We start from the raw sequence: 461373 nt of genomic DNA, 5'->3' as shown, positions 1-461373 counted from the left end.
GCTACAAGAAGTTGGCGATTTCGGAGACGAAAACTGTGTATGCCAGCACTGAACTTGTTACGAAGCACAAATTTTCATTTAAATACTGAACCCGCTTTTTTGCCAAACGCCTGTTAGCACCAGCTTTTCTCATTTTCTCTTAGTTGTCCAATATGTTCTTAGTGTTAAGTCAAACGGTTTCCATTTACCAAAATAACCTTCTTTGTCTCTATAATAAAGGTCAAAATTGTCGGAAAGGGATTTGTTACAAGTGATTTCAAGTTCAATTGTTGTCCACGAACCACCTACATTTTCCAATATGAACTTTTCATCTGGATATTTTTTCTTTATCTCCGCTTCAATTGATTTGAAAATTTTTTCGTCTTCGTCCAAGCAATCTTTTGTTCCTTCTTTGCACTTGTATGTAAATCTAAAACTGCCTTCGTATTCTGTCCAAAGTGGCTCAGGGGTCATTATGAGAGTTGTGTCATTTAGTATGCTGGTCCTGAATTGTCTTGCTTCTTGAATTGTCGTGAAAGAATGTCTTTGGTTATGAGGCTTTTTTAGTTTTCCGTAAAATTGTCTTAATAAATTAGGGTCAAAATAGAAGTAACCTTTGTCTGTTACAATTTCTTCACAGTTCAAGTTAATTGAAAATGATTCGAGAATTTGTCCTTGTCGACAAACAAAAACATTGTAGTGGTAACCGCAAGCATACATTTTCCCCGGCTTTTTAAATGTCCAGTCCTTTTTGAACTTGTTTAATATGGCAATGTCATCTGTGTAAAACTCACCTATACTGTCTCTTAGTGAATTTTTGTCGCTTTCAGAAAAAGTCCCAAGAATATAATAGCCTCCGTTATTGAAGTCATAGTCCTTCAAAAGTTGAGTCTGTCCGAAAGTCGAAACTGTCAGGAGAAGAAATGCAATATGTAGTAATGTCGTCTTCATAAAGTTGGTGCTAACGTTTTCGGGCTTGGCGAAGGTGGGGGGCACCCGAAAACCCAAGTCCGGAGCAGAGATTATAAATTTAACGGAAATCCTTCAACCGAAGCGTTTTCGCCCCACTCTTGCAAAACCTCTGTTATAAACAGTTTAATTCGACTCAGGTTCTAAAGGTAGATTCCTTTCTTTTAATTCCAATATCTCCTCTTCTGTCATAGTAGCCCCTTGTTTCTTGAGTTTGGAGAAAAAATGGGGGGAATTGTAATAAGCCATTCCCAAAATGGATCTTTTCTTGATGCCAATAAAATCTTTAGAACTAACTATGAGATTAATATTAGCCTGAGCGTCAATTAAAGATTCCACAATCTTTGGTGAAACATTTAATTTATTAATTACATATGCAAGACTACTCCAGCCATAACCATCTAAAACATTAGGATCAGCACCATTTTTCAGAAAGGAATCAAATAATTTTGAATATTCTTCAGTAGAATTATGACACTGCATTGCAAGGGCGGTTAAAGGTGTCTTCTTGTTTTCTATAACGTTCAGGTCAAATATTCCTGAGGAACAACAAATTTCACAAATGTCGGCATATCCTTTTAAAGGAAACCATGGATCCCTAAAATTTAAACAAGTATGTATGGATATACTAAAATCTTCAGCTGTCGAATTTGATACTAAATTTCGAACTGCTTCCACATCATGGTTGTCAATATGCTTTTTTAATTCCTTATCTAATTGCATTGTTTCATAACTTTAAATTGTTTATAACGTTCCCGCGCTACAAGCAGTTTGGGATTAAATAAGCGTCATCTTTCGGATTTGCCAAATCTTCCAAATACAAACCAATTTTTCCATTAAGCCAAATCCCCAAATTGCTTGTAGCGTGTGTTGGTGGCTGTTATTTTTTCTGTAGTCTAACGTAAGCTGTGTCTACATTTTTAGCATTAGGTGATATTTGCTCATATTTAATTTCAAAGATATTTCTCGATTCAATGAATCTTTTAAGTGATTGAAATCCGTAATTTCTATAATTAATCGTTGTATTTCGAACTAAAAAAACACCAAGTTGTGCTAATTCTGCCCAACCTTCAGAATCTGCAAGATATAGAATTCCTCTATTAATATTTAAGTCAATTTCATCATCTGTTATTTCAATATCGTTGAATAAATCATCAAAGTGTTGGAATAAAATTTTGTTCTCTTCTCTTAAAGTTTTTATTTCATCAATAGTGTCTGCTGTAATTGTAGTTTTTGATAATTTCCCAATTTCCTCAATAAACCTTTGGGCATTATAAATAAAAACTTTTTGATTGGTTAGTTTATTAAATTCTATTTGTAATGAAGGAAGCATTCCAATTGTCCTTCCTTTATGTATATATAACCAATCTTCTTTTTCATCATCAGTAATGAAAACAATATCTTTTTTCTCTTTTTTTGCTAACTCTATAATTTGGTTCCATAATATTAAATCTCCAAATTGTCTTGTTCCTCCCTTGTTTTTATCTTTAAATCCTGGTGGAATATCAAGATTATATCTTTTGTCTCCTTCTTTATATATTTCTGATGTTTTATCTTCATCAAAAGCACAGCCGACTTTCTCATCAAAATTTTCTATGATCTTTTCTAAAATATCGTCTTTACTTAACCTTTTAGAATATTCCTGACTTCTACTATCTAATTCTGTTTTGAGTTTACTTGCAATTAATTTGAATTCTTCTAATAATTCGTTTCCAACATAAGGATGTTTTCGTTGATTATTTAAAGGATCTTCAACGTGTTTTGTTATACCTTCTTTTAAATCAGAATATGCTTTCTCTTGTTCAGAAATTACGATTAATCGATTATTAAAATATTCTTGAACAGCTTGATTTGTAAGCCAAGTTCTATCCTTAACTTTTTCAAGTAAATTAAAAAAAGTACTAGTTGTTTCAGCTCTATACCTGTAAAAATTTAATAATATGTTTGCGTCAAAAGTAAATATAGAATTCTTCCAAATTTTTTTGAGCTCAGCTTCTTCAGTTCTTATATATGCAAAAAAGTCTTTTTTCATTTTATTGTGTCATTTGATTTGTCAGGCGGTATAATAGCCACCAACTTGTATATAGGCGTAACTCTACAACTACTTGCAACCACTTATTATCAGTTTTGTCATTGGAAATCAATCAGTAAATTTAGAGGGTGTTGAGTGTATATTGTTTTGCGCGTTTCGCTTTTCAATACTACACAAAAAAGTGGAATTGCCACATCAATTTGTGTTTCCTTGTTAAAACATTATTTGTTTGCATTTTTTCAGTTTGTTTGCGTTTTTAGCCATTTTAGGATTTCTGCCAAAGCGATTGGTGAAAAAGTTTGTTCGATTGCGGCATATTCGTCTGGCGAACCGGTATTGCATTCTTGAAATAAATGATTTAGGTTCGGGAGTTCTTTTGTCGTGACATTTTTATTGCCACCTTTTTCTAAGGCCTTTTTGATGGCTTCTAAATTTTCTTTTGGTGGAACTTGCAAATCTTTCTCCCCGTTAATTGCTAATACAGGACATTTTACCTTCTCTAATACTGGTGCAGGGTTGTGCTTCATAAAATAAAGCATCCAAGGATTTATAATTTGTTTGACTTGCAATTTCACAAAATCGTCATCACTCATTCCTTCGGGCTTTTCGGTATCCGGATTATCTGCTAGACTTTGCTTTATAAAATGAGTTAAGTCACTATCAAGTTGTTCAAGATTGGTTGATTTGTTTACAATGTCAAATACTTTTCGATTGATGCTTTCGGTTTTTTGTAAATCTTCGTCGCTAACTCCTGACGCTTTTCCAATTAATTTTTGTTGCAGCAAAAGTATCTGGTCGCCTTGAATGCCCGGACCCGCTAACAAAACAATAAAAGCGATGTCTTTTGATTTGCTGGCAACCATTGGTGCAATTAATCCACCTTCACTGTGTCCAATTAAACCGATGTACTTTTTATTGATTTCTTTTCTAGTTTTCAAATAGGTAATTGCACTTTCTACATCTGTTGCAAAGTCGGCAGAAGTAGCAGTATTAAAATCCCCTTTCGACAAGGCTGTTCCTCTATCGTCATAACGCAATACTGCAATTCCGTTTTTTGTTAAATAGTCGGCCAGAACAAGAAATGGCTTGTGTCCCATAAGTTCTTCGTCTCTATTTTGAGGACCACTTCCACTGATTAAAATTACCACTGGAAATACGCCTTCTTTCGTTGGTAATGTGAATGTTCCTGCGAAGCTTATTCCCGCTTTTTTATTCTCAAAAGTGACATCTTCTGAATAATAAGAATATGGTTTTGTTGGTTCCTGTGGCCGTACAAGCTTTTCTTTTTCAATGGTTTCCTGTGATAAATTCAATGGAAGGGACTGACCACCTTGTTTAAACGTTCCAACAATAATGTTGTCTTTTCCGAATGTGCCTTCGTATTCAATTTTTGCGTTTGCAATTGTGATTTTTAAGATGGAGTTCTCAAAACTTGTCGTTGTTGTTGGAATTCCATTTGCACCTTGATCAGGACTGTCCATTGTTGAACTAATGCCTTTGTCGGTTTTCGTAATATGAAACACAAGTCTTAATTGTGTTCCTTGAACTTTTAAGACACCATTCCATTGTCCTGTAATATCTTGTCCAAATACGGTCAAAGCGAAAAGACTTGTCACTAAAATAAATGCTATTTTTTTCATTGTTGGTAGATTTTAGTCTTTAAAAGTAATTATTTGAAGCGGATGACTGTTAATAGTAGTTTTTATATCAGCCAGGTGTCCCCGTGTCAAGAACCTTCCAAAGTATTTCATTTTCTAGTTCTATTTTTTCTCCCGTCTTAGGGTCAATAAATACCATTTTTTTTATTAAAACAGTTGTTTGATGTGTCTGGTTGCCATAGAGCTCCGTTGGGTCACTAAATCCGATAATTAATTGTCCACTTTGAGCATGCAACCGTCTTGTCGGATTAGGAATATTGGTGATTATGATGTCAGTACAAATGTTTGAAAGGGTTGCATCCTTGTTGTCAAATACCAATAGTTCTGTTAGTCGTTCTGCGTTTGAACTGTCAATTGTTACGGTATAGCAACTATCAAATTGAATTGGGAAGTTGGGAAATATGCGAATTACATAGCTGTCATTTATGAGTTTGTAAGTTCCTCCTGTGCAACCTATGCTTTGGCCCGTTTTTGTGGTGTCAACCTCAGCAAAGCAAGTAGCAAATGTCTTTTTTGATTTATCGGGCTCACTTGCGGAATTATCCGTGGTGTGGCTTTGATTATTACAACTTGCGAAGGTTAAAATAGTCAGTATGAAAAGAAGTCTATACATTGATCATTAAAATTGCATGGAAGGTTTTGGCAGGAGACGATGTGACGCTTCATCTCGAGCAAGTTTGTGCGCCATATTGCTTACTGCGTGTTATAGCACGTACTATTTAGGTTTAATATTACTGCCTACATCTATCGTCAATTCTATCGTAGAACCTACAATTAATTTTCCGTTTGTTTTTTTCTGATTGTGTTCAAAAGTGATTTTATACTCACCATGCTCCAGTTTTCCTAAGTCAATGTAGCACGTTGCTGGCGCAAAAACTGTTAATCCTTCTTCAGGGGCATTAATATTTCCGAACTTAATGTAAACTTCATTTTTACTCACTTCTGCGCAATAGGTAATTTCATATCCAGTAGTAGGGTACATTCCTTCTGATTTTGCGCCTAATACAATTTTATCATTTACTACACCAGCAGAAACAATTAAATTAATAGAATAAGGATCCATATTTTGGGCCTCAGCCTTATTAAATGAGACAATAAGAAAAAAAACAACGGCTAAATACAAAATGCTTTTCATAGGAATACTTTTTAGTTAAACGTCTTTCAGGGAGTTATGATGCCCTGGGCTATTTGCTGTAACGGTTTGGCGCTTGGCGCAGTGGCAGATTTCGGAGCACAAAACTGTCAATACACCACAAAAGTTGATGCGAGGTAGAATGTTCAATTAACCACTTCACCCGCCATTGAGCCAAACGCCTGTTAGCGGTAGTTTTTTATTTTCTCACCAATATAGTTTAACGCTTTGTCGTATGTTTCAATTCCGTGTCCTACGTTATTGTAAATTTTTGTCTCCTTCAAAGTCTTAATTTGCCTTTGTGCATTATCAACTGATTTTTGATAAGGAAATAATAGGTCTTTGTCTCCAACAAGCAAATATGTTTCAGCTTTTACATCTTCAAGTTGTTTGTCCATATAATAAGGTTTTTGTGTCTTGTCCTTATATCGGCTAATCGCAAAAACTTCATAGTCAACAAGCATTTTTTCTGAAAAGTCAGATAACTTATGATTTGGTTTAGAAAAAACTGCCTTATCAAGAAATTTCCTGACGTTTTTTTCATTTGGTTTTATTAAAGGAAGAATGTTATAATATAGATTTTTAAGTGTCAATGAAAAAGGTTGTAAACAACCGGGATTTAATAAAAAGGTGGCTTTTATTTTTTCCGGTTTTACAATTCCAAGTTTCATACAAATAAGTCCGCCAAAAGAGGCGCCGGCAATAAATGCGGTTTCAATTTTGAGCTTTTCGAAAACTTCAGCTGCCCATAATCCATAGTCTAAGGATTTAATGTCTGGTGTCGAACCGTCACTTAAATTTGGAAGACCGTTTGTCTCTACCATAAAAATTCTCATTTTATGATTTAAGTTATCAAGACCTTTATCAAAATCCCAAATCAAAGAAGTTGTTCTTGCTCCTGGAAAAACAACAAGTGTATCTAATTTTTCGTCATTTGTATTTAGGCCCCAAATATGTGTCTTACCAAGTGAAGTTCTAATCTCATAACGTTCATATTGTCTGTTATTAAATTTTTCTAGTTGTTTTACCCAATTTTCAAAATAGATTAGATCTTTTGTTTCTTCTTTAAAATTTGATTTACTATATATTTTCATTTCTAAATTTTAATTGTTCAAGATTGTTAATAAAGTCCGTGTCTGAAAAAACTCAAAACATAAACCTCAAGTTTACAATACTTAAAATATTTGTTGCAAAAGTCTTAAATGTTCGGAAATCAAATGTTTGTTTAGACCAACATTATATTTTTACCGTGTTAAACAATTTACTAAAATTTGTTGGGTTAATTCCCAAATAAGACGCAATGTACTTGTGTGGCACAAGTTGAAGTAGATGAGGGCTGTGCTTACAAAATGCTTTGTAACGCTCTTCAATCGTCAAACTGAGAAGTTCAATGTGTCTATTAATAACACTTGCCAAAACAACTTCCGTCATTCGTCTAAAAAGTCGTTCAATTTGCTGGGATTGGTCAAATAGTTTTTGAAGTTCTTCAAAAGTGATATAGTCAAATTCACTATCTGTAAGACAAGTTAGAAAGTATTTTGACGGGACTTGAAACAAAAATGACTCGGCAATTGCACAAAATTTTGGTGAATATGCAAAAGCTAATACGTGTGTCTTATTATCTGTGTCAAAGTATGCCATTTGAACACCGCTTTTTACAAAGTAAAGTTCTCGTTGTGTTTGTCCTGCAACTGTTATAAAGTCACCCTTTTTAAAGGTTTTTGTTTTTAGGTTTTTTGTCAATAAAACATAGTCAGCCGTGCCAAGGACGTGAAAAAGTTTAAAGTATTCATATCGTTCCATTCTTTGATGTATAGTTGTCTTTTTAAAATTACCGCTAACGATCAGCGCTTGGCGCCGTTTTTCTGTGTTGCGCCTGCGGCAGAAAAATGGCGCTAAGCGCAAGTTATGCGTGTTTTTTAATATGCTAATATACAAAACAGAACAGTCGCCACCAGTACGTCACATGCTTGAAATGCAAATAATTTCAATAACTCGAATGGTTCTTATACTTCGTATAGGCGCTGGTCGAGCTATTGATGACGAGCAATCATTTAAATCTCCTCAACACACTCAGTTAGCTACTAAAACTTGACTTTGTCATTTTTATGTGCTAACTTCAGTAAAGTCTGTCTGACGTATCACGTCTCAAACATGCTCCTCTCGAGCAATGCTTGGAACGGTTTATCCGTAACAGACTTTATCCAAAATGCTACTCCCGTAGCTTTTGTTGTGTTGATCCATTTTAAATGTAATCGTCAATTATTGCTTTTCAAGCCATGGGGCGGGTGTGCGATTGCGCATAACTTGTATATAGGCGCAACTCCATAACTACTTACAACCACTTATTATCAGTTTTGTTATTGAAAATCAATCGAAAAGATTTAGAGAGGTCTTCAGTAGATCGTGTTTTGCGCGTTTCGCTATTCCAATACTACTTAAAAAAACGAAACGAACCAGTTGATTTCACAAATTTGTCCACAAAAAAAGTGGAACTGCCGCAACAATTCCACTTGAATATGTTTCATTCTCCTGTCTTTCTCGATACTTCCGTCTTGTCAGTTCGAGTGTACCGACATTTCAGTCGGGATGTATCGAGAACACATGACGGAATCCCGATTACTATCGGGACGAAATGACAGGGGACGTTTTACTTTTGATAAAACGGCATCTTAACCACTTTCGCTAAAACTCCTTTATCTCTAATTTCAATAAAAATTTCACTATCAGCTGCAGCGAATTCGGTATTCACGTAACCCATTCCAATTGCTTTTTTTACACTCGGACCTTGAGTTCCAGAAGTTACTCTTCCAATCACAGTTCCGTTTGCATCCAAAATGCGATAGTCATGACGCGGAATTCCACGATCAATCATTTCGAAGCCAACTAGTTTTTTGGAAACACCTGCTTCTTTTTCTGCTTTCAATTTTTCAGCATCCACAAAGTCTTTGGTGAATTTGGTAATCCATCCCAATCCTGCTTCAAGCGGAGAAGTCGTGTCGTCAATGTCATTTCCGTATAAGCAGAATCCCATTTCCAAACGCAAGGTATCGCGAGCAGCCAAACCAATTGGTTTAATTCCGAATGCAGCACCAGCTTCAAACACTTTGTCCCAAACTTGTTTCACTTCTGAATTCTTGCAATAGATTTCAAAACCTCCCGAACCTGTGTAACCTGTAGCCGAAATGATTACATGTTCGATTCCAGCAAATGGACCTACTTCGAAGTGGTAGTATTTGATAGCGGATAAATCTACAGAAGTCAATGATTGCATCGCTTCAACTGCTTTCGGACCTTGAATTGCCAATAACGAATAATCGTCAGAAAGATTTCTCATTGATACATTCTTCGTATTGTGCGAAGAAATCCAATCCCAATCTTTATCAATGTTCGAAGCATTGACAACCAACAAATATTCTTCTTCTTTGATTCGGTAAACGATTAAATCATCTACTAGGCCACCTTTTCCGTTTGGAAGACACGAATATTGCGCGCGACCAATCGTTAGAGTAGAAGCATCATTTGTAGTAACTCGTTGAATTAAATCCAATGCATCTGGACCAGAAATTAAAAACTCCCCCATGTGAGAAACATCAAAAACTCCAACTGCATTTCGAACAGTTTCGTGTTCTGCAATTACACCTTCGTATTGAACTGGCATATTGTATCCAGCAAATGGAACCATTTTCGCTCCCAAAGCTTCATGAACTTGGGAAAGGGCAGTATTTTTCATGTTGTTTACTATTTGGATTGTAAAAGTAATTATTCCTATTTAATAGAACTTGAAATAGGTAATAATCTGAGAATTCTATTTCAGATTATTGACTAATTAATTTAGAACCATGATATGGACAAAACTCATAATTTGCGGGAAAGGTTTCGCCGTCGTTAGAACATTTAGAATCCTTATAAAAGCAAGACAAAGGCAAGTGATAGATTCCTTTGTTTGCACCAATTCCAAGGGTGAAATCTAGGTCTGAAAAAGGCGTCAGAATATTTTCTCCCGCATTGTCGGTAATGTCAAAGTAAAAAACACAAATTCCAGCACCCAAAGCACCTAGCATTTGCTCAAACATAGGTTTGATGTGTCCGGATAACATGTTTAATTCATCACTTAATTTCTCGGCGCTGATTGGTTTGTATGTTTTTCCATTTTGTGTGATGGATATATTACTGCGAATATATTTTTCATCTTTTGCTTCAAATTGATTTGAGGTTGGATTCATTTTGCCAGTCACTCCGAGAACCATTGTTTTATTTCCTAGAATTTCTTGGAAGATGGAAACCATTTCAGGAGTTATTTGCTTGGGGTCTTTTGCAGATGCAACTTCAAAATAATTAATAGGAAACCAGTATAATATGGTAATATCACCATTTTCCATTTTAGAAAAAGTGATTTCTTTGATTAATCGAGTTTGATCAATTTCTTTTGAAGGAAGCTTGTTTTGCCCAATTGATACAATGGAAAATAAGAAGGTAATAGAAAGTAAAAATGATTTCATGGGTGTAATTTGAACCCGAAAATACGAATTATTTAAATGTTCATTCAGGGAAAAATAACAGCTTAAATCTAAAATAGATTCACTGAGACCAAATTAAAAGAAATGATTCTGATTAGTTTTTAGCAAGTTTTGAAAAGCGTAGAACAAAATCTTTTTCTTGCGCATTTTCTTGCTCGAAAGTACCTGTGCGTAAGGTTGCAATGGATTTATCCATGAAGTAATAATTCTCCAAGATAGGTTTCACACATTCATAAATTTGTTCTGAATCTTCTCCAATAAAGAATAAATAACCATCTCCAAAGTCCAATGAAATCTCATGACCGTTATAGCTCCCAATTTCAGATTCGATCAATCGCAACCTCAATTCATTTTCCAAATGATTTAATTCTGAAAGATCTTCAATACCATAGAAAAATTGAATGATCACTAAATGATTCGAGCTCTCTTTTTGATTACTCAATACAGGTGCTTCGGGTGTTTTTTTTACTTTGAATAAGTCTAATAATTTCATGGCTATCAATTATTTATATAGAAATATACCGCTTTTTAAATAGAAAAATTAGTTGAAATTAAAATTTAACACAAAATAAAATTGGATGGCAGAAGAATCTATGAAACGAATAAATACATAAAAAGACTCCTTTTTTGAATTAAAATTCTTTTTTTATAAGAATATTGAAATTAAATAGGGGGTGTTTATAAAATTTTATACTTTTTATTCGATTACCCCCTTCAAAAAGTGTAAGTTTGTCAAAAATTTTGAATTTATGGCAACAAAACGGTTACAAGCGTATCAGGATGTACTCAATCGTACACCAAAACACATCGATTACGATGGAAAAGTTTCTGATTTATTTGGAAAGAATGTATTTCATGCAGAAGTAATGCGGGAATACCTTCCATCTGATGCATACAAATCGATGATGGAGTCTATTCAAAATGGAACGCGTTTGGATCGTAAAATGGCTGATCAAGTTGCTTCAGCAATGAAAGATTGGGCATTAACAAAAGGGGCCACACATTATACACACTGGTTTCAACCATTAACTGGAACAACTGCAGAAAAACACGATGCATTCTTCAAGCCTGTTGGACCAGGTCGCGCAATTGAGCGTTTTGATGGTGAATTGTTGGTTCAACAAGAGCCAGATGCTTCTTCTTTCCCAAATGGAGGAATTCGCAATACATTCGAGGCTCGTGGTTATACAGCTTGGGATCCTTCATCACCTGCTTTCGTAATCGGGAAAACGCTGTGTATTCCTACAATTATGATCTCCTACACTGGTGAATCCTTGGATTATAAAATGCCATTATTAAAAGCTTTACATGCAGTAGATAAAGCTGCTGTGGAGGTTTGCCAATATTTTGATAAAAACGTTACAAAAGTAAATGCAACGCTTGGTTGGGAACAAGAATACTTTTTGGTCGATCAAGCTTTGTTTAATTGTCGTCCAGATTTAATGATGACGGGTCGCGCATTATTTGGTCATGCTCCTGCAAAAGGACAACAATTAGAAGATCATTATTTCGGTTCTATTCCTGAGCGAGTGACTGCTTTCATGCGTGAGTTTGAAACCGAAGCAATTTTGTTAGGGATTCCAGTTACAACTCGTCACAATGAGGTTGCTCCAAATCAGTTTGAGTGTGCGCCTATTTTTGAAGAATGTAACTTAGCAAATGACCACAACATGTTATTGATGGATTTGTTGGAGAAAATTGCGCGTAAGCATGATTTCCGTGTGTTGTTGCATGAAAAACCATTTGCTGGTGTCAACGGATCTGGAAAGCACAACAACTGGTCTTTGTCAACGGATACAGGAGTGAACTTGTTGCAACCAGGTAAAAATCCAAAAACAAACTTACAGTTCTTAACTTTCTTCGTGAATACGATTAAAGCAATTCACGATAACGATGATTTGTTGCGTGCGTGTATTGCTTCAGCAAATAACGATCACCGTTTAGGTGCAAACGAAGCTCCTCCAGCAATTATTTCTACGTTTATCGGTTCTCAATTGTCGGGAATGTTGGATGAGTTGGAGCAAAATGTGAAAGCTGGAAAAATGACTCCAGAAGAAAAAACAGAGTTGAAATTGAATATCGGTAAGATTCCTCAAATTATGTTGGATAATACAGATAGAAATAGAACTTCTCCGTTTGCCTTTACAGGAAATAAATTCGAATTCCGTGCAGTAGGTTCTTCTGCAAACTGCGCTTCTGCAATGATTGTTTTGAATACCATTATGGCGAAACAATTACAATTGTTCAAAGTGAGTGTAGATGCTCGTATTGAAAAAGGCGAAGCGAAGGACGAAGCGATTTTGAAAGAACTTCAAATCTTAATCAAAGAATCCAAGCGGATTCGTTTCGAAGGAAATGGATACGGAGATGAGTGGGTAAAGGAAGCTAAAAAAAGAGGTTTGAACAACTTCAAAGATACTCCACGAGCATTGAAAGCTTGGGGAGATAAGAAATTTATTCAATTATTTGATGAAATGGGGGTTTTGACTCCACGTGAATTAGAAGCTCGTCAGGAAATTGAATACGACAGTTACACCATGAAAATTCAGATTGAAGCACGTTTGATGGGTGACTTGGTTCAAACACATATTTTACCAGCGGTAATTGAGTACCAAAATCGTTTGCTTACAAATATTCAAGGAATCATGAATGCCTTGGGTGAAAAGGCTGGAAAAGATGCCGCTAAAGCTCAAATTGAATTGGTTACGAAGATTTCTACGCACTTGAATACCATGAAAGCAACGTGTGATACCATGCTTCAAGCTCGGAAAGATGCCAATAAAATTGAGCATGCAGAAGAGAAATCAATTGCATATTGTGATAAGGTAAAAGTTTATTTTGACGAAATCCGTTACCACGCAGATAAATTAGAGTTATTGGTAGACGATGAGTTATGGCCATTGCCAAAATTCAGAGAAATGTTATTTACGCGTTAGTAAAATTCAATTTAGATTTAACCCTGGTTCTGTATTCAGGATCGGGGTTTTCTTTTAACCACATAGAACACATAAGCTGTGATGACTTTTTGTGTATACTGCTTGCACAGGCAATAAGGGTAAAACTATGTGGTCTATGAATCTATGTGGTTCAAATCCTGTACCTTTGTTGTTGAGATGAAACAATTCGATATTCCCTCCATATTTCGTTCGCCGATTATATCGAAAGTAAAGGCATTTCGTAAAAATCAAGATCCGAGAAAAAAGGATTTTTCACCCACAGTTTTGGATTTTGGTAATACTCAGTTATACATTGCACGACATTTTGGATTTTGTTATGGAGTTGAGAATGCCATTGAAATTGCTTATCGCGCTGTGGATGAAAACCAAGGGAAACGCATTTTCTTATTGAGTCAGATGATTCACAATCCAACCGTTAATGAAGATTTGACCAAACACGGGATTGAATTCATCCAAGATACTGCTGGAAAACAATTGATTCCTTGGGATGAGTTGAATTCGAATGATGTGGTGATTATTCCAGCATTTGGAACAACACTTGAAATAGAGCAAGTATTGAAGGATAGAGGAGTTTCTACTGAAAAGTATAACACAACTTGTCCGTTTGTGGAGAAGGTTTGGAATCGGGCTGAAAAATTAGGCACAGAAAATCATACGCTGGTTATTCACGGTAAATATGACCACGAAGAAACTCGGGCAACTTTTTCACATACCGCTTTAAATTCGGAAGCGGTTATTGTTAAGAACATGGAAGAAGCTGGTTTTTTGGCTAAATGTATTACTGGAGAAGCTTCAAAGGAGGAGTTTTACAACTTTTTTAAAGGAAAACATACTCCCAGTTTCAATCCAGAGATTCACTTAAGCAAGATTGGAGTGATTAATCAAACAACCATGTTGGCAAGCGAGACTCAGGAAATAGCTGAATTCTTAAAGAGGGTTACCGAAGATTTTGCTCAAAAAACAAAGGTGGACAAAACTTTTGCGGATACACGTGACACGCTTTGTTATGCAACAAATGACAATCAAAGTGCTACGGAAGCATTAATGAATGAATCATTGGATTTTGCGATTGTCGTTGGTGGATATAATAGTTCTAATACGACTCATTTAGTGGAATTATTGGAGCAAAAATGCCCAACTTATTTTATCAAGGATGAATCGGAAATTTTGACTGAAAAATCAATTCAGAGTTTTAATATTCATACCCATCAATTGGAAGCGATTGAAAATTGGATAAAAGGAAGTAAGATTGGAATTACCTCAGGAGCTTCTTGTCCCGATTCGATTATTGACAGTGTGATTTCGAAAATAATGGAACTTACCAACAGTGAGAAATCGATTGATGAAGTGATTGATTCATTGAGTTAGAAAATACTGAAACAAAAAAATCCCCTGACTCATCATCAGGGGATTTTTTATATGGAAGAATTCCGATATTAGTTTTTAACGAAGTTTCCAGTGTTTACTTTACCAGAAACGCTAGTTACTTGGTAAATGTACATTCCAGCATTTAAAAGCTCAACATTGATGTTTTTTGCAGAACTTGAAGTAGCTACAATTTTACCATCAGTAGTCATAACGCTAATAGTTGCAACCTCTTCTTTAGAATCGATATTCAATACAGTTGTTGCAGGGTTTGGATATACAAATACATTTGAAACTTCAGATTCCTCTAAGCTAGCTGTACTAACGAAAGCAACGAAAGAAAGATCATCTACTTCTAAAATAGAGTTATCTTGTGGAGCCAATGAATTTGTTAATACATCACCTTTAGAAGAACTAATTGTAATTTGAATAGTATCTGGAGTACCAATCCATTGAATTGGAGAATTTGTTACAGTAGTCCAGTTTGCAGCATTTGCATTAATAACTTTTACTCCTTGTCCAACAACAGTTCTAGATGAACCATTCCATTTTGTACCTTGAATAAATACGACTGCACTGTCCATATTTTGACGTGCATACGTGTATTTGAAAGATACAGAAGTTGGTTTTGCAGTAGTAGCAATTGTTTGAACAATTGTCCCACCATAAACAGCATCAAATTGAGGATTCGTAGAACCAGCTCTGGTAACAGAAGTCAATTTCACATAAGAAGTTCCTTGTGGAGCACCAGTTGTTCCTTGAATACAAGGTGTTGCTGCAACTCCATTAGCTTGACAAGTTCCTCCAAGAGCGGGATTTGCAAGTATATTTACTGGAGCGCCGTTGTACCAAGTCCAAGAAGCTGGAGAACCTGTTGCCCAAGTTTCAAATCCTAAGTTAGCTTGTGCATTAGCACTCATTGAAGCAACTAATAATGTTGCAGAAAGTAAAAGTTTTTTCATAGTATTTTTTATAAAATTCAATGCTAATATAATTCAAAAAAATTGAATGATGCAATTTCAATAAGAATGAAAATGAATTTATTATTAGCATTCCATTGTTAATACATAAAAATGTGTTTTTATTTGAATCGGTGAAATTTGAAAAAGTTTGCTTATTTTCAACTTTAAATCGTAAAAAAAGGTGGAGCGCCTAATTAATATTCTCATCATTGATGAAAAAGAGTCTGATCAACTGGCACTGAAGGAAATCCTTGGTGGCGGTGGAAATATCTTATTGTTTTGTGATTCGATCGCAGATGCACATGTTATTTTGAATAGACGTGAAGTGGGAATTATTTTAATCAACGTAGATAGCCCTAATTTTTCTTCGATGGAAGATTTTAAGGAGTTACTTCAAAAATATGCGACTCATACCCATTATTCAATTATTATCACCGAAAATACGCGAACGGGATCTAAATTATTGAAAGGATTTAATTCAGGAGCGGTTGATTTTATTACTAAACCATTCAATCCTTTATTGATTCAGGCGAAATTGGATGTTTACAAGACTCTTTATTATAAAGACCAACGAATTGCTCAGCTATTGGGGAATATTCTTCCAGGAAATGTGCTGGATGATTTAAATCAATTTGGTAAGTTTTCTCCTAAAAGAGTAGATAAAGGAGTTGTTTTGTTTACGGATTTTGTGGATTTCTCGATGAAATCAAAAACGATTAAACCAATCAAACTAGTTAAGCGTTTGGAGTATTATTTTACGGCTTTTGACGAAATAGTAGAAAGATACCAACTGGAAAAAATCAAAACAATCGGAGATGCCTACATGGCAATCGCGGGGGTGAATGAAGACAATGCCCAACCAATATTGAGGGCTTGCATGGCTGCACTGGAAATGCGCAATTTTATTCGAAATGAGAAAGAATTGGCTAAAGCCATGAAAAAAGATTATTGGGAAATTCGAATTGGTTTGCATGCAGGACCTTTAGTTGCTGGGATAATTGGATCCAAACGTTATTCTTTTGATGTTTGGGGGGATACGGTGAATATTGCGGCGAGAGCTCAACAATTTAGCGGAATCGATCAAATTACGATTACTCAAGCGATTCAAGATGAATGCGTAAATTATTTTGAAACCAAGAATTTGGGTAATGTTCCTATTAAGAAACGAGGAGGAACGATGGAAACTTTCGAATTGGAATCCTTGAAATCTGAATATAGTTTATACGCAAATGGAAAAGTTCCCTCCGTTGATTTGAGAATTTTATGTCAAATTGCTACTGTGGATTTTGAACACATGCGAAGTGATGTTTTGAATAAACTCAAATCCATGTTGCCTGATGAAGTCATTTACCATGATTTAGGGCATACACTAAACGTGGAGAAAGCAGCAATCCGATTAGGAAAGTTGGAGGGACTACATGAAGATGAAATGCTTTTATTAAGAACTGCTGCTCTGTTTCATGATACGGGTTTTATTTTTACATATCACCAAAATGAATTACACGGAGTTCGATTAATGGAGCAAATGCTTCCAAAATATGGTTTTACTGCAGATCAGATTCAGCAAATTCGAGAAATGATTTTAGCAACGGCCTTGGATATTAAACCCGTTGGATTATTGCAAGAAATTTTGTGTGATGCAGACCACGATTATTTAGGAAGAGCTGACTATTACGTTGTTTTCTCAAAGCTTCGCGATGAGATGATTGCCTATGGCGAAGATTTATCGGAAGAAGGTTGGATCCAAATGCAGATTCAATTTTTAGAGAATACACATCAGTTTTATACAATTACTGCGTTGAATATTCGACAAAAAGGAAAAATGAATCGATTGGCTGAACTAAAAGTAGCGTTGGGTGAATTGCAAAATCAGCAAGTTTGAAACAAGTTAAAATAGTTGAATGGAATCTTTTATTTGAACTCTTGAACCATTTTAAACCTTTTGAACTTCTTTAGAAACTCGGCTCAATCAAACTCAGTAAATCATTTGTCGATATAGCAGGCTTATAATCTTTTGTTGCTTTCGCTGTATTTCCGTATGGATTTAAATCTGCATCGATACCAGCTCTCGATAAGCTTTCCAATTGATCTTCGTTAGAAGCAGTTTTTTCTTTTTTATCAGAAAGATTACTCAAAAAGTATTTTCCATCATTCCTCTTATTTGAGCTTTTGTAACTTGAAGCTACGGGGCTAGGGGAAGCAAAATCGTAAGACTCTGCTGATTTTGAGTCACTAGGAGCTTCGTCATCAGAAACGATTGATTTATCTTTCAAATTTTCGCCTGTTGAAATAGTTGAAGCGGCCGTAATTTTCGTTGCAGATCCTTCATTTATTGGGAACTTCTTTTTCGGTTCAGCCTCTTCTTTGTGTACTTGTAATGATGAGTCATTGCTAGCAGTTACTTTTGAATTTTCAGTCGCAGCCAGTTCATTTTCAGAATTTGAAATCCAAATGGTAAGAACTCCTGCAGATACAACGAGTAATGCCGCTACACGAAACCATGCTCTGTTGTATAAAGGAACAATTTTTGGTTCAGTTACTTCATTCGTAGCACTCCAGTTTTGACTAATTCCAGGGTGCTTTGCTTGAAAAACCGAATTCAAGCTTGATTTTATGGAACTGGAAACTTCCTCGCGAGATGAAATTGCAAGTGAATCTATTCCTGCATAAAATGATTTCATTTCATTGTAATCTTCTTCAGAAGACACTAATTCTTGAACAACTTCTAATTCCTGAGAAGTTAAATCGTTGTATGCTTTTGTCTGTATAATTTCGTCGAACGTATTCATAATCATTTTATATGTTCTGGTTGGTATTCTTTTAATCCTTGAGCTAAATATTTGGTTGCATAAAATAGTCTGGATTTGATAGTTCCTTCGCTAATTTCCAGTGCATCGGCAATTTCTTTGATCGATAAACCATCGAAGTGCCTCATTTCAAATACTTCTCGGTGTTTGTCCTCTAATTGAGTGACTTGATAATTATATGCTTCTTTGAAAAGTGCATGATGCACTTGATTTTCTGTATTTTTATTGACATCTGTAACGGCATAGCTGCTATCCAATCCATTACTAGTATTTTTACGAATTTCTTGCTTTTTGTATTCGTTTTTACACATATTGTTGGCCACCGAATACATCCAAGTTTTGAACGATCTATTGGTATCGAAAAGTTCCGGACGATGAATGACTTTCGTGAAGAAATCATGGACAAAATCTTCTGATTTTTCACGATCTCGCCAAAGCATCCGCATGAAATACGAAAGTAGGGCAGATGAATAACGCCCATAAAGCTTGTCAAAAGCTCGTTGATCGCCTCCTGCCATTGCAATAACCAACTGCTCATCGGTCATTTGGTCGTATTCCTTTTTAATCATTCGCATCAGCGCTTAATTTTTGAAAGTTGACCAGTTTTGCGTGCTCTCGTAGCAACACTCAGGATTAGTTGATTTGTATTTTTTACCTCTTCCGTTTTATTGTACTCTTCGTAAAGTCGAGCAATACTTATGAGAGTGGGTAAATAATTCGCTGACAGAGCATCTGATTGTTGGTCTTTTGAAACCCCCATTTCGTGTTTCTTCCAGACTTTTTCAAAGAGAGAAATATTCCAAGCATTGTAGTCTAGTGAGGTTTGATTATAAGCAAAAGTTAAACCAACTGTTGTCAATGAGGAGCTCATTCCTTGAAAATACTCTTTTGGAAATGACATCGAAAGGTAAATGTTTTTTGTTGTATTGAGTGCACAGAAGTTTTGAACGAAAGCAGTATCAACGAAAGTTGTGTTAGGCATCACGAAACCTTTTGCTTCTAAACGGTCTTGATATGCTGAACTTTGCATCAAATCCACTGAAATCAATTCAATATCGTCGCGACCAAGTGTGTTCCGTTGATAATTAGCGGGAATTAATTCGGTGTAACCGTGTAGAAGTAATGTTCCATTTGCTGGAATTGAATTCACCAAATCTGACGTGTAATTAAGTAAACCTCCCGTTATTTTATTCTGAGTAATCATTTGCATTGTCACACTATCAGCTAATTCTTGATTATCAACAGCAATACCAAAAACTGCTAATTCTTGTTGCACCTCTGTTTTGGTAGGATTTAACTTTGCTGCCTGTTCTAATTCATTGAATTGATTGGGATTGTACTTACTGATAAGATAGGTGTAAAAATGCTTTTCAAAACTGCTAGGAAGTATTTCTTTATACAGATTTGCGCTTTTCACCATGGATGAGAATTCCAAGTTATTTGGACTTCTTCGGTATAATTGATGTTTAGAATTGGAGTAATTGGTTTCGAATTGAAATTGAGCAGTTTTTAATAATTGAGAGGAGTTATTCGAATCTTTTAATTCGCTTTTTTCAGCTTCTTCCAGCTGATCTGCTTTTAAGGATTTGGCTTTCTTTTCAGACCTTACACTTTTAGATTGAATTTGAATTTCTTCGTACTGAATTTTTGTAGTAGTATCTTGAACTGCTGGAGAAATCTGTTGGTTGTTGGTATTTGAATTTTTGGTGTTTGAATTATTATACACATTTTCTTGTGACTGGGCTTTCGTAGCTACAGAAACAAAAAAGAGAATAATAAGAAGTGTAAATTGGCGCATAAAGCAATTTTTATCTGTAGTACAATCAGATTAAAATTAGGTTCAAAAAATGAAAGAAAAAAATTTACTAAGAATTAGAATCTGCTGCGAACAAGAATTTGTTGGGAGAAACTAAGTTTGTTTTAACAGCGTAAATCACAATTCCGGCAGTATTTTTTACACCCAATTTTGCCATGATATTCTTACGATGTGTATTAATTGTGTGATTACTTAAGCAAAGTGAATCGGCAATCATAATATTGGTCAAGCCTTCCGAAATCATGGTGATTATTTCTGTTTCGCGCTCACTCAAAGTAATTGGTTCACAGCTAAATGATTCGAAATCAATATCATTTACATCAATAGACGCATCGCGAATAGTTTCTAAAATTTGCCCGCAGAAGAATTTATTTCCTCTCCAAGTTTCACGAATAGAATCAATGATTTCAGAACTGTCGCAATCTTTTTTGATGTAGCTTTTCACGCCAGAACGCAGTGCATTTACCAAGGTTTGAGCAGATTGCTCGGGTGTAATTGCAACAACGCTTAAATCGGGTTTTTTCTGAAGAATTTGAGGAATTACATCGATAGAAAATCCTTTCGAGGTATAATCAACCAAAATAATATTTGCATCAAAAGCTTTGTTGAGTGCAATGAGTTCTTCATTGTTTCTAGCTTCTCCGACTATTTGAATATTTCGCTCCGTAGATAACAGCGTACGCAAACCAATGCGTATAATTTCATTACTGTCGGCTAAAATGAGCTTCATTATTTAGATTAATTTTAAACAAGACAAAAGTAAGGAAAAAATTAGAGCATTAACTACTTCTTAAAGTAAAACTTTTTCTTGTTTAATTCTCAATGAAATTCATCTGAAAATGTATGAAAACTCTCTTGCAGGAGCGGGAGAGTTTTAAAGGGTACTTTCTTTAATGCAAAAGTGTCGTTTTGAATAATCAATTGATTGTTGTTCCATTTACAGGAAAGCTGTCCATCCAATGTGATGTATTGGTTTGAATGATGTGTATCCAATTTGTAGTCTTTCAATTCATCATTCCAAGATTGAAGAATGAGGTAGTTGTTTCGGTGAATGAATAGATGCTTTATTTCTCTGTTGCCTATAACCTTGTATGCTCCGTGATGGGCTAGACGTGGAAACTGGTCATCATTGATATTCTTGCTAATGAGTGTTGGGATGATACTTTCAAGAATAACCAAACCAGTAAATAAATACTTGATTGCTTGGTGTGAACGAGAATTTTTCTCCAAAACAGGAGTTGCTGAAAATCCAAAAATTGCTCTCCAATTCTGATAAAAACAACTGCTGTAAACGATACTGAAAACAAGTAATGAACCAGCCAATAGTTTCACTGAAATATCGAAGGAAAAATTAATAAGTACAATTTGTCCGAAAATAGCAATAGCGAGCAAGGATGCCAAGAATTGGGTTCGCTTGAAGAAGAACAAAATGGCAGCAAGTATTTCAATGAATCCCAAGGCAAATGTGTAAGAATAAGAGCTTCCAACTAAAGACCAATAAGCAATGTCTTTGGATAATTTCCCAAATGGGGTGTAAAGTGTATTCGGTTCGGGCATGTAAAACTGAGTCTTGGTGATTTTATCCCAACCGTATTTGAAAAGGAAGAAAAACAGAATACTAGCGAGAAGGGTTTTTAGTAATTCGTTGGAATTCAGTTTCCATTTCGAACACAGCCAATGGATAATCGGAGATGAAAGAACTCCTAAAAGAAGACTCAAAGCAATGAGTACATAAGTTCCGTAAGTATCTGTTTCAAAAATCAATTCTTCATCCATGCTCTTTAGTAAGCTTAAGAAAGGTTTTTGAATGAGTTTGAAGAACCAATCGAAAAGCGTGTAATCGAATGGAAGTAGAAGAATCCACCAAGTAGCGATTCCAATGAAGCTTAATTTGAGATGTTCACTCATCGAGCAACTCTTGGTGTAAGTATTCTGTTGAAAGTGCGCATCAAGAGTAATCCTCCGCCAGTTACTAAAAAGATAAACAGAATAGCACTCTTTTTTTTCTTCTTTTTTGGCGCAATTTCTTCTGTTGGTTCGGCTTGGATTTCACTGGGAGTTAGCTCATCGATTCTTTTGGTATCGTATCCTGGAGACTTTTGTTTGACCGATTTTGGAGATTTTTTAAAATTGATATAATCTACATCTGAATGATAATAATTGTCTTTTTTAATCGAATCAATATCTAGGTTGTAGTTTGCATAAACTGGATTTTTACAGACGGTATCGTAGGAATAATAGCCATTGTAATGGTCGTTTACTTCGATGCTGGTGCTATCGTTTAAACGAATTACCTGAACCAAACGAGGAGAAGGAATTCCAAAATTAGTAGAAGGCTCCGTAAAGAAATCAACAGCCTTTCCTGAATGACTTTTGTGTGCAATGATTGCTGTTTGAGAAGTTGCAGAAAGAATAAAACCCGCAAAAAGAAATGTAAGCATTCGGCCCAACGTAGGTAAGCGATGCATCGCGTACCTCTTGAAAGTTGTAAGTATCATAAATATTATTTAAGCGATTGATTTTATGATTTTTGAATGGCTGAATAAACGCATCAAAAGCATTCCGCCACCAGTAATTCCGAATAAGAAGAGTAAATAGGATTTTTTCTTCTTTTTAACAGGAGTTGATTCCTGCTTGATTTGTTTTTGGGATTCTAGTTGTTGTTTTTCGAGAAGTTCTTGTTGCTGTAATTCAAGTTTGTAACTTTCCTCCTGTTCTTTCTTTCGAATGGAATCCTTGTACTTATACTCAAAAATGACAGTAGAATATCGGTTTTGGTTCGATAAAGTATCGACTCTAATCACTTTTTGATTATCCAGAACTTGAAATACTATAACTGAATCATTCAAGGCTTTGAAGTTTTCTGATTTGTAGAGTTGTGGTGGTTGTGATTGTGGATCGAATTTCATTTCAATTGCTCCGAAATTACTGCTAGTTGCAAGTGTATAGGAGCTTAAAGTTCCCGAATGACTTTTATGTGCTATCAATGGAGTTTGAGAGTTGCCGATGAAAATAGATGATGCAAAAGCAAGTGTAAGAATGAGTTTCATTTGTTGTTGTTTGAGAAGGAATACACTTACATCTCAATTTGGTTCAAATGAATATTCCCTTTTTGTGGGTACGCGATTAATCGCGTGCCATAATTTGTCTACTATCTATTACAAAAAAACTCCCGGTTGCCGCCGAGAGTTCCGTTGCATTCTTACAACCTTGTTTTGTGTATATTTCCCTTTACACAAAGAGTAAATTCACAGAATTAGAAAAGTAACAGTTGAAAGTCATCAAATGATGTTGTGAAGGTTAGTTTTTGTTCAAAATGATCACCGCTCTTCGATTCATAAAATCCAAATCGGGTTCAGTGATTCGTTCCTTTGATTTGGAGCCTTTACCTTCTGTCTGGATATCCCGGGCATCTACCTTTTTTTCGTTGATCAGATAATTTCGAATAAATTTAGCACGGTCTTTTGACAGTTTAAGGTTGCTTTCCTCCGAACCATGGGAATCTGAATAAGCGTTGATTTTAAAACTGGAACCTTTATGGTTGAAGTATTGATTGACCAAATCATCGATCTCCTGATAGAAACTTAAATTGATACTCCATTTTTTGTAGGGGAAAAACACCAAAACAGCACCTTCCTGATGTAAAAACTTTTTCAGAAAGTAATTGTCCCTGAAGTCTTGATATTGCTCATCCGTATATGTTGTTTTTGAAGTTGTTTCACCATATTTCTCAACAATGAAATTCCGGTCGGAAAGATAGAGCCATTGTTTGAATTTTTGCAAAGTATCTGAAAGAACCTTGTTTCGATCAGTTAACTCTTTGTTTAATAGGGATAACTCTTCCATTTTTGCCAATAGTGATTTTAATGAATCACCGCAATGGATATCCGGACCTGTAATTTGATTGAATCGATCAACAATGTTAACCACTTTTACCTGGTTGGCTAAACGAAGGGTGTCCTGCCCGAAAAGGGAAGGACACCCGATTAAGAATAAGATGAAGAGCTTATTTTTCATTCAATTTTGCTTGTAATTCAATGAGTTTTGTTTCAATTTTTCGGAGGTATTCGGTGGCTTCTTCTGCGGCCTGCGGAGTAGAGGTATTGACGCTCGTATTCTCCATCAATTGTTTAATTCTCCTCACTTCTTCTATGATTTCCGGACGATTTTCAGGGGTGATCTTCCGGGTTTGTAATTTGGTTAAGCGGTGATCGATTTCAACAAGCGTAGGATTGTACAGCCCTTTTTCTTTTTTATTTCCGATTTTGAAGGAAATGGATAGTTCATGCAGACCAAAAGCAAGATTATTGAATGTTGAGTTGTTGAATCGAAATCCATATCCGATTCCAAAATTATCCAGGTTGAATCCGACCATGGTGTGTAATGAGTTGTTACTTTGATACCCAACTTTCAACCAGGCAACATCTTTGAATGAACCTTTGACGTAGCCGGTAAATAGATTCCCTAAAACAGGCAGATGTTGATAAACCAATGATGGCGCCACTTTAAATTGTTGACCTGTTTTGAAACGGTATTCTGCAACTGTATTGATATAGGCATTTGCCGGATTATTGGTAGTGATCAAATGAGGAAGAGAAAAACTCACATCCAGTTCTTTCCAGCGGAAAAGCAAGCCGATGCCGGCAACAAACTGAGTTCGGTTGTAGTAATTCCGGTTCAAAGTCGGATCCGTTTGATCAATGTATTCGTATCCTTCGATTCGGGAGCTGTTCATTCCATAATTCATGATTCCGGAGGATAATCCAAATGTTAGATTGGAACTTTCATTAAATGGAGCGGTATAGGCATATGAAATGGTTGCCTTAGTTGTCTGAAAGGCTCCTCGCATATCCGTAATAACACTTCCACCGAGTCCCTGATTTTTGGAAATTTTGGAAGAAATACCTAAATAAGCGTTTTTGTTGTTAAAATCCACCCCTTGTGTTTGAGCAATACCGCCCAAATTAATCAATACACCTTTCGAATAATTGGCGTAAGCCGGATTTACCTGGAACATATTGTCCATTCGAAAAGAGTAGAAATCCTGTGTTTGTATTTGAGCACTTGAATAACCCGAGTAAATGAGTGCAAGTAAAACTAATTTTTTCATGATCGCTTCAATTAATTGACGATTGTAATATATCCTTTGAATATTTTTTCTCCACTGCTGAAATGATAGTAATAGGTGCCTTCCGGCAGAACCTGATCATTCTTTTTGCCATCAAACTCATTGGAGTAATTCGAGTCCTTGTGAAATACATTTTGTCCGAACTGGTCATAGATGTTCATCTCGAAGCTGGTATAGATTTCCACATTTTGAATGGTGAAATAATCATTTTTTCCATCTGCATTGTTTGAGATATAACTAGCAGCGGGGAGAGGAAGATCCAATTCTTCAATTTGGAGTACCTGGATATCAAATGCTTTTTCAAAACTGAGTCCCTGGGAGTCTGTAGAGCGTAACCGAATGTGATAGACCGGTTTAATATCATAAATAGCTTTGGAATTGAGGTACAATTCATTTCCAATAATGGTGAATTGGCCATTATCCGAATTGTTGGTTCCGTTAACCAAATCGTAGGTAAAAGAATCGTTCGGATTGTCGTAATCAAGTGTAGAGAAATGACCAACCAAATAATTGAAATCATTGTTCTCATAAAGACTCATGGAATCCAGATAGATATCGCTTGGGGCATTCGGTGTGTTTTGAATTTGAATCAACAAGGAATCCAAATACGAACAACCTGCTGCGTCTGTTACTTCAATAACAACCGTAAATGAATCTTGCAGGGTGACATTGAAAACGGAGTCAACAATCAATTGATTCGAATTAATGCTGAAAAAATGATTATCGGCTCCACTTCCCGAAAGTACATAACTGACAGTTTGCCCTTCTGGTTCGGTAACAGTTAATGTACCAACCGAAGAACCAATTGGGGCATCTTCAAAGACTATGTGGTTGCTGATTCCCAAATTTTGAGGAGCATGATTGTTGGTGATCAAAAATGGTTGAGCGATTGTTCCTTTCACGCTTGCAGAAACAAAAGGGATGCTGTCAATAGCTGCTATTTCTGAATTGCTGGTTTGAATGAAAAACTGAAAGTCTACTTGTTCGCCAATGGAGTTATTACTATAAACTGTCAAAAAACCAAGCATTTTTCCTGCTCCGGCGTTGACATTTGTTCGGACAATACCTCTGCATTCTCCATTTACAAAAGCAGCAATGGCATTATTGGTATTGTTCTCCAACTGACAATTATTGGAAATGATTCCGGTTACTGTCATGCGGTATTGGTAAGCCGTTGTATCAACACTCCAGCCTGCCGGAAGCTGGCTATGCCCCAGAAGGGCACAGCATAGGCTTACGAACAATAAGATTAAGATCTTCAATTGCATGTTCATTATTTATTGGATGAATATTTAATTCCTTTTTTCTGGTAGATTACTCCGTCTGTGGAAGTAAATCTTACATAGTAGGTTCCGTTTACGATTGCTGTATTGGGTTTGCTTTGCCACTCGTAGTGAGAAACTGCGGTCAACTGTTCGCTGTAAACAGTTCTTCCTACTAAATCGATGAGTTCCACTTTCCCGGAAAATTCTTCGGGTAATTCAACTGCAAAGGAATGACTAAACGGATTCGGACTGATCGTGAATTGATTTTCAAGAGTAGGTGTTAAGCCCAGAGAAGAATCAAATCCACTACAAACCTTATCGTCAGCCAATACAACTTGGTATGGTTCATTTAAACTTCCGCTTAGTGCATTCTCCATCAGTTGGATACTGGTTTCAGATGCTAGTTTAGAACCGTCAGTGTTGTTGAAAAATTTCAAAGACAAAGACTCGTTTTCTTCGTTTCCGTACAAAGTCATAAAGAAGATGTAATCTTCACCGTTTAGTGCGAGTTGCGGGAATGCATATCCTCTCATTTCACCGGTTTGATCAAACGCACCGAGTACCATATCCGGAGCAGTTAACTGCTCGATACACATGTTGGTAGTTGCAATCATGTTCATTGTTTTTTGGTATTTCCCAACATTTAATTCATAGAATGGAGTTGGTCCATCTACTTCTCCCGATCTTAAGTAAGCCGTTATTGGATAATGGAATGAACTTGCTGCAGTTGTTTTTAGGGCGTAGCCTAAACCTGGTCGCATGGTATTCAAAGTACCGTTCCAGGTTCCACTCAACCCATCGTAGATCGCGAATTCATATTGTGATTTGATCAGATCTCCATCTTGTGGCGTATAATTCCCCAGAGCTTCTTGTAACGAAAGATTTTTGGTTGACATGAATCCGATCCAGTTCCATCCCGGTACTACATTTATTGCGGCATAAGACGAATCAGGATGAACTCGTGACCCTAACAAAATTAGCGTGTCAGCCAGTTGTTTTTTTACACGATAAGAAGCCACATTTCGGTATCCTCCGTTTTGTGTTAAGTTACCAATCCACTGTGTAGTAGGGTCAAATTGATCGTAAGACGATTGGCTCATAGAAATATCTCCTTCGGTGAACATCAAATCTTCAAACAATTCATTACTACTTCCTTGCTTGTTTGAGTTAAGAGGTAAGGAAATCCAAGTCCAACCTGCAAGTAATGGAATTTCTTTTTCCAATACCAATGAAGCTTCAAAGGTTACCGGTGTTGAGATTGTTCCTAATACATCACCTTCATTGAAAAAGATTGAAGGAGTAACGATCGGATACAGGTTTCCGGTATTGGCATCGTAAATTTTGAACGAAACGGAATCTCCGATTTGTTGGTTGCTATACAGATTCAGGAATACTTCGTAGCGATCATAACTTGCTACATATTCCAGGTTTCCTAATGCTACAATGGAATCATGCATGAATCCCGCAATCAGGGTTTCTGTGTTGCCATTCAGGACACCATCTAATTTAATTTCACCGATCACAGACATCGAGTATTGGAAATCTGAAGGATCCACTGTCCAATCCGGAGCATTTCCTTTCACATTTAAACCAACTCGTAATATTTCGTTGTAATTGAAATCAGTAGTCAATGCAATATCAGCGTAATATTGTCCCACATTCAGTCCGTCCTGAAGCGTGAAGTGCACGATCATGGAACTGTTTGGAGCAATGGTTCCGGAAGTAATATCAGCGGTCAACCAACCTGGCAGATCAGACAATTCGAATTCTTTCATCGCCCCACCGGTATTTAAAATAGTACTTGTGAATTGAAGATTGGAATCCACTTCGATTTCAAAATCCAACACATCGTCTGCCCAGTAAACCTGATTTTTGTTAAGGTATGCAATCCATGTTTTCGGTGATTGCATTTGGTTGGCCTGCAAATCGTATACATTTTTCACCGTGATATCGATCGTCTGATGTTCCAATAACTCTTGCGATGTAGTTGGAGTAATGATGATCTTATCATTGTTCAATGACCAGGTGAAGTTCACGTTCTCTACCGGTCTTGGTAGTTTTATTACTGGAGTTTGGTTGGAAGTGGTTGCTCCACCGAAAGCAGAAGCCGTAGCCGTCGGGTAGGTAGTTACCGTATTGGAAACAGAAGCTGTTAAAGTTGGAACACCCATTACTGAAGTATAGGCTTCAAACGGAATATGTGCTAACAAGGCATATTCGTCTCCCTGCATTCGGTGACTTAAATCTCGTTTCACTTGTTCTGTTTTACGGGATGCATTCCACAAACGGAATTCATCGATTCGGCCCTGGAAGTGATTATCCTGAACATACGTTCCGCCACTTTGCATATAACCTCTTGCTCCTAACGTATAATAAGAACCTGCCAGTGCTCCGAAACCAATCGATTGAACGGAATTTTGTTGCATTCCATCAACAAATGCGGTCAGGTTTGCATTTTTGTTCAAAACCAAAGCAAAGTGATGCCAGCTTCCATCGAAATAATTGGAATCAGTTGCTAAGAAGTCCAAACCATGGTGTAGTACGTGGATTTTTCCTGCCAGGTCTTTGTTAACTTCCCAACCGGTCAATGAGTCTCCACTCAAGCCATCTCCTTTTCCGGAAGAGAATAGGGTAGAAGCGCTTGCTTGAGAAGAGTTAAACCAGAATTCAAGGGTTGCATCCATTTGTCTTGTAACCGGAATCGTTGTTGCATTCACCGCAACATAACTTGTTGTACCGTTAAACTCACCGGAGAATCCGTTTGGATCTACTTGCCAGTTTGCGCCATATAGCACTGCATTACGTTCTCTGATTTTATCTTTCGCAATAATTCCCTGAGCTTCATCCATTTGCCAGTTGTGAACCAATCCTGCTGAACTTCCGTTTAATACCAAGTTCATATTTTGAGTCAATTCACCGGATGTACGCGCTTTATTCCAAATTCTTGCTTCATGCAAATGTCCCTGGAAGTGATTGCTGTTTTGAGGCATCTGTTTTCCAAAATACAGTTTGTCAGTTCCATGAAAGTTCACTGAGAAACTAGCATTTCCGTTATTGAGTAAGATGGCGTTTTGATACAAATAAACTTCATTTAGTTCATAGTTGTAAACAGCCGCATAATGATTCCATTGGTTCAATCCCGAAAGGGTATTATTGGAAAGTTTCGAAACGCCATTCATTAAGAATTTCATTTTTCCAGAAGCATCAAAACCGATGCTGACAGATTCATTCGGATCGATTCCCTGAGAAACAACTACTTGTTCAGTTCCTGTTCCCGTTTGACGAGCCCAGAATTCAACGGTGAAACTTTTGGTTTGTAAACCAACTCCACCGGGAACTTCCACGTAATCATCTGTTCCGTCAAAATTGATGAATTCGGAATGGCGTAATGTACTTCCATTTAATACACCACGAACCTGGAAATTATCCCAGTTGATGGAGCCCAACTCTAGTGGTTCGTTGAACTGAATAGCAATGTCGTCATTCGGATCCAAAATCCCATCTCCAGGACTTGGTGTACCGAACGGATGTGGGTAAACACGATCCATGATTCCGGCAAAAACCGGAGAACTGACCGTAGAGTAAGAACCATCAAAATTTAAGCAATAGGATTGAGCACGTAATTCGTAGTTTCCATCCGGAATTTGAGAAACATCCCAAGGGTAAATCGTAGAAACCGAATTACCTGGAATAATGGAGTCGTTTGGTCCCGGATACTTTAAGAACTGCTCAATCGGCAGCCAAATACTGGAATTGGAAGGTTTCATTTCAAAACCGATCTTATTCAATCCTAAGTTTAAGGTATCATCCGGATTTGGAACTGTATCAATAATTGTTGCTGCCCCGTAATTGTAGTTATATCCCGAAATACCTACGTTTAAAAAGTTTTGATTGTTGTTATTGATGATCCAGTTGTTGTTCGGATTAATCAACGCTAACTCAGTACAAGTAGGAATAAAGTGAACGGATATATAAGATGTATCAGCAATATCCTCCGAACAAGCAGAAGAGAAGATGATCATTAAACTATCGTAATCTGTATATACCGGACCTCTTTCTACAGTCAATGTTTTCACAACAGCTGCCCCGGCAGGAATGGTGTAATACGTATTCGGATCCAATCCGTCGATTTTCACAATAGCACCATGAGGGTTGCTCTGACTTGCTACACGCACACGCATGTCGATATCGTTGTTAACTGTTAACGTACTTTGATTCGTTAAAATCAATTGGTAAACTGCCGATTGACTGGAAGGAATGTTGTATTGTGTAGAAGGTGTGATGGAAATATCCGGTATTTCCCGCTGAGTCGTCGCTAACTGAATGGTTGCCGTTGGATTATCGACATAGCTATGAGAAGTAATCGGGGCATTTGGATTAGCCGGATCAAAATAATGCGGTTGTACAGCACCTTCATACGGACACATGGATCTTCCACCACGGGTTACGAAAATATTACCGGTAGAAGATTTATAGACATCAATACTGAAATTATCTCCGTCATCTCCATCTGTTAAGGTGTATTCAAATGCGGTTGAGTTGCTTTGTGTGACGCTGTTAGAACCTCCTCTCACTTCAGTTAATGCCAGTGATCGTTCCACAGAAGCACCAACTCCTCCTGCTTCCGCTCCAATCAAAGTGCTGATTGCATTTGAAATAGCCAATTCCCATTCTTCCGTATATTCAGATTCTGTTGCTACTTCGTAACTGTTCGTTACAATAGCAGAACCTAATGTAAAGTTGTCAATGAGTGAATTGGCAACCGTATTGTTGATAGCTTCCCATTTTTCGCGTTCATTTCGTGCCAAAGCTTGTTTCCACAGAGCAATCTGTTGATTAATGATCCGTACGGAATCGTTATCGGATACAGCTCCGGTGAATGTATAGGAAGGTCCGGATACATCTGCGCTCTCGAATATAAATGGAGTGTTTGTAGTTGCAGATGCACCGAAAATAGGATCGTCATTATTTGCCCCGAATCCTGGATCCGATGCAGGCAGGTTACTCGTATAGTTTGGTCCGTTCAGTTTGACTGTTCGCATGTCTTCCAATGTTGGAATCACGATGTTTTCAATTTCAGACTGCGTGTAAGAAAAACGGGTTTTTACGGTTGAAGGCTGAATCGCATACCCCAATTTTTTGGATAAGCTGTAGCCTGCCACAGGAGTTCCAAAACAAATGACCCCGGTTGCACAAGCTGCTGTTTCAACTAACTCAATATTATTAGTCGGTCCCACCAGCCAGTTTCTGGATCGCCCAATGAAGATATCTGCATCAGCTCCAACATGGTCTGCATCGTCTCGGGTAGAAACCGAGTTCGAAGAGGTAATGGTTTCGGCAAAGAATCCACCTTGACTACTGGAAGCATCTACAGAGATACCTAATCCGGCTTCAACTGTAATATTTATAGGAACCTGAACACCGATTCCTACCGACTGTTCAAATCCAACGTTGACACTTAAACTGGTTGCTTCACTGGAAGCTTCAGATAAGGAAAATGAACTGGTATTGGTAGTTGCATGGCCACTTGTCCAGGTTGCAGAAGATTCAGAACCTGCGGGGTCACGAAGAATATAATCTACTTTTTCAGGTCCGAGAGTTGCAATTCCTGTTCCTGTAATTTTTGTTCCCAAAATATATCCCCGATAATCCGGATTTAAAGGATAGGAGGTACTATTGGGCTCCCAACGCACAGCCGCTGCTCCTGTCGGAACAACCTGAACCTGCATCACTTTCGTGTAATCAAAACTAGGAATAGCACCTGTACTATTGTTGGGATCCCCGGCAACGAACGAGTAACGTGCTTTTCCATTTGAAAAAGGAATATTGCCGTTCGGATCACTTCCATTTACCAATTCGTTATTGATCAATATGGTTCCTGATAGTTTAACCGTATCCTTGATAGTGTTATCAAAGTTGGTATACTCCTCAATAGCAGTAATATCACAAGAGTACTTCGCACCTTGTTTGAACACCGGCCAGTTGAACTCAGACCATAAGTTCGCACCTGTCGGTGGAGTAATTTGAATGGCGATCCCATTCACATCTAATGACTCTTCTCCGTCAAAGCGCATTCCAAGGGTATCGGTTAATGCAACAATCGGAGCTGTGCGGTAGATGAAATTCAATTCCCGGGTGTATTCAATGGAATCAATGCTTAAAAGACCTCCGGTAGCGGCATCGTAAAGGGTATCGATTTCTTTAATCGGCTGACTGAAATTGGTTAAATTAATGGTGGTAGTCCCATTCGTCAGATTACCTGGATTGATGGTAGGAATGACTCCGGAATTAAGGACAAAAACGGTATCTACTTTAAACTGCATCGGAGGCAGTTTAATCCGATATTCACCCGTGTTTATATCGGTTAGTATTTCAGGGTTGTAGCACGGAGCTCCCACAATCGGAGTCGCGAATCTCAGCTTAGCTTGTCCGATGTTGTTGTTCGATCTTCCCATTCCCGGAGCTTTATCAGCTTCTATTTTTCCTCCTACAACACGGCCCACAACTAAGCGAGTGGTGGTGTCGATGAATAACAAACCAGTCATTGGTTGTTGGAAATCAAGAGTAGGAGTGACTGAATCCGTAAAGACGTGTTGGAATTTTTCTACTCCAACGGTATGTTCACCGATTGGAACGCGTATATCAAAAGATCCACTTGCATCAGTTTTTACAGGAACACCGTTTTTGATGACAGGTGAACCATCAATTAATAAATTCACAGCAGGTACAAAACAAGAAAGGGTGTCTCCAAATGGAATTCCGTATTTGACAGTTCCGGTAACCTGAAAAGAAGAGATATCTTCAAAATCCTGGTTATTGAATACCTGGGATAAATCTCCGATGTAAACAGAACGGCTGTTCGGAGCAAAACTGTGAACTCCTTTACTTGGTACAATGGTGTAATTATCTCCAAAGCCATTGTAACGGATTCCTGAGATTACATAGTTTCCGAGCGGATTGGTGTATGCTACATAACCTAATTGAGCGCTCGAAGGACGATTGGTTGTCCAGGCATAACTTCCGGCAAGTTGAGCATGATTGGCATTGTAAACATTACCAACTTTAGAAACGTCATAAGTAGCAGTACCAACGCCTTCATCGCAATGTAAGTAGAGCTTGAAACCAACCTCGTTACCGTTCATATAACGGCTATAATCTTTTACCGTTGTAGCTGAATCAACAGCAATATTCATCATGCGGAATTCATCAAATTTGAAATGATGTGCGCCGCCAGCGATGATTAATGAATTCGTATTATCAATGATTGTACCGGTTGCCGATGTGCTGGTGACAATTGCCCCGTTGATATATGCAGCCAATGTGCTTCCATCATATTGAAGGGAGATTCCGTTCCAATTTCCTGAATTTACAGAAGCATTTGGAATCGTTACAGAGTAAGATCCGTTACTGGTAGTAATTCCGACTTGGTATCCCGATCCGTTTTGAGTGATCGAATATGCTCCCGACTTCGATAAAACGTTTCCGGCTGTCGTATTGGATGGATTGATCCAAAAATCGATGCGTAAACCGGTTCCTGCCTCTAATGGTGGTTGATCCACGCAAGTTGCAGAACCTCCTGTAAAATCTAATGCATTTCCGGCATCCCCCGAAGAAGCTTCAGCAACAATTTGTGCATCAGCAACGGCAATTCCTCCGGTGTATTCCACATGACCTGAAAGCGTACCCATCGGGTTTCTGAATCCGATATCGGTTGAAAGATTGGATGTTAGTACAGAATCATTGCAATTTTTCTCTGCCACAATCGTGTATTCGTAATAAACCCGTGCATCTGACGTTTGATCGATGAATAAGCCCGTAGAAGGATTTGTTGCAGTAATCAATACTGAATCGGTTGTTCCCAGGATTTTCCGATAGATTTTTACCAAATCCAGGTTTTGAACGTTGTTTACAGACCAGGATAATTCTACCCGGTTGGTGAAGTAACCTTTAGAACCCGTTAGTTTGTGTGTTGCATCAAAAGTTGTTGAAATGTTAGGTGGAGGAATGAGTATGGTGCTTTGAGAGGTCGAAATCAACCCACTAGGTACACAATCTGATTTCACTTTTAGTTTATACGTATATTGACGACAGGTAGAAATACCGTCATCTACAAAAGAAGTGGAATCCGGATTGACATCAAAATAAATGGTACTTCCAAGGTCATCTTGTCGAATGATTTGATAAGCAGTTTCATTGTTCGCGTTATCATCCCAGGTTACGGTTACTGATTGTGTTGCGGAGTTATAACTGGTGGTCACATCGGTTGCTAACGCAGGATCAGCAGGAGATAGACCGGCATCGACAGCGTCAGATGAAACCCGGTTACAATTATTTCTTGCCTGAATAGTATACGAATGTGTTACGCCTCTTGTGACCGTATTTTCGGTTGTTCGGATAGCTCCATTTACCGTGGCTATTGGAGTCCCATCTCGGAAAATGAGAAAGTCCTGTGGATTTTGTTCATACCATCCCCAATCAAGTCGGATTTTTCCTGTACAAAGGTTATCCGTTGCAGTAAAATTAGGTACTTGATTCGGATTATCTTTTAGCTTACCCGTTGCTGAGGAAGAAACCGAACTTAGAATACCAACTCCGGCAGAATTGTTTTGATAGGGTTTCCAAAAAGTTCGGGCTGTGTAGGTATAATCTGTTCCGGGAACTAAAGATGGATGAGAATCAGTATATGCTGTAACGTTCAGATCCGACGCTATTAGTGTTCCATTGCGATAGATATGGGTATAGTATGCTCCGTAATTCGGGCAGGTAGTATTCAACTGCCAATTCTGAAAAGGCATGCTCCAGGTCAGATTGATCGCACTACAATTATTTTGGGAGGCAACCAACCCTTGCGGAGCACTAATTGTTTGGATAGCCAAAGTACTTGCGTAAGATAAGGTATCCAGGTTGTCAGGAATAAGATCATAACGATTGTTCCACTCAATGCGTTGTCGTAACTGAATTGATCCATTGGTTATCAGGATATCTGAAGGAAGTTTAAAACACTGAAAAGTGGCATCACCGGTTGGAGAGTAATTAGCTTGGATATCGTGTGTGTTTGGCCAGGCACTGGTCCCGGAAGCAGAAAATCCGGGGGCAATAGCGGTTACACCAAAGCTTGTTCCACCAGCAGTAACCATTGTTGGCGTTCCGCCTGCAGCATGAATAGCTATCAGTGTCTTCCAGGTATTGTCCTGAGCTTTATATCTCAATGTTGCCGATTCCAATTTATCGTCATCAATGGTAGTACCAGTGAAGTCTCTGAATATACTCCAATCCCATGTAATGGCATATCTACATTGATCCCAACTGATCGTATTGCCTATAGGATAAGGACTCGCATAGGATTTATTGGAATTGAAAACAAAGCCCGAGATTAGAAAAAGATACAAAACAAGTCTTTTTACAGATTGATTTTTTTTCTTTTCCAGAGAACTTGTTGAAAGCAGCGAGTACAAAAGAGGCTTTCGTCGGTGAACAATACTTTTCATAAGTGAATAAATTTCAGAGAACGAAAGTACTTTTCAATTACCCAAGCCAAAAAAATATGGGATGACTGACACGGGTTTGTGACGAATGACATAAAAGGACTTTCAATCGATTTAATTAAATGGATTGAAACAAAAAAGCATCGAACAAGTTGTTTAACCAGTTGATAATAAATGTGTCAAAATGATTTTTTGACAGTGCTATTTTTTATCGGATGCCACTAACTCTTTTAATGCGCTTAAATATAGCCGTGAAACAGGAATCTGTTCATTCTGGATAAAAACGATGTTGTTTGTTATTTTTTGGATACGATTAATGGCAACAGCATAGGAACGGTGTGTTCGAACGACTTTTGACGAAGGAATTTCTGACAAACAATTGTCCATCGTATTTCGGATGATTTTTCGTTCGGAATCCAAATGAACTTCAATGTAATTCCCGTTACTGCGTAAATATTTTAGCTCGTTTTCGTAAAATTGAATTTCTTCCGTACCGTTGCTTAGTGTAAAAACCTGTGCATTCTTTTTTGAATTCTTGTTGATTAACAGGGAGAGATTGACCGCAAATTCATTGAAACGGATGGGCTTCGAAATATAGGCTACGGGTTTTGTTTCCAATACTTTTAAAATGGTAGAAGTATCCGTATTGGCTGTAATGTACATATACGGAATTTCTTTTTTTTGCAAGAGTTTTCCCAGATAAATACCATCGTCCTCATTTTCCAGGTGAATATCCAAAAGTACAATTTCAGGATTCCATTCATCAATGACTCGTATAGCAGAAATACGGTCGTGGGTCATGCGAATGTTTTCAAGTCCCATTTTTAGTAAATGAATCTTAATGGACTCGGCAATGATCACTTCGTCTTCAATAATTAATGTTTTTATTTCTTTCACGGACCTGTTTAACGGGAGTTTGACCCTAAAATGGAGTTCAGATGTTGAATTTCAGATTGTAATAATACCCATTTTTTTTCGTGAGTACATAGTCACCTTTTAACTGCCTGGAGAAAATATCGATTAATTGCATCCCCAAACCTTCTGATTGTTTTTCTTGGTTTTTGATGCTGCCATTGTCATTCACGCTAAACACACAGGAATTTTGCTCAATCTTTAATTGAATGGTAAATTCCGGATTTTCAACTTCATGAAACGCATGTTTAATGGAGTTGGTTAGTAACTCAGAACAAATAATTCCGATCGAAACCATTTTTTCGATCGGCAATTGAATATCTGCAACTTCTAAATTGATTTTTACCTTTTTCTTACTCGAAAATAATTCATCGGAATGTTGAATGAGTTTTTCCAAATAATTTTTCACGAAAATTTGATTGGATTCATTGTTCGTATAAAGCATTTCATGAACTAATGACATGGCATCAATTCTTCTGGAAATATCATTCAGTATTTGTTCGTCTTTTTGTCCTTGTTTCGTTGATTGAAGAAGGAGGATTGATTTCACAAATTGCAAGTTGTTTTTTACTCGGTGATGGACTTCCTGAATCAAAAAATCTTTTTCTTTGTTTTGTACCGTTAAATGATTGGTCAACTTTCGGTTTCGGGACAAAAGCACAATGACAGTCGTTAATAGAATAACTAACACGATCACTACGATGATGTATCTGCTGCTTCTTTTTTGTTCTTCTTTTAAGGCAGATTGCTTGAGTTTATTGTCCTGTTTTATTTTGTCATTTTCAGATTGCAATATAAGAGCAACAAATTCTCCCTTCACTTTTTTTAGTTCACTTTCCTTTTTTTCATAGATGGATCGTTCATTTTCTTGAGAATACAACTCTTTATATTTAAATGCATTCTCGTAATCTTCAATAGCTAAATAAATCGAAGATATTTTTAGATAAATATCTTTGAGGGGATAGTTTAATCGGTTGCTTTTTATTTCATTTTCGATTTCCTTATACCCATTGATTACTGACTTATGATCTGAGTTATTGATATCGGTAGTTATCCAAACTTCTTTGGCCTGTATTGCCTCTTTGATCAAGCCAATATCTCTAAAACGCTTTTCCGAGAGTTGATAGTTGAGTCTACTCGAGTCCAACATGGCATGGTTGTTATACGACATGCTTCTGTAGCAAGCTCCCAGTTCTTTATAAGAAATTGCCTCGTAATAGATGTCGTTTGTTTTTTTTGCCAATTGAATACACAACCTGGAACTTTCAATGGATTCGTTGAGAAGTGTTTTTTCATTCAGGATAGCTGCGCGTCTGTTGGCAACTTTCATCATCAGGTAGTCTGATGGATTTTTTTTTAATGCTTGTTCAACTTGTTCCAATATTGCCAATCCAAGTTCATACTGGCCATTTCCTCTTCGAAATTCAGCATAGGCTATATTTGCATTTAAGATTCCTTTCCGGTTGCGCTCATTCTCAAACTGATGGATAGAACGTTGGTAAAAATAGGCTGCTTTTTTCTGCTCGCCTTGAAACAAGGTGGCTTTGATTAGAAAGTAATCCCCCTCCAATTTATTTGAACGTATTTTTGAACGTGGAATGCTCTTGATAATATTATTTGCCTGGTCGAATTCCCAATCTCTGGTATACCATTTACTCAGGAATAAACTCAACGAAACTTTCTTCTTTGTCCATTTTTTTTCAGTATTTATTTGCTCTTGGACATACGAAAGAACATCTTCGTATTTTGCATTTTTCATCGTTGCAGGAAGTTCGTATACTTGCGCATGATAGGCAAATGATACGAATAGAATAGGAAGCAACAGAATGATTTTCATCTCCTAAAGATAGAATACAAAACAACAAATAAACTTTTGTGATTTGAAAAACAAATGGATGCGCTCTTGAATGAAACGAGAAAACGTACAATTTTATCTTAAAAGGAGTTTAATCCTCGGCCTCAATCTCTTTAATGATCAGCTTATCAATCCGCGCTCCATCCATGTCTACTACCTCAATCTCAAAGTTTAACCAATGAAATTTCTGACCAGTAGAAGGAACACTTCTCGATTCATTCAAGACCAATCCACCAATTGTTGTGAAATTCAGTTCAGAAGAATTGTCTTCCAAACCAAACTGACGAAAGAATTCGGCAATTGGATATTGACCATCAATTAACCAAGAACCATCTTCACGTTGAATAAATTCAAATTCTTCTGCGTAGAAGTCATTAAAATCACCTACAAGTGCTTGTAATAAGTCGTTTAATGTTACAATTCCTTGTGTTTGACCAAATTCATCTGTTATGATCCCATAATGTGTCTTAGACTCTTTAAAATGGACTAAAGCTTCATAAGCAGAAATGTTTTCCATCAAAAATTGAGGTTTCAACATGAGTTTTTTCAACTCAAAATCATCGTGGTTGATTGTTCTAAATAAATCTTTTAGCAATACAACACCTAAAACTTGTTCGCGCTCTTCGTCAAAAATCGGATACACAGAGTGCATTTCTTTTTCTACTTGTTCGCGAACTTCCTCTTTGGTATCGTGAATATCGATGAAAATTACATCATTTCGATGCGTCATTAAAGAACTAATGTTGCGATCACCTAAATGAAAAACGCGTTCCACAATATCTTGTTCAATTTCTTGAACTTCACCTCCGTCTGTACCTTCTTGAATGATGGCCTTAATTTCTTCCTCGGTTACTTTTCCATCCGAAGATTGCTTGATTCGCAATACTTTGAGTAGTAAATCCGAAGTAATTGTCAATAACCAAACAAATGGAGCTGTGATTTTTGAAATAATGAGCATTGGTCGAGCCATTGTTTTTGCAATCCCTTCGGGATTCGTTAAACCAATGCGTTTCGGAACCAATTCACCCAAGACCAATGAAAAGAAAGTAATGATTACAACAACTGAAGTGACTGCTAAAAAATGAGCGTACTGCTTTGTCAAAACAAAGCCTTGATAAAAGCCTTCAATGTCGGTTGTCATTTTTTCTCCTGAGAAAATACCCGTTAAAATTCCAATTAACGTAATTCCAATTTGGACTGTTGAAAGGAATTTATTTGGTGCATTCAAGGTTTCAATAACCAGTTTTGCACTTTTGTCACCTCTTTTTGCGGCGGCGTCCAACTTAGATTTTCGAGCGGATACCGTAGCAATTTCTGCCATGGAAAAAACACCATTCAGGATAATTAAAAAGAGGATTATGAGTAGTTCCATTTAGCGTATTGTTCCAGGATAAACTTCCAATGCCTTCTCTAGACAAATCACTGCTTTTTTCAATGAATCTTGATTTAATACGTAAGCAATACGTGCTTCTTGCATTCCTGCACCAGGTGTGGAGTAAAAGCCATTTGCTGGAGCCATCATTACCGTCTGACCTTCAAATTCGAAATCTTCTAATAACCACTGACAGAATTTTTCTGCATTATCCACCGGGAATTTTGCAACGCAATAAAAAGCACCGCTTGGTTTTGGACAAAATACCCCTGGAATGTTATTCAATCCATCAACCATAATGTTTCGACGTTGAACATATTCAGCAACTACGTCATCAAAATAAGATTGCGGAGTGTTTAAAGCAGCTTCAGAAGCAATCTGATCTACTGTTGGAGGAGAAAGTCTCGCTTGTCCAAATTTCAAGGCTGCAGCCATTACTTCTTGGTTTTTAGAAACCAATGCTCCGATTCGTGCTCCACACATCGAATAACGCTTGGAAACAGAATCAATCATAATAACGTTATTCTCAATGCCCTCTAAGTTCAAAACAGAGAAAGGTTGAGCTCCATCGTAGCAAAACTCGCGGTAAACTTCATCAGCAAACAAGAATAAATCATGTTTCTTAACGATATCACGTAATTGCTCTAATTCTTCTTTACTGTATAAATATCCGGTTGGATTTCCAGGATTACAAATAACGATTGCTTTTGTTTTTGAAGTGATTTTTGCTTCAATTTCAGATACTGGGGGCAAAGCAAATCCTGATTCAATAGTTGATGTAACAGGAATAACGGTTAGTCCAGCGGTTACTGCAAATCCATTGTAGTTTGCGTAAAAGGGCTCAGGAATAATCACTTCGTCACCTGGATTACAAGTGGTCATGAATCCAAAAATCAATGCTTCAGATCCACCAGTTGTGATAATGATATCTTCTGTATTTACTGGAAGACCTCCTAAACGATATGTTTCAGCTAATTTTGTTCTGTAAGATTCAAAACCCGCTGAGTGACTGTATTCAATAACCTTATGATCAAAGTTGCGAATAGCATCTAAAGCTACTTTCGGAGTCTCAATATCCGGCTGACCAATGTTTAAGTGGTAAACAGTTTTTCCTGCTTTTTTAGCTTTTTCAGCATAAGGAACCAATTTACGAATTGGTGAAGCAGGCATGTCAATGGCTTTCTGAGCAATTTTTGGCATTTCTTAATATTATTTTGGGGACAACAAATGTACAGTAAATGTTGACATGTGCGTAAAAATCCTAATTTTTACAGGATGAAAAGAATGGAATTTTTACTTCTAAGTGGTTTATTGATTAGCGCTTGCTCGGAATCAGTGAAGTCAGAACAATCTCTAAAGGTTGATTTTGGATCAAATAAATCTGATTCAGATGCTTTGTCCGATGAAAAAAATGCACGGAAACTGGATGTTTCTAAAGAGGAATACATTCTTCACAAAGAAGATACACTTGTATGCGTTGATCATTTCAATAAAAATATTTGGTGGGAATTAAAGTATGCGACCGAAGATAATTTCATGCACCGCGTTTTGTATGATACGATGCAAAAGGTTTATGTTCAGATAGATGTTGCAAGAAGATTGGCAAAATCACAAGAATACTTGACAGGAAGAAACTCGGATTACCATTTATTGGTTTATGATGGATTGAGACCTTTGAGTGTTCAATGGGAAATGTGGAATGCATTGGATACCATTCCAGCTTTCGAAAGAGGAAAGTTTGTAAGTAATCCGAAAAATGGAAGTGTTCACAATTACGGAGCGGCAGTAGATCTAACAATTTGTATGTCGAATAAGAAGCCATTAGACATGGGGGCGGAGTATGATGATATTCGCAAAATTGCTTATCCATCTTTGGAATCTGAATTTTTAGCAACAGGAGAAATTAGTCAAGCTCAAATAGATAACCGCAAATTGCTCAGAAGAGCGTTGAAAAGTCAAGGATTTTCGAATATTCCTACCGAATGGTGGCATTTCAATGCTTTTCCTAGACCAATTGTAAAAGGGAAATATCAACTTGTTACAAGAGAGCTTGTGGAATAATTTATTAAATCTTTTTATTCCATAGGATAAGTAGATTAATAAAATCTCTTATTAAATTTGTCCCATGAAAATGATACTCATGGGGAATTTATTCCTTTATTGTGCTGTTTGTTTTGGTCAGGATAAATACACAACAAACACTTGGTTGCTATCACAGTTCCGTTTGGATTTTAAAAGGTATCTCCATGTGGTGGAATTAGGTCACAGAAGACAAGACTCATTCTTCAACAATCATAGACAAAGTCTCTTTCGATATACATTGAGTTATCAAGCCAATTCAAAAAGAACTGGTTTTGGAGGAGGAATAGCAAGCTTCATTCATGAAAGGAAAGAGGCTAGAGGATTAGAAACGGAAATAAGACCCTTTCTACAAGTTACTCAGCTTTTCCCATTAAAAAACAAACAGTTTCAACTAAGACTCAGGAATGAATTTCGCTTTTTTGATGGATCAACTAAAGATCAGAATCGAATGCGATTTCAGGTGCTTTTTTCACACTCGCTGATTTCCGAATTCAATACAAAATTGGTTTATTTCAGTGAATGGTTTTATATCTGCGGAAATGTTAAGCCATGGGAATGGAGAGGTGGGATTTCAATCCAACAAAAAGTTTGTAAGAAATGGAAATTAGGAGCAGGATATATCTATCAAAATAATGAGAGTGGTGCGATTAGGAATATTCATATTATTCAGGTTTCCGGAATTTACGAACTCCTATTAAATTAGTAGTATATTTGTTTTATGATACCAAAGAGATCCAAATATGCCATTCAGGCCCTGAAGTGTTTAGCGAAAGTATATCGCGATAAAAAACATTTGTCCATTGCAACGATTGCGGAAGAAGAAAATATCCCACGGAAATTTCTAGAGGCGATACTTTTACAACTGCGAAATGGTGGTATGGTTGGGAGTAAGATGGGAGCGAATGGCGGGTATTTTCTGGTAAAACATCCAGATGAAATTGTCTTGAGTAGCATCATTCGCGTAACTGGTGGACCAATCGCGTTGTTGCCATGTGTGAGCTTAAATTTTTACGAAGAATGCATCGAATGCCCGCATGAAGAACTCTGTGGCTTGCATGATGTGATGCTTGAAGTACGGGAAGCGAGCATTCATATTTTGTCTAAGACAAGTTTGGCAGATTTAATTTTGCGTGAAAAAAAACTAATGAGAAAATCTGAAAGCAAACGTAAATAGGGTGTTTTTTGATTTTAATTCCTACTTGTCCGATAGGAGTAATGGAAAATAAATTCACTTTTGCTTGTCCATTTTAAATCTAGCCCTTTACTTTGCACTATCAAATTAAAAAAGAGATGATTCAAAAGAACTTCATGCTTCAAATGCAGATGTGCTGTATGTCCCAAAAGGAAATGCGGAAGGAATAGTTATAAATTAACAGTGAGTTATGACCCTTCTTTCGCTTGTCGAAAGAAGGGTTTTTTATTGTCATTAAGTAAAGAAAAAAATGAAAAAAGTATATATCAACGAATATGGTCCAAGAGTTTCAGCTGCGGTTTACGGTTTCTGGAGATGGACAGAAGAGGATTTGGCGGATTCAAAGAAATTCAAAGAAATTGTTTTGTTTACGCGGGAATTGGGAATCGACACTTATGATTTAAGTTCGAGTGGAGGACAATTGGAAACTCAATTCGGTAAATTAATTGAATCAGGAGCGATTAACCAATCAGAATTGATTCTTTCCACAAAAGTTGGACAACGAGAATACTCTGGAGCTTATGGTAGTGGAATTTACTATGATTTAAGCCCGCAACACATTACAAAAAGTGTAGAACAATCCTTGAGTCGCTTGAAACGAGATAAAATTGATATTCTCATCTTGGAGAATTTTGATTTTCTTTCCAATTTTGAACAAACTGCTTCGGCATTATTGAAATTGCAGCGTAGTGGAAAAATCTCATACATAGGTGTTTCGAACTTCAATGTGTTTCAACAACGTCTGCTTTCTGCATCTCTTTCACAACCCATTATAACCAATCATTTGGAGTTAAATCTCCTTCAATCTGAAGCCCTGCACGATGGAAGATTTGATTTTATTCGAGAGCAACACAGTCGTGCCTTAGCCTTTTCTCCTTTGGCTGATGGTAGGATCTTATTGGGAGAAGATGCTCAGGCAGTCAAATTGCGTTTGGCATTGATTGAAATAGGAAAGAAATACGAAGCGAATGTGGAACAGGTAGCCGTTGCTTGGTTGAATAAATTAGGCGCCTTGCCAATTATTGGTAGTAAGGAAAAGCGTCGTATTCAAAATGCGGCAACGGCGCATACATTTGAATTGACTCAGGAAGACTGGTACTTTCTTTACAATGCCACAAAGTAATCATGGAAAGTTTTAGAACCGAGTATGAGCTTCAGGTGGAAGCGAAAAAACTACGGGTGGAAAAGGATATTCTTGAATTGGGAGATAAAATTGCCGCATTCAAGGATGGAAAAATCCCAGATGATAAATTTCGCTCACTGAGATTGGCTCGTGGTGTTTACGGACAACGACAGTTAGGAGTGCAAATGATTCGGATCAAACTTCCTTATGGGAAATTGAGTTCCAATCAATTGCGCAGAATCGCACAGGTTAGCGATGAATACAGTACGGGAAGATTGCATATTACAACCCGACAAGACATCCAGATTCATCATGTCTCATTGGATAGAACTCCTCAATTGTGGTCCGATTTGGAAAAAGACGATGTGACTTTGCGTGAAGCTTGCGGAAATACAGTTCGAAATGTCACTGCAAGCGACAATGCGGGAATCAATCCGAATGAATTATTTGACGTGACTCCTTATGCCGAACAGGTATTTCAATACTTTTTGCGGAAACCTTTCGGACAGGAATTGGGGCGCAAGATCAAAATCGCCTTTAGTTCCGATGATCAGGATGATGCATTTACTTTCATTCATGATTTTGGTTTTATTCCTCGAATCAAACTTCAAGGTAAATTGCAAGTAAAAGGTTTCAAAGTTCTGATAGGTGGTGGATTAGGGGCTCAACCTTTCCTAGCTCATGTTGCGTATGAATTTCTTTCCGAATCAGAAATCATTCCGTTTATTGAAGCTTCCATTCGCATTTTCGACCGCTATGGCGAACGGAACAGTCGTAACAAGGCCCGAATGAAATACCTGATTTCTAAAATCGGTTTGGAAACTTTTTTAGAATTAGTAGGTAAAGAAAAAGAAGCCGTTCAATTCGATTTGAATAGAGATCAGGTTAAACCGTTAACTGAATTTGAATACGAAGAACAGACAGCTGTTGAACGAGACGATTTGTATACATCTGATTTGGTTTACAACCAATGGATTCGAACGAATGTATTTCTACAAAAACAACCAGGTTATCTGGCTGTTTTTGTGAAAGTTCCCTTGGGCGATTTTTATACCGATCAGGCGCGTTCTTTAGCCTATTTGTTGGATAGTTTGAATCTTCCTGAATTGCGTTTTACGATTAATCAGAATATCCAGATAAGAGGAGTGAAACCCGAACAGTTATCACCCATTTATTTGCAATTGGAACAGTTGAATCTGATCGGATCAGGATATGGTGGTTTGACAGATATCACAGCTTGTCCTGGAACAGATACCTGTAATCTGGGAATTTCAAACAGTACGAATGTCGCTTTGGAACTGGAATCATTTATTCGTACCAATTATCCAAAACTCATTGAAGAAACGGGCATCAGAATCAAGATAAGCGGATGTATGAATTCATGTGGTCAGCATGGTTTGGCTCACATCGGTTTCCACGGCAGTTCCATTAAAACAAAGGAAGGAACACTTCCAGCTTTACAAGTATTATTGGGAGGAGGACAAACGGGAGCTGGAACCGGAAGAATTGCTGAGAAAGTGATCAAAGTACCCAGCAAGCGCATCTTGAAAGTTGTTCAGTCAATTTTAGATGATTACCTCCAATTTCATGAGAATGACGAAGCCTTCAATGCCTATTACGACAAACAGGGAAATACCTATTTCTATAACCTGCTGAAACCCTTAACGGATTTGAATCAGGTGGAATTGGAAGAATACTTGGATTGGGGACAAAATGAACGCTTCGCAACGGCAATCGGAGTAGGAGAATGTGCCGGAGTAATCATTGACCTGGTTGGCACCTTGTTTTTTGATGCAGAAGAAAAATTGTTTTCTGCTCAGGAAGCATGGATAGAGAATCGTTACGCTGATTCAATCTATTACGGGTATGCAGCAGCGGTCCATTCGGCAAAAGCAAAGTTGATTGAAAAAGGAATCAGATGTAATTCGCAACATGGAATCCTGACAGATTTCGATACGCATTTGGGAGCAGATTTCGGTTATTCCGACTCGAATTTGTTTAGCGATTTTGTATTGAGAATTAACAAGGAAAAAGCTTCGAAAGTCTTTGCGAAGGCCTATTTGAATGAAATAGAAGAATTGATAACGAAATTGAAAGTGAAAAATGAGTACTAGGGAAAATCCAACTATTTCATTGGTCGGGGCAGGACCCGGTGATGTTGAACTGATTTCGGTAAAAGGACTGAATCGCTTGAAAAAAGCAAAGGTGGTGCTTTATGATGCTTTGGTGAATGAAGAATTACTGACTTATGCTCCAACTGCGAAAAAGATTTTTGTTGGCAAGCGTTTAGGTTTTAAAGCCTATGAACAGGAGCAAATCAATCAATTGATGGTGGATTCTGCAATTGAATTCGGACATGTGGTTCGCTTAAAGGGCGGGGATTCCTTTGTTTTCGGTAGAGGAATGGAGGAAATACTATTTGCAAGAGAACATCAGATTCCGACGGAAGTAATACCGGGAATCTCCAGCTCTATTTCAGTTCCGGCTTTGGCTGAAATCCCGGTAACACACAGAGGAATCAGTAATTCGTTTTTGGTTCTCTCAGCTACATTAGCGGATGGATCGTTGAATCCAGAGTTAGAAAAAGCAAGAGAACTCAATGCAACAATCGTCATTCTGATGGGAATTGCTCAGCTTCCGAAAATTGTGGAGTTGTATCAATTAGCAAACAAAGGAGAAATACCGGTTTCGATTATTTACAACGGATCATTGGAAACGCAGAAGGAAGTCTTTGGAACAATTGATACGATTGTCGCTCAAAATGAGCAAGCTTCCGCTTCAGGTCCTGGTGTGATTGTTATTGGTGAAGTTGTTTCCTTGGCGAGTAATTATCAAGCGAAAGTTTATTCGGAATCTAGTAGTAGTTGTTGTATCTGATGAGAGAAGTAGCAGAGCAAAACGAATTGTTTCCAGTATTCTTGAAAACCAATGAACTGCAAGTTTTACTGGTTGGCGGTGGGGCGGTGGCTTTGGAAAAACTCAAGGCGTTGTTGACCAACTCACCGCATACCACGGTATCTGTTATAGCACTGGATTTTAGCGAATCGTTTATTGATTTTGCGGAAAGACACGAGCAGGTCTATCTAGAAAACAGGGCCTTTGAGGAAGACGATGTGAAAGGGAAGCAATTGGTAATAACTGCCCTGAATGATTTAGAATTATCTGCTTCCTTGAAAACAATCAGTAATGAGGCCGGCATTTTGTACAACGCAGCAGACAAACCGGAATTGTGTGACTTTTATTTGGGATCAGTCGTTAAAAAGGGAAATGTGAAAATCGGCATTTCCACTAATGGAAAATCACCCACTTTGGCAAAAAGACTCAAGGAATTGTTTGACGAAAATTTGCCTGAAGAACTGGATGATTCTGCGTTGTATCTGAATCAGTTTCGGGAGTATCTCAAAGGGGATTTTACAGATAAGATAAAGAAACTCAACAAGGCAACGGCAAGTTTGTTGGTGAATCCGAAAAGACCGTGGTATTTCTTTTCTCCATGGAAATTGTTGGCCTATTTCTGTGGAATAGTGGGAGTTTTACTCACCGGACATTTGCTCTTTACCTTAATTCCACTGGAAAGCATTTGGAATTCAGCTTCTGGAATGGTTGATTCATTGACCATTGATTTTGCTTACTTCATTTTGGCCGGATTTGTAGCTCAAATGATCGACGGAGCATTAGGAATGGCGTACGGAGTTAGTGCAACTACTTTTTTATTGTCGTACGGGATTACGCCGGCAGTTTCAAGTATGGCTGTACATGCTTCCGAAATATTTACAAGCGGAGTTTCCGGAATCATGCATTTGCGCTTCGGAAATGTGAATAACCGTTTGTTCAAATCGATCCTGATTCCTGGGGTTTTAGGTGCGATTGTAGGAGCGTATGTATTGTCTGAATTTGAATCATACAATGAGATCATCAAACCGATCGTAAGTGCTTACACCTTGTTTTTGGGAGGATTGATCATATACAAGGTACTTCGCAAGAAACAAGCACGAAAGAAAGTGACCAAAGTAGGTTGGCTGGGACTTTTAGGAGGTTTTTTAGATTCCATAGGCGGTGGAGGCTGGGGCCCCGTCGTTTCTTCAACCCTGATCGCTCGTGGAAAGCACCCGAGAATGATTGTCGGATCGGTGAATCTGGCTGAGTTTTTCGTGTCTCTGGCTAGTTCCTTTACTTTTTTCACAGTCATCGGTACATCCAATGTGTGGCAACCGATTGCCGGATTGGTTTTAGGAGGAGTTTGTGCAGCGCCTATTGCTGCTTATCTGGCGTCCAAGTTGAATATTAAAGCAATGATGTTGTTTGTTGGAATTGTAGTAGTAATAGTCAGTTTACGCAATTTTCTGACGCTAATATTTTAAAAAATGATTGAAAAAATAAAGGCAATAGCTTATACGAATCTGGAAGATTATTTGTCCCGGATTGCTTCGATTGAAAGAGTGAAAGTAGCTTTTTCCTCTAGTTTGAGCTGGGAAGATCAAGTACTGACTCATGCCATTTATTCACAAGAGTTACCCATCCGTGTATTTACATTGGATACTGGACGCTTGTTTCCGGAAACATACAGTGTGATCGAATCTACTCGTCAGCGATACCAAAAGAAACTGGAGGTTTATTTTCCTCAGTCACAAGCTGTAGAAAATCTACTCACAGAGAAAGGCCCGCTTAGTTTTTATGAATCACTGGAAAACCGCAAAGAATGTTGTTTCATTCGGAAAGTTGAACCATTGAATCGGGCTTTGAAAGATGTGGACGTATGGATCACCGGACTGCGTGCGGATCATTCTGAAAACAGGGCTGGTTTGGAATTGGTCGAGTGGGATGAGCAACGGAGAATAGTGAAGGTAAACCCATTGGCAAATTGGAGTTTGGAAGAAGTGAAAGAGTACATCAAACAATACAACATTCCATATAATGTTTTGCAGGATAAAGGATTTATAAGTTTGGGATGTCAACCCTGTACGCGCGCTATCCGTGAAGGAGAATCATTTCGCGCCGGAAGATGGTGGTGGGAAGATAATTCAAAGAAAGAATGCGGACTGCATAGTTAATTACGAATTACGTCCCGATAGCTATCGGGATACGAATTACGAATGATTGACTTATGATCACTTTAAAACATTGAATATTTTTTAATTAGGAATTAGGAATTAGGAATTAGGAATTAGGAATTAGGAATTAGGAATTAGGAATTAGGAATTATATGAAAGATTATTTAGATGAATTAGAGGCGGAAGCCATTTACATTCTGAGAGAAGTGGCAGGTCAATTTGACCGACCGGCTTTATTGTTCTCAGGAGGAAAGGATAGTATTTGTCTGGTGCATTTGGCATTGAAGGCATTCAGACCTGGAAAGTTTCCTTTTCCATTGGTTCATGTAGACACGGGACATAATTTTCAGGAAGCGCTTGATTTCAGAGATACATTAGCTAAAGAATTGGGAGAACAATTAATTGTTCGAAATGTGGGGGATACCATTACCAAAAACAAATTGCAGGATGGCAAAGGAAAATTTCCAAGCAGAAATGCATTACAGACTCATACTCTACTTGAAGTCATTGAGGAATTCGAGTTTGATGCCTGTATTGGCGGAGCAAGAAGAGATGAGGAAAAAGCAAGGGCAAAAGAGCGTGTGTTTTCTGTAAGAGATGAATTTGGTCAATGGGATCCCAAATTGCAACGACCTGAGTTGTGGAGTATTTACAATGGTAAAATTGATAAAGGTGAAAACGTACGTGTGTTCCCAATTAGTAATTGGACGGAATTGGATGTATGGAATTACATCAAACGCGAAAACATTCAATTGCCCAAAATTTATTTTACACACGAGCGCGAATGCGTGGTAACCGAACATGGTCAGCTGATGGCAAATAATGAATTTCTGAATTTGGATGGAACAGATCAAATTGTGACTAAAAAAGTTCGGTATCGCACGGTTGGGGATATGACATGCACAGCTGCAGTTGAAAGTGAAGCTTACACCGTGGATGATATCATTGCTGAAATTTCAGATGCGAAGATCTCAGAACGAGGAGCAACTCGCATGGACGATCGGGTTTCAGAAGCAGCAATGGAAGACAGAAAAAAAGGAGGGTATTTTTAAGTGTTAATTAGCAATTATCAATTTTGAAATAGGATCTAGCTTCCCCCTTTGGAAGGGGATTGAGGGGGGAGGATTCAACATTGATAATACATAATTTTAAAAAAAATGGATTTATTACGATTTTTTACGGCAGGAAATGTAGACGATGGAAAGAGTACCTTAATCGGGCGCTTACTTTACGATAGTGAATCAATTTCTACTGATATTATAGAAACACTGACTCGTCAGAGTAAAACAACTGGTGATAACACTACAATCGATTTGGCTTTATTGACAGATGGTTTACGTGCAGAACGAGAACAAGGGATTACAATCGACGTGGCTTACAAGTATTTTTCTACGGACAAACGCAAGTTTATCATTGCAGATACTCCTGGACATGCACAATACACGCGGAACATGTTCACAGGAGCTTCAACAGCGCAGTTGGCAATTGTTCTGGTGGATGCACGAAATGGCATTACGGATCAAACGAAACGGCACAGCATTATCTCTGCAACACTTGGAATTCCAAAGGTATTGTTGTGTATCAATAAAATGGATTTGGTGGCTTACAGTGAAGATCGTTTCAATGAAATTGTTTCCGAGTATCAAGCATTTGCAGAACTAATCGGTTTGAAACAGGTCGATTTTATCCCAACTTCCGCTTTAGCTGGTGATAATGTGGTTTATCGTTCAGAAAAACTGAGCTGGTATAAGGGATTGCCTTTATTGGAGTATTTGGAAACAGTAGAAATGGATGATGGAAATTTGAAAGAGAAATCACGCTTTCAGGTACAGATTGTCATTCGTCCCCAAACGGAAGCATTGCATGATTACAGAGGTTATGCGGGAAGTGTCTTGAGCGGACACTTTCAGGTAGGAGATGAGGTGACCATTTTACCTTCTGGAGCACAAACACGAATAAGTAAAATAGAGTCTAATTTGAAGGAAGTAGAGACTGCGGTGAAAAACCAACCGGTTGTTTTGCATTTGGAGGATAATTTGGACATCAGTCGAGGGAATACCATTGTCCCTAGAAATGAACTTCCTCAAACCGAGAAGTCATTGCATGCTACGATTTGTTGGATGGATAGCTTTGCATTTAATTCAGGACAAAAATTTTTATTGCAGCAAAATAGTTTTCGCACAAAAGCAATGATCAAAGAAATTCATTCGAAGATTGACATTCACAGTTTTCAAGATCTTGGAAGTGATGGGAGTCTTCACTTAAATGAATTGGCAAAGGTTTCCATTAAAACTGCAGACGGAGTTAGTTTCGACTTATTCAAACAATTGCCGAAAACGGGAGCTTTTATTCTAATCAATGAAAACACGAATCAAACAGTGGCAGCAGGAGTCATTTAGAAAGTTCAACCAATGTTCAAAGAGGCTCAAAAAGTTTAAAATGAAATAGTATTTGAACTATTGAACTATTGAACTATTGAACTATTGAACTATTGAACTATTGAACTATTGAAACAATTTAGAAATAACAAAATTATGATTGAAACAGATATCATTATCATTGGAGCGGGTCCTGTAGGGCTTTTTACTGTATTTGAAGCTGGATTATTAAAGCTGCGTTGTCATTTAATTGATTCTTTGCCACAGCCAGGTGGACAATGTTCTGAAATCTATCCAAAAAAACCGATTTATGATATTCCGGGCTTTGCTTCTGTTTTGGCTGGTGATTTGGTGAATAACCTGATGGAGCAGGGAGCGCCTTTCAAACCTGGTTTCACATTGGGAGAAGCAGCAAGTACTATTGAAAAGCAAGCTGACGAATCGTTTATTGTTTCTACTGTCAAAGGAACGCAACACAAAGCGCCAATCGTTATGATTGCTGGTGGATTGGGTGTTTTTGAACCTAGAAAACCGCCGATTGAAAGCATCGGGTCTTTTGAAGAAAAAGGAGTTGATTACATCATTAAAGATCCGGAAGTTTTCAGGGGAAAGAAATGTGTGATTGCTGGTGGTGGTGATTCCGCTTTGGATTGGTCTATTTATTTAGCTGAAAACAACATTGCTTCGGAAGTCACTTTGGTACATCGAAGCGCCTCGTTCCGCGGACATTTGGATTCAGTGCAGAAAGTGATTGATATGGCTGATTCTGGGAAAATTTCCTTAATCACAGAAGCTGAAGTGACAGATTTAAAAGGTGGTACAAGTTTGGAAGAAGTTGTAATTAGTCATTCAAAAAATGGAGAGATTGTTACAAAGGCAGATCATTTCATTCCTTTGTTTGGATTGAAACCATCTTTGGGGCCAATCGCTGATTGGGGATTGGAGATAGAGAAAAGTGCTGTCAAGGTGAATACACTGGATTATTCAACAAATATTCCCGGAATTTATGCCATTGGTGATGTCAATACGTATGAGAACAAATTGAAGTTGATTCTGTGTGGTTTTCATGAGGGAACTTTGGCTGTTCAATCTGCCTTTGCACGCATCCATCCAGATAAAAAGAATATTCTGAAATACACTACCGTAAATGGAGTTAATGGCTTCTAGAGGTTCGGAACTGACATGAAACAAAAATCCCCTCCTGTAAGAACAAGGAAGGGATTTTTTAGTTGTTTGAATATTCTTAGTGATTATGTCCGTCACCTTCTTTGTGCTCATGACCATGATCTTCTGTTGCAGAACAAAGTCCTACGATTTCATGAAATACATCGTGTAATGCTGAGATTGCTTTGGTGATTTTTTTATCACTAGCACCATCTTTGATTTCAGTTTGTAATTTTTGGCTATCTGTTACCAATTGAGCAACTGCTTTCTTCACTTTTTCGTTGTCGAAATCTGCAGGGAATTTAGATGCTTGAAGTGCTTTCGCTTTTTCAACCATTTCTCCAATTCTTGTTTTAATGGGTTCCAAATTTCCTTCCTCACTTGGGTGGAATGTTTGAGCCATCACTTTGTGGAACTCTTTCAATTCAGCCCAGTCTTGCATTTTGCTTTGAGCAAGTGTTTGGTTAGCTAATGCAACCATTCCAAAACTAACTAATAGTAATAAAGCTATCTTTTTCATGTAATGTTTTTTAGTTCCGTAAAATTAGGGATGATTTTGGAAAGGTGAATCATAAATTGTGATTAATTAATGTTATCAGAATCTGCTAAATCAAAAAACCACTTATCCATCAACGAATAAGTGGTTTATCAAAATGAGTTTTGAATGAATTATCTCTTAATCAATTTGGAAAACACTTCTCCAGATTTAATATCTGTTACTTGTAAAATGTATGTTCCTTGAGCGTATTCTTTCAAATCAAGTGTGGTCCAACTAGTGAAATCCTTGGAAAGAATTAAACCTCCCTTGTGATCCATAAGCGCCAAGTGAAAATCGCCCCAATGATTTGCCATTTCAATAGTAATTGGTCCATTCGTTGGATTTGGATAAATCGAAATGCTTGGTCTGTTTGGATTTTCTTTTATGCCAGCAGTAAAATTTGCGTCTTTTACAATTCCATTTGACTTATTGCAGATCCAGTTATTCGGATCAATTTTCGTAATGTTGACAAAATCAGCTGCATTTGGAATAATAAACTGATTTTGAGTTCCAGTAATTTGAAAGCGAATAGTTGTGTCAGCAGCAGTTGTTCGATCAAATAACAATTCCAAATCATTTGTAAACAAAGGGGTAATTGCTGGTCTGGAAGTTGTTTGATTGATTTCTAGTAGTAAATCGTTTCCAACGGTATTCCAACGAACAGAGTAGGTTGGGTATCCTTGGCCAAAATACCATTCTTCGGTATAATTGGTGAAATCTAAGCCGCTTTCATTTTCGACTACATCAATTAATTGGATTGCTGAAGCAACTGAATCAGCATAGATGACTTGAAAGTTTTTTAAAGCATCGAAAAATACTTGGTCATTACCGACTAAAAAACGCAAAGTATGCACAATTGCAGCGCCTTTGTTGTAAACCAATCTTTCAGAGAAAATACTTCCATCGTTTAATGAATCTTGTACCCAAACGGAACCTCCTGTTTGCGACATAATATTGGAATGCTTATCGAGCATGTCTTGAAGTTCGTCACCAGGATATAAATTTTCTAACATGATGTATTCGGAATAAGAAGCAAACCCTTCGTTTACCCAAATATCTGCCCATGAAGAGCATGTTACATGATCTCCAAACCATTGGTGAGCCAATTCATGTGCAGTAAGTGTTGGATTGAAAAAACCTTGTGTGGTCATTGTTTGATGTTCCATCCCACCTGAAATTGGAGCCATACAATGCCCGTATTTTTCGTCAGCGAATGGATAAGGACCATATAAATCGGCATACAATTCTATGAAATCCACTGTTTCGTCAATATCGTTTTGGAAATTCGGTAAAGTTCCTGGATTATCGTAGATGAAGTTTTGAATCAATACAGGACCTGAACCTGCTGGATTCGCTGTAACGTTGTATTCCACATACTTGGCAACTGCCACTGAAATTAAATAATAATCAATTGGATGTTTGTGTTTCCACTCAAAGCGATGTGTTCCATTTCCTAAATCCACCACTTGTTGAAGAAGACCGTTGGAACCTGCTTTACAATTGGAAGGAACCGTGACCCAGACAGAACAACTATCAGCCTTGTCCTTTAAGGATTGTTTTACAGGGAACCATTCATACGCTGAAAATGGTTCAGACAAAGACCAAGTTACTTGATTTCCCCAAGAGGGTGAACTTGCATTGGTCATTCCACCTCCACCTAGTGGATTTGTCGCTGAAGTTGGAGGTGTTCCACTGTAATTCACACGGATTACAAAGTTTTGACCAAGTAATTTATTGATTGGAATTTTCAATGCACTATTTTGTCTGTTATAAGAAACAGGAGTACCATCAACTTCGATAGATGAAATAGTGAATGAATTGTAAAGTTCTACCAAAGCTGTGTCCAAATTTACGCGCGCTTTTGCATGTATTTCAGCCGATCCAGAAAGAGTGGTCGACAGATTTGTCATATTTAGGTTCAAAAAGTAATAGTGAACATCATAAAGCTCCGTTTGAGCAATTTGTGTAACAGTGAATGTATTGCTTTTTAAGTGAGAATGATTATGCTTTTTAATGGAAGAGCATGATCCTTGAGAATCTTGTGCAAATTGAAAAAATGGAAGGAAAAGGAGAGAGAGGAGAATTTTGTTTTTCATAGTTTTATTTTATCGAATTTCGAATTTAAGGAATAGTTATCATTAATGAAGTGAAATTGGAAAAATAGGTAGCCAAATACCTGATTCATTTACTGTAACGCTTGAATTACTCATTTTAGATGTCTTTTTAATACTTCTCTAATTCCAGATGAATAATAATTGTTATTTTCACATTAATTCTCTGTCTTTCAAAGAGATGAATATTTTTTACTATGACTGAGGCGCGTAAGAAATTTTATCCGTTTTTGCTGTTTTTGCTGTTCTTTGTACCGCAGGCTTTTGCAGATTCACTGGATTATTCGAAAATTTCAGTAACTAAATTAATTGACATTTCCAGAAAGTTAGAAAGCACGAATATTCATGAGAGTATTCGTATTTTGAAAGTAGCGATTTTACTTCCAGAAGCTACTTCCAATAAGGGACTAAAACATCGAATATTGATAGACCTTAGTTCTGCTCAAATGCAAAGTGGTGATTATAAATCTGCAATAAACACCGCTTATCAAGCACTTTCTTTTGCTCAAGCAACAGAAAACAACTCTCGAATTGGTGAAGCACAATTCATTATCGGCTGGATTTTTAAGGAACTTGATGTTTTGTTAAAAGCACGAAATCACTTTGAAGCAGCTATGAAATCATATCAAAAGGCAAAAGATTTAACGGGTTTTTTAGAAAGTAAAAATTATGTTGGACATTGTTTGACGGATTATGGCTCTGAAAAAAGCAGTACCTGGTATTTAGATGAAGCGAAGAAAGTTTATAAATCAATCTTACTAGAAGCAAAAACAAAAAAACGAAGTCGCACCATTTTGCAGTGTAATAACAATCTCTCAAATCTATATTTGATTTATTATAAAATTCTAAAAAGAGAAACAGATTTAGAAATTAGTAGAAATTATGCTTTAAAATGCATCTACGGTTCATTAAACTTAAATGATACTTTGAGCCATGCAGTTGGATATTCAAATTTTGGAGAGGCTTATGGGTTAGAGGGGAAAGTTGATAGTTTGAAGAAATATTTGGATTATTCTCGAGTAATTTATGTGAGACAAGCTTTGCCAGATTATATTTTTAGTAATTGTCGATTATTGCTGAAATCTTACCTTTTTTCCAAGAGAGTAAATGATGCTGAAGAACTATTAAAAGAATATGAGACTTATATTAAACGGTTTCAGTTTTTGTCAGAATACAAGTATTTCTATGAATATTATTCAGAATTGGAAAGCTTGAAAGGGAATTATAAGGCTGCTTATGAATACAGACTTCGATACAATTTAAAGTTCGAGGAAAATAGTAATGATGAAAATGCCAAGGAATTGATTCGACTTCAGTTCTTGTATGACTTAAACAAGAAAAACGAAGAAATCGCGATTTTGAATCGGAATAAGTTATTGCAAAGCGATAATAATGAAAACCAGGTGGTTATTCGAAATTTATTAATCGGAAGTATAGCCTTATTGATTGCCTTGTTGATTTTTATTTATGTTCGATACAAAGACAGGGTTTCATCTAATCAACTTATTTTATCCAAAAACAAAGAGTTAGAGCGATTATCGATTGTTGCTAGTAATACCAATAATGGAATCACTATTACGAATGCACATGGAATTATTTCATGGATAAATGAAGGATTTGTACGTTTGTATGGATGGAATTCTTCGGAGGAATTTTTAGAAAGTAAAGGAACTAGTATTTACAATGCAAGCGGTTTAACCCGTGCTGAATTATCTTCCTTTATTGAGAAAGCGGTAGATGAGAAAGAGTCAATCATCTTTCAATCATTTAAGGAATTGAAGAATCAGGAACAAAAGTACATTCAGACTTCTCTAACTCCGGTTTTTGACGAGCAAGATGAATTGAAATTTTTGGTTTATGTCGATACAGATATTACCGATTTGTTGGAAGCTCGAGAATTAGCTATTCGTGAAAAAAGAAAGGCTGAAAACGCACTGAAAACTCAAGAACTCTTTTTGGCAAATGTGAGTCATGAAATTCGAACACCGATGAACGGAATCATTGGGTTAACGAGACAATTAAATGATGAAAAGTTGTCTCATTCACAACAAGAAATTTTGGACACTTTAGATTCATCAGCAAATGGCCTTCTTCATGTGGTGAATGACTTATTGGACGTTTCAAAGATTCGAGCAGGTAAGATGACATTTGAATATGTTCGTTTTTCACTGCGTGATTTACTGAATACGTTTGCTACTTCAATTTCATACCGATCGGAAGAGAAAAAACTCCGTTTTAACTTAGAGTTTACGGAAAAACTCCCTAATTACATCATTGGTGATCCCATTCGATTAAACCAAATCTTGTTGAATATTGTAGGAAATGCTATCAAGTTTACCATCGAAGGAAGTATTACACTGAAAGTTTATTCCATTGAACAGAAAAATGGAATGGAACGCATTCATTTTGAAATAAAAGATACAGGTATTGGAATTCCAACGCACAAACAAGATTTCGTGTTTGAGAATTTCATGCAGATAGAAGATCATCGAACGCGAACAACTTCTGGAACAGGTTTAGGTCTTGGGATTGCTAAATCATTGGTGGAGGCATTGGGAGGAGAAATTCATCTTTTTAGTCAGGAAGGAAATGGAACAACAGTTGTGTTTGAGCTCGATTTTGAATTGCACAAACAGCATGTTGAAACGAAAAACATGAAGCAGGAAGATATCGTGTTGATGAAAGACCTGCATGGCTTGCGTATTCTTCTTGTGGAGGATAATAAAATCAATCAGCGCGTTATTTTATATGATTTAGGCAAATGGAATGTTGATGTACATACCGTTGACAATGCCATTGATGCTATTTCAATCTTGAAAGATAGAAGCTTTGATTTAATTTTGATGGATTACTATATGCCACGGATGGATGGAATGGAAGCAACAACTTTTATTCGAACTAAATTTGCTGAACCAACTTGTTCTATTCCAATTATCGCAATTACTGCTGCTGCAATGGTTGGAGATCAAAATAAGTTCCTTGAAGCTGGCATGAATGATTATATATCTAAACCATTTAACCCTGAAAAATTGTATCAGCTGCTTGTAAAATGGAGTTCCCAAGATCATGGAATCAGTACAACAATTGAAAATGAAAAGCGGGAAGATGAAATAGAATTTATAGATCTATCTATTTTGGAGGAACGTGCAGAAGGAAGTGAGGAATATTTACTGGATATGTACGGAGCTTATCTCGAAATGATGCCGCAATATTCATTGGATTTGATTCAGTTTTATGAAGAAAGGGATTTGGTTGAATTGCGTAAACAAGCACATCAAATTTTAAGTCCAGCCCGATTGTTTGGGATGCACATAACAGCAGATTTATTGTTGAAATTGGAAAAAGATGAGACGCTGAATGAAGAAGAAATGAAAGAATTGGTTTCAGAAATAGTAAATCAAATTCAGCTTTGTGAAAAAACTATTCGAGATGAGGTAACTAAAATTGAATTGGGTAGATTGAATTAGGATGTTAAGTCAACCCTTTTTCATTCAATATTTTGATGAAATGGAATCCTTTTGGAGCATAGCCTTGATTGTAATAAAAGCGATGTGCTTTGAAGTTATTCGTATAAGCATCCAAGGCCATTAAGGTGCAATTTAACTGGACTGCTTTTTCTTCCAAATACTGTTGAATCAATTTCCCAGCTCCAGTTCCTCTTGCTGCTTCACATACAATGACATTGTCCAATTCTAAATAAGATCCACACCATAATTTTGTCCCCAACCAATATCCGCTAATTGCAATGCATTTACCTTCTGAAAACAAAGCGATTTGGCCGTAATTATTGGGAATCATAGCTTGTAACATGCGCTCATAGCTTTCTAAATCCAGCTTTGGATACAATTCCTGAAGAACGCTAAGATGAGGTAACATTTCTTCAATCGTTTTTAATTCTTGAATTTCCATTATTTAAGAGATTTCTATTTAGTTGTAAAAGGGATGTTTTCGGTATTTTTTATCAAAATTTCGAGCCATCGACTGCATCGATTTTTTTGGATGATTGGAAATCACCTCAAATAATGTTTTTAATTCTCTCATCAATTCGGGATACGCTGGCAAAAAGTGTTTTTCTATCATGCGAAGCGCGTGGTATTTGAGTGCAGGAAGTGCTTCTGATTGATGGAGAAAATCAATGAGTAAATCAAGGACTTCTCCATTTTCTGAGCAATCGAAAGGTGCGTTTACCAATGCATTGGTTAGATTTCGTTGTACAGAATGATTGGATGTTTTCAGAAGTACAGAAATCATGGAGTCGAACTGATTTTGAGTCATCAAATTAGGATGTTTATCGAAAAAATGAACAGCAATCCAAGAAGCATATTCTGGAAATGGATATTCTTCCGATTCAATTTCTGCAAAAATAGAAGTTCTTAGTTCTTCGTCTTTGACTAAAACGGGAACTATTTCTGCGAAGTTTCGAATGGATTTGAATTCTGTTAGAAAATCTCTTGCTGCATTCATGACTTAAAAGGACTGCTTTGATTTTAGATTTAAAAAAACAGGCAAATGATCTGAGTATCCCCCGTGATAAGTATCTCCACCATAAGTTGCACTTGGTTTTGATCCTCCATCTTTAAAGGTGAAAACCAATTCTTTTCTATGTGCAATATGTGCATTGTTTCCTTGTACCTCTAATCCTGATTGACCTTGTAAAAGTCCTTGGGAAACAATCAATTGGTCAAAAATATCCCATTCCCTTTGGTGAACGGTCGTTCCAAATCCATCTTTATGTTCTTCAATTAAGAGATTAATTAGATCTCCTTTTGTTTGTTCGTGTTGTCCTTTGGCACGAAGAATCGTTTTAATACTGTAATTGTCAGGAGTATCGTTAAAATCACCCATTACCAAGATGTTTGCGTTTTTCTCCGCGTTTAATAGTTCATCAATTTCTCTTCTGAGAGTCATTGCTGCTGCTTTTCTTCTGTTTTCAGATTCCGAAATACCCTCTCTTCTGGATGGCCAATGATTCACAAAGAAATGGATAGAATTGTTTCCGATTTTCGCTTTCATGTGAATGATATCTCGGGTTCTAAAATGTGGTTCATCTTCTACAGTAATAATTAATCGGGTTTCGAGTTCTGATTGGATAAATTTGGAGTCATATACAAAAGCACAATCCATTCCTCGTCGGTCTTCGGAGTTGTAATGGACTATTTTATAATCTCGTTGAGCAAGAGCCCCTGTTTTGATTAGATCTTCTACTACTTTTCGGTTCTCGATTTCGGCCATCCCAAATGCAAGTGGAGTGGAGCCATTAATGAACATCAAAGCTTCTGCCAAACGATTCAATTTTGTCTGATACCGTTCTTCATCCCACAATTTATTCCCTTCAGGAGTGAACTCTTCATTTCCTAACAATGATTTGTCGTCAATGGTGTCAAAAAGGTTTTCTACGTTGTAAAAAACTATGGGGTGTTTTTGAAAAGAGTCGGACATGTTGAAGATTTAATTTTGAATCCAAAAATAAGGAATGAATTAGTTTTTTTTCGCTCGAACTTTTTTCATGAGATACAAAACACCCAAATGAATGAGAAAACAAATAACAAATAGAATTCCTTGAATAGTTATTCCTTGTAGATTGAAAGGATAACCACCGTTGAAAAGAGCTCCCCAAATGAGAATAAGAGTCCATAATAGACTAATGCTGTTGCATACAATGATTGGAGTGGTTCGAGGCTTGGCAAGGATCAAAAAAGAGAGTGAATATGCCATAAATCCTCCCGTACCAATTACTCTCACAATGCTATTTCCAGGCCAGTGCATGAATTTAAAGAAATAGCCCGTCATAAAAACACTCACCCAAATAAGAATGACCCACCAACGAAATTGAATCGTGTTATTTGATTTTGAAGGGATTTGATCTAAAAGGTCTTCCATAAAATAAGTTGTCGGTTTGTTGCTCGAATTTAAGGATTATTCAACACGTAGGAAGTAACAAATCTTATTGGAAATTCATGTATTTTTGATTTTAAGAGCTAATCTCTGTAAGGAATGAGAATTTTTCTAATAAATCAAACCGATAAACTATCCAAACATCTTCATTCATTGAAGTTGGGGAAAGTGATGTCTTATGACAAAGCACTTTTAAAAGAGAAAACCTCTACTGTCGTAGTTGCTACGACTAAAAATTTGGAGGAATTGAACCTCGATTTTCTATTTGACTATAAGATTTTCCCAAGTAATATCCTCATTTTCAAAGCTCAGTGGCAAGAAGAGAATCGAAAGATGAAAATTGGAGACACGATTGTTCAGCAAGTTTTTATCCCGCCCATTAAATTCTTTTCACAGAAGATTGTATTTGGTGTTCGGATAAAGGAAATTTTCAATGAACCTACGAAGAAAGGCTTCAGTTACGAAACATTGGAAGGCCATGTGGAAAAAGGAATTTCTGCATTTACAGCCGAAGAAATGGAGGGTGAAATCATTTTTAAAATTGCTACTTATTCTGTTCCAGGAAGTTTTCTGTCGAGACTGGTTGGGCCTGTTTTTTCAATTCCTTATCAAACCTTTTGCACTCGAAAAGCATTGAAAAATGTAAAGCTACAACTTGAGAATCAAAGCAATTAATTTGATAGTATGAAATTTCACAGTCTAATTATTTTTTTAGTTTTATTTACTCTCTCGTGTAATTCATCAAAAAAAGTAAAAACATCAATAGAAATAAAGAAGGAACTGCAAGGATTTTGGTTGATGAACGATACCATTAAAGGTGAGATGAAACAGTTCAATCTATACTTTAATGATAGTATTTGCCATGTTTTTTATAATCAAAGTAATTTGAATCGTTATAAAATTCATGATTCTATTCTGGAACTTCGAATTACATCCAGTAGTCCAATAATTGGTAACAGAATGAGATTTAAGATTTGCAGCGTAAATAATCAAATGTTATGCTTACTTCCCTTAAGTAAGAACTTAAAAGAATCGTGCGCGAAAGATGGTTTAGACACTTTATCTCTCCACAAAGCCAAAGCGCGAAACAGATTAAATTGGAATCAGGTTACTTTTTACAGTACGGGGTGTTTTGGTACTTGTCAGAGCTTTATATTTCAGATAAAAAAATCAGGAGATATGCTCTATCAAGGGATTTCATTTACAGAGAAAGAAGGTAATTACACTTCTAAAAAGGATGAAGAATTTTATGCGATTTTGGCAGATAAGTTAAAGTATATCAATTTTCGACAACTTAAGTCTGAATATAGTGCACCCTGGTCTGATGATCAGACTGTAAACCTTGCAGTCGAAACTAAATCCAATGCATACTTGACCAGTGTATACGGCAATTTTGAAGAACCTGCCCCATTGAGAGTTTTTTTTAGTTACATTTTTTCAAACTATGAAAGGATTAAATGGAATAAAACTAATGAGATATTCTCTTTTGAGGACAATGAAAATCTAAGGGATCTTTTCTCCGTATATCAAGAGAAGTCTATTGTTTTTTTACCTCCGATATCTCAATGAAAATTTAATTCTTATTTGAAATATCATTTCTCAATCGTTCGAAAAGTTAAATTAACACGTGGTTTTTTGGATAACTTGGTTGGTGGAAGTCGGTGGAGCCAATGCGTTTGCGTTTCTCCTTTCATTACGAGCAAACTTCCATGTTCAAGCAAAACTGAAACAGTTTGGGTACTCTGTTTGTGTTTGAAAGCAAATTTTCGTTCGCTTCCAAAGCTTAATGAACCAATTGCTCCATTTTTCTTCAAGTCTTTTTCTGCGTCGCTATGCCAAGCCATTCCTTCGCTGCCGTCGTGATACAAATTAAGCAAGCAGGAATTAAACGTTTCACCCGTTTTAGCTTCTACGATTGTTTTGAGTTCCAATAGTTCTTTGGTCCATTGCAAAGCTTGTTTGGTGGTATTGGAGTAAGTATATTCAAATGCCCGATCTCCATACCAAGCTACCTTTCGTTTCGTGATAATCTTTTTCCCAAATATGATTGCTTCGTCGTTTTTCCATTCAATGTGTTCCAGCAGATAATCGAGGAAAAGATCGGCTTGTGCTTTCGTAAAAACAACGCCATAGTAATTCACCGTTCCGTCATGCGGAAGTAAGTTCGTTGTTTGATCTGAAGAGCTGAATAAATCCATGTTGCTAATTATGAATGTTGAATGCAGAATTTTGAGTGAATTTCTCTGAATTCTGCATTCTAAATTCTACGTTGAACTATTTGTTTTGATAGAACTTCAATATTGTTTTCCCGAATATTAAAAATAAGAAACACGTGCAAACTGCTCCTAGAAAAATTCCGTTCTGTAAAATTGTTTCGATTCCGTGGTTGACGTGAAATAATACCAATGCAAGAGCAAATTGGGTAATGGCATACCAAATATTAGCAATAGGTTTATACCCAAATATGCCCAAAAAGCGTGTTTTCGTCATTCCAAACGCGAAGTGGGGAAGTGCGTTTACTAGTAAGAATCCGATTAGAAAATCTAGAATTAGCATCATCAGAATAATTTGATTTCACCCTGAAATTACAAAATAAAAAAAGCGATTCGCTAATAACGAACCGCTTTTTGAAATCAACACGAATTGATTATTGGAAAATCTTTCCGATGAATTGATTCAAAGAGCTTGGTTTTCTTCCCAAAAGTTGCTCCAAATGAGTATTCGGAATATCGAAATCACCATCTTTTGTTGCTGTTGCAAAGCCAACTGAAAAACCAATCATCGCTTCAGGAAGACCAACTTCGCTCAACGTTTTTGAAAAATCGGCAACAGAAACATCTGTATAATTCACTGTTTTTCCAGAATGAGCAGACAGCGCATCAGCAACATCTTGGTAAGAATAGCTTTCTACATTCGAAATTTCATACGTTTTGTTTTCATGTCCTGCTGTACTCAATACATTCGCAAAAGCTTCTGCCATTTCAGTTCTTAAAGTGTAAGGAACGCGTCCGTTTCCTGCTGGAAAGTTAATCCCCGTTTCAAGTACATGCTCTCCAACAAACATTGGAAGGACATCTGCATATAAATTATCACGCAAGAATGTATACGTTAATCCAGATTCTAAAATGTGTTTTTCTGTATCGAAATGATCTCCCATGAATGGTTTTAAAGCCGATTGTTCGATGTTTTGCATGGAAACTCCTGTGTAAAGAATGTGTTTCACTCCAGCTTCTTTCGCTGCATTAACAGCTCTTTTTTGTTGACCTAAGCGATCATTAAAATCATTGGAAGAGATTAAAAGCACTTTTTCAACTCCTTGAAATGCTTTTACCAATGAATCCTTATCATGGTAATCACCAACTCTTACATCCACGCCCAATGCTTTCAAATCGCTTGCTTTGTTTGCATCACGAACCAATACTGCTATTTCCTTTGCAGGAATCTTTTTTGCTAGAAATTCAACTGTTGCCTTTCCCAAATTACCTGTTGCACCTGTTACTAAAATCATTTGTCTATTTTTTAATTTGTCCTATCCCGACATTCATCGTCGGGGTTATCAGGACAAAGCTATGGAAACTGACTATACAAAAAGAAGTACTATACTTTTGTATATCGATATACTTTAGTATACTTGTACCGATTAACTTTGCGGTATGGAACAGAAAATGACATTTGAGCAGGCAAAATCTTGCCCCATTCAGTTTGTATTGGCGATGACTGATACCTTGAACGTGATTTCAGGTAAATGGAAACTGCAGATTATCGGGGCATTGCTTTTTGGAAAAAGTCGTCGTTTCACGGAAATCCAGCGCACCATGCCAAAGATCACTCCCCGAATGCTTTCCAAAGAACTGAAAGAATTGGAATTGAATGGCATTGTGAAACGAACGGTTCATGATTCAACACCTGTTTTGGTTGAATATGAATTGACTGAATCTGCAAGACAGCTACAAGAAGTAATGGACAGCATGATTCAATGGGGTATTAGCCACCGGGAAGAAGCGAAACGCGAGATTGCCTTGGAGAAACTGGCAGTTTGATCTGATTTATCTTACTACTCTGTAAAAAGTTAATCGCTGAGAATACAATGTTCTACATTGGCTCTTTGCGTCCTTTGATTCTTTGCGGTGAATATTTCGGATTAGAGTTCTTATTTTTAGAGCATGAAGCTAACATTTTTCGCAATTCTATTTCCGCTCCTTGGTTTCGCACAATGGGATGGAAACCGAACTCCTACCTATCCAGAACTGATTGAGATTTACAAAAAGTGGGATTCACAACACGCTGAAATTGAGTTGTACCAAATGGGAGAATCGGATACTGAATTCCCGATATATTTGGTGCTCCTTAATGGAGCAGGAGATTCTTTGAAAACCTTTCAGAAAGCGAAATCAACTACAACTGTTTTAATCAATAATGCCATTCATGCAGGAGAACCAGACGGTGTAAATGCTTGTTTGTTGTGGATTGAAGAATGGATTAAAAAAGGAAAGTCGACTAAAGATTTACCTGTCATCGCAATTATTCCGGCTTACAATATTGGAGGAATGATGAATAGATCTTCGTTGAGTAGAGCAAATCAAGATGGGCCAGAAGAATACGGATTTCGAGGAAATGCTCAGAACTTGGATCTGAATCGGGACTGTATCAAAATGGATTCGAAGAATATGAAAACATTTGCGAAGATCTACCATGGATTGGAACCTGATGTATTTGTGGATAATCATGTATCGAACGGAGCTGATTATCAATATACACTTACGTTGATTCATTCTATGAAAGAGCGAATGAGTGCTTCGATGAAGAATTTGATGAAAAATCAGTACTTTCCAGCGCTTACTCCAGATTTGAAAAAGAAAGGCTGGGATTGGGTACCGTATGTAGAAACAATGGAAGAGACTCCAGAATCTGGTTTACAAGTATTTAATGATTTACCGCGCTACGCGCAAGGATATGCGGCTATTTTTAATTCAATAAGTATTACAGTTGAAACGCACATGCTAAAACCATTTCCGCAACGTGTACAAGCAACGAAAGCTTATATGGATTGGATTTTTCATTGGTCGAAGAAGCATGGGGAAACTATTGAAAAAGCAAGAGAGTCATCTGTAATTAGAGAAGATATTGGTAGGAAAGCTCAACTACCTTTCAATTATCAATTGACGAATCAAAAAGATTCCATTTTGTTCAAAGGATATGAATTTGGATACAAGCCGAGTGAAGTATCTGGAAAAAACCGTTTGTTTTATAATCGTTCGAAACCATTTACGAAGTATATTCCTTACTATCAAACTTATTGGTATCGAGACTCTGTAATAATTCCTAAAGGATACATTATTTCAAAAGAAGCAACAGAAATTATTGAGCGCTTACAGATGAATGGAGTTGAAATGATTGAAATGGATAGTTCAATGAAACAAGTTCATACAATTCGTATTGTGGATTTTGAAACTGGAAGCAAACCATATGAAGGTCATTTTATTCACCGAAAAGTAAAAAGTACAGAACAAGAGGAAATTGTGCGTGTTCCGAAAGGAAGTGTTTGGATTCCGTGTGACCAGAAAAGAACGCGATTTATAGTCTCTGTTTTAGAACCTCGTTGTGAAGATTCATACTTTGCTTGGAATTTCATGGATAGTTATCTTCAAGAAAAAGAATATTTCTCGGCTTATGTTTTTGAAGATGAAGCGGCAAATTTACTCAAAGAGAATCCAAGCCTTCGTCAGATGCTGGAAAACAAGAAATCGATTGATCCTGAATTTGCCAAAAGTGGGGAAGCTCAGCTTTTCTTTGTCTATCAGAATAGTGACCGTTTTGAAAAAAAGACGTTTAATCGGCTTCCAATTTTTAAAGTTTATTAGTCAGCATTTCAATATTTATAGGTGATTTGACTGAAAATTGAAGCATTTAACATTTAAATCTCACAAAATCGATATAGCAAAAGATGAGTTTCACGTATCTTTACAATCCTATACTGATTATAAAACATGAAAAAACTCATTCTCTCCAGTTTCTTAGCATTTATTGCAGTTACTGCTTTTGCTCAGGACACCACTTGGGTTCAAACGTATACGTTTGACACTATCAGCACACGAAGGGCTGAATTCCAATTTCCGACAAGTTTAGATACCAAACGTTTCGAAAAAGTATTGATGTATTACAAACTCAAATGTTCTCCATTGACCACTTGGGATCAATACAATTGCGGAGAATGGGATTATTTGGCATATACACGCATTTTTGATCATACTGGAATTATGGATTCTGTTCAAGTGGATGGAAAAAAATACAGAGTGAATACATTATCTCCTGCTAATTATCCATTTGCAAATGCTCCTTATTACGATCAAAAGTGGATGCAGGTGCAAAAACGATCACAGGCAACGACAACTATTCATCCCATCTCTGGAACAGGAACTGCGCCAATTACATTTGTAAGTGCGAATGGAAATGGGAAAACTTTGCAGTGGGTTATTCCAGCAAGTGAATTAGCAACAAGTGGAGTTGTGGCAGGAGATATTCAAGGAATGAATTTGAGTTTATTGAATGTATTGGGCTCGCTTCAAGGGGTTCAAATTCGCATTAAATCAACGTTATTAAACACCTTGACTTCTTTAGAAACATCTGGATTCACAACCGTTTATAACAATGAGCTAACTGGAATCGTGAGTGGATCGAACACCATAAATTTCTCAAATCCATTTATTTATGATGGTTCATCCAATTTAGTAATTGAAGTAAAATTTTTAGATGCTCGTCAAGGATTAACACAGGTTGATATGGCAATGACTAACGTTTCGGCTGGAAATACTTTGAGCTTTGATAATTCAAATGGAGTTTTCACCAGCAATGGAACGAATTATGCGGAGATCAATCTGAATAATGTTGATCTTGGAGGCGATATTACGATTGCTTTTTGGGCAAAAGGAAATGGAAACTCAGCACAATCAACTTCGATTATTGAGGCTGCGGATTCTGTAAATAATCGTATTTTGAATATTCATATGCCTTGGTCAGATAACACCATTTATTGGGACGCTGGAATGGGAGGTTCTTATAATCGAATTTCAAAGGCAGCTACAGCAACAGATATTGATAATGTTTGGCATCATTGGGCTTTTGTTAAGAAAACTTCAACTGGTCAGATGTTTATTTACAAAGATGGAGTTCAATGGCATACGGGCTCTGCATTAAATTTACCAGTTGGGAAGATTACTAAATTTATATTAGGAACTACCAAGGAATTGAACGCCAATTGGAAAGGATCAATCGATGAGTTTTCGGTATGGTCAACCGCATTAGATGTTGCAACAATAGCTGCTTGGAAAGATAAAAAGATTGCAGCGACTCATCCGAATTATTCAGATTTGGAAGTTTATTATGATTTCGATGGTCAACTTGCAATGATGGATCGTTCAGGTCATAATCGTTTAGGAATGTGCTCAGATTTAAACTTGGTTCAAAATAATCAAACTATTGTTGCTGGTTTGGAATCATCGACAAGTATTCCAAAAATTGACTTAATTCAAGGAACAATGAATCCTGCAACTGCAGATTCTGTTTTAGTTACACAATTCCCTAAACCGAGTGTAGTATTTGAATATCAACCAGGAGAACATAGTTTTCACATTGTTTCTAATACAATCAAATACGATCAGGGAACAATCGATACACTTGGAAGTAATGGAGCGCTTCTTCATACTGGACCTAGTGTGGTTGATGGAACATTGATCAATCAAACAATTACTTATTATGAAGCCGCTTTTGAGGAAATAAATGATGTTGAAATTGGTCGATACATTACTCCTTATGGAATTGGATTTGATTTGGGACCTCAAGGATTTACATGGATTTATGATGTGACAGACTATCAAAAATACTTGCATGGAATGGTTGATTTAGCGGCGCACAATACGCAAGAATTAATTGACTTGAAATTTGCATTTGTGGAAGGTATTCCAGCAAGAGATGTTCACAATATTGAGCCAATTTGGCAAAATTGGACATCATATAATTATGCAGAAATGGCAAATGATGTAGTCTTGCAAGCTAAACAAGTTACTTTATCAGATACATCTCAAAATTTTAAAATCAGAACACGGTTAACAGGTCACGGACAAGTTGGAAATGGTGCATGTTGCGAATGGCAAGACAAACAACACAAAATTATTGTGAATGGAGTAGAGCGTTTTAGTTGGAGTATATGGAGAGATGATTGTGGTCAAAATCCAAATATTGCACAAGGAGGTACATGGCCTTATGCTCGTGAAGGTTGGTGTCCAGGTGATATGGTTAGAGAGTTTGATCATGAATTAACTTCGTACGTTACACCAGGAAATACCGTTTCAATTGATTATGATATTTCTGATGTTCCAACCAATGATGCTGGACAAGCTGGGGGTAATTTTGTGACGGCGATAGATTTGGTTTCCTATTCTGCTCCGAATTTTCAACACGATGCAGCTATTTTGGATATTTTGAATCCAAATAGCTATGAATATTACAGTAAGTGGAATCCGACTTGTTCTAATCCACGAGTGATTTTACAAAATAACGGGGCTCTTCCTTTAACTTCTTGTAAGATTCGAATTTGGGTAAGCTATGGTAATTTCATTGATTATTCTTGGACAGGAAATTTAGGATTCCTTCAAAAAGAGATTGTCGAGATTCCAATTGCAAATCAAAATTTCTGGTTCGGGGCAAATCCGGCAAACGGTTTCTATGCAGATGTATTTCAAATAAATGGTTCTGCTTCTTTGGATGAATACCCAAATAACAATGTGTTTAAAGCTAAATATACTGCTCCTGAACTGATTAATGGCCCATTCTTCATTTGGTTTAATACCAATAATAAAGCGAGTGAAAACAAATGGAAATTAATTGATCAAAATGGAACTGTCATTTTCCAAAGAACTACTTTGACAAATACGACAGATTATAAAGATACCTTCAATTTGGCATCTGGGTGTTATTCAATTATCTTGGAAGATAGTGATGATGATGGAATTGGATTTTGGTATTCTTCGCAAGTTGAAGGTGAAACGACAGGTAGTTTTAGGATTCGAAAAGTTGGAGGTTCCTTCATAGAGAGTTTCCCCGCAGATTTTGGGACTTATCACCGATATGATTTTTCGGTAGGATTTACTTTAGGTTTGGATGAAGCAATTTTAGAAAATGAGTTACTTGTTTTCCCAAATCCATCTTCAGATAAAATCAGAGTGGAATTGGTAGGAAATGTTGGAAACAATGCGAAAGTAGAGGTGATTGATATGAATGGAAGAATTGTGAAAACGAAAGCTGTTCAAAATACCAATCAAACTTACGCTGCAGATTTCCAGGTCAGTGATTTACAAAACGGATACTATTTGGTACGTGTAAGCGGAGATAATGGCTCTGAAACTACACCGTTTATCAAGCAATAATAAAATCAAACGAATTTTGAAAACGCGGTTCATTCAATTGAATCGCGTTTTTTTTGGTAGGTTACACTCAACCACCTTTAAATGAATTTCTGTATCTCTTTATACAATCGATTAGTTGGAAGTCCCATTACATTTGTATACGTCCCTTCCATACGTTTCACGGCCACGTAACCGATCCATTCCTGAACTCCGTAAGATCCCGCTTTATCGAAAGGCATATATTTTTCAATATAATACGTTATTTCGTTGTCACTCAATGTTTCAAATTCAACGTCTGTTCGCTCTGAAAAGGAAGTGGATCTATCTTTGGACCCGATAAAAACGCCGGTTATCACGGTGTGTTTTTTACCGGATAATTTTGAAAGCATTTGTCGTGCATCCTCATAGTCGAATGGTTTTCCCAATATTTTCCCATCCAATATGACGACTGTATCTGCGCAGATTATGACTTCGTTGTCTGTAAGGTCGGGGAGAAGCGCCGCTGCTTTTAATGTTGCGAGAAATTCAGGAACTTCGTTTGCAGGGAGTGAATCCGGATAAACTTCTTCGGTATCTTTGATTCTGACTTCGAATTCAATTCCAATTCCAACCAACAATTCTTTTCTTCTGGGCGATTGTGAACCTAAAATCCAACTAATATTTTTCATAGAAAGTACCAGTAAAAAGGCATGCAACAACCAATGAGCATGGTTAGTTTCAAAATAATATCAATACGTTTTAAAGATGAGCGATTTGTACTTGTTAAAAGTATGAAGCAAGAGATAAGTAAAAAGAAATAAATAATGAAACAAGGTCCAATGACAAGTAAAAATGTTTCGTTGAAAACAGCATATCCTTCAATCAAAAACGGGAGTGAAATTGCTATAATTGCCAACAAACAAAAGAATGAAATCCATCTTGTCTTATTGACTCCTAAAACGATAGGAATTGTTTTCGCCTTAAGCTGTAGATCACCCTCCACATCTTCCATGTCTTTGATGATTTCTCGTACCAAATTCAAACTTGTAGCGAAAAAAGCAAGTGCTACGACAAAGAATATTTTTAGATTTAATCTGGAAATCCAATTCGCATCTTCGGCAAAATCACTTAAGAAGTTAGCGCTGTGAAATGGAGTTGTCAATCCTAAAAAGTGGATTCCACAAAGAATAGGAACCAATCCTGTTAGAGCGGCGATCAAGATGTTTCCAATCAAAAATTTTCGTTTGAAATACATGGAGTAAAACCACAGAATATTAATGCTTAATAAATGAATGAATACATACCAAAAAGTTTCATAAGCCCACGTTAGATAACAAGCAATAGAAAATGCAATGAAGTTCAAAATCCAATGAGAAACAATTGCCCATCTTGGTTTGATGTATTTGCCAATGATTACTTTGTTTGGTTTATTGATTCGATCTGCTTTTACATCAAAGTAATCGTTTATAATATTTCCTCCAGCTGCAATCAAGACTGTTGAAAATACCAATAAGAAATAATCCAGAGCTTCATGCGGGTGAGCTTTCTTCAGTAATAGATCTTCCGACATATACGGAATGAAGAACACGCGAATTCCATACATCGTCAGGATTATAACGAGTAAATTAATCGGACGAATGAGTCGGATGAACTGCATTATTTGACGATCTTGTATTCCGTTCTACGATTTTCTTGATGCGCTTTCTCTTTTTCTTTTTCTGTTGCCATTTTATTAATCACATCATCAGTAATAATTGGTTTTGTTGCACCAAATCCTTTTGAAGAAAGGCGTGAAGCTTCAATTCCTTGAGCAATTAGATATTCTTTCACTGATTTGGCACGAGCATCTGATAGTTGCATATTTTTAGCAGCATCCCCACGTGTATCGGTATGTCCACCTATTTCAATCTTCATAGTTGGATTCGCTTTCAATAAATCTCTTAGTTTATTTAATTCTAAAAATGATTCTGGACGTAAGATTGCCTTGTCTAAATCAAAGAATACATTTTTCAAAGGGTTTATGTTTGATATATCGGTAATCGGAACCATTGGAACATCCATGTGGAAAGATTCCTGATTATCCGCAACTGTCATGTTGAAATTTTGTGAGAAGAAAGTATAGCCAGGGTAACTCACTGACAAGGCATATTCTTCATTGATTGGTAGAGAAACCGTAAAAGATCCATTAACTTGGTCCGCTTCGGATTTGATGACTTCTTTCCCCGTTTTGATATTTACTAAAGAGAATTTCCCAGGTATTGTTTTTTTCGTTAAAGCATCAAATACTAATCCATCGAAGTAGACTGTTTTGATTGGTCTGAATTTTTCAGGCATGATGAAGTAATAAAGGTCTAGTTTTCCAAATCCACCTTCACGATCGGAAGCAAAAAATGCAATTTCTCCGTCAGCGCTAACCAACAGCGAATTTTCATCTGCACTGGTGTTTATTGGATAACCCAAGTTTTCAGGAATTCCCCATTCACCTTTTTCGTTCATTCGAGACACGAAAATGTCTAATCCTCCCATTCCTCTGTGTCCTTGAGAAGAGAAATAAAGGGTTTTTCCATCAGGGTGAATTAAAACTGATTCTTCCATGTAAGGCGTATTAATCGTATTTGGCAAGCGAACTGGCACATCCCATGATCCATCTTCTTTTTGTGTTGCAGTATAGATGTCTGAATCAGGTCTTCCACCTCGAGCCATCACTTTACGAATAAAATAAAGGGTTTTTCCATCAGCAGATAAGGATGGTTGTGTTTCCCAACTTGGGGTATTGATTGCTCCAGGAAGATTTACTGGATCTAGCCATTGAGCTCCAAGACGTTTGGTATAGAATAAATCACAACTTCCTTTTCCTTTTCGATTGTCGCCATAACTTCCAGATTCATCGGTACAAGCAACAAAAATTAGACTTCGACCATCAGGACCAATTGTTGGAGCTCCTTCATTATTCAACGTATTGATGTTTTTAGGCATCGAAATAGCAGTTTCCCATGTATTAAATGTACTTAAATTGGAAACATAAAAATCCTCCTGTTCACCATAAATAGGAACTCTTTTATCTTCAATTCTACGCGTAAATAATAAGGTTTTTCCATCAACAGTAATCGTAGGGAAATATTCTGAATCTTTTGTATTTACCCCTGGACCAAGGTTGATAGGTTTAAATTGATTCGGATTTTTCATCGCTTCAATAGCATAATCGCAGTCTATGATAATTTGCTTTGCATTTGCTAAATTATCTGGATGTGCACCTTTTGATTGTGTATAAGTTGTTAGATTTTTCTTGGCATTTTCATACTCACCAACCGCGTATTCGAGTGTTCCAAGGTAATAATATGTTCCACCTGACGGAGAATGATTTGGATTGATTGCTAATGCTTTTCGGTATTGTTCGATTGCTTTATAAGGTTGATTTGTTAGTTCATACATTTCTGCTTCTACCATGTGAGCTTCCCAAAATGTCGGATCTATTTTAAGAGCCTTCTCCAAAAGAGCAATTCCACCAGCATAATTGGGACCGCGTGTAATGGGGTCAACTGATTTTCCAGGTTCATCTCTACCTTGTTCGTATAATGCAATTGCTTTTTTGTTTTTGGAAGAATAAGTCATTTGTGCTGTTGAACAAGAAGCTGTAGCTAAAATGAACAAGGCCAATACAAGGTTTTTCATGCTTATGGTATTTCTAAGTATTTGTGCGTTTGCAGTGAAATCTTCCATTTTGGATGATTTTTTACGTATTCAATAATTGTTGGCAATAATTGTTCCCTTTTTGACCATTCAGGTTGCAAGTAGAGAACACATGCATCATTTACTTTTAATGAATGCTCTTCTGCCCATTTCAAATCTGATTGATGAAAGATAACAATTTTTAGCTCAGAAGCTTTGTTGTATGCTTCATCAACGGGAGATTTAAATTTTTTTGGTGAAAAAGTGTACCAATCAACAGCACCAACTAATGGGCTTGTTCCAGAAGTTTCAATTGCTACATATTTTCCAATGGAGTGGAGCGCATCTACCAAAACAGACAAATCATACATTGCTGGTTCTCCGCCAGTAATAACAACTAATTCTCCAGGATATTGAGCAACAACAGTTATTAATTCATCGACGGTCATTTTGGGATGGATATCCGCATCCCAAGATTCTTTTACATCACACCAAACACACCCTACATCGCAACCACCAAGACGAATGAAATAGGCCGATGTTCCTGTATATTTTCCTTCACCCTGTATGGTGTAAAAGTGTTCCATTACTGGGTAAGAAGCAGAACTATATTGTGTCATACATCAAAAGTACTAATTTGAATTATGAATTAGCTATTATAAAGCGTGATAAGTAAGTATGAGCTTGATAATTGTAACATTGCTAATTGATAATTAGGAAAGGACTTCCAAATCGCTTATTTCGTTGATATTTAGAATGATTGTTCCATTATCATCTGCGCTGAAATTCTTTTTAAATTTCACACCAGTTGCCCATTGATGTTCTGCGTAAGAATGTTTGCGAATAACAGTTTGTGAATAGGTTTCATCAAAAGCTTCGATAATAATGAGTAATTCTGAAAGTTTTTCTCTTATTTCGGATAAATTGATGTTGTATAAAGGAGAATCATCATTGATGACATGAACGAGCGTCCAAGTAAGCGGAAAGTAACGTACAAAATCAACTTCTAGAGGAATATTGTAATATTTTCTAGTAATCATATTACTCGATGAATCCTCATCTATCATCGATAGTAAAACGTGTACTTTTGTATTTAATAAAACACTATTTCGCTGATTGACGATTTTAAACATCAGAGCCATTTTGTCTTTATGTGGCGTAATAATTACATTGTGTGAAAAGGCAATTTTGGTTGAAGGTCTTGAAAAGCGGCCATAAATTAAACCTGTTGCAATGGCAAAAGCAATCAAACCTACAAAAGCTTCCATTGCCGCAACGAATGATGTAAGATTTCCAATAGGAGCAATTGCTCCATAACCAACGGTTGTAAATGTTTGGGCACTGAAATAATAGGCGGCTATAAATGGATTTTGATTCGGATTTATCCCATGTAAGTGCTCAGTTCCAATCCAACAATAGATTCCAGCAAATAATAGATTTGCAACTAAGAAGCTACCTACTAGAAAAGTTCCAAATTTCCAGGCATTTAAATCGACTAGATACTTGTAGAAATCTTTCAACATTCGGATTGTTCCAATACGTTTAATATTGTAAGATCCATCTTCGTTTAATATTCGTTTTACAGATTTTTGATAGGAAGTTCCTAAGCCTGGGTCTTGGGATTCATATTGTTCAAATTTGTCTGGATTCCCCATGATCGTTTGTGCTAATTGTAATTTGAAATTAATCAATCTGTTGGATAGAAAATTAAAATTTGAAACAAAAAAATCCCGTTCATCAGTTGACGAACGGGATTTTTAGTATTCACTAGTAGCGATTACGCTGTAACTCCTAAAATTTCTGCCATTTTTGCACCGATTTGAGCTGGAGAATCAACTACGTGAATTCCACACTCGCGCATGATGCGTTTTTTAGCTTCAGCAGTATCATCATCACCACCAACGATTGCACCTGCGTGACCCATTGTGCGGCCTTTTGGTGCAGTTTCACCTGCGATAAATCCAACTACTGGTTTTGTACCGTGTTCTTTGATCCAACGAGCAGCGATTGCTTCTAAGCTACCACCAATTTCACCGATCATTACGATACCTTCTGTTTCTGGGTCATTCATTAACAATTCTACAGCTTCTTTCGTAGTAGTTCCAATGATTGGGTCACCACCAATTCCGATTGCTGTTGTAATTCCTAATCCAGCTTTAGCAACTTGATCTGCTGCCTCATATGTTAACGTTCCTGATTTAGAAACGATTCCAATTTTTCCTTTTTTGAATACAAAACCTGGCATAATACCAACTTTTGCTTCACCTGCAGTAATAACACCTGGACAGTTTGGACCGATCAAACGAGCTCCAGAACCTTTTAAGTATTCTTTCGCTTTCACCATGTCATTTACAGGAATACCTTCAGTAATACAAACGATTACTTTAATTCCAGCATTTGCAGCTTCCATAATAGCATCTGCTGCGAAAGCTGGCGGAACGAAAATAATAGAAACATCTGCACCAGTTTTAGCTACTGCATCAGCAACTGTATTGAAAACAGGACGATCTAAGTGAGAAGAACCTCCTTTTCCTGGAGTCACCCCACCAACAACGTTTGTTCCATATTCAATCATTTGACCTGCATGGAAAGTACCTTCACTTCCTGTGAATCCTTGTACAATTACTTTAGAGTTTTTATTAACTAGAACACTCATGTTTGAGAATTTAGAATTTCGTTTTTAAAATGCGATTCAAAAATAGGAGTTTCTTTTCGTTTTAGCAATGTTTTAGCCGATTTTAAATTGCTAATTTGTTATATTTCTTAACATTCTTAAAAGTATTTGATAATGAGTATTTTGAGAATTAAATAATTGGTTTTTTACTGAAGGTTTATGAATATGTATTCTTTGTTATAGTTCTTGTTGAAGCCTTATTTTTGAGTTTAGAACACAATAAATAACAGATATCGTTGTTAATCAATCAGTATAACCGAATAATTATGAAAAGCCCTATTACTTTATTTTTTGTTTTGATCATTGGAAGTACTTTTTCACAGCAAAAAGATTCTGTAAAAACAAAGACACTTTCATACATCGTGAAGATGACACATGGAATGACAAACTTGAATCGATTTGATTTTACAAATTCAGAATGGGACAGATTGACGCCAGGGTTTGAAATTCCTGATTCCTTGAAAGCTGATATAGGCAATGGTTACTATTCAAATGATTTTCGATCTTTTAGTAGCACTTCTTATTACATGTTCTCTTTTTCCTTTATTAATGGAAAGAATAAACAAGCAGGTAGAAAATTTCAAACTACAACAGCGATTCATTTGGGATATGGGCCTGGAAATAACGCTACAAAGTATTGGGGACATGAAAGTGAACAAATTATAGATACACTTACTTCGAATCAAACAGCCGCGTCTTATTATGTAACGGGAAATAGAACTCAAACCATTGTCAAAACATATCAATCGAGTACTTTGGCTTTTGGAATTGGACAACATTTTGCGACAAATCCGAGTCGGTTGTTTCAGTTTGAAACGGGAGTGGATCTTTTATGCTTGTTAAGCATTAATAGTGATGTTAAAGCATCTTATATAGATGATTACAGAATCGATGGAATACCAGATAGCAATGATAGTATAGCGAATGCCTATTACCCAACTCCTGTTTTGAATGATTCAAGAAGTGAAAAATTTAAAGGTACTTTTGTTCCTGGATTTATTCTAAGAATTCCACTAGAGATGAGCTTTAAGCTTTCAAAGAAAAATGAAATTCTTAGCAGAATGCGAATCGGTGGAGAGTTAAATCCAGGACTAGGAATGCAGTTTACAAAAGGAAAAACGAGTAATAGTTTCAGTATCAGCGGAGGAATGAATTTCCGTTTTGCGTTTTAAATTTCATTCACAAGAGATAAAGATTTAATTTCTAATTTTGGTGAAAAACCAACTAATGAAAACCCATATCGTCTGTTTGTTCCTTTTAATTACAGGAATCAATTTTGCCCAACAAAAAGATTCTTTACAATCAAATATACCAGCTTACATTATCAAAACGAGTATTGGTGGGATTGGTCTTAATAAGATTGCTTTTACGGATGCTGAGTGGGAGCGAATGACTCCTGGATTTCAAGTCCCTGATTCATTTCAAGTAAACACAGACGGAGTAGATCAGTTTGATTCAGCTGCCGACGATTTTTACAGTATAGTTTCCTTTTCGTTTATCAATAACAAGGAGAAACGTGCTGGAAAGAAATTCCAAACCAAGACCACTATTCATTTGGGTGGTGGTCCAGAAGCAAAAGTATCCAAGTATTGGTTTCATGAAAACAGAACTGTTATTGATACCTTGTTTTCAAATCAAACGGGAAACCCATATTATGTATATGGAAACAAACGACAGGACATTCAAAAGTATTACAAGATAAAATCATTTATGATTGGAGTTGGAGAGCGCTTCACTCTAAGGCCAGATCGCATTTTTCAATTTGAAACGGGCTTAGACATCTTTTTCCTGATAGGATCTTCTTCTGAAGTGAAATCAGCGGTTACAGAAACTTATGTTATTCAGGGAGTAAATGAGAGTAATTACACTTCACCGATTTCTGCTCCCAGTTTGAATAGTCCTCAAATCAGCGAATATTCTGCAAAAATGGCAAAAGGATTGTTAATCTGTGTGCCTTTGGATATCAGTTTTGCTTTATCAAAGAAAAACGCAGTGTTAAAAAGAATGCGCTTGGGATTTGAAATGAATTACGGAATAGCACTTCAGTTTACAAAAGGTAAGACAAGTTATAACGAAAGTAGAAGTTGGGGCTTAAATTTTCGATATGAATTCAGTGATATTAGAAAACCTTTTCGATAGTTATTTCAAAAATCAGAATTGAATTTGCTGGAATTTTATCCAAAGGATCATCTCCATAACCCAGATGTGGTGGAATGACTAAACGCAATTTAGTGCCAGAAACTTGGTTTAGAAGTCCGATTTGAAAACCTCCAATGAGTCCTTTCAAATTTGCTTCAAAGGGTTTTCCAGGTTCCGTTACATCGAATTTTTTGCCATTGGTTAAAGTTCCCTTGTAGGAAATTGAAACCATACTTCCTGCTTGGATTTTTTCTGTTCCAGTTCCTTTTTTTAGAACTTCTAGAATTAATCCTCCATCAAGAACTTCGTATTTCCACTGGTTCTTTTTAGCATAATTTTCAGCATCAGCATTTAAACTAGACTTTTGTTCTTCTGAATACGTATTGCAACCGAAAAGAGTGATTCCGGCTAAAAAGATGAATAAGAGATTTCGCATATTAGTATTTCACTGGTGTTACTTCGTATCCTTTGTCGCGGAGTAATTGAATGACACCATTTGGTCCGCCTAAATGTCCAGCACCCACAGCGAAAAAACAGGCTTTGATTTTCATCAATTCTTCCATTTTCGGAATCCAATTTTTGTTTCGTTTGTCCAGTAATTCTTCGGAGGAATTTCCTAGTTCATCGCTTTCAAGGATTAATTTTGCTAAGCTTTCTAAGTCTTGTTTGTGGTAATACTGAACCATTTTCTGAAATGTTTTTTCTCCTTCATCCGGGTTACGAACTATTTCCAGAATGAATTTAGCCATTTCTTTCGTAGGCATCTTATCAAAGATAGATAACTGGTATTCAATTGTTTCAAGCCCACTTACTGGGATTTTATCATTTTGAGCCTTGGTTTCAATTTCCATATCAACCATTCGAATCTTCCCAGTCATCATTTTTTGGAAACTCAATTGAAGTAAGGTGAAAGGTTTTCTCGTTTCGAAGCCTTTTTCAAATTGCTCTGGTTTTATTCCTAGTAGATTCGCTCCCCAATTGATTACGGAATCTTTTTGTTCTGGCGTGAAGATATCAAAACAAGACCCCGATTCTAGTGTCATTAGTTTCATCAAAGAACCTTGGTTTGACAAATTTGCTACTTCTAGAACTACTTCGTCCGATTTTGAAATGATTTTTGTCAATTTACTAGGAAAATAGAACAAAGAATCAGGAATCATGTGAATTGTTCCAAAGAGGTAAGACACTTTTTTGTCTTTTCCTTTAATTTGGTAAAGAAGCGAGTTGTCTTGTCCAAAAATGAAACTCGTAATGAATAAAAAGAGACCAACTAGGAACTTCATACTATTTTTCTAATGTTAATTCAGCTAAATAATGATCGTCTTCTTCCATTACACGAACTGCTTTTAGTCCAACAGTTTTTGAAGCTTGGAATAAATTGTCAAAATCTACATACAACCAATCAAACCACGGGCCTTTTTCCTTTTTGTATTTCATTTGGAACCTGAAATTTCCATAGTATTCGGTGTTCAAGTCAATCCAAAGCGCTCCATCTTCATCTTCATACAAGGAATGAATATCCGAAGAATCACAGAGTATTTTCCCTCCGGGATTCAACAATGTTTTTGCATGTTCCAAGGTTTTTTCCAAGTTGGATAATTTTCCAGCTATCCCAATTCCATTCATCAACATCAAAATGGTATCGTATTTTTTACCCGATAAATCAAAGAAGTTCTTTTGTTCAGCATTCAATCCATTGCTTTGTAAAAAATCGACTGCTCCTTCAGAAATGTCGATACAATCTATTTTCAATCCTTGATCTTGCAAATATGTAGCGTGAATTCCAGCTCCAGCTCCAACATCCAAAACATGTCCCTTTGCCAATGAAAGCGCTTTTTGCTCAATCGCGGGCATTTCATCAAATTTTCTAAAAAGGACTTCTAAAGGAATAATGTCATCTTCACAGATATCTGAAATTACAATAATATCTTCTGGTCTTCTTTTATCGGCGTATTCTTGAATGGCATATCCAATTGGATCTCCGTATTTTTTTTCGTTGCTCATTTTTTTCTTTGTTAGACTGAAAAGACTCAAGACTCAAGACAATAGACAGTTAATCTGTCTTTAGTCTTTGGTCTGATGTCTAATAATCTTTATTTAATATTCGTATTCTTCATAACCAGACAAATCATCTTCGTCATATCCGTCTCCAAAATCTTCGTCAAATTCATTCATATCTTCATCTTCTTCGTCGCCAAAGAAAGCATCGTCTTGAACTATTTTTGAATCTTCAGGTGGGGCTATTCCTACTGCTAGGGCAATTTTTGGTTTGTCTAACGTTTCTTCAATGCGTTCTTGTAATTCAATCAAGAAAATCCACATTCTTAGGAAATCATAAACCAAAATGATTTTTTGATCGGGTGCCTCCATGAAATCGGTTAATTTCGATTCAGACATTACACTGGTAAGCTCTTGGTCTTCATCAGAGTAACTCATGTCCATTAAGCTAATTTCATGACCTTTATCCCAATCATCATTAGACATAAAGAACGAACCGATTTCTTGTCCCTCGAAGTTAAATGAATTTAAAATCGTTCGGTAAAATGATTCAAAGTTCTCATCTTCATTTATGATAATGTCTCTAAAGATTTCTTGGTCTTTCTCAGAATCTAATAACACGCGAAATTTAAGCGCACCCATGCAGTTGTTTTTTTTACAAAGATACAGTTTAATGTAGAATTGATAATGCAGAATTAAGAGGAGAATTTATCCGTTATCTTAATTAGTTATTCTACATTGATTTTTAACCCTATATCCTCGCCAATTTTGAACATCAATTCCTTGGCAATTTCAAAATCATTGGGAATTTCTCCTTCTAAGATTGCTTCTTTAATTTTTGCTTTAATGATTCCAATTTCACCGCAAGGTTTCAGATTAAACGTTTTCATGATTAAATCACCTGAAATTGGAGGCTGAAAGTTTCGCACATGGTCTTTTTCTTCAACCGCTTTTAGTTTTTCAATCACCAATTCGAAGTTTTTCTTGTACTTCTTTACTTTGAATTCATTTTTGGAAGTAATATCGGCATTACACAAGGTCATTAAATCGTCAATGTCATCGCCAGCTTCAAATAAAAGTCGCCTAATTGCAGAATCGGTGACATTGCTTTTCACCAATGAAATGGGTCTTAAATGAAGTCGGACGAGTTTTTGAACATACTTCATTTTGGCATCCAATGGAAGTCTCAGTCGAGTAAAAATTTTTGGAACCATTCGAGCACCTAATTCTTCGTGTCCGTGAAATGTCCATCCAACTTGTGAATCGAAACGTTTTGTTGGAGGTTTAGCAATATCGTGAAGGATTGCTCCCCATCTCAACCAAAGGTTGTCTGAATGTTGTGCCACATTATCCAATACTTCTAAAGTGTGGTAGAAATTGTCTTTGTGGCTTTTTCCATCGCGAGTTTCTGTTCCATGAAGCGCAATCATTTCTGGAAAAAACTGATGAAGAAGTTTCGTGGAATTCAATAATTCGAATCCGCGAGAAGGTTTTTCTGCTAAAATTATTTTGTTTAGTTCATCTACAATACGTTCTTGTGAGATGATTTCTAGTCGACTTGAGTTTTCCAAAATCGATTTCAAACTACTGATTTCAATTTGAAAATCGAGTTGAGTAGCAAAACGAATTGCCCGCATCATGCGCAAAGGATCGTCCGAATAAGTGGTGTTTGGATCAAGTGGAGTTCGAAGTATTCCCTTTTCCAAATCTGCTAATCCGTTAAATGGGTCGATTAAATTTCCAAAACTTTCCGCTCTTAGATCTAAAGCGAGCGCATTAATGGTAAAATCTCTTCTTTTCTGATCGTCGCTCAAAGTTCCGTCTTCTACAATAGGCTTTCGAGAGTCTCGTTGGTAAGATTCCTTTCGAGCACCCACAAATTCTACATCCAAATCTTTGTAGTTGAATTGTGCTGTACCGAAATTTTTGAACAAATTTACGCGTTTTACCCGTAGTTTATCTCCAGCAGCTTGAGCCAATTCCATTCCATTTCCAACGACTACAATATCGATGTCTTTGGAGGGTCTTTCCAATAATAAATCACGCACAAATCCGCCGATTACATAAGCTTCCAAGCCTTTTTCGGAAATTATTTGAGAAACAACCTTAAAAACAGGATGTTTGAGTTTGTGAGCGAAATTTTCTATTTGCATGCGGGTGCAAAGTTACTGAATTTAGAAGAATCAGCTTCGAATAACTTGGATTGAACTGTCTAATCCTATTTTTATGATTTGCGAAGGAGTTGAAAGTTGTTCATTTGTTTTTAGTTCTAGAATAGCTTCAACTTGTTGTTTTATAGCGGAATTAATGTCGCTAAAGTTAGTAGGGAAGGGCTTTCCTGAAATATTTGCTGAAGTTGAAACAAGTGGCAAACGAATGCTTCGAATCAAAGCTAAGCAAATAGGGTCTTTGGTTATTCGAATTCCGACCGAACCATCTTCAGCCAAAACGCTTGGAGCCAATCCTTGTGCATTTGGGTAGATAATAGTTAATGGTTTATCTGCTAAGTCGGCCAAATCATAACAAACAGCAGGAAACTCTGGAATGTATTTTTCAATCATCTGAAAACTGTCGACTAGCAAAATGAAGCTTTTGTCCTTTGGACGTTGTTTGATCTCTAATATCCGTTGACAAGCCTGTTCATTTGTAGCGTCGCAACCAATTCCCCAAATTGTGTCTGTGGGATAAAGAATTGTTTTACCGTTTTTGAGAGCTTCGATGATAGTTTGATCTAAAACCATTTCAAGAATTTTCTGTAAAGTTACTGCAGAAGACTTAAATGATAAGTTTTTCTTTGTTCAAAATTGAAAATTGCTTCTAATTTCCTATAATTCAGAATTTGCTCTTGGGTGATTTCTACACAAAGTGAATGCGGAGAGTAACTCACATTGATTAATCCCGCATCCCAAAGTTTGATGAGATGGGTATGAATAGCAGATTTTGATAAATGAAGTATTTCTGCTAAATCTTTGTTTGTTAGTTTGGGATATTTAATAAGTAGTTCAATCATTTTGACTCTGCAAGGATGGGCAATTGCTCTTCCAAGAAGCGAAATAGAGATTTGTTTTGGCGTGTAATCAAGAGGTTTTATCGTTGGCATAAAGCATTGTGAATTAAATGAATAATGGATTCTATAAATTTAAGATAGTGAAAATTATCTCCTGAAAAAAGGAAATTTCAAAAAAAATAAATTTTAGAATTTTGAAATTCGAGAATTCTCTTGTTCACATCTTTATGAACAGATTTAATATTAAAATATTGATTTTCAAATAGTTGATATTTTTTGATTGCTTAGTATTCTGTGAACTCTTTTTCTTAATTTTATCACTCAATCAAATTTCAGTGAAAAAAATATTGATAATCGAAGATGATCCACAAATTAGCTCCATTGTTCAGAAAGGATTAACTGAAGAGAACTTTGAAACTAAAACGGCAAACAATGGATTAAAGGGGTTAGATGAATTTCATTTTTGGAAGCCTGATTTGATTATTTTGGATATTATGCTTCCAGGACTGAATGGTATTCAAGTTTGCTCAAAAATTAGAGAGACAAGTCAAGTTCCGATTTTGATGTTAACCGCATTAGGTACTCCAGAAAATGTGGCTTTAGGATTAGATTCTGGAGCGGATGACTATTTGCCTAAACCATTCAAATTTATCGAATTAAATGCCCGCGTGCGCTCTTTGTTGCGTCGAATTGAAAATCAAGTAACTGCTTCAAGCACCCTATTTTCATTTTCAGATTTGGTGATTGATGATGATCGAAAAACAGTTATTCGCAATGGACATTTGATCACACTTACTTCCACAGAATATCGTTTGTTATTATTATTTATGATGAGTCCTAAAAAGGTTTTTTCGCGGATAGATATTTTAGAAGAGGTTTGGGGAATTGATTTTGAATCTGGAACAAATGTGGTAGACGTTTATGTTAACTATTTACGTAAGAAGTTGATGCAATTTGGAGATTCTAAACTAATCCATACGGTAATAGGAATGGGATATGTAATGCGTGAAGAAGAATGAAAATAAGGGTAAGAATCATATTATTGTTAAGTAGCACTTTTGCTTCATTAATTTTAGTGTTTAGCATCTTTGTATATGTACTTTCTTCAAATTATGTGTTTAATGATTTTTACGATCGATTAAAAACCCGAACCAATACAACCATTCGAATTGAGTTAGATCACAGTGAGGATAAAAAATATGTGAAGCAATTCAAGGAGGAGTATTTAGAAAAATTACCTGAGGAGAAAAGTGTTATTGTAAAGTTGGATAAAGAATTAAAACCACTAATTAGGAGTGGAAATAACCAAGAGAATGAATTTATCCAAAAGGTTATTCAATCTAGATTTAGTCAAGATAGAAATGATAACATATTGAAATATGGAGTTTTATATCAAGCCAAAGACAATAAAAGCTATGTGGTCTACACTTCTGCAAAGAACATGTATTACACCAAGTATAAAACGTATTTGAGGGGATTGTTAATCTCGATGTTTTTAGCTTCTATTGTATTGATTATTATCGTTTCTCTGTGGCTTTCAAAACGATTAATAAAACCTATAAGTGATTTAAGTAAAAGCATTCATAGGATTGGTACAGAAAATCTAAATTTTAGAATTGAAAATAATCAAGAAGGAGATGAATTAGGTGAATTGATTCGAACGATGAACAACATGCTTGATAGGTTGGAGACAAGTTTTGAAACGCAAAACAATTTTATTAGCAATGCATCTCACGAATTGAATACCCCCCTGACAAGTATTATTGGTCAGGCAGACTTAATGTTGAGTAAAGATCGTAGTTCGGAAGATTATAAAAGTGCTTTGGGGAATATTTTGGAGCAAGCTGAAAAATTAAACAAGAAAACAAAGGCCCTGCTGTTCCTAGCTCAAACTGGATTTGACGGGAAAAAGATGACCATTGAAAGTTTAAGAATTGATGAACTGATTTTTGAAACCATGGAAACCGTGAATCGAATAATTCCTGGAAACAAAATAAAGTTCGATTTCGAAAGTCTTCCAGAAAATTTAAATGCTTTAGAAGTCAAAGGAAATTCTCAACTGTTACAATTGGCCTTGTCGAATGTACTATTGAATGCGAGTAAATATTCCGATAATGAAGATGTTCGAATTTATCTATCTCATACAAAAGAGTCCATTTCTATCCATGTTCAAGATAATGGAATTGGAATTCCTCCGCATGAGTTAAGCCATATTTATGATCCGTTTTTCAGAGCCTCAAATACGACATCATTTGAAGGTTATGGGATTGGTTTGCCCTTGACAAGGAATATTATGCGCCAACATCATGGTAAAATTCTGGTTCACTCAGTAGAGGATATTGGAACTTTGTTGACTTTAGTGATCCCCTATAAATCCTAAAGAAACGTTAAAATTCAAATTCTAATCTCGTTCTAATCCCACTCTTATACCATCCTTATTGTCTCGCTCTAAATTTGCTTAAAACAATAAGAGATGGAGACAACAATTCTAATACCAACAGATTTTAAAATGAGTTCTATAGAACCTTTGAAATCGTTGCTTCAATTTCAAAAGGAAGATACTATTCGAGTTATTTTAGTTCATGGAATTTATCAATCAAATTCAATTTCTGATTTACTTTTCTTTGATCAAAGTGATTTGAAATTAGAAATGGCTGGAAAATCTTTCTTGCAAAGAGTATACAATCTAGAAAGTGAATTAGCTCCAAAAATTGAATCAATTCAGATATTGTTCTTTAGTGGATTTACAAGCCATTCATTTGATCAATTTGCAGAGGCAAATGGGGTCGATCGTATAATCATTCCATATGAATTGGAATTTGATTGGTCGCACAAGAAAAGTATGGATATTCTTCCTTTTCTAAAGAAATCTAAGATTATAAAACAATTAATTGCTTGGGATAATAACGAATATTCAAGTAAGTCGAATCAAGCGTACGTTACCGCATTAGTATGAATAAAAAAATCATCATAGTAGCCCTTTTAATGCTGATTACATTGAGTTCCTTCGGGTATTATGTGTTCAGCCATGCGAACTACCCCGAAAAAGCAATTGTCGGAGAGTGGAAGGAGGTTTCATGGGTATATGATCGAAATAATATTCATGAAAAAGTGAAGCAAGAAATTGAAACAGATGAACGGGTAGATATCGCGAATCATTTGGTCATTCACGAGTTTGAAAATTGGACTTTCCGCAAGAATTATTCGATTAAACTTCATGAACGAAATGGGAAAGAGCATATAGCAAAATGGCGTTTGAAAGATAGAGGTAGAATCTTGACATTAATTAATGAAGATGGAACTCAGGAGATTTATTCTGTGGAATCATTGAAAAAAAACGAGTTGGTTTTGCATTTTGATACAGATGTTCATGCACGAGGAATAGTAAAAATTACACTTAAAAAATTGAAGTAAGATGTTACGTAGATATAGCAATAGTAGGACTTTTCAAGATAACTTGAAATTGGGAGTGTTTACAGCAATCGTTGCAGGAATGGTCAATGTTGCTTCTTTAATTTTGTTTTACTCCTTTACCTCAAATTTAACAGGGCATTTTGCCATTTTAGCGCAAGAAATTGCAGATGGAAAATGGTTCCAAATGCTGGTGGTTTTATTCTGGATTCTTTTGTTTTTTGCTGGAAGTTTCTTGTCAAACAACTTGATTATCAATAGCTCAAGAAAGAATGCGTTCATTTCTCACAGCGTTCCAATGGTACTTGAAATTTTGTGTTTTGTGTTTGTAGGGATTTATGGACAGCTTTTCTATACTGAAACGCTCACACAAACTGAAATCTTGGTTTCAGTATTGCTTTTTTCAATGGGACTTCAAAATGGTTTGACTGCAAGTATTTCGAATTTTCAGGTTAAAACGACACATTTGACAGGTTTAACAACCGATTTAGCGATTCATTTATCGATGTTAACGAAGAAAAAGTACCGTCAGAATATCCAAGTAGTTGAAAAAACAAAATTGATGGCAGCGATTATGGGATCATACTTGTTGGGAGGAATTGTTTCAGGATTGATTATCCATTATGTTCAATTTCAAGTGTTCTACTTTATTTCAGCGGCAATGTTGGGTGTATTGACATATGATTTCGTGAAAACGTATGTTCCTTTTTTTGTGAACAAAAAAAAACATGACACAGCGTTACAGGTAAATATTGAAAAGATTCAAAACACCCTAAAAAGTGGTTCTAAAAAGAATAGAGTTTTATCAGAGACGAAGTAATTATTCCTCCCCAATAAACTTTTTATACAAATCGGGTCTGCGAGTTTGAGTTCGTTCAATGGCCTGTTGCTCTCTCCAAAGTTCTATTTTTCCAAAGTCCCCCGATAATAAAACGTCGGGGACTTTCCATCCATTAAATTCTGGGGGGCGTGTATAAACAGGTGGGGATAACAAATCATCTTGAAAACTGTCTGTTAAGGCAGATGTTTCATCATTCATAACTCCTGGAATCAATCTTCCAATGCTGTCAACAACAACAGCAGCGGCTAATTCACCTCCTGTCAGAACGTAAGACCCAATCGAAATTTCTTTAGTGATGTAATGTTCGCGGATACGCTCATCCACTCCCTTGTAATGACCACAGAGAATCAGGATATTTTCTTTTAAACTCCAAGCGTTGCTGTGTCTTTGTTCTAATAATTCTCCATCTGGAGTCATATAGATAATTTCGTCGTAGTTGCGTTCTGCTTTCAATTTCTCAATCAAGGTCACGATGGGTTGTATGGCCATTACCATTCCAGCTCCTCCACCATATTGATAATCATCCACATTTTTGTGTTTATCCGTCGAGTAGTCTCGAATATTGTGAATATGAATTTCCAAAAGCCCACGGTCTTGTGCACGTTTCATCATCGAAACATTGAACGGTCCTTCTAATAACTCTGGGAGGATGGTGAGAATATCAAATCGCATGGCGCAAAGTTAGTGAAAATCAAGTGGGGGGGGCTCCTGAAGACTTATTTTATTTGAATTGAGTATATTCGTCTTAAAATTGCTGAAACCATTTTAACAAAACCAAAACTATTCACATGAAATTCATTTTAGCTTTAGCCCTTGCGTGTTACTTCTCTTCTGGAGATGGTGTTGTTTATATCTGTGATTCCTCTCTTTCTGTTGCCTATCATTTTAAAAGAGATTGCCGTGGACTCAATAACTGCAAACATGAAGTTATTAAAACCAATCAGGCAGATGCAGAAAAACTCGGATTGAAAATTTGCGGTTGGGAGGATTGATTCTAAATCTGTAGAAAGAATACGTATATTTATCTGCGTAACTCAGTAGGAAATAAATTATGATTTCTTCTTCCGACTATTCATAAACACAACCGTCAATACAATCAGCAATACTCCCGACCATTGAATCAATGAGATGTGTTCGCCTAATACAAAATGTGCTGATAAAATAGACACTGGAATTTCCAAGGCAATCAATATTCCTGCGAGTCCCAGACCAATTAACGGAATTCCTTTTGTGAATAGAATAGGAGGAATCACGGTTCCAAATAATCCCAAGACAAGTCCGAATTTCAACAGAATCATCCAATCCAGGTTTGGTGGAATCTGAACATTCCAGAATAAAACCACAGCTATAAATCCTCCGCTGATCAAATAAAAACTTCTTGTAATGCTAGGAAGTTGTTTTTCAACATGATTAGATGCATGTAAACTAATGGTGTAGGAAAGTGCAGCTGCCAGTCCATAAGCAACACCTGTTACCGAAAGTTCGATTTCTTGTTGAATGAGATTGGTCGCAAGAACGGTTCCAATGATTACCATTAAACTTCCAACCAATTTACTCCAATGAGCCAGTTTTTGTAATTGAATCATTTCCCAAACAACACTCATCCAAATAGATTGCATCAATAAAATAATTCCGATTGATACGGAAACATACTGAATTGAAATGTAGTACAAACAGCTGGTTAATCCCATAGAAGTACCAAAAAGCAAGAGTTTTAATTTGGATTTCACAGCAGGTTTCGAATGTGGTTTTTCTTTCTGATTCTGCAAAGTCATCAAGATGAATAATGATATAACTCCAACCAATGCTTGATAAAAAGTAAGTGCGCTAGTATGGGCTCCGGAGTTATTGGCAAATTTCACAATGGTAGCAAGAATTCCATAACTGGCAGCTCCAAATCCAACTAAAAACACCCCTTTCAACTTACTCATACACTTATTTGAAATCTAAAATTACTCCTTTTTTCGAGCTAGTTTACAGAGTAAAATTGCTAAAGCGTTGTAGTCATGAAATAAATTTGAAATGATCTCCGGATAGTTGTCGAGATCAAAATGCAAAAATCTGTTTGAACCTTTTTCACCTCTTTGATTACCGTTCAACGATTCCCAACGGTCTGGTCTATTTGGGTTTCAATCCTTCTAAAACTCATCATTTTGAGCTGTCTATGAATCGAAGAATTGACCAGCTAAGTTACGATCAGTTGAATCCATTCAAGTTTTATTTGGATCCTTCAACATATTTGACTCAAAACTAAAATGTAACCGTTCAAACAAGTATCAATTTAAAGCGTGCTGATTTGATTTACGTAAATATTTCTGCGCCAATTCAAGTTACCAAATGGTGGAATAGTGTAAATAATGTGAATGCCTATATTGTCCTTTATTCTGGAGATATTGCGCAAAAAAAGTTGACAAACAGAGGAACTGGAGCAGACGATTTAAAAGAACGTGTAAATACGGGAGGGGGGTAGATTTTAAAACCGAATTCCTAAGACCATCACATCATCCACTTGTTCATTGTTATTCTGCCAAGAAACAAACTCGTTTTTCACTAATTCTTTTTGTTCTTCAGTTGGTAGATGAGAAATGGAACTTAAAAATTCATAAAATGGTTTGTATTTGTATTTTTTGTTCAATGGTCCACCAAATTGATCAGGAAATCCATCTGTAATTAAATACAACATGTCTCCAGTTTGAATTTCAAAGGAATAAGTTTTAAAAAGTTCCATTTTGTAAGAGTTTCCAACTGGAATTTTATCGTATTCGAAAATTTGGTAGTTTCCATTGCGAATTAGAATAGGGCATTGTTTGATGCTGCATAAGAAATTACATTTGTGTTTGGATTAAAGCGAATTAAGATTCCATCCATTCCATCTTGTCGCTCATATTGAAAAACACTTTTCAAAAGACCGCGAACTTTTTCAAGAATGTCTCCTGGTTCTTCAATTTTTTCATTCATTAATGCTTCATTTAAGAAAGAAACATTTAGTAAACTCATAAATGCGCCAGGAATTCCATGTCCAGTGCTATCACAAACTCCCAAATACAATTCCTTGTTTCGTTCAGCTGCCCAGTAAAAATCTCCGCTTACGATATCTTTTGGTTGGAAGAAAACAAACGAATCTGGAACATAACTGTTTACCATCTCCTTGGAAGGGAAAATATTCTTTTGTATTTGTTGTGCATAGGCAATAGAGTCAAACAGGTCTTTACTTTTTTCAGATAAGATTTTATTTGTATCGGTTAAACTATCAATGAGATGGACAATGGTGTTTTGCATGATCCGAAAGCTAGACGCTAACTCGCCAATTTCATCATTTCCTCTGACAGTGATACTCGTATTAAAGTTCCCTGTGCTGAGTTCTTTTGCATGGTGATTTAATTGTTGAATTGGTTTGGCTATTCGTTTGGCAATAAATAGTGCAATCAGTGTTGATAAAATAAGTACAATCAAATATGTGATGATTAAAAAATAACGCAATTCGTCTATCTCGGAGAATGCTTCGCTCTGATCCATTTTAGAGACAATTCCCCAATAAACATTGTTTAGTTTTAATGGAGAGTAAGCTCCCAATGTTGGAACCCCACGATAATCTATTGTTTGAATAACTCCAAATTCTCCTGCAATTGCCCTTTTGGAAGCCTCTGAGTTGATTTTGATACTCTTAATAGATGATTTGCTATCTTGTAGTTGATTAAAATCCTGTTTCGAAATAGAATTGTTTTGAGCAATTATTTTTAATAGGCTGTCCTTGTTCTCAATAAAAAACCTACTTTGAGAACGCATATAATTATCAGAACCGACCAAATATACTTCTCCAGTTTTTCCCATGTTTTGGTTTCCCCAATCGCGGTTAAATGTGAGGATATCATCTAACTTTTCAATTCCAATCTCAGCAACTAATATTCCAACATTGATGTTGTCCTTGATTATGGGACATGCAATGAAAGCCGTTTGTTTGTTATTTGACGGTGGGTAAGATTCAAAATCAACAATGAATGTTCTTGCATCTTTATATCCTCGAACAGCGTCAAATGCTTTTCGAATACTAGTATTATTATATGGGGATTCCAGTACGTTTGCACCAATTTCTGAATGTTCATCGTTGGTAAAAATGATGTCGCCTGTTTTTGAATCAATTAGAATAACGTCGTGAAACCCTATTTTGTTTGCAATTCTTTGAGTTCTAGCTCCTATTTTAGCCTCAACTTCTCTGTATTTTTTCGTGCATTCCATGATAGGGAAGTTGACGTCCCATAATGAGTTCTGAATAATCAGAGCTTCTTTGTTGTTTGCTAAATCTTTGGATGCTAAGTCAAGAGATAAATGACGGTTTCCGTAAAATGATTTTACTTTATTGAAATAAATGCTGTCTCGGTGTTTCTTGTAACGAATAAATAATTGATTATCAATATTTTGATACTCGGATATTTCTCGAAAAGCTTCTTTACACTCAATGAATTTGTTTACAAATGACTTAGAGGAACTCATTAACTCAGTTTGATTTCTCAATTCATCGAAATAAGTTTCTACTTGCTGTTTTTTTAAGTTACGAATAACAACTAATCGGCTATTTGTTTTTTTGGTAATGTTTTGAGATATTTCCTTGTATACAACTAGCGAAACAGCAGCCAGTGATATAACCAGTGAAATTAGCATTCCGAATAGTAGTTTGTGCCAAATCTTTGTTGGACCCATTGAAGAAAGGTAATAGTTGCTCTAATGTAGAGAAATTAACTGAACAAAAGAGATAAAACTATTTTTTACATAAAATGTTTCGAATATTAAAGCTTAGACTGAATATTCTTTTTTTGAATGAAAGTTTTAAGAGTTTGCAATTGTTCCGGACTTACATCTTTCGCTGAAATAACATTTGCAACCAATTTATTCTGCCAAATTAAAATCAAACCCGCTCTTTTTCGAATGCGAATAATTTCATTCCATTTAATAGTTGATGAAAAACCTTCTTTTGAAATGGAAACTCCTTTGTCTGAAAAATCGTAAGTGGTTTCTTGTCGAATTCGGGGATTATTTTGATAGTGTCTTTTTGCATTGTTGAAAATACTGAATCCAAACAAACCTAGAAATACAAAAGCCACAAAAATAAGCATGTATGCATCTTTGTTTTTAAACACAATCATGGCAATCAAAGCTCCGATAATCAAGCCTAAAACTGCTAAAATTAAAAAGAGAACTTGAAGTCTTTTGAGTAATAAAATACCCGTTAATTTCGCGAATTGGGATTGAGTGAGTGTTGTTTTTATTTGCATTCTCAAAGGTAATTAAATTCATTTATGTTCACATAGATTCACGGATAACGAGAATGTATATTAATTGTTTAGATTAATTCTGGTGTTGAATTTTTCTTCACAAATAATTGAATGATTCCAGCGATAATTAATACCAATAAACAACCAATAACATTCAGCCACAAGAATGAAATAATATCAGCTACGTAGATTCCAATTACAATTCCTTCCGTGATAATTGCTCCCCAGAAAACAGCTTTCCCACCAATGCGTTTGAGGTAAAATGCAACTAGGAAAATTCCCAAAATAGTTCCGTAGAATAAAGATCCCAATACGTTTACTGCTTCTATCAAACTTCCAAGTTTACTTGCAAACATAGCAGTTGCAATGGCGAAAATTCCCCAGCCGAAAGTAAACCATTTGGACGCTTTGTAATAATGCAATTCGGGTTTGTCTTTCACCCACATGCGTTTGTATAGGTCAATAACAGTTGTAGAAGCCAAGGAATTCAAGGCCGCAGCAATGCTTCCCCAAGCGGCTAAGAAAATCATTGCTATGAGCAAACCAATTAATCCTTTTGGGAGATTTTCTACCACGAAATACAAGAAAATGTAATTGGTATCATTTGTATCTGCCGTACTATCTGCTTTTTTCATCACAGCCAAAGCATCTTCACGAACTACTTTTGTTTCGGCTTCGATTTGGAGTAATTGAGATTGTAAGGTTTTGATTTGAGATTCGTCTTCAGCATGTAAAGCAGTTGCTAATTTTGTAGTCTGTGCTTTTCGAATGAGATTCAGAGAATCGTTTTGAGCTTGTAAACCTTGAAACTCTTCTCGGTATTCTGAAGTGAGTACTTTATCGACTTCTTTCTGATTGAAGAAAATAGGAGATTGGAAGAACATGTAGAACACGAAAACTAAACTTCCTACCAGTAAAATCAAAAATTGCATAGGGACTTTGACTAATCCGTTCATCAATAATCCAGTTCGACTTTCTTTGGTGTTTTTCGCTGTTAAGTAGCGTCCCACTTGAGATTGATCTGTTCCGAAATAGGAGAGAGCTAAGAAAAAACCACCGATTACTCCGCTCCAAATATTGTATTTGTCTTTCCACCAGGCAGAATCCGTTACGTCGATTTTGGTTTCTATCACATTGAGTTTCCCCATTTTACCTGCAACGTGTAAAGCATCTGTGAAACTAACATCTTTTGGAAGCATGTGAACCACCATGTATCCTGCCAAAAACATTCCTACAAATACCACAATCAATTGCTGCATTTGTGTATAAGTTACTGCTTTTGTTCCCCCAGTTACGGTGTAAATGATTAGAAATCCACCCATTACTAAATTGGTGTAATAAATGTTCCAACCAAGTAGTGACGCTAAGATGATGGAAGGAGCATAAATGCTAATTCCAGTAGAAAGTGCACGTTGAACTAAGAATAAAATAGAGGCTAGAGATCGTGTTTTTAAATCAAAACGCTGCTCTAAGTATTCGTAAGCAGTAAATACTTTTAGTTTGTGATAAATTGGAATGAAAGTGACACATAAAACAACCATAGCCAAAGGCAATCCGAAATAGTATTGAACAAAGCGCATTCCATCGGTGTATGCCTGACCAGGAGCTGAAAGAAAAGTAATGGCGCTTGCTTGCGTTCCCATAATGGAAAGTAAAATCAAAATCCAGCTCATCGAATTGCTGCTTTTGAAATACCCATCTAAGGTTTTTTCGCTCTTGCTTTTATACAAGCCGTAACCAATTACAGCCAGTAAAGTAATACTGAGAACAATCCAATCAATGATACTCATGAGAAATACTGTGTGAAAAAGTAAAAGAATACTAGTAGCGCAACTAAAGCTCCAATGACTCCAGCATAAGCCCAGTTCCAGTTTTTATTGTCTTGTTCTTCCATTACTTTATTTTAAAGTTTTGCTTTGTTCTCGATACATGCTGCTGTGTTAGTTCGAGTCTCGGGTGCTTTTCTCGATACATCCGACTGAAAAGTCGGACACTCGAACTGACATCTGCGGGATTCGAACTGAAAGCAAAACGACTATTAATTTTTAGGCAAACTCAACAAATTCACAAATAAACGATAAGCTCCCGGAATTCCAGCAGGTAATTCGCGGAAAAAGACCAATCCTGTATAAACGAAGTTTCCTTTGCCATGCTTCGCAATAATTAAACTTCCCTTGCTTGGCTTCTCATTCGGATCGTTCATCGAGAATACAGTTTCATAATGAGAATCCAGTTCTGTTGCGAAATAAATTCCTCGTTCTTGAACCCAGCCTTCAAAATCTTTTTGGGTGATTACGTTCGGTGTATTCAAAACAGGATGTTTCGGATTGGTGAATTCGACAGTAGCGTTGTCATCCGTAACGCGGTCTCTTGAGATTGTAAAAGGATAAGGTCCAATCTTCGTTTCCATCGGTGCAATGCGGTTATTGGTATTGTACTGCACAATTAAATTTCCACCTTGATGTACATAAGCCATTAATTTATCGAAGTAAATTGGCATGCGATCATTGGTGTTGTAAGCACGAACTCCTGTTACAATACTTGAATAAATACTTAAATCTTCTTTCGCTAATAATTCATCTGTCAGTAAGGTGACATCGTATCCAATTTGTGTCAAACAAGCAGGAACATTGTCTCCAGCTCCTGGAATATATCCAATTTTATTTCCTGTTTTCTTCAAATCTAGAAACACAATTTTAGCTGTAGCATCACTCAAAATGAATTGATAAGGAATGTGATCATATTCAATACGTGTGATACTTTTGGCGTAATCAGTTCCATCAATAGATACAGAAGCTTGTAATTGTCCGTCTTTTCCAGTTTTATCTGGAGTTAGAATTGCTTTCACAATCTGTTCATCACCTTTTTTAACCAAGTTGATCAGTGGATTTGCAATCGTAATTTTCCAGCCAGCAGGAACATTTACTTTCACGGTTCCTTTGATGTTTGCCGCATTTGCCTTCACAACGAAAGAAACTTCTTTGGGAGTAATTGCATTGAATACAAAAACCTGATCTGAAATAGTGATAGTTGCAGGAGGTAAGATTTCAAATGGACGATACACTTCTCCTTTTACTGGATCTGTTGCTTTGAAAACCAATCCACGCTCTACATTGAAATCAATTCCATCTATGTTTAAGTGGTAGATAACGCTTTTCGCCGCTTGATTTTCAGGAACTCCTATCAATGAAGGATTGTTGACGGTGTACATTCCAACGGTATGCGGATCTACCAACCAATAAGGAGCAGAATAAGGAGTTGATTTAGTCAAAACTTCTTTTTGATCTATCGTTTCCAATTTATTGTTAGTCAATTGAAGATCTAATTTTTTGTCAGTTTGTCCAATAAACGAAATGGATTTCAATGTCACATTGCTTGGGTTGCGTGCAATGATTTGAGCAGAGATGTTAATCTCATTTCCAGGTACTGAGCTGTATTCCGAAGCATAAGCTTCCATCCATAATCCTGCACATTGCATAATCAATTCTTGACAAGCTGCCAATTTGATTTTTTTCCAATAACGCGTATTGGGATCTTTCTCATCTAATTTTTGCAATAGCGTATAAATATTGTCCAACTTAGATACTGATTTTTCTGGATGTTGCGGATCGAAAGTCGAAATACTTTCATTGATTAAATCTCCTAAATTTGCTGTTGTCGCAATGCGTTTCCACGAACTGTTCACTCCTTCAAAAAGATCTTTTCCAGCAGATTCACCTTTCAGTAGTTTAAAGTATTCGATGTTCTCTCCACGTTGTTTTGCCGAACCAAAACCTTGGCTTTTGTGCATCGAACGGCTATTTGCGGCAACTTCGCCGTAATTTAATCCCAATAAAGGATTGTAACTTCCAACATCTAATTTTAATTGGTCTTCTGAAGTAGTATTATTTCCTCCAAAATTAAATGTGTTCCAAAAAATGCGTTTTGCCTGCCAAACTTCGACTTCTTTCAATTGTTCTGGAAATTTAGTAGGATCTGCAGCTAAGTCAAATGCTTCCATGGCCAAGATTGCTGAAGCTGTGTGATGTCCATGACCGCCTTCTCCAGTTGTTGGGAAACGACAAATAATAACATCTGGTTTGAATCGGCGAATGGTCAATACGACATCTGCGAGAATACTGTCTCTGTTCCAAATGGTAAATGTTTCTTCGGGATTTTTAGAAAATCCAAAGTCGTTTGCACGTGTAAAAAATTGTTCTGCACCATCAGTTCTGCGCGCTGCTAGTAATTCCTGTGTCCGAATCAAACCCAAAGCTTCACCTTGTTCTTTTCCAATGAGGTTTTGTCCACCATCACCGCGGGTCAACGACAAATAACCTGTTCTGAAGTTTTTTTCTTTGGCCAAATAACCCAACAAACGCGTGTTTTCATCATCTGGATGTGCAGCAACGTATAATACAGAACCAACAGTGTTTAGTTTTTTCATTCCCAACAAAATTTCTGCAGAATTGAGTTCTGGAGATGTCTGAGCGATTATGTACTGTCCGAGTGAAAATGTTAGAATGAGAAATAAATGTTTCATAAAATTGTTTGCGAGTGTATATAACGTGCGCAATAATACAGGAAATCTCCCATTGAGAGTACTCTTCGATGAGTCTTTAACAATTCTTTAAAGAAGTTCAAGTCAATTTGATTTAACGAAAAGGTCTTAAATTAGTGGTTATAAAACTGATGATGGGAATCTGAAAACATATAAAACAATTTTTTCAGAAATCAGATTATTGTCATTTACGAGAATGCGGCATTGAAAAGAAGGATTTGATATACTTGGTTATGGATAAAAGAATTAATTGAAGGAGTGAATGGCAACAAAAATTACCGTTAAAACAATCTATCATTGTTCGTTGGAAAGAGCATTCAAAACACTGATGCTATGCGATGTCGCAAAAGTACATAAGAGTTTTGGAGAACATGCGCAAAATGACATTGAATAAAGAACCTTATTTGTATCCCTAAATAAGGGATTGAAAATAATCATCGAAAATGGGACAAGAAGATTATTTACGTAGACAAATCGACCAGCTCGGACAAGTGTTAGCTAGAATGCTGTCAGGTTTATTGGGGTTGAAAGATAAAGGTCTACTGAACCAAGGAATGGAAGAAACAGATCAAGCTTTGAAAGCTGAATTTGGCTTCACAACTGATGAATTTGTTCTGCTTGAGAATGAAGCGTTTATCCAACTGTTGGAACAAGAAAAGCAGTTCAAGGAAGTGCACTTTGAAAAATTAGCAGATTTATTTCTCCTTCTTGCAGATAACACAGTTGATTCTCAGAAGCAAACCTTACTTTTTGAGAAATGTTTGAAAATTTATAAGAGGTTGGAACAATCAGAAACGACTTATTCTTTTGATAGACATGCGAAAATGGAAAAGATAAATAACATGCTGAAGACGCTCAGTGGAACAGAATAAATGTTGTTTCGATAGACAATAAATACATAATTCATTATCTTAGCTCGTATGAAAATCCACACTACAAATTACTTTGATACATTCATTGCTGTAGCTGATGATTGTCCTTCAGGGAATGGAGAAATTCCTCCGGTAAAGGAGAATGGTAAAACAATAGCAAATTTACAGGTTGAACTACTCAGTAAAAATCCGTACAAATATACTTCTGATGATGTGCTATTTCAGGTTTTTGCAGATAGAAATGAGTTGGTTCAAAGCGAATACATAGAAGCTAGAACACAGTTTTTCTCGAAAGGTCAACCGTGTTTTAGAGCTTCAGCTCTCACAAAGCGTTACGGTTGGGGAGTTCATTTCGACAAAGAAGGAAAAATGGCACTTTTTGGTTCTGAGAGCGAAGAATACAAGCAGTTTATGGAAGACGAGAGCTTGAAGGTTGTAAAAGCCATGAAATCGAATAGATAGGTATGCAGCAATTAGTTCACAAATTACATTCAAATCCGAAAGCACTCTTTCTAATCGATGGTTTAGGAGCTTGCTTAACTGCTTTACTGATTGCTGGAATTCTGATTCCGTTTCAAAGTGTCTTTGGAATGCCACACTTTATTTTGGAGGTTGGTTTACTTTTGGCACTTACGATGGCTGTTTATTCTTTGTGTTGTTCCTTTTTCGCGAAGAATAATTGGCGTTTTTTTTTGAAAATCATTCTAGTTTCAAATAGTTTATATTGCTGTTTGATTGCCTTTTTTGTTTTTTACTTTTTTGAAAAAATCACCACTTTAGGAATGATCTATTTTTTAGTGGAAATCGGGGTAATTGCGGGATTAGTAATGTTAGAAATGAAAGTAGTTTCAGTTAGAAATCAAATTCAGGAATAAATACAAAAAAAATGGCTCGTGAATATCGTTTAGTCTGTTCAACCTGTAAGGAATTTATAGATATACATAAGTTTAAATTGGTTCCTCATGTTTGTGATTTATCTCCCTTGGGAATCGATGGGGCTTCAATTCGTTTATTGGACATTCAGAATGGATTGGTACAAGTAGAACCATTGAATGAGAATAATCATTGGATTCATCGTTTATTGCCTGTGATAGAAACCTTTTCTATTGATCATACCAATCACGATTTAAGATTGGTAGATAATTACGAACCTGATTATAAATGGTGGCCTGAACATAGAGGATATACCGAATGGAAAGAAATCTCCAGTTTATCCAATAATGACTTCTTTTTGCCTCGAAATTTGGTCGATAATCTACAAATCAGAGACTGGGATGCCGCCGAAAAATATTTAAAAGAATCACGGATCATTCTATACGAAGAACTTGAATTAGCAGAGTACAGAGCTAAATTTGATGAATTAACGAAACAACCATGAACGAACTGATACTGAAAACAAATAGATTAGTGCTTTTAGAGTTAAATTTAGCCGATATTGATAAAATTCACACCCTTCATTCTTTGCCAGAAACGGATGAATTTAATACGATGGGAATTCCTGAAAATAGGGAAGTCACCGAGAAAATAGTGACAGATTGGTTGAATATTCAAAAACAAGAATCTCCAGATAGGTATACCTTTAAAATTGAATGTGATACTGATTTCGTTGGTTTGATTGGTTTGAAAAATACCGTAATATCCAATTACAGAACTGCTGAAGTTTGGTACAAACTCCACAAGGACTTTTGGGGTAATGGATATGCGACAGAAGCAGTAACTAGGATTTTAGAATTTTGCTTTTCAGAATTGAATCTCCATCGTGTTGAATCAGGTTGCGCCATTGAGAATATTGGGTCAATTCGAGTTCTTGAAAAAGTTGGTATGATCAGAGAAGGACGAAAAAGAAAAAAACTGCCAATTCGCGGAGAGTGGAAGGATAATTATTTCTATGCTATTTTGGAAGAAGATTTTAGATTAATCTAAAGAAAATAGAAGAATCTTCGTCTTTTGCATTTTTTGTGAAATAGAACCCCAAATACTACTTTTTGGGAAGAGCTGTGATGGGTTTTTGAGTAACTTTGGCTCATGAATAACAAAAATTCTTCGCTTTTGAGTTTTAGGATTGTTTCCTGTTTGGCTGTTATTCTGCTGTCTTTTACTTATATGTTGAATCTTAACTTTCAATTAGACAAGGTATTCGAGTCTGATACAATCGAAGTTTGCTACGAAACAGAGAGCGATTTATCGTCCGATTTTGAAATGGATTTCTTAGATGATTTAGTCCTGAAAGTAGTTCATGTTGATTTTTGTTCCATTCTTACAACTGATAAGACCAAACAAAAATTAGTTGATAATCAAAATGTTAACCCTATTCATCTCGATATTTTAATTCCACCTCCACGGTTAAAAAGTTGATTTAGAACTTTTTATAAATACGAATTAGAATTACATAATATTTTACAAGATGAATTATTCCGGTGTATTCCTTTTTGGAGTACTGCTTCTGCTTGCGTCATGCGCAGATCAAAAAGCAAATAAACAAGTTACAGAAACGTATCCCGTAACTTCCCCCATTCATATCGATACAAATACCTTTATTGAATATGTGGCTGATATTTCAGCTGTTAGAAACATTGAAATTCGCGCAAAAGCTGCGGGATATCTTGAAAAGGTTCATGTAGATGAAGGTTCTTACGTGACTCAAGGACAACTCCTTTTTAGTATCAATAACCGCGAGTATAGCGAAGCTTTGGCAAAAGATAGAGCCTTATTGAAAATGGCACGTGCCGAAGCAAAAAATGCAGAATTGGAACTGACGAATACCAAAATGCTCTTAGACAAAAATGTAATTTCGCACATTGAGTATGAGTTTGCGAAAAACAAATTACAGATTGCTAAAGCGAAGGTCGAGGAAATGCTTGCCGAAGAAGCACATGGCATTCAAATGCTCTCCTATGCCGAGATTCGGGCTCCGTTTAATGGAACAATTTCTAGATTACCGCATAAAATAGGTTCCTTGATTGAAGACGGAACACTACTGACCGATTTGTCACAAAATGACGAAATTTTCGCCTATTTCAATGTCTCTGAAAAAGAGTATTTGGATTTCATGTCAAAAATTGCCCGAGGAAATGAACTTGATCGACAAGTGCAACTGGTGATGGCGAATGGAGAACTGCATAAAAGTGATGGGTTGATTGAAATGGTCAATGGACAAATTGACCCTCAGACTGGAAACTTAGCTATTCGTGCCCGATTTAGCAATAAGGGAAAGATTCTTAAGCATGGTGCTAGTGGTAAAATAAGAATGCAGCAAGAATTCCGACAAGCATTGATTATTCCTCAAAAGGCCACCTTTGAAATTCAAGATAAAGTGTTTGTTTATTTATTGGATAGACAAGGTCATGTCAAAACACGTCGTGTTGAAATCAAAGCACGAATTCCACACTTTTATATTATCTCAAAAGGATTGCATAAAAATGATGTCATTATTTACGAAGGAATTCAGTCTGTTAGTGATGGAATGAAAGTGAAGCTTGAAAAAATTCCATTGAAACGAATTATTCGTGAGTTGTCAACAGTCAATTAAATCCAACTAAAAAAAATACGATGATCAAAAAAATGATTGAAAGACCAGTGCTCTCATTGGTGATTTCTATTTTCATAGTGTTGTTGGGATTGCTGGCGATGACGTCACTTCCCGTTACACAATATCCTGATATTGCTCCTCCTGCGGTTTCAGTAACTACGCGTTATACCGGCGCAAATGCCGAAGTTTGTTCCAAAGCCGTTGTCACGCCACTTGAAAGAGCGATTAATGGTGTTCCTGGAATGACTTATATGAGTTCCGTTTCTGGAAATGATGGAACCAGTATTATCCAAATTTATTTCGAAGTGGGAACAGACCCAGATTTGGCAGCAGTGAATGTTCAAAATAGGGTAGCGACTGTATTGGATGAGTTGCCAGAAGAAGTAATAAAAGCAGGGGTTTCTACTGAGAAAGAAATCAATAGTATGTTGATGTATATTAACTTGAAAAGCAGCGATGTTTCGTTGGACGAAAAGTTCATCTATAACTTCTCAGACATAAATGTGCTTCCTGAATTGCGCCGAATTAATGGGGTTGGCTATGCCGATATCATGGGAAATCGGGAGTATGCGATGCGAATTTGGTTAAAGCCACAGCGCTTAGATGCCTACGAAATCTCTGCTCAGGATGTCATTGAAGCTCTTCGCAAGCAAAATTTAGAGGCTGCTCCAGGGAAAATTGGAGAAAGTTCTGGACGTAAGTCTCAATCCATGCAATACGTTTTGCGCTATACGGGAAAGTTGACGGAAAAAGAACAGTATGGAAATATTGTCATTAAAGTAACAGAAACAGGTGAAATGCTCCGTCTGAAAGACATTGCAGAAGTAGAATTTGGATCTGTAGAATACGATGTGATTTCGAAAGAAAATGGAAGTCCTTCTGCAGCAATTGTACTCAAACAGCGACCAGGATCCAATGCGAGCAATGTGATTCAACAGGTGAAAGAGCGGTTGGCAGAAATGAAGCAAAAGTCTTTTCCTCCTGGAATGGACTACACCATTAGCTATGATGTTTCCCGATTTTTGGATGCATCCATTAGTGAAGTAATCAAAACCTTGATTGAGGCATTTATTCTCGTTGCATTGGTCGTGTTTTTGTTTTTGCAAGATTGGAGATCTACTTTGATTCCCATTTTTGCGGTTCCCGTTTCCTTGATTGGGACCTTTGCTTTTATGCAGCTTTTTGGCTTTTCAATTAACTTGCTGACTCTGTTTGCACTGGTACTTTCGATTGGTATTGTGGTAGACAATGCGATTGTAGTAGTGGAAGCTGTCCATGCGAAAATGCACGAAAAACACTTGGATGCTAAAACGGCAACCATTGAATCCATGAAGGAAATTACTGGAGCAATTCTAGCAATTACTTTGGTGATGTCCGCGGTATTTATTCCAGTTGCGTTTTTGTCAGGTCCTGTAGGTGTTTTCTACCGACAATTTTCGGTAACTATGGCCATTTCTATTGTTATTTCAGGGATTAATGCCTTGACTTTAACACCTGCACTTTGTGCGATTATGTTGAAACCAGTTGATGTAAATGCCAAAAAATCGTGGATTCAACGTTTTTTCGATCGCTTTAACAAAGGCTATGATAAAATTTCAGACCGGTACAAAAGACTCTTGGAGCTAATTGTGAATCGTAGAACGTTGACTATTGCGATTCTGTGTTTATTTATCCTTGGAACTTGGGGGATTGGGAAGGTGTTGCCCACTGGTTTTATTCCAACGGAAGACCAAGGAACCGTTTATGTCAATGTGACAACTCCGGTAGGCTCTACACTCGAACGTACGGAAGCCGTAATGGATGAAATCGACAAAATTGCACAAACATTGCCAGAAGTGGAATCGATTTCGAGTCTTTCTGGATATAGTATGATGACTGAAGGAGTAGGGGCTTCCTTCGGAATGGGTACAATCAACCTCAAGCCGTGGAATGATAGAACGAAGAATGCGAATGATATCATTGCGGATTTAAAGTCTAAAACAAGTCATTTAAAAGATGCCGAAGTTCAATTTTTCCCACCGCCGGCAGTTCCGGGATTTGGAAATGCGAATGGTTTTGAAGTACGTGTTTTGGATAAAACTGGAAAGGGAAATTTGCAGGAAACCGCTCGTATCACCGATCATTTCATCACCGAATTGAAAAAACGACCAGAAATAAAAGATGCTTTTTCAAGTTTTGACCCTAGTTTTCCTCAGTATCTGATTCATATCGATCCAGATATTGCTGCGCGTAAACAAATTTCAGCGGATGATGCTTTATTCAACTTACAGGCTCTTATTGGAAGTTATTATGCGACCAATTTCATCCGCTATGGACAAATGTATAAAGTGATGGTACAAGCTGATCCAAAATATCGGGCTCAACCAGAAGATGTACTTCGACTTCGAATCAAAAATGCGGCAGGAGAGATGGTTCCTTACAGTTCTTTTACGCGAATCGAACGTGTTTACGGCCCAGAACAATTAACGCGATACAACATGTATGTATCAGCAATGCTCAATGGAGAAGCTGCTGATGGTTTTAGTAGTGGAGAAGCTATTCAAGCGATTGAAGAAACCGCAGCCAAACATTTACCTCGTGGATTCGATTACGAATGGTCAGGAATGACCCGAGAAGAAGTTCTTTCAGGTAGCCAGGTATTTTACATCTTCGGAATTTGTTTGCTCTTCGTGTATCTCTTACTGGCGGCGCAATACGAAAGTTTCTTGCTTCCGTTGCCTGTTTTATTATTCCTGCCGATTGGAATTTTCGGGTCGTTATTCTTCTTAAAGATATTGGGATTGGACAATAATATCTATGCACAAGTTGCTATGGTCATGTTGATTGGTTTATTGGGGAAAAATGCCATCCTGATTATCGAATTTGCCATTCTGAAACGTTCCGAAGGAAGAACCGTTGTTCAAGCAGCGATTGATGGTGCAGTTGCCCGACTACGACCAATTTTGATGACTTCTTTTGCCTTTACCGCAGGAATGATTCCATTGATGATGGCTTCCGGAGCGGGTGAAATAGGAAATAGTACGATTGGTTCTGCCGCCGCTGGTGGAATGCTTTTCGGAACCATTTTCGGAGTCATTATCATTCCAGGACTGTATGTCATTTTCGCTTCCATGTCTTCCAAATCAAAACCAAACAAATGAAACAACATAAAAAAATAAATCCGTGGATACATTTGGCGGTACTCGTTTTTTTAACGAGTTGTAAAGTGCATCAAGATGCTTTAAAAACGGATATCTCAATTCCTCAGAAATTTGAAGCAGAAGCGCCATTATTAGCTATTGATTCCGTCAAGAAAATAACGGAAACACCCGAGAAATGGCAAACCTTTTTTAAAGACCCGATCTTGGTTCAATTAATCGATTCGGCGTTGGTGAACAACCTAGATATGCAAATTGCCTTTCAAAAAGTGCAGCAGGCGAGAGCGGGTGTTCAATATACCAAAGGAATCCGATTGCCGGATTTAGGAGTGAATTTGGGAGCGGGAGTTCGGCGATTTGGTGATTACACCATTGATGGCGTTGGGAATTACGATACCAAATTTTCTACGAATTTGAACAACAAACAGCAATTACCGAATCCAATTCCCGATTTCTATGTTGGTGTTTATTCCACTTGGGAAATTGATATTTGGGGAAAGTTAAAAGCTAAGAAAAAAGCTGCGTTTAGTCGTTTTTTAGCGGAAGAGCAAGGGAGAAATTTGGTAATTACTAATCTGATTTCAGAGATTGCCATACATTATTACAATTTGATGCTTTTAGACCGCAAACGAGCAATTATCGCTGAAAATATCTTGTTGCAAGAAAACGCATTACAGGTTGTTGGTTTTCAAAGAGATATCGGAAAGTCGAATCAGTTGGCAATCGAATTGATTTCTGCGCAGGTTTTAGCTGCAAAAACGCTCTTAATGGAAGTAGATCAGGAGATTATCGAAGAAGAAAACACGCTTAATTTTCTATTGGGACGTTATCCGCAACCCGTTTTTCGTTCGGAATTTAACGTAATGCCAGAGCTTACCAAAAATGAATTACCTGGAATCCCTTCTGATTTATTGGGGAATCGACCCGATATTTTGACAGCAGCGTACAGATTAAAAGCTCAAAATGCGGATGTTAAAGCTGCCAAAGCCGCATTTTATCCGAACTTGACTCTCAATGCAAATTTGGGGTATCAAGCGTTTCGTGCAGCATTTTTGTTTGAATCGCCTGCTTCGATTGCATACAATGTTGTGGGTGGATTAGTTACTCCGCTTCTAAATCGAAGGGCTTTGAAAGCCGATTTGATGGCTAGTAAGGCATCGCAACAAGAAGCTTACTTGAATTACGAGAAAACCATTTTGCAAGCTTTCACAGAGGTGTATCAACTCGTAAAACTGGATAATAATTTCGAAAGCAGAAGTGTGGTGAAAAACGAACAAGTTGCTTTGTTGAAACAATCGGTTGAAACATCTCGAACACTTTTTTCATCCGGAAGAGCAGGTTATTTAGAGATTATTACTTCTCAGGAAAATTATTTGAGATCTCAGATTGAACTACTGGAAATTTACCGTTTGAAGAATCAAAACAACGTTCACCTTTACAAAGCACTTGGTGGCGGTTGGAAGTAAGTTTCGGAAAGATTTTTAGGATGTAGGTTGATTAGCCACAGGTTTGATGTATTTGAAGTGCGAGTTACCTTCAATATGGATACTTGTGGCTTTTTAGATTGATTTTCTGAATTCAGTTGTAATCTTTTTCTTAAGTTCGTTAAAAGGATGATAAAACCATTAAATGAAGTAGGATGAATAAACATTTCTCCCTTTTTATTTTGTTGTGCTTATTTGGGTTTTATTCATGCCATGAGTCCGTTGTTAATACAACTGAATCCACTCCATCTGAAAAGCATACTAAAGACACCTTGGATAGATCAACTGTTGAAAAAATAAAGAAATATTTACTTTCTCCAAATGACAGCTCGATTACGGTGCAATTTGATGAAATTACCATCCATTTATCTCCATTGGTTCCATTCGATAAAGTCGGGTCATTTGTAAAAACAACAGCTGATACTTGTTTCGTTTCTGCAGATGTTTACGAATCAATTTTGGGTGGACAATTGAGGATTATCTCAAATAGTCTAACAGACTTCAAAATAGAACAAGCCTATCAAACAAGTGTTTCTATTTCAAATGAAGGTCCGCATTGTGATTTGTTAGATTGGAAGCATTTCACTTCCAACTGGAAAGTTCTTCAATTAACTAAAAATGGTTTCTATTCTTGTCTCAATTATACTCAAAAAGAAGGAGAAATTTTTCCTCAAGTGGATGTGGATGAGTTGAAATCTGAAGTGAAAAAGCATTGCGGTGAAGAGATGTATGATTTGGTGAAAAATAGCTCAGAGCTTCGCCAATATCCTATTGGAATTGGTATAAGTAGCGTATTTATTCGGTTAAAGGGTAAAATGAACGGGAAAACAATCATCAAAATCATTGCAGTAGATGAAGCAATGGGTTGTTGACGATAATCAAGGTTATAAATGAAGAAATGATCTTTAAAAAAAGCAATTGACCTTCGTAAATTCAATCATCAATCCTTCTTCCTTTTTATAAAATAAAGTGCAAGAAGCAACGCAAATCCACTTGTTGGCATAATGTACCACCAGATAGAGTTTTCCGTTTCTGGATTCATTGGATTCATAGCTTCTGAGCGAGTTGGATTTGCAATCTGTAGGGAATGTAAATCATTTATTGTTTTTTGTGCGAAGATATTGCTTCTAGGAGCTTTAAATCCTATTGCATCGATTCGCAACTCATCTCGCCAGCCTTTTCCATATTTTTTATCGAGGTATTCAAAAACAACTTCATTATAAGCTTCAGGGTCTTCATCACCAAATCTACAGCAGCCAGGAGATATAAATTGTACGTGATATTTATTTTGGAATTCCTGATCTGCTTTTGAATTAAAATCACAACCTACAAATCCACCCGAAAACCAAATAATGGTTTTTTCGTTCTTTAGATCTTTTTTGGCTCCATTAGCATTGCAACCTGAATCAAAGTTGATTGTAGTCAGATTTTTTAAAAATAAATGAGTTTTAGCTTCAGGTTCTAATGGAAGAATACAAGGAGGATGATAGATGCTGTCTAACTTGAATGGATTTGAAATAATCGAACTGATTGAATCTGTTTCAGGAAATTCTACATGATCTTGCTGGGCATTCGATTTCAATAAAGAAATAGAGAAGAGGAGTAGAAGATAGTTGCGATTCATTTAAAGTTCCTTTGTTTAACCTAACGAGAATACACCTTATAGGTTGTTTCGTTCAATGAATAGAATCATAGCGTATCTCGAAAATTCTAATATTTTAAAAAAATCAATTGAAAATTTGCGAAACCGAAAAGTTGCGCATATATTTGCAATCAATTGGTTTCATATTTAAATTTTAATTCATGAGAAGAGATGCTTTTCAAGCAATTGCAGACCCTACCAGAAGAGCAATTATTCTACTGGTTGCTGTTCAGGCAATGACACCGAATGCTTTGGCGGAACATTTTGACAGTACGCGTCAGGCTGTTTCAAAGCATTTACGGATTCTGACAGAATGTGAGTTAGTCAAACAAAATCAGTCTGGAAGAGAAATTTACTACGAACTCAATGGAGATAAGATGAAAGAAATTGACAAATGGCTGGAACAATTTCGAAAGATTTGGGAAAGCCGCTTTAACCAATTAGACGATGTATTAGCAACCCTAAAAAAAAACAATCCATGAATTCAAATCTGCTTTTTGATTTTTCCGTAAACAAGGAAAATAACACGATTCAAATCATCCGTGATTTTGCTGCAAATGTTTCCTTGGTTTGGAGCGCTTGGACGAAACCTGAATTATTAGATCTTTGGTGGGCACCAAAACCGTATCAAACCAAAACAAAATCCATGGATTTCAAAGAGGGAGGAGCTTGGCATTACTGCATGATTTCTGCAGAGAATGATGTGCATTGGTGCCGATTGGATTACAGAAGAATCGAAGACCAAAAGTCATATTCTGGGTTGGATGGTTTTTGTGATGAAGATGGAGTTCTCAATATGGAATTTCCACGTTCATTGTGGAATAACACATTCTCTGCGAAAGGTGAAAACACCACGGTAGAAATAACCATTCAATACCAATCATTGGCAGACCTTGAAAAAGTCATTTCACTTGGTTTTAAAGAAGGACTATCAATGGCTTTGGAAAACCTAGATCAGTACATCGAAGCAAAAATCAAACTCCGAAATGAATTGAAAATAGATCGTTTACCTAGAGTGTGTAACTATTTGAATTTTCCGGGTAACACGGAAGAGGCCTTTTTGTTTTACAAATCGGTTTTCAAAACAGAATTTTCAGGAAAGGGAATTCAACGATTTGGGGATATTCCTGCAAATGACAATCATCCACCAGTAGCGGAAGCTATTAAAAAGATGATTTTGCATATCGAATTACCGATCACTGGAAATCATGTCTTAATGGGAACAGATGCGCCTAAGGAAATGGGATTTACCCTTACGTCAGGAAATAACATGCACATTTCTATTGAACCAGAAACAAGGGAAGAGGCGAAGCGCATTTTTAATGAACTTTCTGCTGGAGGAAATGTTACTATGCCCTTAGAAGACATGTTCTTCGGAGCGTATTACGGATCCTTTACCGATAAATATGGAATGAATTGGATGATTAATTACAAGAATGATTAACCAAATTGATAAAAAATAAGATTATGAAACACCATTTAGCATTTGATTTTTCTGTGGATAAAGACAATCGGAAAATCACAGTAACGAGAGAATTCGCAGCCGAACTACCTTTAGTTTGGGATGCCTATACCAAATCTGAAATTTTGGATCAATGGTGGGCACCAAAACCGTGGAAAGCGAAAACCAAAACGATGGATTTTCGAGAAGGGGGAACCTGGCACTATGCGATGGTTGGTCCAGAAGGTGAAGAACATTGGGCGCTTGTAAATTACATTAAGATTCATCCTCAAAAATCATTTTCAGGTCTAGATGTGTTTGCAGATGTCGAAGCCCAGGTGAATAAAGAACTTCCACAATCCAAATGGGAAGTTTCTTTTGAAGATAAAGGCGAATTAACGGGAGTTTCATTTCTCATTCATTACGATGATTTGGCTCAGTTGGAGACAACTATCCAGATGGGATTCAAAAAAGGTTTAACAGTTGCGATGGAAGGATTAGACGAACTTTTAGTATCATTGAAAAAAATAAGTGATTATGAAAAATAAGATTCTATTTGTTTTCAGTCTGCTTTTTGGATTGATGTTTATGAATGCAGGATTGAATAAATTTTTTCAATACATGCCCATGCCCAAAGATATGCCAGAGAATATGATGAAAGTTGTAGAGGCATTTGGAGCAATTGTTTGGTTGATGCCTTTAATCGCTGTTGTTGAGATAATTGGTGGTGTTTTGGTGATTATACCTAAATATAGAGCACTCGGAGCAATTATGATTTTTCCAATTATGATTGGAATTCTCTTAACTCATATTTTTAATGCACCATCTGGTTTGCCAATAGCTTTGATTTTATTTGCTGTTTTAGCTTGGATAATGATAGATAATCGAGCAAAGTATGCTGCTATGTTTAAATAGAAAGTTCAAGTAATATTCAAAAGGTTCAAAATAGATTTTTTAACACCTCAAAGAAATGGAAAAGATAAAAATAACAGTAGAAAACAATGTCAATGCTCCGTTGGAAAAAGTTTGGGAGTATTGGAATGCGCCTGAACACATTACTCAATGGAATAGTGCTTCACCAGATTGGCATACGCCTAGATCTGAAAATGATTTGAGAGCAGGAGGAAAGTTCACTTCTCGTATGGAAGCAAAAGATGGAAGTTTTGGTTTTGATTTTGGAGGAACGTATGATGAAGTAATTCCTCATGAGAAAATCAGTTATACAATGGATGACGGACGAAAAACGGAAATTACGTTCATTCAAGAAGGATCTGAAACCAAAGTGATTGAAACCTTCGAAGCTGAAACCCAAAATCCAGTTGAAATGCAACAAGGAGGTTGGCAAGCAATTTTGGATAATTTCAAGAAGTATGTAGAGACTAATTAGTCGAAACGAAACAAATAGTCAATAATAATAAATCAGAAAGCTTGATTCAAGAGAATCAAGCTTTCTTTGCAACTAATAAGTAATCAATTAACTCTAAAACGGCTTGTTTTTGGATTTTTCATTCCATAATATTCAGTTAAAAGGTATATTCCACTCTCTAAAATGGGTAATTCAACCTCACATTTTCCATCAAGTAGGACAATAGTTATTGGTTGAATAATTTTACCGTCTAAGCTTTGAATTACGAAATTTGTTGAGTTGGATACCAGCTTTATAGATGCACCATTTGCAACAGGATTTGGAAAAATTCGGATTTCATTTTTACTCAATTCGGATAGACCTAACTGATCAATAACAATGCAGGAACTGGTGTCAACGCAGCTGTTGTTAGCAGCAATAACCGCATAAATTCCATTTGTAGAGGGAGTAAAGGTAAGTGCATTGTTTCCGCTTCCAATAGCAGCTGTTCCGTCTGTACAATTAATCCAGTTTATACTGGTTGCTGTTGGAGCATTTACAGTGATAGAAGTAACATTATCGGTGATTGCAGCTATGATTGGATTTGAAACTGAAATAACGCTTACAACTGTGCTATCATCTCCATTTATATCCTCTAAAACATCAAAGTAAGTTCCTGAAACGGAATAGGTATTTGTCCCAACTGTTACCGAATCTCCGGCACATAAATGAATAGTTTGCTGTGTAACATTACTTGTAAATCCAATGGTAATTGGACCATTAGCAGGGAGGGTTGTTGTACTGAAAAGTGTTCCTTCATTGGAGCCATTACACAATCCGCTGGTATTTGAAGGTGTAAATGCCCATTTAGTTCCGTCCCAAACACTTAAAGAAATATCAGTACAATTTGTGAGCCCGCTTTGAGAAGCATTGTTCCAACCAATACTTGCACTTAATAAATCTGAATTAATGGAGTTCGTGAAATCCCAATATTCAAATACGCTGATACTTTGTAAGGGGTTCTCCAATGGATTCAGAGTTGGATAAGCGCTAGAAATGTAACCAACTTTAATCTGAGAAGAGATCGAACTAGGTGCCGAAATACTTAGCGGACGATATTTGTCAGGAATAAATCCTAATGGAAATTCAAACGAATCATTTCCTGTTTTTTCTACATATCCAGCAATAAACGTGGAGTCTGATTGACCCGAAAGAGCTAAGTTATCAGCCAGTTCTATCAATACATTTGATCCTGAAACAATAATTCCATCGTTCAATTCTAATAAAGAAGACAAGCTCAAATTGGTATTTAATGAAACTCCAAATCCACCATCTGCTGGACCATTTGCTTTATTTTCAACAATTAATCCGCCAAGAATCAAATTGTTTAATGTGTGATTTACAACTTGATTTTTTATTCCGTTTAAAACCACGGTGTTTCCATTACTATTAAATATTCCAGAGATAGAAATATTTCCATTTATTCTGAGAGATACTGGAGAAATGTGATTGAATATTTTTCCAAGAGGTACATTTACGTTTGCTAATTGATAACTTCCTGATCCATTAATACTTGTATTGCCAGATTGAAAAAACGAACTGTCTTGACCCTGAACAACTCCATTGTTTTGCCATAAGACAGAATTTAGATCTTTCCACGTTGATTGATTTTTTAAAACAATCGAATCTCCTAAAAGTAAATTAACAGCTGCTCCTGAATTTTCTAAATTTACCGAAACTCCATCCAATTCCAAATACATTCCCATAGTACTAGTAGGGTCATTTCCAATGGTTCCTGTTACGAAAACCGAACCGCCTGTTGAACGGAAATACCCTTTCCCTGCTCCAGGAGCTGCACCAAGCCATAAAAGGGATCCATTGATTTGGATTACCCCTCCATTTTGCTCAAAAGTTGGATAAAATATCCCTGCTTCATTTTCAAAACCAAATTCTGCATTGGTCGTAATTGTTCCACCATTTTGAGTGAGTTTACTCGATCCCAATGCGCTTCCATCCACTAATGCAATCGTTTCCCCTACGGTTACAGTACCGCTATTTATGGTTCCAGTACCACCTAATTCAAAAAGTAAGCGTTGACCACTGGATAAAATTCCTCCATTCATCTCTAGATGAGCATCTTCAGCAAATATTAAACGAGCATTATTTCCTCCTCCAATTAACGAGAAAGTGCCACTATTGGTAAGAGTTACTATGGTTCCTGCTCCCAATATTTCTACTCGATCTGTGGTGTTCAATGTGGCCGATATCGTTAATTGTGCTCCGTTTTGCACTAACATTTCAGCTGGGGTAAAAGTAGAGTTTACATGAATGATTGGCTGTGCCATCACTCCGCTATAATTGACCGGATCAATGGTGATATCATCTCCATTGGAGGGAGTTGTTGACCAATTGGCAGTATTGTTCCAATCTGAATTGATTGCTCCAGTCCAATTTTGTCCGAATAAAGGACTTAGGTAAAAACCTAAACTGATCGCTAAAAGTGTTTTTTTCATGTTGTTTTTATTCAATAAATTAGTCTTCATTATTTTTTAATTTCATCAGAAGGGTATAGGCGTTTTTTAGTACAATTTTTGGGTGATGAAGTTTGGACTTGATTTCGGTAAATCCTTCATTGGAAATTCCCGTTTCAACAGGGATCATTCTATAAACACCAATTTGTTCTTCCACAAAAAGATACTCTTTATTTTCCCATTTCACAAGTGCATCAGAAGGAATGCAAAGCACTGGAGTATCATTTAGTTCAATTTCCGCATTTACAAAAGTTCCGGGTTGCAAATCAGTCGTTTTTTGATTCATTTTGGCATGAACTTGAATGCTTCGATTTGCATCAATATTGGGGGAAATCAATTCGATTGTTGCTGAATATTCCTTTTCCAGATTGCTGTTTGATTTTAGCTTTACGTTTTGCCCGATTCCAATCCGATAACTATCATTTTCAAAAACGGTTAGGTTTACACAGACATCTTCAGGATTAATTAATTCGAAAAGTACTTCTGAAGGAGTCACATATTTCCCAATATTGATATTGACCTTGGAAACATATCCTGAAATAGGTGAGTGAATTGCAATACTTCTGGAAAGGTTGTTTTCAGTCAGTTTTTCAGGAACTAATCCAATTAAGCGCAATTGTTCTGCTAAAGAACGCACCAAAATTCGCTGATTTGCATATTCACTTTGAACCTGTTGCAAGGTTTTGTCGCTCGCAACTTTTGTTTCGTTCAATCCTTTTTGGCGCTTGTAATCGGATTCTAATAATTGCAATTTGTTTTTGGCGGTCAAATAATCTTGTTGGATCTGAATGTATTGTTGATCTTCTAAAATGGCTAAAACACTTCCTTTTTTCACTTTCCTTCCAGGGATTAGATCCGTTTTCTTCAGATAACCACCCAAAGGTGCACTTACCGAAATGCTATTGTTTGGATGTACGTCGATCACTCCAGTTACTTGAAGGGAAAGGTGCATATTGCGTGTTATTAGTTCTCCAATTACAAGTTCCCCATTTTTAATTTGCTTTGAATCTAACTGAATGAGGTTACTTTGGTTGTTTGAAGGTGTTTCCTTCATGGATTTATTTCCAGTTTCGGCATTGCTGCAAGCTTGGAGTAGAAATCCGATTACTATAAGATGAACAAGTATTTTCATGATTTTCGTATTAATTGTTGATAGCGCTGATTTTCTCAATTTGAAATGCAGCCTCATTAAATTGTTGAATGGTACGGTAATAGTCGCTTCTGATTTGCATGGCTTGATTCAAGAGGACAACCCACTCAATGTAACCGATTTCACCGCTATTCAATTTTTCTGTAGCGGCATGAATCAGTTGTTCTGAATTGGGGAGCATTGTTTGGTCGAATGATTCGAGAAATTGCTTACTTCTGATATAGATTCTGATTGAATTGCTTAACTGCATTTTCAGCTCTTGATTCAACGCGTTGAGTTCTTGTTCTTTTTGAAGCACAAAGAGCTTGTTTGCTCTTATTTTAGATCGTTGGGAACCAAAAAACAAGGGAACACCAATTCCAAAATTGACCGATGAAAATCGCTTATTTCCATTAAAATAAAGGTCTTGTGGATTGGAATAAGGAGTTTGCCAGCCAATGATTGTTGCATTACTAAATCCAGCGCTTAAATAGGGCAGAAGTTTGCTTTTTTCCAATTGAACTTGCTGTTTAGAATAGAGCAATTCCTGTTCTTGTAGTAACTTGGTGGGATTTCTAGAGAGCGAATTCGTGTCTGGAACCTGTGGAAGTAAATATTGAGCACTATTTTTATTGGATGCCGGTTTGTATTCTCCATTTGAATTTATAAGTACATTGAATTGCAGGAGAAGTGATTCATAATCGGTCTGTAATTGATTCAATTGATTCGAGATTTGAATACGCTGATTGTCTGCTGTAGCCTTTTCGAGTATATCAATATCACCACTTTCAAATCGTTGTGTTACCTTTTGCTGAAAATGAGCATAAATACTATCTGCTTGCAGAAGGAGTTTCCGTTGTTCTTCCAGAACCAAGGTTTCGTAAAACACCCGTTTAACTTCGATTTCAAGATCTACGAGTCTCTGTAAAAAGTTCAGTTCACTCATTCGAATATTCGTGCGGATTAATCGCTCTTGATTGCGATATACAGTCGGAAATTGAATCGTTTGAGAGATGGTAAACTTATTGTCCAAATTGAGACTGTTAAATTGACCATATTCAAAACCAACATTTGCTTGTTGGATATCTATTCCGCTTTTCGTGAGTATCTGTGCATATTTCACTTGGGTTTCAGCTACCTTCAGATAGTTATTGTTTTTGATTGCTGTATCAATTGCAGCTCCTAATTCAATGGGGCTTTGTGCTTGGGAGAACAAACTACCCAAAGTGAACAGAAGAACCAATGCTATTTTAGGAAATTTATTGGTTTTGAAGTGCACCATTCCTTTTTCAGAAATAATGTATAAAATGGGTAAAACAAATAACGACAACATGGTAGAAATGATCAATCCACCAATAACAACTGTTGCTAATGGTTTTTGAACTTCACCCCCTGCACCTGTGCTAATTGCCATTGGAATAAACCCTAACGAAGGAACCAAAGCAGTCATTAACACTGCCCTTAGTTTAGATTTCGTAGCATGAATCACAATCCTTTTTACGTCTTTCCAACCTTCTTTCTTTAATCGATTGAATTCGCTGACGAGCAAAATTCCATTTAATACTGCCACACCGAATAACGCGATAAAACCAACACCTGCAGAAATACTAAACGGCATATCTCTTGCCCAAAGAGCAATGATTCCACCTATTGCAGATAAGGGTATGGCTGTATAGATTAGTAAACCTTGTTTTACTGAGTTGAAAGCAAAGAATAAAAGCAAGAAAATTAAGAGAAGTGCTATCGGAACTACAATAGAAAGGCGTGCTTTCGCTGCAGTCATATTTTCAAAGGAACCGCCATAAACGATTTTATATTCTTTGGGTAATTTTAATTTTCCGGAAACTTTTTGTTGTAATTCTTGTACAATAGATTGTACATCTCTGCCATTTACATTGAAACCAACAATGATTCTTCGCTTTGTATTTTCTCTCTGAATTTGATTCACGCCTTCTACTTCTTCAATTTTAGCTAAGTAGGATAGAGGTATCTGTGTATTTTGAGGAGTCTGAATCATCAGGTTTTGAATGTCTGCGATACTTTTTCGCTGCTGATCTTCCAATCGAACAACTAGGTCAAATCGTTTTTCTCCTTCGTAAACCTGACCTGCAATTTGTCCCGCAAAAGCAGTGTTTACAATGCGGTTCACATCACCTACGTTGAGCCCGTATTTTGCCATTCCATCACGGTCATACTTGATTACTACCTGTGGCATTCCAGTCATTTTCTCTTCATAGATTGTAATTGCACCATTCACGGTCCCAACAATTTCTGCCAATTGATGTGCATAATGAGTTAAAGTGTCTAGGTTTTCTCCGTATATTTTACAAACCACATCTTGTCTAGCTCCTGTCATGAGTTCGTTGAATCGCATTTGAACGGGGAACTGAAATCCAACCGTAATTCCTGGAACTTCTTCCAGTGCTTTGGTCATCTTTTCACTCAGTTCTGGGAAAGACTTGGCAGAAGTCCATTCTTTTTTGTCTTTAAGAATCACCATCATATCTCCAGCTTCAAATGGCATAGGATCTGTTGGAACTTCCGCACTTCCTATTTTGGTAACGATCTTGGTCACTTCTGGAAATCGGTCTAAGAGAATTTTGGATGCTTTTTGGGTTGCCTGAATCGTATTGTTCAAGTTACTACCTGTTAGAAGCCTTGTTTCAACTGCAAAATCTCCTTCTTCCAATTGTGGAATAAATTCTCCCCCCATTTGTAATAAAAGGTAAATTGCAAGACTGAACATAAGGAGTGTCATGGTCAGAATAGTTTTGGGAAATCGAAGTAATCGATTCAGTGCAGGTTGATAGGTACGTTCCAACCAAATCATCAAGCGATCTGTGAGATTCTTTTTGTGCGAAATTTTCTTTTTCAAACACAAAGCAGACATCATCGGAACATAAGTAATTGATAAGATGAATGCTCCTAAAATGGCAAAGGCAATTGTTAATGCCATTGGTTTAAACATTTTTCCTTCAATTCCTTGAAGCGATAGAATCGGTAAGTAAACAATCAAAATGATGATTTGACTAAATACGGCAGATTTGATCATGGAACCAGTGGATTTTGAAACTTCGCTATCCATTTGGTTTTGGTCAATTCGCTCAACAAGCTTGAATTGCTTGGAATGGGAGAAACGATGAAGGATAACTTCTACGACAATTACGGAACCATCTACAATTAATCCGAAATCAATAGCTCCAAGTGACATCAAATTCCCGCCAACTCCAAACAAATTCATCAGGATGATGGCAAAAAGCATAGAAAGTGGAATAACAGAAGAAACGATTAATCCTGCACGGAGATTTCCCAAGAAAAACACCAAGACAAAAATCACGATCAGTGCCCCTTCTAGTAAATTCGTCTCAACTGTCTGGATGGCATTGTTGACCATCTTTGTTCGGTCCAAAAACGGTTCTATTACAACACCTTCAGGAAGCATCTTTTGAATTTCTTCCATGCGATCTTTTACTCTTTTCACTACATCAGAAGAATTTTCTCCTTTGAGCATCATCACCACTGCACCAGCCACTTCACCTTTGGCATTGAAGGTCATTGCTCCATAGCGAATCGCACTTCCAAATCGAATGTTCGCAACATCTCGCATCAAAAGCGGTGTTCCATTATCCAAATTCTTCAACACGATTTTTTGAATATCAGCAATGTTTTCCGTCAGACCCTCACTTCGAATGTAAAGAACAGTAGGTCCTTTTTCGATATAAGCGCCACCTGTGTTTTCATTATTTTTCTCCAAGGCATTGAAGATGTCTGTAATACTCAAATTATGAGCTTTCAGTTGCTCTTGTCGAATGGCAATTTCATATTGTTTCAATTTCCCACCAAAACTGGATACTTCGGCAACACCAGGTGTTCCCAATAATTGCCTCCGAACAATCCAATCTTGAATGGTTCGTAATTCCATTGGTCCGAATTCTTTTTCGTAGCCTTCTTTTGGACGAACAACATACTGATAAATTTCTCCCAATCCGGTAGAGAGAGGAGCCATTTCTGGTGCACCAATTCCAGTTGGTAATTCTTGGGTTACTTTTTGAAGTTGCTCGTTAATTTGCTGTCTCGCTAAGTGAATGTCAGTTTCATCAGTAAAGACCAATGTAACCAAGGAGAGTCCAAAGCGCGAAAAGCTTCGAACTTGTTTCAATCCAGCAATGTTACTGCAGGATTGTTCAATAGGGAACGTAATTAAACGTTCGATATCAGTTGCTCCCAGAGAAGGGGATACTGTAATTACTTGTACCTGATTGTCTGTGATGTCAGGTAAGGCATCTATTGGTAATTGGGTTAATTCATAACTTCCCCAAGAAATGAGGGCAATTACAAACAACCCAATCACAAACTTTTTCCTGACGGAAAAGTCAATGATTTTTTGAAGCATAATTTGTAGATTTTAAACGAAATAATCCACTCGAATTTCAAGTAGAAGAATTATTAGAATAAAATTATGCTTGACAGGGAGGTCTGAATAAAGAAGCTAATGCAGGATCTTTAGGTCGGTTTTTTTTAAACAATACTTGTAAATAAGTATCAATGACTTCGATTTTTTTTTCAGGAATCAATTTGAAGTTTGGAATGGACGCAATTTGAAATGAAAAATGAATAGATACTTTCTTAAAGGGCAATTGCATATCCTTTTCTTGGTCGTTATCATTCAAATCATTTCCAAGATAATGCATGGAAATAAACTCAAATATGTCAATCTGTTTATTAATGGTTTTGTGTTCTGTAAAATGAACAAATAAATCAGATAGTTTAAATAATTCTCCTATGGAACTATTAAACATAAAAATGGGTAACAGTATGTAAACGAATACCTTTTTCACTTTGCAAAGGTAGTTAAATGATTTCTTAAATATTCTAATAAAATTATAAGAGGTATTAATTACCCAAGATAATTCGCTATTAATAATTCAGCATTCGCAATTATCCTTACATTTACCAAAAGTTCTTTATTTGTTCAATATCCAGAAAAGGTTTTTCGTTTAGGCGAAAATAAAAGGGAAACGTGTTAAAATCACGTGCTGTCGCGCAACTGTAATTCCAACTCATCGAGAAGTTGGAAAAGCCAGGTTACTTTCCATTTCTGATTCGCTCACATTGTTTGTGTTCGAAATTGACCATGCTTTCGCGATATGAAGTAAAAGTCAGGATTCCGTTTTCAATGCATCAAACTAGGTGTGCTGAATTTCTATTCCTGTTTTCTTTCTTCGTGTTGTATTACTGAGAACCAGATAGTACATAAATGAAACTAGTTTGATATGTGTGAACATGAAAAGGTAGCTTGCCCGCGCTGTAACGCCAGTTTTGAATGCAAAGTTGGATCTATTTCTTTGTGCCAGTGCACAGCAGTTTCATTAAGTGTAGACGAAAGTCAATTTATTAGTGATGGCTACAAAGAATGCCTTTGCGCTTCCTGTATGTTGGAGATGAAAAAGGAATACAACGCAAAATTATTGGAGCAAAAATTCACTCAAATCTCAACTCTTTTCAAGAAAAAATAATTGAATGAAAAATACCTGATTATAAACAATTCGTAATTAGGCATTCGGCATTCGTAATTAGAATATATGAACATAGAAGAACGCATTCAACAAGCAGAAACACGCATTTTTAAAGCTGTTTTCCCCAATACAACGAATCATTATGATACATTATTTGGAGGAACTGCCATGCAATTAATGGATGAGGTTGCTTTCATTGCAGCAACGCGTTTCAGTCGTCAAAGAATGGTAACAGTGAGCAGTGATAAGATTGATTTCAAGAAACCCATTCCTGCTGGAACAATTATTGAATTAATAGGAAAGGTGACTTATTTGGGAAGCACCAGTTTAAAAATACGTGTAGAAATTTTTATTGAACAAATGTATTCGGAAGTACGTGAGAAAGCCGTTACGGGAGAGTTTACATTCGTTGCAATCGACGAGAATAAACAGCCAGTGAAAATATTAAGAGATTAATTTTTTGTTCCAATCTTAATTTTAATTGGTGATTCTTAGAACTTAGACAATTGAAGTTAATTTTAAGTGTTTTTCAGCCAAAATAGCAGGGATTTTCATATTTTCGGCTTTGAATGGATAATTTCATGAGTCGGAAAGTTGTATTATTTACTTGTTTCATTGGATTAATTCTTATGCTTTCCTGCAATGGAGGTGCTCGAAACAAGAAAATGTTCACGGATGAAAATCAAGAACAACTTTTCATCGATTCATCCCGTATCTTTCCTTTTAAGTGTATTATTGACACTCCAATCTGTACAGATTCAGCTTGTTGGGGAATCTATAAAGGAGCTGAATTTATTCCAGAAAAGTATATCGATCAATTGAATCTCAACGGAACAGATATAGCTCATCAGTATTCCAATAAAATGTGCGAGTATATTGGAAAAAAACTCAAGCAATTATATAGAGATAGTTTGTATAGCAAAGTCAATTTTTCGAAGATTAAACTTTCAACTAAAGGAATGAACGGAGATTCTAATTACGTGGAGTATAAAATATATATTCCTTTCAAACGTGTTCCTAAATCGCAAGCAATGACTGCTTTTGACCATTGTGGTGGTTGGGGGCACCAACCAGAAATAAAGAAAAGAAAATATGATTTATTATCAAGTCCAAGCAAAATTGTTAAAAATCGAAGATTGTGGATAAGTAAATTATTTCGTACAAAAGAAGGGTTGCAAGAATATTGGATTCAATGGCAACACTCCGATTTCAATTGATATACAATTAATAACCGATTATTTACATGTCAATTATTGACTTACAATGAATAGTTTTAACTAAAAAAAGTTGTTTTTTTTTGACTTAAAAGCAACACAATTACTCAAATTGGAGTCTTAATGAGTAAGATTTATTGTGTATTTTCACACTAATAATTATAAAAACAAACTAATAAATTATGAAGAAAATTTACATGTTAGGTTGCGCGCTGCTGCTTCAGCTGTCGGGTAATCTGTTTGCTCAGGCTCCTTATTGTGCAATCAGTGCAACAAGTGGGGTAGCAAGTTCGAGTTACTACATCGATAACTTCTCTACTACTGGTGGAATTGCCAATATTTCCAATTTAGGAACGGTATGTGGAACAAATAATTACGAGGATCGAACAGCAATGATTGTATCTCAATTTGCTGGAGGTCCTGCCGTTGACTTCGAAATAGATATGGGGCCATCGATCTTTGATACTTTCGGAGTCGGTATTTGGATTGATTGGAATGAGAACGATGTGTTTAATTCTGGTGAACAAGTATTTCAATCCAGTGGTGGGTATAGTAATTCTTTTTCCGGATCCTTTGCTGTTCCGTTAGGAACGCCAGTAGGAACTTACAGAATGCGTGTTCTTGCTGATTTCAATAATGCCTCTCCAAGTAACCCTTGTTCTCTTGCTTTTGGACAGGGAGAGGCAGAAGATTATACTTTTGAAGTTACTCCACCGCCTTCATGTATGCCAGTTGCGGGATTAACAATTGAGGGTGTTTCATCGAATTCAATTGATATTTCTTGGACAAGCCAGGGAACAGAGACCGATTGGAATATCGAATATGGAGTGAGTGGGTTTACACCTGGTTCAGGAACTCCGGGAACTGCTTCAGGTACAGCAGAATTCACCGCAGGAACTTTATCTGCGGGTACTTACTATGATTTTTATGTACAGGCTGACTGTGGTGGTGGTGATGAAAGTATCTGGGTCGGGCCGATTACTGGGTATACGGGATATTGCGAATTTGAAACTATCGATCCAGATTATTATATTCAAAACTTCTCTACTACTGGAGGATCTACATCTAACATATCTAATTTAGGTTCAGGTTATGGAACTAATGGATATGAAGATGCAACTTCGATGATTGTTTCAAGCTTTGAAGGAGGACCTGATATCAACTTCACGGTTGATAATGGGAATGGTTATTACCATGGATTGAGTATTTGGGTTGACTGGAATGACAATATGATTTTTGAATCTAGTGAACAAGTTTACTCTAATGGCTTTGATGAAACATTCTCTGGTTCGTTTGGAGTACCTCTTGGAACTGCTGTTGGAAGTCATAGAATGCGTGTACTTGTTGATGCAGATAATAGTTCTCCAGATAATCCTTGTTCTACGGATTACGGATATGGTGAAGCGGAGGATTATACGTTTGAAGTAGTTCCGACCCCTTCTTGTTTACCTGTTTCTGACCTTGAAATCGATGGTGAAACAACAAACACAATAGATATCATCTGGACAGCAGGTGATGTTGAAACAGCATGGAATATTGAATGGGGAGCTCCTGGATTTACTCCTGGAACAGGAACGGGACTTGATTCTGCTCAAACTACTACAGAATCATATACTGTAGCTGGATTAGATCATTCAACAAACTATGATTTTTATGTTCAAGCGAGCTGTAGTTCAACGGATTCTTCTTTCTGGACACTAGTATCAGGAGCAACACTTTGCGGAGCAATTACGAATTTCCCATGGACAGAGAATTTCGATGCAATGCCAGATCTTGATTACGATTTGTTCCCTAGTTGCTGGATAAGTGAAAATGGAGAATGGTATACAGATGATGTAAATAACAACATTTCTAACTCTGCAATTCCTTATTCAGGAAACAATTATTTAGGAATAAGCTATAATAGTGATGACCATATCTGGACTCCAGAGTTTCAATTAACTGCAGGAAAAAAATACGAATTCTCTTTTATGTGGGCAGGGGATGATTCTCCAGGTTGGAATGGAGAAGTTTTTGTAAATGAAACTCAAAGTTCTACAGGAGCAATATCTCTTGGTGCTGAGTTTGTTACACCATCTGTAAATGTAACAGCAGATTATAGAAGATCATATTATTGTTTTACACCAACAGTTAGCGGGGTTTATTCTTTTGGAATTTATGTATCCTCTAGCTTTACTCCTGATGATTTAACGTTTGATGATTTTAGTTTAGTTGAACGCGCTGCAACAGCTGGAACTGGCTTAGCTATTAACGCTTGTCAAATTGAAGGATTGGTTGATTTAAATGATAATGCTACAATTAATGATCCATTGGGTAATTGGACATTCTCTCAAAACCCTTCAACGATTGTGAATGATACGATGTTTAATCCGCAATTTGTTCCAGCAGGAACTGTAAGTGTAGATTACATTACTTACGGATGTTTAGTAGATACAGCATCAGTAATGGTGACTATCTATCCTCCTTCAAACGCAGGTGAGGATGGTATTCTTACAGTTTGTAAAAATCAACCATTGAACTTACTTGCTGGTTTATCAGGTAATGTTGATATGGGAGGTACTTGGTACGACCCACAAAATCAAGCGATTGCTTCTGGTCAAATTATGAGCGCAAACTTCCCTGGACAATATAATTACGATTATATTACTGGAAATAACGTTTGTCCAAATGATACAGCTGGTGTTGTTGTTTCAGTAATTGCATCGTGTAACTGGTTGTCAGTAGATGAAATGGCTTTAGAATCGGTGAATTTATATCCAAATCCTTCTACAGGTTTAGTATTCATTGAGTCTACTTTTACGGAAGGAACTTTGAATTTGGTAATTACTGATGTTAATGGTCGAGTTATTGAAAATGGAATGAACTCCATTGCAGCAGGAACAAGCACTGTTAATTTAAGTCAAGTTGAAAGCGGTATTTATTTCTTTAAATTATCAAGCGATACAGCTGAAAAAGTAGTTCGTGTAGTAATTCAATAAGAGAAAGCACAGCTTTTGATTAAATATAAGCTTTAACATTGTATAGAAACCTCTGTCAGAAATGATGGAGGTTTTTTTTTGCTCCAATAAGTAGATTGAGCTACATTCTCAAAAGGATTCGATTAACTTTGCGGTATGAATTTCGAAAAACAAGTAATTAGCCGAAGTGGAAATGTCTGCGAATTGAGTGGGGCAACAGAAGATTTACAAATCTACCAAGTACAACCTTCAGAAGGAAACTCAGCGGACGATTTTATTCTAATTTCTCAAAACTTGAAAAATCAATTGGAAGGATCTGTAGAAGTTTCCGCTAATGATTGGAGATGTTTGAATGATTCAATGTGGAGTGAGGTTTCTGCGGTAAAGGTGGTTGCATACCGCATGTTAGATCAATTGAAAGGGGAAGGTTGGCCGAATGATTTACTCGAAATGATTTACTTGGACGAAGCTGAACTTACTTGGGCAAAAGCTGGAATGGAAGACGAAGATGCAATCAAGCACATTGACTCCAATGGAGTGGTCTTAAAAGCAGGAGATACTGTCGTTTTAATCAAAGAATTGGATGTAAAAGGCTCTACGATTACTGCAAAGCGTGGAACAGCAGTTAGAAATATCAAACTTGTTCATGATGACCCAACCCTTATTGAAGGAAAAGTCGATGGACAATCCATATACATCTTGACACAATTTGTGAAGAAATAGTTTTTTCAAGTTCAAAGAGTTCAAAGAGTTCAAAGAGTTCAAAGTTTGAATCTTTTAAACAATTGAACCTATTGAACTTTCAGTTATAGTACATCATGATAGTCTGGTGTTTTATCAAAAACACTTTTTGCAAACGGACATAATGGGATGATTTTGATTCCTGCTTTTCGTGCAAATTCCACAGCTGCTTGTACCATTAAATTCCCAACACTTTTACCTCTGAATGCTGGATTTACTTCTGTGTGATCTATGATAATCCGGTCATTATTCACCCAGGAATAAGTCATTCTTCCTGCTTCTACTTCCTCTTCTGTTGCTTTAAAGAATCCTTTTGATTCACGGTCAAATTGTTTTACTTCTATCATTTTTTTATTTAAAATGTTCAAATGTTCAAATGTTCAAATGTTCAAATGTTCAAATAGAATGTTTTAATTAATCCATTAAATGGAACTTTTTCAACTTTTGAAACTATTTGAACCTTGGTTTAACCTCTCGGTTCTGGCAATGGTACAAATTCACTTTCGCCTTCAATTTTTGGAAAAGTTTGATTAATCCATGCGGCTTTAGCCTCTTCAATGCGTTCTTTTCGAGAGGAAACAAAGTTCCAGAATATAAACCGCTCTTCTGGAAATGCTTCTCCACCAAAGATATAAACAGTTGTGTTCTCAGCCATGTCGAAAGTGCATAACTCACTATTTTTTGCAATCAAGATTTGCTTTGGCCCATAGTTTTCAGCTCCATCCCGAATACTTCCTTCTAAAATATATAACGCACTTTCTCCAAAAAGCTCTTCTCCAATGGCAATTTTAGCGGCTTCTTTTGTTTTAATTTCAAGGAAATAAAGAGGGCTATAAACAGGAACTGCCGATTTTCTTCCGAAGGCTTCACCAGCAATTAATTTGAAACCAACTCCATTTTCTTCCCAGGATGGAATTTCACTGGCTTCAATATGTGTAAATGAAGGCTCCATTTCTTCCAGTTCCTTAGGCAAAGCAACCCAAATTTGCAATCCATGGAGATACTTTTCCGATTGCCTCAAATAATCTGGTGTTCTTTCTGAATGTACAACTCCTTTTCCTGCTGTCATCCAATTGACTGCTCCAGGTTGAATTTCAACTACAGATCCAACACTGTCACGGTGCATAATTGCTCCTTCGAATAAGTAAGTCAGAGTAGACAAACCAATGTGCGGATGAGGACCTACATCTAAATTTTGGTGGTCACTCAATTTCGCTGGTCCCATGTGGTCTATAAATACAAATGGACCAACAGCTCTTTTCTGTCGAAATGGAAGCAATCTACCAACTAGGAAATTGCCAATATCGGCTGCTCTTTCTTCTATAATGAGTTGAATGTTTGACATAATAAATTGAATGGGCTAATAATCCTTCTAAAATAGATAACTTATCGAAGTGATTTATTTAAAAGCTACATTTTTATTTGCTGATACTGACTAATTACACAGCCTATGATTGCATTCAAGCATTTAGAACAAGCAGAATCAATGAATTAACGCTAACAAAATTAATTTAGTAGAAATTATCATAAAACAACTCTTCAAAAATGATCAATAAGATAGGAAAACTACTTCTTGGAATTGGACTCATAGCCTTCCTCACTTTTTTGATTTCGGAAATTATTGGGCATTCTATTCTTGTAGAAAACGTGGTAACAATCGTATATCTTTTGTTGATGATTCTTTTTATTTTCTTGGGAATCACTTTTATTTATCTCCATAGTTCAGTAACAAAAAGAAAACGGGTTTCACGAATCATTTTAGGCTTTTTAATTTTTTTGGCTTGTTTCGGTGTTTTTTCCAAATTAATGTTTTGGCCAGGTGCAGCTGTTGAAATTATACTCTTTTTCTTTTTATTGAGTTTTTCCTATTTCCCTTTTATCATAAAAAGCCGTTATGAGCGATTGGTCGAATTAATTCCGTCTAAAGTAAAGGTTATTTATCTGAGTGTTATGGATTTAATTGGATTGCTTTGTTTGGTAATGGGCGCTTTATTTATCATTCAAAAATGGCCATTTGCGCTTCCACTTTTAGCAATAGGTATTCTTATTTTTTTAATTGCCATGAATGGTTGGAATCGGAATTTTAAACGAGAAGTTGCACTCCGAAAAGTTGTAGAAACAGAGTTGAAATCAACCTTGGAAGAATTGCATCGAACACATTTGGAAATTACTGAACGACATAAGGAAATCAAGGATAGTATAAATTATGCAGAACGCATTCAACGAAGTTTTTTAGCTACGGAATCAACTCTCTCAGAAAATTTGAATGATTATTTTGTCATTTTTCAACCACGAGATGTCGTTAGCGGAGATTTCTATTGGGCATCTAAATTAGCTAGTGGAAATTTTCTGCTGTTAACTGGAGACAGTACAGGTCATGGAGTTCCAGGTGCAATTATGAGTTTACTCAATATTACGAGCTTGGAAAAAGCAATTGAACATCAAACTGAGCCAGCTCAAATATTCAATGAAGCAAGGATGACCATTATTGAGCGCTTGAAGAATGATGGAAGTATTGAAGGAGGAAAAGACGGAATGGACGGAAGTTTGATTTCCTTCAATAAGGATAAAACAAGATTGACTTATACTTCTGCGAATAATTCGATTTGGATTGCACGGTATTCCGAAGAAACAAACTCTTATGATTTGTTGGAATTTAAAGGCGATAAAATGCCTTTGGGGAAACATGTACACGATACAATTTCCTTTAATCAAACAGAAGTTCAACTAATGAAAGAAGATGTTGTTTACTGTTTTACAGATGGTTTTGCAGATCAATTCGGGGGGCCAAAAGGAAAGAAATTTATGAATAAACAGTTGAAAGAATTGATTCTTCGCTTAGCGAGTCTTCCTTTGAATGAACAAAAAACGATTATTCTTCAAACCTTTAATGATTGGAAGGGGTTGAACGAACAGATTGATGATGTAACGATGATTGCGGTTAGAATTTAACAATATACTTCGGTTATAAATTTGTTTGTTAATCCAAATTAATTTTCAATTTTAAAAATCTCAATTCAGATTCTTTACGTACCTTGATAGTATTGAGCTTCTTTTACAAAGAACAATATTCAATAGGAAACAACTAAATAGAGAAGTATGAAAAGAGCAATTTGGAAGAATACAATCATTGCAGAAAGTGACAAGACTGTCATCATTGAAGGAAATCATTATTTCCCTGTCGAATCGATTAAGAAAGAATATTTCAAAGAATCTCCAACTCATACAACTTGCCCGTGGAAAGGAATTGCTTCTTATTACACAATTGAAGTAAACAAGGACCAAAACAAAGATGCCGCTTGGTTTTATCCAAAAACGTCTGAGTTGGCTAAAAGTATTGAAGGAAAAGTTGCATTCTGGAAAGGTGTTCAAGTAATAGTAGATTAATCGGTTGTTCGAGTATTGGAATGAACTTTTAGTAGAGTTACTTGTTTAATTTTAAGAATAAATCTACTTCGAAATCCAAATTTTGGTTTTGTTCGTAATTGGGAAAGTTGAGTTTGATTCTTTAGAAATAAAACTCACTTCACTACTAAAAACTGAATTATGAAACGAGCAATTTGGAACAATATAGTAATCGCGGAAAGTGCTGCTACTATACTTGTCGACGGAAATCATTACTTTCCTGTTGAAGCAATTAAAAAAGAATATTTCAAAGAATCTGAAAAACATACAGCTTGTCCTTGGAAAGGAATTGCCTCTTATTATTCCTTGGAAGTAAACAAACAAATAAATAAAGACGCCGCTTGGTTTTATCCAAGAACTTCCAAATTGGCAAAGATTATTGAAGGAAGAATTGCATTTTGGAAAGGCGTTAAAATTATAGAATACTAATAATTTTATGCAGTTGATTGAAAAATACATAGAAATAAGAAAACGAACCGAACATTTGTGTAAACCACTTCAGGTGGAAGATTACATTCCCCAACCAGTTCCATTTGCTAGCCCGCCTAAATGGCATTTGGCACATTCAACTTGGTTTTTTGAGGAAATGATTTTAAAGAAAAATCTTCAATCATATCAAGAGTTTCATGCGGATTTCGGGTTTCTATTCAATTCGTATTACAATACAATTGGCGAACGAACTTTCCGTGCAGATAGAGGAAATATTACCCGGCCAGGCGTTTCTGAGGTGTATGCTTATCGCGCACATGTAGACGAAAAAATGCGTGAGTTATTGGAACAAAATCTGTCATCTGAATTAAGAGAATTAATTGAATTGGGGTTGAATCATGAACAGCAGCATCAGGAATTGTTGATGACAGATTTGAAATATATGCTTGGCCACAACCCCATTTTCCCAGTTTATGATTCGAGTCAGAATTTATTGGCTGATGTTAATTTGGAGTCAGGGTGGGCTTCCTTTGACGAAGGTGTTTACGAAGTTGGACATGATGGAGGAGCTTTTTGTTTCGACAATGAACTGAACAAACACAAAGTTTATCTCCAAAATTTCGAGATCTCAAAATCCTTGGTTACAAACGGAGAATACTTGAAATTTATAGAAGCTGGCGGGTATCAGCATTTTGATTATTGGCTGGATGAAGGTTGGTCGTGGTTGAATGAAAATAAGATTCAAAGTCCGCTTTATTGGCACAAAATAAATGGAAAATGGTATTATTTCACGTTGTCAGGTTTAAAAGAAGTTGATCCAAATGCCATTTTGGGCCATATTTCTTATTATGAGGCTCAGGCTTATGCAACTTGGAAAGGATTGCGTTTGCCAACGGAATTTGAATGGGAAATTGCTTCGGATTCCTTTTCATGGGGAAAAAGATGGGAATGGACTAATAGTGCATATTTGCCTTATCCAGGTTTTAAAACTGCTGAAGGTGCTGTTGGGGAATACAATGGTAAATTCATGATTAATCAAATGGTTTTGCGTGGAGCATCTGTTGTTACAGCTCCCAATCATAGTAGAAAAACATACCGCAATTTTTTTCATCCACATTATCAGTGGCAATATTCAGGAATTAGATTAGCAAAGTAAGATGAACTTAGAACAATTCAAACAAGATGTATTAACTGGGCTTTCACAAAATCCAAAGCAACTCCCCTCTAAGTATTTTTACGATAAACGAGGAGACGAACTGTTTGTTCAAATTATGAATATGCCTGAGTATTATTTGACTCGTGCTGAAATGGAAATCTTTCAACAGCAATCTTATGAAATCATTTCAAGTTTCAATATCCAAAAGGGAGAAGAAATTGAAGTCGTAGAATTAGGTGCTGGAGATGGTACAAAAACGATTCATCTCTTGTTTGAACTCATTCGATTTCGGGTTACATTCAAGTATATTCCCATTGATATTTCTTCAAATGCTTTGAACGGATTAGAACATCGGATGAAGGAAGAGATCCCTAATCTATCAATCAATACACTTCAAGGAGATTATTTTCAAATGCTGAACGACTTAAAGAAATCCCCCAATCGAAAAATCATCTTGTTTTTAGGTTCGAATATTGGTAATATGTCGGATGAACAGGCTAAATCATTCATTGCTTCTTTGAGTCAAAATTTGAACCCTGGAGACAAATTGGTTTTAGGAGTAGATTTAATCAAAGAAAAGGAAATCGTACTTCCAGCATACAATGATGCAGCAGGAATTACGCGAGATTTTAATTTAAATCTTCTGGAAAGAATAAATCGAGAGTTGAAAGCTAATTTTGATTTAGCCCATTTTGTTCACGATCCAGAATACACGGAATCGGAAGGAATTGCAAAAAGCTTTCTAAAGAGTACAAAGAGACAAGTTGTTAAAATAGAATCGATTGAGAAGAGTTTTGTATTTGAGGAAAATGAACGTATTCACACAGAGATTTCTAGAAAATACAACGATCAAATTTTAGCGAATATTATTGGTAAATCTCCTCTTGAAGTGCAAGATTGCTTTACCGATCAAAAATCATTGTTCGGAGATTACATTATTAATCGCGTTTAGAAAATTGAAATGTTAACCTTTTCCTAAAAATGAAACCAAGCCCATATCTTTCTATTATTTTAGAGGCATAAAATGGTATTATGGCATCTAAAAGCTTAGAAAACGAAGGATTTATGAAGAAACAACTTCCTGTTATCATAAAAGGAATCATGGCATTTATGTTTTTGCTTTCGGCAGTGGCGAAATTGTATCCTTCACCGAATATGGCGCTTCCTACATTTGAAGTAAAGCAACTTATCCCAATGGGATTCAGTGAAACGAGTGCTGCTTATTTCTCACGAATTTTAATTGGCTGTGAATTGGCATTGGGAGTTCTATTGCTTCAAAAGAACTATTTCAAAAGATTGGTAGTCCCCATGTCGTTCTTGATGCTTTTGATTTTTAGTATTCATTTAAGCTACGAAATTGCATCTTCAGGGAATAGCGGGAATTGTGGTTGTTTTGGATCTTTGTTGCCAATGACTCCAGTTCAGGCATTGATTAAAAATATCATCGGAATGGGACTTTTGGTTGTGCTATATCAAAAAACGTCCAAACAGAATGACAGTTTGAATTTTTCTTTTATTTCAGCTATTACATTTGCTTCGATTCTTGCTGTGTTTTTAGTTGGACCAATGCAGCGTAAATCCAATGATCAATTGGTAGAAGATATGATGAAAGAAATGGAAATGTCTGAGGATGAAGAGAAAGTTTTGGACGATAAATCAGTTGTTGCAGCTCTTCCTAAAAAAGAAACTAGTCAGCCATTAGAAAATGCGGAAAAGAATGAGGTGAAAGAAGAAAAAGCCTCTGATAAACCTTTAGAAAAGACTGTTGTTGATGAACCCAAATTGAAAAAATCTGGATTTGCATCTCAGTTTAGCGACATTGATAAAGGTCGAAAAATTCTATGTTTTTTTGCCCCAGGATGTGATCATTGCAAAGAAACCGCTAAGGCCTTGACTGAAATGGCTTCGAAAGATCCTACTTTCCCAGAAGTGAAAATTGTATTCATGGAGGAAGAAGCAGAATTAATTCCCGACTTTTTTGCATTTGCAGGAAGAAAATATCCATTCAAAATTGTAGAAGTTGGTCAATTCTGGACCGTCTTAGGAGGAACAAAAGATACTCCGGGAGTTTTCTATTTGTGGAATGGAAATATTATCAAAGAATACGACGGTATTAACGAACGAGCTTTCAAAAGAGATGAATTCAAGAAAATTGTTCAAAAACCTTGGTCTGAATTGAAGTAATTGATTCCTTTCGGTATCTTCATGCTACAATCTTCGTTATGAAAATTATTTTCACACTATTTATTTGTGTCTCATCCGTATTTGTAAGCGCCCAAAAAGAGCCTTTTAACGAAGAGAAATGTTACAAATCACTTGCTCACTTAGCAAGTAAAAAGGATTATTTCGAGGTTAAAGAAATAATCACGAAGTACAAATCGAAAATTGATCCAGAGGTTTATTTCTATTATTTAGGACTAGTTGAAAATGGTTTTTCTCATTTTAAAGAATCGAATGAGGCGATTGAATCATTTTTAGTAGGCTCTGGTCAAATGAATAACGACAGTCTTTTCAAAGAAATTTTGATGATTAAACAATTAAATCTGATTAGTCTTTTTGAGTACGAGGAAGCAAGTAATCTAAATCAATACATTCTTGAGAATTTCAATAATATTTGCACTCCTGTTGAATTGGATGATTTACTGAATACAGGTAAAATATGGAAAGCATTAGAGAATAGTGGTAAACAAAAAATAACTCATTCCAATGATGCTCGAATTCAATTAACAAGAGACAAAGCCAACTTAGCCAATATCCCAGTAACTATTTCAGATAAAAAGAAGAATTTTGTATTCGATACAGGAGCCAATTTTTCGGTTATTCAGCGATCTGTTGCCTTGGAAATGAATCTGGAAATTATGCCCATTCAATTTGATGTGTCTGCCATTACTGGTGCAACTGTTAAAAGTGACTTGGCTGTAGCAAAAGAGCTTTTTATTGGAGGAATCAAATGTGAGAATGTGGTTTTTTTGGTTTTTGATGATGCTGATTTGACTTTTTCAGAAGCAGATTATTCCATACAAGGAATTATTGGTTTCCCAGTAATTCGAAACCTGGATGAAATTCATTTGAATAGTAAAGATGAGTTGTTTATTCCAAAAATCGCTCAAGAGTTTCCTGTAAGTAACTTAATTATTAATGGTTTCGTCCCTGTTGTTCAAGTGATAAAAGATTCTGACACCTTGAATTTTACTTTTGACACGGGTGCTGCAGAAACATCTTTGAATAGCAGTTATTATTCCAAATACAAAAAGAAAATTGAGCGAAAAGGAAAAAAACAATTACTAAAATCTGGTGGAGCAGGTGGAATTGTTGAATACGAGGGATATTTATTACCTCAAGTAACACTTTCAGTTGGCACATCGAAAGCAAAGCTTGTGAATATGCAAGTACGAAAAGATGTTGTTGGAGAAACTGATGGGCTATTTGAAGGGAATCTAGGTCAGGATTTCATCAAACAATTTGAAACCATGGTTATTAGTTTCAAGTATTCACATATTCTTTTCAAGTAGAAGAATAGTTGGAGAAGTTAAAAATCATAACGAATTAACAGACATTTCAGGTAAAATGAAAATCATCCGTAAACTTTCAGTTCGATTAATTCTTTTTCAAGTCCTTGCGATTCATCTTTTTGGGATTGCATTTTCTCGGTTTTATTATTTCTTGGATGCCGATTTATACGAATGCCTATTGAAAAATCAGTTTGAATCAGTTTCAAATTGTATGGAGCACTTTTCTAATAGAACAATTGGAGAAATGATGGCTACTCCGATTCATTACATGCTTTACGGATTTCTGTTTGGCATTATCCTGATATCAATTGTCAATGGAATAAGTAAAAAAACGTTTTTGAATACGGTTTTGGTTGCAGCTCTATTTATTCTTCTATTTCTGATTGGAGTTTTTTCAAACGGATATCTGGACTTATGGATCAATTCACTAGCACGACTTTTTTCAAAAAAGATTGACATGTCAAATTTAATGGCATCTTTGATAGCATTTTCGACAGGACTCCTATTGGTTTGGGTAAGTGTTAAGAACAAACTGCTTTCAAAAACAGAAACTGCTCATGTTTAGAACAAACAGACATCGATATTTATTATTCACTCTAATAACGTTGTCTGTTGGATTTTTCTATTCCTGTAATAAGAAACCCAAACTTCATTTTCATTATTCAGATGGAACTTTAGTTAAAGATTCTACGGTGATTAAATTTTTAATGAAGGAGTTACCCGTTCAGGTCCCAGAATACGACAGTACTATCAGCCTCGATGTTCAAACCTTTTTAGATCAGAAAATCGAAACGAAATTGGATAGCTACTTTCAAAAAAGTTCCATGGGAAAAGTCAGTACCATGGTGATACTGGAAAATAAAACAGGGAATGTGGTTTATTGTCGGAACTCGGAAAGTCTTTCGGTTTACAGCCAGCGACTCCAAATGATGAAAATGTATGGAATACTTTTATCTTTTGAAAAAGGAGTGAAATTGGCGGATACCTTTTCATGGACTGGAAAATACAGTAAAAAAAAATACGATAGTACTGTTGCCAGACTTTACCGGATGTCAGCTCCTTCATTGGAGTACAAATATCCTTTCGATAATTACTCCTGTAGCCAATGGTCAACTTTTCTTCAGAAACTGGAGGTGTCTGAAAATGAAAGGGATTGTGCGGATGGCGAAATATTCCCAAGATATTATTTCAGAACTTCGTTATTTGACTTGGTTAAAACAGGCGTAGTGATTAATCAAAACGGTTATTCGAGTGGCAATAACTTGTTTGGGGATGTAAAAAGTTCCGATGGAAAAACACTGCATGTACCTGATTTCGTGCAAGCAAAACCACTAAAAACAGAAACTTGCCTGAACGCTAAAAAGATTTTGAAACGTGATCCGTTCAATGTAATCGAATTTAACTATCCCATTTTCCTTTATTCTCAAAGAGAGGTGAGAAATGGAATGGTTCTTTCAACAAAAAAATACACCATCGGATTTTTGTCTGCTTCAAAACCTGGAAACAACGGTTTTGTTACAAAAGAAATCTATTCATTGGCGTCACTTTTTTAATTACTGAAGGAAGAACAGTTTACATAAATTAACCAAAAGTGTAGCCTGTAAATAAAATGAAAACCATTATTTTGTCGTTAGGAGTCACTTTTTTGAGTCTAAAAACACGAGCATAAAAACAATAAACCCATTATCGAAATTATGAAAAAACTGTTTGTTCTTGCTTCTCTTTGTTTGGTATTCCAAACCGCATTTTCGGAAAATACCATTCAATTTCAATTCAAGATAAGTAAGCCTTATTGCATCTTAAACTTTCTGGAAACGGCGAATCATGAACATAATACATCATCTGCCTTGGAGCAATTCATAGTGTCTAAAACGAAAGAGGATAAAGAATTTGCCCAATTGATTAGTGATTTTGATCGGATTAAATTGAATTATTCATTTAAAAGAGAGGAATTTCCAAACAGTCGTCGTCCATCACGTACCACGTATGATTTCCTTGCGATTGCACTGGTGAATTCATCAACTATTCTTGAATTTAGAAATAAAATGCTGGGGATTTTGCCAAATAGCGAATTGCAGAAGTTAATCGAAATCATGCAGCAAGCAGAAATACATTATGATCGGATTATATGGAAAGACTATGAAGAAAAATTGAACGGGCAACGAATTGCTTTGGAAAAATACGCTGATCAATGTTCTGAAGCATTTACGAAAATTAATCGCTTTTATAATTCATTTTGGATTTCTGATATTCCGTTTACAGTAGCACTTTATCCGATTCCGGGAAAAAGCGGAAGTAGTACTTCAAATCCGTATTCAAATAGTTTGTGTATCGGTGTTTTTACGGATGAAATAGATCACATTGCAACTATTGGCGTTGTTTTACACGAAATGTGCCATGTTTTATATGACGAACAACCGAGTGATTTTCAACATAAACTGGAAAGCTACTTTTTTGAAAGTAAATCGCCGTACAACCAGTTTGCCTACAATTTCATTGATGAAGGATTGGCTACTGCGCTTGGAAATGGATGGGCTTACAATTTTTTAAGTGGCAAACCAGATCCCGCAGATTGGTACAACAACGAATACATCAATGGATTTGGAAAAGCGCTTTATCCTTTAGTTACTGAGTACATTTCAGCGAATAAGCAGATAGATCAGGAATTCGTAAATAGAGCAATTGATTTGTTTGGAGCTACTTTCCCGAATTCAATCACAGATTATGGGATTTTACTCAATCGTGTATCCATTTATACCGATTCACAAACAGATGAGGGTATGGGGGATATGATGAACTTGGCTGGATCCTATTTCCAATTGACACACATTAGTGTTTCCGCTCCGATTCTAGATCCAAATGCTGTTGAGAACCTAAAAACGAGTCCGCAAACACAACTTGTAATTATTGACCAGAATCACGAAGTGACAGCCAAATCCATCAAGAAAATATTTCCCGAACTTTCAAAAGTGAAAATGGTTCCCAATAAAATTTACAGTTTTTTCGATGCACAAAAGCGACCAATCATTATTCTTTATGCGGCGGATAAAGCCAATTTGGAATCTTTACTGAAAGAAATGCAGACGAAGAAGTATTTTGATCAAACGAAGATCATGCAGAATTAAAATACTTTCTTTTATTTAACCTCAGAGGACTCGAAGGCGCAAAGAGAATTCAGATAACTTTGCGTTCTTGCACTCTTTGCGGTAAAAAATCTAAAATTCTTCTTTATCCAACTGCTTACTCTCAGCATCTCCACTTTTCTTGTTGATGTAGCGTTGAACGATATCGCTGTTATTCATCACTAAGAAACCAACGATTGCTTGAGCAGCACCGACAATCAAACTTATAGCTTTCGGGCTTTGGCTAAAAGGAAGATTGCCTGTAATAAACAAATAAAGATCTTCAATCAAGCTTGGAATAGCGCGGATAAACAAAATTCCTCCGATAATTATAATAACTATCCGCAATAATTTGTTGTAGGGCAATGTTAGATCAATATGCGTTTCTTCAAATCCCTTTTCGAGTTTTAGAAAATCAATCGTCCATTGTGATTTCAAAATCAGGAACTGAAGTACCAAGAGGTAAAAAGTAATAGCAAGAATAAAATAAGCTATTTCCATACTTTCAAAAGAAGAATAACCACCTCTTAAGCCTGCTGTAACAGCATAGATTAAGGTTGGCAATGAAAGCATTCCATTTATAAACAACCAGATTCCGAGTGTTTTGAGAATTAAATGCCAAAAAGTGCGTATAGTCATGATTTAGAGTTTTATAGTATTAAGTGCTATTTTTCGTCTACCGAAATTCACTAAAATTCACCAATAATCCAAGTGGCAAATTCAATACAAGATTTGTTTTTTACTAAACGCAAAGAAGCGAAGAGCGCAAAGTCTGAGCTTACAGATTATTCACTACCCGTTTAATTCCATATTTCAATCTGGTTTCATTAAAATTAATCAACAGACCTAATTGCGTGTTGGAAAGTCTTAAATAAGTCATGGTCTGTGCTAAATGAATATCGGAAAGTTCTTTTACTGCTTTGATTTCGATAATTACTTTGTCTTGAATCAATAAATCCAATCGAAATCCTGAATCCAAATGAACATTTTTGTATACGACTGGAAGATCAAGTTGCCGTTCTACTTTTAATCCAATTTCTTTTAATTCATAATACAGACATGTTTCATAGACACTTTCAAGTAGCCCTGGTCCAAGCAAAGTGTGAACATCTATTGCTGCTCCAATAATTATGGAGGATAATTCGTTTTCAGTCATTGTTAATAGTGGTATTTCTTTCTTTTAATTTAAGAATAATTTTTTAAATCCTTATTAATCTTTGCGCCCTTTGCTTCTTTGTGTTTCATTTTTAGATTCTTTGGTTGAAAACGTTTTGCTGTTAATAACTCCGTAAAAAACAAAATCGGTTTTGTAAGATTCTGGATTAAATTCCCTAAATTTGCGCTCAATTTGTAGTATAGGTAGAGCCTTTTACCGTGTTACAAAGATTAACAACAATTAATTACAAATTGAACTCTTAAAAAGCGCATAATGCCAAAAAACAATTCCATTAAGTCAGTACTAATTATTGGTTCAGGTCCTATCGTCATTGGTCAAGCATGTGAATTCGATTACGCAGGTTCTCAAGCTGCTCGTTCGCTTCGCGATGAAGGGATTGAGGTAACATTGATTAACTCGAATCCGGCTACAATCATGACGGATAAAGTTGTTGCAGATAATATTTACCTTCAACCTCTTGAGCCTGAAAGCATCATCGAAATTTTGAAAAATCACAAAATTGATGCGGTATTGCCAACAATGGGAGGGCAAACAGCTTTAAATCTCGCTATTAAATGCGATGAAATGGGCATTTGGGAAGAATATGGTGTTGATATTATTGGAGTAGATATCGCTGCAATTGAAATCACTGAAAATAGAGAAGCATTTCGCATGTTGATGCAAGAGATTGATGTTCCAATGGCTCCACAGGCTACTGCGAAATCATTCCTGGAAGGAAAAGAAATTGCACAGGAATTTGGTTTTCCGCTTTGTATTCGTCCTTCATACACTCTTGGAGGTTCAGGAGCATCTATCGTTTATGATCCAAAAGAATTTGATGGATTATTGGAACGCGGACTTCAATTGTCTCCGATTCACGAGGTAATGATTGATAAAGCTTTGTTAGGCTGGAAAGAATACGAATTGGAATTATTGCGTGATGCAAACGATAATGTCGTGATCATCTGTTCGATTGAAAACTTTGATCCAATGGGAATTCATACGGGAGATTCCATAACTGTTGCTCCAGCTATGACCTTGTCTGACACAACTTTCCAACGTATGCGCGATATGGCCATCAAAATGATGCGCTCTATCGGAAATTTTGCAGGAGGATGTAATGTGCAGTTTGCTGTTTCACCAGATGAAAATGAAGATATCATTGCGATTGAGATCAATCCGCGCGTGTCTCGTTCTTCGGCATTGGCTTCTAAAGCAACAGGTTATCCAATTGCGAAAATTGCTTCGAAATTGGCAATCGGATATTATTTAACTGAATTAAGTAATCAAATTACAAAAACAACATCTGCTTTATTCGAGCCGACGTTGGATTATGTGATTGTAAAAATACCGCGTTGGAATTTCAATAAATTCCCCGGAACAGATCGCCGATTGGGCCTTCAAATGAAGTCTGTTGGTGAAGTAATGGGAATTGGACGTTCATTCCAAGAAGCTTTGCAAAAAGCATGTCAGTCGTTGGAGATTAACCGAAATGGGTTAGGAGCTGACGGAAAAGAATTGACAAGTCAAGATGAGATTTTGCATTCCTTGGAAAATCCAAGCTGGAATCGTTTGTTCCATGTGTACGATGCGATTAAATTAGGAATTCCATTCAAAACGATTTTTGAAAAAACGAAAATAGATACTTGGTTCTTGAAACAAATCGAGGACTTAATAAAATTGGAACGCCGCATTGAAAAATTCCATTTGGGGAATATGCCAAAGGAATTAATGTTCGAAGCGAAACAAAAAGGATATGCTGACCGTCAGGTTGCACATTTGTTGCGTTGCCTGGAATCAGAAGTGCACAATAAGCGTTCTGAAATGGGAATCAAACGTGTGTTCAAATTGGTGGATACCTGTGCGGCAGAATTCGACGCAAAAACCCCTTATTACTATTCTACATTCGAGTTTGAGAATGAAAGTGAAGTAAGTGACAAGAAAAAAGTGGTTGTTTTGGGTTCAGGACCGAATCGCATTGGACAAGGAATTGAATTCGATTACTCCTGTGTGCATGGAGTTCTAGCTGCTAAAGAATGTGGTTACGAAACGATTATGATTAACTGTAATCCAGAAACAGTTTCTACGGATTTCGATACAGCAGACAAGTTGTACTTCGAGCCTGTTTTCTGGGAACATATTTACGATATCATTCAGCATGAAAAACCAGAAGGAGTTATTGTTCAATTAGGTGGACAAACTGCTTTGAAGTTGGCTGAGAAATTAGAGCGTTTCGGAATCAAAATTCTAGGAACAAGCTTTGATGCATTGGATTTAGCAGAAGACCGCGGTCGTTTCTCTAAATTATTAGAGAAAAACAACATTCCTTTCCCGAAATACGGAATCGTAGAAAGTGCAGAACAGGCAATCGAATTATCGAAAGATTTAGGATTTCCGTTGTTAGTTCGCCCGTCTTATGTATTAGGTGGACAAAAAATGAAGATCGTCATTAACAAAGAAGAATTGGAACACCACGTAGTTGATATTATCAATGAAATGGGAAGCAATCAGATTTTGTTGGATCACTTTTTGGGTGGAGCAATTGAAGCTGAAGCAGATGCGATTTGCGACGGAGAAGATGTTTACATCATTGGTGTGATGCAGCACATTGAACCAGCAGGAATTCACTCTGGTGATTCATATGCGGTTCTTCCTCCTTACAACTTGGGAGATTTTGTGATGCAACAAATAGAAGACATTACGCGAAAAATTGCAGTTGAATTGCGAACGGTTGGTTTGATTAATATTCAGTTTGCCATTAAAGACGATAAAGTATATGTGATCGAAGCGAATCCGAGAGCGTCTCGTACTGTTCCTTTCATTGCGAAAGCATATGATGAGCCATATGTAAACTATGCTACGAAAGTGATGCTGGGCGACAAGAAAGTGAAGGATTTCAAATTCACTCCGAAGAAAGAAGGATATGCAATCAAAATTCCAGTGTTCTCTTATGAGAAATTCCCAGATGTGAAGAAAGAATTAGGTCCAGAAATGAAATCAACTGGTGAAGCGATTCGTTTCATTAAGAATTTAAAAGATCCGTTCTTCACAAAAATTTATTCGGAAAGAAACATGCATTTATCGAAGTAGGATGGTTGTTGAAGCAAGCATTACTGGTTTTTTTAAAACGATCTTAATGATAATCGGAGCATTGATTTTGCTCCGGTTTTTAGGTCGTGTGATGATTGCAAAACGCAATTTAGACCAAGAACGCGCTGATTTGGCTCGTGAAAAGAGTTTTGTAAAAGAGCGGAACGAGAAATTGAAGAATTTCGGAAAAGTCTCTGTTTCCAAATCAAGTCCCAAAGGTGATGTTCAAGATGTGGATTACGAAGAGGTTAGTTAGTGATTCTTGCTTCGATTTTCCTTCCCACAACGCTTATGCTGAAGCTATTGCCGACATGCGATCACCAAAGGCACAGATGCGCAGATAAAAAAGCGAGCTTATCAGCATCGCTAGACTCTAAAAATCCATTTTTTATTTTTTATTAGCTATTAGATTCTTATTAACCAAATTCATTCCTTGAATGATTTTCGCTTGATTTTCAGAACGCTTATAATTTTTCGTAATCTGAAAGTTTTTTTCATTCTTATTTGTAAAGTTACTATAATTAACAGTTCCTATTAATAGGATTCATTCGAACTTTTAGATTACATAAAAATGGCTATTTTCACCTTATCATTTACAAATCACCATGCATAGAATCATTTACTTTTTAATAGGATTAATTATTTGTTCCTGCAATTCTAAATCGAAAAATTCGGATACTTCGAAAAAACAATCAATAACTATTGAAGTTGTCAAGAAACACTTCCTTTCAATTGATAAAGAAAATGTAGATAGCATCCATGTTGTTCGATTGAAAGATTCCGATCTTTACATTACTCAAGACTTTGGGGCTGTTTCAAACATGATTCGTTTAATCAAATTGTATCCCGATAAGTTTGTTGTTTTAGATTCTTTGAGAGCTTGTCAAGAAGATCTATCCAAACTCGAAAAAGTAAAATACAATTATAAGAACGATTGGTTTGTGTGTTCTGAAAGTGGCGAAGGAACAGGAGATTATTCCTATAGTTTAACTCTTATTCGGGTTGAAAAGAATCGTTTTTCGACTTTGTTTTGTTATTCTAAGTTTGCGAGTTTTTTAGATGTTGAAGCTCTTCCTAACGAAATTCCGTATTCCCAAGTTGAAATGAAGGAAATTGATATGAATAAAAATAGAATTGTTCTTAAAGCTAATTATGAATCGGGAATAGTTGATTCTAAGTTGGGTAAAATAAAAATGACCGAACTCGTTACTTTTGAGTTTTCTACAGCTAAAAATTGCTTTCTTTGGAAGAAATCGACCAACAAAAAGATGAAAGAGCTATTTTGGGATGACAAAGAATATGTTGGAGAGTATATCTTCGAACTTTGATTAATTTGCATAAGATAAAACAGTATCTTCCAATATGAAACAAATACTGCTTTTAGTTCTATTTATAACAATTAGTCAATTGCTCATGAGTCAAATAGCACCATTAAATCAACTGGAAGGAAAATGGTTTGTCAATCGATCCAATTTCCCCATGTGGTTGAAAGGAAATAAAACGAATCCCTCTTTCAATTATTCAGTCACAACTAGAAAAGGGGAAACCGTTTTACTGGATGAAGTTCTTTACACGAAGAAGTCTAAAATAAAAAGTATTGTTGGTTACGATAAACCTTCGAATGACTCGAATACTTCGTTTATTTGGCGCGGAAAAGGAATTCTAGGTTTATTGAAAAGTAATTGGAGCATTTTATTTCTCTCAACAGATCAAAACTGGATGATTATTCATTTTAAAAAAACACTTTTCACCCCAGAAGGTTATGATGTGATTTCTAGGTCCAAGACGATTGATTCGGAAGTTCAAAAAGAAGTCTTTAAGAAACTGAAAGAATTTGGAATTGAAGAGAAGTTGTCGGTTATTCATCACGATTAAGAGGTGTCAATGAAACTAGAATTATCAAATAAAACGAAGGGCTTGATTTTAATCGGGATAATTTTACTCGTAGTTATTCAATTCTTTTGGGTACTTAAAGTATATTTTGTATTAGAGTCGACCAAGGTTTTTTGGTGGATGGTTTGTTACTTTTCCGTACCTATTTTACTGTTTTCATTATCGATTTTGAAGAAATTTACTCGTTTTATTTTTTATTCTCATGAACGATCTTCTCGTCGAGAGGAAACCAAATGGAACCGTTTCAGAAGTAAGTTTACGTCATTCATGTTGTTGATTTTCCTGTTTTCATTTTTCACTTATGACACCATCATTCAAACAAATGATTGGTGGGGTTCTTCAGAAACAGAGCGATTTAATCAAGTGATTGAAGAAGTATCTATTAATATGCCTACTGGAAGGACTCGTATTTTTCAATTAGGCAAAGGTCCCACTTCCTATGATATCTACATGGAGTATCAAAACGAAAGAATTCAATTGAATACTCCTCATCCTTGGAATATTGGCGACACTTTTCAGGTGAAAATGAATACTGGTGGTTTATGGGGGATTTTATATGCGCGTAAATGATGATTCTTTAAGAAGCTATGAACATCCTGAAAAAAGAAGGGCTTATCTGATTAAGAATAAAAATTGGAAAACGATCTTCTAAAAAATCACATAATTTAGAATGACTAACTAGTTGAAAAAAACATGCTGATTATGAATAAATTGTTGCTTTTTTTCCTTTCACTCATGAGTGGAATTTCATTTGCGCAGGAGCTTTCTTCAGCACAGAAAAAAGAGTGGAAAACCGAACTTCAAAAAATGGAAAAATCCGATCAATATTATCGGGTGAAGATGGCCAAAAATCCTGCCTTGAATAACGATTCTATCTGGAAACTACAGTCGGATATTGATTCGATCAACAAAGCAACGTTTGTGGAGTTGACCACAAAATATGGTTATCCGACCATGGGGCGTGTCCGTTATGCAGGCACTATCGGAATGATTCTTCATTTTACACTGGAAGAAGATTTCATTCAATTGAAAGAACTTTTTTACAGTGAACTTAAAAAAGGAAATATGCCTCCTAAAGAATATGCTTGGTGGTATGATCGGTGTCAACGAAATATGCATCAACCTATTTACTTTGGTCAATATACGAATGAGAAATTCTGTGGAGATCAATTGAAATTATTCAACGAACGCAGAAAAGAAATTGGCCTGGAGGAATTGGTTGGAAATTTGAATTGTATTTAACGCAATAAAGTTGCAATAATGAATTGAAAGTGTAAATTTGTCAAACAAACAAACTTTCAGCAACATGACAAACATCATTTACGACACGATCATTATCGGAGGAAGTTATTCCGGACTTTCAGCAGGAATGGCATTAGGAAGAGCTTTAAAACAAGTTCTCATTATTGATAGTGGAAGACCGTGCAATGCTCAAACACCACATTCACACAATTTTATTACGCAAGACGGAGAAACTCCACAAGCAATTACTTTGAAAGCGAGAGAACAGGTAGCAAAATATAAAACCGTTACATTTCATTCAGGATTAGCAATTGATGGAGAGAAAACAGCTTTTGGATTTGAAATTACGACTGAAATTGGAGAAGTTTTCGCTGCTAAAAAACTCATTTTTGCAACTGGAGTGAAAGATTTGATGCCAGAAATTAAAGGTGCAACTGAATCTTGGGGAATTTCAATGATTCATTGTCCCTATTGCCACGGTTATGAAGTGCGCAATGAGAAAACAGGGATTCTAGCAAATGGAGAAATGGCATTCCAATTTTCGAAGTTGATCAATAATTGGACGAAAGAATTGACTTTGTTTACGAATGGAAAATCTACTTTGACAGCAGAACAAACAGCTAAACTGGAAGAACATGGAATTAATTTAATTGAAACTGAAATTGAAGCTTTTGACCAGACTAATGGATTTATTACACACGTTTATTTGAAAGATGGAAGCAAGTTGAATCTCAAAGCCATGTATGCCAAATTGCCATTCGTTCAGCATTCAGATATTCCTCAAAAATTAGGTTGTACGTTGACAGAGCAAGGATTTATTCAAGTAGATGAATTTCAAAAAACAACTATTCCAGGAGTTTTTGCTTGTGGTGATAACACTACACCCATGCGTTCGGTTGCCAATGTTGTTGCACAAGGAACACTTGCAGGAGTGATGGTAAGTAGAGAATTAATCGATGACGAATTTTAATCGATGAAGAAACAAAGTCTTTTTAACGCAAAGTGCACAGAGGCGCAAAGGGGAATTTCACTACTCTTTGTGCTCTTTCATTCTCTGCGGTAATTTTTTCAAAACAAAATCAATTTTTTAGTGAATCATAATTTCGATTGAATCACTAATTTTACTTCATGAATAATTCAAAAGTATCCATGCGTGTCCTTCACAGATACCTTGGTTTTTTCTTAGCAGGTATCATGGCAGTTTATGCCATTAGTGGAATCGTATTGATTTTTAGGGATACTGATTTTCTCAAAAGTGCACATACGGAAGAAGTGAAAATTGCTCCGAATGTTAAAAATGAGCTGATTGGTAAAGAACTTGGGATTCGCAAGTATCAATTCGAGAGAGAAGCAGCAGATATGGTTTATTTCAAGAATGGAGACTATAATAAGAAAACAGGTGTAGCACACATTACTACCAAAGAACTTCCTTATGTTTTGGATAAAATGTGTCATTTACATAAAGCAAGTACGGATGATCCACTTTATTGGTTGAATATCTTCTTTGGAGTTTCTCTTTTATTTTTTGTCTTATCTGCATTTTGGATGTATTTACCTAAAACCAAAGCTTTCAAAGCTGGATTGATCTATTCTTTAGCTGGAATGGTCTTGACTTTAATTTTGTTGTTTATCTAGTATTTCCTTAAATTTGTTAACATCTAAATTGATACTCAATGAACCATTTTATCAATGAATTCATGGAATTTATCTTCGGTAAACGCCTTAAACTGGTCTTGCTTTTAATTGGAATACTTTCATTTGTTGCCTATATTAATAATGTCATGCAATTCGGTTATGCAATTTTTGCTGCGGGATTGATATTCAGTGCTGTGTATTTGTCAGTGCATGAAAAAAGGTAGTACTAAAGATTAAAGATATAAACTGTTAAGCTTTTGAACTTTATAACATGAATACAGATCAGTTGCTTGATGCAATTACAAAACTTCCTGTTGAATCCAAAGAAGCTTTGAAAGCATGCTTAAGTGAAGTGAATTATCGAAAAGGACATCTGTTACTTCGTGCAGATAAAGTTGAATCCAGTATGTATTTCATTCGTAGAGGAATTGTAAGGGGATATTCAAATCAGAACGATAACGAAGTTACTTTTTGGTTCGGAACAGAAGGTCAGGCCGTTATTTCAATGAAAAGCTATGTTGAAAATCTTCCTGGTTATGAGAATATTGAGTTGTTGGAAGATTGTGACTTGTTGGAATTGAAAACAGCAGATTTGAAACGATTATTTGAAGAAGACCTTCACATAGCTAATTGGGGAAGAAGATTTGCAGAAAAGGAATTAATCAAAACGGAAGAACGTTTAATTTCTAGACAATTCAGAACAGCTTTGGAGCGATATCAAGATCTTTTACGGAATCATCCAGATTTGATTCGAAGAGTACAATTAGGATATATTGCTTCTTATCTCGGAATTACGCAAGTCAGTTTAAGCCGTATTCGATCCGAAATCAGGTAAAGTACGACCATTTTTTATCATTTGTAAAAAGATTCCTGTATTTTCTTTCTCAATTTTGCAGACATAAAATTTGTCTGAACTCTTTAATAACGGGAAAAATGAATTGGATTATTTTAATTATTGCAGGACTATTTGAAGTGGCATTTGCCTCGTGTTTGGAAAAAGCAAAAAACACAACTGGAAACACCATGTATTGGTGGTACGCAGGGTTTGGAGTTTCATTAGTTATTAGTATGTTATTACTTATGAAAGCCATTCAAACGTTACCAATAGGGACAGCTTATGCTGTTTGGACTGGAATTGGTGCTGTTGGAACGGTTTTAATCGGAATTTTGGTATTTAAAGAACCGATAAGTCTCTGGAAATTAGTTTTCATTACCACATTGATTGGATCAATCATTGGGTTGAAGGCAGTATCACATTGAGTGACCGAATAACTTGTTTTACGAAGGATATTTCTATCTTAGAATTCTAAATAAGCTGCCGTCTTAAATCAATATACAGCTGTTTTATTGATTTAAATGGATAAACAGCTAAAATAACGACTACTAATGACAGATTATCAACTACTTAAAGAAATTATCCAATGGGATATTAAATCCTGGTCGAAAGCTCTTTTGTTTTGGGAGAAAAATGTTGATTGGAACCAAGTTGAAAATGGATTGGAGTTGGGTGGACGTGAAGGAGGACTTTCTCTTTGGCTTGCTTTAAAAGGAAAAACTACTCTTTGTACAGATTTAAATAATATCAAAGAAACTGCAGAAAAATTACATGTAAAACATCAGGTTACAGCACTCATAAGCTACGAGAATTTAGATGCTGCTGCTATTCCATATGAAAATCATTTCGATGTGATCGTATTTAAATCTATCATTGGTGGAATTGGTCGAAATGATAACTTTGAAATTCAAAAAAAGGTCTTCAAAGAAATTTATAAAGCACTGAAACCAGGAGGAAAGTTGTTGTTTGCCGAAAATTTGATTGGTTCTCAGGTTCATAAAAAGTTAAGGGTAAGATATGCAAATTGGGGAAGTCCTTGGCGCTATCTTTCGATTAGTGAGATGGAAGAATGCTTGAGTATTTTTTCTAGTTACGAACTAAAAACAACTGGTTTTTTAGCCACACTTGGGCGAGGTGAAAAACAGCGCAAATTTTTTGCAGCCATAGATCAGTTATTTTGGAATCATGTAACCCCATCCAAATGGAAATACATTGCTTACGGAGTTGCTCAGAAATAAGAGCTCCAAATTTAACACTCATTTCAGCTATCTTTGTTACTAAACAAGGAATTATGTTTCGTACCTTTCTGAGGTCATACAAAGTGATTTTACTCTATGGAGTTTCATTAGCTGCGTTATTATTTCTGATGCGTTGGCTAGAGTTTCGTCTGTTGATTATCGATCATGCCATTGAATTGTATGCGGCTGTGATTGCAATTGTATTTCTAGTACTAGGAATTTGGCTTGCCAAACAGCTTACTAAGCCTAAAACGGTATTGGTTGAAAAAACAATCTATGTTTCACCCTCCGAAAACTTTGAACGAAACGAAAAAGTAGTAGAAGAATTAGGAATCAGTAAACGCGAATTGGAAGTATTGGAATTAATAGCTCAGGGATTTAGTAATCATGAAATTGCGGAGCGTTTATTCGTTTCACTGAATACCATTAAAACACACAGTTCAAAACTCTTTGAAAAACTGGAAGTTAATCGCAGAACACAAGCCGTTGAAGTAGCAAAACGATTAGGTATAATCTCCTTGTAAAACACAAAATCACCCGAAAGTATGAGTACTGAATTGGTACAGAATCCCATTTTTGTGAAAATGATAAAGTGAAAAAGATGAAAAAAAATGTATTGGTTTATGGAACGATTGGTGGCTTAATAACTGCTGCTTGGGTATTGATTGCCATGGTGATTTTCTCACACGGACTGGATATGACTCTTGGAATGATCCTCGGTTATACATCGATGTTTATTGCAAATATTTTCCTAGTGATAGGAGTGAAGAATTACCGCGATAAAACCAATGGGGGAGTCATTACTTTTGGTAAAGCGTTTAAAGTTGGGATTCTGATTACTTTACTCGCATCCACGATTTATGTGGTAAACTGGTTAATTTATGATTATGCAACTGATTCTCGTATGATGGAATCTTATTCGAAATCGATGCATGACCAGTTGGTTGAAAGCGGTAAAAGTGCAACTTTCATTGCAAAGCAAGATGCTGAAATGAAGGAATTTATGGTGCAGTATCAAAACCCTTTGTTCAAAGCAGCAATGACGTATATGGAAATTCTTCCTATGGGAATTTTGTTTACAGTGATCACGGCAATTGCTATGAGACGAAAAGTGCCGAAAGAAGGTTAGAAATTGTTTTTTCGACCTAACTTTACCCTAAATTAAAAGAGTGAAATACACCAAACTAAATAAAAATTGGAATGTTGCCCAATCGGAGACAGAACCTGAGATTTCCGTTGAAGAAATTGGACTTGGTTTTAGGTTTCACTTGAATCATCTTCAATTTCCGCATATTGACGAAGGAGACAAAGGGATTCTGAAATTCCAGGAGGTTTACGCTTACAACCTGGAACCAATTAATCAGGAGGAATATGAGCAGGGTAAATTCAGATTCAAAAACGAGGAACTTCCTTGGGGCAAATTTTATGAATTACCGAATTCTAGCTGGAGAAAAGATTTTTCAGCAGATAAAGTGGTTGTCAATAACTCCTTGAAAGCAACTAAATTGAAGCATTTCATCTTCTTTTTGCCAAATCATATTTTCGAGTGTATAGCTGGGGAATATCGGTTTCAATTCGAATGCGTCGCCGCAGAGAAATTGGAAGAAAGGTATCCGAAAGGCTATTTCAATCACTACCTGGCATTATTTGCGGTACATTTTGATCAGCTAAATATAGGCAGTTACAAAGTTTACACCAATTTGTACATTCAGTTGGAAGGAAAAAAAGAATTTGAGCTATTGAAAGAAGAAATCAAAACGATCAAAGCCAATAAAGATGTAGACGCCTACGTCAAAATTGCGAATTACAGCGAACTGCCAAATTTTGGAAGAAAGCAGCTTGATGAAATGATCAAAGTGATAGAAACGTATGATACTGGAAGTAAATATGCATAGTCAAGTTCAAACGTTCAAGAGATCCAAAAGTTTAAAATGGGATTTTTTCATTTGGACCATTTGAACCATTTGAACCATTTGAACCATTTGAACCATTTGAACCATTTGAACCATTTTTAACTTAAACAATGAGTAAACCCGCAGCTGGACGTATGTTCCAAGATATAAATTTTAAAGTAAAAAGTGCAGCAGGAAAGAAACTGGAGCAGATGATTGGTGTGGAAGATTCCGACAGTCCAGAGCGCGGACCGATTCTTATCTACATCAAGATCGAAGGTATTAGCTGGTCGCAATATTTTCTGGAATCTTGTTTTGGCGTTTGGGAAAACTGGGGAGAAATCGACATAGATGATGAATCCTATTCTTATCACGATTATGCCGAAAAATTCGCAGTGAAAAATCAGATTATCCGTTCTGCTTATTGTAAAGACAACGAAATTAAGCTAGAATTTGAAACGGGTGAAAAACTGATTTTGAAGTATAAAGATCCCGATGACTGGGATGGGGATCATGAGATGATTAAAACGACCTGAAACAGCGATGAAAGATTTTAGAAAAGAGCTGTATCTGAAATTTGGAAGGAGTCGCAATTTTATTCCTTACTATGCACACGTTTATCAGGAAGGAAATTATTCCAGTTTTGGAGCGTTCGGAGAATTGCTTCATGACATACTATTAAATAAGATAGATGATCACAAACTATTTCTGAAACAATGCGCATTTATCGATGAAATCTGCTCTGAACAAGACCCCGAGTGGAATAATATATTGAGGATGGAAGTTTTCTCAATTATGAATGCCAAGGAGTTGCTTAAACTACAGCCTTTTCTATCCGCGGATTCTAATAAACAGCTGGAATTTATTTGCCGAAAGGAACAAATGAGTACCAATGAAAACAGAATTAACAACCAATGCAAATGAACTGAACAAAAGGGTAGAGCTGAAACTTTCAACTCTCTTTTCTGAAAAGTGTACACTCTTCTTTTCGGTTTTCCCTTCTCTTGGCACGGATCATTTTTCCGTTCAATACATTGAAGAAGAACAACCTTTTTTGATTGTCAGGCAATGGAAGTGGAATCAAAAAACAGCATTTCCTTTGGGAATTCATATTTATGATTTGAGTAATATAAATATCAAGGAACAAAAAATCCCGCTTTCGACTGGAGATTACTCATTCATTTCTGATATCCAAGAAATGGAAATAATCATTGAAGAACTTGATGGAGTTATGCTCGATGGAGATTATTTTAAGTTGGTAATTAGTCAACAGGAATATCATTGGCGCATGATGCATCAGGTTTCTAAGGAATTGCAGGAATTGTTGGATAAACTAGTAAGATTGGCAGGTGTTATTTATTAAATGAGAAAGAAAATATAAAGTATTAAGACTGGGGTTATAGAGTTCATAAAATGGGTCTCAAGTTTTGTTTCAAAAGATTTCTGGGGCATCTTGGTGCCCTAAGTAAGCAGTTATTTTTCCACCGTCTTCTTCAAAACACCTTTCATATATTTAGTTCTTCTAATTTCCTCTTTTGAATCAAGGTACTCCACACACCAACCATGACGCAAGCCATCCTTCACGGAAATATGTTCCCCACTTGTTGCGGAAATGAATGCTCCTGTATATAGTTCTTGATCATCGAATTGCGTATAGGAATAACCCTCAATAATTCCGTTGCGATAAGTTATATTCTCAAAAATGCTTGAGTCAAAATGCTTAGTCAAAATAATGCCATCTAATTTCCCATTTCGATAATTTCCGCTTGTTTCGTAAGAAGAAGTTTTAACATGGAAAAGGCCGTTTAGTTTTTGAGACATTTCCGACTGATTGTTTTTTAAAGTAGAAACAATCGCTCCGAGTAAGGTGTCTTTTCTATAATAATCATCGACTTCAATGAGATAAGAAAACAGGAAAGAACTATCTTGTTTTTGAATTTTGTGAGTAATAATAGCTAAATGGGTGTTTTTAATGAATTCAAGCTGATAAGAATCAATTTCCTGATTCTTTCCGAAGAATGTCAATTGCTGGAGTGTGTCTTGGTGATAGAAACGTTCTTCGGTTTTGAAGCCTTTTATTGTTTTGATAACACTTCCATGTTTCTGATTCTTCTCGAAATGTTCTGTTATCACAATACTATCTAAAACATGGTTGGTCGTCCATTCTTTTGTTTTAAGCCCGTTTTGATAATATCCGGAGCTTTTGACCCACTTTTTCTCGGGAATCATTAGCACGTCGTCGATTATTTTGCCCGGTTGCCCGTCTGAAAACACTTGTGCTTCATAATAACCTTCCAGACGATCGTTTAGATACGTTCCACGACCGTAATTCATGGAATCCATCTGATATGAGTAAGGTCCGTTTTTTATACCGTCTCGGTAAGTGAAAGAATAATAGTTGGGAAGCCAGGGGCCAGGTATGAATATTGGATAAATGGAAATGTCGCCAGGCAAACGAATGTGGGGATCTGGATCTTCAATGGTCTGATCAGCTTCTTTTCGGTAATACTGGGTTAAAATCCCCTCCAGCTTTCCGTTTTTATAATTTTGTATGCGATGAATAGAGTCTTTCAAGGGACCAGAAGGAATGCGGTAAATGCGTGTTCCGTTTTCTAATCCATTGCTAAAGGTTGTGCTGTAAAGAATTCCGTTTTGTCTGTAAAGGGAATAGGTACTGTCAAGCTTCCCCGATTTGTAATAACCAACGTACATCGTATCCTTTTTGTTGAAATAGATACAGACCGCTTTTCCCTGTTTCAAGTCATTGACGAAATTTACCGTTTCAATACCCAAAGGTTCGTCATTCAGCGTACTGCGTGGGAAATTAGCTTTGATAGATGCCTCATCAAAATAAGGTACTTTTGCCAAACCTTGTTTGATTCCTTTTACATAAGGAATCTGTTCAATAACGATTCCTTCGAAAGTCTGCTTTTGTATCCCAATCGGAACATCTCGCTGCCATTGTAAGGATTTGACCATTTTTCCTTGGTGATTGTACCATTTTTCCATCCCGTATTTCCAATGGTAGCTGTGGGTCGAACTGTGAATCAATTTTCCTTCTTCGTTGAAATCGCTTACTAAACCATTCAATCTTCCAGCTCGGAAATTTTCTTTACGCTTCAGTGTTCCATTGGAGAAATAGAAAGTTCGTTCTCCATCTAAAAGTCCGTTTTTATAGTTTTCTGAAATTTTTGTTCCATCTTCTGAAAATGAAATTTTTTCTCCGTTCATGGTGTCAAATTTTCCATGTTTTCGGAATATTCTAAAGCGGTAATACGGAATTTCTCCTTTACCCAATGGATTCTCAATTGCCTGATAATCTTGCTGTACTAAAAAACGATCCGTATCAAAAGTGGTTGTAATAAAATCGCCATTCAAATCCGCGTTTAATGTCCGGAAACGGTTTGCTTTGAGTTGTGATCGAATACTTGTTAAATCTGCGTGATTCGTTATTTCAAAAGATAAATACTCAATTGTCGAATCACCTAGAAATAGGCAAGCATGTAATTGAATTTCGTTTTGAGACTTCGCGAATGAATACTGCTGAAAGTGAAGATTCAAAGAGTCTTTTTCACCGATTAATTGATAGTTGTGGCTTTCAAGATACGATTGAATACTGGCTTTATCAGCCTTTGTAAACCAATTCAAAGAAGTGCTCAGCAAGGAACTTTGACCAAAAAGTGATTGACAAACAAAAAATGATGTAATGAAGAGCAAATATTGCATGAACCAAAATTAGGGATTTTAGATTCATTGTATGTGGGAAAATGAATTTTAGTTAGCTGTATCAAATATAATCTCATGTTTTATTAATTCTTTATCAGTGTGGCTTTCTTTCGGGAAAAGAATGTACTTGTTTGTGGAATTTATAGCTGCGGACAAAATCCCGATTACTCGACAGGGAAATTTTAATTTCGAAGTGAAAACCGTTAGCCGTTCGTCTTTATTTAATTTAGAAGTAAAAGCCTTTCGTTTCGGTTAACAATCTCGGAAAGTGCTTTCCATTTTGGGTCCTGATCCAGTCTTTCCATAGATTGATCAGAAACGAAAGGATGCTTGAAGGATGTAATCGGGATAGAAGGATGTTTTGCTTACTTTTTCAGCCTTGGCAAAAAGTAAGAATCAGAATGCTTAATTTTAAACCAAGATGGAAATAGGAATAGACAGTTTTGCTGCAGTGCCGGCAGATAAAAGCATCAGTAATGCTCAAGCAATTAAGGAATTATTGGAACGAATCCAATTGGCGGATCAAGTTGGTTTAGACATTTTTGGAATAGGTGAACATCATCGGAAAGAATTTTTAGATTCTGCCCCAACTATGATTCTTGCAGCTGCAGCCTCGAAAACGAAACAAATTCGCTTAACAAGCGCAGTAACAGTATTGAGTGCTGCTGATCCAGTAAGAGTGTTCCAGAATTTTGCAACGCTTGATTTGATCTCAAACGGAAGAGCAGAAATGGTAGTCGGAAGAGGTTCTTTCATTGAAGCATATCCATTATTCGGTCTCGACTTGAACGATTACGATGCACTCTTTGCTGAAAAACTGGATTTATTGCTTCAAATCCAGCAGAATGAAACGGTTAATTGGTCGGGAAAATTTCGGGCATCATTGAATGATCAAGCAATTTATCCGCGTCCTTTGCAAGAGAAACTTCCTGTGTGGCTTGGAGTAGGAGGAACACCTGCTTCTTTTGTTCGTGCCGGACAATTGGGATTACCATTGATGGTTGCTGTGATTGGTGGAGAAACGTATCGTTTCAGACCATTAATCGATTTATACAAAGATGCAGCAGCAAAAGCAGGACATGATTCGAAACAATTGAAAGTCGGATTACATTCCTTGGGTTATGTGGCCGCAAGCAAGGAAGAAGCTGTGGGAGATTACTATCCAGGGTATGAGCGAATGTTTACCAAAATCGGCAAGGAAAGAGGTTTTCCACCAGTTACAAAAGAACGTTTCGATGCTCAAAACGGCAAAATGGGAGCTTTATTGGTTGGAGAACCAGTTGAAGTAGCAGAGAAAATCTTGAGACACAGTGAATCGTTGGGAGGAATTTCGCGTTTTACTTTTCAAATGGATGCAGGTTTAACACATGAAAAATTGATGAAAGCGATTGAATTGATTGGAACAAAGGTTTCACCGATTGTGAAAGCTGGGATTTAATAATGAACCAAATCTGGGAGTAATTGTATTGGATTCGTACAATTACTTCCTCATGAAAATCTGTACTATTTCCAGTATTCTGCTTCTTTCTCTAAAAATTCATTCACAAACAGTTACTATTCCTGATAAAGCGTTTTTATCTCGATTAATCCACTTAGGTTTTGATAAGAACAAGGATAACCAGATTCAGCAAAGTGAGGCAGAGCGTATAGATTCCTTAAATCTGGAAACTCATTCAGAGAATGTTATTTATTCAAGTTATCCGAATTTTCAAGAAGATGGTTTGATTAAAGAACTTACAGGAATTGAAGCATTTACCAACTTACGGTATTTAAACATAAATAACCAGTTCGAATTTTATTCGTCTTTAACGAATCAACCTCATGAATTCATTGGAAACAATAAACTGATTACTGAAATTGATTTGAGTAAAAACCTTCTTCTGGAGGTATTCCTGTGTAACGGAAATCAACTGAAAACACTGAATCTTCAAGCTAATACCCATTTGAAAGAACTTCATTGTTCTTCCAATGAATTAACAGCGATAGACTTTGGTTCCCTTCCTGAACTACAAAAGCTGATCTGTAGTGAAAATAAATTGACAACACTCAATATTAGTCATGTACCAGCATTAAATTATTTGGATTGTACGAACAACCAACTCACATCGCTTATTTACACACTGAATACTCAATTAAAAGATGTAAGACTTGGTTTCAATCAACTCAGTCAATTGGATCTTTCTCAAAACAAGAATCTTTATTGGTTAAATTGTGAATCGAATGCTCTTACTGTTTTAAAATTCGGATCTAAACTTTTGTCACTAGATTGTTCAAGAAACCAGATTGAGAATTTGGATTTTACGGGAAACTACTCGCTTTTCTTTCTCAAATGTAATAACAATCGGATAAAGCGATTAATTATCACTGCTCCAGTAAGAGAACTGAATTTTTCATACAACTTCGTTTCAAAATATTATTGTAGTAGTCCAGATTTAATAAAATTGAATTGTGTTTCAAACAATCTGAGTGAACTAAGTCTAAGTGAAAATAAGGCATTGGTTCGGCTAGAATGTACGATGAACAACCTTGTGAAATTGGATCTGAGCGATAACCATCATCTGGACTACCTCGTTTGTAATAAAAACAAACTGATTAGTTTGGTACTGACTAGTCAAGAAAATTCGAAGCTTAAATTAATATCGTGTGATTACAACCAACTAAAGTCTTTGGATATTACAAGTTTAACGAATCTCGAGAATTTGTATTGTTCCTCGAACAAACTAAAGTCTCTCGATGTAACTCACAATCAAGCTTTAGTGATATTGCATTGTAGCAAGAACGAGCTTCCAGAATTGGATTGCAGCAAAAACACGTACTTACAAAAACTGGATTGCAGTAGTAATCAACTGACTCAATTAGATGTGAGTAAGAATCCTCTTATAGATGAATTGGCATGTGTAGCAAATCAACTGACTGTTTTGAATGTCAATCTCAATGTGAAACTTCAAACACTTAGATGTACGCATAATGAACTCACTTCTATTGATTTGAGTGAGAATTGTTTTTTGAGAAATATGAGTATCAATAACAATCAACTGAAAACATTGGAGATCAGTAACAATAATCAACTGGAGTATTTGAGTTGCGAACACAATAATCTAGAAGAGATAAATACTACTCAAAATCGAGCTTTAAAAATCCTAAGTATCTATAACAACAAGCTTTCTACCTTGGATATCAGCAAAAATAGTGATCTTGAGCAGTTAAGTTGTCAGTTGAATAAACTCACCTTTTTGGATATAAGTAAAAACCAGGATTTGGAAAGTCTCTTTTGCTGGGGAAATAATTTGACGACGCTTGATTTGAGTCAGAATATGAACTTACATACTGTCTCAACAGAAAAGAATCCAAAGCTGTTAAAAATATGTGTGAATCAAACGCAGTTGAAAGAAACCAAGAGATTAACAAACGAATTGTATTGGTATAAGGATGAAAAGACTCAATGGAGCTTGGAGTGTTTTCGTTGAGAACTTGATTTTTGATTCAATTTTTTTACTTTCCAGGTAAATTTATGTTAATAAAGGCAAGGTTTTTGTTTGAAAACTAAAAACAATATAAAATATTCCATGAAACAACTTCTTCTACTTGCATCTATTTTAATGAGTTTTGGAGCTTTAAATGCCCAAACCAAGGTCTATAAGGGAAACTCTACGAGTTATTCTGACTGTTTGTTTACATTTAGCGGAAAGAAGATTTATCATAGCAATTCTACTAGTTATTCCGATTGTGCTTTCACCGTGGAAGGAAATAAAGTGTATGAAGGGAACTCAACGAGTTATTCCAATTGCCGCTATACAATCGACGGAAATAAAGTTTATAAGGGAAACTCAACCAGTTATTCGGATTGTTTGTTCACGATAGACAATAATAAAGTTTACAAAGGCAATTCTACGAGTTATTCCAATTGCGTGCTCACGATTGAAGGTAAGAAAGTATATCAAGGGAACTCAACCAGTTATTCGAATTGTTTGGGAACCTTGACTTCTCCATTGGAAAATACCATTATTGCTATACTTTTTGATACCAATCTATAAGAGGATAGAAAGAATTTAGATTCAATTCAAAATGGGACCAACTTGCAAAATCTTACTGAAGAATCCACTCACTGATACGCAATTGCTTGAAATAGCTTTTTACGTAGCCGAAAAGGGAGAAATTCAAGAAGATTTAAGATTACAGGCTTGGAGCTTTTTGGTGAAATTAAATCAGATTATTCCAAGAGATTTCACTGATAAAGGATGTGTTTTCTCAATATACGTTTGGGAAGGATTAATTGCTGAATATGGTGGATCATACGAAATAGAAGAAAACGAATTGAAGCAGCTAGAACAAGTAATTGGCTTTCGACCTTATGGACACATTCAATTAGATGCTAGCTGTAATGGAGTAATTGACCATGCTCTTTTAGGGAAAATGGCTTCTGATTTACTGAATAAATTTGGGGGATTTATTGATTTTGGAGGAATTTTGAATTTAAATCCAAATGAATCCGTTCCTGGTAAATTAATAAACATAGGTATTGAAAACGAAGAACATTATTATCAACTGGGCGATCAAATATTTTTAGATTATTGGTTGAATCACAATCAATTTCGGATGATTAAGTAGGTAATAGAAGTCTCTTTGAATCAGTTGTTTTGCTATTTTAGTGTTTCAATATTGATTTGAAGGAAAAAGGATGTTTACAGTCTCGCAAATACAAGAAGCTCACAAAAAAGTGAAATCGGGAGCAGAATTCCCTCAATATATTCAAGAAATCAAGCGATTTGGGGTGAAAAGCTTCGAAACGTGGGTAAGTGATAGCCATACTGTTTATTTTGGAGAAAGTGGTTTTCAAACAGAATCCCAGCCAAAATATGAAAAGCTGACAGTTGCAGATAGAACTGACATCGACCAATTTAAAGTACGCTTGAAAATCCATCAACAAGGTCAGACAGATTACTATACATTTTGCAAAGATTGTGCTAAAACCGGAGTTGAAAAATGGATAATGGATCTCAATGCAATGACTTGTATTTATTACGACAAACAAGGAAATGAATTGTTGCTAGAACAGATACCGTTTCCTTAAAAGGATAGTTGCCACCACTAAATTCAAACACCATTTACACTGAATAAAATAACCATGATTATCAGAGAAGCTAAAATAGAAGATATTCCTCAGATTCAATTTGTTCGGAATTCTGTAACCGAAAACACCTTGTCTGATCCAAATTTGGTGACCGACGAGGATTGTGAAGAGTTTATAACTGTGCGTGGAAAAGGCTGGATTTGCGAAATCGACTCAAAAATTGTAGGTTTTTCAATTGCGGATTTGAAAGAGCACAATATTTGGGCTTTGTTTCTGCATCCCGACTTTGAGAAGCAAGGAATTGGTCGTAAATTACACGATATTATGCTGAATTGGTATTTTAATCAGACGAAAGAAACCGTTTGGTTGGGAACTGCTCCAGGAACGCGCGCTGAACAATTTTACAGAAAGTCTGGTTGGAAAGAGATTGGCTTACATGGAAAAGGAGAGGTGAAATTTGAAATGACATACCAAGATTATTGGTCAAATAAATAAGAAAAGAGCCACAAACTAATAATAATGAGAATGAAACAAAACAGGAAATTAATGATTGTTTTTTTGATCTTAGCTCAAACTACGTTCGGGCAAATTTTGAAATCAGGATTCGATAAATCTGAATATATTGAAACCTTAAAAATCAATCAGAAAGTGCATATTCCTTTGGATAAATGGGATGCAGATACCAATGTTGCTTATCCTCAAGACTATAATTTTGTGTATCGCTCACCAGTTGTTGCGTTCGATAATATTTGGGATTTATGGGTTCACAAAGAGAAAGCGGTTGCATTGATTTCTATTCAGGGTAGTGTTCAAACCGAAGCTAGTTTTTTAGCGAATTTGTACGCAGCAATGATTCCTGCAAAAGGAGAAATTCAGCTGGATAAAGACTTTAAGTTTCAATACCAACTTTCTGAAAATCCGAATGCTGCTGTGCATGTGGGCTGGTTTGTTGCGATGGCTTATCTATCAAAAACGGTTGTTCCACAAATTGATTCCTGTTACAAAGCTGGAATCAAGGAGTTTGTTTTAACGGGACATAGTCAAGGAGGAGGAATTACTTTTTTAATGAATTCTCATTTGGAAAGCTTGAAAAAACAAGGGAAGTTACCAGTAGATATTCGTTTCAAAACGTATTGCAGTGCGGGTCCAAAACCTGGTAATTTGTACTATGCGTATGACTATGAGCGTATGACAGCAGGTGGTTGGGCCTTCAATGTGGTCAATTCTGTTGATTGGGTGCCAGATGTTCCTTTTACAGTTCAAACAGTAAATGATTTTACGGCTGTAAATCCTTTTTATGGAGCTAAAAAAATAATCAAAAAGCAAAAATTCCCAAAGAATATTGCACTTAAACATGTTTACAAACAAATGAGTAAACCAAGTTTGAAGGCTCAAAAAAACTATGAGAAATATTTAGGTAAAATGGTTTCTCAAGCTGTTAAAAAGCAAATTCCAGGTTATGTTGCCCCAGAATATTACAAAAGTAATTACTATGTAAGAACTGGAAACACGATTGTTTTGTATGCAGATGATGCGTATTTGAAACTATTTAGCAATGATCCAGAAAATCCGAATATCTGGCAACATCATTTGCCGAGGCAATATTTGTTCTTAGCTGAAAAACTGAGCTTGTAATTTGATTCGTTATTGAAAATGACTCTAGCAAATCAACTAGCGAAACATTTAAGAGATGTTCATTTTGGAGGAAATTGGAGTACTGTAGATCTAAAAAACACCTTATCGGATTTAACTTTAGAAGAAGCGACTACTAAAATTTATTCATTGAATTCAATTCTTGCAATTACCTTCCACATGGCTTATTATCTGGATGTACTCATTGGCGTTTTGGAAGAAAATGTTTTGAACGGAAAGGATGAATTAAGTTGGGTTTTTGATACTCCTGGAACAGAAGAGGAGTGGAAGATATTCCAAGAAACAATCTGGGAAAAAGTAGAAAGAGTTACATTACTCATCGAAAAATTGCCAGATGAAAAGCTAACAAAAGAGTTCCTGGACCCAAAATATGGAACCTATTACCGAAATATTGCGGGAATTATAGAACACGTACATTATCATTTGGGACAAGTTGTCATCATAAAAAAGCTGCTGGCTCATGAAAAATAAGTGATTTGTCCACCTTTTTAGGCTGTCTGTTGGACGAATGCCTGCTAAAGCACGGTTATTTTTGTAAAAACATAGCACATGGCAAACGTTCTAAAAAAGGCAGTATCTGGTTTATTTGATAAAATGCTCAGCACAAGTAAAGTAATTAATGTAAATCGCTGGGAGCCTTCATCAATGGTTGAAATAGATGTTCATATTTCAACGTTAAAACTGGAGAAATGGAAAACTATTCACCGTGTGAAATGCCGAGTTGGAGATTTAGAATACCGTGATTATACACCAACATCTTGGGATTTCGAAAAAGGAACGTTTAAATTGTATGTTGAAGCTGGTCATGAGGGTGCGGGAAGTCAGTGGGCGCAACAAATTAAAGTTGGTGATGAAATTTTGTTTGGGGCTGTTCATGCGGCTCAAATTCCATCTAAAGAAGGGCGGATTCTCTGTTTGATAGATTTAAGTGCTCTTGGACATGCCTTAAGTTTAAAGCAATTAATTGACACCGATAAATTTCCGCTCGAAGTAGCTGTTTTCCTTCACGAAGAATATCAGATTCCAGAATCGCTTCGGAAAGAAAATCCGGAGTTTGAATTTCTTTATGAGGAGAATGAAGAAAATAGTGTGGTTTTGGAAAAATGGATGATGTCAAAAAAAATGGAGAGCTATGAGTCTATTTGCGTTGTAGGTAACACACCAATGGTTTCTCTATTGAGAAAGAAATTAAAAGCCATTCCAGAAGTCGAAGCGCGTATCTTTGCACATGGGTTTTGGTCTTAAAAAAATGTAAATGGGAAAGGAGCATATTCATTTGGTTCAATTACCTGAAAAGACACGCGGAATTGAAATTTTTAGAATGACAGATGAGATGATTCCGCTTCTTCAACGGGAAATTGCTTCATCTCCTCATCGTCACGACCACTATACGTGTTTTTTTGTGGAGTATGGAACAATTGTTCATACGATTGATTTTCAGGAGGTAATCGTTGAAGGTCCATCTTTATTGATTTCTTATCCAGGTCAAATGCATCAAGTGAAGAAAGTAAATGTGTTTGACGGGTGGATATTGGCTTTTGATCCGAAATTCATTCACCAAAACGTTTCTGCTTCCATCGAAGAATCTTTTTCAGATATCATTTTAATTCCTTTTACCAAAGAACAACAAACCTGGTTTTCTTCTCTTTTCGAATTGATTAAATCTGAGGTAACACAAGGAGATTCGAGTATAAGTAATCCTATCATTGGACATTTGATAAATGGATTCTTCTCTAAAACTGCCAGCTTATTTCAATTGCAGGAAACGGAGCGTATTTTGGACTATTCATCTAGAAGTATTGAGATTGTAAAAACCTTTCGAAAATTAGTTCGAGAACAATTTGTTCAAATGAAAAAGCCTTCGGAATATGCTGTAATAATGAATATTAGCGTTAGTTATTTAAATGATACAGTAAAGTCAATTTCAGGTTTTACAGCTACCCATTTTATTCAGCAAGAGATTTTTAGAGAATCTCAGCGTTTGCTTTGTTACACCAATAAAAGTATCAAAGAAATAGCTTTTCAATTGGGGTATGAAGACTACAAGTATTTCATTCGACTATTCTCAAAATCTGTTGGTATTTCTCCTTCTAATTTTAGAAAACAAAATCAATAATCGTATTTTAGTCTCTTTTTGAATAAATGGATCTAAGTAAAGAGACAGCTAGTTTTAGTGCAGTAATTGAGATTATTGGAATCAATCCCTTTGTATTTGTGCCAAACCCTATTTTGGAAGATCTGTTTCGTGTATTCGGAAAGGATAAAGGACCAATTCCGATTAAAGGAACTCTAAATGGAAAGGAATATCAACAAACACTGATGAAATTTAGCGGGCACTGGAGGTTGTATATCAACACCAAAATGCTTCCAAAATCACCAAAAAGAATAGGAGAACGTGTGGAGGTAAGTATTCAGATTGATGATTCCGATCGAACAATTTATCCACATCCAAGCTAAAAGCTTTCCAAGAAAACCCCAAGGCGAATGAAATTTTCAGGGGGTTAACTCCTTCTCTTCAGAATGAAATTGTTCGTTATATTGCCAATCTGAAAACGGAAGAAAGTGTCGAACGAAACGTGATCAAAGCGATTAATTTTTTACTTGGAAAAGAACGCTTCATCGGTCGGGACGCTATGAATATTGGTTAATAAAACGGCCTTGGTTCTTGATCAATATAGATAGGTCCGTTCGAGTTCCATGACATTTTCAGTCGCAATAATCAGTTACCATTTATTAACGTTCCCAACTTTGTAAATGCAATTGGTTTTCCTAACTTGAAAAACATAAATTTAAAATCTACAGTTATGGAATTCAAAAATTTACTTTTCATCGTTTCATGTGGACTTGTTCCTTTGGTTCAGGCACAAACAACTCAGCAAATTGGTTCAACGACTGTTACCATTGATACATTGACATCAGATGTCTCTACTCCGTGGGAAATTAAAGTGGAAGGGAATACACATTTGTGGGTTACAGAACGCAGTGGTTTGGTAAGTCGGATTGACTTAACGACAGGAGTTAAAACAGTTGTCCTCAATCTTACGTCAACCGTTCGTGCAGTCAGTGAAAGTGGATTGCTAGGTATGGCACTTCACCCAGACTTTGAAAATACTCCAGAAGTTTTTCTAGTGTATACATATGGTACGCCCGATGGTCAAGGATTTTTTAAGGAGCGTTTGGTGAAATATACGTTCAACGGAACGAATTTGATTAATCCTGCTATTTTGCTTGATAATATTTTGGCTTGGAACAATCACAACGGATCGCGTTTGCATTTTCTTCCCGATAATACCTTGTTAATGTCGACTGGAGAGTGTTATGAAGATCAGCTGGCACAAGATCCAAATTCACTTTCAGGAAAATATTTGCGTTTAAATATGGACGGATCAATTCCAGCGAATAATCCAACTTCAGGTTCATATGTTTATTCATTAGGACATCGAAATTCACAAGGAATTTGTGCTTTGCCAGATGGTAAAATTCTTATTTCGGAACACGGACCATCTACAGATGATGAACTCCAAATTCTTCAATCGGGAAAAAATTATGGTTGGCCTTTAATTCATGGATTTTGTGATGAGCCGTTTGAGAATACTCCTTGTGGAACAGGTTTATATACGGAACCAATTCATGCTTGGACACCAACCATTGCAACTTCTGACTTGGTTTATTATCAAAACTCAGCATTTCCAGAATGGAACAATCGTGTGCTGATGGTTACGCTAAATGGTCAACGAGTTGTAGCTATGGAATTGAATGCAACGTCAACTTCAGTTATGGATGAAGATCAATACTTTCAAGGCCAATTTGGTCGTTTAAGAGATATTGCGATTGGTCCGAATCAAGAAATTTATATCGCAACTAATTCGGGTGATCATTCCATTATCAGAATTACTCCGCCAACAACATTAGGAACAACTGAATTTCAAACAAGTCTTTTTTCAATTTTCCCAAATCCTTCCAATACGTTCATTCAACTTTTATCAGAAAATCGGGCAGAACAAGTTTCTATTCTTGATTTGAATGGTAAATCAGTTTTGGAATTGAAACAAGTGGAACAAGGAACACAAATCGATATCAGTATGCTTCCAGTAGGAATGTATTCTGTTGAAATTAAGTTTATTGGTGTGTCTGAAATTCAGCGTCAAAAATTCATGAAAATTGCCAGTCAATTGGAACAATCAGCAGAGATTCATTAAGAGTTTTTTACTTTAAACATTAAACCTAAAAGTGATGAGATTTTATTTTTGCCTGTTTATCCTGTTTATTTTTGGTTCATGTACCACTGGGAACAAAGAAGTTTCTAATACCGATTTTGATTCTTTGGTTGCATTAAAATTCATGAACGAGTATGTTGCCCTTTGTAATAAACGAATTGATCCTAAACCATGGGTCGGTTCCAATAAATTGTTGAGTGATGCTTTCAAAAAGGAATACAAAGAATTGTTTGAGATTGCTTATGCCGAAGACCCTGAGATGGGGCTGGATTTCGACCCCATTTTCGATGCACAAGATTACCCCGATAAAGGATTTGAAATTTCTTCTTTAAATTCTAAAACTCGGACTGTAATTATTCAGGGAATTGATTCTCCAGATTTTAAAGTGACTTTAAAAGTAAAGAAAATCAATAACGAATGGCTAGTTGACGGAGCTGGAGTTATTGGGGTCCCTAAAAATCAACGGATGAAAAGATGATGAGTAAACTTGGCTGATTTAATGAGCTTTAGAAATAGAAGTTTGTAATAGTATTCTTGCCAAATTTCAGGAGAAGAGCAATTATGCATGGATTGTTAAAATTTAATGGCATGCGATTGAATAAGTGGGTTAGGAAAAATTAACGTTAAATTTAGTTTAATTATAGCGTTTAAAAATCCAATGCCCGCATAACTTCGTATATCTGCCATGGTATTTAAATTTTCCTCAATGCGTAAGAGTTTAAGCTTAATGAAGCTAACCTTTCTATCTGTATTATTTTCAATCATTTACTCGTATCAAGCAAATGCACAATGTACAGTCACATCCTCTTTAGGATATACGGTTTCGGTATCAATTGTCCCTCAATCCATTGTTGTAAGCAGTACTGATTGTCCATGGGGATATAATTACAATGTAAATTTCAGTTACAATATTTCGATTACTGGTCCGGGTGCAGCAGCTCAGTATACGTTACAAGCATTTATTTATTGTGTCAATTCTCAAATGAACGGTGCGTATTCTTTGCCATTAAATGGAGGTTCTGGAACAGGAACAACAACTACAAATCCTGCTATTCCTCATAATGGAACCGCCTATGGATACAATTCTCCCTATGTTAGTTGTACCGCTGCAACTGTTGCAACATTAAATTGTACTTCGATTGATGTTCTTATTCAAGGTCCAGGAATTCCAACTCAAACAATTCATTGTAACCCACCATCACCAGCCCCGCCAATAAACCTGCCAGTAGAATTTTTATCATTTGATGGTGAACGTACTGATTCTGGAAATTTGTTGAATTGGGCGGTTGAATCTCAACATAGAAATGATTATTTCACGCTTGAAACAAGTGCCGATGGAACGAATTGGAGTGAATTATCAAGAGTGAAAGGAGAGATTAGTTCTACTGAAATAAAAACGTATACATTTTTAGATATCAAAAACACACAGAGATCAGTTTATTATAAATTAAGTCAAACGGATATTGATGGGACTAGAAATGAATTGGCTATAAAATACATTCCTTTTGGAGAATCTGATTTTAGGTTGTATCCAAATCCTTCTTCTGATGGTAGCGTATTTGTTTCATTCTCTGATAAATCGGAATCACCAGTGATGCTGATTTTGCGAAATGAAATAGGACAGATTGTTCTTCAACAAGACTTGGATCCTATTTCGAAATCGGGTAGAATAGGTTACTACAACTCAAATATTCACCTGCAACAATCAGCTGGGGTGTACTTTGTGGAAGTCCGGAATGATGAAGGAGTTGTTAATCGTTCAAAATTGGTTATTCGTTAATAAAGTCAATGGTTTGAGAGATAGGAGTCATGATTGACTGATGCTCTCGCTAATGATAGAATGAAAAGCTGTTAGCTACCTGATTAATTGGTGACTAATTTTCTGTTCAAAACAAGATTTAATTCGAAACTTTTATAATTTTAAGGGCTTAAACCTACTTAAAAATGACAATTCTTTTCGGCTGGAACCGTTTTCGACTTAAATCATTCACTTTTCAGGAATTAAATTTGCCAGAATTAGAACAATTCCCGAATGCGACCTTTCAAGTAGCACAATCTTATTTTCACTTGTTTTATATTCCAGTTTTTCCAATGGGGAAACGTTATGATTTAGTGATGGACAAAAAAGCCTACCATGTTCCTCCAAGTTTAATGAAAATGGTAGATACGGAGCAAATTAAAGTTCGTGGAAAATGGTATGCATGGACTTTACCGATATTGGTCATATTAATAACACTAGGTATTCAGATAAATCATGTAGTGAAGGAAAGCCAAAATCGATCAGATGCAATAGAGTTTGCTGAGATGCAGCAACGATTCTTCGATAATCCTGCTGTTGGTGATCATCTGTTGTTTACCAATAACGGAGATGTGAATTTTGATGCGGAAGTGTTCAAGATAGAAGGCAAAAAAGTTATCTTGTTCGTGAATTTAATGGAAAAGATAGATGATAAACTCATGGAAAGTGCTCGAAATGGAGACGCTGAAGTTGATGCCGATTCTATGTTATCGTTGATTAATTACCGAAACGAGTTAGTTACAACTTCTGCATTCAATGATTCATTATACCAGGAGCATCCGGATCGACCTGTTTTCCGAAAAGTACTCCTATTTGAATTAGAAGGGTATCCAATTGAGTATAAATTCGTTAAAATGTCTTTAAAAGATTACAAATCCATGAAGAACTCCCTTGGAGACGGAGACACAAAAAAAGCGAAGAAAATTAAGATTCCGTCGTTTTATGAAGTTACGAAGCAAGCACTTTTTGTTGAGCCGGATTAAAGGATTGGATAAAGTGTTGAATACGAATGAATAAAATAAATGTAAGACTTAAGGATAACAGACTTATGACCTTTAGAGTCTGTTATCTTTGGTTTTGAGGCACTGAAATCGATTGATAAAGAATTAATTAACAATTCATTGCAACTTTATTAACATAGTTCCGAAAAAAGGTGGTATCTTTGCACCCAATTTTAGATTTATTTTATGACCTTTAAAGAACTCGGGTTACGAGTTGAGGTTCTGCAGTCGATAGAAGCACTGGGTTTTGCAGAACCAACTCCGATCCAACAAAGTGCCATTCCGCACTTATTACAATTAGAAAGCGATTTCGTCGGACTCGCACAAACAGGGACAGGGAAAACAGCGGCATTTGGTTTACCGCTAATTCACAAAGTTACAGACCGACCAACTGAAACACAAGGACTAGTCATCGCTCCAACGCGTGAATTGTGTTTACAAATCTCCAAAGACTTAGAGGCGTTCGCCAAATTTGATCAGCAAATAAAAGTAGTTGCCGTTTACGGTGGTACGGATATTCGTAAGCAAATTACGGACATTAAGCGTGGTGCAACCGTAGTTGTAGCAACTCCAGGGCGTTTGGTTGATTTGATCAATCGTAAAGCAATCAACTTGAAAACAGTTGAAACAGTTGTGCTTGACGAAGCAGATGAAATGCTAAATATGGGCTTCAAAGAAGACATTGATGCAATTTTGAGTGCTACTCCTGATACAAAGAGTGTTTGGTTATTTTCAGCAACAATGCCCAAAGAAGTGGCTGCAATTGCTAAAAATTACATGACAGATCCTTTGGAAGTTGCAATGGGCCACAAAAATCAAAGTAACGAAAACATTGAGCACATTTACTATACAGTAAAAGAGCGTGATCGTTATGATGCATTAAAACGATTAATCGACGCTAGTCCAGACATTTTTGGATTGGTTTTCTGTCGTACACGTAATGAAACGGCTACCGTTGCTGAGAAATTAGCGAAAGAAGGATATAGTGCTGAACCGTTGCATGGAGATTTATCTCAAGCAATGCGTGACCGTGTTATGGATCGTTTCCGTGAGCGTTCAATCCAATTGTTAGTTGCAACAGACGTTGCTGCTCGTGGAATTGACGTAGACAATATTACACACGTTATCAATTACAACTTGCCAGATGATATCGAGAATTATACGCACCGTTCAGGTCGTACAGCTCGTGCTGGTAAACAAGGGAAATCTTTGGTATTGATTAATACACGTGAGAACTTTAAAATTAAAGCAATTGAGCGTCAGATTCGTACTACGTTTAAAGCTGCTTTGATTCCTGAAGCTTCAGAGATCTGTGGAATTCAATTGAATAAATTGATTTCTAAAGTGAAAGAAATTGAAGTGAAAGAAAATGATATCGCTCCTTTCTTGCCTGCAATCATGGCAGATTTCGAAGAGTTGTCAAAAGAAGAAGTGATCAAAAAATTCATCTCTGCTGAATTCAATCGTTTTATTGAATACTACGATCGTGCAGGAGATTTGAATGTAAGCGCTGGAAGAGGTGATCGTGAAGATCGCAAAGATAGAGCTGGAAATGATCGTTTTGACCGCAAAGATCGTTTTGAAAGAAGCGACCGTGGCGAAAGAAGTGATAGAGGTGAAAGAACTGAGCGTGCTCCTAGAGCAGACCGTGATGATGCAAACAGAACTCGTTTCTTTGTAAGTCTTGGTAAACGCGATGGATTGAACCCAGGTGGTTTATTGCGTGTGATTTGTGACTCAACTGGATTGAATTCAGGTTCAATTGGTCGTATCGATGTGATGCCAAACTTCTCATTCTTTGAAGCTGACAAAACAGATGAATCTGCAATTTTATCGAAAGTAAATGGAGCAGATTACGAAGGGCATAGCGTAAGTATTGAAATTACTCAGAAAAAAGAAGGTGGAGACCGCAGCCGATCAGGTGGTGGAGAACGTCGTTCTTTTGGAGACCGTGATCGTTCATCAGGTGGAGGCGGAGATCGTCGTTCGTCTGGAGGAGGTGGAGGTTTCCGTGGAGGAAATTCAAGCTACGGAAAACCAACTGAAGGTGGAAGCGATCGCAGAAGCAGTGGTGGTGACCGTGACCGAAGTAGAGGTGGATTCTCTGGTGGAAACAAATCTTACGGTTCTGCATCAGGAGGTTCAGGTGCTGGATCATCTAGCAGAAGAGAAGGTGGTTCATCAGAACGTCGCTCATCTGGTGGTGGCGGACGTAAGTTTAGTTCAAACAGCTATAGCAAATAACAAATAAATGTCGAATTAAGAATGACGAATGATGAGAGGGGGAGTCTCTCTCTTCATTCTGAATTCAACATTCATAATTAATAATATGGAAATTAGAAACATCGCAATTATTGCACACGTTGACCACGGTAAGACAACATTGGTTGATAAAATGATTGAGGCAGGAAATGTAATTAATGAACGTGATCGTCCAACAGGAGATTTGATCATGGACAGTAACGATTTAGAGCGCGAACGTGGTATCACCATCGTATCTAAAAACGTTTCCGTTTCGTACAAAGGAACAAAGATTAACATCATTGACACTCCAGGTCACGCCGATTTTGGTGGTGAGGTAGAGCGTGTATTGAACATGGCAGATGGTGTGTGTTTATTGGTGGATGCTTTTGAAGGTCCAATGCCACAAACACGTTTCGTTTTAGGAAAAGCGTTGTCAATGGGGATCAAACCATTGTTGGTAATCAACAAGGTTGACAAAGACAATTGTACTCCAGATGAAGTGCATGAAAAAGTATTCGATTTAATGTTTGAATTAGATGCAAACGAAGCTCAGTTGGAATTTCCAACGATCTATGGTTCTGCAAAAAACGGATGGATGTCTACAGACTGGAAACAGCCTAAAACTGATATCACGGATTTATTAGATCAAATTTTGGATTATTTCCCACCTCGTCCTATTGAAGAAGGAAATACGCAAATGTTGATTACTTCTTTAGATTTCTCTACTTACGTTGGACGTATCGCTATTGGTCGTTTGCACCGTGGAGATTTAAAAGAAAATCAGCCAATTATTTTGGCAAAACGCGATGGAACTCAAGAGAAACACCGCGTGAAAGAATTGTTTGTTTTTGACGGTACAGAGCGTCGTAAAGTAGATTCAGTTGTTGCTGGAGATATTTGTGCGGTAACTGGAATTGAAGGATTCGAAATTGGTGATGTTATTTGTGATGCTGAAAATCCAGAGCCATTGGCATCTATCAAAATTGATGAGCCTACAATGAATATGTTGTTCTCTATCAATGATTCACCGTTCTTCGGAAAAGAAGGTAAGAAGGTAACTTCTCGTCATATCCAAGAGCGTTTGCAAAAAGAACTAGAGAAAAACTTGGCAATGCGTGTTTCGGATACGGATAAAGCAGACAAATGGATCGTTGCTGGTCGTGGTGTATTGCATTTATCGGTATTGATTGAAACAATGCGTCGTGAAGGATACGAATTACAAGTTGGTCAGCCACAAGTAATTTTGAAAGAAATTGACGGTAAAAAATGTGAGCCAATTGAAGAATTGACAATCGATTTACCAGAGGAGTTTTCAGGAACAGCTGTTGAAGCAGTTACAAAACGTAGAGGTGAAATGACAAATATGGAACCGAAAGGAGCTCGTATGATCATTCAATTCCAAATTCCATCACGTGGAATCATTGGTTTACGTAACTACTTATTGACACAAACTGCTGGTGAAGCAATTATGACTCACCGTTTCTTGGAATACCAACCATACAAAGGAGATATTCCTGGACGCCAAAATGGATCTATGATTTCATTGGAGCAAGGAACATCGATTCCATTCTCATTGAATAACTTACAAGATCGTGGTAAATTCTTCATTAATCCAAATGAGAATATCTACGAAGGACAAGTAATCGGTGAAAACTCACGTGCAGGAGATTTGTGTGTGAACGTAACGAAGACAAAGAAAATGTCTAACATGCGTTCATCGGGAGCTGACGAAAAAGTTCGTTTGGCACCAGCAAAAATCTTCAGCTTGGAAGAGTGTTTGGAGTACATCCAAGGAGATGAATATGTTGAAGTAACTCCAGAAAACTTACGTATCCGCAAAATCTTTTTGAAAGAAGGCGATCGTAAAAGAGCTGGTAAGTAATTAGCAATTATCCATGATTTAATTATCAAGAGTACTCTTGATAATTTATAATTACAGAATTAAATAATTTAAAAAGCGATTTATCTTCAGATAGATCGCTTTTTTGCTTTAGACAGTTCTTAGTCTTAAAATAACCTTCTAAAAAGCGCCAAAACGATTATATTTGAAAAACAAAAGGCGACTTTGCCTAATCTTCAATGCGAACAAAAAAATTAACAATAAATAAAAGAAAAAAAATGGGGCATGAAATAATTGAAACGGGTGATTCTAAAGTAATGAGCGGTTCATCTAAAAAAGAGAGTGAGACAAGAGAAGATTTTTTTAAACTCTATGAACAATGCCCAATTCCCAAAGAACAGATTCTTAATAATCTTGGATTATTTGCGAAAAGACAAGTCTTGTCTAGAATCCTAATGATGAATGACATGTACAAAAAAATTGTCAATTTACATGGGATAGTTTGTGAATTTGGTGTTCATTGGGGGAATAATTTAGCTCTTTTTGAGTCATTTCGGGGGATGTATGAACCTTATAATTACAACAGGAAAATTGTTGGGTTTGATACGTTTGAAGGTTTTCCAAGTGTTCATGAAAAGGATGGTAATTCTAAGATTATTGAAAAGGGAGCATATTCAACAACAAAAGGTTACGAAGAATATTTAGAGCAAGTTCTTAAATATCATGAATCTGAATCGCCGATTCCTCATATCAAAAAGTTTGAATTGGTTAAAGGAGATGCTTCTGTTACGATTAAAAAATACTTAAAAGATAACCCTGAAACAATAATTGCATTTGCATATTTTGATTTTGATATTTATGAACCTACAAAGGCTTGTTTGGAAGCTATTTTGCCTCATTTAACAAAAGGAGCTATTATTGGGTTTGACGAATTGAACTTTCACAATTTCCCAGGAGAAACACTTGCTTTTAAAGAGGTGCTTGGGATAAATAATTATAAAATTCATAGAGATGTAAACAATCCACTCTGTTCTTACATCATTTATGAATAATACGTGAGTAAACTAAAATTTAGAAATTAACTTTATTTTCTCGATAAAATTACTGTTACATCTTAATCGTAAAATCTATTTGATACTTATAAGGCATAATTGAAGAGCGGAGTCTAAAGTCCGCTCTTCTACTTGAGATCGGCTAATCTTAAAGTTTATTTGGTCACTGATTAATTTTTTGGTAAACACCTAGAAAAGCATGTTTGTAAATGTGTTACCAGGTATATTCGCAGAAGAATATATCAGTAATGCCTTCAATTCATGCAGGATAAATTTTGGGAACAACTTGAAAAAAGCTTTCTTTTTTTTAAATCTAGAATCATTCGAACAACTTTTAACCGTCATTAACCAAACCGACTATCTTTGCTGTAAAATGGAAGAGAAGTAGCGTTCTCACAAACGAAAAAACATGATAGAGTCAAAACTCACATTAGATATTATTACCGCAACACTGAAAGGTGAAAAATACGAAGAGCAAATTACCAAGCAACTGGAGCATCTGGAAGAAGTGGAATACGAGCATACGGATTCTGGTCTTTTGATTTTCATTGAATACAGAAAGGCAGCAAAAGAATTTTGGTTAACGGATGCTCAATTGTACGAAACGTTTGGTGAATCAACTCCTGAATTATCCAAAGTTGAATTGATCAACGAAGATTTGAAGATAGAAGCTGAAACAAGCGTTCATTTCACAAATGGATTGATAGACCGTGTGGAGATTTGGAATAAATTGGGGGATTACCCAGAGGATGATTTGGAGGTGTGGGAGTTGAAAATAATTTAAATAATTATACAAAAGCGATCTATTCTTGAAACGAGTCCTATTTATTTTATTAGTTGGATTATCTTATAATGCAACAGTTCTTGCCCAAAACACCTCATTTGCCAAGGGAAAAATGTTTTCCAAAGAGAAAACGATCGAAGATTATAACATTTTATATTCCTCCCTCATTAATTATCATCCTGCTCCTTTCTTTTATGTGAAAGAAGTTGATTTGGCAGCATTTTATGAAAGCCAAAAAGGGTTAATCACTGACAGCTTGAGTGAAATCGACTTTCTCTTTTTATGTAGAAAACTGGTTGAACAGATTAAATGCGGGCATACTCAGGCTTTACCATCGGATCATTGGTTTGCATCAGTAAAAGGTTTGAACAATCAGATACCTTTTGAAATAAAGCATATTGAAGGCCGAATCTATATTTCAAATACGGTTGATGATTCGCTTGATTTCCAAATGAATGATGAACTGATTCGAATTAATAATAGACCAGTGAAGGATATTATTGATCAGTTATTGGAAATGGAGACAGGCGATGGATTCACACCAATTTTCAGGAATGCCCTTATTGAAAGAAGATTTGGCATTTATATGCTGTTTCTTTCAGGAATTCCCCAGGAATATGTCATTGAGTTTAAAAACAGTAAAGGCGAGGTTAAACAAACTGCCGTTCAACCAACGAGTAAAAGAGCCAAAGGGATTTCACAACCAAGCATTCCTGACAATCTAAAAATGATCTTTGAAACTAGTTGGAGTAGCTTTCGTTTTGATCCGAATGCCAATTTGGGGTATTTAAAAATTACCAGTTTTTTAGATAAAAAAGAATACAAAAAATACTACAAACAAGTATTCAAGTATCTGAAACAACACCCGAATTCAAAGCTGATTCTTGATTTACGAGAGAATCCAGGAGGAGATTTTAGACATGGAAATAGATTCTTGACGTATTTAAGCTCTGAAAAAGTCAACTTAAATTTCGAAAGACCCAGAAAAGATCGTACAGAAAACGAATTTGTCAAATTTAGTGGTTGGGATAAGGTGGTAAAGTTTGCTTTCGCGATTAAGCCGCGTAAATACAAAGCAGAAGGGCAAATCACCGAAACGTTTACATACAGACCGAAAAAAAATGCGCATACCGGAAAGCTGTATGTGATTACAAACGGAATAACCTTTTCTCAGGCTGCATTGGTTTCTTCGCATTTGAGAGAACATGGAGCCGTATTTTTTGGACAGGAAACTGGAGGTGCAGAACTCGGATGCAATGGAATATTAACCTACAAACTCGTTTTACCCCATTCAGGAATTAAGGTCGATATTCCGGCGTATCACGTAAAATCGAACTCAACCAAAGGCCAGTTTGGATATGGAATCAAACCCGATTTTCCGATCCCTTTGACTCTTGATAACACCATTGATCATACCTTGGTGGAGGTGATTCGGATTGTTAGAAAAGATTAGTATCTCTTTAAGAAAGGAATTGCCAATAGAAAATACTAGTACAATATGACTCGTTGAAAAAAATTCCTGAAGTAATCAACAAACTCTCAATGGGTTATAATTGCCAAGTTATCAGACTTAATAATTAAGCCATCAATGGAGATTATTTGGCACACCTCTTGCTATTCCACACACGAAGAAAAATTAAATAACTAGAAATCATGAAAAAGCTTCTTTTAGTATTAGCGCTTGTATCCGGAACAGTATTCGGCCAGACAGAACAACAGAATTCAAAACCAACGGTTACGGTAAACGGAACTGCCAAAGTTTCCATTATTCCTGACATGACGGAGCTCAATATTCATGTTTCATCGCTAAAAATGAATATGGCTGATGCCACTAAAGCAATTGGTGACCAAACTCAGAAATACCTGAAAATACTGAAAGATTTGGGATTCAAGGAAACAGATGTGAAAACAACTAATTTTTCCGCATCAAAAAATAGAATTTACCGTCAAAATGGACCAATAGACAGCGGTTATGTGGTTTCCCAGAATTTGACATTGAAATTTGCTTACGATCAAGCAACGTTGCAGAAAATCGTGGCGCGTTTTTCAGAAGTAAAAGATCCGGTAGATTTTAGCATCGGTTTTTATCTTTCAGATTCTTTGCGTGAGAACACGGAAGCAGATCTTCAAGGGAAAGCGGTAGCAGATGCGCGCAAGAAAGCAACGAATTTATCAACGGCTGCAGGAGTAAAAGTTACAACACTAAAAGCAATCATTTTCGGAAGTGAATCTCCGTCATCAGTTTATTATAAATCAGACATGCGGATGTATGCTAGTGCTGAATCATCTGATGGTGCGAATCTCAGTTTTTCTCCACAAGCTGTAGAATTACAGGAAGCAGTAACGGTAGTTTGGTATATTGAATAAGAGAAAGCATCGCTTTCGATAAACGATTCACGGAGTGAATGAAACATAAACTTGTTGAAAAGGCGATTCTTTTGAATCGCCTTTTTTTGCGCCAGGGCGGAGGCGGTTACCGTGTAAAAGCCGTAGACCGACCCGAACTTCAGGTTTCTAGTTGAAAGAAAATTTGTAAAAGAGGGTGGCGCCCATCCCGATAAAAAAAATCGGGACTGGCTATTCGCTGTATCTCCGAATCGGTTGCACCTCTTGGAGGATGCCGCTACTATCCAGGGTCGAAATTGAAGTAAAAAGTGCTAATCTGTCGATTTTTTAGCTTGTAAAAGGTGTTGTTTTTTCTTATATTCAATAAGCTGAATCAGAAATTATGCTTGAAACAACTATCCGACTATCTATTTTTAGACATAAAAGTCAGCAACAATTGGGATTTCATTTTATGTGGAATAAGGAATTGGTTCTAAAAATTAGGGATCAATTTCCAGCAGTATTTTGGAGTGCCACGCATCGTTGTTGGTATGTGTCTTTTACCGAAGAACATGTAGAAAAAGTGGTGGAGATCTTTCCAAAAGCAGAAGGTCTTCAAGAAGTAAAAGAGAAATTGAGACTTCAACAAATTGACAGTCAACTTACTGATTTGAATACCGAAAGCAAAGTAGCCATTGCTGTATTTGTTGCCTATATGCAACGAACCCGTTACAGTGAAAGTACCATTAAAACCTATAGCGAAAGTATAGGAGTGTTTTTGCGTTTTGTTGGAGTTAAATCCACAAACCTGATAACGAATGATGATTTGGCGCAGTTTAACAACGAGTATATTATTGCGAAAAAATTATCTGCATCGTATCAAAATCAGGTATTGAATGCCGTGAAATTATTTTGCAAGGTACATGCAGGTGTAAAATTGGATCCAGAATTGGTAAAACGACCACGATCAGCGAAGACTTTACCCAATGTCTTGAGTAAACAAGAAGTGAAGCAGCTGTTGTATGCTACAACGAATCTTAAGCACCGAATGATGCTGAGTGTTATTTATGCTTGCGGATTAAGACGCAGCGAATTACTTAGCCTTCAACCGAAAGATATTTTATCAGACCGATTATTAATTCATATCCATCAAGCAAAAGGGAAAAAGGACAGAGTAGTTCCGTTAAGCAAACTATTATTAGAGCAATTGAGAGAATATTACAAAATATACCGTCCTATAAAATGGATTTTTGAAGGAGAAAAGCCTGGTGAGAAATATGGCGAACGAAGTTTGCAATTGGTTTTGAAACGAGCATTAACAAAAACGAATATCAAAAAGGATGTTACACTGCATTGGCTGCGCCACAGTTATGCAACTCATTTATTAGAAAGCGGTACCGATATTCGTTTCATTCAAGAATTATTGGGGCATAAAAGCAGTACGACTACTGAGATTTACACACATGTATCTAATAAATCAATACAAAGCATTCGCAGTCCGTTCGATGAGCTATAGAAAAATCTATTATATTTGAAAAACACGAATCATTTGTTCGCCTATTTCTTTCAACAAGACCTAAAGGGATCATTTTGATCTTGTATATATAAGTTATGTGCCACTATAATGAGACAGACAATAATCATATTGACAATTATACTTTTCGGCTGTTCGACAAGACAAGAACAGAAGGACGACAGTACTTCCACTGACACTCCTCGACAAATGAATGAACCTAAACAAAAATTCATTACTACTGAGACAAATAAATGTGAACAAGTAAATCTTTCAACTCAATTCGACTTATCTATTGACTTTAAACGTTATTCGGACACCATTGAAAAACAAGACTCTTGCTACTTGACTGTTTACATAAAGGACAAAAAAACGAAATTAACGATTGACAGTTTCTCTATTTCATCTTTGTTCTATTATTCATTTATGTTTTTAAGTTGCGACAGTATGACTTCATTCACAACAAAATTTAATGTAGAAAGAGAAATTGTAGACAACTATTATGGTGATATAGTGGTAGCGGATTTGAACTTTGACGGATATGACGACATTGCCGTTATTAATGAAGGGGGCGGAAATGGCGGCCCCTTGTACAGCTATTATACTCAAGCAACTGACAAGAAATTCATCTTAGATAAGTTCTTAACGGACTCTGTTGTATTTTTTCCATCGAAAATTAATAGTAAGTCTAAAACTTTAACAACTTATGTTCATGCAGGAGTTTGTGGCTTAGGAGAACATATTTACAATCTTGACAAAAAGACAAATATTTGGACTGAAAAAAGTCACAGAATAATAAATATATGCGAAGAATAGCGGCACATAACAGGCGTTTGGCTCAATGGCGGATGACGTGGTTAATTCAACATTCTACCTCGCATCAACTTTTGTGGTGTATTGACAGTTTTGTGCTCCGAAATCCGCCACTGCGCCAAGCGCCAAAACGTTGGTGGCAAGCATAGAAACTGCAAACAAGAAACAATGGCAACAGTAATTGACAATATAGAGTTAGATGAAACAAATGAAGAATTCTTTTGGGCTTCTGAACTTGTAAAATATGGTCATCCACTTATTTACTTAACAGGAAAAGCAGGCACTGGTAAAACTACATTTTTAAAATATCTAAGGCATACTACCGAAAAAAATACAATTGTTTTAGCTTATACAGGCGTTGCTGCAATGAATGCAGGTGGACAAACAATTAATTCATTTTTCAAAATTCCTTTTGGACCATTTGTACCAAATGACAAAAGATTAAGGACAAGTCCAGAAGATGGTGATATAGATAGAAGTACTATTTATAATCACTTTCAATATAATAAAGAAAAATTAGAAATAATTCGAGGAATTGAATTACTAATCATAGATGAAATATCTATGGTCAGGTGCGACTTATTAGATGTAATTGACAGACTTCTTCGTGTTTACAGAAAAAGAGAAAATGAAGCATTTGGTGGAGTACAAGTCATTCTCATAGGTGATACTTTTCAATTACCTCCTATTGACAAGGAATGGCATATTCTTCAACCATTCTATGAAAGCACTTTCTTTTTTAGCTCAAAAGTAATTTTGAATAATAAACCTGTTTATATCGAACTTAAAAAGATTTATCGCCAAAACGAACAAGAATTTATTGAACTTTTAAACAGGGTAAGGATTAATAAAGTAAACCAAAACGAACTTAACTTACTTAACTCAAAATTCAACCCCACTTTTTCAACAACAGAAAATGCAAATTACATAACTCTTGCAACACATAATAAAATAGTAGAAAGTACTAATTTATCTAAGTTAGCAGATTTACCAGGAGAAATGCAACTTTTTGAAGCAACAATTACAAATGATTTTCCTGACAACATAATGCCAACTGACAGAGTACTACAATTAAAAGAAGGTGCTCAAATAATGTTTATTAAAAATGATAAGCCTAAAAGAATTTACAATGGTAAAATAGCCAAAATTAGCAAAATAGAAGGCCATAAAATTACTGCTGAATATGAAGATAGAGGAGAAATCATTGAGCTAATTATTGAAAAGCAGATTTGGAATAACATAAGATATAGTTGGAATAAGGAAAAAGAAATTATTGAAGAAGAAATTATTGGAACATGCACACAATACCCCATAAAACTTGCTTGGGCAATAACTGTTCACAAAAGTCAAGGCTTAACTTTTGAAAAAGTTATAGCAGATTTAGGAAGTGCTTTTGCATCTGGACAGGTATATGTTGCGTTAAGCCGTTGCACTTCCTTCAATGGTTTAGTACTAAAAACTAAAATTGACTTTACAGCTATTAAAACTGATCCACAAGTTCTTAAGTTTGCAGAAAATGAAACACCAAGTACATTAATTGTACAAGAATTAAATTCAGGGAAAGCTGATTTCTTTTACAAAAAAGTTCGTGAAGGAATTAAATTGCTTGACTTTGCGGAAGCTTATAGCAACTTCACAAAAGCTATAAAATATAGAAATGATATTGAAACTGAAAGTTTCAAAAAATATTTCACTGTTACTGCCTCTAAACTTGGCTCGTTTAAACAAAAATTCAATAATACAATTGAAGAACTTGAAAAAAGAATCCAAGAAAATATCAATTTTGGACGCACGATTGAAAGTATAGAAATACAGAAAAATAGTCAACTAATAAAAATCAACGAACAGAATAATGCAATAAAACTCCTGCTTGACAAGACAGTTGAAATTGAAAAAGAAAACGAAAAACAAAAAAAAGAAATTGTTATTTTGATAAGCGAAAAAGAAAACGCTAAAAAGTCAATACAACAATATCAAAAAACTATACTAGAACAGAAAAAAACTATCTCTGAATTGGAAGCAACAACAAAACAGAACGAACAGGAAATTAAACGATTAAGAAATTTAAAATGGTATCAAAAACTATTTGGACAGAAATAGTGCCAGCCACCAACACACGCTACAAGCAATTTGGGCATTTGGCTTAATTTGAAATTGGTCTTGTATTTGGAAGTTTTGGCAAATCCGAAGATAAGGCTTAATTTAATCCCAAACTGCTTGTAGCGCGAGAACGTTACAGGATATGAGAAGAACACAACCGAGAAATAATGAACAACGTCATTGATATAATTACTGAATACGCGAATGCCTATGAAAAACTGGAAAATTTTCAAAAAAACAATAATGAAATAATTCCTATTGGTGATCAGAAAACTGGTGTAATAGGTGAGTTTTTAGGTGCTTACATTTTAAAAACAATCTACCCAAAAGCAATAATTGAACTTTCAAAAAATCATTCACAAAAAGGCTTTGATATTTCGATAAATGACAATAAAAACTTACATTATTTTCAAATAAAAACCATTTCAGATTATTCCGAAACTGGGATTTCATCAAAAGTTCATCTTCATTTCAAACATAAAACTATAACTCAAAAATTGAACGGTTTATTGATTATTTTTCTTAAAAAGAATTTATTAGAAGGGAAATATATTCTGTTAAATGAAGAGGAAATCGAAGAATTTGATGGTAAAAGATTGAATAGAAACAAATTAATTAATAACCCAAAAACTAAACAATTTAAGTATGGCGAAAATTTATAATGTTACAATTAAGAGAGCATGTTCCGCAAACAATTCTCAAATGAGTGTTGATGTTACAATTGATGAAGATGTTAAAATTCCTATAAAGAAAGACGATAAAACTATTTTTTTCAAATCAACTGTTCTTTCACAACATCCTGAGATTTCCAAACCATGTAAATTGGGAGAATTTGATGTTTTGTATATAAGTGAAAAAGGTTCAACTAGTGGAAATGATAAAAACAGCACATCCGCTAAACCAAAATCAAACGAAAAGAAAAGTCGACCAATTTGGTTAAGTTTAATTTTGTTTCCGTTTAAATTAATTGGTTGGTTGTTTAAGAATCTCATTTGGAAGCAAATTAAATAATCACATCCTGTAACACTTGTTTGGCTACATGCCTTCGATCTTGCTTCGAAAAACTATTTTTATGAAAATTAATAATCTAACTTCGGGCTTGAGATTACTTTAAAAAGTCGGCACGCCGCCAAGCAAGAAACCGTTGTGCGTCAGTGTAAAAATGCCAACGCTCGGTCAAGCACATTTGGTTTTTTCCGACACTCAAACCCAACGCTAAAAAACCAAAAGAGCTTGCCCTTTCCCACCGCACCTGAACAGAATACCCACATTATATACACAATTTTTTGAGATATTTAAAATAAACTGACTAATTTAGCGGCTGACAAATTAACGTTTGAAATAAGCGAAGCGAAATCTGAAAGATTCACGAACACTAATAAAAAATAAAAGTGCTGTGAGTAATCAATGAGACCTTTGAAAATAGACAAGATCGAATTACAATGAACAGAATTAAGGAAGTGTTAGAACAAAAAGGAATTAAACAAACTTGGTTGGCTGAGAAACTTGGAAAAAGCTACAATATGGTAAACGCTTATGCTCAAAATAGACAACAACCGAGATTGGAAACCTTAATGGAAATAGCAGAGATTTTGGACATTGACGTGAAAGAATTGATTATTTCTAACAAACCTGAACAAGAAAGTAAATGAAACGAGCAACCAAAATATTGATTAATAAACCAATTGCTAATAGCGAGTTCCACGTGACCGCTAAAAAACAAATAAACAAGGACACGTGAAATCAACCGAAATAAAACATAATGTTCAGAACCTAATTGACAACTTCTCAAAAGAAGAATTTGTCTTTGATTTGCTGGTTGCATACGGCATTTCTAAAACATCTGTAACACGACTAAAAAAAGGAGATTACAATTTATCTAAGGTTGACGGAGAACTACTTTACAAAAAGAAGATTTTTTATAAAGTTGAAGCATCAGACAAACTGCTGAGTAGCATTGAAGAGGTCGCAAAAGAAGAACGTATCTTAAAACAGCAACCTAGATTTGCCATTCTTACCGACTTCAAACAACTCGTTGCAAAAGATTTAAAATTAGGCAAGAACTTAGATATCCAATTAAAAGAATTACCCAATTACTTTGATTTCTTTTTGCCATTAGCAGGTAGCGAAGTTTATAACGCATCCAACAATAATGAAGCCGACAGAAACGCTTCCTACAAAATGGCAGATTTATATGATTTGTTGATTGAGGAAAATCCAGCTATTTACAATTCCAAAGAAAGTATTCACAACCTCAATATTTTCTTGTCGCGTTTGCTGTTTTGTTTTTTTGCAGAAGATACCGAGATATTTAAAGACAAAAGTATTTTTACCGATACATTAGCACAACACACTGCAGAAAGCGGTAAAGACACGCATCTGTTTTTAAATGATTTATTTGATCGTTTGAATACCGAAAATGCAGACCATTTGCCCGAATACCTGAGGAAGTTTGAATACGTAAACGGTGGTTTGTTTGGTCAAAAAATAGCATCTCCAATTTTTACCTCAAAAGCGCGTAAAACACTAATTGAATTGGGCGATTTAAATTGGTCCGAAATCAATCCCGATATTTTTGGATCGATGATACAAGCGGTGGTCGACAAAGACTACCGAAGCGATTTGGGGATGCACTACACTTCGGTAGAAAACATCTTGAAATTGATAAAACCTTTGTTTTTGGATGAATTGTATGATGCCTATGAAAATGCAACAACCATAAATCAGTTAAGAGCACTCATCAAAAGAATTTCAAAAATCAAATTCTTTGACCCAGCTTGTGGTAGTGGAAATTTCTTAATCATTACCTATAAGGAAATACGCCTTTTAGAAATCAAGATTTTAGAAAAAATTACAGATTTAGAAGGACAAAGTCCAACTATAAAATGGACTGAGATACAGCTTTCGCAATTTTATGGCATTGAAATAGACGATTTTGCCCACGAAATGGCAATACTCTCACTTTGGTTAGCAGAACATCAAATGAACAAAGTGTTTGAAGAACGATTGTTTGATTACGGAAAATCGAAACCTATATTACCATTAAAAGAAGCAGGACAAATAAAACAAGGTAATGCTACAAGAAGAGATTGGAATGAGGTATGCCCAATTTCTTCAACAGATGAAGTATATGTGATTGGGAATCCGCCTTATTTGGGTTATAGCCGACAAGACGAAACCCAAAAGGAAGATATGAAAATCGTCTTTTCACGAGTAAATAACTATAAAAAACTTGATTACATAGCGTGTTGGTTTTATAAGGGAACCAATTACATTCAGAATACAAAAGCTAAATATGCTTTTGTAACCACCAATTCTATAACGCAAGGGGAACAAGTAGCTTTATTGTGGCCATTAGTTTTGAGTAAAGGACAAGAAATTGACTTTGCACACCAATCTTTTAAATGGACGAATAACGCCAAAGGAAACGCAGGAGTTGCAGTAGTAATAATAGGGGTTAGAAATATTGATGGCACAGACAAATTCCTTTACAATCAAAATCTAAAGCAAAGTGTAAAAAATATAAGCCCTTATTTAGCAAATACCTCGAATGTTTATGTTATACCGAGAAATAAAACTTTAAGTAAATTATCCCCAATGATTAAAGGAAGTTCTCCCGGAGACAATGGTAATTTACTATTAGACCAAGAGGAAAAAGACAAAATAATATCGAAAAACCCAATTACTGCAAAATTTATAAAAAGATATATTGGAGCATCCGAGTTTATAAAAGGAACGAACAGATATTGCATACACATAACAGAAGATAACGTTAAAGAAGCATATAAAATTAAAGAGCTCGCTGAACGATTTGAAAAGGTAGAAATTTTTAGATTAAATAGTAAAAAGCTAGCTACAAAGAAGAAAGCAGAAACGCCTCACTTTTTTGACGAAGATAAACATCAAGAAGGAGAATTTATTTTGGTTCCTCAAACAGGTTCTGAAAGAAGAAACTATATTCCGATAGGTTATTTTGATGATTCATACGTTCCTTCAAACGCCACAAGAGTGATATATAAAGTTCAGCCGTGGCTTTTTGGTGTTATATCTTCAAGAATGCATATAGTTTGGGTAAAAGCTGTTGCAGGAAGATTAAAAATGGATATGCAATATTCAAATACTCTTTGCTACAACACCTTTCCGTTTCCAGACATCACAAACAAGCAAAAGGAAAATTTAAATCTTTATGTTTTTGCCATATTAGATGAGCGAGCTAAACATCCAAGTAAAACAATGGCACAATTGTATAATCCAACCACAATGCCCAAAGGGTTGTTACAAGCTCATCAAGCACTCGATACTGCCATAGAGCAATGTTACCGTTTGCAACCTTTCAAAAACGACACCGAGCGTTTGGAATACTTGTTTAAACAGTATGAAGAAATGTTGCAGAAAGACACGCTTTTTGCGAAGCAGAAGCAATCAAGAAAAAAGAAATAATGATATTTAAATAAGTAGAAATGCCAATACTGAAAGACATAATAGATTGGGTAGAAAACAAGCCTTCATTTTGGCAAGTAGCTATTGACCGATTAATCCGAAATAATGAACTAACGAATACCGATATTTCTGAACTAAAGGAAATCTGTAAGGTTGATTTTAAACTTTCTGAGTTTGAATTTGATGCTGTTGACTTTGATGATTTGAGAGATTTTGCGGATAACTCTGCAAATGATGGCAATATCATACTTTCCAAAATCAAAAACATTGATAACATTAATGCTTTATCTAAAACTAGTGAATTGGAGTTTGCACCAAATGGGCTAACTATTGTTTATGGAGATAATGGTTCAGGAAAATCTAGTTATGTAAGTATTTTAAAGCATTCTTGTAACACAAGAGGTCAAAAACCTAGAATGAATGACAATTTGTTTGATCCTGCTTGTGCAGGAAATGATAAAAAGGCAGACATAGAATATACCTCTGATGGAATAAATTTCACAACTGTTAATCTTATCAATGGAACAGTAAGTGAAAACACATTAAAAAAAATTGATGTATTCGATACCTTTAGTGCAAATCATTATATCGAGGGAGAAGATGAAATAGCTTTTATACCTCAAGGGCTATCTATTGTGGAAAAATTGGCAGAAGCTGTAAAAAATATTGAAACACAATTAAGCATAGAGCTTTCCAATCCCTCAATGCGAAAGTTTGACTATGAACTATTAGAAGTTCCAGAAGGAACAACCGCAAAATTATTTCTTGAAAAACTAAACTTAAACTCAACTTTAAATGAATTGCGAGCAGAATCAATATGGAATTCTACAAAAAATGCAAGAATTGAAGCTGTTGAAAAGGAAATAGATAAATTAAAAGCAACTGACCCTAAGAAAAGCTTAAAGTCCAACGAAGAGAAAATCAAACGGTTTGAAATTTTAGTAAATAAGTTTCAAAATCTGGAAAACAACTTAATAGGTCAAGCTTTAAATAATCTGAAGGAGATATTAAATAATTTTTGTGTAGCTAAAGAAGCATTAAGGGAATCTTCAAACACAGCATTTTCAGATTTACCAATACAAGGTGTTGGAAATAATGCTTGGAAAATTTTATGGGAAAGTGCAAGGAAATTTTACAACGAAAGCACTCAATCAGAAAGTTTTCCCAATGTCTCAGAAGGTAGTAGTTGTCCACTTTGCCTTCAAGATTTAGAGGATGAAGCCAGAGAAAGATTTACAAAATTTGAAGATTTCGTAAAAAATGACATTCAAAAATCATTTGACGAAGCTAAAGAAAAATATGAGTCAGCAATTGAAAATTTGAACAAACTGGAGTTTAATTTTGAAGAACAAAACCCTATTTCTCTTGAATTAAATGAGCTAATTGAAAATTACTCGGAAAAACAAGCCGAATATCTAAATGTACTTTCAGAGCAAAAAGAATATATAGTTGGATTATTTAATTCAATGAAAACCATTGAAGACATTAATGCAATTGAAGTTGACAGCACCCCAAAAACTTTAATTAACGAATTAAATAAATCCTTATCTGAAGTGAATGAAAAATTGAAAGTTCAATCTATTGATGAAGATTTAAAGCCTTTATTAAAAGAACTAAATCAATTAAATGGTGAAAAGAAAATTTACGAGCATAAACCAAAATTAGCTCGTGAAATTTATAGACAAAAAAGAGTTGGCTTGCTAAATCAATGTGTAGGCAAATGTAACACTCGAACAATCACAACATTAAGCAATGAACTAACAACACGTTATATAAATCAGAATCTTAAACAAAATTTCAAAACAGAATTAAACAAACTTGGTTTTAAAAACATTAAAATAGAAACTGAAACAAAAGGACAAAGAGGAAAACAATATCACTATTTAAGACTTGATGAAAACAACTCAAATAATATTGCTTTAAAAGATATTTTAAGCGAGGGAGAACACAGGTGTATTTCTTTAGCTACATTCTTGTCTGAGTTATCAATTTCAGAACATAAAAGTGCAATTATTTTTGATGACCCTGTTTCTTCACTTGACCACAAATGGCGAAATAAAATATCGAAAAGAATTACAGAAGAAGCTCTTGAAAGACAAGTAATAGTATTTACACACGATATTTCATTTCTTTTAATGATTCAAGAACACTCGGAGAGTTTAAATTGTGCTTTAGATATAAAGAGTCTTACAAGGAAAAAGACGGAAACGGGACTGATAGCTAGTAACCCACCTTGGGATGCTTTACCTGTTGGTAAACGTATTGGACTATTGAAAGGTGCATATCAACAACTAGAGAAAATTGAAAGAACAGAAACTGAAGAAGTATATAAAGAACGAGCTAAAGTTCTGTATGGTAAACTTCGAGAAACTTGGGAACGGTTTATAGAAGAAGTCTTTTTAAATGGTGCAATTCAACGATTTAGTAGAGCTATTCAAACTCAAAGGTTGTCAAAAGTTATCGACTTAACAGACGATGATTACAAACTAGTTGATGCCAATATGAGCAAATGTTCTACCTATTTTACGGGACACGATACGGCAGGAACTTTGATTGAAGAAATGCCTGACTCTGATGAATTCCTTGCCGACTTGAAAGTTTTAGAAGATTACATTAAAGACATTAGGAAAAGAAGACAGTGAAATGAGCAAAGAAAATCAAAATAACGATTTACAGCCTATAAACAACTTTGTTATTTTCAAAACCGAAAGTGGCAAAGTAAATATAGACGTTTTTTATCAAGACAAAACACTTTGGTTAACTCAAAAAACAATAGCTGAACTTTTTGAAAAAGGACGTTCTACTATAACCGAACACCTTAAAAAAATATTTGAAGATGCCGAATTGGATGAAGCTTCAGTATGTCGGGATTTCCGACACACTGCCGAAGACGGTAAAACCTACCAAACAAAATACTATAATTTAAGAGCTATAACAGCGGTTGGTTACAGGGTAAACTCACAAAGAGCCATTGAATTTAGAAAATGGGCGACTGAAATTTTACACGAATATATCATCAAAGGTTTTGCTATGGATGATGAGCGATTGAAACAAATCAAACATTTTGGAGAAGATTATTTTGAAGAAATGTTGGAGCGAATCCGTGAGATTCGATTAAGTGAAAGACGTTTATATCAAAAAATTACGGACATTTATGCTCTATCTGCTGATTATGATAACAAATCGGAAATAACTCAACACTTTTTTGCTTCGGTTCAAAACAAGCTACATTGGGCAATAACAGGGAAAACGGCTGCTGAGATTATATATACAGAAGCAGATGCTACCAAAATCTATATGGGTTTAAAAACTTGGAAACAAGCCCCTGACGGAAAGATTTTAAAGAGTGATGTAACGATTGCTAAAAATTATTTGAACGTAGAGCATTTAAAAGCTTTAGAAAGAATAGTCACTTCTTATTTAGACTTAGCGGAAAACCGAGCAAGAAACAGGCAAGTAATGAATATGAAGGATTGGGATAGCTTTTTAGTTCAATTTTTGGAATTAGCGGATTATCCTATTTTAAAAGACAAAGGAAAAATATCAATGTTGGAAGCAAAGCTAAAAGCCGAAAGTGAGTATGATAAATTCCGTGTGATTCAAGACCAAAATTATGTTTCCGATTTTGATAAGGAAATGAAAAAAATAATAGACAAGAAAAAGAAATAGCCAATGCCAAATTTAGTACACGTAACATACGACCAAACAGGGAAAAGCAAAAGCACCAATGCGTTGGGGATGCGAGAAATGCAGGAGAAAGCTTATGAAGGCAGAACTGCCCAATATTTATTACTAAAAGCACCGCCAGCATCAGGGAAATCAAGGGCTTTAATGTTTATTGCTTTGGATAAATTAAAAAATCAAGGCATAAAAAAGGTAATTGTTGCCGTTCCTGAAAAATCAATTGGAGCATCTTTTGGGGCAACAGAACTTAAGAAGTATGGCTTTTTTGCCGATTGGAATCCAAATCCAAAATACAATCTCTGTGCACCGGGAGAAGAAAAAAGTAAAGTAACGGCATTTTTAAACTTTTTGGAATCTGAGGAACAAATTTTGGTTTGCACACACGCTACATTACGTTTTGCATTTGATGGTTTGGACGTAAAAAAGTTGAATGAAACTTTAGTTGCCATTGATGAATTTCACCACGTTTCAGCCGAAGGCGATAATATTTTAGGTCAGGTTTTGAAAAGCATAATGCACAATTCTACCGCTCATATTGTGGCTATGACGGGATCTTATTTCAGAGGAGATAATGTGCCTGTTTTAATGCCAGAAGACGAAGCGAAATTTACTAAAGTAACCTATTCTTATTACCAACAATTAAACGGCTATGAGTACCTTAAATCGTTGGGCATTGGTTATCATTTTTATACAGGTAGGTATTTTAAAAAAAATCCTGAAACAGGAATTTCTGCTTTGGCTGAAATAGTGGACGAAAATCAAAAAACAATTATTCACATACCGAGCGTAAACTCTGCTGAATCTTCAAAAGAAAAATACGAAGAAGTCAATCATATCATTGATGTTTTGGGTGAATTAGAATTTCAAGATGAAAAAACAGGCGTTTTGCATATTAAAAGCCACCTTACGGGCAAGACGTTGAAAGTTGCCGATTTGGTAAATGACAACCCAAAATCAAGGGATAAAATAAGTGCGTATTTACGTGAAGTAAAATCGGCAGATGATATTGATATAATCATTGCTTTAGGAATGGCAAAAGAAGGCTTTGATTGGCCCTATTGCCAACACGCTTTAACCATAGGTTATAGAGGTTCACTAACTGAGATTATACAAATTATTGGAAGAGCAACACGAGACAGCAACAATAAAATTCACGCACAATTCACAAACCTAATTGCTCAACCTGATGCACAAGATGATGATGTGAAACTTTCTGTAAACAATATGCTAAAAGCCATTACCGCATCATTACTAATGGAACAAGTATTGGCTCCAAACTTCAAATTCAAACTGAAAAAAGATGAAGATGATGAGAACGAAGAAGAAGACAATACAATTAAAATAAGAGGTTTCAAATTACCCACTTCTCAAAGAGCCAAAGACATAATTGATACAGATTTGAATGATCTAAAGGCAAAATTATTGCAAGACCCTCAAATGCTTAAAGCAATGCCGGGAAATGTTGAGCCGGAGGTTATCAATACGGTTTTAATTCCTAAAATCATCCGAGAAATATATCCCGATTTGAGTGATGATGATGTAGAAGCAGTTAGACAACACGTAGTAGTCGATTCTGTTATAAAAAACAGTACCATTGAAGAACAAGGCGACAAAAAGTTTATAAGAATGGCAGGCAGTTTTGTAAACATTGATGACATCCATATTGACCTAATTGATAGAATAAATCCGTTTCAAAAAGCGTTCGAAATTTTATCAAAATCGGTAACAACCCAAGTTTTAAAACTAATTGACGAGCATATTCAATCGACCAAAATTGAAATGACCGAAGAAGAAGCGATTTTGTTATGGCCAAAAATTAAAGAATGGGTAAAAAACAACAATGGAGAGCAACCGAACATTCAAGCATTTGACCACAAGGAAAAGAGAATGGCGGAAGCATTAGTGTTTTTAAGAGAATTGAAACGTAAAAAAGCACTAGAAAATGGCTAAGAAGAAACTAACAATAGACGATATTTTCAATGATGACGATTTTGGATTGTTAGATTCAAAAGCCAAAACTTCAACTGTAAAATCAGATGAGGACAGACTTATTGATTCGTTTGAAGAGATAAACGCTTTCTTTGATAAAAATAATAGAGAGCCAAATAAGTCGAGTATGTCTGAATATGGGTTGATGGCAAAACTGAAAAATTTCAGAGAAAATGAAGCTCAAAAGAAAATTCTAAAACCATTCGACAGGCACAACCTTTTGGGTTATGTGGAAATGGAAAAACAAACCATTGACGACATTTTAAATGATGATGATTTAGGTTTGTTAGATGCTGATAAAGATTTAGATATTTTCAAATTCAAACATACACCAAGACCAGAGGAAAGAGCCGAAGCAGATTTTGTTGCACAACGGAAACCGCTAAAAGAAAAGGAGTTTGAGAAATATGAAGTAATGTTTCAAAAAGTGCATAAAGAAATTAAAGAGGGTAAAAGAAAGATTTTGCCATTTACGAACATTGAAAAAAACTTACACGTTGGCGACTTTTACATAATGGATGGCTTACTGCTCTATTTAGAATCAGCGAATTTGAAAAAAGAAGAATGGGAGCAAAAGTCAGGCAATAGAGTAAGGATTGAAGGTAGAACAAGAACCATTTTTGAAAACGGTACATACAGTAATATGCTCTATCGCTCACTTGGTAAGCAAATCCAAAAAAACGGAAAATTAATTACCAATACTTATGAGAAAATAGAACAAGATTTGTTTGTGAACACAGGTCTTGTAAAGGAAGAAGATATACAATCAGGTTGGATTTACGTATTGAAATCAAAATCAACCAACTCACAAATTGCGAATATTAAAGACCTATACAAAGTTGGTTTTGCAAGTAATTCCGTAGATGAAAGAATAAAAAATGCTCGATACGAAGCGACCTATCTGTTTGCAGACGTTCAAAAAGTAGCGACCTATAAAATTTACAACAGAAATGCCGACAAATTAGAAGGTCTTTTACATAGATTTTTTGCCAATGCTTGTTTAGACATTGACTTGTTTAATGAAAAAGGACAAAGACTAAATCCGAGAGAATGGTTTGTAGTCCCTTTTGACGTAATTGAAGAAACAATCCAGTTGATTTTAAATGAAAATATTGTGAATTACGAATACGACCCATTGACAAAAAAAATAAAATTGAAATAGAACAATGCCAACGCTAAAAGCCATACACATTTGCAATTCGCACCAGCCAACCCTGCAACCAAAAATTGCAAAAGAGTATGTCTTTGCCAACGCTTACGGACAGACGAAAAAAGAACACCGAACGCACAACATCACCTATACGCAAGCAGGGGTTTCGTGCTTCGCAGGACAGGATAGTGGTAAATTTGAAGTTCAATTCTTCGTAGGAAGTTCAGTGGTTAAAATCCCTGCCTGCGTATAGCTGAGAACCGTTACCTGCAAGCATAAGACAATGACGCAATACACATACATATCATCGATTGACTATATTAACAACTTGACATTTGACTATGTTGAGACGTATTCATTTCAACGAGGAAGTGAATTTGAGGAAAACCATAAGACAAGTCGACCAGAATATGAGAAGTTAAAGGTTAGAAAAGACAAGCATAACGATTTGACAGTCCTTGAAGAAAAGCAATTTTTGGAATTGCACGACCTTTTTGGGTTCACTCAATATTTAATCAACGGCAAAGGACAATTTCATCCTTCTAGCACAAAGACTCATACTTTTAAATCGACAGACCCACAAATCGACAAATTGAAAAACATTTTACGAACTGAAATTATAGATATACCTGCATGGATGTGTGCGCCAATGTATCGTGACGCAATAGTTTTTTATGACAAGTTGAACCGAATTGTTTCGACCTTAAATGTTTGTTTGAGTTGTGAATATATGGAAACCAAAATGTTTAGTCACATAAATGGAGACAATAAAACTTACGACTTGTTGAGACAATATTTTATTGACCTTGGACATAAAATTGAAGACAGATAAATGCCAGCAGGTAACAGCACATTTGCAATAGGCGGGGTTTCGTGCTCCGCAGACAGTTTTGTGGTAGCCGAAAGTTTTGTGCTCCTATTAAGCATCAGTGGTAAAAATCCCGCCCATCGCAAATCTGCAAAACGTTAGGTGCAAGCGTAGCAGACGACAAACATCATTACAAATTTACAGACAAAATGGAATTACTACCAGTTGAAGAAATAAAAATCAATGAGACCAAAATAAATAGAATTGACCATTTAGTAAAGTCAATTTATCGACTAATTATATATAGCCGAAACCATTTGGATGACGACCTTTTAGACACATATTTGGCTAGTGTTCAAGAACTCGGAGAGCTTCTTACTTTGAAAAATGCACAAATGGAAGCTCAAAACGAAGAGGAGGCAGAGGAATATTTAAAAAACTTGAAAATATCGCTGGACTTTGTAATTGTGGAGATAATAACACACAATAATTTTGAAAAAGAATTACAACTTTTTCAACTTCTCCGTTTAGTTTCTCCTGAGACCAATGCCATTCACCCAAATCGTTATAGACAAACTTTAGTGCAAATAGGAGGACATATTTGTCCAAACCAAAACATCGTTCCGCAATTAGTTTCAGAACTTTTTTATCAAATGAAAAGTATAACAAATCCAATTATTAGAGCTATTTATTTTCATCACGAGTTAATAAGAATTCACCCCTTTGTTGACGGAAATGGACGAGTAACAAGAATTGCAAAAAACTGGATGTTGATGTATGATTTATATCCTCCAATATTCATTAATGATGCCCCACAGAAAAAAGAATACATTGCTACACTTTCAAAAAGTTTTAGAGAGCTGAGTAATTCGCCCAAAAAATGGAATGAGCATACTGAAAACTTTTTTGAACAAGAACTTAACCGTTTATTAGTTAATGCGACTTTACTTTATGAAACAGTAAATAAAATCGGACTAGAGAGAGAAAAAACAAATAAAAATCATAGCTAATGGAAGCGTACAAAATTCAAATTATTGAAAGCATAATTGCTTTGTTAATCTTCTTAATTTCAAAGTTCACACTAAGGTATTTTGTAAAACTTAAAATTTTGAAATCCTTTTTTAAAAATTCAGAAAAAAAGGATGTTTTAAAATTAATTAATCTCATACTAGCCGTTATATTTGTAATAATAATAGTAGCTATTTGGAGTGTAAAACAGGAAAATATATTAATTGTAGCTAGTTCTCTTTTAACTGTGTTGGGGGTTTCCCTTTTTGCAGAAATGTCTATACTTTCAAATATTACTGCTTGCCTGATACTTTTTTTTCAGCATCCTATAAAAGTTGGTGACACTGTTGCTATAACACACGAAGGAAAGGACATTGAGGGTGAGTTGATTGATATTACTTACTTTTTTGCATTCATAAAAACTCCTAATAGCGGCACTTTAACAATACCTAATGCTTTGTTTCTAAAAAGTTCATTTCGAATACTTGAAAAATCTTCAAAATCAGAGTATTAACATGCCAAAATAACACGCACTAATGAATTCTACAATTACCTCGAACAAAGGAACGCCAGCACCTAACAGCACCTACCCAAAAGGCGGGGTTTCGTGTTCCACAGACAGTTTTGTGGTTAATCAAACATTAGTTTTTCAAATCAATTTTTGTGGTAAAAGGCCCGCCCTTCGGGTAGCTGCAAAACGTCAAACTGTCTAAAAACCCTTCCTTTTTCCAGAAACGAATTTTCATAAAAATCAACCTTTTTTGATTGCCAAAAAACTGATTTTAGCTATCTTCAAGTATGAAATTCATTCAAGGAAAAGATCGAAATCAGACAGAGTTTTTCTGTTTAGATCAAGCGGTTTCAGAAGACAATGAAGTGCGATTAATCGATTTGTTTGTTGGAGCCATAAAGCTTTCAGATTATGGTTTCGATATGTCGTTTATAGAGAACGGTCGGCCAGCTTACCACCCCGCTGATTTATTGAAACTCTTTATTTATGGGTATTTGAACCGTGTTCGTTCATCCCGACAATTGGAAAAGGAATGCAAACGTAATATTGAACTGATGTGGCTCATGAAAGGTTTGGCGCCCGACCACAATACGATTGCCAATTTTAGAAAAGATAACCCAAGAGCTATCCGAAAAGTGTTTCATGCAACGGTTTCGCTTGCCAAAAACTTTGAATTGATTGGTGGAAAATTACTGGCTGGTGATGGAACCAAGTTGCGTGCACAGAACTCGAAGAAAAACAACTTTAACGAAAAGAAAATTGAGCGTCATATTGCTTATATTGACGACAAACTCAATGAATACAGTGCTATCCTGGCAAGTGAAGACAATGATTTAACAGCGGAGAAAAAGCAGGAAATCAACGCTAAAATCGATAAGCACAAGCAGTACAAGAACAAATACGAAGCATATAAAAAGCAACTCGACGAAACTGGACAAGTACAAATTTCAACTTCCGATCCCGACAGCAGACAAATGATTGTGCGCAATAACATAACTGAGGTGGCATATAATGTTCAATCGACCGTTGATGCAAAACACAACATTCCAATTGATTTTAAGGTCACCAATAAAAACGATTCAAAAGCCATGGGTGCAATGGCTCGCAGGGCTAAAACCATTCTTGGAAAATCAGATTTCACAATACTTTTCGATAAAGGCTATCATACTGGAACCGAATTCGATTACGCACACAAACAAGGGGTAGAAGTATTGGTAGCTTTCCCTGATGTTGCTTCACATGCTCCAGATATTTCCTTTGATGTAGAACATTTCAACTACAATAAGGAGCGCGATGAATATACCTGTCCAGCTGGAGAGTTGCTCACCACAAACGGTCGTTGGTACAACAAGGCAAGCGGGAAAACGATCAACCGCGTAAAACACTATAAAACAAAAGCTTGTTTGACATGCAGTCTTTTTGAAAAATGCACACGCAATAAAACGGGGCGTTTCATCGAGCGTTCGGAACACATGGATTTAATTGACGCAAACAAAAAACGACTTCAACGAAACATGGAAACTTACCGCAAACGACAAGCAATCGTGGAACATCCGTTCGGTGTCATAAAGCGTCAATGGGATTTTTATTATGTGATGACTAAAAAGACAATGAAACATGCAACTGCAGATGTTGGATTGATTTTTACCTGCTACAATTTGCGTCGAATATTCAATTTACTTGACCAAAATACACTCAAAAATTTCTTAAGAGAACTTGGTTTTCTATTTTTGATTCTGAGCAGCCATTTCAAGACGATTTGCGAAGATTTTAAAGAAAGGATTTACTCCGAAACATTTTGTGAAACAAGTTATACAGCGCTCTTAAAACAGGTATATTTATCCAAAAAACAGATTGTTTAGAATCTTAAAATGGGTTTTTAGACAGACTGACGTTAGCAGTAAATATAGAAAATGAGAGCACTTTTAACATGTATCATTACCATATCCATTTTGAGTGTTTCGCTCAATTGCTACTCACAAAACCCATTTGACGAAGACATTTATCAAACTGCATTTCGAAAAGAAATTATTTCAAGTAATAAAGTCAAAACAGTTTTTGTTATTGAAAATCTTGAAGGAGTAATTGACACCATATCTTCAAGTTTTGACAAAAATGGGAATGAAGTGACAAATCAGTTTTTCTCGAGAAAAGACACCGCTTCAAAAATTGAATATAAAAAAAAACATCAATTTGTTTATGACTCTTTAGAGCGAATCATTAAAATAATTAATCCCTCCAATTATAATGTAAAGGAGATTCTATTTGAATATCTAAACCGAAAAGTAACTATGATATATGTTTATAATGACGCAACACTAAAAAATGATATATATATAAGGTTTTATAACTCAAACGGGAATCTAATTAAAGAGACTCGTCATTTTTCATGCGGTATTAATTTGACTTTTAAATATAAATATGACAATCGAAATCTACTGATACAAATAAAGAATGCCGACAAAACAATTCACAAGGTATATTATGAATTTTGGGAATAAAGCTACTGCTAACACACGTCTAGCGCAAGAGCCGGTATCTTGATTACGAAAAACGAATAATTGAAAACAAAACGATCTTGGATCGCAAATAATATTAATTTTAAACTCGGCTCCTTCTCCAAGCGTGAGCACGTTAGCTGCAATTAACCCAGACTACTCAATGAAGCCAACAGAAATTTGGACAACAGAATTAAAAAACGGAATTTTTGGTGGACTAACACCAATTATAGACCCATTTGACAATACAAAATTTTATATTTCGGACGGTTGGGGTTCATCTTATCCTTCAATGAAATTAAGACAACTTTCATTTGAGGACGGAAAAGAATTGAAAACAGTATCAATTAAAAATTCTGTTCGTTGTTTATATTTCAACCCTGACAAAACAAACATTTTCGCGATTTCTGACAATAAAATTTTTCAAATTAATAGAAGGGACTTTTCAGTTATCAAAAAGTTTGAAAAAGGCATCCTAAAATATAGCGATTACATTTCATCAAATGACAAGGATACGCTTTTATTAATGAACTATAATGCCGACTTTCTCTTTGTTTACAACTACGAAAACGAGACAGGACTTAAAAAAAAGCTAAAGACTTGTAGAGGAATTTACAAAGAAAGTGAAAATACATACTTTATTTTTTGCCCTAGAATTGGAAGCATACAACAATATGATTTAACTACTAACAAGCTAAAGGAGGTTTTGCATACTGGAATTTTTCACAGTGCATATAAAAGCAAAACAGACAAATTTTATCTGCAATTGGGAAAAGTAGTTGAAGCCACTTCAAACACACCTGAAAGAATTGGACCCATAAATCAAATTAACATTTGCTCAACATTAAACCTAACAAACAATAGAGAAATTAAATTTGAATTTCATTTTGATCAATTCGTTGTTTCCGAAAATGAAGAAATGCTATATCTTATTCACAATAATAAAATTTGGGTTTATTCGCTTATAAAAAACGAAATAGAAAAAGAAATAATACTGAACGAAAAAGTAAAAATTGCTCAACTTTTTGACGAACAAGAGGTGTTTATTAGCTATGAATATCTCAAACCAAATATAATAACCTGTTGGAAATTTTAACTGCCGCTAACAGCACCTACCAGTAATTGGCGCGGACGTGGTCATCGCAAAGCCATTTATTGCCTGCTTCGCAGACCTTTAATTTGTTTTGGCTTTGCTAACAAACATTTGTATCTTTCAATAAACATTTGGAGGTATAAACAGTTGAGTGTTCCAAACGCCAACTACTGGTAGCCGCCAAACGTTAGCGGTCATCCCCCTACCATTTCAAAACGGTTGAGTTTTGTTGCTAACGACCATTTTTTTATCTTTAAATTGCTCCTTGTAAAGACCGGTTTAAGCAATGGTGTCTTAGAACCCCTGGCGTCATCAAGGTAAGGTTGTGTATGTGTAGGTGATTTTTCAGTTGCATTGTGTTAGAGTTAAATGGTGATACCGAAGCTTTGGGAATCCCGATCAGAATAATTCCAAATTCTAAAGACACAACCCTTGGAGTTTTTATTCATTTCAAAAACAGTGTTATGGAAGAAAAGAAAATTTCGTTGGAGGTGGTAAATCCCAATGCAGCAGGAATCGACATTGGTAGCAGAAGTCATTGGGTTGCTGTGGGACAGAATGCCGAAGATGTGAAGGAATTTGGTGTTTACAGTCAGGATCAAATGGATTTATGCGAGTGGTTAAAAGCCAAAAATGTAAATTCAATTGCCTTGGAAAGTACCGGTACCTATTGGCAAAATCTGTTTTCAACATTGGTTGGTCAAGGATTTGATGTCATTTTAGTTAATGGTCGACAAACTAAAAACATTAAAGGAAAAAAGACGGATATCAAGGATTGTCAATGGATACAAAAGCTACACTCGCTTGGACTTCTTTCTGCAAGTTTTTTACCTGATTCTGATACAGATACAGTAAGAACTTATTCAAGGCATCGACTTAATCTGTTAAACAGAAGTGCATCTTGTGTAAAGCGCATACAAAAGTACCTTCGCTTGATGAATATGAGGTTGGAAGTTGTTGTGAGGGATATTGTTGGACTCACAGGCACAAGTATTATTGAGGCATTTGTAAATGGTGAATATAATGGAACTGAATTAGCAAAATTAAGACACGGAAATTGCCGAAAATCAGAAGATGAAATCGCCAGAGCATTGCAATACAATAATAGACAAGATTACCTATTCGCACTTAAGCAAGAGTGGGAGACTTACAAGTACATTCAAAAACAAATACAACAAACCGACCTTGAAATCAATGATTTGCTTAAACACATAGTCGACAAGAATGACAACAAAAAGCAACACTACATTGAAAAAAAAAGCACAAGCGAAAAAATAAAAATGGTCTGACCGATACAGATTTGAATTTACTTGCATACCAATACTTCGAAGGGATTGATTTGATGGCTATTGAAGGTATCAATGAAGGACTTATAATAGCAATAATCAGTGAGATAGGATTGGAAGGAATACGGAAATTTCCGTCATCCAAACAATTTACAGCATGGCTCAGGCTAGCACCAAACAACAAAATCAGCGGTGGAAAAGTACTTTCACATCACATCCCCAAAGGTAGTTCGAGACTAAAAATTGCATTCAGAAATACTGCAAATGCAATCGGAAATTTAAAAGAAGGTTGGCTCGTAGATTTCTTCAAAAGAATAAACTACAAAAAAGGACGTGCAACAGCGGTCACTGCACTAGCAAGAAAATTGGCAGTTATTGTATGGAACATGCTCGTAAAAGGACAAGCTTACAATCCACCAACTGAATACTTATTCTTGGATGAAAAAAGAAAATTGAAACTAGTCGCAAGGGTTAAAAAACAAATCAATAAATTTGAGTTGACTAGGGAAGAATTGGGATTTGTAACAAATTGATTTTGAGTTACTATTGAAAACGTTAGTCAGAAGCTTAAGAACCGATATTGTGAATAAATAGCAGACAAGAAAATTGAAAAATAAAGGACTATTAATATCGACTATCATTTACTTTTTGATCCTCACCCTAAGTTACTATTGGGAAGGAAAACTTGGACTTATAACAGTACCTTTTTTTATAGTACTTGTGATAATTTATTTGGTATTCAGCTTCCTACTATTAAGGCAAATTTTCCTTTTGATTAAAGAAAAATTCACTGATAAAACACGTTTATTGAATTGCTGTATTATTATTACGATATTAATTCTAACTTTTTCAAAACCTCTTACTTTTTTGAAGAATTATTTTTTTATGGAGTTTGCTGAAATAGATAATAACAATGTTTTAGTTGCAAATAGATACGATGAGTGTACACGTGCTGAAACCTTTAAATTAAAAAGTGATTTTACATTTAGAGAAAAAAATGTTCGTTTCGGAGTCTCCGAAGTGATTGGTTCATATAGGATATCCAATGACACAATCCACTTTGAGAATGTGAAACGTGGGAAACAAGAAGATATACTGTGGGAGTTTGGTGTAATTGAAGAATTGGAAGTTTATACTGAAAATAAGTATGCCTTAAAATTGTTTAAGAACAAAAAAGACACGGTTGGGTTTTATTATTTTATTGGTAGAAACGATTTGAATATTAAACCCACAATAAAGCCGAACCGCTAACAGCCGTTTTGCAAAAGCGGGGGTATCGTGCTTCTTTGACAGTGAAGTGCTAAATTCATGCTTTGTGCATCAATGAAGTTTAGTGCTAAAAATCCCACCCATCGCAAATCTGCCAAACGTCAAACTGTCTAAAAACCCTTCCTTTTTCCACAAACGAATTTTCATAAAAATCAACCTTTTTTGATTGCCAAAAAACTGATTTTAGCTATCTTCAAGTATGAAATTCATTCGGTAAGCTTCCCCAAAAAACGAAACGTTTAAAAATAGAGTTCGTAAATTAGGAAGTATGAAAAGTTCAAAATTTAATGAGACGCAAATTATTGCAATTTTAAAACAGCAAGATTCTGGAATGTCAGTAAATGATATTTGCCGAGAACATGGAATCAGTCAGCCTACTTTTTATTCTTGGAAGAAGAAATATTCGGGGATGGATGCAGCTCACTTGAAGCGTTTAAAGGAGTTAGAAGCAGAGAAACTTGATGAAAGAAGAAAAGCAGTTTGGGTTAATTCCGATTTCAGAATATATTGAAACTATGAATTCAAGATATTTCGGAACTTTAAAAAATAAATAATACTAGCATGCTGTAAACAAAATGGCGCATAATTATATTCGAAAAAAAGCGCTACTTTGCCTACCGCGAAATTAGCAGCAACCCAAACAACCGTAAAAAACATTGAACAGACAAAAAATGGACAATACAAATAGAAAAAATCATTGGGAAACAGTTTATGAAACTAAAAACCCAGACCAAGTAAGTTGGACACAAGAAATTCCTAAAACTTCGCTTGACTTCATTTCATCTTTTGGAATAACAAAAGATGCTAAAATTATTGATATTGGTGGTGGCGACAGCAAACTTGTGGATTATTTGCTTGACAAAGGTTTTGAAAATATAACAGTTTTGGATATTTCTGAAAAAGCACTTGAAAAAGCAAAAAAACGCTTGGGCGACAAAGCCAAAAAAGTAAATTGGGTTGTTAGCGACATAACAGAATTTGAACCAAATACGACTTTTGACATTTGGCACGACAGAGCAACTTTTCACTTTTTGACAACGCCTGAACAAGTTGCAAAATATATGGAAATAGCAAGAAAATCTGTAATAGGTTTTATGACAATCGGAACTTTTTCGGAAAATGGACCGACAAAATGTAGCGGACTTCAAATTAAACAATACACAGAAAAAACTTTGACAAAAGAACTTGAAAACGGTTTTGACAAAATTCGTTGCATAACAGAAGATCATAAAACACCATTTAGCACGCTGCAAAATTTTCTATTTTGTAGCTTTAAACGACACTATGAAATTAAACGACAGACAAATTGAATACGGATTTAATTACTATTTCAAAGAAGAAAACGACAAAATAAAAAGCGTTGTAGAACTTGCTGAGTATAATGGAGAAGAAAAATTGACCATTAATTGCACACAACTTGGTGACTCTTTTACGCCTCAATACAAAACACAAAAAGAGAAAAAGCGTGTTGTTTTAGAATGGTGTGAATTTTTACATCAAAACCCAATGGCTTTTACTGAATTGCATTTTTGCACACGAATGCCACAAGAACTATTTGATGCAGTTTGTAGCCAAAAACGATTAAAACAATTAGACATAAAATGGGGAGCTTATAAAGATATCTCTGCAATTGAAAACTTGACAAGTATTGAATTGTTGCATATTGGTTCAGGAGCGAGTGTTGAAAGTATAAAACCATTATCCAAACTAAAAAACATTGTAGCATTATCAGTAGAAAATTTTCAGAAAATAGCAAACTATGACGACTTTTCCGAAATGACAACACTCGAAAGTTTAAGTATTGTTGGCGATGGAATGGGACCAAAGTTCATTAAAATTGACAATATTAATTTTGTAAGTAGAATGTCTCAACTTCGATTCTTTAAACTTTTAACGGAGCGACTTCAAAGCAAAGACTACACACCAGTTTTAGAATTAAAAAATGTAGAACATTTGACTTTAAGAAGCAACCAAGAAGTTTCAAAACTTTACAATGAACTAATTACATTGCCAAAATTAAAATGGGGACTTTTGAAAAATAAACCAGAATTATACGAAAAATAAAGAACTGCTAACAAGGCTTTTGCATCACTTCAAAACGGATAAAGAATTATGATAAACATTGACCAAAACACAAAAAAAATAGAAGAATTTATACAGAATTCAATTGATAAATTTAGAATGGATAACAGCGATCCGAATTCAATTGGAATATATTGTTGTCCTTGGGCTGGTTGGTTGACAACAAATTTCAACATAGACAAGACACTTGAGGAAACACAAAACAATTGCCCGGATTTTCAATTTGTTGAATTTGATTTTCTTGAATTACACGAATGGCAAGAGGAATATGAAAAAGATGATCCGGAATTTGAAATTAATGGACAGAAAATTCAACACAATCACGATTTTGGTGATGAAAAATTTAATGAACTAATATTTAACTATCTGATACCAATCGTTAAAGAATTAAAAAACAAAAACAATTCCACCTTTCTTCTACAAATGTTGGACAGCAATTTTATTCAACAAGTATAAAAGAACGCATAACATCGCCAAGCCGAGAAATGTTATGTGTCACTTTATGAAACCCTAAACTGAATGAAAATTTCAACTGACATATTAAAAGTTAACAGACAAAAACTACTGAATGCTTTTCCGGCAGACTTAAAACAAGATGTTGAAATTGTTGCAGACTTTTTGCTTGACAAAAACTTTGATATTCACCCAACTGTTGAACAAGAAGTTATACTTGACGGAAATAAATTAATCATTCCAGCACGGGTTTATTTTAACAATCCTAACGAAACAACAGGAAATAATCTGACAATTAAGCAACAAACTATTTTAAACTGTATTTATTTAAAACATCATAATGGCTTTGTTAGACAACAGCGGTTAGAAAAATTAATAGACAATACATTTGACTACTTTGTAATTCCATACATTTTTCAGCTTTTAGGAGAATATGTGATGGAAATTTTAGAAGTTGCTGACAAACACATTAACGACAAGACAATTGATAACTATTTGAAATTTTTTCATGAAAATCCAAAATATAGACAACAAATCGAAAGTAGAATGATAAGTTATTGGGATGCTTATTACAGACGAACAAAGTATAAAAAACTGAATGACTATATTGGAAAACAGATATTTAACCGAATAAAAAAAAGCGAACGCACAACATCGGTTTGGTAATAGTGCGGCTGAAGTGTTTCTATGAAATCCTGAGCTCCAAGACAGTAGGAATTCTATTTCCACCACAACGTTAGCCCTAATGCTAGAAGCGAACACCCAAACATCAAAAGTCAGAAAAAATGAACGAAAATGATACTAAACGACTTTCCAGACTGACTGCAATCCTAACCCAATTGCAAACCAAACGAATTTTGACAGCTGCAGAATTAGCAAACAAATTTTCGGTTAGTAAAAGGACCATTTATAGAGACATACGGGCTTTGGAACAGTCAGGTATTCCAATACTTACAGAGGAAGGTAAAGGTTATTCGCTCATGGAAGGTTACAATGTGCCACCTGTAATGTTTACAGAAGCACAAGCAAATGCGCTAATTACCGCAGAACAATGGGTTCTACAAAACAAAGACATTTCATTCATTAAAGAGTACACTGAAGCCATTGAGAAAATAAAAGCGGTACTGAAATACAACATACAAGAGAAAGCTAACTTTCTTTCAGAAAGAACACGATTTGACCAAAATACCTATCAGGAAAGCAACAGTAATCATTTGTCTGACTTACAATTTGCTCTGACAAATTTTCGTCTTACAAAAATTGAATACACCAACGAAAAAAATGAAACTACAACCAGACTCATTGAACCATTTGCTCTGCTAAGCACCGAAAATTGGTTGTTGGTTGCCTATTGTCTATTAAGAAGAGAATTTCGATTTTTTCGTTTGGACAGAATTAGAAAACTGGAAATACTTACCGATCAGTTTGAACCACATAAAATGACTTTGCAGGAATATTTTGAGAAATACCACTAGTTTATTTTTGACCCTTGCCATAAGGCTGTCACTTGTCAGGTATAAGTTTGCATCATTAATCTTTAAAAGACAGAAAAATGACAAACGTAATTAATTCAATGATTAACTCAACCAATTTTCCCAAACCCACTCTTATTTCAGTCAACGGTGTGAAACTGGAAGTCTTTGAAGCTGGTAAACAAAATGCTGGAAAACCTATTGTACTCTGTCACGGTTTTCCAGAACATGCTTTTTCTTGGCGTCATCAGGTACCTGCACTTGTTGCGGCTGGCTATCATGTTATCATTCCAAACCAAAGAGGTTATGGGAACTCATCCTGTCCGACTGAAGTAACTGAATACGACATTGAACACTTGACAGGTGACCTAGTCGCATTACTCGATTACTTTGGATATGAAGATGCCACTTTTGTTGGTCACGATTGGGGTGCAAATGTCGTTTGGAGTCTGGCACTATTACATCCTGAACGAGTAAATAAAATAATAAACTTGGCTTTGCCTTATCAAGAGCGTGGAGAAAAGCCATGGATCGAGTTTATGGAAGTACTATTTGGAGGAGACTTCTATTTTGTTCACTTCAATCGACAACCAGGAGTAGCAGATGCTATAATGAATGAAAACACATCCCAGTTCCTACGTAACATATTTCGTAAAAATGTTCCTCCCACACTACCAGAGCCTGGCATGCTAATGATAAATCTTGCAAGAGCAGAAAAACCACTAGGAGACCCCTTAATGGAGGATAATGAACTGTCTGTGTTCGTGTCTGCTTTCGAATCATCAGGGTTTACAGGAAGTATAAATTGGTACAGAAACATGGATAGAAATTGGCACTTAATGGAAAATGTAAAACCAATCATTCATCAGCCGACTCTTATGATATATGGTGAACAGGATACAATTCCAAAATCTGAAAACCTAAAAAATATCGTTCCTAATTTGGATGTTGTTAGTCTGGATTGTGGTCATTGGATTCAGCAAGAAAAGCAAGAGGAAACAACCCAATCAATTTTAAAATGGCTAGAACAACAGAATGCTTAATAAGGAAATAGAAACATATTGTCCTCAAAGCCAAACAGATTGGAGACAATGGCTGGAAAAAAACCATCAGTCCAAACAATCTGTTTGGCTTGTTTATTACACAAAAAAGTCTACTATTCCTTCAATAAGTTGGAGTGAAGCCGTTGATGAAGCTCTTTGCTTCGGTTGGATTGACAGTACCAAAAAAACAATTGATGATTCTTCGTTTATGCAGTTTTTTTGCAAACGTAAACCTAAAAGCATATGGTCAAAAATCAACAAGGAAAAAGTTCAGCAACTCATTGAAAACGGGCGAATGACAAAAGCGGGTTACGAAAGTGTTGAAACTGCAAAACAAAACGGATCCTGGATAATTCTGGACGAAGTTGAAGCATTGATAATCCCGAACGACTTAGAACAAGCGTTCAAAATTCACAAAGGTTCAAAGGACTATTTTCTAAGTTTGAGTAAATCGGCACAAAAAATGATGTTGAGCTGGATTGTCCTTGCGAAACTACAAGAAACGCGGCAAAAACGTATTGACGAAATTGCACAAAGTGCTGGGCAGAATCTGAAGCCGAAGCACTTGCGATAGAAAACACACATACGCTAGTGGGGTTTTGTATAAGTGTCTATTTAAGTGCTTTGAATGAAAATTTTGAGAATAAATCCAAACTAATATTTACCTTTAAAAATGATCGAAAGCATCTTGCAGAACCCATTAGACTTGTACCGAACAGGACAAATATCAATGAAAGAAAAATAGACAATTGTAAAGACGTCTGTGGTTAAGAACAGTTTCTCAAAATGACGGATTCATTACTGAAATTAAGTCTTGTTCGAGGTTGAACATTTCTATTTTAATCGTTAAATAGATTGGATGTTCGAAGCTTCTTTATGTATTATTGGTTTCTTTTCAATTGGAATATTTTACCTTTATGAGATAATGATTTTCTATGAATAGCATCAAATCAGTTAAAGTATCACTTCAAATAATGTTGTTTGTAGTTCTATTTACTTCATGTGGATCTACTCCCAGTAAATCGACTAAAGATAGTACTACTCCTGAAGTTTCGATACAATATTCTGCAGCTAGCCAACCGAAGCTTTCGGAGGAGTTTAAGATTTATTATGTCCGTTGGGAAGAACGGGCGAAAGGAGCTGAAAATATCGGGTTCATTTCTTTTTCGGATGATTATCCATTGAGTGAGCATCCAGATTCGCTAGCAATTCCAGATATTTCAGACATGCCTTACGATTCGATTCAATACTTTGAACTTACAGGGAAATACCGAGAACAATTTTTGAATAAAACGGGTGTTTCTGAAGATGATAAATTGTTCGTTTTTAATTATTCCACAGGGAAAATTCAGTCATTCTTAATCAAGAAACTACCTTTATCTGCTTTAATTAATCCTTATGCTTCAGAAGGCGATGCTACTTTTGATCAGTTTTCCTACATGATTGGATTTGGAATCGATAGATCCATGCTGAGCGAGATTGGAGGAGATTATTACAATCATGTCTTGGTTTCTGTTGGAAAGAAAAACCCCTTTCTAGTCAAAAAACTGAACTTGATAACATGGAGTAAAGTTGATTCCGAAAAATTCCCTGCTGTAAAATTCCGATCGGATATTGTGAGTGAACTGAAGAACTTTCGGAAGCTGGAAACAAATATATGTCAATTAGATACACTTCATTTTTTTGCCCAAGAGCTCAAAGAAGAAAAAGCAGATTATAATCGATCTGCTAGACATGTAATAGTGATAAATACGAAGTCAGGGAAGGTTGAATTTGAAGAGCTTTACACCGAAAATGAGAGTGTAGGAATTGCTCATTTGAACGGGATATTCAAGGATTCTCGAGAAACTAATCAGTGGACTGGGCAGCTTTTTAAGAATAGAAGTCCAGTTATTTTTGGTTTTACAAACAATTCTTTCGGTTGCTCATTGATTTACTTTATGGGCCAACCTCAACGATTCATTTATACGAAATGCGATAGCCGACATTGATTGAAAATCTGTTTCAATCAAATTTAAGAGCGTAATATTTTTTCCATTTTCTTTCTCTTGGCCAATTCATCGACTAATTTATCAAGGTATCGAACTTTTTTGGTAAGTGGATTTTCAATTTCTTCAATGCGATAACCACAAATCATTCCAGTAATGAGTTCTACATTTGGGTGTAAGATTGCTTGTTCAAAAAAGGTTTCAAAAGTGGCTTTCTCATCAATTAGTTGTTGTTGTTTTGTGATGTCAAATCCAGTAAGCCATTCAATCACTTGATTCAATTCTTGCTCGGTTCGGCCTTTCTTTTCAACTTTTGCAACATAGTGTGGGTAAACCGTAGCAAAGGTCATTTTTGCCATGCGCTCATTGTGTATGGGAGATGTGCTCATACTGTTTGGCTTTAAGTCTCTTGCAAAGATATGAATTACAAAAAAGAGTAGAGTCGTCAAAAAAACGACCCAACTCTGATTTTTCTTCCTAGGTTTAAATTCATTTGAAATTTACTCAAAATCCAGGTAATCGAATAAGATCTCCAAATAGTGAACAAGGTTTCCTTCAAACCATGACTAATTGAATACCACTCAAATCGGCTTTGCCATTTTTTAAAAACTCATAGGTGATTCGATCTGCTTGACAATTAATAAACTTGATTTGTTTTAGACTTTTGTTTTTAAAGAAGGTATTGGTAAGAATTGCATCCTGAAACGTAACTCTTTTAAAAGCACAGTTCTCAAAAGAACAATCTTTCAAGGTGCCTGTAAAAACAAGATCGGCAATGTATGATAGTGAAAAAGAGGTGTCTTTCCAGGTCGTATTTTCAAGGATACTATTCTCAATTCCACCAGCTTTAATGATTGCTCCCGTAAAGTTTGCCCCTGAAAAATCTCCACCAATAATATGGCTTCCTGAAAATTCTGTTTCTACTAAAGAACAGTTCTTAAATAGATTTCCAGATAAGTGGGAGCCTTGGATAGAACTATGACTGAAATCGGAATTTGAGAAATCACAACGATCAATGTTATTCCCTTTTAGGATAAGTCCAGACAAGTCTGAGCTGATGAATTTACAGCGTTGCATGTTGGATGAGCTAAATTTCTCATTTAACCCTTTCAAACCAGAAAAATCAGCATCTAGCCAATTCCCTCTAGACATATCCCAGTTGAGTTTTTTTTCTGACTTTTTAGGTTTTTCCAACAATTCTTGCAATGAATTAGAAGACTTCTTTTCCTCTGATACTGCCGACGTAAATCCATCTGAGAAGTAATTTAAATCAACATCCAAAATTTCTGATAAACGATTCAGTGTAATAATATCTGGCATTGATTCTCCACGTTCCCATTTTCCAACTGCCTGAGGACTGATAAATAAACGCTCTGAAAGTTGAGCTTGAGAAATGGTTGTTTTTTTTCTTGCATCTGCAATTCGTTGACCGATAATTTTTGTACTTAACATAAGACTATTTATTAAAAATTAGACCCTGCAAAGGTATTTGCATGCATTCCGAGCATCGATAAATGTACAACTACTTATGGTTGTAATTGAATTACTTTTAGCTGTTTTTGACAACTTTTGGTTGTTTTGAAAAATCACACATTTATTTTTTGAAGTTTCCTTGCTTTTTGTATCTTGGGACGTTAATTACTAACTAGTTGCATAACTAAACACTATTTCATTGAAGCGCTCTATTTTAAACTTAAGTATTCTCGACAGCTTGCTTGAAGGATTTCAAGTAATAGATTACAATTGGAAATACCTTTATGTCAATCAAACGGTTGCAGTTCAAGGTCAAAGTACTACTGAAACGCTCATTGGTAAAACGATGATGGAATGTTATCCTGGTATTGAAAACACTACGATGTTTAGCCAATTGAAAATCTGTATGGAAGAACGTGTAACTCTCCAGTTTGAAAATGAATTCACCTATAACAATAAAACTAAAAATTGGTTTGAATTACGAATAGAGCCCATTCCTGAAGGGATTTTCGTTTTGTCGACTAATATTACGAATCGAAAAAAAGCAGAAAAGGAGCTACTTCAATTGAAGAATAGTCTCGAAAAGAAGGTTCAAAAGCGAACTGCTGAACTTGAAAAGTTGAACAATGAAAAAGATGTTATTCTAAAAGAAATGCATCATCGGGTCAAGAATAACCTGCAAATAATTTCCAGTCTCATTCGATTACAAATAGATGAGGGAGATAATAACTTCAACGGCGTATTGGACAAAACGCAATCACGAATAGAAACAATTGCCAGTATTCACGAATCTCTCTACAAGCACAAGGATTTAGCATTGATTAATGTGGCTAATTATTGGGAGAAGTTAATCAATGATTGTTTGAATTCATTGGTGAATGAGCCCGCAAATTTCAAACTCAATCTCGACATCGATTATCTAGAGTTTCCGGTAGATAAAATGATTCCACTTGCATTGTTAATCAATGAATTAGTGACCAATTCCATTTTGCATGGCTTCAAAGGACAAAATCACGGCTCCATTTATCTTTCATTGAGACTTAAGAATGATAAATATCTCCTAACCTACAAAGATGACGGTGTTGGATTCAAAGAGGTGAATCAGGATGAAAATGATCATCACTTAGGTCACTTTTTGATAGAAGGTTTTGCAGAACAATTGAATGGTTCTATTCAACGGATTGATACCGAAGTGGGGGTTCATTTCGAATTGGAGTTTGCGTGATTTTTATTTCCCACTTACGTGTACAGATGAACACGGAGGTATATGTAACATGTTATTTTTCACAAACTCATATTTATGAGATACTAGATTAATAACCATTCAGTTTTCGGAAAATGTTTCCTTTTATGAAATCTGTATTGAAATTCACCAAGATACCAAGTCTCAATCCTGCTAATTTCAGATAGCTAATCAATTGTTTGTGGTGAACATTGTTTAAGGATTCAATGGATTTTATTTCGATGATTACTTGGCCTTCAACTAGCAAATCCACTCTGTAAGCGTCTTCCCAAATTGCACCTTTGTAATTTAATGCAAGTTTCACTTGAGATTTAACATTTAATCCACGAAATTCTAATTCATGTTTTAATGCAAATTCGTAAGATGATTCGAGTAGTCCAGGACCCAATGTGAAGTAAACTTCATAGATGGACGAACAAATGTGTGTGCTGATTTCATTTTCTGTCATACTTAAAGTTCAGATGAAGAAAGTTGATATCCAATAGGATAGATAGTATTATTTTCCGTTTTATTTCGTTATATTATTGTTCGATGGATTTAAGATAAAGACTTTTAGCTCTATTGATCTTCCAATCTGACACACTTATTTGCACATATGTTTTTGAATGGAATTTAGCTTGTGTGCCCTTCGTGTTCTATAGTGGGATAAACTAAAGAGTTTGAAACCTGTAAGAATACAAACCACGATCACGATCTAATCCCACTTAGTTATTTCCCACTTAGGTGCACTTATGAGCACTGATGTTTTTAAAAATGTATTTAGCTTGTGTGTCCTTTGGTCCTCTTTGGTGGGAGAAACTAAAGAGTTTGAAACCTGTAAGAATACAAACCACGATTTCGATCTAATCCCACTTAGTTATTTCCCACTTAGGTGCACTTATGAGCACTGATGTTTTTAAATATGTATTTGGCTTTTGGAGCCCTTCGTGTTCTATAGTGGGAGAAACTAAAGAGTTTGAAACCTGTAAGAATACAAACCACGATCACGATCTAATCCCACTTAGTTATTTCCCACTTAGGTGCACTTATGAGCACTGATGTTTTTAAAAATGTATTTAGCTTGTGTGCCCTTTTGTCCTCTTTGGTGGGGAAAAGAATGATTCAATCGATTATAATACCAGTAATCCTGCATCTTTTAATTGTGCTACTTGTTTTCCGTACCAGAATGGTTCAAAATCTTCTATGCTGTTGTGTTTCTCGTAATCAGATTTGATTTCCTGGAACAACTTGTTTTTATTATTCGAAGTTGAAAGTTCTTGAAGAATTTTCTCCAGCCAGATTCCTTGACTTTTGCTGACTTGAATCGAAAAAACATTCCTTTTGGTATGAAAGGTCAGTTCAGACATTTCCCATTGATTTCCTTTTTTATTCTTTGTATAGAAATTCAAGGTGGGCTTTTTACCCAGCCAAACAATTTTTGAACTGGCTTTTGTCGAAGGAATTTCTAGCTCTTCAATAGCATCTAGAATGAAATTGGGAGAAATGTTGGTTCGTGGAATTTTAAAGTCAAACCAGCTTTGCAAAGGCATGTCGAAACCGATGCCATGCATGAAGTTGTACAATGATTTTTTGAGTCCAAAACTGAACTGTTCGTGATCAATTCCTGTTTTATCTTGATGAACAAGGTCGTTATTAGCGAAAGTTCCTAATCCTGTTTCTCGAATGACATTAAATTGCTCAGGATTCAATCCAATCGGACTATGAGCAGTCATTGCAAATTGATGCCAGAAACCTGATTGTAGTACGCCTGTTTCAAATAATTGACGCACCATTTCAAGTGAATCAATTGTTTCTTGAACGGTTTGTGTTGGGAATCCATACATCAAATAGGCATGAACCATAATTCCAGTTTCTGTGAAATTGCGGGTTACTTTGGCAACCTGTGAAACAGTTACGCCTTTGTCTATGAGTGTTAATAAACGATCTGAAGCAACTTCTAGTCCACCAGAAACCGCAATACAACCAGAATTTTTAAGTAGAATACATAAATCGTGAGTAAAGCTCTTTTCAAAGCGAATATTGGTCCACCAACTCACTACTAGTTTTCTTCGAATGATTTCCAATGCCAATTCACGCATCAAAGCTGGAGGAGCTGCTTCATCTACAAAGTGAAATCCATTTTGACCAGTTTGAAGAATCAATTCTTCCATGCGGTCAACAAGAATCTTTGCTGTAGCTGGTTCGTAGATTTTGATGTAATCCAAAGAAATATCGCAAAAGGTGCATTTCCCCCAGTAACAGCCGTGTGCCATTGTTAACTTATTCCATCTGCCATCGCTCCACATACGGTGCATCGGATTTACAATTTCTATAACCGAAATGTATTGATCAAGCAGTAAATCACTGTAATCGGGAGTTCCGAGGTCTTTTTGTTTGTAATCGGGTGTTTTGGAATTGTTTATATAGACAACCTGATTGTCAATAAGTGCAAAGGTGCGTTTCAGTTCTTGAATAGCTCGTTTTCCGTGCAAATATTCCACCAAATTCTCAATCGGAGCCTCACCGTCATCGAGTGTAATGAAATCGAAGAACTCAAATACACGCGCATCAGAAACGGAACGCAATTCAGTATTGGGAAATCCGCCTCCCATGGCAGTTTTTACTTTGGGATATTGTTTTTTAATGTATTGTGCACAGCGAAAAGCCGCATATAGATTTCCTGGAAAAGGAACGGAAAAGGCCACCATGTTTGGATCAACTTCCTGAAAGCGTTTTTCAAGGATTTCGAGTAGGATTTTATCGGTAAAAGTAATTTCTTGTTGGAGAGCATCGTATAATTCGTCAAACTTCAGTGCAGATCGTCCTAATCGTTCAGCATACCGGCTAAACCCAAAATGAGAATCAACTGTTTCAACGATTAAATCGGAAATGTCTTCCAAATAAAGCGTAGCTAAATGTTTTGCTTTATCCTGGGTTCCCATGATTCCAAACGCCCAATCTAGTTCTTCCAGTTGGTTGAAGCGAGATGCTTCGGGTAAAAAATCATCCTGACAAATAGGGTGTGCCAAGCTTGGATTTTTTCCTTGTAAGAAGCCAATAACAGAATCAATGGTTTGAATGTAATCTGCTTTTAGCGCAACGATTCGCTCGGCATTCTCTGAAAGTTGTAAATCTTTCGTCTCTATTTCAGCAAAAAGTGTCGTTAATCCAGTTTTAGAAAACAATTCAAGAATAACTTCGATTCCTAAATCTGCCTGAATGGAAGCGATGTTTTTGGTATTCAAAAACCCTTTTAGGTAAGCCGTGGCCGGATACGGAGTATTGAGCTGCGTAAATGGAGGAGTAACTAATAAGAGCTGATTTTTCAAGAGAAGACTTTAAGTAAATACAACTGCAAAAGTATGGCTATTTTATCTAATTACGAATACTTAATGCCGAATGATATGAAGCCAGTGAAATATTTTTTTTTGTAAATATTTGTGTAGTTAAATAGCTACATATATTTGTAGTCAAATAGCTACACGATGAAGCGAGGCTATATTGAGTTTCATCCGATATTAAAAAATAAAAAGTTACGAATGAATTTAAGACGAGATGTATTTCAGGCTATAGCAGATCCAACTAGAAGAGCGATTCTATTGCTGTTGGCTTCACAATCCATGACAGCTGGAGCTATTGCCTCTAATTTTGATACTGCAAGACCAACCGTGTCGAAACATTTACAAATTCTCACCGAATGTGAATTGTTACAACAAACTCAAAATGGGAGAGAAGTTTATTATCAAATTAACGCCAAAAACATGAAAGAAGTCGCCGACTTTATCGAACCATTTCGCCAACTCTGGGATGACCGATTCAACAAACTGGAAGAGATCATGAAAACTTATAAGGATAAATAAGACAAAAATTCTCCCACATAGGAACACAGAAGAAATATTGAATCAAACCTCCTTGTTCATCCGTGCACGTCTGTGGGGAATAAAAAAAAGATTATGGAACGAAAAACACACATTCACGCCGAAGATGGCAAACAGGAATTAACAATCACACGGGAATTTGATTTGCCCTTGAAATTACTTTTTAAAGCGTATGAAGAAGCAGAAATCGTGGAGCAATGGATGGGAACCAAAGTGTTGAAATTGGAAAACAAAAAGCATGGTGCTTATCAGTTTGAAACAACTGACCCAATGGGAAATAAACATGGTTTCCATGGAACGATACATGATTTCATTCCGAACCAGAAAATAGTTAGAACCTTTGAAATGGAAAGTGCTGCGATTGGTCCTCAATTGGAATTTCTGGAGTTCGAGAAATTATCTGATAGCAGGAGTAAATTGACTATGCAGGTTATTTATCGTTCCGTTGAAGCACGTGCTATGCAATTGAAAATGCCATTTGAAATGGGATTGAACATGGCGCATAATCGAATGGAAGAGATTTTGAAATAATTATAAATGGGCCAATTATTAAGGAGATTTATTGAATAAAGAGAAAATCCCCTTGATAATTGATAATTAGAGAATTAATATATGAGAACAAAAAAAATAATTTATTGGATTGCCACGATTTGGCTTTCTCTGGGAATGCTTTCAACCGGAATTGTACAGTTGCTAAAAATGAAACAAGATGTAGACCGAATGGCTGAGTTGCAATATCCAGTTTATTTGTTGACCCTCTTAGGAATTTGGAAAATACTGGGAGTTATTGCGATTCTGATTCCAAAATTTCCAATCTTGAAAGAATGGGCGTATGCAGGTTTTTTCTTCGCTATGTCGGGAGCAGTATTTTCGCATATTGCATCTGGAAGTCCGATGATTGAAATCTTTCCGTCGCTCTTGCTTTTAATTTTAACTGGTGTATCTTGGTGTTTGAGACCAGTGAATAGAAAGGTTGTCGTAATACATTGAGCGTATGAATCCGAAAGTTGATTGGTTCTTTGAGAAAGAAGAAAAATGGAAAGAGGAGGTGACTGAACTGAGAAAGATTGTTCTCGAATGTCACTTGACAGAAGATTTGAAATGGGGTTGTCCTTGTTACACTTACGAGGATAAAAACATTCTTTTGATTCATGTTTTCAAAGAATACTGTGCTTTTCTGCTTTTTAAAGGCGCTTTGATGAAGGATCCGAAGGGAATTTTAATTCAACAAACTGAAAATGTACAAGCAGCAAGACAAATCCGATTTACGAGTTTGAAAGAAATTAAAAAACTGAGTTCTGATTTGAAGAAGTATATTTTTCACGCAATTGAAGTGGAAGAATCGGGAGTGAAAGTACCTTTGAAAAAGACGAAGGAATTTCCTGTGACAGTAGAATTGGAAGTTAAATTTAACGAACTCCCAGATTTGAAGAAGGCTTTTGAAGCGCTAACTCCAGGTCGACAAAGAGCTTATTTACTTCATTTGTCGCAACCCAAACAAGCGAAAACACGTGAGATTCGGATTGAAAAATGCATACCCTACATACTCAATGGAAAAGGATTGAACGATGTAAATGAATATTTGATGAACAAAAAAAAGAAGAATGAGTAAGGAATTATCGTCGCAAGAAACGCAAGAATTGTTGAAGATGTTGAAAGCGCGTTTTGAGAAGAATATGGATCGCCATAAAGGTCTTGATTGGTCAAAGATTGTAGCTAAATTGGAAGCAAATCCAACCAAATTGTGGTCGTTGGATGAAATGGAAAGCACAGATGGCGAACCAGATGTAATAGGTTATGACAAGAAAACGGATGAATATCTTTTTGTAGATTGTTCGGCAGAAAGTCCCAAAGGTAGAAGAAGTTTGTGTTACGACCGCGAAGCTTTAAATTCTCGGAAAGAGCATAAGCCAGCAAATAGTGTATTGGATATGGCAGACGAGATGGGAATTGAGCTCTTGACAGAAGAAGAGTACAGATCATTGCAGCAATTGGGAGATTTCGATAAAAAAACATCAAGTTGGGTACAAACACCTGAAAAAATTAGAAAGCTAGGTGGTGCTATTTTTTGTGATAATCGTTTCCAAACTATTTTCACATATTGCAACGGCGCTGAATCGTATTATGCGGCAAGAGGATTTAGAGGAATGGTACGCGTTTGATATATTTGCTTACTAAAAATCTACTTGTTTAATTTTCAAATGATTGATTTATCTCGCTGATTTTTCATATAGAATCGACTTGTCGAATAATTTGTTTATTCGTATTTTCAGAGTCTGAAACCAAATTGACTCTCTATTAATGATCTTTCTGCGCCTGCTCATTTTCCTATTCTTTATTTTTTGCTCAAACTCTTTATTTTTTGCCCAAGATTCCCCTAAGAAAACAACCCGTGAACTGATTCATGAATTAGCGAAGCTTTCACCTTCAAAAGAAAAGGTGGACCTGTTTAATCAGCTTGGTCGTGATTTTAGAGATAAAGGATTTAGAGATTCCTCTCTGATTTATGCCAAAAAAGCCAAAAATCTTTCAGAGCGCCTTCAGTATGAAAAAGGAATGACGGTGGCATATTTAAATTTGGGGGTGACATATCGGGAAATGAATGTGTTTTCTGAAGCGGAAAAACATTTGAGGTTGCTTTTGAAAATTTCCGAAAAAACGGGAGATGAAATAGGGAAGGGCGATGGATACGATAATTTTGGTCATCTATTCTTGGCAAAAGAAGACACCGTAAAGGCGCTTGAAAATCATCTGAAATCACTTGAAATTCGAATAAAAGCGAATGATCAATATGGAATTGGAAATTCCAATGAGAACATTGGATATATCTATTCTTCCAAACATGATTTTGTTCATGCGGTCAAGTATTTTGAAGCGTCTTTGCAAAATTTTCAAAATCTCCACGATGAATCTCGAATTGCATTAGCAGCTGGTAATGTTGGTTCTCAATATTATTTTATTGGGAATTATCAGCTTGCGTTAAAGCATTTTTATACATCATTGAAATATTATAAATCGACTAAAAATCTGAGTGGAGAAATTTGGACGAGTAATTTAATTGGAAATATTTACAGTGATGCGGGGAATTATGAACTTGCTTTGAAAAGTTATAAGAATGCATTAACGATTAGTAAGGAAATTAACGAGTGGTGGCAGACAGTAGAGTCTTATATTCTTCTTGGACGTTCCTACATGATGATGAAAAACTTCCCCAAAGCACATGCTTATCTTCAAAAAGCAAAGACTTTGAGTGTGAAGATGGAAGATCCTTTACGTGTTCTAATTAGTGATTTTTTTATAGCAGAAACCTATCGTGAGCAGAAAAGAGTTGATTTAGCTTTAAAAGGATTTCAATTGGTTTATGAGTCCGCATTAGAGCAAAATAGCAATCAATGGAAAGCATCTTCTAGCGAACGTATAGGAAGATTACTTTATGAAAAGAAGAAATATAGTGAAGCCAAAAAATGGTTGATGACTAGCTTGAAGCTCCATCAGGAAATGTATATGATGCGTGATTTAGCGGCAAACTACTTGATTTTGTCTGATGTTAATAAAGCTCTTGGTGAATACAAAGAAGCTTACGAAAATCATAAGGAGTATGTGAAATACAATAATCAAGTTGAAAAAAACGACGCTTCAAAACTTGCAATGAAGTATGAGTTCAAAAAGAAGGAAGAAGAGTCTCGTGCTGAACAGGAAAAAAAAGATGCATTAACAGATAAAGAAATTCGAACGAAAAGTATTCAGCGAAATACTGCCATTGTTGGATTTACTTTAATGACTTTACTGGTAGCTTCATTGCTGTATTTGTTTCGTTTGAGAAGTAAAAAATTGGCAGCAGAAAGGTTAAATGTGGAACTCAAACGCAGAGAAATAGAAACAGTAAAAGAGACGGAGAAATTCAAATCACGCTTTTTAGCAAATATTTCTCATGAGTTTAGAACACCGTTGACTTTTATTAACGGGCATTTGGAATTGTTGAAACAAAATGCTAGCAAGGAAGATGTTGTACGCTATAATGAGATGGAGAACAATGGAAAAAGACTGTTGCAGCTCATCAATCATTTGTTGGATTTATCGAAAATGGAAAGCGGTCAATACGAGCTTCAATTTCAAAATGGAAATCTTTTAAATGAAATACAAGCGCATGTACAAGCGTTTCACTCACATGCTTTGCGATTGGGGATTGAGCTTACAATAGAAATATCAGAAAGCGCAAAGCAACAATTGAATCAGAAACCTTTTTACTATTCATCGGAAGCGTTGACTACCATTTTGGTTAATTTATTGTCTAATGCTCTAAAATTCACGCCTTCTTCAGGAACTATATATACCTCCATTGATATTTCAGAAAATCATTTATTGATTTCAGTAGCAGATACAGGAATAGGAATTCCTGACAATCAATTAGATAAAGTATTTGATCGTTTTTATCAAGTAGATTCTGTAAATCAGCGTTTTCAATCAGGATCTGGTATTGGATTAGCTATCGTAAAAGAGCTAGCAATCATGCATGGAGGAGAAGTTTCGGTGAAAAATGCCCCAGAAAGTGGATGTGTTTTTTCGATTTCACTTGCAAACATGGAGAATCACAAAGATGATTCAGAATTAAATCCTGTTTCTACCGAAGAATTTGTTCCATTAGATTTAATTGAGAAATCAGCAAATCGAGAAATAGAAATAGAAACAGGAACTGAAGAACTTCCGCTAGTTTTAGTCGTGGAAGACCAAGAACAACTTCGCAAATTTATTTGTGAATGCTTGGGAGATCAATATCGATATATGGAGGCTGAAAATGGAATTCAAGGAGTTGAAATGGCCAAGGAATACCTTCCAGATATTCTGATTAGCGATGTGATGATGCCCGAAATGAATGGTGTTGAATTGTGTGGTGAGTTGAAAAATAATGATCTGACATCACACATTCCAATCATTTTACTTACTGCTAAATCCGACCAAGAAGATAAAGAAGTTGGACTTGAAATTGGGGCTGATGATTATCTCACAAAACCTTTTTCAGTTGCAGAATTAAAACTGCGGGTTCGAAATATACTGCGTTTAAGGCAAGCGCTTCGCGACAAATTTGTTGATGGAAATATTCCACTTTCAAACGATCTTCCAGAACTTTCTCAAAGAGACCGTGAATTTCTTCAAACCCTCATTACGGCAACAGAGGGTAATTTGTCGAATTCCCAGTTCGGAGTGAATCCTCTTGCCGAATTTGCGAACTTAAGTTCAAGTCAGCTTACGAGAAAGCTCAAATCGCTTATTGGGCAAACACCTGCTGATTTCATTCGACATATCCGTCTTCAAAAAGCCATTGAATTACTCAAAAACGGAATGAGTATTTCGGATGTCTCATGGACTGTTGGATTTGAAGATCCATCTTATTTTGGAAAGGTTTTTAAAAAACAATTTGGAGTTCCTCCTTCAGAATTTGAAAAAATCAAAACAGATTAAAGTAGATGAGAGTGATGATTTTGATTTTCAATTACTTGAATGGTTTTTGGACTTGAAAGTGCGTGAAAATCGCCTAAAAAAAGCGTGAAAATTACCAGTATAAAACAAAACACATGAAGTACATTTGGATTTAAATAAAACAAAAAATAGATGCAGGATAGGATCAATTTGGTCTGTGTTTTGTATCAAGAGCTGAAACTAAAAACAAAAAACATGAAACCAATCTTATTAAAAAAAGCCACATTATTTTTCGTATTTGCTTTTGCAATGACAGCTTCTTATGCTCAGCAAGGATATCAACGAATTTCAGGAACATATTATAAAAACAGTGCAAATACAGTAACGTGTGGGTGCAGTACGCAAGGACTTTTAGCTTATGTGGCTTCTGATGGAAATGCGTACACAATGACAATCTGTTTTGATACGGAGCCAGGAAGTTTTTATGAAATTTTCAATGAAGAAAATATTACAGTAGAAGGAGAAGTAAAAAACGTTCTTTGCGACAACGGACAGTCTTACTTGGTTTTATATGTTGTGAAATCTGAGCTTCCTATAATGAATCGTAGAGAACTTGTTCCGGAGTTTATCAAACAACAGTCAAATCAAACGAAAAAGCCAGGAACTCCTTCAAGCTCTAAAAAAGAGACAATGCTTGAAGGTAGTTATATGCCAAAAGGTTCTACTATGGATGACTGGAGTGATTACAGCCATTGTAATTCTTGTGGGATGTTGAATGGAAATAAAAGTCAGCCGATAATCTTTGATAGAATTAGTACCGTTCCCGATTATATGTGGCAGGTAAAAGTTTGGGGAATTAAAGAAGGAAATAATTTCTATGTGACTCGTTGGGAAACAAAATAAATGAAGCGAAATAGTTCAGACATAAAAGAATATGAAAAATACATTGAAAAAAGTTGCTCTTGCTTTCTTCGCATTTGGAATGATAGGAACATCAGCACATGCTCAAAATAACGAAACAACCAGTTTGAGTGGTTATGTTATCGGATACGATTCCGCGAAAAAATCTGGATGCTTTTTTGTTGACAAACAGATGGTTGAACAAGGAGTTGCTGCTGGAATAAGTGGGAAAACAAATAAATCGTGTTCTTCTGCAAAATATGGATTAGGCGCCGCTATTAATTTAGAAAGAGTTCCATCTGATGCGGATTACAATACTCCTGCAGAGAATACCTTACTCATTTTTAATGGCTATTGGGCTGTAAAAGATGGAATAAACACCTTTTTTGTAATAAGTTTTGAACCTTTTTTCTGAATCTAAAAAATGAAAACACTTTATACTCTTTTAATTCTTCTTTGCGCATTTAGTTCTTGGAGTCAGGAACAAGCAACAGGATATACTCCAATGCCGAATGGCGAGTATGAGAAACTGAAAATTGCTTTTAGCTCTCCTTTTACCGAGCGTAATTTACCGGCTTCTTATGTTATTCCAGAAAGCTACTTTCCAAATCCAGGAAGTCAAGGACAGATTGGTTCTTGTGTGGCTTGGTCAACAACTTACGCATTGGCATCATTTTATTTTGCAGCAAAAAACAAATGGGGATCACCTAAAACTACCAATATGATTATGAGTCCTGCATTTGTCTACAATCAAATCAGAGAATGTACTTGTGGTCCAAATTGTGGAACTTATGTACACGATGCCTTGAATTTATTGAAAACAAAGGGAGTCGTTACTTGGCAAACAATGCCTTATGATAATGCAAATTCTTGTAGTGTTCCTTCTCAAGAGTTAGTTAATCAAGCTTCTAAATATAGGATTAGTGGTTGGAATCGATTAATTAACAGATTAAATTTCAATGAATTCAAAGAACATTTGAGCAACGATGTACCAGTAGTTATTGGTTCTTGTTTGGGATCTGGCTTTTCAAATTATGGATACAAAAAGTCAGCAAGTCCTTTTTCATGTACACAAGTTACGAGTGGTGGACATGCGATGTTAGTAGTTGGTTACGACGATAATAAACGCGCATTCAAGATTATGAATTCTTGGGGAAAAGATTGGGGAGTAAACGGCTATATCTGGGTCGATTATGATTGCTTTAAGTTGATGATGAGTAGTTATGGTGCCGAAGCTTATGTCATAAACAAAGATTATGAGTTGGGGAATAGCGACAATCCAGTTGAAAATCCATCATCCAACATCAGTGCTTCTAGTTTCACTCCTTATGGCCACTGGGAACGTATTGCAACAGGGCATTTTTACATTGATTACGGATTAAATATTGCAGCAAACGTACAGCCTTTGGTAGACAGAGTAACTTATGTTTACGATCATTCCGCTTTTCCCAACAAATACATTACTGTAAGCAGTGGTCCGCATTATCAAACTTCCTACGAAGGACCTTATTGTTTACCAAACATGCAGGCAATTGTTTATTTGAAAGATGGTAAATCTATTAAAGTAGAGTTTAACGGTTGTGAGACCATTAATCAAGTAACAAGAGATGATTTGAGCACTTTTGATATTCATCCAATTGTTACTGCTGTTCCTAAGACAAATCAATCGGGATATTACAATTTTGATATTCGTTTAAGAGGTGTTGAAAATGTGAAAGACCGAATTGTAAAAGTCGTGTATGATTTCAATCACCCAACGTTTAAAAACCGCTATATAACTGTGACCGATAAAACCAATAGTTTCCGAGTAGGTTATGATGGCTGGGGATGTTTACGCGGACTTGGGGCAACCGTATATTTTGATGACAATACTTCTAAAACCTTTAGTATAAATATGTGTGATATTTTGGGTTGGTAAAAGAACAAATTCACGCATTAAAAGAATATTTAAAACGAACAAAATGAAAAATTTGAAAAAGATTGGATTGGCAATGGTTATTTTCACAAGCTTTACTTCCTTTGCTTTTGCTGGATCTAAAAAAAGTAAAGCAAAGAAAGTTCCTTATACAGTTGCTCAACGTTATTTTGTCAATAATACGGTTGAAGACGGCGTTTTCTTTTATCCGAAAATCACCAATCAAGAAGAGTTCGATAAGTTATTTGGAATGGCAACAGTGATGGGGAAAAATGGATCGCCAACTCCCATTGATTTCTCTAAACAATATGTGATTGCGGTAATTGATATGATTTCTAATAAGGAGGTGAAATTGGAACCTAAAAGTTTGTTGAAATTGGGAACAGACATCACATTTACATACCTTAAAACCGAAGAGACATCAACTTCTTCTACTTATTTCCGTCGTTGTTTGATACTTGTTGTAGATAAAAAATACGATGGAAAAGTAACCATTGAAGATGCAAATCAACAAGGAAAGATTGCTTTCAAAGTTGCAGACCGTTATTTCGTAAATAATACCGTTGAAAAAGGAGAATTCTTTTATCCAAAAATTACCACTCAGGAAGAGTTTGATAAATTATTTGGAATGGCGCCAATTATGGGTGAAAATGGAATGCCGACTGAAATCGATTTTTCGAAACAATTTGTCATTGCAATTATTGATGCTGAAACAAATAAACAAGTTGAGTTTTCTGTTGAAAGTTTGGTGAAAAAAGACGGTGTTATTACGTTGAATTACCGTAAAACGGATGGTTTAGTAGAACAGAATGCATCTTATCGTTATTGCTTTTTAGTGATTGTAGATAAAATAAATGACGGAGAGGTGAAATTTGCTCTTCAAAAATAAGGAGGGGAAACAAATTTTCTTGAGCTGATTTTATAGGATGAAAACAATAAAAGAATTTGAATTTTTCTACGAAAAAGAGTTAGTTTCTGTATTAAAACCGTTAGATAATCAGCGAAAATCTTTTTTAAAGAAGTTTTTCCTGTTGTGGTTTTTGTTGATTGTGCTAATCGGTGTATTAGTCTTTTTTCTAAAAATACGGGGCATTTTAATTGGAGTTTCACTACTAGTAGTTGGATGGTTCATTTTTAGACACTTCTATCGGAAATTCAAGAAAAAACTCAAGACGGAATACAAGAATGGAGTTATCAATCGAATGATTTCATTCTTGGATAGTCGATTGGAATACAATCCTGAAGATGGAATTTCTCGTAAAACATTTGTGGCTAGTTCGCTTTTTACAGAGTATGTGAGTAAGTATTCTACCGAAGATTTAGTGACGGGTTTAATTGGCGAAACAGCCATTTCTTTTGCAGAAGTACACGCTCAAACAGAACACAATGATTCTGGACAGAAAAGTTACCACGATATTTTTAGGGGCTTGTTTTTTGCTGCAGATTTCAACAAACATTTTCATTCTAGAACAGTTGTTGTTCCCGATTTTTTTGAAAACTCATTGGGTGGAATTGGTCGATATATACAGAAGAATACAGTTTGGGGCGGAACCGATCCACTCATCAAATTGGAAGATCCACAGTTTGAAAAATACTTTGCCGTTTATGGTCTCGATGAAGTAGAAGCACGCTACATTTTGACTCCATCTTTGATGCAACGACTCACCAAATTTCGACTGGAAAATGGCTATATCTGGTTTTCATTCGTAGATGGTCATTTCTTTTTGGCACTGCCTGTGATGAGTAATTTATTTGATCCACGAATGTTTAAGTCTGCATTAGATCCGGAATTGCTTAAAAAATATGTGAGTTATGTATCGCTGATGATAAGTATTGTGGAAGACTTAAATTTGAATACTCGGATTTGGAGTAAGTGAATGAAAATAAGTTTGACAAAATGTTATTTGTAACAGTCTGCTCCATAGTTTGGTAGCAGACCAGTTTTTTACTAGCAATTAATAGTCTTCATAATCGATACTTTATTAAATTTGAACTTCTAGACATTCTGTTTTTAACAATCAGGAAAAGCTGCAATTACAAACCATACCAAAACCTGAAATACTATGAAATTACTTTATATTCTCTTTTTAATCTGCTCATTTTCAGCTCTTGCTCAGGAGAATACTATTCTTACCATTAAATCACAAAAGCTTTCAGAAGATCGCATAATTACTGTGCATATTCCAAAATCATATACGATATCAACTGATTTGAAGTATCCAGTTATTTATTCATTGGATGGAGAATATACTAGGCTAGCATTGGCAGGAACTGTTGATTATTATAGTTTTTGGAATAAAATTCCAGAATGTATCATCGTGAGTATTGATCAAAACTATGAGGACCCGACTTCAAATGGGTATGTACGTTGGAGTGATTGCTCTTATAGTTGGGATTCTGGACTCCCGAAAGGAAAGGGAATTGATTTCAAAGCGTTTATTTCGCAAGAACTAGTTCCATTTATAGATAGTTCTTATCGAACCACAAATTTTAGAGCAATTGTCGGCCATTCATTCACCGCGAATTTTGTGAATTACTTCTTGCTGGATGAAGTTCCTGTCTTTAAAGGTTATATTGCCATTAGCCCGTATTATGTTCCAAATAGCTTGAATCCTCTTAAAAAGAGTATTCAAAATCAAAAACAACCAGTGTTTTACTATACTGCAGCAGGTGAAAAAGACCTTTCAGGCCACATAACTTCTGTTACAAATTTTGACAAAGAGTTTTCTAAAATTGACCATCCGAATTTCAAGTACAAAAAGTTTGAAAGGCCCAACAATGGCGCAAATCATACAACCATTTTTCCTCTTGCAATTTTAGATGGGGTGGCTCATTTGTTTTCGGTTTACGCCCCAATTGATGAGATTGAATTCAAGCAGTTGGAATCCAGTGAAAATAAGGTAGAGTACCTCCAAAAGAAATACCGTGCAGTTGAAACTATTTATGGAGTGAACATTGAAATGCGTGAAAATGATTTAAACACGGCTTCCTATGCGATTTCCAAAAAGAAACAGTGGAATCAATTGAAAGAACTTGGAGAACTTACGGTTTCATTGTTTCCGAAAACTTTTTCCGGATATTGGATGTTGGGCGAATACGAAGAACAAATGAAGCATTACGATCTTGCTTTGAAGTATTACGAAACTGGGATGAGTTATTTAGGGAAAGATGTTTTGAATGTTTCCGATTTTCAAAAAGTGATAGACCGTGTGAAAAGTAAACTGTGAATTAAATAAGCAGTGTGTGGACGGAAGATGAAAATCATTTAAGAGTATATAAATTTATAGGTATAAAAAAACGCCCCGACATTCACTATCGAGGCGTTTCCTTTGGTTATTGGTTTGTTACTTGTGATCGTACTCGTGTCCGAGTGCAACTACATCAACTTCTTTGAGTAAAGCTTTTGCTTTTTTGTTGGAGATTTCGCGTTTGAAAATATCGAAAATCAAGTACACACATGGAACAATGATGAGTGTTAACAACATGGAACTAGTTAATCCTCCAATCAATACCCAAGCCAATCCTGATTTCCATTCGGCTCCAGCTCCGTGAGCAAATGCAATTGGCATCATACCGAAGACCATTGCAAGAGTCGTCATCAAAATTGGACGTAAACGTGCCTGACCAGCGATAATCAATGCTTCAACCGTATTGTGTCCATCTGCCTTTTTCTGATTGGTGAAATCGACTATCAAAATCGCATTCTTGGCTACCAATCCAATCAACATAATCATTCCCAACATAGAGAAGATACTAATAGGTTCCATTGCTAAAGCCAATGCTAACAATGCTCCGATGATTGCCAATGGAATGGAGAATAAGACAACAAACGGATACACATAGGAATCGTACAAAGCAACCATGATTAAGTATACAAATAGGATGGAAGCTAAAATCGCTAGGAGTAAGTTCCCAAAAGCTTCCGCCATGTTTTTCGCATCTCCTTCAAAGGTGTAAGCCGTATTGCTTGGAAGTGGATCTTTTTCCATCATCTGTGCAAACTCAGTGGTCACTTGCTGACTCGATGTTCCAAGTGCTTGAGAAGTTACCGTAATTGAAGGAACTCTATTTTTGCGTTCTAATTTGGATGGTCCGCTTGCTTTTCCGATAGTTGCAAACTGACTCAATTTGATTTCTTCTCCACGATCATTGATGAAATAAACTTCTTTCACATCTTGCGTACTTTTTCGATCAAAATCATCGTAGTTTACCAAGATATCGAAGTCTTTTCCGCCTTCTGTGTATTTCGAATTATCATCTCCGTTGAAAGACATTTGCAAAGTAGAACCAACGGTACTCATCGTTAGTCCTAGTTCAGCCATCTTATCGCGGTCAATATTCACTGTAACTTCTGGATTTCCTGTTTCTACAGATACTTTGACTTCGGCTGTACCTTTAATGGATTTCAATTTTGCCATTACTTTATTGGCAGCGACGTAATTCGAATCCATATTATTTCCTGAAATCCCAATTTGAATAGGCGCATCATCCGCTCCACCCATAATTCCAACTGCTGCTGAATTTACTTTTACGTCGGGCAACATGTGTTCGATGTCTTGTTTCATCAACTGAGCAATAATTGCTGCAGATTTGTCGCGTTTTTCTTTGTCCACAATTTTTACTGTCAACTGCGCTTTGTTGTTGGCATTACTGGATGAACCCATGTTTCCACTAGCAGTTCCCACACTGGTGAAAACGTTGATTACTCTTTTATCATGAAACAAGTAATCTTCTACGCGTTGCACCGTTGTATTTGTTTGCTGAATCGTAGCATCTTGTGGTAATTCCAAAGAGATTACAAACTCTCCACGGTCGCCCGCGCTCACGAATTCCCCACCAATGTATGGGCCTAACAATACAGGAATTCCGATAATTCCTAAGAATGCTGCAATAACAATGTACCGCTTTCTGCGCAATGCAACTGTCAATGTGCGGCCATAAGAAGTGGTGATTCGTTTCAAAACACCTTCGAAAGCCATTACGATGCGACCACCTAATGTTTTGTTGTTCAATTTTGTTTCTTTCGCAAAACGAGAAGCCAATAATGGAGTCAAGGTAAAGGATACAAATAAAGACATCAAAGTCGAAATAACGATTACCAAGGAGAATTGAGAAAGTAGATTCGAAATTAAACCGCCAACCATTGTAAGCGGAAGGAATACCACGACATCCACTAAGGTAATTCCCATCGCCGTAAATCCGATCTCATTTCGACCTTCCAATGCTGCTTTTTTGCGTTCTTTTCCCATCTCGAGGTGACGGTAGATATTTTCCAAGACAACAATCGAGTCATCGACCAAAATTCCTACTACGAGTGAAATCGCCAGCAAAGTCATCAAGTTCATCGTAAATCCAAGTAAATACATGGCAATGAATACCGAAATTAACGATGCTGGAATGGAAATCATAATGATGAAAGCATTTCGTACACTGTGTAAGAACAAAAGCATCACCAAAGCAACAATGAAGATTGCAAGTCCTAAATCGACTACAACCGCATCAGCAGCAGCAATCGTAAAGTCAGAAGAATCGGATGCAACCTCGAATTTCATTCCTTGCTTCTTGTATTGAATTTCCAATTCCTTGAATTCTGCGCGCACTTTTTTACTCAGGGAAACAGCATTGGCATCCGTTTGTTTTTGGATCAATAAACCCAAAGAGTTTGTTCCGTTGATTCGGTTGAATGTTTTGATTTCTTTCGAAGCGTCTGAAACCGTTGCAACTTCATTCAATCTTACTGGTGAACCTGTTTTTGGATCACTCAAGATCACTAAATTATTTAACTCGCTTAAATCCTTGTATTTTCCACGTAAACGAACCAATGCCTGACTGTCATCGCTTTTTATTTTACCAGTTGGTAATTCTAAGTTTGCACTGCGAATGGCATTTGTAATCTGAAGAATAGAAATACCGTAGTTGGAACAAGCTTCACGATTCACTTGTACTTTGATCTCTCGCTCTTCACCACCAACCATGGTCACTTGTGCCATTCCTTCCATTTTGGCAAGAGAAGGAGAAATCTCATCTTTAATCAATGAATACAATTCCGTTGGAGGCATGTTAGCTGTTACGCCCACATTCATGATTGGAGCTTCGTCGAAAGAGAATTTTCCTAAGGATGGAGAAAGAATCTCTTCAGGCAAAGTGGAAAGCATGGCATTGATTTTACGCTGTGCTTCTTGCAATGCTTTATCTGGGTCGGCATCATTTTTCAACATCAATACAATGGAGGAAATTCCTTCCATGGATGTAGATTGGATATCATCCAAGTTTTCGACACCAGAAAGTGCGTCTTCAATTTTCTTGGTAACTGAATTTTCAACCTCTGAAGGAGAAGCTCCTGGATAAGCTGTAGTAACAGTTACCACAGGAATCGAGAATTTGGGCATCAATTCGTAATTCAATTTGGAATAACTGATGATCCCGAGGAATCCCAAGACCGCAAAGATCACAACGATCAATGAGGGTCTTTTTATGGCTAATTCTGTAATAGACATATTGTTCTAAATTATTTTTCGCCGAGGCGAAGTGATTACTTAATGATTTTAACTTTAGATCCGTTGTCAATATTCAACTGACCTGTTTTAACCACTTTCATTCCTTTTGATAAACCAGAAACAATCTCGATTTTTTCATCGTCTACTGATCCAATTTCAATTTTGGTCAATTTTGCTTGTCCATCTTGAATGATATATACTTTCGGATCTTTGATACTTCCAACCAAACATTTGATAGGAATTGTTAAAGCTTCTTTTGTGCCACCAAATGTAAATTTCACTTTTCCAGTCATTCCAGATTTAAGTGGTGTTTTTACAGGATTAACAAAGCGAATTTCAGTATCAAATTTCTTGGAACCATCTGCTTGTGGAGAAACCGAAGCAACTTTCCCTGTGATGGTGGAGTTTGCATATAAATCAGGTACGATTTGAACAGATTGTCCTGCTTGAACGCGAACTACTTGTGCATCTAACAACTTCACGCTCATTTTCAATGATTTGATGTCTACGATATCAGCAATCGCAGTTCCTGGAGCTAAATAACTTCCTTTTTCGATGGCAACATTTGATACAACACCCGAAATAGGAGAGACGATTGTAGTCAACTTCAAACTGTGTTGAAGCGTTTTTACTTTGGCATCTGCAGTGTTCATTGTCATGCGCATTTCTTCTACTTGTTGTTTGTTGACAGCTCCGCTTGCTACCATACGCTCGTATTTTTCCAAATCTGATTTCGCTTTGTCTAAAGTTGTTTTCGCTAAAGAAAGATCAATTCGAATTTGCTCACTATCCAAGGTTGCAATGACTTTTCCTTCGTTTACGTAGTCGCCATTTTCGATATTCAACGATCTCACACGACCGCTTGCTTCTGAAACGAAACTCAATTGATGATCTGGAACAAAGTTTCCGTTCAATTCGAAATCTTGCGAAACAGTTTCCATCTTTGGCTCTGAAATCGTTACTGGGAAAATGGTCATTTTTTTATCCGTAATAGATGCATTTGCCTCCATTTTTTCTTTGTTGTTTCCCAGTTTATTGATTACAATGAAGAGAAGCAGGACTCCGATTAGTGCGGGTAGAATAATTCGTCTGAATACGCCTTTCTTTTTTTGTTGTTCTTGATTTTCCATGTCTTTCTTTTTATCTGAATTATTTCTGACTTCTTAGTTTAATGATCTGATATTTCCTGTTGATTTGATAAGGTCTAGTTCACCTAATTTTACTTGTACGAGCGCACGCAAATAGTTTGTTTGTGCATCTCTTAAAGAAGTTTCTGCATTCACAATATCTGTCATTGTAGCAATTCCACCCACAAATTGAGCCTGCGTTGTTTCATAAACCCTTTTTGCAAGTTCAATATTGCGTTGTTGGCTTTCCAATGCTGCTCTATTCGCTGTTAACGCATTATTTGCATTTGCGCGTTGCATTTTCAAATTCTCTGTCAAATACTGTTCTTCTAATTCAGATTGTTCCATTTGAATTTTTGTCTGCTTCACCCGCGAATTTTTTGCTAATCCGTCGAAAATGGGAACATTTAAGTTTAATCCAATATACGAAGTAGGGAACCACTGAGCACCTTTTTCGAAAATGCGTAAATCATTCTGCATGTTCTGAACTCCAGCATGAAAATTGAGTGAAAGAGAAGGCAAGTATCCCGCTTTTATTTGTTGCAAAGTAACGGAGTAAACTTCGCGTTGTGCTTGAATCAATTCTAAATCTGTATTATTCAAAGATTCCGTATTTGTAATCACCGCTGCTTGTTCTTTTAATGGAATTACTGGCAATTCGATATTTTGATCCAAAGACATTCCCATGTAATATTTGAGCAGCATCATTTGTTGTTGCAGGTTGGTATTGCTTGTAGCAAGATCTGTTTGAAGATTGGTGAAATTGACTGTCAATTTGTCTAAATCCAATTGCTTCGCAGCATCATTGTCGAATTGTATTTTAGTAATCTTAAGTAAAGTATCTACTTGCGCTAGATTTGATTCTATCAACTTCTTTTGGGTGAATGACACTTGAGCTGCATAATAGGCGCTTGCAATATCGTAAATCAACTGTTCTTCCGTTTTACGCGCATTTATTTCCGAAACTTTGGAACTTTGCTTAGTCAGTTTCATCGAATAAATAAGCGATTGATCGTAGATTACTTGCTTTGCATCTAAGCCCAGACTTGTGTTGTATTTCGTACCGAATTGAACAGCTACTTGTGTTCCTGGCTGTCCAATCATTTCTCCTGGAAGAATGGATGTTTGTAGCTTCAGATTATCCATTAGCTGGATATTGCCACTTACTTGTGGTAAATAGTCGGCCCGTGTTTCATTTTTCTTTTCATTGGTGCGATCAATTTCCAACTGAGATTTTAGAATCCCAGAATTTTTCGATAAACCATATTGAATGCACTGCTGCAAGGACATTTGTCCAGATTGCGCCCTGACAAAGCTCATGCTCCCAGCCAAAAGGGAAAGTAGCATCAGTAAGCTCAGACGGTAGTTTTGTGTTGTCTCCTTCATTTTTTTTAGTTGTTTTTGTTGTTTGTATTTCGGTTTAACCAATCCATGTACAGTTTTGGAAACTCAATGCTTAGGTATTCTATAAATTCAATAAACTCGGCCATTTGTTTGTTGAATTCGGTGGTGATGGTGGTGCGCTGATTCAGTGCTTCTTTCATGATTTTAATCACGCCAAAAAATTTCTGAAAGTTTTCTGCAAAACCTTCTTGCCATTGAGCGATGTTACTCGTAAAATAACGTTTCCGATCTCCGGGTTTTGTTTTATAGATGACTCGTTGCGTCAATTGGAGCATATTCAACGCCGAACTGGTAGTGCTTTTGCTAATTCCAAGTAATTCTCGGATTTGATCAAATGTTAATTCAGGTTCATCGCAAACAACGAGCAAGGACATGATACGACCTTCCATGGGCGGAACTCCATGTTGTTCATAGAAAACCCCCATTCTTTCAATGAGCTCTCTTTGTTCTTCTGTTAATGCTACGTTTGTCATACTGCTAGTTTGTTCGCGCAAAAGTAATCAGTTTTTTTAGTTCGAAAATTACCGAACTAAAAAAACTTCATTTTTTAACGTTTGTTAGCGAAGCGAAAGTAGTGGGAGAATTTCGGCTATAAAATCGAAAATCGGTGAATGGTAAACAGGGTGAGGTAAGCTGTATGAATGATGGGTTTGATTGGGAAGAGTCAAAACTAAAATAACCATAAATCCACGAGTCAAACTATTCGGCGTCTATTTGATGATTTATAGTTATTTTAAGTACATTAGCTTTACGTAACAAACCTGCGCCTATTTGGCCCAATTGGAACATTTTAGGCAGGTTTGTAGCGTGTATAAATGAGTTAGTGGCAATGTTAGGACGACCACGCAACATAAACAGACAGAGGACAAAATGAAAAACTGTTTTTACATATTGACAACAATGATTTTGGTTTTAAGTTCTTGTGCTAAACCGACAGAAGCGTGTTTTGACTTTTCACCGACAAACATAACTACTTCAACAAGTGTAACATTTAACGCAACTTGCACTAAACACGGTGGCTATTCATACGAATGGAATTTTGGTGACGGAACACCCGACACGACATTGTTAGGTGAACCGACAGTTACACATATATTTAGTTCAAGCGGAACTTACGTTATAACTTTAAAAGCAGGACGAAAAGACGGTGTAGTTTGGAAAGAAAACAACAAATACATAACGAAAAGGACTTTGACCGTTCAATAAAAAACAAATTGATAATAAAGGAAACTATGAAACCATTGATTAAAATAATTACATTTTTTTGTGTTGCATTTTTTGTCGTTTCGTGCGACCCAGGACTTCAAGTTACATACACCGTAAGAAATAACACAGACAAGGACATTAAACTGATATATGTTATTGATTACACTGACACTCTTGAAACCGTTATTCAGACAAATCAAACTGAAACAATACACATAGTCGAAAAAATAGGAACGCCTAAAATGGCTAACAAGTATGACGACAGTATAACAGTGTTTAGATACTTTGCTGCACAAAAAGACAGTTTATTATGGACTAAAAATATCAAAGACAGAAATGAATGGATATTCTCTGAAACGGGAAAACATTCTTGCAAATTTGAACTGCAAATAAACAACAATGATTTTTAAACTCGACACGACAAAAAAAGAAAGAAACACAGCCACTAACAGGCGTTTGGTTCAATGGCGGGTGATGTGGTTAATTGAACATTCTACCTCGCATCAACTTTTGTGGTGTATTGACAGTTTTGTGCTCCGAAATCCGCCACTGCGCCAAGCGCCAAACCGTTATACGGCAGCGTTAGACGAGAACCATCAAACTACATTTCGACAATAAAGTTCAAATTCTTTTACTTAACGTTTCAAATTCGGTGGTGACAATTTAGAAATAAAATAATCACTTATCGTTTTGACCTCACTAAAATCGGTTGACCTAAACGCAGAAAACAAAACTAGTTTGTGAGTTTTGGTAGACCTAAACGTAATCAACTAAACGTATCGACCTAACCGCAGAGAAACTTGAAATATCTATTTGATATTGACTTAAAATATCTAGCTTTGTAATAGATATTTTAAAATCACACTATGTTTAGACTTTATATTCCACTTGTATTCTTTGTTGTTTTCGTTGGTTGGTTCTTATACAGATTGTTAATTAAAAAAGACCTCAAAAAAAACTTAAACACATTGTTTCTAGGTTTGTTCTTTGTTGGTATTTGGACAGTAATCTATTTGTTTATATTGAAGTAAACTTAGCGCATAAAAAACGCCGACCGTATAACACACGCTTTATTCAATTTGGGCATTCGGCTTCGGCATTTGCAAAATCGGTCGCAAGCGAAAGACATTTATTTTTGCTTTGCAAATGGCTAAAAAACATTTAGCTTTGTTAGTAGCATTTCGGTAGACAGTGTTTCAAAACCCAAACTGAAATAAAGCGCGAAAACGTTATGCCTCATTTTAAAAACAACAAAATAGAGAACATATGAAAATAACTCTTTTAACATTAGTACTATTTATTGTGAATTTTAATTTTTCATATTCACAAGTCGCACCACTCCTAACAACAACCTGGAATCAAGGATGTTACTATAATGACAGTGTGCCAGCAATAGGAAGTGGCCCTTGTGGTAAGGCTTACACGGGATGCGTGCCTACTGCCATTGCACAACTACTTAAATATCATAACTATCCTACAAGTGGATGGGGAACGAACACATACTCACCTGCTTGTTGTGGATCTTTAAGTTTAGATTTTAGTACTCAAACTTATAATTACGCTGCAATGCCTAATTCTATCAGTTCTTCAAATCCGCAAATTGCTCAATTAATGTATCATTGCGGAATTGCAGCAGAAGCTTCTTACAGTGGCTCAAATACCATATCAGGTGGCTCAATCTCAGATATGAAACGCTACTTTAAATATTCATTATTAATGGATGGAACGTATAAAAGTTCCTTAACAAATACGGAATTTGAAAACTTACTGATTTCGGAATTAGATGCAGGGCGACCTGTGACTGCTGTTGGAGGCTCTCATCAATACATTATTGATGGGTATCAGACAAGCCCTTCCCTTAAATTTCATATAAATTTTGGCTGGGGTGGAAGTTATAATGGATATTACAACATTCATAATGTAGTGGTTTCATCTACTAATTATACGCCCGTTTTAATTACTCATCATATTATGCCTCTAGTTGGAGGGTTTGAAGTTACTGATACAGTTAATGGATTAGCTCAAGCCTCAAATGTTTCTATTCAATTAAGCTCTTTGAACAACTGGACGATGACCGGAAGTTCACCATGGATTACTCCCGCTCTCAACTCGGGTGTTTCTGGTTACTATCAAACTAACTTGAGTCTAGCTGCAAATCCGAACTATACTACGCGGTATGGTACAGTGCAGTATTCTAATGGAACGATAACTAAAACGGTAGTAATTGTTCAACACGGGATTCAACCCGTACTTAGTGTTTCACCACTATCATCAAGTATTTCATCAGCAGGAGGTATGGTTTCTGCGACAATTACAACAGATAGTACATGGACAGCAACAACATCCTATACCTGGTTGAGTTTATCGGCATCTACGGGTACGGGAAATGGAATGCTTGATATCACCGCTGCTCCCAATGGCCCAACATCCAGAACAGGATATGTAACCATTCAAAGAGGAGGTCTTAGTGAAGTAATTGAAATAATTCAAGGTTCAAATGCTTCGTTCTGGTGTATCCCTGCAATGACCACAGGCGGTTCTGACGGAATTACGAATGTAACTTTTAATTCTATAAACAGAACATCGGCAATTAACGAAGGGTATCTCTTAACAACTGATACAACTTCTATTTATTGGGATAGCACCTACACAATTTCTGTCACATTTCAGGGAGGCGTTGCTCCGGGTGTTTGGATTGATTGGAACTTAGATGGTGATTTTAGTGATCCAAGCGAAGCTGTTGCTTCTCCATCTGGCTCTTGGTATCCGAGCTTTAATTCAATAAAAACAATGAACATTACCGTACCATCAAATGCAACATTAGGGCTTACCCGAATGCGGGTTTATGGAAAAGATTTTGGAACAGGCCCTGTATCTAACCCATGCGGTACAACGGATGCTGGTGGAGATATAGAAGACTATCATATAATCGTAAAAGACAAGAGATTCATTGAAACAGATGTTATAAGTATGAGCTTTACTTCGGCTTCTTCTTCACAGTCCCTGGTTGTTTCAACGGACTCTTTATGGGTTTTATCAGGGTATCCTTCATGGATTACTCCAAGTATGACAAATGGTATGGACAATGCTAATGTTAACATTACGGTAAGTAATAATCCGTCATTTGTTCCAAGAACCGGATTACTAACATTTACCAGAGGATCGAAATACACAAACATAAATGTTTATCAGGCTGCCCTTGATTCGATGATACAGTTTACAGTTGATACAGTTTTTGTAAATTCTACTGGAACAACAAGCCTTCCGCTTAGTGTAATGTCAAATTTTGATTACGACATTCAAAGTTTGGATACATGGATAACAAATGCTACAACGACTGGAAGTGGAAACTCTACTTTTTTCGTTGATGTAACAAGTAACCTTTCCGGTGTCAGAACCGGATCTGTTGTAATCGGAAAAGGAAGTTTTCATGATACTTTGGTAGTACTTCAGGATAGTGTTTCCGTAACTTTAAATGTAAGTCCGGACACCTTATTTTTTACTTCTAATGGAGGATCACAAATAGTTACCATAACAACCCCGTCAATTTGGTATGGAAATGTGGCAGATAGTTGGATTTCACTGTCTCAGATTACAGGAACAGGCACTCAAACCATTTCCGTACAATGCGACACAAATTATTCTGTATCCCGTCAAACTGTGTTGGAAATCACAATTTCCGGAAACTCTAAGCAGGTTGTAATAATGCAGGAGGATGGTGCAACAACAGGAATAGTTGATGTTGGTAAAAAAACAAGATTAATTTATCCAAATCCTACTACCGGTATCTTGACCATTGATTATGATTTTAATAATTTAACAAATACTGAAATAATTATTTCAGACATTACTGGACAGGTAATTGAAAATTATATTAATGTGAACAAATTGAATATCCAGTCATTACCTAATGGTATCTACTTATTAATGATTAAACAGAATGGCGTTTTAATTGACGTAAGAAAAATAATTAAAGAATAAAACGAAGGCATAACAGTTTATTGCCAAAAGCGGGGCTGAACGGCTTCGATTGGGTATTTGTGCAAGGTTCAACATTCGTTCTTCGATTGAACTTTTGTGCTAAAAATCCCCGCCTTCGGCAATACCCGGAACGTTATAGGTAACCAGCCAGACGACAACAACACAATTGACAACTTGGAAAGAGACTATTCACATATCGACATAAAAAAATATATTTTGACAGGTAGCTTGCGGTTGAAAGACAGCTTTTAAATATCGAAAACGCATTAATTATATTATTCTTTTCACTAGTGTCCGATAAAAATAGAAATTAATCGTTTCACTCCTTGAAAGCGTTGATTTTACTGCTATCGATTTCCAAAATTAAAAAGTAAGCCCCTCTGGTTTATGTACTGTCAAATTTCAATTGAAGTTGTGGATCATATTCTTTGAGCCAGTCTTTCTGAGGATTTTCAAGGAATTTAGTCAGATGAATGTAATTGAAAAGATGTAATCTGCAGAAGCTTGCGAGATTCGAAAAAGCCCATTTACGCTTGATTTTCTTATGTATCACAGTGAGAAGTAGATTGACAATAAGCGTGCACCAGATCTGTATTTTGATAGCATTTTCATTGTCCCCCAAGAAAAATTTGAGCGGAAAGTTTTGTTTGAGTTGCTTGAATAGCAATTCGATTTGCCACCGTTTCTTGTAAATCAGCGCAATATGTCCTGCATTCATTCCATTCAAATTTGTAATAAACTCAAAGCATCGGTTGTTTTCATCATCCCAGTATACAATTTTGCGCAGTTCAATTGTTTTGAGATAAGCCCCGTTCTCTTTAACATCCACGCGAATGATTTCATCTTTCAATACACCATCGTCAATGTAAGAAGGTATATCATTTTCTACCACAGATTCGTATGATGCATTGGATTTTAAGCGAGTGACGAAGAAAATTCCATTCTGAGTGAACTTGTCAAAGGTTTTGTAATCGTTATAACCTTTGTCAAACACGGCTATTTTTCCTTTCTCCAATTGAACATGCTTCAAAAACTGCTTATCGTGTGTTGTCGCAGCAGAAAACCAAATGAGTTTGGGAACTTTTTCCTGAAGATTGATTTGTGTATGCACCTTGATACCGCCCTTTCTTTTACCAGTAATGGGTTTCCTGCCAACGCAACTCAAAATGTCTTTAAACAAGGATATTGTACTTGAATCAATAATTTCTAAGCGATTCTCCCATGCATACGATTGTCGGCTGTCCGAGATAATTGGATGGTATTCTTTGAGTAATGAATAATAGATGTCTTGGAATACCAAATGGCTTCTCCTTTTGTTTGCGTCACTCAAAGTACTTTTATAGGGAATATTTTTAAGCTGAAAATGATTCATTTTCCCTTTTAAACCTAGCATCGAAGCCGCAACTTCACGCAAAGAAGTGCAATGAGCAAACGTTGAAAAAAGCATACTTATCAGGTGATCAGAGGTATCAAACTTCTTGACATAGTGATCTGACAAGTGCTTCTTAGCAATTGTTTTGATTTTATTGTTTCGATTAAAGAAATCAGCTGTCCGAAAACAGACTGTCCAAAAAAGTAGCTACTTTTATTCATGTAATTTAGTTCGGGAAAACCAAATTACATTAAAGCGGGAAATCCATCATGGAAATCCCGCTTTTCAAAAAGTTTTATCGGACACTAGTGTATTCTTTTCACCTTTAAATCTTATTTTGTACTTTTATTGCCTCAACATTAAACAATCTAAATATGAAAATGATTAGTCAAATATTAATTTGCTCCATTTTTTTACTACTTTCTAATAGAATTATGGCACAATGTGCTCCAACAGCTCCAGCAGTGGCTGCTTGTAGTGGTGGTAATGGGGCTGGAAGTAACGGTGTTAATATAAACGGTGGACAGACCTTTTGGTTTACTGGTGGCCCAACCACTTGGAGTAGTGGGATAAATCTTAATGGAGGGACATTTAGGGTTTGCGGAAATTTAACTCTTAACTCTTTGAATTTTAACAGTGGAACAATAATAATTGAAAGCGGGGGGACATTAACAGTAAATTTAGGCAGTAGCCTTTTTTTAAATGGAAATTCGTCTATATGTAACAGAGGAACTTTTACTTTAAATACTAATCTGATAATGCAGAACGCAAATAACACAATATGGAATATTGGGTCAGCTGCATCTTTTACTGTTACAGGTCAGATTGAAATAAACTCTGCTACATCCAAAGTAATAAATAATGGCGGTAGCGTAACGGCAGGAAGTATCTTAGTTCAAGGTTCCTCATCGGTAGGAGCTGTATGTATGACAGATGGCTCATGCTTTACTTTTAACGGAGGTGCAAACTCTATTATAAATAATTTCACTAATGGCTGGACTTTTTCAGGCACAGGAAATGCAGTGGTGACATATAATGGTAATGCACAATTAAACAATTCATTTACAGCACATAATAATATTATAATATGTAAGAATGCTGGAGCTACTACCTCGGGTGGGAGTGGATGGGGAGCTGCCACATTAGCCCCTAGCCCCTGTTCAAGTTGTTTAATAGCAATTACATTACCTATCGAATTATTATATTTTACTTCTATTAAGTGTGGAAATGATATTTGTTTTCATTGGGCAACTGAAACTGAATCAAATAATGATTATTTTACAATTGAATATTCAGAAAATGGAATAGACTTTTTCTCCTTAATAGAGATTGATGGTTCTGGAAACTCAACAAGTAAAATTGAGTACACTAAGCAAATCCCAGCTAATCTAATTAATACAAATTTAGAAATTATTTATTTTAGGTTAAAGCAAACTGATTTTAATGGTCAAATAAGCTATTCAAACATAACTGCGTTTGTTAATGAAATAAGATTGGATCAAGTAAGTATATATCCAAACCCATTTATGGATGAAATAATTATTATGAATAAAAATCTATATGAACTAGAAATTATAAATAGTGGATTGACCATCATAAAAAAAGTTTTATCAGAAAACTCAAAAACAATAATTAGTACAAAATCATATGCAAGTGGAATATACTTTTTTTTAATTAAAGATTTAAATGGAAGAGTCATACAAACAACAAAATTAGTAAAATAATCACTACTAACCGACTATTTTTTTTTGCTACAAGTACTAAATTTAGTTGATAACATTGTTTTTACAATTATCTCGTCATACTTCTAGGCAATGAAGTTTTATTTACTGTAATTAAAGATCAAAACGGACTTCCTCTTCCTGCTATAATTACACTTTGGTCGACTCTTAGCGACCTAAATAGGATATTCAGCAGACAGGCATTGTCAAACCTTGTGTGGTTGGCAACCTATAACAGCACCTACCCAAAAGTCGGGGTTTCGTGTTCCAAAGACAGTTTTGTGGTTAAACAAACATTTGTTTTTCAAATCAAGTTTTGTGGTAAAAGTCCCGCCCTTCGGGTAGCTGCAAACCGTTAGCAACAATTAAAACCATAAATGAAATACTTCTGCATTGCAATAACCCTAGTTACTTTATTTTCTTGTTCACATCAAGAAAGAAAAGGTTTAAATCTATCAAAAAGAAATTACGATGAAAAAGCCATCGAAACTTCTCAAGATAAATTGAGCAGCCCGAGTGATGCTATCTATGTTTTCAAAGAGAATATACAAAATTGCATCAAGCAGAATATTTCCTCACTTTGTGATAGCGTCTTTGGTAAAGGGTTTGTGAGTGGAGGAGTTATTACAGAATTGCAATCAAATATACTGAAGGATATAAATCGATTTGATTATAAGTATCAGGAGGTTACCATTGATTCAAAAGATTTGAAGAATTTACTTTCTGAAAACGAGAATGGACGGTCTTCACTAAAATACAAGCTAGAAGATCTAAGTTCCGACTCTCCCCTTAAACTTAGCAGTAATAACGTACTAACCCATACATCGACAAACGCTGACTTGGAATTAGACATCAATGGTTACAGGTTAAAGTTTTTCATTGAAATTTACATGGACAAAGAACTTGAGAAAGATGGTGTCTATACTGTTTCCGATCCGACTAAGAAAGGTAACTCACCGTATTTTAAATATAAAGGGAATTGCCAAATAAAAATTACCTTGAACGCAACGGATTTAGAAGGAAAAACCGAATACTATACTCGAAATGTAAACAGTAAATGTTATCATTATACACAAATGCAGTATACAAATCATGAAGTTACTTACAAATGACAAAAGGATGTTGCTAACATCAGCTAAAAGCCACGGGCTGAACAACCACAACCGAGAAGCCCGCGTCTCCTAGTTGAGAAACGTTGTACAACATTAAAATGAAAGATATCACAAAATGAACTAGTTGATAATTAAACTCAAATGAACATATTTATATTACACGTAGAATTTTTTAACCAAAACTTATTTTAAGGATTAATACTTATGAAAAAAGTAATCTTAGTAACAACATTTATTTTAGGAACATTCAATGCCTTTCCTCAAATAGCCAACGTTCAAGTAAAGTTTAATTTACCAATAATATTGAGTGAATCATCTGGAGCTATCTTTTTTAATGATAAACTTATTACTCATAATGATTCGGGTAATGAAAATAAACTTTATGAATTAGATACGATTTCTGGATTAGTTGCAAGAACAGTTAACGTTACTAACGCCACCAATATAGATTGGGAAGATATTGCACAAGATGAAACATCAATATATATTGGCGATATAGGCAACAACAATGGAGATAGAACAAATTTAAAAATTTATAAAATAAATAAAATTGATTATCTAAGTTCCACTAATGTAACAGCTGAAATCATAAACTTTAACTATTTCGATCAAGCTGATTTTGCCCCTACCCCTAATAACACAGAATGGGATGCAGAAGCTCTAATTTCTATTGATACAAATAACTTGATTTTGTTTACTAAAAATTGGGTTAATGGCACAACAAAAGCTTACTCAATCCCAAAAAACAGCGGAACATTTAATGTTAGCCCATTACCAACAACTTTATCAAGTGGAGGGAGAATAACAGGAGCTACTTACAATCCATCAACAGAAAAAGTATATTTAATTGGGTATAATTCAATTTTACAACCTTTTATTTGGGTTTCTGAAAACTTCACAAATAATGATGTTTTTTCAGGCACTAATACACAAACATCACTTACTAGCTTAGGGTTTGAGCAAACAGAAGCTATAACATATATTGGAGACAACAGCTATTTTATTACATCCGAATCATTTAGTATCAGTTCCATATCCGATAATGCAAAATTAGTTTCATTTACAACAAATGATGATATTTTATCTATTAAAGAACAGGTAACTAGAGTAGTTAATGTATATCCAAATCCTGTCAAAGATGTGCTTTACATTGACAACTCAGAATTTACTTCAATTGAAATTTATGATTCTAGGTCTGCACTTGTCTATCGAGGATATAACGAAAACATAAATGTTTCAGAGCTTAATACAGGGCTTTATTTTGTTAAGGTTAATTTGAAAGATAATACATATAATATCAAGAAAATAATTAAATATTAATTGGATATTGTTCAAAATACATATAACGTTGTACAACAATGGCTATAAGTAATTGCTTATTCTCGCCTACTTCTGAAAATCCTCGCGGATTTTCAGTTTGGTGTGTCCTTGCAAAGTTAAGTGCTAACACACGCAACTACTCATAGCCGAGACCGTTAGCAACAATTAAAACCATAAATGAAATACTTCTGCATTGCAATAACCCTAGTTACTTTATTTTCTTGTTCACATCAAGAAAGAAAAGGTTTAAATCTATCAAAAAGAAATTACGATGAAAAAGCCATCGAAACTTCTCAAGATAAATTGAGCAGCCCGAGTGATGCTATCTATGTTTTCAAAGAGAATATACAAAATTGCATCAAGCAGAATATTTCCTCACTTTGTGATAGCGTCTTTGGTAAAGGGTTTGTGAGTGGAGGAGTTATTACAGAATTGCAATCAAATATACTGAAGGATATAAATCGATTTGATTATAAGTATCAGGAGGTTACCATTGATTCAAAAGATTTGAAGAATTTACTTTCTGAAAACGAGAATGGACGGTCTTCACTAAAATACAAGCTAGAAGATCTAAGTTCCGACTCTCCCCTTAAACTTAGCAGTAATAACGTACTAACCCATACATCGACAAACGCTGACTTGGAATTAGACATCAATGGTTACAGGTTAAAGTTTTTCATTGAAATTTACATGGACAAAGAACTTGAGAAAGATGGTGTCTATACTGTTTCCGATCCGACTAAGAAAGGTAACTCACCGTATTTTAAATATAAAGGGAATTGCCAAATAAAAATTACCTTGAACGCAACGGATTTAGAAGGAAAAACCGAATACTATACTCGAAATGTAAACAGTAAATGTTATCATTATACACAAATGCAGTATACAAATCATGAAGTTACTTACAAATGACAAAAGGATGTTGCTAACATCAGCTAAAAGCCACGGGCTGAACAACCACAACCGAGAAGCCCGCGTCTCCTAGTTGAGAAACGTTATAGCCAATGGTAGGACGACCGTTCCAAAGACGATAGACCGACCAAAATTTAAACATTAAAACAAAAACAAACCATTTTGACAGGTGACCAAAAACATACAGACCATATTGAAACGGGACAGCGAGTAATCCGACACTCAAGCCGCCCCAATGTTTTTTTATTTTTTTTCCACCGCACTTTTTTAAAAACAATTTTAGCCAGCCGCACAAGTGGCACATTTGGTTTTGCCCCGTCACACAAAGCCGAACCTTCAGCAAAACCAAAAGAGCCACTTTTTTGCCAACGCACGACATAAACATTAACGTATGAAAATTTATATCAAAAATATGGTTTGCAATCGTTGCATAATGGTAGTCAAAAATGAATTAGAGAAACTAGGTATTCATACTTTGAATATTAGTTTAGGTGAAGTTGAACTCAAAAACGACTTGACTGAAACGGAAAAAACTAACCTTGACAATCATCTAAAAACGTTCGGGTTTGAATTGATAGATGACAAAAAAAGTCGTCTAATCGGACAAATTAAATCATACATTATTGAAATTATACATCAAAATAACAGCGAATTAAAATCCAATTTATCTGACTATTTGAGCAGTAAGCTTCATCACGATTATACTTATTTATCAAACCTGTTTTCAGAAGTTGAAGGAACAACTATAGAAAAATATTTCATTGCTCAAAAAATTGAGAAGGTGAAAGAACTTTTGGTTTATGACGAATTATCATTAAGCGAAATCGCTTATCAAATGAATTATTCGAGCGTTGGCTATTTGAGCAATCAGTTTAAAAAAGTTACAGGACTTACCCCTACTCACTTTAAGAATATCAAGGAAATAAAGCGCAAACCACTAGACGAAGTGTAAATGTTACAAATACAATCCAAAATCAGGTAACGGGTTAGAAATGTAATGTTTCCACCTTTGCCTTGTAATTAAATAAAAAAGGTATGGCAACAAATAATAATGAATTTAGGATACCACTTGCAGGCGTTGACAGCGAACACTGTGCTTTAATCGTGGACAATGGATTGGCAAAACTTAATGGTGTTGAATCACACCGAGTGGAACTCAACAATAAGGAAGCAATCATTGAAACTCAAAATCAGGAAACAGTTTCAGAAGCTGTAAAAACTATTCGAGATTTGGGTTATGGAGTAACTACCGTAAAGAAATCATTCCCTGTATTACAAATGACGTGTGCTTCTTGTGCGGTTAGTGTGGAGAGTATGCTTAAATCTCAGGCAGGAGTTGTGAATGCAAGCGTGAATTATGCAAATGCAAAGGTCTCAGTAGAATTTATACCGAGTTTGATACAAGTAGAGCATTTGAGAAAAGTTGTTCAAAGTATTGGTTACGATTTGTTAATTGATGAAAGTCCTTCTGGTGATGAGACCATTGAGCATATTCAGAAAGAAAACTTTAAAACTCTCAAAAAGAAAACCTATTGGGCGTTGATACTATCCATTCCTGTAGTAGTAATCGGAATGTTTTTTATGAATATGCCCTTTGCGAATGAAATAATGTGGTTTTTAAGTACCCCAGTTTTATTTTGGTTAGGGAGAGATTTTTACATCAATGCTTGGAAACAAGCCAAACATCGATCTGCCAATATGGATACTTTGGTGGCATTAAGCACAGGTGTTGCTTACATTTTCAGTGTTTTCAACACACTGTTTCCTGAATTTTGGCACGAAAGGGGATTACACGCTCACGTTTATTTTGAAGCTGCATCTGTTATCATTGGCTTTATATTATTGGGTAAACTATTGGAAGAAAAAGCCAAAGGAAATACTTCATCTGCAATAAAGAAATTGATGGGTTTACAGCCAAAAACAGTAACGATTGTACAGGATGGTGGTTATCAAATGGAAATCCCCATTGAGCAAGTTGAAATAGGTAATACAATTGTGGTAAAACCAGGCGAGCAAATTGCGGTAGATGGAATAGTAATTAACGGAAACTCTTTTGTTGACGAAAGTATGTTGAGCGGTGAGCCTGTTCCTGTGTTGAAAAATGAAAACGACAAAGTATTTGCGGGAACTATTAATCAAAAAGGTAGCTTCCAATTTAAAGCCGATAAAGTAGGCAGTGAAACTATGCTTGCACACATTATCAAAATGGTGCAAGACGCACAAGGCAGTAAAGCTCCTGTCCAAAAATTGGTGGATAAAATTGCAGGAATTTTCGTGCCCATTGTAATTGTAATTGCCGTTGCTTCATTTATAGTATGGAACATCTTTGGCGGAGACAATGGCTTTACTCAGGGATTGTTAGCTCTTATTACCGTATTGGTTATTGCCTGTCCTTGTGCTTTAGGTTTAGCTACTCCGACTGCAATTATGGTTGGTGTGGGCAAAGGAGCTGAAAAAGGAATCTTAATTAAAGATGCAGAAAGTCTTGAGTTAGCAAAAAAGGTAAATGCTGTAATACTCGATAAAACAGGAACCATCACAGAAGGTAAACCTGTTGTAACGAATGATTTTTGGACTGAAGAAACCCCGATATTAAAACAAATACTATTCAGCATTGAAAAACAATCTGAACACCCATTGGCAGATGCGGTTGTTTCTCATTTAAAAAATCAGAATACCGTTTCAATAACTCAATTTGAAAGTATCACAGGAAAAGGAGCAAAAGCTGAGATTGACGGTATAACTTATTTCATTGGAAACAAAAGACTGATACAAGAAAATGAAATTTTGATTGAAAATGCGGTTGCTCAAAAAGCCAATCAATGGGGCAATGAAGCCAAAACAGTAATTTGGTTTGCCAATACGAAAAAAACAATAGCCATATTAGCAATAGCTGACCAGATTAAAGCAACTTCTAAAAAGGCAATTGAAGAATTACAGCTATCAGGCATTGAAGTTTATATGCTCACAGGCGACAATGAAATGACAGCCAAAGCTGTTTCAGAAAAAGTTGGTATCAAACATTACAAAGCAGAAGTACTGCCTGAACATAAAGCTGCATTCGTTAAACAATTGCAGCAACAAGGAAAGGTTATAGCGATGGTTGGCGATGGTATCAATGACAGCACAGCATTGGCACAAGCAGACGTGAGTATAGCAATGGGCAAAGGAAGCGACATTGCAATGGATGTAGCTAAAATGACTATCATTTCATCAGACCTTACAAAAATTCCCGAAGCAATTCATTTATCAAAATCAACAGTTCGCACCATTAAACAAAACCTGTTTTGGGCATTTATTTACAATTTGATTGGTATTCCAATTGCAGCAGGGATTTTATACCCGTTTAACGGTTTCTTACTCAACCCGATGATTGCAGGTGCGGCAATGGCATTGAGCAGTTTAAGTGTAGTAAGTAATAGTCTGTGGTTGAAGTATAAAAAATAAGCAGACGTAAATGTTACAAATCAATTCAAAAATACAGTAATGTATTTAGTTTGAATGCTATCGAAATTTGCAGTATATAATTTAAACAAACATTAAAATGAAAACGAACGATAAAACATTAAAATTCAAAACCAACATCAACTGTAGTGGATGTGTGGAAAAGGTAACTCCATTTCTAAATGATGCAAACGGAATTTGCCATTGGGATGTGGACACTGCAAACAAAGACAAAATTCTTTCTGTGCATTCCGAAGGAATTACCGAAGAAGAAGTAATCCAAAAGGTGCAAGATGCAGGATTTAAAATTGAATTATTAACCCAATAAAAAAACAGATATGAACATAGTATCAAAAATATCAGCTGCAACTTTATTGCTGTTTTCATCCTCCTCTTGCAACGCTCAAATTAAAAATGCAAAAACCGAGATCGTGAAAATTTATGGCAATTGCGAAATGTGTGAAAAGACGATTGAAACAGCAGGAAATGTAAAGAAAGTTGCTAACGTAGAATGGAACAAAGACAGCAAAATGGCAACAATAACTTACGACAGTATCAAAACAAATCAAGATGAAATCTTGAAACGCATTGCTTTGGCTGGTTATGATAGCGACAAATTCCTCGCTCCAGATGATGTGTATAGTAAACTTGCTGGATGTTGCCAATACGAAAGGGTAAAGAAAACTGCAATTGTTTCAACCGCAGTTATTGAAGACCACTCAATGCACAATCAAGAAAACGTAGTTGAAACGAAGCAAGAAGTAAATCAACTGAAAACGATTTTCGAAAGTTACTTTGCTTTAAAAGATGCTTTGGTAAAATCAGACGGTAAATTAGTTTCAACATTAGCTAAAGACGTACTTGCAAATATCAATTCGGTTAAAATGGAAAAACTCTCATCAGAAGAACACACTGTTTGGATGAAAGTGATGAGTAGTTTAAAATCAAATACCGAAAAAATTGCAGCTACTACAATTATAGAAAAACAGCGTGTCGTTTTTATGGATTTGTCAGCAAACTTTTATGCTTTGCTCAAAGTCAGTAAACAGGATTATTCTATATACTATCAAAATTGCCCAATGTATAACGATGGTAAAGGAGCAAATTGGTTGAGCAAAGAAAACGCAGTAAAAAATCCATACTACGGTTCGCAAATGCTTACTTGTGGCAAAACAGTAGAAACCATTAAATAAACTCCAATTTGGCGTAATCGAAAACGGTTACGCCATTTCTTAAACTCAACAAATGAAAATCTTAAAATGGTTCTACAAAATATTCTTTCAAAAAAATTGCTGCCGATAGTATTTTTACTATTGGTCAGTAATAATATATCCGCTCAAAAAACAGTTCGTTACGACCTTTATGTAAAAGACACTTTGGTAAACTTTACTGGGAAATTCAAAAGAGCCATAGCCGTAAACGGACAAATCCCTATGCCAACGCTCGTCTTTACAGAAGGCGACACAGCAGAAATTTACGTTCATAATTTGCTTAAAGAAGAAACATCTTTGCATTGGCACGGCTTATTTTTACCCAACAAAGAAGATGGCGTTCCTAATTTGACGCAAATGCCAATCAAGCCAAATACTACACACGTTTACCGTTTTCCAATTATTCAAAATGGCACACATTGGTATCACAGTCATTCGGGTTTGCAAGAACAAATAGGAATGTATGGCAATTTTATAATGCTCAAAAAATCTGATGACAAAACATTTCGAAAGGGAATTGATGATTTACCTACCGTTCCCATTGTATTAAGCGAATGGACAGACTTAAAACCTGAAAACATTCACAGAATGTTGCATAATGCCAACGATTACCCAGCATTGAAAAAAAATGCCGTTCAAAGTTATGCAGAAGCCATTAAAGCTGGGCATTTCAAAACTAAACTCAAAAACGAATGGAAACGAATGTTGGCAATGGATGTAAGCGATGTGTATTACGAAAAAATATTGATGAATGGCAAATCCATTACCGACCTTTCAATAATTGACGGAAAGGAATTAAAGGCAGGCGACAAAGTGCGTTTAAGAATTTCAAATGGTGGTGCTTCATCTTACTTTTGGCTTACTTATGCAGGTGGAAAAATTACCGTAGTTGCTAATGATGGCAACGATGTAGAGCCTGTTGAAGTAGATAGATTGATTATTGCTGTTTCTGAAACCTACGATATTATTGTAACTATTCCTGCCGAAAATACGGCTTTTGAATTTTTGGCAACCACCGAAGACAGAACCAATTCTGCATCATTATACATTGGCAACGGCATAAAACAACTGAAATCATCACAACCAAGATTGAAGTATTTTGAAGGAATGAAGATGATGAATGATATGATGAAAATGAATGGCGATTTGGACGATATGGGAATGAATATGAGCCTAAATCAAATGGATATGAATGTGGTAATGTATCCGGAAATTACTGGAGACAGCAAACCAAAACAAAGTGATAACGACCCAAACCGATACAACGCCAATGCTTTGGCAGATATTGTTACGTTAAACTATGCAATGTTGAAATCACCCAACAATACTTCACTTCCAAAAGATGCACCCGTAAAAGAGTTAAAATTTACACTAACAGGAAATATGAACCGCTATGTTTGGAGTTTAGATAATAGAGTAATATCTGAAACTGATAAAATTCTAATCAAAAAAGGTGAAAATGTTCGTATCGTTTTATATAACAACTCTATGATGCGACATCCAATGCACTTGCACGGACACGATTTTCGTTTACTCAATGGTCAAGGCGCCAATGCACCCTTAAAAAATGTTGTGGACATTATGCCAATGGAAACCGATACATTGGAATTTAACGCCAATGTAGAAGGCGATTGGTTTTTTCACTGTCATATTCTCTACCATATGATGAGTGGTATGGGCAGAGTATTTACTTATGAAAATCAAGCTCCAAATCCTTTAATAACAAATCCTAAATTGGCTCAACGTAAACTATTTGCAGACGACCGTAAATTTCATTTTATGGCAGACAACGATTTTGCTACCAACGGAAACGATGGAATGGCAATGTTACAAAACACTCGTTGGAGCATAGGTTCAGAATGGCGTTTAGGCTACAATGATATGCACGGCTATGAAACCGAAACACATATAGGACGATACATTGGAAAAATGCAATGGCTGATGCCGTTTATTGGTTTTGATTGGCGTTACAGAAAAATGGGAATTGATGAACAAGAAGAAAATTTATTCGGACAAGTAAATAAAAAAGACAACAGAACTGCTGTAAGTTTAGGGTTTATGTACACGCTTCCAATGTTGGTGAATTTTCAGGCAGAAGTGTATCACGATGGAATTGTTCGACTTTCTTTAATGCGAGAAGATATACCGATTACGAAAAGAATAAGAGCTGGTTTTATGGTAAATACAGACAAAGAATTTATGGTTGACTTGCGTTATATCATAAATAGAAATATGGGGATTAGAACACACTACGATAGCGATATGGGATTTGGAGTTGGACTGACATTAAATTATTAATTGCTACCCAATTTGCAAGCACATTGCCAAAGCCCCACAAAGCCAACACGCAGACCAAAGCTTTGTCAAAGAGCTTGCAAAGCCAACGCAAGACAAAATTGTTTTAAAAAATTTACCGACCCTTCAAAAAAATAAAAAACGCAACGCACAACCCAACAGACAATGACACTGACACTGAATCTCAACAATCACAATGGTTTACAAGGACAGACGACAAGAACCACTGGCTATAACAGCACCTACAAGCAAGCAGGGGTTTCGTGCTTCGTATGACAGGAAAGTGCTAAATTTAAAGTTCAGTTCTTCGTATGAAGTTTAGTGCTAAAAATCCCTGCCTGCGTGTAGCTGCAAACCGTTATAGCCTATTGTAGGACGACAGCACCGTAAAAGAAAAAAGAACAGAAATGACATTAAAAGAAGCAGTATTAAAAAGCCTTGAAGACATAAACGGACTGACCAACTATTTGGAAGTTTGCAATCATATAATTGAAAAAAAGTATTATGACTTTGGAGCCGCTAAAACACCAGCTTCGACAGTTTCTGCTTTACTCGGTGACTTTATTCGAAACGGTGACACGAGAGTAAAAAGAATAAAACAACAAGGCGGAACATATTCCTACTACTTGACAAAAAACGAACAGAATATTGCAATTGACGTTCTTAGCGGTGAGACAGAAACTCAAACAACCTTGCCGAAAAAGCCGACCAAGACAAAGACTTACGAAGAAAGAGATTTACATAAACTTTTGAGCAGTTATCTTAAAAACACAGACACCTACTCAAAGACAATTTTTCACGAACAATCAAACGGAAAAGACAACAACCAAATTTGGACACACCCTGATATGGTTGGCATTAAGTTTTTGAACTTGCAGACAAAAGCCAGCCAGAATTTTTTAAAATCAATTAATCGTGTTGACACTTTCAAAATGAGTTCCTACGAACTGAAAAAGGAAATTAACAGCGATAGTGAACTTAAAAAAGCATTTTTTCAAGCGGTTTCAAATTCAAGTTGGGCTAACTATGGCTATTTAGTGGCTTTTGAATTCAGCGACAGTTTGAATGAAGAAATGGCAAGACTAAATCAATCATTTGGAATTGGAATAATTGAACTTAACGCCAACCCTTACCAAAGCAAAATACTTTTTCCAGCAGTTTATCGGGACTTAGACTTCAAGACCATTGACAAACTATGCAAAATGAACAATGAGTTTAACAGGTTCATTGAACAGACAGAAAAACTAATGACAGCAAGTGAAAAATATGTTTCCGGTGCTGAAAAGGAACTTGACGAATTTTGTGACAACTACTTTGCAAACGACTCAGAAATAGAAGAATACTGCAAAGAAAAACACATACCGACCAATGACGAATAGAAGAACAACAGGCTATAACAGCACCTACCCAAAAGTGGCGGTTCAGTGGTTAAAACAAGCTTTGTGCATCTATCAAAGTTTGTGCTTAGTTGACAGTGAAGTGCTTCGAAATCGCCACCTTCGGGTAGCTGCAAACCGTTAGTGGCAACCCTAAGACGACCGTTACTTCAAACAAATATCGACAGACGAAATGCACGAAAAGCTTTTAGAAATAATAAGACAACAAATCCCCATTTCAGACAAAGACGCTGAACTCTGCACGGAATATTTTGAACCTATTATTTTTCCGAAAAACAGGATAATTGAAGACGAAGGAAAAATTCCTCAATACCTGTATTTTGTAGTTTCAGGTTATATGCGGTTGTTCCAATATAATGACAATGGAGACGAAATAACTTCCCATATTAATTGCCCTCCTGGCTTTATCACTTCTTATTTCAATTTCATTAACCAGACGAAAGCTACTGAAAATGTGGAGTGCATTACTGAATGTGAACTGCTTAGAATAACCAAAAATAATTTAGACCTTATCACTTCAAAAAGTGATGCTTTTAAGGATTTTAGTATTTGGGTATTTCAGCAGTCAATAGCCTACAATGAAAATCGTTCAAAAGAATTGGCAACACTTACAGCAGAACAACGATACCAAAAATTAATTGACAACTATCCCCATATCATTCATAATGTTCCACTTCAATACATTGCTTCTTTTTTAGGAATGAACTCCAAAAGTTTAAGCAGAATAAGAAAGCAAATCATTAGGTAACATTTGCGAAGTGGATTCCATTTTCCAAGGCTGACCTTTGTGCCATCATTTTTAGAATAAAAAATATGGAACAGAAAAATTTAGCATTGGTTACTGGTGCAAACGGACACCTCGGTAACAATTTAGTAAGGCTTCTTATCAACAAAGGAATTCCTGTTAGGGCTTCGGTTCGCAACATCGCCAACAAAGAACCATTTGTTGGTTTGGATTGTGAGGTCGTTCAATCGGACATCACAGACAAACAATCCCTCATAAAAGCCTTACAAGGCGTAGAAACATTTTATGCCGTTGGTGCTGCATTTAAACTTTGGGCAAAAGACCCAAAAAAGGAAATTTACGATGTAAATATCCAAGGCACTCAAAACATTGTTGAAGCCGCTGCCGAAGCAGGAGTAAAACGAATAGTATATGTAAGCTCTATTGCAGCATTAAATTACAATCAACTTCCAACAAAAGAAAGCAATGGACAAAACCCAGACAGAAGGGATATGTATTACAATTCAAAAAATGATGGAGAGAAATTAGCTTTTGAATTAGCTAAAAAACACAACATTGAATTAGTTGCTGTTTTACCAGCGGCAATGATTGGTAGCGAATCATTTGGGAGTTTAAATGTTTCTTACAATGTTATTGACCTAATTCTTAAAAAAGAAATACCTGTTGACACAGGTATAACCTTGAATTGGATTGATGTAAAAGATGTAGCGGAGGGTTGTTTTTTGGCCGCCACAAAAGGCAGGAATGGTGAACGCTATATTTTGGCGAATGAGAAATGTACCTCTATAACGGACACCACTAAAATTGCTCAAAAGCTACTTCCTGAATTAAAAATAACAATACCCAAAGCAGTTCCTAAACCTATACTTTATTTGATTGCCTGGTTTATGGAATTGGGAGGTAAACTAAATGGCAAAGCGCCCTTGCTAAGCGTAAAGGATATTGCCATGTTTTCGGGATTGAAACAAGATTTCGATATATCGAAAGCAAGAAAGGAGTTAGGCTTCAATCCTAAAAAGCCTGAAATTGCAATTAGAGAAGCAATGATTTATTTAAACAATAAACGCATAGACAAAAAACAACCCTTAAATAAACTAATGACATTGATTGTTTTCTTTTTGGTTGCTTCAACTACCTTGTTTGGACAAAATTCAAAACCTAAGGCTGATTCAACAAAGGTCTTTGTTTCCATAGAAACTGACCCTGCATTTTGGGTAGGAACTTTACCAAATGGTTTAGGATTTGATGCCAATATAGATTTTAGATTAGCCAAACACCCAAGTTTAAGATTTGGGATTTTAGGATATTCAGGAAAATGGAGTGGAGAATTCGGAAAAACTGTTTTACTAACAAAAGACTATACTGAAGATAATTGGGTAACACAATGGAATGGAATTGGAGTGGAAGCTCAATATCAATTTAGATTTGGTCTGCAAAGGGGCGGACTTCAACCTGGACTTAGATTACAATGGAATCAATTTATTTACAACCAAGACAATTTCAAAAAAGGAGAGGCAAATCACTTTGTAATAACACCCCAAGTTGGGTTTCAATGGTTTCCGTTTAAGAAAATTGGTTTATATGTTTTACCTTGGGCAGGTGTTCAAATTCCGACACTAGGGACAGACAAAATAATGATTAATGGAGCAGAAAGAGATACGAGAAAAATAATGCCTGTGGTGACAGCTCACATCGGTTGGGAGTTCAAATTTTAAGACCATATTAAATTAACGATTGCCAGAAGGGCAGCCACTAACAGCGGTTTTGCGTCAGGCGGGGCATCGTGCTTCGTTTGTCGCATTTTGCTATATTTGAACTGTGGTTCTTCGTATCAAGTTTGTGCTAATAATCCCGCCCGAACGCAAAGCCACAAACCGTTATAGGGTATTTTAGAACAACAGCTAAACTAGATATGAATGTTGAAAGATGAAATTACAAAATGGACAGAATACGATAGACTTGCTTTTCAAGATGAAAATTTTGAGAAAATCGACCTTACTTCATTGATGCAATCAGACAAATTTGACTTTAACACAGAATTAATTTTTGAAAATTGTAACATTCATAGTATTGGGGATTCCATTAAACTTTATTCCAAAAAGATATCATTTATCGACTGCGAAATTGGCAGTATTTGGTTTCAGGGAACTCATTTTATAGGTGGACTAGAATTGAAAAATTGTAGTGTAAGTAATTACTCGTATTTACAAGCCATAGGCCACAATCTTGCCCCAAATGAATTCATTATAGACAATTGTGTTTTTAATGATTATGTTGACTTTTTTGACTGCTATTTTGAAGGCCCAGTTCAAATTACAAATAATGATTTCCGACAAGGAACAAATATTGGAATATATCTGCAGCGACCATTTGGAATACTGGCCGATATAAACTATAAAATTGAAAATAATAAAGGGGATATTTTTAAAGACGATGAAAACGACCCTGGCTCAATAAAAAATTAACACCCTATAACACCAAATAAGCAAAAGCGCCAAAAGTACTACATTTGTTACGCGCCTTTGCCTATTTGGAAAACGTTATAAGCAAGCCTAAAAGACGACCGTGCAACCATCAATCGGACACCAAAACGACCAAACTTTTGACTTCCAAACTTACTTCCGGACGACCTTAACTCGGTTGACAATTTCGCTGTAACTTGCACCGACCTGACCAGTTTGCCGACACTCAAGCCAATACAAGGTTTTAAAAATTTTCCCACCGCACATTTTAAAAAATAATTTTAGCCAGCCCGCATTGGCACATTTGGGGTTTGCCCCTTCACACAAGCCGACACACAGGCAAACCCCAAAAGAGCCAATTTCCCACCGCACCAGATGATTTTCGTCATATTTTAAAGTTTTCTCAAAAAAACTTGCAGGTATAAATAAAATAGAACTATCTTTGTGAGCGAATATTCACTTACTTAAAAATATAAACAAGATGAACGGTAAAAACAACATTGCAATAGGCTTCCTGACAATGGGGCTTTTTATGGCTTACGGCTTTCTATTAATCTACCTGCGAGACTTTGCTCCGGGTAAAGAAGAATGGGTAAACTCATACAGCATAGGAAAGCATTTTGAAAGCAGACTGGCTCACGTTCACGGGAACTTGTTCGCCTTTCTAAACATCCTAATTGGTTATCTGCTCCTACATTTCAGAGACAAACTCCAAAACGTGAAAGTCATTTCTTGGTTGGCACTTACTGGATTGTTAATGCCAATAGGAATACTAACAGAGGTGTATTTTGGTTTGCCTCCTGCTTTAGTATTAATCGGAGCAATTGCAATGACAGCTTCGGTAATTTGGTTAGGTGTTGCCTTTTTGAAAATGAAATCTGTCACTCAATAAATCATAAACTCTAAAATAAATAAAGATGAAAAAAATAAATGCAATTGGTTTACACCAAGACAAAGCCGAAGAACTGGCAAATAAATTAAACGAGTTACTCGCAAACTATTCAATTTTTTATCAAAACACAAGAGGCTTTCACTGGAACATTAAAGGTGAAAAGTTTTTTGAATTGCATTTAAAATTTGAAGAACTCTACAATGATTTGTTGCTGAAAATTGATGAAGTAGCAGAACGCATATTAACATTGGGACACACACCCGAGCATAGCTATTCTCAATACGCTAGAACATCAACCATAAAAGAAAGCAAGAAAATTTCTGATGGTTTGATTGCAGTAGAACAAATTCTTGAAGGATTTAAAACAACAATCGTTATGCAAAGAGAAATTCTTGGATTAGCTTCTGATGCAAATGATGAAGGAACAAATGCTTTAATGAGTGATTATATCCGCTTTCAAGAAAAACAAGTATGGATGTATTCTTCTTTTTTAACAAATAATAAATAAAAAGATAATGGAAACAAATAACAAAAACTTAGAAACCTTAATTAAGTTGAGACATTTATCAGAAGGTTTAAATTCCAATTGGGAAGCGTTAAACACGGCAAAAGTTAAAGTAGCTCATTTGCTTGATGAGGCAAACAACATTGTAAAAATGTTTGGAAGTGATTTAGGTAAAAGCAAATTTCAGGAAGATGTAAATTTAATTGCTTCTTTGAGAGATAAAATTGAATCTCAATTAGCCTATTTCAAAAATAAGATTGAAAGCCAATCGAGTAGTGATAGTTCAGAGATTTATAAAGATTTTTTGTCGAATACGGAATCCATTTCTTCTATATTTACAAAAATTGGTAAGTATCCCGATGACTACTTTTCAGGGATGAACAGTGCGGATTGGTTTGGAGTATGGGCTGTCATTCAGTCTAATATCTATACTGTTCAGGGCATCGGTCATTCTGCATTTGTTCAACTACAGATGTTTGAAAATTTTAGTAAACAAGAGATTGACGACCTTACAAAAGAGATTATAAAATACATTCCAAAATCTTACCATATTGAAGATGCTATTCAATACAAACAAGAGTATATGACAGCTTTAGCTCAAATGGAAGAAGAAGCGAATAAAAAAGATAATCTTTGGGATCGTTTTTTAAATTTATTAGCGGGAAATATTCCATTTAAGCAAACTCCACAGGAACGTGTAATGATGATGCGATGGGTAAATGGTGAGAAAGGCGAACTTTAAAAAGCGAAAAAATGACAACAGAAACAATTTCTGATAGACAACTTGAAATTATTGAAGCAGCAGGAAAAATATTGACAGCTTCAGGAATAAGTGGGCTAACAATTAAGAACTTGGCTAAGGAAATGAAATTTTCTGAAAGTGCCATTTACAGACACTTTACAAGCAAGGAAGAAATCATAATTGCCTTACTTGTGTATCTTGCTCAAAGTATGGATGAACGCTATACTAATGCGATTAAAAACGAACAATCGCCCGAAGAAAAATTTACAACGCTGTTTCAAAACCAATTTTCATTCTTCAAAAAGCATCCGCATTTTGTAGTGGCGGTATTTTCTGACGGATTAATGGAAGAAAGTGAACGTATCAATGAAACCATTCTAAAAATTATGCAGGTTAAAATGAAGCACTTGATTCCTATCATAATAGAAGGTCAACAAAAAAGCATTTTCACTAATTCAATTACTTCTGATGAGTTAATTCATATCGTGATGGGCACTTTCAGGCTGCAAATGTACAAATGGAGAGTTGCTAATTTCCAGTTTGACATTATCAGAAATGGAGACAATATGATACAGGCTGTTTTAACTCTAATAAAATCCAAATGAAAAAGTATGTCCTCAATACATCAGCAGTAATTCTAACTGCCTTTGGCTTGCTTACTCTTTTTCTTAGCACATCAGTAATTTTTGATTTGTTTGGTATCAGAGAAAAGGAAGGCAATTATGTTCTGTTTGTGGTTTTGTCAAATTTTATCAGTAGCATTCTATACCTTTTTGCTGCTTATGGGTTTGCTAAAAGCAAAAAATGGACAGCTACTCTATTAGGAATTTCAACAATTATATTGATAGCTGCATTTATCGGACTTAAAATTCACGCTAATTCGGGTGGTATCTATGAAACAAAAACCATCGGTGCAATGATTTTCAGAATTGCGGTAACGCTTGTATTTGCAATCATTGCATTTTTCACTATCAATAAACAATTAAATAAAAATCATAATGAATAAATTAATCTTAACATTTGCCGTAGGTAGCTTATTGCTATATAGTTGTGGCAATTCCACAAACGAGAAATTAAGTAATCAACCAGAAATTGCTGAACATAATGATCATCATCACGATGATGAAAGTGAAGCCATCGAACTTAACAATGGTGAAAAATGGCAAGTGGATGCCAATATGCTAACTCATATCAGAAATATGGAAAATGATGTTGTTTCCTTTGCTAAGGTCGAGCAAAAAGATTACAAATCATTATCTGAAAAACTACAATCAAACATTGATTTACTTACTTCAAACTGCACTATGAAAGGCAAAGCCCACGATGAATTGCACAAGTGGCTGTTGCCATACATTGATTTGGTAAAAGAACTTTCAGAAGCTAAAAACGAAACCGAAGCAACTAAGCAATTTGAAAATATTCAAATTTCATTCACAACATTTAATCAATACTTCCAATGAACATAAAAGAATTACATACACAAGAAAAACCAGTTTCAGCAACTTCTCTTTTCAAAAGTGAACTGGGTAACGCAACAGCTATTCAAATTTTGCAAGGCGAAAAATTAAAAGAGCATATCACCAAAACACCAGCACTTTTGATTTGCGTTGAAGGAGAAGTGATTTTTGAAAATGAAAAAGGAATAAAAGAAACACTATTATCGGGCGACTTTGTAAACATTGAACCAATGGTAAAACATTGGGTTGTAGGAACAATTGAAAGTCAATTAATTCTCATTAAGTAAAAAAATTTGACAAATGAAGTTAGCGAATATTCACAAACATTATGTTGCTCTGTTATTGATAATAGGAGGCTTTCAATCTGCACAAGCACAAACTTGGACTTTGCAACAATGTATTGACACCGCACAGGTTCATAACAAAAATCTGCAAATGAGCAGAAACAATATGGCTATTGGCGAACAAAGAGAAAAAGAAGCCAAAGCCAATTTAATCCCAAAAGTAACAGCCAATGCGGATTACAAGTATTTTACAAACCTGCCTTATCAGCTTTTACCTGTGAATGCTTTTAATCCTGCACTACCTGAAGGTGAATACAGAGCAATGCAGTTTGGCGTTCCGCACAACATCAACGCAAACTTGCAACTCTCAATGCCATTGTATAATCCACAAGTTTATGGTGCTATACAAACAACAAAAATCGCTTCGGAATTGACCGACTTACAGTATCAAAAAACGGAGGAGCAAATCTATTTTGAAATTTCCAATTTGTATTACAATGCCCAAATCTTGCATCATCAATTGGCATTTATTGACAGTAATCTGATTAATGCAGAAAGACTTCTAAAAAATATGCAATTGCTCAATGAACAATTGCTTGCTAAAGGAACAGATGTAAGCAAGGTAAAATTGCAAGTATCACAATTAACCACCCAAAAGGAAACCATCAAAAGCAAATACGAGCAGGTTCTAAATGCGTTGAAATTTGCTATGGGTATTTCCATTGAACAAAATCTGCAAATTGAAGCAAACATTCAATATCAAAACACAAATGAATATTCAACTTCATCAACCTTAGATATTCGAATAATAAAAACTCAAAACCGCTTATTGTCGAGTGAACTCAACACACTCAACAAATCAAGGTATTTGCCATCGCTAAATCTGGTTGGAATGTATGGAACAACGGGCTTTGGTTATAACGGACAACCTGCTTCTTTTCTTGATTTTTATCCGATTGGTTTTGCAGGTATTCAATTGTCCTATCCACTATTTAACGGAACGGTTACACTTCGAAAAATAAATCAGAAAACGCTTGAACTCCGAAACAATGAACTTCAATTTGGATTGCTTACCGAGCAAAACAATATGCAAGTTGAAAATGCCAAAATACAAAGAGAAGTCGCTAAAAAAACGGTAGAAACCACAACCGAACAAATACAATTGGCACAAACAATCTATGAGCAAACCGTTCTTCAACAGAAACAAGGAACGGCAAGTTTAACCGATGTTTTGCTTGCAGACAATGCTTTGCGTGAAGCACAACAAACCTACCTATCTGCTGTAATTGATTACCTAAAAGCAGATTTAGAACTAAAAAAACTCACAGGAAATATTTCAACAACCAAATAATTATCACAATGAATACAAAATCATCAATCCTAAAAAAAGCACTCTACGTCATCATTCCGTTGGCGATAATTGCCATTGTGGTAATTAAGTTGAAAACAAACAAGGAAATTACGCAGAGTAAAGTCTATCAATACGATAAAGAAGAAGCTATAAATGTTCAAGTAGATACATTGCAACTTGAAAATGTGAATGCAGAATTTTCTTATTCAGGCACATTTGAGCCCAACAAGGAAACAAAAATAAGTGCCGAATTACAAGGGAAAATTAACACCATTTTAGTTGATGCTGGAAGCGTTGTAAGTAAAGGTCAAACTTTAATTCAATTGGATAATTCATTGCTGAAATTGCAACTGCAAACTATTGAAGTGCAAATAGAAGGATTGGAAGCAGATGTAAATCGCTATACCATTTTGGCTAAAGCAGATGCCATTCAAGGTGTTCAATTAGAAAAAGCAGAATTAGGTTTGAAATCTGCAAAAGTTCAGAAAGCGACTTTGTTGGAGCAGATAAACAAAACGACCATCAAAGCACCTTTTAACGGAGTAGTTACTGCAAAATTAAGTGAAGAAGGAGCTTTTGCTGCACCGGGCGTTCCATTGCTCCAAATAACGGACATTACAACTTTAAAATTCACCGTAAATGTTCCCGAAAAAGATTTAAGTCAGTTCAAATTAAATCAAAGCTATTCGCTTACGGCAGATGCCTATTCTGAAATTCTATTGACTGGAAAAACTACTATGATTGGCAGTAAAGCCAATATGGGCAGTAGTTTTCCTGTTCAGTTTACGGTAAATAACACATCGGACTTGAAAATAAAATCTGGGATGTTTGGTAAAGTTTTACTCAAAAGCGAAACGTCTGGAAAGGGAATTATCATACCCTCATCTGCTATACAAGGCACAGATAACCAACCACAGGTTTATGTTTTGCAAAATGGCAAAGCAATTTTGCAAAATATCACTATTTTAAAAAAGATACAGAACAAAGCAGTTGTTTCAAATGGATTAAATGAAGGTGATGTAATTGTAACGAATGGCTTCATCAATCTTTTTGATGGGGCAAATGTAACTGTTAAATAAAATCAGCGAAAAATGAATATTACAGAAATATCAATCAAACGTCCTTCGCTGATTATAGTGCTTTTCAGCGTATTTACTTTATTAGGATTTATCGGGTATAAAAATTTGAGTTACGAATTGATGCCCGACTTTAATCAGCCCGTAGTTGTAATTAAAACTGTTTACCCTGGTGCCGAACCAAACGAAGTAGAAACATCCGTTTCACGAAAAATAGAAGATGCTTTATCCAACTTGGAGGGTGTAGATTACTTGGTTACAAAATCATTGCCCAATGCTTCTATCATCATAGCCAATCTAAAATATGGGACAGATTTGGATAAGTCAATGCAAGATGCACAACGCTACATTGACAACATTCGCAAAGATTTACCACAGGATATTTTAAGTCCTGTAATGAGTAAAGTTTCGCCAAATGATTTGCCGATAATGTCTATCAGTGCAACAAGTGATTTGTCTGCCACAGAGTTTTATCAAAAAATGAAAGATGATTATCTGCCCCAAATTCAACAAATAAAGGGTGTAGCAGAGATTACTGTTTTAGGTGGAGAGGAAAGAGAAATACAAGTAAAAATAAATCAGGACAAACTGAAATTGTATAAAATATCAATGGTTCAGGTTGTTGAAGCAATTAATCGTTCTGGTTTAGACTTGCCTGCTGGAAAGGTGCAAACCGAAAAAGAAAGTAATTCAGTTCGTTTAACGGGAAAATTCGCATCTATTGAGGATATTAAAAATGTCCAAGTCGCTATGCCTGTTTTAGGAAGTCCAGTTTATGTAAAAGACATAGCAGATGTAATTGATGGTATAAAAGAAACAACTTCCATCAGTCGCTACAACGGTAAAAACTGCATTGGTTTAATGCTTAAAAAACAAGGAGATGCAAACGCAGTAGATGTTTCAAAAGCAGTTCGGGAGAAATTTCAATCTATCGAACAACAAAATGCCAGTTCAGGTGTAAAATTTATTATTGCAGACGATAGCACCGATAACACGATTGCAGCCGTTAATTCCGTTGTTTTTGATTTAATCTTAGCGGTATTATTGGTGTCGTTAGTGATGCTTTTATTTCTGCGAAGTTTTAGAAATTCTTTAATCGTTTTGGTAGCTATTCCAACATCTTTAGTTACCGCATTCGCTGTGATGTGGCTTTTGGGTTACACCTTAAACTTAATGACCTTACTGGCAATGTCTTTAATCATTGGTATTTTGGTTGATGATGCCACCGTAGTTTTAGAAAACATACAAAAGCACTTAGACAAAGGAAAAGACAAACGAACTGCTGCAATGGATGGTCGTATGGAAATTGGCTTTGCGGCATTGTCAATTACATTAGTTGACGTAGTGGTATTTTTACCAATTCTTTTTTTACAAGTGTTTGTTGCTGATATGCTCAAGCAGTTTTCGGTTGTAGTAGTAACTTCTACTCTCACCAGTTTATTGGTTGGTTTTACTTTAACGCCTTGGATGGCTTCTCGTATTGGCAAAAAAGAAGACTTACAACCTACCAATTTTTTCAATCGCTTTTTACTATGGTTTGAAATTCAATTAGAAAACTTTAATGAATGGTATGGTCGAAGATTAGAATGGGTATTGAGCCATAAATTAGCTTTTACAGGTATCGTTATTGTGCTTTTTGCAATGACTTTAGGCATTATGAAACAAGGAATTATTGGTAAAGAATTAATATCTACAGGAGACCAAGGTAAATTTAGAATGGCTTTGGAATTTGACAAATCCACATCTATACAACAGAACAACTTAATTGCTCAAAAAATTGAAACATACATTATTCAACAACCCGAAGTAGCAACAGTATTCAGCAATATTGGCGGACCAAGCACTGGGATTGGAAGTTTGGGTGTTGGTTCTGCAAACAAAACAGAATTTACCATTCAATTAAAATCTAAAAAGGAACTTAAAAATGTGCCGACCGAAACATTTATGAAAAAACTTAGAGAAGACCTAAAGTTAAAATTTCCAAGTATAAATTATTCAATGGCAGCTTTAGGTTTAATACCTCGTTCAGCTCCTATTGAAATTACATTGAGCGGAAGCAATTTAGATTTGGTGATGAAAACGGGTGATGAATTGAAATCGGTAATTGAAAAAATTCCCGGAGCAGATAATGTTCGCTTGTCCGTTGAAGCAGGTAGTCCCGAATACAAAATAATTCCAGACAAAGATAAAATGCAACGATTAGGTTTAACAACCGCTTATGTTGGATTGAACCTAAGAACTGCATTTACAGGTAATGAAGATGCAACGCTTACTGAGAACGGAACAGAATATCCTGTAAGAATTTGGTTAGACGAATTTAACCGACAAAACTTTGAAGATGTTCAACAACTTTCGATCATTAACCCAATGGGAATACCAGTTGAAGTTTCACAGTTTGCAAGCGTAGAGCAAGACAATTCTCCGTCATTGTTAGAACGAAAAGACCGACAACCAGCAGTTACTTTAACAGCAGACGCATTAGGCAGACCATCAGGAACTGTAGCAGACGATGTAGTTGCTTATCTAAAAGAAAATCCATTGCCAAACGGAATACAAATGACTTGGGGTAGCGACATCAAAAGACAGAATGATAGTTTTGGAGCATTGGGTTCCGTTTTACTCATTTCATTTTTGCTGATTTACTTGATTATGGTAGCACTGTATGACAGCTTTGTTTATCCATTTGTGGTATTGTTTTCTATACCAGTTGCAGCAATTGGTGCGTTTTTCGCTTTGAATTTGTCATTAAGTAATTTGAGTTTATTCGCCTTACTCGGTTTAATTATGCTAATGGGCTTAGTGGTAAAAAACGCTATTCTAATTGTGGATTTTACTAATCAATTAAAAGCAGAAGGTAAACATTTTAAAGAAGCCTTAATCATTGCAGGAAAAGGTCGTATGCGACCAATCCTAATGACAACTCTTTCAATGGTTGTTGGTATGCTTCCCATTGCAATGGCAACAGGAACAGCAGCAGAATGGAAAAACGGTTTGGCTTGGGTAATCATTGGCGGACTTCTATCATCTTTAATTTTGACAGTGTTTTTAGTGCCGATGGTCTATTATTTAGTTGACACAGCGAAAGAAAAAATTAGCAAAAGAAATTAGTCATCGCACAGGTGTAAGCACATTTGCAATTCGCACAAGCCAACGCACAGATCAAAAATTGCAAAAGAGCTTACACCTTTATCACCCAAAGAAAAATTATTTTTTAAAATTTCCTTCCCTTCTAAAATTTTTAAAACCGCTACTCACAGCCGACACAAACAGGCCCATTCGCAACTCGACAATGACAGCGAAACTCACAGCGGACAATGACTTTACAACCTCGACAGACAGAAGGCCAGCTTATAACAGCGGTTTGGCAAAAGTGGCGGTTCAGTGCTTCGTATGACATTTTTTCGTATAATTGAAGTGAGGTTCTTCGTATGAAGTTTGGTGGTAAAAATCGCCACCTTCGCCAAGCCGCCAACCGTCAAACTGTCTAAAAACCCTTCCTTTTTCCAGAAACGAATTTTCATAAAAATCAACCTTTTTTGATTGCCAAAAAACTGATTTTAGCTATCTTCAAGTATGAAATTCATTCAAGGAAAAGATCGAAATCAGACAGAGTTTTTCTGTTTAGATCAAGCGGTTTCAGAAGACAATGAAGTGCGATTAATCGATTTGTTTGTTGGAGCCATAAAGCTTTCAGATTATGGTTTCGATATGTCGTTTATAGAGAACGGTCGGCCAGCTTACCACCCCGCTGATTTATTGAAACTCTTTATTTATGGGTATTTGAACCGTGTTCGTTCATCCCGACAATTGGAAAAGGAATGCAAACGTAATATTGAACTGATGGGGCTCATGAAAGGTTTGGCGCCCGACCACAATACGATTGCCAATTTTAGAAAAGATAACCCAAGAGCTATCCGAAAAGTGTTTCATGCAACGGTTTCGCTTGCCAAAAACTTTGAATTGATTGGTGGAAAATTACTGGCTGGTGATGGAACCAAGTTGCGTGCACAGAACTCGAAGAAAAACAACTTTAACGAAAAGAAAATTGAGCGTCATATTGCTTATATTGACGACAAACTCAATGAATACAGTGCTATCTTGGCAAGTGAAGACAATGATTTAACAGCGGAGAAAAAGCAGGAAATCAACGCTAAAATCGATAAGCACAAGCAGTACAAGAACAAATACGAAGCATATAAAAAGCAACTCGACGAAACTGGACAAGTACAAATTTCAACTTCCGATCCCGACAGCAGACAAATGATTGTGCGCAATAACATAACTGAGGTGGCATATAATGTTCAATCGACCGTTGATGCAAAACACAACATTCCAATTGATTTTAAGGTCACCAATAAAAACGATTCAAAAGCCATGGGTGCAATGGCTCGCAGGGCTAAAACCATTCTTGGAAAATCAGATTTCACAATACTTTTCGATAAAGGCTATCATACTGGAACCGAATTCGATTACGCACACAAACAAGGGGTAGAAGTATTGGTAGCTTTCCCTGATGTTGCTTCACATGCTCCAGATATTTCCTTTGATGTAGAACATTTCAACTACAATAAGGAGCGCGATGAATATACCTGTCCAGCTGGAGAGTTGCTCACCACAAACGGTCGTTGGTACAACAAGGCAAGCGGGAAAACGATCAACCGCGTAAAACACTATAAAACAAAAGCTTGTTTGACATGCAGTCTTTTTGAAAAATGCACACGCAATAAAACGGGGCGTTTCATCGAGCGTTCGGAACACATGGATTTAATTGACGCAAACAAAAAACGACTTCAACGAAACATGGAAACTTACCGCAAACGACAAGCAATCGTGGAACATCCGTTCGGTGTCATAAAGCGTCAATGGGATTTTTATTATGTGATGACTAAAAAGACAATGAAACATGCAACTGCAGATGTTGGATTGATTTTTACCTGCTACAATTTGCGTCGAATATTCAATTTACTTGACCAAAATACACTCAAAAATTTCTTAAGAGAACTTGGTTTTCTATTTTTGATTCTGAGCAGCCATTTCAAGACGATTTGCGAAGATTTTAAAGAAAGGATTTACTCCGAAACATTTTGTGAAACAAGTTATACAGCGCTCTTAAAACAGGTATATTTATCCAAAAAACAGATTGTTTAGAATCTTAAAATGGGTTTTTAGACAGACTGACGTTATGGGTAATTACGAATATGCTCAATTATATACGAGAAAATATTGATTATGCTCAGGAACAAGCAAAGCAAAAATTAAGCTTGATACTGGACAATTTGGGTTATAAGTTAGTAACCGATCTGCATAATAAAGAAGGTATTGAAACGAGAATTTACCAATGGATAAACTTACAGAGTAAACACTGTATACAATTGATTTGGGATGGTAAAGAGAATTGGTTTGATTTGGGAGAATTTCAATGCACCGGTAATTTGGATTATTTAAACGCTACAGAGATTTTACTTGTCCCAATTCGAAGAGGAAAGTTACTTAATAGAAAAAAATATATCAATCGTAAGGTCGAGATGTTAATTGAAGCTTTAAAGAAAATATTATGAAAGAAATACTTAGTAGAAAAACCTCAAATAGTTTAATTATTCTAGGCGTATTATCAACTTACTTTGGTTATTCGCATGATTCAAGTAGCTTCATTCCTGCCGAGATTAAATATGCGGTTGGAATAATTGCTCTTGTTTTAGGCGTTTTAGGTCAAATTTTGAACTTTAAAAACTCAAGAAACATAAAATAAATACCCATAACAGCTGTCATGGCGCCAACCCTCAAATCTTGCTTCGAAACAACGCTAAATTTGAAAGAAAATAATTTTAACTTCGATGTAAAGATTTATTTAAAGAGTCGGGCCGAGCGCCTGGCAGCAAACCGTCAAACTGTCTAAAAACCCTTCCTTTTTCCAGAAACGAATTTTCATAAAAATCAACCTTTTTTGATTGCCAAAAAACTGATTTTAGCTATCTTCAAGTATGAAATTCATTCAAGGAAAAGATCGAAATCAGACAGAGTTTTTCTGTTTAGATCAAGCGGTTTCAGAAGACAATGAAGTGCGATTAATCGATTTGTTTGTTGGAGCCATAAAGCTTTCAGATTATGGTTTCGATATGTCGTTTATAGAGAACGGTCGGCCAGCTTACCACCCCGCTGATTTATTGAAACTCTTTATTTATGGGTATTTGAACCGTGTTCGTTCATCCCGACAATTGGAAAAGGAATGCAAACGTAATATTGAACTGATGTGGCTCATGAAAGGTTTGGCGCCCGACCACAATACGATTGCCAATTTTAGAAAAGATAACCCAAGAGCTATCCGAAAAGTGTTTCATGCAACGGTTTCGCTTGCCAAAAACTTTGAATTGATTGGTGGAAAATTACTGGCTGGTGATGGAACCAAGTTGCGTGCACAGAACTCGAAGAAAAACAACTTTAACGAAAAGAAAATTGAGCGTCATATTGCTTATATTGACGACAAACTCAATGAATACAGTGCTATCTTGGCAAGTGAAGACAATGATTTAACAGCGGAGAAAAAGCAGGAAATCAACGCTAAAATCGATAAGCACAAGCAGTACAAGAACAAATACGAAGCATATAAAAAGCAACTCGACGAAACTGGACAAGTACAAATTTCAACTTCCGATCCCGACAGCAGACAAATGATTGTGCGCAATAACATAACTGAGGTGGCATATAATGTTCAATCGACCGTTGATGCAAAACACAACATTCCAATTGATTTTAAGGTCACCAATAAAAACGATTCAAAAGCCATGGGTGCAATGGCTCGCAGGGCTAAAACCATTCTTGGAAAATCAGATTTCACAATACTTTTCGATAAAGGCTATCATACTGGAACCGAATTCGATTACGCACACAAACAAGGGGTAGAAGTATTGGTAGCTTTCCCTGATGTTGCTTCACATGCTCCAGATATTTCCTTTGATGTAGAACATTTCAACTACAATAAGGAGCGCGATGAATATACCTGTCCAGCTGGAGAGTTGCTCACCACAAACGGTCGTTGGTACAACAAGGCAAGCGGGAAAACGATCAACCGCGTAAAACACTATAAAACAAAAGCTTGTTTGACATGCAGTCTTTTTGAAAAATGCACACGCAATAAAACGGGGCGTTTCATCGAGCGTTCGGAACACATGGATTTAATTGACGCAAACAAAAAACGACTTCAACGAAACATGGAAACTTACCGCAAACGACAAGCAATCGTGGAACATCCGTTCGGTGTCATAAAGCGTCAATGGGATTTTTATTATGTGATGACTAAAAAGACAATGAAACATGCAACTGCAGATGTTGGATTGATTTTTACCTGCTACAATTTGCGTCGAATATTCAATTTACTTGACCAAAATACACTCAAAAATTTCTTAAGAGAACTTGGTTTTCTATTTTTGATTCTGAGCAGCCATTTCAAGACGATTTGCGAAGATTTTAAAGAAAGGATTTACTCCGAAACATTTTGTGAAACAAGTTATACAGCGCTCTTAAAACAGGTATATTTATCCAAAAAACAGATTGTTTAGAATCTTAAAATGGGTTTTTAGACAGACTGCCGTTAGCAACAATTAAAACCATAAATGAAATACTTCTGCATTGCAATAACCCTAGTTACTTTATTTTCTTGTTCACATCAAGAAAGAAAAGGTTTAAATCTATCAAAAAGAAATTACGATGAAAAAGCCATCGAAACTTCTCAAGATAAATTGAGCAGCCCGAGTGATGCTATCTATGTTTTCAAAGAGAATATACAAAATTGCATCAAGCAGAATATTTCCTCACTTTGTGATAGCGTCTTTGGTAAAGGGTTTGTGAGTGGAGGAGTTATTACAGAATTGCAATCAAATATACTGAAGGATATAAATCGATTTGATTATAAGTATCAGGAGGTTACCATTGATTCAAAAGATTTGAAGAATTTACTTTCTGAAAACGAGAATGGACGGTCTTCACTAAAATACAAGCTAGAAGATCTAAGTTCCGACTCTCCCCTTAAACTTAGCAGTAATAACGTACTAACCCATACATCGACAAACGCTGACTTGGAATTAGACATCAATGGTTACAGGTTAAAGTTTTTCATTGAAATTTACATGGACAAAGAACTTGAGAAAGATGGTGTCTATACTGTTTCCGATCCGACTAAGAAAGGTAACTCACCGTATTTTAAATATAAAGGGAATTGCCAAATAAAAATTACCTTGAACGCAACGGATTTAGAAGGAAAAACCGAATACTATACTCGAAATGTAAACAGTAAATGTTATCATTATACACAAATGCAGTATACAAATCATGAAGTTACTTACAAATGACAAAAGGATGTTGCTAACATCAGCTAAAAGCCACGGGCTGAACAACCACAACCGAGAAGCCCGCGTCTCCTAGTTGAGAAACGTTGTACAACATTAAAATGAAAGATATCACAAAATGAACTAGTTGATAATTAAACTCAAATGAACATATTTATATTACACGTAGAATTTTTTAACCAAAACTTATTTTAAGGATTAATACTTATGAAAAAAGTAATCTTAGTAACAACATTTATTTTAGGAACATTCAATGCCTTTCCTCAAATAGCCAACGTTCAAGTAAAGTTTAATTTACCAATAATATTGAGTGAATCATCTGGAGCTATCTTTTTTAATGATAAACTTATTACTCATAATGATTCGGGTAATGAAAATAAACTTTATGAATTAGATACGATTTCTGGATTAGTTGCAAGAACAGTTAACGTTACTAACGCCACCAATATAGATTGGGAAGATATTGCACAAGATGAAACATCAATATATATTGGCGATATAGGCAACAACAATGGAGATAGAACAAATTTAAAAATTTATAAAATAAATAAAATTGATTATCTAAGTTCCACTAATGTAACAGCTGAAATCATAAACTTTAACTATTTCGATCAAGCTGATTTTGCCCCTACCCCTAATAACACAGAATGGGATGCAGAAGCTCTAATTTCTATTGATACAAATAACTTGATTTTGTTTACTAAAAATTGGGTTAATGGCACAACAAAAGCTTACTCAATCCCAAAAAACAGCGGAACATTTAATGTTAGCCCATTACCAACAACTTTATCAAGTGGAGGGAGAATAACAGGAGCTACTTACAATCCATCAACAGAAAAAGTATATTTAATTGGGTATAATTCAATTTTACAACCTTTTATTTGGGTTTCTGAAAACTTCACAAATAATGATGTTTTTTCAGGCACTAATACACAAACATCACTTACTAGCTTAGGGTTTGAGCAAACAGAAGCTATAACATATATTGGAGACAACAGCTATTTTATTACATCCGAATCATTTAGTATCAGTTCCATATCCGATAATGCAAAATTAGTTTCATTTACAACAAATGATGATATTTTATCTATTAAAGAACAGGTAACTAGAGTAGTTAATGTATATCCAAATCCTGTCAAAGATGTGCTTTACATTGACAACTCAGAATTTACTTCAATTGAAATTTATGATTCTAGGTCTGCACTTGTCTATCGAGGATATAACGAAAACATAAATGTTTCAGAGCTTAATACAGGGCTTTATTTTGTTAAGGTTAATTTGAAAGATAATACATATAATATCAAGAAAATAATTAAATATTAATTGGATATTGTTCAAAATACATATAACGTTGTACAACAATGGCTATAAGTAATTGCTTATTCTCGCCTACTTCTGAAAATCCTCGCGGATTTTCAGTTTGGTGTGTCCTTGCAAAGTTAAGTGCTAACACACGCAACTACTCATAGCCGAGACCGTTAGCAACAATTAAAACCATAAATGAAATACTTCTGCATTGCAATAACCCTAGTTACTTTATTTTCTTGTTCACATCAAGAAAGAAAAGGTTTAAATCTATCAAAAAGAAATTACGATGAAAAAGCCATCGAAACTTCTCAAGATAAATTGAGCAGCCCGAGTGATGCTATCTATGTTTTCAAAGAGAATATACAAAATTGCATCAAGCAGAATATTTCCTCACTTTGTGATAGCGTCTTTGGTAAAGGGTTTGTGAGTGGAGGAGTTATTACAGAATTGCAATCAAATATACTGAAGGATATAAATCGATTTGATTATAAGTATCAGGAGGTTACCATTGATTCAAAAGATTTGAAGAATTTACTTTCTGAAAACGAGAATGGACGGTCTTCACTAAAATACAAGCTAGAAGATCTAAGTTCCGACTCTCCCCTTAAACTTAGCAGTAATAACGTACTAACCCATACATCGACAAACGCTGACTTGGAATTAGACATCAATGGTTACAGGTTAAAGTTTTTCATTGAAATTTACATGGACAAAGAACTTGAGAAAGATGGTGTCTATACTGTTTCCGATCCGACTAAGAAAGGTAACTCACCGTATTTTAAATATAAAGGGAATTGCCAAATAAAAATTACCTTGAACGCAACGGATTTAGAAGGAAAAACCGAATACTATACTCGAAATGTAAACAGTAAATGTTATCATTATACACAAATGCAGTATACAAATCATGAAGTTACTTACAAATGACAAAAGGATGTTGCTAACATCAGCTAAAAGCCACGGGCTGAACAACCACAACCGAGAAGCCCGCGTCTCCTAGTTGAGAAACGTTGTGCGTCATACTATCCAACCAACCGCTGACAAAAAACGAAATATCAAAGATGACAAAAAATGAAAATTTACACGTGGCTTGTCAAAACCAAGACACTGAATTAGTGAAAAAAATTTTATTTGAAATTAAGCCAACGGAGCTTAACAAAAAAATTGCACAAGAAACACCATTACAAATAGTTTGTAAAAATGGAAACCTTGAAATTACGAAATTGTTGATTGAAGCAGGAGCCGATAAAGAAATCAAAAATGCAGGACGACAATCACCGTTGTCAATTGCAGTGTCTAACAAAAACTTAGAAATTGTAAAATACTTATTAGAAGTTGGCGCAGACATACATTCAAAAGGACCTAACAATTTGCAACCTATACATTTTGCTTGTTCAAAAGGAGATAAAGACATCATCGAATTGTTATTATCAAAAGGTATTGATATTAACATTGTTGACAGTCTGAAGAGCTCATTGCTTGACTTTACTACAAACTTAGAAGGTGGAAACTTGGAAGCAACAAAAACTTTGGTAGAAAATGGTATTGATGAAGAATATTTTTCATCAGCTTTTAAATGGGCTTGTTGGCGAAACAATCCAGAAATAGCAAAGTATTTATTGGAATGTGGAGCTGATTATAAAAGTGAAACGACTTCAAAATCAGAATTGCTATTTTGGATTTGCGGTTTAGGGCATAAAAAAATTGTAAAACTTTTATTAGAACTGAAAGTTGACTTTAAAACAAAAGTAAAATTCAAAGGTAAAATGATGGCTTATGAGGGAAGTCCGTTAGATAGAGCCATTGCAACAAATCAAACAGAAATTGTGAAACTTATAAATGCTGACTAAAAAAGTACGAACGCACAACAAGGGTTTTGCAATAGTGGGGCGAAACTGCAAAGTTCAACGGTTGTTCTTCGGTTCAACTTTTGTGCAAAATTGAAGATTTATGCTTCGATTGCCCCACCATCGCAAAGCCCCGAAACGTTAGCGGTCATCCCCCTACCATTTCAAAACGGTTGAGTTTTGTTGCTAACGACCATTTTTTTATCTTTAAATTGCTCCTTGTAAAGACCGGTTTAAGCAATGGTGTCTTAGAACCCCTGGCGTCATCAAGGTAAGGTTGTGTATGTGTAGGTGATTTTTCAGTTGCATTGTGTTAGAGTTAAATGGTGATACCGAAGCTTTGGGAATCCCGATCAGAATAATTCCAAATTCTAAAGACACAACCCTTGGAGTTTTTATTCATTTCAAAAACAGTGTTATGGAAGAAAAGAAAATTTCGTTGGAGGTGGTAAATCCCAATGCAGCAGGAATCGACATTGGTAGCAGAAGTCATTGGGTTGCTGTGGGACAGAATGCCGAAGATGTGAAGGAATTTGGTGTTTACAGTCAGGATCAAATGGATTTATGCGAGTGGTTAAAAGCCAAAAATGTAAATTCAATTGCCTTGGAAAGTACCGGTACCTATTGGCAAAATCTGTTTTCAACATTGGTTGGTCAAGGATTTGATGTCATTTTAGTTAATGGTCGACAAACTAAAAACATTAAAGGAAAAAAGACGGATATCAAGGATTGTCAATGGATACAAAAGCTACACTCGCTTGGACTTCTTTCTGCAAGTTTTTTACCTGATTCTGATACAGATACAGTAAGAACTTATTCAAGGCATCGACTTAATCTGTTAAACAGAAGTGCATCTTGTGTAAAGCGCATACAAAAGTACCTTCGCTTGATGAATATGAGGTTGGAAGTTGTTGTGAGGGATATTGTTGGACTCACAGGCACAAGTATTATTGAGGCATTTGTAAATGGTGAATATAATGGAACTGAATTAGCAAAATTAAGACACGGAAATTGCCGAAAATCAGAAGATGAAATCGCCAGAGCATTGCAATACAATAATAGACAAGATTACCTATTCGCACTTAAGCAAGAGTGGGAGACTTACAAGTACATTCAAAAACAAATACAACAAACCGACCTTGAAATCAATGATTTGCTTAAACACATAGTCGACAAGAATGACAACAAAAAGCAACACTACATTGAAAAAAAAAGCACAAGCGAAAAAATAAAAATGGTCTGACCGATACAGATTTGAATTTACTTGCATACCAATACTTCGAAGGGATTGATTTGATGGCTATTGAAGGTATCAATGAAGGACTTATAATAGCAATAATCAGTGAGATAGGATTGGAAGGAATACGGAAATTTCCGTCATCCAAACAATTTACAGCATGGCTCAGGCTAGCACCAAACAACAAAATCAGCGGTGGAAAAGTACTTTCACATCACATCCCCAAAGGTAGTTCGAGACTAAAAATTGCATTCAGAAATACTGCAAATGCAATCGGAAATTTAAAAGAAGGTTGGCTCGTAGATTTCTTCAAAAGAATAAACTACAAAAAAGGACGTGCAACAGCGGTCACTGCACTAGCAAGAAAATTGGCAGTTATTGTATGGAACATGCTCGTAAAAGGACAAGCTTACAATCCACCAACTGAATACTTATTCTTGGATGAAAAAAGAAAATTGAAACTAGTCGCAAGGGTTAAAAAACAAATCAATAAATTTGAGTTGACTAGGGAAGAATTGGGATTTGTAACAAATTGATTTTGAGTTACTATTGAAAACGTTAGTCAGAAGTTTAGGACGAACCACTGCACACAAAGAAACTATGATATTATTAATTGACAGATTAAAGCAATATAAAACGACTGTAAAACTTGACGAAAGATTTTCATATCTTTTTGACATTAAGACTACATCGTTTTCTGACTCTGAAAAACACGAACTAAACAAAGAAGTAAACACCTTTAATAGGAACTTAAAACTAAAGGAGTTAATAAAAGAAAAAGCAAATGGTTCTTACGAATTGACTGATTTGAATTTTTGGATAGTAAACGATTGGGGCGGTATTCGAACTTTTAAGCGAAACGAAAAAAATGAAAAGAAAATTAAAGCCTTTTCAACTCAACTTTTAAAATCAAAATTATCCAAAGACACATTTGACACAATTTCATCGTTGTCAAAAATTTCATCTTTTATTGACCCAGAAAATTATGTAATTTATGATTCAAGAGTTATTTACGCAATAAATTGGATTATAATGACCTCAAAGCAGACCGACATAAAGTATTTTCCTATGCCGACAGGTAGAAATAAAAAAATTGTAGACTTTGACATAAATACACTTATACGATTAAAGCATTTAGACAATTATCATCAAGGACAATTATTTTATAGCTATAAAGACGCTTATTTTGAATTTTGCAAACTCATTAAAAATTTAAGCAAATCAGTATTTGACGACCAAACAATCAAACCATATTATTTGGAAATGTTATTATTCACAATTGCTGACAATGAAATATATAACGAATTGACAACACAGACAAAAATTGAAATAAAACCGAACCGCTAACAGCAGTTTGGCAAAATGGCGGGTTTAGTGATAAATTCAACAGCAGTTCTTCGATTGAACTTTTGTGCAAAACTGAACTTTTGTGCTTCGATTTCCGCCACTTCGCCAAGCTGCAAAACGTTGTACAACATTAAAATGAAAGATATCACAAAATGAACTAGTTGATAATTAAACTCAAATGAACATATTTATATTACACGTAGAATTTTTTAACCAAAACTTATTTTAAGGATTAATACTTATGAAAAAAGTAATCTTAGTAACAACATTTATTTTAGGAACATTCAATGCCTTTCCTCAAATAGCCAACGTTCAAGTAAAGTTTAATTTACCAATAATATTGAGTGAATCATCTGGAGCTATCTTTTTTAATGATAAACTTATTACTCATAATGATTCGGGTAATGAAAATAAACTTTATGAATTAGATACGATTTCTGGATTAGTTGCAAGAACAGTTAACGTTACTAACGCCACCAATATAGATTGGGAAGATATTGCACAAGATGAAACATCAATATATATTGGCGATATAGGCAACAACAATGGAGATAGAACAAATTTAAAAATTTATAAAATAAATAAAATTGATTATCTAAGTTCCACTAATGTAACAGCTGAAATCATAAACTTTAACTATTTCGATCAAGCTGATTTTGCCCCTACCCCTAATAACACAGAATGGGATGCAGAAGCTCTAATTTCTATTGATACAAATAACTTGATTTTGTTTACTAAAAATTGGGTTAATGGCACAACAAAAGCTTACTCAATCCCAAAAAACAGCGGAACATTTAATGTTAGCCCATTACCAACAACTTTATCAAGTGGAGGGAGAATAACAGGAGCTACTTACAATCCATCAACAGAAAAAGTATATTTAATTGGGTATAATTCAATTTTACAACCTTTTATTTGGGTTTCTGAAAACTTCACAAATAATGATGTTTTTTCAGGCACTAATACACAAACATCACTTACTAGCTTAGGGTTTGAGCAAACAGAAGCTATAACATATATTGGAGACAACAGCTATTTTATTACATCCGAATCATTTAGTATCAGTTCCATATCCGATAATGCAAAATTAGTTTCATTTACAACAAATGATGATATTTTATCTATTAAAGAACAGGTAACTAGAGTAGTTAATGTATATCCAAATCCTGTCAAAGATGTGCTTTACATTGACAACTCAGAATTTACTTCAATTGAAATTTATGATTCTAGGTCTGCACTTGTCTATCGAGGATATAACGAAAACATAAATGTTTCAGAGCTTAATACAGGGCTTTATTTTGTTAAGGTTAATTTGAAAGATAATACATATAATATCAAGAAAATAATTAAATATTAATTGGATATTGTTCAAAATACATATAACGTTGTACAACAATGGCTATAAGTAATTGCTTATTCTCGCCTACTTCTGAAAATCCTCGCGGATTTTCAGTTTGGTGTGTCCTTGCAAAGTTAAGTGCTAACACACGCAACTACTCATAGCCGAGACCGTTAGCAACAATTAAAACCATAAATGAAATACTTCTGCATTGCAATAACCCTAGTTACTTTATTTTCTTGTTCACATCAAGAAAGAAAAGGTTTAAATCTATCAAAAAGAAATTACGATGAAAAAGCCATCGAAACTTCTCAAGATAAATTGAGCAGCCCGAGTGATGCTATCTATGTTTTCAAAGAGAATATACAAAATTGCATCAAGCAGAATATTTCCTCACTTTGTGATAGCGTCTTTGGTAAAGGGTTTGTGAGTGGAGGAGTTATTACAGAATTGCAATCAAATATACTGAAGGATATAAATCGATTTGATTATAAGTATCAGGAGGTTACCATTGATTCAAAAGATTTGAAGAATTTACTTTCTGAAAACGAGAATGGACGGTCTTCACTAAAATACAAGCTAGAAGATCTAAGTTCCGACTCTCCCCTTAAACTTAGCAGTAATAACGTACTAACCCATACATCGACAAACGCTGACTTGGAATTAGACATCAATGGTTACAGGTTAAAGTTTTTCATTGAAATTTACATGGACAAAGAACTTGAGAAAGATGGTGTCTATACTGTTTCCGATCCGACTAAGAAAGGTAACTCACCGTATTTTAAATATAAAGGGAATTGCCAAATAAAAATTACCTTGAACGCAACGGATTTAGAAGGAAAAACCGAATACTATACTCGAAATGTAAACAGTAAATGTTATCATTATACACAAATGCAGTATACAAATCATGAAGTTACTTACAAATGACAAAAGGATGTTGCTAACATCAGCTAAAAGCCACGGGCTGAACAACCACAACCGAGAAGCCCGCGTCTCCTAGTTGAGAAACGTTAGCGATAATGCTTTCGAAACTCAATAAACAATTACAATCAACTAATTTTTAAGAAAAAATTGATAGTAAAAGAATAATTCTATCTTTGCGGAGTGAATATTCACTAACTTTTTAAAGAGTATGAAATTGGACATAACAGCTAGACAAATTGAAATTATAGAAGCGTCTGGTAAAATATTGATGAATAAAGGCATTGCAGCACTTACTACCAAAAATTTAGCACAAGAAATGGGCTTTTCCGAAAGTGCTTTGTATCGCCATTTTAAAGATAAAGAAGCAATTGTTTCGCTTTTGATTCAATATTTGGCAGATAACATAAATCAAAGGTTTGAACAAATTTTGATTTCTAATATCAGCGAAGAAGAAAAATATTTAGCTCTTTTTAAAAGTCAATTTCAATACTTTAAAAAAAATCCTCATTTCATAGTTATTGTTTTATCGGATGGATTGATGGATAGTTCGGAAATCATAAAAAACAGTATTGTAAAATTAATTCAAACCAATGCAAAGTCTTTTAAAACTGTATTAGAAAACGGTCAAAAAGCAAGTGTTTTCACTTCAGCCATCGAAGCAGACTATTTGGTTCATTTTATAATGGGTGCTTTTCGTTTACAAATGCTCAAATGGAAATTAGCCAATTTTAGTTTTGATATTGAAAAAAATGGAATGAAAACAATGGCTACATTATTAACCCTTATAAAACAATAACAATGAATATAACCAGATTAGCATTTATCGTAGCTCTTGCTTTTACAAGCCAATTTGCTTTTTCACAAACTCAAAAAAATAATAAAATGAACTTAAAAGATTTACACAAAGACAGTATTGGGGTGCAAACCAATATGATGTTTCCTGCTACTGATGGCAAAGTTATTTCACTGCAAATTTTTAAAGGTAGCCAATTAAAAGAGCATATTACAAAGGTTTCTGCATTGCTTATTTGTGTTAAAGGCAATGCCGTTTACGAAGATGAAAAAGGTATTAAAGCCAATTTATTTTCAGGTGATTTTGTGAAAATTGAACCCAATGTAAAACATTGGGTTGATGGAATTGAAGACAGCAATTTACTATTGATTAAATGATTTAGAAATGAAATTTATAACCTTTTTTATTGCTGCACTTTGTCTGCTTCTTTTTAATTCCTGTAAGAATGAAAAAGAAGTAAAACCCATAATTCAAGACATCAAGGAGTTAGTTTTTGCCTCCGGAGAATTGGAGTGGGATAATGCATATAATCTTACAGCACAAACCGATGGCGTTTTGCTCAATGCAAATTTTGAAGTGGGAAACAAAGTTTTGATGGGAACAGTTTTGGCAAGTGTAGACAACAAAACCAATGAAATAAATACACAAATTGCAAAAGAACAACTGGCTATTGCAAATGAGAACCTTACTTTAAATGCTCCTCAAATTCAGCAATTGGAACAAAACATTCAGTTTGCAGAAAGTAAATACAAGCAAGATAAAATTCAGGCTGAACGATACGAAAGACTAAGACAACAAGATATTGGTACCAAAATAGAATACGAAAATGCTCAATTGAATGCCCAAAATTCTTTAGCTAATTTAAGCGCGTTACAAAAACAAAAATTGCAAGTTTTACAACAAGCAAAAGTGCAGCAAATTTCTACAAAAGGCCAGGTGCAAAATAGCGAAGCTGTTCAAAAATTCAATCAGATAGTTGTACCAGAAAGTGGAACAATTATAAAAAAATTAAAAACAAAAGGCGATTATGTTCGCAAAGGCGAAGTAATTGCAGTAATAGCCGATGAGCAAAAAGTAGAAGCCGTTTTAAATGTTGATGAAAATAATATTGGTAAAATTAAAATTGGACAGTCGGTTTTTATTCAACTCAATACTGACAAAAAGAAAATTTACAATGGAAAAATTTCAGAAATTCTTCCTGCTTTTGATGAGCAAACGCAATCGTTTATTTGCAAAGTCACTTTTGTTGAAACATTAAACTCTTCGCTTTTTGGAACGCAGTTAGAAGCCAATGTTTTGGTAGGAGAAAAGAAAAATGCCTTATTAATTCCGAGAGAATATGTTGGCTACGGCAATAAAGTAAATGTGAAAGGAAAAGAACAACCTGTCATAATAAAATCGGGAATTCTTTCTACAGATTATGTTGATGTGCTTGAAGGAATTACAAAAGACGATGTTTTATTGCCTTTAAAACAATAATTATGAATATTAATTCTGTTATTTCTAAAACCTATATTTTTTCAAATAAAAGACTTACAGCCGTTGCCGTTTTGGGTGTTTTATTAGGTATGTCTGTTTATATTTTTATGAATAGTTTGTTGGTAGGTTTTGATAGAAGCTCCAACACTTCTGTGTTTAGAAACACTGCGCATATACGAGTATATAAAGACGATGAAATAAGTAAAAGTTTACCAAAAAGCAATAATGAAAATTATATAATCATAAATCCAAAAGTAGTTCCAAATAATAATACAATCATAAATCCAAAATTGGTAATTGAAACAATTTTAAAACAAAAGGAAGTAACTGTTGCTTCCCCACAAGTTAATACCAATGTGTTTTATAACAACGGAAAATCGCAAATTTCCGGACTTGCAGTTGGAATTAAACCCGATGAAGCAAATTTGATGTATAACATAAAATCGTTTATGGTAGAAGGGGAATTTGATTTATTAAAGTCTAATCCGAACGGCATAATTGTCGGAAGTGGTATTGCAGAAAAAATGAATGTGACTGTAAGCAATAATATAAATCTCACTTCGTCAAAAGGCATTAACCGAACTTTTAAAATTATTGGCATTTTTAAAACCAATAATTCGGTAACCGACAAAACAAAATCGTATATCAATCTATCGGCTTCGCAACAACTTTTAAAACAAGGAAATTCTTACATAACAGATATCAATGTAAATGTTACCGACCCTGAAAAAGCAGAAAATGTTGCTGCCAAACTTTCGCAAATTACGGGCTACAAAGCAGAAGGCTGGAAGCAAACCAACGAAACACTAATGGCAACAAACAAGATGCGAAAAATGATTATCACTTTTGTATCACTCACTATTTTATTGGTCGCAGGATTTGGCATTTATAATATTTTGAATATGACCGTTTCACAAAAAATTAATGACATTGCAATTCTAAAAGCCATTGGTTTCAAAGGCAAAGATGTGATTCGAATTTTTGTAACACAAGCCGTTTCGATAGGAATAATGGGCGTTGTAGGTGGTGTAATTGTGGCAACTATGTTGATAACCATTTTAAAACGAGTGTATTTGGGTGGCGATATTGGTTATTTCCCGATTGATTATGAACCCACAAAATTTGTACAAGGAATCGTAATTGGTTTGGTAATTACTTTTTTCGCAGGATACATTCCAGCCAAAAAAGCTGCTAATATTGACCCCGTAGAAATTTTAAGAAAATAGTAAATGCAAACGATTTTAAAAACAGAAAATATTGACAAGCACTTCCATGACCCGATTGATTTTCAAGTGCTAAAAAATATAGAATTTGAAGTTAGAAAAGGCGAATTTTTATCAATGATCGGAAAGTCTGGAAGTGGAAAATCTACTTTGTTGTATATACTTTCTACAATGGACACGGATTATACAGGAAAATTATATATTGATGATCAACTTACAACGGGATTAAGTAAAGATAAATTAGCTGAACTTAGAAACGAAAAAATTGGTTTTGTATTTCAGTTTCATTATCTGTTGGCTGAATTTTCTTGCCTAAAAAATGTAATGATACCTGCCTTAAAATTAGGAAAATTATCAGAAAAAGAAATTGAACAAAAGGCCTTCGAGAAATTAAAAATTTTAGGATTAGAAGACCAGGCTTTAAAACCAGCCAATAAACTATCGGGCGGACAACAACAACGGGTAGCCATTGCAAGAGCCTTAATAAATGACCCTTTAATCATTATGGGCGATGAACCAACCGGGAATTTAGATAGTAAAAATACCGATATTGTTTTTGATATTTTTCAAGACCTTACAAAAAATTATGGGCAAACTATAATAGCCGTAACCCACGATGACGATTTTGCCCACAAAAGCGACCGTATAATAGAAATGAAAGATGGAGAAATATTGAAAAAATAGCACTACCGCTAACACGGGTTTTGCGTTAGTGGACGGACAGTGCAAGTATAAACATTTGAGCAATTAATAAACTTTGGTGCTGGCAGACCGTTTACGGTTTCAAATGCCCACCAACGCAAAGCCCGAAACCGTTATCGGTCAGCATAATAAGAAAGGATTCATAGAAATCAATTTTGTAGGCATAATTGATTTGAAAGCAAATTTTAAGTATCCATACATTAATAATACAATATGTTAACATTAATCAGAACAAATTCAGAAAACAAAAATTTTCAAAACTTAGTATTAGAACTTGACAAAGATCTGGCAAAGAAGAATGGAGATACAAATGACTTTTTTGCACAGTATAATAAAACTGACCTTATTAAAAACGTAGTTGTTGCTTTGAATGACTATTTACCAGTTGGTTGTGGTGCAATGAAAGAATTTGACAATTCGACAATGGAAATAAAAAGAATGTATGTAACAATTGAGATGCGAGGAAAAGGTGTAGCTGTTGCAGTTTTGAATGATTTGGAAAGTTGGGCAAAGGAATTAGGTTATAAAAAATGTGTGTTAGAAACGGGTGACAAAATGCTTGAAGCAATTGGCTTATATAAAAAGAGTGGTTACAAAATCATCAAGAATTATGGACAATATGAAAATATTGAAAGTAGCATTTGTTTTGAAAAAGAGCTATAATTGACCTTGTTAAATAGAGAAAAAACAGTCCAAAAATAATTATGAAAGAAATACATCATTTAAACTGCGTAAAAATTATTTCACCAATTAACGATAATGTTTGCGGACATTGTTTGTTAGTAAATGAAAATGGAAGGCTTATTCTTATTGACACGGGTATTGGACTATTAGATACCCTAAACCCATCTGAAAGAATTGGGCAACAATTAATTGAGCTTGTAGGTTATCGTTTTGACGAAAATCAAACTGCGGTGCGGCAAATAGAAGAATTAGGGCTAGACCCTAAAAACGTAACAGACTGTATCATCTCACATTTAGACAATGATCACATTGGTGGATTAGCAGATTTTCCCTCAGCGACGGTTCACGTTAGTGAGGAAGAATTAAACAATTTCCATTCAAACAATCCAAGATATTTGGAACTCCCTTTGGCACATATGCCAACCATTAAGACGTACCAGAAATCAGATGTCAATTGGTTCGGTTTTGAAGCAAGAAAAATTAGTGCCAACATTGAAACTGAAATTTATCTTATTCCTCTCTTTGGGCATACGCTTGGACATTGCGGTGTTGCATTAAAAACAGATAACAATTGGCTGTTTTATATAGCAGACGCATACTATATGAAAGTGGAACTTACAAATGAGAAGCACCCAGTAAATGAGTTAGCTAAAATGCGAGCAGACGACAATAATTTGAGATTAACAACACTAGGTAAAATTCGTAAACTTGCAATTGACCATCCAGAAATTGAAATTTTTGGATATCATGACATTGAAGAATTTAAACTTTATAAAAATTAACAGCACCTTTGCCAGCCCCTGAAAAATGTCGATTCAGTGATTAATTCAAGTTGTATGATTTTTTTTAAATATGTATGAGTTGCCATAAAACAGAGCGCAAAATGCTTAAGGCATGCATTAATGCAAAGGCAATATTTTGGGGTTATTTATGCTGGAAAAGCAGAAAATAAAATTGACAATCAAACAAGAATAAATATGAGCACACAAAATTTTGCTAAAGAGTGGATCAATTCCTGGAATTCACATAACCTCGAAGAAATACTATCGCACTATTCTGAGGATATTGAAATTACAACCCCTATGATTAAATTAGCCACCGGTAGTGATACGGACATTTTAAAAGGAAAGGAAAATGTGGCAAATTATTGGAAAAGAGCGCTGGATAAAATACCCAGCCTTCACTTTGAGTTGTATGATGTAACCTATGGTGTTAATTCCATTGCTATATACTATAAGTCAGTAATGAATAAAAAAGCAATTGAAGTGATGTTTTTTGACCAAAATGGGAAAGTAAACAAAATGTTTGCTCATTATACAGAATAACAACTATTTCTCAACAATGTATTTGCAAATGCAAAACTTAAGAGGTTTCGTATGAACCTTTAAACGGTTAACTTTCGTTTTCCGGCTATATAGTAGTGAAATGCATCCAGCGCATATCCTAATCGTAGGGGGCAACATAAAATGAAACAATAAAGATTTAAAAAATGACAGTTGCAGACTTTCCAATTATAAGGATAGATAGACTTTTACTAAGGCAATTTGTTGATAGTGATATAGAAAATGTTTACAAAGGACTTTCAGACCCTGAAATTATTAAATATTACGGAGTTAGTTATAAAACGCTTGAAGACACCAAAGCTCAAATGCGTTTTTTTTCAGACTTAGAAAAAGAAGGGACAGGTATTTGGTGGGCAGTATGCTCATTAGACAACAAAACATTTTACGGTGCAGGCGGGCTAAACAGTTTAAGCAAAGAACACAAAAAAGCAGAAATCGGTTTTTGGCTTTTGAAAGAGTTTTGGGGACAAGGTGTAATGATAGAAGTAATGCCAGTAATTTGCAATTACGGTTTTGACAACTTAGGACTACATAGAATTGAAGGGCTTGTTGAAACAGACAATTTGAACTGTAAAAACGCAATGAAAAAACTTGACTTCAAGCACGAAGGAACAATGCGAGACTGTGAAATTAAAAACGGAAAATTTATAAGTTTGGACATTTACGCTAAACTGAGAAGCGAATGAAATCAGACGACCGAAAAGAATGCCGAACCGATAACAGGCGTTTGGCTCAATAGCGGGTGACGTGGTTAATTGAACATTCTACCTCGCATCAACTTTTGTGGTTAATTGACAGTTTTGTGCTCCGAAATCCGCCACTGCGCCAAGCGCCAAAACGTCAAACTGTCTAAAAACCCTTCCTTTTTCCAGAAACGAATTTTCATAAAAATCAACCTTTTTTGATTGCCAAAAAACTGATTTTAGCTATCTTCAAGTATGAAATTCATTCAAGGAAAAGATCGAAATCAGACAGAGTTTTTCTGTTTAGATCAAGCGGTTTCAGAAGACAATGAAGTGCGATTAATCGATTTGTTTGTTGGAGCCATAAAGCTTTCAGATTATGGTTTCGATATGTCGTTTATAGAGAACGGTCGGCCAGCTTACCACCCCGCTGATTTATTGAAACTCTTTATTTATGGGTATTTGAACCGTGTTCGTTCATCCCGACAATTGGAAAAGGAATGCAAACGTAATATTGAACTGATGTGGCTCATGAAAGGTTTGGCGCCCGACCACAATACGATTGCCAATTTTAGAAAAGATAACCCAAGAGCTATCCGAAAAGTGTTTCATGCAACGGTTTCGCTTGCCAAAAACTTTGAATTGATTGGTGGAAAATTACTGGCTGGTGATGGAACCAAGTTGCGTGCACAGAACTCGAAGAAAAACAACTTTAACGAAAAGAAAATTGAGCGTCATATTGCTTATATTGACGACAAACTCAATGAATACAGTGCTATCCTGGCAAGTGAAGACAATGATTTAACAGCGGAGAAAAAGCAGGAAATCAACGCTAAAATCGATAAGCACAAGCAGTACAAGAACAAATACGAAGCATATAAAAAGCAACTCGACGAAACTGGACAAGTACAAATTTCAACTTCCGATCCCGACAGCAGACAAATGATTGTGCGCAATAACATAACTGAGGTGGCATATAATGTTCAATCGACCGTTGATGCAAAACACAACATTCCAATTGATTTTAAGGTCACCAATAAAAACGATTCAAAAGCCATGGGTGCAATGGCTCGCAGGGCTAAAACCATTCTTGGAAAATCAGATTTCACAATACTTTTCGATAAAGGCTATCATACTGGAACCGAATTCGATTACGCACACAAACAAGGGGTAGAAGTATTGGTAGCTTTCCCTGATGTTGCTTCACATGCTCCAGATATTTCCTTTGATGTAGAACATTTCAACTACAATAAGGAGCGCGATGAATATACCTGTCCAGCTGGAGAGTTGCTCACCACAAACGGTCGTTGGTACAACAAGGCAAGCGGGAAAACGATCAACCGCGTAAAACACTATAAAACAAAAGCTTGTTTGACATGCAGTCTTTTTGAAAAATGCACACGCAATAAAACGGGGCGTTTCATCGAGCGTTCGGAACACATGGATTTAATTGACGCAAACAAAAAACGACTTCAACGAAACATGGAAACTTACCGCAAACGACAAGCAATCGTGGAACATCCGTTCGGTGTCATAAAGCGTCAATGGGATTTTTATTATGTGATGACTAAAAAGACAATGAAACATGCAACTGCAGATGTTGGATTGATTTTTACCTGCTACAATTTGCGTCGAATATTCAATTTACTTGACCAAAATACACTCAAAAATTTCTTAAGAGAACTTGGTTTTCTATTTTTGATTCTGAGCAGCCATTTCAAGACGATTTGCGAAGATTTTAAAGAAAGGATTTACTCCGAAACATTTTGTGAAACAAGTTATACAGCGCTCTTAAAACAGGTATATTTATCCAAAAAACAGATTGTTTAGAATCTTAAAATGGGTTTTTAGACAGACTGACGTTATGTGTAATGAAGTATAGACTAACCATATTATTTTTTCTTACCCTAAGTATCTCATTTGGACAAAATGAAGATTCATTGTTGACCGTATTAAAGTCAATTGATATCGAAGCACTAAAACATAGTGAAAATCAGAAAGAATATTTAGAAATGGTATTTGATTTAGACCAATCAATAAGAATCTCATTTGACCGGATTCAACAGGAATTTGGAAGAGAATCAAAAGAAACCGATAGCATAATTAAAAAATGGCGTGAAATAGATGAAGTTCTTTTCAAAAGTATGGTTCAATATTTACGATCACATTCTTATCCAGAAAAAAACTTAGGAGAAATACCCTGTTTTACACCGCAATTGGTCTTCCACCATGTATCCGGAACAGAAGACGAACTAGAACTTAAGCGCGAATTTTTTCCAATGTTTTACAAGGCATACAGAACAGGAGTAATTGATGAAGGTGCAATATACTTCTATCTCTATCGTTTTTATGGACAAATCTTCAAGGAACAATATGATTCTGACTTAGGACAAGTTGAGCAAATCGAAGACTTAATAAATAAATTGGAATTAGAAACTGAATGATACACATAACACCAAATAAACAAAAGCGCGAAAAGTACTAGATTTGTTAGGCGCCTTTGCCTATTTGCGAAACGTTGGTGGCAATATGTCTTACATAGAAATTGGTCTTCAACTCTGAAATTTTAAGTTTGTAAATCATTATGGAAAATTGTCTTTTAATCCTAAGCATATTACCAGTGTTTTTGTGTTGTAAATCATCCAATTTAGATGATTCCGAACTGAATTTTAATCCATATAAAAAGAATGACGTTTTAATTTTTGAATCAAACTTAGGTGAAAGGGATTCTTTAAGAATTAGACAAGTAATTAATATGAAAAACAATGCTGCTCAAATGACACTTAATCCAGACAAGTTAGTCACTTTACTTGTTGAGGCTGATTATAGCGAAGCTTACCTTACCATAGACAATTATTTTGAACCTGTTGAAATACATATTTTAGAGATAAATAAAGTTAACAAGGAACCTGCGTTAGTACAATTTAATTTGGACTTGAGTGAGGCAGTGTTTTATCCAAAATATAATCAAAAAATAGAAGATGTTCTTAAACAGACAAAATACAAAATGAAAATTGGTGGTAAAAAATATGATGATATTGTTATTATAAAACCGGAATCCAATGAATACGCTTCTCGTGAACATTTTATCTCAAAAATATATTGGAGTTTAAAATATGGTTATGTCCGCTACGATCTATTGAATGGAAAAAAATGGGAATTAGTAAATTAATAAAATACCACTAACACCAAATAAGTAAAAGCGCGAAAATGATTAAACTTGTTAGGCGCCTTTGCCTATTTGGAAACCGCCGCCGTGATGTGTAATCGCAAAACACAAAAATATATGAATAAATTTATCTATCTATCTTTTATAACATTTGCTTTATTTTCTTGCAATTCAAATGAGGATAAAAAAATATTAGAAAAACTTACAAGCGAAAATGACAGTTTAAAGACTGAATTAAAAAAAATGCAAATGCTTCCAGAAGATTGCAAAGTAATGAGTTATCCTACATTTTTTAATTATAATGTTAATCAGGGAGACTCTGCAATTTTAAGTGTTGGATTACTTAAAACAGATACAAAATCGCCAGTAGTTGTTTTGTGGAATGAAGAGACAAAAAAATATTCAGACACAATAAAAAACAATAATGGTATTGTTAGTACTGTAAGTATATACGCTAAAACAAAAGGAGATAATGTTGTGCAAGGTAAAGTTATATATTTCTGCAATGATAGAGAAGTATCCTTACCTTTTGAAGCAAGTTATTTAGTGAAATAAATACCTATAACAGCAAGTAAGCAAGCACCAGCCCGGATTATACTTTGGTGAAACGATAAGTTTTAAAAAAGAATATTTTATGTTCGGAGAAACGATCTTGTGAAAAGTGAGCCGAGCGCTAGGCGGCGAAACGTTACCTGTAACCCTATGACCGACCGTGCTAACAAGACAGACAAAAATTTTGACAAATAATCTATGGCAAGTGAATTGAAAATTTTCAGCATTTATAAAATTCAAAATGAAGACAAGTATTATTTGCTTCGTACTGAACGACCAAGTTTTTCAAATTCTTCCCAAACTCAAGAGAATTTGGCGGACAAAATCGAACAGAATAAACGAGAATATATTTTAGACCAAATTGGAACAAGTGATAACAAAAATAGTAAGAAGAACTTTGACTTTATTGGTGAATTTCAAGGTTGTCCAATTGGCGATAAGTTGTATCTTGACAACGGAAATTTGGAATTGAACATTTACTATTTGGAAACTGAATTTGGACAACCTTGGGTTATAATTGGAAATGCAAATTCTGAAACAGAATTTTTAACTGAATTAAGCGATGACGAAGATTTATTGGGACTTAAACCTATTGGACAACCAAAGCAAATTAAAGCAACATTTGTAACTGAAAATGACTTTGACCTTTCTGAAATTGAAAATTAGTTTGCAAAAGACGTTAGATCAAATTAGAAAAAAACGATACGAAAAATGGCAGTAGGCAACATGGTTTTTGCAAAAGTGTGGCATTTTTACTAGGTTGAACATTTGTGCTTTCTATTAGCTTTTATACTTTCGAAACCCATCTTCTCCAAGCCCAAAAACGTTAGCTACAATTTATGAAAACAACATTTAAAGAGATTGCCCATAAAAGTCCAGAATGGACAAATGCGGTGAAACTTAGAGAAAAAATTCTCAGAGAACCACTTGGAAGTATCTTTACTGACCAGGAATTAGAAGAGGAGAAATATCATTTTCAAATAGCAGGTTTTATAGACGATATGATTATAGCCACTGCTGTTCTCGTACCCGAAGCTGATGTAATGAAAATGCAAAGAGTGGTTGTGACGGAAACACTTAGGGGGATGAATATTGGCTCAGAAATGATGGTCTTCTGCGAAAAATTTGCCATAGACCGGAAATCTAAATTAATCTATTGTCACGCTCGCGACTCAGCCGTAAACTTTTATATCAAAAATGGTTACGAAGGAATGGGAGACTATTTTGATGAAGATGGAATACCACATTTAAAGATGAAAAAAAACTCTAGCTAACAGCACCTCCAAGAAATTTTCGATTTAGTGTTCCACATCAACATTTGTGGTTAAAATTAAACGCAGATAAACAACAATAAATGATAAAATGAACAGAGTTGAAAGCGTTATTGATTTATTAGAAAAGACATTTCCGGATTCAAAATTAGGTTTGGTAAAAAGTGATTGGCTGAATGTTCTTGAAAAGAAATATGGTGATATGCCTAAGGATTTGAAAGAATTATATGCAAAATTGGGTTATGGTACAATTGGAGATTCATATTATTCAATTCACGTTTTACTAGAGCCTGATGAAATTTATGATGAAATAACGGCAAATGAATTAAAAGGAAAATATATAGTTGGAGATGATTTTTGTGGAACTTGTCAAGCTTATGATGCTGATAATAATTGGGTATTTGGATCTATAGATTCTAATGGGAAATTTAATATTTTAACTGATTATTATGCGGATTATATAGATTTTCTTGAAAAACTAGCGATAAATGAAATTGAAAACGGTTAATGACATGAATGAATCTTTAAACATCAAAAAACGGATGAAAATGGGACCATTTTATTGGTAAACAGCAAACCTTTAGTAATAATGAGGATGACAATCGAAGAGCTTATAGAAAAATCTGTTTTTAGTTCTGATTCTAATTACAATGGAATGTTCACCAAGCATTTAATTCCAGAAGAATATAGTCCACTATCGGAAAGGAATATCTGTGGCTGTTGGCTGCTTGTGTTCAAATCAAAAGAAATCAAGAATACTTGGGTCGAAATTTATAATACATTTAAGACATTCCTAGCTCAAAATGAGGATATGTCTAGAGTATTAGCATTTGAAGCAATACATCATTTGGATGAGTTAACTATTGTTCAAAACAGAGGATTTAATGAAGCCTACACAACGAGCTCTTACTCCGAATTCTTAGAGGATGGGTCATGTAAGCCTAATGAATGGATTTTAAGGGATCTACAAAATCTTCAGAAGGCAATCAGCGAGCTTCCTGAGTTTCGCTGCGACTCAATGAATCAGAAAGAAATTATTAAAAAAATGATTCATGAATCCTTTATCGAGCCAAATAGTGAACTGAAGTGGACGGAACCCTGGACAATCTATCTACCTTCCATTTCTTCTAAAGATTTGGAAAAGTGGACCAAGTAGGGAATAAAGAATATTACTGATAAAAATATGACACGGATTAAAGCAGTTTATGAAGATTTAATTTTACGTTTGGGTCATTCCCGGACTATCGCTTCTGATAAATGGGATATCATTTCTGCTGCTTACAATTCGTCTAGTCGATTCTACCACAACTTGAATCACCTGGAAGCAATGTTGTTTGAGTTGGAAAAGGTAAAAGAAGAAATTAAAGATTGGGACTCGATCCTATTCAGTCTTATTTATCATGATTTTGTATATGACTCATTCAGAGGAGATAATGAAGCATTAAGTGCGGAGTTTGCTTCAACAGAGTTAACTGCCTTAAATTTAAATAATGAACAAATTGATAAAATAAAAGAAACAATACTAGCGACTAAATCACACGATTTTAAGAGCGATCACGACATGAATGTTTTTTTGGACGCCGATCTTTCCATTTTAGGTGCTGATAAAAAGATGTATGACAACTATTCCAGAAATGTAAGACTTGAGTTTATTCAATATCCTAGTTTTGTGTTCTATCAAGGAAGGATTAAAGTCTTGGAATATTTCTTAAGTCATAGTAGTATCTATAAAACAGATTTTTTTAAAAAACAATTCGAGCAAAAAGCAGTTGAAAATTTAAGTCGGGAGTTGAACGAATTGAAACGAATGAATAAGGTGTTTCAAAGAACTGATACGAATGAATTTGTCCAATATTTAGAATCTGATGGTGATCTGTCTGAATTCTTTCATAACGCTGCAAAAATACTAGACGAAACAAAAAATATTGAAAAAATTACTTATTATCCAGGTTGGTTTGACTCTGGTTATTATCGGTTTAAGTATAAAGGAACACCATTACATTTAGAATATGATGGAATGCTTGGAACTTTGCTACGAACGGAATCAAATGCAACTGATGCTGATCAATCACATGCAGAAGAAATCTTTCAAGAATTAATTGAAGTACGATTAACAAAGGAGGACTTAGAACGAGTGAGAAAATTTTATACCGATAAAAACAGAAATAAGATCACTAAAACATCTAAATAAGTTATGAAAACGTTATTTATACTCTTTTTTTTAGGATTTATTAATCCCATCACATTTGCACAAAAGGATAAAACATATAGATCTTTGGAAGAAGCACTTAGCTCACCCCAAAAAGTGTTTATACTTGATTTAAGCTGGAAAAAACTTGACACATTTCCATTAGAGATTTGTACATTGACCAATTTAGAATATCTCAATTTATCCTATACTTTTATTCCCGGTCTGCCTCCTGAAATAAAAAAACTCAAAAATCTTAAAATCTTAAATCTGGCCTATAACTATCTAAAAACTCTCCCTAAAGAAATAGGGGAGCTAAGCAATTTAGAAGCCTTGCAGTTGAATGCAAATAATCTGCGTGAATTACCATCGGAAATGAAATATCTAACGGCACTATCACGTTTGCAGATCATACAAAACGAGTTCGATGAAATTCCTCCAGTCATTTTCGAATTAAGTAATTTAGCTCTGCTTGATCTAAGTAATAATAAAATATCAGAGTTGCCAAGGGAACTTGGGAACTTAAAATCACTTCGAAAATTGTTAGCTAATCAATGTCATTTGACACAAATACCCAAGGAGATTGGTGAGTTATCCCAATTGTATTTTTTATCTCTGGAAAACAACCGCATAACATCTCTTCCTAATGAAATTGGTAATTGTAGATTAATTGAAAGTCTATTCATTCACGACAATTTATTGGAATCATTGCCTGATAGGATTGGAAATCTAACGCTCCTTACACAACTTAGCCTGAAAAACAATCAACTAACTCAACTACCTTTAAGTATTGGAAACCTCACGAATCTATTTGCACTTGACATCAGCAATAATAAAATAACGGTATTGCCAGATGCATTATGTGGACTAAAACAATTAGAAACTATAACAGCTTATTCAAATCCAATAGAACTGATACCCAAGTGTTATGCTAATATGGATAGGCTCAGAACAATTTCACTTTCAGACAGTCATTTAACTAAAAAACAACAAGTCAAATTGGGTAAATTGTTTAGGAAAAACGGCGTCTATTTTTCCTCCTAATCCTACCTGAGCACTACATAAAACAACCATTGTAATTTACCAACTGATATCGTATGAAAGAACTAGATACATTTTATCCCACATCCATTCTAGAATGGAGAACTTGGTTGGAAGAAAATCATCAGGAAAAACAATCTATTTGGGTGATTTGCTACAAGCAAAAATCGGGTATTCCTTCTATTGCGTGGAGCGATGCGGTGGATGAGGCGCTTTGTTTTGGTTGGATCGATAGCACGCGAAAAACACTAGATGAGTACCGATTTATTCAGTATTTCGGGAAGCGGAAAGCACAAAGTACTTGGTCGAAAGTAAACAAGGGAAAAATTGTGCGATTGATTGAAGCGGGTAAAATGACTCAAGCTGGTTTGGATATTATTGAGCTAGCCAAGAAGAATGGTTCTTGGAACATTTTAGACACGGTAGAAGAATTGACCATTCCAGTAGATTTGGAATTGGAATTTGAAACCCAACCTGGCTCGAAGGACTATTTCTTGAGTTTGAGTAAATCAGTTCGAAAAATGATGTTGGCATGGTTGGTATTGGCAAAAAGACCCGAAACGAGGCAAAAACGAATTATTGAATTGGTAGAAGCGGCAGCGAAAAATCAAAAGCCGAAGCAGTTTTAAGGGTGTTTTTTCTAAAAAAAATGATTTTTAGTTTTACTGAATCACTTGCTGTTATTCACTATTATAGAATTAGTTAAGTCTTTTGAAAAAGAAAGCAATCCATTAAAAATCTAGATTTCCTTTTCATCCGTATGTAGTTCGTCTCAAATTCCATTGAAGAGACAATAGACTATTTACTAATTAATTATGAAAAGGATGAAAAAAATCTTATTCTCGTTTATCTTAGCTGGAAGCGCGGCTTCGCTAAGTTACGGTTCGAGTCACAGAGAAGCACCCTTGATTGCAAATGACCCATTGGCGGATAACACCGATGTGTATGCTTTCAAAAGCCCTGATGATCCGAATTCTATTACTATTATTGCTAACTACATTCCGACAGAGTTCCGAAATGGTGGGCCAAACTACTACAGTTTTGGTGAAAACATTCGGTATGAAATCCATGTAGACAATGATGCAACAACACCAGGAGACGATATTACGTATCGATTTACATTCTCCAAGATCAATCAGGATCCAACGACATTCTTTGCTGTTCGTCTGGGTCAGGAAAATGCAAAAACCACTTACATGATTGAAAAAAGTACAGATGGAGGTGCAACCTTCACTACTTTCATGACTGGTTTAGCTGTTCCTCCGCCAAACATTGGTGAACGTTCAATAGGCAATGCACCTGTTGGTTTAGGTGCTGCTAATTACGATGCATTGATTGCTAGTTCCATTTATGCTACTCCAGAAGGTGGACAAGTATTTTGTGGTCCTTCAGATGATCCGTTCTTTGTGGATTTAGGAGGAATTTTTGATTTAGGAGATGCTCCTCGTCAAAATAATGGTGGTGTCGTTCGCGATGGTTTAGCAAAATTCAATACCCATTCGATTGCCATTAAAATTCCAGTTACCGTTCTTCAAAAAGACGGTTTAGGAGTTTCCTCAGCAGCGAATATCTTGGATCCAAACTATGTAATCGGAGTATGGGCATCTGCAAGTCGTCAAACAACACGAACACTTACAGCAGGTTCTCAAGGTTATGCAGGAAACTGGGTACAAGTATCTCGTTTGGGAATGCCATTAACAAATGAGGCAGTTATTCCAGTAGGAAAAAAAGATTTCTGGAATTCATTGACTCCTTACCAAGAATTGGCTGAAACAACATTGGATGAGCATTTCTATAATCCTGAATTGGCATTGTACATGGATGATAGTATTTATGGTGGAGCAGTTCCTGCTTTTGCTGGTTTGCGTATCCAACGTAATTCCTTGCAAGGATTTGACTTCGGAAACACACAAGATGGTTTATGGCCGTTGAAAGGTACTGCAGCAGTTGCAGGCACAGCATTGGACGATGCAGTTTTCGGAACATTGTTATTGCCAGCAGCGGGTAAACCAAGATCTGTCGATTTATGGCCTATTTTCCACACTGGAGTTCCAAACCTTGCGCCTTATCAATTAGCAACTGGGAAAAATGGAAACCCATTAGCTTCTGGAAAACCATTCATTAGTAACTTTTTGCCAAATGGGGGAGATATGTTGCGTTTAAATATGGCTGTGCCAGCAACCCCTAGAAATAGTGCTGCATTCAGTTCAATGGGATTGGTGAATGCTGCTGTTTTAGGATTGACAGACCCTGCGTACAATACAACGACAACTATTCAATTTATTCCAAATATGGATGGATTCCCGAATGGTCGTCGATTGGAGGATGATGTTACACGTATCGAATTACAAGCAGTTGGAGGTGTTGTTTTGGCAGCTATTGGATTGTGGTATGATGATTACAATGCTTCATCTTCAGCGCAATCTCCAGTAACAAATTACCTTTTAAATGTCTTGAACTATTCCACAGGAGTAGAACAAAATGATGTGGCATTTAAAACGTCATTCCCTTATGTTGCTTCACCTTGGGCTGGTAAAGATTAAACGAAGTCTCACATAAAATTTTAAAAGATGAAAAATTTAATTAACTATTTATTTGTGTTGCTTCCGTTTGGAACGGTCTTCGCTTCGAGTCATAGAGAAGCACCACTTATCGCAAATGATCCGCTTGCGGATAACACGGATTTGTACGCTTTTAGAAGTCCAAATGATCCGAATACGATCACTATTATTGCGAATTATGTTCCTTTGCAAGTACCGCACGGTGGACCAAATTACTACAGTTTTGGTGAAAACATCCGTTATGAAATTCACATCGAAAACGATGGAACTGCAGGTGATGATATCACTTACCGATTCACGTTTTCTCAAACGAATGAAGATCCAACAACGTTCTTTGATATTCGTTTAGGTGCTGAAAATCATAAAACCACCTATTTGATGGAACGCAGTATCAATGGTGGAGCCTTTACAACTGTTATTGCAGCTGGTGAAGTTCCTCCTCCAAATATCGGTCCGCGGTCAATTGACAATCCAGTTCTTGGAGTGGGTGATAGCTATTCCAATTTGATGTCTGCAGCTATTGAAACTACAGGGTCTAATGAAAAAGTATTCTGTGGTTCTACAGATGATCCGTTCTTTGTTGATTTGGGTGGTATTTTTGACTTAGGAGATGCACCACGTCAAAATGGTGGAACTCCAGATGATGGATTGAAATGTTTAAATGTGAGTTCCATTGCGCTTCAAATACCGATTTCTCTTTTGCAGAAAAACGGCCAACCTGTAAGCGCAGCAGCTAATATTTTGGATAGCGATTACATCATTGGTGTTTGGGCTTCGGCTAGTCGCCAAGAAACACGTACATTGAATCCTGCAACAGGTGCATTTGCTGAATCAGGAAACTGGATTCAAGTGTCTCGTTTGGGAATGCCTTTGACAAATGAAGCGGTTAATCCAGTTGGACAAAAAGATGAATGGAATTCAAGAACTCCATACAACGAAAATCCAATCATGGAAGATAACTTCTGTAATCCAGAGTTGGCTTTGTACATGGACGATGATTTATTTGGTGGAGCTGTTCCAGCTTTTGCACCATTGAGAATTCAACGCAATTCATTGCAATCATTTGACTTTGGAAACACACATGATGGATTGTGGCCACTTCGAGCAACGAATGCAGGAGCAGGAACGGCAATTGATACCAATCTTTTTGGTAACTATTTGTTGCGTCAAGGAAAACCACGCTCTGTGGATATCTTGCCGATTTTCCACACAGGAGTTCCAAACTTGGCACCTTATCAATTGGCTACAGGTAAAAATGGAAACCCATTGGCAGTTGGTAAGCCATTCATTAATAACTTCTTGCCGATTTTTGGTGACATGTTGCGTTTAAATATGGCTGTTCCAGTGACACCACGTAATGACCCTAATTTCAGTTCTTTGGGATTGATTTCAGCTGCTGTACTAGGATTGACTCAGGCGCCATACAATACAACAGCCAACTTGGAATTTATTCCGAATATGGATGGATTCCCGAATGGTCGCCGTTTGGAAGATGATGTTACACGCATTGAGTTACAAGCTGTAGGTGGTGCAGTTTTAGCTGCTATTGGTTTGTGGTATGATGATTATACTGCAGGTGATCCTAACCCAGTAACAACAGATTTGTTGGATGTGTTGACTTATTCAACAGGAGTGAATGCGAATGATGTTCCATTTACAACGACATTCCCGTATGTTGCAGCGCCACATCGCGGAACGGACAATTGTTTGGGTAAACCTTACAATTATACACAACCTGCGATACTTCCAGGGTCAACAACTGCAGGAATTGCTGAGAATACAGTAAATGCAGAGAAATATGCAATCAAAGCATATCCAAATCCATTTGCAAGTTCGGTGAACTTTGAATACAATTTGGATGCAGATGCGCAAGTTGAGATTCGTTTGTTTACTTTGTCAGGTCAGCAAGTTGGTGTTGTTTTATCAAATACCAATCAAGCATCTGGTAAGCACACGGAAACTTTCAATACTTCAAATCTTGTCAATGGCGTTTATTATGCGCGTGTCTCGATTAAAGGTTCGAAAGGAAAAGCAACAAAATTGGTGAAGGTGGTAAAATCATAAGATTGCTCTAAATAAATATAAGGAAGGGAGGATTAGAAATAGTCCTCCTTTTTTGTTGGAAGGTTTTTTATCAATAGTTCAATATAGATTTCCTTTGAACCCTTTGAACATTTTTGAACTTTTTCCACTTTTTAAAAATCCAAAGCTTGCTTTGGCGCGTATCTGATTCAGTTCTTGCTATTGATATTTAAAACACTAAACACTACTAGTTATGAAAAAAAATAAATACTCTTTTTACGCATTGTCCATTGCGACTATCTTATTAACATCTACTCTAATTTCTTCATGTGATTCATCTCCTGAGAAAGAAGAGGTAGAATTGGTGAAAACTGGATTTCAGATCCCACAATTGTTGGAACGTCAGAAAGATTTGTCTTACGATGAGTTTTTGAAGATCAAAGAGAAATTCAATAAATTGTCTTTTGAAGCTGAAAATGAAAAAACAAAGGCTGAAAGTCTTATCAAGCTTTCTGAAATATATATCTACGAAGCACGTGTAACAGGAGAACATCCTTATTACTACAATGCAGCCTTACTTACTTTAAATGAAACTTTAAAAGACACACTCAAAATAACTCCAGATCAACATTTTACAGCTCTTTTTTATAAGTCTACAGTTCAGTTGTCACAACACAAATTCAACGCTGCTTTGGTTACGGGCGAAAAAGCTTTGGCATTGAATAATACAAATTCGGGAATTTATGGTGTGTTGGTAGATGCAAATGTGGAGATTGGAAACTATGATGATGCAGTTAAAAACTGTGATAAAATGATTTCTATTCGCCCAGATTTACGCTCATACAGTAGAATTTCATACTTGCGTGAAATCTATGGTGATTTGAAAGGAAGTATCAAATCCATGGAACAAGCAATTGAAGCAGGTGCTCCGTATTCTGAATATAAATGTTGGACAATTGTAACAATGGGTAAAATGCTCGAAAACCACAATCAGTTGGATTCTGCGAGAGCGTACTTTGAATTTGCAACAAGAGAAAGAGCAAATTATCCATTCGGAATTGCAGGAATGGCAAGTATTGAAGGAAAATTAGGAAATTATGCCAAAGCAGATTCTTTGTATAAAGTTGCTTTGAACGCTGTTCCTGAAATTAGTTTCATTATGGACCAAGCTAAATTGTACAAAAAACAAGGGAAAAAAGCAGAAGTAAAGCGTTTGATTCCAAGAATTGAATCCATGTTTAAAGAGGATATCGAATCTGGACATAATGTCAACATGGAGTATGCATTCTTCTTGCTCGATTTCAAAAAAGATTCCAAAAGAGCCTTGGATTTAGGATTGAAGGAATACAAAATGCGTCCAAATAACATTGATGTAAATCGTTTATTAGCCTTTGCTTATTATGCAAATGGCGATACCAAAAATGCAGCTAAGCACAGTAAAATCGCGATGAAAACAAATAAACAAGATGGTGATTTATATTGTATTACTGGACTGATAAACAATGATAAGAAACAAATCAAAAAATCATTCACGATTGATCCGTATCAAGACCATTTGTTTGCAGATCGTGCAAAAAAGATGATCTAATTCAAAGACCTCGATAAACCTTACGCTATGAAAAATATTGACTCATTGGCCTTCAGTGGCAGTAGACTTGTATTGCTTTTTAGTATCCTTCTTTTGTCAAATTGGGGATTCTCTCACGGAATCAATGGAATTGTAACGGACCAGCAATCCCAAGGAATTTCAGGAGCAAAGGTAACTCTCAAAGGAAATCCAAAATTCAGCATTACAAATGGATTGGGAGAATTTGTTTTAACAGATGTGCATTTAGGAGATTCTATTTTTATTGAAAGTCAAGGATTTCAAAAACGATTCATCTTGATCGACAACGAAATCTACTTTGAGAAGAATTTCCAATTTCAGTTAGTCGAGAATTCTACTGAGTTGAGCGAAGTAAAAGTTACTGGAAATAAAACCCAGTTGACTCAGAGTGCAAATATCAATTTGACTTTGCAACCTGTTCGTTCAGCTCAAGAGTTACTGACTTTGGTTCCAGGTTTATTCGTTGCTCAACATGCTGGTGGAGGAAAAGCGGAACAATTGTTTTTACGTGGGTTTGATATTGATCATGGAACGGATGTGGCACTTTCCCTCGATGGAATGCCAGTAAACATGGTTTCTCATGCACATGGTCAGGGATATGCCGATTTTCATTTTGTGATGCCAGAAGTGGTCGATAAAATCAACTTTGAAAAAGGACCCTATGATGTAACGAAAGGGGATTTAGCAACGGCTGGTTCTGTAGATTTTCAAACCAAAGAACAACTTGCGAAAAGTTTTGTAGCCTTGGAATATGGAATGTTTCAGCATAAAAAGATTACAGCTGGAATCAAAGTTTTGGAGAATCAACGAAGCAATGCTTATTTCACGGCAGATTATTTGCAAACGGATAATTTCTTTGTTTCTCCGCAAGATTTCAAGCGAATTAATCTTTATGGGAAATATACTGGTGTTCTTTCTCCAAATTTCAAAGTAAGTTTTTCTGCTTCTACTTTTCAGAGTAGTTGGAATGCTTCGGGTCAAATTCCAGACAGGGCAGTTGCAGATGGGAGTATAAGTCGTTTTGGGTCCATTGACAATACCGAAGGAGGGAATACCTCTAGAACAAATGTGCAATTGGGTGTCATTCAAAAAATAAATGCTTCTTCCTCTTTGAAAAGTGATTTTTATGCGTCGTTTTATGATTTCTCTCTCTTCTCCAATTTTACTTTTTTCTTGGAAGATTCCATCAATGGGGATCAAATTCACCAATACGAAAGTCGGAAAATATACGGAGGAAAATCAGAATACAAAAAACTGATTACTTTGAAAGAAAACACTATTTTCACCTTTACGGGAGGAGCTGGTTTTCGCTACGATGATATCAATAATATTGGATTGGCTAAAACAACAGGGCGCATTTTTGTGAGAGATCAGGTTCAATTAGGTAATATCAATCAAACCAATATTTTTGGATATGTTTCAGGAAAATTGGAAATCAACCGTTTTGTCTTGAATATTGCTTTGAGAGGTGATAATGTCAATTATTATTACAACAATTTGAAAGACAGTGTGTATCAACCTAAAAGTTTGTCACAAGCAGTTTTTTTACCGAAATTGACGCTTTTATTCAATGCTACAGACAATGTACAGCTTTATTTAAAATCGGGGATTGGTTACCATTCCAACGATGCCCGTGTACTGTTGTCATCTGATAATTTAACGAAAAAAGCATTGCCTTTGGCTTACGGATCGGATTTGGGAGCGACTTGGAAATTGACCAAAAATCTCTTATTCAATGGTGCTTTGTGGTATTTATTTTCCGAACAAGAATTCGTGTATGTTGGAGATGCAGGAATTGTAGAACCAAGCGGTCAGTCACAACGATTGGGGTTCGATGTTGGGTTGACATTTCAACCTTACAAATGGTTGTTTTTATATTCCAACTTGAATTACTCGCATGCGCGTTCAGTGTCGGAACCCAAAGGCCAAAATTTCATTCCTTTGGCTCCAACTTTCACTTCAGATGGAAAAGTTCAATTGAATTTCAAAAAAGGAATATTCACGACTATTTCTTACAGATACATGGGACATAGAGCTGCGAACGAAGACAATAGTGTGATTGCGAAAGGATATTTTGTAAACGACTTTACTGTTGGATATCAGCGCAAATCTTTTGTGGTTACTGCAATTGTAAACAATATTTTCAATGTGAAATGGAATGAAACTCAGTTTTTAACGGAATCTCGCTTAAAAGATGAAGCTCAACCAGTGAGTGAAATTCATTTTACGCCAGGAACGCCATTTTCATGCCGACTTCAAGTGAAGTTTATGTTTTGATGAAGCTTTTAATCCTTCTGTTGCGGTTTAAAAATCATTTTGAGTGAATCCCCTCCATTATACAACTTTTGATCCGCTGGTGGATTCATTTCCTTGTTGAAATTTTTTGAAAAGTACTTTATTACCTGCTTTTTTGAACAAAATAGCAAGGAGTTTGTTTTATCTTAAAACGAAGAAGTATGATTTTAAGAATATTTTTATTTCTGGTCATCAACTTTGCAGCATTGGGAATTGGCGGCTATTTCACCGGAAAAGGTGTTCCATCAGAATGGTATGCTTCCTTGAATAAAGCGCCGTGGACTCCTCCTGGCTGGGTATTTGGCGCAGCATGGACAAGTATCATGATTTGTTTTGCGATCTATATGGCTTTTGCTGTTAAAATAGTACGAAACCTTCGAGTATTGATTATTTTATTCAGTCTCCAATGGGTTTTGAACGTATTATGGAATCCAATTTTCTTTTACTTTCATCATGTCGCTACAGGATTAGTTATTATCACTGCATTAACAATTTTAATTGCCCTGTTTTGTTTTCGTTATTGGTCGAATTTGAAAGCAAAATCTGCATTAATTCTTCCTTATCTCATTTGGATGATTATTGCCACTTCGCTGAACGCTTACATTCTTTGGAATAATTAGTTAACAACCATTTTTTTAGCTCAAATACCTTTCCAAAGGTGTAGTGATTAATCGTATACCTCAATTCAGGTATATGGCTTCCTGTACCAAAGATTTAGTTTTGCCGAAAATTTGGGAATTCTCCCAATAGCTTTGAAAAATGATTTTTGGTTTATTTATCTTGAAAGTGATTGGTTTGGTCATATTTCTAATTACAATAGCCAGTTTCATGCTTTGTAAAATTCTACTAGAATCGTTTGAGGAATAGCTTGATTCTATCTAGAATTACTAATTTTTCTTGGGTTGGTTCTTTCTAATCATCTTGCTCTGTCTATAAAGTACAATCCTCTCACCAATAAATTCTGTTTGCTTACTGGAGGAACTCTGGGTTTATTCATTCCAGTAGTAAATGGAATAAGTTCTGGAAATTGGTTTTGGAGAACCTGGATTAACGGAGAATACGTAATCTTCTCTGTAGATATGATTTGGCTGTGCATTGGAATTATCTGCTTGTTGGTTGTAAAACGATTACGGAAAGAAAAGGTCAGTACTCAAGCTTTGGTTAGTAGTGTTTAATTGAGTTTATTGAGTCTTCATTGTTGTATTGTACCTAATAAAACTGTCAAATCTAGCCAATTGGTTGCATGTTCGCGATATTGCAAACAACCCTCTGTTTATAAGGGTTTTCAATGGTTTTCAATCATTTATTCTGAATGAATATTATTTTTCAATCTTGCCTAAAAGCGTTTGCCTAATTTAGTTAATTCCCAAACACATGTACAAAACCATGCTTGACATTACTCGGATTTTTAATCCCCGTTGGATAATACAAATAGAAATAAACCCCATCAGAAGCTCCTTCACCATTCCAATTGTTTAGGTAAGGACTCGCTTCAAACATTTTATTTCCCCAACGATTGATAATAATAAGCGTATTTCCTAATTGCGAATAAGCATCATCTATGATAAAGAAATCGTTGGTTCCATCTCCATTCGGTGTGATGATATTTGGAATTTCATCATCGCAATTCACTGCATGAACAATCAATGTATCAGAAGCTGTACAGCCATCTGGAGTAACTACATTTAAAATCAATTCCTGATCATAGGTAATGGGAATATTGGTGTTGTTTCCGTAAGTTGTCCAATAATATGTGTTTACATCTTGCGGGAAGTAGAAGGTGTAAATATCATTCGCACAGAAAACGGTATCGGGTAAAATATCTAAACTTGGAACAGGTGAGATTGGAATTGTCAAGGTGTCGATATAAACACAACCCATTTCATCCCAAGTTCTCAAATAGAAGTTACCCGAGTTTTGCTGACTTAATGTGAAAGAAAGCGGATTCACGCTACTGTTTCCGAATGGTGTAATCCACAAAACACTGTCAGAAGTGGTATTCCCTGACAGATTTCCAATCGTCCCAGGACAAAAGTTAGGGAAGTTTATGGATGTCGTTAATTCGTAATTTCCTGTTTGAACAATCAAGATTGCTGATTGAGTCTGACAACCAAAATCATCCACTGCGGTTACTGTAATTGGAGTATAAGTAGTGTTTCCATGAACGGTTAAATCATCATCAGTGATTGTTCCGAAGTTTCCAGTCCAAGTAACAGTTTGGAGGTTGTTATTGGTGAGGAAAACAGTTTCAGACTCAAAGTAGCAAAGACTCAAAGTATCATCTGAAAGTTGCAGTATAGTTGGAGCAATGATTGAAACACTGTCAAATTGAATGGCGTTAAAACAGATATTACTTGAGTGTAAAGAGAAGATAGGGTTTGTATTTAAAGTGCTAAAAGGGATTGTGATAGGATTTGCAGACCCTAAAGATGTGGAACCAGAAAACCATTCAATGTTATCCGTCGTATTCGCATAAAACACTCCGTTTTCATTGATACACAAGATTGAATCACCAATAATGTCAATTAAGCCAGAAGGAACTGCCAATGAAATTTCTACTAAAGAATACGTGAATCCACAAATGCTGTTTGGGCTTGTATTGGAAATCAAAAAGCTGGTGTCTTGCTGAATATTTTGAAGCGAAATAGAGTTAGTTGTCTGAATTAAATTAGTGTCGGTTGAATACCAATTTATGGTAATTGGAGGTGCTGTTTGAAGAGTTACATTTGCACCTGGACAAACCGTTTGAGAAGCAATCATTGGAGGCGTGCTTCCAGGCACATTGGTAATATTTATGGTATTAGTTTGTGCTGTACAACCATATTGATTGGTAACCAAAGCAGAATAAGAACCACCAGTGACTGTTGAAAATGTAGGACCAGTTATAGGTCCAGAATTCCATTCATAACTTGCTCCTGTAGCAGATCCTGTGAATACTGCAGTGTCTCCAAAACACAATACAGAATCAGATACAGAAATAGTAGCATTGAAAGACCCGTTGATGATTGTAACACTGTCTAAGATTGTAACACCACATTGGCTAATTTGAATGACATAAACTCCTGGAACATTGGTCACTAAATGATCACTTGTGGATCCCGTATTTAACCATAGAATTGATGCGTTTCCAGAAGAGTTTATCTGAATTTCTACATTTTCATTGGAACAGATAGTTGCATTCGGTAGGATTGAAATTGTTGGTGTAGAATATTCAAAAACTTCGAACGGAGGAGTACTCAACACACAACCATCGGCATCTGTTAAAACGCATACATAGCTTCCAATTTGATCTGTATAACACGTTGACAAAGTCGATAAAGTATCTCCATTTGGCCCCATCCACAAATAACCAACAAATGTATTAGGTACTGACATCAATAAAGAATCAAAAGGACAAATAACCGCATCACCAGGTAACGAAGTAATATTTGGTGGCACTTTCACTGAAATATAATGATTAAAAACAATGTAAGAACTGCAGGTTGTTATCGGATCAACAATGATTCCGGTATAGTTATACCAACCTGGAGCATTTACTTCAATACTATCGGCTCCATTATTCCATAAAATATTGGAGCCAGACCAACTGAGACTAGGATGTGGATTTTCTGCAACTAAATACTCTGAATCATTTGGACAGAGTAAATTTCCTCCACCTATTGTTGTTCCCCAAGTCGGATTTGGATTCACTTTTATATAAAATTGTTTAGTTGCAGTATAAACAGTTGTGTCAATTCCACAAACATTTTCATATCCTTTAATTACCTTTATTTGCACCGTATGCCAACCAGTTACAGTCGTATTGAAGAGAGTGGAGGCTGTATCATAATTGATGTGAGGAACACCATCAATTATCCAGATAACAGTATCAATAGGTGGATAAACGGATGGATAGAAATTCCCCAATGGATTAATGATCAAATCAATTCCATGAAATTGCACAGGTATATTTTGACAAATTTCAATGGAATCACCTGTTGGGCACGTCGTATTCATCGCTATGGAAAGCGAGATACTGTCGTGTGGTTCTGCAAAATCATGTTGAAAGATAAACATACCTGTACTCAAACAATATTGATTAGTAGCTTGAACAAAATACTGTAATTCTTGATTCAATAAATGTGGTCCAGGACCATGAAAAGTAACAGCATTACCAATCGTTGTAATCGTTGTGCCAGGATCAATATTTGAGAAATTAATGATCGCTCCTTCTGGATAACAAAAATGATAGTTGTTGTAATTAGGACCAGGATTGAGGACATTTACATTGTGATCATCAGATAATAAAGGGAGATTTGGCAGCGTTTCTTTGATTGCAATAATAGAATCCATATCCATTTCACAAGCATCATCGCGGTCATGTTTCACCCAATAGGTCCCTGAATTGGTGATTACATTGGTGATGTTTTGACTTCCATCGTACCAAGTACTGGTATAACTTGGTCCAAAATGATTGTGGGTTAGCGTTTCATAATACAAAACGGCATCTGTACAAAAGTGAACGGTATCTCCAACTACGGTTACATAGTGTTCGGCTTCCTCAGCATGTATATAACCTACTAGCGAGTCGGCTGAAGGAGTTTTGTAGTAATTGTAATCTCCTGCAGTGCTGTTGACCTGATTGGTTAAAAAGGAATTTCTACTTTGATCTCCAACTAAATAGACGTGATAGGGTTCCATTCCGTAATACGGATTGAAAGTGAAATTGTCGTATCCTAAAGCGGGAGCATTTGATCCTGGTGAGAAGTTTAAATCAGCGGTATAACTTCCGCAAATCAGTGGCTTATCGACTTGATTGATGCCAATTCCTTTTCCTTCGTCATCAAGTTTACTGCCAAATTGTTTGATGTACGAACGAGTTCCCGTATTTGTAACTTTTAATAAATACGGATCTTTGAATCCAATTGAGTTAAATAAATTTTCCGAAACGTCTTGAATTTCAGATAAATCACATTTGAAATATCCGGTCACAAAAATATTATTAATTGCATCTATAGACAGGGATTTAGCAGAAAGCTCGTTGGTTGAACCTAAGGTATTATTCCAAATATATTGCCCTGTATTACTTGTCTTTAAAATGAAAATTTGTTTGTCGTAAGGGTTTTGAATACTATTCGCACCATTTTGATCGTAATAATTCATGTTCCCTAAGAAATCACCAATCAAGATAGGTTCATTATTTTGATTTACTTCTAAATCATTTGGTAAGGTATAACCTGCTTTCAATAAATGAAAAAATTGCAATTGTCCAGCTGGATTTAGCTTGCAAAGAAACCCAATATTGATACCATTGTTGTTGTAAGTATTTGATGCGAAATTAAGGGTGTCTGAAAATTGACCTGCAAAAAAGATGTTGTTTTGGGCATCAACATCCACTGCTAAACCTCGATCATCAAAGTCAGCATAACCACTCAATGACCAAATTGGATTTCCACTTGGGTCATATTTTGAGATAAACAAATCGAAAGAGGGAAGGCCTGTGTTTGGATCATTTGTACTTGTAAACGTATTGCTTCCAATGGTCGCAGTTCCCTGATATTCACCTGTTAATAAAATGTTATTTAAATTATCGATAGTTAATTTGTATCCATTGTCTGCTAAATTTCCACCTTCTTTTCGAGCCCAGATTACATTTCCTGCTGGATTTAGCTTTACGATGAAAATATCTTTTGAATTGGAGGAAGAAACAAGTGTAGTTCCCCCAAAAGTAACTGATCCGAAAAACTGACCTGTAACTACAATGTTTTGATCTGGTCCAATAGCTAAATCAATTGCTCGATCTGCGAGTGTCCCTCCGAATTGTTTGATCCATACAACTCCTCCTGCAGGATTATATTTTGTAATAATAGCATCAGTGTTTCCAAATGTATTCGAAATAGAATTTGAAGAACCGAATGACGTTTGTCCTGAAATATAGCCAGCAACATAGGATTCATTGAGGTTGTTTACTTCTACATCTGTGTTTTCATTAGTAGTTTGACTAAAAGTACTAGCACCCCAAGTTTGCCCCCAAGAATTGGCGATAAATAGTGTGCAGGATATTATTACAAGTAGTTTCATCAATTGGCGTCAGATATTCGTTTCAAGATAGAGCTATAATATGTGTTAACCAAGAACGAGGTTGAAACTTCATAAATCCTCCAATTCTTGTGTAATTGCAGATAACTCTATCTTCTAAATGCTTGTTACAAGACATAGACGATGCAATTGCAGAAAAGTTCGTTCAACGTGTAAAGTTCTCGAAAATATAGTTCGATAAAAATAGTTTTTCCGTTAATAATTAGTTGTTTATATCGGTTGGCTTATTCTGGAATGGAGGTGTGTTTTGATTCGATTTTCGAAGAATTGTCGATTAGTAAATTCGACGGATTTAACAATTCTTAAAATACGTTGTTTAAATTTAGACTATATTTAGGGGACTTAAATTTAGGATTATGATTCATAAAAAACTATTCATTGCGATTACATTTCTTGCGAATACACTTTTACTTCAAGCTCAAACATTAATCGTCCAAGTAAAACCCGCTGGAAGTAAAACTTGGGGGTATGCAGGAATTGATGGAAAACTAATTATTCCAGCTCAACACGAAAAGTGCCATCCATTTTCTTCCAATGGATATGCTGTCGTTTTTAATGCGAAAGCGCGCCAATATCAGTTTATTGATATGGATAATAAACAATTAGTTGCTGAACAACCCAAGTTTGCTATTAAGGATGGATTGGGTTTTGCTGTAAGTGGTTTTCAAGATGGATTAGCATTGCTACAACTTGAAAATAGAAAATGGGGCTATATGAACGCTGAAGGGAAAATGGTCATCCCAGCGATATATGATGATGGAAATGATTTCAATGGTGGGTTTGCTGCCGTGAAAAAAGGAAAGGAGTTTTTAGTAATCAATAAATCGGGAGTTGAAAAGGCAATTGAAGTTCCAGCAATTGATGTAAGAGATTTCTCAGAAGGTTTGGCTCCAATAAAAATTGCTGACAATAAAATGGGATTCATTAATGAGGATGGAAAAATTGCCATACAACCGCAATTTGAAGGTGTAGGATATTTTAAAAATGGAATTGCATGGGCAAAAACGTTTGATAAAAAAGTAGGGTATATCGACAAAAGTGGAAAATGGGTTATTGAACCACAGTTTGAAGCAGCAAAAGATTTTGATAAAGTAAGTGGACTTGCTCGTGTGAAAAAATCAGAAAAGTGGTGTTATGTGAATAAAGATGGAGACATAATCACGATTGATGATACATTGGTTTGGGGTGATTTCTCAGAAGGACTTGCTGAAGGAAAAAAAGGATCCCAGAAAGGGTTTTACGATAAAACTGGCGAATGGGTAATTGAACCGAAATTTGAAGATGTGCGTGATTTTCACAACGGTTATGCAGCTGCAAAATTGAATGGAAAATGGGGGTTGATTGATAAGTCAGGTACTTGGGTTATTGAACCAACATTAGATTCAATCAAGGATGTGGCGTTGGTGAAGAAATAATTTTTTTAATAAATTAAATGAAAAAACATTCATCCGTCGATGGATGTTTTTTTGCTTCAAAAAGGAGGTTCTAAATCTTCCAAAGCCAGTTATTCAGTACATTTAATTCAAATTCAATTTTCAGGTAAATGCATAAGCTAATTTCTTTAATCGCTATTGTACTATTTGTTCTGCAGGTATCTGCGCAAATGGATGATAAATTCTATTATCCGTCCCATGAATGGAAGCAGATTGATTCTCTGAAAGTAAAGATTTTTACAAAAAAAATGGATGAAGATGAGATTACTGCATATTTGATTTCTCCAGACAAAAAACCAAAAGCAACCATCATTTATTTTCATGGTGCAGGAGGGAATGTTTCAACGTATATTCCTTTGATAAAATCATTGGTGAAAGATGGATTCCAGGTATTTATGGTTGATTTCAGAGGATATGGAAAGTCTACGGGGAAACCCACCCATCTCAATATCGAATCAGACGGTCAAAAAATTTTGGATTTTTCCTTGACTCAAAAAGCAATTAAAAACACCAACATCCTTTTGTATGGAGCTTCTATGGGAACTCAAATTGCAACTCATTTGGCAGCTTTAAATGAATCGAAAATTAGTGGATTGATACTAGATGGAACCATTTCATCATTTACTGATATAGCTTCAGCTTATTCGCCTCCAGAACAAAAAGAAATGATTGAGAAGTTTGTTACTTCTCCATATTCCGCAAAAGAAGATATCAAGAAACTAGTCAAAATTCCAGTCTTGTTCATTCATTCCAAAGAGGATGAAGATGTTCCTTTTTCACAGTATGAATTGGTTGAAGCAAATTGTACAACGAAGCACGAAAGCTTAATTTATACGGGAAAACACCTCGAGTGTCCTTTGTTAGAAACAGAGGTTTTTTTAGCAAAGGTGAATTATATTTTATCCAATAAGTGAAATCAAAGCTAGGCTTTTCAATTGCGCAATTTACAGAATGTTAAAGTAATTTATCAAGTCTTAGGGAATCTTTAAATTAAATTAAAGAATCGAAAAAATGTAACATTTAAAAGTGAAGCAGATGAATAAAATTTCTTGGCAACCAATTTTAGAAAATGAATTGGTGCTTTTGCGCCCATTAGAGGCATGGGATCACGACGAGTTATTTGATGTTGCTTCTGATCCATTGTTATGGGAGCAACACCCATCGAATGATCGTTACAAACCAGAAGTCTTCATGATGTTTTTTGAGGAGGCGCTTGCAGGCAGTCTTACTTTTGTGATTATTGACAAACCAACTCAAAAAATCATTGGAAGTTCTCGCTACTATGATCTTGATTTGGATAACCATTCTGTGAAAATTGGGTATTCATTTTTAGGACGCGATTACTGGGGAGGAAAGTACAATTTTGCACACAAAAAATTGCTTATTGACTATGCCTTTCAATTTTTAAATCGAGTTTTTTTCGAAATTGGGGAAACAAATTTTAGGTCTCAGAAAGGAACGGAAAAGTTGGGTATTGAGAAAGTAAATCATTTTTTGAAAGAAGTAAATGGTGAACAGTTTCCATACATCACTTACGTTCTAACAAAGGAAAAATGGGAAGGTCAATCATAATAAATTACTCTGTTAAAATCATTCAAACTTTAAGATTGACAGCTGTTTTCTATTGAAAATAGCTGATTCTATTTGAAACTATTAACGTTATTTAAGTCACAAAATTCATTAAAAAAGTGTTTTTACAAACATTGTGTTAGTATCTTAATATGACTAAAACGATGTATTATGGAAACGATTTCATGGCAACCAGTATTGGAAAATGAGTTAGTACTTCTTCGTCCGTTGGAACGCTCAGATTACGAAGAATTGTATCAAGTAGCTTCAGATCCATTGATTTGGGAACAGCATCCAGTATATAGTAGACACAAACGAGAAGAATACAATTCCTTTTTTGAAGAATCGTTAGATTCAGGAAAGAGTTTGGTACTCATCGATAAAGAAACCAATAAAATTTTTGGAAGTACCCGATATTATGATTTTGATGCAGAAAATTCTTCCATCAAAATTGGAGGTACTTTTTTAGATCGTGCCCATTGGGGAGGAACTTATAATTTTGCAAACAAACAATTATTGATTGATTATGCATTCCAGTTCGTGGACAAAGTAATCTTTGAAATTGCAGAAGAAAATATCCGTTCTCAAAAAGGAACAGCGAGATTTGGAGTTGAAGAGGGTGAACACTTTTTAAAAGACATTGGGGGAGAGAAATTTCCATATGTGTCTTATCAAGTGAATCCAGAAAAATGGGAGGAAGCAAAACAGGTATTTGTCCTTAATCATAAGTGATGTTGAAAAAATATTTTTAGCACTCCTTTTTTAGTCAATTTATCTCTGAATTCAATAGTGTGAATCCGACATTCGTGTTTCTTTATTTTTCTTTACGGTTTTACCTGTACTTTTGAGTAAGATTTTTTCACTTGAAACATACAAAAACCAGTCATATTTCTTTGCTTGGACAATTCGTTTTGAATTGTATGCTTATTCTTTCCGTAGCAGGAATTTGTTACTATTTCAATGATTTGTTTAATTATAAGATTGTTGCATTAATCTTATTGATGACTGTCTCACTTTCCGCGATGGTTTTTAATATTTGGCCGGTTCTGCTGGGTGCAACATTGAGTGCATTTATTTGGAACTTCTTTTTTATAGAGCCACTGTTCAACATTCATATCAACCAAGCTGAGGATTTCTTAACCTTTCTCATGTATTTTTTTATCGCTTTTATCAATGCTGTTCTGACATTTCAAATCCGGAGAGCGGAAAAAAAAGCACGAAACAAGGAAGAAAAAGAGAAAGAAGTGAAATTGTACAATACTTTGTTCAATTCACTATCTCATGAATTAAAAACACCACTTTCAACCATCTTAGGTTCAGTGGATATGTTGAAGGAAAACCGCTCAAAATTGACTTCCGAACAAGAGGTAGAACTGCTTCATGCGATAGATAAATCGAGTTTGCGCTTACAACGTCAGGTGGAGAATTTGTTAAATATGAGCCGACTCGAAAATGATATGCTACAGTTAAAATTGGACTGGACAGATATGAATGAAGTTGTACATCAACTGATTCAAAGACATTCGGAATTTAAGAATCATCCAATCGTTTATCAATCGAATGATTCCTTGCCTTTGATGAAAGTTGATTCTGGGATTTTGGAAACTGTTTTAGATAACATTATCCATAATGCCATTCAATATACACCGTCAAATTCCTCCATTGAGATTATCCTTCGTTCTGAAAATAACTGGTGTATTCTGGAAATTTCCGATGCAGGACCAGGTTTTCCATTAGAATCACTACCCAATGTCTTCGATAAATTCTATCGTCTTCCTGAATCAAAGGCTGGAGGAACAGGACTTGGATTATCGATTGTGAAGGGATTTATCGAAGCGCATCAAGGAACAGTTACTGTTAGGAATCGATTAGAAGGCGGAGCACAATTTTTGATTACTTTACCAGTAGAAGTATCTTTTATGAATAATTTGAACAATGAATAAAGCGGAAATCCTGGTCATCGATGACGAACCTCAGATTCGTAAATTGCTCGAAATAACTCTTGAAAGTAACGATTACAAGATTTTATTGGCTGAAACAGCAAAAGAAGGAATGTTGAAGGCCGCAAATCACCCTCCCGAATTGATTATCCTCGATTTAGGTCTTCCTGATAAAAGTGGCCATGAAGTAATCAACGAACTCAGAACTTGGTACAGCAAAGCAATCATTGTTTTGTCCGTTCAAGACTCAGAAGAAGATATCGTGAAAGCTTTGGATGAAGGAGCGACCGATTACCTCACAAAACCCTTCCGAAATGCTGAATTACTAGCTCGGATTCGCTCAGCTATTCGAAGAAATCATACTTCAAATACAAAAACGGTACTAGAATTGGGTGATTTGGAGTTGGATTTACCAGCTCGGGTTTTGAAAAAAAAAGGAGAAATTGTGAAACTTACGTCTACAGAATTTAATCTCATGGCCTTGTTTTTTGCACATGAAGGAAGGGCGTTAACACATCAATTTATCCTGAAAGAAGTTTGGGGAGTGGGTTATCAGACTGAAATCCAATATTTACGTGTTTTTATGAATACATTGCGCAGGAAAATTGAAGATAATCCCAATCACCCGGAACACATCATCACTCAAAGTAGAGTAGGATATCGTTTTTCTTAAATTTTCAATGGATTGTAATTATATCATTGATAATTCTCTCTTTATTTTTGCATTGCTATTCCGAATCTGATTTTTTAAATCCCAGATAGTCAAAGACGCAAAGGAAAAAGTAAGATTTAAACTTTACGTTTTTTGATTCTCGGTGTTTCATTTCCATGAATCGAATATAGTTTAGTAGTATCTTCCATGAAACTAACTACAAATTTTAACTTGTTATGGCTTTTATCTAAATCGTCATTCCGTAATTTTAAGCCATGAAAAAAATTACATATTCCGTCTTGGATTTATCCATGATTACCAAAGACGGCAACGCAGCGACAGCCATTGAAAGAACAGTAGATTTAGCACAACACGCAGAAAAATTAGGATACGAACGAGTTTGGCTTGCAGAACACCACAACATGGAATTCATCGCGAGTTCAGCAACTTCCGTATTGATTGGCCACGTAGCAGCTAAAACAAGCAAAATTAGAGTGGGTTCGGGTGGAATTATGCTTCCAAATCACGCGCCTTTGGCAATTGCCGAACAATTTGGAACTTTGGAAACGATGTATCCCAATCGCATTGATTTGGGGTTAGGAAGAGCTCCAGGAACAGATCAACAAACTGCAGCTGCATTGAGAAGAGGAGACTTGAATACAGCTTACCAATTTCCAAATGATGTAGTTGCACTTCAGAAATTTTTCAGTGAAGGGAATAAAACTGCGGCAGTTCGTGCATTTCCTGCAGAAGGATTAGATATCCCCATTTGGATTTTAGGATCGAGTACAGATAGCGCATATTTAGCTGCAGAAATGGGACTTCCTTATGCATTTGCTTCACATTTTGCTCCCAAACAATTCAAAATTGCCACACAGATTTATCGAAATAATTTTCGACCTTCTCCATATTTGGACAAACCGTATGTTTTGGCGTGTGTAAATGGAATTGCAGCTGATACCATTGAGGAAGCAGAATTGTTATCCATGAGTTTGTATAAAATGTTCTCGGGAATTTTGACCAATGCACGTCAACCGCTTTCCCCACCAATTCCGAATTTATTAAAAACGTGGCCGCAAGATTTGTTGGACGCCGTTCTTCCCATGACAGCTTGCTCGTTCATCGGAGATAAAGATTCGTTGATTGAACAGTTTAGCGATTTTGCAGATGAACACCAAGTGGACGAATTTATGATTACAGGAAATATTTACGACAATGAAAAACGATTGAAATCGTATGGGATTTTGGCGGAAGTTTTTGAAACAATTAATCGGTCATAATTCAAAAAAATGTGTAGTTTCATTTTGTTAATCGCTTAATTGATGAAAAAGACTTACTACGCAACCACTTTGATTTTTATTTTACAAGGGCTTTTTAGCTCATGCAGCTCAAATCCGAATACTGAAAAAGAACTTCCTTTAGCAGAGGAGTCGGTTCAGGAAATCGATTCCTCTGCTTTTGAAAAGAAAAGTAGGTATGAGGAGCTCTTGAAGAAATTCAAACCCATTTCTTTTGATACACTGAAAGTGTTTTACGAATATAACGACAAACACTTCTTAGGTAAAGAGCTAAGTCTGAAAGAGGCAGCTGTTTTTAAACCTGGGATAACAGAAGCTTCTTGGGGTAAATTGTCAGGATTTTACGCTTGTAATCAATTTCAAATAGATGTATCTACCTTAGGATTAATTGTGCGAACACCTTCTGAATATGGATCGTCATCGATTAAATTAGTTCTTTTTGATAAGAAAAAGGACCAGCTAAAAAAGGAATACTTTGAACTGGCTAATGATATCATGGACGGGGGAGAATATTACCACACAATATCGTGGCTGATTAAAACAAAAGTTCCTGAAATTCGTGCATTTGTTTACGATTATTCTTATTACGACCACAAAATAGCGGGTGATTCCGAAGATACGACGATTGAAGAATCGAGAAGTTATTTTCTGATAGATTGTATGTCTCCAAAATTTGATACCATCTCAAAAAATGAGAATCAACTCAAGAAACGCTTTAGAAAATTATTGAAAACGGAAGAGTAAGGAAATTTATGTAAAATGTGTTCCTAAATTCATCCAAAATTATTAATATCAACTCCTGAAAAATCAAACCAAAACGTTACATGGAAACTGGACCAATCAATGAGCAAGCAAACCTACTGCATTTAGAAGCGAGAGAAGCCGGACAAGCTGGAAATTATCAATTGGCAATTGAAAAATTGCTTGAAGCGATGAAAATTGAACCTTTGTGGGCTTATCCAGTTTATGATCTGGCGTTTACTTACTTACTCATGGGAGATTTTGACAATGCTTTAAAGTATTACCAGGAAACGGACACTTTGGAACCAGATGGTTTTTTCACCACGAAAACAGCGATTTATACCTTGGAAGGAGAAAAAGTTGGATTGTTTCCAGAAGGACTGTATACGTTTTACATGCAGATTGAGTGGACAGAAGAACCAGAAAAGAAATATCATATTGCAAAACAAATTGTTGACAATGTACCCTCATTTGCACCAGCTTGGAAAGACATTGCTTACTTGCAGTCAGAGCCAGAAGAACGCATGTATTCCATCGAAAAAGGTCTTGCTGGAAATCCAGATCGCGAAACGAAAGGAATTTTGTTGCTAAACAAAGCAATGATGTTAAGCGAGAGTGGAGATAAAGAAACAGCTAAGAAATTACTGGCTGAAATCATAGAGTCACAAGAAACAACGATGTCGAATAGTGCCATTGCGAAAGTGGCGTTAAAATCTATCGGAGACAATTAAAAATCACCTCGAAATCGAGATTCAAGAATCAGATTATGAGAACAATTTTTAAAACCAATAAGCGAGAAAGCACTCTTTCTAAAAGCAAACGGATTGGCTTTAATTTCTTTCCGGCATATAGAAGAACAGGTGGGAGGGTTGTTTTTTTATCGGATGATTGGTTAGAAGTTCATGTTCAGTTGAAATTAAGTTTGCGTACAAAAAATTACGTAGGTTCTGTTTTCGGAGGAAGTATTTATGGTTCACTGGATCCTATTTACATGGCTCAATTAATCAATATTTTGGGAAAAGACTATGTTGTTTGGGATAAAGCAGCAACAGTTAAGTTCATCAGACCTATCAAGAAAAAGGTATTTGCCCGATTCGTAATTTTAGATGAGTCAGTAAAACACATTATTGAAACAGTAAAAGAACATGGAAAATGTGTCATTGATTTTGATACACGTTTTGAAGATGAAACTGGAATCATTTACGCCGAAGTGAATAAAATACTTTATATCGCTGATAAACAGTTTTATAAGTCAAAAAAGAATGGATAATTTTTGTTTATTTGGTTTGCACCTGTAAACTACGCTTCTAACAAGTATTTGTCTTATGAAGGCATTTAATCGTTCAGTTTTATGCTAAAAAGTTGTTAATTATTTTTTTTAACATTTCAACATTTTTTATTGTAAAACCTTGCAAATCAAACATTTTATTAACGGCAACTAATTTTTAAATTGTTAATTATTTAATGCTTGAGTGTTAAATAATTGGAAAACATTCATTGAAGGTCTACTTTTGTGGGATTAATTTTAAAACAAATGATTATGAAATCACCTTTACAATGGCTCTTTGTAGCCTCTATCACGATGGTTTCCGGTATCAGCTTTTCTCAGACACGTTATGTTTCCACAACTGGAACAGACGTTTCTAATGATTGCCAAACACCAGGAAATCCATGTGGAACAATTTCTCATGCTTATTCGGAAGCTATAGCAGATGATACGATTAAAATTGCTCCAGGAAACTACAATCTTACTTCTACGCTTAGTTTATTGCAACCTGTTGTAATTGCTGCGCTTGATCCAATGGATTTGCCAGTTATTACATCATCTGCATCTGATGTTATTTCAGTAAACAGCGATGATGTTACTATTATGAATCTCCATTTTGAAATGGGTTTAACTGCTTCAACTGGTTTGCGTGGAATTGTTGCAAACACGGGAGATTTTGACAACCTGAAAGTTAGCGGGAATATTTTTGAATCTACAAATCCAATTTCAGGAACTCCTAATACCAATATGGTTTGGACAGCTTTCGCTATTTCATTGGTTGCAACTTCTGGTGACGTTCAAAACGTAACTATCGAAGACAATGAGATTATTGCTGATGCAACTTCAAATGTTTTCGGTCGTGGAATTTTCCTAGGAAATGGAGGTACAGGATTAGATGCTCCAGGAGGAACAATCAGCGGTAACACAATCAAAGCTTATTACGCTATTCAATCTGCGTTGATAGCTGATGATTTGTCAATCTCTGACAACGACATCGATGGAACAGTATTGATTATTGCTCCAAAAGCAGGTGTTATTGTGGATGTAGAAGACAACATGTTAGGAAACAATACACAAATGACTCCTGCAAGCTATTATGCTGTATTGGAATTGCGTTCTATCGAAGTAGGGGATGTGAATGTTAGTGGAAACCAGTTTTCAAACTACGTAAATATCGGTTTGTTGAGTGAAGCTTCTAAAAATGTATCCGTACTAGGGAATATTTTTACACCAGATGCAGCTGCTAGTGGATTTACTTCAATCATGGCAAATACAAAATTGATGACCAATGGTGCTCAAGGTAACACGTATTCTGATGAGATTACGATTCAAGGAAATACATTCAATGCAGGTTTAACTGGACAAGGAACTGCAATTTTGTTTGCAGACCATTATGGAGTGAACACTCCGGCGTTTGGAAATATTACAATTGGTGGAGCTGGTGTAACAGACAAGAATACATTTAATTCAAACCTTGGAACATACATTGCATTGGATGAGTTAAGCGGTCCAAGTACAGCATTCCCATTATGGGCTACTTATCCAGCAACAACAATGGCTCCTTTCTCACAAGACGTAGAGGCTTATGCAATTTACAATAACTACGGATTGGCCAATTTTGCAGCGATTGAAGCAAAAAATAATGATCAATCGGATGAAGCAGGTTTAGGGAAAATATATTTGACTGCATATGGAGAAAATCGTTACGTTTCTACAACAGGAACTGACGTTTTGAATACATGTACACTTCCAGGAAGCCCATGTTTGACTATTGCACATGCAATTTCTGTTGCAATTGACGAGGACTCAGTAATCGTTTATCCAGGTAGCTACGCTTTGACAAGTGTTTTAAATATTGGTCAAGACGGATTGGTTTTAACAGCTTCAGATGTGAATGACAAACCTGTAATTACAACAAATCAAGCAAACATCATTGATGTAAATGCTGAAGATGTAACAGTAAATGGATTTGAATTCAGAATGGGATTAACAAATGCTACTGGAATTAAAGGAGTTGTTTCAACTGCAAGTAACTTCAATAACTTGAAAGTATCAAAGAATGACTTTATCTCAACTGCTGCTTTGGATTTAGAAGGGATGGTTTGGTCTGCTTTTGCAGTACAATTGACTTCTGCTACAGGTGAAATCGATACAGTAGAAATTACTGATAACGGAATCACTACTGCGGCAACAAACTTGAATGTATTTGGTCGTGGATTCTATTTAGGTTCTGGTTCTGCAAATGGTCCTGGTGGATTAATTGCAAACAATCAAATTCAAGCATATTATGCAATTCAAACGGCAAATATCGCAACAGATTTGACAGTTGAATCAAATGATATCAATGGAATTTCAATGTTTAGCGCACCATTAAACAACTCCTTGTTTGATGTATACGATAACACATTCTCAGGTGCTAATATGAATACGAATATGACTTCTGACAGCTTGTATGCAGTAGTTGAAATTCGCGGGATTGCTTCTGGTTCAATAGAATTTTATGACAATACAATTGAGGGATTCTCAAAAATTGGTTTGTTGAGCTCGGCTTCTAAAGACGTAATTGTAGATGCAAACGTATTTACACCGAAAGCAACTGCAACTGCGTTTACATCGTTGATGGCAAACACGAAGTTGATGACAAACGGTGTTCAAGGAAACACTTACAGTGATGAGATCACAATTATTGGTAACACATTCAGCGCTGGTGCTACGAATGGGGGTACTGCAATTATCTTTGCTGACCACTATGGAGTAAATACACCTGCATTTGCTGATATTACCGTTGGTGGAGCTGCAACAGCAGAAAAGAACATCTTCAATGCAAGCTTAGGAAAATACATCGTATTGGATAACAAAACAGGGACTAGTGCGTCTGAGCCATTGTGGGCAGTATATGATGCAACTAACATGAAACCGGTTACACAGAATGTGGAAGCATTATATGTAAATAACACATACAACTTTGGGTCAACAGGGGAAGTTGAATTGAAAAACATCGATTCAGTAGACAATGTTATCTTAGGAAAAGTGATCCTTGCTTATTCGTTTGTTGGATTAGATGAGTTAACATCAGCAGATGCTACACTTTATCCAAACCCTGCAATTAACGCTGTTACAATTGAATTAACTGACTTGAATGCAGTTGTTGAAATGACAGTAGTTGATTTAGTAGGAAATGTAGTTTACAATTCAACGATTAACGGTTCTATTACTGTTGATGTGAGCAATTTGACTTCAGGTGTTTATGTGGTTCGTTTGAACAACAAAGGACAAGTTTCAAGTACACGTTTTGTAAAGAACTAAGATTCTTAAAATAAATAGAAGAGTCCTTCTGTCAGCAATGGCGGAAGGACTTTTTTTATGAAGATAAGTATGGAATTTTGTGAAATATGGCATTTTAGACGTAATTCCGCAATATTACGTCGCTTACTTTAAGTGATGGGTTTTAAAATGTTTATAGTCAGTATTTTGGTTGCTAGATAAAGTTTTATAAATATCATCTTCGTACTTATCTCCAAAGTCTTTGCGAGTGATTTGGAATTATGTTCATTTCACATCCTATCTTTGATATAGAAAAGTAATTTCCAATTCAATAACTCCATTTTTTTTGAGTTCATAGTTAGTCCAAAAATCAACTGATTTTAAAATGATAATCCCTGAATCTCTGATTGATATCAATTCCATTATTTGCAATTTGACATTCGACATTCGCAGTTATTTTAATAACCTGTTCATAAACTTTCCTAAAACATTTCATCTTCGCTCCATTTTTGCCTAATTTTATAGAAACTCAATGATAGCGTATGTTTGACTGGGAAGACGATAATGACAGTTTTGAGAACCATCTAAATGATGATTTGCAACGTTTCGAAGCGCAACTCGAAAGTAACTCTGTTGGTTTTTTTGACAGCGATCGTCTAGAAGCAATTATAGATCATTACTTAATGAATGGCAATTATTCCAAAGGGGAGTTGGCTGCCGAAGTTGGAATTCAACAATATCCATTCAATACGTTGTTTCAAATCCGAAGAGCTCAAGCAATGTCAGGATTAGGGAAATTGAAAGAAGCATTAGAATTATTGGATTCTGCAGAAAAGATTGATTCTGAGTCGATGGAACTTTTTTTGACTAAGGCAACTATCTTTAGTCAATTGAGAGATAGCAAAAGAGCTGTAAATTTCTTTAAACGTGCGTTAGAACTAGCAGATCGTGAAGAAAAGGATGAGATTTTCTTAGATCTAGCGACCGAATTAGAGCAATTAAAAGACTTTAAGTCTGCGGTTGAAGTATTAGAAGAAGCAATGCGTTCCAATCCAAAAAATGAAGGTGCGTTGTATGAATTGGCTTTTTGCTTTGATCAGTTAGGAGACAATGCGCGAGCAATTAATACTTACAGAACGTTTTTGGATGAGAATCCGTATTCTTTTACCGCTTGGTATAATCTTGGAAACACTTATTCAAAAGAAGAAATGTTTCAAGATGCAATTACAGCTTACGAATATTGTACTGCAATAAACGATCGTTTTTCGCCAGCTTATTTCAATATGGGGAATGCGCAGTTGACTATTGAGCAATACAATGAATCAATTGAATCTTTTGAGCGTTGTATCGACATTGATGGGGATGATGCATTAACTTACTGTTATTTAGGAGAAGCCAATGAGCAATTAGAAAACTTAACTGTAGCTTGGGATTTCTATCAAAAAGCCCTTTCATTGGCTCCTAATTTGGCGGAAGCATGGTTGGGATTGGGAATTGTAAAAGATTTGCAAGGTCATCCCAAAGAAAGTTTACATTATATCGAAAGAGCTTTGGAAATAGAGCCAGAAATGGATGGATATTACCATGTTTATGCTGGAGCTTTAGAGAACGCCGAAATGTTAGAAGAAGCTGAAGAAGCTTATTTAGCTTGTTTGACTTTGGAGCCAGGAAATGAAGATTGTTATTTTGACTATGTGGATTTCTTGATAGAAAATCGAGTTGGAGAAGTAAGAACCTTTGTTGAAAATTTCATATTGAAAAATCAATTGTTCTTTTCTGTACTTCCAATTATTTATTTAAACTGGATTTCAAATAATCCGGAAGGAGCTAAAATAATGCTTGTTGAGTCTTTTAATAAAGATCCAGAAAAAACAAAAGATGTATTTATTCGCTATCCAGAATTGGCGGATGTCGAAGAATTAGTAAATTTGACACGCTCTTAGAGTTTTAGTTAGAAATAGAAACTCAATTATCAATTTACAATCATAATGAATTTTAGTTTACCTCATATTCCAGAACGTACTACTCAACCACGTAACAATGGTGTTACGATGATGATGGATAAAGGCTTAAGTTTAACTGAAGCCGAAAATTTTATCCAAGCAAGTGGACATTTGACCGATATTGTAAAGTTTGGTTTTGGAACAGCGTATGTTACAAACAATCTAGAAGAGAAAATCAAGTTGTACCGTTCGGCAGGATTGAGACCTTATTTTGGAGGAACACTCTTTGAAGCTTTTCATGCACGCGGTCGTTTTGAGGATTATTTAAGGTTGTTGGACAAATATGATTTGGATTTAGCAGAAATATCTGATGGTTCAATCATTTTGAATCACGATGAGAAATTGGAGCTAATTCAACGAATGGCAAAAACGAGAACTGTTCTTTCAGAAGTTGGATCAAAAGATTCAGGGATTTTAATTAGTCCTGGAAGATGGATTAAAATGATGAGTTCTGAGTTGGAAGCAGGTTCTTGGAAAGTCATTGCGGAAGGCCGTGAGGCTGGAAATGTGGGTGTTTTTCGTCCAAATGGAACAGCTCATACGATGCTCATCAACAAAATTATTGCGAAAGTAAAACCAGAAGATATTTTGTGGGAAGCTCCACAAAAAAATCAGCAAGTTTGGTTTGTGAAATTGTTTGGAGCAAATGTGAATCTTGGAAACATTGCACCGAATGAGATTATTCCTTTGGAGTGTTTGCGTTTGGGATTAAGAGGAGATACATTCTTTGATTTTCTTCCAGCTGATTACGCATTGCGTTTAAAACAAGTTGATTCAGACGACCCAGACGACGAAGAAGAAGCGTAATGTTTCAAGCCAAGATTGTATTGAATGGACATGCTGGGCCAATTTATGCTGCTTCTTGGGATGGGACTTATTTATACAGTTCTTCTGGTGACAAATATGTAACTCGTTGGAATATTGTTTCAGGATTGCAAGATACTTCATTCACAGTGAAGTTAGAGCATGCCGCTTATACATTAGCAGTAAATTCAAAAGTATGCTGCATTGGGAGCACTGACGGAACTTTAATAGCTGTTGATACCGAATCCAAACGAGTTTTATGGGAACATAATTTTTTTGGAAACGCTTGGTTTTCATTGTTGATTAACGAAGAAAAGAATTGGTTAATCGCTGGTGATTCAGAAGGGAATTTAATGGTTTTGGATGTGGATTCTGGAAATCGAATACTGCATCTTCCATTAGCGGCTGGAAAAATCAGATCTTTATCAATTTCGAACAATTATTGTTTCGTTTGTACACAATTGATTGGAATCTTAGTTTTTTCTATTGAAACTTGGAATGAAATTGCTTCTTGGGAACCCAATGAATTAGGAAGTAATGTGATTTTACCCGAATTATCCCAAAATCGAATTATAACAGCGGGAAGGGATGCTCATTTGGTAATCAGTGATTTGAATTATCAAGTTATTCAAAAAACACCACTTCATCATCAAACAATTTATGGATTGATTCGTATTGGAAATCAATTTATTACATCTTCCATGGATAAAACAATCAAAGTTTGGAAATCAAATTTCAAAGAGATTGATCAAAAAATGGAATTTAAGAATGGCGGACACAATCGATCTGTGAATGGGTTAGTGTTCATCGATGAGCAGACTTTTGCCAGCTATGGAGATGATAAAAAAATCATTGTTTGGAAAAAGAACAGGAGATTATTTGGTCTTAAAATTGATTCTGATTCCGAAATTTCGTAAATTAGTTCTACTATGGAAAACGATTTCAATTCTTTATACCCGCCAAAACCTTTTTTGGAAAATGAACCAGTAAGACAAGGCCATATGGCGGTTACTGTTTTTTCATTATTGCTTTTTGCTTTGAGCTTTGTTTTGTTTTTTGGTGATGAATTATTCTTTTTAATTCAATTGCTTGCCGTTTTAATTATTCATGAAGGAGGCCATTATTTGTTCATGAAATTGTACAAGTATGAGAACGTTCGCATGCTATTTATACCGTTAATGGGTGCATTTGTCCACGGTAAAAAAGAATCCTATCGTCAACGAGAAAGTTTAATGGTTGTTCTTGCGGGGCCAATTCCAGGAATTATTATCGGCGTAGTATTGTGGATTCTTGGATTTAATTGGGAAATTGGATGGATGGTTGAGACCTCGATGTTGTTTTTTGTTGTCAATATTTTGAATTTGCTGCCTATTCTTCCTTTGGATGGTGGGCGCATGTTGAACATCTTATTTTTCGAGAAAATCGAATTATTTCAAGTCATCTTTTCATTTATTTCTTCCTTGTCGTTGATTGCAATTGGTTATTTCATGGAATGGTACATTATCCTGATTTTTGGATTTTTAATGGGCTTCCAAGTAAGGAATTTGCACCGTCGTTATTTAATTCATAAAGGATTGAAGGAAGATGATGTGAATTTCAATTCTACTTACGATAACTTGTCTGATCGCTCTTATCATTTTGTGAAAAATCAAGTATTGGAACATACTCCTGGACTTCGTAGATTCGTTGAAAACATGGAAGGTGAAGACACCAAAACAGTTGTTGCGAATGAGGTGAAAAATATGCTGGTTCCTCCGATGGAACAAGATATCACTCGTTTCATGAAATTTTTAGTAATTCTTGCTTGGATATTGGCTATTTTTGGTCCCATCTATTTGATGTGGAGTCAGGGTCTTTTTAAGAATATTTCAGATGCAGTTTAAAGTTGGTCAAAAAATTTCTTTTTTATACGAAAAAGGAGATGGTATTATATTGAAATTAGAACAAAATCGGGCGTATGTTACCGATGATTCTGGCTTCGATCGTTGGTTTCCCTTGAATGAATTGGTATTTATACATTCTGAGAAATATGCTGATGATGAAATAACCATTTCAAAAGAAGATTTAGAACCTGATACGACCTTTCGCATCATCCAAGAGCGAACAGGTGTGAAAAAGCCAAGAACCATTTGGGAAATCGATTTGCACATTGAAGAGATTCTGGAATCTACGCAGGGAATGTCGAATACTGAAATTTTAATGAAGCAAATGGCCGAATTCCGATCGACTTTCAAAAAAGCGAAGAGTAAATCAGTTCACAAGTTGGTGGTAATTCATGGAGTAGGAGAAGGTGTTCTGAAAAATGAGATTCGCACTTATTTGGCACTCCAAGATCAAATTGAAGTGTACGACGCTGATTTTCATGAATACGGAAAAGGTGCTACTGCTATCGAGTTTCATCCGAATTGGTAGTTTATGAGTGAACAACCCATTGATAATTTCGAGTCTTTAAAAACCGAAGAACCAAAGAGTGATTTGATAAAGATCCTTGCGGTTACAATCACCTTCTTTTTGCTATTTCTCAATGTAGTAGGAGGTAAAGTAGTTCATTTGTGGATAGTTGAATTTTACGGATTCAGACATCAATATCCCAACTTAGTTAACCTTAATCTCGTTGTAAGTGCTTTAGCTATTTCAATAATTCCGTTGATTGCTTATCGCATTTGGCTGAAAGTTCCACCCTTTAAAACTTGGAAAAGTTACTTATTGATACTTCTATTCGCAATTAGTTTATTTGTAGGAATCTTTGTTACAGGATTGGAGTTGATTCTTCAAACTGGATTGGATTATTCAAATTCTAATCCTTTGTTACCAACATATATGTTCATTCCAAGGTTCCCGTTTAGTTTTGACCTGCTTTTTATGATCTCTGCAGTAATGAGCTTTTTGACATTGAAGTGGATATTTCGAAAGAAAAGTAGAAAAGTAATTCACTAAGCATTAATTTGAACATTTGAACATTTGAACATTTGAACATTTTCTCACTCACACAAACAATACGTAGAATCTTCTGTTCCAAATGAAAACTCTCCTTGATGTTCCCAAAAGATAAATTTTCCATCTTTCGTAGCATATTTAACTCCACTGGCAGCACGAACTTGTTGCATGATGTATTCTTCGTTTAGATTTTTGCTTTTAACGGATACAGAAATGGTGGTTGTGCTATCCGAATTGGTAATTGTAGTACTTTCCTTAAAATGAACCTTAAAGTCGTTTTCGCAATTGAATTCCATATTGCGGTTCTTTTTGAAAACAGAATCATTATTTCCACAGCTAAAAAGAAATAGAATTGATAGAAGTGCGAGAACATTTTTTTTCATAAAAATCAATTTTCAAAGATTTGTAAATAGTTAATTCGTAATATAACGAATTCGTGAAATCGCGTTATCAAAGATTCGTTTAGCGAATTGCTTTCACCATCACAAAATCGTCCATGATATAATCATTCCCAATATCGATAACTTCTTCTCGTTCAACCTCAAACCCCAGTTTTTGATAGAAATGAAAAGCTTTGTTGTGTTTGTTTACATTCAAATGAAGAAACGACAATTCATGCGATAATCCTTCATGAGTTATTTTGTCAATCAACAATTTCCCAATTCCCAATCCTTGTGTTTCTGGTAGAAGATAGAGCTTGTGAATTCTCAAATATTCAGAAGAAGGATTACCAAATTCGATACTGCAAAAGCCAAGAGTTTCACCATCTTTATCAGCCAACCAAAATGCTTGATTTTGGTCTTTGATCGCTGTTTCAATCTTAGTTTTGGAATACATGAGGTCTAACATGTATCTAATTTGATTGGGAGAAATAATTCCTTCATAAGAAATGGGCCACGTATCTTCAGCTATTTTTTGGATCCTTGAAGCATCTTCTAATGTTGCTAAGCGAAGAGTTATCATATTATTATCGATCTTTTCCAAAAGAATACATGTCGTTGTGGTTAAACTCGATTTGGTCTTTGATTTTTTTGATTGTCTTTATCAAGCCAAAAGTGAATTCATCTGTATGGATATTCAGCCATTTAAAACCAGCTTCATCATCATCAATAGCAATAGCTGCGTTGTACAAAAACTCAAAGCCGTGAACTTGTAACCAGTGTTGTGCACTTTCATTTCCTTCTGCAGCATTCACAAAAGCCATTAAATGCGGATATCCATTTTTCAATAACCAATCCCTGGCATCTTGTTTTAAATTGATTGCCCGATTCAAAAAGAAAATCTCTTGATATCCATTTTCATAGAGAAACTGTTCCAATTCTTGATGGCCTTCGAGTGCTTTGATCCAAGCCAGAATAATTTTTGTTGGATAGTTGAATTCAGCAAATGCGATATCTGCTTTTTTCACTTCGACCTTCTTTTTGTTTTCCAAAGGCTCTTTTCCGAATATTTTTTTAAACCAACTCATTTATGCGAAAAATAGATAAGCAATCAGAATCGCAGCTACAGCACCAACTAAATCACAGAATAACCCTGCGGTTGCTGCATAACGTGTTTTTTTGATTCCCACTGAACCGAAATATACGGATAAAACGTAAAAAGTAGTTTCAGTACTTCCTTGAAAAGTTGCAGATAAATTGCTTACAAAAGAATCAGGCCCAAAAGTGGCCATATTTTCAACCATTAATCCACGTGCACCAGATCCAGAGAAGGGCTTCATTAAGATTACAGGGAGTGCATCAACAAATTCTAAGGCTCTCACCCCACATGCCATTAAAAACCACTTCAAACTATTCATAAAGTCTTCCAATGCTCCACAAGATTTGAATAATGCAACAGCACAGAGCATGGCAACTAGATAAGGTAGTATGTTTAATGAGATTTGAAAGCCTCCTTTTGCTCCTTCAATAAATGATTCATAAGCTTGAATTTTTGACTTAAGAGCCATGACAATAAAGAAAGTAATAAAACCGAAAATTATTGTAGTGCTTAGAACTCGAGAGATTGTATCAATTTGTTCTGGATGTGTATTCAAGTAATAAAGTAAGGCAATAATTAAGCTAGTTAACCCTCCAATATAAAGGAGGATATTCTTTTGAAACAGGTTAATTTTTTGGCGTATAGCTACAAAAATCAAGCCTCCTAAAGTTGCAAAATAGGTAGTTAAAAGTATTGGAATGAAAACAGAAGTTGGGTTAGTACTATTTCCAGCTGCACGGGCAGCAATTATAGAAACTGGAATAATTGTAAGGCCTGATGCATTCAGAACCATAAACATGATTTGTGCATTTGAAGCCTTGTCTTTTTCTGTATTGATTTCTTGAAGTTGTTGCATTGCTCTCAGTCCTGCTGGAGTTGCAGCATTATCTAAACCTAACATATTTGCTGAAAAATTCAGCATGATGCTCCCCATCGCTGGGTGATCTTTTGGAATTTCAGGAAATAACTTTGAAAACAGAGGATAAACCATTCTTGACATGATGTTTACAGCACCACTGTCTTCCCCGATTTTCATTAGTCCCATCCATAAGGATATAATGCCTGTCATGTAAAGAGCTAATTCAAAAGCTGATTTTGCAGCTTCAAAAAACGCATCCATCATTTTTTGAAGAATAAATGTATCCTGCCAAAATAGAAGCTTCGAAAAACCCATTACGATTGCAATGACAAACATTCCAATCCAAACTCTATTCAATACCATACCTCAAAAGTCGGGAATTATTATTCTACTATTTCGAATGTTGCTCACAAATATGAACAAAGTTTTCAAGAATAATGGCTCCATGGTTTCCAGATACTTCTGGGTGGAATTGAATTCCATAAAACGGTTTGTTCTGATGCATCATTCCTTCATTGACAGTGGCATCAGAAACTGCAACATGGATGAAATCTTTTGGAATACTAATAGCTTCACAATGATCTTCCATCAATTCAATTTCAACAGGAAGTTTTTCGAAAAGGGGACAATCTACAATGACTTCGATGATTTGCCAGTCGCGGTCTTCTCGTTGTCTATTCGAAAGAGCTCCAAACGTTAATCCAAGCATTTGATGACCAAAACAGATTCCTAAAACGGGTTTCTCTTCCAATTTTAACCATTCAAATTGCTTCAAATAGGGTTCGATATCGACTTCTGTGATTAGAATTGGAGCGCCAGAGATTACAAAGCCAAGTGCATCCGAATGTTGTTCTCGCTGAAATTCAAAAAGTGGAACAACTCGTGTGTCCATGAATTCATACACAATTGATTCGATCAAAGGTGTTTTAGAACTTCCACAATCGATAATGACAATCATAAATCTATTTGACCAACTCCTTGACGGATAATTTCCGCATTTCCATTCGTGCAATCAACAATGGTTGATGCATCTAGCTTTCCTGGACCACCATCAATAATGATGGCTACTTCATCGTCGTAACGCTCATAAATAGAAGCTGGATCTACGAAATATTCCATAATTTCATCTTCTGAATCATGAAGTGATGTTACTGCCATCGGATTCCCTAATCGCTCAACAATAGCTTGAACAATTTTATTATCAGGAATACGAATTCCGATTTCTTTTTTACTTGAATCGAAGAGTTTAGAGACCTCACTCGTAGCATCTAAAATAAAGGTAAATGGACCAGGTAAATAATGCTTCAACAAACGAAATGTATTTCTATCGAGTTGTTTTACATACTCAGATACTTCGCTTAAATCTGAACAGATAATGGAGAAATTAGCTTTTGAGAGTTTCACATCTTTCCATTTAGCTAATTCAGCCAATCCTTTTTTGTTCATTACATCACATGCAACTGCATAAACGGCATCAGTAGGAATGATGATTATCCCACCTTTTTTCAATTCATCCACAACCTGCTGCACAAGACGATTGTCAATATTAGTTGGGTTAATTTCTATGAACATATTTGTTTGATTTTTTCTATTGATAAATTTAATCAAAAAATCGCGATAAGTGAAATGAAAGGAAGTTTTCAAATTTGGAACACTTTTTGCTTTTTTGAACTCATCATTTTGAATTAACAAAGTATCTTTACACTAAAATAATTCCATGAAAATCCTAATTTTTGTTTTAATCGCTTTTAGCAGCTTGACAGCTTATTCACAATTGGACCGTAAGTCGATTTACAATGCTTTGGCGAGTGAATCTAAAGAAACAGTACAAAAGCAATTGGATGAACTTCAAAAATTAAAGGAATCATCTGAAGTAAAAGCGTTTAAAGGTGCTTTAACGATGAAAGCTGCACAGTTTGAAAAAACGGCTAAGGATAAACTAGCTTTGTTCAATTCAGGAAAGAAAGTATTAGAAACGGAAATTAAATCGAATGATGAGAATGTCGAATATCGCTTTTTGAGATTGTTGATTCAGGAAAATGCCCCGAAACAGTTAAAATATGACGGAAATATTACCGAAGATGCAGCATCAATCATGATAGGGTACGGTAAACTGAAGGAGTCAACTAAAACTGCTTTGGAAACATATGCAAAGAAGTCTGCTTCGTTGAAAGAGTTGTTTTAAGTTAAAACGTAGAAGTAATTTTTTTCTATTAGAATTCTCAAATTCGGGAATTCTCGTGTTCACATCTTTGTGAACACTTTTAGTGTTATACTTATGATTGTCATTGTTTTAGGTTTTTTCAATAAAGTAAAAAGAGCCTGAAATTATTCAAGCTCTTTACGAATATTCTAAAATAGAAAAGAGTAAGAATCTCGTTGTTGCAGAGTCATTAAACTATTTACTTTTTCATTTTCAAATTCTGCTTATTATTGCACATCTGCCTTCACTTTCACCACTGTAATTCGGGGTTCTGTATTGGCTGTAATGGTAATTGTTTTTTCGTTCACACCTTTTCCGCTAGGCTTAAAACCAACTTCAATTTTATCTGACTTCCCAGGAGCAATCGGACCTTCTGGTTTACTTGGTGTTGTACAACCGCAACTGGCCTTCACATCCGAAAGAATTAAAGGTTTATTTCCAGTATTTGTTACGACGAACGTACAATGGTTTTCTACACCTTCAGTGACTTTTCCAAAATCATGAATTTCTTTGTCGATTTTCATGATTGTAATAGACCCTGCTTCTTCTTTTTTTTGTGCTTCTAATTCCTTTAGAGCTTGCTCGTTTGCTTTGATTGTTTCGGGATCATCCGCAACTTCCATTACTAATTCGCTCTCTTTTCCAGTATTATCTGAGTTGTTTGAACATGCTACTACTAGTCCGCCTACTAATAAAAGGCCAATAAATAAACTTCTTTTTTTCATCTTAATTCATTGCGAGTTTTTGTTTATCGTATTCTTTTGTTTCAAGCAATTGGATTGCCTTTTGAAGAATTTCGTTCTTTTGATTGTAAATTTTATAAAATGCTTCAATTCCAAAAAGATCATTAGCAATCGTTGCTTTTAATCTTAATTCCATAATCTCTTTACTAATTTTGTATTCATCTTCTTTGAACTCAAAATCTTTGTTTTCCTTTTTGACAAAATCAAAAAACTCATCCATTAACTTTTTATCTACTTTAAAGTTGGTGATAAACTGATCGATACTTTCATATTTCTTATTCAATTCATCTCTATTTTTATCAACAAAAGACAAAGGGAAGCTTCCATAAGAACCGTTTTGAACTACTTTTCGGTACAAATCTGTAATTTCTGAAGTATCAATTGGAACGAAGAAATCGGGCATAATTCCACCTCCACCATAAACTGGTCTTTTTGTAATTCGTGTTTCAAATTTCAATGAATCTGGAAGCTTGATACTGTCAATATGAGAAAACTCACCGTGCATGAATCGTCTCATGTACTCGTTTTTGTAATCATCAATATTTTCGTAAGATCGTTGAATAAATCGACCAGAAGGAGTGAAGTATCGAGCGATTGTCAGGCGCATTTGAGAGCCGTCCGATAAATCAATTGGTCTTTGAACCAACCCTTTTCCATAACTTCTTCGACCAACAATTAATCCACGATCCCAATCTTGAACAGCTCCAGAAAGAATTTCAGATGCAGAAGCAGAATTATCGTCAATCAAAATAACCACTTTTCCTTTTTCCCAAGAACCACTTCTTCCAGCGTTCAAATCTTGACGTGGCTGTGAGCGACCTTCTGAATAAACAATTAATTTATCGTCTGAAAGTAATTCATCAGCAATTAGCTGAGCTGCATATAATAATCCACCGCCATTACCTTGTAAATCTAAAATCAAACTTTCCATTCCTTGAGCTTTCAGTTTTTCCAAGCCTTTTTTGATTTCATCATGAGAAGTTCTTGAAAAGGAAGTTAGTTTCAAATAACCAATTTTCGGGGTAACTAAGTAAGCACAATCTACTGAGTTCACTGGAACTTTATCTCGAGTAATCACATAGTTTATTTGTTTTTTCTGAGCTTTTCTTAGAATATCAACTCGAACTTTCGTACCCGCTTCACCTAATAATTTTTCGCGAACTTGGGTATTTTTCAGACCAATACCAGCTACATTTTGTCCATCAATCATGACGATTTTATCTCCAGCGCGAATTCCTAATTTCTCAGAAGGTCCGCCTGCAATTGTTTCAACAACCATCAATGTGTCTTTCAATATTTGGAAGCGAACACCAATCCCTACGAAACTCCCATCGATAGCCACATTTGCTGCTTCAACTTCGTCTTTTGGAATATAAACAGTATGAGGATCTAATTTTTCAAGCATCGAAATAATCGCAGCGTCCATTAACTCCTTGTCATTAACTGGATCAACATACAATTTGTTGATATACATGAAGATTTCATCTAGACGTTGACCATTTGTAGGAACTCTTGGGTCTGTAGGTGTTTTTTGTGCAGATGCAAAAAATGAATTGATACTTACGAGTAAGATCAGAATAACGCTATAATACTTCATACAATTTTCTTGAGAATACTAATATAATGATAAAACGTTCAATCAACTTGTTCGAAATTTCCGAAGCGCTAGATTCTTGTTAAAAAAAGGTAATTTGATAGGCTAGTTACGAACAATGAAATGTTGGTCTTTTATTTCGACTGAAAAGAAGGTCTTTTCGTATTTTTAAGTCGAATAGTTCTATAGAAGGTACATGAAAGGTTTATTGATATTAGGAGTTTTATGTTTTAGTTCACTAAGTTTATTCGGACAAGTGAAGGCATTGGATAAATTGGAAGTCTTGTATGATCAAGGACATTATAAAATGGTTTTTCGGAAAGCGAATAATTTGTTGGATCAACCTGATTATGATTATTCGTATAAACCTGAATTCTATAAGAGTTTGGCTTTGTTTCAATTAGCTGATAGAGGACTGTGGGGACAAATTCATCCGAAAGCCTTACAAGAAGCCCGAGAATTATTTAGCAATGTTTTATCAACCCCTGAAGGGATTAAAGTTTTCAATACGCATTTGAATCATGTAGCTCAATTAAAAAGAGATTTGGTTAAGAAGGCTTTGAATTACAAATCGGAAGGGAAACAAGCCAAATACGATGAAATCCAACAAATTTTGTTTGGCTTATTTGATCGTATTCCAGATTTAGATGTCCCTGGGGAAATTAACGCTCCAGTAGTTGATGCGCCAGAAGTCAAAGAAACAGTTGCAACGTCTGTGGAACGAGAAGAAATTGTAAAAATCGCTAAGAAACAGTTGGGAGTGCCATACAAATGGGCTGGCGTAGATTCAAAAGGTTTTGATTGTAGTGGATTTACTTCATTTGTGATGAAAGAATTTAAAGTTACTTTAAGTCGCAGAGCAGAAGATCAATACAATTCTTCGGTGAAAGTGAAGCAGAAGAATGCGCAAAAAGGAGATTTGGTGTTCTTTAATAATGGATCAGGTATTTCACACGTAGGAATCGTCATTTCTGCAAAAGGAGAACCTTTGACGATGATTCATGCGAGTTCAAGTAAAGGTGTAATCATTACAAATATTGAAGATTCGGAATACTGGTTGAAGCGGCTTTATGCGATCGGGACGTATGTGAAAGGAGAATGATTAAACCACATAGGAACATAGATCACATAGTTTTTTAAGATTTACTTCACTCTAACTTAGAGATATTAATTCGACTTTCCGTTCTAAGTAAATTGGCTTTATAAAATTCAATATTGGAATATTCACCATGTAATGCGATAATTCTCTTTATAAGCTCAATATCTGTATTATTTGTTTTATCTCCGAATATGACTCCAGAAAGTGATTTAGGATTAAAGGAAGGTGTTCTTTTGTTGTTTTCAGTAGTAATAACTGATCGGACCTCATTTTCATATGACCAATGGGTTAATTTAGTTAGAACAATTCTTGGAATTTGATCTTGAAACCCTTGACTCGATGAATATTCTGCAACGGGCAAATTGTCTTCGTAAACAACGCGTGTTCCTTGAAAATATTCTTTATGCATTCTCCAATCAAATTTTAAACAAACTCCAGAATGACTTGCACCATAATGAGACCACATTAAAAAATTATCTGGTTTTTCTGAAAAGCATGTTACTCCAATCAGTTTAGATACTCCTTCAATAAAATGTGGAGTTAAACCTGATGCTAAATTATTTCTCAAGTTAAGTCGGTCTATCAAAAGATGATCGGACTCAGTCAAAACTGAATCTAAATTTCGATTCCATTCTTGTTCCGCTTCTGAGCCTTCTATTAGATTAAGTTGAAATTGACAATCAAAGGGATCATTAAAATTAAATGGATTAGCAAAAAACAATTCGTTATTTATTAAAACGCGAAATAGAAATTCATTTATTGGAAAGTACTTATAAATATACTTTTCTTGAGTTACTTGTAATTGACTCATAATTATGTTATTTTATCTTCCAATAATACGAAAACGAAACAACGCTTTGTATAGAGATTCTAACTCAAGTCCAGACTAATTAGTCGCTTGAACCTTCTTTCTTTGGATTAAACAAAAAGATATTCATCAAAACAACCAAGCCAGAGATTATAGCGCTAGTGAATCCCACATTCATTAAATAGGGCGATTGCTGAACAAACAAGAAAGCCACCAAGCTAATTACTAAAAGGAACAGCAAAAGCCATTTTGAAAACACCCTGGTTTGGATATAGCGATTATTGAGATCCAGTAAATAAATATGTGTCGCTGCAAGAAGTAAGAGCATGTTTATTTTCCAAATTGAACGAATTTCGACCATTGAAAGCAAAAAGAATCCAAGCAGTAGTACCTGTGCAATCAATAATCCTCGATTAATGATTCGGAATGTTCCAGAGTTTATTTTGCTGATTGTTAATACCTGAAAAAACAAGAACAAGCAAGTAATAAAAAAGGGGAGTACTTTGGTCAATTTCCAAGAAAACTCGATCCAACCTAAGAAAAGTAGAATAAGTAGTGCGAGGAAAGCCCAAGCCAATAATGCAGGCCATTTAGCTTTCATGTGATGTTTTTATATATTTTACTGCAAATACGCAAACGTCGTCTACTTGATCAACATCGTGTTTCCAAGTATCAAAATTTTGTTGAATTTCGGTGTATTGCTCTTCCATACTCAAATGATAGATGGTAGAAAGAAGTACCTTGAAAGGTCTTGATTTGAATTTTTTCAAACGATCTCCACCAAACTGATCTACATATCCATCGGTATACAGATATACACAATCATTATGCTCTAATTGATACTCTTGTTGGTGGAAAGGTTTTGCATCAATGAATTGGCCGATTGGTTGTTTGTTTGGCTTCAATTCTATGATTTCCCCATTTCGTATAATAACACATTCGTTATTTGCTCCTGAGAACTTCAAGACACCTGTTTTTTGGTCAATAGAACAAAGTGCAATGTCCATTCCATCTTTCACATCAGCCTGACCTTCTGCGCGGAATGCATTGATTACAATTTCACGTAGCTTATCTAAAATTTCACTCGGTTCAGTCAACTTAAATTCATTGATTGCACGAAGTAATCCGTTATTCCCAACGATACTTACTAATGCTCCAGGAACACCATGACCTGTACAATCGACCGCTGAGAAAATCACTTTCCCTTGTACTTCTCGAGCCCAATAAAAGTCACCAGAAACAATGTCTTTTGGACGATAAAATACAAAATGTTGTTTGAATAATTCATTCAATCGAGTATGGGTTGGAAGAATCGTAGATTGAATGCGTTTTGCATAATGGATGCTATCTAGAATATCCATTGTTTTAGCCGTAATTTCTTCTTTTTGAATCTCTAATTGATGATTTTGTTCTGCAATTTCCTTTGTTCGCTCTTGAACAATCCCTTCTAGTTTTAGATTTTGACTTTTTACACGCTGGGTAGAAAGTTGAACAACTAAATAGATTAAGAAAATTAACAAAATCACATAAAAAACATACGCCCAAACGGTTCTGTACCATGGAGGAAGCACTACAATTTCATACGTTAACACCTCACTTTCTATTCCATAAGCTGATTTTGCCTTTACTTTAAAAGTATAATTACCTTCTGGGATTTTTTCAAAATTGGCGAAGTTGAGCGGTGACCATTGTGACCATTGATCACTAAATCCTTCTAATTTGTAACTGAAGTTGGTTGCTCCAAGACACGAGAATGAATTTGGATGGAAGAATAATTTGAATGAGTTTTGAGAATAGCTCAGACCTTCCAGTTTTTTGCTCTTTGCAACATTGTAAAGGAAACTTTTGCCATTTACCTCCAATCGATCAATTTGTACCTTGAACGAATTTCGGTTTTTGCGAATCGCATCTAAATTTAAAATAAAGAGTCCATCGTTGGCACCGATCCATACCTCATTTGCCGAAGGATTTTTTTCTGCTGCAAAGACTAATCCAGCATTCTTCAATCCAGTTAAAGGCCATACTTTCCATTCCCACTTCGCACCTCTTTTGTCAAACCATCCAGAAATGTTTTCGAATTTCCCGTCTTTTTTATCCTGATAAACGACCACCCAAAGTTGTTCATTATTTACATTGATAATTCGGTGAATTGTATTCTTATAGTTTTTAACCTTGAATGCTTTTGCTGGTTCGAAAGGAACAATTTTGCCACTTCTTTCATCGTAAACGAACATTCCGTTGGCAGTCCCGACAAAAACTTGACCTTTAAACTCTTCTACGTAGAAATTATTGTTTTGATCTTCTTTACTGAGACTCGGTATTGTAATTGTTTTAAATTTACGAGTATTCAAATCGTAAATTCCGATTCCTTTTGTTCGAATACTAAAGAAAATTTTGTTATCTAGATAGGCTAAACTGACGGTTTCTCCCCCAGCATCTTTAACCAATTCTTCGTATTCCCATTTTCCGGTTGAAAGCAATTTTAGTTTTGCTAATCCCGCTTCAAGAGTCAAATAAATGGAGTTGGGATCTTTTGGGTCTTTCTCAAATGCAATGGCGTATTGGTAGGAGGCCGAAACATGTTTGGAGGAAGCCGTATTCAAATCAAAAATACCATTGTACCCGATAATCATTGATTTATTTCCAGCACGTGTTTTAATTGTTTCGATGTCGAAAATGATTTCATCCATGGTTCCGAACGGAACAAGTTTGGTACTGAATTCAGATTTTTGAGGAGAAATAACCCCATTGTGAGTACCGATTAATGGAATTCCAGAATTGAAATCGATGGTTTCGATTTGTGAGGTCACACCTTCATTTTTATGAAAATAGGATAGGGGAGATCCTGTTTCAATAAATTGTATTCCATTTCCTAAACAAAGCCATAAGTTGAAATCATTGTCAAAAAATGAATGGTTGACTGTCAGGTTTGCCAAATCATCTTCCAAGTTGTATTCACGAATGATTTTACCAGATAAATCGCCGATTATCAATCCGTTATTTTCGGTGCTTACCAATAAGTAATTACCTGATTTTGCCACTGTATTGACAAAATATTTACTTAAACATGGAAACTTGGAAGGAGGTACAGAATCCCATTTTTGAATGTTTCCTGCGGTGTTTTTAACACTGAAAATTTTACTTTTTGCATCAGTGATGTACCAAATGTTATCAATCTGAAAACTTCCGCGAATGTTTTTAATATGAATAGAAAGTGGAAGATCAAGTTCTTTTAGCTTTGAATTCACCACATCATAATACAGGTAATCCTCTTTGCGAGACTTAAATTCAGCCTTTGATTGATAAGTCAATAAAACACCATTCAAAATTCGACAGGAGGTTTTACATTCTAATTCATTAAAAGCAACAGGAACTTCTATTTTTTTGTAGGAGCCATTTTTAAAAACGTACAATCCTTTTTCTGCAACGAAGAGGATCGAATTATCACCTAATTCAAAGATATTCCAAACCTGACCGATGTTGTTTTTGGTACCGCCGTAAAAAACGGGATAATAAACCAATTCGCCTTTACTGGAATAATCTAAGTAACCGAAGTTATTATCGCGACCAACATAAACTCGATCATCGGATGCTAAGTATAATTTGGAAACGTAGGTATCTGTGCAATTTTCCTGAATCGGTTTTTTTGTTTTTTCAGAATCTGTTTTGATTTTGGACCATTCTATTCCATTGAATGAAAGGATATCTTGTCTATTACCAAAAAGAACATCTCCATTGGCAGATTGAAGTCCAGTCCAAATCTGACCAGCGCTACCAAATTCATTGATTGAGAAATGTTTGGTATTAATTCGTCCTTGTAAAGTAATATTTTGAGCAGTAGAAAACACCGCAAGATGAACAGTAAACAGTATTAATAGAAGTATCCCTTTGTTTTTCAACATTTCATTCCGTTATTCGATACGAATATATAAATAAAAAAACACCTGAAGTGTATTTTTCTTCAGGTGTTTAGCTCAGTCTATGAACTGAAATATCAGTAGTTTATTTTTCTGCTTTTTTCAGTTGCGCAAACCAAATTCCAAAGTGCTCTTGCTCCTACATTGGCATCCCAATCACCTTCTTTTCCAGGAGATACTTCATTGAGGTCGAAACCAATGATTTTTTTACCAGATTCAACCAGTTGGAAGAAGAGATAATTGATTTGTTCTAGCTCAAATCCACCAACAACTGGAGTTCCTGTATTGGGACAAAGTGAAGGTAAAAGCCCATCAATATCAAATGAAATATAAACGCGATCTGGCAATTCATTCAGAATCATAGAGACTTGCTCTTTCCATGTTTGACCTTCAAATAATCCTTTTTTCAAGTCCCAATCGTAGAATGTTTTTACTCTGGGATCTGAATTTGAAAGCAATACTTCCGAATGTGCAATGTCGCGAATGCCAACTTGAACCAGTTTTTGAAGATTGTGACAAGATTGAAGAACATTGAACATAATACTTGCATGTGATTGCTGAAAACCTTCGTATGCTTCTCTCAAATCTGCATGTGCATCAATTTGAAGAATACCAAATGGTTCTCCTTGATCATTTAAAGCTTCCATTAAACCTAAGGGAGTACTGTGTTCACCACCAAGAACTGCTACAATTTTATTTTCAGCAAGTAATTTGGTAGCACGTTCTTTCAAGTTGTTTCTCAAAAGCTCTGATGTAGCATTCACTTTTTCAAGAACTTCATTGTATGGACTATTTTCATCCAATTCGCCGCCATCTTCCAAAAAACCAATGTATTGAACAGTATCAATACACATTTGGTCATTAATCTGTTTCATTTCGTCAGAAATTGGAGTCATGAAAACTTGCGTATTCCATGCTTCTGGCAACTGATGGTGGTAAAAATCCAATTGCGTACTTGCATCTAAAATTGCTTTTGGGCCATCACTAGTACCTTTTCCGTAAGAAGCCGTAGCATCCCAAGGAACAGGAATAATGACAATGTTTGCCGTCTCTTCAGCTACTGGAAAACCAAAAATATTTCCATTTGCAATTCCAACACCATTTGGATCAAATTTGGTTGAATTATCCATTAACTAGGGTTTTCACAAAGTTTGGTAATGCAAAACTTGCTTTATGGATGTCAGAGTTGTAATATTTCAATCCTTTAGCACTTACAAATTGATCAATCTCCGTTTCTTTAGAAATTGTTTTTGGTTGTGCGCTACCTTTTAATCCGTATTGAAAACTCCACATACCTGTTGGATAAGTTGGAACATAGAATAAAGAAATAGGAGCATTTTCTTTCCCGAAAATATGCTGTAATGTGATATTTAATTCAGTAAATGCCTGTTCGTTGAATTTGGGAGATTCTCCCTGAGCAACTAAAATTCCTCCTGGCTTCAAAATACGATGACAGTTTCTATAGAATTCAACGGAGAAAAGTCCTTCAGCAGGTCCAACTGGATCTGATCCGTCTACGATTACCAAATCAAACTCTTCATTTGCAGCTTCTCTTGCAAAAGCAATTCCGTCTCCAACAATTAGATTCAATTTTGGGTCATCAAATGAAGCAGCAATCGTTGGTAAGTGTTCTTTACAAGCTCTGATTACCTCTCCATCAATCTCAACCATTGTTACTTTTTCAACACCTTCGTGGCGCAAAAATTCACGAACAGTTCCACCGTCACCACCTCCAATAACCAAGATGTTTTTTGCATTTCCGTGTGTAAACATCGCTGGGTGAGAGATCATTTCGTGGTAATGAAATTCATCTTTTTCAGTTGTCATGAACATATCGTCCAATGTCAACAACTTTCCGTATTTCGGAGATTCTAGGATGCGTACACGTTGAAACGGTGATTGCACATCGAAGAAAACTTCTCCAGTGTAACGCAAAGAAAGACCTTGATTGTCATCTTTATCTGTAAACCACACATTACGGGTATACATTTCAGGATTAGACCATTCTCCCGCTTTTTGACGCATGGAAGAAATATCGAAATCATTTCTGGTTAGCAACTGAACAGCTCCGCGTTTCATTTCGAGCGCCGAATAGTTTTTTGCACCAAAGCATTCTTTCAAATAATCAAAAGAAATCCAAGCATCCATTTCCCCGCATGTAAATAAATCTACAGCAGCATAACCATATTCTGGCCATGTATGGATTGCCAAATGGCTTTCTTGAATTACAACGACACCAGAAACTCCGTAGGGAGAAAAATGGTGAAATGTAGAATTAATCACAGTTGCACCTGCTTTCAACGCCGCGTCTACCATGTCGCGCTCGATTGAAGATACATCATTCATAATGTGCGGATCGCACCCCATAAACTCAACAAGAATATGGTTCCCCAATGCATTACTCATTAGCTATTCAGTATAAATTATAAAAACGAGCGCAAAGGTACTGGTTTTAGATGGTTTAGAGTGTAATAATTGAAAAAATAATACAGAGTTAAAATTGCGAATTATGAATTTTCAAATTGCGAATTCAAGGAATTAGCAGTTATTACAAGTTATGAATTCCATTTTAAAGGGTAACCATATGGGGATAAATCGAATTAAAATTGTCAAAAATTAGGATGGTCATGTAGTTTTTAAAAATTGATAATCAAATAATTAAATGCTATCACTTAAAGTGTGTGACGTAATATTGCGGAATTACGTCAAATTTTTGAAATTGTTTTTTCTTCCATCCAATTCGAAATGGCTAGCATCACCTCCTTACTTTTTTCCAAATGTGGATGATGTCCACAAGAAGGAATTATTTTTCCGATTCTGCTGGCTTGATTTCTAACGATTGAATTGACTTGTTCTTCTGTTCCATATTGATCGTCTTTTCCTTGAATGGCTAAAACAGGAATAGTAAAAGATTGAATTTCTTGTCGGATATCCCAGGTTTTAAAACTAGGAGTAAGCCAAGTGTTTGACCAAGCATAAAACAAGGTTTTTGTTTTCGCTCCATGTATTTTATACAGGCCATCTAATTTTCCAGCCTCAAATGCTTCGATTGCAGGAAAAATTCCAGACAGTGTTTGGTCTTCCACAAATGTATGTGCTGCCATGGTTACGATAGCCTGAAGGTTTTTTGTATTTCGTGCTGCAAGAATCAAAGCAATACTTCCACCATCACTATGACCAATGAGGATGTATTTCTGTGTTGGATTTAAAACTTCGCGTAGAACGGCCATTGTTTCATCAGCATAATAATGCAAGTAATGAATATCTCGTTCTTGGTTTAATGCACTTGATTTTCCATGACCACTTCGTTCGATAACTATTCCAGCATGATGAAACGAATTACAAAGTTCTGAAGGGAAGTTTTTCCATTGAATGATACTTCCCAAGGCTTCGTGAAGAAATACCAAAATAGGTTTTGAATCTTCCAAAGATGCTTGGTTGATCCATTTGAGATTGATTTCTGTTGAATTTAGACTAATGATTTTTTCCATGGAGAAAAGTTCAATGGTTCAATAGTTTAAAAGGTTCAAATTAAATCTGAGTCTTGAACTCTTTGAACAATTAAACTTTTTGAACTTGTTGAAAAAGAAAAACCATCAGCCTATTGACCAATGGTTTTTAATAAAAAATGAGTATTTATTCGAATTAGTTTTTTACGCGCTCAACGTAAACACCAGTTCTTGTATCTACTTTAATGATTTCTCCCATGTCAATAAACAATGGAACTTTCACTTCTGCACCAGTAGCAATAGTTGCTGGTTTCATCGAGTTTGTTGCCGTATCACCTTTCACGCCAGGTTCTGTATATGTTACTTCAGAAATCACATACATAGGTAATTCAACAACCAATGGAATTTCATCGTTTGCATCATACAAAATACTACAAATCATTCCTTCTAATAGGAAAGCAGGTCTTTCAACCATTTTAGTTGGAATAGGAACTTGCTCAAAGTTTTCGTTATTCATGAAGATAAAGTTGTCATCTTCCTGATATAAGTATTGGTATTCGCGGTTTTCAACGCGTACAATCTCAATTTTATGTCCCGCAGAAAAAGTATTATCAATCACTTTACCAGTTTCAATGATACGCATTTTAGTACGTACAAATGCTGGACCTTTTCCTGGTTTTACGTGTTGAAATTCAATAATTTGACTAATCTTATCATTGAATTTAATACACAATCCGTTACGAATATCTGCTGTGGTTGCCATGCTTTTCTTTTATTGTTTTCGGGCGCAAATATAACCAAAATATCATCTGAAATTCGATTAAAATTTAACGTTTCATAAGACATTGCTATAGGATAGCTCAATTAATTCGATTACTTTTGTTGTCAATATGACAGTTTTACCTTTATTTCTAAGTGATATCGGCGGTTCGGAGATCGTTCTGATTTTGTTGGTTATATTGATGTTTTTTGGGTCGAAGAGTATTCCTGGAATTGCTCGTTCAATGGGTAAAACGATGCATCAGATCAAACAAGCTTCACAAGATGTTCAGAATGAGATTAAAAAATCTACTGGAGATCTGAAAGGTGATTTTAACTTGCAAAATGTCATGCGTGATACGATGGATGTGATTGAAAAGCCATTTAATGAAGAGGCTCGTAAAATGGATCAAATCATTCAAACGCCTACCGAATTTTCAAGACCTTTTGGAGTTCCAAATCCAGCTTCTACACCTGTTATTTCTGAACCATCAGAAGTTGCTGAAACCGTAGTGTCTTTAGATCAGCAAGTAAGCGAAGTTTCTGTTAAATCAGAAACAGACGAGAAATAAAAAGCCGACTTTCGACGGCTTTCTTTTTAATATCAATTTTCAATTCTTTTAATCTTCGTCTTGATACGTGTTTTCTTGCAATTTAAAATCTTTTCGTATTTCAGGATGAGATATTTCTCCACCCGAATTTCCAACTTCTTTGGCGAAATAAGCTCCAATAACACCAATAATTAATACGATAATGGAAGCTGGCATAGCCATGGATTTTTTCTTAAATTCTAAAAACAAAGCGATGACAGATAATGCAAGAATTCCCCACATAAAAGGCATTAACTCTTCTGCATGTTTTTCATGAATATGAATCAATGTTTCCGTTTCTTCTTCCTGATCAATTGTTGCTTGAATGGCATCCGGACAATCCATTGAGAGCGTTGTATTGCTCGAAGCATGCTCTACAATATGTTCTGCTCCTTCGCCTGTTGCATCAGAAATTTGTGCGGTAATTCCTGCTATAATAAATAACAATAAGCCAACTCTTCTTGTTACGGATGACTTTGCTAGAATTCCGATGAGAAGTACAATGATTCCTAAAACTAATCCGATAATAGGAAAATGATTAATAATTAAGTGCGAATGAGCTGCGTTCATAAAAATTTAGTTTGTGCCGAAAATACAAGAATAATCAGGATTTACAGCACTTTTGAGATTAATTTCCCTAGAAAAATCATTCATTCAAAAGCTTAGCTAGACTTTCGCCTACTAATGAACCTATTGCAACTCCCATTCCTCCAAGTCTTACTCCAACAGCACAATTTTGATTGATTTTTTCTATGATTGGAGATTTTTCTTCACCAATTCCCATCGTTCCAGACCAGCGGTATTCAACAGTGAATGATTGTTTTGGAAGAATATTTTCGGAGAGAATTTCTTCCAGTTTATTCTGAATCAAGGATGTTTGATCTAAATTGAAGGTGTTTTCTGCTTTGAAATCTAAATTTCTACCTCCGCCAAAGAGAATGCGATTTCCCACATTTCTAAAATAGTAATATCCCTTTTCTAGATGAAACGTCCCTTTTACTGGAAGGTTTGGAATTTCTGAAGTAACTAAAACCTGGGCTCTTGCTGGCTCAACGGCTAAGTTTGGGAGCAGTTTTTTTGCAAATCCATTCACAGTGATTCCCGTCTTTTTAGCTTTTATTTCACCGTAATTGGTTTCTAGAATAACGCCTGTTTGACTGGGTTCAATCAATTTTACCTCAATTCCAAATAAGGTAATAATTCCGTTTTTTGCTAAATCTTTTTGAGTAGCCAATAGTAATTTCCCAGTATCAATTGCTCCTTCAAGTTGATTAAAATAACCTCCTTGGAATCCTTCTAATCCAAATTTTGATTTTAAATCTGCTTCAAAAGAATAGCAATTTTTCTGTCCAGTAATCAATTCAATTTGCTGATTCAGGTATTCTAATTTTGGGTGATAAATTGCACTATCTGATTTGTTTTTCAGCAAGTCATACGAACCGCAATTTTGATAATCTAATTCGGAATGCTTGTAGCGTTCGAGCAACCTTTTTAGTCCTTGATATCTAAGATTTACAGTATTCCAAACGGTCTCTTCAGACGATGTCTCAAGGTCGTCAAGTAGCTCGGTGACACTGCCAAAACAAGCAAAACCTGCATTCTTTGTGCTTGCTCCAAGAGGCAAATAACTTCGTTCCAAAATGACGATTTTTGCACTTGGATTTTTACTTCTCAATTCCAATGCACATGCGGAACCAACTATTCCACATCCAACTATCAGAAAATCAATATCTTCTAAAAGAGTAACTTTTTCCCAAAAACTGAGTTGTTTAAATTGAATCATAGCACAGAAAATGAAGTTTTTTGCGATATTTGTATGAATAAATTGAACTAATTTAAACCAAAATTAATTTCGGTTGTACTACAACGAGAATAAACTAAAAACATGAGAGTGAAACTCCTTATTTTATTATCCTTTTTCTTTTTGACGAATTTAGCAATTGGTCAAACGAAAGTACCATTTAAAGTGACTGTTTATGATAAAGCTACAGGGAAGAAGGAAGCTGGTGTTAGTGTAAAACTATACGAAGGCTCTACTGTCTTAAAAACCGTTACATCTGATGGTACAGGTATCATTCAATTGAGCTTGGACGGAAAGAAAAAATACAAACTTGAATTTTCAAAATCTGGCAAGGTTACTCGATACGTGACTATCGATTTAAAAAATGTAGACGACGAACTGATTCAAGGTGCAAATGCTCCGAAAGGGGAATTGGATATGTCTTTGTTTGATCAACTTCCAAACATTGATTACAGCTATGTTACTTCTAATCCTGCCACAGAATACTATTTTGACCCTACAATTTCTCAAAATTTAGAGTATGATACTGTTCTTGCCGATAAAATGAAAAAAAAGGTCGATAAGATTCTAAAAGATGCTGAAGGAGCTGAAAAGCAAGGCGAAGCAAATTATAATTCGATTATAAAACAAGCAGATGCTTTATTTGTGGCTAAGAAATACCAAGAAGCATTGACTCAATATGAATCAGCATTATCTATCAAAGGGAAGGAAATGGAGAAACATCCAAGTGATAGAATAAATGAAATTCAGGGTATCTTAAATGCAGCAAAATCGGCAAACTTAGCAAACTCCCAATTGGATAGCGAATACAAAGCATTGATTACTTCTGCAGATGGATTGAGAGATCAAAAGAAATACCCTGAAGCAATTGCTCGTTATAATGAAGCTTTGGGAAAAAAGCAGGAACAATATCCAAAAGATCAAATTGAAGCATGTGAATTAGCAATAATTGCAGCGAAGAAAGATGCAGAAAGTGCTGCTAAATACGATGCAGCTATGAAGGCTGGTGATGGATTTTATGGTCAGAAAAGTTGGATGGCTGCAAAGGACAAATACAAAGAAGCTCTCAAAGCCAGACCAGGTGATGCCACTGCAACTGCGAAATTGGCAGATATTGATGGGAAATTGAATGTTCAGAAAACAGAACAAGATCAAAAGAAAAAATACAACGATGCCGTTGCGGCTGGAGATGCACTATTAGCAGAAGAGAAATGGGCTGATGCAAAAGCAAAGTATACAGAAGCTTTGACATTTGAAGCGGCAGCAACCTATCCGAAAGAAAAAATCAAAGAGGCTGATGCTAAGCTTGCTGAAATTGCGAAAGCAAATGCTCTCAAAGAGCAAATTGCTAAATTATTGGAAGAAGGAAGTACAGCTTTCACTTCAAAGCAATTACCAGCAGCAAAAGCAAAATTTGAACAAGTATTAGTACTTGATAAAGAGAATGCGGAAGCTAAATCAAAGTTAGTGGAGGTTGAAAAGCAAATCGAGTTTGAAAAAGCAAATGCAGAAAAAATTGCAACCGCAAAGAAATTAGTTCTTGAAGGAGATGCTTTGGATAAAGCTGCTAAACCTGTAGATGCAAAAGCGAAGTATCAAGAATCAATTGGGTTAATTCCGGATGTAGCTGTTCAAGCAAAAATTGATGCGATTGATTTGAAATTGAAAGCAGAAGCAAATAAAGCAGAACAGAAAGCTAAATTCGATCAAGCAATTTTGGATGGTGACGCTGCTTTAGCAACATCTAATTTTGAAGTCGCAAAAAAGAAATACGAAGAAGCACAAATCTTGGACGCCGCATCGCAAGTTCCAAAACAAAAACTAATCGAGCTTGGAAAAAAAGAAGCACAAGCAAATGCAGAAAAAGATAAAAATCAAAAGTATTTGGAGACTTTCAATGCTGCAGTAACTGCTCTTACTTCGAAAGATTATACAACTTCTAGAGATAAATTTAAAGCTGCTATTGCGATCGATGGTTCAAAACAAGAAGCGAAAGATAAATTAGCAGAAGTTGAGAAAATTATTGCAGATAATGCACAAAGTCTTGCTCAAAAAGAAAAATACGATCAAACTCTAAAAGCTGGAAATGATTTGTTGATTTCAAATAAATTAGTAGAAGCAAAAAAGAAGTTTGAAGAGGCTTCTACATTAGATCCTTCTCAAATTATTCCAAAAGAAAAAATCAAAGAAGTTGATGCTCTCATAGCAAAAGCAGATAAAGAAAAACAAATTACAACCTTATTGACTGAAGGCTCTACAGCATTTGGGAAGAAAGATTTAGCTGGTGCGAAAGCGAAATACCAACAAGTTCTTGCACTCGATCAATCAAATTCAGTTGCTTCTGAAAAGATGTTAGAGATTGCTAAATTGGAGAATGATCAAGCGAGTGAATCTCAAAAACAAGCGACATTTGAAAAATTGAAGATGGAAGGAATGGCTTTCCAAAATCAAAATAAATATGCTGAAGCGAAACAAAAATACTTAGAAGCAAAAGCAATCAAATCGGATGATGATATTGAAAAGGCAATTGTTTGGTGTGATAAGAAAATTGCAGATGAATTAAAAGATGCGGAGTTAAATAAAAAATACAATACGGTTTTAACAGAAGCTAAAAATTTAGAAGCAGCAAAAAAATACGATGAAGCAATTGTAAAATACACCGAAGCAATAGCTGTTAAAAATGAGCAAGAGCCCAAAAATAGAATTGAAGCAATAAAAGCTTTGAAAGAGGCGAGTGCAGAACAATTAAAAGTGGAAGCAGATTATTTAGCAGCAATTAAAAAAGGAGACGATTTAGTTGCCGCAAAGAAATATACGGATGCCATTCAATCGTACAATGCTGCGCTTGTTTTGAAACCGTACGAGAAGCTTCCAGTTGAAAAGGCAGAAAATGCCAAGAAACTATCAGAAGGTGAGCCAAGTGATAACGATGCCGCGTACCAAAAAATAATTGATGTAGGGAATAAAGCTTTTGAAGAAAAAAACTATTCTAAAGCAAAAGATATGTATAATCGTGCGATTGGATTTAGACCAGCAGATCCATATCCAAAACAACAGTTAACGAAAATAGACGAGCTAGAAAAAGAGGAGAAATTGGCGCTCGACAAGCAAAATCAGTTTGTGAAGAAGATGTCTGAAGCAGAGGCATTGGCGAAAGCAAATAAATTGGAAGAAGCTATTACAGCTTACAAAGCTGCGAAAACAATAAAACCGGATGATGTGGTTCCTGATCAAAAGATTGCGGAGCTTCAATCGCTGATTGCAAATAAAGTGGATCCTGCTGTAGAAGAACAAAAATTATATGACGCTGCGATATCTCGAGGAAACAATGCTGCTTCTGGTAAAGATTACAACGGGGCGATTTCTCAGTATGAAGAAGCATTAAAACATAAAGCAAAAGATCAGGTGGCATTAAACAAAATTGCTGAAATGCGTCAGATTTTGGATGATGTTGCAAAAGAGAATACAGCGAATCAGGAATTACAAGCATTGATAGCAAACGCAGATCAAGAATTTAATGTAGGACAGTGGTCAAACGCAAAATCTGCGTATGATAAAATTCTCACTAAATATCCTTCAAATACCTATGCTTATGAGCAATCTAAGAAGGCTGAGTTGAAGTTAAGAGAGCAGGGGGAACAAGAGAAGGAGAGAGTTTACAGAAACCTACTTAATGGGGCAGACGATAAATTGGCAAATGCCAATTATAAGAAAGCAAAAGAGTTGTATGAACGTGCTGTGACGCAAAGACCTTCTGATCCATATCCTAAACAAAAATTGACAGAGATTCAGAATATTTTGAATCCACCAGTTGCTCAAGTGCCAGCACCCAAACCTGAAAACAATGAGCTAGAATTGAAAAACTTGGGTGAGCCGACGGATAACTCCTTAGATGAAGGTGCTAAAAAATTACAAGAAGCATCAAACACCCGTAAAGGAAGAACTCCACGTAAAATGATTGAGAAACTTCGTGGTACAACTGATAGATCTGAGGAATTAGCTGATAAACAGAACAATGCAGCACTTTCTGCTGATAGTACTTTTGGCGAAATTAGAGTGGATGAAACCAAGCGTATTGCAGCTGCAGATGCAAAAGTTCAAAACAATGTAGATGTAATGGCGGATAAAAGTTCCACATTAACAAAAAGCACCGAAGAGAATAATACAATCAAGGAATTGAATATTGTTAACCAAAAACAGCAATTGGAAGCAGCAAATGAAGCGGTTATTCAAACGAATAATACTTTAGATGGCGGATTTGTTGAAAATAATGAGAAGATTAAAGTATCCAATAATAAATTGGGTGAAACAACTGTAATTCTATCAAATGAAGCTCATGACGAGATTATTAAGAATGATGTGAAGTACAATGAGATAAAAATTAAAATCGAGGAAAATAGTCAGGACGACCTACAAGAACGCTTAGCGGAAGAAAAGAAGGTTAGAGATGCATTTGTTGTTCAAGTCGATTTAGATAAAAAGAATGCAGATCGTGCACTTGCAGATGGTGTTGATACAAAAGCGGTGTTGGTTACCGTTGAAAACAATATATCGATTAAAACAACAGAGGATAAAAAACTATCCGAAAACAATGACAATAAATTAAAGGAGATAGATCGTGTTAATAAGGAAAACAATGTAAAAAGCAATGATGCTCATATTGAAAATTCTCAAAAATTCGCAGCGAAAAATAGTCAAACTGAAATTATTGTGGCAGATGGGGTTTCCAAGCGAGTAATTTTACATGATGAAAACACCAATATCATCGAAAATAAAAGAGATGAGAAAACGGAGATAGATCGCGCTGATTATAATAAAGCTTACCTTAAGAATATTGATAACAAAAACACCTTGAATAATGGAGTTGTTGAAGTGGAGAAAAGGAATAATCTTCCTTCAATTGCCTCAGCTGAAAATAATGATGCATTCAAACAAATTCAAACAAATAGCGTGAATGTTGATGGAGAAAGGAATGTTTTGAATAGTTCTAAAATTGTTGAGAACAAAGCTGCTTTAACTAAAACCCAAGTAGAAATCCAAGACAACGCGGGGAAAAATACGCAGGCTGAAGATAATGATCTTTTAATTAAGAATTCAAAGAAAGAATTGGGAACGACAACTCAAATACAAAACGAAAAAAATATTGATAAAACACAAGCTACTAAAAAACAAATCAATGATATTGAATCAAAACAACCAGTGAAAGTATCATCAGGTACTTATGATGTTGATTTAACGAAATATCCAGAAGGTGTTAATCAAGAACAATTTGATCAATTGGGACCAGACGGATTGCTTTCTGCAGTTGTAACTAGAAGAGTTGTTGTGAAAGAAGGAAAAGCAGATATTTATCTGAGAACGCAAACAATTGATGTCATTACCTATTCTAAAAATGGAGCTCCATGTACTGAATTAGTTTGGCAGCGGGAGACACAAGATGCAAAATTGAAACGTAATTACTAAAATTCAACAGAAATGAAAGAAAGACTGTGAGTAACTATTTTTACTCGCAGTTTTTTTTTGGACTCAATCTTGTAATTTCGATTTAAATTAAATTCCAATTTTATGAATGTTCATTTTATTGCAATTGGCGGGAGTGCCATGCATAATTTAGCAATTGCTTTATCTCGAAAAGGTGCTGTTGTAACAGGATCTGACGATGAAATATTTGAACCTTCAAGAACTAGATTGGAGAAGCAAGGAATTTTACCAGATTCAATAGGCTGGTTTCCAGAAAAAATAACCAGTGATTTAGATGCTGTGATTTTAGGAATGCACGCCAGAGAAGATAATCCGGAATTATTAAAAGCGAAAGAATTAAATATTCCGATATACTCATACCCAGAATATTTATACGAGCAAAGTAAAAATAAATACAGAATAGTAATCGGAGGAAGCCACGGTAAAACAACGATTACTTCGATGTTGCTTCATGTAGTGAATGCTCTTGGCCTGAATGTAGATTATATGGTTGGGGCTCAATTGGAAGGTTATGATTGTATGGTGAAGTTAACGGACGAAGCTAAATTCATGATACTGGAAGGTGATGAGTATTTGAGTTCACCCATTGATAGAAGACCAAAATTTCATTTGTACAAGCCAAATACAGCATTAATCAGTGGAATTGCTTGGGATCACATTAATGTTTTTCCAACTTGGGAGAACTATGTGGAGCAATTCAGAATCTTTTGTGACGTTATTGAACCAGGGGGGATCTTAATCTATAATATGGAAGATCCGACTTTGAAAGAGCTTGGAGAAGAATTTGAAGCCAAATTAGATACGATTGCTTATCAAACGCCTTCATACCGAACTACGGATTCTGGAACAGTGATGAGTTTTGATGGAAAAGAATATGAATTAAATATTTTTGGAGCGCATAACCTTCAAAATTTAGTTGGAGCAATGCATTTAGCAGAATCAATGTATATTTCAAATCATGACTTTCTAACCGCCATTAAAACGTTTAAAGGTGCTGGAAAACGTCTTCAGAAGGTTGTGGATTGCAACTCATTCACGATGTATAAAGACTTTGCGCATTCGCCTTCTAAATTGAAAGCTACGACTTCAGCGGTGAAAGAACAATATCCAACTCGAAATGTGGTTGCTTGCATGGAATTGCATACTTTTTCATCGCTCAGAAAAGAATTCTTGCCGCTTTATGATGGAGCAATGAATGCTGCAGATGAAGCCTTGGTTTATTTTAGTCCAGCTGTGGTTGCACATAAGAAATTAGAACCTTTAACGATTGAGCAAGTTCAAGCTGCTTTTGGAGGAAAGGTAAAAGTAGTGAATGAAACAAGCGAAGTGCTCGAATTTATCAAAGCGAATAACTGGGATAATTCAGTGCTTTTAATGATGTCTTCAGGAAATTTTGATGGGATTGATTACGAAAGACTGGGAGAAGAACTTTTACTTAGCTTGTCTAAATAAGAGTCTTCTATAAATGATTGTTAGTACCAATGAGTTGATTACCGAAAGCATCAACATTCCTAAAAGAGAAATGGTCATGACTGTGCTTGCTTGATACCAAGGTTTAATACTTTCAGCAGATTTTCGAAGAATTTCCTCTTTTGACAAGGCTTCAAATTCCGGTCGCGCTTCTTTAAATTTCTTCAACTCAACAGGATTGTCAACTAGCTTCTCCATTGATTCTTGAATGACCGCAATTTGATTTTCATTATAAGCTGGATCTATTTTAGCGTAATAAACATAAATTAATCCCCCAACAATAAGGGTGTAAATCATACCGATTCCTAAAATAGATTTGATATCGCCTAAAGCAGAACTTTCGCTTCGAATCTCTTTTCGTTTTTCAATTAAACTTCCAACAGACATTGCAAGGAGCAAACACAAAATATTCCACATAACTTGAATGGGATATTTTTCTGTTGATTGAAAGAGTTGGAAATAAAAAAAGCAGTATTTGCCTAAAAACCAGATGCCTGTAAATAATAAAGCAATTTTTGTTGATGTGCGCATGTTTAAACTTAAAAAAAAGTCCCTCCGCCGTTATGGAGGAAGGACTCAACTATTTATGAATTCATTGATACTAAAAACTCTTCGTTGGAACGGGTGTTTTCCATGTGTCCTTTCACAAATTCCATTGCTTCTACAGGGTTCATGTCTGCAATAAACTTGCGCAGTAACCAGATTCTTTGAAGTACATCTTTTCCAACCAACAAATCCTCACGTCTTGTTCCAGAAGAAATAATATCGATTGCTGGATAAATTCTTCTGTTGGAAATCTTACGATCTAATTGAAGCTCCATGTTACCAGTTCCTTTAAACTCTTCAAAGATTACTTCGTCCATTTTGGAACCTGTTTCCGTTAATGCAGTTGCAAGAATGGAAAGAGACCCTCCGTTTTCAATTTTACGCGCAGCTCCGAAGAAACGTTTTGGTTTGTGTAATGCATTTGCATCCACACCACCCGAAAGTACTTTTCCAGAAGCAGGAGAAACAGTATTGTATGCACGGGCTAGACGTGTGATGGAATCTAATAGAATAACAACATCATGTCCACATTCTACCATGCGTTTTGCTTTCTCCAAAACGATATTAGCAACTTTTACATGGCGATCTGCTGGCTCGTCAAAGGTTGAAGCTACAACTTCTGCTTTTACGCTTCTAGCCATATCCGTTACCTCTTCAGGTCGCTCATCAATTAATAATACGATTAAGTATACTTCTGGATGATTTGCAGCGATTGCGTTTGCAACATCCTTCAACAACATGGTTTTACCTGTTTTAGGTTGTGCTACAATCATTCCACGTTGTCCTTTTCCAATTGGAGCGAATAAATCCATGACACGTGTCGACATAGATTCTTCTTTGTGGCCAGTTAATTTGAATTTCTCATCCGGAAATAGGGGAGTCAAGTATTCAAAAGGAACACGGTCACGAATATAACTTGGATCTCTACCGTTAATAGAGTCTACTTTTACTAATGGGAAGAATTTCTCACCTTCTCTTGGTGGACGAATTGTTCCTCTGACAGTATCACCTGTTTTAAGTCCGAATAATTTAATCTGACTTTGAGAAACGTAAACATCATCCGGAGATGGTAAGTAATTATAATCCGAAGAACGCAAAAACCCGTAACCATCTTGAATCACCTCTAAAACTCCCTCAGCGGTAACAATTCCAACTAAGTTGTAAGCTTCCTCATCAATTTTCTCTTCTTGTTGTTGAGAATTTTGATTTTGCGGACGATTCTGATTGGGATTTTGATTCCCATTCGGGTTTTGATTCGGATTTCGTTGTTGGTTGTTCTGATTTTGTTGGTTCGGATTGCGCTGATTGTTATTCTGACGCTCCTGGTTTTGATTATTGGGTTGATTTTGATTCCCTTGGTTCGAATTTCCTTGAGCTTCTCCTGGCGTTGAATTTGTTTGATTCTCTCCTGGATTATTGGTTTTTGGTTTATTCTGATTTGGGTTATTTCTATTTGCGTTATTGTTTTGGTTCGGGTTTGGACGATTTTTATTCACTAATCGTTCAAATGGGCGTATTGGTGCCGGTTGTCCCTCTTTTGAAGTTGTTTCTGTCGCTGAAGCAGCTGCAGGAGTTTCTTCAGGTTTTGCTTCTTCAGTAGTTTCTTGCTTTGAAACTTCATTCTGAGCATCAGCAACTTTCGGAGCAGGCGCATTATCCGCAGGAATACGTTTACGCTTTTCAGTTTTTACCGCGGGTTTTTCATCTACCGATTCCGTTTTTGGAGCTTCATTAGTAAATAAATCTGCTGTTGGGACTTGTGCCATGGCTGAAGCTGTTGGCGACATGCGATCAGCTTTCGGCTCAGATTCTTTTTTTGCTTTCGGCTTAGCTGCAACTTTCTCTACTTCTGGAGTACTTGTTGAATTGGCTTGAATTTGATCAATCAACTCATTTTTTTTGAATGATTCAACTTTTTTAACTCCAAGAGATTTAGCAATTTCCCTTAATTCTGGTAATAACTTACCTTCTAAGTCTTTATTATTCATATAAGATTGTGGACTATTTGTGTTGTATTCGATTGAATACGTGCGAAAAGCTTTGTGATTTCAAAAATGATGTTGCAATATTACAAATATTCCTTAGACATGAACATAGTTTCTGATTTTTTTTCAAAAAAAAACCGTTTTGTTTTCATTTTTATCCTGCTAAATTTGTGCTCATTGCTGAAATCGGTTTAAAATTGTCCCTATGAAAAACAATAAAAAAATTGCTCTAATTCTCACAATAGCTATATTTTATGCCGTCTTGGTTCTAATAAGATTGTTTAATAAAGATGTTGATCCTGTTGGCTTGATGATTATGGGAACTTTCTTCGGAACGATTGTAGGAGGAAGTATTGCAGCTTGGTTTTTGTTCAGAAACAATCGAAATTTACTCTTTTATCTGGGGATTTATACAGCAATTGCTGGAATGTTTTATGTTGAAAGGATAAATGATTTTTATATTATAGGACATATTTTGAAATTCATTTTGATGGGAATGCTTATTGGCTTCTCAATCAGGACGAAGAAACTGTCAATTTGGATCTTTTCATCGATGATTATTGGTGTTGCTATTGGTTTGGATTTTCCTGAATTATCACTCGAATTTAAACGCTTTGGAGATATTTTCTTGCGTTTGATTAAAACATTGGTTGCACCTTTGATCTTTTCAACATTAGTAGTTGGAATTGCTGGACACAGTAGCTTGAAACAAGTAGGTCGAATTGGCTTGAAGAGTATTATTTACTTTGAAATTGTTACAACATTCGCATTGTTTTTAGGATTGGCGGCAATCAATATTTCTCAAGCTGGAAAAGGAGTTCAGCAAGTGGAGGTATCTGAACAAATGAAAGAGAAATCATCTGAATTATTACTTCAATTGGAAAAGCCCAAAGATCATTTCGTAGATATTTTTCCGGAAAATTTTGCCAAAGCGATTGTCGAAAATCAAGTACTTCAAATTGTGATTTTCTCATTGATTTTTGCAATAGCCTTGAGCATGGTTCAAAACATAAAACACAAGGAAACAATGCTCAATTGGATGGAAAGCATGTCGGAAGTCATGTTTAAGTTTACGGATATTGTGATGTATGTGGCTCCTTTCGCTGTTTTTGGTTCAATCGCATATACAGTAGCGAATTCTGGAACGGAAGTGCTCGGGAATCTTATGAAATTGGTAGGAACTCTTTATGTAACCTTAATCATTTTTGTCTTAGTAGTTCTCCTTCCAATAGCATTGATTGCAAAAGTACCCATTCGCGCATTTCTGAAAGCGGTTACAGAACCTGTTTCAATTGCATTTGCAACGGCGAGTAGTGAGGCTGCATTGCCAAAAGCTCTTGAAAATATGGAGCGGTTTGGGATTTCGAAGAAAATTGTTGGATTTGTCATTCCAACAGGATATTCTTTCAATTTGGACGGAACAACACTCTATTTGTCGATGGCTACCGTATTCGTGGCTCAAATGAGTGGCGTAGATTTATCAATTGGACAACAAATCATGATTTGTTTAACATTGATGCTTACTAGTAAAGGGGTTGCAGGAGTTCGAGGTGCCTCATTTGTAATTCTCACAACGACATTGATGGATTACAAGCACTTGGGAATTAGCGTGGAAAAGGCAGGAATTATTCTTGGGATTGATGCATTAATGGATATGGCACGAACTTCGGTGAATGTTTTGGGGAATTGTCTTGCTTCTGCAGTAATTGCCAAAAGCGAAGGTGAGTTATTAGTACAAAAAAACGACGAATAATATTATTACTCGTCGTTTCAATCCTTGGTTAGATTCTATTGATGCGCTTTACAACCGTGGAACTGAATTTTTAATTCTTCAGCGGAAGTTACATAGCAATCATCCGTTTCTCCTTCGGCGATATAGTCCTTAGCGGAAAGCGGAGAAGATGACTGTTTTTTCACCTCTGATTCAGTTGAGCAGGAATAAATCCCGTTTATTACGAATAGTGCAATGGATAATATTTTTAACCGTTGAGTCATGATTCGAAGATACCCTAAAGACAATTCTTGCAAAATAGATAATATGCTTTTTGTTGCTTTCGTCGAATGAAATGTAAGTTTCGTCGATTGCTAAATGCTACTTCAACTTATTCTTTAAGTGAATTCCTGTGTAGTTTCCTTTTACTTGAACTAGTTCTTCCGGTGTGCCTGTAAATTCGATGTTTCCACCTTTATTGCCACCTTCTGGTCCAATATCAATAATCCAGTCTGCAGCTTTGATAACATCCATATTGTGTTCAATAACAATGATAGAATGCCCATCGTCGACTAATCGGTTGAAAGCAATCAATAATTTTTCAATATCGAAGAAGTGAAGTCCAGTTGTAGGCTCATCAAATATGAAAAGTGTTTTATTACTTTTTTGAGCACCTTTAATGAGGAAGGAAGCCAATTTTACGCGTTGAGCTTCACCACCACTTAAAGAACTACTGGATTGTCCCATTTGCAAATAACCCAATCCAACGTCTTCCAACGGTTGAATTTTCTGAATAATTTTCTCTTCTAACTTGTCGGTATTTTCTTTGAAGAATGCCAAAGCAGATGAAATATCCATATTTAGGATGTCTGAAATATTTTTGTCGCGGTAATGAACTTCCAAAGCTTCTTGTCGGTATCGGCTTCCTCCGCATGATTCACACAGCAAATGAACATCCGCCATAAATTGCATGCTGACAGTTACAACACCTTCACCTTCACACATTTCACAACGGCCACCTTCCACATTGAATGAAAAGAATCCTGGTTTGTATCCATTGTGTTTCGCTGCATTTTGACGCGAGAATAATTCACGAATATCATCAAATGCTTTGACATAAGTTACTGGGTTACTTCGAGAAGATTTTCCAATTGGATTTTGATCGATTAGTTCGATTTCTGCAATTGTAGATAAATCGCCATCAATGCGCTTCACATTTCCTTGATGATCTCCATATTGACCTAAGTATTTGCGAATTCCGGGATACAAAATTTCTTTTACAAGCGTAGATTTCCCTGAACCACTTACTCCAGTAACAGCAACAATTCTGTTGAGTGGAAAGTCAACAGAAACGTTTTTCAGATTGTGTTCCTTTGCGCCAACTACTGAAATTTTATTGGTTCCAATTCTCCGTTTCTTTGGAACAGGAATCTCTCTAACTCCTGTCAAATATTGTGTGGTAAGACTTGTATTGTTCTTTTTAAGTGCGTCGAATTTTCCTTGAAAAACAACTTCTCCACCAAATTTCCCAGCTGCGGGACCAATATCAATGATTTCATCAGCATGAATCATCATATCTTCTTCGTGCTCAACAACGATTACCGTATTACCGAGATCCCGCAACTTTTTCAAAACTCCGATTAATCGTTCAGTGTCTCGTGGATGCAAGCCGATACTTGGTTCATCTAAAATATACATTGATCCAACCAAACTACTTCCCAATGAAGTTGCTAAGTTGATTCGCTGCGATTCTCCTCCTGAAAGGGTGTTTGCAGCTCTGTTTAAAGTTAAATATCCCAATCCAACTTCACATAAAAAAGAAAGACGTTGCGTAATTTCCGGTAAAATTCGATTGGTAATTTTTAATTCTAAAGGATCAACTTCTAATGTTTGAAAAAAGTTCAAAGCATTTTCAACAGGCATCAAAACCAACTCTTTAATACTGATTCCACCAACTTTCACATAGTTTGCATCTTCTCTTAAACGCGTTCCATGACATTCTGGACAGCCAGTTTTCCCTCGGTATCGGGACAATAAAACACGATATTGAATTTTGTAGGATTGACTTTCAACAAATTTGAAGAATCCATTAATTCCTGCGAAGTATTTATTTCCATCCCACAAAAGTTGCAATTGTTCTTCCGTTAATTCTTCTACGGGTCTGTGAATCGGGAAATCAAATTTCCGTGCGCTTTGTATGAGTTCTTGTAAATATTCGCTCATTACATCGCCTTTCCAAGGAACAACTGCTCCTTCAAAAACACTTAAACTTGGATCTGGAATCACCAAATTAGGATCAACTCCGATGATAGAACCGTAGCCTTCACAGGTTTTACAAGCTCCAAAAGGATTATTAAATGTAAATAGGTGAGGAGATGGCTCTACGAAAGTCATATTATCTAATTCGAAGCGGTTGGAGAAAGTTCGAATCTCCATCGTTCCAGCATGAATAATGGAACAATCTCCATGACCTTCCATGAATGCAAGTTGAATAGAATCTCCCAATCGTCCAGAAAAATCGCTATCCATTTCTTGCGTAACAACTCGGTCTACAACAATCTGAATATTATCAGAAAATTTTAAATCGGTCGCTTTGAGATCTTCCAATTGCTTGAGCTCGTGATTGTGTAAAATGCGTACATATCCTTGTTCCTTGAGCAATTTCAATGTTTTTTCAATGCCGTATTTTTCCAAAGAAGGAAACGGAGCTGCAATTAACAGTCGAATGTCGTTTTCTAAAGTGGTGATATAATTAATGACATCTGTCACAGAATCTTTCTTGACCTCGTTTCCTGAAATAGGAGAGAAGGTTTTTCCAATTCGAGCAAAAAGAATTTTCAGGTAATCGTATATCTCTGTTGTTGTTCCAACGGTAGATCTTGGATTGTTTGTAATCACTTTTTGTTGAATCGCAATAGCTGGGGCAATTCCTTTGATAAAATCCGTTTCAGGTTTGTCTAATTTTCCTAAAAATTGACGTGCATAAGAAGACAAGCTTTCAATGTAACGTCTTTGTCCTTCTGCATAAAGCGTATCAAAAGCTAAAGATGATTTCCCGGAACCTGACAGTCCTGTAATCACAGTAAACTTTCCATGTTCGATTTTAACCTCTAAATTTTTTAAGTTGTTGACGCGTGCGCCTTTGATGTGAATGTATCTTTCAGACATGGTACAAATTTCGCAAATAATTACGAATGCCGAATTACGAATACCGAATTAAATTAGTGTTAGTTGATTTGACTCTAACTTCTGCTGATTTAACAAGTAATAAACGAGATTTTATTGCTGAACAAAGAATTTTAAATTGGAATTAGGTATTCGAAATTCGGAATTATTTATGATTTTTTTTGATTTTATTAGATAATGTTTTATCTTTCCAAAAATAATTCATAGAGCCTATAGAAAGAATTCTACTTTAAACTGTTATAAAACAACTGGTTAAACCTTAAGAGTAGAGTTATGGCTATGAAATTTCTAGACGATCAAGTCCTTATACATTATTATTTAGAAGGCGACGAAAAAGCATTCGAAGTTTTATTATTGCGTCATAAAGACAAAATATTTAGATCTATTTATCACAAATTGCGCGACCGAGAAATCGCTGAAGATATCTTTCAAGAAACGTTTGTAAAGATTATCCAAACATTGAAATTGGGTAATTACAATGAAGAAGGTAAATTTTTACCTTGGGCTATGCGTATTGCTCAGAACTTAGTTATTGATTATTTCCGCAAACAAGGACGTATGAAGATGATTAATGAGCGTAGTGCAAAGAGTGATGACTTCAATATTTTTTCAATCCTTAAAATGGATGAATTAAATATCGAACAAAGTATTTCCAAAGACGAATTGGAGTCACAAATGATTCAGTTGATTCAGCATTTGCCTGAAAGTCAAAAAGAAATTATCGAGAAACGTATTTTCCAAGATCTTTCATTTAAAGACATCGCTGAAGCAGAAAATATTTCAATCAATACAGCATTGGGAAGAATGCGCTATGCATTGATTAATTTGAGGAAATTAATCGAGAAGCACCAATTGGTGACAGATCTCGATTGATTTGTTAGCTACCATAACAAAATGAAGAATCCCGTTGAAAGACGGGATTTTTTTTGTGAGACTTCATTACTTACCCTGGTAACAGGTGGATAATCTTGCACTTATCCCTAAGAACTAAAATCCTTTATTAATCTGGCTTTTTTGATTTTGACTTCATCAGATTTATTGACTTTATTTTATACCTTTTGGTAAAAATCAGATGATTTATAACCAAGAGAATCAATGAAAAATTCACCTTCAATCATAAGAGGCTTTTACTTTTTACAATTTATTTATTTCGCTGGTTGAAACAATCCACTAATCGCGATGCGATTCCAAGAATTAATCGTTACAATCGCCATAATAATCTGTGCCAAATAATTATCATCAAACGTCTCACTTGCTTCTTTGTAAAGGTCTGTTGGAATTCCTTCTTGGTGGATTAACGTTACAGCATCAGTTAATGCCAAAACGATACGTTCTTCTTTGGTGTACAAATCACTCACTTCTCTCCAAGCATTCAATAAAACAATACGTTGTGTTGTTTCGCCGTGTTTCAATGCGTCTGTTGTGTGCATATCAATGCAAAATGCACAACCATTGATTTGTGAAGCCCGCAATTTGATTAATTCCTGATGTGTTTTTGTCAATGCGCTTTTCTCAATGTAACCCGCCAGACCGTACATTGCTTTTGTAGCTGCTGGTTCTGTCTCTAAAATGTTGATTCTATTTTCCATTTCTTTGTTTTTATATGATGAAACAAAGGTCAGGAACAAATAGTCCAAAAAACTTAAGCTGGTTTAAGAAATCAATTCTCTCTTTTGAAGTTTACTAAGATGAATGCTCTAAGTCGGAATTTTATCGATCTGTCGCTGTAACTCTCTTTTTCCGGAGTTCACTTAAATACTCTGGAGTAAGTCCTAAGAAAGAAGCAAGTAGATATTGAGGGATACGCTGTGCAAACTGAGGATAGGAATCATAAAAATGGAAAAAATAGTCTTCTTTGGAAAAAGTATATAGGTACTTGATACGCATTTGGTAGGCAGCAAAGGCACGCTGATAAACAAATCGAAAATACCTTTCCATAATAGGGAAGTCCTGGTATAATTTCTCCATGGATTGAGAATCAATTGTCAGGATTTCTGAGTTTTCAACAGCTTGAATACTAAATAATGCTTCCGCCTGAAGCTCGAAAGATCTGTTATCGGATAACCACCAAGTTTCTATAGCGAACTCGGTAGTCACTTCAACTCCCTTTTCATTTGTCATGAATTTCCGTAGACATCCTGTTAGTACAAAATATTGCCACCGACAAATTTTTCCTTCTTGCTGTAATATTTCCTTCTTGGAAACGTGAATCGTTTTGAAATAACTTAATATCGCTTCAAATTCTTCCTCCGAAACGGAGATGAATTTTTGAAGATGTTGCTTGAATATGTGTGACATATCTTAATGTTTCGCCTTTTTCTTATCCAATTTTCGTCCTTTGTATTTCGCTTTTGTAAGCTTCAAGGTATATTTCAGTGCTTTTTTACCTGAACTTATTTTTTGATGGCCAGGAATCACCGTTTTTACTTTGGGATATTTCTTAATCAGATTTTTCGCAGCAATGGGCCACATTCCAATATTTGCATCGGAGAGATTTCCCAAGTCTTTTGCTTCAATGGATTTCACGAAACAACCACCAACCAATATTTTTTCCTTTGGGAAGTATACCACAATATTGTCAGAAGAATGTCCAGCGCCAGGATAATAGGTTTCGAAAATCGTATTTCCAATTCGAAAGGTCGTATCTCCTTCAAATGTGTATTTCGCTTGCGGAAGATGGTTTTCGACACACAAATTTTTAGTCGCGTAAGTGCTGTAAGTTGAAATTCCTTTTTGATTATAATAATCGAGTCCTGCAGTTCTATCTTCGTGCCAGTGAGTCGAAACCACCAAAATAACTGATTGATGAAACTTGACTTTAATCGAATCGAGCAGGGGTTGAAATTGAAGTGAATCCCAAGGTGTATCAATCATCACAACTCCAAGGTCTGTAATCTTCAGGAATCCATGCGCCGAATAACGAACACTATCAAAAGTATGATAGGTTGAAAATACATAAGAACTATCCGATATTTTTTTAAAATCGAGCTGGGCATTTGAACCTATTGAAAAGAAACAAGCCAGTGAAAAAAGAAATGCTCTCATGATTATAAACTTACTCAATTATCTTCTTCTATTCAACCTTTTTTGGTGGTTTTCTTCGAGTTTTTTCCAGAAATAGGAAAGCTATAATTCTAAAAAACAGAAATTGTCTTCCGTGTACTTCCGTTCTCGTCTGTGGGATAAAAACACACCAAGGTATGTGGAAATAGATAAACAAAAAAGGCTCCTCAATTTGAGAAGCCTTCATCTATAAAATTCAAATCCGATTATGCAATCACTTTCGGTGCTGCAGCTAAAATATCAGCCGAAGTTTCCGTTGCATATTGCTCGAAGTTTTTAACGAATTGATCTGCCAAATTAGAAGCAGTTTTATCATAAGCAGCTCTGTCAGCCCAAGTTTGACGAGGGTTCAAAATCTCGCTTGGAACTTCTGGGCAAGAAGTAGGGAATGATAAATCAAATACAGGAAGTGTTTCAAATGATACGTTATCCAATTTTCCAGTAAGTGCAGCAGTAATCATCGCACGTGTGTAAGACAATTTCATTCTGCTTCCAACTCCGTAAGATCCACCTGACCAACCAGTGTTGATTAACCAAACTTTGATATCTGTTCCTTCTAATTTTTCACCCAATAATTTTGCGTATTTCGCAGGGTGAAGCGGTAAAAATGCTTTTCCAAAACAAGCGGAGAATGTTGTTGTTGGCTCAGTAATACCAACTTCAGTTCCAGCAACTTTTGCTGTGTAACCCGACATGAAATGATACATTGCTTGCTCTTTCGTTAAACGAGAGATTGGAGGCAATACACCAAATGCATCAGCTGTTAAGAAGAAAATGTTTTTTGGACCCGATCCAATAGATGGAGTCATGATATTGTCAATGAAATCAATTGGGTAAGAAACACGAGTGTTTTCTGTAATTGATCCATCTGTATAATCAGGAGTAGAAGTTCCTTCGTGGAAACCAATATTTTCTAAAATCGCACCGAATTTAATTGCATCATAAATTTGAGGCTCTTTTTCTTTCGATAAATCGATTGTTTTTGCGTAACAACCACCTTCGAAGTTGAATACTGTATTGTCTGACCAACCATGCTCATCATCACCAATTAAACGGCGATTCGGATCAGAAGACAAGGTTGTTTTTCCTGTTCCAGATAATCCGAAGAAAATGGCAGTATCTCCAGCTTCGCCTACGTTTGCGGAACAGTGCATAGAAAGTACATTCTTTTCGTGTGGTAATACGTAATTCAATACAGAGAAAATACCTTTTTTGATTTCACCTGTATATCCTGTACCACCAATAATGATCATTTTACGTGTGAAATTTAAAATAGCGAAGTTCGCCTGACGAGTTCCATCAATCGCTGGATCTGCTTTGAACCCTGGAGCACAAACAATGTTCCATTCAGCATCAAACTCTTCAATTTCAGCATCCGTTGGGCGCAAGAACATATTGTAAGCAAACATATTTGACCAAGGGAATTCAGTTGTCACACGGATGTTCATTCTGAATTTGTCATCAGCACACGCATAAGCATCACGAACATACATGTCTTTGTCAATCAAATAAGACTTCATGCGGTTGTATAATGCATCAAATTGCTCTGTAGAAACAGCAATATTTACATCCCCCCACCAAACACTGTTTTCAGTATTTGCATCGCGAACAACAAAGCGATCTTTTGGAGATCTACCAGTAAACTCACCTGTTTCAATTGCGATTGCGCCAGTGTCTGTTAAAACACCTTGACCTCCGATAATAGTATCCTCTACTAACTCAGCTGGTGTTAAATTCCAGAATACGTTACCGAGATTTTCTAATCCGATTGTTGCTTTCAAATCGGCATTTTTTCCTCGTTTACCAAATTCGTTCATAAAATGTCTTTATTGTTTCGCCTAATGGCTAACTTATTTTGGTGCAAAAGTACATGGATTCATCAAAAAACCAGTCTTTTTTCGCTATAAATATTAACAGAATAAGAACGAATTGTTTGCTTGATTCAGGCTATGGCTTTAAATATCAGCTTTTTGAATTAAATCAGGGGTTGATAACTTCTTATAACTAGGGAACCAAATTCCAATCTTTCGCTAGTTCATACGTACTGAAGAAATCGCCATCTTTCGCATATTTGGTTACTTCACCTCCTTGTTTTGGACTTGGTCCTGGATCAATCATTAAATAATGTCCCCATTTATCGGCTGTATAGAAAATAATGACGGAATTGTTTTTCGAATCTTTGTAATCTGTTCGCGTTATTTTGGGAGAATTTACATTGATATTCACATTTTTAGTGCTTTCTGAAACGACTTTAGTGACAGTTTTCCATTGTTTGAGCAAAACTTCGCCGTTTCCATAATTCACCACTTTGTCGTCATTTCCATGGATAATGATGAGTTGTGGGAACGCTCCTTTGTACAAGGAATCTTGCGAATAGATCTTTTGACGTAAATTCTCGTCACTAAAAACGGTTGGTTCGCGCATCTCTGAAAATGATTTCATAGGAGAGTCTACTTGTTTATATGCAGTTCCAGCCAAAATTGCTCCAGATTTAATGGTGTTTGGATAGCAAGCCATGTAATTCACGCTCATTGCAGCGCCAGCACTCACTCCGTAAATGTAAATGCGGGATTCATCTATTTGGTAAGTCGAAACGGCGTATTGAACCATTTCATGAATACTTGCAATCTCTCCCTTGTCTTTTTCTTGATCATTTTCCAAAAACCAGTTAAAGCATTTAATCATATTATTCACTCCACGTTGTTCAGGATAAAGGACATAGAATCCAAGATTGTCTGCCAGTTCGTTCCAACCTGAACTTCGCGCTATTTCATCCGCATCTTGATTACAGCCATGAAGAACCAATACTAAAGGAACTTGCTTCGTTGTTTTTTTAGCAGGTTCATGAATGTAAGCATTCAGATTTCCTTTGTTTTCGGTTATTTTCTCTGTGATATCACTTAATTGTGAAAACCCAACCAGCGGGAATAAGATTGCTATGACGATGTTTGCTCTTGCTTTCAAATGACTTGGTATTTTTTCATGATAAATGTTGCACTCTTGTTCTGACAAATACCATTCCGAAGTTTGTAATCAAAAAACAAATCGTTGTCTCGAATTTCTACTTCAAAGCATTTGTTCTTTAAATACGTCGGATGCAAATTTGTGGTTTCGCAAACTTCTAAATCATGTGTTGCAATCATTCCAAGGGCACCCAAACGAACCATTTGTTCAACGATTCCGATGGTTCCATTTTGCTTGTCATCCGAATTCGTTCCTCTCAAAATTTCGTCTAGAAGCACAAAAGCAGGACCATTTTTTAAATTGTCAATAATCAATTTTAAGCGTTTTACTTCCGAGAAAAAGTAGGAAGTACTTTCTTCCAAAGAATCGCTTAAACGCATGGATACAAGGAGAGGAAGTGGAGAGAAGTTTGCACTTTTTGCAGGAATAACCGAACCAGCATTGGATAAGATAATTCCAATTCCCAAGGTTCGCAAAAAGGTACTTTTACCTGACATATTGGATCCTGTTAAAATCACAAATCGCTCTTGACTAAAATCAATAGAATTGGAAACCCGGATTGATTTCGAAAGTAAAGGATGGCCTAATTCTTCAAAGAAAATGGATTCATTTTGTAAATTGGGAAATGTGTACTCTGGATTATTTACACTGAAATTACTGAATGAGAGTAAGCTTTCGATTTCTGCAATCTGCTCAATCCATTGATTGATAGATTCTCGGTGATTTTTTTTCCATTTCACCAATGATCTAAAAACGTGAACATGAAATTGAATGGTTCCGTTCAACATAAAAACAGCCATGCCATTGTTGATACTGTCCATATTTTCATAAATCCGAGATGATTCTTTCAATAAAGCACTTGCCGCTTGATTTTTAGAATGAACTTTCGAATGAATCTCTTGAAGTCTAGCAGATTTCCAAACCCGATTTTCAATGAGTTGAAGCATTTCACTGTAAGCTAAAAGAGCGGCTCCGATGCGTTCTGTTTTTCCAATTTCTTTCCTAATTTTTCCGGAAATAGCTCCAAAGAGAAGCATGTTTGCGGTGAAAAGAAATACTCCAACGTTAAACCAATACACTTTTCCTGTTTGCCAAAGAAGAATCATACTTGTTAATCCGAGAGCAGGAATGATAAACGCTAGAATAATGGCTAGAATTGAAATAGATTGCTTGGAATCTTGCCAATGATCGATGTAATTTCTGATTTCTTGGCTGTCTTTTCCCAATCGTGCATAGACTTGAAACGCTTGTCTCCATTCTAAATCTTCTGAAATTTCTTGGATTGCTTCTTGCGTCTTGTTTAACGATTCTTTACTTTGAGTTTGAAGCAATGACTGAGCGAGTTTTTCGCTTCCGATCACAGTAGATGTTCTGTTTAAATGCTGGAACAAGGAATGAGGCCCGAATAGATCAATATCAAACGAATAAGGATGTTTGGTGTCTAAAAATTCATTTCCATCTTCGTAATAGGGTTTCGATTCATCGATAAATGCTCGTTCAGAATTGTTTAACCACAAATAAGTCAAAGCAACTTGACGTTTTCGTTTTGTTTTGAAATGAATATTGATCAAATAGGAAAAGAGACCCAAGGAGAGAATGGCACCAATTAGAAATGGAATTCCATTTTCATCTCTTGAAAAGTAAAAGCAGGTTGCTGAAATTACTAGAACAATTAATCTCGACCAACCAATGAGCTGAAGTTTTTTATTGAGTTGATTTACAGTAACTTTGTAAGTTGCAGCACGTTCGTTGTAATTTGGAATCATATAGTTGCTAATTTTTTCAATTCAGTGATTGCTTCTCGGATATTTTTCCACACATCGCTGATTGATGCATCCATCATATAACATGGAGCAGTGATGATTTTATTGACTTTATCCACGTGGATTTCGTGTATGGTTTTGTAAGTCGTTTCTGCGCCCGTTTTTTGCAATCCTTGAGAAAATGCTTCTATATCATAAGGAGAAGATTCTGTAGTTGTGCCTAAAGTCAAAGATGGATGAATAGTTGAACCTTCTAGTGCTTTGGCAACAACAACTGGACTCACGCATAAAGCTGCAATTGGTTTTCCAATATTTACAAGGTTTACAATTAATAACTTCACTTCGGGTAAAATAGTTCCATCTGGACCGTCAAAAGCCCATTTGGTGAAGTTTTTAGCGCTACCAAATCCACCTGGAATAATTAATGCATCAATATCTCGTGGTTGAATATCTTGAATGGGAACAATGTTTCCCCGCGCAATTCTTGCAGCTTCCACAAGCATATTACGAGATTCGTTCATTGGCTCTCCTGTTAGGTGATTGATTACATGAAATTGATCGGCATTTACACCAATACATGTATAAGAATCGCCCAACTCGGATACGGCTAACATACTCAATACAGCTTCCTGAATTTCTGCACCATCATAAACACCACAGCCAGAAAGTAAAATTCCAAAATTCATTTTTATACTTGTTTTATAATTTAGTTGATAAGAGGAAATTTTTTAAGCCTTTGCGCTCTTTCACTCTTTGCGGTTCAATATTTCTGTTCTATTTACAGCAAAGAAAAGAAGGCTGCAGAGATTACTTAACTCCTCTTCCTCTTGTTTTTTTTATCTTCTTTCCTCAAAAATACGATTCTCCTTCTATTTAGTATCTTTGTTCTGATGGACAAACCAATAATTTTTTATGATGGAGATTGCGGATTTTGCAATAAAACGGTTCAGTTTGTTCTGAATAAGGAGAAAAATTCTGAAATCCATTTTTGTGCACTTCAAAATGATTTTGCAAAAGTATTTTTCAAGGACTTAGGAATAACTGAAATTGATCTGTCAACATTTTATTTTTGGGACGGAAATAAATTGAATAAACGCTCCACAGCAGCGCTTAAGGTTTTGAATTATTTGCGTTTTCCATTCACTTTGGGAAAGGTAGGCTGGATTTGTCCACGATTCATTCGGGATGGAATTTACAGCATGATTGCTAAAAGAAGAATGCGATTGGCCCCAAGTTTTTGTGCTTTGCCAACTCCTTCACAAGCAAAACGCTTTTTGTCTCAAAAAGTGAGTTGATTTTTATTTTCACTTTAGACGTGGCAAATAAAACCAGTTGTTAAAATATTGATCAACTTTTGGGTGGATTCTGTTAATATCATTCTTTCATTATGTCTTCTAAAGGGAATTCTTTCGCTATTTTTGTTTCATGAGAATATCTGCTTCGATTTATTCGGATAAGAAACGGGACCTGTCGGAAACAATTCAAGATTTAGCTGCACATCATGTCGATTTGCTACATGTTGATTGCAATGACAATCCAAGTGTTTTTGATGATATACGCCAAATTCGATCGTGGTGTAATATTCCAATCGACTTGCATATTATTACCAAAAATCCTTCGAAATATTATGATTTATTGAGAGAGGTTCCAGTTGAATACGTTACTTTTCAATTAGAAGATTTGGAAGAAGAATTGGTTATTCCTTCAGATATCACAGGAAAAAAAGGATTGGGAATTATCACTCCAACTTCTGTTGAGTCATTTGATAAATACGGCAATTTTGATTTCATTCTGATGATGGCAACTGTTCCAGGTCAAAGTGGAGGTGTTTTTGATGCGGTTAATTTTAAGAAAATTCGTGATTTTCAACACAAATATCCTTCAAAATCAGTTCATGTAGATGGCGGAGTAAATGGAGAAGTTTCATTTATTCTGAGAAATATGGGAGTTCATACTTCCGTTTCTGGATCCTATTTATTCAATGCTCCAAGTGTTGGACATGCGTTGATGGATTTGACCAAACGAAATGTAGATTCTCAGTTTGTGGTGAAAGATTTCATGATTCCATTGTCAGAATCTCCTGTAATTGATGAAAACTCTTCGGTATTGGAAGTTTTAAATGCAGTTGAAGATGGTAAATTAGGATTTGCCTTGGTAATCAACAAATCAGCTGATTTAAAAGGATTGATTTCCAATGCTGATATTCGCAAAAGCCTGATCCGTACAAAAGGGAATCTCAACCAAGAAAGTATTTCTGAAATCATGAACGGGAAACCATTGGTGATTCAAGAAACAGCAACCGTAAACGACTTACTACAACAAATCAAAAAATATTCGTTCCCAATTCTTTATTTGCCAGTTGTTGATAGTGGGAATAAAGCAAAAGGGATTTTAACATTCGTAAACCTGATTAAAGGGGAAATATGATCATTCATTTAAAAAAATCAGTCAATTCAACTGATGCAGCAAAATTAGCGGCGGAAAACAAAGCGTTTCACTTGGTTTCTCAAGGAGTAAATGTTCTTGTAACGGGTTCAGGTGTAAAGGAGATTCCTGCTGGACTTGAGAATTTCACAGACGAGCATTGGGTATTTCCAAACGATATGCAATTGGCATCTCGGGATTACCGTTCAGAAACGAGAGAAGTAAAGATTGGTAATGTAACCGTAGGTGGAAAATCTGGAAATACCATTGTAATTTCTGGACCATGTTCTGTTGAATCTGAAGAGCAAATCAGAGAATCTTCTGAATTATTGAAGTCTTTAGGCTTGACATCGCTTCGTGGAGGTTGTTACAAGCCAAGGACAAGTCCGTATAGTTTCCAAGGATTGGGATTGGAAGGATTAAAATTGCTTTCGAAAATGCGTGAAGAATACGGTTTTTCAGTGGTTACGGAAGCGAGAGATGCAACACATATTGATGAAATTATTGAACACGCAGATGTGATCCAGGTTGGAGCAAAAGCAATGTACGATCAAGGAATTTTACGTGCTTGTTCGAAAACTCAAAAAACCGTTTTAATTAAACGAGGTTTTGGATCCACTTTACAAGAGTTTGTTCAGGCGGCTGAATTTGTGCTTTCAGGCGGAAATGAAAATGTAGTTCTATGTGAAAGAGGAATCAGAACGTTTGAAACTGGAACGCGATTTACCTTGGATTTGTGTGGAGTAGAATGGTTGAAACATTACACGAATCTTCCCGTGATTTTGGATCCAAGCCATGCAATGGGTTATGCTTACGGTGTGGCTGGATTGTCACGAGCTTGTATCGCTTTAGGGGTAAATGGATTGTTGGTGGAAGTTCACCCAAATCCTAAAGTTGCTAAGTCTGATGCTTCTCAGCAGTTGAATCACGAAGAATTCAAGCAATTATTACAAACTCTCAGTCCAATTGCTTCAAGCGTTGGCTATAAAATGGTGTAATCTTGTTTTTAGAGCAAAATATAAAAGGCCTTTGTGCCAAGTTCGGCGTTGATTTTTATGAAATGCTGAAAGATTTTGATGTCGATGGGGTCACTGAATTGTCTATTCTAGATTTGGAGGCTGTTGCTGAAGAATATGAAGTGGATTTCTATTCTTTGTTGTTCAAACCATTGTTTGTCTTTGATCATTTAAAATCGAAAATCGAAAAAATCAAATTATTGATTTTGGATGTTGATGGTGTTATGACGGATGCTGGGATGTATTTTGCAGAATCTGGTGATCAGATGAAAAAATACAATGCCAAAGATGGAATGGGTATCATGAAAGCTCAGGAAAAAGGATTGTTATGTGCAATTATTTCATCTGCATTTACGGATAAAATGGTTTTGAATAGAGCTGAAGTCCTAAATATCAAACATGTTTATGTTGGTCGGGATCAGAAAATAACGATTCTAAGACAATGGTGTGAAGAATTATCCATTTCTTTGAGCCAAGTAGCAATGATTGGCGACGATATTAATGACTTATCAATCATGCGTGAAATAGGATTGAGCGCTTGTCCCAAAGATGCAGTTCAAGAAGTGAAAAAGGAAGTAGATATTGTATTAACAAAAAATGGTGGAGCTGGAGTTGTAAGAGAATTTATTGATAATTTTCTACTTTCAGAACCATTAAAAGAATATTAAATAAAGAAACATGAATCAAGTGAAATTAGGCATCATCAGAGAAGGAAAAACACCTCCTGATAAGCGAGTTCCACTCACGCCAAAGCAGTGTAAGTTGGTTGAGATGAAGTTTCCTCAGGTTAAAGTTTTTGTGCAAGAAAGCGAAGTTCGTGCTTTCAAGGATGAAGAATACAGTGCAGAAGGAATTGAAGTGGTGAAGGATTTGTCGGATTGCGATATAATCATGGGAGTGAAGGAAGTGAATATTTCAGATTTAATTCCACAGAAAAAGTTCCTATTCTTTTCGCATACCATCAAGAAGCAACCGTATAATCGAAATTTACTCCGTGCAATCTTAGAAAAGAAAATCCAATTGATTGATTACGAAGTTCTGAAATCAAAAGAGAACAAGCGTATTATTGGTTTTGGTCGCTATGCAGGTATTGTAGGAGCTTACAATGGGATTCGTGCATATGGTGAGAAAACGGGTAGCTTCCAGTTAAAACCAGCTCACGAATGTACTGGAAGAAAAGAAATGGAGGAAGAATTACAACATGTAGATTTCCCTTCAGATATGAAATTGGTATTGACAGGTTTTGGGAGAGTAGGATATGGAGCACGAGAAATCATGGACTTATTGCCATTTACAGAAGTTAGCCCAGATGAATTCCTAGCTGAAAAATTTGAAACTCCTGTTTTTACACATTTAGAAATCGAAGACTACTATCGACGAAAAGATGGGAAACCATTTAGTAAAGCTGAGTTCTACAGTACTCCTGAAATCTATGAATCAAGCTTTACGCGTTATTCTGAAGCGGCAGATATCTACATTGCATGTCATTTCTGGAGTAATAAATCTCCGTTTATTTTAACAGCAGATGATTTGAAATCTTCTAAAAATAAGATTCAAGTAGTTGCGGATGTTTCTTGTGATATCCAAGGACCAATTGCATCAACTTTACGCCCTTCTAAAATTGCAGACCCATTTTATGGATACGATCCAAAAACAGGAGAGGAATGTGATTGGAAAGCAACTGGATCGATTACAGTGATGGCGGTAGATAATTTACCTTGCGAATTGCCAAAAGATGCTTCGGAGGATTTTGGAAATGAATTAATTAAATCTGTTTTTCCTCATTTGTTTGGAGATGATCCAGACAATATCATTGGAAGAGGATCTGAAACTGATTTGAATGGAAACCTTACAACTTATTTTGCATATCTGAATGATTATGTAAATCAAGTGACAGCTTAAAAACCACCTATGACAATACAAAAAGGCGACAAGAAAGTAATTAGAGGTTGGGTCATGTATGATTGGGCAAACTCAGTTTACAATTTAGTTATTTCTTCTGCAATTTTCCCCATTTTCTATGATACGGTTACTACTAAACAATATTTGTCAGAGAAAGCAGAAAATGCAGGAAAAGCCTGGGCAGATTTAGATCCTTCTCAGCTTGCAAAAGGAGAAGAAGTCATGGTAGACTTTTTCGGAATGCATATTCCAAACTCTGCTTTGATGAGTTTTGTACTTTCCGCGTCTTTTTTGCTTGTTTCTTTTTCATCTCCGCTTTTATCTGGTGTTGCAGATTATCGAGGAAATAAAAAACGCTTCTTGCAATTTTTCTGCTACCTCGGTGCTATTTCTTGTATGTCTCTTTACTTCTTTACAGATTTGATGCGTTCGGGGTGGATGGAAATAGGTATGTTATCTCTTTTCTTTGCGAGTATCGGTTTTTGGAACAGTTTGGTTTTTTACAATTCGTATCTTCCCGAAATTGCTCCCAAGAAAGATTTGGATAAAATTTCTGCTCGTGGATTTACTATGGGTTATTTAGGTTCAATGATCCTTTTAATAATTTGTTTGGTTCTAATTAAAACACAAGATTTTCCAGTTCAATATTGTTTTTTACTTGTTGGACTTTGGTGGGTCGGTTTCTCTCAATTTACGTATCGTGTTTTGCCAAACACCTCTTCTCCAAGAGTTCTAGAAAAAGGGTATATCTGGAAAGGGTTTAAAGAACTGAGAACTGTTTTTGGGGAGTTTCGTAAAACAAAGCGATTGAAAAGGTATTTAACTTCTTTTTTCTTTTTCAATACAGGTGTTCAAACGGTTATGTTGATGGCTACTTTCTTTGCTAAGAAGGAAATTTCATGGCCAGTTGTAGATGGTAAAGTAGATGATAGTGGTTTGATTATTGCCATTTTATTGATTCAATTATTGGGTGCGGCAGGAGCATTTGTCATGTCTCGTTTATCGGGTAAAATCGGAAATATTAAAACGCTCGGAATTTCCATCGTTATTTGGTTAGGAGTTTGTGCTGCAGCATTTGTTATTGAAACACCAGTTCAGTTCTACGGATTAGCTTGTGCAGTTGGAATTGTAATGGGTGGAGTTCAAGCATTGGCTCGATCAACGTATTCGAAATATTTACCTGAAACAGAGGATAATGCCAGTTATTTTTCGTTTTATGATGCAACAGAGAAAATTGGAATTGTAACAGGTACCCTTTTCTTCGGACTGATGGAAATTGGTTTCGAATCTATCCGTTATTCAGTTGTTTCGGTGGCCTTTTTCTTCATTATTGGACTATTATTGTTATTCCGAATTCCAAAAGAAGAACGCAGTGGTTTAGATGCGGTTTATGATTAATGGGTATGCTTAGTGTGTCCAAAGCGTCTCTTTTATTTTAATTATAAGTAATTCGTAATTCGTATCCCGATAGCTATCGGGACGTAATTCGTAATTTATTTCACCAATACCCTCAATGTTTCACTTCCTTTTGAATTACTGATGCGAAGCATATAAACTCCAGATTCCTGTTTTAAATCGAAAGAAATTGATTCTTCATTCGTTTCCTTGAGTTGGATTGATTTTCCTTGTAAATCAGATAATTCTAAGGTATTCAGTCCATTTAATCCCACGACTTGGAATGTTCCGTTGTTGGGATTTGGAAATATTTGAATATCAGAGCTTTTAGAGATTGTCGAAATAATGGAAGAATAGCGATTACTTCCATCTAAGTCTACCATTTTTAAGCGGTAATAAGAAGTTCCTGTTAAGGGCATTAAATCATTAAATTGATACGAGAGAACTTTGGATGAATTACCCGCTGCTTGAATAATTTCAATCGTTTCAAATTCGCTTCCATTTTCTGAGCGCTCAATGTTAAAGTGATTACTGTTCTTTTCACTTTCAGTTTCCCAAAATAGTTCAACACTAGTTTCTTTGGACAGTGCTCTTAAATTGATGAGTTGAACTGGGAGTGAGCTATTACAATTATCAATATCGATTTGTGCTACAGTTACGCAGATTGTTCTTCCACAATCTAAGCATTGATTAGGAGAACTAGGCGTATAGCCAGTTAAGAAATACTCACCTGCGATTGTGATTGGATTAGAACCAGTTGATCCTCCATCGATTGTTTCTGAAAACCCTCCAGGTCCTGTGATACTAATGGTTGAAGCTCCTGTAAAGCTACTTGTTGAACAATAGTTAACATCAGCGGTGAAAACCAAATTAGGACCGCTACAAATAACGTAGTTGGCTGCGCTTGGCAAAGCAGTAGGAATAGCAATTGGAGCAAAAGTGGGTCCATTGAAATAATGACTACACGAAGTTGCTCCATAGAATGTCCAAGATTGTCCGATTGTATTTGTGGCCAATTGGTAAAACCCTCTAGAAAATTGAGTAGGTAAAGATCCCGATCTGAATGAATAACCATTGCATCCAGCATTCAAATCGAGACTTCCTCCGCAATTTGAATACAGCGTTGCAGTATGTCTCCAACCAATAGCTGCTGTTTTTCCAGCTGCAGTTACTTTGGTCATACCAAGTGATTGAGGAGTTGTTTCTTTGTAGTAAGCTAATGATATTCCAGTAGTTTCCCAATCAGTTATACACTCATAAACTGCTGCTGAAGAATTATTATTGGCCTGCCAGTCAATACATTGTTGATCACCTCCTTCCGCATTACACAAATCATAATTGGTCGAAAAATTGGATCCAGAGGCATTGTTTGATCCAAAAGTGCTGTTCTGAGAATTAAAAATTTCAACGCCTCGCTCAGCTTGATTCACACTTCGCTTCACTGTTCCGAAAGCAGTGGTCTGTGTTGTTGCAGTACTTGATCCAACGCCATCATCGTTGTTGTCTGGGCCGTATCCACACATATTCGAAAAAGAAATTCCACAAGGAATCATTTCATTTCCAGAAGTAATTACTGGATAATCAATAGCTAAGTAGCGCCCAGGATTAGTAGCTGTAGCAGTCACATTACAGCTTACAGATTGAGCATATCTAATTCTAAATTTGAAGTTTGATGTAAAGTAAGTATTGCTAACCATGATTCCAGAAGCTGCTGTTGATCCTGTTGCAGCTGTGTAGAAATTTCCAGGAGAGGTAGCTGATTTAAAAACAGTCAAACAAACGCGTGACCAAGAACTTCCTGTCAGCCACATAGTATTTGTAGAGTTGTTTGTACACATATCTATGTTGGATGAATTGAGATCCATTTGCATAATTTGTGTCCAGTTTGTTCCTCCATTGGAAGAAAAATCTAAAAATGCAACGTTTCCTGTACAAGAACCCCATCCGTTTGTTTGTCCGCAAGATGATTCTGAAGGAAATAACCAGAACTGAACTTTAAAACCTTCTACGGCTGACATATTAAAGGTTGGCGAAACAAGTGTTGGACTACCTTGTCCTCTAAGAACGGCATAACTCAAGTTTTGAGCCACATTTGCTCGTCCATCAAAGTTTGCTCCCAGTTTTCCATTTGCTCCACTACTAGCATTAACAGCAACACTATTTGCTAAGTTTCCAATACAAAAACCGTTTGTTGAAGTACAACCTCCAGTACAGTTGGGTTGAATCAACCCTGCTTTCGCACCATAAGTATCTGTTGCTGGTAATGCACCAGCCGTTGTAGAGGTTGGTGCACCTGCAAAGGCCCAGCCAGTTGGAAGACCTGCTGTTGTCCAAGTAGTAGTTCCAACAAAATCAAAAGCTTGGCGTATTCCTGTAGCTCCCTCAAAAGAAGTTGGTTGTGCACATGGACTCGTGCAAGTTGCAGTATGAGAAATATCAGAGGGGCAATTTAAGGTTGTTTCTCCAGCATCAGCAATGCCATTTCCACAAGTGGGACATTGAGCGATTAAAAAAAATGGAGATAATAGAAATAGGATGAAGAACGCAGTAGTAATTTTCATAGGAGAGTGTGTAGTAATCCTCCAAAAATAACCAATTATGTGTATGCTTAATCTAATTTTAACATTTTCAAAACAGTTTATTTTTCTAAAAAAAACAATCTTATTGAAGTACAATTAGTTATAGAATAAAAAAGACCAGTCCGTAATTAGGAGACTGGTCTTTCAATTTAATGAGCTTCTTCTTCTGGATCAGGAGGGAAAAGCTTTTCAGCATCTTTGATGTTTTGCATGCGATCAATAAAATCTTCTAATTGAGAAATTGTTAATTGCTTCGCTATAATCTTTTTGTCTTTATCCAAAACGAAAATTCGTGGAGTAGCATAAATATCATACGTATCATGATAGTTTAAAGCCTCCAAGGTTGTATGCTTGGGAATGAATTTTCTTGGATCTTCTGTTGCCTCTTCAAATAATTTTTTGGTTAATCCAACATTGATAAATGTCAACTTATTATCGCGGATGAATTTCTTCCATTTTTCAAAATCTTCTCCTGTAGCTTTTCCAACTGAGAATATTTCTACGTTTCGAGCTTTGAATTTTTTCTCGTACAAAGTCTGTAATTTTGGAGTCGTTTTTTTACAATGTCCACATTCTGGATCCCAGAAGTAAAGAATGGTATATTCGCTTTTTAAGCTGTAGAAATCTTTCCAGTTCACATCTGTTGTATCACGCAAGCTAATGTTTGGCGGGCGAACACCTTGAACTAAATTCATCTTCACTTTGTTGTCTTCACACAATTCTTTTAATTTTTCTTTGTCCTTCATCCAAAAAGCAATCGAATTTCCAGAAGCATCGTTCTGACAGTAATAGCGATTTACCATGTAAACGTATACTTTGTCCATTCCCATAATGTTTGACTTAGCAAATGCATTTGTGATGTAATCCACAGAATATTTGAATAACTCCGATTTTTTATCGAATTGATCACAGAAAGGGAAGGCAAAAGCCAAAACAGTATCAGGATGTTGAACCAACATGTTTTTTCCAAAGAAATATTCCATTTTTGAACCAAAAACAGATGTATTGACTAAACGATCATCTTTCAAATCGATGTTGTCCCAGTAATGGGCACGGTAATATTTGTATCTGAAGTTTTCATCAATCACTTTTCCGGTTGCATCTTTTGGAGCTTCAGGAACAGGAACATCCATAGACATTTTGATGATTTTAGAAACTAATTTTGTAGGATTGTTTTTTTGTAAATCTGTTTGGTAGGTTGCTACTAATTTGGAAACAGAATCCATTTGTTCCCCCAAACGTTTGTATTGAGTATCTCCTTCTTTGAATTTTTTGCGCTCTTCCGAAAATGCGGTAGCAACTTTTCGTTGTTCTTGTAGGTAATTGATGTAAGCGACAAAAACTTTGTTTTCTTCCGATTTTTTCACTTTCATATTTGAAACGAAATCGGTAGCTGGACCTTTTGTTTCAATATTGATATCTTCGTTGTTGTAAATCACCTCAAAGAATTTTTGACCGGGCATTAAAAGAGCTATAAACCCTGGTTTTAAATCAGGTTTTGCGGTAAATTCCACAACGCCACCTTTCATGATTGCGGTATCTGCATAAAAAAGCTTAGAGCCATAGTATTTCGTCAAGAAAACAGTCGTGTCTTTTGCTCCTTCAACTTTGAATCGCAATTTTTGACTATATCCAAAGCTGGACACAAGTAGTAAAGTAAATACAAGAAGTTGTTTCATGTTTGAGTTTTTATTTAATATCATGACGTAGCAAATTTAATAAAGTCATTGGTTTAACAGAAATTTAACCATTATTCTGTTCGTAAATTCCTTTTCGAGCACTCAAATAGGAAGCTAAGGTAAACAAAGTATAAGCGAATATTAATGCAAGAATACTAAGCCCACTAATGTTGGTATCGATGTACAATCCTCCTGATTCAAATATGGAGTCTAAAATTAGCTTAAATCCAATGAAAGAGCCTAAACCTAATATGCCAATTATTCCAAAAACTTTAGAGAAATACACTGCGAAAGTTCGAATCAATGTTTTTGGATGATGCCCCAAACGCATCAATGTGCGGACTTCGTATAGATTTTTACTTAATAATAGTTGGAGGTATTGAATCAATACTAATCCTGAAAGAAAGACAGCGATAATCGATATGCCAAGTACAATTAGAATTAAAGTTCCGACCATACTTTTTAAGCGTCCAACAACAACTTGAGAATTTTTAGACTCTAAATGACGTTCTTTTAACATTGTTTCAACCAATCCAAATTCATTTTCTTTTCCAGAAATCATAATTTGAGTGATTTTTTGTTCAGCGTCAGGTGCAAAACGGTTATTAGCGTAATTCATAAAACTTTGGGGAACAAGCACAGATGAAACTTCATTTGTAAAACCAATGATTTGACAGGAAATGTATTCTTTCATGGTGTCATTCATCAAGGCAAATTTAAAATGGATATCCATCGCTAATTCATCACTGATTTGAGGCATTCCTTTCGAACTCATAAACATATTCATCATCACCAATAAATCCCGTGGCATTAGAATTGGAACGATAGTGTCTCCTTCTTTCCAATGCCATTTAGTTGATTTGATAGCTAGAAAATCTGGATCTACAGTTTGGATGAAGATGTCTCCTCTAAAGTAAGGAACCATGGTATCTGCAGTTTGTATGGTAATATTAAAGTTATTCGATTCTACTGGTTTCACAGCCAAAATGAAGCTTTTTTTCCTCATTTCTTCGATTTCGTTCATAGAAAAATCAGTTTTTGCAATGTTCAGCGTGTTGAAGCTAGACACTTTCTTTTGAACAATTACGGTATTTGGCCCCAATATTTCAGATCCTTTTCCAAAATCGTTGACTTTAATTAAGTAATGAATGGAGGTAATTAGGAAAGTCATTCCTAGAAATGCTCCGATAACAGCAATAATCAATTGGCGTTTATCTTGGTGTTGAAAGAGTAATTTGCGTAACATGGCTCAGAGCTTTAATTCGTAGTCGTAAGAAAAGCGATTGTCATCATCCAAAGATGTGAGAATAAATCCTGCATTCTGCCGGTTGCATTCTGCATCAATCATGGATAAACAACGCATGCTGTTTTGTTCGTCTAAATGAGAAAAAGGTTCGTCAAGAACAAGCCAATTGAATGGTTGACAAAGTGAGCGAACAATGGCAACGCGCTGTTGCTGCCCCATGGATAACAAACCACACGGATCATTCCATTTATGTCCAATTTCAAGTTGATTGAGCATGGATTTGATTTCTTGTTCTGTTTTGTAATCAGTTAATTGATTTTTGAGCAGCAAATTTTCCGCAACAGTCAATTTATGAAAGAGTTGTAGATCTTGAAAAACGGTTGATATCCTACGTTGACGAATTTCTACCCATTCATCTACAGAAAAGCTTTTGATGTCTTGACCGTCGTAAAGGATTGTACCATCGTAATCTTTTCGAATCCCAAATACAGTCATTGAAAAAGTGGACTTTCCTTTTCCAGAAGATGCATTCAGTAGAATTTTCTTACCTGCTTCAAGTTTTGCTTCATTTCCCCAAATACTATCGACCCCATGTGAAATGGATGCAAGCGGGAAGGGCATAACCTGATTAAATTGAATGTTCATCTTAGTAATTTTTCAAAGCAATTTCAAATATCATTCCAAGTTTTTAACTCCTTACTTTTGAATAGATTGCAAAATTTCAGCAACCATTTCCGAAGTTGATTTTGCTTCTAGCCAAATTGTATCAGGATGTTTCTTGAACCAAGTTAATTGTCTTTTGGCATAATTTCGAGTATGTTGCTTGATTTTATCAGTACAAGTGAGTAAATCAATTGTTCCATCTAAGTAATCGAATACTTCTTTATAGCCAACGGTTTGAAGGGCGGTGAATTTCCGAAATTCCAAAACACTTTTCACTTCATCAATCAAACCTGCCTCAATCATGATATCTACACGTTGATTGATTCGGTCGTATAAAATATCTCTTGGATGATTGATCACAAAACGCTTTACGGCAAAAGGTCTTTGTGGAAGCTCTTTTTTTCTCCATGCTGAAAACGGCTTGCTTGTTGCACGAATGACTTCCAAAGCACGTAAAATTCGCACTGGATTTTGTTTGTCGACTTCTTGGTAGAAATCAAAATCTGTTTCTTTCAATTCTTCTAATAGAGATTCCAATCCTTTTTCTTGGAGTTCTACTCGAAGATTTTCTTGGATTTCGGAATCAGTAGGAATGAGATCGAGTCCAATACACAAAGCGTCAATAAACATTCCTGAACCTCCAGCAAGAATAATGGATGAATGGTGAAAAAGTTCATTTTGAATGAGATTCATTGCTTCAAATTCAAACTGAGCGGCGCTAACAGGATTGGAAATTGAGTGAGAATCTATGAAGTAATGTGGGATACCTTCCATTTCTTCCACTTTTGGCTTTGCTGTTCCGATTGATAATTCTTTGTAAAATTGCCTTGAATCTGCTGAAATAACCACCGTATTTAACGCTTTTGCCAGTGCTACGGAAAGTGCAGTTTTTCCACTTGCAGTTGGACCTTCAATGACTATCAGTTGTTGCATAAGCAAAGTTACGATTTGTCGCTGAACTTAACGTTTAACCAATGTTTTATACGTTTCGTATCGAGAAGTAATTCCGCGCACATAACGAATACAAATGTTTCCCCTGAAAGCACCACTTTTAACCACTTCATCGGTGTAGTAAGCGTGTTTCCCGAGATTCATGACCATTTTCTCTACGTTATCGTTCCAAATGTGTGGATTTAATCCTTGTTTTTCGGCTAATCGTTGCGCATCTAAAATATGTCCAGAACCCGCATTGTAACTTGCTAAAATGAATTTATTGCGTTCTTCTTCGTCTTTTATTCCAACCCAAAGTTTGGTGATTCGAGTCAAATACTTGTAGCCTCCTTGAATTTGAACTTCAGGAGGAGAAGTGGGGTAGACACCGAATTTTGGACCTGTTCCAGGCATGAATTGCATCAAACCATAAGCGCCACCAAATGCTCTTGCATTCGGATTGAATTTACTTTCATGATAAATCAATGCAGCAACCAAACGCCAGTCAATATTGTGTTTAATTCCTTCAGCTTTTAATATCGCATCAAAAGGAGAAATGGTTCCACGTCGTGATTTGAAGTTGACATCACCAGCAATTGAGCCACGAATTTGCTCGAAATACTTGCGCTTGATGTATGAAAAAGCTTCGCGATTCATGAATTTAGACAACCAAATATTCAATCGTTTTTGGAGGATTGGAGATTTTTTATTCAATCCAAAAGCTACATTCTGTTTGAAGGAAATAGGCAAACTAACATCTAGGTTGTCGTAAAAGCGATCGTTGATTTCGGCGATATTTTTTTCAGCAACCGTATAATCGATAACCCCATTGGAAACTTGTTCGATTAACTCTTCAACACCTTCTTGGGATTGTGTAGGACGAATTTGGATTGTATCGCCAATTTCATCTTGCAAATGTATTAAACGCGTATAATAACTGGATTTCTCCCAAACAACTACTTTCTTGTTAGCTAGTTGAATTGGGTCAGAAATGAATGAAACTTTTTGGTCAGCTGTTTCTGGAGACGATTTCCGTTGTATTAGAACCTGATTCGTTTGTAGGAAAGGAGTTGAGAAGTTAATTTCTGCTCTTCTTTCTCGTGTTACAGTGTAATTACAAGCAACAATATCGCCTTCGCCTCTATTTAAAATATCATTAATTTCATCGAGGTTATTGACTATTTTAACTTCTAAAGTTACTCCCAATTCTTCTGCAAATTCTTTCAGGATTTCGTATTCGAACCCCATTTTTTTTCCTTTGTAAATGAAGAAAGAAGTAGAGCTGTTTTCTGCTAAAACGACTAAGCTTCCTCGTTTGTAGATTCCTGGAAGATCAAAATCATGTGCGTCTAATGGTTTCTTACGAGAATCTATTTTTTCGGAGGAACAGGCTGCTAAAAAGAGGCAACTTGTAACAATAAATAAACGAAGAATTCCATTTTTGGTTTTCAGCATAATAATCAAACTTACGAACAAATTACGACAAAATTTATAGAATGGGAGCCATTAAATATTCATTTGCATCTCGCATATACTCATGGAAGCAACTAGTAATTTCGTTCTGAAATCGGTAAAACACCTCGTGTCCTTGCTTTAAAGCATTATCGAATGAAAGTTTATTACTTACCCCTTGACACATTCTATACAGACCTTCTTCGGTAGGGTAGTAACTTAACCAATTTCGTTCAATAAGCGAGTGTATAAATTGCTTAAAATCTGATGGATAAGGAGTATTACTTAAATTGACTTTTGAATAGAAATCAGTTAAAAAAAACTGCAATTCTTGAGGATGATATTGTTTCCAATGAATGGCCAGTAAATGATCGAAGTAGATATCAATGGCAATAGGAGCAACTTTAGGTAACTCAGGTCGAATAAGGTGAATAAGTTCCAATACCGCATGATGATGGTCGATGTAATTATCAATTTTCCGATGAAGTAAAACTCCTTTTTGAATGTATTCCGGATATTCTAAATACTTTTTTCCTTTGGTGAAATCGCCAAATAGATTTGCAACGGCTAATTGAGGATTGTTGTTGGAGAAGTAAATGTGTCCGAGGTAATTCATGTATTTAAAAGTAAGATTATTTTGGCTGATGTAAGTAATCACTAAAATCAATGGGACTATTACATTCTTGAACTTCTTTGAACTTCCATTCTGATAAAATTTCAAGAATCGTTGTTTTTTCATTCTCACTGTAGAATTGAAAATGAAGAACGCTATATTGGCAGATTGAAATAAACGTTTTTGAATTCGGAAATGTTAGATAAATAAGGGGTAAAGCAGTATTACATCGGATCTGCCAAAAAAGATGCGGCATGAATTCGATTACTTCTTGCTCTTTCAATAGAAATCCACCATCAAAAGAATGATCTATTTTTGTAGACAAATAAGTTAGCGCATTTTTCACGGGTAAATAATCATTTTGTTGACTCAACCAAGGAGTATTCCAATCGCCTAAGATAATAACATGTTTTTCTTGGAGTTTTTGTCTTATTTGATCAATTAAACCAGAAACATCCGAAAAATAATCTGAGGTCTTTTTTTTGGAAGAAATGAAAAGCCCAGTTTCAATAAAATTCAATTCAATGGATTCTGAAAATGAGAATTTGTCTCTATTGGTTTCAAAATCATTTAATTGTTCTGCATTTAATTCTTCTGTCAATTCTTTGGTTAGAACAGTTGCTTCTTCGTCATCAATATCCAATAAAAGACGATCCCCTTCTTCATAAAGTTCGGGTAGATAATTCTTTTGCAAACTCAAAATGAATTTGGCGAAATGGGAATTCATTGAAAATAGCTCTTGTCTCGATTTGATCATTATCTACTAGTTAGTCTTTTTTTCTGTATGCTTTATTTCGTAATTGAAGCGAAGAACTTGTCGATTCCATAAAGTTAATGTTTGTTCGGCGACGATTTTTTCGTTGTCCGTATAAACTTTCAATTGATCACGAAAAGATCGGATATATTGAGACCAAAAGTTTCCTTTAGAGTCATTGAGCAAGAAATAAAAACCTGGGTCACCAAATTTTTCTCCAGAGGCATCTAAAATTAGCTCACCATTGTGACCTACACTTGTCGACATGATTACTGTTGCATTTCCTTTTGGTAGCGGGAACACTGCTTTTACACACATTTTCCCAGAGGGTAATTTACAAGTGCTATAAATACCAGAGTAAACGACTTCACCAGTTGATTCAATCGTTCTAAACCAAATTGTGTATTTCACTTTTTTTGTTTTTGAATCTGTGAGAGTGATTATTTCACTTGTTATATTTTCTGGCTGTTTTAAATTTTTTGTAGGAATATTTAGTTGATTAATCCTGCGACTAAATAATTTATTGACGATTACTCCAAAGAATTTAAAAAAAGGATTCCATTTCACAATCAGGTTTAAGTCGTAATTCGCAGTGTTTTCATAGAAGTCAATAACCTTTTCAGAAAGTTGATTTAATTGACTATCCGAAAAATTTAATTGGGTAAATGGAGAAATTAAACCATGTGAAGTTGTATTTCGTTCAATAATTAAATTCTCTGTGTTAGCTAATTGGATCACGAAATCATCTCCAATAGTTCCTAACTCACCAAAAGGTCCAATTAACCAAGGCACATTTTCAGGTTCAATTTTCTGTCCTCTTAAAATGACCCATTGCTGTGTCAACCAATCTATGAAATTTTGTTTGGGATATGCTAAATTCATTTCGTCTTATTAAGATTGGGGATGATGTTTTTACGACCATCCCATTCTCCATATTCGGATATTGGTTTAAAGCGCAATGTTGTGAATTGAATATGAAAATCTTTTCGATTTCTTTCTTTCATTGCATTAGAATGTCGCTTGGGATCTTGAACCTTACTATGTCCATTAACCATATCGGTCATTTCTTTCTGGGTTTTCCAAATAGAAAATGTGGAAACCGTTCGAGGGAGTCGAATGGAGGCTAAAGCTAAAGTAATTCCTGGATGATCACGCACTAATTTTTCAACAGGTCGACCCCAGCGAATAAATCGTGGTACTTGGAAGAGTTTCATTCTAGCAATTGTTACTGCAACCACCGAATCTTCATCGTGAACTTGTTCTATGCTTTCTGCTGGGATAATAAATCCATCCAACTTTCCCCATTGTCTCAAATAGCTCAATCGCGTATGCCAACCTTTTGATAGGGTTTTACCAAGAGGATCATTTTCTAAAAAACGGTCAATAACAGATTCATTTTCCCATTGTGCAAAAACAATTACTCTTCTATTAAAAAAGCGAGACGAAGAGAAAACTTGAGAGCCTAAAGTCATAAAAGTCATGCATTCCATGTGAATCAGGCCTTTTATATTCATTAGTTTAGGCGGAAAGAATGTTATTTGGAGTGCTTTAAAGAACGATGTTTTGACTAAATGATAAGTGAATATACTCATGAGTGAATATTAAAAGAGTTTTAATTTTTGTGGGATTAACTGGTTATTTAACGATTCGCATTATCCTCTTATTCCTGTTGCACCCATTTGTAGTACTTGCCGTCTCTGTAAATAATTCCACCACCACATGATTCCAACTGATGAATGAATATTCCGTCATTTTGAAGAATAACCTTGTCTTCGTCCTTTATTTGTGAATCATCTGCAATAATTTCGCCGCCGTCGACATTACTCCAAATGGTATCTCCCTTGTTTACTTTTTCAAATACCCCAATCCATTCCAAATCGTCGAAACCTTGATGAATGACTTCTTTTCCCATGCCAAGATAATCGATTCGTTTGTTGCCGTAGCTTATTTTTAAACCATACTTTTTATTGATGGTATTTTGGACGATTTTTACCGAATCGAGTAATTTATCACCATCTAAATTACAAATGATGTCCTTGAAATGATGCTTTTTTGATTTTATGATAGTGTCACTTTTGGTGATATTGATTTTTTCATCCACTCGAATTTGAATAGGTTTCTGTTTGAATTCCTTTGGGGTCTGTCCATTATTGCAGGATGAAATCAGTAAAATGATTCCACCAAACAGCACTTGTTTTAGATATAGTCTGTAAATAGTCATATTATTTTTTGTTACGCACGATTTTTACCCAAAATTCCAATGGTTGTTACCATAAAGTATTTCATAAATTATGGCAAATATCACCCAAATCTTGATTGGAAAGCAGAAGATGTAAAGAATGATCCCGAAGATTTTGAAAGCTTTTCTTTCTGGTTTCGTTTCGTACTGTTTTAAAAGTTCCATCGAAATAAAATAGGGAACAAGAGACGTAACAATACTTCCAAGACCTATTCCGACCAGAATACTAATGATTATATAGGAATTAAACTTACTGATTAGCCAAAATGCAGATATTCCTAAAACCAGAGCAATTACAACTAGGTATATCCAACGAAGTTTCTTTCTCATAGTCAGTGACTTTTGAGCATTTCCCAATTTTCTTTACTGATTTCATAGATGAAATTCAATTTTGAAGGTTCTCCAAAATAAGCAATATCTTCTTCACCAATCTTTTCTGCTCCCAAGCGGGTAATTGCTATTTGTGAGCGAAGATTACTTGCTCCGACATGAAAGTGAACTTTCCGCACGAATTGAAAGATATAATCGAGCATCAATTTCTTTACCATTGGATTAAATCCTTTTCCCCAGCAGGAAGTGGCATAAAAGGTATAGCCGATTAGAATAAAATTCTCTATCTCATTGTAATCGTAGTAGCGTGTACATCCAATAATCTTTCCGCTTATTTTCTCTACGATTTTGAAAGCGCCTTTGCTTTGGATTGCTCCGTTGAAGAAATTCTGAAAAACATCTCTTTTCCAACGATCCTTATTCGGATGCTGTTCCCAGATCTTAGGATCTGATGCAACGGCATACAAATCTTCAAAATCACTTTCCTGAAGCGGGTAGAGGATGAGTTGTTTATTTTCTAGAATGGGTTGGATGTTGAAGACCATCTGCAAAAAAAAAGATTTTGTTTTTTCAATTCCCACAGATATACAGATTTTTTTTGCGCTTCTAATAGATAGCACTTCCTTTTTTATAGGAATGCCTTAGCTTCGTTATTTAATCTGTGTATCTGTGGGAAAATAATTTTCATGATATTCTAATACAAAAAACTGTTATTCTTTCCGTAATACAACATTTGCTCAATAAAGTTTTGCTTGTTTTCCAACTTGATGTCTTTTATTTTTCCAGTATGATCCATGATTGGAACAAAAACAGGGTAAACAAATCCGTTGTAAGGAGCGATGTTCAATGGTTTTACACGTTTCAAGACTTCAGCATGTATTTTGGAATCTACTTTTACGCCATAAGTTTCCACCAAGTTTTTACCAGCTTTGTAATCACCTTCAGATTTGATTCTCTGGATTTCACGCAATAATTCTCCAAATAAAACACGTAGTTTTTTGTAGTCTTTGATATCGTAATAGGTTTTTCCGTTGCGTACAATTTTCTCAATCACTTTGTCTTTCAACCCTTTTTCAAAAACCCAAGCACTCACCAATTGACGGTTTTGCATGTGTTCTTCTTCCAGGTTTTGCCCCATTTCTAAGCGTTGCAATTGCGTTAATAGTCCATTTCGGATATATCCGTCGTATTCTGCTTTCCCAACTTCTAATGATTCGATTAAACCCAAATCAACCATTTTTTGATCCATGATGTAGTATAAACCAACCAAATCTGCACGTGCTTCTTCCAAGGTAGAAGCATAGTTTTCTAAAGTTTCGGACGGTTGACCAACACCTTTGTTGAGTTGTCCGCTGGCATGACCAAGAACTTCGTGCAATGCTGTATGCATTTTTCCTGCTAAAGATCCATATTTGTTCGCTCGGTTAATTTCTTCTTGGTCGTTTGCAAATTCTTCAACAACCTCGGGGCCTCCAGCTTTATTATAAGCATCAATAATATTACCTAATGAAACCGATTTTGAGCCATGTACATCACGAATCCAGTTGTTATTTGGTAAATTCACACCAATTGGAGTAGAAGGAGCAGATTCCCCAGATTCGTTAGCAACCTCAACCACTTTATAGGAAACACCCACCACTTTCTTTTTCTTGTGCTCGGGCATCAATGGAGAATTGTCTTCGAACCATTGTGCGTTTTTAGCAACGACTGACATACGTTTGGAAGCTTCAAAATCGTTGATCTGAACCATTGACTCATAATTTGCTCTTTTACCTAATGCATCACCATATACTTCAATAAATCCATTAATCCAGTCAATATCGCCTTTTGTGGAAGTGGCCCAAAGTATATTGTATTCGTCCCATTTCTTGAGACTTCCCGTTTTATAGAAGTCAATTAACACTTTTAATGCTTTCGCTTGTTGATCATTTTCAGCAACTTTCACTGCTTTTTTTAACCAAAAAATAATCTGATCGATAGCTAATCCGTATTTTCCTTTACTTTTCCAAACATCTTCCACCAATTTTCCCTTTTCAAGAATCAATGTAGAGTTCAATCCCAATTCAATCGGTTCAGGATCATTTAAATCTTGTTTGGACTTGTAAAAATCTTCCACCATTTTTTGGGTAACTCCCTCACCATAGAAATTGTTTGCTGAAGCAACAATCATATCTACATCTGGATTTTTTACTTTTCGTTTTTTCTCCAATTCTGGATCAAAAATAGCGGCAAGTGCTTCTGGACTTAGATTGTGTTCACCTGCTTTCATTAACTTTTCAAAGTATGCTTGACTAAAATTCGGTTTGATTTTGTCCATGCTGTAATGATGGTGAATCCCGTTTGAAAAGAATACTTGTTTACTCCAAGTGTCGAATTTTCCCCATTCTGAAGTAGTTTTATCACCTGTATATTTTTCATGAATACTTTCTAAAGCTCTCCGGATTTCTAGATTGAATCGGTTATTTTGATCGTAATTGATATCTCTACCAGCCAATCCTGCTTGAGAAAGATAATACACCAATTCCTTTTGCTTTATCGACAATTTATCCCAGCTAGGAACTTCAAAACGAAGGATTTGTACATCGGCAAATCGTTCTACTTTTGTTTCATGAGACTGTGTTATTTGCTCATTTTCTGTTGGTTCTTTTTTTTCTCCACATGCAGCAGATAGTGCTACGAGAGAAGAGAATGCTAGTATATTTTGTATTTTCATCTGGTCTATTATCTGTTTTGAAGATAGCTAAAAAAAATGGAATAGGGAATCTTGTTTGAATTTGAGTATCGAAACTTGGTTTGTTTTTCTTTTCTTTGAAGAAGTAATGAATGGAGAGTTTTGAATAATAAACGAAAATGGGGGTATCAGATAATAGTTGGAGTATTTCTACTTGCAGTATTTATATCGTGCAATAAACCAAAGAGAATCCCGATTGATCGTTTAAGAATTGTGATGCTTGGAGATAGTGAAACTCGACGAATCAATCATTACTGGGGAGTTGATACGAATTGGAATACGCTAACAGGTTACAAACATATTTTTAATTTTGGATTTGATGGATGTAGAACTAAGGAGTTGCTTCATGAAAATCCAGATTCGCTTGCGCCAGTTCAAGTAGCTTTGAAGAAAAAACCACATATTATTTTTTTAATGATTGGAATCAATGACATTAGTCAATCGGTTCCATTAACTGAAACGCTTTCGAATATTCGCGAGATAATTGATACCATTCAAGCCCACAAAGTGGAGTTAGTGATTCAATCGGTTATCCCTACAGCAAACTACTACGATACGTTGTATGGTGGGTTTTCTAAAAATGGTATTGTTGCTGCTCGTGTTCAGAAAATGAATAATCGGCTAAAAAATATTTGTCGTGAGAATAAAATTGAATTTTTAGATGTAAGGCCAGGTATGTTACTTTCGAATACATATCTAAAAAAGGAGTTGACGATGGATGGAATTCATCTGAACTATTGGGGTTATGTGATTTGGAAAAATCATTTGAAGGAATTTTTAAGGAAATATTACGAATAGTATCCCCGTTTAAATTCAAAATAGTTCGCTCGTCACAATCAAATTTACACTACTTGATAAAATTCGCACATTTACAGCGAAAATAAAACTAACGAAATCGAATTTTATGAAAACAAAACTACTACTACTAATTTTAGTTTTTATGTCGGGCTATAGTTTTTCACAGAACTTTCCAGTTGGGCGAAGAACAATTACATTTAATGATCCATCGAGGACTGGTGGATTTGGTTCAGGTGGGGGAGCTGGACGTCAAATTCAAAGTGAAATCTATTACCCTGCAACAGTTGCTGGAACAGATGTAACTATTGCCACAGGACAATTTCCTTATATTGTATTTGGTCATGGCTTTGTAATGAGTTGGGATGCTTACCAAAATATCATTGATCATTATGTTCCTCTGGGATATGTTTTGGTGTTTCCGCGAACAGAAGGAGGAATATCCCCAGTTCACCAAGATTTCGCATTGGATTTATCCATTGTTGGTACTAAAATGGCGGCACTAGGGAATGATGCTTCTTCTTTTTTCTATCAGGCATGGAATGGAAAAAAGGCCGTTATGGGCCATTCAATGGGAGGAGGGTCATCCTTTTTAGCAGCAGCTCAAAATACAGCGAATTTTGATATTCTTGTGGGTTTAGCTCCTGCAGAAACAAATCCATCCGCAATAAATGTAAGTTCGGAAATTCAGATTCCAACCATCATTTTTTCAGGAACAGCAGATGCTGTAACTGCTCCAGCTACCAATCATAAGCCTATGTATGATAGCGTTTCCAATGTGTGCAAGCATTTTATTTCAATCACTGGTGGAGGACATTGCTACTTCGCTAATTCAAGTACTACGTGTGATTTTGGTGAGTCGGCTTCTGGGGGATCGATAACAATTACACGTGCTGTTCAACACGATATTACTTTTGATGCACTTGATCCTTATTTGAAGTTTTATCTGATGAAAGATTGTCCGAGTTGGCCAATTTTCATTACTCAAAGAGATACAGATACTCGAATCCAGCAGGAGGCTTCTTGTACTTATTCTTTACCAACTAATCCAACAATCACACAAAATGGATCTGTTTTGAGTATTCCTTCAACTTCACTAAGTATATCTTGGTTTCTAAATGGGAATGAATTGCAAGGTGAAACTGGACCAACCATTGACGTACAAGGATATGGTGGTGGAATGTTTGAAGTTCGTTTAACAGATAGTTTTGGATGTTACGGAAGTGCAGATCAGGGAGTGACTGTTGGTCTAGAGGAGAAGACATCATTTTATTTCTCCATTTATCCGAATCCGACCAACGGAATAATTACTGTTCAAACGAATACTTCCAACAAACAGATTCTGGAATTATCGGATATTGAAGGACGAATAATTAACCAGTTTGAAGTTCAATTGAAATCAGAATTGTCTCTTGAGAATTTGGATAGCGGAACTTATTTCATTCGATTGAAAGATTCAAATCAAGTCCAACGAATTATTAAACAATAGAATAGTGAGTCCGTCTTTTTGGCGGATTCTTTTTTTTATTTATTATTAAGATGGCATATCAGTATTCTGAGTTAAAACCAGCTCAGAATGACAGATAGACATGTGTCTATTTGTCCAGTGAAATCAATGATTTACAACGGGTTTTAATCGTGAGAGATGTAACATTCTCCTGCCAAAATAGAAACTGGAATGGTATTTTCTTTTGGAACAATCGGACACGAATAACGATCTGAATAAGCACAATAAGGATGGTAAGAAGTATTGAAATCAATCGTCACTTTTTTAGCTTTCTTATGGAAGTAACAGTCTAAATATTTTCCTGCTCCATACGTTGAAATAGCCGTTGTACCATCTTTGAATGGAACGAAGTAGTAGTTCTTGTACTCCTTTTTCCCCGTAAGTTCGAGATTTTGATATACATTCAGTTTGCACAATGTATCATTTACTTTGAAAGAAAGAGTCCCAACTTTTCGGTAGTAAACAGTTCGTTCTTTCGACATGGGCATTACAAAAGCGGGACCTATTTCTTTGGTGAAATCTGCTTCAATAATCCACGAAGTATCAATGGGAAAGAAACAAATTTCAGGATGTATTTTCCGCTCTTCTTCATCCAAAACCTGTGAAAGGAATTCTTTTTCGTGTTTTTGACGTTCCAGTTGAAGACTGTCAGCGTATTTGTTTTGAGCAAATGAAGTGCTGATGGAAATCAATCCTATAAAAACGAGTCCGATTATTCTCATCTGCTACCAAATAATGAACTTCCAACACGAATCATGGTACTTCCTTCATCAATGGCTAATTTGTAATCTCCACTCATCCCCATAGAAATGACTTTGAAATCTGGATTGTATTTAAAGTAATTGCTTTTGATGATTGCAAAGTAGTTATGTAGATTTCGAAATTCATCTTGAATTTGTTCTTGATTTTCAACAAAACTTGCCATTCCCATCAATCCTGTAATTGAAACGTGATTCATTTCAATAAATTCCTTGTTTTGAAGCAATTCTTCCACTTCTTCAAACGAAAAGCCAAATTTGGTTTCTTCTTGAGCAATGTGAAATTGAAGCAAGCAGGGAATGATTCGGTTGTTTTTTTCTCCTTGCTTATTGATCTCTTGAAGGAGTTTAAAACTATCCACAGAATGAATCAATGAAACAAAAGGAGCGATAAATTTCACTTTATTGGTTTGTAGATGCCCAATTAAATGCCATTCGATGTCTTTTGGAAGAACTTCCCATTTATCGACTAATTCCTGTACTTTATTTTCACCAAAAACACGCTGTCCAGCATCGTAAGCTTCTTGAACTAAAGCAGCAGGTTTCGTTTTTGAAACAGCTACTAAAACAACATCTTTTGGGATTTCTTGTTTTAATTGGGTTAATCGATCTGCTAAAGACATGGTTATTCGTTGATATTGTAGATTGTGAGTCCGCTGCGCATTTTAGGTTCCACCCAAGTTGATTTTGGAGGCATGATTCCACCTTGATCAGCAACTTCTTTTACTTCATTAATTGACACAGGAAAGAGAAGGAATCCAACTTTAAAATCGTTTTTCTTTACTAAATCAACTACTTTTTTCAAATCTTTCGTTCCTGGAACAAAATCAATATCCTTACTCGTTTTTAAGTCCTCAATCCCCAAAATAGGAGACAGGATATAATCGGTAAGGATTTGAGCATCTAGTTGTTTAACGGTGTTTTTTTCGATTGAAATAGTATTCTTTACTTTGAATGAATAAGCCGATTTACCTAATAAACAGACAATTTCGTGTCTTTGAAGTGGTTTTCGGGCTTTCTTCAATTCTTCAATTTCGAAATGTGCTTCGCATGCTTGCAAAAAACTCTTGGGAGTTAATCCATTCAAATGTTTTACCAAGCGCTGAAATTCAAGGATCTCTAATTTTTGTTCATCAATCAAATAAGCCAAGAAATAATCCTGATTAGGAAATTGAGCCTGCTTGTTTTTGATGATTGTATCTTTTAGTCGGGCAGAGGAAGCCGAACGGTGATGTCCATCTGCAATGTATAATTGGTTTAAATTGGCATAAATAGCAATCAACTTTGAATCTTTTTGAGCATCAATCACCCACAATTCATGTTTGATTTTATCGGTAGTTGAAAACTCGTATTCAGGACGTACTTTGGTTACTTTATCGAAGTATTTATCTAATTCGGGCAAATGGGTGTGAGCCAATAAAACGGGTTCAGCATTGAATCCTGTGGTATTCAAATAATTGGTAAACATGGATTCACGCGAAGTAATCGTTGCTTCATGTTTTTTGATCAAATCGTCCTTGTATTCTTCAATACTTACACCTGCAATGACTCCAGTAAATTGATGTGCCCCTTTCGTTTGGCGATAGATGTAAAAAGACTCTTCGGTGTCTTGAATCAAAATTCCTTGTTCAATAAACGAATCATATCTTGATTTTACGGCTTCAAATCGTTCTACTGAGTTCGCTTTTGAGTGATGTTCTTTGTCGCCTTCTGGGTGAATGATATGTAGAAAAGTATACGGATTTTCATCCAACTTTGCACGCAAAATATGCTTCCGATAAGCCGCCAAAGGTCGTGTTGAAACCAATTGAGCTTTATCTCTCGTTGGACGAATTGCCTTAAAAGGGTGAATGATCGACATTATTTTGAAAGACTAAGCAGGAATCTGAACTCCAAATTGGTGGACGATTAAATCAGCTAATTCTAAACCAATTCGATCTTGAGCTTCATTTGTTGCAGCTCCAATGTGTGGAGTAGTTCCAATTTTTTCGTTATTCAATAAGTCTGCTCTCGGATTTGGTTCGTTTTCAAAAACGTCTAATCCAGCATAAGCCACTTTACCTTCCGCGATTGCTTCCAAAAGTGCATCTTCATTGACAACACCCCCACGAGCAGCGTTCACTAAGACAACTCCTTTTTTCATCAAATCGAATTCTTTCTTTCCGATTACTGCTGAGCCATCTGCTTGTTTTGGGATATGTAATGAAACGAAATCTGCGGATGCCAGCGCAAAATGTAAATCATTTGTTGACTGAACAGGTACTTTAATTGGTCCAAGGCCATGAATTTCCATGGTAACTTCTGTATGAATATCGTGGTTGTTTACTGCGATTACTTTCATTCCGCAACCTAAAGCATAACTCGCCAAAGATTGACCGATTCGACCAAATCCAACGATAGCGATGGTTTTTCCACGTAATTCGATTCCTTTTCCGTATTTTTTTTTCAACGCAGAAAAATCACCTGTTTCCATTTTCTTGTAAGAATCGTGCAATGAACGCGCTCCTGTAAATAAATGTCCCATGACTAATTCCGCAACGGATTGAGATGAAGAAGCAGGGGTATTGATTACCGTAAGTCCTTTTTCACGGGCATAAGCCACGTCTATATTGTCCATTCCAACTCCGCCTCGTCCTAGTAATTTCAATCCCGGACAAGAATCTACAACTACTTGTCTGATGGTTGTAGCGCTTCTAACTAAAATAATCTCTACGTTATTTGCATTCACATAGTTGATTAAATCGGCTTGATCTACTTTATCTGTAATTACTGTAAAACCCGCTTTTTCAAGTGCAACTTTCCCTTCGTTTGAGATTCCGTCGTTTGCTAATATTTTCATAATTCTTATTTCAATTTATCTCGATGTTCTAAATAATTCGATTTTGTCGCAAATCGTTGTTTGTTCAAATGTTCAAATGTTCAAATGTTCAAATGTTCAAATTTTGAGTTTAAACACATGGAACTTATTGAACTCTTTTAACGTTTTGAACAATTTCTACCCGTGTTTTTTAGAGAAATCGTTCATTACATCAACCAATACTTGAACGCTATCCAATTCAAGTGCATTGTACATGGAAGCACGGTATCCACCAACACTTCTATGTCCATTTAAACCAATGATTCCAGCTGCTTTCCATGCTGCGTCGAATTCATCTTTCAATGCATCATTTGTCAACAGGAAGTTTACATTCATCTCTGAACGATCTTCTACTGCTGCAGAACCTTTGAATAATGGATTTGAATCAATTTCCGAATAAATCAATTTTGCTTTTGCTTGGTTTTTCAATGCCATTTTAGGAACTCCACCATTTGCCAATAAATCCTGTAAATTCAACATCGCTACATAAACAGAAAATACAGGAGGTGTGTTGTACATAGAGTCTTTATCCGCATGTTGTTTCAAATCCAAATAGCTTGGCATAAATGCAGAAGTTGATTTTCCAAGTACGTCTTTCTTTACAATGTATAGTGTCGCTCCTGCTGGTCCTAAGTTTTTCTGAGCACCTGCATAAATCAAATCAAAATCAGATACATTTACTTCTTTGGAGAAAATATCTGAAGACATATCACACACCAAAGGCAAATCTGTTTTAGGAAATTCTTTGAACTGAGTTCCGAAAATGGTGTTGTTTGAAGTGAAGTGAATATAATCTGCATCCGTTGGAACAACTAAGTTTTTTGGGATGTAACTAAAGTTTTTATCTTCCGATGAACCAAACACATTGACATCAACACCTACTTTTTTAGCCTCTTTGATTGCTCCAGAAGCCCAAGTTCCAGTATTGATATATCCAGCTTTCTTTGTAGAACGCATCATGTTTAATGCCGCAATTGTAAAACCAAGAGTAGCGCCTCCCTGTAAATAAAGTACTTCGTAGTCATCCGAAATATTCAATGCTTTTTTTACTAATTCACGAGCCTCATGCATCACGGCTTCGTAATCTTTGCTTCTGTGTGAAACTTCAAGAATCGACAATCCATTAAAATCTAGAACTGCGTCTGAAGCTTTCTTAAATACGTCTTGCGGAAGGATACATGGCCCTGCGCCAAAATTGTGTTTTTTCATGTGTTCTTTTTTGAATCCTGATATGGTATCGCAGGATTGATTTTTTGCTATATACTTGAGGTGTTACAAATTTCGAGAATTTTATACGAAAAGCGAAGTGTTTTACTAAATAACTTGAATGAAGGAAAAGAATTTTGTCAGATCGCTTTTTGAATAGTGAGATACGAATCTTGAATTTGAAGTAATAACGGGTTATTACAAAGATTCAAGAGGAAGTAGATTACTGTTCAAAAACGAAATTTCCCAATGCTATTCTTAAAAACCTCGTTTACTACGTTGAATTTTCTCACGATAGTATACCATCTCTCAAAAATCCGCCTTACAACCAAGTCCTTTAAGAATTCTGACGGTATTCTGATCCTTCATTCAAGTTAAAAATATTTCACAAAAAAAGCCCCACCAACAGGCAGAGCTTTTAATATGTTGAAGGATTAATCATCCGAATTATTCCTCAGTTTTTTTCACCGTTTTTGCAGCTGGCTTTTTAGCTGCAGGCTTTTTCTCTGCTGCTGGCTTCGTTGCAGTTTTTGTAGCTGGCTTTTTAGCTGCTACTTTTTTCTCACCTGCTTCTGCAGTTGCTTTTTTAGCTGTTGCTGGTTTAACAACAGTTGTTGTAGTTGATTTTCTTTTACGGGTATTACCATAGGATCCGCGTGTGCGTTTTCCCTTTGCCGTTTTGATATCACCTTTTCCCATAATAGTTTTATTTTTGTTTTTTAGTTCGAAAAGTCATACAAATATAACGTTCTCTTTGAGTTAGAAGGTATAAAATGTTCAAAAGGTTTAAAAATGTTCAAAAAGTTTAAGGGTTGAAATCAACTGTTTTATTGAACTATTAAACTTTTCAACCATTTGAACTCTCAAGTCTTTTTTCCAATTCTCTTCGAACAACATCGCCATTGCGCATGTAACGTTCGCACCATTTCAGTTTAACGTCTGTTTGATCTGTCTCGTTGAGCTTCCAATCAATCTCTGATTCGATTAATCGTTGCCTCAAAGCTTGTAAGGTTAATGCCACGGAAACTGAAACATTGAAACTTTCCGTAAATCCAACCATGGGAATGGATACTTTGTAATCGGCAATTTCTCGAATTTCATCTGAAATCCCTTCCCATTCTGTTCCAAATGAAAGTGCTACTGGCTGATCCAGTGGTAAATCGAAAATGGAATGTTCTGCATCTGGAGTCAGCGCTGCGATTTTGTATCCTTTTGATTTTAATTTATTGACAGCATCTAAAAGTGGAGTAGGACCTTCATTGTAATTGAACAAATCGACCCATCTTCCTGCACCTCGTGCAATATCTCGTTGTACTTTGTATTTATTCTTACTTTCAACGACGTGTAATTCTTGAATTCCAAAACAGTCGCAGCTTCGAATAACTGCACTTGCATTGTGTTCTTGGAAAATTTCTTCCAATAGAACCGTTAAATGGCGGGTTCGCATCGAAGCAACTTCGTCAAACATCTGACCTTTTACTTCTGGGATTAATTCATAAAATGCTTGAAGCAATTCGTTTTTCATGGGGCAAAGCTACTAATTAAAACGAATTACGAATTCCTAATTACGAATGCCGAATTGGTTAGAATGTCGCATCTGTTTAGTAAATGATAACAATTCTAATCTTATTGCGTGTAGCTTTAATTTTTAACAATGCGTTTGGTGTTTTTTCCCTGATGGGTGGTTACTTCAAATAAATAAACTCCTTGTTTGAGATGAGCTACAGAAATAGTTTCTTCATTTTGGATGGAGCGAGATTCTATTTCTTTTCCTTGTAAATCCATTATTCGAAGCTGGGCTTGTGCCTCTGAAAAATTGATTTGAACGTATTCTGTTGTGGGATTAGGGATTACTTCAATGGAGTTGTCTTGTGTAAAATCTTTCAATCCCAACCAAACAGGTGTAGTACCCAAATCCAATACATTCAATTTATCCTGATCAATGACCCATAGGTTTCCGGTAGTATCTATCTCAATGCTGGTTCTAACAGTGTTGAATTTAATTGGCGAGTTACTGGTGTTGTAAAAATTTGACCATACTTTGGTTGTGGTATTTAAAAAGGCAATGGAAGAAGATTTGAAAAAGGAATCACCAAATAGTGCCCAAATATTGTCGTTTTTATCAAACTCAAATTCAATGATAATTCCTGAGGGCATATTGGTGCTGTTTGCAGGACAAATACTGTCAATGAAATGATAACCATCTGCAATGGATAACCCGCCTGTACAACTTACATACATAGAATCTGTATTTCGGCAGAATTTAAAATCATAGTTACCCCAGTCAATTAATTTACAAGTATCGGGAGAGTATAAATGATGAACATCATTGTTGTCTAGACTTGATACACCAGAAGTCTCTCCTCCTCCCCAAAATGCTCCATTTTTTGAAATAGCCTTCCTAAAGCCAGCGTAATTGCCTTGGCTATTAAAACCACCAAACCATTTGATGTAATTTTGATTGGTGCGAATACACCAGATTGAATCAGAGTCATAAGCAAGATTTATTCCGTTGCTGAAAGGAATCGCCAAATTCCAAGTAGTCCCGTTAAATTGCTGTAATCCATACGTTCCATCCATTACAAAAGTGTAATTGGGAGTGAATGCAAAATCAAAAACTTTCGAATTTGTTTGTAGTACGCTGGTATTGGAAGTGTCGTATTTGTGAAATTGCCCATCGTTTGTCAACTGAAATGCTTTAAAGTTCAAGGCAAACCAGATAGAATTATTATATGGATTTATTTTAAAGTAACGAGTTCCAGTTGGTGCATAACCACCGAACATCGTTGAAGAAACAATTCCCAATTGTTGTTTGGTAATGGTATGCCAAGATTGAGAGTAAACAGACATAACAAAAGAGATCGAAAATAGTATTAGAAGTGATTTCATAATTTGGACCATTTTTTAATGTAACGTTGATTGTCCTTACTTATAAGGATAACAGTATAAAGACCGCTTGCTAAGCTAGAAAAATCAAATTCATAAAGCGAAGTTTTTATATCTTCTGAACTGTTTTTTTGCCCTACCGCCATTCCATTCACTCCAATTAACTCAATTGATTTCAAATTAAACTCTTTTAGGGAACTTCCTATTTTCAGGATCCCATTACTTGGATTTGGATACAAAAACACATTGTTTGGATTTACATAATGAGATTGTAAGTTAAGTAAAGTATCGACCAATGCATTTAATGAATCACAAGAAAAAGTATAAAAAGGAGCCAACGAATCTTTTAAATAGACACTAAAAGCCATTCTAGGTGATTGAATGGATGGATTAATCGGATACCAAAAATTTTCTGATGTTATACTCCCGCCGACTCCAATTTGCGGGTCATATATACCAATAAAATGATAATAATACCCTTTTAATGTAATACTACCAAATGGATTAAAAGAAACGATTTCGGCTTTCGGTTCTATTTTAAAAGTATCTGAAATAGTTAGAGGTTCATAATAAGTGAATAATTTGGTTTTAAGTGTTGTGAATCTAATAAGAATGATTGATTTAACAAGTTATATAAAAAAAATGGCCAATTCAAAAAAAAATCCTTTCCGAACTAACGGAAAGGATTTTTCTTTTTTAAGAATATCGTTCTTAGTTAACTGCTCCAGATAACTCAGCCCCAGCTTTGAAACGTACCACGTTTTTAGCTGCGATTGCGATTTCTTTTCCAGTTTGCGGGTTACGACCAGTTCTAGCTTCACGCTTAGATACTGAGAAAGAACCGAATCCTACTAAAGAAATACGGTCTCCTTTTTTCAATGCTCCAGCTGTAGCACCTACAAATGCATCCAATGCTTTTTTCGCATCAGCTTTAGATAATCCTGCTTCAGAAGCAATCGCATCAATTAATTCTGCTTTGTTCATAGTTTGGTTTTTTTTTGAATGATTTCTAATAATTAACACAACAAAAATATAGGAATATGCTTCTCTACCAAGGCCAAACACTAAAAAGCGCCGATTTTGTTGATAAATAAACGTAATTGTTGATAAACCTCCCGTTTTTAGGGGCTTTTCCGACTAATTTGTAAATTTCTTCGATAAAAATTAGTTGAATTCAATCGTCCAATCAGCAGAATTGTTCCCCACCAACCACTCTTTTGCGGTCATTTTTTTCTTCCCTTCGACCTGAAATTCGACAATTTCCAGCTTTTTGCCCGTTGTATCGACTAACAATTGTGTTTTAGTGGAAGTAAATTGAAGGGTTCCTGCTCCAAGTTCTTCGCTTATTAATGTGCTAAATACTTTTATATTCTTTGATTCTCCTTTTGCATTTTTCCAAGTGGTCCACGCTGCAGGATATGGATTCAATCCTCTTACTAAATTATGAATGGTTGCTGGATTTGCTTTCCAATCAATTTTTGTATTCTCCTTGAATAATTTAGGAGCAGGTCTTTTTAATGAATGCGTAAATTCTGATTGAGGAATAGGTTTCACGGAGTCAGTAGCAATATTGTTTAAGCTCTCTACTACTAAACGCCCACCTTCTAATATCATGCGATCGTGTAATTGACCAGCAGACTCGTTTTCAGAGATAGGCATGTGAATTTGCTGAATCACATTCCCAGTATCAATTTCTTCATCAATAAAGAAGGTGCTCAAACCTGTTTCAGAATCGCCATTAATGATTGTCCAGTTGATTGGCGCTGCTCCTCTATAATCAGGAAGGAGTGAAGCGTGTAGATTGAATGTTCCTTTTGCAGGCATTTTCCAAACTTCAGCAGGAAGCATTCTAAATGCTACAACTACAAAGACATCCGCATTCAGTGTTTTCAATTCTTTTTGAAAATCGGCGTCCTTCAGTTTTAAAGGTTGGAGAACAGGAATGTTATGTTGTACTCCAAATTGTTTTACCGGACTTTCGTGCATGAGTTGACCTCTTCCTGCTGGTTTATCTGCAACTGTCACGATTCCTACCAAATTCAGTTCGGCACGTTGGATAGCTTCCAAAATTCCAACTGAAAAATGGGGGGTCCCCATAAAAACAATACGTAAATTATTTCTCATATCTTCTCTTTTTTAATCTGTACTAACGCTTACGCAGTAGCTCTTCACCTTTGCGTAATAGCTTCGGTGGAGCAAGGTCAGCGAAGGCGCAACGTTTGATTATTTTTTCAAAAGCTGTGCTTTTTCTTCTTTTGTCCAATTAGATAATTTCAAATAAATCAATGAGCTCAATCCCATGGTGATGAAATAAACATATTCGACTAACCAAACCCATTGTAACTGCCATTTCCATACTTTAATGAAAAGGTAAGCTGAAAGTATGTACAAAGCAGTAGATAAACATTCTACTAAAAAAGTGATGCGTGTTCGTCCAATCCCACTGATAGTTTGAAAATAAACGCTTCCGAATCCATAGATTAAAATGGAACCACTAACAATTCGAAGAATTTGTGCACTTTCTTCTATGTGCTCAGGTTTTTCAGATACTAAGCGAATCAATGCTTCTGGATAAAGAATTGCTCCGTGAAAAGTTAAGAGAAGGAAACCAATGGTTAGTAATTGAATACGACCTTGAATTAGTTGCAGTTTATCCAATTGATTTGCGCCAAAATATTGAGCTATGTATGTTTTTGTAGCTGCTGCAAATCCCCAAATGGGTATGAAAGCTAGAAAATAGACATATCTAATATTCAGTGAAACAGTTAAATTGTCTCCACCCATTTGTTCAATCCAAATGAAAAAGATTGTCCAGATAGAAAGGGCCACCATTCCTTGGAATAGGAGAGGGACTCCAATTTTTAAATTTTCTTTCAATTGAAACTTACTAATTAAACGCTCTTTCCAAATAGGATATTCGTTCTTTAATCTTCCTCCAATCAAAGTAGATAACAGAAATAACATCGCTAAAAACTCGGCTGTTGTCGATGCAATTGCAGCGCCTTCTAATCCCAATCTTGGAAATGGACCAATGCCAAAAATCAAGAAATAATCCAAAATAATGTTTGAGATTGCGGCAATTAAAGAAGCGACAAGAACTAAAGATGTTTTTCCTACGGCTAAGTAGGATGCTTGAATACTAATTGTAATGGTGGCTGCCCAGAATGAATAGCTGCGTATTTCAAGAAAAGATTGTTCTGCATGAGCCAATTCGTGATTGGTAACCATGTATCCCATGAGTGTTGGCATACATAGCTGAACGAGTAGCGTCAATAATGCGGCAGCAATTACTAAAATGATAAAGTTAGATTGAAAAACGGCAACGAATCCTTTCGAGTTTTTTTCTCCTACTTTTTGAGCCATTGCAATTTGAGCACCATCACCAAGCCCCATGAAAACCATGTAAAGTGTGATGTACCAAAGTCCCGCGCTTCCTGAAGCATCGTAAGCAAGTGTGCTGTATCGACTTAAAAAAGCGGCATCAGTAATGGAAATAACAGACTGAATGAATCCGCTCAGCATCATAGGCAATGCCATTTTTAGAATGCTGCTGTAACGTATGTCTAACATTAAATAATCTGTAAAAGCAATCCTTTTAAGTATTCTCCTTCCGGATGAAACGCGTTAATAGGATGATCTGCTGGTTGGTGCAATTGTTCTAGAATCTTTACAGTTCTTCCAGACTCAATAGCTGCAGCAATAATTGTATTGGTAAATAATTGTTTATCGACAACTTGCGAACAACTGTAAGTCATCAACAAACCGCCTGGACGAATGTGCTGGATAGCCATCGCATTCAAACGCTTGTATCCTTGAACAGCTTGATGTCTTTTGTCGCGGTGTTTTGCAAAAGCAGGCGGATCTAAAATCACGATATCGTATTCTTCACCTGTTTCACGAATGAAATTCATCGCATCAGCTACAATGGATTGGTGATTTTTGAAGTTGTTCAATTCAATATTTGCATCCGTTAGTTCGATTGCTTTTTTGGAGCTATCCAAGGAATGAACTTCTCGCGCACCTTCTTTCAAAGCTGCTAAACTGAATCCGCCAGAATAACAAAACGTATTTAAAATTTTCGCTCCTTCCGCATATTTAGCCAATAAGGCTCTGTTTTCACGTTGATCAATAAAGAAACCAGTTTTTTGCCCGGTAATCCAATCAAGTTGATATTTCACACCATTTTCTAAGGCGATGTGGGGCGTGTCACACGCTCCAAATAAATACCCGTCTTCAACTGGAATTCTTCCTGGAAGTGTTTCCTTCGATTTATTGTAAACAGCAATTAAATCATCTCCTAAAGCATGAATTAATGCGTTTTTGATTAAATCAATTTGCAAATACATACCCAAACTGTGGCATTGAATAACTGCTACGCCACCGTAATAATCGATAACCAACCCTGGCATTTCATCTCCTTCACCGTGAACCAATCTGCAAATCGAATTATCTTCTCGGAATAAGTGTAGCTTTTTTCGCAACTCAACAGCATTTGAAATACGCATATTGAAAAAATCCTGATCGATTAATTCGTTTTTAAAGGTTAGGATTCTTACAGCAATAGATCCATGTTGAAAATGACCCTTCGCAATTTCATTGTTGCGTGAGTCAAATACAACCACAACTTCTCCGTCCTCAACTGTTTTGGGCATTTCTTTCAAAGCACCCGAAAAAATCCACGGATGTTTTCTTTCCATAGATTGGGTTTTGTGTGGAAGTAATTGAACGCTGGCGTACATAAGATGAAATTTTGTGCAAAGATAAGAAAAAGCGCAGCTTTTGAAGACTAGATCACGACAAACGTTAGTACGGAGGTGATTTGGTTAATTACGAATGATGAATTCCGAATTCCGAATTGAAAAGTTTGTTTGTGTTTGATAAGCTCACTGTTCGGAATTCGGATCTGTATATAATTCGACATTTAGAATTCAATTTAAATTATCTTTGTAATCTATCTTATAAAAAGAAAAATGTCTTATTCAATTCAAGTGTTTTTAAAAAACAACTCTTTTTCGGAAGAATATGCTCAAGAGAAGCATGAAGGAAAAGATTCTCTAGAAAATGTTCGTTACGAATGGGAAGATGAGTTTCGTTTAACGGATTCAACAGATGTCTTGGAAATTGTACGTGAAGAATCGTTTATTCTTGCAGGTGAATTTGAAGAAGGAGTTCCTTTTCAATATGAAATTGAAGATGTGATTCAATTTGTATTTCATGGAGAAGATGAAACACGGATTGTTTTCTCGGAGAAATGTTTGGATGAATACACAATTGATCACGATCATCAAAAGTTGAAAGTTTACTTGAATGATAATGAAGTAGTTGAAAATCCAATTCCAGGAGTGTATATCGTTTTAAGTTCTTTTCCAAAGGAATTGAGAAGTTAATGCTTTCACTCGATACGCTTTATTTTTCTTACAGCAAAGAGCACCAAGTATTAAAAGGAATTTCATTGGAGTTAAAACCTGGTGAAGTATTTGGAATTGTTGGTTCAAGTGGAGGGGGTAAATCTACTTTTTTAAAAATAGTTGCAGGTTTGTTAGATGCAACGAAAGGTTCTGTTTCATGGAATGGAACACAGGTGAAAGGTCCCAGTCAGAAATTGGTTCCTGGTCACGAAGAAATTCAACTGGTGAATCAAAATTTCAGTTTGGATTTATTCCATACAGTGAAAGAGAATGTACTCCTGAAAATACTGCATTTGCCAGAAAAAGCGCGACTTCAATTTTGCTATGAATTACTCGATTTGGTTGAATTGACTCATATTGAAGATCAGCAAGCTCGTTTTATATCTGGTGGCGAACAACAACGATTGGCAATTGCTAGAGCATTGGCTATGGAATCTGAAGTATTACTTTTAGACGAACCGTTTTCTCATCTTGATGCTCATTTACGCTTGAAAATTGGCGCCTACATCAAACAACTCATCGAAATCCGTAATACACTTTGTATTTTAGTTTCTCATGAAGGGGCAGAGGTAATGCAGTGGTGTTCGAAGATTGGTTTTCTAGATAAAGGAAAATTAACACGTGTAGATTCACCTCACGAATTTTATTTTAATCCAACAAGTTTCAATGAAGGAGCATATTTCGGTGAATTAAATGAAGTGAAGGAAGGAAAAACTAAAATTTTATTTCGACCTTGCGAATATAAAGCAGTAGAAAAGGGTGGAATCGAAGTTGAATTTATGGATGCTGTTTTTTTTGGAGCATATTGGAAATCATTTTTCCGCACAAACAATGGAGAAACATTGGTTTTATATGCAAATAAGTCACTCAAAAAAATAAAACGAATTGGACTCAAAAAGAAAAGTACCAAAGCTTAGTTGGAAGGAAGTTCTGCAACTTTTTAAAACAACTTTTGTAGAGTTTTTTGGGGAGAAATCCTTTTTTCATGGGGCTGCATTGGCTTATTATGCAGTTTTCGCGATTATTCCAATCATTTATTTGGCGGTAATTAGTTTTGGCTCAATCATGGGACAAGAAGCTATTCTGAAGCTCATAAAAACGTTGCTGGAAGAACAAGTTGGAATGAAAGACAGTTCTGGAATTCTCGACTTTTTATCGGAAGTTCATTTCGAAAAAAGCAGCGTAATCCTCAATATTGTCGGAATCATTGCGTTGATGTTTTCAAGCTCTGCTTTGATTTCTTCCCTCCGAATGAGTATCAATGAGTTCTATGATATTCATGTTAAAATTGACGATCGAAAAACTCAGATTTTGTATACCATTCTCATCAAATTGGGATCTGTTTTTATGTTGGCTGTATTTGGAATATCGATTGTACTCCTTTATACAGGGGAAACTATTTTCATGTCGATTAGTGGCGAGTTGTATGAATCATTGCATTTACAGCAAAAGTGGATTATGAATTTGATTGAGCATTTGGTTGCAATTGGAATTAATACAATCTTATTTTCAATCGTTTATAAATATCTTCATGACGGAAAAGTGCTTTGGAAATTGGCTTTATCGGGGGGATTACTAACTTCTTGTCTGCTATATGTTGGACAAATTGGGTTGAAATTTTACTTGACGAAGTACTTTTTTGGAAGTCAAATGGGAATTGCAGGAACTTTACTGATTTTCTTGGCTTGGATGTATTATTCTTCTCAAATCATCTTCCTAGGAGCGAAATTTGTAAAAGTATATTCCGAGGTAATCGGCAGGCCAATTACGTTTGAAGTGCATCGATTTCTTCAAAAGATGCATCAAAAGAAGAAGGAATGAATTGACTTTTGTTCCTCTTTGAAAGTGTAAAATTTTCATTTAAATCCCTAAAGATTAAAAAATAATCATATATTTGACTAAAAATTGGTCAGTATGAAATTAGGGAACAATCTAAAACTCGTTCGAAAAAGCAAGAAAAAGTCGCAGGAAGAAGTGGCTGCTGATTTAGGATTAACACGAAGTAGTTATTCGGGTTATGAGAATCAAATTGCAGAACCTGGTATTGATACCTTAATTGCACTTAGCAGTTATTACGGAGTACCGATTGATGCTTTATTGACCAAGGATTTTTCTACGTTTACAGATAGCGATTGGACAACGATTTCTTCTGGATTGTATGCTGATATCAATGGGAATAATTTACGTGTTTTAACTTCTTTAGTTGATGCGGATGATAATGAAATGATTGAATTAATTCCTCAGCAGGCGAGAGCAGGCTACACAACGGGTTATGCCGATCCTGATTATTTGAAAGTTCTACCAACGTTTAGTTTACCATTTTTATCTAAAAATAGAAAATACCGCTCTTTCCCAATAGTTGGCGATTCTATGCCTCCAGTGGATGAAGGTTCTTTCGTTGTTGCTGAGTATATTCAAAATTGGGGAAGTGTTCGCAATGGAACGCCTTGTATTGTAGTTACTAAAGATGATGGAATTGTTTTTAAAATTGTCAACAACTTCATTGAGACTCAACAGTCTTTTGAATTGTGCTCAACGAATCCCTTGTATTTACCTTACTATGTCAATGTGAATGAGATTGTGGAGATGTGGAAATTTGTCAATTACATTTCTCCGAGTTTACCCGAAATGCGTATCGATGATTCACAATTGACGCGAAGTATTCAGGATTTGCAGCGAGAAATCATCGATTTGAAACGAACTGTTACTGGGGGAGCGAGAAATACATCTCACTGAAAGTTACTCGTTCTTGATTGATCAGCTCTTTCAGAATGGATTTTATTTTGGTAGCAAAGGATGCGTCAAATTGACTCACGATTTCTGCTAAAGTCATTGGTTTTTGCTCCAAAAGTTCAATGAGTTCCAATTCCAATCGGGGGTGTTTTTCCAATAAACGCTGTTCCAAGCAATAGTCACATTTGCCACAAGGAATACTTGTTTGTCCAAAATATGCAATGATGAATTGAGGTCTGCAATGTCTTCCTTCAATGTAGGCTTTCATCACGTTCATTCGTTCCAAAGCACGTTCTTTTCTAAAATGATAGACTTCTGGTTTCAATTCAATGTAATCATCTGGAAGTCTTTCGTGTAGAAACGTAATCATAGGTAAGTCTGTTCGCCAAGTAATATCGATGATTCCGTGTTCTTCCAAATATTTCAATTGCCTTTCCAATTCTTGATTTGAAATCTTTAGGCGTTTGCAAGCTTCCTCTTCATCAATTTCACAGAATGAATCAAACACTTCACTGTGATTTCTAGAAATCCAAGTTATCAATGGATCGAGTACTGGGTTCTTCAATTGAAAACCGTACAAGTGTGTATTGTCAATGCTGATTTTAATCCGTGAACCTTTCAATCCTTGTTCAGAAAAGAGAATACTTCCGTTCATTTCCAGTAATCTGAAAGCTGGATAAACTTCTGCCATGTTCAAATTAAACTTTTTCACGAAATCCTTGAAGAGCAAGATGTATGATTCGTGTTCACCAGAGCCAATAGCAACTTTCAAATAATTACACAAAGCCCTGTAAATCAATCGGATTTTATCAGGACTTGGGAATTGTGCCATCACTCGAACTGCAATTTCATTCAAATCTACAGGTTCGACAAATGCAAACGTACGAGATTCATTACCATCTCTACCAGCTCTACCTGCTTCTTGAAAATACGATTCCGGATTATTGGGTATTTCGTAGTGAGAGACAAATCGGACATTAGGTTTGTCAATTCCCATACCGAATGCGTTTGTTGCAACCATGATGGGCGTGTGTTCGCTAAGCCAGTTCGTTAATGCCAAACTTCGCTCTTTGCCATTCATTCCACCATGATACATATTTGCTTTGATTTTCAGAGCTTGCAAATAAATCATCACATCTTTCACGCTTTTGCGAGTTTGACAATAGATAATCCCTACATCATTGGGGTTTTTGAGAATCCATTTTGCAATGGCATCTAACTTGTTGGAAACAGGATAAACCTCATAACTAACGTTGGTGCGTTCAAAGGAAGCCTCAAAAATTTCTGGATTCTTCAATTTCAAATGACTCGCAATATCTTCCTTTACCTTGGGTGTAGCAGTTGCAGTAACGGCAATAATTGGCACTTCTGGATGATATTCACGAAGTTTTGAAATCTCCATGTAAGCAGGTCGAAAATCATGTCCCCACTCAGAAATACAATGTGCCTCATCGACTACAAACAAGGCGATTTCCATTTGTTTAACGCGTTCCTGAAATAAGCGTGTTTGAATGCGCTCTGGAGAAATGTATAGAAAGTCAATCCCTCCAAATTTGGCATTGTCTAGTAAAATGTCAATTTCTCGAAAGGAAAGTCCGCTGGTTAATGCCTTTGCTCGAATTCCTCTTTTTTGCAATTGATTCACTTGGTCCTCCATCAATGCAATTAGGGGCGAAACAACAATGGTAATTCCTTCACGAGCAATTCCTGGAACCTGAAAGCAAATAGACTTTCCGCCTCCAGTTGGTAAGAGAGCAATGACATCTTTTCCATAGATGGAAGCTTCGATAATTTCTTCCTGCATAGGACGAAACTCCGAATAACCCCAATATTTAGAAAGAATTTCTTGACTCTTTTTTGACATATATTTTGCTTAAAGCGATGATTTCCTCGTGACGTAATTCCGCAATATTACGTCATACTCTGAAAGATGTTTTGGTCTTTCATTGATTACAAAATTAAGGTTTCCATCCATTTAATGCTTTCCAGTATTCAGGTTTTATTAGATCTTTCACTTCAGAATAGGGAATGACAGCCCATTGAGGGTCCATACATGGTGCATTGTAATGTGAAAAGCTTGGTAGCAATTTGATCCCTTTAGCTGTAAAAACGAATTCACATTCAGTAGTCCAAAGTTCTTTTTTGAAATATTGACATTCCATTCCCATTTCATCCAATTGATTATTTTCATCAAAATAGGAAGGTTCAATTTTCGCTAAGTATGTATAAATACGCTTATTGAAATCGGCTTCTTGATTTGGATTGAGGTAATCAGTGACTTTTATTTTCTTTTTAGAATTCAAATTGTAGTTGATGCCATAATTAGCTTCACTGGGATGAGCCCCACCACAATAATAACTTGTAAATACAGCATAGGAAATAAAATCAGTTGAAAGATTAATGTCATAAAATGTGTAATCATAATCCATTCCATAACTTGAGTAAGAAGCACAATCTAAGCCATCTAAAAATTCAGCTATTTGTAGCGATTCTAAAAAAAGATTAGCATCTTTTTGTTTGCTTTCTGTCATTCCTGAATCAATTCTAAAAAGTTGAATTCCTGTAAGAATCTCTTCAAAGTAGCGAATCTTTATTCCGTTAATCACTTGAATTGAATCAATCTCCTTCAATTTGAAAAGTCCAATTTTCACTTTTGTTAATTCACTTAATTTCCCAAATGAATTCACTAAATGAGTGTTCAAACATTTTGGATTACTTGTTTCTTTAGGAGATAATTGATAGAGTTTGAGAGTTAAGGATTTTCCGTTTTTAGTCCAACTCCCTTCAATAGTTTTACTAGGCCATTTGAATTTGAAAATTTCTCTATTTGATTCGTCCTCTTCAAAATCTTTGGAAGAATTCATGGTAATTAGTCCATCTTTAGTTGTACCAGTTAATGAAATATCAATCAATTTATTCTTGTAAAAGTAGTACCCATCAACGTGAGCCCCCTTGAATGAAAGTTGTAAATAGATGGGGTATTTCCCAATTGTCCCACTAAATGAATGTGTTTGCCCATGAATTGTTCTCGAAGAAATGAGCAAAAGAAGAATGATTAGAAGCTTTACGTTTCTTAAAAATCTGTTCTGTAAAAGTGTACAATATCTTAGCATTTATTTGAATCCATTAAAAATACTTGTTGGTACAAATATTGGAATTACTTCCCAAATGTTCATGGAATCGTCAACTTATTTAGGTATATTCGCGTATCTATTAGTCGTTATGATATTACAAGACACCATTAAAGTTACTCGTACCCAAGAGTCAAAATTAAGTGCTGTTGATTGGGACAACTTGCCATTTGGTAAAGTTTTTTCAGATCACATGCTAATTATGGATTACAAAGACGGAGCTTGGCAAGATCCTGAGATTATGCCTTTTGGACCTCTTTCCATGCATCCTGCAACTTCAGTTATTCATTATGGGCAATCTATTTTTGAGGGCTTAAAAGCCTACAGAATGGATGGTGGGGAAATCGCAATTTTCCGACCAGATATGAATGCCAAACGCTTTGAGGAATCTTGTGCACGTATGTGTATGCCAGTAATTCCTGAAAAAGTTTTTGTTGAATTGACTCGTAAATTCGTTGAAATAGAAAGTGATTGGATTCCTACGAAAGAAGGATTCTCGTTGTATTTGAGACCTTTTTTGTTTGGAACGGATGAGTATATCGGAATCAAACCTTCTGACACGTATCGATTCGTGATTTTCGCATGCCCTGTTGGAGCTTACTACAATGAGCCAGTGAATGTGAAAATTGAAGAATTCTATACAAGAGCATCTGTTGGTGGAGTAGGAAGAGCAAAAACAGCTGGTAATTATGCTGCTGCTTTGTATCCTGCAAGGTTAGGTCAACAAAAGGGATACCATCAGTTGGTTTGGACAGACGGAAAAACACACGAGTACATTGAAGAATCAGGTACAATGAATGTGATGTTTGTGATTGACGGAGTGTTAATTACTCCTTCTGAAGAAACAGATACTATTTTGCGTGGTATTACAAAACGTTCAGTAGTTGAAGTGGCTAAAATGTGGGGAATGCCTGTAGAAGAGCGTCAGGTTTCTGTTGCTGAAGTTGTTCAAGCACACCGTGAAGGTAGATTGACAGAGGCTTTTGGAGCTGGTACCGCTGCAACAATTGCACATATCGCAAAAATTGGATACAGAGAAGAAGATTTAATTCTTCCAGCAATTGAAACGAGAACTTTTTCATTGAAAGTTCACGCTTATTTAGATGATATTAAATCTGGTAAAGTGGAAGATACCTTTGGTTGGCTTTCTAAAATATAATTTTTAAACAAAAAGAATACTGTGGGGGTGCGATTAATCGTGCTCCCACTATTTTTTTTTATGGAAATTTGACATCAAATGCATCTCTAAAGAAACGATGAGCCATGAAACCAATTCTTACACTAATTTGTATTCATTTTTATCTGATTACGGCATTCGCTCAAACAACAACCATTCGTATTATAGCGAAGGATAGAAGTAATTCCGATCCGATTTCTCGGGTTTTTATTCGGCAATTTCAAGGAGATTCACTCGTTACTTCAGTATATACTTCGCTCAAAGGAGTAAGTTATTTTACTGTTTCAACAAGTAAAGCAACGACCTTTGAATTGGAACATATCGCGTTTAACTCCATTGAAAAGATTCCTACAAAAGTATTCTCTGGAAAATCCACAGATACGCTTACCATTCAAGTAAGGATGTATTACAGCAAAGAAAGATTGATTGAAGAAGTGGTTATTAAGCCACCAGGATCACCAGATACTATTTTTGAATCTTCCAGAGTTTCTGTTTCCGATTTTGAATTCCTTCCAAACGATCATTTAGTCCTATTAACTTATCCTAAAAACTTAAAGAAAGGCACTGAATTGCTTTTGTATGATGGGTTTAAATCTTTGGGTGAAATCTCTCTCCCAGAACAAGCAAAAGAATTGATTCGCGATTATAGGGGAAATCCTCATGTAGTTACGGATAAAAAAATCTATGGAATCGTTGAAACAGAACGTAGAATTGAAATCGCTCAAATTGAGAAGGATTATTACATGGCTTACATTGCTCCAATTGTAGATTCTGCATATACGAAGTTCTATTTTTCCAATTTCAATCCCAATTTCCCTGCGTTTGATTATTTCACCTACGACGTAGTTGATTCAACATACAAAAAAATTGCAAAGGTTCAAGATGATTTAATGATGGAATTGTACCGCTCTGAGTTTAAGTATGTGGATGTACGAACTAAATTATGGGCAATGGATAAAGAGAATGAAACGGGGATTGATAAAGAGATTTGGGTAGGAATGTATCATTTTACAGGATCGATCTATTACAAACAACTATACGCTCCGATTTTTGCTCGAAACGATTCGGTGTTTTTGTTTGATCATTACAAGAATTTATTGTTCAAGTATTCTTATAAAGGAGATTTATTGGATAGTGTTCCTATTTACTATCACCTACAACCGAAAGAAAATGGGTGGAAAAAACGTTTGATTCAAGATTATGAAACGGGGGAGATTTACATCTATTATGAAGTGGCAGGAAAAGCTCAATTAAGACATTTCAATACTTCAACTGGAAAATTGAGTCAACCGATTGAATTGCATTTTAAGTATCCAGAGAACATTCAAATTAAGTCGAATAGTGTCTATTACATTTATCGTCCTTTTGAAACTACTCAGAAAAAATACTTGTATCGGGAAAGATTACCCGTTCAATATAAGACGCAAAAATTGAATCAGGGAACGATGGTAGAAGTGGTAAAGCCTTAAAAGCGTAAATGGAGTCAAGACGGGCGTCCTAACTCCATTCACTAATCAACCTAACCTAACCACCTAAATCAGTTCAAATATACAATAAGAAATCTGATAGACATAATTTTATGTAAAAAAATACCGATAAAAAATTACAACAAAATAAAACGTGTTGATTTACAGCTATTTAGTTATTTACGGAATGCATTTAAAGAATCAGCTTTCTACCAATTGGACCTTCGCAAAATAGCAAATCTAGAATAGAAACTTCGGGAACAAATTGTTTTTGTGTGAAAAGCACTTGATTGTATGTTCCGATCATTGCTAAGGTTTCGTAGTTCGATTCTCGATAATCTGTAGAATAAGAAGTTTCGTAAGTTTCGGTAAGGGTAGATTCAACCGAAAACTGAAAAGCATCCTGGATGAATGCATTTATTTCCAAATTCAAATCAACTAAGAATTTGAATTTTTTGAAAAGCAATTGTTCTATATCGGATGCGTAATGCTCGAAAAATGGAGCTGCAGCATAACTTGTTTTCAAAGATCTCCAATGAATCGTTGGCCAGTTTTGCTGATAGGAGATTACTACATCTTTTGTTAGAGTCTTAGATCCAGCAGGTTTTTCAAGTGGCATTGTTAGCACTTGCGGACCTTGAGAACCCAAAATAATCATTCTATTACGAAAAGTTTGTTTCGGTAAATGATCACTAATTTCTAGGCAAACCTGTTTCTCTTGAGCTAAATCTTGAAAATAACGAACACTTCCAAAATAGGCTATGGGAAAAACTGGAAAAGACATCAACGAATGGCTTTAAAAATTCGATCCCAGCGAATTTCTGCACCTTTAGAGAACCAAACAATAGAAGCCTTACCAACAACATGATCTTCAGGAACAAATCCCCAGACTCTCGAATCTGCAGATTTATAGCGATTATCTCCCATTAACCAATAGTAATTCATTGCAAACTTGTACGAAGTCACCTTCTTGCCATCAATGTAAATTCCATCTTTCTTTTCCTGTAATTTATGACCTTCGTATGCTGTAATGATTCTTCGGTACCAAGCAATATTTTTACCAGATAGTTTAACAACAGCACCTTTTGCAGGAATACGGAATTTGGTAAAATCTGAAACGGTATTGTTTATGTAAAAATCCTTCGGGAACATTCCCAGATTTTCAATTAATTCAGTGTTGGTTGGTTTGTAATTCGAATCATCTGAATATTGAGGAGTTAAACTCACCTCAAATTTAGTATTTGGAGAACGTTTTTTCAACTGAGCTAGTTTTTCTCTTGTCAAGTATGCAACAGTTACATAAGAGCTATCATCTATTGTATAGTCTCCGATTTCAGGGGATGCGGAAAGTCCAATGTCTTCTAAATATCTTCCTGGAATTTTAGTTCCCAAAACATAGTACATAATATTTTGATAAGGAGCCTTCCACGCCACTTTTCCATTTACGTAAAGTACTGATTTTTTGATTTCTAATTCATCCCCAGGTAAACCAACACATCGTTTAATGTAGTTCTCCCGTTTATCTACTGGTCTGTAAATCAATCCGTAATGCTTAATAATACCCTCGCCAGTATGCGCAATTTTTTGTTCGCTCAAAACGATTCTTGCTTTTGCTTTCCACTTTTCAAAGTCACGTATAAATTCAGCGCCTTTGGAATCGATCACACCTTTTACAGCTAAATAATCAGTATATGATTTGAGTCCTGCAGGATCACTTGAAACTTGACCATTCTTTGCAAATTCTTGGGTAATGCTATCGTAAATTCGGGTGGATATAATATTTCGTTCACCAGCATATTTTTCTGAAAAAAGCAATTTTGCTTCTTCAATTAAAATCCCATGATAATCGTGTCCCATCAAACCATCTGGTACGCGAGGATCATAAACCGCCGTATCTCCCGATGGATAATTGAAAACCATCACATCATTTCGTTGAATATCTCCAAAACCAGGTAAACGGTAGAAATTAGCAGTTTCAATTCCTAAATACGATTTCACATTAATAAATGGAATCGTATTGTGAGCTAACGGAAACGAGAAAGGAGTTACAGGAACCTTTGGCCCGTAAGACAATTTGTTCACAAATAAGAAATCGCCAACCAATAATGTTTTTTCCATCGATCCAGTAGGAATTTGAAACGGCTCAAACACATAGGTACGAATAATACTTGCTGCTACTAAAGCAAAAATGATGGAATCTCCCCATTCTTTAATGGCAGATTTTTTACCAATTCTTTTCGAACGGAATGACAATACATACGCCGCAATGTGACCGATAACAGGCAATATTAAAAACAGAGTTACGTGATCGCTGTTTGTTCTTTTAGCAACTTCTACCGGACTAGCCCAATTTGTAGGTGCTAAAACTGGAAGTGTTTCATCCGTTGCATTCGCAATTTTCCACAAAATTAAATATGGAAAGAAAATCCCTTGCAAGGTGTCTCCCACAGAAAAGAATCCAAATCTTCGAATATAAGAAAGGTTAGCGACCATCCACATGATGATGTGAATTCCCGGAACGAACATTAACAATGACCACCAAGGTTTTCCTGAGCCAAATTTAAAGACAATATAATAATTGTAAACGGGTATAAATGCTTGCCAAGATTTTGCTCCCATTCGCTCGAAAGATTTCCACCAAAGCGAAAGTATCGGATGAATAATAACGAGAACAAGTAAGTAATATTTGTAGTGTAAAAATTCCATAAGGCTTAAAATGCTAATACATCACGCATAGTAAAAACTCCTTTTTTTCCAAGAAGAAATTCAGCTGCAATGACAGAGCCCAAAGCAAATCCATCTCTAGAATGTGCCTCATGACTCAGGGTTAAAGTATCTATTGTTGAAGTGTAAGAAATCGTATGTGTACCAGGAACCTCTGGCTCTCTGATTGCTTGAATGGGTAGTTCACCAGTATTTACTGTTGGCCAAGAACCCGTTTCTGCTTTCCAAGAAGAATAATTTTCATTGTTTTCAATAATTCCCTGCGCTAAAGAAACGGCTGTTCCGCTTGGAGCATCTAATTTTTGAATGTGATGGATTTCTTCTATTTGTGCTTTATAATCGGGATGAGTCGACATTAAAGCAGCTAATTTTTCATTGATATTGAATAGGATATTTACTCCAACACTAAAATTGGAGGCATGAAGCAAGGCTCCGTTATTCTCAGCAACAAGTTTTGACACATGTCCCAATTGCTCTTGCCAAGCTGTGGTACCAATTACAACAGGTGTTCCTTGGGAAATACACTGTTCAATATGATTGATTACTAAACTTGGTTGAGTAAACTCAATGGCAACATCTGCTTGGTTTAATTGGACTTGATCAATGGTGTTTTTAGAATCTATTTTATATGAAATAGTATGTCCGCGTTCCAAAGCAATTCGTTCGATTGCTTTTCCCATTTTTCCGTATCCGATTAATCCAATTTTCATGTAGCGCAAAAATACTGTTTTCAGGTTCTGAACCTATTATTTAACGAAAATTAAGTTGAAATGAAATTCCAACTGCAGATGTTCCGTATGCTGTTGGATTAATGGAGAGCGTTAAATCTTCACTAATATCAAATCGGGTGAAATGAGCTTCAACGCCAGCGTCAACAATATTTAATAGGTAAACTAATCCAATTCCTAAAATTGCAAAATCTCGTCGATTTCTAGATGTTGTAAATAAGGTTAGCAAACTTTGGTCGTCATATTCTAAAAAATTTGCTGGGGAATTTCCAATTTTCCGAGATTCATATTCATTACGGTATTGGTTTTTCATGCTGTTATTCTTCAATGCAAAATAAGTAGTTGCTCCTAATCCAGCATAAATCAATGGAACTTTCCAATAGGCTTTCTTTTTTCCTTTGGGCATTGCAATGTGATTGTAAACTTGTCCAGCACCTGGAAGTATAGCTGAAAAAAGACACGCTCTTTTCCACGGGTGTTTTTTAACTGTATCAGCTGAAGTTGCTAATGAGTCTTGTGCATTTACTTGAAAAGAAAACCAAACCAAGGATATAACACCAATGAATTTGAGCATTATTTCGATTTATTCAATAACTCGATGATGCGATTTAAATCTACTTCTGAAGAGAAATTGATTGTGATTTTCCCACTTCCAGAATGTGTTTTCTTGATTTCCACTTTTGATGAAATACGATCACTTAAATGATTTTTAAAAACCTCTTGAATACTCGAAAGCTCGGGCGTTGAAGCAGTTTTCGGGCTTGAGGGTGTTTCTTCAGAAGTTCGTGACGTATTTGTGCGAATTAATTCCTCGATTTCACGAACAGATAATTGAAAATCAATGATTTGTCTGTATAAATCAAGTTGTCTGTTTTCATCACCCGCAGAAACCAATGCTCTTGCATGCCCCATGGAAATCAAACTATCTCTAACTCCCAATTGAATTTCAGCTGGAAGCTTTAGCAAACGCAAATGATTCGTAATACTTGTTCGACTTTTAGATATTTTTTGAGACAATTGATCTTGAGTAAGTCCAATTTCATCAATCAACCGTTGATAGGAGAGTGCAACCTCTACTGCATTCAAGTCTTCACGTTGAATGTTTTCAACCAAAGCCATTTCCAACATGGATTGATCATTCGCTACACGGATATATGCAGGAACTTCTTCCAATCCAGCTAATTGAGAAGCTCTGAAACGACGTTCTCCAGAGATTAATTGGTATTTATCCTTTCCGAGTTTACGTACTGTAAGCGGTTGAATGATTCCATGGATTGAAATAGATTCTTTCAACTCGTTGAGTGCGTCTTTCTCAAAGTTTGTACGCGGATTGAATGGATTTGCCTCAATAGATTCAATTGAAATCAATGCCACTCCACCAGAACTTGGGGCGCTAACAGTTGTTGTAATATCTGCAGATGAGCTTTCTAATAAAGCCCCTAAACCTTTACCTAAAGCGGAACGTTTTTTCGGATTAGATGTCATTTCCTACTTGAAATTGTTTGTCATTATTACCGATTTTTGTCAAATCGTTTCTTTGTAGAATTTCTCGAGCGAAATTCAAATAATTGATAGCTCCTTTACTCGTAGCATCATGTAATACAATCGTTTCTCCAAAACTAGGAGCTTCTCCCAATTTGGTGTTTCTGTGAATTACGGTATCAAAAACCAAGTCTTGGAAATGTGTTTTAACTTCTTCAACCACTTGATTCGCTAAGCGCAAACGAGTATCATACATGGTTAAAACAATCCCTTCTATTTCTAATTCCGGATTTAATCTTCCTTGAATAATTTTAATGGTATTCAATAATTTACCCAGACCTTCCAATGCAAAATATTCACATTGAACTGGAACCATTACAGAATCCGCAGCTGCTAATGCATTTACGGTAATTAACCCCAATGAAGGTGAACAATCGATAATGATAAAGTCGTATTGATCTTTGATTTTATCCAAAGCCTTTTTGAGCATGTGCTCTCTATTTGGCATATTGATCATTTCCAATTCTGCACCAACTAAATCGATGTGAGAAGGAATGATATCCAAATTTGGATTGTTTGTTGGAATAATTAACTCAGATGGATGTACATCATTGATCAAACAATCGTAGATGTTACGAGAGTTTTTCGGATCTAATCCAACACCAGATGTAGCATTTGCTTGTGGATCCGCATCAACCAATAATGTTTTGTACTCCAAAACACCAAAACACCCGCCTAAATTAATAGCCGTAGTTGTTTTACCAACACCACCTTTTTGATTCGCTATTGCGATTATTTTACCCATAAGAGCACTGTAAATTTGAGTATAAAGATACGTTAATGAAATGACCTAAGCAGATTTATTTCTTCTATTTTATCAACGATAATGATGTTGAAAGAATATTAAAAGTTCTTATAAATCTTCGAATTGAATATCTGAAGCAACTGAAGTATTTGAATTTTCACTCATATTCAGCTCATTTGCTTTTTCAATGACTTCTAGAATTGATTCTGAAAATTTCTCAAAATCTTCTTTGTATAGAAAAATTTTATGCTTCTGAAAAACCTCTTTTCCATTCAGGTTTACTTTCTTGCTTTCTGTGATGGTAATGAAGTGGTCCTGACCTTTAGTTGTTTTAATATCAAAGAAGTAGGTGCGTTTTCCAGCCTTTACCAATTTTGTATAGACTTCTCTTTGAGAATCGTAATCCGGTTCGTTTTGCATAATATATCTGAGGTTGCAGCAAAACAAATATGAATTTTTATTTGAACAAATACAAGGTTTTTAAATAAAAAGTTACTTCTTACTTTTCTTTGTTTTAGATAAGTCACCCGTTAAACTAGATCGTTTTTCCTTTTTACGTTTTTTATCTTGTTTGTAGGTGCTAATATTCAACGGATTGTTTTCATCCTTTTTGACCGTTTTTTGGTTCTTATTGGTTGTGTTTGTTGAATTTGCATCAGGCAACACCGCAACATGAACTTCATCGCTCGAACCAGAAGAACCTGTTCCAGTTGGATCTTCCCATTTACTATCAATCGATGAGCTAGAGACTTCTCCACTTTTTTCATTGATTTGACTCAAGGAAACAATGTGTTGCTTTTTGTTTATGCCAATTACATCTTCAACCAAAAGCCACCGATTATTTTCTAAAACCAATGCATCGTAAGACATATCAGGAACATAAAACTCATGAAAACCTTCCATAGTTGGTGTTTCAGGAGATAAATGATCGAAAATGATTCGTTTGTATTCAGGCTCGTATTTTAAAGACATAACTGAGCGTTCAGAATGTTCGAAAAAGACTCTTTTGACAGTGTTCTCACCGATTTTGAATAGGGGATAGCCTAATTTAAGAGTACTTCCAGTGAAATAAAGTACATCAATTAATTTGGTGTTACTCATTCTTGTTCCACCATCCCACCCAAGAACGGTGTAGTAGAGTTTATTTCCCTTTTCAACAGGAATAATCTGGTAATAAAGTGCTCCGTACCACATATTCGAAGCTAATGTTTCTTCCGGTTTTCCAGGAAGCATCATGGAGTTATCAATCAATTCGAAAATTTTGGTTTTGCCCGTTTTTGATTCTCTGTGAATGACATACGCATAGTACTTTTGACTAGCATCCTCTTGTTCCACATTCCAATTTATAATTCGAACCATGTTGTCGGGGCTATCAATCACCCCAAGTGTTCGCAATTTTGGAAACGAAAGATCAAATACTGTTGGTTCGTGCAGAGTATTATCTAATAGTGCTTTGAATTGAACGTTCCAGAATTCTTTTTGATCATTGGTTTTTGAAGCACGCACGGAATCCAAAAGAACACATAATTCTTGTTCTCTAGCTGTTACATCAAATTGACCAAAGCTTTGGATGCTGAAGAATGAAACGAAAAAAAGAATTGAAAACTTCATAACACTAGAACGCTTAAAAAGTAAATGTGTTACAATTTGGACTAAAATCCAAATTAATTTAGATGCATGAAATCCTTTTTCGCAAGTAATTCATCATCACTTTCACGATATTCTGGATCATCTACACAACAATCAACGGGGCAAACAGCTGCGCATTGAGGCTCATCATGAAAACCAACACATTCTGTACATTTATCTGTAACTATGTAATAAACGTCCATGTCTTTTGGCTCGAAATTATCATCTGCCTGAACATCATCGCCACTTAAAGTTGTAATCAATCCTTTCAATGACGTGCCATCCGCATACGTCCACTCAGCTCCACCTTCGTAGATTGCATTGTTTGGACATTCCGGTTCGCATGCACCACAGTTGATGCATTCGTCTGTTATCATGATTGCCATAATTGACTCTTTTTTGTGCAAATATACGCAGGTCTAAGATTTATCCATTGAAATAGTTGAAAAAAATAACGAATTTCTCTCAGAGGAATTAATTTTGTACCGTGGAAAGAAAAGCAATCATAGAAGTTTTTGGTCAACTTAGAAAATCATTAAATGCTGTAATAGCAAACGATGAATGGCCTGGTTACACTTGTGGATTAACAGAAGAAGAGTTTTTGAGCTTCAAAAAGATGATCAATAAAGAGTTTCAATTAAATCCGTGGTTTACGAAAGAAAACTGCTTAAAAGCTTTAGGTGGAATTGTTCATTTATTGGATAATGAATCACTTACGACATTTTCTGAAAATTATCAGTTTACAAGTAAACCTAAATTGGTAGCACTAATAATGGCAGGGAATATTCCTTTTGTTGGGTTTCATGATTTGCTTTGCACACTACTTACTGGAAATAAAGCGCTTTGTAAGTTAAGCAGTTCAGATTCTAGGGTTCCTCTAAGAATAATCCAATGGTTAATTCAGTGGAATCCTGAGTTGAAAGAATATATTCAAGTTTCAATAGGGCCAATTAAAAATTACGATGCAGTAATTGCAACTGGAAGCAACAATAGTATTGCTCAATTTGAAACCTACTTTGGACATATCCCACATTTGTTTCGAAAAAACAGAACATCGATTGCTTTGTTGGACGGCACAGAAACAGACGATGAGTTAAAAGCGTTAAGTTCTGATTGTTTTGATTTTTTTGGAATGGGATGCCGAAATGCGTCCAAATTATACCTTCCTACAGGATTTAATTTGAATCGCATTTTTGAAAATTTTCTCGATCAGCAACATTTGATTAATCATCACAAATACGGTAACAACTACGATTACAATCGCACGATTTTTCTAATGAATCAAATTCCATTTTTAGATAACAACGTTTTTATGTTGAAGGAAGATGAAGGGATCCATGCTCCGCTTTCTGTCATTTATTATGAATTTTATACAAATCAGGAAGAGATATTAGCAAAAATTGAAGGAATGAAAGACGAATTACAAGCAATTGTTGGTCACGGGTTTATTCCTTTTGGTAAAGCACAAGCTCCAGATATTTCCGATTTTGCTGACGGAGTGGATACCTGTAGTTGGTTGAATTCGCTGAGTTAATCAGAGTTCAAAAAGTTCAAAAGTTAAATGGTTCAAATCAAGATCTTGCGAATCCTGGGGTTTTCTTTTTATTGAATGTTTAAACCTTTAAACTTGCCATTAGGCAGAGTTATTAACAATGACATTTAGAGTTTTCAACATTTTTTGTAACCAAGTCGCTACTTTTACGTATTCTAAACAGTAATTCAAAGCATTTTGAGATAATGAAAAGTTTAGCAATTGTAGGAATCGGGTTCTCGTTCTTCTCTTTTGGTGGTGAAATTCAAGCTAAAACGAGTCAAACGGATTATGTGAATTTATGGTCTAATGTTGCCGTTGAGCAAATGATTATACATCGGATACCAGCGAGTATCACATTGGCACAAGGACTTTTAGAAAGTGGTAATGGAAATTCCCCTTTGGCTGTTGAGGCAAATAATCATTTTGGAATTAAATGCAGTGATTGGACAGGAGAAAAAATCTATTTTGATGATGATGCAAAAGGTGAATGTTTTCGGAAATATCCAACGGCTACAGATTCATACAACGATCACAGTTTGTTTTTAACAAAGAAACCGCGTTACGCAGGTTTGTTTCAATTCCCCACAGATGATTATAAATCATGGGCGAAAGGATTGAAAAAAGCAGGATATGCAACACATCCAGAATACGCAGAGAAGCTAATTGATTTAATAGAACGTTTGAAATTGTATGAATACGATGACAAGACGGCACCTGCCAATCAAGGAACTGAATTGCTCGCTACTGCTGTAAAAGATTCGAAAGACTCAAAAGTAAAGCCAAAAACATCTTCTACAAAGGAAACGAATTCTTCGATGAAAATAGATGAGTCTTGCTTGAAGTATCAAGCGCATATTGCCAAAGAAAATAAAAATGATGTCAAATATATTCTTGCAAGAAAAGGGGATACCTATTATAAAATTGCGAAAGAATATGACTTAGCAATGTGGCAAATGTATAAGTACAACAATTTCGTTGACAAAAAAGATTTACTGGAAGAAGGGGATATTGTTTATCTGGAACCCAAAAGAAATCGATCTCGAACAAAAGGAGCGACATTTGTAGCAAAAAAGGATATAACATTGATTGAAGTTTCTCAAAATGAAGGAATCAAATTAAAAAAATTGGTTAAGATGAATGGTTTTACATCTGATAAAGTAACTGTCCAAAAAGGACAAAAAATCCTTCTTCGTTAGGCAAATTGTTTGCGTTGAAGTTTATTGTTGTTGTTTGTGAAAGGTTGTGTTATGCAACCTTTTTTTATTACTAGGATTTCAACTGAAATTTTTCAAAGCAACTAGTAAAGAAGGGTTTTAAGTTCTAAAAATCTTTTTAAAAAAACAACTAGGATTGAAACATTTCGTTAAATTTGAAAAACTCCTGTTATTATGAAGCCTTCAAATGAGCTCTATAAGCTAATTAAGTCATTAACAAAATCTGAGAAGCGATTTTTTAAACTTTCATCTGCTCTTCAATCAGGTGAAAAGAACTATTTGAAAATCTTTGATTTTATTGAAAAACAAGGAGCTTACAAAGAAGAGGAGTTAAAGGACTTTTTTCAAGATGAAACCTTTGTGAAGCATTTGCCTTCAGAAAAAAACCACCTTTATCGATTGATACTTAAGAGTTTAAGAGTGTATTATTCAGAGCAATCGGCATCAAGTATACTCAAACAAGAATTAAAAAACGTAGAAATATTATACAATAAAGCACTTTACAAAGAGTGTGAGAAATTTGTTCAGAGGGCCAAAAATTTAGCTGTCGAACACGAAGAGTTTTATTATTGGTACGAATTAATTTCTTGGGAAAAGAAGCTATTAGAAGCGGCATATGAGGATGGTGAATTTACAAGAAACTTGGATGATATTATTACGGAAGAAGAGGCTGTCATTGCAAAACTCAGAAACCTTGCTGAATATCAAGTTATTTATTCTAAAATCAATTTAATATTCCGTTCAGGAGGGTTTACTCGAAATATTGATGAGCGAAAAATTGTAGATGACATTGCTGATTATCACCTGATTAAAGGTAAAAATACTGCTCTTTCAACAAGAGCTTCTTCTATGTGTTATTATATCAAAGGTTTATGTGCCGCAACAAATAGAAATTATGAAGATAGCTTTCAGTTTTTCAATCGAACGAAAGATATCTTGGATAATAATCCATTCATAAAAGAAGATTTGGGGCAACGTTATATCTTGACGCTTTCACATTTATTGAGGTGTTATATTGATAATAAACAATTTAAAGAAGCATCAAATACCATTCAAGAAATTCGATCATTAGAAGGAACAAAAGGGTTCAATTCAATGGATTTATCTTTGAGAATCTTTACAATCTCTTACAACGGTGAATTTGCCTTAAATAATGCAACTGGAAATTTTGAAGCTTCATCTAAATTGGGGGAAGAAGTGCGTGCGAAACTGCGCGATTTTGATGATAAGATTTCAAAAGAGCAGAATATTCTTTTTAGCTATAATCAAGCGTATACTTATTTTGGGGTAGGCGATTATAAAAAGGCTTTATCCACTTTGAATGAAGTATTAAATGACAACGAACAACGTTTAAGACAAGATATTTATAGTTTTGCTCGAATTTTCAACTTGATTATTCATTTAGAATTGGAAAATTATGATTTCTTAGAATATGTCATAAAATCGACTAATCGCTACTTGAGTAAACATGATCGAGATTACGAGATTGAGAATGTAGTGATTAAGCATTTGAGAAAATTAGCAAAGACCATGAGCGCGACTCAGCGGAATGAGGTGTTTTTGAAAATGAAAACTGAAGTTGCTGAATTAATGAAAGATCAACAAGAACGAGTTATTCTTGATTACTTTCATCTTCCAGCTTGGATTGATTCGAAATTAGATAAATTGGATTTCTCCAAATCAATTAACAATTACAACAATCATTTATAATCAAACTTATATTGCATACCGATGTTGAATGTCATATTAGTGATATCCAATTCGGTTCTGCTTTCGTAAAATGCTTTGTAAACACTTGATTGCATCAAATATCGTACAGATGCATTGAAATACACGCGATTTACACGAATGCCTAATCCACCGCTAAATGTTTGGTTGTAGTTTTTTCCGTAAGTACGCATGAGTGTATCTCCTTTTGGGTAATACCCATATCCTGCCCTTATGAAGAAGGTGTTTTGAATTGCCCATTCTCCACCAATACGAATATTTAAAGCATCAACTAGTTGGTCTTTAATCACTTGGTTTTCATACGCATAATTATATGGAACGTACGCTTCATCATTGGTTGTTTTTAATCTTCCCCAACCATAATTTAGGTATTCTAAATCAATATTGATACATCCGTTGTCTCCAAAAATTAATCCTAGTGATCCGACAAGTTTTGTTGGTGTCCAAATGCGGTATTTGTATTTATCAGCTGGGACATAGGCTGGATCGACCGAATTCACTCCGTAACTGTGAACGGCCTGCATGTTTGCTGTGTATTCGTCAGTTAATTGATAAAATGTAGGGGTATGTAATGCAATCCCTAATCGTAAAAAGTCTGTAGGTAAAAAAATCGCTCCAAGTTTTACATTTAAGCCGCCACCTTTCGTTTTATAATCGTATTGATAAACAAAAGAGCGCATTGTTTCGACTGCCGTATCGACCGCAGTTTCTTTATGAATGATGGATTCTGAGAAGTTGATTGTATTATAAGAAACGGATGCTCCAAAATAGATTTTATCAAGATAATTGGCACTCAATGCAACGTACCACTCATTGATTCCACCTTTATTTAAAACGGTTCGATTGTGAATTACATTTCCTTGATTACTTAAGCTTGGGGTGTAGTAATATTGCCCATTGTCAAGCGTATCATTGATTGCGTATGTTATCCATGCCAATGAAGAAGTATATGGTTGTTGGTTGTATAAATCGAGTGGATCTATTCCGTACGCGTTATTTGAAAAGACATCTAATAATGACGCTAATTGCTGGCCACTATAATTAAATGAGTTGTTGAAGTTAGCAACTCGATTCAGCCCAAAGGAAATTTGAGTATAGATCAATCCAGAATTTGAACTTGAAACATCACTAACAACTGTGGCTGCAATATTAGGAACACGAACATTGAAATCAGTGAAGTTAGATGAATTGCTATTGAAATTAGTTTTAGTTTGAACATTCGTACTGCTCAAGCCAAAAGAAAATGAGCTAACTGATGAGCGACCAAACCCCGCAGGATTTATACCAATGCAACCACTTTCAGCTCCGAGCGCTCCAAATGAACCACCCATAGCATCAAATCTAGCAGATCCTTGCACATAAGTGTTCGATAACCTATACACATCTACTTCATTCTGTCCGAACGCAAAAAAGGCTCCCGTAAAAACCGAAGCCATAATTAATTTATTTATCATTCTTTTTTATCTATCTTCTTCCACCTGCTCTTCCACCGCCACCACTAGGTGTGCTAACATTTCCACCACCACCGCCACTTCTAATTGTGGGTGAACTTGATCTAGTAGGAGTGGAGTTATTATTCGAGGGTGTGTTAATTGTTCTTACTGGAGTATTGCTTCTATTTACTGAAGGTGTCGTATTTGGAGTTCTAGGATTATTAATTCCTTGCTGATCCATACTTCCTTGTGTATTTGTAACAGTGGGTCTAGAAACCGACCCAGGTCTTACTGCTGCATTTCTTCTAGAAGAACTAACGGGTTGCGTTGTTCCGCTATTAACTGCGGGTCCGTTATTAGAACGTGTTGTAAGAACTCTTCCAGCGCGCTCAGTATTGTTTCCAGGAGCGATTGCTGATTTGTGTGGGTAAATTACAGCACCGTTATTTGCTGATGAGCGACCACCACCAGATAGTCCTGCACTCATGTTCGAATTACGATTTCCTGTATTGGGTTTACTTGAAGGTGTCCCCCAAGATCCATTGTTGTAATTCGGGGAGTAATATCCATTATTGAATCCATTTTCATAACTGTATCCATAAGGGTCGTGCCCGAAATAGGGGCTGTAAGGGTTATACGGATTGTATGGGTTGTGGTAGTTGTAATATCCTCCTGCATAAGGATTGTTTCCATAATAAGGGGAATAACCCAAACCAAAATGAGGTGTCACAAACATTCCTTGATTCCCATATCCTAAATAACTGTTCCCGTAGCCATAATAGCCGATTCCTTGCATGGAACTGTAAGGAGAGTATCCATAAAATCGATATTGATTGTAATAACCATTATCATAAAATTGTCTGGGAGAAACGTAAGCTACTTGCTCTGTTTTTTCTATTTGTTCTTTCTTCGCAACATAAGTAGCGTAATCGGTAACGTCGTTCAAATCTGTTCCTAAGGGCATGATGGGTGTTCTTGTATTGTAAACATCATCTTGCATAAAATGCTCAGATGTACCGCAACTAACTAACATCGTTGTAAGACCTACAGAAATACCAAATTTTAGCGAGTTTTTCATGACTAAAAGATTTTAACTTTCACTAAGGTAGCTGATTTATTTCTAATTTTACGAGATTATTTTTAATTTTTAACACAACTCAAAATGTCACAGAAGTACGCTACTCGCGCAGAAGATTATTCTAAGTGGTATAACGATTTGATTTCAAGAGCAGACCTTGCGGAACACTCGGATGTCAAAGGAATGATGGTTATAAAGCCCTATGGTTATGCTATTTGGGAAAACATGCGTGATATCTTAGATGCTAAATTCAAAGAAACAGGTCATCAAAATGCGTATTTCCCGTTATTAATACCCAAAAGTTACTTGAGTAAAGAAGCTTCTCATATTGAAGGTTTTGCAAAAGAATGCGCTGTTGTTACTCACTATCGCTTAATGAGCGATCCAAATGGAGGTGGAGTTATTGTTGATCCATCAGCAAAATTGGAGGAAGAATTAATTGTACGACCTACTTCTGAGACTATCATTTGGAACTCGTATAAAAAATGGATTCAATCTTACCGTGATTTACCGATATTGATTAACCAATGGGCGAATGTTGTTCGATGGGAAATGAAAACACGTTTGTTTTTGCGCACTTCCGAGTTTTTATGGCAAGAAGGTCATACTGCTCATGCTACAAAAGAAGAGGCAATTAAAGAGACTGAACAAATGCTAGATGTTTATGCTGAATTTGCGGAGACTTACATGGCGATGCCCGTAATTAAGGGTCATAAAACAGAGAGTGAGCGTTTTGCAGGTGCTGATGATACCTATTGCATTGAATCAATGATGCAAGATGGAAAAGCTTTACAAGCTGGAACTTCTCATTTCTTAGGACAGAACTTCGCTAAGGCTTTTGACGTGAAGTACAGCGATGCTCAAGGGAAATTAGAATACGTTTGGGCAACTTCTTGGGGAGTTTCGACCCGATTGATGGGCGCTTTAATTATGACTCATTCGGATGATGAAGGATTGGTTTTACCTCCAGCTTTAGCTCCAATTCAAGTGGTGATTGTTCCGATTTACAGAACAGATGAAGAATTGCAATTAATCAATGATGCTGTTGCCAAAATAACTGCTGAATTGAAGGATTTGAAGGTGAAAGTAAAATACGATTCAGACGATCAGAAACGTCCAGGATGGAAGTTTGCGGAGCATGAAGCAAAAGGTGTTCCGGTGCGCTTGGCAATTGGCCCAAGAGATTTAGCAAATGGTGTAGTGGAGATTGCTCGTAGAGATACAAAAGAGAAATATGCGATGAATATTGATAATATTGGTCATTCAATTGTAGAATTGTTAGCTGATATTCAATCGAATTTATTCCAAAGAGCGATTCAATTCCGAAAAGAGAACATGCATGAAGTAGATACTTATGAAGAGTTCAAGACACAACTCGAAAAAGTCGGCGGATTTTACTTAGCTCATTGGGATGGAACAAAAGAAACTGAAGCAAAAATTAAAGAAGAGACGAAAGCAACAATTCGCTGTATTCCTATCGGCATTCCTTCGGAAACAGGGAGATGTATGGTGACAGGAGCCCCTTCGAAAGGAAGGGTTGTTTTCGCCAAAGCATATTAGTGAATTAAAAATTATGAATATTAAATTCAAAAAGTAGTATTGAGAAAGGAGGCTGGATAGATTCTTAGTCTCCTTTTTTTTTCATTTTGAATTTTTCATTTTGAATTAACACGTTATGGAAGAATCACGCAAGGTAATACAAGCAATCCTGGAACAAAAGGCAGGATTGAAACAAGATATTTTCCAAGATACTAAGAATCATTTTGAGCGATTTAAAAAGCATCTACTGGAAGAAATTGGAGCGTTAAGACTACTTGTTGAAGATAGCCGAATTAGACTGCATGTTGAGTATAAAGGTGAGTTTCAAATTCAAGTATATATCGGAAGTGATGTGCTTGTTTTTCAAATGCATACAAACGTTTTTAAACTTCCAGATGAGCACCCGTTATGGCAAACGGATTATTTGAAAGAAGACAAATCAAGAGGGTATTATGGAATTATCAATATCTACAATTTCTTAGCAGAGTCTTATCTGAAAAATCGCTCGAATGATGTGGGGTATTTGATTGGTCGTGTGTTCATCAATAAAGACGAACATTTCATGGTTGAAGGAAAGGGACAATTAGGGTTCTTATTTCGTGATTTTACAAATTCAGTGCTTACAGATTCAATTTTGACACACATTATTCAGGTTTCATTTGCGTATGCTTTAGAGTTTGACTTGTTAACTCCACCTTATGAAATTGTTTCGAAAGTGACCGTTTTTCAAATGCATGAGATGGAAGCGAGCAGTCAAATGTCGACAGGTAAAAGGCTGGGTTTCAAATTTGAAGCAGAAGATCGAGATATTTTTTAGAAAAAAAAGCACGTTACCTATTGCAAATAGCAAAATTCCAGCTATATTTGCACTCCGAAATTAAAAAACGGCCCATTCGTCTAACGGTTAGGACATGCGGTTTTCATCCGTAAAATAGGAGTTCGATTCTCCTATGGGCTACAAAAAAAAGAAAAGACCGTTTATTCGGTTATGGCCCATTCGTCTAGTGGTTAGGACGCCAGGTTTTCATCCTGGTAACAGGAGTTCGATTCTCCTATGGGCTACAAAATTTAGTTTGTAATAACACAAAAAAATGGCAAATCATAAGTCAGCACAAAAACGAATCCGTTCTAACGATGTTAAACGTTTGCGTAACAAGTATCAACACAAAACAACGCGTAATGCGGTACGTAAACTTCGTTCTTTGAAAGATAAGAAAGAAGCAAGCGAATTGTTGCCACTTGTTTCTTCTATGTTGGATAAATTAGCGAAACGCAACATCATTCACAAGAATAAAGCTGCAAACTTGAAATCAGGTTTGATGCTTTCAGTGAATAAATTATAAGAATTTTCATTAGAAATTGAAAAGGTCTTGTTTGCCATTGGCGATAAGACCTTTTTGTGTTTAATAAAGTTTCGTGAAAAAATGGATTTTGTTTTTACTCGTCACGTCCTTCTGTCAGCTATATAGCTTGGCACAATCCCCCTTTGGAAATTATTTTCAAGATTCATTAAAGCCAGGACATCGTATCTCAGGAAAACTAGATTCCGTAGATGTAAACCTTGCGAGCTATCAGCATACCTTGCCAGGCGACTTTAACCCATTTCAATATCAATTCTCCTTTTCAGATTTAAGCACCAAATGGCTAAAGCTTCCTGTAAGAAGATTTTCTTCTATTCCCCATATTGCATTTGAATATTCTATGGGTTCTAAATTGGCTCAATTTGGACGGATTTCCTATACTCATGCCTTAGACTCAAACACGTTTATTCAACTCGATTACATTAGAAATAGCTCAGCTGGTAATTTAAGGAACTCGAACTTCGAAAGAAATACGGTTGAACTTTCTTTGATGCATCGATCTAGATATTACGGAACTATTTTAGACCTCTCCTTTTATGGAAACAACGCGAATTTTAGTGATGGATTGATTGGAGACAGTATTCAAGAAGGATTTGCACTCAATTTTCAGGAAGTTCAGAAATCAAATGCAGGAAATAAAACAAAAGAGTTTTATGCTGATTGGAAGAATTATATTTCTTTCACCAAAGATTCTCTTCAGAAGATTGGACTGGTTTTACAACCGCGTTTAGACATTAAAAATCAACGATATTTTGAAAGAGACACGCTGAAGGGTATTTATGGTTTTTACAATTACGATTCTGCAAATACTTACGATTATTGGCAAGTTTCATCCCTGAAATTGAACGGAGGATTATTCTACAAAGTTAGAAACCTGAATATTGAAGCAGGTGTTGGTGCGCGTTATTGGGATTATGACAATTTAAAAATTCATCAAGATACCACAGAAGCTTACGGATTTGCAGCGGTCGATTTTAATTCGAAAGGATATTATTTTAGAGGATCAGCAAATTACACGTTGATTGGTGCAAAAGGAGAAACAAGTATTTTAGCGCATGCGAAAAAAGCATTTTCAAAGAATGTTTTTTCTGTTTCAGGTGGATTATCCCGCCAATATCCAGAGATTTATCAGCGAACATTTTACGGTAACACATTAAACTATTCTTGGGAGACCAAAATTTTGGGGACTCGAACAACTGGGAATTTAAATTGGCAAAACAAAAACCGAATTATTCCATTCTTTGTTCAAGGAACTGTTGAAGCAAATTCCAAAATGCCAGTTTTCATTCAAAATAAATGGAGACAGGATACACTTACAACACTAAATGTCTATGGAATTCAAGTTGGATTTGAATATTTATTCAAAAAATTATTGATTCAATCGAGAGTTAGTTACCGAGAAAGTACAGGCAGTTTGTTGCCAAATTGGTTGATTTCAGGTAGAATTGCATACAATGGAGGTTTATTCAAAGCAAAGAAACTGAAAACAGTTACAGGAATTGAAGTTGGATACATTAGTGCTTATAGTTTATTGGATTTCACTCCGATGAGTAATTCTTATAGTTTGATTGCTACTGGAAGAGAATTTAATCCGATGATGAAATTGCATTTCTTCAGTCAATTTGATTTGGGATATTTCAGATGGTTTATTCGTGTTGAAAATATTGAACAAACATTTGTGAAACCAACCAATTTTGAAGGATTAGGATATCCGGTAACACCACTTCAACTTCGGTTTGGTGTTTCTTGGGATTTCTTTAATTAAACCAGCTGTTTAATTAAGTTTAAAAAGTTTAAAGACTCAATAGGTTTAAATTTTTGGACTCTTCAAACATTTCAACCTTTTGAACGTACCATTGAGGATAAGTTAGCGCCTCAATTCGTTTATATCCAAGAAACCTTTCCTATATTTGAACACCAAAAAAACATTCATGGGATTATTAGATAATAAAATTGTTTTAATTACTGGAGCTTCCAGAGGAATTGGTAAATCAATTGCTGAGGAATGTGTGAAGCAAGGAGCAAAAGTGGCGTTTACCTATTTGTCTTCAGAAGAAAAAGCACGTGCTTTGGAGACTGAACTGACTGCAAATGGAGGAGAGGCAGTAGGATTTAAATCGGATGCTGCAAATTTCGATCAAGCACAAAAGTTGGTGGATGATGTAGTTGCTAAGTTTGGAACTATTGATGTTCTTGTGAACAACGCAGGAATCACTCGTGATACACTTTTAATGCGCATGACTGAAGAGCAATGGGACGAAGTAATGAACACGAACTTGAAATCTGCGTTTAACTTAACAAAAGCGGTTCAACGCCCAATGTTGAAAGCACGTTCTGGATCAATTATCAATATGTCTTCAGTAGTTGGTGTGAGTGGAAATGCTGGACAATCGAATTATGCTGCTTCTAAAGCTGGTTTAATTGGATTTACAAAATCAATTGCTCAAGAGTTAGGTTCAAGAAGTATTCGTTGCAATGCAATTGCTCCAGGGTTTATTGAAACTGAAATGACTGCTGCTTTGGATCAAAAAGTAGTGGAGGAGTGGAGAAATTCAATTCCATTGAAAAGAGGTGGTCAGCCAATTGATGTGGCAAATGCAGTAGTTTTCTTAGCTTCAGATATGTCTACGTATGTTACAGGACAAACCATTCACGTGTGTGGAGGAATGCTTATGTAATAAGCATTGCGAAGGAATATTGATATCATTCAAAACTATATAAAAACAAAAATCCCCGATTCGTTTGAATCGGGGATTTTTTATGCGTTATTTTTAGAACTTCCTTTTGAAAATAGTCCAAGAAACTTTCGTAGCAAGTCGTAATAAAGTGCCACAATCATTAAAACGGTCATTCCCCAAAGAACGAGAATGTTTGCAAGGAAAGTACTCATTGGAATTCCAAACCAATATTTCTTACTCGTGTAGAACGGAGCATTCAGCAAACGCGTGTTTTTAGGATCAATGTAAATCGGATCGTCTTTTTGAAGCAATTCATCATCTGTAACGATGATTTTTTGTACTTCCGTTCGGTTCGTTACTAAATCCTGTAAACTTTCATTGACATTTTGTGCCTGAGAAGCCTCAAAATGCTTCTCACCAACTTTTAGAACAAGTTTATCTAGCTCCTCTGTTGTTTCGTTGTAATTGATATTGTATTGCTTTTTAAGCATTTCCAAGAAGGAACCAATATTGAATTGTACTTCCTGCACAGATGTTTTGCCTTTTTGTAATTTATTCAATCCTTCAATACAATCCTTACATTCCAAATTGTCCCAAATCGAAACTTCTTTTTCTACTTCGTTTGTGAGGATTCTTTTCGCTTTTTCAAAGTCTTTTTCATTCGATTTTTTATCCGCTAAAATCGTCAATTGGTTTTTCATTTCGGGAATCCAATAATCTCTTTTCCAGCTTGCGTTACTTTGTTTTTGGTGCAATTTGAATTGACCTTCTTCATGTGCGTTTTCCGTTGATTGAACAACCGCTAAAGCTTCATAAGCCCACCTTGATGCCATTGCATTACCAACCCAAGGAACTTCATTGTTAGATGAAATGATTGGGTGTAATTTATCGAATTTCACAATTACTCCAGAGAAAATCAATTGAGGAATAATTAATAGAGGAACGATGATGTAAATTACTTTCGCTGAATTAAATGCACTTGAGATGTTTAGGCCAAGTACATTTGCCATACAGGAAGTCGAGAATAAAATAACCCAGTATTCCCACCACAAACCATGAATTTCGAGAATTAAGTTTCCAATAAACACGAAACATGCTGTTTGAATAGCAGAAACCATAAACATGATCAAAATCTTCGACCACAAGTAAGAACCTAATGATAAATTCAAGAAACTTTCTCGTTTCAATATTTTCTTGTCTTTGATGATTTCCTCTGCAGCAACAGTAAGACCTAAGAAAAGTGCAACAACAACAGAAATAAACAAGTATTGGGGGATGTTTTCATTTTGATAAAAGACGTAATCCTGATTTCCTTTTCCATCTGAATTAAAAAACTTTACGAAGAAAGAGAGGATTGCTGCCAAAACAGGAGCTTCAAGCATATTGATAAACATGTATTGTTTATTTGCCAATTTACTCAACACATCCCGTAGGAAGAAAACTTTGAATTGTCTGAGTTTATTTGCTATTCTTGAGGTTCCCTTAACTGGCTCAATAATTTCCTCAATATCCGACGTTTTGAAATTCGATAAATAACGCTCGTTCCATTCACGAGGAGTTACTTTTCGAACCTTTGTTTGATTTCCGTATTCATCTACCACTTTCGATTCAATGATATTGAAAATCTGTTCCGGATTTACGTTACCACAAATCGGGCATTCACGCTCATTGGCATTTACGTGATGAACATGAGTTTTGAAATAAACAACAGCATCAATTGGATTTCCATCAAAAATAGGATATCCACCTTGATCTAAAATCATCAGTTTATCAAACATCTTAAAAATGTCTGATGAAGGTTGATGAATTACAACAAAAATCAACTTGCCTTTCAATGCTAATTCCTTCAACATATCCATAATGTTTTCAGAATCCCGTGAAGACAAACCAGATGTTGGCTCATCCACAAACATCACTGCAGGCTGACGAATCAATTCGAGTGCAATATTTAATCGTTTTCGTTGTCCTCCAGAAATTGTTTTCTCAAGTGGGCTTCCAACTTTTAGGTTCTTTGCTTCTCCTAATCCAATATCAGAAAGCAAATCAAGTACTTTCTTCTTTAGTTGTTGTTCCGAAAGATCATTGAAACACAATTTTGCATTGAAATATAAATTTTGGAATACGGTTAATTCCTCTATAAGTAGATCATCTTGCGAAACAAAACCGATAACCCCTTCTAATTTCGATTTTTCACGGTGTAAATCAACTCCATTTATTGTTACAGCTCCATGAGATGGAATGTAATTTCCATTCAAGACATTCAAGAAAGTGGATTTCCCAGCACCAGAACCTCCCATCACACCAATTAACTTTCCAGATTGCTCCATGAAATTAATTTCGTGCAAACCAATTTTACCACTATTGAAATGGAATTGTAAATGGTCTACTTTGAAGGTTATTTTCTCTTGATTTGCATCATTTAAAAAGCGAGAAATAACATCACTGTAATAAATTGGCGTTGATTTATTGGTACGAAGAGAAGACCCTTGATTTAAGATATGTCTTCGTTCATTGGAAACAATTTGACCGTTTAGAATCAACTCGTCTTGACCGAAATATTTAAAGAATAAAATATTAACACTTTCTAGGCGAATTACTAGAATGGAACCTTCTAATCCATCTACTTTTATTTGTTTGGCATTTTTCAGATCAATTGTCTGATCATTCACATACATGAAATGATCATCATCCATAATTGTTCTAGAATTCGACTCAATGAATGATTTTAATTGAAGATATTCAAAGTTCGGAATGTTGAATGATTCAGAAACGGTGTGTACGAATTCTTGTTCTTGTTCGTGAACTTGGTCGTTTGCATGGATAAAGTCAAAAATTCGCAACAAAACGATCATTTTTTGACGTTGAGTCAACTCCTCATTGATTTGTGCACAAATTCGAAGAACCTTTACTGAATTTACAGAAGTTCTTTTCCGTTGGCCATCTTTTTTAGCAGATCCTTGGTGGTGAACCAATAAAAACTCATCAAATAATTGAATGTACTTTTGGAGTAATTCATCATTTAATTCAGTACGTAAAAATGCTTCTACAATTCGTCGTCCATTAGAACTTTCAATGGCTTCACTTGTTGGGTCTGTAACTTCATCAACCTTCGCGATAATCGCGAATAACTGCATTAGAGCGCGGAGTATGCGTTCACTCATGCTATCTTCCTATTTAAAAATGAGTACTAAAATATTAACGTTTAAAACCAATCATCATCACAGCACAACCTGTGATTTTTTTATCCATGTCTAACTCGGTTTCAATGATAACAGGAATTGTTATGGGAACTTTGAAATCCCAATAACTTGAGTTTTTATATTTTCTATTGGAAAAGATGATGTTTCCTTGTAAATCTTTTACTGTAAAAATAACGTATTCATCATCTGTTCCTGCTGTAGCAGCAATTCGATAAGTTGTACCTCCGAAAAAAGTAGTTTTGAACTCTGCTTTTTCGCGGTCTAAAAACGCGGTGTAGACTTGTCCATCAGAAACGAAATTCTTTTCTTTTCCTTTTAAAAGGACTTCACAATCCTTTACCAATGTTTCACAATCTTGAGCTTTTACTCCGAATCCAACGAACAAAGTAAAAATGGAATATAGCGCTAATTTTTTCATAGTGATAAGTATTATTCGATTACTTTTCCTCGAATTGATTCGATTTTTTGATTGATAAAATTCAAGATATTTGTATCAATTGAAACAACTGTTTTGTGTTTTAAAGTCGTTGTTTTCGTTTTTGCGTTTGTCACAGGAGGTAAAAACTCATAGTTAATTGAAATTTGATCGAAATAGAATTTCAAATCTTTCATGTCCTTAATTAATTCATCCCATTCGCCTTTTTTGTTGTAATCAGATAACAATTCGATAATTGTGTTCAATGTTTCTGTTTGTTCTGCAATACGATCTAAAATTTTCTGATTAGAATGTTCTTTATTGATATTACAAGCCAGATACATGGATTCAATCCAGCCACCAACTAAAATAAGTGCTGAAACATGTTTACGGTTATTTGATTTTAAGAAATTATCCGATTTTTTGAATGCATCTGAAACAATAATCATCATCGAATCTTTATTCGTAGAGTTTTTCTCAAAGCGAGACATGAAATCTTTGTCAAAAGCACCTTCTAAACCAAGTTTACTCGTTAATTTTTCAATAGTTGAAAGATATTTTAGAGCAATACTATTTTGCTTGTAAATAGAAACATATCCTAAGTCAGTTCCATAAACACCTAAATTCAATGCTTTTTGATACTCCGAGGTGTAATCTCCCACTTTATCTAAATCATTGAGTAAGAATTCATTGTAAGGCGAATTCGATTCTTCTAAAAGCACCGCCATCTGCATAGGAGAAGGAATACTGAAAATTTTGTCATCGAACTTTGCATTCAAAGAACTATTCGGATCAATAACCTCTTTGCTTATTTCAGGCTTCTTTTCCTCCTCTGAACCACAAGAGCTTATCATAAGTACAATCCCAGTACTTAGTGTGAAAGTAGTTAATAGCTTATTCATAAGTCGCAATTATTTCTCGTTAACATACAGACGAAAATATACAAAAAAATGTTAACAGAACTTGGTTGTTGATAAATGTGAAATAGAATTGTTTAAATCATGTGTTTGAATGAATAGTTCTAGATTCTAATTAAATTTGCGGGAAGATAAATCCACTTTAAAAAATAGTGATGTGCAGGTTTTGATTTTTAACTGCAAAGACTAGAAAAAAGTGAAGTTTTCGATTTATCAATACTATTAAAAAAATCTTCATTCTGACACATAAAAAGAGATATCATGAATATTCGTCCAAGAAGAAATCGCAAAAATTCGGCAATCCGAGCAATGGTTGAGGAGACTCAATTAGGTCCTCAGCACTTAATCTACCCTCTTTTTTTGTTCGATGGAAAAAATGTAAAGGATGAAGTGAAATCGCTTCCTGGAAATTATCGTTGGAGTTTAGACACCTTGATTCCCGAATTCGAAAAATGGATGGAGTTAGGAATTCGAACGTTTGATTTATTTCCTGCTGTTGATGAAATGCTGAAGGATCAGATGGGAAGCTATAGTTATGCAGATGAAAATTTCTATCTGCATGCAATTCGTGCCTTAAAAGAACGATTTCCAGAAGCTGTTTTAATGTCAGACGTGGCACTCGATCCGTATTCTTCTGACGGACATGATGGAGTTGTTGTTGATGGAAAAATCGTAAATGATCTCACATTGCCCATTTTGGCTAAAATGTCGGTTGCCCAAGCACAAGCTGGAATTGATATTATTGGACCTTCAGATATGATGGATGGTCGAGTAGGTGTGATTCGCGAAGCTTTAGATGATACTGGTTTTACAGATGTTTCGATTATGTCATACACTGCAAAATACGCCAGTGCTTTTTACGGGCCATTTCGAGATGCGTTGAATTCTGCGCCAAAAAGTGGAGATAAAAAAACGTATCAGATGAATCCAGCAAATAAGCGTGAAGCGTTGATTGAAGCCCAGTTGGATATCGCCGAAGGAGCAGATTTTATTATGGTAAAACCCGCTTTGTGCTATTTGGACATCATTCACTTATTGAAAGATAATTTCGCAACACCAATTACTGCTTACAACGTAAGTGGAGAATGTGCAATGGTTCATGCAGCAGCAAAAAACGGGTGGTTGGATTATGACAGAGCCGTTATGGAAATGTTGTTGAGCATTCGAAGAGCGGGTGCAGATGGAATTTTGACATATTTTGCTCCAGATGCGGCGAGGATGATGAAGAGATAGATTGAAAATGCAGTTCTAATATTAAAGCGAATCTATTTTATTTTATGAATTAGTGAGTCTACTTTAAAATAGACCACTATTCATCGTACACATATTTATTTGTTCTCAACGAATACCAATTGAATCTGCACAGGATGTTTTTAATTGGTATTCAAATTAGTATATTTACTTTCAAATATTAACTCAAAATCTATTAACATGAAATTAAAAATGATTTTTATGTCGGTTGCATTTTTGCTAGTTGCAAATATCGCAAGCGCTTTCACAATTCGTTATTACAACAAAGATTCGAAAAGCTACACGATGGAAGTTCGTTCGAATGGTTCAACGCAAAAAATTGAATTCAGTAGTTCTACAACAAGTTCTGCTTCTGTTCAAACAAGTGCTGGAGAAGTTGAAATCAAAACTTCTTGTGGTTGGGTGAAAGTAAAAGACAGCTCAAAAATTGTAATCAAAGATGGTTGTATTACTATTGAGTAATTCCACGAATAAAAAAATAATTGAAATCCTGTTTTACTTCGGTAGATCAGGATTTTTTAATATTCAACACATTACCCAAGTTCAATTGAAAGAATCGAATCAAAAACAAAATATTTTTCAAAACAGCTTGTTTTCTAAATAATTGCTCTACATTTGCTTCATGAAAATGACAACATTCTTACATCAACATCATCATTGTTTGCTCAGCTAAGCGCTTTGGTGAGATGATTGTATATCTATAAAATCTTTAACCCGCTTGGTTTTCAAGTGGGTTTTTTGTTGTCTTTTTGTTTCCAAAACTCTTTTGAAAGTCAGGCTCTAATTTAAAACATGAAACGTTTAATTATTGCTTTACAAAAATCAGGTCGACTCCAAGAAGGTTCTTTGGAACTATTGAAAGAATGTGGCTTAAAAGTGGATTACCGCAATGGACAGCTCAAAGTCTTTACTTCAGATTATCCAGCTGAATTACTATTCTTGAGAAATAGTGATATTCCTCAATATGTGGCAGATGGAGTAGTTGATTTGGGAATTGTAGGTTCAAATCTATTGGAAGAAGATGAAACTCCCATAGAAATCGTTCAAGCACTCAATTTTTCGAAGTGTCGCGTTTCTTTTGCTGTTCCGAAGACTTCAAACATTCAAACTGCACAAGATTTACACGAAAAACGCATTGCTACATCTTATCCCAATTCGGTGCGAAAATACTTATTGAAAGAAGGGATTACAGCTGATATTCATACCATTTCGGGTTCTGTGGAAATTGCTCCATCTCTAGACTTAGCAGATGCCATTGCAGACATTGTTTCAACAGGAAACACCTTGTTTCAGAATAATTTAAGGGAAGTTTTTCCATTTTTATATTCGGAAGCTGTTTTAATCAAAGGCAAAAATTTCAATTCGGAGAAACAGGCTTTGTTGGATGAATTGGTATTCCGAATTCAATCGGTTTTGGCAGGAAATGAAAACAAGTATATTCTTCTAAATGCTCCTGAAGGTGAATTGGAAACCATTTGCAAAATTCTCCCTGGAATGAAAAGCCCAACTATTTTACCATTAGCAATTGAAGGATGGATGAGTGTTCATTCTGTTGTAAAGCAAAAGGAAGTTTGGCAAATTGTGCAACAATTAAAGACGGCAGGAGCTGAAGGAATATTGGTTTGTCCCATCGAAAAAATGGTTTCTTAGTCATGAAAGTCCTGATAAATCCCAGTCAGTTGGAACTAACACTTGCACTGAATCGTCCAAAGTTAGAATCCACGAATCTTGAATCCATAATTTCGGATATTTTTACTCAGGTTGAATCCGACAAGGACAAAGCGTTGAAAGCATTGACACTTCAATTTGATCAGGTTTCAATTACTGATTTAGCAGTTTCTAAACCTGAATTTGATGAAGCCAATCAATTGGTTTCATTTGAGTTGAAAGAAGCCATTCAAGTTGCAGCTCAAAATATTGAACGTTTTCATCGATCTCAGGAAAACAAGGAGTATGAAGTAGAAACCTCTCCAGGAGTGGTTTGTTGGAGAAAATCCCTCCCCATTCAACGAGTTGGTTTGTATGTTCCAGGAGGAACCGCGCCTTTGTTTTCGACGGTTTTAATGCTTGGAATTCCTGCTAAAATTGCAGGAAGTAGCATCAGATATTTGTGTACTCCTCCAAATAGAGAAGGAAAAATCCATCCTGCGATTTTATTTGCAGCTAAAATGGCAGGAATTGAAACTGTTTATAAAGTTGGCGGAGCACAGGCAATTGCAGCTATGAGTTTTGGAACAGAATCTATTCCAAAAGCTGATAAAATATTTGGTCCAGGAAATCAATACGTAACAGCAGCGAAGCAATATGCACAGCGTTTAGGAATTGCAATCGATATGCCAGCTGGGCCTTCAGAAGTGCTTGTGGCGGCAGATAATTCGATTCCTGCATCGTTTGTGGCAGCGGATTTATTGGCTCAAGCAGAGCACGGAACAGATTCACAAGTGATTTTTCTCAGTGATCAAATCTTATTCGTGGATGAAGTTCTCACTGAAATAGAGAAGCAACTTGCAATTCTCCCAAGAGCCGGAATTGCTAGGGAAGCTATGAAAGCGAGTACTGCAATTGTTGTTGAAGCTGAAAACTGGTCTGAAATCATCAATTCATATGCTCCAGAACACTTGATAATTATGGGGAAATATGAAGAACTTGTGTTGAAAAAAGTAATCAATGCTGGAAGTGTTTTTATTGGAAAAAATACAGCTGAGAGTTTTGGCGATTATGCCTCTGGAACCAATCATACTTTGCCTACTTCTGGATTTGCACGATCGTATAGTGGGGTATCTTTGGATTCCTTCGTAAAGAAAATTACGTATCAAAAAGTAAGTGATGAAGGAATCCGAAATTTAGCGCAAACTGTTATTACAATGGCTGAAGCCGAAGAACTGCAAGGACATGCAAATGCGGTGAAAGTACGCTTAGAATATGCTTCATCGATAAGAGAACAGCAAACCTCCGATTCAGTTTCTAAAATCCAAACATTTATTCGAAATGATTTCCGAGATGTAAAATCGTACAGTTCTGCTCGTGATGAATTTGAAGGTTTGGGAGAAGTATTTTTGGATGCCAATGAAAATGGATTGGTGACGGCTTACAATCGGTATCCAGATCCTTTGCAGTTTGAATTGAAATCAGAAATATCAATTGCAAAGAATGTTCCAAGTGAAAACATCTTCCTCGGAAATGGTTCGGATGAAGTGCTGGACTTGATTTTCAGACTCACAGCAACTCCTTTTTTAGATTCGGCAGCATACTTGAATCCTTCCTATGGAATGTATCCAGTGCTTGCAAAAGTAAATGGAGTACGAACTATTCCTATCAATTTAGATTCTAAATTTAATATTTCAGTTTCTGAAATATTGTCTCAGGCTAATGGTTCAAAATTGCTAGTCATTTGTAATCCAAACAATCCAACAGGTGGAATCATATGCAAAACGAAAATCTTAGAAATTGTAAAAGAATTCAATGGAGTTGTTGTCATTGATGAAGCTTACATTGATTTTTGCACCTCAAATTCGGTGGTTGATGAAGTGAATAATTATCCCAATTTGATTGTCGTTCAAACGCTTTCTAAGGCTTATGGAATGGCTGGGTTAAGAATTGGAATGGCAATTGCTTCAAGTGAATGGATTACGGCTCTAAACTCCATTAAACCACCTTATAATTTAAGTTCGTTGGTTCAAAAAACAGCAATAAATGAATTGAAATCTATCAATTGGAAAGCTATTAAAACGGGAATTATTAACGAAAGAGAACGTTTGATAAGTTTTTTAAAGTCGAATAAAAAAGTGATAGAAGTGTTTCCAACAGAAGCCAACTTCATCTTATTCCGAATTCCAAATGCGACAGAAATTTACAACAAGCTCATTAAAAAGGGAGTAATTGTTAGAAATCGAAGCACACAATACAATTGTGCAGATACCCTGAGAGTGAGTGTAGGTACAAAAATAGAAAATGACAAATTCATTCAAATGATGCAAAAATTATGAAAAAGAAAGTAATCTTTATTGACCGAGATGGGACAATCATCAAAGAACCTAAAGGGTATCAAATTGATTCATTCTCCAAATTGTCGTTTTTAGAAGGTGTTATTTCAGCTTTAAAAACAATTGTTTCTTGGAAAGAATACGAATTAGTTTTAGTCACAAATCAAGATGGATTGGGAACAGGAGCTTTTCCTTATGAAGAATTCATTGGTCCACACCAATTGATGTTAGATGTATTAGCGAGCGAAGGAATTGTGTTTTCAGAGGAATTCATTGACTGTTCTTTTCCAGAAGAGAATTCACCAAATCGAAAACCACGAACTGGATTGCTCACGAAATATTTCTCCGAGGAATACGATCTGGAAAATTCTTTTGTGATTGGTGATCGCTGGACAGATGTAGAATTAGCGAAAAATTTAGGTTGTAAAGCCTTCTTGATCTCAGTACAAGAAATCGAAGTTGGCTCTGAAATAAGTGTTTCAAAAGAAGAATTGGAAAACATTATTCAGCGAAAAGTAGCAAACTGGAATGATTTGGTTGCTGATTTAAGATTGGGTGTTCGAAAAGTTAATATCCGTAGGAAGACTGCTGAAACAGATTGCTCTATTGTACTTGATTTGGATGGAGCTGGAATATCAAAAATTCAAACAGGAATTGATTTCTTCGATCATATGTTGGATCAGATTGCTCGTCATGGTCAGTTGGATTTGGATTTAACAATGAATGGAGATTTGAATATTGATGAACACCATACGATAGAAGATACTGCTCTCACACTTGGTCAGGCTATTGACAAAGCCTTGGGTTCAAAAAGAGGAATTGAGCGGTACGGATTTTCATTACCGATGGACGATTGTTTTGCCACTTGCGCCATTGATTTTGGGGGAAGGTCAGAATTGATTTGGGATGTTGAATTGAAACGAGAATTTGTTGGGAAACTACCCACTGAAATGGTAAAACATTTTTTTAAATCATTCTGTTTTACAGCGCGTTGCAATATCTATATTCAAGCAATAGGTGAAAATGAGCACCACAAAGTGGAATCCATATTCAAAGCTTTTGCAAAGGCAATTTTAATAGCAAAACGCAGATATGGAGATTTGGACATTCTACCAACAACAAAAAACGAATTGTAATGAAAGTAGTGATTATTGATTACGGAGCGGGGAACATTTTTTCTGTGCAACAAGCATTCAAGCGATTGGGAATTGAAGCTACTTTGAGTAATGAAGAAGCAGAGATTCGGACTGCAACACATGTTATTTTCCCAGGAGTTGGTCATGCTAAAAGTGCTATGGAGCAATTGAAATCAACTGGTCTAGATAAAATGATTCCAACTTTAAAGCAACCTGTCTTGGGAATATGTTTGGGAATGCAACTCATGTGTGGATGGAATGAGGAAGGAAATTTAGATGGATTGGGAATTTTTCAAGCCCGCATTCAGTTAATCAAATCCCAATTTCCAGATTATCCTATACCTCACATGGGTTGGAATGATGTACAACTAAACGGAAAATCCGAAACATTCTATTTCGTACACAGTTATGTAGCCGAAATATGTGAAGAGACATCAGGAATTACATCTTATCCAACTCCGTTTTCTGCAGCATTGAAGAAAGATAACTTTTATGGCGTACAATTTCACCCAGAAAAAAGTGGAGTAGCAGGAGAAAATTTATTAAATCAATTTTTAGCAGAATGATAGCAATACCAGCAATAGATATTATTGATAATCAAATAGTCCGTTTGTTTCAAGGCGACTATCAGCAACAAACAAATTATTCCTTGAAGCCGCTTGAATATGCAAGAGAAATTGCTGCGAATGGATTGGACTATTTACACTTGGTAGATCTTTCGGGTGCCAAAGTTGGACAAATTGTGCATCGGGAACTACTAGCTGAGATTGTTTCGAAAACAACCTTGAAAGTGGACTTTGGAGGAGGTGTAAAAACCAATAAAGACGTGAAGAAATTACTTCAATTGGGTGCAAATCAGGTTGTAATAGGAAGCTTATGCGTGAAAGAACCGGAAACAGTAGTTTCTTGGATAAAAGAATTTGGCATAAATCAATTTATATTGGCTTTGGATACTGATGGCACAAACCTGAAAATCAATGGATGGCAAGATGAAGCTGGAATCACTTTGGAAGCAAACATGAAGTACTTTGAGCAATTTGATGAATTAACCATTCTAACAACAGATATTCGAAAAGATGGCACGGGAAATGGCCCAAGCACGAATCTGTACAAAGAGCTCATTCAAAAATTTCCGAATCAACGTTGGATTGCAAGTGGTGGAGTGGAATCATTGTCAGATCTTGAAGAACTCCGAGAAGCGGGCTGTTATGGCTGCGTAATTGGGAAAGCTCTGCTGGATGGGAAAATCACTTTAAAAGAACTAAAAGATTTTAACGATGCAAGTATATAAGCGAATTATTCCTTGTTTGGATGTTCAAAATGGAAGAACAGTAAAAGGAATCCAATTTGAATCGATACGCGATGCTGGAGATCCAGTTCAATTGGCAAAATTTTACGCCGAACAAGGAGCAGATGAACTGGTCTTATTGGATATTTCTGCAACGAATGAAGAACGGGCCACTTTTATTCCAATTGTGGAAGCTGTTGCAGCTCAGGTGAATATTCCTTTCACGGTAGGAGGAGGAATCTCATCCGTCGAAGCTGCAAGGAATTTACTACGAAGCGGAGCAGACAAAATTTCAGTGAATTCGTCAGCAGTTAAAAGACCCGAATTAATTTCGGAATTGGCTGAAGCATTTGGAAATCAATGTGTGGTGGTAGCAATTGATATTCGGAAAGTAGAAAGTGGCTGGACAGTTCACACACATGGAGGAAAGCAAGATACAGGAATTGATGCGTTAAAATGGGCGGAAGATGCAGTTCTTCGAGGAGCTGGAGAATTGTTAATTACTTCTATGGATGGAGATGGAACAAAAAAAGGTTTCGCGCTGGATTTTTATCAGGAAATAGAACAATTGGTTTCTGTTCCAATTATTGCCTCTGGAGGAGCAGGAACAATTGAGCATTTTGAGGAATTGTTTTCGAAAACAGGTATTACAGGTGGATTGGCTGCCAGTATTTTTCACTTTAGTGAAATTTCAATTCCAGAATTGAAAAAAGGATTGAGCAAAAAAGTAAGAATTAGGAACTGATTAAAAAAGAAAAAAACGATGAAAACTGATAAAAATGGATTGTTCCCAGCGATCATTCAACATGCAAATACGAAAGAAGTGTTAATGTTGGGATACATGAATGATGAAGCATTCAAATTAACGAAAGAAACACAGAAAGTAACGTTCTTTTCCCGCACGCGCAATGAAATTTGGGTAAAAGGAGAAACATCTGGAAACTACCTGAACCTAATCAATTGCAAACTGGATTGCGATCAGGATGCTTTGTTGATTCAAGCAGTTCCTATTGGACCAACTTGTCATACAGGAACATCTAGTTGTTGGGGCGAAACGAATTTAAGGGATTTTTCAACTTTAGAACAATTGATTCAAACAATTGATAATCGATTTTCTGCACCCAAAGAAGGTTCTTACATTCAAGCACTTATTGAAAAGGGATTACCCAAAATAGCCCAAAAAGTAGGAGAGGAAGGAGTGGAAATTGTGATTGAAGCCATGCGCAATGAACCCGAATTATTCAAAGAAGAAGCAGCAGATTTGTTATTTCACTATTTAATTCTACTGAGAGCAAAGGAAGTTACTTTTGATGAGATATTGGGTGTTTTGAGCGGGAGAATAAAAGAATGAATGCCTAGAATTATACTAGAAGGCTTTTTCTGCCCATAGGTCATGAATCAATTCCAATTCGTCCAGTTTTTCCATTGACTCGCAGCACGCTCTCATTTTAGAACGCCAGTCATTTGTGTCAAAATCTTCCAGATTGGATTCTTCCCAAGTTTGCTTATCTGGCCATTGTGCAATTCCAAAATAGGAGTTTCCATCAGACTTGTAAAGTCGAGATCCCAAACTTCCGCAATACTCATAAATTAACTGCGTGACTTCTTTCCATGATTCCTCAAACAATTCATTTTGTTTCGAATGTATTTTGAAACGATAACTTACTGTAAACATATTAGTTCATTTTATATAGAGATAACAACACTCCCAGTTTTTTCTCCTGTCATCACATATCCATAAGCTTTCGAGATTCCTTCCAATGTATACTCGCGATCAATTAATGGTTTGAATTTTTCTTCTTCTAAAAGGGCTTGAATGAAAAGCAAAGTTGTTTGAATCTTAAATGGAATGGGGAAGATGACTTTCTTTTTACTTGCAAAAGAAGTGAATAGTGCTAAAAAGGGATTTTGTGCATTTGGACCTAATTCGGAAGAAATATAAATACCTCGCTCTTTCAATAAGGGTTTACATTTTCCAAAAGTGCTTTTCCCAACAGCATCAAAGATAAAATCATATTTCTCATTACTCTTGGTGAAATCTTCTTTGGTATAATCAATGACTTTGTTAGCTCCAAGAGAGCGAATCAATTCCATGTTTTTAGTATTGCTTGTTGCCGTTATTTGAACATCAAACTGTTTTACAAATTGGATAAGTGCCGATCCAATCGCTCCTGTTCCACCATTGATTAAGATGTTTTGTCCAGATTTTAGATTCACTTTATGAGTAAATGAGTAGGCATAATGAGCGCCTTCCAAACTGGCAGCAGCTTGTTTAAAGTTTGTGTTTTTGGGTATTATCAGGATATTTCCTTTTGGAACCAATAACATATATTCTGCTTGAGATTGCAATCCCATGTCTGTGAAACCAAATACACGATCATTGACAGTAAGAGATTGAACGTTTTTTCCAATACCCTCAACAATTCCAGCAAAATCAGTTCCCAAAATTACTTTTCGTGGTTTAAATAAACCCAATAAAAAGCGCATGATAAATGGTTTGGCAGTCAGATTTGCACAATCTGTTCGATTAACAGTTGTTGCATGTACTCGAATTAGAATTTCATCCTCTTTTGGAATCGGTTTTTCAATTTCTTCTACTTGAATGACTTGGTGTGAACCATACGTTCTTCTAATAGCGGCTTTCATTAGATTGGCTTTATTTTTAGATTTTAATAATCAACTGGTTTTTATTTCTGCCAACAATCAATCTTCAAATGAAGTTGATAGTATTTCATAGAATGGTTAATATATGAAACTATTTCTGGAACCTAATTAATTTGCAACCAAAATGAACCTCCGTGTCTCTCTACATTCCTTGTGTTTGGATGATCCCAAATTGGAGACACAATAGAAGACAGCTCCTTGTCTTCACTGATGAAAATTCCAGGGAAAATTGGTTTGTATTTTTCGGGATTAGCTAAAACGAAAGCTGCCAATACGTATTGTTCCGAATAAAAACGATCACACATGAATTGTGGGTAATCATACGGCAAATAAATATCGTGAATATGAACGATTACTCCTTTTTTGAGGTAAGGCAACAAATCTAAAAAACATACGGTGGCATCCGAATTGGGTAAACAACGGTGTGAATTGTCTATAAATAAAATATCGTTCTCATTCAATTCATCGATGATAAACTGATAGTCTTTTATATTTTCTAAAGGCTGTCTAATAACCACATCTGCCAAATGATCAATGTTTGCTCGTGGAAACGGGTCTATTGACGTTATTTTTGTTGGTAACGAGTTTTCTTGTATTGACTTTCGCGCAACTTTAGTAGAGTTTCCAGATCCAATTTCAATATAGTTTTTTGGTTTAAAATGATCCAAAAGTGTGTACAAAGAAATGATATCTAGTCCTGGTAAAAAATGATTGTTCCATGCAGGTTGATTTTCATCACTATTTTCTGATTTAATTGCTTGAAAAGTATCTTTATGAGTTAATATTTCTTTCAAAAATACTTCATAAACAGATCTGTTTTTATCGATAATTTCGTAAAGAAGGCCATGAGGTTTAGTCCCATAGCCATATCGTGGTTTCATTTCGATTTTATACTCCAAAATTAACTTTTGATATTTGGGCATCAATAGTTTTACAAATGATTTAAGAGAATTTGCCATTGCAATTTTATAAGAATTAATGAGAATTACCAGTGCTTTTCAAAATATGCTTTATCAAAAATCGTATTATTACTTTTGAATAAACTAGGGGTTCTGTTTTTAAGATACATCGGGTCTTTTTTTCCAAAAAGCTTATTCAATAGTGCAATAGGGAAGAGGAATAAATAGAAAATAAGACTCAATACAATGTTTGGTACGATGTAGCTTAAAACAAGTGCCAATTTCATCCAAATAAAATCAATCTGTTTAGAGATAAAATCAGATAAAACACCTGCTAGCCCAACAAAAAAAGCAACCGATAAACTCCATTTCCATTTGGTAATTAAGTATACAAGTAAAAAACCTACCACAATTGTTAGAACTGTTTTAGCAGGAGTAGGTGCTTTTTGTTTTGGAGTACTCATACCTTGAATTTAGAACAAAGAATAAATAAATGGTGCAATAGCACTTGTACCACCAAAAACAATCAATAGTCCAATTAAAAGCAAAATGATAATAACGGGTGCTAGCCAAAATTTCTTTCGCTCTTTCATAAAGCGCCATAAGTCACGTAAAAATTCCATTTATTTCAACTGTTGTTTCTTCTTTTTTTGAAGAAGAAAATTTGCAATTAGTTTATTTGTTTCAGCATTCGGATGTCCATCTCCAGGAAGTGTATATCCTCCATGATATTCGATAACATGGGACAAATCTATGAACTTAATTTTTTTCTTAGTCAAATAGGATTTAAAAGTACGCATTTCATCTGCTTTATAAGCTATGTATGAAGGATAGAATACCAAATAAAACTGATCATTTCCAAATTGTTTTTCGTATTCCTTTTTAGATTCTAAAATCATTTCTGTTACTAAATCAAAGTGGCCGTCATTCAATGCTAATGGCAAATCGGTTTCAAAATACTTGACAATATTTGTTTGATAAAGTCGCTCATACATTCCAGAGATAAACGGTCTGCCTTCTTTGAATGTTTTTTTACGAACTAACTTTTCATCTTCCATGGTGTAATATGGTGCTGAATGTAACCAATCGGTGTATCGTTTCATTGTTCCGATGGATCGATAAATATGATCCCAAAAGAAAATGTAATAACCACTCCCATTTTTTTCGGTTACTTGTTTGGATAGATCTCGGAATTTCAAAAGAGCTAGCATGTGATTTGTTCCCGTACTTGACATACAGAAGTTATAAGCATTCACATTGGACGATTGTTGCTGAACTTGATAGGCCAATGTTTGGTTGTCTTCTAAGCCGTATCCAAATCCGATAGAACAACCAAAAAATAAAGCATAATCTGTTTTGGTAGAATCATACCCAGGAGTTATTCTTTTATTCCAATGGTCAATCGAATAATGAACATTGAAGGAAGTGTCATTTGTTTCTGTTAGTTTAAAATCTGTGTAAATAGAATCTGGACTATAATACATTCCAACTTGTTTGGCCATGTGGTCGTCTTCCAAAGGAATGATACTGAAATCTTTTTTGAATGCAGATGGCATTCCAAGAACGAAAAACAAAGCTGTTTCTAGAATAACAACCAATAATCCAATGAGTGTGATATTGGCTAGAATAACTCGTTTTCCTTTTAAGAACAGGATGTAAAACGAAAGTAAAACAATCAAAAAAGAACTATACTTCCAAAGTCGTAACCAACCAAAAATTTCTGAGCCAATTCCGTTTTTGGTAACGTTGAAGCAAAAGAAGCTAATTAGACCTAAAACTAGAACAAAGAATGTCCGTTTATTGGATTTGACAAAAGATTTGAATTTTTCCATAAAAACCATTAATCCATTTTAAATTTGACCATCCATTTCTCCTTGTTTTCCCAATCTATTTGTTCTGTTTTTGTATACACAAAATCGCCAATGACCAAATAATCCATTTCCGTACTCATGAAACAACGAAAGGCATCGTAAGGAGTGCAAACGATTGGTTCACCGCGCACATTGAAACTTGTATTAACAACCAATCCATAAGCTGTTTGATTCTTGAATTCCTGGATCAAAGCATGGTATCTTGGATTTGTTTCCGAATACACAGATTGAACGCGTGCAGAAAAATCTAAATGTGTAATGGATTGCAAATCACTTCTTTGCTGGTATAAACGTTCCCAAAGTGGGAGATCATTATAATCGTTAGGAAGTTTCATCCGTCGGCTCTCTTTAACAGGAGCAACTATCAGCATATAGGGTGAATCAGCTTTTAAATCAAAATATTCTCGAGCATCTTCAGCTAAAACGGACGGGGCAAATGGTCTAAATCCTTCTCTGTATTTGATTTTAAGATTCAATTTCTTTTGCATTTCTGGATTTCGGGCATCTCCCAAGATACTTCTGTTTCCTAAAGCTCTTGGCCCAAATTCCATCCTTCCTTGAAACCAACCAACAACGTTTCCATCTGCTAATTTCGAAGCTACAAATGCCGTTAGATCTTTAAAATCCTCGTATTTGCGATAATTTGCATTCGTCTTTTTATTCATGGATTGAATTTCCTTTTCTGAGTAATCTGGTCCCAGATAAGTTCCATTCATTTGGTCATATTTATAGTCAATAATTCGTTCTTCTTCGAAATACATGTGAGATACTGCCAAAGCAGCACCCAAAGCTCCTCCAGCATCGCCAGAAGCTGCTTGAATATAAATTTCTTTGAAGATATTTTCTTCTAATAACTTGCCATTTGCAACGCAGTTTAAAGCAACTCCTCCTGCCATACACAAGTAATCGGAATTCGTAATTCGCTTGGCTTCTTTGGCCATTTTTATCACAATCTCTTCAGTCACCTTCTGAATTGCAATTGCTAGGTTACAATGAATTTGTTCTAATTCAGAATCTTCATTCCTCCGAGCTACACCAAATAATTCTTTCCATTTATGGTCGTAAACCATTCGAAGTCCAGTAGCATAGCTAAAATACTTTTGGTTTAGCCAAATAGACCCATCTTGTTTAATATCAACTAATTCAGATTTTATTTTAGTAATAAATTCTTTGGTTTGATCAGCATGTTCATTTCCATAAGGAGCTAGCCCCATTAGTTTATATTCTCCAGAATTCACAGTGAATCCTAAATAATAAGTGAATGCGCTATACAATAATCCAACAGAATGTGGAAACTCCATTTCTCGCAAAAGTTCAATCCTTTCTCCTTTTCCTAAACCAATCGAAGCGGTACACCATTCTCCAACACCATCAATTGTCAATATAGCAGATTCTGAGAAAGAAGAAGGGTAGAAAGCACTTGCAGCATGAGACAGATGATGTTCGGGGAACAACAAGTTGACTTGCTTCTTATCATACGTTCCAACTTCAGCTAATCCTTCATGGATCATTTTCTTAAGAAACATCTTTTCGTTGATCCAGACTGGGATAGCTTTCAGAAAAGACAGCAAACCTTTAGGAGAAAATGAATAATAGGTTTGCAGTAAGCGCTCAAATTTCAAAAGTGGTTTATCGTAAAAAACGATGGCATCTAAATCATTCAATTCTAGTCCAGCTTCTTCTAAACAATATTTCACTGCTTGCACCGGAAAATCTGGCGTATGCTTATCGCGCGTAAATCGTTCTTCTTGTGCTGCCGCAATGATTTTACCACCAATAACTAAGGCAGCTGCTGAATCATGATAGAAAGCGGAAATCCCTAAGACTTTTTTCATTTACGCAATTGTTCTGTTTCACTAACGATAAAATCGCTCGTTCATTTTGATAAAAGGCAAAAATAATTCATTAATCGAAGTAAGCAACCGAGGATTCGTTTATTCATTAATATTTTGCTTGTTGAAAATCTCAAAATTATTATGCGTACATAAATAATTGGTATTTTTGTAAGAAAAACAAAATGGAATTATTCAGTTCAATTGTATCTATTCGTTGGTCAGATTTAGATCCAAATTATCACGTGAGACATAGTGCTTACTATGATTGGGGAGCGCAACAACGTGTTGAAGTGTTGAATAACTTAGGACTTTCGATGCGTGTGATGCAGGAAAATAATTTCGGACCTATTTTATTTCGAGAAGAATGTGTTTTCAGAAAAGAAATCCACATGGGAGATCACATCACAATTAGTTTATCGATGAAATCTGTGAATGAAGATGGTTCTCGTTGGACAATGCAGCATCTTCTTACGAACCAAAAAGGGGATTTGTGTGCTACAATTACCATTGATGGCGCTTGGATTGATACGATAAAACGCAAATTGGCGAATCCAACTCCAGGAGTGGTCATTGAAACGATGAAGAAATTCCCTCAATTAGCTTAAGGCTAATTGAAATTCCGAATTACTGATTGATGTCTGTCTCGATACTTTTGCATGTCAATTCGAGTGCATAGCATATCGAGAACTCATGCAAAAACTCGACATGACATGAATCAGTAATTATCGTGCAAATCCAATTTTCTGTTTCTTTCCTTTGATTTTCTGATCTCTGAGTTGAGGAACAACATCTTCTACAATATCACTGCTAATTGCGACGAATGAACTGTAATCCATTACGGTGATTAATCCAATTTCATTAGGTCGTAATCCGCCAATTTTGTGCAAAAATCCAACGATATCGATCTTGTTGACTTTGTCTTTCTTCCCTGCGCTTATATAGATTGTTTTCCATTTTGGAGGTTCTGGAAGCGGTTCGTTTGCAATGACTTCATAGTCATGATGATTTGGAACAAAATCAGGAATGTTTTTCGATGAATCTAAAAACATGAAAACTACACCAGGTGCATCTTGTCGGCCAGTTCTACCACTTCTATGAATAAATTCAGGTTCCTTCAGGGACAATTGATAGTGAATCACGTGTTCGACTGCTGGAATGTCTAATCCCCGAGCAGCTAAATCTGTGGATACCAAGAAATCGGCGCTTCCATTTCTAAAACGAATCAAAGCACGTTCTCGATCATCTTGCTCCATTCCACCGTGATAAGCAACAGCAATCACTCCGTTTTCTCTTAGAAAATCGGTGATTTCAACAACAGGTTCCCTGTGATTGCAAAAAATAATTGTTTTTCCTTCGGGTAAATTACAAAGCAACTCGAAGAGCAATTCTTGTTTGTCAGAATCTCCAATTTGAACTCCAAAATAATTGATTTGATGTTTGTTCTCATTCGTGAAATCAATCGTTACAGCCTTTTTTATTTGAGTAAAAGCTGGGATTTCAGAAAGCTTTGTTGCTGAAACTAAGTATTTGTTTTGCAGAGATTTGAGTTCCTGAATAATCTCCGTCATATCAGACTCAAATCCCATTTCCAACGATTTATCAAATTCATCCAAAACCAATGAATGAACTTCGGATAAATCAATATTACTTCTTCTTACATGATCAGCTAATCTTCCAGGAGTTCCTATTAAAACAGCTGGTGGAACGGATAAATTATTTTCTTCTACTCGAATGGAATGTCCTCCATAACAAGTGTTTACTTTAAATCCAGTACTCAACTTCTTGAATACATCTTCAATTTGAATGGAAAGCTCACGAGTAGGAGCAATAATCAACAATTGAACGGAACTTTGATCTGGATTCAATTTCGTCAAAGCAGTCAATAAAAAAGCAACCGTTTTTCCCGAACCAGTTGGTGCATGTAAGATGATTTCGGAATTCTTCTCTGAAGTTTGGAGCATTTCATTTTGCATCTCATTCAAAGACGTAATACCTAGTTTTTCAAGAGAGAAATTGGATTGTGGAGTATTCATGGAGCAAAGGTACAGCTTTGTCTGTGTAAATGAAGCAATTTTATAAAAATGCAAATTAGCAAATTAGCAAATTTACTTGTTAGTAAAATCATTAACAATTACTACCTCTCAATTTTCTGATAACTCGTAACAATCCCTTTAATTAAAGCAGAACTAAAGCCACTGTGTTCCATTTCATTCAAACCAACAATTGTGCAACCTTTGGGAGTAGTTACCTTATCAATTTCTTCTTCCGGATGTAATCCATTTTGAATCAATAGTTGAGCAGCACCCTTTACCGTCTGATTGACAATTTTATTAGCAGTTTTCGCATCAAATCCCACTTCAATTCCTCCTTGAATCATGGCACGAATAAAACGCAACGCATAAGCAATTCCACACGCTCCAAGAATTGTAGCAGATTCCATTAATTGTTCATCAATCCAAACCGTTTCACCGATTGCTCCGAACAATTCACTCACTTGTTCTTTGCGATTTAAAGGGTCTACTATCACGCTCAAAGCAGTCATGCTTTCTTGTACATCCGCTGCAGTATTTGGCATTCCTCTGTAAACTGAAATTTGAGTTGATTGCAGAGCTGTTTGGATTTCCTGAATCCGAATTCCTGTTGCTACACTGATTATCGTATGTCTTTTTGTATCGATGAAGTTGCGGTGTTCTTCCAAAAAGGAAATAATCGTATAAGGTTTCAAAGCAATAATCAAATAGTCACAAGAGTCGAGTAACTCTTGATTATTTGTTGTGAAGTGAGTTAAATCATCTTGCAATGAGACCAACTCAGAAATGTTTCTTCTCGAAGCTATAATGGATGAATTTGGATATTGTTTTCGAAGGCCTTTTAACAATGACAATCCTAAGTTCCCACATCCAACAATCCCAATTCGTTCCATTTTCACAATTTTGAGTTAAAATTAATCTTTTTTTAACAAGTCGTTAGAGAGTTATTACATAACCTGTTAAAAAAGATTATTCGCAATAGCAGTATGAGTCTAAAAAAATCAAGAGCAGCCATTTTTTTCGTACTTTTAAAGTGTCATTCGCTCGTCAACTGACAAGGTGTAAATGGCGGTTTGATTCATTTCAAACAAACCCACGCAGTGAGATTATTGACGTCTAACATTTTCTTGCGAACGGGGAGTCTTGATTTTTCAATGGCGGGCTGCAATTCTTCGGAATTAGTCAACTGACTATCGGCAGATTACAAAGAAAAACAGCGAACCAAATCGTGCCTTCTGAGACGTTCAGATATTTTCGCCTTTGGCGGACGCTGTGTGGGTTTTTTAATTGTTTCGGAATAATAAGTGAATCGACTGTCATTGATTTCTATCGCAAGCTTTGCTTATTTTTAAAACTGCACTAACGTTTGTTCCTTCACTTTAAGCAATAAAAATTGCTTAGTTTAGTCTTCACAAACTTCATTTGCTCTTATCGCAAGTTTTGCTTGCTCTTACTTTTTACCGTAAGTTTTATAGATGGTTGTTTTCTTGTTTGATCGTTCAGTGACAAGTTCTTTTTTGTTACAACGAATAATCTTAAAGTTTTCAGTATAAGAAGTGTCTTTTTCTTGATGAACCAATGTCAATGCTGAATCTTTTAATTCCCATTGACCAGAAGTGCGTTCTTGAATCAACGGAAATCCTTTTTTTCTCCAACTAGGATCAACAAAGGTGTCGTAAATAATAAAAAATCCATTTTTCTGAAAATTCAACACAACATTTGAAGGTTGATTTTGATGATTTGTTTTACGAGAATCTAAATCTTCCGACTTGATTAACACCCATCTTCCTAATACCGAAATCTCTTCTTTTCCTGTGTTTTTTTTAGTAACACCCTTACTGTCAGATGAACAAGAACTAATTATACTAGAAAAAGATACTAAAGAAAAGAAAAGAATCGCGTACTTCATGGACTAAATATAACGGAATAATTCAATTAGAATCTGATTTTACGCTAAAATTTACAAAGCTTTTTTATAAATTTTGCAATGTACAGCTCTGTGGTCAGAATAAGGAACCGCTTGAATTTGAAAATTAACAGCTCCTAAATCTCCAGAATGGAAGATGTAATCAATTCTCCCAGCTGGAACACGGCCAACGTAGGTTATTCCGATTCCAGTTTGCGTTTCGCGGAAAGAATCTACTAAATCTGAGTTGAATTGATTGTAGACATAAGACATCGGAGTGTCATTGAAATCTCCACAAATAACTACGGGGTAAGGAGATGTTTTGAGATGTTCGACAACTCGTTCTGCTTGTTCAGCTCGTTCAGGATAAGCAATTCTCAATTTGTCAATCAACAAACGCGCTGTTGATTTTTTACCGCCAGCCTGCTTATTTTTCTCACCGAATAATTCGTAATCTTCCTGCTGTAATTTGATTGACTGCAAGTGAATATTGTAAAAACGAATCGTATCATCCCCTTTTACAATATCTGCGAAAATACAATAATTGTCTGTGGTTTTAAAGTTTTCGAACATCACATCTCCCTTTGCAATAATGGGATATTTTGAAAGCATACAAATTCCAAAGTTTTGTCTGTTCCGAATGCGGTGAGAATACCGTTCGTGATAATACTTGTAATCCAACAAATCAATCAAGGTATCTCTGGTTGAAAACGAAGAGGGTTTGTCTTGATGGAAAAATTCTTGAAAACAAACCACATCTGGATTCACCTCTTGAATGTATTTAACAATGTTGTTTCTAGATTCATTTCTGCCAGCCAGTGAAGAATTGTAAACATCAAATAAACGCACATTGTAACTCATAACATTCCAAGCTAAAGACTCGTTTTCAAGAGTTGGTTCTGAAAAAGTAATCGAAAGGGTTCTAAAATGGAGATTTCCACCAAAAAGAATTGCAATGAGTAAATAGAAGAACCATCTTGAGCGAGCAAAAGCCCAATAAATCATTAAAACAAGGGTCAAACAGATGAAAATCGGATACATCAATCCGAAAAAAGGAAGGATTCGAATGGTACTCGGATGAACATAAGGAGCTAAGTAAGCTAATAGCAAACAGCAGATTGCAGTGATTGAAAGAATCTTAATCACTGTTGAAAATCGCGCTATTTTTTTAAACCAACTCAAATCATTTATTACTTTGCGAAAATAGGAAGTCTTTCTCAGCTTTGGTCAATGACTCATATCCTGATTTTGAAATCTTATCTAAAATGATGTTAATCTTTTCCTGTTTCGCCTTAGCTTCCATGTTGTATTGCTCATCTGTTTTTACAGGTCTCGTAGCTCCTCCTTGCTTTACTTTTAACTTGTTTTTTCGAGTGAAGAAACGTGCAATTCGTTGCTGCATAGTTTCACTCCAATTAATAATATTAGTAGAAGAATTTAAGTTTACAACAGACAATAATCCAATTAAAGCTCCACCGATATGCGCAAAATGAGCAATTCCATCAATTTGAGTCATTTGTAGGATTTCCGAACCCAAATAGATTAAAGCGATGATATAAAGCTTCACAGGGATTATTCCAAACAACCGAACTTCAATATTTGGACGATAAACTGCCATTGCAATAAACAGCGCCATAATAGAGCCAGAGGCTCCAATAACAACTGGATACTGATTGGTCACTTGATGCGCAATTACTTCAAAAATTCCACCAACAATTCCACCCCAAACATAGACATGAACCATTCTTCGGTCGGAGAAGAACTGTTTAAAGATTCCTCCAATGAAATAGAGGAAAATCATATTGAACAGTAAATGAAAAAATTCAAAGTGTGAAAAAATACTGGTCACAAATCCGTAAGGTGTGTAAACTAACACCTTTAAATCAGTTTGCAATGAAAAGATAATTTCCTTTAGGAATTCCCAAAGAAGTGCATCACCAGTTAATTTTCCAATCAAATCAAATAATATGATTGTTAAAAACACAAGTACATTGATGAAAATCAATTTTATATGAACTCCACCATACTTAAATTGATACTTCAATTCCTGAGATAAGCTTCTTTCTTGCATCTTAATAAAAGTTTTTACTGTTTCTTCTCCAAATCAAAACAAGAATTGCCCCAACGATTGCTCCACCAACGTGAGCTAAATGAGCAACGTTATCTCCTTGGCTATTTTGAAAACTACTATACACTTCAAATACAAAGTAACCTCCAATTAACCACTTTGCTTTGATTGGAATAGGAGGGAATATCAACATTAATTCGGTATTTGGGAATAGAATTGCGAAAGCAGCAAGTAAACCAAAAATCGCACCTGATGCGCCAACCATTGGAACCATTGATTTAATGGCGTAATCCGCAAAAGCGTCGTACTGAGTTTGTGTTGAAATTCCATATCTCTGAGCAATTTCCATCAGATTTTGATCAGTAATATGTCCGTGGGTTTCTTTTAGTAATCCATTTAACGCTGCAATTGCATCCGAATTATTGATAGCATTTTTTAAATCAATGATTTGAAAAAATCCAACACCATTATAAAGTAAAATTGCTCCAAACGCAGAAGCTAAATAAAGAACAAAAAACCGTTTTGGTCCCCAAAGGCGTTCTAAAAAGCTTCCAAACATGACCAGGATATACATGTTCATGAGGATGTGAAAGAATCCACCATGCATGAAAAAGTGAGTCACTAATTGATACGGTTCGAAAAGAGCAGTGCCAAAATAATGTGCACCAAGTGTATTCCCTAAATCAATGCTGTTTCCTTGATATTCAAAGAAAAGAGTTAACAGGAACATTGCTACATTGAGCAATAACAAATTCTTAGTTACTGGTTGTATATTTGAAAACATCTTAAAACAGTTGAATGATTTGTTCATTAGTTATTTGCGCAATAATGCGTTTGCCAGAAGGAGAGAAGGTGTGTTCATCCGACTCAAACAAACGGGCAATGTAATCGGCAATTGCTTGCTGATCGTTGGGGATTTTAAAGGACATACTTCCTGCGAAAGCAATCTGAGATAAAACGGTATGTGCAATTTCACCTTTATCCAAGGTCCCCATTTGTAATTGCTCTAAAATCTTATCTACACACGACAAAACAGTGGATTCATCCAAAATTTCTGGAATTCCATGAATATGTATGTCTTGCTGTTCCCATTTCCAATTGAATCCAATACGAGAAAGCGTTTTTTCATGCTCGTTCCATGCCAATTGCTCTTGCTTAGACAATTTCTTCTCCATCGGGAAGATCAATTGCTGAGAAGCCAGTGGGTTGACGAAAAATCCGCGCATCAAATCATTGTATAGCAAACGTTCGTAAATTCTACGGTAATGAAAAACCAGTAATCCTTCAGGGACAGAAGAAATGACAAAAGAACCTTTTACAATAAACGGTCCAGTCGATTTTAACGCTTCCACATCAATTTGAATCTGTGTTTGAGTTTCTTTTAATTCATTCTCAACAGATTCCGAATTCCATAATTCATCCAAACTGGAAGATTGAAATTGAGAACCAAATCCAGCTTTGTTTAATGCACTTGAAAACGATGCGTTTTTTGGAACTGAGCTGGTATTTGTATTCGCATGATTTGCGGCAAACTGACCTTCACGAGTGTTGTGAGCATGAAAAGGATTATAATTTTTATCTACTCTAATTTCTGGAGCAACTGGAGTTTGCCCGATCATAGAAACAGGGATGTCAAACTCAGTTTCTCGCTCAAAATCTAAGGTAGGAGTGATGTTGAATTTCCCCAATCCCAAGCGAACTGCACTGCGAATAATGCTGTAAATGGCTTTGTCTTCTTCGAATTTAATCTCCGTTTTTGTAGGATGTACGTTGACATCAATTTGTTTCGGATCAATATCCAAAAACAAGAAGTAACTCGGGAATAATTTCGAAGGAAGCAAGTGTTCAAAAGCCGCCGAAATGGCATGGTTGAAATAAGTATCCTTGAAAAAACGATTGTTTACAAACAAAAACTGCTCTCCACGCGATTTCTTAGCAACTTCAGGCTTTCCTACAAATCCGTTTAATTCAACGATATCTGTTTGCTCGGTTACTGGAACCAAATGATCGGTGAATTTCTTTCCGAAAACATCTACAATTCTTTTTCTAAGCGGCCCAGGAGATAAATGATAAATCTCTTGATCGTTGTGAACCAATCGGAAAGAGATATCGTGATGCGGTAAAACTACCCGTTCAAATTCATCAATAATGTGTTTAAACTCTACGTTGTCAGATTTCAAAAAATTACGACGAGCAGGAACGTTAAAGAACAAATTCTTAATCTCAAAGTTACATCCAACAGCACATTGAGTGGGTTCTTGATTAACAACTTGCGTACCTTCAATCACGATTTTTGTTCCCAATTCATCTGTTGCACGTTTAGTTTGAAGTGTAACGTGAGCAATTGCAGCAATCGAAGCCAATGCTTCTCCTCTAAATCCTTTTGTTTTCAGGGCAAAAAGGTCGTCAGCGTTCGCAATCTTACTTGTTGCATGTCTTTCAAAACTCATACGAGCATCTAAAGGCGACATTCCTTTGCCATTATCCACAATTTGAATTAATGTCCGTCCCGCATCTTTGATATGCAATTCAATCTTCGTCGCTCCCGCATCAATACTATTTTCAACCAATTCTTTCACCACGGAAGCAGGCCTTTGAACAACCTCTCCAGCCGCAATTTGATTGGCTACATGATCTGGAAGTAAACGAATAATATCTGACATGAATGAATTCAATTTGTGCAATACCAACAAAATTAAGATAATCTCTTAGTTTTATCTGTGTCTTTTTAACAATTCTCGTTCCAAGATTTTTTGGCTGACATGCTGTCAGTATAATTGCTAATTACGAATACCGAATTATAGATTTAACTGCAAAGAAGAACCAGATGCAGCTAGTGAAGACTGAGCATAGTCCGTTACTGACGTTATCTGAAGTTAAAAGAGCGCAAAGAGTTTGAAGACAACTTAGCTTTACCTCAAGTTATATTTTCAATCGTTTTGCGTTTTCTTCTGAGCCTTTGCGGTGAAATATTTACGTAATTTTGTTCTATGAACAGAAAGACATTCCGCAAAGCAACTCTTATTTTTTTTCTCATCATCGGATCAGGGTTGATTACTTCGGCACTTTTAAAAAATCCGGCTCATAAATCAGTTCAAAAGCATTCAGTAAGTTTTACAACTGATAAAGAAGAAGATCAGTGGGTTTCAGCTGAAATGGCTAAGCTTTCTATGCAGGAGCGTATTGCACAATCGTTCATGGTTGCTTGCTGGTCCAATAAAGGAAAAGAGCATTTGGACGAAACAGAAGAATTGGTTCGGATTCAAAAAATTGGCGGACTTATTTTTTTTCAGGGAGAAAAGGATAATTTACAAGAGACTATTCAACAAATGCAAGCAAATGCAAAAATTCCTTTACTCATTGGGATGGATGCAGAATGGGGTGTAGCAATGCGACTTTCGGGGGAGCCTCGGTTCCCTTATCAACAAACAATTGGGGCTGCAAATGACTTGAATTTAACAGAACGAATTGGTTATCAAATGGGAGTGGAGTGCGATATGCTTGGGATTCATATGAATTTCTCACCAGTTGCAGATGTAAACTTGAATCCAAAAAATCCTGTAATTGGATTTAGAGCTTTTGGCTCCAATCCGCAGCAAGTGGCTAAGCACACAGCAGCGATGGTGAAAGGAATT

421 protein-coding genes, 2 tRNA genes, 2 pseudogenes and 1 riboswitch (1 of these 426 cut by a window edge) are annotated in these 461373 nt (G+C 35.8%); of the genes and pseudogenes, 264 read left to right on the top strand and 161 right to left on the bottom strand.

Annotated features, from left to right (window positions below; all coding sequences use genetic code 11):
• Positions 1 to 129 precede the first annotated feature (129 nt).
• From FLUTA_RS19765 to FLUTA_RS19715, 11 genes are all read right to left on the bottom strand, one after another.
• The gene (locus tag FLUTA_RS19765; RefSeq protein WP_013688682.1) at positions 130 to 930 is read right to left on the bottom strand and encodes a hypothetical protein; all 801 of its coding nucleotides are present in this window, start codon (positions 928 to 930) and stop codon (positions 130 to 132) included.
• A gap of 144 nt (positions 931 to 1074) precedes the next feature.
• Positions 1075 to 1671 carry an ankyrin repeat domain-containing protein gene (locus tag FLUTA_RS19760; RefSeq protein ID WP_013688681.1) on the bottom strand — a complete coding sequence of 199 codons (597 nt, stop codon included), beginning with the start codon at positions 1669 to 1671 and terminating at the stop codon, positions 1075 to 1077.
• 157 nt (positions 1672 to 1828) lie between these two features.
• On the bottom strand, positions 1829 to 2980 hold the full coding sequence (locus FLUTA_RS19755; RefSeq protein WP_013688680.1) for a PIN domain-containing protein: 1152 nt from the start codon (positions 2978 to 2980) through the stop codon (positions 1829 to 1831).
• A gap of 239 nt (positions 2981 to 3219) precedes the next feature.
• Positions 3220 to 4620 carry an alpha/beta hydrolase family protein gene (locus FLUTA_RS19750; protein ID WP_013688679.1) on the bottom strand — a complete coding sequence of 467 codons (1401 nt, stop codon included), beginning with the start codon at positions 4618 to 4620 and terminating at the stop codon, positions 3220 to 3222.
• A gap of 67 nt (positions 4621 to 4687) precedes the next feature.
• A complete protein-coding gene (locus FLUTA_RS19745) occupies positions 4688 to 5251 on the bottom strand; it encodes a hypothetical protein (RefSeq protein ID WP_013688678.1) in 564 nt (187 codons plus the stop codon).
• Between the two features lie 102 nt (positions 5252 to 5353).
• Entirely contained in the window at positions 5354 to 5773 is a 420-nt protein-coding gene (locus tag FLUTA_RS19740) for a hypothetical protein (protein WP_013688677.1), read from the bottom strand.
• Positions 5774 to 5955: 182 nt separating this feature from the next.
• Positions 5956 to 6864: a serine aminopeptidase domain-containing protein gene (locus tag FLUTA_RS19735; RefSeq protein ID WP_013688676.1), complete on the bottom strand. Its 909-nt coding sequence runs from the start codon at positions 6862 to 6864 to the stop codon at positions 5956 to 5958.
• A 142-nt stretch (positions 6865 to 7006) separates the two neighbouring features.
• Complete coding sequence (locus tag FLUTA_RS19730) at positions 7007 to 7675, bottom strand: Crp/Fnr family transcriptional regulator (RefSeq protein WP_245545459.1); 669 nt, start codon at positions 7673 to 7675, stop codon at positions 7007 to 7009.
• 745 nt (positions 7676 to 8420) lie between these two features.
• Entirely contained in the window at positions 8421 to 9503 is a 1083-nt protein-coding gene (gcvT, locus tag FLUTA_RS19725; RefSeq protein ID WP_013688674.1) for a glycine cleavage system aminomethyltransferase GcvT, read from the bottom strand.
• Between the two features lie 85 nt (positions 9504 to 9588).
• Complete coding sequence (locus tag FLUTA_RS19720; protein ID WP_013688673.1) at positions 9589 to 10272, bottom strand: hypothetical protein; 684 nt, start codon at positions 10270 to 10272, stop codon at positions 9589 to 9591.
• A 112-nt stretch (positions 10273 to 10384) separates the two neighbouring features.
• Positions 10385 to 10783, bottom strand: coding sequence for a hypothetical protein (locus tag FLUTA_RS19715; protein WP_013688672.1), 399 nt, complete (start codon positions 10781 to 10783; stop codon positions 10385 to 10387).
• Between the two features lie 256 nt (positions 10784 to 11039).
• Between FLUTA_RS19715 and FLUTA_RS19710 the strand changes: the two genes are divergently transcribed.
• Positions 11040 to 13226, top strand: coding sequence for a glutamine synthetase III family protein (locus FLUTA_RS19710; RefSeq protein ID WP_043023965.1), 2187 nt, complete (start codon positions 11040 to 11042; stop codon positions 13224 to 13226).
• 177 nt (positions 13227 to 13403) lie between these two features.
• A complete protein-coding gene (locus FLUTA_RS19705) occupies positions 13404 to 14615 on the top strand; it encodes a 4-hydroxy-3-methylbut-2-enyl diphosphate reductase (protein ID WP_043023964.1) in 1212 nt (403 codons plus the stop codon).
• Positions 14616 to 14683: 68 nt separating this feature from the next.
• Here the strand turns inward: FLUTA_RS19705 and FLUTA_RS19700 are convergent, their stop codons facing one another.
• Positions 14684 to 15574, bottom strand: coding sequence for a T9SS type A sorting domain-containing protein (locus FLUTA_RS19700; RefSeq protein WP_013688669.1), 891 nt, complete (start codon positions 15572 to 15574; stop codon positions 14684 to 14686).
• Positions 15575 to 15755: 181 nt separating this feature from the next.
• Here FLUTA_RS19700 and FLUTA_RS19695 point away from each other — a divergent pair, with 181 nt between their 5' ends.
• The gene (locus FLUTA_RS19695; RefSeq protein WP_013688668.1) at positions 15756 to 17456 is read left to right on the top strand and encodes an adenylate/guanylate cyclase domain-containing protein; all 1701 of its coding nucleotides are present in this window, start codon (positions 15756 to 15758) and stop codon (positions 17454 to 17456) included.
• A 70-nt stretch (positions 17457 to 17526) separates the two neighbouring features.
• On the opposite strand, the gene FLUTA_RS19690 is transcribed toward FLUTA_RS19695, so the two are convergent.
• The 15 genes from FLUTA_RS19690 to FLUTA_RS19620 form a co-directional block, all read right to left on the bottom strand.
• Positions 17527 to 18363 (bottom strand): hypothetical protein, encoded by an 837-nt coding sequence (locus FLUTA_RS19690; RefSeq protein ID WP_013688667.1) that lies wholly within the window; start codon positions 18361 to 18363, stop codon positions 17527 to 17529.
• Positions 18364 to 18365: 2 nt separating this feature from the next.
• Positions 18366 to 18956, bottom strand: a complete 591-nt coding sequence (locus FLUTA_RS19685; protein WP_043023962.1) for an RNA polymerase sigma factor — start codon at positions 18954 to 18956, stop codon at positions 18366 to 18368.
• Positions 18956 to 20179: a hypothetical protein gene (locus tag FLUTA_RS19680; RefSeq protein WP_013688665.1), complete on the bottom strand. Its 1224-nt coding sequence runs from the start codon at positions 20177 to 20179 to the stop codon at positions 18956 to 18958. Before FLUTA_RS19680 ends, FLUTA_RS19685 begins: the two co-directional genes overlap by 1 nt.
• A 67-nt stretch (positions 20180 to 20246) precedes the next feature.
• A complete protein-coding gene (locus FLUTA_RS19675; protein WP_013688664.1) occupies positions 20247 to 20927 on the bottom strand; it encodes a LuxR C-terminal-related transcriptional regulator in 681 nt (226 codons plus the stop codon).
• Between the two features lie 89 nt (positions 20928 to 21016).
• On the bottom strand, positions 21017 to 22105 hold the full coding sequence (locus FLUTA_RS19670) for a hypothetical protein (protein ID WP_013688663.1): 1089 nt from the start codon (positions 22103 to 22105) through the stop codon (positions 21017 to 21019).
• A complete protein-coding gene (locus FLUTA_RS19665; protein ID WP_148235475.1) occupies positions 22102 to 22638 on the bottom strand; it encodes a hypothetical protein in 537 nt (178 codons plus the stop codon). Before FLUTA_RS19665 ends, FLUTA_RS19670 begins: the two co-directional genes overlap by 4 nt.
• A 66-nt stretch (positions 22639 to 22704) precedes the next feature.
• Positions 22705 to 23247 carry a hypothetical protein gene (locus FLUTA_RS19660; protein ID WP_013688661.1) on the bottom strand — a complete coding sequence of 181 codons (543 nt, stop codon included), beginning with the start codon at positions 23245 to 23247 and terminating at the stop codon, positions 22705 to 22707.
• A gap of 250 nt (positions 23248 to 23497) precedes the next feature.
• On the bottom strand, positions 23498 to 24214 hold the full coding sequence (locus FLUTA_RS19655) for an OmpA family protein (RefSeq protein WP_013688660.1): 717 nt from the start codon (positions 24212 to 24214) through the stop codon (positions 23498 to 23500).
• Complete coding sequence (locus FLUTA_RS19650) at positions 24204 to 25307, bottom strand: PorP/SprF family type IX secretion system membrane protein (RefSeq protein WP_013688659.1); 1104 nt, start codon at positions 25305 to 25307, stop codon at positions 24204 to 24206. Before FLUTA_RS19650 ends, FLUTA_RS19655 begins: the two co-directional genes overlap by 11 nt.
• Before the next feature lie 11 nt (positions 25308 to 25318).
• Positions 25319 to 26593 (bottom strand): T9SS type B sorting domain-containing protein, encoded by a 1275-nt coding sequence (locus FLUTA_RS19645; protein WP_169312105.1) that lies wholly within the window; start codon positions 26591 to 26593, stop codon positions 25319 to 25321.
• Between the two features lie 5 nt (positions 26594 to 26598).
• The gene (locus FLUTA_RS19640) at positions 26599 to 36078 is read right to left on the bottom strand and encodes a LamG-like jellyroll fold domain-containing protein (RefSeq protein WP_013688657.1); all 9480 of its coding nucleotides are present in this window, start codon (positions 36076 to 36078) and stop codon (positions 26599 to 26601) included.
• Positions 36079 to 36276: 198 nt separating this feature from the next.
• On the bottom strand, positions 36277 to 36972 hold the full coding sequence (locus FLUTA_RS19635; RefSeq protein ID WP_013688656.1) for a LytR/AlgR family response regulator transcription factor: 696 nt from the start codon (positions 36970 to 36972) through the stop codon (positions 36277 to 36279).
• 37 nt (positions 36973 to 37009) lie between these two features.
• The gene (locus FLUTA_RS19630; RefSeq protein ID WP_013688655.1) at positions 37010 to 38824 is read right to left on the bottom strand and encodes a sensor histidine kinase; all 1815 of its coding nucleotides are present in this window, start codon (positions 38822 to 38824) and stop codon (positions 37010 to 37012) included.
• Between the two features lie 109 nt (positions 38825 to 38933).
• The gene (locus tag FLUTA_RS19625) at positions 38934 to 40214 is read right to left on the bottom strand and encodes a hemolysin family protein (protein ID WP_071841683.1); all 1281 of its coding nucleotides are present in this window, start codon (positions 40212 to 40214) and stop codon (positions 38934 to 38936) included.
• Positions 40215 to 41414 (bottom strand): pyridoxal phosphate-dependent aminotransferase, encoded by a 1200-nt coding sequence (locus FLUTA_RS19620; RefSeq protein WP_013688653.1) that lies wholly within the window; start codon positions 41412 to 41414, stop codon positions 40215 to 40217.
• 75 nt (positions 41415 to 41489) lie between these two features.
• On the opposite strand from FLUTA_RS19620, the gene FLUTA_RS19615 reads away from it, so the two are divergent.
• The 11 genes from FLUTA_RS19615 (at position 41490) to FLUTA_RS19565 (ending at position 53207) form a co-directional block, all read left to right on the top strand.
• Complete coding sequence (locus tag FLUTA_RS19615) at positions 41490 to 42275, top strand: M15 family metallopeptidase (RefSeq protein ID WP_052301411.1); 786 nt, start codon at positions 41490 to 41492, stop codon at positions 42273 to 42275.
• Between the two features lie 64 nt (positions 42276 to 42339).
• Positions 42340 to 42999, top strand: coding sequence for a DUF2490 domain-containing protein (locus FLUTA_RS19610; protein ID WP_013688651.1), 660 nt, complete (start codon positions 42340 to 42342; stop codon positions 42997 to 42999).
• A gap of 15 nt (positions 43000 to 43014) precedes the next feature.
• The gene (locus FLUTA_RS19605) at positions 43015 to 43470 is read left to right on the top strand and encodes an RrF2 family transcriptional regulator (protein ID WP_013688650.1); all 456 of its coding nucleotides are present in this window, start codon (positions 43015 to 43017) and stop codon (positions 43468 to 43470) included.
• 268 nt (positions 43471 to 43738) lie between these two features.
• A complete protein-coding gene (locus FLUTA_RS19600) occupies positions 43739 to 44611 on the top strand; it encodes an aldo/keto reductase (RefSeq protein ID WP_013688649.1) in 873 nt (290 codons plus the stop codon).
• Between the two features lie 2 nt (positions 44612 to 44613).
• A complete protein-coding gene (locus FLUTA_RS19595; RefSeq protein ID WP_013688648.1) occupies positions 44614 to 46725 on the top strand; it encodes a HEPN domain-containing protein in 2112 nt (703 codons plus the stop codon).
• Positions 46715 to 47488, top strand: coding sequence for a uroporphyrinogen-III C-methyltransferase (gene cobA / locus FLUTA_RS19590; RefSeq protein ID WP_013688647.1), 774 nt, complete (start codon positions 46715 to 46717; stop codon positions 47486 to 47488). Before FLUTA_RS19595 ends, cobA begins: the two co-directional genes overlap by 11 nt.
• Positions 47488 to 48972, top strand: a complete 1485-nt coding sequence (locus FLUTA_RS19585) for a TSUP family transporter (RefSeq protein WP_013688646.1) — start codon at positions 47488 to 47490, stop codon at positions 48970 to 48972. Before cobA ends, FLUTA_RS19585 begins: the two co-directional genes overlap by 1 nt.
• Positions 48973 to 48975: 3 nt before the next feature.
• Positions 48976 to 49662: a phosphoadenylyl-sulfate reductase gene (locus FLUTA_RS19580; RefSeq protein WP_013688645.1), complete on the top strand. Its 687-nt coding sequence runs from the start codon at positions 48976 to 48978 to the stop codon at positions 49660 to 49662.
• A 152-nt stretch (positions 49663 to 49814) separates the two neighbouring features.
• Positions 49815 to 50714, top strand: coding sequence for a sulfate adenylyltransferase subunit CysD (cysD, locus tag FLUTA_RS19575; RefSeq protein ID WP_013688644.1), 900 nt, complete (start codon positions 49815 to 49817; stop codon positions 50712 to 50714).
• Between the two features lie 105 nt (positions 50715 to 50819).
• On the top strand, positions 50820 to 52061 hold the full coding sequence (locus FLUTA_RS19570) for a sulfate adenylyltransferase subunit 1 (protein ID WP_013688643.1): 1242 nt from the start codon (positions 50820 to 50822) through the stop codon (positions 52059 to 52061).
• Between the two features lie 135 nt (positions 52062 to 52196).
• Positions 52197 to 53207 carry an NAD(P)/FAD-dependent oxidoreductase gene (locus FLUTA_RS19565; protein WP_013688642.1) on the top strand — a complete coding sequence of 337 codons (1011 nt, stop codon included), beginning with the start codon at positions 52197 to 52199 and terminating at the stop codon, positions 53205 to 53207.
• A gap of 76 nt (positions 53208 to 53283) precedes the next feature.
• Here FLUTA_RS19565 and FLUTA_RS19560 read toward each other — a convergent pair whose 3' ends face one another.
• Together FLUTA_RS19560 and FLUTA_RS19555 are read right to left on the bottom strand one after the other, a co-directional pair.
• Positions 53284 to 53724: a hypothetical protein gene (locus FLUTA_RS19560; RefSeq protein WP_013688641.1), complete on the bottom strand. Its 441-nt coding sequence runs from the start codon at positions 53722 to 53724 to the stop codon at positions 53284 to 53286.
• Between the two features lie 149 nt (positions 53725 to 53873).
• Entirely contained in the window at positions 53874 to 55838 is a 1965-nt protein-coding gene (locus tag FLUTA_RS19555; protein ID WP_013688640.1) for a M1 family aminopeptidase, read from the bottom strand.
• Positions 55839 to 56050: 212 nt separating this feature from the next.
• Between FLUTA_RS19555 and FLUTA_RS19550 the strand changes: the two genes are divergently transcribed.
• Positions 56051 to 59320, top strand: coding sequence for an ATP-binding protein (locus tag FLUTA_RS19550; RefSeq protein ID WP_013688639.1), 3270 nt, complete (start codon positions 56051 to 56053; stop codon positions 59318 to 59320).
• 4 nt (positions 59321 to 59324) lie between these two features.
• On the opposite strand, the gene FLUTA_RS19545 is transcribed toward FLUTA_RS19550, so the two are convergent.
• From FLUTA_RS19545 to FLUTA_RS19530, 4 genes are read right to left on the bottom strand one after another with little or no spacing between them, the layout of a single operon-like run.
• Positions 59325 to 59762, bottom strand: coding sequence for a GNAT family N-acetyltransferase (locus FLUTA_RS19545; RefSeq protein ID WP_013688638.1), 438 nt, complete (start codon positions 59760 to 59762; stop codon positions 59325 to 59327).
• Between the two features lie 18 nt (positions 59763 to 59780).
• Positions 59781 to 60317 carry a hypothetical protein gene (locus FLUTA_RS19540; RefSeq protein WP_013688637.1) on the bottom strand — a complete coding sequence of 179 codons (537 nt, stop codon included), beginning with the start codon at positions 60315 to 60317 and terminating at the stop codon, positions 59781 to 59783.
• A gap of 3 nt (positions 60318 to 60320) precedes the next feature.
• The gene (locus FLUTA_RS19535; protein ID WP_013688636.1) at positions 60321 to 61292 is read right to left on the bottom strand and encodes an endonuclease/exonuclease/phosphatase family protein; all 972 of its coding nucleotides are present in this window, start codon (positions 61290 to 61292) and stop codon (positions 60321 to 60323) included.
• Between the two features lie 39 nt (positions 61293 to 61331).
• Positions 61332 to 61733 carry a hypothetical protein gene (locus FLUTA_RS19530; RefSeq protein ID WP_013688635.1) on the bottom strand — a complete coding sequence of 134 codons (402 nt, stop codon included), beginning with the start codon at positions 61731 to 61733 and terminating at the stop codon, positions 61332 to 61334.
• A gap of 114 nt (positions 61734 to 61847) precedes the next feature.
• Between FLUTA_RS19530 and FLUTA_RS19525 the strand changes: the two genes are divergently transcribed.
• The gene (locus FLUTA_RS19525) at positions 61848 to 62423 is read left to right on the top strand and encodes a DUF1990 family protein (RefSeq protein WP_013688634.1); all 576 of its coding nucleotides are present in this window, start codon (positions 61848 to 61850) and stop codon (positions 62421 to 62423) included.
• A 9-nt stretch (positions 62424 to 62432) separates the two neighbouring features.
• Positions 62433 to 63317, top strand: a complete 885-nt coding sequence (locus tag FLUTA_RS19520; RefSeq protein WP_013688633.1) for a DUF6438 domain-containing protein — start codon at positions 62433 to 62435, stop codon at positions 63315 to 63317.
• 23 nt (positions 63318 to 63340) lie between these two features.
• On the opposite strand, the gene FLUTA_RS19515 is transcribed toward FLUTA_RS19520, so the two are convergent.
• The 3 genes from FLUTA_RS19515 to FLUTA_RS19505 form a co-directional block, all read right to left on the bottom strand.
• Positions 63341 to 63946: an alpha-ketoglutarate-dependent dioxygenase AlkB family protein gene (locus FLUTA_RS19515; protein WP_013688632.1), complete on the bottom strand. Its 606-nt coding sequence runs from the start codon at positions 63944 to 63946 to the stop codon at positions 63341 to 63343.
• Positions 63947 to 64022: 76 nt separating this feature from the next.
• On the bottom strand, positions 64023 to 64307 hold the full coding sequence (locus FLUTA_RS19510) for a hypothetical protein (protein ID WP_218916780.1): 285 nt from the start codon (positions 64305 to 64307) through the stop codon (positions 64023 to 64025).
• Positions 64308 to 64395: 88 nt separating this feature from the next.
• Positions 64396 to 65256 (bottom strand): SDR family oxidoreductase, encoded by an 861-nt coding sequence (locus FLUTA_RS19505; protein WP_013688630.1) that lies wholly within the window; start codon positions 65254 to 65256, stop codon positions 64396 to 64398.
• Positions 65257 to 65401: 145 nt separating this feature from the next.
• Here FLUTA_RS19505 and FLUTA_RS19500 point away from each other — a divergent pair, with 145 nt between their 5' ends.
• The 3 genes from FLUTA_RS19500 (at position 65402) to FLUTA_RS19490 (ending at position 71170) form a co-directional block, all read left to right on the top strand.
• A complete protein-coding gene (locus tag FLUTA_RS19500; RefSeq protein WP_013688629.1) occupies positions 65402 to 65788 on the top strand; it encodes a winged helix-turn-helix transcriptional regulator in 387 nt (128 codons plus the stop codon).
• Between the two features lie 123 nt (positions 65789 to 65911).
• Positions 65912 to 67609, top strand: a complete 1698-nt coding sequence (locus tag FLUTA_RS19495) for a M14 family metallopeptidase (RefSeq protein ID WP_013688628.1) — start codon at positions 65912 to 65914, stop codon at positions 67607 to 67609.
• A gap of 126 nt (positions 67610 to 67735) precedes the next feature.
• A complete protein-coding gene (locus tag FLUTA_RS19490; protein WP_013688627.1) occupies positions 67736 to 71170 on the top strand; it encodes a T9SS type A sorting domain-containing protein in 3435 nt (1144 codons plus the stop codon).
• A gap of 77 nt (positions 71171 to 71247) precedes the next feature.
• On the opposite strand, the gene FLUTA_RS19485 is transcribed toward FLUTA_RS19490, so the two are convergent.
• The 6 genes from FLUTA_RS19485 to sucD all read right to left on the bottom strand — a co-directional run bounded on the left by FLUTA_RS19485 (position 71248) and on the right by sucD (position 77453).
• On the bottom strand, positions 71248 to 71817 hold the full coding sequence (locus tag FLUTA_RS19485; RefSeq protein ID WP_013688626.1) for a Maf family nucleotide pyrophosphatase: 570 nt from the start codon (positions 71815 to 71817) through the stop codon (positions 71248 to 71250).
• Positions 71814 to 72785, bottom strand: a complete 972-nt coding sequence (locus FLUTA_RS19480; RefSeq protein ID WP_013688625.1) for a geranylgeranylglycerol-phosphate geranylgeranyltransferase — start codon at positions 72783 to 72785, stop codon at positions 71814 to 71816. Before FLUTA_RS19480 ends, FLUTA_RS19485 begins: the two co-directional genes overlap by 4 nt.
• Positions 72785 to 74800: an OmpA family protein gene (locus tag FLUTA_RS19475; RefSeq protein ID WP_169312104.1), complete on the bottom strand. Its 2016-nt coding sequence runs from the start codon at positions 74798 to 74800 to the stop codon at positions 72785 to 72787. The genes FLUTA_RS19480 and FLUTA_RS19475 overlap by 1 nt, the downstream gene beginning before the upstream one ends.
• Positions 74801 to 74802: 2 nt before the next feature.
• The gene (locus FLUTA_RS19470; RefSeq protein ID WP_013688623.1) at positions 74803 to 75417 is read right to left on the bottom strand and encodes a 7-carboxy-7-deazaguanine synthase QueE; all 615 of its coding nucleotides are present in this window, start codon (positions 75415 to 75417) and stop codon (positions 74803 to 74805) included.
• 93 nt (positions 75418 to 75510) lie between these two features.
• A complete protein-coding gene (locus tag FLUTA_RS19465; protein WP_148235474.1) occupies positions 75511 to 76488 on the bottom strand; it encodes an ion channel in 978 nt (325 codons plus the stop codon).
• Positions 76489 to 76574: 86 nt separating this feature from the next.
• Entirely contained in the window at positions 76575 to 77453 is an 879-nt protein-coding gene (sucD, locus tag FLUTA_RS19460) for a succinate--CoA ligase subunit alpha (RefSeq protein ID WP_013688621.1), read from the bottom strand.
• A gap of 284 nt (positions 77454 to 77737) precedes the next feature.
• On the opposite strand from sucD, the gene FLUTA_RS19455 reads away from it, so the two are divergent.
• A complete protein-coding gene (locus FLUTA_RS19455) occupies positions 77738 to 78643 on the top strand; it encodes a hypothetical protein (protein WP_013688620.1) in 906 nt (301 codons plus the stop codon).
• Between the two features lie 55 nt (positions 78644 to 78698).
• Positions 78699 to 79610 carry a hypothetical protein gene (locus FLUTA_RS19450; protein ID WP_013688619.1) on the top strand — a complete coding sequence of 304 codons (912 nt, stop codon included), beginning with the start codon at positions 78699 to 78701 and terminating at the stop codon, positions 79608 to 79610.
• Here the strand turns inward: FLUTA_RS19450 and FLUTA_RS19445 are convergent.
• The 7 genes from FLUTA_RS19445 to FLUTA_RS19415 form a co-directional block, all read right to left on the bottom strand.
• Positions 79591 to 80046 carry an FKBP-type peptidyl-prolyl cis-trans isomerase gene (locus FLUTA_RS19445; protein ID WP_013688618.1) on the bottom strand — a complete coding sequence of 152 codons (456 nt, stop codon included), beginning with the start codon at positions 80044 to 80046 and terminating at the stop codon, positions 79591 to 79593. The two genes, FLUTA_RS19450 and FLUTA_RS19445, sit on opposite strands and share 20 nt — an antisense overlap.
• Before the next feature lies 1 nt (position 80047).
• Positions 80048 to 80893, bottom strand: coding sequence for a TraB/GumN family protein (locus tag FLUTA_RS19440; RefSeq protein ID WP_013688617.1), 846 nt, complete (start codon positions 80891 to 80893; stop codon positions 80048 to 80050).
• Position 80894: 1 nt separating this feature from the next.
• On the bottom strand, positions 80895 to 81614 hold the full coding sequence (locus FLUTA_RS19435) for a class I SAM-dependent methyltransferase (protein WP_013688616.1): 720 nt from the start codon (positions 81612 to 81614) through the stop codon (positions 80895 to 80897).
• A 93-nt stretch (positions 81615 to 81707) separates the two neighbouring features.
• Entirely contained in the window at positions 81708 to 82250 is a 543-nt protein-coding gene (locus FLUTA_RS19430) for an IS1096 element passenger TnpR family protein (protein WP_013688615.1), read from the bottom strand.
• Positions 82251 to 82336: 86 nt separating this feature from the next.
• The gene (locus FLUTA_RS19425) at positions 82337 to 83761 is read right to left on the bottom strand and encodes a CCA tRNA nucleotidyltransferase (protein ID WP_013688614.1); all 1425 of its coding nucleotides are present in this window, start codon (positions 83759 to 83761) and stop codon (positions 82337 to 82339) included.
• A gap of 30 nt (positions 83762 to 83791) precedes the next feature.
• The gene (locus tag FLUTA_RS19420) at positions 83792 to 84349 is read right to left on the bottom strand and encodes an L-threonylcarbamoyladenylate synthase (protein WP_013688613.1); all 558 of its coding nucleotides are present in this window, start codon (positions 84347 to 84349) and stop codon (positions 83792 to 83794) included.
• 20 nt (positions 84350 to 84369) lie between these two features.
• On the bottom strand, positions 84370 to 84708 hold the full coding sequence (locus tag FLUTA_RS19415) for a winged helix-turn-helix domain-containing protein (protein WP_013688612.1): 339 nt from the start codon (positions 84706 to 84708) through the stop codon (positions 84370 to 84372).
• A 242-nt stretch (positions 84709 to 84950) separates the two neighbouring features.
• Here FLUTA_RS19415 and FLUTA_RS19410 point away from each other — a divergent pair, with 242 nt between their 5' ends.
• The 5 genes from FLUTA_RS19410 (at position 84951) to FLUTA_RS19390 (ending at position 88846) form a co-directional block, all read left to right on the top strand.
• Positions 84951 to 85634 (top strand): response regulator transcription factor, encoded by a 684-nt coding sequence (locus tag FLUTA_RS19410; protein WP_013688611.1) that lies wholly within the window; start codon positions 84951 to 84953, stop codon positions 85632 to 85634.
• Positions 85631 to 86995 carry a sensor histidine kinase gene (locus FLUTA_RS19405; RefSeq protein ID WP_013688610.1) on the top strand — a complete coding sequence of 455 codons (1365 nt, stop codon included), beginning with the start codon at positions 85631 to 85633 and terminating at the stop codon, positions 86993 to 86995. The genes FLUTA_RS19410 and FLUTA_RS19405 overlap by 4 nt, the downstream gene beginning before the upstream one ends.
• Before the next feature lie 93 nt (positions 86996 to 87088).
• A complete protein-coding gene (locus FLUTA_RS19400; RefSeq protein ID WP_013688609.1) occupies positions 87089 to 87571 on the top strand; it encodes an adenine nucleotide alpha hydrolase family protein in 483 nt (160 codons plus the stop codon).
• Positions 87568 to 88029 carry a lipocalin family protein gene (locus FLUTA_RS19395; protein WP_013688608.1) on the top strand — a complete coding sequence of 154 codons (462 nt, stop codon included), beginning with the start codon at positions 87568 to 87570 and terminating at the stop codon, positions 88027 to 88029. The genes FLUTA_RS19400 and FLUTA_RS19395 overlap by 4 nt, the downstream gene beginning before the upstream one ends.
• A 1-nt stretch (position 88030) precedes the next feature.
• Positions 88031 to 88846 carry a YoaK family protein gene (locus tag FLUTA_RS19390; RefSeq protein WP_013688607.1) on the top strand — a complete coding sequence of 272 codons (816 nt, stop codon included), beginning with the start codon at positions 88031 to 88033 and terminating at the stop codon, positions 88844 to 88846.
• Here FLUTA_RS19390 and trmD read toward each other — a convergent pair whose 3' ends face one another.
• Positions 88847 to 89539 (bottom strand): tRNA (guanosine(37)-N1)-methyltransferase TrmD, encoded by a 693-nt coding sequence (trmD, locus tag FLUTA_RS19385; protein ID WP_013688606.1) that lies wholly within the window; start codon positions 89537 to 89539, stop codon positions 88847 to 88849.
• A 116-nt stretch (positions 89540 to 89655) separates the two neighbouring features.
• Here trmD and FLUTA_RS19380 point away from each other — a divergent pair, with 116 nt between their 5' ends.
• Positions 89656 to 89859 carry a hypothetical protein gene (locus tag FLUTA_RS19380; protein WP_013688605.1) on the top strand — a complete coding sequence of 68 codons (204 nt, stop codon included), beginning with the start codon at positions 89656 to 89658 and terminating at the stop codon, positions 89857 to 89859.
• 57 nt (positions 89860 to 89916) lie between these two features.
• Here FLUTA_RS19380 and FLUTA_RS19375 read toward each other — a convergent pair whose 3' ends face one another.
• Positions 89917 to 90798, bottom strand: coding sequence for an EamA family transporter (locus FLUTA_RS19375; protein ID WP_013688604.1), 882 nt, complete (start codon positions 90796 to 90798; stop codon positions 89917 to 89919).
• A gap of 335 nt (positions 90799 to 91133) precedes the next feature.
• On the opposite strand from FLUTA_RS19375, the pseudogene FLUTA_RS21655 reads away from it, so the two are divergent.
• Positions 91134 to 91337 (top strand): annotated as a pseudogene (locus FLUTA_RS21655) (hypothetical protein); the annotation flags it as partial.
• 3 nt (positions 91338 to 91340) lie between these two features.
• Here FLUTA_RS21655 and FLUTA_RS21975 read toward each other — a convergent pair.
• The 5 genes from FLUTA_RS21975 to FLUTA_RS19350 all read right to left on the bottom strand — a co-directional run bounded on the left by FLUTA_RS21975 (position 91341) and on the right by FLUTA_RS19350 (position 98659).
• The gene (locus FLUTA_RS21975; protein WP_280985169.1) at positions 91341 to 91619 is read right to left on the bottom strand and encodes a PP2C family protein-serine/threonine phosphatase; all 279 of its coding nucleotides are present in this window, start codon (positions 91617 to 91619) and stop codon (positions 91341 to 91343) included.
• A 38-nt stretch (positions 91620 to 91657) separates the two neighbouring features.
• On the bottom strand, positions 91658 to 93565 hold the full coding sequence (locus FLUTA_RS19365; protein WP_043023958.1) for a HAMP domain-containing protein: 1908 nt from the start codon (positions 93563 to 93565) through the stop codon (positions 91658 to 91660).
• Between the two features lie 86 nt (positions 93566 to 93651).
• Positions 93652 to 94137, bottom strand: a complete 486-nt coding sequence (locus FLUTA_RS19360) for a YcxB family protein (protein ID WP_013688603.1) — start codon at positions 94135 to 94137, stop codon at positions 93652 to 93654.
• Positions 94138 to 94205: 68 nt separating this feature from the next.
• Positions 94206 to 95927 (bottom strand): sodium:solute symporter family protein, encoded by a 1722-nt coding sequence (locus FLUTA_RS19355; RefSeq protein WP_013688602.1) that lies wholly within the window; start codon positions 95925 to 95927, stop codon positions 94206 to 94208.
• 248 nt (positions 95928 to 96175) lie between these two features.
• On the bottom strand, positions 96176 to 98659 hold the full coding sequence (locus FLUTA_RS19350) for a PIG-L family deacetylase (protein ID WP_013688600.1): 2484 nt from the start codon (positions 98657 to 98659) through the stop codon (positions 96176 to 96178).
• Between the two features lie 280 nt (positions 98660 to 98939).
• Here FLUTA_RS19350 and FLUTA_RS21970 point away from each other — a divergent pair, with 280 nt between their 5' ends.
• From FLUTA_RS21970 to FLUTA_RS19300, 11 genes are all read left to right on the top strand, one after another.
• A complete protein-coding gene (locus FLUTA_RS21970; RefSeq protein ID WP_013688599.1) occupies positions 98940 to 99071 on the top strand; it encodes a hypothetical protein in 132 nt (43 codons plus the stop codon).
• Between the two features lie 49 nt (positions 99072 to 99120).
• A complete protein-coding gene (locus FLUTA_RS19345; RefSeq protein ID WP_013688598.1) occupies positions 99121 to 99549 on the top strand; it encodes a hypothetical protein in 429 nt (142 codons plus the stop codon).
• Positions 99550 to 99597: 48 nt separating this feature from the next.
• Positions 99598 to 100011 (top strand): DUF6157 family protein, encoded by a 414-nt coding sequence (locus FLUTA_RS19340; protein ID WP_013688597.1) that lies wholly within the window; start codon positions 99598 to 99600, stop codon positions 100009 to 100011.
• Between the two features lie 2 nt (positions 100012 to 100013).
• Complete coding sequence (locus tag FLUTA_RS19335) at positions 100014 to 100424, top strand: hypothetical protein (protein WP_013688596.1); 411 nt, start codon at positions 100014 to 100016, stop codon at positions 100422 to 100424.
• A gap of 11 nt (positions 100425 to 100435) precedes the next feature.
• Complete coding sequence (locus tag FLUTA_RS19330) at positions 100436 to 100927, top strand: hypothetical protein (RefSeq protein WP_013688595.1); 492 nt, start codon at positions 100436 to 100438, stop codon at positions 100925 to 100927.
• Complete coding sequence (locus FLUTA_RS19325; RefSeq protein WP_013688594.1) at positions 100924 to 101472, top strand: GNAT family N-acetyltransferase; 549 nt, start codon at positions 100924 to 100926, stop codon at positions 101470 to 101472. Before FLUTA_RS19330 ends, FLUTA_RS19325 begins: the two co-directional genes overlap by 4 nt.
• Positions 101473 to 101574: 102 nt before the next feature.
• A complete protein-coding gene (locus tag FLUTA_RS19320) occupies positions 101575 to 101904 on the top strand; it encodes a hypothetical protein (protein WP_013688593.1) in 330 nt (109 codons plus the stop codon).
• Between the two features lie 49 nt (positions 101905 to 101953).
• Positions 101954 to 103078, top strand: coding sequence for an efflux RND transporter periplasmic adaptor subunit (locus tag FLUTA_RS19315; RefSeq protein WP_013688592.1), 1125 nt, complete (start codon positions 101954 to 101956; stop codon positions 103076 to 103078).
• 20 nt (positions 103079 to 103098) lie between these two features.
• Positions 103099 to 106218 (top strand): efflux RND transporter permease subunit, encoded by a 3120-nt coding sequence (locus tag FLUTA_RS19310; protein WP_013688591.1) that lies wholly within the window; start codon positions 103099 to 103101, stop codon positions 106216 to 106218.
• The gene (locus FLUTA_RS19305; protein WP_013688590.1) at positions 106215 to 107681 is read left to right on the top strand and encodes an efflux transporter outer membrane subunit; all 1467 of its coding nucleotides are present in this window, start codon (positions 106215 to 106217) and stop codon (positions 107679 to 107681) included. The genes FLUTA_RS19310 and FLUTA_RS19305 overlap by 4 nt, the downstream gene beginning before the upstream one ends.
• A 173-nt stretch (positions 107682 to 107854) precedes the next feature.
• Positions 107855 to 108571 (top strand): hypothetical protein, encoded by a 717-nt coding sequence (locus FLUTA_RS19300; RefSeq protein ID WP_013688589.1) that lies wholly within the window; start codon positions 107855 to 107857, stop codon positions 108569 to 108571.
• A 68-nt stretch (positions 108572 to 108639) separates the two neighbouring features.
• Here the strand turns inward: FLUTA_RS19300 and FLUTA_RS19295 are convergent, their stop codons facing one another.
• The gene (locus FLUTA_RS19295; protein WP_013688588.1) at positions 108640 to 109323 is read right to left on the bottom strand and encodes an FEKKY domain-containing protein; all 684 of its coding nucleotides are present in this window, start codon (positions 109321 to 109323) and stop codon (positions 108640 to 108642) included.
• A gap of 179 nt (positions 109324 to 109502) precedes the next feature.
• Here FLUTA_RS19295 and FLUTA_RS19290 point away from each other — a divergent pair, with 179 nt between their 5' ends.
• The 5 genes from FLUTA_RS19290 to FLUTA_RS19270 are packed head-to-tail and all read left to right on the top strand — an operon-like array spanning position 109503 to position 112169.
• A complete protein-coding gene (locus tag FLUTA_RS19290) occupies positions 109503 to 109823 on the top strand; it encodes an ArsR/SmtB family transcription factor (protein ID WP_013688587.1) in 321 nt (106 codons plus the stop codon).
• On the top strand, positions 109820 to 110785 hold the full coding sequence (locus tag FLUTA_RS21905) for an SRPBCC domain-containing protein (RefSeq protein ID WP_013688586.1): 966 nt from the start codon (positions 109820 to 109822) through the stop codon (positions 110783 to 110785). Before FLUTA_RS19290 ends, FLUTA_RS21905 begins: the two co-directional genes overlap by 4 nt.
• Before the next feature lie 23 nt (positions 110786 to 110808).
• Entirely contained in the window at positions 110809 to 111330 is a 522-nt protein-coding gene (locus FLUTA_RS19280; protein ID WP_013688585.1) for an SRPBCC family protein, read from the top strand.
• A complete protein-coding gene (locus FLUTA_RS19275; RefSeq protein ID WP_013688584.1) occupies positions 111320 to 111697 on the top strand; it encodes a DoxX family protein in 378 nt (125 codons plus the stop codon). Before FLUTA_RS19280 ends, FLUTA_RS19275 begins: the two co-directional genes overlap by 11 nt.
• Positions 111698 to 111752: 55 nt before the next feature.
• Positions 111753 to 112169 (top strand): SRPBCC family protein, encoded by a 417-nt coding sequence (locus tag FLUTA_RS19270; protein WP_013688583.1) that lies wholly within the window; start codon positions 111753 to 111755, stop codon positions 112167 to 112169.
• Between the two features lie 83 nt (positions 112170 to 112252).
• Here FLUTA_RS19270 and FLUTA_RS19265 read toward each other — a convergent pair whose 3' ends face one another.
• The 4 genes from FLUTA_RS19265 to FLUTA_RS21060 all read right to left on the bottom strand — a co-directional run bounded on the left by FLUTA_RS19265 (position 112253) and on the right by FLUTA_RS21060 (position 120625).
• Complete coding sequence (locus FLUTA_RS19265; protein ID WP_043023956.1) at positions 112253 to 114670, bottom strand: hypothetical protein; 2418 nt, start codon at positions 114668 to 114670, stop codon at positions 112253 to 112255.
• Positions 114660 to 115790: an efflux RND transporter periplasmic adaptor subunit gene (locus FLUTA_RS19260; RefSeq protein WP_013688581.1), complete on the bottom strand. Its 1131-nt coding sequence runs from the start codon at positions 115788 to 115790 to the stop codon at positions 114660 to 114662. The genes FLUTA_RS19265 and FLUTA_RS19260 overlap by 11 nt, the downstream gene beginning before the upstream one ends.
• Positions 115791 to 115800: 10 nt before the next feature.
• The gene (locus FLUTA_RS19255) at positions 115801 to 120180 is read right to left on the bottom strand and encodes a CusA/CzcA family heavy metal efflux RND transporter (RefSeq protein ID WP_013688580.1); all 4380 of its coding nucleotides are present in this window, start codon (positions 120178 to 120180) and stop codon (positions 115801 to 115803) included.
• A 64-nt stretch (positions 120181 to 120244) separates the two neighbouring features.
• Entirely contained in the window at positions 120245 to 120625 is a 381-nt protein-coding gene (locus FLUTA_RS21060; protein ID WP_013688579.1) for a hypothetical protein, read from the bottom strand.
• Between the two features lie 131 nt (positions 120626 to 120756).
• A riboswitch (cobalamin riboswitch) is annotated at positions 120757 to 120898 on the top strand.
• Between the two features lie 162 nt (positions 120899 to 121060).
• Between FLUTA_RS21060 and FLUTA_RS21255 the strand changes: the two genes are divergently transcribed.
• From FLUTA_RS21255 to FLUTA_RS19230, 5 genes are all read left to right on the top strand, one after another.
• On the top strand, positions 121061 to 121303 hold the full coding sequence (locus FLUTA_RS21255; protein ID WP_013688578.1) for a cysteine-rich CWC family protein: 243 nt from the start codon (positions 121061 to 121063) through the stop codon (positions 121301 to 121303).
• Between the two features lie 66 nt (positions 121304 to 121369).
• Positions 121370 to 121759 carry an acyl-CoA thioesterase gene (locus FLUTA_RS19245; protein ID WP_013688577.1) on the top strand — a complete coding sequence of 130 codons (390 nt, stop codon included), beginning with the start codon at positions 121370 to 121372 and terminating at the stop codon, positions 121757 to 121759.
• A 125-nt stretch (positions 121760 to 121884) separates the two neighbouring features.
• Positions 121885 to 122520, top strand: a complete 636-nt coding sequence (locus FLUTA_RS19240) for a hypothetical protein (RefSeq protein WP_013688576.1) — start codon at positions 121885 to 121887, stop codon at positions 122518 to 122520.
• A 179-nt stretch (positions 122521 to 122699) separates the two neighbouring features.
• Positions 122700 to 125495 carry a GEVED domain-containing protein gene (locus FLUTA_RS19235; protein WP_013688575.1) on the top strand — a complete coding sequence of 932 codons (2796 nt, stop codon included), beginning with the start codon at positions 122700 to 122702 and terminating at the stop codon, positions 125493 to 125495.
• 135 nt (positions 125496 to 125630) lie between these two features.
• Positions 125631 to 126197: a PhnA domain-containing protein gene (locus tag FLUTA_RS19230; protein WP_013688574.1), complete on the top strand. Its 567-nt coding sequence runs from the start codon at positions 125631 to 125633 to the stop codon at positions 126195 to 126197.
• An 83-nt stretch (positions 126198 to 126280) separates the two neighbouring features.
• Here FLUTA_RS19230 and FLUTA_RS19225 read toward each other — a convergent pair whose 3' ends face one another.
• Entirely contained in the window at positions 126281 to 126562 is a 282-nt protein-coding gene (locus tag FLUTA_RS19225; protein ID WP_013688573.1) for a GNAT family N-acetyltransferase, read from the bottom strand.
• A 119-nt stretch (positions 126563 to 126681) separates the two neighbouring features.
• A complete protein-coding gene (locus FLUTA_RS19220; protein WP_013688572.1) occupies positions 126682 to 127560 on the bottom strand; it encodes a pirin family protein in 879 nt (292 codons plus the stop codon).
• A 200-nt stretch (positions 127561 to 127760) separates the two neighbouring features.
• Here FLUTA_RS19220 and FLUTA_RS19215 point away from each other — a divergent pair, with 200 nt between their 5' ends.
• From FLUTA_RS19215 to FLUTA_RS19170, 10 genes are all read left to right on the top strand, one after another.
• Positions 127761 to 129167: a PP2C family protein-serine/threonine phosphatase gene (locus tag FLUTA_RS19215; protein ID WP_013688571.1), complete on the top strand. Its 1407-nt coding sequence runs from the start codon at positions 127761 to 127763 to the stop codon at positions 129165 to 129167.
• A 147-nt stretch (positions 129168 to 129314) separates the two neighbouring features.
• Entirely contained in the window at positions 129315 to 129602 is a 288-nt protein-coding gene (locus tag FLUTA_RS19210; protein WP_013688570.1) for a DUF427 domain-containing protein, read from the top strand.
• 159 nt (positions 129603 to 129761) lie between these two features.
• On the top strand, positions 129762 to 130049 hold the full coding sequence (locus tag FLUTA_RS19205; protein WP_013688569.1) for a DUF427 domain-containing protein: 288 nt from the start codon (positions 129762 to 129764) through the stop codon (positions 130047 to 130049).
• Positions 130050 to 130056: 7 nt separating this feature from the next.
• The gene (egtB, locus tag FLUTA_RS19200; protein WP_013688568.1) at positions 130057 to 131205 is read left to right on the top strand and encodes an ergothioneine biosynthesis protein EgtB; all 1149 of its coding nucleotides are present in this window, start codon (positions 130057 to 130059) and stop codon (positions 131203 to 131205) included.
• Between the two features lies 1 nt (position 131206).
• On the top strand, positions 131207 to 132157 hold the full coding sequence (gene egtD, locus FLUTA_RS19195; RefSeq protein ID WP_013688567.1) for an L-histidine N(alpha)-methyltransferase: 951 nt from the start codon (positions 131207 to 131209) through the stop codon (positions 132155 to 132157).
• Positions 132158 to 132237: 80 nt separating this feature from the next.
• A complete protein-coding gene (locus tag FLUTA_RS19190) occupies positions 132238 to 133389 on the top strand; it encodes a DoxX family protein (protein WP_013688566.1) in 1152 nt (383 codons plus the stop codon).
• Positions 133390 to 133427: 38 nt separating this feature from the next.
• Complete coding sequence (locus FLUTA_RS19185) at positions 133428 to 134717, top strand: retropepsin-like aspartic protease (RefSeq protein WP_013688565.1); 1290 nt, start codon at positions 133428 to 133430, stop codon at positions 134715 to 134717.
• Positions 134718 to 134772: 55 nt separating this feature from the next.
• Positions 134773 to 135282: a hypothetical protein gene (locus FLUTA_RS19180; RefSeq protein WP_013688564.1), complete on the top strand. Its 510-nt coding sequence runs from the start codon at positions 134773 to 134775 to the stop codon at positions 135280 to 135282.
• Positions 135275 to 136270, top strand: coding sequence for a hypothetical protein (locus FLUTA_RS19175; RefSeq protein WP_013688563.1), 996 nt, complete (start codon positions 135275 to 135277; stop codon positions 136268 to 136270). Before FLUTA_RS19180 ends, FLUTA_RS19175 begins: the two co-directional genes overlap by 8 nt.
• A 141-nt stretch (positions 136271 to 136411) precedes the next feature.
• Positions 136412 to 137842: a hypothetical protein gene (locus tag FLUTA_RS19170; RefSeq protein ID WP_013688562.1), complete on the top strand. Its 1431-nt coding sequence runs from the start codon at positions 136412 to 136414 to the stop codon at positions 137840 to 137842.
• Between the two features lie 90 nt (positions 137843 to 137932).
• On the opposite strand, the gene FLUTA_RS19165 is transcribed toward FLUTA_RS19170, so the two are convergent.
• Complete coding sequence (locus FLUTA_RS19165; protein ID WP_013688561.1) at positions 137933 to 138478, bottom strand: hypothetical protein; 546 nt, start codon at positions 138476 to 138478, stop codon at positions 137933 to 137935.
• 139 nt (positions 138479 to 138617) lie between these two features.
• Positions 138618 to 138995 (bottom strand): GxxExxY protein, encoded by a 378-nt coding sequence (locus FLUTA_RS19160; protein ID WP_013688560.1) that lies wholly within the window; start codon positions 138993 to 138995, stop codon positions 138618 to 138620.
• 273 nt (positions 138996 to 139268) lie between these two features.
• Between FLUTA_RS19160 and carB the strand changes: the two genes are divergently transcribed.
• The 16 genes from carB (at position 139269) to FLUTA_RS19070 (ending at position 152183) form a co-directional block, all read left to right on the top strand.
• Positions 139269 to 142085, top strand: coding sequence for a carbamoyl-phosphate synthase large subunit (carB, locus tag FLUTA_RS19155; protein ID WP_013688559.1), 2817 nt, complete (start codon positions 139269 to 139271; stop codon positions 142083 to 142085).
• Positions 142086 to 142131: 46 nt separating this feature from the next.
• Positions 142132 to 142341, top strand: a complete 210-nt coding sequence (locus FLUTA_RS19150; protein WP_013688558.1) for a hypothetical protein — start codon at positions 142132 to 142134, stop codon at positions 142339 to 142341.
• Positions 142342 to 142690: 349 nt separating this feature from the next.
• Complete coding sequence (locus FLUTA_RS19145; RefSeq protein ID WP_013688557.1) at positions 142691 to 143413, top strand: hypothetical protein; 723 nt, start codon at positions 142691 to 142693, stop codon at positions 143411 to 143413.
• A 34-nt stretch (positions 143414 to 143447) separates the two neighbouring features.
• Positions 143448 to 143960 carry a hypothetical protein gene (locus FLUTA_RS19140; RefSeq protein WP_013688556.1) on the top strand — a complete coding sequence of 171 codons (513 nt, stop codon included), beginning with the start codon at positions 143448 to 143450 and terminating at the stop codon, positions 143958 to 143960.
• Between the two features lie 9 nt (positions 143961 to 143969).
• Positions 143970 to 144548 carry a hypothetical protein gene (locus FLUTA_RS19135; protein WP_013688555.1) on the top strand — a complete coding sequence of 193 codons (579 nt, stop codon included), beginning with the start codon at positions 143970 to 143972 and terminating at the stop codon, positions 144546 to 144548.
• Between the two features lie 132 nt (positions 144549 to 144680).
• Positions 144681 to 145220: a hypothetical protein gene (locus FLUTA_RS19130; protein WP_013688554.1), complete on the top strand. Its 540-nt coding sequence runs from the start codon at positions 144681 to 144683 to the stop codon at positions 145218 to 145220.
• Between the two features lie 64 nt (positions 145221 to 145284).
• Positions 145285 to 146190 carry an NAD(P)/FAD-dependent oxidoreductase gene (locus FLUTA_RS19125; RefSeq protein WP_013688553.1) on the top strand — a complete coding sequence of 302 codons (906 nt, stop codon included), beginning with the start codon at positions 145285 to 145287 and terminating at the stop codon, positions 146188 to 146190.
• A gap of 158 nt (positions 146191 to 146348) precedes the next feature.
• Positions 146349 to 146855, top strand: a complete 507-nt coding sequence (locus tag FLUTA_RS19120) for a PepSY domain-containing protein (RefSeq protein WP_013688552.1) — start codon at positions 146349 to 146351, stop codon at positions 146853 to 146855.
• A 271-nt stretch (positions 146856 to 147126) separates the two neighbouring features.
• Complete coding sequence (locus FLUTA_RS19110) at positions 147127 to 147690, top strand: Crp/Fnr family transcriptional regulator (protein ID WP_013688550.1); 564 nt, start codon at positions 147127 to 147129, stop codon at positions 147688 to 147690.
• A gap of 98 nt (positions 147691 to 147788) precedes the next feature.
• Positions 147789 to 148115 (top strand): DMT family transporter, encoded by a 327-nt coding sequence (locus FLUTA_RS19105; protein WP_013688549.1) that lies wholly within the window; start codon positions 147789 to 147791, stop codon positions 148113 to 148115.
• Between the two features lie 126 nt (positions 148116 to 148241).
• The gene (locus FLUTA_RS19100) at positions 148242 to 148928 is read left to right on the top strand and encodes a methyltransferase domain-containing protein (protein ID WP_013688548.1); all 687 of its coding nucleotides are present in this window, start codon (positions 148242 to 148244) and stop codon (positions 148926 to 148928) included.
• A gap of 53 nt (positions 148929 to 148981) precedes the next feature.
• The gene (locus FLUTA_RS19095) at positions 148982 to 149452 is read left to right on the top strand and encodes a helix-turn-helix transcriptional regulator (protein WP_043023947.1); all 471 of its coding nucleotides are present in this window, start codon (positions 148982 to 148984) and stop codon (positions 149450 to 149452) included.
• Between the two features lie 77 nt (positions 149453 to 149529).
• Positions 149530 to 150057, top strand: coding sequence for a DUF4199 domain-containing protein (locus tag FLUTA_RS19090; protein WP_013688546.1), 528 nt, complete (start codon positions 149530 to 149532; stop codon positions 150055 to 150057).
• A 40-nt stretch (positions 150058 to 150097) separates the two neighbouring features.
• Positions 150098 to 150823: a hypothetical protein gene (locus tag FLUTA_RS19085; RefSeq protein ID WP_013688545.1), complete on the top strand. Its 726-nt coding sequence runs from the start codon at positions 150098 to 150100 to the stop codon at positions 150821 to 150823.
• A 128-nt stretch (positions 150824 to 150951) separates the two neighbouring features.
• A complete protein-coding gene (locus FLUTA_RS19080) occupies positions 150952 to 151356 on the top strand; it encodes a hypothetical protein (RefSeq protein ID WP_013688544.1) in 405 nt (134 codons plus the stop codon).
• A 356-nt stretch (positions 151357 to 151712) separates the two neighbouring features.
• Positions 151713 to 152183 carry a hypothetical protein gene (locus tag FLUTA_RS19070; RefSeq protein WP_013688542.1) on the top strand — a complete coding sequence of 157 codons (471 nt, stop codon included), beginning with the start codon at positions 151713 to 151715 and terminating at the stop codon, positions 152181 to 152183.
• A gap of 110 nt (positions 152184 to 152293) precedes the next feature.
• Here the strand turns inward: FLUTA_RS19070 and FLUTA_RS19065 are convergent, their stop codons facing one another.
• The gene (locus FLUTA_RS19065) at positions 152294 to 154546 is read right to left on the bottom strand and encodes a toxin-antitoxin system YwqK family antitoxin (protein WP_013688541.1); all 2253 of its coding nucleotides are present in this window, start codon (positions 154544 to 154546) and stop codon (positions 152294 to 152296) included.
• Positions 154547 to 154967: 421 nt separating this feature from the next.
• Here FLUTA_RS19065 and FLUTA_RS19060 point away from each other — a divergent pair, with 421 nt between their 5' ends.
• The 51 genes and pseudogenes from FLUTA_RS19060 (at position 154968) to FLUTA_RS18805 (ending at position 207734) form a co-directional block, all read left to right on the top strand.
• Positions 154968 to 155984 (top strand): LLM class flavin-dependent oxidoreductase, encoded by a 1017-nt coding sequence (locus FLUTA_RS19060; RefSeq protein ID WP_013688540.1) that lies wholly within the window; start codon positions 154968 to 154970, stop codon positions 155982 to 155984.
• 52 nt (positions 155985 to 156036) lie between these two features.
• Positions 156037 to 158013 (top strand): leucine-rich repeat domain-containing protein, encoded by a 1977-nt coding sequence (locus FLUTA_RS19055; protein ID WP_043023946.1) that lies wholly within the window; start codon positions 156037 to 156039, stop codon positions 158011 to 158013.
• Positions 158014 to 158112: 99 nt separating this feature from the next.
• Positions 158113 to 158580 carry a hypothetical protein gene (locus FLUTA_RS19050; RefSeq protein ID WP_013688538.1) on the top strand — a complete coding sequence of 156 codons (468 nt, stop codon included), beginning with the start codon at positions 158113 to 158115 and terminating at the stop codon, positions 158578 to 158580.
• Between the two features lie 31 nt (positions 158581 to 158611).
• The gene (locus tag FLUTA_RS19045; RefSeq protein WP_013688537.1) at positions 158612 to 159154 is read left to right on the top strand and encodes a DUF6368 family protein; all 543 of its coding nucleotides are present in this window, start codon (positions 158612 to 158614) and stop codon (positions 159152 to 159154) included.
• Positions 159155 to 159224: 70 nt separating this feature from the next.
• Positions 159225 to 159617 (top strand): DUF1398 domain-containing protein, encoded by a 393-nt coding sequence (locus FLUTA_RS19040; protein WP_013688536.1) that lies wholly within the window; start codon positions 159225 to 159227, stop codon positions 159615 to 159617.
• 54 nt (positions 159618 to 159671) lie between these two features.
• The gene (locus FLUTA_RS19035; RefSeq protein ID WP_013688535.1) at positions 159672 to 160112 is read left to right on the top strand and encodes a GNAT family N-acetyltransferase; all 441 of its coding nucleotides are present in this window, start codon (positions 159672 to 159674) and stop codon (positions 160110 to 160112) included.
• Between the two features lie 24 nt (positions 160113 to 160136).
• The gene (locus FLUTA_RS19030; RefSeq protein ID WP_218916779.1) at positions 160137 to 161252 is read left to right on the top strand and encodes a lipase family protein; all 1116 of its coding nucleotides are present in this window, start codon (positions 160137 to 160139) and stop codon (positions 161250 to 161252) included.
• An 18-nt stretch (positions 161253 to 161270) separates the two neighbouring features.
• A complete protein-coding gene (locus FLUTA_RS19025; protein ID WP_013688533.1) occupies positions 161271 to 161741 on the top strand; it encodes a DinB family protein in 471 nt (156 codons plus the stop codon).
• Positions 161742 to 161819: 78 nt separating this feature from the next.
• Complete coding sequence (locus FLUTA_RS19020; protein WP_013688532.1) at positions 161820 to 162515, top strand: siderophore-interacting protein; 696 nt, start codon at positions 161820 to 161822, stop codon at positions 162513 to 162515.
• Positions 162516 to 162525: 10 nt separating this feature from the next.
• The gene (locus FLUTA_RS19015) at positions 162526 to 163386 is read left to right on the top strand and encodes a helix-turn-helix domain-containing protein (protein ID WP_013688531.1); all 861 of its coding nucleotides are present in this window, start codon (positions 162526 to 162528) and stop codon (positions 163384 to 163386) included.
• A 26-nt stretch (positions 163387 to 163412) separates the two neighbouring features.
• Entirely contained in the window at positions 163413 to 163727 is a 315-nt protein-coding gene (locus tag FLUTA_RS21900) for a DUF1905 domain-containing protein (RefSeq protein ID WP_245545458.1), read from the top strand.
• A 32-nt stretch (positions 163728 to 163759) separates the two neighbouring features.
• The gene (locus FLUTA_RS21895) at positions 163760 to 163918 is read left to right on the top strand and encodes a YdeI/OmpD-associated family protein (RefSeq protein WP_245545484.1); all 159 of its coding nucleotides are present in this window, start codon (positions 163760 to 163762) and stop codon (positions 163916 to 163918) included.
• A 156-nt stretch (positions 163919 to 164074) separates the two neighbouring features.
• Positions 164075 to 165469: a PQQ-dependent sugar dehydrogenase gene (locus FLUTA_RS19005; protein WP_013688530.1), complete on the top strand. Its 1395-nt coding sequence runs from the start codon at positions 164075 to 164077 to the stop codon at positions 165467 to 165469.
• A gap of 34 nt (positions 165470 to 165503) precedes the next feature.
• Positions 165504 to 165965 (top strand): hypothetical protein, encoded by a 462-nt coding sequence (locus FLUTA_RS19000; protein ID WP_013688529.1) that lies wholly within the window; start codon positions 165504 to 165506, stop codon positions 165963 to 165965.
• 228 nt (positions 165966 to 166193) lie between these two features.
• Positions 166194 to 167267, top strand: coding sequence for a T9SS type A sorting domain-containing protein (locus FLUTA_RS18990; protein WP_013688528.1), 1074 nt, complete (start codon positions 166194 to 166196; stop codon positions 167265 to 167267).
• A gap of 164 nt (positions 167268 to 167431) precedes the next feature.
• Positions 167432 to 168268 (top strand): hypothetical protein, encoded by an 837-nt coding sequence (locus FLUTA_RS18985; RefSeq protein ID WP_013688527.1) that lies wholly within the window; start codon positions 167432 to 167434, stop codon positions 168266 to 168268.
• A 204-nt stretch (positions 168269 to 168472) separates the two neighbouring features.
• Positions 168473 to 170530, top strand: coding sequence for a DEAD/DEAH box helicase (locus FLUTA_RS18980; protein ID WP_013688526.1), 2058 nt, complete (start codon positions 168473 to 168475; stop codon positions 170528 to 170530).
• Positions 170531 to 170615: 85 nt separating this feature from the next.
• Positions 170616 to 172412, top strand: a complete 1797-nt coding sequence (gene typA, locus FLUTA_RS18975; protein WP_043023943.1) for a translational GTPase TypA — start codon at positions 170616 to 170618, stop codon at positions 172410 to 172412.
• 197 nt (positions 172413 to 172609) lie between these two features.
• Positions 172610 to 173422 carry a class I SAM-dependent methyltransferase gene (locus tag FLUTA_RS18970; RefSeq protein ID WP_218916778.1) on the top strand — a complete coding sequence of 271 codons (813 nt, stop codon included), beginning with the start codon at positions 172610 to 172612 and terminating at the stop codon, positions 173420 to 173422.
• A 409-nt stretch (positions 173423 to 173831) separates the two neighbouring features.
• On the top strand, positions 173832 to 174206 hold the full coding sequence (locus tag FLUTA_RS18960; protein WP_013688523.1) for a hypothetical protein: 375 nt from the start codon (positions 173832 to 173834) through the stop codon (positions 174204 to 174206).
• A 25-nt stretch (positions 174207 to 174231) separates the two neighbouring features.
• A complete protein-coding gene (locus tag FLUTA_RS18955) occupies positions 174232 to 175659 on the top strand; it encodes a S41 family peptidase (RefSeq protein ID WP_013688522.1) in 1428 nt (475 codons plus the stop codon).
• A gap of 200 nt (positions 175660 to 175859) precedes the next feature.
• Positions 175860 to 176573: an SIMPL domain-containing protein gene (locus FLUTA_RS18950; RefSeq protein WP_013688521.1), complete on the top strand. Its 714-nt coding sequence runs from the start codon at positions 175860 to 175862 to the stop codon at positions 176571 to 176573.
• A 361-nt stretch (positions 176574 to 176934) separates the two neighbouring features.
• The gene (locus FLUTA_RS18945) at positions 176935 to 178047 is read left to right on the top strand and encodes a tyrosine-type recombinase/integrase (RefSeq protein ID WP_013688520.1); all 1113 of its coding nucleotides are present in this window, start codon (positions 176935 to 176937) and stop codon (positions 178045 to 178047) included.
• Between the two features lie 108 nt (positions 178048 to 178155).
• The gene (locus FLUTA_RS18940) at positions 178156 to 178860 is read left to right on the top strand and encodes an FG-GAP repeat protein (protein ID WP_013688519.1); all 705 of its coding nucleotides are present in this window, start codon (positions 178156 to 178158) and stop codon (positions 178858 to 178860) included.
• Between the two features lie 165 nt (positions 178861 to 179025).
• The gene (locus tag FLUTA_RS18935) at positions 179026 to 180957 is read left to right on the top strand and encodes an ATP-dependent DNA helicase (RefSeq protein WP_013688518.1); all 1932 of its coding nucleotides are present in this window, start codon (positions 179026 to 179028) and stop codon (positions 180955 to 180957) included.
• Positions 180958 to 181124: 167 nt separating this feature from the next.
• On the top strand, positions 181125 to 181619 hold the full coding sequence (locus FLUTA_RS18930; RefSeq protein ID WP_013688517.1) for a hypothetical protein: 495 nt from the start codon (positions 181125 to 181127) through the stop codon (positions 181617 to 181619).
• Entirely contained in the window at positions 181603 to 181968 is a 366-nt protein-coding gene (locus FLUTA_RS18925; RefSeq protein ID WP_013688516.1) for a hypothetical protein, read from the top strand. Before FLUTA_RS18930 ends, FLUTA_RS18925 begins: the two co-directional genes overlap by 17 nt.
• Positions 181969 to 182399: 431 nt before the next feature.
• Positions 182400 to 182609, top strand: a complete 210-nt coding sequence (locus tag FLUTA_RS18920; protein WP_013688515.1) for a helix-turn-helix transcriptional regulator — start codon at positions 182400 to 182402, stop codon at positions 182607 to 182609.
• 85 nt (positions 182610 to 182694) lie between these two features.
• Positions 182695 to 185397, top strand: coding sequence for a class I SAM-dependent DNA methyltransferase (locus tag FLUTA_RS18915; RefSeq protein ID WP_013688514.1), 2703 nt, complete (start codon positions 182695 to 182697; stop codon positions 185395 to 185397).
• 20 nt (positions 185398 to 185417) lie between these two features.
• Positions 185418 to 188039 carry an AAA family ATPase gene (locus FLUTA_RS18910; protein ID WP_013688513.1) on the top strand — a complete coding sequence of 874 codons (2622 nt, stop codon included), beginning with the start codon at positions 185418 to 185420 and terminating at the stop codon, positions 188037 to 188039.
• A 1-nt stretch (position 188040) separates the two neighbouring features.
• On the top strand, positions 188041 to 189066 hold the full coding sequence (locus FLUTA_RS18905) for a virulence RhuM family protein (protein WP_013688512.1): 1026 nt from the start codon (positions 188041 to 188043) through the stop codon (positions 189064 to 189066).
• Positions 189067 to 189069: 3 nt separating this feature from the next.
• Positions 189070 to 191031 (top strand): DEAD/DEAH box helicase, encoded by a 1962-nt coding sequence (locus FLUTA_RS18900; protein ID WP_013688511.1) that lies wholly within the window; start codon positions 189070 to 189072, stop codon positions 191029 to 191031.
• Positions 191024 to 192232: a GIY-YIG nuclease family protein gene (locus FLUTA_RS18895; protein WP_013688510.1), complete on the top strand. Its 1209-nt coding sequence runs from the start codon at positions 191024 to 191026 to the stop codon at positions 192230 to 192232. The genes FLUTA_RS18900 and FLUTA_RS18895 overlap by 8 nt, the downstream gene beginning before the upstream one ends.
• A gap of 271 nt (positions 192233 to 192503) precedes the next feature.
• A complete protein-coding gene (locus tag FLUTA_RS18885; RefSeq protein ID WP_013688508.1) occupies positions 192504 to 193052 on the top strand; it encodes a hypothetical protein in 549 nt (182 codons plus the stop codon).
• Positions 193053 to 193237: 185 nt separating this feature from the next.
• Positions 193238 to 194038 carry a Fic family protein gene (locus FLUTA_RS18880; protein WP_013688506.1) on the top strand — a complete coding sequence of 267 codons (801 nt, stop codon included), beginning with the start codon at positions 193238 to 193240 and terminating at the stop codon, positions 194036 to 194038.
• Positions 194038 to 194550, top strand: a complete 513-nt coding sequence (locus FLUTA_RS18875; protein ID WP_013688505.1) for a mechanosensitive ion channel domain-containing protein — start codon at positions 194038 to 194040, stop codon at positions 194548 to 194550. Before FLUTA_RS18880 ends, FLUTA_RS18875 begins: the two co-directional genes overlap by 1 nt.
• 284 nt (positions 194551 to 194834) lie before the next feature.
• Positions 194835 to 196409 (top strand): IS1182 family transposase, encoded by a 1575-nt coding sequence (locus FLUTA_RS18870; RefSeq protein ID WP_013688426.1) that lies wholly within the window; start codon positions 194835 to 194837, stop codon positions 196407 to 196409.
• Positions 196410 to 196460: 51 nt separating this feature from the next.
• Positions 196461 to 197048 (top strand): hypothetical protein, encoded by a 588-nt coding sequence (locus FLUTA_RS18865; RefSeq protein ID WP_013688503.1) that lies wholly within the window; start codon positions 196461 to 196463, stop codon positions 197046 to 197048.
• A gap of 289 nt (positions 197049 to 197337) precedes the next feature.
• Entirely contained in the window at positions 197338 to 198141 is an 804-nt protein-coding gene (locus FLUTA_RS18860) for a hypothetical protein (RefSeq protein ID WP_245545457.1), read from the top strand.
• 461 nt (positions 198142 to 198602) lie between these two features.
• Entirely contained in the window at positions 198603 to 199427 is an 825-nt protein-coding gene (locus FLUTA_RS21890) for an IS110 family transposase (RefSeq protein ID WP_245545455.1), read from the top strand.
• Positions 199428 to 199438: 11 nt separating this feature from the next.
• Entirely contained in the window at positions 199439 to 199957 is a 519-nt protein-coding gene (locus FLUTA_RS21885) for a transposase (RefSeq protein ID WP_245545454.1), read from the top strand.
• 352 nt (positions 199958 to 200309) lie between these two features.
• Positions 200310 to 200675, top strand: coding sequence for a hypothetical protein (locus tag FLUTA_RS18850; protein WP_043023940.1), 366 nt, complete (start codon positions 200310 to 200312; stop codon positions 200673 to 200675).
• Between the two features lie 286 nt (positions 200676 to 200961).
• Positions 200962 to 201147: pseudogene (gene tnpA, locus FLUTA_RS18845) on the top strand (IS66 family insertion sequence element accessory protein TnpA); the annotation flags it as partial.
• A gap of 217 nt (positions 201148 to 201364) precedes the next feature.
• On the top strand, positions 201365 to 202003 hold the full coding sequence (locus FLUTA_RS18840; RefSeq protein WP_013688499.1) for a class I SAM-dependent methyltransferase: 639 nt from the start codon (positions 201365 to 201367) through the stop codon (positions 202001 to 202003).
• The gene (locus tag FLUTA_RS18835; RefSeq protein ID WP_013688498.1) at positions 201978 to 202757 is read left to right on the top strand and encodes a hypothetical protein; all 780 of its coding nucleotides are present in this window, start codon (positions 201978 to 201980) and stop codon (positions 202755 to 202757) included. Before FLUTA_RS18840 ends, FLUTA_RS18835 begins: the two co-directional genes overlap by 26 nt.
• Positions 202758 to 202805: 48 nt before the next feature.
• Positions 202806 to 203231, top strand: coding sequence for a hypothetical protein (locus tag FLUTA_RS18830; protein ID WP_013688497.1), 426 nt, complete (start codon positions 202806 to 202808; stop codon positions 203229 to 203231).
• A 63-nt stretch (positions 203232 to 203294) separates the two neighbouring features.
• Positions 203295 to 203894, top strand: coding sequence for a hypothetical protein (locus tag FLUTA_RS18825; protein WP_013688496.1), 600 nt, complete (start codon positions 203295 to 203297; stop codon positions 203892 to 203894).
• 119 nt (positions 203895 to 204013) lie between these two features.
• Positions 204014 to 204703 (top strand): helix-turn-helix transcriptional regulator, encoded by a 690-nt coding sequence (locus FLUTA_RS18820; RefSeq protein ID WP_013688495.1) that lies wholly within the window; start codon positions 204014 to 204016, stop codon positions 204701 to 204703.
• A gap of 77 nt (positions 204704 to 204780) precedes the next feature.
• Positions 204781 to 205743, top strand: a complete 963-nt coding sequence (locus tag FLUTA_RS18815) for an alpha/beta fold hydrolase (RefSeq protein ID WP_013688494.1) — start codon at positions 204781 to 204783, stop codon at positions 205741 to 205743.
• Entirely contained in the window at positions 205736 to 206317 is a 582-nt protein-coding gene (locus tag FLUTA_RS18810; protein WP_013688493.1) for a YdeI/OmpD-associated family protein, read from the top strand. The genes FLUTA_RS18815 and FLUTA_RS18810 overlap by 8 nt, the downstream gene beginning before the upstream one ends.
• 361 nt (positions 206318 to 206678) lie before the next feature.
• Positions 206679 to 207734, top strand: a complete 1056-nt coding sequence (locus FLUTA_RS18805; protein WP_013688492.1) for a hypothetical protein — start codon at positions 206679 to 206681, stop codon at positions 207732 to 207734.
• A 23-nt stretch (positions 207735 to 207757) separates the two neighbouring features.
• Here FLUTA_RS18805 and FLUTA_RS18800 read toward each other — a convergent pair whose 3' ends face one another.
• The gene (locus FLUTA_RS18800) at positions 207758 to 208120 is read right to left on the bottom strand and encodes a DUF2200 domain-containing protein (RefSeq protein WP_013688491.1); all 363 of its coding nucleotides are present in this window, start codon (positions 208118 to 208120) and stop codon (positions 207758 to 207760) included.
• A 166-nt stretch (positions 208121 to 208286) separates the two neighbouring features.
• Positions 208287 to 209183, bottom strand: a complete 897-nt coding sequence (locus FLUTA_RS18795) for a pentapeptide repeat-containing protein (protein WP_013688490.1) — start codon at positions 209181 to 209183, stop codon at positions 208287 to 208289.
• 220 nt (positions 209184 to 209403) lie between these two features.
• Between FLUTA_RS18795 and FLUTA_RS21055 the strand changes: the two genes are divergently transcribed.
• The gene (locus FLUTA_RS21055) at positions 209404 to 210429 is read left to right on the top strand and encodes a PAS domain-containing sensor histidine kinase (protein ID WP_013688489.1); all 1026 of its coding nucleotides are present in this window, start codon (positions 209404 to 209406) and stop codon (positions 210427 to 210429) included.
• A gap of 88 nt (positions 210430 to 210517) precedes the next feature.
• Here the strand turns inward: FLUTA_RS21055 and FLUTA_RS18785 are convergent, their stop codons facing one another.
• Both FLUTA_RS18785 and FLUTA_RS18780 read right to left on the bottom strand, forming a co-directional pair.
• On the bottom strand, positions 210518 to 210895 hold the full coding sequence (locus tag FLUTA_RS18785; RefSeq protein WP_013688488.1) for a GxxExxY protein: 378 nt from the start codon (positions 210893 to 210895) through the stop codon (positions 210518 to 210520).
• 661 nt (positions 210896 to 211556) lie between these two features.
• On the bottom strand, positions 211557 to 213755 hold the full coding sequence (locus FLUTA_RS18780) for a B12-binding domain-containing radical SAM protein (RefSeq protein ID WP_013688487.1): 2199 nt from the start codon (positions 213753 to 213755) through the stop codon (positions 211557 to 211559).
• 210 nt (positions 213756 to 213965) lie between these two features.
• On the opposite strand from FLUTA_RS18780, the gene FLUTA_RS18775 reads away from it, so the two are divergent.
• From FLUTA_RS18775 to FLUTA_RS18715, 12 genes are all read left to right on the top strand, one after another.
• Complete coding sequence (locus tag FLUTA_RS18775; RefSeq protein WP_013688486.1) at positions 213966 to 214286, top strand: ArsR/SmtB family transcription factor; 321 nt, start codon at positions 213966 to 213968, stop codon at positions 214284 to 214286.
• Between the two features lie 93 nt (positions 214287 to 214379).
• Positions 214380 to 214835, top strand: a complete 456-nt coding sequence (locus FLUTA_RS18770) for an SRPBCC domain-containing protein (protein WP_013688485.1) — start codon at positions 214380 to 214382, stop codon at positions 214833 to 214835.
• A gap of 81 nt (positions 214836 to 214916) precedes the next feature.
• Positions 214917 to 215294 carry a DoxX family protein gene (locus FLUTA_RS18765; RefSeq protein WP_013688484.1) on the top strand — a complete coding sequence of 126 codons (378 nt, stop codon included), beginning with the start codon at positions 214917 to 214919 and terminating at the stop codon, positions 215292 to 215294.
• 4 nt (positions 215295 to 215298) lie between these two features.
• On the top strand, positions 215299 to 215916 hold the full coding sequence (locus FLUTA_RS18760; RefSeq protein ID WP_013688483.1) for a YdeI/OmpD-associated family protein: 618 nt from the start codon (positions 215299 to 215301) through the stop codon (positions 215914 to 215916).
• Positions 215909 to 216466 carry a DUF4256 domain-containing protein gene (locus FLUTA_RS18755; protein WP_013688482.1) on the top strand — a complete coding sequence of 186 codons (558 nt, stop codon included), beginning with the start codon at positions 215909 to 215911 and terminating at the stop codon, positions 216464 to 216466. Before FLUTA_RS18760 ends, FLUTA_RS18755 begins: the two co-directional genes overlap by 8 nt.
• A gap of 139 nt (positions 216467 to 216605) precedes the next feature.
• Positions 216606 to 219764, top strand: coding sequence for a tetratricopeptide repeat protein (locus FLUTA_RS18750; protein ID WP_013688481.1), 3159 nt, complete (start codon positions 216606 to 216608; stop codon positions 219762 to 219764).
• Between the two features lie 213 nt (positions 219765 to 219977).
• Entirely contained in the window at positions 219978 to 220625 is a 648-nt protein-coding gene (locus FLUTA_RS18745) for a hypothetical protein (RefSeq protein ID WP_148235472.1), read from the top strand.
• 31 nt (positions 220626 to 220656) lie between these two features.
• Positions 220657 to 221037 carry a hypothetical protein gene (locus FLUTA_RS18740; protein WP_013688479.1) on the top strand — a complete coding sequence of 127 codons (381 nt, stop codon included), beginning with the start codon at positions 220657 to 220659 and terminating at the stop codon, positions 221035 to 221037.
• 9 nt (positions 221038 to 221046) lie between these two features.
• The gene (locus FLUTA_RS18735; RefSeq protein ID WP_013688478.1) at positions 221047 to 222540 is read left to right on the top strand and encodes a C1 family peptidase; all 1494 of its coding nucleotides are present in this window, start codon (positions 221047 to 221049) and stop codon (positions 222538 to 222540) included.
• Between the two features lie 43 nt (positions 222541 to 222583).
• Positions 222584 to 223426 (top strand): hypothetical protein, encoded by an 843-nt coding sequence (locus tag FLUTA_RS21050; protein ID WP_013688477.1) that lies wholly within the window; start codon positions 222584 to 222586, stop codon positions 223424 to 223426.
• A 37-nt stretch (positions 223427 to 223463) separates the two neighbouring features.
• Complete coding sequence (locus FLUTA_RS18720) at positions 223464 to 224414, top strand: DUF3137 domain-containing protein (RefSeq protein WP_013688476.1); 951 nt, start codon at positions 223464 to 223466, stop codon at positions 224412 to 224414.
• A gap of 186 nt (positions 224415 to 224600) precedes the next feature.
• Positions 224601 to 225764 carry an alpha/beta hydrolase gene (locus FLUTA_RS18715; protein WP_013688475.1) on the top strand — a complete coding sequence of 388 codons (1164 nt, stop codon included), beginning with the start codon at positions 224601 to 224603 and terminating at the stop codon, positions 225762 to 225764.
• Between the two features lie 117 nt (positions 225765 to 225881).
• On the opposite strand, the gene FLUTA_RS18710 is transcribed toward FLUTA_RS18715, so the two are convergent.
• From FLUTA_RS18710 to FLUTA_RS18695, 4 genes are read right to left on the bottom strand one after another with little or no spacing between them, the layout of a single operon-like run.
• Complete coding sequence (locus FLUTA_RS18710; RefSeq protein WP_013688474.1) at positions 225882 to 229034, bottom strand: efflux RND transporter permease subunit; 3153 nt, start codon at positions 229032 to 229034, stop codon at positions 225882 to 225884.
• A 35-nt stretch (positions 229035 to 229069) separates the two neighbouring features.
• Complete coding sequence (locus tag FLUTA_RS18705) at positions 229070 to 230164, bottom strand: efflux RND transporter periplasmic adaptor subunit (RefSeq protein ID WP_013688473.1); 1095 nt, start codon at positions 230162 to 230164, stop codon at positions 229070 to 229072.
• A gap of 33 nt (positions 230165 to 230197) precedes the next feature.
• Positions 230198 to 231547: a TolC family protein gene (locus FLUTA_RS18700; RefSeq protein ID WP_013688472.1), complete on the bottom strand. Its 1350-nt coding sequence runs from the start codon at positions 231545 to 231547 to the stop codon at positions 230198 to 230200.
• 5 nt (positions 231548 to 231552) lie between these two features.
• Positions 231553 to 232038 carry a GbsR/MarR family transcriptional regulator gene (locus FLUTA_RS18695; RefSeq protein ID WP_043023938.1) on the bottom strand — a complete coding sequence of 162 codons (486 nt, stop codon included), beginning with the start codon at positions 232036 to 232038 and terminating at the stop codon, positions 231553 to 231555.
• A gap of 397 nt (positions 232039 to 232435) precedes the next feature.
• On the opposite strand from FLUTA_RS18695, the gene FLUTA_RS18690 reads away from it, so the two are divergent.
• The 3 genes from FLUTA_RS18690 to FLUTA_RS18675 all read left to right on the top strand — a co-directional run bounded on the left by FLUTA_RS18690 (position 232436) and on the right by FLUTA_RS18675 (position 236752).
• Entirely contained in the window at positions 232436 to 232771 is a 336-nt protein-coding gene (locus tag FLUTA_RS18690; protein WP_013688470.1) for a PKD domain-containing protein, read from the top strand.
• A complete protein-coding gene (locus FLUTA_RS18685; RefSeq protein ID WP_169312101.1) occupies positions 232720 to 233181 on the top strand; it encodes a hypothetical protein in 462 nt (153 codons plus the stop codon). Before FLUTA_RS18690 ends, FLUTA_RS18685 begins: the two co-directional genes overlap by 52 nt.
• Before the next feature lie 856 nt (positions 233182 to 234037).
• Entirely contained in the window at positions 234038 to 236752 is a 2715-nt protein-coding gene (locus tag FLUTA_RS18675; RefSeq protein WP_013688466.1) for a C10 family peptidase, read from the top strand.
• Between the two features lie 385 nt (positions 236753 to 237137).
• Here the strand turns inward: FLUTA_RS18675 and FLUTA_RS18670 are convergent, their stop codons facing one another.
• Positions 237138 to 238250, bottom strand: a complete 1113-nt coding sequence (locus FLUTA_RS18670; RefSeq protein ID WP_245545456.1) for an IS4 family transposase — start codon at positions 238248 to 238250, stop codon at positions 237138 to 237140.
• 248 nt (positions 238251 to 238498) lie between these two features.
• Between FLUTA_RS18670 and FLUTA_RS18665 the strand changes: the two genes are divergently transcribed.
• From FLUTA_RS18665 to FLUTA_RS18650, 4 genes are all read left to right on the top strand, one after another.
• Positions 238499 to 239848, top strand: coding sequence for a hypothetical protein (locus tag FLUTA_RS18665; RefSeq protein WP_013688465.1), 1350 nt, complete (start codon positions 238499 to 238501; stop codon positions 239846 to 239848).
• Between the two features lie 374 nt (positions 239849 to 240222).
• Positions 240223 to 240957 carry a hypothetical protein gene (locus FLUTA_RS18660; protein WP_013688436.1) on the top strand — a complete coding sequence of 245 codons (735 nt, stop codon included), beginning with the start codon at positions 240223 to 240225 and terminating at the stop codon, positions 240955 to 240957.
• 204 nt (positions 240958 to 241161) lie between these two features.
• On the top strand, positions 241162 to 242277 hold the full coding sequence (locus tag FLUTA_RS18655) for a T9SS type A sorting domain-containing protein (protein WP_013688437.1): 1116 nt from the start codon (positions 241162 to 241164) through the stop codon (positions 242275 to 242277).
• Positions 242278 to 242454: 177 nt separating this feature from the next.
• Complete coding sequence (locus tag FLUTA_RS18650; protein WP_013688436.1) at positions 242455 to 243189, top strand: hypothetical protein; 735 nt, start codon at positions 242455 to 242457, stop codon at positions 243187 to 243189.
• 19 nt (positions 243190 to 243208) lie between these two features.
• On the opposite strand, the gene FLUTA_RS18645 is transcribed toward FLUTA_RS18650, so the two are convergent.
• Positions 243209 to 243547 carry a hypothetical protein gene (locus FLUTA_RS18645; RefSeq protein WP_148235471.1) on the bottom strand — a complete coding sequence of 113 codons (339 nt, stop codon included), beginning with the start codon at positions 243545 to 243547 and terminating at the stop codon, positions 243209 to 243211.
• A 33-nt stretch (positions 243548 to 243580) separates the two neighbouring features.
• On the opposite strand from FLUTA_RS18645, the gene FLUTA_RS18640 reads away from it, so the two are divergent.
• The 58 genes from FLUTA_RS18640 (at position 243581) to FLUTA_RS18355 (ending at position 302184) form a co-directional block, all read left to right on the top strand.
• Positions 243581 to 244141 (top strand): helix-turn-helix domain-containing protein, encoded by a 561-nt coding sequence (locus tag FLUTA_RS18640; RefSeq protein WP_013688463.1) that lies wholly within the window; start codon positions 243581 to 243583, stop codon positions 244139 to 244141.
• A gap of 83 nt (positions 244142 to 244224) precedes the next feature.
• Entirely contained in the window at positions 244225 to 246636 is a 2412-nt protein-coding gene (locus FLUTA_RS18635; protein ID WP_013688462.1) for a heavy metal translocating P-type ATPase, read from the top strand.
• Positions 246637 to 246733: 97 nt separating this feature from the next.
• A complete protein-coding gene (locus FLUTA_RS18630) occupies positions 246734 to 246961 on the top strand; it encodes a heavy-metal-associated domain-containing protein (RefSeq protein ID WP_013688461.1) in 228 nt (75 codons plus the stop codon).
• A gap of 10 nt (positions 246962 to 246971) precedes the next feature.
• A complete protein-coding gene (locus FLUTA_RS18625) occupies positions 246972 to 247826 on the top strand; it encodes a DUF3347 domain-containing protein (RefSeq protein WP_013688460.1) in 855 nt (284 codons plus the stop codon).
• A 66-nt stretch (positions 247827 to 247892) separates the two neighbouring features.
• On the top strand, positions 247893 to 250142 hold the full coding sequence (locus tag FLUTA_RS18620) for a multicopper oxidase domain-containing protein (RefSeq protein WP_013688459.1): 2250 nt from the start codon (positions 247893 to 247895) through the stop codon (positions 250140 to 250142).
• 404 nt (positions 250143 to 250546) lie between these two features.
• Positions 250547 to 251518 carry a COG2958 family protein gene (locus FLUTA_RS18615; RefSeq protein ID WP_013688458.1) on the top strand — a complete coding sequence of 324 codons (972 nt, stop codon included), beginning with the start codon at positions 250547 to 250549 and terminating at the stop codon, positions 251516 to 251518.
• A gap of 190 nt (positions 251519 to 251708) precedes the next feature.
• The gene (locus FLUTA_RS18610) at positions 251709 to 252284 is read left to right on the top strand and encodes a Crp/Fnr family transcriptional regulator (RefSeq protein ID WP_013688457.1); all 576 of its coding nucleotides are present in this window, start codon (positions 251709 to 251711) and stop codon (positions 252282 to 252284) included.
• Between the two features lie 65 nt (positions 252285 to 252349).
• Positions 252350 to 253996 carry an NAD-dependent epimerase/dehydratase family protein gene (locus FLUTA_RS21310; protein ID WP_013688456.1) on the top strand — a complete coding sequence of 549 codons (1647 nt, stop codon included), beginning with the start codon at positions 252350 to 252352 and terminating at the stop codon, positions 253994 to 253996.
• A gap of 201 nt (positions 253997 to 254197) precedes the next feature.
• Positions 254198 to 254746: a hypothetical protein gene (locus FLUTA_RS18600; RefSeq protein WP_013688455.1), complete on the top strand. Its 549-nt coding sequence runs from the start codon at positions 254198 to 254200 to the stop codon at positions 254744 to 254746.
• 478 nt (positions 254747 to 255224) lie between these two features.
• Entirely contained in the window at positions 255225 to 255635 is a 411-nt protein-coding gene (locus FLUTA_RS18595; RefSeq protein WP_013688454.1) for a hypothetical protein, read from the top strand.
• A gap of 25 nt (positions 255636 to 255660) precedes the next feature.
• The gene (locus FLUTA_RS18590) at positions 255661 to 256143 is read left to right on the top strand and encodes a Dps family protein (RefSeq protein ID WP_013688453.1); all 483 of its coding nucleotides are present in this window, start codon (positions 255661 to 255663) and stop codon (positions 256141 to 256143) included.
• A 7-nt stretch (positions 256144 to 256150) separates the two neighbouring features.
• Positions 256151 to 256882, top strand: coding sequence for a hypothetical protein (locus FLUTA_RS18585; protein WP_013688452.1), 732 nt, complete (start codon positions 256151 to 256153; stop codon positions 256880 to 256882).
• An 11-nt stretch (positions 256883 to 256893) separates the two neighbouring features.
• The gene (locus FLUTA_RS18580; protein ID WP_013688451.1) at positions 256894 to 257487 is read left to right on the top strand and encodes a TetR/AcrR family transcriptional regulator; all 594 of its coding nucleotides are present in this window, start codon (positions 256894 to 256896) and stop codon (positions 257485 to 257487) included.
• Positions 257484 to 257888, top strand: coding sequence for a hypothetical protein (locus FLUTA_RS18575; protein ID WP_013688450.1), 405 nt, complete (start codon positions 257484 to 257486; stop codon positions 257886 to 257888). Before FLUTA_RS18580 ends, FLUTA_RS18575 begins: the two co-directional genes overlap by 4 nt.
• Positions 257881 to 258342, top strand: coding sequence for a hypothetical protein (locus tag FLUTA_RS18570; RefSeq protein ID WP_013688449.1), 462 nt, complete (start codon positions 257881 to 257883; stop codon positions 258340 to 258342). Before FLUTA_RS18575 ends, FLUTA_RS18570 begins: the two co-directional genes overlap by 8 nt.
• Positions 258339 to 258626: a cupin domain-containing protein gene (locus FLUTA_RS18565; RefSeq protein WP_013688448.1), complete on the top strand. Its 288-nt coding sequence runs from the start codon at positions 258339 to 258341 to the stop codon at positions 258624 to 258626. The genes FLUTA_RS18570 and FLUTA_RS18565 overlap by 4 nt, the downstream gene beginning before the upstream one ends.
• A gap of 13 nt (positions 258627 to 258639) precedes the next feature.
• Positions 258640 to 259974 carry a TolC family protein gene (locus FLUTA_RS18560; RefSeq protein WP_013688447.1) on the top strand — a complete coding sequence of 445 codons (1335 nt, stop codon included), beginning with the start codon at positions 258640 to 258642 and terminating at the stop codon, positions 259972 to 259974.
• 8 nt (positions 259975 to 259982) lie between these two features.
• A complete protein-coding gene (locus tag FLUTA_RS18555) occupies positions 259983 to 261053 on the top strand; it encodes an efflux RND transporter periplasmic adaptor subunit (RefSeq protein WP_013688446.1) in 1071 nt (356 codons plus the stop codon).
• 12 nt (positions 261054 to 261065) lie between these two features.
• Positions 261066 to 264158 (top strand): efflux RND transporter permease subunit, encoded by a 3093-nt coding sequence (locus FLUTA_RS18550; RefSeq protein WP_013688445.1) that lies wholly within the window; start codon positions 261066 to 261068, stop codon positions 264156 to 264158.
• Between the two features lie 465 nt (positions 264159 to 264623).
• Positions 264624 to 266198, top strand: a complete 1575-nt coding sequence (locus tag FLUTA_RS18540; protein ID WP_013688444.1) for an IS1182 family transposase — start codon at positions 264624 to 264626, stop codon at positions 266196 to 266198.
• A gap of 50 nt (positions 266199 to 266248) precedes the next feature.
• Positions 266249 to 266608, top strand: a complete 360-nt coding sequence (locus tag FLUTA_RS18535; protein ID WP_013688443.1) for a hypothetical protein — start codon at positions 266249 to 266251, stop codon at positions 266606 to 266608.
• Positions 266605 to 266799: a hypothetical protein gene (locus FLUTA_RS18530; protein WP_013688442.1), complete on the top strand. Its 195-nt coding sequence runs from the start codon at positions 266605 to 266607 to the stop codon at positions 266797 to 266799. Before FLUTA_RS18535 ends, FLUTA_RS18530 begins: the two co-directional genes overlap by 4 nt.
• 232 nt (positions 266800 to 267031) lie before the next feature.
• Positions 267032 to 268606, top strand: coding sequence for an IS1182 family transposase (locus FLUTA_RS18525; protein WP_013688426.1), 1575 nt, complete (start codon positions 267032 to 267034; stop codon positions 268604 to 268606).
• A gap of 54 nt (positions 268607 to 268660) precedes the next feature.
• Positions 268661 to 269395: a hypothetical protein gene (locus FLUTA_RS18520; protein WP_013688436.1), complete on the top strand. Its 735-nt coding sequence runs from the start codon at positions 268661 to 268663 to the stop codon at positions 269393 to 269395.
• Positions 269396 to 269599: 204 nt separating this feature from the next.
• Positions 269600 to 270715, top strand: coding sequence for a T9SS type A sorting domain-containing protein (locus tag FLUTA_RS18515; protein ID WP_013688437.1), 1116 nt, complete (start codon positions 269600 to 269602; stop codon positions 270713 to 270715).
• A gap of 177 nt (positions 270716 to 270892) precedes the next feature.
• Positions 270893 to 271627 (top strand): hypothetical protein, encoded by a 735-nt coding sequence (locus FLUTA_RS18510; protein WP_013688436.1) that lies wholly within the window; start codon positions 270893 to 270895, stop codon positions 271625 to 271627.
• A 134-nt stretch (positions 271628 to 271761) separates the two neighbouring features.
• Positions 271762 to 272550, top strand: coding sequence for an ankyrin repeat domain-containing protein (locus FLUTA_RS18505; RefSeq protein WP_013688440.1), 789 nt, complete (start codon positions 271762 to 271764; stop codon positions 272548 to 272550).
• Between the two features lie 415 nt (positions 272551 to 272965).
• Entirely contained in the window at positions 272966 to 273790 is an 825-nt protein-coding gene (locus FLUTA_RS21880; protein ID WP_245545455.1) for an IS110 family transposase, read from the top strand.
• 11 nt (positions 273791 to 273801) lie between these two features.
• Entirely contained in the window at positions 273802 to 274320 is a 519-nt protein-coding gene (locus FLUTA_RS21875; RefSeq protein ID WP_245545454.1) for a transposase, read from the top strand.
• Positions 274321 to 274384: 64 nt separating this feature from the next.
• Complete coding sequence (locus FLUTA_RS21045; protein WP_013688438.1) at positions 274385 to 275131, top strand: hypothetical protein; 747 nt, start codon at positions 274385 to 274387, stop codon at positions 275129 to 275131.
• Positions 275132 to 275372: 241 nt separating this feature from the next.
• Positions 275373 to 276488, top strand: coding sequence for a T9SS type A sorting domain-containing protein (locus FLUTA_RS18490; protein ID WP_013688437.1), 1116 nt, complete (start codon positions 275373 to 275375; stop codon positions 276486 to 276488).
• A gap of 177 nt (positions 276489 to 276665) precedes the next feature.
• Positions 276666 to 277400 carry a hypothetical protein gene (locus tag FLUTA_RS18485; protein WP_013688436.1) on the top strand — a complete coding sequence of 245 codons (735 nt, stop codon included), beginning with the start codon at positions 276666 to 276668 and terminating at the stop codon, positions 277398 to 277400.
• 205 nt (positions 277401 to 277605) lie between these two features.
• Positions 277606 to 278193, top strand: coding sequence for a TetR/AcrR family transcriptional regulator (locus tag FLUTA_RS18480; RefSeq protein WP_013688435.1), 588 nt, complete (start codon positions 277606 to 277608; stop codon positions 278191 to 278193).
• A 2-nt stretch (positions 278194 to 278195) separates the two neighbouring features.
• A complete protein-coding gene (locus FLUTA_RS18475; RefSeq protein WP_013688434.1) occupies positions 278196 to 278567 on the top strand; it encodes a cupin domain-containing protein in 372 nt (123 codons plus the stop codon).
• A gap of 7 nt (positions 278568 to 278574) precedes the next feature.
• The gene (locus FLUTA_RS18470) at positions 278575 to 279669 is read left to right on the top strand and encodes an efflux RND transporter periplasmic adaptor subunit (RefSeq protein WP_013688433.1); all 1095 of its coding nucleotides are present in this window, start codon (positions 278575 to 278577) and stop codon (positions 279667 to 279669) included.
• A 2-nt stretch (positions 279670 to 279671) separates the two neighbouring features.
• The gene (locus FLUTA_RS18465; protein ID WP_013688432.1) at positions 279672 to 280895 is read left to right on the top strand and encodes an ABC transporter permease; all 1224 of its coding nucleotides are present in this window, start codon (positions 279672 to 279674) and stop codon (positions 280893 to 280895) included.
• 3 nt (positions 280896 to 280898) lie between these two features.
• Positions 280899 to 281576: an ABC transporter ATP-binding protein gene (locus FLUTA_RS18460; RefSeq protein WP_013688431.1), complete on the top strand. Its 678-nt coding sequence runs from the start codon at positions 280899 to 280901 to the stop codon at positions 281574 to 281576.
• Between the two features lie 231 nt (positions 281577 to 281807).
• On the top strand, positions 281808 to 282257 hold the full coding sequence (locus FLUTA_RS18455; RefSeq protein WP_013688430.1) for a GNAT family N-acetyltransferase: 450 nt from the start codon (positions 281808 to 281810) through the stop codon (positions 282255 to 282257).
• A 41-nt stretch (positions 282258 to 282298) separates the two neighbouring features.
• The gene (locus FLUTA_RS18450) at positions 282299 to 283060 is read left to right on the top strand and encodes an MBL fold metallo-hydrolase (protein ID WP_013688429.1); all 762 of its coding nucleotides are present in this window, start codon (positions 282299 to 282301) and stop codon (positions 283058 to 283060) included.
• A gap of 120 nt (positions 283061 to 283180) precedes the next feature.
• Positions 283181 to 283603: a nuclear transport factor 2 family protein gene (locus FLUTA_RS18445; RefSeq protein WP_013688428.1), complete on the top strand. Its 423-nt coding sequence runs from the start codon at positions 283181 to 283183 to the stop codon at positions 283601 to 283603.
• 164 nt (positions 283604 to 283767) lie between these two features.
• On the top strand, positions 283768 to 284307 hold the full coding sequence (locus FLUTA_RS18440; RefSeq protein WP_013688427.1) for a GNAT family N-acetyltransferase: 540 nt from the start codon (positions 283768 to 283770) through the stop codon (positions 284305 to 284307).
• A 252-nt stretch (positions 284308 to 284559) separates the two neighbouring features.
• On the top strand, positions 284560 to 286134 hold the full coding sequence (locus FLUTA_RS18435; RefSeq protein WP_013688426.1) for an IS1182 family transposase: 1575 nt from the start codon (positions 284560 to 284562) through the stop codon (positions 286132 to 286134).
• Between the two features lie 41 nt (positions 286135 to 286175).
• Positions 286176 to 286748, top strand: a complete 573-nt coding sequence (locus FLUTA_RS18430) for a hypothetical protein (protein WP_013688425.1) — start codon at positions 286176 to 286178, stop codon at positions 286746 to 286748.
• A 140-nt stretch (positions 286749 to 286888) separates the two neighbouring features.
• Positions 286889 to 287476, top strand: a complete 588-nt coding sequence (locus FLUTA_RS18425) for a hypothetical protein (RefSeq protein WP_013688424.1) — start codon at positions 286889 to 286891, stop codon at positions 287474 to 287476.
• 114 nt (positions 287477 to 287590) lie between these two features.
• On the top strand, positions 287591 to 288028 hold the full coding sequence (locus FLUTA_RS18420; RefSeq protein ID WP_148235470.1) for a hypothetical protein: 438 nt from the start codon (positions 287591 to 287593) through the stop codon (positions 288026 to 288028).
• 195 nt (positions 288029 to 288223) lie between these two features.
• The gene (locus FLUTA_RS18415) at positions 288224 to 288691 is read left to right on the top strand and encodes a hypothetical protein (protein ID WP_013688422.1); all 468 of its coding nucleotides are present in this window, start codon (positions 288224 to 288226) and stop codon (positions 288689 to 288691) included.
• 173 nt (positions 288692 to 288864) lie between these two features.
• The gene (locus FLUTA_RS18410) at positions 288865 to 289299 is read left to right on the top strand and encodes a GNAT family N-acetyltransferase (protein ID WP_013688421.1); all 435 of its coding nucleotides are present in this window, start codon (positions 288865 to 288867) and stop codon (positions 289297 to 289299) included.
• 88 nt (positions 289300 to 289387) lie between these two features.
• Entirely contained in the window at positions 289388 to 289804 is a 417-nt protein-coding gene (locus tag FLUTA_RS18405) for a hypothetical protein (RefSeq protein ID WP_013688420.1), read from the top strand.
• Positions 289805 to 289885: 81 nt separating this feature from the next.
• On the top strand, positions 289886 to 290452 hold the full coding sequence (locus tag FLUTA_RS18400) for a hypothetical protein (protein WP_043023933.1): 567 nt from the start codon (positions 289886 to 289888) through the stop codon (positions 290450 to 290452).
• 27 nt (positions 290453 to 290479) lie between these two features.
• The gene (locus tag FLUTA_RS18395; RefSeq protein ID WP_013688418.1) at positions 290480 to 291487 is read left to right on the top strand and encodes an HD domain-containing protein; all 1008 of its coding nucleotides are present in this window, start codon (positions 290480 to 290482) and stop codon (positions 291485 to 291487) included.
• A 3-nt stretch (positions 291488 to 291490) separates the two neighbouring features.
• Positions 291491 to 292528 carry a leucine-rich repeat domain-containing protein gene (locus FLUTA_RS18390; protein WP_013688417.1) on the top strand — a complete coding sequence of 346 codons (1038 nt, stop codon included), beginning with the start codon at positions 291491 to 291493 and terminating at the stop codon, positions 292526 to 292528.
• Positions 292529 to 292581: 53 nt separating this feature from the next.
• Positions 292582 to 293154 (top strand): YdeI/OmpD-associated family protein, encoded by a 573-nt coding sequence (locus tag FLUTA_RS18385; protein ID WP_013688416.1) that lies wholly within the window; start codon positions 292582 to 292584, stop codon positions 293152 to 293154.
• A gap of 195 nt (positions 293155 to 293349) precedes the next feature.
• The gene (locus FLUTA_RS18380) at positions 293350 to 295068 is read left to right on the top strand and encodes a DUF4331 domain-containing protein (RefSeq protein WP_013688415.1); all 1719 of its coding nucleotides are present in this window, start codon (positions 293350 to 293352) and stop codon (positions 295066 to 295068) included.
• Between the two features lie 27 nt (positions 295069 to 295095).
• Positions 295096 to 297150, top strand: a complete 2055-nt coding sequence (locus FLUTA_RS18375) for a DUF4331 family protein (protein WP_013688414.1) — start codon at positions 295096 to 295098, stop codon at positions 297148 to 297150.
• 211 nt (positions 297151 to 297361) lie between these two features.
• Positions 297362 to 298696 carry a tetratricopeptide repeat protein gene (locus FLUTA_RS18370; protein WP_013688413.1) on the top strand — a complete coding sequence of 445 codons (1335 nt, stop codon included), beginning with the start codon at positions 297362 to 297364 and terminating at the stop codon, positions 298694 to 298696.
• A 27-nt stretch (positions 298697 to 298723) separates the two neighbouring features.
• Positions 298724 to 300991, top strand: a complete 2268-nt coding sequence (locus FLUTA_RS18365; protein WP_013688412.1) for a TonB-dependent receptor — start codon at positions 298724 to 298726, stop codon at positions 300989 to 300991.
• A 179-nt stretch (positions 300992 to 301170) separates the two neighbouring features.
• Positions 301171 to 301629, top strand: coding sequence for a TspO/MBR family protein (locus FLUTA_RS18360; RefSeq protein ID WP_013688411.1), 459 nt, complete (start codon positions 301171 to 301173; stop codon positions 301627 to 301629).
• A 345-nt stretch (positions 301630 to 301974) separates the two neighbouring features.
• Positions 301975 to 302184, top strand: coding sequence for a hypothetical protein (locus tag FLUTA_RS18355; protein WP_169312100.1), 210 nt, complete (start codon positions 301975 to 301977; stop codon positions 302182 to 302184).
• A 184-nt stretch (positions 302185 to 302368) separates the two neighbouring features.
• Here the strand turns inward: FLUTA_RS18355 and FLUTA_RS18350 are convergent, their stop codons facing one another.
• On the bottom strand, positions 302369 to 307069 hold the full coding sequence (locus FLUTA_RS18350; RefSeq protein WP_013688410.1) for a T9SS type B sorting domain-containing protein: 4701 nt from the start codon (positions 307067 to 307069) through the stop codon (positions 302369 to 302371).
• A gap of 374 nt (positions 307070 to 307443) precedes the next feature.
• On the opposite strand from FLUTA_RS18350, the gene FLUTA_RS21040 reads away from it, so the two are divergent.
• The 17 genes from FLUTA_RS21040 (at position 307444) to FLUTA_RS18265 (ending at position 324995) form a co-directional block, all read left to right on the top strand.
• The gene (locus FLUTA_RS21040; protein WP_013688409.1) at positions 307444 to 308502 is read left to right on the top strand and encodes a WG repeat-containing protein; all 1059 of its coding nucleotides are present in this window, start codon (positions 307444 to 307446) and stop codon (positions 308500 to 308502) included.
• A gap of 128 nt (positions 308503 to 308630) precedes the next feature.
• The gene (locus FLUTA_RS18340) at positions 308631 to 309434 is read left to right on the top strand and encodes an alpha/beta hydrolase (protein ID WP_013688408.1); all 804 of its coding nucleotides are present in this window, start codon (positions 308631 to 308633) and stop codon (positions 309432 to 309434) included.
• A gap of 121 nt (positions 309435 to 309555) precedes the next feature.
• Entirely contained in the window at positions 309556 to 310092 is a 537-nt protein-coding gene (locus FLUTA_RS18335; protein WP_013688407.1) for a GNAT family N-acetyltransferase, read from the top strand.
• 168 nt (positions 310093 to 310260) lie between these two features.
• Positions 310261 to 310821 (top strand): GNAT family N-acetyltransferase, encoded by a 561-nt coding sequence (locus FLUTA_RS18330; protein WP_013688406.1) that lies wholly within the window; start codon positions 310261 to 310263, stop codon positions 310819 to 310821.
• Between the two features lie 131 nt (positions 310822 to 310952).
• Positions 310953 to 312032 carry a sensor histidine kinase gene (locus FLUTA_RS18325; protein ID WP_245545453.1) on the top strand — a complete coding sequence of 360 codons (1080 nt, stop codon included), beginning with the start codon at positions 310953 to 310955 and terminating at the stop codon, positions 312030 to 312032.
• Complete coding sequence (locus FLUTA_RS18320; protein WP_013688404.1) at positions 312025 to 312702, top strand: response regulator; 678 nt, start codon at positions 312025 to 312027, stop codon at positions 312700 to 312702. Before FLUTA_RS18325 ends, FLUTA_RS18320 begins: the two co-directional genes overlap by 8 nt.
• A 254-nt stretch (positions 312703 to 312956) precedes the next feature.
• Positions 312957 to 313961: an LLM class flavin-dependent oxidoreductase gene (locus tag FLUTA_RS18315; RefSeq protein ID WP_013688403.1), complete on the top strand. Its 1005-nt coding sequence runs from the start codon at positions 312957 to 312959 to the stop codon at positions 313959 to 313961.
• Positions 313962 to 314003: 42 nt separating this feature from the next.
• A complete protein-coding gene (locus FLUTA_RS18310; protein WP_013688402.1) occupies positions 314004 to 314723 on the top strand; it encodes a hypothetical protein in 720 nt (239 codons plus the stop codon).
• An 80-nt stretch (positions 314724 to 314803) separates the two neighbouring features.
• Positions 314804 to 315451 (top strand): tetratricopeptide repeat protein, encoded by a 648-nt coding sequence (locus tag FLUTA_RS18305; RefSeq protein WP_013688401.1) that lies wholly within the window; start codon positions 314804 to 314806, stop codon positions 315449 to 315451.
• A gap of 35 nt (positions 315452 to 315486) precedes the next feature.
• Positions 315487 to 315990 (top strand): DUF4442 domain-containing protein, encoded by a 504-nt coding sequence (locus FLUTA_RS18300; RefSeq protein WP_013688400.1) that lies wholly within the window; start codon positions 315487 to 315489, stop codon positions 315988 to 315990.
• Positions 315991 to 316260: 270 nt separating this feature from the next.
• Positions 316261 to 319293 carry a T9SS type A sorting domain-containing protein gene (locus FLUTA_RS18295; RefSeq protein ID WP_013688399.1) on the top strand — a complete coding sequence of 1011 codons (3033 nt, stop codon included), beginning with the start codon at positions 316261 to 316263 and terminating at the stop codon, positions 319291 to 319293.
• Between the two features lie 500 nt (positions 319294 to 319793).
• On the top strand, positions 319794 to 321194 hold the full coding sequence (locus tag FLUTA_RS18290; protein ID WP_013688397.1) for a tetratricopeptide repeat protein: 1401 nt from the start codon (positions 319794 to 319796) through the stop codon (positions 321192 to 321194).
• Between the two features lie 45 nt (positions 321195 to 321239).
• On the top strand, positions 321240 to 322061 hold the full coding sequence (locus FLUTA_RS18285) for a phosphosulfolactate synthase (RefSeq protein ID WP_013688396.1): 822 nt from the start codon (positions 321240 to 321242) through the stop codon (positions 322059 to 322061).
• Positions 322061 to 322975, top strand: coding sequence for a WD40 repeat domain-containing protein (locus FLUTA_RS18280; protein ID WP_013688395.1), 915 nt, complete (start codon positions 322061 to 322063; stop codon positions 322973 to 322975). Before FLUTA_RS18285 ends, FLUTA_RS18280 begins: the two co-directional genes overlap by 1 nt.
• Before the next feature lie 12 nt (positions 322976 to 322987).
• A complete protein-coding gene (locus tag FLUTA_RS18275; protein ID WP_013688394.1) occupies positions 322988 to 323941 on the top strand; it encodes a site-2 protease family protein in 954 nt (317 codons plus the stop codon).
• Positions 323931 to 324470, top strand: coding sequence for a Smr/MutS family protein (locus FLUTA_RS21035; RefSeq protein ID WP_013688393.1), 540 nt, complete (start codon positions 323931 to 323933; stop codon positions 324468 to 324470). Before FLUTA_RS18275 ends, FLUTA_RS21035 begins: the two co-directional genes overlap by 11 nt.
• Positions 324471 to 324473: 3 nt before the next feature.
• Positions 324474 to 324995: a hypothetical protein gene (locus FLUTA_RS18265; protein WP_013688392.1), complete on the top strand. Its 522-nt coding sequence runs from the start codon at positions 324474 to 324476 to the stop codon at positions 324993 to 324995.
• Positions 324996 to 325039: 44 nt separating this feature from the next.
• On the opposite strand, the gene FLUTA_RS18260 is transcribed toward FLUTA_RS18265, so the two are convergent.
• From FLUTA_RS18260 to FLUTA_RS18235, 6 genes are all read right to left on the bottom strand, one after another.
• Complete coding sequence (locus tag FLUTA_RS18260; RefSeq protein ID WP_013688391.1) at positions 325040 to 325378, bottom strand: MliC family protein; 339 nt, start codon at positions 325376 to 325378, stop codon at positions 325040 to 325042.
• A gap of 79 nt (positions 325379 to 325457) precedes the next feature.
• On the bottom strand, positions 325458 to 325958 hold the full coding sequence (locus FLUTA_RS18255; RefSeq protein ID WP_013688390.1) for a GNAT family N-acetyltransferase: 501 nt from the start codon (positions 325956 to 325958) through the stop codon (positions 325458 to 325460).
• 4 nt (positions 325959 to 325962) lie between these two features.
• Positions 325963 to 326463: a hypothetical protein gene (locus tag FLUTA_RS18250; protein ID WP_013688389.1), complete on the bottom strand. Its 501-nt coding sequence runs from the start codon at positions 326461 to 326463 to the stop codon at positions 325963 to 325965.
• Entirely contained in the window at positions 326464 to 327696 is a 1233-nt protein-coding gene (locus FLUTA_RS18245; protein ID WP_013688388.1) for a nucleoside recognition domain-containing protein, read from the bottom strand.
• A gap of 28 nt (positions 327697 to 327724) precedes the next feature.
• Entirely contained in the window at positions 327725 to 328291 is a 567-nt protein-coding gene (locus FLUTA_RS18240; RefSeq protein WP_013688387.1) for a glutamine amidotransferase-related protein, read from the bottom strand.
• Positions 328288 to 328905, bottom strand: a complete 618-nt coding sequence (locus FLUTA_RS18235; RefSeq protein ID WP_013688386.1) for an L-threonylcarbamoyladenylate synthase — start codon at positions 328903 to 328905, stop codon at positions 328288 to 328290. Before FLUTA_RS18235 ends, FLUTA_RS18240 begins: the two co-directional genes overlap by 4 nt.
• 145 nt (positions 328906 to 329050) lie before the next feature.
• Here FLUTA_RS18235 and FLUTA_RS18230 point away from each other — a divergent pair, with 145 nt between their 5' ends.
• Entirely contained in the window at positions 329051 to 329518 is a 468-nt protein-coding gene (locus FLUTA_RS18230; protein ID WP_013688385.1) for a hypothetical protein, read from the top strand.
• 245 nt (positions 329519 to 329763) lie between these two features.
• Here the strand turns inward: FLUTA_RS18230 and FLUTA_RS18225 are convergent, their stop codons facing one another.
• Positions 329764 to 330261, bottom strand: coding sequence for a DUF1573 domain-containing protein (locus FLUTA_RS18225; RefSeq protein WP_013688384.1), 498 nt, complete (start codon positions 330259 to 330261; stop codon positions 329764 to 329766).
• A 1-nt stretch (position 330262) separates the two neighbouring features.
• Positions 330263 to 331876, bottom strand: coding sequence for a S41 family peptidase (locus FLUTA_RS18220; protein ID WP_013688383.1), 1614 nt, complete (start codon positions 331874 to 331876; stop codon positions 330263 to 330265).
• Between the two features lie 193 nt (positions 331877 to 332069).
• Between FLUTA_RS18220 and FLUTA_RS21030 the strand changes: the two genes are divergently transcribed.
• A complete protein-coding gene (locus tag FLUTA_RS21030) occupies positions 332070 to 332975 on the top strand; it encodes a C40 family peptidase (protein WP_013688382.1) in 906 nt (301 codons plus the stop codon).
• Positions 332976 to 333021: 46 nt separating this feature from the next.
• Here FLUTA_RS21030 and FLUTA_RS18210 read toward each other — a convergent pair whose 3' ends face one another.
• From FLUTA_RS18210 to efp, 7 genes are all read right to left on the bottom strand, one after another.
• Positions 333022 to 333783 (bottom strand): DUF2971 domain-containing protein, encoded by a 762-nt coding sequence (locus FLUTA_RS18210; protein ID WP_013688381.1) that lies wholly within the window; start codon positions 333781 to 333783, stop codon positions 333022 to 333024.
• Between the two features lie 79 nt (positions 333784 to 333862).
• Positions 333863 to 334381 carry a hypothetical protein gene (locus FLUTA_RS18205; RefSeq protein ID WP_013688380.1) on the bottom strand — a complete coding sequence of 173 codons (519 nt, stop codon included), beginning with the start codon at positions 334379 to 334381 and terminating at the stop codon, positions 333863 to 333865.
• Positions 334371 to 337682 carry a SpoIIE family protein phosphatase gene (locus FLUTA_RS18200; RefSeq protein ID WP_013688379.1) on the bottom strand — a complete coding sequence of 1104 codons (3312 nt, stop codon included), beginning with the start codon at positions 337680 to 337682 and terminating at the stop codon, positions 334371 to 334373. Before FLUTA_RS18200 ends, FLUTA_RS18205 begins: the two co-directional genes overlap by 11 nt.
• A 92-nt stretch (positions 337683 to 337774) precedes the next feature.
• Complete coding sequence (locus FLUTA_RS18195; protein ID WP_013688378.1) at positions 337775 to 338827, bottom strand: agmatinase family protein; 1053 nt, start codon at positions 338825 to 338827, stop codon at positions 337775 to 337777.
• A complete protein-coding gene (gene speE / locus FLUTA_RS18190) occupies positions 338820 to 340103 on the bottom strand; it encodes a polyamine aminopropyltransferase (protein ID WP_013688377.1) in 1284 nt (427 codons plus the stop codon). Before speE ends, FLUTA_RS18195 begins: the two co-directional genes overlap by 8 nt.
• Before the next feature lie 299 nt (positions 340104 to 340402).
• Entirely contained in the window at positions 340403 to 341188 is a 786-nt protein-coding gene (locus FLUTA_RS18185; RefSeq protein WP_013688376.1) for an alpha/beta fold hydrolase, read from the bottom strand.
• 154 nt (positions 341189 to 341342) lie between these two features.
• Positions 341343 to 341909, bottom strand: coding sequence for an elongation factor P (gene efp, locus FLUTA_RS18180; protein ID WP_013688375.1), 567 nt, complete (start codon positions 341907 to 341909; stop codon positions 341343 to 341345).
• Positions 341910 to 342036: 127 nt separating this feature from the next.
• Here efp and FLUTA_RS21250 point away from each other — a divergent pair, with 127 nt between their 5' ends.
• Positions 342037 to 342477, top strand: a complete 441-nt coding sequence (locus FLUTA_RS21250) for a twin-arginine translocase TatA/TatE family subunit (protein WP_013688374.1) — start codon at positions 342037 to 342039, stop codon at positions 342475 to 342477.
• A 48-nt stretch (positions 342478 to 342525) separates the two neighbouring features.
• On the opposite strand, the gene FLUTA_RS18170 is transcribed toward FLUTA_RS21250, so the two are convergent.
• Complete coding sequence (locus FLUTA_RS18170) at positions 342526 to 343065, bottom strand: hypothetical protein (RefSeq protein WP_013688373.1); 540 nt, start codon at positions 343063 to 343065, stop codon at positions 342526 to 342528.
• Positions 343066 to 343141: 76 nt separating this feature from the next.
• Positions 343142 to 344278 (bottom strand): NAD(P)/FAD-dependent oxidoreductase, encoded by a 1137-nt coding sequence (locus FLUTA_RS18165; RefSeq protein ID WP_013688372.1) that lies wholly within the window; start codon positions 344276 to 344278, stop codon positions 343142 to 343144.
• 102 nt (positions 344279 to 344380) lie between these two features.
• Between FLUTA_RS18165 and FLUTA_RS18160 the strand changes: the two genes are divergently transcribed.
• Positions 344381 to 349759, top strand: a complete 5379-nt coding sequence (locus tag FLUTA_RS18160; protein WP_013688371.1) for a hypothetical protein — start codon at positions 344381 to 344383, stop codon at positions 349757 to 349759.
• Between the two features lie 102 nt (positions 349760 to 349861).
• Positions 349862 to 351229 carry a UDP-N-acetylmuramate--L-alanine ligase gene (locus tag FLUTA_RS18155; protein ID WP_013688370.1) on the top strand — a complete coding sequence of 456 codons (1368 nt, stop codon included), beginning with the start codon at positions 349862 to 349864 and terminating at the stop codon, positions 351227 to 351229.
• Here FLUTA_RS18155 and FLUTA_RS18150 read toward each other — a convergent pair.
• Complete coding sequence (locus tag FLUTA_RS18150) at positions 351209 to 351778, bottom strand: DUF4199 domain-containing protein (RefSeq protein ID WP_013688369.1); 570 nt, start codon at positions 351776 to 351778, stop codon at positions 351209 to 351211. The genes FLUTA_RS18155 and FLUTA_RS18150 overlap by 21 nt on opposite strands.
• A 53-nt stretch (positions 351779 to 351831) precedes the next feature.
• Positions 351832 to 353781: a transcription termination factor Rho gene (gene rho, locus FLUTA_RS18145; protein ID WP_013688368.1), complete on the bottom strand. Its 1950-nt coding sequence runs from the start codon at positions 353779 to 353781 to the stop codon at positions 351832 to 351834.
• Between the two features lie 202 nt (positions 353782 to 353983).
• Between rho and FLUTA_RS18140 the strand changes: the two genes are divergently transcribed.
• Positions 353984 to 355531: a dicarboxylate/amino acid:cation symporter gene (locus tag FLUTA_RS18140; protein WP_013688367.1), complete on the top strand. Its 1548-nt coding sequence runs from the start codon at positions 353984 to 353986 to the stop codon at positions 355529 to 355531.
• Positions 355532 to 355566: 35 nt separating this feature from the next.
• Here the strand turns inward: FLUTA_RS18140 and FLUTA_RS18135 are convergent, their stop codons facing one another.
• Together FLUTA_RS18135 and uvrA are read right to left on the bottom strand one after the other, a co-directional pair.
• Positions 355567 to 355773 (bottom strand): hypothetical protein, encoded by a 207-nt coding sequence (locus tag FLUTA_RS18135; RefSeq protein ID WP_043023930.1) that lies wholly within the window; start codon positions 355771 to 355773, stop codon positions 355567 to 355569.
• 97 nt (positions 355774 to 355870) lie between these two features.
• On the bottom strand, positions 355871 to 358657 hold the full coding sequence (gene uvrA, locus FLUTA_RS18130) for an excinuclease ABC subunit UvrA (protein ID WP_013688366.1): 2787 nt from the start codon (positions 358655 to 358657) through the stop codon (positions 355871 to 355873).
• A 291-nt stretch (positions 358658 to 358948) separates the two neighbouring features.
• On the opposite strand from uvrA, the gene FLUTA_RS18125 reads away from it, so the two are divergent.
• Positions 358949 to 359548 (top strand): RNA polymerase sigma factor, encoded by a 600-nt coding sequence (locus FLUTA_RS18125; protein WP_013688364.1) that lies wholly within the window; start codon positions 358949 to 358951, stop codon positions 359546 to 359548.
• 272 nt (positions 359549 to 359820) lie between these two features.
• On the opposite strand, the gene FLUTA_RS18120 is transcribed toward FLUTA_RS18125, so the two are convergent.
• The 7 genes from FLUTA_RS18120 to elbB form a co-directional block, all read right to left on the bottom strand.
• Positions 359821 to 360264, bottom strand: a complete 444-nt coding sequence (locus tag FLUTA_RS18120; protein ID WP_013688363.1) for a carboxymuconolactone decarboxylase family protein — start codon at positions 360262 to 360264, stop codon at positions 359821 to 359823.
• 121 nt (positions 360265 to 360385) lie between these two features.
• Positions 360386 to 360973 carry a Crp/Fnr family transcriptional regulator gene (locus FLUTA_RS18115; protein WP_013688362.1) on the bottom strand — a complete coding sequence of 196 codons (588 nt, stop codon included), beginning with the start codon at positions 360971 to 360973 and terminating at the stop codon, positions 360386 to 360388.
• 3 nt (positions 360974 to 360976) lie between these two features.
• Entirely contained in the window at positions 360977 to 361720 is a 744-nt protein-coding gene (gene bla, locus FLUTA_RS18110) for a subclass B1 metallo-beta-lactamase (protein ID WP_013688361.1), read from the bottom strand.
• Between the two features lie 224 nt (positions 361721 to 361944).
• The gene (gene pckA, locus FLUTA_RS18105) at positions 361945 to 363555 is read right to left on the bottom strand and encodes a phosphoenolpyruvate carboxykinase (ATP) (RefSeq protein ID WP_013688360.1); all 1611 of its coding nucleotides are present in this window, start codon (positions 363553 to 363555) and stop codon (positions 361945 to 361947) included.
• 187 nt (positions 363556 to 363742) lie between these two features.
• Positions 363743 to 364702 (bottom strand): extracellular catalytic domain type 1 short-chain-length polyhydroxyalkanoate depolymerase, encoded by a 960-nt coding sequence (locus tag FLUTA_RS21025; protein WP_013688359.1) that lies wholly within the window; start codon positions 364700 to 364702, stop codon positions 363743 to 363745.
• The gene (locus FLUTA_RS18095) at positions 364699 to 366468 is read right to left on the bottom strand and encodes a MutS-related protein (protein WP_013688358.1); all 1770 of its coding nucleotides are present in this window, start codon (positions 366466 to 366468) and stop codon (positions 364699 to 364701) included. Before FLUTA_RS18095 ends, FLUTA_RS21025 begins: the two co-directional genes overlap by 4 nt.
• Positions 366465 to 367151 carry an isoprenoid biosynthesis glyoxalase ElbB gene (elbB, locus tag FLUTA_RS18090; protein WP_013688357.1) on the bottom strand — a complete coding sequence of 229 codons (687 nt, stop codon included), beginning with the start codon at positions 367149 to 367151 and terminating at the stop codon, positions 366465 to 366467. The genes FLUTA_RS18095 and elbB overlap by 4 nt, the downstream gene beginning before the upstream one ends.
• 204 nt (positions 367152 to 367355) lie before the next feature.
• On the opposite strand from elbB, the gene FLUTA_RS18085 reads away from it, so the two are divergent.
• From FLUTA_RS18085 to FLUTA_RS18060, 6 genes are all read left to right on the top strand, one after another.
• Positions 367356 to 367760 (top strand): thiol-disulfide oxidoreductase DCC family protein, encoded by a 405-nt coding sequence (locus tag FLUTA_RS18085; RefSeq protein WP_013688356.1) that lies wholly within the window; start codon positions 367356 to 367358, stop codon positions 367758 to 367760.
• A gap of 130 nt (positions 367761 to 367890) precedes the next feature.
• Entirely contained in the window at positions 367891 to 368892 is a 1002-nt protein-coding gene (locus tag FLUTA_RS18080; protein ID WP_013688355.1) for a CBS domain-containing protein, read from the top strand.
• Positions 368889 to 369887: a 3-deoxy-7-phosphoheptulonate synthase gene (aroF, locus tag FLUTA_RS18075; protein ID WP_013688354.1), complete on the top strand. Its 999-nt coding sequence runs from the start codon at positions 368889 to 368891 to the stop codon at positions 369885 to 369887. Before FLUTA_RS18080 ends, aroF begins: the two co-directional genes overlap by 4 nt.
• Positions 369888 to 369949: 62 nt before the next feature.
• On the top strand, positions 369950 to 370573 hold the full coding sequence (locus FLUTA_RS18070; protein WP_148235469.1) for a KdsC family phosphatase: 624 nt from the start codon (positions 369950 to 369952) through the stop codon (positions 370571 to 370573).
• 10 nt (positions 370574 to 370583) lie between these two features.
• Positions 370584 to 371807, top strand: coding sequence for an NAD(P)-dependent oxidoreductase (locus tag FLUTA_RS18065; RefSeq protein WP_013688352.1), 1224 nt, complete (start codon positions 370584 to 370586; stop codon positions 371805 to 371807).
• Positions 371808 to 371816: 9 nt separating this feature from the next.
• Complete coding sequence (locus FLUTA_RS18060) at positions 371817 to 373205, top strand: MFS transporter (protein ID WP_013688351.1); 1389 nt, start codon at positions 371817 to 371819, stop codon at positions 373203 to 373205.
• A 95-nt stretch (positions 373206 to 373300) separates the two neighbouring features.
• On the opposite strand, the gene FLUTA_RS18055 is transcribed toward FLUTA_RS18060, so the two are convergent.
• The 13 genes from FLUTA_RS18055 to FLUTA_RS17990 all read right to left on the bottom strand — a co-directional run bounded on the left by FLUTA_RS18055 (position 373301) and on the right by FLUTA_RS17990 (position 388400).
• Positions 373301 to 375763, bottom strand: coding sequence for a T9SS type A sorting domain-containing protein (locus FLUTA_RS18055; protein ID WP_013688350.1), 2463 nt, complete (start codon positions 375761 to 375763; stop codon positions 373301 to 373303).
• Between the two features lie 167 nt (positions 375764 to 375930).
• The gene (locus FLUTA_RS18050) at positions 375931 to 377460 is read right to left on the bottom strand and encodes a thioredoxin-like domain-containing protein (protein WP_013688349.1); all 1530 of its coding nucleotides are present in this window, start codon (positions 377458 to 377460) and stop codon (positions 375931 to 375933) included.
• A gap of 64 nt (positions 377461 to 377524) precedes the next feature.
• The gene (locus tag FLUTA_RS18045) at positions 377525 to 378706 is read right to left on the bottom strand and encodes an FtsX-like permease family protein (protein ID WP_013688348.1); all 1182 of its coding nucleotides are present in this window, start codon (positions 378704 to 378706) and stop codon (positions 377525 to 377527) included.
• A 3-nt stretch (positions 378707 to 378709) separates the two neighbouring features.
• Complete coding sequence (locus tag FLUTA_RS18040; protein WP_013688347.1) at positions 378710 to 379351, bottom strand: ATP-binding cassette domain-containing protein; 642 nt, start codon at positions 379349 to 379351, stop codon at positions 378710 to 378712.
• A 51-nt stretch (positions 379352 to 379402) separates the two neighbouring features.
• The gene (miaA, locus tag FLUTA_RS18035) at positions 379403 to 380302 is read right to left on the bottom strand and encodes a tRNA (adenosine(37)-N6)-dimethylallyltransferase MiaA (protein WP_013688346.1); all 900 of its coding nucleotides are present in this window, start codon (positions 380300 to 380302) and stop codon (positions 379403 to 379405) included.
• Between the two features lie 27 nt (positions 380303 to 380329).
• The gene (locus FLUTA_RS18030; RefSeq protein WP_013688345.1) at positions 380330 to 381754 is read right to left on the bottom strand and encodes an MltF family protein; all 1425 of its coding nucleotides are present in this window, start codon (positions 381752 to 381754) and stop codon (positions 380330 to 380332) included.
• A 34-nt stretch (positions 381755 to 381788) separates the two neighbouring features.
• Positions 381789 to 382367 (bottom strand): acyl carrier protein phosphodiesterase, encoded by a 579-nt coding sequence (locus FLUTA_RS21020; protein ID WP_013688344.1) that lies wholly within the window; start codon positions 382365 to 382367, stop codon positions 381789 to 381791.
• Positions 382368 to 382383: 16 nt separating this feature from the next.
• Positions 382384 to 383121 (bottom strand): hypothetical protein, encoded by a 738-nt coding sequence (locus FLUTA_RS18020; RefSeq protein ID WP_013688343.1) that lies wholly within the window; start codon positions 383119 to 383121, stop codon positions 382384 to 382386.
• 6 nt (positions 383122 to 383127) lie between these two features.
• A complete protein-coding gene (locus FLUTA_RS18015; protein ID WP_013688342.1) occupies positions 383128 to 384000 on the bottom strand; it encodes a hypothetical protein in 873 nt (290 codons plus the stop codon).
• Positions 383997 to 384710, bottom strand: coding sequence for a hypothetical protein (locus FLUTA_RS18010; RefSeq protein WP_013688341.1), 714 nt, complete (start codon positions 384708 to 384710; stop codon positions 383997 to 383999). Before FLUTA_RS18010 ends, FLUTA_RS18015 begins: the two co-directional genes overlap by 4 nt.
• Before the next feature lie 68 nt (positions 384711 to 384778).
• Positions 384779 to 385339 carry a hypothetical protein gene (locus FLUTA_RS18005; protein ID WP_013688340.1) on the bottom strand — a complete coding sequence of 187 codons (561 nt, stop codon included), beginning with the start codon at positions 385337 to 385339 and terminating at the stop codon, positions 384779 to 384781.
• A 350-nt stretch (positions 385340 to 385689) separates the two neighbouring features.
• Positions 385690 to 386232, bottom strand: coding sequence for a GNAT family N-acetyltransferase (locus FLUTA_RS17995; protein WP_043023926.1), 543 nt, complete (start codon positions 386230 to 386232; stop codon positions 385690 to 385692).
• A gap of 149 nt (positions 386233 to 386381) precedes the next feature.
• The gene (locus tag FLUTA_RS17990; RefSeq protein ID WP_013688337.1) at positions 386382 to 388400 is read right to left on the bottom strand and encodes a dipeptidyl-peptidase 3 family protein; all 2019 of its coding nucleotides are present in this window, start codon (positions 388398 to 388400) and stop codon (positions 386382 to 386384) included.
• Positions 388401 to 388520: 120 nt separating this feature from the next.
• Here FLUTA_RS17990 and FLUTA_RS17985 point away from each other — a divergent pair, with 120 nt between their 5' ends.
• Both FLUTA_RS17985 and FLUTA_RS17980 read left to right on the top strand, forming a co-directional pair.
• Entirely contained in the window at positions 388521 to 389216 is a 696-nt protein-coding gene (locus FLUTA_RS17985; RefSeq protein ID WP_013688336.1) for a GDSL-type esterase/lipase family protein, read from the top strand.
• A gap of 106 nt (positions 389217 to 389322) precedes the next feature.
• Positions 389323 to 390702, top strand: coding sequence for a poly(ethylene terephthalate) hydrolase family protein (locus tag FLUTA_RS17980; protein WP_083800582.1), 1380 nt, complete (start codon positions 389323 to 389325; stop codon positions 390700 to 390702).
• 143 nt (positions 390703 to 390845) lie between these two features.
• Here the strand turns inward: FLUTA_RS17980 and FLUTA_RS17975 are convergent, their stop codons facing one another.
• From FLUTA_RS17975 to FLUTA_RS17915, 13 genes are all read right to left on the bottom strand, one after another.
• The gene (locus FLUTA_RS17975; RefSeq protein WP_013688334.1) at positions 390846 to 391442 is read right to left on the bottom strand and encodes a DUF1684 domain-containing protein; all 597 of its coding nucleotides are present in this window, start codon (positions 391440 to 391442) and stop codon (positions 390846 to 390848) included.
• Positions 391439 to 392101 carry a YggS family pyridoxal phosphate-dependent enzyme gene (locus FLUTA_RS17970; protein ID WP_013688333.1) on the bottom strand — a complete coding sequence of 221 codons (663 nt, stop codon included), beginning with the start codon at positions 392099 to 392101 and terminating at the stop codon, positions 391439 to 391441. The genes FLUTA_RS17975 and FLUTA_RS17970 overlap by 4 nt, the downstream gene beginning before the upstream one ends.
• Positions 392102 to 392103: 2 nt before the next feature.
• On the bottom strand, positions 392104 to 393339 hold the full coding sequence (locus tag FLUTA_RS17965) for a DUF1015 domain-containing protein (protein WP_013688332.1): 1236 nt from the start codon (positions 393337 to 393339) through the stop codon (positions 392104 to 392106).
• A gap of 12 nt (positions 393340 to 393351) precedes the next feature.
• Positions 393352 to 394317, bottom strand: a complete 966-nt coding sequence (locus FLUTA_RS17960; RefSeq protein ID WP_013688331.1) for a D-2-hydroxyacid dehydrogenase — start codon at positions 394315 to 394317, stop codon at positions 393352 to 393354.
• 156 nt (positions 394318 to 394473) lie between these two features.
• Positions 394474 to 395544 (bottom strand): 3-phosphoserine/phosphohydroxythreonine transaminase, encoded by a 1071-nt coding sequence (gene serC / locus FLUTA_RS17955; protein ID WP_013688330.1) that lies wholly within the window; start codon positions 395542 to 395544, stop codon positions 394474 to 394476.
• Positions 395545 to 395988: 444 nt separating this feature from the next.
• On the bottom strand, positions 395989 to 396240 hold the full coding sequence (locus FLUTA_RS17950; protein ID WP_013688329.1) for a 30S ribosomal protein THX: 252 nt from the start codon (positions 396238 to 396240) through the stop codon (positions 395989 to 395991).
• 148 nt (positions 396241 to 396388) lie between these two features.
• Positions 396389 to 397066: a TrmH family RNA methyltransferase gene (locus FLUTA_RS17945; protein ID WP_013688328.1), complete on the bottom strand. Its 678-nt coding sequence runs from the start codon at positions 397064 to 397066 to the stop codon at positions 396389 to 396391.
• A gap of 116 nt (positions 397067 to 397182) precedes the next feature.
• Complete coding sequence (locus FLUTA_RS17940; protein ID WP_013688327.1) at positions 397183 to 398430, bottom strand: T9SS type A sorting domain-containing protein; 1248 nt, start codon at positions 398428 to 398430, stop codon at positions 397183 to 397185.
• Positions 398427 to 398795 carry a T9SS type A sorting domain-containing protein gene (locus tag FLUTA_RS17935; protein ID WP_013688326.1) on the bottom strand — a complete coding sequence of 123 codons (369 nt, stop codon included), beginning with the start codon at positions 398793 to 398795 and terminating at the stop codon, positions 398427 to 398429. The genes FLUTA_RS17940 and FLUTA_RS17935 overlap by 4 nt, the downstream gene beginning before the upstream one ends.
• A 343-nt stretch (positions 398796 to 399138) precedes the next feature.
• Complete coding sequence (locus tag FLUTA_RS17930) at positions 399139 to 399441, bottom strand: HU family DNA-binding protein (RefSeq protein ID WP_280985168.1); 303 nt, start codon at positions 399439 to 399441, stop codon at positions 399139 to 399141.
• A 150-nt stretch (positions 399442 to 399591) separates the two neighbouring features.
• Positions 399592 to 400551 carry a methionyl-tRNA formyltransferase gene (gene fmt, locus FLUTA_RS17925; protein ID WP_013688324.1) on the bottom strand — a complete coding sequence of 320 codons (960 nt, stop codon included), beginning with the start codon at positions 400549 to 400551 and terminating at the stop codon, positions 399592 to 399594.
• A gap of 99 nt (positions 400552 to 400650) precedes the next feature.
• On the bottom strand, positions 400651 to 401997 hold the full coding sequence (locus tag FLUTA_RS17920; protein WP_013688323.1) for an MATE family efflux transporter: 1347 nt from the start codon (positions 401995 to 401997) through the stop codon (positions 400651 to 400653).
• Complete coding sequence (locus FLUTA_RS17915) at positions 401997 to 403166, bottom strand: class I SAM-dependent rRNA methyltransferase (protein ID WP_013688322.1); 1170 nt, start codon at positions 403164 to 403166, stop codon at positions 401997 to 401999. Before FLUTA_RS17915 ends, FLUTA_RS17920 begins: the two co-directional genes overlap by 1 nt.
• A 231-nt stretch (positions 403167 to 403397) precedes the next feature.
• Here FLUTA_RS17915 and FLUTA_RS17910 point away from each other — a divergent pair, with 231 nt between their 5' ends.
• The 4 genes from FLUTA_RS17910 to FLUTA_RS17895 all read left to right on the top strand — a co-directional run bounded on the left by FLUTA_RS17910 (position 403398) and on the right by FLUTA_RS17895 (position 406571).
• Positions 403398 to 403814 carry a hypothetical protein gene (locus FLUTA_RS17910; RefSeq protein ID WP_013688321.1) on the top strand — a complete coding sequence of 139 codons (417 nt, stop codon included), beginning with the start codon at positions 403398 to 403400 and terminating at the stop codon, positions 403812 to 403814.
• Positions 403814 to 404752, top strand: coding sequence for an ABC transporter ATP-binding protein (locus FLUTA_RS17905; RefSeq protein WP_013688320.1), 939 nt, complete (start codon positions 403814 to 403816; stop codon positions 404750 to 404752). The genes FLUTA_RS17910 and FLUTA_RS17905 overlap by 1 nt, the downstream gene beginning before the upstream one ends.
• Positions 404721 to 405656, top strand: coding sequence for a YihY/virulence factor BrkB family protein (locus FLUTA_RS17900; protein ID WP_013688319.1), 936 nt, complete (start codon positions 404721 to 404723; stop codon positions 405654 to 405656). The genes FLUTA_RS17905 and FLUTA_RS17900 overlap by 32 nt, the downstream gene beginning before the upstream one ends.
• 93 nt (positions 405657 to 405749) lie before the next feature.
• A complete protein-coding gene (locus FLUTA_RS17895; RefSeq protein WP_013688318.1) occupies positions 405750 to 406571 on the top strand; it encodes an XRE family transcriptional regulator in 822 nt (273 codons plus the stop codon).
• Here FLUTA_RS17895 and FLUTA_RS17890 read toward each other — a convergent pair.
• Together FLUTA_RS17890 and FLUTA_RS17885 are read right to left on the bottom strand one after the other, a co-directional pair.
• Complete coding sequence (locus FLUTA_RS17890) at positions 406540 to 408432, bottom strand: RecQ family ATP-dependent DNA helicase (RefSeq protein WP_013688317.1); 1893 nt, start codon at positions 408430 to 408432, stop codon at positions 406540 to 406542. The genes FLUTA_RS17895 and FLUTA_RS17890 overlap by 32 nt on opposite strands.
• A gap of 94 nt (positions 408433 to 408526) precedes the next feature.
• Positions 408527 to 409612 (bottom strand): hypothetical protein, encoded by a 1086-nt coding sequence (locus FLUTA_RS17885; RefSeq protein ID WP_013688316.1) that lies wholly within the window; start codon positions 409610 to 409612, stop codon positions 408527 to 408529.
• Between the two features lie 178 nt (positions 409613 to 409790).
• Here FLUTA_RS17885 and FLUTA_RS17880 point away from each other — a divergent pair, with 178 nt between their 5' ends.
• Positions 409791 to 410858 carry a branched-chain amino acid aminotransferase gene (locus FLUTA_RS17880; protein ID WP_043023922.1) on the top strand — a complete coding sequence of 356 codons (1068 nt, stop codon included), beginning with the start codon at positions 409791 to 409793 and terminating at the stop codon, positions 410856 to 410858.
• Between the two features lie 104 nt (positions 410859 to 410962).
• Positions 410963 to 412345 carry a hypothetical protein gene (locus FLUTA_RS17875; RefSeq protein ID WP_013688314.1) on the top strand — a complete coding sequence of 461 codons (1383 nt, stop codon included), beginning with the start codon at positions 410963 to 410965 and terminating at the stop codon, positions 412343 to 412345.
• A gap of 190 nt (positions 412346 to 412535) precedes the next feature.
• Here FLUTA_RS17875 and FLUTA_RS17870 read toward each other — a convergent pair whose 3' ends face one another.
• From FLUTA_RS17870 to FLUTA_RS17830, 9 genes are all read right to left on the bottom strand, one after another.
• Positions 412536 to 413126 (bottom strand): WbqC family protein, encoded by a 591-nt coding sequence (locus tag FLUTA_RS17870; protein WP_013688313.1) that lies wholly within the window; start codon positions 413124 to 413126, stop codon positions 412536 to 412538.
• Positions 413126 to 415048, bottom strand: coding sequence for a S26 family signal peptidase (locus tag FLUTA_RS17865; RefSeq protein WP_013688312.1), 1923 nt, complete (start codon positions 415046 to 415048; stop codon positions 413126 to 413128). Before FLUTA_RS17865 ends, FLUTA_RS17870 begins: the two co-directional genes overlap by 1 nt.
• Before the next feature lie 5 nt (positions 415049 to 415053).
• Entirely contained in the window at positions 415054 to 415776 is a 723-nt protein-coding gene (dapB, locus tag FLUTA_RS17860; protein WP_013688311.1) for a 4-hydroxy-tetrahydrodipicolinate reductase, read from the bottom strand.
• A gap of 40 nt (positions 415777 to 415816) precedes the next feature.
• Positions 415817 to 416368: a DUF5683 domain-containing protein gene (locus tag FLUTA_RS17855; RefSeq protein ID WP_013688310.1), complete on the bottom strand. Its 552-nt coding sequence runs from the start codon at positions 416366 to 416368 to the stop codon at positions 415817 to 415819.
• A complete protein-coding gene (locus FLUTA_RS17850) occupies positions 416368 to 417279 on the bottom strand; it encodes a ParB/RepB/Spo0J family partition protein (RefSeq protein ID WP_013688309.1) in 912 nt (303 codons plus the stop codon). The genes FLUTA_RS17855 and FLUTA_RS17850 overlap by 1 nt, the downstream gene beginning before the upstream one ends.
• Complete coding sequence (locus FLUTA_RS17845) at positions 417269 to 418081, bottom strand: ParA family protein (RefSeq protein WP_013688308.1); 813 nt, start codon at positions 418079 to 418081, stop codon at positions 417269 to 417271. Before FLUTA_RS17845 ends, FLUTA_RS17850 begins: the two co-directional genes overlap by 11 nt.
• A gap of 108 nt (positions 418082 to 418189) precedes the next feature.
• A complete protein-coding gene (locus tag FLUTA_RS17840; protein ID WP_013688307.1) occupies positions 418190 to 418501 on the bottom strand; it encodes a DUF3276 family protein in 312 nt (103 codons plus the stop codon).
• Between the two features lie 72 nt (positions 418502 to 418573).
• Positions 418574 to 419692 carry a hypothetical protein gene (locus FLUTA_RS17835; RefSeq protein WP_013688306.1) on the bottom strand — a complete coding sequence of 373 codons (1119 nt, stop codon included), beginning with the start codon at positions 419690 to 419692 and terminating at the stop codon, positions 418574 to 418576.
• A 53-nt stretch (positions 419693 to 419745) separates the two neighbouring features.
• Entirely contained in the window at positions 419746 to 420096 is a 351-nt protein-coding gene (locus tag FLUTA_RS17830; protein WP_013688305.1) for a 4Fe-4S dicluster domain-containing protein, read from the bottom strand.
• A 101-nt stretch (positions 420097 to 420197) separates the two neighbouring features.
• Here FLUTA_RS17830 and FLUTA_RS17825 point away from each other — a divergent pair, with 101 nt between their 5' ends.
• The 3 genes from FLUTA_RS17825 (at position 420198) to FLUTA_RS17815 (ending at position 424168) form a co-directional block, all read left to right on the top strand.
• Positions 420198 to 421244 carry an acyl-CoA reductase gene (locus FLUTA_RS17825; protein WP_013688304.1) on the top strand — a complete coding sequence of 349 codons (1047 nt, stop codon included), beginning with the start codon at positions 420198 to 420200 and terminating at the stop codon, positions 421242 to 421244.
• Between the two features lie 203 nt (positions 421245 to 421447).
• On the top strand, positions 421448 to 422440 hold the full coding sequence (locus tag FLUTA_RS17820; protein WP_013688303.1) for a glucosaminidase domain-containing protein: 993 nt from the start codon (positions 421448 to 421450) through the stop codon (positions 422438 to 422440).
• Positions 422441 to 422632: 192 nt separating this feature from the next.
• Entirely contained in the window at positions 422633 to 424168 is a 1536-nt protein-coding gene (locus tag FLUTA_RS17815) for a hypothetical protein (RefSeq protein ID WP_013688302.1), read from the top strand.
• Here FLUTA_RS17815 and FLUTA_RS17810 read toward each other — a convergent pair.
• A complete protein-coding gene (locus FLUTA_RS17810; RefSeq protein WP_148235468.1) occupies positions 424159 to 425640 on the bottom strand; it encodes a hypothetical protein in 1482 nt (493 codons plus the stop codon). The genes FLUTA_RS17815 and FLUTA_RS17810 overlap by 10 nt on opposite strands.
• Positions 425641 to 425650: 10 nt before the next feature.
• Positions 425651 to 426697, bottom strand: a complete 1047-nt coding sequence (locus tag FLUTA_RS17805) for a hypothetical protein (protein ID WP_013688300.1) — start codon at positions 426695 to 426697, stop codon at positions 425651 to 425653.
• Positions 426698 to 426781: 84 nt separating this feature from the next.
• Between FLUTA_RS17805 and proS the strand changes: the two genes are divergently transcribed.
• The 7 genes from proS to fabG all read left to right on the top strand — a co-directional run bounded on the left by proS (position 426782) and on the right by fabG (position 432275).
• Complete coding sequence (gene proS, locus FLUTA_RS17800; protein WP_013688299.1) at positions 426782 to 428257, top strand: proline--tRNA ligase; 1476 nt, start codon at positions 426782 to 426784, stop codon at positions 428255 to 428257.
• A gap of 115 nt (positions 428258 to 428372) precedes the next feature.
• The gene (locus FLUTA_RS17795; protein ID WP_013688298.1) at positions 428373 to 429053 is read left to right on the top strand and encodes a hypothetical protein; all 681 of its coding nucleotides are present in this window, start codon (positions 428373 to 428375) and stop codon (positions 429051 to 429053) included.
• Positions 429054 to 429122: 69 nt separating this feature from the next.
• Positions 429123 to 429194: transfer RNA gene (locus FLUTA_RS17790), tRNA-Glu, on the top strand.
• Positions 429195 to 429226: 32 nt separating this feature from the next.
• Positions 429227 to 429298: transfer RNA gene (locus FLUTA_RS17785), tRNA-Glu, on the top strand.
• Positions 429299 to 429327: 29 nt separating this feature from the next.
• Complete coding sequence (gene rpsT / locus FLUTA_RS17780) at positions 429328 to 429579, top strand: 30S ribosomal protein S20 (protein ID WP_013688297.1); 252 nt, start codon at positions 429328 to 429330, stop codon at positions 429577 to 429579.
• 73 nt (positions 429580 to 429652) lie between these two features.
• On the top strand, positions 429653 to 431362 hold the full coding sequence (locus tag FLUTA_RS17775) for a putative porin (protein WP_013688296.1): 1710 nt from the start codon (positions 429653 to 429655) through the stop codon (positions 431360 to 431362).
• A gap of 166 nt (positions 431363 to 431528) precedes the next feature.
• Positions 431529 to 432275, top strand: coding sequence for a 3-oxoacyl-[acyl-carrier-protein] reductase (fabG, locus tag FLUTA_RS17770; RefSeq protein WP_013688295.1), 747 nt, complete (start codon positions 431529 to 431531; stop codon positions 432273 to 432275).
• Positions 432276 to 432355: 80 nt separating this feature from the next.
• Here fabG and FLUTA_RS17765 read toward each other — a convergent pair whose 3' ends face one another.
• From FLUTA_RS17765 to FLUTA_RS17755, 3 genes are read right to left on the bottom strand one after another with little or no spacing between them, the layout of a single operon-like run.
• Positions 432356 to 435436 carry an ATP-binding cassette domain-containing protein gene (locus FLUTA_RS17765; RefSeq protein ID WP_013688294.1) on the bottom strand — a complete coding sequence of 1027 codons (3081 nt, stop codon included), beginning with the start codon at positions 435434 to 435436 and terminating at the stop codon, positions 432356 to 432358.
• Positions 435437 to 435470: 34 nt separating this feature from the next.
• A complete protein-coding gene (locus FLUTA_RS17760) occupies positions 435471 to 435893 on the bottom strand; it encodes a hypothetical protein (protein WP_013688293.1) in 423 nt (140 codons plus the stop codon).
• Between the two features lie 11 nt (positions 435894 to 435904).
• On the bottom strand, positions 435905 to 436792 hold the full coding sequence (locus FLUTA_RS17755) for a hypothetical protein (RefSeq protein ID WP_013688292.1): 888 nt from the start codon (positions 436790 to 436792) through the stop codon (positions 435905 to 435907).
• A gap of 276 nt (positions 436793 to 437068) precedes the next feature.
• Between FLUTA_RS17755 and hemB the strand changes: the two genes are divergently transcribed.
• From hemB to hisIE, 9 genes are all read left to right on the top strand, one after another.
• Positions 437069 to 438040 carry a porphobilinogen synthase gene (hemB, locus tag FLUTA_RS17750; RefSeq protein WP_013688291.1) on the top strand — a complete coding sequence of 324 codons (972 nt, stop codon included), beginning with the start codon at positions 437069 to 437071 and terminating at the stop codon, positions 438038 to 438040.
• A 198-nt stretch (positions 438041 to 438238) separates the two neighbouring features.
• Positions 438239 to 438520: a hypothetical protein gene (locus FLUTA_RS17745; protein WP_148235467.1), complete on the top strand. Its 282-nt coding sequence runs from the start codon at positions 438239 to 438241 to the stop codon at positions 438518 to 438520.
• Between the two features lie 330 nt (positions 438521 to 438850).
• A complete protein-coding gene (gene hisG, locus FLUTA_RS17740) occupies positions 438851 to 439708 on the top strand; it encodes an ATP phosphoribosyltransferase (protein WP_013688289.1) in 858 nt (285 codons plus the stop codon).
• Between the two features lie 2 nt (positions 439709 to 439710).
• Positions 439711 to 442044, top strand: coding sequence for a histidinol dehydrogenase (gene hisD, locus FLUTA_RS21690; RefSeq protein ID WP_013688288.1), 2334 nt, complete (start codon positions 439711 to 439713; stop codon positions 442042 to 442044).
• A complete protein-coding gene (gene hisB, locus FLUTA_RS17730) occupies positions 442041 to 443177 on the top strand; it encodes a bifunctional histidinol-phosphatase/imidazoleglycerol-phosphate dehydratase HisB (RefSeq protein WP_013688287.1) in 1137 nt (378 codons plus the stop codon). Before hisD ends, hisB begins: the two co-directional genes overlap by 4 nt.
• Positions 443177 to 443743: an imidazole glycerol phosphate synthase subunit HisH gene (gene hisH, locus FLUTA_RS17725; RefSeq protein ID WP_013688286.1), complete on the top strand. Its 567-nt coding sequence runs from the start codon at positions 443177 to 443179 to the stop codon at positions 443741 to 443743. Before hisB ends, hisH begins: the two co-directional genes overlap by 1 nt.
• Complete coding sequence (gene hisA / locus FLUTA_RS17720; RefSeq protein WP_013688285.1) at positions 443740 to 444468, top strand: 1-(5-phosphoribosyl)-5-[(5-phosphoribosylamino)methylideneamino]imidazole-4-carboxamide isomerase; 729 nt, start codon at positions 443740 to 443742, stop codon at positions 444466 to 444468. Before hisH ends, hisA begins: the two co-directional genes overlap by 4 nt.
• On the top strand, positions 444455 to 445210 hold the full coding sequence (hisF, locus tag FLUTA_RS17715) for an imidazole glycerol phosphate synthase subunit HisF (protein ID WP_013688284.1): 756 nt from the start codon (positions 444455 to 444457) through the stop codon (positions 445208 to 445210). Before hisA ends, hisF begins: the two co-directional genes overlap by 14 nt.
• Before the next feature lie 18 nt (positions 445211 to 445228).
• Complete coding sequence (gene hisIE / locus FLUTA_RS17710; protein WP_013688283.1) at positions 445229 to 445816, top strand: bifunctional phosphoribosyl-AMP cyclohydrolase/phosphoribosyl-ATP diphosphatase HisIE; 588 nt, start codon at positions 445229 to 445231, stop codon at positions 445814 to 445816.
• A gap of 15 nt (positions 445817 to 445831) precedes the next feature.
• On the opposite strand, the gene FLUTA_RS17705 is transcribed toward hisIE, so the two are convergent.
• The 7 genes from FLUTA_RS17705 to FLUTA_RS17680 form a co-directional block, all read right to left on the bottom strand.
• Entirely contained in the window at positions 445832 to 446140 is a 309-nt protein-coding gene (locus FLUTA_RS17705) for an antibiotic biosynthesis monooxygenase (RefSeq protein WP_013688282.1), read from the bottom strand.
• Between the two features lie 11 nt (positions 446141 to 446151).
• The gene (locus tag FLUTA_RS17700; protein WP_013688281.1) at positions 446152 to 447111 is read right to left on the bottom strand and encodes an NAD(P)-dependent alcohol dehydrogenase; all 960 of its coding nucleotides are present in this window, start codon (positions 447109 to 447111) and stop codon (positions 446152 to 446154) included.
• Between the two features lie 122 nt (positions 447112 to 447233).
• Entirely contained in the window at positions 447234 to 448088 is an 855-nt protein-coding gene (locus FLUTA_RS17695) for a class I SAM-dependent methyltransferase (protein ID WP_013688280.1), read from the bottom strand.
• A 26-nt stretch (positions 448089 to 448114) separates the two neighbouring features.
• Positions 448115 to 448492: a hypothetical protein gene (locus tag FLUTA_RS17690; protein WP_013688279.1), complete on the bottom strand. Its 378-nt coding sequence runs from the start codon at positions 448490 to 448492 to the stop codon at positions 448115 to 448117.
• A gap of 9 nt (positions 448493 to 448501) precedes the next feature.
• On the bottom strand, positions 448502 to 448651 hold the full coding sequence (locus FLUTA_RS21645; protein WP_013688278.1) for a DUF5989 family protein: 150 nt from the start codon (positions 448649 to 448651) through the stop codon (positions 448502 to 448504).
• Complete coding sequence (locus FLUTA_RS17685; RefSeq protein WP_148235466.1) at positions 448652 to 449860, bottom strand: hypothetical protein; 1209 nt, start codon at positions 449858 to 449860, stop codon at positions 448652 to 448654.
• A gap of 8 nt (positions 449861 to 449868) precedes the next feature.
• Positions 449869 to 451734 carry a carbamoyltransferase family protein gene (locus FLUTA_RS17680; RefSeq protein WP_013688276.1) on the bottom strand — a complete coding sequence of 622 codons (1866 nt, stop codon included), beginning with the start codon at positions 451732 to 451734 and terminating at the stop codon, positions 449869 to 449871.
• A gap of 182 nt (positions 451735 to 451916) precedes the next feature.
• On the opposite strand from FLUTA_RS17680, the gene FLUTA_RS17675 reads away from it, so the two are divergent.
• Positions 451917 to 452339: an acyl-CoA thioesterase gene (locus FLUTA_RS17675; protein ID WP_013688275.1), complete on the top strand. Its 423-nt coding sequence runs from the start codon at positions 451917 to 451919 to the stop codon at positions 452337 to 452339.
• A 117-nt stretch (positions 452340 to 452456) separates the two neighbouring features.
• Here the strand turns inward: FLUTA_RS17675 and FLUTA_RS17670 are convergent, their stop codons facing one another.
• The 7 genes from FLUTA_RS17670 to mutL form a co-directional block, all read right to left on the bottom strand.
• On the bottom strand, positions 452457 to 453767 hold the full coding sequence (locus FLUTA_RS17670) for a DEAD/DEAH box helicase (RefSeq protein WP_013688274.1): 1311 nt from the start codon (positions 453765 to 453767) through the stop codon (positions 452457 to 452459).
• Positions 453768 to 453868: 101 nt separating this feature from the next.
• Complete coding sequence (proC, locus tag FLUTA_RS17665) at positions 453869 to 454657, bottom strand: pyrroline-5-carboxylate reductase (protein WP_013688273.1); 789 nt, start codon at positions 454655 to 454657, stop codon at positions 453869 to 453871.
• 557 nt (positions 454658 to 455214) lie between these two features.
• Complete coding sequence (locus tag FLUTA_RS17660; protein ID WP_013688272.1) at positions 455215 to 455673, bottom strand: lipocalin family protein; 459 nt, start codon at positions 455671 to 455673, stop codon at positions 455215 to 455217.
• Between the two features lie 51 nt (positions 455674 to 455724).
• Entirely contained in the window at positions 455725 to 456852 is a 1128-nt protein-coding gene (locus FLUTA_RS21015; protein WP_013688271.1) for an endonuclease/exonuclease/phosphatase family protein, read from the bottom strand.
• A gap of 1 nt (position 456853) precedes the next feature.
• The gene (locus FLUTA_RS17650) at positions 456854 to 457741 is read right to left on the bottom strand and encodes a rhomboid family protein (RefSeq protein WP_013688270.1); all 888 of its coding nucleotides are present in this window, start codon (positions 457739 to 457741) and stop codon (positions 456854 to 456856) included.
• Position 457742: 1 nt separating this feature from the next.
• On the bottom strand, positions 457743 to 458522 hold the full coding sequence (locus tag FLUTA_RS17645) for a rhomboid family intramembrane serine protease (protein ID WP_043024425.1): 780 nt from the start codon (positions 458520 to 458522) through the stop codon (positions 457743 to 457745).
• Position 458523: 1 nt separating this feature from the next.
• Positions 458524 to 460401, bottom strand: coding sequence for a DNA mismatch repair endonuclease MutL (gene mutL / locus FLUTA_RS21490; protein ID WP_013688268.1), 1878 nt, complete (start codon positions 460399 to 460401; stop codon positions 458524 to 458526).
• Positions 460402 to 460728: 327 nt separating this feature from the next.
• Here mutL and FLUTA_RS17635 point away from each other — a divergent pair, with 327 nt between their 5' ends.
• A protein-coding gene (locus FLUTA_RS17635; protein WP_013688267.1) for a serine hydrolase domain-containing protein crosses the window boundary here: on the top strand, positions 460729 to 461373 show its 5' portion. The gene runs 2313 nt beyond the window's last position; 645 of the gene's 2958 nt are visible here — the first part of the coding sequence; it begins with the start codon at positions 460729 to 460731; its stop codon lies off the right edge, out of view.

The organism is Fluviicola taffensis DSM 16823, from assembly GCF_000194605.1.
GTDB classification, from domain to species: domain Bacteria; phylum Bacteroidota; class Bacteroidia; order Flavobacteriales_D; family Crocinitomicaceae; genus Fluviicola; species Fluviicola taffensis.
Note: the sequence above shows the minus strand (reverse complement) of the source record. Positions and strands in the feature narration are given on the sequence as shown.

Coding starts and splice junctions, on each gene's coding strand:
- FLUTA_RS18600 (WP_013688455.1), top strand. CDS start 254,198: ATGTTGAAAGATGAAATTACAAAATGGACAGAATACGATAGACTTGCT.
- FLUTA_RS19020 (WP_013688532.1), top strand. CDS start 161,820: ATGGCAAACGTTCTAAAAAAGGCAGTATCTGGTTTATTTGATAAAATG.
- fabG (WP_013688295.1), top strand. CDS start 431,529: ATGGGATTATTAGATAATAAAATTGTTTTAATTACTGGAGCTTCCAGA.
- FLUTA_RS19150 (WP_013688558.1), top strand. CDS start 142,132: ATGATAATCGGAGCATTGATTTTGCTCCGGTTTTTAGGTCGTGTGATG.
- FLUTA_RS19210 (WP_013688570.1), top strand. CDS start 129,315: ATGAAAAGAGCAATTTGGAAGAATACAATCATTGCAGAAAGTGACAAG.
- FLUTA_RS17960 (WP_013688331.1), bottom strand. CDS start 394,317: ATGAAAATATTAGCAAACGACGGAATCTCAAACGAAGGGAAAGTTGCA.
- FLUTA_RS19120 (WP_013688552.1), top strand. CDS start 146,349: ATGAATAATTCAAAAGTATCCATGCGTGTCCTTCACAGATACCTTGGT.
- FLUTA_RS19190 (WP_013688566.1), top strand. CDS start 132,238: ATGGCATCTAAAAGCTTAGAAAACGAAGGATTTATGAAGAAACAACTT.
- FLUTA_RS19045 (WP_013688537.1), top strand. CDS start 158,612: ATGGGACCAACTTGCAAAATCTTACTGAAGAATCCACTCACTGATACG.
- FLUTA_RS17980 (WP_083800582.1), top strand. CDS start 389,323: ATGAAAACAAAACTACTACTACTAATTTTAGTTTTTATGTCGGGCTAT.
- egtD (WP_013688567.1), top strand. CDS start 131,207: ATGAACTTAGAACAATTCAAACAAGATGTATTAACTGGGCTTTCACAA.
- FLUTA_RS17650 (WP_013688270.1), bottom strand. CDS start 457,741: ATGCAAGAAAGAAGCTTATCTCAGGAATTGAAGTATCAATTTAAGTAT.
- proC (WP_013688273.1), bottom strand. CDS start 454,657: ATGGAACGAATTGGGATTGTTGGATGTGGGAACTTAGGATTGTCATTG.
- FLUTA_RS17695 (WP_013688280.1), bottom strand. CDS start 448,088: ATGGCAAATTCTCTTAAATCATTTGTAAAACTATTGATGCCCAAATAT.
- FLUTA_RS18660 (WP_013688436.1), top strand. CDS start 240,223: ATGAAATACTTCTGCATTGCAATAACCCTAGTTACTTTATTTTCTTGT.
- FLUTA_RS21040 (WP_013688409.1), top strand. CDS start 307,444: ATGATTCATAAAAAACTATTCATTGCGATTACATTTCTTGCGAATACA.
- FLUTA_RS19550 (WP_013688639.1), top strand. CDS start 56,051: ATGACTGAGGCGCGTAAGAAATTTTATCCGTTTTTGCTGTTTTTGCTG.
- FLUTA_RS19005 (WP_013688530.1), top strand. CDS start 164,075: ATGGAATTCAAAAATTTACTTTTCATCGTTTCATGTGGACTTGTTCCT.
- FLUTA_RS19515 (WP_013688632.1), bottom strand. CDS start 63,946: ATGGATTTATTCAGCTCTTCAGATCAAACAACGAACTTACTTCCGCAT.
- FLUTA_RS18710 (WP_013688474.1), bottom strand. CDS start 229,034: ATGTCTATTACAGAATTAGCCATAAAAAGACCCTCATTGATCGTTGTG.
- FLUTA_RS18570 (WP_013688449.1), top strand. CDS start 257,881: ATGAATAAATTAATCTTAACATTTGCCGTAGGTAGCTTATTGCTATAT.
- FLUTA_RS19595 (WP_013688648.1), top strand. CDS start 44,614: ATGGAAAGTTTTAGAACCGAGTATGAGCTTCAGGTGGAAGCGAAAAAA.
- hisH (WP_013688286.1), top strand. CDS start 443,177: ATGAAAGTAGTGATTATTGATTACGGAGCGGGGAACATTTTTTCTGTG.
- FLUTA_RS18745 (WP_148235472.1), top strand. CDS start 219,978: ATGAAACCAATCTTATTAAAAAAAGCCACATTATTTTTCGTATTTGCT.
- FLUTA_RS17680 (WP_013688276.1), bottom strand. CDS start 451,734: ATGAAAAAAGTCTTAGGGATTTCCGCTTTCTATCATGATTCAGCAGCT.
- FLUTA_RS18695 (WP_043023938.1), bottom strand. CDS start 232,038: ATGACAAACGTAGCATTAACAGAAGAACAAAGAGAGCTCATTGAAAGA.
- FLUTA_RS17915 (WP_013688322.1), bottom strand. CDS start 403,166: ATGTACGCCAGCGTTCAATTACTTCCACACAAAACCCAATCTATGGAA.
- FLUTA_RS18045 (WP_013688348.1), bottom strand. CDS start 378,706: ATGTTACGCAAATTACTCTTTCAACACCAAGATAAACGCCAATTGATT.
- FLUTA_RS17690 (WP_013688279.1), bottom strand. CDS start 448,492: ATGAGTACTCCAAAACAAAAAGCACCTACTCCTGCTAAAACAGTTCTA.
- FLUTA_RS21905 (WP_013688586.1), top strand. CDS start 109,820: ATGAATTCAAATCTGCTTTTTGATTTTTCCGTAAACAAGGAAAATAAC.
- FLUTA_RS18715 (WP_013688475.1), top strand. CDS start 224,601: ATGAAATTACTTTATATTCTCTTTTTAATCTGCTCATTTTCAGCTCTT.
- FLUTA_RS18450 (WP_013688429.1), top strand. CDS start 282,299: ATGAAAGAAATACATCATTTAAACTGCGTAAAAATTATTTCACCAATT.
- FLUTA_RS18305 (WP_013688401.1), top strand. CDS start 314,804: ATGGAAACTGGACCAATCAATGAGCAAGCAAACCTACTGCATTTAGAA.
- FLUTA_RS17840 (WP_013688307.1), bottom strand. CDS start 418,501: ATGCAAAACGAACCGGATTACGATTCTCAAAGAGAAGTCTATACAAAA.
- FLUTA_RS18015 (WP_013688342.1), bottom strand. CDS start 384,000: ATGAATTTAGCATATCCCAAACAAAATTTCATAGATTGGTTGACACAG.
- FLUTA_RS17890 (WP_013688317.1), bottom strand. CDS start 408,432: ATGTCAAAAAAGAGTCAAGAAATTCTTTCTAAATATTGGGGTTATTCG.
- FLUTA_RS19415 (WP_013688612.1), bottom strand. CDS start 84,708: ATGCCAACGATAAAACCTCTTGATTACACGCCAAAACAAATCTCTATT.
- FLUTA_RS17895 (WP_013688318.1), top strand. CDS start 405,750: ATGAAATTAGGGAACAATCTAAAACTCGTTCGAAAAAGCAAGAAAAAG.
- FLUTA_RS18210 (WP_013688381.1), bottom strand. CDS start 333,783: ATGAGTCAATTACAAGTAACTCAAGAAAAGTATATTTATAAGTACTTT.
- FLUTA_RS17835 (WP_013688306.1), bottom strand. CDS start 419,692: ATGAAGTTTTCAATTCTTTTTTTCGTTTCATTCTTCAGCATCCAAAGC.
- FLUTA_RS18280 (WP_013688395.1), top strand. CDS start 322,061: ATGTTTCAAGCCAAGATTGTATTGAATGGACATGCTGGGCCAATTTAT.
- FLUTA_RS19225 (WP_013688573.1), bottom strand. CDS start 126,562: ATGATAGAAGTAAAACAATTTGACCGTGAATCAAAAGGATTCTTTAAA.
- hisG (WP_013688289.1), top strand. CDS start 438,851: ATGAAACGTTTAATTATTGCTTTACAAAAATCAGGTCGACTCCAAGAA.
- FLUTA_RS17870 (WP_013688313.1), bottom strand. CDS start 413,126: ATGTCTTTTCCAGTTTTTCCCATAGCCTATTTTGGAAGTGTTCGTTAT.
- FLUTA_RS19535 (WP_013688636.1), bottom strand. CDS start 61,292: ATGTCCGACTCTTTTCAAAAACACCCCATAGTTTTTTACAACGTAGAA.
- FLUTA_RS19615 (WP_052301411.1), top strand. CDS start 41,490: ATGAAAAGAATGGAATTTTTACTTCTAAGTGGTTTATTGATTAGCGCT.
- FLUTA_RS17875 (WP_013688314.1), top strand. CDS start 410,963: ATGAAACCAATTCTTACACTAATTTGTATTCATTTTTATCTGATTACG.
- FLUTA_RS18055 (WP_013688350.1), bottom strand. CDS start 375,763: ATGAAAATTACTACTGCGTTCTTCATCCTATTTCTATTATCTCCATTT.
- FLUTA_RS19430 (WP_013688615.1), bottom strand. CDS start 82,250: ATGGGTGCGCTTAAATTTCGCGTGTTATTAGATTCTGAGAAAGACCAA.
- FLUTA_RS18765 (WP_013688484.1), top strand. CDS start 214,917: ATGAGAACAAAAAAAATAATTTATTGGATTGCCACGATTTGGCTTTCT.
- FLUTA_RS18665 (WP_013688465.1), top strand. CDS start 238,499: ATGAAAATGATTAGTCAAATATTAATTTGCTCCATTTTTTTACTACTT.
- FLUTA_RS19530 (WP_013688635.1), bottom strand. CDS start 61,733: ATGGAAGACCTTTTAGATCAAATCCCTTCAAAATCAAATAACACGATT.
- FLUTA_RS18460 (WP_013688431.1), top strand. CDS start 280,899: ATGCAAACGATTTTAAAAACAGAAAATATTGACAAGCACTTCCATGAC.
- FLUTA_RS18165 (WP_013688372.1), bottom strand. CDS start 344,278: ATGATTCAATTTAAACAACTCAGTTTTTGGGAAAAAGTTACTCTTTTA.
- typA (WP_043023943.1), top strand. CDS start 170,616: ATGGAAATTAGAAACATCGCAATTATTGCACACGTTGACCACGGTAAG.
- FLUTA_RS19520 (WP_013688633.1), top strand. CDS start 62,433: ATGAAATTTCACAGTCTAATTATTTTTTTAGTTTTATTTACTCTCTCG.
- FLUTA_RS18060 (WP_013688351.1), top strand. CDS start 371,817: ATGACAATACAAAAAGGCGACAAGAAAGTAATTAGAGGTTGGGTCATG.
- FLUTA_RS19480 (WP_013688625.1), bottom strand. CDS start 72,785: ATGCAGTTCATCCGACTCATTCGTCCGATTAATTTACTCGTTATAATC.
- FLUTA_RS18950 (WP_013688521.1), top strand. CDS start 175,860: ATGAAAAAGCTTCTTTTAGTATTAGCGCTTGTATCCGGAACAGTATTC.
- FLUTA_RS19170 (WP_013688562.1), top strand. CDS start 136,412: ATGAAAAAACTGTTTGTTCTTGCTTCTCTTTGTTTGGTATTCCAAACC.
- FLUTA_RS18250 (WP_013688389.1), bottom strand. CDS start 326,463: ATGAGTTGGTTTAAAAAAATATTCGGAAAAGAGCCTTTGGAAAACAAA.
- FLUTA_RS18530 (WP_013688442.1), top strand. CDS start 266,605: ATGAAAGAAATACTTAGTAGAAAAACCTCAAATAGTTTAATTATTCTA.
- FLUTA_RS17830 (WP_013688305.1), bottom strand. CDS start 420,096: ATGGCAATCATGATAACAGACGAATGCATCAACTGTGGTGCATGCGAA.
- FLUTA_RS19555 (WP_013688640.1), bottom strand. CDS start 55,838: ATGAAAAACAAAATTCTCCTCTCTCTCCTTTTCCTTCCATTTTTTCAA.
- FLUTA_RS17705 (WP_013688282.1), bottom strand. CDS start 446,140: ATGTTTACAGTAAGTTATCGTTTCAAAATACATTCGAAACAAAATGAA.
- FLUTA_RS18335 (WP_013688407.1), top strand. CDS start 309,556: ATGAATAAAATTTCTTGGCAACCAATTTTAGAAAATGAATTGGTGCTT.
- FLUTA_RS18865 (WP_013688503.1), top strand. CDS start 196,461: ATGAGAGCACTTTTAACATGTATCATTACCATATCCATTTTGAGTGTT.
- FLUTA_RS18010 (WP_013688341.1), bottom strand. CDS start 384,710: ATGAGTATATTCACTTATCATTTAGTCAAAACATCGTTCTTTAAAGCA.
- FLUTA_RS19655 (WP_013688660.1), bottom strand. CDS start 24,214: ATGAAAAATAAGCTCTTCATCTTATTCTTAATCGGGTGTCCTTCCCTT.
- FLUTA_RS19315 (WP_013688592.1), top strand. CDS start 101,954: ATGAATTATTCCGGTGTATTCCTTTTTGGAGTACTGCTTCTGCTTGCG.
- miaA (WP_013688346.1), bottom strand. CDS start 380,302: ATGCAACAACTGATAGTCATTGAAGGTCCAACTGCAAGTGGAAAAACT.
- FLUTA_RS19750 (WP_013688679.1), bottom strand. CDS start 4,620: ATGAAAAAAATAGCATTTATTTTAGTGACAAGTCTTTTCGCTTTGACC.
- FLUTA_RS17990 (WP_013688337.1), bottom strand. CDS start 388,400: ATGAAAATACAAAATATACTAGCATTCTCTTCTCTCGTAGCACTATCT.
- FLUTA_RS21250 (WP_013688374.1), top strand. CDS start 342,037: ATGACAGTTTTACCTTTATTTCTAAGTGATATCGGCGGTTCGGAGATC.
- FLUTA_RS19640 (WP_013688657.1), bottom strand. CDS start 36,078: ATGAAAAGTATTGTTCACCGACGAAAGCCTCTTTTGTACTCGCTGCTT.
- FLUTA_RS17995 (WP_043023926.1), bottom strand. CDS start 386,232: ATGGTCTTCAACATCCAACCCATTCTAGAAAATAAACAACTCATCCTC.
- FLUTA_RS18860 (WP_245545457.1), top strand. CDS start 197,338: ATGAAATTAAGACAACTTTCATTTGAGGACGGAAAAGAATTGAAAACA.
- FLUTA_RS18365 (WP_013688412.1), top strand. CDS start 298,724: ATGAAAAATATTGACTCATTGGCCTTCAGTGGCAGTAGACTTGTATTG.
- FLUTA_RS18835 (WP_013688498.1), top strand. CDS start 201,978: ATGAAATTAAACGACAGACAAATTGAATACGGATTTAATTACTATTTC.
- uvrA (WP_013688366.1), bottom strand. CDS start 358,657: ATGTCTGAAAGATACATTCACATCAAAGGCGCACGCGTCAACAACTTA.
- FLUTA_RS19475 (WP_169312104.1), bottom strand. CDS start 74,800: ATGAAAAACCTTGTATTGGCCTTGTTCATTTTAGCTACAGCTTCTTGT.
- FLUTA_RS19095 (WP_043023947.1), top strand. CDS start 148,982: ATGTTTCGTACCTTTCTGAGGTCATACAAAGTGATTTTACTCTATGGA.
- FLUTA_RS18755 (WP_013688482.1), top strand. CDS start 215,909: ATGAGTAAGGAATTATCGTCGCAAGAAACGCAAGAATTGTTGAAGATG.
- FLUTA_RS17950 (WP_013688329.1), bottom strand. CDS start 396,240: ATGGGAAAAGGTGATATCAAAACGGCAAAGGGAAAACGCACACGCGGA.
- FLUTA_RS19700 (WP_013688669.1), bottom strand. CDS start 15,574: ATGAAAAAACTTTTACTTTCTGCAACATTATTAGTTGCTTCAATGAGT.
- FLUTA_RS17855 (WP_013688310.1), bottom strand. CDS start 416,368: ATGCTCAAATTCATTGGTGTTATATCCTTGGTTTGGTTTTCTTTTCAA.
- FLUTA_RS19070 (WP_013688542.1), top strand. CDS start 151,713: ATGAAAACAGAATTAACAACCAATGCAAATGAACTGAACAAAAGGGTA.
- FLUTA_RS18410 (WP_013688421.1), top strand. CDS start 288,865: ATGAAAACAACATTTAAAGAGATTGCCCATAAAAGTCCAGAATGGACA.
- FLUTA_RS18230 (WP_013688385.1), top strand. CDS start 329,051: ATGAAAATCCTAATTTTTGTTTTAATCGCTTTTAGCAGCTTGACAGCT.
- FLUTA_RS18185 (WP_013688376.1), bottom strand. CDS start 341,188: ATGGAAAAAATCATTAGTCTAAATTCAACAGAAATCAATCTCAAATGG.
- FLUTA_RS19570 (WP_013688643.1), top strand. CDS start 50,820: ATGGATTTATTACGATTTTTTACGGCAGGAAATGTAGACGATGGAAAG.
- FLUTA_RS18520 (WP_013688436.1), top strand. CDS start 268,661: ATGAAATACTTCTGCATTGCAATAACCCTAGTTACTTTATTTTCTTGT.
- FLUTA_RS17845 (WP_013688308.1), bottom strand. CDS start 418,081: ATGGGTAAAATAATCGCAATAGCGAATCAAAAAGGTGGTGTTGGTAAA.
- FLUTA_RS18240 (WP_013688387.1), bottom strand. CDS start 328,291: ATGATTGTCATTATCGATTGTGGAAGTTCTAAAACACCTTTGATCGAA.
- FLUTA_RS18940 (WP_013688519.1), top strand. CDS start 178,156: ATGAGACAGACAATAATCATATTGACAATTATACTTTTCGGCTGTTCG.
- FLUTA_RS18885 (WP_013688508.1), top strand. CDS start 192,504: ATGACGCAATACACATACATATCATCGATTGACTATATTAACAACTTG.
- FLUTA_RS18920 (WP_013688515.1), top strand. CDS start 182,400: ATGAACAGAATTAAGGAAGTGTTAGAACAAAAAGGAATTAAACAAACT.
- FLUTA_RS17905 (WP_013688320.1), top strand. CDS start 403,814: ATGCTTTCACTCGATACGCTTTATTTTTCTTACAGCAAAGAGCACCAA.
- FLUTA_RS19745 (WP_013688678.1), bottom strand. CDS start 5,251: ATGTATAGACTTCTTTTCATACTGACTATTTTAACCTTCGCAAGTTGT.
- FLUTA_RS18310 (WP_013688402.1), top strand. CDS start 314,004: ATGAAAAAGACTTACTACGCAACCACTTTGATTTTTATTTTACAAGGG.
- FLUTA_RS17940 (WP_013688327.1), bottom strand. CDS start 398,430: ATGAAATCACTTCTAATACTATTTTCGATCTCTTTTGTTATGTCTGTT.
- FLUTA_RS18750 (WP_013688481.1), top strand. CDS start 216,606: ATGATCTTTCTGCGCCTGCTCATTTTCCTATTCTTTATTTTTTGCTCA.
- FLUTA_RS21970 (WP_013688599.1), top strand. CDS start 98,940: ATGGCAACAAAAATTACCGTTAAAACAATCTATCATTGTTCGTTGGAA.
- fmt (WP_013688324.1), bottom strand. CDS start 400,551: ATGAGAAATAATTTACGTATTGTTTTTATGGGGACCCCCCATTTTTCA.
- FLUTA_RS18960 (WP_013688523.1), top strand. CDS start 173,832: ATGATAGAGTCAAAACTCACATTAGATATTATTACCGCAACACTGAAA.
- FLUTA_RS18800 (WP_013688491.1), bottom strand. CDS start 208,120: ATGAGCACATCTCCCATACACAATGAGCGCATGGCAAAAATGACCTTT.
- FLUTA_RS19620 (WP_013688653.1), bottom strand. CDS start 41,414: ATGCCAAAAATTGCTCAGAAAGCCATTGACATGCCTGCTTCACCAATT.
- FLUTA_RS19175 (WP_013688563.1), top strand. CDS start 135,275: ATGTTTAGAACAAACAGACATCGATATTTATTATTCACTCTAATAACG.
- FLUTA_RS18775 (WP_013688486.1), top strand. CDS start 213,966: ATGAATTTAAGACGAGATGTATTTCAGGCTATAGCAGATCCAACTAGA.
- FLUTA_RS18720 (WP_013688476.1), top strand. CDS start 223,464: ATGAAAACAATAAAAGAATTTGAATTTTTCTACGAAAAAGAGTTAGTT.
- gcvT (WP_013688674.1), bottom strand. CDS start 9,503: ATGAAAAATACTGCCCTTTCCCAAGTTCATGAAGCTTTGGGAGCGAAA.
- FLUTA_RS19630 (WP_013688655.1), bottom strand. CDS start 38,824: ATGAAAATCATTCTGTTGCTTCCTATTCTATTCGTATCATTTGCCTAT.
- FLUTA_RS17935 (WP_013688326.1), bottom strand. CDS start 398,795: ATGGCTTTTAGTGTCTATTTAAAAGATTCGTTGGCTCCTTTTTATACT.
- FLUTA_RS17700 (WP_013688281.1), bottom strand. CDS start 447,111: ATGAAAGCCGCTATTAGAAGAACGTATGGTTCACACCAAGTCATTCAA.
- FLUTA_RS19610 (WP_013688651.1), top strand. CDS start 42,340: ATGAAAATGATACTCATGGGGAATTTATTCCTTTATTGTGCTGTTTGT.
- FLUTA_RS18580 (WP_013688451.1), top strand. CDS start 256,894: ATGACAACAGAAACAATTTCTGATAGACAACTTGAAATTATTGAAGCA.
- FLUTA_RS19400 (WP_013688609.1), top strand. CDS start 87,089: ATGGAGACAACAATTCTAATACCAACAGATTTTAAAATGAGTTCTATA.
- FLUTA_RS17675 (WP_013688275.1), top strand. CDS start 451,917: ATGGAATTATTCAGTTCAATTGTATCTATTCGTTGGTCAGATTTAGAT.
- FLUTA_RS18380 (WP_013688415.1), top strand. CDS start 293,350: ATGAAAAAAATCTTATTCTCGTTTATCTTAGCTGGAAGCGCGGCTTCG.
- FLUTA_RS21645 (WP_013688278.1), bottom strand. CDS start 448,651: ATGGAATTTTTACGTGACTTATGGCGCTTTATGAAAGAGCGAAAGAAA.
- FLUTA_RS17765 (WP_013688294.1), bottom strand. CDS start 435,436: ATGAGTGAACGCATACTCCGCGCTCTAATGCAGTTATTCGCGATTATC.
- FLUTA_RS18245 (WP_013688388.1), bottom strand. CDS start 327,696: ATGGTATTGAATAGAGTTTGGATTGGAATGTTTGTCATTGCAATCGTA.
- FLUTA_RS18155 (WP_013688370.1), top strand. CDS start 349,862: ATGAATGTTCATTTTATTGCAATTGGCGGGAGTGCCATGCATAATTTA.
- FLUTA_RS19665 (WP_148235475.1), bottom strand. CDS start 22,638: ATGCTTACATTTCTTTTTGCGGGTTTTATTCTTTCTGCAACTTCTCAA.
- FLUTA_RS18560 (WP_013688447.1), top strand. CDS start 258,640: ATGAAGTTAGCGAATATTCACAAACATTATGTTGCTCTGTTATTGATA.
- FLUTA_RS18905 (WP_013688512.1), top strand. CDS start 188,041: ATGAGCAAAGAAAATCAAAATAACGATTTACAGCCTATAAACAACTTT.
- FLUTA_RS18295 (WP_013688399.1), top strand. CDS start 316,261: ATGAAATCACCTTTACAATGGCTCTTTGTAGCCTCTATCACGATGGTT.
- FLUTA_RS19030 (WP_218916779.1), top strand. CDS start 160,137: ATGAGAATGAAACAAAACAGGAAATTAATGATTGTTTTTTTGATCTTA.
- FLUTA_RS19740 (WP_013688677.1), bottom strand. CDS start 5,773: ATGAAAAGCATTTTGTATTTAGCCGTTGTTTTTTTTCTTATTGTCTCA.
- FLUTA_RS19125 (WP_013688553.1), top strand. CDS start 145,285: ATGACAAACATCATTTACGACACGATCATTATCGGAGGAAGTTATTCC.
- FLUTA_RS19505 (WP_013688630.1), bottom strand. CDS start 65,256: ATGATTTTAGTAACAGGTGCAACAGGTAATTTGGGAAAGGCAACAGTT.
- FLUTA_RS21050 (WP_013688477.1), top strand. CDS start 222,584: ATGAAAAATTTGAAAAAGATTGGATTGGCAATGGTTATTTTCACAAGC.
- FLUTA_RS18135 (WP_043023930.1), bottom strand. CDS start 355,773: ATGACTCAACGGTTAAAAATATTATCCATTGCACTATTCGTAATAAAC.
- FLUTA_RS18330 (WP_013688406.1), top strand. CDS start 310,261: ATGGAAACGATTTCATGGCAACCAGTATTGGAAAATGAGTTAGTACTT.
- serC (WP_013688330.1), bottom strand. CDS start 395,544: ATGAAAAAACACAATTTTGGCGCAGGGCCATGTATCCTTCCGCAAGAC.
- FLUTA_RS19295 (WP_013688588.1), bottom strand. CDS start 109,323: ATGAATCGCAACTATCTTCTACTCCTCTTCTCTATTTCTTTATTGAAA.
- FLUTA_RS18805 (WP_013688492.1), top strand. CDS start 206,679: ATGAATAGCATCAAATCAGTTAAAGTATCACTTCAAATAATGTTGTTT.
- speE (WP_013688377.1), bottom strand. CDS start 340,103: ATGAGTAATGCATTGGGGAACCATATTCTTGTTGAGTTTATGGGGTGC.
- FLUTA_RS18475 (WP_013688434.1), top strand. CDS start 278,196: ATGAATATAACCAGATTAGCATTTATCGTAGCTCTTGCTTTTACAAGC.
- FLUTA_RS21035 (WP_013688393.1), top strand. CDS start 323,931: ATGCAGTTTAAAGTTGGTCAAAAAATTTCTTTTTTATACGAAAAAGGA.
- FLUTA_RS18315 (WP_013688403.1), top strand. CDS start 312,957: ATGAAAAAAATTACATATTCCGTCTTGGATTTATCCATGATTACCAAA.
- FLUTA_RS18430 (WP_013688425.1), top strand. CDS start 286,176: ATGAAGTATAGACTAACCATATTATTTTTTCTTACCCTAAGTATCTCA.
- FLUTA_RS19500 (WP_013688629.1), top strand. CDS start 65,402: ATGGAACAGAAAATGACATTTGAGCAGGCAAAATCTTGCCCCATTCAG.
- FLUTA_RS18115 (WP_013688362.1), bottom strand. CDS start 360,973: ATGTCACACATATTCAAGCAACATCTTCAAAAATTCATCTCCGTTTCG.
- FLUTA_RS19405 (WP_013688610.1), top strand. CDS start 85,631: ATGAAAATAAGGGTAAGAATCATATTATTGTTAAGTAGCACTTTTGCT.
- FLUTA_RS19600 (WP_013688649.1), top strand. CDS start 43,739: ATGAAAAAAGTATATATCAACGAATATGGTCCAAGAGTTTCAGCTGCG.
- FLUTA_RS18255 (WP_013688390.1), bottom strand. CDS start 325,958: ATGATAACTCTTCGCTTAGCAACATTAGAAGATGCTTCAAGGATCCAA.
- FLUTA_RS17975 (WP_013688334.1), bottom strand. CDS start 391,442: ATGAGAATAATCGGACTCGTTTTTATAGGATTGATTTCCATCAGCACT.
- FLUTA_RS18555 (WP_013688446.1), top strand. CDS start 259,983: ATGAATACAAAATCATCAATCCTAAAAAAAGCACTCTACGTCATCATT.
- FLUTA_RS18930 (WP_013688517.1), top strand. CDS start 181,125: ATGAACAACGTCATTGATATAATTACTGAATACGCGAATGCCTATGAA.
- FLUTA_RS18435 (WP_013688426.1), top strand. CDS start 284,560: ATGAAATTCATTCAAGGAAAAGATCGAAATCAGACAGAGTTTTTCTGT.
- FLUTA_RS19220 (WP_013688572.1), bottom strand. CDS start 127,560: ATGTCAAACATTCAACTCATTATAGAAGAAAGAGCAGCCGATATTGGC.
- FLUTA_RS18850 (WP_043023940.1), top strand. CDS start 200,310: ATGGAGTTTGCTGAAATAGATAATAACAATGTTTTAGTTGCAAATAGA.
- FLUTA_RS19525 (WP_013688634.1), top strand. CDS start 61,848: ATGAGAATTTTTCTAATAAATCAAACCGATAAACTATCCAAACATCTT.
- FLUTA_RS17945 (WP_013688328.1), bottom strand. CDS start 397,066: ATGAAAAACGAATTGCTTCAAGCATTTTATGAATTAATCCCAGAAGTA.
- FLUTA_RS19470 (WP_013688623.1), bottom strand. CDS start 75,417: ATGACACAATATAGTTCTGCTTCTTACCCAGTAATGGAACACTTTTAC.
- FLUTA_RS18065 (WP_013688352.1), top strand. CDS start 370,584: ATGAATCAAGTGAAATTAGGCATCATCAGAGAAGGAAAAACACCTCCT.
- FLUTA_RS19130 (WP_013688554.1), top strand. CDS start 144,681: ATGAATAAATTGTTGCTTTTTTTCCTTTCACTCATGAGTGGAATTTCA.
- hisF (WP_013688284.1), top strand. CDS start 444,455: ATGCAAGTATATAAGCGAATTATTCCTTGTTTGGATGTTCAAAATGGA.
- rpsT (WP_013688297.1), top strand. CDS start 429,328: ATGGCAAATCATAAGTCAGCACAAAAACGAATCCGTTCTAACGATGTT.
- FLUTA_RS18980 (WP_013688526.1), top strand. CDS start 168,473: ATGACCTTTAAAGAACTCGGGTTACGAGTTGAGGTTCTGCAGTCGATA.
- FLUTA_RS21310 (WP_013688456.1), top strand. CDS start 252,350: ATGGAACAGAAAAATTTAGCATTGGTTACTGGTGCAAACGGACACCTC.
- cysD (WP_013688644.1), top strand. CDS start 49,815: ATGAAAGATTATTTAGATGAATTAGAGGCGGAAGCCATTTACATTCTG.
- FLUTA_RS18815 (WP_013688494.1), top strand. CDS start 204,781: ATGACAAACGTAATTAATTCAATGATTAACTCAACCAATTTTCCCAAA.
- FLUTA_RS18265 (WP_013688392.1), top strand. CDS start 324,474: ATGAGTGAACAACCCATTGATAATTTCGAGTCTTTAAAAACCGAAGAA.
- FLUTA_RS18690 (WP_013688470.1), top strand. CDS start 232,436: ATGAAAAACTGTTTTTACATATTGACAACAATGATTTTGGTTTTAAGT.
- FLUTA_RS18290 (WP_013688397.1), top strand. CDS start 319,794: ATGTTTGACTGGGAAGACGATAATGACAGTTTTGAGAACCATCTAAAT.
- FLUTA_RS18925 (WP_013688516.1), top strand. CDS start 181,603: ATGGCGAAAATTTATAATGTTACAATTAAGAGAGCATGTTCCGCAAAC.
- cobA (WP_013688647.1), top strand. CDS start 46,715: ATGAGTACTAGGGAAAATCCAACTATTTCATTGGTCGGGGCAGGACCC.
- FLUTA_RS19255 (WP_013688580.1), bottom strand. CDS start 120,180: ATGCTTCAAAAAATCATTGACTTTTCCGTCAGGAAAAAGTTTGTGATT.
- FLUTA_RS18595 (WP_013688454.1), top strand. CDS start 255,225: ATGAACGGTAAAAACAACATTGCAATAGGCTTCCTGACAATGGGGCTT.
- FLUTA_RS18030 (WP_013688345.1), bottom strand. CDS start 381,754: ATGCTGAAAACCAAAAATGGAATTCTTCGTTTATTTATTGTTACAAGT.
- FLUTA_RS19435 (WP_013688616.1), bottom strand. CDS start 81,614: ATGAGCAACGAAAAAAAATACGGAGATCCAATTGGATATGCCATTCAA.
- FLUTA_RS18655 (WP_013688437.1), top strand. CDS start 241,162: ATGAAAAAAGTAATCTTAGTAACAACATTTATTTTAGGAACATTCAAT.
- FLUTA_RS18200 (WP_013688379.1), bottom strand. CDS start 337,682: ATGTTGAAAAACAAAGGGATACTTCTATTAATACTGTTTACTGTTCAT.
- FLUTA_RS19050 (WP_013688538.1), top strand. CDS start 158,113: ATGAAACAACTTCTTCTACTTGCATCTATTTTAATGAGTTTTGGAGCT.
- FLUTA_RS18825 (WP_013688496.1), top strand. CDS start 203,295: ATGAAAATTTCAACTGACATATTAAAAGTTAACAGACAAAAACTACTG.
- FLUTA_RS21020 (WP_013688344.1), bottom strand. CDS start 382,367: ATGAATTACCTCGGACACATTTACTTCTCCAACAACAATCCTCAATTA.
- proS (WP_013688299.1), top strand. CDS start 426,782: ATGTCACAGAAGTACGCTACTCGCGCAGAAGATTATTCTAAGTGGTAT.
- FLUTA_RS18195 (WP_013688378.1), bottom strand. CDS start 338,827: ATGGATAATTCAACCAAATTTGATCCAAATGGTGTTGGAATTGCAAAT.
- FLUTA_RS18830 (WP_013688497.1), top strand. CDS start 202,806: ATGATAAACATTGACCAAAACACAAAAAAAATAGAAGAATTTATACAG.
- FLUTA_RS19680 (WP_013688665.1), bottom strand. CDS start 20,179: ATGCGCCAATTTACACTTCTTATTATTCTCTTTTTTGTTTCTGTAGCT.
- FLUTA_RS18285 (WP_013688396.1), top strand. CDS start 321,240: ATGAATTTTAGTTTACCTCATATTCCAGAACGTACTACTCAACCACGT.
- FLUTA_RS19445 (WP_013688618.1), bottom strand. CDS start 80,046: ATGCGAAATCTCTTATTCATCTTTTTAGCCGGAATCACTCTTTTCGGT.
- FLUTA_RS17810 (WP_148235468.1), bottom strand. CDS start 425,640: ATGATAAATAAATTAATTATGGCTTCGGTTTTTACGGGAGCCTTTTTT.
- FLUTA_RS18635 (WP_013688462.1), top strand. CDS start 244,225: ATGGCAACAAATAATAATGAATTTAGGATACCACTTGCAGGCGTTGAC.
- FLUTA_RS19510 (WP_218916780.1), bottom strand. CDS start 64,307: ATGATGCTAATTCTAGATTTTCTAATCGGATTCTTACTAGTAAACGCA.
- FLUTA_RS18540 (WP_013688444.1), top strand. CDS start 264,624: ATGAAATTCATTCAAGGAAAAGATCGAAATCAGACAGAGTTTTTCTGT.
- FLUTA_RS18405 (WP_013688420.1), top strand. CDS start 289,388: ATGAACAGAGTTGAAAGCGTTATTGATTTATTAGAAAAGACATTTCCG.
- FLUTA_RS17965 (WP_013688332.1), bottom strand. CDS start 393,339: ATGTCGATCATTCACCCTTTTAAGGCAATTCGTCCAACGAGAGATAAA.
- FLUTA_RS19160 (WP_013688560.1), bottom strand. CDS start 138,995: ATGACTGAAAACGAATTATCCTCCATAATTATTGGAGCAGCAATAGAT.
- FLUTA_RS18160 (WP_013688371.1), top strand. CDS start 344,381: ATGAGAGTGAAACTCCTTATTTTATTATCCTTTTTCTTTTTGACGAAT.
- FLUTA_RS17660 (WP_013688272.1), bottom strand. CDS start 455,673: ATGAAGTACGCGATTCTTTTCTTTTCTTTAGTATCTTTTTCTAGTATA.
- FLUTA_RS17670 (WP_013688274.1), bottom strand. CDS start 453,767: ATGAATACTCCACAATCCAATTTCTCTCTTGAAAAACTAGGTATTACG.
- FLUTA_RS19105 (WP_013688549.1), top strand. CDS start 147,789: ATGAATTGGATTATTTTAATTATTGCAGGACTATTTGAAGTGGCATTT.
- FLUTA_RS18040 (WP_013688347.1), bottom strand. CDS start 379,351: ATGAACATTCAATTTAATCAGGTTATGCCCTTCCCGCTTGCATCCATT.
- FLUTA_RS18630 (WP_013688461.1), top strand. CDS start 246,734: ATGAAAACGAACGATAAAACATTAAAATTCAAAACCAACATCAACTGT.
- FLUTA_RS21900 (WP_245545458.1), top strand. CDS start 163,413: ATGGATCTAAGTAAAGAGACAGCTAGTTTTAGTGCAGTAATTGAGATT.
- FLUTA_RS19455 (WP_013688620.1), top strand. CDS start 77,738: ATGAAAAGCCCTATTACTTTATTTTTTGTTTTGATCATTGGAAGTACT.
- FLUTA_RS18225 (WP_013688384.1), bottom strand. CDS start 330,261: ATGAAAAAAAGAAGTTTATTTATTGGCCTTTTATTAGTAGGCGGACTA.
- FLUTA_RS18880 (WP_013688506.1), top strand. CDS start 193,238: ATGGAATTACTACCAGTTGAAGAAATAAAAATCAATGAGACCAAAATA.
- FLUTA_RS18050 (WP_013688349.1), bottom strand. CDS start 377,460: ATGAAACAACTTCTTGTATTTACTTTACTACTTGTGTCCAGCTTTGGA.
- FLUTA_RS19720 (WP_013688673.1), bottom strand. CDS start 10,272: ATGAAATCATTTTTACTTTCTATTACCTTCTTATTTTCCATTGTATCA.
- FLUTA_RS19245 (WP_013688577.1), top strand. CDS start 121,370: ATGAACATAGAAGAACGCATTCAACAAGCAGAAACACGCATTTTTAAA.
- FLUTA_RS18150 (WP_013688369.1), bottom strand. CDS start 351,778: ATGCGCACATCAACAAAAATTGCTTTATTATTTACAGGCATCTGGTTT.
- FLUTA_RS17760 (WP_013688293.1), bottom strand. CDS start 435,893: ATGAAAAAATTAGCGCTATATTCCATTTTTACTTTGTTCGTTGGATTC.
- FLUTA_RS18385 (WP_013688416.1), top strand. CDS start 292,582: ATGAAAGAACTAGATACATTTTATCCCACATCCATTCTAGAATGGAGA.
- FLUTA_RS19185 (WP_013688565.1), top strand. CDS start 133,428: ATGAAAATTATTTTCACACTATTTATTTGTGTCTCATCCGTATTTGTA.
- FLUTA_RS19280 (WP_013688585.1), top strand. CDS start 110,809: ATGAAACACCATTTAGCATTTGATTTTTCTGTGGATAAAGACAATCGG.
- FLUTA_RS19585 (WP_013688646.1), top strand. CDS start 47,488: ATGAGAGAAGTAGCAGAGCAAAACGAATTGTTTCCAGTATTCTTGAAA.
- FLUTA_RS17815 (WP_013688302.1), top strand. CDS start 422,633: ATGAAGCCTTCAAATGAGCTCTATAAGCTAATTAAGTCATTAACAAAA.
- FLUTA_RS17645 (WP_043024425.1), bottom strand. CDS start 458,522: ATGTTTTCAAATATACAACCAGTAACTAAGAATTTGTTATTGCTCAAT.
- FLUTA_RS19440 (WP_013688617.1), bottom strand. CDS start 80,893: ATGAAGTTCCTAGTTGGTCTCTTTTTATTCATTACGAGTTTCATTTTT.
- trmD (WP_013688606.1), bottom strand. CDS start 89,539: ATGCGATTTGATATTCTCACCATCCTCCCAGAGTTATTAGAAGGACCG.
- carB (WP_013688559.1), top strand. CDS start 139,269: ATGCCAAAAAACAATTCCATTAAGTCAGTACTAATTATTGGTTCAGGT.
- FLUTA_RS17865 (WP_013688312.1), bottom strand. CDS start 415,048: ATGGAATTTTTACACTACAAATATTACTTACTTGTTCTCGTTATTATT.
- FLUTA_RS19375 (WP_013688604.1), bottom strand. CDS start 90,798: ATGAGTAAGTTGAAAGGGGTGTTTTTAGTTGGATTTGGAGCTGCCAGT.
- FLUTA_RS19685 (WP_043023962.1), bottom strand. CDS start 18,956: ATGCGAATGATTAAAAAGGAATACGACCAAATGACCGATGAGCAGTTG.
- FLUTA_RS17850 (WP_013688309.1), bottom strand. CDS start 417,279: ATGACATCTAATCCGAAAAAACGTTCCGCTTTAGGTAAAGGTTTAGGG.
- FLUTA_RS19670 (WP_013688663.1), bottom strand. CDS start 22,105: ATGAGTGAACATCTCAAATTAAGCTTCATTGGAATCGCTACTTGGTGG.
- FLUTA_RS18320 (WP_013688404.1), top strand. CDS start 312,025: ATGAATAAAGCGGAAATCCTGGTCATCGATGACGAACCTCAGATTCGT.
- FLUTA_RS19145 (WP_013688557.1), top strand. CDS start 142,691: ATGCATAGAATCATTTACTTTTTAATAGGATTAATTATTTGTTCCTGC.
- FLUTA_RS18910 (WP_013688513.1), top strand. CDS start 185,418: ATGCCAATACTGAAAGACATAATAGATTGGGTAGAAAACAAGCCTTCA.
- FLUTA_RS19735 (WP_013688676.1), bottom strand. CDS start 6,864: ATGAAAATATATAGTAAATCAAATTTTAAAGAAGAAACAAAAGATCTA.
- FLUTA_RS19080 (WP_013688544.1), top strand. CDS start 150,952: ATGAGTAAACCCGCAGCTGGACGTATGTTCCAAGATATAAATTTTAAA.
- FLUTA_RS19560 (WP_013688641.1), bottom strand. CDS start 53,724: ATGAAAAAGATAGCTTTATTACTATTAGTTAGTTTTGGAATGGTTGCA.
- FLUTA_RS18235 (WP_013688386.1), bottom strand. CDS start 328,905: ATGTTCATAGAAATTAACCCAACTAATATTGACAATCGTCTTGTGCAG.
- FLUTA_RS19660 (WP_013688661.1), bottom strand. CDS start 23,247: ATGAAACTCATTCTTACACTTGCTTTTGCATCATCTATTTTCATCGGC.
- FLUTA_RS21045 (WP_013688438.1), top strand. CDS start 274,385: ATGATATTATTAATTGACAGATTAAAGCAATATAAAACGACTGTAAAA.
- FLUTA_RS18820 (WP_013688495.1), top strand. CDS start 204,014: ATGAACGAAAATGATACTAAACGACTTTCCAGACTGACTGCAATCCTA.
- efp (WP_013688375.1), bottom strand. CDS start 341,909: ATGGCAACCACAGCAGATATTCGTAACGGATTGTGTATTAAATTCAAT.
- FLUTA_RS18020 (WP_013688343.1), bottom strand. CDS start 383,121: ATGATCAAATCGAGACAAGAGCTATTTTCAATGAATTCCCATTTCGCC.
- FLUTA_RS18870 (WP_013688426.1), top strand. CDS start 194,835: ATGAAATTCATTCAAGGAAAAGATCGAAATCAGACAGAGTTTTTCTGT.
- FLUTA_RS18455 (WP_013688430.1), top strand. CDS start 281,808: ATGTTAACATTAATCAGAACAAATTCAGAAAACAAAAATTTTCAAAAC.
- FLUTA_RS19165 (WP_013688561.1), bottom strand. CDS start 138,478: ATGACTATACGCACTTTTTGGCATTTAATTCTCAAAACACTCGGAATC.
- FLUTA_RS18620 (WP_013688459.1), top strand. CDS start 247,893: ATGGTTCTACAAAATATTCTTTCAAAAAAATTGCTGCCGATAGTATTT.
- FLUTA_RS19260 (WP_013688581.1), bottom strand. CDS start 115,790: ATGAAAATACTTGTTCATCTTATAGTAATCGGATTTCTACTCCAAGCT.
- FLUTA_RS19110 (WP_013688550.1), top strand. CDS start 147,127: ATGAATACAGATCAGTTGCTTGATGCAATTACAAAACTTCCTGTTGAA.
- mutL (WP_013688268.1), bottom strand. CDS start 460,401: ATGTCAGATATTATTCGTTTACTTCCAGATCATGTAGCCAATCAAATT.
- FLUTA_RS18395 (WP_013688418.1), top strand. CDS start 290,480: ATGACACGGATTAAAGCAGTTTATGAAGATTTAATTTTACGTTTGGGT.
- aroF (WP_013688354.1), top strand. CDS start 368,889: ATGATCATTCATTTAAAAAAATCAGTCAATTCAACTGATGCAGCAAAA.
- FLUTA_RS19180 (WP_013688564.1), top strand. CDS start 134,773: ATGAAAATCATCCGTAAACTTTCAGTTCGATTAATTCTTTTTCAAGTC.
- FLUTA_RS19135 (WP_013688555.1), top strand. CDS start 143,970: ATGAAACTAGAATTATCAAATAAAACGAAGGGCTTGATTTTAATCGGG.
- hisIE (WP_013688283.1), top strand. CDS start 445,229: ATGAAAACTGATAAAAATGGATTGTTCCCAGCGATCATTCAACATGCA.
- FLUTA_RS18445 (WP_013688428.1), top strand. CDS start 283,181: ATGCAAAGGCAATATTTTGGGGTTATTTATGCTGGAAAAGCAGAAAAT.
- hisA (WP_013688285.1), top strand. CDS start 443,740: ATGATAGCAATACCAGCAATAGATATTATTGATAATCAAATAGTCCGT.
- FLUTA_RS19645 (WP_169312105.1), bottom strand. CDS start 26,593: ATGCAATTGAAGATCTTAATCTTATTGTTCGTAAGCCTATGCTGTGCC.
- FLUTA_RS17745 (WP_148235467.1), top strand. CDS start 438,239: ATGAAATTAAAAATGATTTTTATGTCGGTTGCATTTTTGCTAGTTGCA.
- FLUTA_RS19305 (WP_013688590.1), top strand. CDS start 106,215: ATGAAACAACATAAAAAAATAAATCCGTGGATACATTTGGCGGTACTC.
- FLUTA_RS19140 (WP_013688556.1), top strand. CDS start 143,448: ATGAAACAAATACTGCTTTTAGTTCTATTTATAACAATTAGTCAATTG.
- FLUTA_RS18675 (WP_013688466.1), top strand. CDS start 234,038: ATGAAAATAACTCTTTTAACATTAGTACTATTTATTGTGAATTTTAAT.
- FLUTA_RS18785 (WP_013688488.1), bottom strand. CDS start 210,895: ATGACAGAAAATGAAATCAGCACACACATTTGTTCGTCCATCTATGAA.
- FLUTA_RS19300 (WP_013688589.1), top strand. CDS start 107,855: ATGAATAAACATTTCTCCCTTTTTATTTTGTTGTGCTTATTTGGGTTT.
- FLUTA_RS19025 (WP_013688533.1), top strand. CDS start 161,271: ATGACTCTAGCAAATCAACTAGCGAAACATTTAAGAGATGTTCATTTT.
- FLUTA_RS19090 (WP_013688546.1), top strand. CDS start 149,530: ATGAAAAAAAATGTATTGGTTTATGGAACGATTGGTGGCTTAATAACT.
- FLUTA_RS17910 (WP_013688321.1), top strand. CDS start 403,398: ATGTCTTATTCAATTCAAGTGTTTTTAAAAAACAACTCTTTTTCGGAA.
- FLUTA_RS17920 (WP_013688323.1), bottom strand. CDS start 401,997: ATGTTAGACATACGTTACAGCAGCATTCTAAAAATGGCATTGCCTATG.
- FLUTA_RS18565 (WP_013688448.1), top strand. CDS start 258,339: ATGAACATAAAAGAATTACATACACAAGAAAAACCAGTTTCAGCAACT.
- FLUTA_RS18550 (WP_013688445.1), top strand. CDS start 261,066: ATGAATATTACAGAAATATCAATCAAACGTCCTTCGCTGATTATAGTG.
- FLUTA_RS19710 (WP_043023965.1), top strand. CDS start 11,040: ATGGCAACAAAACGGTTACAAGCGTATCAGGATGTACTCAATCGTACA.
- pckA (WP_013688360.1), bottom strand. CDS start 363,555: ATGAACGAATTTGGTAAACGAGGAAAAAATGCCGATTTGAAAGCAACA.
- FLUTA_RS18360 (WP_013688411.1), top strand. CDS start 301,171: ATGATTTTAAGAATATTTTTATTTCTGGTCATCAACTTTGCAGCATTG.
- FLUTA_RS17805 (WP_013688300.1), bottom strand. CDS start 426,697: ATGAAAAACTCGCTAAAATTTGGTATTTCTGTAGGTCTTACAACGATG.
- egtB (WP_013688568.1), top strand. CDS start 130,057: ATGCAGTTGATTGAAAAATACATAGAAATAAGAAAACGAACCGAACAT.
- FLUTA_RS19495 (WP_013688628.1), top strand. CDS start 65,912: ATGAAGCTAACATTTTTCGCAATTCTATTTCCGCTCCTTGGTTTCGCA.
- FLUTA_RS18625 (WP_013688460.1), top strand. CDS start 246,972: ATGAACATAGTATCAAAAATATCAGCTGCAACTTTATTGCTGTTTTCA.
- FLUTA_RS19605 (WP_013688650.1), top strand. CDS start 43,015: ATGATACCAAAGAGATCCAAATATGCCATTCAGGCCCTGAAGTGTTTA.
- FLUTA_RS18650 (WP_013688436.1), top strand. CDS start 242,455: ATGAAATACTTCTGCATTGCAATAACCCTAGTTACTTTATTTTCTTGT.
- FLUTA_RS18510 (WP_013688436.1), top strand. CDS start 270,893: ATGAAATACTTCTGCATTGCAATAACCCTAGTTACTTTATTTTCTTGT.
- FLUTA_RS18615 (WP_013688458.1), top strand. CDS start 250,547: ATGACATTAAAAGAAGCAGTATTAAAAAGCCTTGAAGACATAAACGGA.
- FLUTA_RS18985 (WP_013688527.1), top strand. CDS start 167,432: ATGACAATTCTTTTCGGCTGGAACCGTTTTCGACTTAAATCATTCACT.
- FLUTA_RS18935 (WP_013688518.1), top strand. CDS start 179,026: ATGGCAACAGTAATTGACAATATAGAGTTAGATGAAACAAATGAAGAA.
- FLUTA_RS18080 (WP_013688355.1), top strand. CDS start 367,891: ATGAGAATATCTGCTTCGATTTATTCGGATAAGAAACGGGACCTGTCG.
- FLUTA_RS19310 (WP_013688591.1), top strand. CDS start 103,099: ATGATCAAAAAAATGATTGAAAGACCAGTGCTCTCATTGGTGATTTCT.
- FLUTA_RS19580 (WP_013688645.1), top strand. CDS start 48,976: ATGATTGAAAAAATAAAGGCAATAGCTTATACGAATCTGGAAGATTAT.
- FLUTA_RS18875 (WP_013688505.1), top strand. CDS start 194,038: ATGGAAGCGTACAAAATTCAAATTATTGAAAGCATAATTGCTTTGTTA.
- FLUTA_RS18840 (WP_013688499.1), top strand. CDS start 201,365: ATGGACAATACAAATAGAAAAAATCATTGGGAAACAGTTTATGAAACT.
- FLUTA_RS18505 (WP_013688440.1), top strand. CDS start 271,762: ATGACAAAAAATGAAAATTTACACGTGGCTTGTCAAAACCAAGACACT.
- FLUTA_RS18120 (WP_013688363.1), bottom strand. CDS start 360,264: ATGGAAAATAGAATCAACATTTTAGAGACAGAACCAGCAGCTACAAAA.
- hisB (WP_013688287.1), top strand. CDS start 442,041: ATGAAAAAGAAAGTAATCTTTATTGACCGAGATGGGACAATCATCAAA.
- FLUTA_RS18140 (WP_013688367.1), top strand. CDS start 353,984: ATGAAAAACAATAAAAAAATTGCTCTAATTCTCACAATAGCTATATTT.
- dapB (WP_013688311.1), bottom strand. CDS start 415,776: ATGAAAATTGGATTAATCGGATACGGAAAAATGGGAAAAGCAATCGAA.
- FLUTA_RS17880 (WP_043023922.1), top strand. CDS start 409,791: ATGATATTACAAGACACCATTAAAGTTACTCGTACCCAAGAGTCAAAA.
- FLUTA_RS18735 (WP_013688478.1), top strand. CDS start 221,047: ATGAAAACACTTTATACTCTTTTAATTCTTCTTTGCGCATTTAGTTCT.
- FLUTA_RS19235 (WP_013688575.1), top strand. CDS start 122,700: ATGAAGAAAATTTACATGTTAGGTTGCGCGCTGCTGCTTCAGCTGTCG.
- FLUTA_RS17795 (WP_013688298.1), top strand. CDS start 428,373: ATGGAAGAATCACGCAAGGTAATACAAGCAATCCTGGAACAAAAGGCA.
- FLUTA_RS18470 (WP_013688433.1), top strand. CDS start 278,575: ATGAAATTTATAACCTTTTTTATTGCTGCACTTTGTCTGCTTCTTTTT.
- FLUTA_RS19540 (WP_013688637.1), bottom strand. CDS start 60,317: ATGAATGCAGCAAGAGATTTTCTAACAGAATTCAAATCCATTCGAAAC.
- FLUTA_RS18900 (WP_013688511.1), top strand. CDS start 189,070: ATGCCAAATTTAGTACACGTAACATACGACCAAACAGGGAAAAGCAAA.
- FLUTA_RS19425 (WP_013688614.1), bottom strand. CDS start 83,761: ATGCAAATAGAAAATTTCGCTCACAAACTCAAACATCCTGTTTTTAAG.
- FLUTA_RS17970 (WP_013688333.1), bottom strand. CDS start 392,101: ATGTCTTTAGCAGATCGATTAACCCAATTAAAACAAGAAATCCCAAAA.
- FLUTA_RS18440 (WP_013688427.1), top strand. CDS start 283,768: ATGACAGTTGCAGACTTTCCAATTATAAGGATAGATAGACTTTTACTA.
- FLUTA_RS19625 (WP_071841683.1), bottom strand. CDS start 40,214: ATGGAACTACTCATAATCCTCTTTTTAATTATCCTGAATGGTGTTTTT.
- FLUTA_RS19065 (WP_013688541.1), bottom strand. CDS start 154,546: ATGCAATATTTGCTCTTCATTACATCATTTTTTGTTTGTCAATCACTT.
- hemB (WP_013688291.1), top strand. CDS start 437,069: ATGAATATTCGTCCAAGAAGAAATCGCAAAAATTCGGCAATCCGAGCA.
- FLUTA_RS18535 (WP_013688443.1), top strand. CDS start 266,249: ATGCTCAATTATATACGAGAAAATATTGATTATGCTCAGGAACAAGCA.
- FLUTA_RS18490 (WP_013688437.1), top strand. CDS start 275,373: ATGAAAAAAGTAATCTTAGTAACAACATTTATTTTAGGAACATTCAAT.
- FLUTA_RS19320 (WP_013688593.1), top strand. CDS start 101,575: ATGAATAACAAAAATTCTTCGCTTTTGAGTTTTAGGATTGTTTCCTGT.
- FLUTA_RS19060 (WP_013688540.1), top strand. CDS start 154,968: ATGGAAATAGGAATAGACAGTTTTGCTGCAGTGCCGGCAGATAAAAGC.
- FLUTA_RS17820 (WP_013688303.1), top strand. CDS start 421,448: ATGAAAAGTTTAGCAATTGTAGGAATCGGGTTCTCGTTCTTCTCTTTT.
- FLUTA_RS21880 (WP_245545455.1), top strand. CDS start 272,966: ATGGAAGAAAAGAAAATTTCGTTGGAGGTGGTAAATCCCAATGCAGCA.
- FLUTA_RS18300 (WP_013688400.1), top strand. CDS start 315,487: ATGAGAACAATTTTTAAAACCAATAAGCGAGAAAGCACTCTTTCTAAA.
- FLUTA_RS18515 (WP_013688437.1), top strand. CDS start 269,600: ATGAAAAAAGTAATCTTAGTAACAACATTTATTTTAGGAACATTCAAT.
- FLUTA_RS19275 (WP_013688584.1), top strand. CDS start 111,320: ATGAAAAATAAGATTCTATTTGTTTTCAGTCTGCTTTTTGGATTGATG.
- FLUTA_RS18375 (WP_013688414.1), top strand. CDS start 295,096: ATGAAAAATTTAATTAACTATTTATTTGTGTTGCTTCCGTTTGGAACG.
- FLUTA_RS17685 (WP_148235466.1), bottom strand. CDS start 449,860: ATGGAAAAATTCAAATCTTTTGTCAAATCCAATAAACGGACATTCTTT.
- FLUTA_RS19015 (WP_013688531.1), top strand. CDS start 162,526: ATGGGAAAGGAGCATATTCATTTGGTTCAATTACCTGAAAAGACACGC.
- FLUTA_RS18705 (WP_013688473.1), bottom strand. CDS start 230,164: ATGGAAAATCAAGAACAACAAAAAAAGAAAGGCGTATTCAGACGAATT.
- FLUTA_RS19215 (WP_013688571.1), top strand. CDS start 127,761: ATGATCAATAAGATAGGAAAACTACTTCTTGGAATTGGACTCATAGCC.
- FLUTA_RS19485 (WP_013688626.1), bottom strand. CDS start 71,817: ATGAAAAATATTAGTTGGATTTTAGGTTCACAATCGCCCAGAAGAAAA.
- FLUTA_RS18770 (WP_013688485.1), top strand. CDS start 214,380: ATGGAACGAAAAACACACATTCACGCCGAAGATGGCAAACAGGAATTA.
- FLUTA_RS18350 (WP_013688410.1), bottom strand. CDS start 307,069: ATGAAACTACTTGTAATAATATCCTGCACACTATTTATCGCCAATTCT.
- FLUTA_RS18425 (WP_013688424.1), top strand. CDS start 286,889: ATGGAAAATTGTCTTTTAATCCTAAGCATATTACCAGTGTTTTTGTGT.
- FLUTA_RS21030 (WP_013688382.1), top strand. CDS start 332,070: ATGAAAGGTTTATTGATATTAGGAGTTTTATGTTTTAGTTCACTAAGT.
- FLUTA_RS19330 (WP_013688595.1), top strand. CDS start 100,436: ATGGCTCGTGAATATCGTTTAGTCTGTTCAACCTGTAAGGAATTTATA.
- sucD (WP_013688621.1), bottom strand. CDS start 77,453: ATGAGTGTTCTAGTTAATAAAAACTCTAAAGTAATTGTACAAGGATTC.
- FLUTA_RS18525 (WP_013688426.1), top strand. CDS start 267,032: ATGAAATTCATTCAAGGAAAAGATCGAAATCAGACAGAGTTTTTCTGT.
- FLUTA_RS18610 (WP_013688457.1), top strand. CDS start 251,709: ATGCACGAAAAGCTTTTAGAAATAATAAGACAACAAATCCCCATTTCA.
- FLUTA_RS19420 (WP_013688613.1), bottom strand. CDS start 84,349: ATGGTTTTAGATCAAACTATCATCGAAGCTCTCAAAAACGGTAAAACA.
- FLUTA_RS18390 (WP_013688417.1), top strand. CDS start 291,491: ATGAAAACGTTATTTATACTCTTTTTTTTAGGATTTATTAATCCCATC.
- FLUTA_RS18275 (WP_013688394.1), top strand. CDS start 322,988: ATGGAAAACGATTTCAATTCTTTATACCCGCCAAAACCTTTTTTGGAA.
- FLUTA_RS19270 (WP_013688583.1), top strand. CDS start 111,753: ATGGAAAAGATAAAAATAACAGTAGAAAACAATGTCAATGCTCCGTTG.
- FLUTA_RS19055 (WP_043023946.1), top strand. CDS start 156,037: ATGAAAATCTGTACTATTTCCAGTATTCTGCTTCTTTCTCTAAAAATT.
- FLUTA_RS18590 (WP_013688453.1), top strand. CDS start 255,661: ATGAAAAAAATAAATGCAATTGGTTTACACCAAGACAAAGCCGAAGAA.
- FLUTA_RS19390 (WP_013688607.1), top strand. CDS start 88,031: ATGTTACGTAGATATAGCAATAGTAGGACTTTTCAAGATAACTTGAAA.
- FLUTA_RS18480 (WP_013688435.1), top strand. CDS start 277,606: ATGAAATTGGACATAACAGCTAGACAAATTGAAATTATAGAAGCGTCT.
- FLUTA_RS19035 (WP_013688535.1), top strand. CDS start 159,672: ATGATTATCAGAGAAGCTAAAATAGAAGATATTCCTCAGATTCAATTT.
- FLUTA_RS18085 (WP_013688356.1), top strand. CDS start 367,356: ATGGACAAACCAATAATTTTTTATGATGGAGATTGCGGATTTTGCAAT.
- FLUTA_RS19335 (WP_013688596.1), top strand. CDS start 100,014: ATGCAGCAATTAGTTCACAAATTACATTCAAATCCGAAAGCACTCTTT.
- FLUTA_RS19345 (WP_013688598.1), top strand. CDS start 99,121: ATGGGACAAGAAGATTATTTACGTAGACAAATCGACCAGCTCGGACAA.
- FLUTA_RS19240 (WP_013688576.1), top strand. CDS start 121,885: ATGAGTCGGAAAGTTGTATTATTTACTTGTTTCATTGGATTAATTCTT.
- FLUTA_RS19760 (WP_013688681.1), bottom strand. CDS start 1,671: ATGCAATTAGATAAGGAATTAAAAAAGCATATTGACAACCATGATGTG.
- FLUTA_RS18795 (WP_013688490.1), bottom strand. CDS start 209,183: ATGTTAAGTACAAAAATTATCGGTCAACGAATTGCAGATGCAAGAAAA.
- FLUTA_RS19380 (WP_013688605.1), top strand. CDS start 89,656: ATGAAATTCATTTTAGCTTTAGCCCTTGCGTGTTACTTCTCTTCTGGA.
- FLUTA_RS18095 (WP_013688358.1), bottom strand. CDS start 366,468: ATGATTCCAAATTACAACGAACGTGCTGCAACTTACAAAGTTACTGTA.
- FLUTA_RS18585 (WP_013688452.1), top strand. CDS start 256,151: ATGGAAACAAATAACAAAAACTTAGAAACCTTAATTAAGTTGAGACAT.
- FLUTA_RS19765 (WP_013688682.1), bottom strand. CDS start 930: ATGAAGACGACATTACTACATATTGCATTTCTTCTCCTGACAGTTTCG.
- FLUTA_RS21255 (WP_013688578.1), top strand. CDS start 121,061: ATGTGTGAACATGAAAAGGTAGCTTGCCCGCGCTGTAACGCCAGTTTT.
- FLUTA_RS19205 (WP_013688569.1), top strand. CDS start 129,762: ATGAAACGAGCAATTTGGAACAATATAGTAATCGCGGAAAGTGCTGCT.
- FLUTA_RS19755 (WP_013688680.1), bottom strand. CDS start 2,980: ATGAAAAAAGACTTTTTTGCATATATAAGAACTGAAGAAGCTGAGCTC.
- FLUTA_RS19650 (WP_013688659.1), bottom strand. CDS start 25,307: ATGAAAAAATTAGTTTTACTTGCACTCATTTACTCGGGTTATTCAAGT.
- FLUTA_RS19545 (WP_013688638.1), bottom strand. CDS start 59,762: ATGGAAATTCAAGAATTAAAAACGATTGAAGAAATGTTACCTCATCTT.
- FLUTA_RS19265 (WP_043023956.1), bottom strand. CDS start 114,670: ATGAAGACTAATTTATTGAATAAAAACAACATGAAAAAAACACTTTTA.
- FLUTA_RS18340 (WP_013688408.1), top strand. CDS start 308,631: ATGCATAAGCTAATTTCTTTAATCGCTATTGTACTATTTGTTCTGCAG.
- FLUTA_RS19290 (WP_013688587.1), top strand. CDS start 109,503: ATGAGAAGAGATGCTTTTCAAGCAATTGCAGACCCTACCAGAAGAGCA.
- FLUTA_RS19350 (WP_013688600.1), bottom strand. CDS start 98,659: ATGAAACATTTATTTCTCATTCTAACATTTTCACTCGGACAGTACATA.
- FLUTA_RS19395 (WP_013688608.1), top strand. CDS start 87,568: ATGAATAAAAAAATCATCATAGTAGCCCTTTTAATGCTGATTACATTG.
- FLUTA_RS19705 (WP_043023964.1), top strand. CDS start 13,404: ATGAAACAATTCGATATTCCCTCCATATTTCGTTCGCCGATTATATCG.
- FLUTA_RS19340 (WP_013688597.1), top strand. CDS start 99,598: ATGAAAATCCACACTACAAATTACTTTGATACATTCATTGCTGTAGCT.
- FLUTA_RS18070 (WP_148235469.1), top strand. CDS start 369,950: ATGCTGAAAGATTTTGATGTCGATGGGGTCACTGAATTGTCTATTCTA.
- FLUTA_RS18740 (WP_013688479.1), top strand. CDS start 220,657: ATGAAAAATACATTGAAAAAAGTTGCTCTTGCTTTCTTCGCATTTGGA.
- FLUTA_RS18640 (WP_013688463.1), top strand. CDS start 243,581: ATGAAAATTTATATCAAAAATATGGTTTGCAATCGTTGCATAATGGTA.
- FLUTA_RS19360 (WP_013688603.1), bottom strand. CDS start 94,137: ATGCAAATAAAAACAACACTCACTCAATCCCAATTCGCGAAATTAACG.
- FLUTA_RS17755 (WP_013688292.1), bottom strand. CDS start 436,792: ATGAATAAGCTATTAACTACTTTCACACTAAGTACTGGGATTGTACTT.
- rho (WP_013688368.1), bottom strand. CDS start 353,781: ATGAATAATAAAGACTTAGAAGGTAAGTTATTACCAGAATTAAGGGAA.
- FLUTA_RS19450 (WP_013688619.1), top strand. CDS start 78,699: ATGAAAACCCATATCGTCTGTTTGTTCCTTTTAATTACAGGAATCAAT.
- FLUTA_RS18970 (WP_218916778.1), top strand. CDS start 172,610: ATGCGAACAAAAAAATTAACAATAAATAAAAGAAAAAAAATGGGGCAT.
- FLUTA_RS18260 (WP_013688391.1), bottom strand. CDS start 325,378: ATGAAAAAAAATGTTCTCGCACTTCTATCAATTCTATTTCTTTTTAGC.
- FLUTA_RS18895 (WP_013688510.1), top strand. CDS start 191,024: ATGGCTAAGAAGAAACTAACAATAGACGATATTTTCAATGATGACGAT.
- FLUTA_RS19565 (WP_013688642.1), top strand. CDS start 52,197: ATGATTGAAACAGATATCATTATCATTGGAGCGGGTCCTGTAGGGCTT.
- elbB (WP_013688357.1), bottom strand. CDS start 367,151: ATGAATTTTGGAATTTTACTTTCTGGCTGTGGTGTTTATGATGGTGCA.
- FLUTA_RS18205 (WP_013688380.1), bottom strand. CDS start 334,381: ATGAAAGCTAAATGGCCTGCATTATTGGCTTGGGCTTTCCTCGCACTA.
- FLUTA_RS18810 (WP_013688493.1), top strand. CDS start 205,736: ATGCTTAATAAGGAAATAGAAACATATTGTCCTCAAAGCCAAACAGAT.
- bla (WP_013688361.1), bottom strand. CDS start 361,720: ATGAGAGCATTTCTTTTTTCACTGGCTTGTTTCTTTTCAATAGGTTCA.
- FLUTA_RS19000 (WP_013688529.1), top strand. CDS start 165,504: ATGAGATTTTATTTTTGCCTGTTTATCCTGTTTATTTTTGGTTCATGT.
- FLUTA_RS18700 (WP_013688472.1), bottom strand. CDS start 231,547: ATGAAGGAGACAACACAAAACTACCGTCTGAGCTTACTGATGCTACTT.
- FLUTA_RS18005 (WP_013688340.1), bottom strand. CDS start 385,339: ATGACTATTTACAGACTATATCTAAAACAAGTGCTGTTTGGTGGAATC.
- FLUTA_RS19230 (WP_013688574.1), top strand. CDS start 125,631: ATGAATTTCGAAAAACAAGTAATTAGCCGAAGTGGAAATGTCTGCGAA.
- FLUTA_RS19040 (WP_013688536.1), top strand. CDS start 159,225: ATGTTTACAGTCTCGCAAATACAAGAAGCTCACAAAAAAGTGAAATCG.
- FLUTA_RS18990 (WP_013688528.1), top strand. CDS start 166,194: ATGCGTAAGAGTTTAAGCTTAATGAAGCTAACCTTTCTATCTGTATTA.
- FLUTA_RS19490 (WP_013688627.1), top strand. CDS start 67,736: ATGAAAAAACTCATTCTCTCCAGTTTCTTAGCATTTATTGCAGTTACT.
- FLUTA_RS19715 (WP_013688672.1), bottom strand. CDS start 10,783: ATGAAATTATTAGACTTATTCAAAGTAAAAAAAACACCCGAAGCACCT.
- FLUTA_RS18945 (WP_013688520.1), top strand. CDS start 176,935: ATGCTTGAAACAACTATCCGACTATCTATTTTTAGACATAAAAGTCAG.
- FLUTA_RS18575 (WP_013688450.1), top strand. CDS start 257,484: ATGAAAAAGTATGTCCTCAATACATCAGCAGTAATTCTAACTGCCTTT.
- hisD (WP_013688288.1), top strand. CDS start 439,711: ATGAAAGTCCTGATAAATCCCAGTCAGTTGGAACTAACACTTGCACTG.
- FLUTA_RS18125 (WP_013688364.1), top strand. CDS start 358,949: ATGGCTATGAAATTTCTAGACGATCAAGTCCTTATACATTATTATTTA.
- FLUTA_RS19675 (WP_013688664.1), bottom strand. CDS start 20,927: ATGAAGCTCATTTTAGCCGACAGTAATGAAATTATACGCATTGGTTTG.
- FLUTA_RS18220 (WP_013688383.1), bottom strand. CDS start 331,876: ATGAAGTATTATAGCGTTATTCTGATCTTACTCGTAAGTATCAATTCA.
- FLUTA_RS18760 (WP_013688483.1), top strand. CDS start 215,299: ATGAATCCGAAAGTTGATTGGTTCTTTGAGAAAGAAGAAAAATGGAAA.
- FLUTA_RS18400 (WP_043023933.1), top strand. CDS start 289,886: ATGAGGATGACAATCGAAGAGCTTATAGAAAAATCTGTTTTTAGTTCT.
- FLUTA_RS18465 (WP_013688432.1), top strand. CDS start 279,672: ATGAATATTAATTCTGTTATTTCTAAAACCTATATTTTTTCAAATAAA.
- FLUTA_RS18420 (WP_148235470.1), top strand. CDS start 287,591: ATGAATAAATTTATCTATCTATCTTTTATAACATTTGCTTTATTTTCT.
- FLUTA_RS19100 (WP_013688548.1), top strand. CDS start 148,242: ATGACAGATTATCAACTACTTAAAGAAATTATCCAATGGGATATTAAA.
- FLUTA_RS21890 (WP_245545455.1), top strand. CDS start 198,603: ATGGAAGAAAAGAAAATTTCGTTGGAGGTGGTAAATCCCAATGCAGCA.
- FLUTA_RS18170 (WP_013688373.1), bottom strand. CDS start 343,065: ATGAACGCAGCTCATTCGCACTTAATTATTAATCATTTTCCTATTATC.
- FLUTA_RS19365 (WP_043023958.1), bottom strand. CDS start 93,565: ATGGGTCCAACAAAGATTTGGCACAAACTACTATTCGGAATGCTAATT.
- FLUTA_RS19325 (WP_013688594.1), top strand. CDS start 100,924: ATGAACGAACTGATACTGAAAACAAATAGATTAGTGCTTTTAGAGTTA.
- FLUTA_RS19355 (WP_013688602.1), bottom strand. CDS start 95,927: ATGAGTATCATTGATTGGATTGTTCTCAGTATTACTTTACTGGCTGTA.
- FLUTA_RS18485 (WP_013688436.1), top strand. CDS start 276,666: ATGAAATACTTCTGCATTGCAATAACCCTAGTTACTTTATTTTCTTGT.
- FLUTA_RS18370 (WP_013688413.1), top strand. CDS start 297,362: ATGAAAAAAAATAAATACTCTTTTTACGCATTGTCCATTGCGACTATC.
- FLUTA_RS19690 (WP_013688667.1), bottom strand. CDS start 18,363: ATGAATACGTTCGACGAAATTATACAGACAAAAGCATACAACGATTTA.
- FLUTA_RS18415 (WP_013688422.1), top strand. CDS start 288,224: ATGGCAAGTGAATTGAAAATTTTCAGCATTTATAAAATTCAAAATGAA.